Below are 461,373 nucleotides of genomic sequence, written 5' to 3' on the forward strand. Positions count from 1 at the left end.
AACCTGAAATCCACTTGCTCATTACTACGCCATAGAGCACCGCCAACACTGCAGCACCGAGCGCTAACATTAATGCGACTGACATGACTTCTCCTGTTCCTGATGAAACTGCGTTAAACGTAATGACTGCTTGTAACCGCGCTATTTTATTTGTAAATAAATTGTAACGGGTTGGGTCATTATTGCACTATTAAAGTGCGTCTACAAGCGCGTTTTCAGGGCTGTTTTGGCGGCGGAAAAGTGCTGCTTAATCGTGGCGTTGCTGGTCAATAAAGTGACGTAAAGCGGCTTCTAGCGCTGGATTATCGACCTCGTTAGCACAGGTCTCCAGCGTGTTTAAAGCGCGATTTGAAGGGGCTTTGATACGTTTATGCTTGCTTTGCGGGCGAGATTTTACTTGCACTTTGACCTTAATTGCGTTAAGGTTTAAGCCTTTGATTTTCCTGGAATTTTGACAAAAATCCCGGATTTTTTGCAAGAGTTGGGTTTCCATTAACTTAATTCTGCTGGCCGCTGCGCCTGACTGTACGGCAATCGTCAGGGCGCCATCATGAAATGCCAGCACATGCGAAAATCTGGAGAATTCCGGGGCAACTGCTGACCAGCATTGCTGTAATTGCTGCCTATCATCCGCTTCTTGTAATAGCGGCTTGAGATCGTGATGATGCTTGAAAATCTGATTGATTTTGAACATGGCGGATTGTCCACAGAATGCATGAATATTGTACACCACCAGGCCAGAAAACGTTGGTAACCCGTAGGGTCATCATGGCTAGCCGGTGAATAGCGAGAGTTCTAAGCATGATTAATATCATTATTGTTTCAGAAAAAATGGCCAAGCCTAAAACACTGGGTGTGTTTGAGAGCATTGGCATGGTCATGGCACTGATCCTGGTGCCCGTCGTGTTGACCTTGTTGTTTATCACACCGCAACAAGTGATCAAGTCACAGGGCGTGAAAGCCATGTTGCCACCACATTTGCGCGGCGCCATGTTGTCTACTCAAAGTCATCTCGATGCTTATGCCAAGCAAATTGGTGAGTTGCAGGCGCGTATTTTGCGCCTGGATGCGCAAAACCAACGTTTGTCCAAATTGGCGGGAGTTAAATCAACTGCGGAGCCGATTAACCAGCGCACACCAGTCAATGAGCTGATGGGGCAAGGGGGGCCGCTGGTTAAAGACTCTCCTTTAAGTGAAGACGATCTCAAAGCAACCATCGAACAAATGTCGGCTGATCTCGACTTCAGGGACGAGTATCAGGGCAAGATAGAGGCGAAGTTGTTGCAGAAAAGTGTGTTGCGCGAAATGCTGCCGAACAGCAGTCCGGTAGAGGCGGCTTACAGCTCGTCTAGTTATGGGTGGCGTATCGACCCGCTCAGTGGTCACCGCGCTTTTCATGAAGGTCTGGATTTTCCGGCATCGGTCGGGATGCCAGTGTATGCTGCCGCGGATGGCATTGTGACAACCGCTGTGCAAACGCCGGATTACGGTAATTTGCTCAAGATAGATCATGGCTCCGGTCTAGAAACCCGTTATGCCCATAACTCCAGATTGCTGGTGAAAGCTGGCGAGCGTGTGCTGAAGGGCCAGAAAATTGCCCTCATCGGCAGCACTGGCCGTTCTACCGGCCCACATTTGCATTATGAAATCCGCCTAAACGGTAACCCGCTGGACCCACGTGAATATCTCAGGAATCACTCCTGACGTTTGCTTGACGAACAATAATCAAGACAACCGCCCTCTATATCTTATACAATCTCTGTTTATTTCAATTTAACGCCGCGTATGCGGAAAATCGGTGTGACTCATGTTAGCCTCGTTGTTTAAAAAAGTTTTTGGCAGTCGTAATGATCGACTGGTCAAACAGTATCAGCAAACCGTCAAACAAATCAATGCGTTAGAGCCCGCGACTCAGGCCTTGAGTGACGAGCAGCTACGGGCAAAAACCGAAGAGTTTAAACAGCGTTACAGCAATGGCGAGTCCCTGGAAAAATTGTTGCCAGAGGCGTTTGCAGTGGTGCGTGAAGGCAGCAAGCGTGCCTTGGGCATGCGCCACTTTGACGTGCAGCTGATCGGCGGCATGGTGCTGAATGCAGGCAAAATTGCCGAAATGCGTACCGGTGAAGGTAAAACGCTGGTGGCAACCTTGCCGACGTACCTGAATGCGTTAACGGGTAAAGGTGTGCATGTGGTCACTGTCAACGACTACCTTGCCAAACGCGATGCCGAGTGGATGGGGCAGCTCTACAACTTCTTGGGCTTGAGTGTGGGCATCAACCTGTCGCAAATGCCGCACGACGCCAAACAGCAGGCATATGCCGCTGATATTACCTACGGTACCAATAACGAATTCGGTTTTGATTACCTGCGTGACAACATGGTGTTCAGCAAAGAGGAGCGCGTTCAGCGTCCTTTGCACTATGCGCTGGTGGATGAGGTCGATTCTATCCTGATTGATGAGGCGCGTACGCCATTGATTATTTCTGGCCAGGCCGAGCACAGCGTGGATTTGTATGGCGCGATTAACGAAGTTGCCAAACAATTGGTCCGCCAGCAAGTTGAAGACGGTGAAGGCGATTTCTGGGTCGATGAAAAAGCGCAGAGCGTGACCATGAGTGAAGCCGGTCACGAGCACGCTGAGCAACTGCTGGAGCAAACAGGCTTGCTGACGGCAGGCTCCAGTTTGTATGAGCCCGCCAATATTACGCTGGTGCATCATTTGTATGCCTCCCTGCGCGCGCAAAATCTCTATCACCGCGACCAGCACTACGTGGTGCGTAATAATGAAATCGTCATTGTGGACGAGTTTTCTGGCCGTATGATGCCGGGCCGTCGCTGGTCTGATGGTTTGCATCAGGCGGTGGAAGCCAAAGAAGGCGTGGCGATTCAGAAAGAAAACCAGACGCTGGCGTCGATTACGTTCCAGAACTATTTCCGCATGTATCAAAAGCTTAGCGGCATGACAGGTACAGCAGATACCGAAGCCTACGAATTTAACCAGATCTATGCGCTGGAAACCGTGGTGATTCCTACCCACAGGCCTGTGCAGCGACAAGATGCCATGGACAAGGTGTACCGCACCGGCATGGAAAAATACAAAGCGGTGATCGAAGATATCAAGCAATGCCAGGCCAAAGGCCAGCCGGTATTGGTCGGTACGACTTCAATTGAAAACTCCGAGCTGATTTCGCAATTGCTGACCCAGGCCAAACTGGAACACCAGGTGTTGAACGCCAAGCAGCATGAGCGCGAAGCAACCATTGTTGCCGAAGCAGGCCGTCCAGGCATGATCACCATTGCGACCAACATGGCCGGTCGTGGTACCGACATTGTATTAGGCGGTAACTCCGAAGGTGAAATTCACGCCATTCGTAATGATGCCAATTTGAGTGACGCGGATAAAGAAAGCAAAATTGCCCAATTGAAGGCTGAATGGCAGCAACGCCACGATGCCGTATTGGCCGCGGGTGGTTTGCATATTATCGGCACTGAGCGCCACGAGTCACGTCGTGTCGATAACCAGTTGCGTGGTCGTTCCGGCCGCCAGGGTGACCCAGGTTCTAGCCGCTTCTACCTGTCACTGGAAGACCAGTTGCTGCGTATTTTCTCCGGTGAGCGTGTCGCTGCGATCATGACCCGCCTCAATATGCCAGAAGGCGAAGCCATTGAGCATGCCATGGTGACGCGTGCGATTGAAAACGCGCAGCGCAAGGTGGAAGGCCGTAACTTCGATATCCGTAAACAGTTGCTCGAATACGATGATGTGTCTAACGATCAGCGCAAGGTGATTTACGAGCAGCGGAATGAGTTGCTGGAGTCTGTCGATGTTGGTCAAACCATCCGTGCCATGCGTGAGGATGTGATTAACAGCCTGTTTAATACCTATGTGCCACCAGGCAGCGTGGAAGAGCAGTGGGAAGTGCCTGCGCTGGAGCAGGCCTTGCAGGACGAGTTGAGCATGCACTTGCCAGTTGGTGAGTGGCTGGAAAACAACCCTGACCTGCATGAAGAAACCTTGCGTGAGCGCATTCTCGATGCGGCGAACGAAAGTTATGGTTCAAAAGAGGCCTTGGCAGGCAATGACAATATGCGTAATTTCGAGCGCGCCGTCATGCTGCAAAGCCTGGATAACCACTGGCGTGAACACCTGGCTGCCCTGGATCATCTGCGTCAGGGGATTCATTTGCGTTCTTATGCGCAAAAGAATCCTAAGCAAGAATACAAACGTGAAGCGTTTGAGTTGTTTGAGTCTTTGCTGAATACCGTTAAGAGCGAAGTCACCAAGATCACCATGCAGGTACAAGTGCGTTCCCGCGAAGAGCTGGAAGAGGAAGAGCGCCGTGCCGAAGAGGCCATGCGTGCAGCCGATGTAGGTAACTTGCAGTATCAGCACACCGATTATGATTCTGCATTAACCAATAGCGGTGATGCGGCACAGCCGCCACAGGGCTTGCCAGAAGGTGTACGCGTCGGTCGTAATGATCCTTGTCCATGCGGTTCAGGCAAGCGTTTTAAAAACTGTCACGGCGCATTGAGCTAAGGTGTATTTAGTTTAGGTGTATTGAGCAAGGCAGCGAAAGGGATTCAACATGTCAGACCAGGAAATTCCATCCCCATGTGTCGGGGTGTGTAGCATTGATGACAGTAATGGTTTTTGCCAGGGCTGTTTTAGAACCATAGAAGAAATTCGCCAGTGGTGGGATCTCGATCCTGCCGGTAAAGCCGAAGTGATCAAATTGGCGAATGCGCGCGAAGCGGCAGTATTTGGCGATTAGTTACCAGCCTGATAGTCACTTACCTTCAGTCACAAAGTAAAAAGCCGGCAATTGCCGGCTTTTTTATATTCTGGGTGGAGCAGGTTACAAGTCAGCCAGCGGCTGGTTGCCTAACGTATTCGATTGTGCATCCAGTTTGCCGATGACCATCTTGAGGGAGAGGTTTAGGCTTTGTAGGGTCTCTATATCCAGCGTGGCCAGCACTTGCGGCAAAATGCCATCGACAGGTTGGGGTGCTTTGGCCAAAACGGTATGGCCTGCCTCTGTCACAATCAGACCTACTTTACGTTGATCCTCGCTGAGGCGCTGTTTTTCAACCAGGTGTTTTTTAACCAGTTTTTCTACCAACAGGCTACAAGTGGATTGGTGAATCGCAAGGTTTTCTGCCAAGCGTGAGACACCTAATTCTGGATGGCTGGCGATTTCGTGTAAGAGCCACAACTGGGAACCTGAGATGCCGCACGAAGCTTCAATTTCTCTAAAATGTTGTCTGACGGTACCGAAAATAATTCGAAATTGTTTTAAAGCGTCTTTGGCGAGTGAGTTTTGCATAATTAATTTAATGTAAATATTTTATATGTTCATTTTACCAGTTTCCACCAGATAACATGGATTCCCGATGTTTATCGCGATAAAAATTCCCGCTTCTAAAGGTGGTTTTAGACAAAAAAGTCGGTTTTAGCCACAAAGCTGCGCTTGGTTTGGCAGACCGGTCTGTCTTATTTGAATCGTTATTTTGATAGTAAACCGTCGGCAGAGACGGCTTGTTGCTGGTATAAAGAGGATAACGTTTCTAAGCCAAATGCGATGACATCCTCGCTTGGGAAATGTGGAATGGTTTGGGCTAACTGTAGTAAGTGCTGATGTGCAGTGGCGGTTTGTGTATGTAGCTGTTGCAAGAGTTGGTAAGTCATTGCATTTAGCTGGATGAAGCGAACTTTGAATTCGGGCGTACGATAAACCAGTAAAAAGGTTGGTATGGTCTCAACCAAACTGTGCTTTTTGGAGAGTCGGTGTACTGCATAATCATAATGCAGCAATTGGTGCGCCTCACATAACTGCACCACGCGATGTAGCAGCGTAGATGCTGTCGCAGCCGCCGCTGCAAACGCAGGTGGTGCAGTGACTTGCTGGCTAAGTGCCAGCTCTATCCATTCATAGTGTGCGAGTTGTGCGGTGTAGGCTGGATAGTCTGCTGGGGTCTGCGTGCGCAAAAAAGACACAAAACAGCCTGGAATATCTTTAAACAATGGGCTGTTAAATGACTGTGACGCAAAACACTGCCGCACCAGTTTGCTAAAGCGGCGTTTGCCAAGAATGTCGCGCAGTACCGGGAAGCAGGCACTGACACTGGCATAAAAGTTATTAAACACGATTTCACGGTAAATACGCATGCGCTTGGCGTCGACCCCTGCCGGTTTGGCATGCAGGGCAGGTTGCCGCAAGTGAGCGGTGAACGCCGCTTGGTAGGCTTGAAATGCAGGCATCAGGCTACCTTGTGCAGGGTGTTTACGTGGAGGGGACGTGCGTGCTGTTGTAGTGAGGCAATCTGGTCAACCTCCTGCATGAGCACAGGCAGCGGCGGAATATGGCTGTCACGTTCGAGCAAGGTCGGGAACACGCCCAGTTTGTCATAGGCGTATGTTAGCAGGCGCCACACCGGGTCGATAATCGCATCGCCATGGGTATCCACCAGCAAATTTGCTTCTACTTGCAAATGCCCGGCCATATGGCCGTAGACAATGCGCTGCGCAGGCAGCAGGTCTAAAAAAGCATAAGGGTCAAAGCCAAAATTGACGCTATTGACGTAGACGTTATTAATGTCCAGGTGCAAATCACAGTCAGCTTCGGTCAACACGGCATTGATAAAGCTGATTTCATCCATCTCAGAGATGGGGGCCGCCACGTAAAATGAGGCGTTCTCTACGGCGATACGGCGTTGCAGAATATCCTGCGTTTGCTGGATGCGCTGGGCGACATATTTCACGGCTTCTTCAGTAAACGGCAGTGGCAGTAAATCGTAAATATAGCCATTGGCAGTGTCGCTGCAATAGCTTAAATGTTCGGTATAGAGCGGAATTTCAAACTCAGACAGAAACTGTTTGACCTGTTGCAGAAAGCTGACATTGAGCGGGTCTGGCCCGCCCAGTGACAGGCATAAACCATGGCAGGCGATCGGGTAGTGCGCGACCAGCCAGTCCAGTTCGGCGGCATATTTGCCACCGGCCTGAATCCAGTTTTCAGGCGCAATTTCCAGGAACTGCAAATGCGCCAGGTGCGGCTGGCCATATTGCTGCATGAGCTGGGGCAATAGCTCACGCTTCAACCCCAGGCCTGCACCATGAATGTCCGCTAACTGTGCCATGGTTGTTTTTTGACAATGATTACTTGCTAGCGTGGCAAGAGCCTTCTTTCATTTTCTCGGCTGAGCAGCTACCTTCTTTCATCTTGTCTGCAGAGCAGGAGCCCTCTTTGGCTTTATCATGGTGGCAAGAGCCTTCCTTCATTTTTTTCTTCTCGGCACCACATTTACCGCTGCTACATTTACCTTCTTTGGCCTTGCTGTCTGCAGCATCTGCTACCTGGTAGCCTTGGCCCAGTGTTTTTAATTCAAACGGATTGTTGCCTGCATGGGCAGTAGCCGCTGCAATGGATAAGGCGACTGCGCCAGTCATTAAAGCCATTTTATGTGTCGTCATGTTGGTTCCTTTTTAAAACAGGGTTTAAAAGCGGACATCAGTAAAACTTGTCCAGTTGTTGCGTAATGCGTTCCCGTGCTGCCGCTGATAAAACATCCTCAGTACGATCCGTGGCGTGCGTCTGCCAAGATTGCATCGCACCTTGAATCCACTTGAGCTGCTGCGTAAAGCGTCGGCAGTAGACGCAAATCAGCAAGTGCAACCTCACTGCCCAGCGCTCACGCCAGGTGAGCGGGCGGTCAAGTGATTGCGACACCAGTATGCTGGTTTGTTTGCAATTCAACATCTCTTTTTCCGTTTCACCTTGTGCGTTACCAGTGCATTTCAAGACATTTTCGCAGTCCCATGCGGGCCCGGTATAACATTACCCATGCATTGGTCGCGGTGATGTTCAATGCCTTACAAATTTCTTCATTATCCAACTCATCAACATCGCGCATGGTGAAAATGGCTGCCAGTTTTTGCGGCAAACGCGCCATGCATTGCTGCAATACCTGCAAAAACTGTTTTTGCTGCAAGGCGTCATGCGGAATATCCCATGCCTGCGGTTTTTCTGCCCAATGACCAGTGTCGTCAAAAAATTCATCCATATTGGCATCTTCTTCAGTCAGGAGTTCCGATGCCGGGATTTCGCGCAGTTGCTTGCGCATGCAGTCAATGATTTTGTGTTTGAGGATGCCGGTGAGCCAGGTGCGCGGGCTGGATTGTTCGGCAAAGGTGGGGCTTTTAATCGCTGCCAGCAGGGTTTCCTGCACCACATCTTCCGCTTGATGCGGGTCGCGCAATCGCGTCAGCGCAAAGCGATATAAGTAATCGCCATGTTCGTTAAGCCAGTCGTGCGGGTTAGCTGCCATGACGGCTATTGAAGCATAATTCAGGTAGATGGGGCAATGTTGGCGCGCTGTTCGATCAGGCTCAGGTAATGCGCTGCATCCAGCCCGGTGTGGTTGCGCTGCGCCAGCCAGATGGTTTCGGCCAGGCATTCTAGCAAGGCATGTTGTGCTTCGTGCTCTTGCTGAAAGCGTGTACACAGTTTGCCGTAGGCTTGGGTAATGCCAATCGGCTGGTTAATGCTGATTTGCTCCTGGATGGACAGGTGCAGGCTCATGTGCAAAAACGGGTTGGTTTCGCCCATTTCCGGGTAGTAGGCTTGCTCCAGGTATTGTTCTGGATGATCCAGGATGGTGTGGTATTCGGGGTGCATATGCATAATGCCGACTGCCATTTTTTCGAGGTCGGTTAATATGCTTTGCTGTTTGAATTTGGCCCAGGCGTCAAAGAAAAACTGGCGCACTTCATCGCGGCTAGGATTAAATAAGGCCATGATTAACTCTCTGTCGGTGGTTTGACCGGGTGTATTTGTTTGTCGTGAAATTCACATAAATCGGCAATGCAACATTCGCCGCATTTGGGGCTACGTGCCGTGCAGGTATAGCGGCCATGCAAAATCAATAAATGATGCGCGTCTTTTAAGAACTGCTTGGGGGTGGTGCTTAAAAAACGTTGCTCTACTTCCAGTACATTTTTGCCCGGCGCCAGTTTGGTGCGATTGCCGACGCGGAACAAATGCGTGTCGACGGCAATCGTAGGTTGTCCAAAGGCGGTATTGAGAATCACATTGGCGGTTTTACGCCCGACCCCAGCCAAGGCTTCCAGTGCGGCGCGCGTGTCCGGCACTTCACCGTCATGCAGGTCCAGCAGTTGCTGGCAGCATTTGAGCACGTTGTTGGCTTTGGCATGATAGAGGCCTATGGTTTTAATATAGCTCTCCAGTCCTTCCAGGCCGAGGTCGAGAATGGCTTGCGGCGTGTTGGCGACTTTGAACAGTTTGCGGGTGGCGATGTTTACGCCTTTGTCAGTCGCTTGTGCTGACAAAATCACTGCAATCAGTAACTCAAAGGTCGAGCTGTGTTCCAGTTCTGTGGTCGGATTAGGAATGGCTTGCGCCAGCCTCTCGAAAATCGCCAGTCTTTTTTGGGCATTCATAACAAATAGTTCATTGATTACAGCAGGGGTTAACCCAGTTTTTGCGCCTTTACACGTGCCATCGCGGCGGCAATCGCTGCTTTTTTAAGTGCGTCTGCCGAGGCGGCGGGTGTGCCGACTTTCTCCGTCTCAGCATGTATCGTGGCTGGTTTGTGATAGGTTTGGGCTATGTTGTGTTTTTCAAGCGTCTGCCGGGCGAGTCGCTGCTCGTGGCGACGTCGCGCCAGCGCTGCCTCCTCAGCATTCATGGCCACTTCTCGGCCAGCCACCGTTTGCATGCTGATGCAATCGACTGGGCAGGGCGGCAGGCATAACTCACAACCGGTACACTCCTGGCTGATCACCGTGTGCATGCGTTTGGAAGCACCGAGAATCGCATCGACCGGGCAGGCACTGATACATAGCGTGCAGCCGATGCATGTAGTTTCATCAATCACCGCGACCGCTTTGGCTTTGGTGATGCCATGGGCGAGGTTTAACGGCTGATAGGGGCGTTGCAGTAAGGTGGCCAATGCGTGTATGCCTGCGTCTCCGCCCGGCGGGCATTGATTGATGTCTGCTTCACCATTGGCGATGGCTGTCGCGTAAGGTTTGCAGCCATCGTAGCCACACTGGCGGCACTGTGTTTGCGGCAGCAGGGCGTCAATCTGCGCAATCAATGTGTCCTGCTTGAGTCGGCTCGTGGTCTGCATGTTAGCTGCCTGGCAAAAACGCTATTTCATCGCGGTTGCAAAGGCTGTCATTATAACTGAAAGCAGGATTGGCGATGGCCTGGCAGGCCGTGTCTGGTGGCTAAGCGGGTTCTTTGGCGTTCAGGCGCATAATCAGTTAAAATATTCGCTTTATTATTGAATGGCGCTAGGTATGTTTACGGGCAGTTTGGTCGCAATCGTGACCCCGATGTTTGAAGATGGTCGTTTGGATCTGGACGCGCTCAAAAAGCTGATCGATTTTCATATCGACGCCGGTACCGATGGCATTGTCATCGTTGGTACCACTGGCGAATCCCCCACCGTCAATGTTGACGAACATTGTTTGCTGATTAAAACCACGGTTGAGTATGTCTCCAAACGTGTGCCTGTCATTGCCGGCACGGGGGCCAACTCAACTGCAGAAGCGATTGAACTGACAGCAAAAGCGAAAAGCCTGGGTGCCGATGCCTGCCTGCTGGTCGCGCCTTATTACAACAAGCCGTCACAAGAAGGTTTGTACCAGCATTTTAAAGCGGTGGCTGAGGCGGTTGCCATTCCACAAATTTTATACAATGTGCCTGGCCGTACCGGCTGCGATTTAAGCAATGACACGGTGCTACGTCTCGCACAAGTGCCTAATATCGTCGGCATTAAAGATGCGACGGGTGGCATTGAACGCGGCACCGATTTGCTGTTGCGTGTACCGGCCGACTTTGCCGTGTATAGCGGTGATGATGCGACCTCGCTGGCATTAATGCTGCTGGGTGGCAAAGGGGTGATTTCGGTGACTGCCAATGTAGCGCCGCAATTAATGCACGACATGTGTGTGCATGCCTTGAATGGGGATATCGCTGCGGCCAAAGCGGCCAATGCCAAATTGTTTGCCCTACATCAGAAATTGTTTGTAGAGGCGAACCCGATCCCGGTGAAATGGGTATTACAGCAAATGGGCTTGATTGCGACCGGCATTCGTTTGCCGCTGGTGAATTTGTCCAGCCAGTATCATGAAGTATTACGCAGTGCCATGAAACAGGCAGAAATTGCCGCTTGATTGGGCCAAGACTAATTTAGGGTGAAATAAGTGAAATACATGAATCATGTTTGGTTACAACGGGCCGTGCTGGTCAGCCTGGTGACGGTGCTGGCAGCTTGCGATTCTATCCCGTTTATTGATAACAGCTCTGATTACAAGGGTGCAGGCCGTTCCAAACCGCTGGAAGTGCCACCCGACCTGACTGCTGTACGTACCAGCAGTACTTATAACGTGCCTGGTAGCACCAGCTATTCTGCTTATAGCCAGAATCAGGATGCGCAAGAGCAAAATGGCCCGCAGCCCGTGCTGGCCGATATGAAAAACGTGCGCATGGTTAAAGCTGGGCAACAACGCTGGCTGGTAGTGAATGCCCCGGCTGAAAAAATCTGGCCGATTGTGCGTGATTTCTGGCTGGATCAAGGCTTTGCGGTCAAAGTGGAAAACCCGGAGCTGGGTGTGATTGAAACCGAGTGGTTGCAGTCAGATGCCATTAAGCCAAGAGAAGATAACCGTGGCTACGGTGAGAAATTCGATGCCTGGCTGGATAAGTTGTCCGGTTTTGCAGACAGACGTAAATTCCGCACCCGCCTGGAACGCGGTGAAAAAGAAGGCACCACTGAAATCTATATGACGCATCGTACGGTGGCTGGTGCGCCGGATGATGGTAAAAACTATGTGACTACGCAGTTGGGTGTGATTGACACTGGTTATCGTGCGGATGCCGCTGACAAGAAAAATACTGCGGGTCAGGAGTTTGATGCTGACCTTGATGCTGAATTGTTGCGCCGCATGATGGTCAAGCTGGGTCTGGATGAGCAGAAAGCGGACCAGGTCATGACACAGGCGGCTTCTGACAAGCGTGCAGATGTGATTAAAGAGCCTGACCAGAGCGTGACCTTAAAACTCAATGAGCCATTTGACCGCGCCTGGCGTCGTGTTGGTCTGGCGCTGGATCGCATTGGTTTTGTCACCGAAGACAAAAACCGCTCTGAAGGTATCTTCTATGTGCGTTATGCCGATACTGATGCAGAAGACCCGATCAAGCAGAAAAAAGGCTTGCTGGAGCGCCTGAAGTTCTGGGGTAGCGATGAGGACGAAAAAGCAGCGGCACCCGCAGAAGTCAAACCTGGCGATAAAACCAAGTTCTGGAAAGGCACCTCTGATGGTGACAAGTCCAGCAAGCAATATCGTATTCAGGTGCTGGAAAACGCAGATGACACCACTGATGTCTATGTGTTGACGGTGGATAACAAGCGCAATACGTCGACGACGGCTAACCGTATTATTTCCCTGCTATATGAGCAACTGAAATAACAGAGGTCAGGTGTGCGATTTGCATCTTTAGGCAGTGGCAGCGCAGGCAATGCCACTGTGGTAGAAGCCGGGGAAACCCGGCTTTTGCTTGACTGTGGCTTTAGCGTGAAAGAAACCGTACAACGTCTGGCGCGTCTGGATCTGCAACCTGAACAACTTTCAGGCATCCTGGTCACGCACGAGCATGATGATCATGCGCGTGGCGTGTTCAAACTGGCGGCGCGTTACCAGATTCCGGTCTGGCTCACACATGGCACTTACAGCATGTGCCAGCGCTATTTGCCCACACAACCTGTCACGATCAATATCATTGATGCGCATAGCGCGTTTGCGCTGCAGGAAATCGAAGTGCACCCTTACCCGGTGCCGCACGATGCGCGTGAACCGGCACAATTTGTGTTTGGTGATGGTGCCCGGAAATTTGGTGTGTTGACTGATGTTGGCAGTGTCACGCCGCATATTGTGATGATGCTACAAGGCTGTGACGGCTTGCTGCTGGAGTGTAATCATGACCTGGAAATGTTGCGCACCGGCCCTTATGCACATTCACTCAAAAAACGCGTAGGCGGCTGGCTGGGGCACCTGGATAATCAAACCAGTGCGCAATTGCTTGCCCAGCTGGATAACAGCAAACTCAAACAGTTGGTCGCGGCGCATCTGAGCGAGAAAAATAATACGCCTGCTTTGGCTAAGCAGGCGTTGAGTACAGTGCTAGGTTGCGCCAGTGACTGGGTGCAGATTGCCCATCAGCAAGCCGGGCTGGGCTGGCGTGATTTATAAAGCTTAATCCATCACCATGATCTGTTCTGATAAACGGATCATGCGCTCAACCGGCGTCACCCAGACAATGCCATCGCCGACATTGCCGGTGTGGGCCACTTCAACGATGGTTTGCAAAATGCCTTCTACCAGTTCATCCGGCACCACCATATACAAATAGACTTTGGGGCTGTAATCGGTCAGTTCTTCGCGCACACCTACACTTGGTTTTTGCAAGTGGGGGCCGCAGCCCTCCATCTTGTTGACCGACATGCCAGGAAAGCCTTTGATATTGCGCAGTGCGGAGCGTATCTTTGCCAATCTCGCCGGTTGTATGACTGCTTTGATTTCTTTCATAAAAGTATCCTTTTGAGCATAAACTCACTGGGTCGGCATTATGCCTCTATCTTGCTTTCTTCAAACTTACGATAGAGGGTGGGCACCACAATCAGGGTGAGTAGAGTAGATGTAATCAAACCACCAATCACCACAATCGCCAACGGTCGCTGTACCTCGGCGCCCGGGCCTGTTGCAAACAGGAACGGCACCAGCCCCAGCATGGCCACGGTCGCGGTCATCATCACCGGCCTGAAACGCTGGGCACAGCCTTTGCGGATGGCTTCGAGCTGACTCAGGCCTTCTTCACGCAGCGTGCGGATGTAGGACACCAACACCACCGCATTCAACACGGCTATGCCCCATAAGGCAATAAAACCGACGGAAGCAGGCACGGACAGGTATTCACCGGTAATAAACAAGGCAATCACGCCGCCAATCGAGGCAAATGGCAACACCAGGATAATCATGGTGGCAAATCGCAAAGACTGGAACAGCAGGAACAGCAGGAAGAAAATCGCTGCAATGGTGACCGGGATAATAATCATCAAGTGACCCATGGCGCGTTCCATGTTCTGGAACTGGCCACCGTACTCCAGATAATAGCCATCCGGTAATTGCAGTTTTTGTCCTAATACTTGCTGTAGCTCAGCCACAAAACCACCCAGGTCGCGGTCTTTGACGTTGACGCCAATGACGATACGGCGCTTGGCCAATTCGCGGCTGATTTGCGCCGGGCCATCCTTGATTTCAATGTCGGCCAGATCTTCCAGCGCCACGCGTGAGCCGTTGGGCGAGGTCAGCATAATGTTGCGGATGGCTTCTTCGTTATTACGGAAAGATTCCGGATAACGCACAGCGGCTGAGAAACGGCGTTGGCCTTCAAAAATCTCGGTTGCAATCTTGCCGCCAATCGCCGTTTCAATCACGTCATGCACATCGGACGCGTTGATGCCATGGCGGGCAATCGCCTGACGGTCGATGGTGATATTCAGGTATTGTTGTCCTGATACCTTCTCGACCTTGATCTCCGTCGCACCTGTCACCGTACCGGCCAGCTTGGCAATTTCATCCGCTTTCTGCTTGAGCGAATCCAGGTCTTCACCAAAAATCTTCACTGCCACATCCGCACGCACACCGGTCAGCAATTCATCGACACGGTCAGAAATCGGTTGTGCCATGATGATTTGCACGCCTGGAATATACTTCTCCAGCACTTCGCGCATTTTCTCGGCGATGTCATCCTGTGTCCAACCTGCAGGCCACTGATCACGCGGTTTGAGGCTGATAATCGGCGTCGATTCGTTTTGTGCTTGCGCATCGGCCGGGCTTTCACCGCGACCCAGGCCGGAGATGGCTGACTTGATGCCTGGTACTTGTTCCATGATCAATTTCATCGCTTTGTTTTCCATTTTCATGGATTCTTCCAGCGAGATATTCGGCACACGGTTGATGCCAGGGACGATGGAGCCTTCTTTCATTTCCGGGATAAATGAAGTGCCCAGGAACGGAAACAATGCAATGGTGCCGACGAACAGCAGGCCGGACGCCATGATAGTTTTTTTCTCGTTGTTGAGCACCCAGTTCAATGCCGATAAATAGGGCCGCTTGATGGCTTGTATGAGCTTGGTGTCGTCACCACTGCCACCTTTTAGCATGTATGAGCACAGGGCAGGGGTCAGGGTGAGTGACAATACCAGCGACACAAACAGCGCAATGGCGATGGTGTAGGCCAAAGGCGCAAACATTTTGCCTTCCATGCCTTCCAGCGTCATCAATGGCAAGAACACCAGGATGATGATACCGACGCCAAATAATACTGGCGTCGCCACTTCAGTCGCTGCTTCTAGCGCCACGCGAATGCGGCTTTCGTCTTTGCGGTGGCCCAGGTGGTGAAAGGTGTTTTCAACCACCACCACAGAACCATCGACCATCAGGCCAATAGCGATCGCCAGGCCACCTAATGACATCAGGTTAGCGGAAATGCCATAGTGGTTCATCACCATAAAAGTGATTAAAGGGGTCAGGATCAACGTACCCACCACGATCAGGCTGGAACGCACATCACCCAGGAACAGGAACAAAATCACAATCACCAGGATAATGCCTTCAATCAGCACTTTGGTCACCGTGTGCAGCGCGGCATCCACCAGTTCGCTACGATCGTAGTAGGGCACGATCTGCAAGCCGTGTGGCAACATGCCTTTGCTGTTGATTTCCTCAACGCGGGCCTTGATACGGCTGACTACTTCTTTGGCGTTGCCGCCACGCATCATGATGACAATACCACCGACGGATTCGGTGTCGCCGTTTTTGAGCACGACGCCGACCCGCACTTCATGGCCGATGGTGACTTCAGCCACATCGCGGATATAGACCGGAATACCGTTCTCTTCCTTGAGCACCATGTTGCGGATGTCGTCCAGGTTTTGTACCAGGCCCACACCGCGAATCAGGTATTGCTCTGCATAATGCGGCAAAATACCGCCGCCGCTGTTGGCATTATTGCGCGCCAGTGCTTCATACACATCTTTGAGTTTGATCGAAAAATGCGTCATGCGGTCCGGATTGACCAGCACCTGGTATTGCTTGACATAGCCGCCTTGCGAGTTGATTTCGGCCACGCCGGGGATGCCGCGCAGCAGGGGGCGAACCACCCAGTCCTGAATGGCGCGACGCTCTGTGAGGTCTGCCTGGGTCAATGCCTTTTTACCGTCATCCGGTTTATCCAGCGTGAATTGATAAACCTCACCCAAACCCGTAGAGACTGGCCCCAAGATAGGCGTTACGCCTTGCGGCATGCGCTCCATCACTTCCATCAAGCGTTCCATCACCAGTTGACGGGCAAAATAGACATCAGTGCTGTCAGTAAAGACCAGCGTGATCAGTGACAAGGCATTTTTATTCACCGAACGCATTTCGGTCAGGCCAGGCAAGCCTGTCATGGCGATTTCCAGCGGCACGGTGATAAACCGTTCGACTTCTTCCGGCGATTTGCCGGTGGCCTGTGTGGCAATCATGACCTGGACGTTAGTCACGTCAGGGAAAGCATCGACTGACAGTTTTTTAACCGCAAACAGGCCCGCCAGAATCAGCCCGACGGCCAAGACCAGCACAATCAGGCGCTGCTTGAGCGCGCCTCTAATCAGGGATTCAATCATGCTTTACTCCATTTCTTTGCGCTTGCGTTCATTGTTGACATGAAACGCGCCATCGAGCACGATTTGATCGCCTGGTTGCAGGCCTTGCAGCACTTCCCTGTTGCCCTGGTAAGTACGGCCCAGGGTGACGGGCAGCAATTTATATTGCGTTGGTTTTAAGGTTTGCACAAACACATGGTCAGCATTGTTTTCACGCACCACGGCGGTAGAGGGGATGGCAATCACTTTTTCCGGTTTGGCTTCCAGCAAAATGGTGATCAGCATGTCTGGCTTGAGCAGCATTTTTTCATTGTTGATATTGGCGCGTGCCATCACGGTACGCGTGGCCGGGTTCACAATGTCGCCGACAAAAGCTAGGGTGCCTGTGAGTTCGGCATCGTCCAGGGCAGGCACTTCAATATCCAGCGACTGGCCTTCTTTAATGTGCGCAATTTGCTGCTCAGGGATTTCTGCCACTGCCCAGACATGGGACAAATCAGCAATCACAAACAGCTCTTCTGCGGGTGCCACCACCTGGCCCAGCCTGGCTTTACGTGCAATCACGGTGCCGGTGATTTTAGAGTTGACCTGGCTGGTCGACATGCCGCTGTTGTGCAAGCCCAGTTGGGCAATGCTGGCAGGCGGCATGCCGAGTACCAATAACTGGTCACGGGCGGCATTCAATTCCGCATTGGCCGCATTGAGCTCGCCCTCGCGGCGCTGTAGTTCTGCCAGGCTGATCACATCCGCTTCCAGCAGTTGCTTGGCACGGTCCACGGCTTTGGTTTGCAATTGCATCTGCTGGCTGGCCTTGATGTAGCTCAGCTGGTATTGCGCAAGTTCTGTACTCTTGATGACAGCCAGCCGCTGGCCAGCTTTCACTTCATCGCCCAGGTTGACATCCAGCGTGCTGATGCGGCCGGTGATAGATGCACCTGCCCTGGATTCATATTGCTCATCGACCTGGATACGGCCTGGAATACGCAGGGTATCAATAAACGCCAATTCTTCTACCGCACCGGTACGCACGTTGGCAGCCAGTTCTTTGGTCAATGTGACCAGGCTGGGATCTACGACTTCTTTGGTTTCTGCTGCCGGGGCGGGTTTTTCGGTGCACGCGGTAGACATCACTGCCAGTGCGGCAGCGAGCAAAGTTGAAAATAAAACACGAGACATGACCATCCCCTTATGGTTGAACCAAATCCGAACCGATGAAGCGTTCGATTTGCAATACACTGAAAAAATAATCGAATTTGGCAATCAGATAGTCACGTCTGACATCACGATTGACGCGTTGTGCATCCAGGTATTCCAGGATGCCGCGCTCTCCGAACTTATAGGCGGCTTCTGCGCGACTCAGGGTCGCTTCTGATTGTTGCAACAAGCCGTTCTCAAAGACTTTGAGCTGATTGCTAGCAATCACGGTGCGCTGGTAGGCGCTATCAATCTCTTTGCGTAGCACCTGTTGTTGCAGCTTGATATTGGCGTCTGCTTCCTCTATGCCTGCAGCGGCCTGGGCAATCTGGCCTTCACGGCGGTTCCACACCGGCAATGGCAGCACAACGCCCACCCTGAAGGTGTTCAGGTCCGGGTCTTGGGTGAAGTCAGACTTCAATGTGAGGCCAGGAAAACGCAAGGCTTGCTCCAGCTTGAGTTTAGCCTCGGCACTGTCTTTGGCGGTAAACAGCTGCTGCAAGTAAGGGTTGTTCTCGGCAGATTTGCGTAACTCGGTGATGGCCGGTAAGTTTGAAATCGTCGGCAGTTCAGATTTGACATCGAAGGTGTCTGGCATATTGCCTATCATGCCGCGCAAAATGGCTTTGGCTTCATCAATGCGGGTTTGCGCACTGGCGTAATCCCGTTCGGCTGCCAGTACTTCAGTGTCGGCCTTGATCAGCTCATACCTGGCGGCTTCACCCACGTCTACCTTGCGTTTGATTTTGGTCTGGATTTCTTGCAGGATGCTCAAGTTGGCACCCAGCATTTGCAAAATCTGCTGGCGCAGTAGCACCGTTAAATAGGCTTGTTTGATTAGGTTGCGCAAATCAAAACTGGTGGTTTGAATGCCTTTTTCGGCATAAGTCAGTTGTTGTTCTGCCAGTTCCCGGCGTGAGGTACGGGTGCCAGGAAAGTCCAGGGGTTGTGAAATGGTGACGCCATAGTTTCTTTCACTGGCGCCTGGCGTGGGTACGCCGCGGTATCTGGCCGGGCCTGCCATCACTTCCATATCGGGGTTGTAGAAAGATCTTGCCACGGTGATGCCTGCCGCAGCAGCTTCAATTTGTGCTTTGCTCACGGCCATCATCGGGTTTTCGGCGACGGCTTTATCCAATAAGGTTTTTAGGTCAAAAGTAGTTTCTGCAAACGCAACGGGAGTGATGCAACAATATAGCCACAAGAGCCTGCATACTTTCCGCCAGCGGGTCTGACTTAACATAACGATCCTTTTTTAGATGACTGTTCATCGCATGATGTCACAGTCATCTTAACTAATGATTAAAATGACGCTCTTTACCTGCACGGCAAATTGCGTTGGATAGTTTTTTAAGCGCGTTGCGGAGGCCGGTCTAGCCAGAAGCTCAGGAGCAGATGGTAAGTGGAGAGTTGATGTTCTGGAGCGAGGTGGGTGGTTTTATGCAGCGGATAGCTAAAGCCTGGTAGCAGGATTTTATCGACGTCTACTTCGGCGATTTCCAGCATGTCGACGCAACAATATCCTTCGCCAAAGTCAGCGGATAAACTGTCATCAATGGCATTGGAAAGGCTGGTTGCGGAAATGCCGGTTTCTAGTAGCGTAGTTGTGACCGCCGGTTCGGCAGCAGTTGTCTGCAAAGCAAACATCAAACACAACGCATGTAGAAAATAAAATATCTTTTGCATTACAAAATCATATCTGTCAGGCAATACATTTACAGCAATAATTATACCAGTAATGCGAACACACCTAACATATTGATTTTATGTCACTCGTGGCCAAGATAGGCAGATCTGGTAGCGCGTTTGGGACTTTTTGCACCAAACTGGTGCGTGAAAGCCACGGTAACATTATAGTAGATGTCACCGTGGTGTCAAAGTTCCAGCCAGACTAGGCTGAAATGGTTTCTTCTTTAAAAATCAGTTTAATCTGGTCGTTGTCATCAATATCGATATGGACGTGACCGCCATCGTTCAAGCGACCAAACAGCAACTCATCCGCCAGTGCTTTACGAATGGTGTCCTGAATCAATCTGGCCATCGGGCGTGCGCCCATCAGCGGGTCAAAGCCTTTTCTACCCAGATAGGCTTTGAGTTCGTCACTAAAGGTCACATCGACTTTCTTCTCGTGCAACTGATCTTCCAACTGCATAAGGAACTTGTCGACCACGCGCAGAATGACGTCTTGGCTGAGTGCACTGAATGACACGGTGGCATCCAGGCGGTTACGGAATTCAGGGCTGAACAAACGTTTGAGATCAGCTGCCTCATCGGTGCTGTCTTTGCTGTTGGTGAAGCCTATGCTCGATTTAGACAGGTTTTCCGCACCAGCGTTGGTGGTCATGATAATGGTCACGTTGCGGAAATCTGCTTTACGGCCATTGTTATCCGTCAACGTGCCATGATCCATCACTTGCAACAAGATGTTGAAAATGTCTGGGTGTGCTTTCTCAATTTCGTCCAGTAACAACACGCAATATGGTTGTTTAGTCACCGCTTCAGTCAGCAGGCCGCCCTGGTCAAAGCCCACATAGCCCGGAGGCGCACCAATCAGGCGAGACACAGCATGACGCTCCATATATTCGGACATGTCAAAACGCAGCAATTCAATGCCAAGCACATAAGCCAATTGTTTGGCGACCTCGGTTTTACCAACACCGGTCGGGCCAGCAAACAGGAAGCTACCAATCGGTTTGCTGCTGTTGCCCAGGCCACTACGCGCCATTTTGACGGCGGAAGATAATACTTCAATCGCTTTGTCCTGGCCAAAGACCACGGCTTTCAGGTCGCGCTCCAGTGTTTTCAGTGCGTTACGGTCATCACTGGAAATGTTTTTGGGCGGAATGCGCGCAATTTTGGCAATGATTTCTTCAATCTCTTTATTGCCAATAATCTTCTTCTGTTTGCTTTTTGGCAGGATACGTTGCGCAGCACCAGCCTCATCAATCACATCAATCGCCTTGTCTGGCAAATGACGGTCATTGATGTACTTGGCCGACAACTCAGCCGCCACAGTCAGCGCACTGGCGCTGTATTTGACGCTATGGTGCTCTTCAAACTTGGTTTTGAGGCCTTTGAGTATCTCAATGGTTTCGGCCACACTCGGCTCTTGCACGTCGATTTTCTGGAAACGGCGTGACAAAGCATGGTCTTTTTCAAAGATGCCGCGATATTCCTGGTAAGTGGTGGCGCCTATGCATTTGAGTGAGCCATTGGATAATGCAGGTTTCAGCAAATTGCTGGCATCCAGCGTGCCGCCACTGGCGGAACCGGCGCCAATCAGGGTATGGATTTCGTCAATAAACAAAATCGCATCCGGTTTCTCGGCCAGCTGCTTCATGACGGCTTTCAGGCGTTGCTCAAAGTCACCACGGTATTTGGTGCCAGCCAGCAGGGCACCCATGTCCAGTGAGTAGACCGTGGCGTTTTCCAGTACTTCTGGAATGTCGTTGCTGACAATACGTGAAGCCAGGCCTTCGGCAATGGCGGTTTTACCCACACCGGCTTCGCCTACCAGCAAAGGATTGTTTTTGCGGCGGCGGCACAAGGTCTGGATCACGCGCTCAAGCTCTTGGCCACGACCAATCAAGGGGTCAATTTTGCCAGCAATCACTTGTGCATTGAGGTTGAGGGTGAAATTTTCCAGCGCGCCGGTACTGACGCTTTCGCCTTCAGTTTCCTGCTCAGTGCTGGATGCTTTAGGTTCGTTTTCCTGGATTTTGGCCACACCATGCGAAATGAAGTTGACCACGTCGAGGCGGGTCACACCTTGCTGATGCAGGAAAAATACGGCATGGGAATCTTTTTCACCATAGATCGCGACCAGCACATTGGCGCCGGTCACTTCTTTTTTGCCGGAAGACTGTACGTGCAACATGGCACGCTGAATCACACGCTGAAAGCCCAGGGTTGGCTGCGTGTCGACTTCTTCAGTCCCGGCCACGGTGGGGGTGTGTTCTTCGATATATTGGGTCAGTTCACTACGCAGCGTATCAAACTTGGCCCCGCAAGCGCGCAGGACTTCTGCGGCGGTTGGGTTGTCCAACATAGCCAGTAACAGATGCTCAACCGTAATCAATTCGTGACGCTTTTGTCGCGCGTCCATAAACGCCATGTGCAGGCTAACTTCAAGTTCTTGAGCAATCATGATGACTTTCCTTAATACACTACACTACAAAAACGCCTCATTCACAGATGCCAATCCATGCAATCCGGCAAAACTTGTCTGTTTATTGTTATCGTGCTTTTTTTCAAAAAATTCAATGCTCCGTGGCCGCTTTTTGCTCAAGTTTATATGAGTCAAGCACAACAGAATCACCTCATTACCATGCTACCACTGTGAAGCCTGACTCGAACCGCGAGTATGTCAGTGTATTTGCCCGATATTCTCAGGATGCTACACCTGCAAACCAGCGCGAACCTTGCTGTTTAAATTGCTTTTATCCCGCGTTTTCGGCATCCAGACACTACATTTCAAGCGGCTTCAATCACACATTGCAAAGGGTGTTGTGCTTCGCGGGCGGATTCCAAGACCTGATGCATTTTGGTTTCTGCAATATCTTGTGGGTAGACGCCACATACGCCCATGCCCTCTGTATGTACTTGGAGCATGATTTGTGTCGCTTGTTCACGAGACTTGTTAAAAAAACGTTCAATGACGGCGACGACAAACTCCATGGGGGTGTAGTCGTCGTTAAGCAACAACACTTTATATAACTCTGGGGGCTTGGGTTTGGCCACTTGGGATTCAAGGGCCAAATCACCTTCACGCTTGGGTCGTACCATAGTTTTGTATACCTGTCTTAGAACCTATTTTGCGCCTTGTATTAAAAAATTCAAGGGCCTGATGCAGGAGAAATCCGGCTTTTATAAGATAAATTAAAGATAAATTTTGACGCGCTTGACGATACGGTCCTGTACGTCGAGGATTTCCAGTTTATGTTCACCAATTTTAAAGCTGGTGTCCGGTTCCGGAATGCCCTCAAAGTGCTCAAGAATTAAACCATTCAATGTGCGTGGACCATCAGTGGGCAGGGAGAGTTTCAATTTGCGGTTGAGGTCGCGCAGCAAGCTACCGCCATCGACCAGCCAACTGCCATCTTCATGCTGATGAAAGTGATTGGCGTGCTCGGGTGACTGGGTGGTGAATTCGCCCACCACTTCTTCAAGGATATCTTCCAGCGTCAGCAAGCCTTTGAATTCACCATACTCATCGACGACCAGCGCAATCCGCTCATGCCGCTTCTGGAATTGCTGCAACTGGGTGTAAAGCGGCGTGCCCGACGGAATATAGTAGGGCAGACTCATGGCAGCCTGTAATAAGGCTTTGGTAGGGGCTTTGCCGATGTGGAAGTCGCGTAGCAGTGGTAGCACTTTACGCACATGCAAAATGCCCACGATATCTTCGTGGTCGCCCTCTCTTACCGGCAGGCGCGAGTGATGGCTGCGTGTCAGTTGCTCCATGATCTGCTCAATCGAATGATTCAGGTCTATAAACTCGACCATGGTATGCGCCGTCATGGCGTCGTCCACAATAATGTCTTCCAGGTCCAGTAGGTTGAGCAAAATGGTGCGGCTTTGTGAGGGGATATATTGCCCGGCATCGCTGACAATGCTGCGCAACTCCTCGGTGGTGACTGATTGCGCCTGCTCATCGAAGTTGACGCGCACACCCAGTATCTTGAGAAAGGCTTTGACGAACAAGTTAACAAACCAGACTACCGGGGTGAACAGCCATATCAGCGGGTAAAGCAAGTAGCTGGTGGCAAAACCGAGTTTTTCCGCGTGTGCGGCGGCGATCACTTTAGGCGATATTTCACTGAAGACCAGAATGGCAAAGGTGATGGCGAGCGAGCCAAACATGAGTACATAATCGCCTTCACCAAACAGGCGCTCAGAAATCACGACTTCCAGCGTGGAGGAACCGACGATACAAAAGGTATTGCCGAGCAAAATGGCACCCAGTGTTTTATCGGTTTGTGCAATCAGTCGGCTGGCCAGTTTGGCGCCACGATGGCCTTCTTTGGCCAGGTGTCGCATCCGGTAACGGTTGAGCGACATCAGGCTGGTTTCGGCAATGGAGAAAAAGGCTGTCAGTGACAGCAAGAGCAGTAGCAGACCAATCTGCCAGCTTAACGGGATGTTGTCCAAAAGAGTGGAATTAAAAACAAGAAGCCACTAGTGTACCCACCAGTGGCTAAAAATCAAGAAGAACGCGGACTAAAGGTTTTATTAGGGCGCAACAGCCGCTTCGTCTTCTTTCGGTTTTTTCTCGGTGTCGCCGATCAGGTTGGCACGGCTCACACCCAGCCACATGGCAATCGGGCAAGCGACCAAGACGGAAGAGTAAATGCCGAACAAAATACCAATGGTCAGTGCCAGCGAGAAGTTGTGCAGGGTTTCGCCACCAAAAAACAGCATGGAGCAGACCATGGTCTGCGTCATCATGTGGGTGATGATGGTGCGCGACATGGTGCGGGTAATCGCATTGTCAATGACTTGTACGGCGCTGGCTTTACGCATTTTTTTGAAGTTTTCGCGCACGCGGTCAAACACCACCACGGACTCATTCACGGAGTAACCCAATACCGCCAGAATCGCCGCCAGTACCGTGAGATTAAACTCCCACTGGAAGAAGGCGAAGAAACCTAAAATGATAATCACGTCATGCATGTTGGCGATAATGGCTGCCACCGCAAAGCGCCACTCAAAGCGCAATGCAAGGTAGCCCATGATGCCTGCACACACCAGCAGCAAAGCCAGTGCGCCGTTTTCATACAACTCTTCACCGACTTGTGAACCCACTGATTCCACGCGACGGATTTCTGCACCGGCATCTGCCGCTTTTAATGCGCTGGAGATTTTTTCGGACAATTGTGCAATTGACAGCTCTTTTTTCACCGGCAGGCGGATCAATACATCCTGGCTGGAGCCAAAGTTTTGTACCGTCACATCTTTGAGGCCCACGCCATCCATTACCTGGCGGATTTGCTCGATATTGGCCGCTGCCGGGTAGTGCACTTCCATCACGGTGCCGCCAGTAAAGTCGACGCCGTAATTCAAGCCTCTATGCAGCAAGAAGAAGATCGCCAATACAAAGGTAATCAGCGAGATCGAGGTGGTCAGACGCCCGTAGCTCATGAACGGGATATCTTTTTTAATTCTGAATAATTCCATAATCTATTCTCTTATATGCGTTGTCAGCGTGCGGGTGATTAACCAATGCGCAGGTGTTCAATCTTGCGGCGGTAGCCGTACAAGAGGTTGACCAGTGCACGGGAGACCAGCACGGCGCTAAACATAGAGGTCATAATGCCCAACACGTGTACCACAGCAAAGCCTTTGATCGGGCCGGTACCAAACATAAACAAAGCCAGACCAGCAATCAGGGTGGTGACGTTGGAGTCCAAAATGGTATCAAACGCACGGTCATAGCCAGCGTGGATACTGGCTTGTGGCGTGTTGCCATTTCGCAGCTCTTCACGGATACGTTCGTTAATCAGCACGTTGGCATCAATTGCCATCCCCAGTGCCAGCGCAATCGCCGCCAGGCCTGGCAAGGTCAGTGTCGCTTGCAGCATGGACAAGATCGCTACTAGCAACAGCAGGTTCACGCCCAGCGCCATCACAGACACGCCACCAAACACCATGTAGTAAACGATCATCATCACCGCGATGGCTGCAAAGCCCCACAGTGTAGAGTGCACACCGCGTTTGATGTTTTCTTCACCCATGCTTGGGCCTACCGTACGTTCTTCGATGATTTCCATCGGTGCTGCCAGCGCACCGGCGCGCAGCAGCAGTGAAATATCAGTGGCTTCCTGTGCATTGGCCATGCCAGAGATTTGTACGCGGCCGCCGCCAATTTCTTCGTTAATTACCGGTGCGGTAATGACTTCGGTGCTGCCTTTTTCAATCAGCAGAATCGCCATGCGCTTGCCCACGTTTTCACGCGTCACGTTTTTAAAGATGCCTGCACCACGGCCATCCAGCGTGACGTTAACCACGGAAGAACCGTTTTGGCCATTCACACCCGGGCCCGCATCGGTGATGCGGTCACCGGTTAACACCACGCTCTTTTTCACCAGCACCGGACGGCCTTCACGGTCAGCAAACAACTCGTCACCAAACGGCACCTGGCCTGCCTGCGCTTTTTGCAGTGTGGCCATGTCAGACTTTTCTTCATCCACCATGCGGATTTCCAAAGTCGCTGTGCGGCCGAGGATTTCCTTGGCTTTGGCGGTGTCTTGCACGCCTGGTAATTGCACCACAATACGGTCCAGGCCTTGTTGCTGCACGATAGGCTCGGCTACGCCCAGCTCGTTAATCCGGTTATGCAGAGTTTGCAAGTTCTGCTTGAGCGCAAATTCCTGGATGCGTTTTTGCGCCATCACGCTCATGCTGGCCGTGAGGTTAAAGTCTTTGTCGCTACCTGCAATTTTGTAGGTCAGGTCAGAAAAGTCTTTGGCCAGCAGGTTGCGCGCCTTGGTGGCTTCGGCTTCTGATTCAAATTTGATCACCACTACCTGGCCTTGACGCTCAATACCGTAGTAATTGATTTTTTCCTTGCGCAAAGACATGCGGAAATCGCCGACAGTACTTTCAGCCGCTTTATCCAACGCCGCTTTCATGTCCACTTGCAGCAGGAAATGCACGCCACCACGCAAGTCCAGGCCCAAATACATCGGTTTGGCGCCTATGCTTTGCAGCCAGTTTGGTGTTTGTGGCACCAGGTTAAGCGCCACGGTGTAGTCTTTACCAAGGTTGCCAACCAGTTTGTCCTTGGCCAGCAATTGCGTATCCGTGTTGGCAAAACGCACTTTCACGCCGCTGGCATCCATAAATAAACCGTCAAACGGAATGTTGGCCAGTTTCAGTGTGTCTTCCACTTTTCGCAGCAGGCTATCGTCTACTTTCAGTGACGTTTTGGCCGGGCTGATCTGCACCGCTGGTGATTCACCAAAAAAGTTGGGGATCGTGTAAAGCAGGCCAATGATAAACACTGTGCCGATCAGCACGAATTTCCATATTGGATAACGGTTCATAAGAAACTCTTGGTCGGAATGAAAGACGCGTGCGTCTTGTGGTTAGGATTAAATGGATTTCAGGGTGCCAGGTGGCAACAGTGTTTGTACCGTATGTTTCTGCACATTGACTACTGTATTGGCTGCAATTTCAATGCTGACAAAGTTCTCGCTCACTTTGGTTACCTTGCCGACGATGCCACCGGTGGTGGCCACTTCATCGCCCGCTTTCAGGGTTTCCAGCATGGACTTATGCTGTTTTGCCTGTTTGACCTGTGGGCGGATCAACATAAAGTAAAACAAGACAAAAATCACCACCATGGGCAAAAAGCTCATGATGTCGGTAGCTGGCGCGGCAGCTGCGTAAGCGTTGCTGATAAACATATCTATTCCTAGGTCATACTGAAAATAACGCATGATTCTATCATAGAGCCTTCTTAATCTGTCACCAGCCGTCCGCCTGCCCGCATCGCAATAAAGACTTGACTGTTAATTGTAAAGATATTTTAATATTTGTTCGCCTGGATTGTTTAGCATCCAGGTATTTGATCACAACATTTTTCATATTGGAGAAGCATATGCAAAGTTACATAAAATGTATCGCAGCAGTCACTTTAGCCATTTCGTGCCAAGTGGCGCAAGCTGGGGTGATTGTGCAGGCAACGGCAATTAGCGCCTCTAATCCTGACTTTGGCGGTTCGTATGCCTTGGTTAATCAAATCAATCAGTCAGGGTTATCCGCTAGTTATGTCGCAGGTGTCACCGATTTTGACAGCTTTGTCGCCAGCACCACACATGATGGACTGGCTGCGTTAAATTCCGGCTTCAGTGTCGGCCCTTACGGCAGCTTTAGCTATGACCTCGGGGCCGTCTACAATATTGATGCCATTGGATTATGGGCGACCGCCAATACCGGGTCTGTGCTGCAATTTAACTTGTATGCTGATAATGACAATGATTTTAGCAATGGCAATAGCGGATTGCTGGGCGGGTTTAATGCGGTAGGGTCTAATTACACGTCGGCAGATCCTGGTCAGGCATTTACTTTCGGCGATGTTTCCACCCGATATGTGCACATGGAGATTCTGACCACCGATGGCGGTGCCCAACCGGGGTTGGGTGAAGTTGTTTTCCGTACGGCAACCATGGTCCCCGAACCTGAGTCTATGGCTTTGTTTGCCGCCGGGCTGATTCCTGTTTGGTTGCGTTTACGCAAAAAAGCCTGATTTGCACTTTGGTTGGTGATGTTAATCAACCTTTAAAAGCCAGCACCTGTTTGCGTGCTGGCTTTTTTATCGAGAGTTGATGGTGAGGGTGCAGTAGTTAATTTCGGCTCTAGTTTCGTGATGCAGGGGTGGGGTGATTGTAATAAAAGGTTGTTCTTTGGTTAGTTGGGCATGGCTGCCTACGCGGATGGTTTATTTTTTTGTGTTACCGCGTCTTTCGTCATTCCGGCACAGGCCGGAATCCAGGCAGGGTGATTTCTCGAAACTGATTATTCGTTGGACGATTGCTTTTCGCTTTTTCAGCGAGTTACCTCGCTTTCCGAACGTAACGATATTTTGTGAGTGCTTGTTTCGCCCTTACGGCGAGTTACTTTTCTTTGCTTGCACAAAGAACAAGTAACCAAAAGAAAGTGCACCCCAGCTTCCGCTTGTTCCCTGCGCTACTCGACTTGTCGGGCGTCAATCAAAAACTCGTCCTGACAAGCCACACAGGACGTGGCTTGTTGCGGGACTCAAACAGTTGATTGCCGAAATCCCCCGCCAAGCCTGCGTTGCTCGGCGCGGCAGATGGGGACCCCGAACACCATGCGACTGCAACCGTCGATGGTTATAAGACAAAGAATTACTTTTTTGAACTGTCCAAATTTAGGCGATGTCAGTTTGGCGAGACAAATCCCATCCCATCCCATCCCATCCCATCACGCTGAGTAGCGGAGACAAAATAAGAGAAGAGGGAGCGACTGTCCGAATCCCGCGGTGGGCTGCGGGGTGTGCAGCCCGCTAGGATGAGTTTCGTGACCGGCTTATGCCTAAGTCCAGCAAAGCATCGGACGAAAGTCCTAAGTTGAGCAACGCAAGGAAGCCGTCAGGCCGTGATGGCTGGGTGCCCTCTTCTTTGGTTACTTTCTGAGGGGCAAGCATCAGAAAGTGACTCGCCTAGAGGCGAAAATAGCAGTTCAAATTGCAATCAATATTGACTTAACGTTTCTCCGCCCGTTTACGAGCAAACTCCGCCTTAAACGCCTCAAAACGATTCTCTTCAATCGCCGCTCGTATGCCTTGCATCAACACCTGGTAATAATGCAGGTTATGAATGGTGTTTAAACGCGCGCCCAGAATCTCGCCAATGCGGTACAAATGGTGCAGGTAGGCGCGGCTAAAGTTCTGGCAGGTGTAGCATTCACAGTCAGCATCCAGTGGGCGGGTGTCTGTTTTATAACTGGCATTCTTGATTTTGACATCACCATATTGCGTGAACAGCCAGCCATTACGGGCGTTGCGCGTAGGCATGACGCAGTCAAACATATCAATGCCGTAGCTGACGGCGTCGACCAGGTCTTCCGGCGTACCGACGCCCATTAAATAACGCGGTTTGTCTTTAGGCATTTGTGGTGCGGTGTGCGCCAAAATCCGCAACATGTCTTCTTTGGGCTCGCCGACTGACAGGCCACCAATGGCGTAGCCGTCGAAGCCGATGGCTTCCAGGCCCTGGCGCGAAATATCGCGCAGGTCTTCGTACATGCCGCCCTGGATAATGCCAAACAATGCATTCTGGCCAATGCTCGCCCCTGCGGCGTTGGCGTCGTCTTCGGTTCGTTGCTGTACTTCATGTACTAGCTTCCTCACCTCATCCTCGCCGCCTTGCAGGGCCATCGCTTGTGAGATTGAATGGCTTTGGTACACATTAAATGCATCACGGCTGCGTTGCGCCCAGCGCTGGCTGAGTTCCATCGATTTGCGCGCCTCATCGTGGCTGGCCGGGTAGGGCGTGCATTCATCAAAAATCATGACGATGTCACTGTTGAGCACGCGCTGGATACGCATGGATTCTTCTGGTGTTAGGAAGCAGCGGTCACCATTGATCGGGGACTGGAATTTAACTCCCTCTTCGGTGATCTTGCGCAATTCGCCCAGGCTCCAGACCTGGAAACCGCCGGAGTCGGTGAGGATGGGTTTTTCCCAGCCCATAAACTTGTGCAGGCCTTCATGCGCGGCGACCACTTCCAACCCGGGGCGTAACCACAAATGGAAGGTGTTGCCGAGGACGATGTGTGCCTGGATGTCGTTGAGTTCTTGCGGTGACATGGCTTTGACCGTGCCGTAAGTGCCAACAGGCATAAAGGCCGGGGTTTGTACCTCACCGTGAGGCAGGCTGACGGTGCCGCGTCTGGCGAGGCCGTCGGTATTGTGTAAAGAAAACTGCATGAACGTGCGATAACTGGCTGAAATAAACAGACATTTTACCACAGCTACAAGGCCTGCTTCTGATGCTGCGCAGGCCGCTGCAATCGCTGGATGCGCTTGCATTTTTTGTGATTGCCCGCAACAATGCTGGTATTCCGCAATTCTGAAAAAGTCCCTTATGGTTGATCCGCAAAACCGCCTGTCACGACGCGAACAGCATACCAGTCTGCGCCAGCGAGGCATTTACCTGCTGCCTAATTTGTTCACGTCTGCTTCACTGTTTGGTGGTTTTTACGCCATTGTGCAGGCGATGAATTTGCATTTTGAGCAGTCAGCGATTGCGATTTTTATTGCCATGGTGATGGATGGCCTGGATGGCCGCGTGGCGCGTATGACCAATACCCAGAGTGCATTTGGTGCCGAGTATGACAGCCTGGCTGACATGGTGTCGTTTGGCGTTGCGCCTGCGCTCATTATGTATGTGTGGGCCTTGCAGCCGATGAACAAGCTGGGCTGGATTGCTGCCTTTATCTACTGCGCTTGCGCGGCTTTACGCCTGGCGCGCTTTAATACCAAGCTGGATGACCCGTTCCAGGACAAGCGCTTCTTCCAGGGCTTGCCTAGTCCGGCGGCGGCGGCCTTGCTGGCGGGGTTTGTCTGGGTATCTTACGAATACAATGTCGATGGCCGCGAAATCTTTTTTGGCGTGTTGCAGATGAAGTGGATTGCGTGGGCGATTACGGTGTTTGCCGCCGGTTCTATGGTGTCTGACCTCAAGTTTTATAGCGGCAAAGATATCAACCTCAAGCATTCGGTGCCGTTTGTGGCGATTTTGGCGGTGGTGTTAGCCTTTGTGCTGATTTCATACAGCCCGCCAGAAGTGTTGTTTAGCGTGGTGTTTGTCTATGCCTTGTCTGGCTATTACATGTGGGCGCGCGAACGCCTGGCGGCAAAAAACACGGCTTAAGACATCAGATGCATTGATAAAAACGCGCTTGTCGGCGCGTTTTTTTATGCCTATATCCCGCGTGTGGTCATTTTTAGGACAAGCGAGTAAAATTGGCCTGTTAGCATTAGGAAAATTCATGGAACAAATTATTATTTTTGATACCACGTTGCGCGACGGTGAACAAAGCCCGGGCGCGGCGATGACCAAAGAAGAAAAAATCCGCATTGCGCGCCAGCTGGAAAAGCTGGGCGTAGATGTGATTGAAGCAGGGTTTGCTGCAGCTAGCCCGGGTGATTTTGAGGCGATTTCCGAGATCGCCAAAGTGATCAAAACCTCTACCGTGTGTTCATTGGCGCGTGCCAGTGAAAACGACGTGCGCCGTGCCGGTGAAGCGATCAAACATGCGGCTAAAGGCCGTATCCATACCTTTATTGCCACCAGCAAAATTCATATGGAAAACAAACTGCGCATGAGCGAAGACCAGGTGGTCGAGCGCGCGGTGCAAGCGGTGAAGTGGGCGCGTGAATATACTGAAGATGTGGAATTTTCAGCCGAAGATGCGGTGCGTTCTGAGATTGATTTCCTGGTGCGTGTATTTGAAGCCGTGATTGAGGCCGGTGCCAAAACCATCAACGTGCCGGATACCGTGGGTTACAGTATCCCTGAAGTGTGGGGCGAGCGGTTTGCCATTTTGCTCAAACGCGTCAAGGGCGCCGACAAAGTGGTGTGGTCTACCCATTGCCACAATGACCTTGGCATGGCGGTGGCCAACTCGCTGTCTGCCGTCATGAACGGCGCACGCCAGGTGGAATGCACCATCAATGGCCTGGGTGAGCGTGCTGGTAACGCAAGCCTGGAGGAAATCGTCATGGCGATTAAAACCCGTAACGATATTTTCAACCTGAGTACCCGTATTGACACCACGCAAATCGTGCCTGCTTCCAAACTGGTGTCTACCATTACGGGTTATCCAGTGCAGCCGAATAAGGCGATTGTTGGTGCCAACGCGTTTGCGCATGAGTCCGGCATCCATCAGGATGGCGTGCTCAAGCACCGCGAAACGTACGAGATTATGCGTGCCGAAGATGTGGGCTGGGGTGCCAATAAACTCACTTTGGGCAAGCTGTCTGGCCGCAATGCTTTCCGCACGCGTTTGAAAGAGTTGGGCATCGAGCTGGAAAGTGAAGATGCCTTAAATGCTGCATTTGCGCGCTTTAAAGAGCTGGCCGATAAAAAATCTGAGATTTTTGACGAAGATTTACACGCGCTGGTGAGTGATGAAGTGGTGCAGGAGCGTGAACTGTTCAAGTTGTCTTACCTGCAAGTGGCATCGCAAACGGGTGAAATTCCGCATGCAATTTTAACCTTGAGTGTCGATGGCGCTGAGCAGCGTACAGAAGCAGATGGCGGTGGCCCGGTCGATGCCACCTTTAAGGCGATTGAAAATGTGGTGGGTAGTGATGCTGAGCTGTTGCTGTACTCCGTGAATAACATCACCAGCGGCACGGATGCGCAGGGTGAAGTCACGGTGCGTTTGTCCAAGGGTGGCCGTATCGTCAATGGCCAGGGCGCGGATACCGACATTGTGGTGGCTTCGGCCAAAGCCTATTTAAATGGCCTGAACAAGCTGTATGCCAAAGCGGAAAAATTGAACCCGCAGGTGTAAGCATGTTCTGAATCAACGCTTGCTGCTGATGGGTGGCAGGCGTTTTCTTTTTGTATTGAATCTCATTGTGGACGAAAGGCTGGATAGGTCATAATGACGCAAAGAAATCATTGGTTGCTGGTGATCGCTGCGTTGACCTGTACCTACTTTATTTGGGGTTCCACTTACCTGGCGATTAAGTACGCGATTGAGAGTTTTCCCCCGTTTGCCATGGTGGGCATCCGATTCACGGTTGCCGGATCGTTGCTATACCTGATCTTGCGTGCCACAGGGCATACCGCGCCTACGCGTGTGCAATGGCGCGGTGCGGCCTGGGTTGGCCTGTTGCTGCCGGTATTGGGTAACGGCACGGTGTCGCATGTGCAGTTACATGTGTCGTCTAGCGTGGCTGCATTGGCGATTGCCACGGCACCGATCTGGATGGCGATTTTCTCTAGCGCGTGGGGGCACAAAATCAGCCGCCGTGAATGGCTGGGTATTGCCATTGGCCTGGTCGGCATTTTGTTATTGAATACGCGTGGTAGCCTGCAAGGCGACTGGCTGAGTGCCGGTTTGCTGATGTTTGCGGCGGCTTCGTGGTCGCTGGGTTCTGTCTGGAGCAAGCATATGGCCATGCCGCAAGGCCTGATGGGCGCGGCCAGCCAGATGTTGTGCGGTGGCCTGATCGCACTGGTGTTTAGTGTGGTGTTTGGCGAACATTGGCCGGTGCAGGTCACGGCGCGCTCATGGGCGGCGATTGCTTTCCTCATTGTGCTCGGTTCCATGGTGGCATTCTCGGCCTATCACTGGCTGCTGCATCATGTGCGGCCCATGGTCGCCAGCAGCAATACCTTTGTTAATCCTATCGTCGCTTTTGTGGTGGGCGTCTGGTTTGCCGATGAGCAGATTCACCTGATGGAATATATTGCGCTGGCCGTGATTCTGGTCGGTGTGTTCCTGGTGCTGACCGCGACCAAAGAAGCGGTGCCTGACGAACAAATTGTTTAGTTAATCATTAAAGAAACTTAAATTGTATGAAGCAAAACCTGGCGTTATTTGATTTGGACAACACCCTGCTGGCCGGTGATAGTGACTATAACTGGAGCGTGTTCCTGATTGGTGAAGGATTGCTCGATGCCGAGCAGCACAAAGCACGCAACGAGCAGTTTTATGAGGATTATAAAAACGGCTGCCTGGATATTTATGCTTTCCTCAAGTTTCAGTTGCAACCCTTGTCTCAGCATCCAAAAGCATTTTTGGATGACTTGCATACCAAATACATGACCAACGTGATCCGCCCCATGATGACGCAAAAGGCGCAAGACCTGGTTAATCAGCACAAGGCCAATGGCGATTTATGCATGGTGATTACGGCGACGAATAGTTTTGTCACCAAGCCGATTGCTACCGCTTATGGCATTGAGCACCTCATAGGCACCGACCCCGAAATGGTCGACGGCCAATTTACCGGTGGTGTGAGTGGCACGCCTAGCTTCCAGCAAGGCAAAGTGACGCGCCTCAATGAGTGGCTGGCCGCGCGTGGCCAAAACTTGGCGGATTTTGACACCAGTTATTTCTATAGCGACTCACACAACGACTTGCCATTGATGAAGCTGGTCACCAACCCGGTGGCGGTGGATGCAGACCCGACGCTGACCGCCTATGCCACTGCGCAGGGTTGGCCTGTGATCAGCCTGCGTTAAGCTTAGCTGTTTTAAAAGCTGATGGTCAGGGCTGTCACGGCCATCAGGTTGTTGTCCACTTGCCGTGCGCTGTTTTTATCAAAAATGGCATCGCGGCTATTCAACTGGCGTAACTCGTTGCGCCATACCATACGCGGGTTGAGCCGGTAATCCATATTCACAGAATAACCTGTGGTCTGAAAGCCATGCTCAGTGCCTGAGCTAATAATCACGCCGTGCTTGTCCCGGTAGTGCTCTAGCCGTGCGGCAAATTGTAGCCGCTCTGAGTAGCTGTAGCGCAGCACCATATTCGGGCTAAACCAGACGTTGTAACGATCACTGTCAGGCGCGGCTTGCTCGGCGCCGATATCAAACGCCGTGATCAATCCCCATTGTTCATTCAGCTGCCATTGCACATAAAAATCATGAAAATAGCGCATCTGCCGTTGCGCGTCTGATTTGTCATTGCCAATAAACGAGCTGCTATTAATGGTGAGCTTGTCGTTGGGCTTGTAAGTCAATTGGTGGCCGATGGCGGGTGTGGTATTGCCATCCGGGCGATGAATGCGTTGCCAGCCAGTGAGTAGCAGGCCGCTGACCAGCCATTTGCCGTCCGGCGTGGTGTAACTCAGTTTGGCACCGGTTTCGAAATAAGGTGAGTTATCCGCCATCAGGCTGCGTGTCAGCGTCCAGTTATCAATACCTACGGCACTCTCAAAGCCGATATGTGACGGCATCACGCCGATATCCAGCCATAGATCGTGATCGCCAGAGAGTTTAAGGCCCAGGTTGGCTTCATATATGTTGCGCAAACCACGCGGCTCGGCGGCATAGTTGGCGCGCATATAGGTGCCTGCGCCCAGTGCCAGGTTGCCGCGCACGCGGTCAGTCGATAATGCAGCTTTGAACATCGCCAGGTTGATGCTGGGGCTGTCGGTGACATTATGGCTATAGACAAAGTCTGGCCGCCTGTCATTGGCTGGGTGGTTAAAGTCGTGTATCAGGTAGCTTTCAAAATAAGCGCTAAGCTGGACCAAATTATTGCTATCAGGATTTTTGCTGGCAGGCGTTGGTGCTTCTTCAGCCTGTGCTATCAAAGCCAGGCTGAATAAAGGCGTCATCCATAATAAAGAGGGTTTCATGCTGAGCATCCAAACAAAGGGTGTCAGCAGGTTAAAGCGCTGCACCTATCAATCACATAAACATAACGCAAAAAAGCGCCTGTGATTGTGTCAGAAAGCAAGGGGAAAGCAGGGCAGTTCGGCAGACGTGTATTAACGGCCCAATACTACGTGCAGCACAAAGCGGCTGCCGATATAGGCCAGCAACAATAAAACAAAGCCCAGTAGCGTCCAGCGCGTGGCCACTTTGCCGCGCCAGCCATATTTAAAGCGGCCAAACAGCAGCCAGGCGTAAATCAGCCATGAGGCAATCGAGAAAACGGTTTTATGATTAAACTGTAGCGGTTTACCGAAGATTTCTTCGCTAAACAGCATGCCGCTAATCAGCGTAATGGTCAGCAACACAAAGCCAACATGCAGCACTTTAAACAGCAGGGCATCCAGCACCATGAGTGGCGGGAAATCAGGTAAGCCCATCCAGCTGTTCTTCTTGTGCAGCGCACGCTCGGCCATGCGCATCAGGCACGCGTGCAAGGCAGCAAAGGTAAACAGGCTATATGCCACCATGGCGATAAGGATGTGCAGGTTAAATAACGTGAAGCCGTGCGTGTCTACATAGTAGTCTTTGACCGCAAAGCCCGGCATCAGCACGAATAAGGCTGCAGGCGGCAACACAAACGCTTGCAGGCTGCGTAAAGAGTGCTTTAGGTCTGCCAGCCAGTAAATCAGCACCGTGAGCCATAAAATAGCCGAGAGCGCGTAATACACGCCAAGGTTCAGTGAGCCGATGGCAAAAATATCTCGATACAACAACCCGCCATGCATCACCAAACCCAACGCCACCATGGCGCTGTGTAACTGAAACGGGAAGGCATGTTCATTGATCGCTTTGTCCTGTTTGGCGATGCGCCAGTAATCCAGCGCCACGGCCATATAAACAAAAGCCACAATCAGATAAGGAAGCAGGTGTTGAGTCATGCCTGGCATTATGGCAAAACTCGCTGCATTCGACCAGCGTGCTAACGGCTGACCACATCACGTTAGCCAATAGTTTATTTTTGGCTTGGGCTGGCATGAGGTAAAATCGTAGGCATTGCATATTCATGAATTGTGAAAGAAAGGCATTCCATGCTGGAAAACCTGACCGGCCGCTTACAGGGCGTGATTAAAAACCTGCGCGGCCAGGCGCGACTGACCGAAGACAACATTGCCGATGCCATGCGCGAAGTGCGTATGGCTTTGCTGGAGGCTGATGTTGCTCTGCCAGTTGTTAAAGATTTTATCGCCCGCGTGAAAGAGCGCGCCAATGGCCGCGACGTATTGCAGAGCTTAACGCCAGGCCAGGCCGTGATTGAAGTGGTGAACGAAGAGCTCACTGCGCTCATGGGCAAGGCCAACGAAGGCCTCAACCTGGCTGCCGTGCCGCCGGTGGTGATTTTGATGGCAGGTTTGCAAGGGGCGGGTAAAACCACCACCTCAGGCAAGCTGGCCAAATTGCTCAAAGAGCAAAAGAAAAAAGTATTGCTCGCCAGTGCCGACGTTTACCGTCCGGCAGCGATCACGCAGTTGCAAACCCTTGCTAAGCAATTGGAGATTGACTGCTTTGACAGCAATCCGCAGCAAAAGCCGTTAGACATCGCCGCTCAGGTGATGGAGCAAGCCAGAAAGAGTTACTATGATGTAGTGATCTTTGATACGGCCGGTCGTTTGGCCATTGATGAAGCCATGATGGCCGAAATCAAAGACCTGCACGCTTACCTCAAGCCGACTGAAACCTTGTTCGTGGTCGACGCCATGCAAGGCCAGGATGCCGTCAATACCGCCAAAGCGTTTGGCGAGACACTGCCACTCACTGGCGTGATCGTCACCAAGCTCGACGGCGATGCGCGTGGCGGTGCCGCACTCTCTGTGCGCCATGTCACTGGCAAGCCGATCAAGTTTATTGGTGTGAGCGAAAAGGTCGATGGCCTGGAGCCTTTCCACCCCGACCGCATGGCGGGCCGTATTTTGGGCATGGGTGATGTATTAAGCCTGATTGAGGAAGCGCATAAAAAGGTCGACATGGCTGAGGCGCAAAAAGTCGCTGACAAAATCAAGTCCGGCGCCAAGTTCGACCTCGAAGACTTTAAGTCGCAAATGATGCAAATGCAAAAGATGGGCGGCATGGCCTCACTCATGGACAAAATGCCTAGCCAGATCTCCGGCATGGCGCAAAAAATCAACACTGACGACGTAGATAAATCGCTGCGCCGCCTGGAAGGCATTATTAATAGCATGACGCCCGAAGAGCGCCGCAAGCCTGAGCTGATTAAAGCCACGCGTAAAAAACGCATTGCCGCCGGTAGTGGCGTGCAGGTGCAAGAAGTGAACCGCCTGCTCAATCAGTTTGAAGAAACCCAAAAGATGATGAAGATGTTCAGCAAGGGTGGCATGGCCAAACTTATGCGAGGCATGGGCGGCATGATGGGTGGTAAATTCCCCGGAATGTAAAGCGAAAATTGGGGATGAATAAAAAAATAAACTTTTTATACAAAAAAAGCCAAAACAGCATTGACCAAATTTAATTCATCCCCCATAATCGCGTTCTTTCAAATTTGACGCAAAACAAAGCGGCAGACAAGAAACAGATGGGGTGTTAGCTCAGCTGGTAGAGCAGCGGACTTTTAATCCGTTTGTCGTGGGTTCGATCCCCGCACACCCTACCAAAATACAAAAGACGGCTCGCAGAAATGTGAGCCGTTTTTCTTTTCTCAATATCAAAGCCACCTTAAGTCAAAAGCTTCTCAAAATTTTATTCATCCATAACTAATGGCGTGATATATTTAAATAAATATTAAAAACAAAATATACAAATGAAGAAATTATTAGTAGTTGCATCAACTGTTTTTCTTAGTGGCTGTATTGCTGCAATGACACCAAAAGAAGTTGTTGATAAAGGGCCATTAAGCACTTATACAAGTTCAAAAAATAGTGGGGATGTTGTTAAATGTATCGCTCCTAAATGGGAGGAAACAAAAGATTTTGGGATCTTGCCTATAGTTAGTGCACGTGAAACAGAATCTGGGCACCGAATAATTTTTTATGTTGCTGATGATGTTAAGTATGTTGTTGACATAGACAATAATACTTCTGGTTCGAAAACTAAGCTGTATGTTGGCAAAACAGCTTCTTATGGTGGCGACAAAAGAATTAAAGATGTTTCCGACTGTCAATAGCTTGGACTCATAAGTAGCCTTATGGCTGCTAAATCAAGATAAAAAGGCGGCTTGCAGAAATGTGAGCCGTTTTTCTTTTCTCGATACTGAGCAGCGTTTCAGATTTCAGTTTTTCAGCATTCCCAGATTTTGTCATTTTCAGGCTGGTTACCCTCAAGCCATCCCCAAACTCGCCCGCTCGCAGCCCGAAACCCTGCCCATAGACGCACGTCTTGAGTCATAGGCAGGCAAATGGCGGCTGACTGATGCGACGGTAATCCCAACTGAGATCGTTGGCCGTTATGTTGGCCTTGGCGTGGGAGTTGGGATTTGTACAGGCGGAAGCTGCTTGATGCTTTTATCAGGCTCGAATGTTAGGTGGGGCAGTTGCTACGAGAGATTCAAGGTTAGCGCCTTGGGTCTTTTTATTTTTAAGTAAGGTAAACTTTCAGTCAATAATTGCCTGTTGACTTTGGTCGTTGGCAGAAGCCTTTATTAAGTAAAGCTTCGCTAATTCTTTTAATGCCATGCTCGACAAGAGGGAATCAAAATGAATCAAATAAGCTCAATGACTCCTAAAATTTATAATCAACAAACTTTATGTGTTTATTGCCGTGAGCAATTTGATGAGAAAAAGCACCCTCAACCCTTCAGTGATGAGCATATTATTCCAGAAGGTATTGGAGGTACTCATGTACTTCCAAATGCTGTATGTGCCAGTTGTCGAACACTTACCAGTAATACGTACGAGGTTAGAACAATAAGAAGTACATTCCAGATCCCTCGCATTATTCTGGGGGTGCGCCGCAAAAAACAAAGACAGCGAGATAAAAAAAGAGGGTCGCCTTCTTTGCCTCTGGTTGCATTAGGTAACAATACTGTTTCAATAGCTGAACCAGACTTAGCTGTGACCGGTCGCGATTTTCCTCAGTTATTTCACTTACCTAAATTTGATCGAGCGGGCTTTTATACTGGTATTCGTAACGACGATATTTGTACCTCATTTCGAGTGGTTTTAGTTGATCTTGGGGTAACTAATAAACTGCCTGCCGGAGGAATTACTGTTTCTATCAAAATAGATTTCTTTGAGTTTGCGATGACACTTATCAAGATGGCATACAGTTATGCATTGGCAAATAGTCTGAATTTACAAACCGATATTAACGATATCAGAGATTTGATTTTGGGAAATAGAACTGATGTATTTAACTTTTTTGGTTCATTTGAGAGCGACTCTGACAAAACAAGTGAATTGCACACTCTTTCACATTCTGTTCTTAAAAGCTTAGTCATAGTTAAACTTCACCTATTCTCTGCTTATACCAAACAGTCGTATATGGTTGTTATCGGCAAGAGCAATCAGGGCCCCATTTCAGTCTCAGGTTCTTCAAAAATGAGATTGCCAGCCTTCAGTGGGAATCGGATTGCATTAGTCGATAATGCAATTAAGTTGAATACCAATTATGACAATACTCATGTTAGAAATCCAAATGAGATGTTTAGAGCTAACGAAATAATCAGCGATAAAATGCTTTTGCCTAAGAAAAACCGGATTCTAAGTTATAAAAGCTAGTGTTACTGTTATGTTTGTTATTAAAACCACATTTCTTGATCCCAATGGCTGAAGCTAGAGATACAAAACCACTTTTTTATAAAACGGAGCATGGCTATCAAAAGCCTATTGTTAACGTTGGGCGATTAAAAGAGATGGTGCATAAAGATTTGAAAAAGTTTGCCGACGAATATCTTGATGGTGACTTAGAGGGAAGTGAGCAATATTTAGTTGCTGTAACCCTTCTAGAGAGGTATTTTGGTTTTAAATGGATTGAGAAACATATATTAGATGAGCCCCCAAATGGTTTTTTTGGGAGAGGAGTTGCGGATGAAATCAATGATGGCATTGTTATGCGTAAAGTCATTAATTTAGCTGAGTTCCTTATCAATTTAGCACCGCAAAAGAATATTGATACTATTCTTCATATGATTGCTTCGGGTGAAATTGAGTCTAGTTATGCAGAGTTAGAGGTTGCAAAGTTCTTAATGACAAGAAATGTAAGCTTCCATTTTGTTACTCCAACTGTTAAGGGTGAAAGCTTTGACTTGTTAATCGATGCTCCATTTGCATCACAAGTATGTGCAGATACCAAATGCAAGTTAGAGGCAGGGGAGTTTTCCGCTAAAGGAATATTGCATAGTTTAAAACAAGCGACTAAACGCAACCTTCCAAAGGATAGACCGGGCACTATTTTTCTTAAGATTCCTCAAGAATGGCAATCCTCGCCAAGTATCTGGGCAGAAACTCAAGATGTTTGTAGAGACTTTCTCAAGCAACATTTAAGATTGGTTAGCATTACTATATTTGCTTCGCATATGCTATCCGTAGGAGATTTTTTGAGGTTTTGGTTTACTGGTGTAGAAATTACCAGTCATATTCATAGGTTTAACACTAATTTGAATTGGAAGTTCTTCGATGGTGCAAATCCACAACACAGTACTCCTGAATCTTGGATAACACTTGAAGATATCCTCAAAGATTAAGCCAACTGGCTAGTTTAAATTGGTCGGCCAAGCGGCGAGCAGATCACTTGTCTTGCCCCATGGTTTTGCTATCAAGCTTGTACAAAAGAAAAAATTAGCAGCTGAAAATATTGATGAACTAGTTCGATGTTTAGTGCTAGTCTACTAAATTAAATCGTTTATTTATTAGAGGAGGCGTATATGAAGTTTAGAGAAATTTCGAATTTTTTTAGTTTTGTTATCTTCCTGACATTATTAACCTCGGCTACATTTGCTCATGCTTCACTTGAGGGGCATACAATTAATTATTCTTATATAGTGCCGAATATTGACACTGTTTACGAAGAAGGGGCATATTTTGTTCCGGTAGACGGGGTGACGATTTCAAATATCGCCGGAACCTATAATACGATTACGATCCTTGGCAATAGCCTGGTTGTTAATTATCCTATTGTCGTGGGTCCAGAGATGGTCTCTTGGCTAGATGCCCCCTTCAATGGTTTTAAGATTAATGCCCCAGATTATATTTTTTCCTCGTTCCGCTTGCTCAGTAATACCGCTTTGGTTGACAATCCAGAGTTCTTTTTTGATGCACATAATCTTTATGTAAACTGGAACGGTATATTTTGGAGTGCAAATGGGGGCAAGATTACCTTTGCTATAAATACAAGTGCTGTACCTGAAGCAGAAGCTTACATCTTGACCTTAACTGGTTTAGGTTTAATAGGATTGCTACATAGACGTAGAAAGAAAGTGAATTAATCTGTTTGTCGTGGGTTCGATCCCCGCACACCCTACCAAAATACAAAAGACGGCTCGCAGAAATGTGAGCCGTTTTTCTTTTCTCGATACTGAATAGTATTTCAGCATTTCTCTATTTTTCAGTTTTCTGACTGGTCGCTCACTAGCTTAAGCAATTAACGACTCATTAAAGCTACTGAAACTACTAACTCCGTAATTAACATTGCAAACATCAGATATTTTGCAATATCTACAAAAGCCTTTAATTTCTTTTGGCCAGAAGTTAGCTTCATTTTCAACTCACCATCAGGTGTAAATAAAAAGTTCAAGAAACTCATGCTTTGTTTGTATTGAGATTTATAGATCCAATATTTATTTAGCAGAGCTGATAAAAGATAGATTGAGAGAAAGAAGAGAGCTAGTAGCCTGAACATCGGAATTAACATTAGTTACCTAGCGTAGTGTGGGGATAGATAGATAATAGCACTGTCACTAATCGCATTCAGATTGAGTAGTCTAAACTAACCCACTTGCATCCTCAGACTTTGCTCATAGTCGCACATCTTAGGCTATAGCCAAGCAATCAGGGCTGACTGATAAACGTGAGATCGTTGGCCGTTATGTTGGCTTGGCGTGGGAAGTTGTGGTTTATTCAGCCGAGAGTGGCTAGTACGTAGATTGGGAACCCCCCCCAATATTCATCTCACTAATTCAAAATAAACATCTCATCTACCCATTCGGGCTAATCATGACCCTTCAGGCTACCTAGTGCGAGTGTAAATGCTAAGTTACAATCTTTATGTTGCTTGTAATACTGAATATACGGATACGCACAATTAACTAATAAGAAAGTATTTGCCAATGCCTCAACTGACCAATTTAAAAACGTGTTTGATAGCAGCCTCTGTACTAGGTTTTTTCAGTCTTAATGCCAATGCGACACTCACAAGTTACACATCGGATGGCAAAGATTTGGTGTATAGCTCAATCAGTGATGTAACTTGGACCAAAGATGCCAATCTTCTTGGGAGTATGATTGCTGCCAATGGATATGACAATGTAGTGAATGCAATTATTGCTGCCAGCCCAACAGTCACATCGTTACCAAATCCAGATTCTGCTCCGACAGGAGTCTATACAATTAGTCAAAATGATTTTGATGGTGAATTTGTTAGTTGGTATGGCGCAGTGGCATTTGTCAGTTATCTGAATAGTATTGAGTATGGTGGAAGTAATCGTTGGCAATTACCGAAGGCCATGACTCTGGAAAATTCTAATTGTGCGTCAGATGCTAGTTTCCCAGTTTGCAGTTATGACGCTATTGTTCTAGGAAATGGCGCTACTGCAGGTAATGAGTTAGCTGAACTTTATTTCAATGAACTTGGGGGTAGGAGCACTAAAACTTTAGATGGTGTGTTCTACCCTGGGACCGGTATGCCACAAACTGATATTTTCGATAACGAATCTGACGGCTTTGGGTTTAATCCTAGTTTTGTAACTGGTACCGAAGTTCTAAGCAATAGCAATTTAAACTACTATTTTGACACGCGTCATGGTCGTCAACTTTCTTTCTTAAAAGATTGGGCTAGCTATTATGTCTGGGCAATCACACCAGGCTTAATCACTGCTGTACCAGAGCCTGAAAGTTTAGGAATGTTGATGGCAGGACTTGGCTTAATCAGTTTGATTAAAAGACGAGGAAGATTGAATTCATAATCCGTTTTTCGTGGGTTCTATCCTCGCACACCCTATCAAGATACAAAAGACGGCTCGCAGAAATGTGAGCCGTTTTTCTTTTCTCAAAGCCGAACGGCATTTCAGAATTCAGTTTCCCGGCATTTCACTAATTTCAAAAACGTAGTTGAGTTTCAGGTTTTCAGAATTCCAGTGTTTCGGGATTTTGAGTCAGTGGCGATTCATTTTTTGTTTGAAAGCGTTGCGCCTTATGTTGAAAGCTGGTCTGGGTTGCTGCGCGCTTTTAATAAATACAAGCACTGTGACGATGGTGCGATTGGGGAAGGCTTTTCGGAGCCTGTAGCCCGCGTATTCGGCTCTGGTTCGCCATTGAATTCTCTTAGTTGCATGACGTGCATGTTGCCATTGCAGGGCTGGCTGATACGACGGTGAGCTACCCCAGTGCTGTAAAGACTGTTCAGTGGATTGATTGAGCTGCTTTTCCATGACCATAGAAGCCTTAGGGCTGTATCGTGATTGCATTACCCGCCTTAACGCTCTATTTTTACAGGATTATTTCGTTTTTCGAAATAATCAATTGCAGTCAGCACGCATTCTCAACAATTAATCAATCAGTTAAATTTAAGCCACTCCGATAGTGAACGGAACAGATGTGATGAATCGCTTAATTTACTTTTTGATAAAGGACTAATGATGAAAAACGCCACTTTAAAATTGATGATGCATACACCAATACTGTTAGGTACCGTTGTTTCGGCATTGGCATTGACTCCCTTGGCGGCTTCCGCCGCGCCTGCTTCGAGCGTATCTGTACAAAGTGAAACGGTTGTGTCGTATCACACGGTGGCCTTGGATGGTGTGAAGATTTTCTACAGGGAAGCGGGACCTAAAAATGCGCCCACAGTGTTGCTGCTGCATGGCTTTCCAACTTCGTCACATATGTTTAGAAACTTGATACCTAAACTTGCCGATCGCTATCATGTGATTGCGCCAGATTATCCTGGCTACGGCCAGAGTGACCAGCCTGCCATGGATCAATTTAGCTACAGTTTTGATCATTTAGCTGCCGTTGTTGATAAATTCACAACACAAATCGGCTTAACCAAGTACGCCATGTATGTACAGGATTATGGCGCACCGATCGGTTATCGCTTGGCTGTTGCGCATCCTGAGAAGATTAGTGCGATTGTTGTGCAAAATGGTAATGCATATGTTGAGGGCATCGATAATCCGTTTTGGGATCCGGTAAAAGCGTTTTGGAAGGATAAATCTGAAGCCAATGCGGCAAAACTGCGGCCGGTGTTGGAATTGGGTGCCACCAAGTGGCAATATACTGAGGGTTTTCGCGATCCGGCAAATCATGTGAGCCCGGATACATGGATGCTTGATCAGGCTTATCTGGATCGCCCTGGCAATAAGGATATTCAGCTAGAGTTATTTTATAGTTATGGCACCAACCCGCCTTTGTATCCAGCATGGCAGAAATATTTCCGTCAGCATCAACCACCCATGTTGATTGTGTGGGGTAAGAACGACAAAATATTCCCTGGCGAGGGCGCTACACCCTATTTGCGCGATCTGCCACAGGCTGAGCTTCACTTGCTAGATACGGGTCACTTTGCCCTGGAGGAGGATGGTGAGCTGATTGAGAAATTGATGCACGATTTCTTGGATCGTAAAGTTAAATAATCACGGCAGAGCGCAGCGCCCAACAACGTTTTTGAAGTGTTTCAAGCGTAAGAAATATTTTTATTCACCGGCGCAATACATGGCCAACCATTTGGGAGAGTAGGCATGACAACCGTTTCAAATACTTTTGTTCTCATTCACGTTGTGTTGAGTTTGGTTAGCCTCATTTCTGGCTTGGTCATGGCTGGTGGGTTAATGTCGGGACATTATTACAGCCGATGGATTCACACCTTCATGCTGACAACCATACTGACGAGTGTGACGGGATTTGGTTTTCCATTCACAGATATTTTACCGTCCCACATCATTGGGGGTATTTCATTGGCTGTGTTAATCGCTGCCAGCATTGCGCTTTATGTGAAGAGGCTTGCGGGTCATTGGCGCAAAGTATTTGTTGTAACCGGTGTGTTGGCGTTGTACTTAAATGTGTTTGTTCTAATTGCGCAATTGTTAGCAAAAATACCTGCTTTGGCTCTGCTTGCACCAACACCAGCAGCGCCAACTTTTGCCGCGACTCAAACGATTGCGCTGGTGATGTTCGCCATATTGGGATGGGTTGCGTTTAAGCAGGGCAAATAGGCGTTTATTTAAAGACGATTTTATGCACCTTTGGTTGTGGTTCTGCGTCCTGCACATGATCGTAAGCGGCTTGCGCTGCGAGTACTTCATGCATGTGTGATTCTGACCAGATACGAATGGCAGCCAAAGGTGCAACCAGCGTAGAACCGAGAGCCGTAATGCTGCATTCCACTGTGGAAGGGATGTTGCATTCGGTGAGGTTCGCGGTCTTGCGGTAAATTGACAAACGACCTAGGAGGCATGAAAGCGGGAGAAAGCGAAATCGGTGTGTATATTGTGCTTAAGGGGGTCGTGTTCAAGTTTTCAATGCTAATAAAATAATTTCCATAAATTTAATTGATGTGGAATGCAATTGAGAATCAGTTGCACCTAATCACCAATGTAATATTGTTAAAACTGCATTAATAGTTCTCAGCTAGTCTATTTAAATAATTATTTGAGGAGAGGGTGATGAAGTGGATATTGGTTCTTGGCATGTTGTTGTCAGCGCAAGTAGGGCATGCTGACAGTGTGGTTTATCAATCGGCATCTTATGGATCTACTCAAGCTGTTGGTGCGGTATGCTCTAGTTCTACCTGCTTGGAGCCTGGGACTGGAGAGTTTAATCAAGAGCAATATATTGGGGAGTCATTTTCACTTACTTCAGCCGCAACTATAAATAGCATAGATTTTTATAAAGGGCTGTTTGCTACGGATCCGACAACTGAGCCGGTAGATATTCCATCTGATATTACGGTTGCTTTTTATGATGCTTCATCATTTAGCTTAGTCTATTCGCAGACCTTTAATACCAGTGAGTACACTCAGACGGAGCGTTTCTTGGGGCCGGGTACAGGTCATAATTATAATATTCATGCATCTTTTACACCTTTTGACTTGGGTGCAGGTGATTATATTGTGTACTACTTTGGCGATCATTTAGGGCTTCCTCTATATGGTGGATACGGAGATACTTCAGTGCTGGTCTCACCCTCTCAAGGTGGCTGGACATTTGACAATCCTTTCTATGCATTTGGCGCTACAGCAGTAAAACTTTCTGGAAGTTTTTTGACAACCGTACCTGAGCCTCAATCTTTTACTTTGATGTTAGCTGGGTTCGGTTTACTTGCTTTTGCGCAAAAAAGGAAAAAAGAAGCTTTGTAAGTCGGTTGCAAGGGTTCGATCCCCCCCACACCCTACCAAAATACAAAAGGACGGCTTGCAAAAATGCGAGCCGTTTTTCTTTTCTCAACACTGAGCAGTGGTTCAGATTTAAGTTTCACAAGTCTTGGGGCGTAGGCAGGCAATTCCTATGTCACCGCGGTGATGATCTTTAATCGTTATAGGGTATGCCTATGATGGTGAGACAGAAAACATCCCTTAGTTCATGCATTTGGCCGATGTGTTTATGTATGAAAATAAACGGTCGCGCTATTTGGCGGTGACGATGCAATATTGATAAGAGCTCATGATTGAGCACAAATAATTTGTCAATCAAAAGGGGTATCTATGTTTTCAACTTCAACACGTTCTGCGTTGGTGATGACCGTTGTGGCGATGTTACTGATTCCGTTAGTAGCATCCTGGTTCGCTTATCCAGATACGCATTTACCGCCCGGGTTCGGGGTTTTTCCGCCACAGTTTGTGGCAGAGCCGCCTGGGTTTAATCTGATTGTTTTTATTGGGGTTGCGCTGCTTGAAGCCGCGTTTGCTGTTTTTTTAATATTTCCGCAATGGTTTGGCTTTAAGCCGCCCGCGCCATCTCCGCGGCCTGCACCGCTTGCATTGCCTTGGTGGTTTTGGGTGGGGGCGGTTGTCACATTGTTTTTCTGGTGGTTGATGTGGACGCGCGTCACACCGTTTGGTGATTTGGTGTATTACGCTTTTACGCCGATGTGGTGGGGATTTATCTTTGTGCTTGATGGTCTGGCATACCGCTATTCTGATGGCTACTCACTGTTTGCGAGTCGTCCTAAAACATTTCTGATTAGTGCGGTTGTCTCCATTGGTGGCTGGTATTTCTTTGAATATTTCGATTATTTTGCCTTGGGTAACTGGTATTACCCTAATACAGGCATCCCAGGTTTAAGCCATACCACGATTGTGTGGATTTTTATTTTTGCCTATTCCACTGTGTGGCCAGCTATTTTTGAGTGGTATACCTTGCTCAATGCTTTTCCAAAAATTGCAGGACGATATGCCCAAGGCCCTGAGCTGGCGCTGCCAGCAAAGCCAATGTTGTACCTGAGCTTTGTGTTGTTTGCTGCCGTGCCGTTCTGGCCTTATCCTTTGTTTTGGGCCATGTGGATCGCGCCATTGATAGGTATCGCTGGCATCTTGATGATGCGTGGCATCTGGACGCCATTTACTGATGTTGCCAACGGCAATTGGAGCCCGGTGCTTTTGATGGCGCTCAGTTCATTATTTAATGGATTCTTCTGGGAGATTTGGAACTATGGCAGCGCGCATCCGGCATTGCCTGTCACGAATCCGAATTACTGGGTCTACGACATCCCTTATGTGAACGTGATTCATATTAATGTTGAAATGCCATTATTGGGCTTTGCAGGCTATTTGCCCTTTGGTGTGCTGGTGTGGGTGGTGTTTCTCTGGGCGGGTAAGGTGTTTGGTTTTAATACGGATATTTTGCCTAGCGGTAAAGGCCATTGATGGCGCGTGTTATATGGTGGAGAAGGTTAAACACATGATTCATTTGTCGTGGGTTTGATCTCCGCCACATTGCCAACATACAAAAAAACGGCTTGCAGACATGTGAGCCGTTTTTCTTTTCTCAATGCCGAGGTTAAATGGTTGTTTGGATTAGCCTGACCCAAACAGGCTAACGACACGATAATACTTTTACACTAGAATAATTATCGTATGTGGTATTTATGATTTATAAGACGTTGGTAAATGTTAATTAATAAACAGGGGATAGCGATGAAAAGTTTAGTTTTAGTTGCAGCAATGGGTTTGGCCTCAGTGAACGCATACGCGGTTGATATTGTTGGCTTATACAATACTGGCGCTAGCTTTGCAGCAGGCGCACAAGATACAAACTACGCATTATCAAGCACAACCACCGCAGTTGATGCACATGGTTATGTGACTGCAAATGGATCCTTTCCACTTGCGGGCAACTGGCTAGCGAATACTGCTACTTCTTCATGGTTAACACCTACGGCTAACCAGGGTGAGTCATTGGATCCTTCCGCTGATGGCCTTTACACTTGGACGATGACTTTTGATTTGACGGGTTATAACGCAGCGACCGCCAGCTTTAATGCGCAGTTTGCGGCCGATAACACTGCTGTTGTTTACCTGAACGGCAATCAGATTGGCACTTCTAGTGGCTTTTCATCATGGAGCACCTTTTCAGCCTCTGCCGGTCACTTTGTCGCTGGCCTCAACACCTTGTCATTTGAGGTGATTAATCAGGCACAAGGTGCTGGCAACCCGACTGGTTTGCGAGTCGAATTCCTGTCTTCAAACGTTGCTGCTGTGCCAGAGGCTGACAGCTATGCATTGATGATGGCTGGTCTTGGTTTGATGGGCCTGGTCGTTCGCCGCAAAAACGTTGCTTAATCATTACCCGGTAGCACAAAAGTCACGCTGATATTGTCAGCGTGACTTTTTTATTGCCTGTCCACAACCTGAGTGTCGTGGACTGTCTCCTCGCATCATTGATGTCGCTCATCACAGTTTAAGTGTATGCAATCGATGATCTCACTATATGTGTTGCGGGCATTTTAGCTACAATCCATGCAGCGTCATGTCATTGCAAAGGTACACCATGGATTCCTCTAGTTTTCTTGTTCAAGCCGCGATCTACCTCGCGTCCGCCATCCTGTTAGTACCCCTGTTTAAGCGGTTGGGCCTGGGCTCTGTGCTGGGCTATCTGATTGCTGGCATTTTGATTGGCCCTTATGCCTTAAAGCTGATTGCCGACCCTGAGCATATGCTGCATTTTGCCGAGTTTGGCGTGGTGTTGATGTTATTCCTCATCGGGCTGGAGCTGGAATCGCAAAAGGTGTGGGAGTTGCGCAAATTGTTGTTCGGCCTTGGCGGGTTGCAGGTGACGCTGACGATTGCGCTGGTGACCATGGTGGCGCACCTGCTTGGGTTTTCATGGCCAGAGGCGCTGATTATTGGCATGGGCGTGGCGATGTCGTCGACGGCGATTGGGCTGACCGCCTTGATTGAGAAAAAACAGTTGCGCACGCCGGGCGGGCAGGCGGCATTTGCCACCTTGTTGTTCCAGGATTTATCGGTCATCCCATTGTTTATGGTGCTGGCGTTTATCGCGCCTAACAAGAGCGCATCGGGCTTTGATATGTGGGCTGTGACGCAATCGATTGCGGTGATTCTGGCCATTATCCTGGCGAGCAAAACCATCTTGCGGCCCATCATGCGCATCGTCGCGCAAACCGGCATACGCGAGGTATTTGTGGCTTTTTCGTTATTGCTGGTAATCGGCGTTTCGCTGGCAATGGCGTCGGTAGGTTTGTCGATGGCGCTGGGGACCTTTTTGGCCGGGGTGTTGTTGGCTGATTCCGAGTACCGCTATGAGTTGCGTCTGGATATCGAGCCGGTGAAAGGCTTGTTGCTTGGTTTGTTTTTTATCTCGGTCGGCATGACGGTAGATTTGGATTTAGTCACCAATCAGCCAGGACTGATTTTTGGCTTTGCCTTGCTGATTGTGGCGATGAAGTTTCTGGTGCTGGTTGGGCTCGGCAGAATGTTTCATTACCCCTTGCGTGACAAATTATTATTCGGCGTCGCTATCTCGCAAATCGGCGAATTTGCATTTGTGATTTTTGGCGTGGCGCTCACGCAAGCTTCGATTTCACGCGAAACCTACAATATTCTTAATGCGATTGTCGCTGTCTCCATGTTGATCACGCCAGTGCTGCTGTTGCTGTATGACCGTTTTTTAGCCTTGCAATGCGGTGAGCCGCCCAAAGAGGCCATTCCCGAAAATAACGCAGTCATCATTGCTGGCTTTGGCCGTTTTGGGCAGATTGTGGGCCGCGTGTTGATGGCTCGAGGTATCAACGCCACGTTGATTGATAACGACCCGAACCAGGTAGATTTAACGCGCCAATTTGGCTGGCGTTGCTATTACGGCGATGCCTCACGGCTGGATGTGCTGGAAGAGGCAGGCATTGCCGAGGCACGTTTGTTTGTGATTGCGGTGAACGATGCAGCGGCGACGTTGGAAATGGCCAAACTGGTCAAAGAACGTTGGCCGCAGGTCAAGATTGTTGTGCGCGCCCGCAGTCGGACCGATGCGTTTGATTTGCGTGACCTGGATTTGCAGCCGGTACGCGAGACGTTTTATTCTTCATTAGAAGCTTCGCGGCAGGCGTTGCTGGCAATCGGAGAAACAGCTAGCGCGGCGGCCAAGATCATCAAGCAGTTTGAAAAGCATGATATTGAGCAACTGGAGGCCACGCGCAAAATCCGCCATGACCGCAAGGCCTTGTCCAGCGTGATGGAGCAAGGGCGGCAGGATCTCAAGACCTTGCTGGAGCTTGAGCATCCGGATACCGGAAGCTAAGCGGCTTAGGCCAGGCTGGGTATCTGTATTCAGTGACCTCAACACAGCACAGGCGATGTGAGGGATAATAACGCCCTCAGCATGTTTGCCGCATTTTTGGAATTCTCCTCATGGAAGTCAAAGTCAATTTTCTCGATAAGCTACGCCTGGAAGCCAAGTTTGATGACTTCACGGTGATTGCCGACCAGCCTATCCGTTATAAAGGCGATGGCTCGGCGCCTGGCCCGTTCGATTATTTTCTGGCTTCGTCGGCCTTGTGTGCGGCTTATTTTGTGAAGCTGTATTGCAGCACGCGCAATATCCCCACCGACAATATCCGCCTGTCGCACAACAATATTGTGGACCCGGAAAACCGCTACAAGCAGATTTTCAAAATACAGATTGAGCTGCCGACCGATATTTCTGAAAAAGACCGCGTTGGTATTTTGCGTTCGATAGACCGCTGCACGGTGAAAAAAGTGGTGCAGGCTGGCCCGGACTTTATCATTGAAGAAGTGGCAAACCTGGATGCTGACGCGCAGGCCTTGCTGACGGTGGATACCGCAGCCGAGTCGCAAACCTATATCACTGGCAAAGATTTGCCGCTGGAACAAACCATTGCCAATATGACCAGCGTGCTGGCTGGCCTGGGCATCAAGATCGAGATCGCCTCCTGGCGCAATATTGTGCCCAACGTGTGGTCGCTGCATATCCGCGATGCGCATTCGCCCATGTGTTTTACTAACGGGAAGGGATCGACCAAGGAAAGCGCGCTGGCGTCTGCCTTGGGTGAATATATCGAGCGGCTGAGTAACAACCATTTTTATGCCGGATCGTACTGGGGCGAAGACATTGCCAACGCTGAGTTTGTGCATTACCCGAACGAGCGCTGGTTCAAGCCAGGCCGTAAGGATACGCTGCCAAAAGAAATTCTCGATGACTATTGCCTGGAAATCTATAACCCGGATGGCGAGCTGCGTGGCTCTCACCTCATCGACACCAATTCTGGCAATACGGAACGTGGGATTTGTTCACTGCCATTTGTGCGCCAGTCGGACGGTGAAACCGTCTACTTTCCGACCAACCTGGTGGAAAACCTGTTTGTCAGCAATGGCATGAGCGCGGGTAATACGCTGGTGGAAGCACAGGTGCAATGCTTGTCAGAAATTTTTGAGCGCGCCGTAAAGCGCGAAATCATCGAAGGCGAAATTGCCTTGCCGGATGTGCCGCAAGCCGTGCTGGCGAAATACCCTGGCGTGGTGGCCGGGATCAAAGGCCTGGAAGAGCAGGGCTTTCCGGTGCTGGTGAAAGATGCTTCGCTGGGCGGACAGTACCCGGTCATGTGCGTCACCCTGATGAACCCGCGCACTGGCGGTGTGTTTGCCTCATTTGGCGCGCACCCAACCATGGAAGTTGCGCTCGAGCGTAGTCTGACCGAGTTGCTGCAAGGCCGCAGCTTTGAAGGCCTGAATGACCTGCCGCAGCCAACTTTTGCTAGCGAAGCGGTGACTGAGCCGAATAACTTTGTTGAACATTTTATTGATTCCAGCGGCATTGTCTCCTGGCGCTTCTTCAGCGCCAAATCAGAGTATGAGTTTGTCGAGTGGGATTTCTCCGGTGAAGGCGAGCATGCGAACGCTGAAGAAGCGGCCACCATGTTTGGCATGCTGGCTGAAATGGGGAAGGAAGCGTATGTGGCGGTGTATGACCAATTAGGCGCAACTGCCTGCCGTATCCTAGTGCCGGGCTATTCTGAGGTGTATCCGGTTGAGGACTTGGTATGGGATAACACCAACAAGGCATTGTTGTTCCGCGAAGATATTTTAAATCTGCATACCCTGGACGATGACAGTCTGGAAGCCTTGCTGGAGCGCCTGGAGAATAACGAGCTGGATGATTACGGCGATATTGCCACGCTGATCGGTATTGAGTTTGACGAAAACACTGACTGGGGCCAGCTCACGGTCATGGAGTTGAAATTGCTGATTCACCTCGCCTTGCAGCAATTTGAAGAGGCGCATGACCTGGTCGGTGCCTTTTTGCAGTACAACGACAACTCGCTGGAACGCGGCCTGTTTTACCAGGCCTTGAATGTCGTGCTGGAAGTAGAATTAGATGATGAGCTGGAACTCGCTGACTACGAAGCCAATTTCCGCAAGATGTTTGGTGAGACACGGATGGACGCAGTGATTGGCTCGGTCGCCGGTAGCGTACGCTTCTACGGCCTGACACCAACCAGTATGCAACTGGAAGGCTTGGACAGACACCATCGCCTCGTCGACAGCTACAAAAAACTGCATGCCGCCCGTGCCAGAATGGCGGCTGGCCGATAATGTCCCAGGACTGCATAAAATCCTAATCTATTCAATCGATTAGGATTTTATGCAATAGCGGGTATAATGCGTTTACCCTACGGCTTACCAATCAACGTAGCGGCTTCGTCACACTCTTTGAGCTTTGATTCGTTTGTCCAGATTGGTGTTGCCATAGGCAACAGACCAACGCCTGTTAATACTTGCATGGCTGGTTTTAATTCGTCCATGCAATTTCTATAAGTTGAATTACTTTGTCACAAGAAAATACTCCTGCAAACATCACGTTTGCTGATTTGAATTTATGCGCGCCAGTTTTGCGCGCGATTGCCGATGCTGGTTATAGCTCACCGACGCCTATCCAGGCGCAGGCGATTCCTTATGTGTTGCGTGGCGGCGACTTGCTGGCCGGTGCACAAACCGGCACTGGCAAAACGGCGGGCTTTACGCTGCCCATTTTGCACCGTTTATCTGAAGTTCCGTTGACGCAAGCGGTCAAAGGCAGACCACGTTGCCTGATCTTGTCGCCCACGCGTGAGTTGGCCGCCCAAATTGGCGAATCTGTCACCACCTATGGCAAATATCTGCCACTCAAAAGCATGGTGGTGTTTGGCGGTGTCAGCATTAATCCGCAAATCAACCGCTTGAGCAAACCGCTGGATATTCTGGTGGCAACGCCTGGCCGCTTGCTAGACCTGGTGCAGCAAAAAGCGCTGGATTTGTCCGGCATTGAAATCCTGGTGCTGGACGAAGCCGACCGTATGCTGGACATGGGTTTTATCCATGACATTAAAAAGGTGTTGGCCCTGTTGCCTAAAAAGCGTCAAAACCTGCTGTTCTCGGCCACCTTCTCTGACGATATCAAGCGCTTGGCTGACAGTTTGCTCAACGCGCCAGACCTGGTGGAAGTGGCGCGTCGCAATGCGTCCAATGCCTTGATCGAGCAAAGCGTGCATATGGTGCCGCAGGCGCACAAGCGCGAAATGGTCAGCTATTTGATTAAGCAGCAGCAGTGGCAACAAGTGCTGATTTTTACCCGCACCAAGCATGGCGCCAACCGCCTGGCGGAAAAACTGGTCAAAGACGGCATTCCCGCCATGGCGATTCATGGCAACAAGAGCCAGAATGCGCGTACAGCGGCGCTGGCACAGTTTAAAGCAGGAACCATTACGGCACTGGTGGCAACCGATATTGCCGCACGTGGCCTGGATATTGACCAGTTGCCGCAAGTGGTGAATTTTGAGCTGCCTAACGTGCCGGAAGACTATGTACACCGCATTGGCCGTACTGGCCGTGCCGGGGCCAGTGGTGCCGCCATTTCACTGGTGGATCGCGAAGAGTTTGGCATGCTGAAAGACATTGAAAAGCTGATCAAGCGTGATATTCCCCGGGTGCCGGTAGAGGGTTTTGTTGCGCCAGAGAAAAACAGCGAAGAGCCTGACCGCCCACCACGTGGACAGAATCACGGCCGTGGGCGCCAAGGGAAACCACAGCCACAATCACAACAGCGACAGCCTCAAGGCAATAAACAACAGTCTTCTAAACCGGCACAGGCTCAGCCTAGGCAAGCTCAGGGCCAAGCTGGCGCGAATCAATCTGGTCAAGGCAACAAACCCAATCCGCACAAGTCCGGCCATGCAAATCCAGGTCAGCGCAATGGTCACCAGGCGCAACATCGCCAGGGTGGCAACAAGCCACAGGGCGCACTGTTTACGCCTAAGCCAGGCGCGAACGCCGCCAAAACACCGCCGAAAGGGCGCTAATGCACATTTGGGTGGATGCCGATGCTTGCCCGGTGGTGATTAAGGAAATCCTGTTCCGGGCGGCTGAGCGCGCCCACATGACAACGACCTTTGTCGCCAACAAGCTGCTACGGGTGCCACTTTCGCCTTATGTACGGGCGATGCAGGTTGATAAAGGCTTTGATGTGGCAGACAACGCCATTGTCGCCGCGCTAGTGGCGGGGGATCTGGTGGTTACGGCCGATATCCCCCTGGCCGCGCAAGTGATAGCAAAAGGCGGCCATGCGCTGAATCCTCGCGGTGAATTTTATTCATCCGAAAATATTAAAGAGCGCTTGGCCATGCGCGACTTTATGGAGTCGTTGCGTGCGAGTGGCGTGGAGACGCAAGGTCCGAGCGCCATGCAGTCGTCTGACCGGCATACTTTTGCCGCGCAGTTGGACCAGTTTTTGGCTAAGATTGCGCGTCAATCGCCACCGATTTAAGCATGCCTCTTGCCGCAGTGAGGGCGCGCGTGAATGTAAAACGGCTTGCATGTTTGCAAGCCGTTTCAGGTTGGCGCAGTGGCGTGGCGAGACATGCAACACGGGTGTAATGTATTGAAAACCCCTATGATTTGACTGGTTATTTTTAAAGGCTTGCATTAGCATTAGTTAAAACAGTGTAGGTAAAACTGGCGTAAAAATAAAAAGAAGAGGTCATGCATTAATGAGTTTGCAGGCTCGGATTGACGAGGCATTATTTCACAGGCTGTTATCGGGAGCGCGCATTCCTTTAATTGGGAGTGCGTTTGGTGGCTTGTTGATTGCGCTTTCGCAATGGGGTTCTGAAAAAGGTCATTTGTTCCTGTTATGGTGCAGCGTGGTCTATGCCGTGATTGTGTTGCGCGTGTGGCTACTCAAGCGCTGCCAGCACCGGCTGGCCAAGCATGGTTTCAATTATCCCCTGGCTTATCGTTACTGCCTGACCCTGGCGCTGTCCGGGCTGGCGTGGGGCGCGCTGGGCTTGCTGGTTAAAGACGCACCGCCGATGACTGTGATTATTGTGATCACGGCCATTCAGGCGATGGTAATGGGTGGTGTGGTGACCATGGCGTCGTGTATCCCGGCCTTTTTTGCCTTTAGTTTGCCCGCGATGCTGCCAACGGTGCTGGTGTTCTCGTTTAGCGAAAACCTGTCCAGCTTGATTATGGCAGTGTTTAGTGTGATTTTTTACCTGCTGATGATAGGTATTGCCTATCGTTTTAACCAGTCATTGCGCCAGGCCACCCGCATTAGCTTTGAGAACGAAGATTTGATTGGTTCTCTAAAGGATGCTTATCACAAGATTTCTGCCCAGAACCAGGAGCTGAACCATGTGGCGCACCATGATGTGCTCACTGGGTTGCCTAACCGCAAGCTGCTGTCTTTGCGTTTGCAGCAGGCGATAGAGCTGGGACGTGTGAAGCGAACCGGCACGGCGCTGTTATACCTGGATCTTGATGGCTTTAAAGCTGTGAATGACCAACTGGGGCATGAGGCGGGCGATCTGGCCTTGATCGAGGTGGCGCAGCGCTTGAGCAAAGTGATTCGTGGCAGTGATACATTGGCGCGCGTGGGCGGCGATGAGTTTGTGATTGTGCTGTCTGATTTACCTGAGCAGGGCAAATCTTCGGTGGAAATGGTTGGCCAAAAATGCCTGATGGTGTTTGAGCGGGATTTCCAGATTCAGGGGGCGGCGTGCCGCTTGGGGACATCGATCGGTTTAACCATGTGCAAAGATGGCGAAGCCATAGAGCAGTTGCTGTCTGCGGCCGATAAGGCCATGTACCAGGCAAAGTTACTGGGTTGCGGGCAAATGTCCTGGGCGGTTTAGCAACCGTCAATTAAATAGCATGATTGGCCTGCTGAGCGATGCGAGTGCAGATTTTCAATTGCGTAAATTAGCTTTTGCGATAAGAATTCACACTTTGATGATTGTCATGAGAGTTGACCATGCGGCCGCAGTATAAGATTGTAATGGTATATGTGTTGGTAGGCGCTGCCTGGATCTTTTTTTCTGATAAGGTCGTTGCGCAACTGTTTACCGATCCGCGTGACCTGACGATGATGCAGGATATCAAAGGCTGGCTCTTTATCCTGGTCACCGCCATATTATTGTTTTTTCTGGTCAGGCGTGCGCTCGAAGATGCTGCACGTGACCAGCAAAACCTGATACACAGTTATGACCAGACCATACGTGGCTGGGTGCAGGTGCTTGATTTACGGCACAAAGAAACCAAGGATCATACTTATCGCGTGGCGGCCATGACCGTGGCGCTGGCCAGTAAAATGGGCGTGACCGACGAGGCCTCGCTCAAGCTGATCGAGCGCAGTGCGATTTTGCACGATATCGGCAAGATTGGTATTCCTGATGCGGTGTTAATTAAGCCAGGCCAACTGGATGAAGACGAAATGCGGCTGATGCGCACGCATCCGCAAATTGCGCGTGACTTGTTGGTCAACATTGATTTTCTGCGTAATTGTATGGATATTCCCTACGGCCATCATGAGCGCTGGGATGGGCATGGTTATCCTTTAGGCTTAAAAGGCGAGGAGATTCCGTTTGCTGCGCGTATTTTCTCGATTGTGGATGTGTGGGATGCCTTGATGCATCCCAGGGTGTACAAGCAGGCCTGGCCAGAAGACAAAGTGCTGGATTATATTCGCAGCGAATCCAGTATCCGTTTTGATCCGGCCGCAGTCGATGCGTTTTTTACCCATTATGAGGTCATCAAGGGCGCCGCTAAGGCGTCTTATAACGAGGAGTAGTTTAGGCGCAGTCGCTTGAGTGAAGGGGGCGGTTACCTGCTAAATGCCCACATCGGGCAATTTGCCGGGCATTTATACAGGTATTTGGGGATTTGATTTGAGTCACATCCCTTACAGTAGTGGACGGGGGCTTAGGCTAAACATCCATGTCTGCACAACAATTCACATCTGCAGGGCGGGGCAAGCTAATCAGACGTTTGTGGCTGATGGTCTTGTTTTCGCTATTCATTTGCCTCGCGCTTACGCAGGCCAGCCTGACTGCGCTCACCCTGCCGTCAGCCACCCATAAACTGGTTGTATTGTTACTTTCTTTAGGCGTGGCCTTATGGGGCGTATTAACCATCCTCATCTGGCAGCAACAACGCACTGCTCTGGCGATGCAAGCCGCAGACCTGCAAACCTTTAACCGGGTGTTGGCAGATGCTTACACGCAGGACACGTTCACCCCGGTCATGTTTTCACCAGCCGAGTCCGCCAGTGTGGAGGACGGCTGGCAGCAATTACGTACACAGCTGACGCAACTGGATAGCGATGGCGCGTCGGTTAAACAGCATCATCAGCAGTTAAATCAGCTCTATCTCGCCTTGAGTCAATGTAACCAGGCGATTGTGCAGAGCCAGGATAAACACCGCCTGTTTGAGCAGATTTGCCAGATTATTGTGAATTTGGGTCATGCCAATATGGCCTGGATTGGGGAGCTGGATAGAGGCAGCAAGCAGATTGTGGTGTCCAGTGCCTTTGGCTCGGGTATTAATTATCTGGACGAAGTGCTGATCTCGGCGGATCCAGCAGCAGCGAGCGGCAGAGGGCCTTGTGGGTTAAGCATGCTGTCCGATCATCCATACTGGGTGCATGACTTCCAGACCAATCCGATCAGCGCCGTGTGGCATGACAAAGCAACCGAGTTTGCCTGGAAAGCCGCGGCATTCCTGCCCTTGCATACCGAAGGTAAAGTCATAGGCTGCCTGTCATTGTATGCCGAGCACGAGCAGGCATTTGAACCGGATATCCAGCGTTTGCTGCAAGGCATGGTGGCGAATATTGATTTCGCCCTCGACCGTTTTGAAGTGCAAGCGCAGAACAGCCTGTTCCAGACCAATTTGCTCAAGAGCGAACAACGCGCGCAACTGGTGCTGGAGAACGCGCTGGATGCCATTGTGAACATTGATTTACAGGGCTTGATTGTCGAGTGGAACCGGGCCGCCGCGCAGATGTTTGGCTATACACGGGCGGAGGTGCTTGGGCGCATGCTGGAAGATGTCATTGTGCCGCCTGCCTATCGTGAGGCACATCATCAGGGCATGCGGCGTTTGCAGCAATCGGGGCAGTCGCGATTATTAGGTAAGTTAATTGAAATTACCGCGTTGCGACGTGATGGCAGCGAGTTTCCTGTCGAGTTGACCATCGTTGAAATCAAGCGCGACCATGAGCATTATTACAGCGCGTTTATTCGCGACATCACCACCCGTAAAGAAGCAGAAGAGCGCATACGCTTTCTGGCCAATTATGATGCCTTAACAGGCCTGCCCAACCGCAACCTGCTCAATGAGCGTGTGATTGTGGAGATTGAAAAAGCCTGGGACCAGGATGGTCAGTTCGCCCTGATGTTTCTGGATCTGGATCACTTTAAGGATGTGAATGATAGTTTGGGGCACCGCTACGGTGATAACCTGCTGGTGGCATTAACGCATCGATTCCAAAGCCTGGTTCGGCCGCAAGACACTATTTGCCGCCTGGGTGGCGATGAGTTTGTGTTTTTGCTGGCAGAGGCTGATCATGCCATTGCCAAAGAGGTTGTCGAGCGCTTGCTGAAAGCGGTGGAGCAGCCGTTTGTGATTGACCAGTACGAGTTGACCATTACCGCATCGGTTGGGGTTGCCATCTATCCGGATGACGGTCTCGATATGGAAAGCCTGCAACGCAATGCCGATGTCGCCATGTATCGTACTAAAAAAGAAAGCCGGAATAGCTATCGCTTCTTTAGCAACCACATGCAAGTGCAAACTGCGCGTAACCTGCAACTGGTTAATGCTTTGCGTCAGGCCATTGCACTGGGGCAACTGGCGGTATATTACCAGCCGCAAGTCGCGCTCGACTCAGGCCGTCTGATCGGTGTAGAAGCCTTGCTGCGCTGGAAGCATCCGCAACTGGGCTTTATTTCACCAGCTGAATTTATCCCGCTGGCCGAGTCCAGCGGCTTAATTATTTCTATCGGCAGTTGGGTGCTGGAGCAGGCCACACACCAAATCCATGCCTGGCAACTGGCGGGCATCAAAGACATTTCTGTCTCGGTCAACTTGTCCAGTATCCAGTTCCGCGATCCAAAACTGCCTGCGCTGGTGAAGAGTGTGCTTGAACGTTACCAGGTATCACCGCAGTGCCTGGAGCTGGAGCTTACCGAAGGCGTGGCACTGGAAAACCCGGAAGGGGCAGTGGCCATGATGGATGCACTGAGTGGATTGGGCGTGCGCTTGTCGATAGACGACTTTGGTACCGGCTATTCTTCACTCAGCTACCTGAAAAAATTTAAAGTCTACAAACTCAAGGTCGACCAAAGCTTTGTCCGCGATATCACCACCGACGATGAAGACAAGGCCATTGTCATTGCGATTATCCAGCTGGCGCGCAGCCTGGGCATGAGAACGATTGCCGAAGGCGTGGAGACGCCCGAACAGAAAGCCTTCTTGCAGGCGCAAGGCTGTGACGAGATGCAAGGCTATTTGCTCAGTAAACCCATGAGCAGTGACGACGCCACGACATTCCTGCTGTCTTATTCCCCACCCGTAACAAAGTAAACCCTTGGCCAAGTCGGCCTGACATTTTCTTGAATTGATTGTGCTTTAGCCGCGCGATATTCATCTCCCCAGGTTGCGACATACTTGCCTTAATAAAACTGATTGACAATGTAAATGATAATTATTATCATTTGAAAACAGTTTAGCCAAGGAGAGTCATGATGAAACGTCATACGGTGGTTGGAAAAACCATGCTGGCTGGAAAAACCGCCTGCAAAGTGCTTTATCACCAGTCTTCAGACACGGTGGAGCTAGAGGTCGGCGGTACCACACTTAAATTTGAGGCCGACAGCTTTATCGTCATCAACGAAATGTTACGCAAGGCGGCGGCCCGGATTGTGATGCAGACTGAAATTGAAATGAGTATTTGAAAGAGAGATGGCCATGAATGCGATGAATATCCACGCGATGCGTTACGACCCCAGTTTGCCTGATGCTGAATCAGTGATGGCGTCATTGTTGTATGTGGCGACCTTGTATATCAAAAAGCCAACCTATGACCTGGCGAAGCAGGCCTTGCGCCTGGCCGAAACACTGACGGCGCCCGAGTATGCAGATTCTGACCTGATTTGCAGTGTGTCGCGCCGCATGTGTGTGCAATGGACTTTGCTGGTGAACGAACATGAGCAGGCCGCAACGTCAGTGGCCATATAAAAACAACCATATTTAGGGGGTGAGTATGAGTGAGGAAAGTATGTGTAAGAAAATTTTATTGTCCGGTCAGGCCGGTTTTCGTGTGCATTATTGTGAAACACACCGCACGATAGAGCTTGAGATTGGCGCCATGAGTTTGCGGCTGGATGAAGACGCGCTGGAAGTGATGAGTGATGCTTTGGATGAGTCTGTGAGCAAGTTGCAGGCTTTGCATGCGACCAAAGGGTCTTTTCAGGCATTTATGCGACAATTGAATATGCCGGATTAAGGCCTAAGTACAAAGGCTGTGATGCTTGCATCACAGCCCGTTGCCGCTCTCAATATTTGGCGGGAACGAACATTTCTTTGGGGACCGGCTCGCGGATATAGTCGGCGTTATAGACGCGCTTGGGCAGGACGACAGGCGCGTGTTCCACCTCCCCATATTCAATCTGGCTTAACAGATGGCTAATGCAGTTCAGGCGCGCCTTCTTTTTGTCTACAGCTTCTATCACCCACCACGGTGCTTCGGGGATATGCGTACGTTCCAGCATGACCTCCTTGGCTTTGGTGTATTGCTCCCACAAGCGGCGGGATTCCAGATCCATGGGGCTCAGTTTCCATTGCTTGAGCGGATCGTGAATGCGCGTCATAAAGCGCAAATGCTGCTCGTCGTCGGTGATTGAGAACCAGTATTTAATTAAAATAATGCCGGAGCGCACCAGCATTTTTTCAAACTCTGGCACTGAACGGAAAAACTCTTCGTATTCATCGTCATTACAAAAGCCCATGACTTTCTCGACCCCGGCGCGGTTGTACCAGCTGCGGTCAAACAGCACGATTTCACCGCCTGCTGGCAGGTGCGAAATATAGCGCTGGAAATACCACTGCGAACGCTCACGCTCGCTGGGGGCAGGTAGCGCCGCCACGCGGCAAACGCGCGGGTTCAGGCGTTGTGTGACGCGTTTAATGACGCCGCCTTTGCCGGCGGCATCACGCCCTTCGAACAGCACCACGACTTTCAGTTTGTTACGCACGACCCAGTCTTGCAATTTCACCAGTTCGCCTTGCAACCGGAACAGTTCTTTAAAATAGGTTTGGCGATCAGACAGGGTAGACTGGCTATGCATAGACGGTTGGCCATCCATGTTGGTCGCGCTCGCAAATTCGGCCAGGATCTGGTCCATGCGTTCGTCGTCCAGTTCCATTTCCAGCTCTTCATCAAAACTATCCAGCATTTCATTATTGAATCGTTCGTCCATAGACAAACGGTCATCAACAGCTTCAATCTCGGCAGATTTTTCAGTGGTCATGGGCGTTCCGATCAGGATAGGCAGACCTCTAATGTAGATTTAAAGCATGACAGTTTGATGACTATTGCACCCACGATCATGGTTTTTTGTCATCAATATGACATATTTCAAACCAATACTTTGGGTTCTCAATAGAACATCCGGAGAATATTGATGGATACTTCAGCGGCTACTCACTCGACGCTATTACAGAGTGCGTCTAAACCTAATCTTGATAAGAAGTCTGGTGCGCTAACCATTGCAGTCTTCGTCGGTTTGCTGCTCATGGGGCTGGTGTATACCAGCTTCAGCCTGATGCATGATGTGACGGATACCGGCGCGCAAACGATCACCTGGTTGCCATTTATTTTGCTGGGTGTGGCGCTGGTGATTGCGCTCGCCTTTGAGTTTGTGAATGGCTTTCATGATACGGCGAATGCCGTTGCGACCGTTATTTACACCCATTCGCTGCCTGCAAACTTCGCAGTGATCTGGTCAGGCACGTTTAACTTCCTGGGCGTGTTAGTGTCTAGCGGCGCGGTGGCTTTCGGCATTATTTCCTTATTGCCGGTGGAGCTCATTTTGCAAGTAGGTTCTGGCGCAGGCTTTGCCATGGTGTTTGCCTTGCTGATCGCCGCCATTTTGTGGAATTTAGGCACCTGGCTGCTGGGGTTGCCAGCCTCTTCCTCACACACCTTGATTGGCTCGATTATCGGCGTTGGCGTTGCCAATGCGCTGATGCATGGCCGTGATGGCACCAGCGGGGTCGATTGGGCGCAAGCGACAAAAATCGGTTACTCCTTGTTACTTTCACCTTTGATTGGTTTTTTCTTCGCGGCATTGTTATTGCTGGCGCTCAAAGCCTTGGTCAAAAGCAAAGAGCTGTACCATGAGCCCAAAGGCAATAAACCGCCGCCATTGTGGATACGCGGTTTGCTCATCCTGACCTGTACCGGCGTGTCGTTTGCGCATGGCTCCAATGATGGCCAAAAAGGCATGGGCCTCATTATGCTGATACTGGTGGGGACGGTGCCCATGGCCTACGCCTTAAACCGTGCCATGCCAGTGGACCAAATGACGCAGTTTGTTGCCGTGGCGCAAGTCACCCAGCAATCACTGGAACACAACACGCGTTTAACGCCGCCTGCCAGCTACGAAGCTGCACGTCATGTGCTGACTGAGTATGTGCGCACCAAGGCAGTGACGCCTGACGTGGTGCCTGCCTTGGCTGCCATGACCGGTAGCATAGGCGAACAAGTGAAGTCGCATGGGACCTTTGCTGAAGTGCCTGCCGAGCAGGTGGGCAACGTGCGTAACGATATGTACCTGGTGTCTGAGGCCATCCGCTTTCTGGGCAAGGATGAGAGCGTCAAGTTTGACGCGGATACCAAAGCCAATGTCACTGCGTTTAAAAAGGAAATTGATGGCGCAACCAAGTTTATTCCTTTATGGGTGAAAGTAGCGGTCGCGATTGCGCTTGGCCTGGGCACCATGGTGGGCTGGAAACGTATTGTGGTGACGGTTGGCGAGAAGATTGGTAAGACTCACCTGACTTATGGCCAGGGTGCCTCGGCCGAGCTGGTGGCCATGACCATGATAGGTGCCGCGGATATGTATGGCTTACCGGTTTCTACCACCCATGTGTTGTCATCAGGGGTGGCAGGGACCATGGCCGCAAACAAGTCCGGTCTGCAAATGTCCACCATCCGTAATCTGCTAATGGCCTGGGTGCTGACCTTGCCTATGGCGATGGTGTTATCAGGCAGTTTGTACTGGCTGTTCACCCATTTGTTTTAAAGTGCTTAGATTTGTAGAGTGCTTAGGTTGAGATCAGGGGCATGACAAAAGAAATGTGCAAACGCTACATTTCTTTTGTCTAGATAAAGCTGGTTACGCTGGTGACTGCTGCGGAGCTACGCAGGACTAAGGGCTAGTCCGGAATTTTAGCCGTGACATGTTTAGTCAGCGCATTTAAGGTTTTATTGAGGTTATCAAACGCGGTGTCGTTGAGCCCGGTGTCGCAGGCGACCCGTTTTTGAACATCTGACAATTTGCTGCGTAAGGCCTGGCCCTCTTCGGTCAGGCTGACAATTACCACGCGCTCATCATCTTTCTGGCGTGTGCGTTTGGTCAGTTTTTTCACTTCCAGGCGTTTGACCACCGGTGTAATGGTGGCTGGTTCCAGCATCAGTTTTTCGGCGATTTGTTTAATGGACAATTGCTTGTATTGCCAGAGTGCAACCAATACCAGATATTGCGGATAAGTCAGGTTCAGTTTGTCCAGATCGGGCTTGTAAGAGCGCAGCAAGGCATGGGTTGCCGAGTAGAGCGAAAAGCACAATTGGTTTTCCAGATAGAGGTTAGGCATGAGCTTAAAAATTATATTGTCATTAATAGGAATCATTAATCATTACAGCATCAATTGTGTTGAGTGTCTATAGGTGTTTTGTAGGAGAAACACTGGTTTTATATAAGATATGAGACATTCAGCGATAAAAGTGGTTGTTTGCAGCCAATCGCAGGCAGAAAGACCCTGCTAAGAGGCGGGGAATAGCCATTTGTTGGCATGGCAGAGAATAGATGAAAATGCGCTAAAATGAGCAGGTTTTCCCGCCTGATAGCTGTGCAGTAGAAAGCCTTTTGCGTCATGTTGCCATCCGTTACTTTTCTTGACCTCGAAACCACCGGGGCCACCCCTTTACGTGACCGTATCACCGAAATTGCGCTGGTACGTTTTGATCATGGCGTGGAAACCCTGCGCTGGCAAACCTTGGTCAACCCGCAACAGCCCATCCCGCCGTTTATTCAATCATTGACCGGTATTAACGATAGCATGGTGGCCGATGCGCCCCTGTTTGCCGAGGTCGCGGACAAGCTGTTGGCGTTTCTGGAAGGCTCGGTGCTGGCTGCGCACAATGTGCGTTTTGACCATGGCTTTTTAAAGTCCGAATTCAAGCGGCTGGGCATCACCTTGCGGCAAAAGGTGTTATGTACGGTCAAGCTCTCGCGCCTGTTATACCCGCAACATTACAGCCATGGCATAGACGCGATTGTCGCTCGTCACCAAATTACCGGCCTGACACGGCATCGTGCCATGGGGGATGTGGAAGCGATTTTGATCATGCTTAATGACGCCAGACGTGATCTTGGCGAAGAAGCTGTGCAGGCTGCGGCGTTGAAGCTCTTGGCCGCGCCTACGTTGCCACCACATATTGACGCCAGCCTGGTCGGCGAGTTGCCCGAGGCGCCCGGCGTTTACCTGTTTTATGGCGAGAACGACTTACCTTTATATATAGGCAAAAGTGTGAATCTGCGCGCCCGCGTGCTATCGCATTTCAGTAGTGACCACGCCTCCACCAAAGAAATGCGCATGACGCAGGAAATGAAGCGCTTTGAATGGATCCCCGCCGCCGGTGAGTTTAGTGCCTTGTTACTTGAGTCGCGCCTAGTGAAAGAGCGTATGCCCATTTACAACCGGCAACTGCGGCGTGAGCGCCAGTTGTGCAGTTGGCAGTTGGTGGCTGGCGCACAACCTATCGTCAGGCTGGTCAATGAAGATGAGATTGACCCCAGCCAGATGGATCATTTGTTTGGCACGTTTAGAAGCAAGCGGCAGGCAGTTGAGACCTTGCGTAAAATCGCCGACCTCAGCCATTTGTGCGCGAAAGCCCTTGGCCTGGAAAGTGGTCGTGCCGGGCCGTGTTTTGCCTATCAGCTTAAGCGCTGCAAAGGCGTCTGTTGCGGGCAGGAACCGCCTGAAATACATGCTTTGCGGGTACAGCAGGCACTGATGGCACATAAACTCAAAGCCTGGCCCTATCGCGGCAAGATAGGCATCGAAGAATATAACCTCGAAAATGATTTACGCCAGATTCACGTGTTTGAACATTGGGTGTATTTAGGCGTGGCGGAGGATGACGACAGTTTGCAGGCCTTGCGCGCGCAAAAAACAGCGCTCAAGTTTGACCTCGATAGCTACAAGTTACTGTTGAAGATGCTGTCGCAGAAAAAGACCCGTGTACTGGATCTGGCTGGCTAGGAAAGCAATCGCCAGCCGGGTACACGGGCAAGGGGTAGGGTGAGTGTCAGGGCAGGTAGAAGGTGCTATTGGTGGCTACCTGTTCACCGTTCGAGAGCGCGGTCACCTCGATCAGGATGCGATGGCTGCCTTGCAGGTCACTCGCAGGCACAGACAGGCTCAACGGCACCAGTATTTCCTCGGTAGGCGCTGCTGTGAGTATCTGCTCACTTTCCACGCGCAAGCCGTCTATGCCGCTGGCACGTATCTGGTAACGCTGATTGTGTTCGGTCGCATTGGTCAGGTGTAACTGGTAAGGATTTTCAATGCCATGGCCGGTTTCGCGGTACATGATATTGCGGTCACGCATGATGTCGACCTTGAAATCAGGTTTATGCAACAGCCCGTAGCCTAACCAGGCCGTCATCAATACAAACAGCCCGCTATAAATTAGCACGCGTGGCCGTAGCAGGTGCTGCCGCAGCTTATGTTGCCCGCTCAGGCCCGCCGCCGAAAAGCGGATCAGGTCGCGCGGGTATTGCATCTTGTCCATGACGTCATTACAGGCATCAATACACAGGCCGCAGCTGATGCACTCGTATTGCAAGCCATTGCGGATATCAATGCCAACCGGGCAGACCTGCACGCAGATGTTGCAGTCTATGCACGATCCCAGACCATCGGCCTGGTAATCCTGGTTTTTGCTGCGGCCACCGCGTGGTTCGCCGCGCGCGCTGTCGTAAGCGACGATCAAAGTATGGTTGTCAAACATCGCACTTTGAAAACGCGCATAGGGGCACATGTGCTTGCACACTTGTTCGCGCAAAAAGCCAGCGTTGCCATAGGTGGCCAGGCCGTAAAAGCCTAACCAGAAGCAGGACCAGCCACCCATTTGCCATTGCAGCATATCGCTGAATAATTCGCGTATCGGCGTGAAGTAACCGACAAACGTAAAGCCGGTGACGAGTGAGAAGGCCAGCCAGGCAGAGTGCTTGCTCACTTTGATACCGGTTTTGCGTACGCCCCAAGGTTGGCTATCCAGTTTTTGCCTGGCCATACGGTCACCTTCTATCGTGCGTTCCATCCATAAAAAGAGCTCGGTATACACTGATTGCGGGCAAGAGAAGCCACACCACAGGCGGCCTGCGACGGCGGTAAATAAAAACAGGCCCAGGGCGCTGATGATGAGCAGCAATGCGAGGTAAAACAAATCTTGTGGAAAAATCACCAGGCCAAACAGGTAAAAGCGGTGCGTGTCGATATCCAGCAGCAAGGCCTGTCGGCCGCCGTATTGCAGCCAGGGCATGCCGTAAAACACTAATTGTGTCAGCCAGATCATGAGCCAGCGCCAGTTTTTGAAATAACCGCTGACCGAGCGCGGATAGACCTTGGGTGTTTTTTGGTAAAGCGAAATGGTTTGCCCGGCGACCGGCGCTGCCACAATCGGGATCACGGGTTTACTGCGTGAGGATGTCATCAAAGCACTCAATATCAATAAGACGAGCGCAGTGTAAAAGAAGGTGTGATTTTAAAACAGATTCAGTTTGTGGTTAAAAAACCATATCAGATTTGTGAGGACTTACGCATGCCTGATGAATTGCCCCAGACGTTCAATCGCCTGCAAATGCACATGGTTAACGCTATGCCCGTAATTCAGCCTGATATAGCTGGCGTATTGCTGCTGCGATGAAAACATATGACCGGGCGCCAGGCTGATGTTTTCGGCAATGGCTTGTTGAAACAGTTGCAAGCTATCGCATTGTTCCGGCAGTTGTAGCCATAAGAAGTAGCCGCCTTGCGGCAATGTAAAGCGTACTTGTGGCGGCAGGTGCTGGTGAATCGCCTGCGAGAATTGCAGTTGCTGCAACATGAGCTGGTGCCGTAGCTGGCGCAAGTGTTTGTCATAGCCGCCTTTGGCCAGGTAACTCGCCAGTGCCAGTTGCGCCGGAATCGATGTCGCCAGGGTGGTGGATATTTTTAAGCGGGTAATTTTTTCGGCAAAGCGTCCGGCCGAGACCCAGCCGACCCGGTAGCCTGGCGCCAGCGCTTTTGAGAATGAACTGCAATGCATCACCCAGCCTTCCTGGTCCCAGGTGTTGGCTGGTAGGGGGCGCTCTTTGCCAAAATATAACTCGCGGTACACATCATCTTCTATCATCGGCAGTTGGTAGCGGGTGATCAGTGCCACCAATGCCTGTTTTTTGTCTGTGGGCATCAGGCTGCCGATTGGATTCTGGAAGTTGGTCATTAACCAGCACGCTTTGGGTTTGTGCTGAATAATGGCACGCTCCAGTGCTGCCAGGTCTATGCCTTGTTCAGGATGGCTAGGCACTTCAATCGCGCGCAGGCCCATGCGCTCAATGGCCTGCAACGCGGCATAAAAACTGGGCGATTCGATAATGACGCTATCACCAGGCTGGGTCACGGCGGCCAGGCACAGGTTAAGCGCCTCCAGTGCGCCATTGGTAATCACAATATCACTGAGGTCGGTGGGCTTGCCATCCAACTGGTAGCGCAAGGCAATCTGGCGTCGCAGCGCGATATCGCCCTGACCAATGTCGCTGACCGTATCCTGTGGTTGCATGCGGCGCACGGTGCTGGCCATATGATCGGCCAGTTTTGACAGCGGAAATAACAGCGGGCTGGGAAAGGCGGAGCCGAACGGAATCTGCTGCGGGTCTTTGATGCGCTCAAGCAGGTTGAATACCAGGTCGCTGACTTGCAGCGTGGTCGGTGTGCCTTCGTCGCTGGCGGTGTGCGGTAGCAGGCGCTCGCTACGCAGCGGCCCGGCGACGTAATAGCCGGAGCGTGGGCGCGTCACAATCAGGCCACGTGCTTCCAATAGATAATAGGCCTGAAATACGGTAGACGCGTTGACCTGCTTGCTGGTCTGAATCTGGCGGATAGAGGGCAGTTTGTCGCCGCGTTTGAGCAGGCCTTGCTGAATCGCGCTGGCAATCTCTTCGGCGATGATTTCGTATTTTTTCACAACTGGCCCTGCCGCCGTTAAGCCGCTAATCTGATATGGTTAATTTAATCTAAACTGCAGCTGTTCGGCAATGCCTGGCAGCGATAAGCTGCAACTTTTGTTAAAAAGGCGAGTGATGCAAGTCTCAGAATTGCTGGCGTCAGCGGTAAAAAGCGTGACGCAGCAGAATAAAAAACAGTATGCATTGACCCTGCATGATGGACAGGCCTTGCAACTACGGGTCACGGACATGTTTAACGTGCACTTGTTGCAGCAGGACTATCCACTTGCCTGCGTACACTTTCAACCGTTGAGCTCATTGAATAATATTGAAATGCAGCCGATGTACCGTGTGGCTTCGTTGCGCACGGCGGCGGGCGAGGACACGCAGCTGTCTGCCGAATTGCTGGAGTGTGTCTTTGCGGTCTATCGGTATTACACCAATGGCAGTATCCGCCCCTGGCGAAGCGCGGTAAAATAGCGCTTTTAGCGGCAAAAAAGGCAGCCAAACCAGCGGTCTGGCTGGACATGAAAAACATGCGCAAATATATTTGCATTCTGCAATAAATTGCGTATAATTGCGGGTTCTTTAAAAGGCGACGTTTAAGGCATCATTATGTACGCAGTGATTAAAACAGGTGGCAAACAGTACAAAGTAGCCGCTGGTGACAAATTAAAAGTAGAAAAATTGGTTGGTGACGTTGGTTCTACTGTTGTAATCGACAAAGTGTTGTTGATTGCTAACGGCGAGTCAACCACGATTGGTGCACCTTTGGTTGCTGGTGCTAAAGTGAGTGCTACCGTGGTATCACACGGCCGTGGTGACAAGGTGATGATTTTCAAAATGCGTCGTCGTAAGCACTACCGCAAGACTCAAGGTCATCGTCAGAGCTACACAGAAATTCAAATCGACACTATTTCAGCAAAATAAGCACGTTCTGCTTGAGTAGAGCAGATTGCTAGAATAAGGAATCAAACATGGCACACAAAAAAGCAGGCGGTAGTTCACGTAACGGTCGCGACTCACAAGCCAAACGCCTGGGCGTTAAAGCTTTCGGTGAAACAGTAGTTAACGCTGGCAGCATCATCGTTCGCCAACGTGGTACTAGAATGCATGCTGGCGAAAACGTCGGTATGGGCAAAGACCACACACTGTATGCATTGGTAGAAGGCAAAGTTAAATTTGCAATCAAAGGCGCGTTGAAGCGTCATACCGTGAGCATCGAAGCGGTTTAATCAAAGTATTATGTAAAAAGCCCTGTCGCTTGACGGGGCTTTTTACTTTATAGTTCGCAGATTGCATGCAGCCTTGTTCACCATAACGCAGCCATGCGCTTAAAAGGCAAATTGAATCATGAAGTTTATTGACGAAGCTACTATCAAAGTCTACGCCGGTGACGGTGGTAACGGCGTTGCCACGTTCCGCCGCGAAAAATACGAGCCTATGGGTGGCCCCAACGGCGGTGACGGTGGTCGCGGCGGCTCTATCTTTGTGGTGGCGGACCGTAACATCAATACGCTGGTGGATTACCGTTATACGCGTACCTTTAAAGCGCAACGCGGTGAAAACGGCAGCGGCTCCGATTGCTACGGCAAGGGCGGTGACGACATGATCCTGCGCGTACCGGTCGGCACCACCATTAGCGACAAAGCCACCGGTCAGATGATGGTGGACTTGAGTGCTGACGGCCAAAAAGTGATGATGGCCAAAGGTGGCAATGGCGGCCTGGGGAATATCCACTTTAAAACCAGTACCAACCGCTCCCCACGCCAATGTACCAAAGGCGACCCTGGTGAAGCGTTCGAGTTGTACCTGGAGCTGAAAGTGTTGGCCGATGTGGGCTTGCTGGGCATGCCTAACGCTGGTAAGTCTACTTTTATCCGCTCGGTGTCTGCGGCTAAGCCGAAAGTCGCTGATTATCCCTTTACCACGTTGCATCCTAACCTGGGTGTGGTACGTGTCGACAGCAACCGCAGCTTTGTGATTGCTGATGTACCTGGCCTGATCGAAGGCGCGGCTGAAGGGGCTGGATTGGGTCATCAATTCTTGCGCCATCTGCAACGGACTTCTTTGCTGTTGCACCTGGTTGATCTGGCACCGTTTGATGATGCGGTGGATCCGGTGCAGGAAGCCAAAGCCATCGTGAATGAGCTGAAAAAGTATGATCAGGAGCTTTACGATAAGCCGCGCTGGCTGGTGTTGAATAAAATTGACATGCTGGAAGACAGTGCGCAAAAAGTGGCTGATTTTGTCAAAGCCTATGGCTGGGATGGCCCGGTATTCCCGATCTCGGCGATTAGCGGCGTCGGCTGTCAAACGCTGACTTACGCCATCATGGACCATATTGAACAAGTGCGTGCACAGCGCGAACTAGAAGCAGCGCAACCGCAGCCTGCAACAGAATAAGTTTTATGAGCGTTTCACTCATACAAGATAGCAAAACCCTGATTGTGAAGGTCGGCTCCAGCCTAGTGACCAATAATGGCCAGGGCCTGGATAAAACCGCGATTGCGGCCTGGGCGCAGCAAATCAGTGCGCTGGTCAAACAGGGCAAGCAAGTGGTGCTGGTGTCTAGCGGAGCGGTCGCTGAAGGCATGCAACGCCTGGGCTGGAAAAAGCGTCCGGTAGAAGTGAATGAGCTGCAAGCTGCGGCCGCTGTCGGCCAAATGGGCTTGGTACAGATGTATGAGCAATGCTTTGCGCAGCATGGTTTGCACACGGCGCAATTATTGCTGACGCATGAAGACCTGGCCGACCGCAAACGCTATTTGAACGCACGTACCACTTTGCGCACGCTGCTCGACTTGAACGTCATCCCCATCATTAATGAAAACGATACCGTGGTCACCGAAGAGATTCGCTTTGGGGATAACGACACCTTGGGCGCGCTGGTCGCCAACTTGATCGAAGCCGATGCGCTGATTATCCTCACCGACCAGCAGGGCCTGTATTCAGCAGACCCGCGCAAAGACCCCAATGCGGTGTTCATCAATTTTGAAACCGCGGGTAATCCTGAGCTGGAGAGCATGGCAGGTGGCGCTGGCAGTGCCGTGGGTACCGGCGGCATGCTGACCAAGATTTTGGCTGCCAAACGTGCGGCTAATAGTGGCGCGCATACTGTGATCGCTTCTGGCCGTGAGCCCGAGGTGTTGATGCGCTTAAGCCTGGGTGAGGCCATAGGCACGCATCTAAAAGCAGGCAAAATGAAAACGCTGGCGAAAAAGCAGTGGCTGGCTGATCATTTGCGTGTGGGTGGCAAACTGGTGCTGGATGATGGCGCCGTCAATGTGCTGAGCAAAGATGGCAAGAGTCTGTTGCCGATCGGTGTGGTGGATGTGCTTGGCCAGTTTGAGCGCGGTGATGTGGTTGCCTGCGTGGATGCACAAGGGAAAGAGTGGGCGCGTGGCATAGTCAATTACAATGCTAATGAAGTGCGCAGAATCAAGCGTAAACCCAGCAACGAGATTGAAAGCGTGCTGGGCTATGTAGAAGAAAAAGAGTTGATACACAGAGATAATCTGGTATTGGTTTAATTGCCAACAAGACGAAGAAAGTGACAAGGCAACGTGATGAGTAAACCTTTGGTAGCCATTATTATGGGGTCGGACAGCGATTGGCCGGTGATGAAAAACGCCGCGCAAATGCTGGCTGATTTTGGTGTCGCTTACGAAGCGCGCGTGGTGTCTGCGCATCGCACGCCAGACTTGATGTTCCAGTTTGCCGAATCTGCTGCAAGCAATGGTTTCCAGGTGATTATTGCCGGTGCTGGCGGTGCTGCGCATTTGCCTGGCATGGTGGCGGCGAAAACGACTTTGCCGGTATTGGGTGTGCCTGTGCCTTCCAAGCACCTGCAAGGGCAAGACTCGTTACTGTCTATCGTGCAGATGCCTAAGGGTATCCCGGTGGCCACGTTTGCCATTGGTGATGCGGGCGCTGCGAATGCCGGTTTGTTTGCGGTGGCGATGTTGGCGAACCAAGATGCGGTGTTGGCAGAGAAACTGGCGACTTTCCGTAAAAAACAAGCTGAAAAAGTACATGCAATGGAGTTGAGCGAAAAGCCATGACAGTATCCGTGATTCAACCTTCTGCCATGTTGGGGATGCTGGGTGGCGGCCAGCTCGGCCGTTTCTTTGTGATTGCCGCGCATGAAATGGGCTACAAAGTCACCGTGCTGGACCCGGATAAAAACAGTCCGGCGGGCATGATTGCCGATGTGCATTTGTGTGCCGCCTTTGATGATGCCGCTGCTTTGCAGGTCATGGCTGATACCTGTCAGGCGATTTCAACTGAATTTGAAAACGTACCTGCTGAAACGCTGGCTACTTTGGCAAAATCGACGATTGTGCATCCAAGTGCGGATGCAGTGGCGATCGCACAGCACCGGATCAAGGAAAAAACCTTCTTCAAGGAATCTGGCTTGCCCGTAGGGCCATTTGTACCAGTGACTGTTGAAAGTGATCTGCCTGCAGATGGTGACATGTATCCGGCAGTGCTGAAAGTGGCGCGTTTTGGCTACGATGGCAAAGGCCAGGCGCGCGTGGCGAATCGCGAGCAAGCAGTTGCCGCTTTTCAGGGCTTTAAGCAAGAAGTCTGTGTGCTGGAAAAAATGTTGCCACTGGATCTGGAAGTTTCTGTGGTGCTGGCGCGTGATGTGCATGGCAATATTGCTGCGTTCCCGACCGCTGAAAATAGCCATTTGAATGGCATTCTGGATATCAGCATTGCCCCGGCGAGATGCTCTGAAGTGATTAAAGCCAATGCGCAGGAGCTGGCTAAGAAGCTGGCTACCAAGCTGAATTACGTAGGTGTCTTGGGTGTAGAGTTTTTCGTGGTGGGCAACCAGTTGCTGGTCAATGAAATTGCGCCGCGTCCACATAACTCTGGCCATTACACGCTGGATGCTTGTGTGACCAACCAGTTTGAACAGCAGGTGCGTGTCATTACTGGCCAGGCGCTAGGCAGCCCGCATTTGCATAGCAATGCGGTCATGGTGAATATCCTGGGTGATAGCTGGTTGTATAGTGGCAAGCAAGTGGAGCCCGCATGGGATAAAGCCTTTGCCCATGGCAACCTCAAAATGCATTTGTATGGCAAACATGAGCCGCGCAAAGCGCGCAAAATGGGGCATTTCACTGTGGTTGGTGAAGATGCGCAAGCCGTGCTCAATGCTGCCAAGGTGGCGCGTAGTGAGCTGCATATCGGTGAATAACTGATTTGCAAAAAAGAAAGCCCGGCATGCCCGGGCTTTTTTGTGTCTGGTGTTTACTGTGTCGGTGACTATCAGGCAATAAAAAAGCCGGACATGCGTCCGGCTCTTTTAGTATGCACCCCTACTGAAATTATTCAGCGGCTTTTTTCGCGCGAGGCTTAGCAGCTTTTTTAGCTGGTGCCGCTTCGGCTTTAGATGCAGCTGCTTTTTTCACAGAAGACAAAGTCGCAGGTGCTTCACCGGACAATGCTTTGATCGCAGCAGTCAAACGGCTCTTATGACGAGCAGCTTTGTTTTTGTGAATGATTTTTTTGTCGGCGATACGGTCGATCACGCTAACGTTTTCTTGGTAAGAAGCTACAGCAGCAGCTTTGTCACCAGTTTGAATCGCTTTGATTACTTTTTTGATCGCAGTACGCAAAGTAGAGCGCAACGCAGCATTGTGCGCGTTTACTTTGACGGATTGGCGCGCGCGTTTGCGGGCTTGTGCGGTATTTGCCATATTCGTTTTATCCTGTAACTTTCAAAAGGGGTGTGATACGAAACCGTGCATCATACTGTTTTTACTTTGTTTTTGCAAGATTAAAAACGCATTTAGTCGATTGATTGTTGCTGCATGGTAAAATCGGCCAACTTTTTAATCTGCTGACAGTTCGCTGTGCGCGATACACTGCCAAAAATATTCTAAGGCGCGTATTTTCCATCATTTATGAATTTGCTCAAAGCACTGGCCACCGTGGGTGGCATGACGTTTATTTCGCGCCTGCTCGGTTTTGTACGCGATACGCTGATCGCTCGTATTTTTGGTGCGGGCATGGCGACGGATGCGTTTTTTGTCGCGTTTAAAATCCCCAACCTGCTACGCCGTATTTCTGGTGAGGGCGCGTTTAGCCAGGCGTTTGTGCCTATTCTTTCCGAATACCGCAAGCAGCGTACGCCTGAAGCGACCAAAGCCTTGATTAACCATGTTGCCAGTTTGCTTGGCCTGTTTCTGGTGGCGATCACCATTGTGGGCATGCTGGCTGCGCCGCTGATTGTGCGCCTGACCTCGCCGGGCTTTGTGCATGACCCGGCCAAGTTTGCATTGACGACTGAGCTGTTGCGCATCACCTTTCCTTATATCCTGTTTATTTCACTGGTATCGATGGCGGGCGGTGTGCTTAACGCATTCAGCAAGTTCCAGGTGCCTGCATTTACGCCGGTTTGGCTCAATTTGAGTTTTATCACGGCCGCGATTTTTATTGCGCCGCATTTTCATAACTCAGTGTATGTGCTGGCTTGGGCGGTGTTTGTCGGCGGTATTATCCAGTTGCTGTATCAGTTGCCTTATCTGCAAGAAATCGGCATGTTGCCGCGTTATGCGCTTAATTTTGAGGATGAAGGCGTGCGCCGCATCCTCAAACTAATGGGGCCGGCCATTTTTGGCGTGTCTGTGGCGCAGATTTCCATCGTGCTGAACAACATTTTTGCTTCATTTATGCCCACTGGCAGTGTCTCCTGGCTGTATTACGCGGATCGCCTGATGGAGTTCCCGACCGGTGTGTTGGGCGTGGCATTGGGTACCATTTTGTTACCCAGTTTATCCAAAGCGCACGTCGATAAATCCAGCACGGAGTTCTCGTTGTTGCTGGACTGGGGCTTGCGCCTGACTTTTATGCTAGCAATTCCGGCGGCGGTGGCGATGGCGGTGCTGTCTAAGCCACTGGTCGCCAGCCTGTTTTATTACGGCAAGTTCACCGCTATGGACGTATTACAAACTGAGCGCGCACTCATTGCGTATAGCCTGAGCCTGCTTGGGCTGATTATGGTGAAGGTACTTGCACCAGGATTTTATGCGCGCCAGAACGTTAAAACGCCGGTTAAAATTGCCATCTTTACCCTGGTGATGACGCAAATCATGAATGTGGCTTTCTTGTGGTTCACTTCATTACAACATGCTGGATTAGCGCTGGCCGTTGGCCTTGGAGCTTGCCTCAACGCGACCTTGCTTTGGGTGACTTTGCAAAAAACGGGCGCTTATCAGCCACAGGCTGGCTGGGTGTACTTCCTGCTCAAATTGCTGGTTGCCGTCACTGTCATGGCGCTGGTGTTGCATGCTGCGGCAACTTGGTCCGGCGATTGGCTGGCCATGGCGACATTGACCCGCATGACGCATCTGGCAGGCATCGTTGTGCTGGGCATGAGTGTGTATTTTGCTGCACTCGGCCTGCTTGGTTTTCGGCCAAGGGACTTTATGAAACGGGTGGCCAAATGATGCAGATATTTCGCCATATTCCAGCCACGTCCTTGCCGCAAGCCATCGCTATCGGCAATTTTGATGGCATGCATTTGGGGCACCAGGCCTTGCTGCGCCAACTGGTGGCTTATGCGCAAACCTACAAAATTACGCCCGCGGTGATGACCTTTGAGCCGCATCCTCGCGAGTTTTTCATGCCGCAGAATGCACCTGCGCGCCTGGCTTCCATGCGTGAAAAGCTGGAATATTTTGCCGAATGTGGCGTGCAGCATGTGTATGTGCAACGCTTTAACCAGGCGTTTGCAGCGCAAAGCCCGGCCGCCTTTATGCAAGTGTTGCGTCAGCAACTTAATGCCAATGTGGTCATGGTGGGCGAAGATTTCTGCTTTGGTGCCAAACGGGCAGGCACGGTACAAACCTTGATTGAAAACGGTTTTAACGTGATTCCGCTGCCGGAAGTGCAATTACATGGCGAGCGCGTCTCCAGCACGTTGGTGCGCAATGCGCTGGCCGCGGGTGAGCTGGTCAAAGCGCATACCTTGCTTGACCGCCCTTACAGCATCAGCGGCAAGGTGGTGCATGGGGCCAAGCTCGGGCGCCAACTGGGCTACCCGACAGCCAATGTGCATATGCGCCACGAACGGCCTGCACTGACCGGGGTTTATGCGGTAAAATTGAACAATTTACCGGCGGTTGCCAATTTGGGTAACCGGCCGACCCTGGAAGGCATCCCCAAACTCAAGCTGGAAGTGCATGTGTTTGATTTTAATGGTGATCTTTATGATCAGCATGTGCATGTGCAGTTTTTTCATAAACTGCGTGAAGAACAAAAGTTTGCCGGACTGGATGCATTGAAAGCGCAAATCGCGCTGGATGCCTTGCAGGCGAAACAATATTTTACCGCCGATGAACGCGGATAAACGCCGATTACCCTGAGTGCTCAAGTGGATACTGTGCATTGTTAGGGAATTTTATCGGCGTCTATTTGCGTTCATCGGCGGTTAACTCATGGATTTTTAAATGACTGACCAAACCAAAGATTCAAAATATAAACTGAATTTACCTGAAACCAGTTTCCCAATGCGCGGCGATTTGTCCAAGCGCGAACCGGCCTGGTTAAAAAGCTGGCAAGAGCGCAAGGTCTACGAGCGCATCCGTGCCAAGCGCAAAGGCGCACCAGCCTTTATTTTGCACGATGGCCCGCCGTATGCTAACGGGGACATTCACATTGGTCACGCCGTTAATAAAATCCTCAAGGACATCATCATCAAAGCCAAAACCATGAGTGGTTTTGACGCGCCGTATGTGCCGGGCTGGGATTGCCATGGCCTGCCGATTGAGCTGGTGGTAGAGAAAAACCACGGCAAAAATATTGATCCGGCCAAGTTCCGCGAACTGTGCCGCGCCTACGCGGCTGAACAGGTCGAGAAACAGAAAAAAGACTTTATCCGCCTGGGCGTATTGGGTGACTGGGATCATCCTTACCTGACCATGGCGTTTAATACCGAGGCCGATATCATGCGCGCCTTGGGCGACATCTACCAGAATGGCTATTTGTACCAAGGCTCCAAGCCGGTGCACTGGTGTGTGGACTGTGGTTCTGCGTTGGCTGAAGCTGAGGTGGAATACGAAGATGTGAATTCACCTGCGATTGATGTGGGCTTTAAAGTGGTGGATAACGCGGCGCTGGGCCAAGCGTTTGGTGCCACTGTGAGTGGCGATGCTTATGCTGTCATCTGGACCACAACGCCTTGGACATTGCCGGCAAACCAGGCCGTGAGTGTGAATGCAGCGCTTGAGTATGACTTGATACAGACCAGCAAAGGCTTGCTGATCCTGGTGCGTGAGTTGGCAGAAAAAACGCTGGCCAGATATGCAGAAGAAAATACTTCTGTGATCGGCAGCTGCAAGGGCGAAGCCTTGCGCGGTTTGTTGCTGCAACACCCGTTCGATAACCGCCAGGTGCCTGTGATCACCGGCGACCACGTGACCACCGACGCCGGTACTGGCCTGGTGCATACGGCCGCCGCCCATGGTAACGATGACTGGTTGGTGATGCGCGCTAATTTCCCGAATGAGAAACCGCGCGTACTGATTGGTGGCGATGGCAAGTTCTTTAGCAGCGAATTGGTCGAACTGGCTGAAATCCGCGGCTTGAGCCGCCAGGATGCTAACAAGATCATTTTGGCTAAACTGCAGGAAAACGGTGTGCTGTTTGCCTCTGCACGTTTAAACCATAGCTTCCCGCATTGCTGGCGCCATAAAACGCCGCTCATGCAATTGGCGACGCACCAGTGGTTTATCGGCATGAACTCCGTCGGCCAAGATGGCAAAGCCTTGCGTGAGCATGCGAATACCGCCGTCGACGCAACACAGTTCTTCCCGAGCTGGGGCCGTGCCCGTTTAGAGGCGATGATCAAAAACCGCCCAGACTGGTGCGTGTCGCGCCAGCGTAACTGGGGCGTGCCTATGCCGTTTTTTGTACACAAGGAAACCGGCGAGCCACATCCACAAACAGCGCAATTACTCGAAACCGTATGCAAACAAGTCGAGCAACAGGGCATTGAAGCCTGGTTTAGTCTCGATGGTGTGGCTTTCTTAGCCGAGCATGCGCCAGCCAATGCCGAGCAGTATAAAAAAGTGACCGATACGCTGGACGTCTGGTTTGACTCCGGTGCCACGCATTATGCCGTGGTGCGCTCTGAGCAGCATCCGACCTTGTCTGCCGCCGCCAAGCAGCGTGAGGCTGAACATCAGCCAGTAGCAGATTTGTACCTCGAAGGCTCAGACCAGCACCGTGGCTGGTTCCAGTCCAGCTTGCTGACCGGTTGTGCCATTGACGGCAACGCGCCTTACAAGGCCTTGCTCACGCATGGTTTTGTGGTGGATGGTGCTGGCCATAAAATGAGTAAGTCCAAGGGCAACGTCGTCGCGCCACAAAAAGTGATGGACACTTACGGCGCCGACATTCTGCGTTTGTGGGTGGCTTCTACCGATTATTCCGGCGAGCTGACCATCAGTGACGAGATTTTGAAACGCGTGGCCGATGGCTACCGCCGTATCCGTAATACCTTGCGTTTCCTGTTGTCCAACCTTGCTGATTTTGATGCCAGCAAAGACCTGCTGCCGGTCGATCAGTGGCTGGAAATTGACCGCTACGCATTGCACCTGACACAGCAATTGCAAACAGGCATTCTGGCGGATTACGATAAGTACGAATTCCATCTGGCCGTGCAAAAGTTCGTTGGTTTCTGTTCTGAGGATTTGGGTGGTTTCTACCTGGATATCCTCAAAGATCGTTTGTACACCAGTGGCGAAACTTCGCATGCGCGTCGTGCCGCACAAAGTGCCTTGTATCACATCACCCATGCCATGATGCGCTTGATGGCGCCGATTTTGAGCTTTACGGCGGATGAAATTTGGCAGACCTTGGGCCTGGATAGCGTCGCCACGGTGTTTGAAGAGGACTGGTATAAGTTGCCAGATTTGTTGGCGGGGCAAGATCCACTTGATAATTGGGATGGCTGGGTATTGCCAGGCAGATGGCAGATTATTCTTGAATGGCGTTCACGGGTAAATAAAAAGCTTGAGGAATCACGCGCCTCAGGCCTAATTGGAGCTTCATTGGCTGCTGAGATAGATATTTATACTCTAGATGCGGATTACGATGCTTTAATTGCTCTAGGTGATGATCTGAGGTTTGTATTAATTTCCTCAAGAGCTACTGTTCATCGTGTTGAGAAGTCAGAGCATCAAAATATCGTAGTGACACCAAGTCAACATCAGAAATGCGACCGCTGCTGGCATTACCGTGCCGATGTCGGCAGCGATGCAGCGCACCCGACCATTTGTGGTCGTTGCGTGAGCAATTTGTTTGGTAAAGGCGAAGCGCGCAAATATGCTTAACTTAAACAACCCACGTCGTTCCCGTGCAGGGTGTAGCAGGGGTTTCGCACAGCATGCTGTGCGCCTGCGTAACGGTTGGATTCTGAGCAAGCCAACGCGCCCTGCAAAGGGGAATCCAGGCCAGTCTGTTTACACCGGTATTTTAGGATGTCGGGTAGCGCTTGTCTCACCTCGACTGGATTCCGGCCTGCGCCGGAATGACGGACTATGCGCTTAGGTTCCGCGACACCCTGGTTGGTATTGAGCGCGGTGGTGATCGCGCTCGACCTCTACACCAAACATTTGGTGCAGTTGGCGTTTGTCTATGGTGAACATTTGCCGGTCACTGGTTTTTTTGATTTGGTGCGTTACCACAATACCGGCGCGGCATTCAGCTTTTTAGCCGATGCCGGTGGCTGGCAGCATGGTTTCTTTACCGCAGTCTCTACGCTGGCTTCGGCTGTGATGGTGTATCTGCTGGTCAAGCATCCACAAAAAAAGCTGTTCTGCTTTGGCTTGGCGCTGGTGTTAGGTGGTGCCTTGGGTAATCTGTATGACCGATTGACGCTGGGCTATGTGGTTGATTTTCTGTTGTTTTATTATCAGCAATGGGCTTGGCCTGCGTTTAATGTGGCCGATAGCGCCATTTGTGTTGGCGTGGCTTTGTTGATGCTGGATAGTTTTAAACAGCCTGATGCGTAGGACTTGATAGCCAAGGTGCCATGATGGAGGGTTTGCAATATACCTTTAGCGATGTCATCAAGCAGTGGTTAGGCAGCAAAAGTACCTGGCATTACATCAGCTTGCCCGTCGCCATGTCAGATGAAATCCATACCTTGAGCCAATATCATCAGACCAAGCGCCGTGGTTGGGGCGCCGTCAAGGTAGACGTGAGTGTGGGCGATCAGCACTGGCAAACTTCAATATTCCCGGCGTTTGAAGGCAAACGCTATGCGCTGTTTTTAAAAGCAGATGTGCGTAAGCAGTTGGGCGTGGCGGTAGGCAGCGAGATTACCGTGTCGTTAACAGTTCGGTTTTAGACGTCAACCCGCCGCCTGGCTGGCTGGCAGTCAATAGTTTGTGTATGTCCTCTATCGGCATCGGCCTGCCGAGCAAAAATCCCTGTATGCAATCGCAACCGGTGTCGCGCAAGAAGTCTAGCTGCGCCTGGGTTTCTATGCCTTCCACCACTACTGAAATGCCCAGAATGGCTGCCGTTTTGACAATGGTGCTGACAATTTCACTGTCTGCAGTACTGTCTGGGACATCGACCATAAATGCGCGGTCTATCTTGAGTTCATCAATCGGCAAATGTTTGAGTTTAAACAACGACGAATTGCCAACGCCAAAGTCATCCAGTGATACCCGTACACCTAATTCTTTGAGTTGCTTGAGAATTTCTAGCGCCTGTTCTTCGTGTTCAAAAACGGCACTTTCGGTGATTTCGAGGGTAATGAGTCCAGGCGGAATGGCGTATTGTTGCAATAGTTGGCTAATGCGCAAGGGTAGGCTGTGGTCGCGGAATTGGCGTGGTGAAATATTGATCGATAAGCCGACAGTTTGGCCGTGTTTGTGTATCAGTCCCGATAAATGGCGAAAGGCTTCGCTGATGACCCATTCACCAATCGGCAGGATCAGTCCGGATTGCTCTGCATAGGGGATAAATTCGGCCGGGGAGGTAATATCGCCTTTGTTATTGCGCCAGCGGATCAGGGCTTCAATGTTGGTGATACGTGGTTGCGTTTGTTGGTTGAGGTTGAAAATCGGCTGAAAATGTAAAAAGAATTCCTGTTTTTTAATCGCTTTGCGTAGTTGCACATCGAGCCGGAAACGGTTTTGCGCCAGCTTGGTTTGCTCTTTGCAATAGAATAAAAACAGCTGCTGGGTGGAGCGTTTGGCGTGGGCGAGCGCGGTATTGGCGTTACGCGCCAGCTGGTCTGCATTACTGGCATCGCGTGGGAACAGGCTGATGCCTATACAGGCATCGAGGATTAATTCATGGTCTTCGATCAGCACAGGTTTATGTACGATTTTGCACAGATTATTCGCCAGGTGTACCAGTTCAGCGTCGGTTTTATACCGGGAAACAATCAAGGCAAATTTGTCGCCATGCACGCGGCCCAGTTCGCCACACTCATGGGTGATGTATTGCAGGCGCTGTGCGACTTCGAGCAAAAACAGGTCGCCGGTGCGGTGGCCAAAGCTGTCATTAATACTTTGAAAGTGTTTTAAATCAATCACCAAGAGGGCCACCATGTCGCTGTCGTTAGCCGCGTTAATAATGGCATGTTCAAGCAGGTTAAGCATGGCGAGCCGGTTAGGCAGGCGCGTGAGCGGATCGCTGCGCGACAGTTGCAGGTACTCCATCTCTTTTTCGGCCAGGCGTTTTTCGGCGCGTAGCAGTCGCTCACTTTCGCGCAATAAAATACTTTGCCTGACCGCGGAGAAAATCAGTATCGACGTCACCGAGGCTATCGCAATATGGTAGGCATAAGGGTGTGGGCCGCTTTGCAACCAGATCAGCAGCAAGGTGCTGATGCTGAATACAAAGGCGATCACAGGAATCCAGCTGCGCAAGCGTCGGCATTGGCGGTGGAAGGTGGTTCTTTTGGCGATACGTACTTGCCAGCCATAAAGGCCGCTGCCGATGAGCAGGTCGGCGACGGAGAAGCCGTAGTTAATCCAAACGCTGGTTTGCGGGCTGTGGTTGAGTGCATTCAGGTTCCATTGCATCCAGCAGATGCCTAGCAGGGCGAGCCCGGCACTGAGTAGTAGCCACGGCATCATCCAGGCTGGCCTTAAGTAGGGGATGAGTAGCAGCGACACCAGGGCGGCGCTCAGCATGCTGGCCGGATAGGCCGTGAGCACGGCCAGTTGCAACAGGCTGACATCTGCCGATTTTGGTAAATAAGAAATCAGCACATAGCCGAGGATGGCAATGCTGAATGACAGGGCGTCTATGGTAAATGCCCAGGTTTTGGAACGTGAGAGCTGGCTGCGCAAGGCGGTGATAAAGCCAATGATGAGGCAGGGGCCCAATAATGGATAAAAGATATCCGATTGCGCCGGAAAAGCGTTCTGATGCGTCAGGACCTGAAAAATCCACAAGACGCCGCCGGTAAAATAGGCGAAGGCACCAATCACAAACCAGCGTTTACAGACACGATGCGCCGGGTTGGCACGGAAATAGCCGAGGGTGGCGAGAATCAGGCAGGCACTGATGGTCGATATCCAGTGGAGGTTGTCCAGCCATAGCGCTGTTTTAGGCGTCGCGTTGAAGGAGGCCAGCAGGCATAGCAATAAAACGGATACAGCAACAACAATAACTTTACGCGAAAGTGTCATGCAGCCCCCTTGTTTTTTGTCAATTCTAACAAGGGGTTAGAAAAAAACTAGTCCCTGCTGATAATTAATTTCACGGCATGTATTAATCCGACACAGAGTGCGCCAGCCAGCACGCCGACCGCAGCATTAATCAGCCATGACCATGAAGAAAACTGCTCAACCAGCACGTGTAGCGGGTGGATGCCATGCGCAATAATGCCACCCCCCACCAGGAACATGGCCGCGGTGCCAAGCACGCTCAGCAAGCGCATCAGGTAAGGCACGGTTTGCACCATGCCCCAGCCAAATTTGCGTGTGGCTTGTGACGGTAAATGCGTGCCCGGGCGTTGCATCAGCCACAAGCCCATATCATCCATTTTGACAATGAGTGCCACCAGGCCATACACGCCCAAGGTCATGACCACGGCAATCAGCGACAGCACCAGGATACGCTGTGTCAGCGCAGCATCGGCCACCACGCCTAAAGCAATGACGATAATTTCTGCTGACAGGATAAAGTCAGTGCGCACGGCGCCTTTGATCTTTTCTTTTTCCAGCGCCAGCAGGTCGGTCTGTGGTTGTTGCATGGCGGTGTGCACGGCTTGTGTATGCGCCTCATCTTGGGCGTTGTGATGCAGTTTGTGCCAGACTTTTTCAAAGCCCTCAAAACATAAAAACGCGCCGCCCAGCATCAGCAGCGGTGTAATCAGCCAGGGTAAAAAAGCGCTGATCAATAAGGCTGCGGGCACCAGAATCAGCTTGTTGAGTAATGAGCCGCGCGCGACGGCCCACACCACGGGTAACTCACGATTGGCTGCGATGCCGGTGACCTGCTGCGCATTCAGGGCCAGGTCGTCGCCCAGTACCCCAGCCGTTTTTTTGGCGGCTAGCTGGCTCATGACCGACACGTCGTCGAGCATGGTGGTGATGTCATCAAGTAGTGCCAGCAGGCTGGATCCGGCCATGGTTTGTCCTGTATCAATGCGAATAGTTGTTTATTTTAAAGGATTCCCGTTAGAATAGCGGCATGGTAACGCTCAGATTTCAGCGATGGATGGCACGCATGGCCTTGATGGCGATCATGCTGGCAGCGCTCGTCCCTAGCTTGAGTCTGGCTTTTCCTATGCAAAGCGGTAAAAGCTTTGTACAAGAAGTGTGCTCGTCGCAAGGCAGCAAGCTGGTGATTCAGGTCATCACCACGCAAGGCAAATTGCGCGCCACGCTCATCGACTACCAACCGTCACAAAAACCGGTCTCACTCAGCCATCACCTGAATCACTGCCCGTTTTGCCATATGGCGATGGATGATGTGGTAATGCCAGCATACAACCCGGCTTACATCCTGTTTCAACACGCCCAGGCCGACCTCGCCCTCAGCGATTACCAAGCCCCGGTCGTCACCACTGTTTACACCACTGCGCATCTCACGCGCGGCCCCCCTCTGACTCCAAGCGCAATCTAGTGCCGTCAAACATTTGACGGTTTACGCGTCTGCCTGTGACACAGGCATGGATGGAGTCATCTCATGATTATTATCAATCTGCAGGCAATGATATTTGCCAAACAGGTGGAGTGGAAACGCCACATCACCCTCAAAGAAGTCGCCGAATCAACCGGCATCAGCCGCATGACCTTGCACCGCATGGTCAAAAATCCTGCCTATAACGCTTGCACCGAGCATCTCAGCAAGCTCTGCAATTATTTTGATTGCGACATCAGCGCCTTGATCCGCTGGCAGCCAGAAAATGCTGTCAGGCAAATCATTGCTGCATGAACGTTAACCAAGGCGCCGCTACGCTAGCTTAATGACGGCATGCGGCGACCTGCATCTAATTACAAATTTGAGGATAAGTTTAATATGAAAAAAACACTATTAGCCGTTGCGTTATTGTCTTTAACCCAAACTGCCTGGGCACATTTGAGTTATACCGGCCGCGACTTTGGCACATTTTCAGGTCTGGCTGATGCCAGCAACAGCATCACCACGACTGCTACCAACAACTTTGCCTGGGCAGATGCCGCCAGCGGTAACTTGGGCGACAGTCATGGTGCGCGTGCCTTCCGTTTTACCTTGCAAAACCAAGCGTGGGTAGATTTCACTGTCGATGCCGTTTCAGCAGATTTACTGCCTGCATTCTCCATTTACGCTGGTCTGGGAGCTGTGCGCACAGCGGGTGTATGGCCAGGCACACAAACCAGTGCCGATTATGATACTTCAGCAGCTTCTGTCGTCTGGCGTGATGGCTGGGCATTGGCCAATCTGGGCGCAGGCAAAACTTCTGCTGACACCGATGGTGTCTGGAACGCAGTGGGTGATTGGAAGATGGGCGGTGACGGTGATGCTGCCGGTGATGACAGCGTACTCAGTAGTTTTGTTTATCAAGGCTCTGCGACCACGACAACTGACATTGTGACTGGCCGCTTTTTGTTAGGTGCCGGTGATTACACCATCATGATCGGTGGCAATAACAGCAACATCGTGGCTGGCCCATTCAGTTATAGCGCATTGCTAAATGTCTCTGCCGTACCTGAGCCAGAAAATATGGCGTTGATGATGGCTGGCCTGTCTTTGCTCGGGTGGCAAGTGCGTCGTCGTAATCGTGTGAGCAAGTAAGTTTTTAAATCAGGACAGTGGCATGGGGCTGCTGTCCATCAACTTTGGAGAAGAAAATGACTTTTTTGAAAAAAACATTAGCCTTGGGTCTACTCACATTGGCTACCTCGCCGGCATTTGCAGCCGTGGCTACTTACAATGTGACAACCACCTGGTTTGAGCCTGATACCCAACCTAAAAACTCTATTTTTGAGGGGTCATTTAACTATGATTCCGCGACAAAAACGATCACCAGTCTGGCTGGCAAGTTAAGCGAGTCTATGACGGGTACCAATGCTTCCAATATGACCTGGTTAGATCTGAATTACCAGTTGGTGTCATGGTATGACGCGACGCTTGGCGGTACTTTTGCGGCGACTTTTAAAAACAACAGTACCAGTACCTTCTGGACCGGTGCGGGTGGTAATGGATGGTCACCGGAATCAGGCATTGCCAACGGCGGCGTGTATGCGGGTTTTCCACGCGCGGGCAATAATCCGGGCAACGCTTATGCATTAATTTTTGTGCCAGACAGCCCATTAACCACATTGACACAAGCGCAAATCAACAAGCTGGCTTATGCAGACTGTGCGCCTGGCGGCATGATGGGGGCCGTGTGTATGACGGGTACATCAGCAGCGGGTTATGGTGATATTGGCACCATGAGTGGCTACCCGGTCAGTCAGGTGATTACGATGGTGACCGTGCCTGTGCCTGAGGCCAGCACTTATGCCATGTTAAGCCTGGGCCTGGCAGTGACTGGCATGATCGCCCGTCGTCGTCGCGAGCAAGTGTAAGTAGTCATTGTTGAGATGAATGGCAAATGCATGTGCGTTTGCCATTTTTAGAGAAGAACCATGAAGTTAATCACGCCATTTGCATTATTGCTGCTGTCTCCTGTTGTATCGTCTGCCGAATCGGCAATCAAGGATGGCGACAACACGCTGCAACTGTCACCTGTAGAAGTCGTGCAGGATAAGCAGGCGACCGATAGCCGCTTTAAAGGGGACGTCGTGCATGCTAACGGCATTCAGCGGCAATCCGTTAACACCAGTGATACTGCCAAACTATTGGAAGACATCCCAGGCGTCAGCACATCTGCTGCCGGGGGGATTTCCAGCTTGCCTACCATACACGGCTTTGCGGATGACCGTAACCGTACGCTGGTGGATGGCATGGACTTGATGAGCGCTTGCCCAAATCATATGAATCCGGCCTTGTCGTTTGTAAATCCTGGCCAGGTGAGAAGTATCCAGGTCTACACCGGAGTAGCGCCTGTGAGCGCAGGCGGCGACAGTATCGGTAGTACCATTCAGGTCAATTCAGCACGCCCACGCTTTGCCAATGATGATCAAGACTTTTTGACCTTTGGCCAGTTGGGCACGTTTTACCGCAGCAATGGTGCAGCCAGAGGCGGCAATCTGGCACTGGGCGCCGCAACCCGCCAGTTCAGTCTGGCTTATACGGATTCTTATGCTGATGCCAATAATTATCAGGCTGCCGGGAATTTTAAAAAGCCCATTTTGCAAATCACGCCGACTGAGGATAGGCCGGGTGAAAAAGAAGTGGCAAGCTCTGCCTTTCGCCGCTCTAGAAACCGTGAGCTAGGACTCGCCTGGAATTTGAATGACAAGCACCTGTTTGAACTAAAGTGGGGTGAACAAAGCCTGGATTGGGAAGGGTTCCCAAATCAGCGTATGGATATGGTGTCGAGTGAGCCTGATCCGGATACAGGATCCTATCGGCTCAACACCAAAAAACCGGCCAACGTGAACAGAACCTTGAACTTTCACTATCTGGGTTCGTTTGATTGGGGAGAGTTTGAGACGCGTTATTTTCACCAGGATACGCATCACGCCATGGATATGTTGCGTAGCCGCTATATCGCCATGTATATGCCAATGTTAAGTGATGCAGAGACCGATGGCGGCACTGTCAAAGCCAATATTATTTTAAATCCACGTGACACTTTAAGAGTCGGTGCCGAATTTCAGAACTATCGTCTGGATGACTGGTGGCCTGCGCTGGATGCAGGCCCGTCCATGGGACCAAATAGTTTCTGGAATATCCGCAATGGTAAAAGAGACCGTTTAGGCATTTATGGCGAATGGGAAGCCGAATGGAACAAAGAGTGGATGACCTTGCTCGGTCTGCGCACGGACAGAGTCAGATCATCTGCTGGTCAAGTACAGGGATATTCTGCTTCGTATGATGCGGATGGCTTCGGTTTTGGCGCAACCCGGTTTAATCAGCGCGATCGCAGTCAGACCAATCAGCATTATGATTTGACGGCATTGGTTAAATATCAGCCTGACCAAAATCAATCTTATGATCTGGGTTTTGCCAGAAAAACCAGGTCTCCCAATCTGTATGAGCGCTATGCCTGGTCTGCCAACACCATGGCCGCCCTGATGAATAACTTTGTTGGTGATGGCAACGGTTATGTCGGTAATCCTGATTTAAAGCCCGAAGTGGCTTATACCTTGAGCATTGGTAGTGACTGGCATGATGCCAACCATGAAAAATGGATGATTAAAACGACTGCCTATGCGACCTACGTAAATAACTATATTGATGCAAAGCGTCTGCAAAACAGTGTATCAGCCGGTAGTGGTTGTAATGGCAGCAACGTCACGGCCACCAATTGCTATGTGTTACTACAATATCAGAATGTAGATGCCATGCTCTATGGACTGGATCTCTCAGGCAGTTATCAGCTGGGTAGTGTGCCGCATGTTGGCAGTTTCTCAACCAGCGGGGTGATCAGCTATGTGCGTGGCAATAATGAGACTACCGGCGGGCATCTGTACCACATGATGCCTATCAACGCTAAAGCTGCGTTGCAACATCAATTAGGCAAATGGACGAACCGCTTTGAGGTACAAAGTGTGGCCGAAAAAGAGCGGGTGTCGGAAGTGCGTAATGAAATGGTGACGCCGGGTTATAGCATTTATCACTTACGTAGCAGCTACGAGTGGCAACATGCGCGCCTCGACTTATCTATCGAGAACCTTTTCAATAAATATTATTTGCTGCCATTGGGCGGTGCTTATGTGGCAGAAGGTAACTCCATGCGTACCGGCGGCGCAGCCTATTACGGGATGAATGTGCCTGGGATGGGCCGTTCAGTGAATGTAGCGGTTAATTTTTATTTTTAATGTGGTGTAAATGACACCTGATGAATCAGATTTTGATCATCAAATGTTTAATTGCTCAGGGAGAGTGATCAATGAAAAAAACTAGAATCTGTTTGGCCATTTTGGCGGCGATGCCTTATCTGGCGCAGGCCGATCATGAAGGCACTGTACATCTTGATGAAGTCAAAGTGGTGGCAAAGAAAAACAAAGCGTCACTGACACAGCCGGATATTGAGACGGCAAAAGAAAACCTGTCTAAAACCGCAGGTGGCACCACAGTAGTCAATATGGAAACCGTGCGTGAGGGCCGCACCAGCAATATGCAGGATACGCTGGGCATGGCGGCTGGCGTCTTGGCGCAATCACGCTTTGGCGCCGAAGAAACCCGCTTGTCGATTCGTGGCTCAGGCCTGCAACGTACCTTTCATGGCCGTGGCTTAAAATTAATGCAAGATGGCATGCCTACCAATCTGGCAGATGGCGGCTTTGACTTTCCGGCCATCGACCCGATGGCCACCGATTATATTGAAATTTATCGTGGTGCCAATGCCTTGCAGTACGGCTCAAGCAATTTAGGCGGCAGCATCAACTTTATTTCCAGAACTGGCTACAACGCACCTGCATTAGAAGTGCGCTCAGAGGGTGGGAGTTATGGATACTATCGGCTTGGCGTGAGTACCGGTGGCGTCAAAGATGATGTTGATTATTTTGTGACCGCCAGCAAGTATGGCACGAGCAGCTTCCGTGATAATGCACAACAAAGTGCGGATCGCTTAACCGGGAATGTGGGCATCAAGATCAGTGAAAAGGTTGAAACCCGTTTTTATTTTGGCTACACCAATAACGACTCACAATTGCCTAGCGCATTAACAAAGTCACAACTGAAAACGGACCCCAAACTATCCACCGTCACTGGCGGACCACTCGCAGGGCAAGGTATTAATGAGCGCGACATTAACGTCACCCGGGTGGCGAATAAAACCACGATTCTGTTTGATCAAAGCAAACTGGAGTTAGGTGCTTTTTACTCCAGAAAGAGCTTATTCCATCCGATTATTGACCTGTTTGTTTTTGGTAATGACACTTTAGGCGTCATTGACCAGCAGTCCAATGATTACGGCTTATCTGCACGCTGGATCAAGGAGGGTGAGTTATTTGGCCTCAAAAACGAGTTTGTGGCAGGCATGACGCCGACCTATGGCCGCACCGATGCTAAAAACTTCCGCAACGTGAATGCAACTCGCGGGGCCAAAATAAATGATTTTGACCAAAAAGCGAGCAACTTTGAGGCCTATGCAGAAGACAGATTGAGTCTGGATGAGCAGTGGACGGTGATTGCCGGGCTGCAATACACCCGTTCAAAACGTGATTCTAAAGACCAGATGATTACCTCGTCTGGCGACCAAAGCTTTAATCAGACTTACCACCAAACTAGCCCCAAACTGGGCGTGTTATATCAGTTGCAACCGCATGTTCAGTTGTTTGCGAATGTCTCCCGTAGCTTTGAGCCGCCAAGTTTTGGTGAGCTTAATGTGGCGGTGGCAAGGACGCTCAAAGCCCAAAAAGGGACAACATTTGAAGTTGGCTCAAGGGGCAACAGTGAATATGTCGACTGGGATGTGGCATTGTATTATGCACGATTGAAAGACGAGTTATTGGCCTTGGGGACCGTTGCCAGCCCGACGACGATTAACGCTGACAAGACGATTCATCGAGGGGTGGAGTTTGGACTGACTGCCCGCTTGCCATATAGTCTGCAGTGGCGCTCCAGTCTTTTAATCAACGATTTTAAGCTGGATGGCGACTCTTTATATGGAAGCAACAGACTGCCAGGCCTGCAACGCTCATTACTCAGGTCTGAACTGATGTATCGCGGTAGTGAGTTGCTGGAGAATTTTTACTTTGGGCCTACCATTGAGTGGTCTCCACAACGTTATAACATCGACTTTGCTGAGACTGTTTATGCCGATAATTATTTTATTTGGGGTTTAAAAGCAGGGCAAAAAGTGAATCAACATTGGTCATGGTTTGTGGAAGGCAGAAATTTGGCGAATCAAAAGTATGCCGCGACGACAGGTGTTGCCGGAAAGTGGGATGGTACAACTGCACTGTATTACCCTGGCGATGGCCGCACAGCTTACCTGGGTGTGACCTGGACTTATTAACCATTGTTACCGGGGGCCGTGCTCCCGGTTTTTGGAGCGTGTTGTGAATCATTGGATCAAGTTAATGGTGTGTTGGTTGGCCTTATGGTGGCCAGCGGCGTTTTTGCATGCGCATACTGCTGCGGCTGAAGATGTGCAGTCTGTGGCCACAGAAATGCATGAAACCTGGGATAAGCCGAATCTGCCGCTGGCATTGCCGGTGATCGTGATTCATCAAGGCATGGCGATTGCTGACTGGATTCAAGGCGATAAAGGCGGGCGCGCGTTGTTGAAATATCACCCTGCCCATCAGCATTGGCATACCCTGCTTTGTGGCGGAGCGGAATTGACTTCATCCCGCCAGTTGGAGGCGGCCGGGATGTCCTCTGCTGATGCCCAGGCACTTGCGGCCTTGCTTCAAAGTCACGAGAGGGATTTGACGGACGATCAGCGTCAACGGATAGACAGTTTTAACGGTGTGGTGAAGTTTAGCAAGGGTAAGCCAGTGTCATCGACAGCGCATGATACGCATGGAGATATGCATGGCCATTAAGCAGCCGTCGGTTAAACGCGGCTGGCTATTTTGGCATCAATGGATAGGCGTGATTGCCTGTGTCGGCATGGTGTTGTGGGGCTTGTCCGGGGCATCGCATCCCATCATGAGCCGTTTGCAACCGGTCCCAAAACAGTTTATGCCGCCACTGGCGCCAGTCGATTTAAGCCAGGTAGTTTCTCTACCCGTGCTGTTACAGCAACAGGCGATCACGCAGTTTCAGCATATCAGCCTGGTGCAACTGGATGGCCAGGCCTATTACCGCGTCGCATTGCCCGATGCGGTCAGGTATTTTTCGGTGGTCAATGGCGCTGAGCGTGCAAACGCCGAGCGTGACGCAGCGATCAGTCTCGCCAATTATTACAGCGGGCGCGATGCATCGTCGGTGCGCACCGTCGAGGTTGTGACCGACTTTGCCCCTGATTACCATCCGGTCAACCGCTTATTACCGGTTTGGCGGGTGGCATATGCCAGTGATGACGGTTTGCGCGCCTATGTCGATACCGAGCAATCCAGGCTGGCGACCTTGGTTGATGATCGTCGGGCCTTTTTGACCAAGGTCTTCCAGTTTGGCCATAACTGGTCGTTTTTGCAGGCGTGCAGCACCCTGCAATTGGCGGTGGCGACGCTGGTGTTGCTGTTGATTCTTGCGTCGGCAATCACCGGGATCATTCTTTACATCAAGCAGCGCAAAACCGCGCCTTATCGCTTAAAGCGCTGGGGCTTGCAATGGTGGCATCGCGAGTTTGGCTTATGGGTGTCATCGCTGATTTTGCTGCTGGCTAGCACCGGCTTATTGCATTTGTGGATGTCGGATATGCAACAGCGCAGGTCGCCAGTGCAGACGGCTTTTGTCAGCGATAGTGCTGCCTTAAGTGCGGACGCCTGGTCACAACTGGCTAACGGCCAGGTGCTGAAACTGGATATTTATGGCCGCGGCGCTACGTTGTTCTGGCAAATCATCCCAGCCAAGGCTGGTACGCAGGGCTTGCCAAGTGCACAGGTAGCGGCCATGCATCAGCATCATGCCGGGATGGCCGCGGCGCCTGCTGCACCTGTGTTATGGCTCACCGGGCCGCATACAGTGACGGCGCTCACCCCTGAGGCGTATGCCACTGCCTGGCTCACACACATTGCCAACACAGCGCAGCCCGACATCGCATCTGTGCAGTGGGTCACGGCATTTGCCAATGAATATGGATTTATTTTCAAACGCTTGCCGGTACTCAAAGTGCAAACCACGCAAGCGCAACACGCGCGGTTTTATCTGGAACCTGCCACCGGTGCGTTGGCTGCCCGCGTTGATGACAGTGATGGCTTGGAAGGCTTTATGTTTGCCTATCTGCACAAATGGAGTTTTCAGTCTGTGAGTAAAGATGTACGCGACGTGCTGGCGATTGTTGCGGCGCTGGCGGTCAGCCTGACGGGCTTGCTGGGCGCTTATCTGTTTGCCAGAAAGCGTAGTTAAGTGGTGCGGTGCCCTGGAAGCCGGAGATTGTTCCAGGGCCGTATGCTTTAAGACGTCGCGTAAATCTTGTCCAAAAAGTAGCTGGTACGTTGTTTTAAACGCAACCTGTTTTGCAGCAGGTTAGGCAACTGTTCTGGTTTCAGGCACTGGATAATGTTGATGTCCAGTGCTTCCCTGAGGTCGATAATATCGCCTTCTTCTTCGCGGTCATCGCTCAGCATTTGAATAAATGGACGCAAAGGTTGTTGCGGATTGGTCGACAACACGGTGGCCAGTTTCTGGTCTGACAGGCGAATCACGCTACCAGGCGGGTAAATGCCCAGGCATTTGATAAAGCGTCGCAGAATGGTTTGGTCAAACTGGTGGCGCTGCTGTGCAAACATGACACTCAAGGCTTCGTAAGGCGTTTTTGTGTGTGCCGGATTAGACGGGTTGCACAGATTATCGTACATATTGGCAATAATCAGGATATGCGATAACGGGTCGATCTGGTCACAATGCAGGCCTTTGGGGTAGCCCGTGCCATCCGCAAACTCATGGTGTTGCGAAATCAGCGTCAATATTTTTCTGGGCACCGCGACATCTCGCAGCATGTTCATGCCAAGCAAGACATGGGTTTGATAAATCGCCGTTTCACGTACACTCAGCGGGTCTTTTTTGAGCAGGATTTTGTCACTGATCTGGCGCTTGCCGATGTCGTGCAGAATAGCCGACATACCTAAAATCACCAGGTCTTCCTCAGTGATATCCAGATTTTTAGCCAGCAACATGGCTACCACCAGCGTGTTCAGTTCATGCTGATAGTGCTGGTCACTGACACGGTGGCCATTCATGGCATGAATCGCGATGTCGCTCTCGGTCAAGGTGCTGGTGACCAGATCGCCTACCAGCTTGGAGGCCATGCCATAGGCCTGCTCCGGCTGTTCAGTCGACAGCTTCTGGATGTTTCTCACCTCGGTGCTGGTTTTCATAAACTTCTGTTCACTCTCGGCAATCGCTTGCCTGAGCGCCAGTTGTTTTTTCTGCGCCTGGCTGAGCTCCGGGATTGCATCAATGATCTCCACTTTAGGCTCGGGCGCTTTTTTCAGCGGAAACTCCACCACATTTTGCAGTGGTGCGGTGCGCAGTGGCATGCTCGAGCTGCGTCTAGGGTCATAACGCAGCTGCTTCAATCCTAACGACTTGATGGTCTCAATCTGCGCGTCATCCGTGACTTTGAAATTGCTGACTGAAAATGGATGATCCATCCAGCCCAAATCGAGGTGGATGTACAGACCGACCTGTAGCTGGTCTATGTCTATGTAGTAGGTGTCTGAGGCGTGATTAGGCATGGCGTTTAATTTTTCTTTGATTATTGAGTACTAATAACTGTAAAAAGTCGTCCGAGTTCACTGGATAAGCATACAGAAAGCCCTGTGCGGTCTGGCAGCCCAGTCGCTGTAAAAACTTTTCCTGTTCTTCGGTTTCGACGCCCTCGGCAACAACAGTAAATCCCAGTTGCGTCGCCATCGCGTAGATCGCGCTGGTGATGGCGGCATCATCTTTATCATCTGGCAGGTCTTTGACAAAACTACGGTCAATCTTGATCTGATCCAGCGGTAAGCGTTTCAGGTGCGACAGCGAGGAGTAGCCGGTGCCAAAGTCGTCAATGGCAATGCTGACGCCCAGCAGTTTTAACTGGTTAAAAGTGTCGACCACATGCTGGGTATGCTGCATCAGCGTGCTTTCGGTGATTTCCAGCTCGATGATAGATGGGTCGCACTCGCTTTCCATGAGGATGCCATACACTGTATCGGCAAACTTGCTCTTCATGATTTGTACACCGGAAACGTTGATGGCAATTTTCTTGAATTCCGGATGCGCTTTGTGCCAGGCGTGCGCTTGGCGCACCGCTTGTGCCAATGCCCATTCGCCTATGCTTAAAATCAAACCGGTTTCTTCTGCCAGCGGGATAAACTTGGCCGGGGAAATAATGCCCTGTACCGGGTGTATCCAGCGTATCAGGGCTTCTGCGCCAATAATCATGCCGGTTTTTAAATCGATCTGTGCCTGGTAGAACATTTTGAGCTGGTTTTTGGTCAGCGCCTGGCGCAACTCGGTTTCCAGCTGGAAGTGCTCTACGGCATTGCGGCTCAATGCCACGTCATAAAATGCGACATGGTTTTTGCCATTGTTTTTGACCTGGTACATGGCGAGGTCAGCCGCTTTAATCAGGCTTTCCACATCGTGGCCATCCTGTGGGTACATAGAGATCCCAATGCTACCTCCGACAAAGATCTCATGATGGTCTATCATGAATTCGCGTCTGAGCGCGTCCAGAATGTCGTGTGCTTTTTGCGCCGCATCGGCTTTGCCATGCAGGTTTTCCAGCAAGATAATAAATTCGTCGCCACCCAGGCGGCCAACAATATCAGACTCACGCAAAGCCGCGCGCAGTCGCTCGGTGACGCCCAGCAGTAACTGGTCGCCACAATAATGTCCCAGGCTGTCGTTGATGTTTTTAAACCGGTCCAGGTCAATAAACAGCACAGCAGCCTGCTGTTCATTGCGGTTGGCGCGCTGAATGGCATGCGTAAACAAGTGGTTAATCAACCTGCGGTTAGGCAGGCCAGTCAGCGGGTCGTGGTTCACCAGTGAATTGAGCTGCGTTTGTGAGCGTTTCATTTCACTGATATCCGCAAACACACCCACATAATTGGTAATCACATTGGCATGGTTGCGTACGGCGGTAATCGTCATCCACTCGGTATAGCTTTCACCATTTTTGCGGATATTCTCAATTTCGCCCGACCATTTGCCATGGCGTTTGAGTGCACCAAACAGGCCGCGTGGGCGTTGCCTGAAGATTTGCGGCTTGTGGCCCAGCACTTCAGATTCTTCATAGCCGGTAATCAGGGTGTAGCCCTGGTTAATCCCGACCAGCTCGCCAGCAGGGTTCACAATCATGATACCTTCAGTGGTGCTGTCAAAGGCAATTTTGGCCAGTTTGAGGTGTTTGCCGGTTTGTTCGCGGTCAATCGCCACACTCAAGGTACGGCCAATGGCCATTAACGAGCCCAACTCTTGCGAGCTGGTGTTTTCGGCATCGAAGCAACGCTCAATCACCATGGATCCCCACCACTCATCATCAATCATGAGTGGCACAATCACCAGGTTGACGGTGTCATGCGACTTGAGCAAGGCGCGCTCTGAGGCGGGCAGTGTCAGGGCGTCACACATCACCGGCTGACCTTTGGACAGCAGGCTATACCAGCGTTGCAGTTCAGGCGACAGGAAAGAAATTTTTTCCCAATGCTCGTAGGTGGTATGAAAGCCGTTCATCGCCCAGTGGAACAAGGCTTTGGAGCGGATATCCGTTTTTTTGCGGCTGGTGATGGTTTCGTGTTGCAGCAAAATGGCGCGGCTAAAGCGGAACGACAGGCAGCATTGCTGCAAGACATTTTCCGCCACGCTCTGCCAGCGTTCGGCCGAATGCAGCATCCAGTCGCAGGAAATCAGCGTGTCCAGCACTGCGCTGCGGTTAAGCAACTGGGTTTGGATAAACTTTTGTTCGCTGACATCGCGTGCCACGGTAATCAGATGGCTGGGTTGATCTTTCTGGTCGTGGTAGGCGACCTTATTCACTTCCAGCGTTTTGTAGCCACCTTGTGGTAAATGCACCAGTTCTTCGTTATGGTAGGCATGGCGTGATTTCCACACCTGCTGGTCGGATTTTTCGTGATGCTCGAAGCTATTGCGGAACACCGGGTGCAAGGTATCGGCAATTTGCAGGTTGTTTAAAAATTGATAGTCAAAACTATCAATTTGAAAGGTGTTCAGCATGTGCTGGTTGGCCATCATCCAGCGATTGTCATTATCTTTAATGCAAATCAGGTCGGGACTCATCTCAATCAGTGAGTGCACGATGGATTGCATGTGCAGCAATTGGTCGACCAGCGTGCGCTCTTCCTCTTCCAGCATGAGGCCAATCGCACGACGGCCTGATTGTGGATAGAACAAGCGGCATTTGAAATCACGTTTTAAGCCATGAATCGGTGTGCTGATGTTTAATTCAGTTTTGCCTTCACGCATGGCTTCGACCAGCATCTGGCGAATCTCTTTGGGCAAGCCGTCTGCGAGCTCTCCCAGCAGATTTTTCGCGGTGGCGCTGAGCGCGAGACACTGTGCCCGGCGATTGATGGCCAGCATAGGCATATCCGGCATGGTGACGGCCAGAGGCTGCAACCATGCTGTGCTATGATGATCAAAAACGGTTGGTAATGACATAGTTAAATCTGTTTCTGTCCGGTGTGCGTTGTAGTGCGGATAAGTGGGTTATCGGCGCGAATGCAAGCAAACTTTAGCGACATTAACGCTTGATAATTAAGGTGAATTTAAAGATGCTTTTCATCAAGGCTCGGGTTGGGGCGTGATGGTCCAATCGTGGATAAAATCTGTGTTGTGGCTGGCCTGTTTGCTGGTATTGCAGGCGGTGCATGCGCATGAAACCCATCCCGAACACTCAGCCAGTGCATTGACTGTCAGCGTCACGGCCGATCATGGCGGCCGTGTGTGGTTGGCGCAGGTCAAGCAGGGCCAAGTTTTCGTGTCAGCCAGCGATGATGCGGGCAAGCATTTTATCACCGAAGTGGCGGTGAATCCTGTGCCGATGACGATTGCCGCCAAGGCCGAAGCGCGGCCAAATATTGCAGCAGGTGCTAATGGTGCGGTCTATGTCAGCTGGACGGAGGCGCTGCAAAAGAACCATGCAGGCAATATCTGGTTTGCACGTTCGCTGGATGGCGGCAAAAAGTTTGAGGCACCTTATATCGTGCATCAGCATCGCGAAGAAATCGCCCATCGTGATGATGCCATGCATGTCGCGGCAGATGGCACGATTACCATCGCCTGGCTGGACAAGCACGATATGCTGGCGGCCAAAGCCGCTGGGAAATCCTATGACGGCGCTGCGATTTACTATGCGGTGTCGCGCGATCAAGGCAAAAGCTTTAGCCCTGAACAGAAGTTGGCCGATCACAGTTGCGAATGTTGCCGCATTGTTATGACCGGCAAGCCAGATGGCACTGTCGCCGTGTTGTGGCGGCATGTGTTCGAGGGCAATGAGCGCGATCATGCCATGGCGGAAATTGGCCCTGTGGGCAAGCCAGTGCTGGTACGTGCCAGTTATGGTCATTGGAAAATAGAGGGTTGCCCACATCATGGCGCTGCGTTGGCGGTGGGCGAAGGCTTTGGCTATCACCTGGCTTATTTTGATGGCGCGGGCGATAAGCCCGGTTTGCGTATCGCACGCATGGATGGCCAGGCCTGGGTAACTTCGCCGCCGAGACGCTTTGGCGATGCCAAGAGAAATGCCGGGCATCCGGCATTATTGAGTGTAGGCGACCAGGTGTGGCTGGCCTGGCAGGAGCATGACCAGCATGGCGCCGACATTGTGGCGATGGCGTCGTCAGATGGCGGCAGAACCTGGGGGGCGCAGGTGGTGATGCTACACAGCGCCAGCAAGCTCGATTATCCGCAATGGCTGACTTTGCAAGGCCAGGCAACTCTGGCGGTAAACAGTGCCGAAAAAGGGTTGCAACTGCTGCCGTTCACGAACTAAACCCCACGCATAAAAACGTTTCAAAGTCGCGCCTATTTGATCTGCATCTATTGAAAACGCAAAAACCCACCGCATTATAGGGTTATCCAGCCGCACGCTGCGGCATGACTTTAACAATGAAAGGGTTTGCATGCGTTTTGATAAACTCACTACCAAATTCCAACAGGCACTGGCCGATGCACAGAGCATGGCCGTGGGTGCCGACCACCCCACCATAGAAGCCCCCCATTTGTTGCTGGCGATGTTAAACCAGGACGATAGCGGTGTGGCTGCGCTGTTGTCGCGCGCAGGCGCACAAGTCAGCGCGTTGAAAACCAGTTTGCAGCAAGCCATAGATGCGCTGCCAAAAGTCAGTGAAAACAGTGGCGATGTCGCCGTCTCGCGTGACCTCAATAATTTGTTGAATGTCACCGACAAGCTCGCGCAGAAGAGTGGCGATAGTTATATTTCCAGCGAGATGTTTTTGCTGGCGCTGGCTGATGATAAAGGTAATACCGGTAAGCTGCTCAAGCAGCATGGCGTCAACAAGACGGCGTTGGAGCAAGCCATCAAGGCCGTACGTGGCAATGACTCAGTCAACAGCCAGGACGCCGAGGGCCAGCGTGAAGCCTTGAAAAAATACACGCTGGATCTGACTGAGCGTGCACGTGCCGGCAAGCTCGACCCAGTGATTGGCCGTGACGATGAAATCCGCCGCGCGATCCAGGTATTGCAGCGCCGCACCAAAAACAACCCGGTGCTGATTGGTGAGCCTGGTGTGGGTAAAACCGCGATTGTCGAGGGCCTGGCACAACGGATTGTGAATGGCGAAGTGCCGGATTCGCTCAAAAACAAAAAAGTGTTGAGCCTGGATATGGCTGCGTTGCTGGCCGGGGCTAAATACCGTGGCGAATTTGAAGAACGTTTAAAAGCGGTGCTCAAAGAGCTGGCACAAGACGAAGGTCAGACCATTGTATTTATTGATGAGATTCACACCATGGTCGGTGCGGGCAAATCTGAAGGTGCCATGGATGCGGGCAATATGCTCAAGCCAGCGTTGGCGCGTGGCGAACTGCACTGTGTAGGCGCGACCACGCTGGATGAATACCGCAAATACATTGAAAAAGATGCTGCACTGGAGCGCCGTTTCCAGAAGGTCTTAGTCGATGAACCTAGCGTAGAGGCGACGATTGCCATTTTGCGCGGCTTGCAGGAAAAATACGAATTGCACCATGGGGTGGAAATTACTGACCCCGCTATTGTGGCGGCGGCTGAATTATCTAACCGCTATATCACGGACCGCTTTTTGCCGGACAAGGCTATCGACTTGATCGATGAGGCCGCGTCACGCATCAAGATGGAAATCGACTCCAAGCCTGAAGTCATGGATAAGCTGGACCGCCGCCTGATTCAACTCAAAATCGAGCGCGAAGCGGTGCGCCGTGAGAAAGACGAAGCCAGCCAGAAACGCTTTGGCCTGATTGAAGACGAAATCAGCAAACTGGAAAAAGAGTACGCGGACCTGGAAGAAGTGTGGAAGTCGGAAAAGGCCGCGGTGCAAGGCTCTGCGGGTGTCAAAGAGGCGATCGAAAAGATCAAGCTGGACATGGAAACCGCGACGCGCAAAGGTGACTGGCAGAAAGTGTCTGAGTTGCAATATGGCAAACTGCCACAGCTGGAAGCACAGTTAAAGCATGCTTCAACCGCCGAAGCCAACGGCGCAGTAAAACATAAAATGCTGCGCACCGAAGTCGGCGCAGATGAGATCGCTGAGGTAGTGAGCCGCGCGACGGGCATCCCGGTCAGCAAGATGATGACAGGTGAGCGCGAGAAGCTGCTGAGTATGGAAAGCCGCTTGCACGAGCGTGTGGTCGGCCAGGATGAAGCGGTGCGACTGGTGTCAGATGCGATTCGCCGTTCTCGTAGCGGCCTGAGTGACCCTAATCGTCCGTATGGCAGCTTCTTGTTTTTGGGGCCGACCGGCGTCGGTAAAACCGAGTTGTGCAAAGCGCTGGCTAACTTTTTGTTCGATAGCCCGGAGCACCTGGTACGCATAGATATGAGCGAGTTTATGGAGAAGCATTCTGTCTCCCGCCTGATTGGTGCGCCACCTGGCTATGTGGGGTATGAAGAAGGCGGCACCTTGACCGAGGCTGTGCGCCGCAAACCGTATTCCGTGGTGTTGCTGGACGAGGTGGAGAAAGCGCACCCGGATGTGTTTAACGTGTTGCTGCAAGTGCTGGATGATGGCCGCCTGACTGATGGTCAGGGCCGCACGGTAGACTTTAAGAATACGGTGATTATCATGACCTCTAACCTGGGTAGCCAGATGATACAAAGCATGGCCGACCAGGATTACCAGGTGGTGAAACTGGCAGTGATGGGCGAGGTGAAAACCCACTTCCGTCCGGAGTTTATTAACCGTATTGATGAGGTCGTCGTGTTCCATTCACTGGGTGAGGCACATGTGAAGTCGATTGCTAATATCCAGTTGCAATTGCTGGCCAAACGCCTGGCTGCGATGGATATGCAGTTGGAGATCAGCGATGCGGCACTGGCCGAGATCGCCAATGCCGGGTTTGACCCGGTATATGGTGCACGGCCACTCAAACGGGCGATCCAGAGTGAGATTGAGAACCCGTTGGCACGTGAAATCCTGGCTGGGCAGTTTGCGGCCAAAGACACTATTCGTGTCGATTTTCAGGCCGGGAAAATGCAGTTCCGCAAGGCATAATCGATTCAGTGGCAGACTGAACCAGGTCGCAGATAAAAGGGTCATAGCGATATGACCCTTTACTTTTTATCGGGTGTAGAATGGGAACACTATGCGTTACTCACACTCTTTGCGTTTAATTTCTATCACGTTTTTGTTAAGTGGGTTGGCGGGTTGCGCCTCGCAGCCACCACAGCCTTTGCAAATTGACCGCATTTCGCCTGAGCAGCTCGCTGCGCTGGTGCCGCCCGCACAATCCACCCTGACCCTGGAGCAGGTGGTGGCCTTGAGCAAACAGGGCAAGAGTGATGCCGAGATTATTGAAGCCATTAAACAGTCACAATCACGATACTCGCTCACGCCTTCAGGCGTATTGAGCTGGCACGAACAAGGGATTTCCAAAGGCGTGCTTGATTATATGCAGCAAGCCAACGCATTGGCCGAGCAGAATGCCATTGCTGATGAAATTAACAAACGTGAAAAAGCCCGCGTGGAGTCAGAAGCTAAGTTGAAACGCGAGCGCGATATGGCCAGATTGCGTAGTATGGATCCCTGGTTTTATGGCGGGCCTGGTTTTTACGGCGGCCCCTGGGGTTACCGGCCTTATTGGGGTGGCGGCTGGCGTTATTGGTAAAAGTCATTTGGCATCCCTTGTATAATCAGGGTTTTGCTTCTGGACTTCGCCATGCGACAACAGCACGAAACCCTTTCCATCAATGCCCAGGGACGGCGGTTATACGACATCACGCCGCAAGTCCTGCAATGGGTGCAGCAATCCGGTATTCAAAGTGGTTTGCTCACCCTATATATCCAGCACACTTCCGCCAGTTTACTTATCAATGAAAACTATGACCGCGATGTGCTGGTGGACCTAGAAGCGTTTTTTAATCGCCTGGTGCCAGATGGCGATGATTTATTTATCCATACCGTAGAAGGCCCCGATGATATGCCCGCGCATGTGCGCACCGCGCTCACGCAAACCAGCCTGTCGATTCCCGTGCTGCAGGGCAGGGTGGCGTTGGGGCAGTGGCAGGGTATTTTTCTATTTGAGCATAGGCATTTGCCCGCCCGTCGCCGGGTGTTGATGCATGTGATGGGCGAGTAGTGATTTTTTTTGATTGAGAAGTGTTGTGTGATGAAGTCTAGTTTTGTTGTTGTTTTATCTGTGGTCTGTGCCATTGGTTTGGTGGCATGTGAAGGGGAACCCCCGGCTGAGGCGCCTGCTGCCTCAGATCAAACCGTTGCAGCACCAGCCACCACCACGGCCGGTGGCTATGAGCCTGCTGCTGACGAACGCGTGCCCGGCATTACCATGTCACAGGAGGAGTTGGACAAGATTTATGCCGAGGCCAGACGCAATATGCCACTCCCTGTCATTCCTGAAGATGCGCGCTAAAGACACGGTTAGGGCGTAGGCCAATCCTCCGCGTTGTGGGGGATGGCCTGCCTGAGGCGGTTAGCAAAAGATGCAATATCGCCACTCAGGATAGCCGTTGTCTGATCGGCAAATTGTGCAGTGCCAGCATCCATGACCAGTTGTTGCCCGTGATAAATCGTTAATGTGTGCATGCCAGCGCCTGTCACTGGCGCTTGGCGTGCGACATTAGACTGCCTGGGCAAGGCCGAGAGGTGGTCAGTCTGTCGCCATTCGGCGAGTTGTATCAATATGTCTGCTGGTGCGGGCTGTTCGCGGTCGATTAATACTTCGTCCACGCAGGTGACGATCAATCTGATTTTTTCTGCATCAATGGTGACTTCAATATTGCGCTGATAAGGCGGCGGGATGGCGGGGCCTTGATAGCGGTAAACCAGGCGCGTCATGGGAGTGATCATTGGGTGAGGCCCTTCGCTGCCGAGCATGAGTGGAAGCAGTAGCAGCCAGTATTTTGGCACGGTTTTGTACCACATTTTAAGTGACTCAATGTGAGGTGCAACCCCTTTGCCAGCCGCCATGCTACACAATGACTGGCAAAGGGAGTGTCTACTTACACGGTCACGCCTGAGGCGGCAAAGTATTTCTGGAAGGTGGCCGCTTTCATCGCAAACACGCCATTGCTGTTTAATGGAATGCTGGCCGCGAATGAAATTTGCCTGGCTGTCCAGTTGCCGCTAATGGTATCGAGCACTGCATGGTGTGTCCCCCACGGATTGCGCAACACAATGTATTTTTCACTGTTGATGTATTCCCAGCCCAGGATGGAGTAAGCATGGTTAGCCACCACTTTGGCTGCACCATAGTTGGTGCCCGCGGGCTGGACATCATACGTCCACGCTACCATGGGGTTAATGGTGCGTTTGCTCATGCAATGGCTGCGCACAAAGGTCCATAAATCATCCCCCGTTTTGCCACTGTGGCCAACATAGGTTTTTGCCCCGCTGATGATCTCAGCGCAGGCATTGACCGGATCGCCGCCAGCAATTGCAGGGTAGTTAGGATAGTCGGTCGTGTTGCCAGTGCGCCATTTAGCATAGGCTTTTTCCATCACTGCTGGCCAGGTTTCACCTGCATCCAGTGACCTGGCATAGACCCAGTTATGCGCCGGTTTTGTGACGGGGACCAGTTCTGTCACCTCAACCGCTTGCGCGGCACCACTGCCAGACTTATAGAAATTGACTTTATGAATGGGCTGCTCTTCATTGCCCCAGGCCGAGGGGCGGATCATGTTGATAATGGCATAAGGCCTGGCCCAGGCTACCGATGCCAGGGCGGCAATAAAGTAACAGTCACCCAGGGCGCCCTGTATCGGATCATTCAGTTCTGCCACATCTTCAAAGTAGTCGCCCATATCTACCCAGTCTTTATCCGCCGGTGTCCACGGTGTGCCGACACCGCTTACATGCACCGTGGCGCGCATCAGGGTGTCCGAGATGACTGTGTTTTTCTGGATAGTGGCTAATCTGAGCCGTTGTGCGGCGATAGACCTGGTGACTGGCACTGCTTGCGCTTGAAAAAAGTGGGTGACCCTGGCGGCAGCCTGCGCTTCCGACAGCACTTTCAGGCTACCATCGGCGGCGAGTTCTGCGTCTGGCCTGAGGATAGGGTTGCGCAGGTCAAAGATTTGCTCTGCGCTCACGCCCAAAATCTCGGCCAGCATGGTTTGCGGTTCTGCGACTTGTTCCCAGTTGATTTTCTTTTGCGCAATGACTTCTGCGACGGCATAAGGGTTAATCACTCCAATATTCACTTCCATGGCTATTCTCCTAAACGATTGTTTTAATGAATAAAAACGAGTTAAGTTGATTGCTAGGGTAATGAGGGCTATACGAAATGACGCTGACAGCCTCCCGGCTACTTCCCGGAAGTTTGATGGTATCTCAATGTGTTAATAAATGATAATTAAATTTAAATTAATTTATAAATATTGGGGTGGCTGTTTGTTAAGTAGGCAAAAAGAAACCACCTCCAAGCTGAGGTGGTGAGTGTGATTGAATGATTAGGCTAGACGGCGCAGGGCTAGCGCACGGTGCTCCATTGCAGCGGGTCAAAAGGAATACTGTTGCGACGTAACTCGTAATACACCCCATTCTCGGCATTGCCGCCGCTATTGCCGACGGCGGCGATGGTATCGCCGGATTTGACGCTTTGGCCAGAAGACTTGTAAAGCGCCTCGTTGTTACCGTATAGGCTCATGTAACCATTGCCATGGTCGACCACAATCAGGTTGCCAAAACCGCGCATCCAGTCGGCAAACACCACTTGTCCGCCTGCCACCGATTTGACTTCACTGCCTTCTTTGGCGCGGATAAAAATGCCTTTCCAGCTGACGCCGGTATCGGCGCGTGCGGTGCCAAAGCGGTTAATCACATCACCACGTACCGGCAGGCGCAGGCGCCCGCGCAACTGGGAAAAGTTTTCTTTATTGGCGTTGTATTCTGGCAGTGTTTCGTTTTTGGCGATGACCGTATTGCTTTGCGTGTTGCTCTCACTGTCTTCCACATTCGTTTGCGGTGACCGCTCAAACGTGCGTCCGCCGGACTTTTTCTTACGTGCCAGTTCGGCCGCTTTTTTCGCCGCCGCTTCTTTTTCGCGCTTGGCTCTGGCCAGCGCTTCCTGTTCACGTTTTTTGGCTTCCGCCAGCAGGCGCTGGAACAACTGTGACAAGGCTTCTTCGTCTTTTTTCAGACGTACCATCTGTTGTTCTTGCGTTTCAATCTGCTTGGAAAGCTCGTTCAAGGCCTCAGTGCGGCGCGACTTTTCACCTTCCAGTTTTTGCGTGGTTTCGCTGTATTGGCTGGCCAGACGCTCGGTTTCATGCAGTTGCTCGGTGGTGGCTGAGCGCACGCGGTCTATCGCTTCCTGGTTATCTTGTAATGACTGAATCTGCTGTTGATGCGCGGCCGTGAGGTAACCCAGGTATTTCAGGTTGCGCGTGGTATTGGCCGGGTCTTGCTGTTGCAACAGCATTTGCAGCGGGCTGTTGTTGCCATGGCGATATTGCTGGTTGAGCTGCTGACTCAGGGCATTGCGTTGCTGGTTCACCTGGCGCTGCAACAGGGATAACTGCTTTTGCAGGTCCTGCAATTTGCCACGGTTTTCCTGTTGCGCATCCTGAATTTCGCGCAGTTTTTTACGCGAACTGCTGATGGCCGTTTCCGAGGCTTTTAGCGCCTCATGCGCATCTTGCTTGGCGACACGTGAGGCTTTCAGGGCGTTGGCCAGTTGCTGGATTTTTTCCTTGACCTGCTCCAGATCGCCTTTAGTCGTCTCGGCTTTATCATTAGCTGCGGCGTAGCCAGGCAGGGCAAAACTGCCCAGGCACAGCGCGAACCATGCAACCAGGCAATAGACCCATGGCCGTGTTGGCCGAGAGCTAATATGCGCGTCGAACTCAGGCATGCACCAGCCGAGCCTGTTTAGGCCGCTGCATGGAGCGTGATCAGGTTTTTGCCCGTCATTTCGGCGGGTTGCGGTACGCCCATGAGCGATAGCAAGGTCGGGGCGATGTCAGAGAGTGCACCGCCTGATGTAATGGTGCCTGCACGGCCGATGTAAATGAATGGCACCAAGTTGGTGGTGTGCTGGGTATGCGCCTGGTCGCTGGCGTGGTCAAACATGCTTTCGGCGTTGCCATGATCGGCAGTGATAATCACTTCTGCCCCCATTTTTTGCGCCGCAGCCACCACGCGCCCCACGCAGGTGTCTAGCGTTTCTACCGCTTTGATGGCTGCTTGCAGGTTGCCGGTATGGCCGACCATATCGCCGTTAGCATAGTTGCAGATCACTGCCTGGTATTGCTGCGACTCAATCGCCGCCACCAGCTTGTCGGTGACTTCTGGCGCACTCATTTCTGGTTGTAAGTCGTAAGTGGTCACTTTGGGTGACGGCACCAGAATACGGTCTTCGCCTGCAAACACGGTTTCTTCGCCGCCGTTAAAGAAGAAGGTGACGTGTGGATATTTTTCAGTTTCGGCGATGCGTAGCTGTTTCAGCCCCAGATTGGACACATATTCGCCAAAGGTGTTGGGCACGGTAAACGGCGCAAATACCGGTTCGGCCAAGGCCTGGTTTTTGTCGTATTGCGTCAGCGTAAAGTAATGGCTGAAGCTAGGCACGCGGCTGCGTTCAAACCCGCTGAATTGCGGATTGAGCAGGGCATCAGTTAACTGGCGCGCGCGGTCACTCCTGAAGTTCATAAACACCAGGCAGTCACCATCTTCCATGCGTACTGGTGCCGCATCGGCGTCACGAATCGCCGTGCATTTGACGAATTCATCACTTTCATCACGCGCGTAAGCTTGTTGCAAAGCGGTCAGGCTGTCAGGCGCAATGTAGTCAGAGGTGCCGTTGACCAGCAGTTCATAAGCAACCGAGACACGCTCCCAACGCTTATCCCTGTCCATGCCGTAAAAGCGGCCGCCCACAGAAGCAACTTTGCCTACGCCCAGTGTTTTCAGGTGGTCTTCCAGTGCTTGCAGGTAAGGCTGCGCACTTTTTGGCGGCGTGTCACGGCCATCAAGGAAGGCATGCACATAGACTTTGCTCATGCCTTGTTGTTTGGCCATCTCCAGGATGGCATGAATATGTGGCTGGTAGCTGTGTACGCCGCCGTCAGACAGCAAACCGAGGATGTGCAGCGCTTTGTTGCTGGCCTTGAGTGCCTGCATGGCATTTACCAGGGCAGGCAGTTTAAAGAACTCACCGCTGCTGATGCTGTTATTAATACGTTCAAAGTCTTGAAAGACAATACGTCCCGCCCCAATATTCAAGTGGCCTACTTCAGAGTTGCCCATCTGCCCATCTGGCAAACCAACGTAATGCTCAGAGGCATTGATCAATCCGTGTGGATGCGTGGCTTTCAAGCGGTCCAGATTCGGGGTGTTGGCTTGCAGCACGGCGTTGAATTCAGTGGTCTCGCTGTGACCAAAACCATCGAGGATGAGCAAAATGACAGGTTTGATAGACATGGCTAACAATCTTTAAAGTGGTGACGGAACGTCGGATTGATGAATTCGTCTATTATAATCGCAACCGCAGGCGACGCCTACCCAGCAAGGGCGCCGCTTCGTGTAAACATGACGAGAACAGGTGAGTGTACAAGTGGAGTTTTTTAGACAGAATGTATTATTAATCGGCCTGGCCATTGGCTCTGGTCTGGCCTTGTTGCTGCCTATGCTGAGCCGCTCGGCGGCAGGGATCTCTGTGCTTTCAGTCACTGAAGCGGTGATGCTGATGAGCAGAAAATCTGCGCTGGTGCTGGATGTGCGTGAGCCTGACGAATTTGCCCAGGGCCATTTGCAAGGCGCGCGTAATGTACCGTTATCGCAATTATCTGCACGCCTTAAGGAACTGGAAAAGTTTCGTGATAAACCGGTGCTGGTTGTCTGTGAACGTGGCAGACGCGCCAATACGGCGGCCAAATTGCTCAAGGCGCAAAATTTTACCGCCTTGAATGTACTCAAAGGCGGCATGCAGGCCTGGATAGACGCCAAGATGCCGAGTAGTAAATAGAGTAGGGTTGTTTTTAAAAGGAATTGTATGGCTAAAGTCGTGATGTATACCTCCGCAGTATGCCCTTATTGCATCAATGCGGAGCGTTTGCTGAAGAACAAGGGCGTGACCGAGATTGAAAAAATCCGCGTTGATTTGCAGCCAGAGTTGCGTGCTGAAATGATGGAAAAAACCGGCCGTCGTACCGTGCCGCAGATTTTTATCGGCGAGCAGCATGTGGGTGGCTTTGATGACTTGCACGCACTGGATGTACAAGGCGGCCTGGACCCATTGCTGGCGGCTTAAATTACATTGTTTTTTGTCACAAAAAACACATAGTCAGGCCGGGGATGTCCGGTTAGAATAGCGGCTTTGTGTATTGATAATTATTAAGGATAATTCATGGCTCAGGACTCACAGAACCAAACAGAACAAAACGCAGCACCGATTTTCAGCATTGAAAAATTGTACGTACACGATGCTTCAATTGAAGTGCCAAATGCGCCTGCCATTTTCACTGAGCGTGCAACCCCACAAATCAACGTAGAGCTGGGCAACAGCGCACAACAAATCGAAGACGGCATTTTCAATGTGTCTATCAAAGTGACCGTGACTGCCAAAATCGAAGACAAAACCGCCTTTTTGGTGGAAGTGACACAGTCTGGCATTTTTGCTATCCGCAACGTGCCACAAGAAAACATGGAGCCTATCCTGGCTGTGGCTTGCCCGAACATCTTGTTCCCATATGCGCGTGAAGCGATTTCTGACATGGTGACACGCGCAGGCTTTATGCCAGTGTTGTTGAACCCAATCAACTTCGAAGCGTTGTACCTGCAACAACAGCAACAAGCTGCGCAAGCTGCTGGCGCACCTAACTAATTGATTCAATTAAAAGTACATCACTGATGCGTTCGGTGATGCTTCTGGATAAAGTCAAATGAGTAAGGTCGCAGTTTTAGGAGCCGGTGCCTGGGGTACCGCGCTCGCCATGCATATCGCCCTGCAGCACGATGTCGTGCTGTGGGCGCGTAATAGCGGGCACGTTTCCGGCATGCGTAAAGCGCGTGCCAACCCGCTCTATCTGGGCGATTTCCCTTTTCCTGAAAAACTCACGGTAGACGATGACCTGGCTGCTGCCGTGCAGGGCGCAGATTTAATTCTGTCGGTCGTGCCTACGGCTGGTTTTCGGCCTATTTTGCAGCAACTCAAAGCCTTGGGTATCACGCAGCCTTTGATCTGGGCCAATAAAGGCCTGGAACCGCAAACGGCAAAATTACCTTTTGAAGTGGCGCAAGAAGAGTTAGGTGCTGATTACCCATGGGGCGTATTAAGCGGCCCCAGCTTTGCCGCTGAGTTGGTGCGTGGTTTGCCTACGGCCATTACACTGGCGGCGAATCACCGTGAACTGGCGCAACAGGCGGCGCAACTGATTCATGGCGGCTGCTTGCGTGTCTACGATAGCGTCGATGTCGTGGGGGCTTCTGTGGGCGGGGCCGTGAAAAACGTGATGGCGATTGCCGCGGGTATCTCGGATGGCATGGGTTTTGGTAACAACGCCCGTGCCGCCATGATTACGCGTGGTCTGGCCGAGATTACGCGCTTTGGTATGGCCTTGGGCGCCAAGCCAGAAACATTTATGGGCCTGGCTGGCGCAGGCGACCTGATTTTGACCTGTACCGGTCAATATTCACGTAACCGCGAAGTCGGCTTGCAACTGGCTTCCGGCAAATCGCTCGAAAGCATTCTTGCTGGCTTGGGCCATGTGGCCGAAGGTGTGAACACCGCGCGCGAAGTGATGCGCCGCGCTGAAACCATAGGCGTGGAAATGCCGATTACGTTTGAAGTCAATCAATTGCTGACTAACCAGAAAACAGCGCAAGAGGCGGTGAGCGCCTTGCTGGGTCGCGGTCAGCGTCAAGAATCTGTTTAATTTCTGTCTTGTTTACCACTTAAGGCAGCAGTTTTTTGCTGCCTTAACGGTTAATTACATCGGCGCTGGAACTCGGCGCAAGCAATTGAGTCAGCCTTAAGGTGTTATTCATCAGGTTGAACAAAACGTGCAGTATCGAAGCAAGTGGATATTTAAAGCGGGCGCCATTGTAGGCATGTTGGTGGCACTCGCCTCAGCCCTTTACGTCATGAAAGCCGAAGCGTTGGCATGGCATCTGTGGCACCAGTTACATCGCCCAGACCATCATGGGCTGGACCTTTCCCACTACCAGGTGGCGATTGAGGCCAAGCCGCTCTCTCATTATAAAAACACCTCTGGCCTGACTTTTAATCAAGAGACAGGCACATTGTTTACCGTGCTCAATGATATGGGCCTGATTGTCGAGTTGAGCCGTGATGGCACGCCGCTGCGTGAAATTCAGGTACATGGCAGTGACGACCTGGAAGGGATCACACACGTTGAACAGGATTATTATGTGGTGGCTGATGAGCGGGATAGCCAGTTGTGGCTGCTGCAAATTAAAGCAGACACCCGTGAAGTGTCATTGAGCGATGCCAGATTGCTGAAGTTTGGCATGAATGAACGCGGCAATAAAAACTTTGAAGGGGTGTCCTGGGATAGCGTCAATCACCGGTTGATCGTGGTCAAAGAGCGTGATCCCAAATATGTATTGTCTGTGAGCGGGTTGTATCATGCAGACAATCACATACAAAACAGGATAGAAGTTGAGCGATTGAAACAGTTTGATGGCGCACTCAAATGGGCGCTGCGGGACTTGTCTTCGGTCACTTATCATGAGCAATCTGGGCATCTGTTTCTACTCAGTGACGAATCAAAATTGTTGAAACAGTTTAATGAGTCCGGGCAGACCATGGGGTCGCTCGCTTTATGGAAAGGCTTTCACGGCTTACATCAAAGCGTGCCACAGGCTGAAGGCGTTTCGATTGACGAGCAGGGCAATATTTACATCGTCAGTGAGCCGAATTTGTTCTATGTATTCAAGCCGCAGCCCCAGCAGCTTTAAGCCCAAGTGAGGTCAATAAAAAAACCGCCGCAGCGGTTTTTTATTGACTGGATCCAGTACGTGTTACTCAATGCCCAGTAACTCAACTTGGAACACCAAGGTAGCATCCGGACCAATCACCGGGCCGCTGCCATTCGCGCCATAGGCCAAATGTGCTGGAATCGTCAGCTCAAACTTGCTGCCGACATTCATCAGTTGCAAGCCTTCTACCCAGCCTGCAATCACACCGGTGACCGGGAACACAATCGGCTCGCCACGCTCATAAGAGCTGTCAAATACCGTACCGTCAGTCAGCGTGCCGTGGTAGTGTACTTTCACGCGATCGCTAGTGGTTGGCTTGGCGCCGTTACCTGCTTCCAGTTGTTTGTATTGCAGGCCGCTGGCGGTGGTCGTCACGCCTTCTTTCTTGGCATTGTCTGCCAGATAGGCTTCTCCTTCCGCTTTGTTTTTAGCCAGCGCAGCGGTACGTCTTTCCTGGCTCTCTTGTTGCACTTGTTCAACCGCGCTTCTTTTTTCATCATCCGTTAAGCGAGATGGCTGGTCGGACATGACATCTTTCACCGCGAGTGCGACTACTTCTGCGTCCAGTGCCAGGCCATCATTTTTCAGTTGATGTGCCAGGTTTTCGCCCACGATATAGCTTAGGCGCTGAGTGAGTGTGGTTAATTGATCTGTCATGGTGGTGATGTGCTTTCGAGATTTAAGTGACGCCCGGTTGGACGTAAGTTTGAATTCGTCATTATGACTGAGAGTATTGGATAAAACAAAACCCGCGCGAAGCGGGTTTTGTTTAAATGCTGCTTAGGGCATTTTGCGTTAAGCAGGAAAGTGAGACAAGGCGACGCAAGTCGAAGACAATACAATCAGTATGGCAAGACTTGCACAACGCAGTATCACTGAACTGCTTAAATGCAAAATTACATCATACCGCCCATACCGCCCATACCACCCATATCCGGTGCCGCAGGCGCATCTTCTTTAGGCAGTTCAGCAACCATGCAATCAGTAGTCAGCATCAAGCCAGCCACTGAAGCCGCATTTTGCAATGCAGAACGGGTCACTTTAGTTGGATCCAGCACGCCCATTTCAACCATGTCGCCATAGGTTTCGTTAGCCGCGTTGTAACCGTAGTTGCCTTTGCCAGCAGCCACGTTGTTCACCACCACGGATGGCTCAACACCAGCGTTTTGCGTGATCTGGCGCAGTGGCTCTTCAACGGCACGCAGAACAATCTTGATACCAGCTTCTTGATCCAGGTTGTCACCTTTCACTTTGGCAATCGCTTCACGGGCACGGATCAGTGCAACACCGCCGCCAGCGACAATACCTTCTTCAACCGCAGCGCGGGTGGCGTGCAATGCATCTTCCACGCGGGCTTTTTTCTCTTTCATTTCGATTTCAGTCGTTGCGCCAACCTTGATCACAGCAACACCGCCAGCCAGTTTGGCCACGCGCTCTTGCAGTTTTTCACGGTCGTAGTCGCTGGTTGCTTCTTCGATTTGTGTTTTGATCTGACCGATACGCGCTTTAATGGTTTCTTCGTTACCAGCGCCGTCGATGATGATGGTGTTTTCTTTACCTACTTCGATGCGTTTTGCCTGGCCCAGGTCGTGCAGTTGTACGGCTTCCAGTTTTAAGCCAACTTCTTCAGAGATCACTGTACCGCCAGTCAAGATCGCGATGTCTTCCAACATGGCTTTACGACGGTCACCGAAACCAGGCGCTTTCACAGCAGTGGTTTTCAGAATGCCGCGGATGTTGTTCACTACCAGGGTTGCCAATGCTTCGCCGTCTACATCTTCAGCGATGATCAACAATGGACGGCCAGCTTTCGCTACTTGCTCCAAGGTTGGCAGCAGGTCACGAATGTTGGAGATTTTTTTGTCGTGCAGTAACACGAAAGGATTGTCCAGCAACGCGATTTGGCGCTCTGGGTTGTTGATGAAGTAAGGAGACAGGTAACCACGGTCAAACTGCATACCTTCAACGACATCTAACTCATTCGTCAGGCCAGAACCGTCTTCAACAGTAATCACGCCTTCTTTACCTACTTTGTCCATTGCATCAGCAATGATCTGACCAACAGAGGTGTCGGAGTTAGCAGAAATAGCACCAACCTGAGCGATTTCTTTGCTGGTAGTACATGGTTTGGATTGTGCTTTCAAGTCAGCGACAGCCGCTTCAACCGCTTTGTCGATACCGCGTTTCAGATCCATTGGGTTCATGCCAGCGGCAACAGATTTCATGCCTTCGCGGATGATCGCTTGTGCCAATACTGTTGCAGTGGTTGTACCGTCACCAGCGATATCGTTGGTTTTAGAAGCCACTTCTTTCACCATCTGTGCGCCCATGTTTTCGAATTTGTCTTTCAATTCGATTTCTTTGGCAACAGATACACCATCTTTAGTAATGGTAGGCGCGCCGAAAGAACGCTCCAATACCACGTTGCGGCCTTTAGGGCCCAAAGTCACGCGCACAGCGTTAGCCAATACGTTAACGCCGTTAACCATTTTTTGGCGAACGTCATCACCAAATCTTACGTCTTTAGCTGCCATTTAAATTCTCCTAAATTCTTCAATAGATTTTACTAGACACTGTTTTTAAACCATGACGTGCTGAAACGGGATGAGTGCAAGGCGCATAAAACGGATTGGGCGAAGGCAGTACATAAAGTACGACTAGCCAAAACGGCTTTATGCAACGCAGCAATCGCCCGTTGCAAGCCGTCAGATTACTCAACAATCGCCATGATGTCTTCTTCGCGCATGACCAACAGCTCTTCGCCGTTAACCTTTACAGTCTGGCCTGAGTATTTGCCAAACAACACTTTGTCACCGACTTTGACGTCCAAAGGAATTGCTTTGCCGTTGTCGTCTTTTTTACCATTGCCTACTGCCTGCACCACACCTTGGTCTGGTTTCTCGGTAGCGCTGTCTGGAATCACAATGCCAGAAGCGGTTGTGCGCTCTTCAGCCGCGCGTTTAACGATCACTCGATCGTGCAATGGACGAATACTCATGAATGTCTCCTTGGAGTTTTCTTAAAGTGTTATTAGGTTAAATGTGGGGTACAACAAATTCAATAAAAGCGGTACGCATTTTAGCACTCGCGCACCTTGATTGCTAATTGGGGATAGGCTTTTTTGATTTCAAGAGCAAACGCGCAAATTTTTTGTGGATATATGTTGCGTGTTGTCGTTTGTAATTCAACTCGAGATTTTTGTAATTCAAGTCGAGAGTGTCATTTCAATAAAATCATATAGTTAATAGGCAACGTAATCGAAAATTTACAACAAGAAGGTGTTTGGGGAGAGTTCGAGATTTGGCTTGTTAAATCATTTATCGTTTTGAAGCGCATGCTCAAAGGTTGAATTACTGAGAGAGCAGAATGCTTTTTCACCGATCACAAATTCACGTAATCGATCTAGAAGTGCTATTAGTGTTGTGGGTTTTGAGCAAATCTCGGGTCTAGTAAATACTTCGTTTACCACTGCTAGCTTAAGAGCCATCTGTAAATTGCCTACATGTGCCAGGATATGGCCTAGTTTGAGACATTGTTCTCTCCGTAAAATTATCTTTATACTGTATGCAATTGAGGTATCAAAACTTTCTCTACGCACATAAACCAAAAATAAAGGAATGCGAGTCCTAGGTTATGCACATTTCTAAAATGACGGTAGTTAACTATCGTAACTTCAAAAATACTACTTTAGCCTTTAACAAAGGCGTCAACACTATTATTGGTGAGAATGGTTCCGGTAAAACAAATATATTCAGAGCAATTCGTTTGTTGCTCGACAATAATATGCTTCGTTCTGCATACAGACTGGATGAAAGCGATTTTCATCGAGGGCTGGGCGCTTGGCAAGGACATTGGATAATAATCAGTTTAGAGTTTGATGATATTGGACCAGATGAATCTATTCAAGCGTTATTCCTACATAGTACAGGCGTAATGGGTGAAGAGGCTGCAGGTGCACCAGCGGTTGGGAAAGCAACTTACAATTTGATATTCAGGCCCAAAAAAGAGATCCGGACAAAGCTCTCACAACTTGAAGTAGGTAACTTTGCTGGCCTTGAGAGGATAAGGCAGAGTATAACAATTGATGACTATGAAACTATTCTGACAGGCAGAAGTAGCGCAGATTTTAATAATGAAGCTTTCTATAAAACCCTGGCAGGAGATTTTGATAGCTGTACTTTTAGTCGAGAGACTGAGCATCCAGAAATAGGAGCAAAAGTACCTCATTTTCTAACATTGACAGATGAGGTTTCATTTACCTATATCCAAGCATTACGAGATGTTGTAAGTGAGTTCCATAACAATAGAACAAACCCATTGTTAAGACTTCTCAAAATCAAGAGTGGGGAGATATCAGATGCAACAATGTTACCTATTGTTACTAGAGTGAAGGAGCTAAACAACTCCATTGAAGCATTGGAGGATGTGCAAACAGTTCGCTCAAATATTCGGGATACCATAAAGGATGCAGCTGGCGAAACCTATTCTCCCAGCTCTCTTTCCATCAAATCAGATTTACCTGATGAGGCTGACAAGCTGTTCCAGTCATTAAGACTCTTCGTTGGTGAATCAGATGAAAATTACGAGGGAGCAATTCATGAGCTGAGTCTGGGCGGAGCAAACTTGATATTCCTTACTTTGAAGCTACTTGAATTTAAGTACCAAAGAGATAAGAAGTCAATTGCTAACTTTTTATTAATTGAAGAGCCAGAAGCACATATTCATACCCACATTCAGAAAACGTTATTCGATCGTATTTCTTATTCAGACACCCAGATTATCTACTCAACTCATTCAAATCACATTTCAGAAGTAAGCAAGGTTCAGAGCGTCAATATTTTAGGAAAAAGAGGAAGTGAATGTGAAGCCTATCAGCCTACAACAGAACTAAAGCCAGAAGAAGTTACTACTATTCAGCGTTATTTAGATGCTGTCAGAAATAACCTCTTGTTCGCAAAAAGTGTCGTCTTAGTTGAGGGTGACGCTGAGGAAATTCTTATTCCAATACTATTTAAGAAAGTGTTAGGAGTAAGTTTAGACGAACTTGGAATCAGCCTAATTAATATACGAAGTACTGGTTTCAAAAATGTAGCTCTTCTTTTCCATGACACAAGAATTAAAAAGAGATGTAGCATCATTACTGATTTAGACTCAGCATTTATAGACACTACGCTTATTCCTGGAGAGCATGAAAATATAGCAAACTACAAAAAGAAATGCGAGAACTCAGCCGTTGTAGGCGCAAGAAGAAAAGTTGCACTTGATGAATTTATAACGGGAAATCAATGGCTCTCAGCTCAATATGCACAGCATACATTTGAAGTGGACTTTGTTGCTGCTGGCAATAGTGCCCTAATCGCTTCATTGATCCCCGAAGTTTATTCAGATGAATTAGTTAAAATATTAGCAAATGCCGAAATTACTTCCGGCGATAAAGCTAGATTCGGTCCGAGAGTAATCACAATGGCTAAATCACAGGGTAAAGGGTGGTTTGCAATCCTTTTAGGTGAGATTATTGATCATAAAGTTGTCATACCTGAATATATCCTCAAAGCCATATTTTTTGCGAGACCAACGTTAACTAGTGAGCTTTTTTACAATATATATAGTTATCGAATTAGATCTGCACTTGCAAGAGGAGATATACCTCAGGCGGTTTCAGATGCCGGCATGATAGCTCTTAATGATTTTAGAAAAGGAAGCGTTGATTTAGCAACACTTAAAACAGTGATGGGACCTACACTGCCTGGTGATTTGATTCATAACATTTTGGCACCTATAGTTTAATGTTTTCTTGGACTGAGCAAGACTTAAATCCGGAGCAAAGCGCTGCAATATTACAGCCTGATAGCGTTTTTCTGGTTGCCTGTCCTGGAAGTGGGAAAACAAAAACACTCACCTATAAGATTGCTTATGAGCTATCTTGCCTTGAGTCCGAAAGAAATTATGTAATAGCAATTACATATACCAATCGCGCAGCAGACGAAATACATGAACGTATTGAGAGTTTAGGGGTTGATGCTTCACAATTATGGATTGGCACTATTCATTCATTTTGTCTTGAATGGATTATTAAACCGTACGGCATCTATCTTCCAGAGTTGGAAAGAGGTTATCGGGTCATAGATCAACATGAAAGAGAAAGGCTACTAGAAAGGTTATGCCTACCTTATGCAGATCAGCGGATAACCTACTATGATTGTGATTACTATTATTCGGACGCAGGATATTCTCTTGGCTGTACAGATATAAGTAAACATCCGGCAATTAACATAATACTCGGGCAGTACTTTCAAACCCTGACTCAGAATAAGGAAATAGATTTTGAATTAATTCTTTGGTATGCATTAAAGCTAATAAATCAGCACCAACCAATAAGCTCTTTGTTATCTAAGATCTTCCCAATCATCTTAGTGGACGAGTATCAAGACACAAAGCAAATTCAATATCATATCCTTGGAAAAATACTTCGCTCTGGTCAGGGAAACACCAGGTTATTTATGGTTGGAGATCCAAATCAAGCAATTTATGGGTCACTTGGTGGGTATCCAATCCCTTTAGCAGCCCTTAGAGCCTTGACTAATATAACAATAGTGGAGCTTGCGTTATCACAGAACTATCGTTCATCCGATAGAGTTGTTCAATATTTTAGCAACTTCAATGTATATGAAACCACATGTGACTCTGCTGGCGATCACAGAGGCTATCCTAGTCTTATAACGTACAACAACACCATTCATCGTGAGGATTTAGTAGCTGAAATTGCAAGACTCATCCGGTTCAGCATAAATAACCTAGGCATAGCTCCAAATGAAATTTGCGTGCTTGCTCCACAATGGATACACCTTGCCTCAATGACTAGAAGTTTAGTGGTCAATATGCCGGAGTATAGTTTCGATGGACCTGGGATGGTGCCTTTTGCAAGAGACATTGAAAACTTCTGGTACAAGCTTTCTAAGCTAGCTTTGACTGAGCCTTCACCTTTGATGTATGTGAAAAGGCTGAGATGGGCTGGGGAAGTAATAAAAGACCTTCAGGATGCAGGTGTCTCCATTACTATGTCGCGCCGTTCTATGCTGCGAGAGTGCAATTCGATTAATGTAATTGAACCAGATGGTTTGGAATATTTGCGGCAGTTCTTTAATACGCTTTGTAATCGACTTGGTATACGTTTAGAGGATTTTGCTCAACTATCAGAAAGTCATCGCGCTTTTTTTGAAAGTTCTCAAGCCAGAATTACCCGCCTACGATCAGAAGGAGTGGAGGCGATTAGCGATATAAGTTTCTTTAGAAAAGTCTTTCAAAATCGAAACGGTATAACGGTATCGACAATCCATGGTGTCAAAGGTGCCGAATTCGATGTTGTGCTTGCATATGCGTTGCTTGAAGGCATGGTCCCTCATTTTAGCGATGCAAATGGAGATGAAAGCGCAAAAAAAATGCTTTATGTCGTGGGGTCTAGAGCTCGTAAAAATATACATTTATTTTCCGAGAGCGGAAGAGCTAGAGGGCGCAGTCGACAATATTCTCCCACCGAAGTGTTGCTAGCATGCGATTTTGAATATGACACAATTGTTGATTGATCAGAAAGCTCTCTCCTGACAATCGGTCCAAAATCAATTCGTACAAACATACTTTGATGAGTGGATTTGATTTTTTCCAGCAGCGAGTCATGTCAATCCGATCCACCAATTTCCAACCGAGTTATTCCATGACTATGAATAGTTGTTGTTATATGTGCGATCTTCCTGGAACAACAGTTGAGCATGTGCCTCCTCGCTCGATATTCCCTGAGTCCAAGGATGTTGGAGGCCAAGATTACAGAAAAAATTTAATCACAGTACTTTCATGTCCTGCGCACAATAATCAAAAATCACATGATGATGAGTTTCTGATGGTGAGCCTTGCTGGAATTATTGGCAATAATTCTATTGGCTATCAACATAAGTTCACTAAGGTTGATCGAGCAATTCGACGAAGTGCCAACACTCTTCTCAATAAGGCTGTTACAAAAAAGCAAAAGGTAACAAAGATTAGATTGGACAATAATAGGTTCATCGATGTCATATCTGGAACTCCAGACGTGACAAGATTACTTCAATGTTTTGATCGCATAGTAAGAGGCCTCCATCAACATCATTTCAGTCAGCAGTTAAAAGGGGAGGTTCAAGTCCTTCTTGGATACCTTTTTTACTCCGATCCAAGCTCAAAAAACTTCACTCAATTTGTAGCAGACAAAGTTGTTTTAGAGCTTGATGGAAAGCCACGGTTTGGAGAAAATCAAGAGGTCTTTTACTATCAGATCACGGATCCTGACCAATACAACCTATTTCTTTTTCGACTATGCTTTTATGGTGGGTTGAATATATATGCAGCCGTCCTTCCGGAAGGGGTCAAGCGTCCTTTTGACCTTGGATCTGAACTTATTAATTTAGGTGTTAAGACGATAATCACCCTGGGGGAGAAGTCTTACGAAATAAACTAAATATCAATCAGCCTATGAAGTTTTATCGGAATATTCACTTCTAAGGGATTATTGAGTAAATCATCTCAAGCTATATTCGCCTGACTGAAAACTAGTAAGGTCCTAGAAATCTTGAGCCGTTAAAGTGAACCATGTGAGTAGGGGCATCTGATACCCAAACCTCGGTTTCCCAAGAAATTTCAGGCAGATATTTAAGAAAGATTTTTTTATTCGGAAAAGCAGAGACAAAAATCAGTCCTGCCGTACACCCTTTGAATAAAGTCGATAGTTCGCTGTGGCGTTTTGAGTCAACTGGCCCATGACTTGTTACTGACTCAATTAAAATCAACCAATTTCGCTTTTCATCATACAAAACGACATCTGGCAATTTTCCGTGGTTATCTAAAACAACTCCAAGGTTTTTTAGCAAATCGATATCAAAGTAACCATGTTTATCGCCCGTATCCCCAACGTATACTAGTTTACTATCAGGAGCGAAGATGGGACCAAACACATCGACAATTTCTTTGATTAACTGAGAGTGCAGGCCTGGTGAGAGTTTTATTTCATGGCCGTCTTTCAGTATCAGTGGAATCATTACTGCATCCCTAGCTTTTGCATATTTTTCTGCCAAACTTTCTCGCACCGACAAGAATAGCCCCATATTCTCATCAAACTTATCTGTTCCATAAGTTCTTAGCACTTCGAGAAGATTGGGTTCAATTTGGTAGATGGCTTTAGGGCTGTTCACCGGTCTTTCTGGGTCATCGGGATTGTATAAACAAAGTCCAGCATCCATGAGCTGATGCATGGACTGTCTTCTAAATGTTTCTCTTGTGTTTGGAGCGTAATTCTTTTCGTAATTATCACGTGACCAATCCATAATAGGTGTAATGCCAACCAATGGGTCGGTAGCATCACTCCAATTTTTGGATGGTGGCAAATCAAGCAAACATAGTAAACAAAGTGCCGTTCTTTCATTCAATTGTGCTCTTGGCATACCAAGAAGTTTCAGTATTTGAATGGCCTCATCAATCTTTTGCTGGATTGTCATTATTTAAAACTTTCAACAATAGAGTCTATTTGTTGCTGGTTCATCTCCGGCGAATATTTCTCTCCCATTGCCTCGAGCAGATCTTTTGATGGGAAGAGCATATTCCGAAGATCTGTAGCATTAACTTGTGTATGCCCTGAGAATACCCTAAAGTAATTATCAACTTCCATCGAGTTTAAGAAGCAAGTAAGACCAGTTGCAATCGACTTCTGTAAACCATGCTTCTCAAAATGTAGTACGTTCCAACCGTTTTCAAAGGCAAGAAGGCTCGATTCAAAAGAGGTAGGTGTTACAAGATATGCGACAACCCTTCGCTTCTCCTCTTTCGAAGAAAAGCGCTTAATCAATACGTAGTATCCTGATGGCCAAAAAGATTTGGAAAGTTTTTCCGTCTTAAGAATGGCATTAGGATATTTCTTATGTTGTTTGGGATATTCAATTATTCCATTAACAAAATGATGCGGGTAAGGCATTGGAATAATAGGTAAGGTAGTGTCCTTGAGATCCTTTATCAGAGACGATTTCTCTCTGAAGTCTACAACTGGTCCTGTACTTACCTTGATACCCAAATCTAAGAGAGAATGTTTAAACAGTTTGCTGTTTTGAATGAACTTAGCCTCACTGGGAAAGCGAATGAAGCTTTCAGGATCATGTTCAATAATAATTTCTGAAGTTTTGAAGGTGTTTAGTTCAATATTCTCAAGGTCGTCGGAGTTTGAAGTTGATATTACAACCTCACTAATAGAACGCCCTTTAACCAAACTAATTATGATGTTTTCCTGAAGAACGTCATCATCCTGAAATGTCGAAACTCGTGAGTCGAATAAATGAAGCTTATTTATTGAGCAATGCTCAAGCATTAACTTTCTAAAAGGTCTGTAATAAGTGCCGTTGCAAAATGAGCGAGGAACAATTGCAACAATACGCCCACCATCTTTCATTAAAAGAATAGTTAGTGCAATAAAGGCTGTATATAAGTTAACAGTTTCAATTCCAACCGATCTCAAGAGTTTTCTATAACTGGAATTACTGTTAATTTTCTTGTAAGGTGGATTTAATATGGCGTGAGTGAAACGCGTACCAGTATTATTTTTAATGTTATTAACAGCATCTTCAATAAAGTCTGAGTAATGGGTCAGGAAAGGTAACCCAAGGGCTCTTGTATTGCTCTCAAGATAGGGCTTCATAATGGGATCAATTTCCCATTGTTCAATCGACTGGATATTTTTAATACAATGAACTGCGGCAGATGTTAATGTTCCAACGCCCGCACCACAGTCGAGCAAATTTGGCTCTTCAGTCACGCTCCCCTCGCTTAGCATTTTTGCCATGAACATTGCTACTTTGGCAGGGGTCATGAATTGACCAAACAAGGACTTATTGTTGGGATCAAGTTTTGTGTTGGCTTCAAGCCGAATACTATCAATCAAAGCCAGGTTCATCGTTTTCTGCTACCTTCAGTTAAGGCGGTAATTATAAGTGCATTGCCGACTTCAAAATACAAATTAAAGTGGTCAGATAGCCAACTCTATTGGCCTATGAGTCGCTAATATTTTAATATGATCGGTTTCTATAAATGCTTTCGTGATACAGCAATTCTTGAACTTCTTATTACTGCCGCATAAACATATCTTGTTACGACCATAGTTCTTGTATTCTGGTTTGAGAGATTGTACTTTCGAAATCTCTAAACCAGTAAAGTCTGAAATTTGAAATTTATTAGATGTGAGCAGTGTTGCCAAATAGCTCACAGCATTGAATGCCTCATCTGTGTCGTTATATTTAACTACACATCTCTTATCGTGAGGATTGTGTGTCATAGCAATATGATCTATTTGCATTATGTTCTTTCCGATAGACTTTGCCATTTCTCCAGAATATAAGTTGCCGGGGAGATGAATGCAGTTTGGGGAGTCGATATGGTGCCCACAAATGCTGCATTCGAAATATTCAACCACCATGCCAACTGAGAAAAATACATTGTAGGGATACAATTTCTCAAGAGCTAATAGCTGTTGTTCAAAAAACTGAACATTGATTTTCGAGAATTTTTTAATCGCACGTATTAAATCGAAACAGCTCTGTAAATAATCCCACGAGCTTACGAATTGATTAGCTGTTATTTTCTCCCAGGTTCTACCGTAAGCATCTATTAATTGAATAAAGCAATTTAAGACCCAAATATCGTTGAGGAGGTTAGGATCTTCAGAAATGGTGGCTTTAAGTTCTTTTATGAACTCTTGAAGCGCATTTATTAATTCTTGAGCTTTTTTAAATTGATGACGGTTATGATCTATTAATATTGATCGGAAGATAGGCTTTAACTCATCAAATAAATGATCGGCTTTGGCGGTAGATAGGTAATTACTCATCTAGAAATCTGTTTAGGTCCAAACGTTTAATCACCTTTTGAAGGGAATTTACATCGCCTTCAAAATCAAACCTCTTAGTGATGCCCCTGGGTTTATCCTCAAATACAACGCTGAAACGTGCGTGAACCTTCTCTCCCTCAAGAAGGCCTTTCATTTTTTCATATAAGTAATTAGAAACTATATTTAGATAAATAGGGAATGATATGTCACTAGCTAGAAAAACTAGCGGAAGGAAAACGTCATGTGAGTGTAAAACCAGCTTGGGTTTTTCAGGGTCCAAAACAACATCAATTTCGTGATAGTTATTTTTGATCCATTTCGCAAAATGTCCTGCTTCAGATTTAACAGTCAACTGGTTGCAGAATGGAGTCTCTTCAGGGGCTATTAAAATTCCACATTGTTTTGTTGATAAGAAGTGTTTAAAACTCTCATCCTCTTTGAGTGTTTTTATTTCAGCAATATCTCGTTGACCTAAATGTGCATCTATCAAGATTCCCCCCCTTGGATTACTAAAAACATGCATGTTTAGCTATTCGCAACACTAATAATCGGTAATGTTTTCTATATGTTTCAAGATAACCTCTTTTTTATAAGAAAAATCATGCAAAAGAGATATCAGTGTACCAATTATGAGTCCAATACCTGTCGACTGAATAATGGTCACTAACCCCGCCTGAGCGATAAAGATTATCCAGAACACACAACAGCCAGAAATGGCTGCAATCGAAAAAGCTAAAATGTTTGCGACATCTGGCTGAATCGGCGCGGAATGAACAGTGATGTCGCCATCGTCAGAAATCTTGATCAGACCTACTGACATCAAAAATGGGATCGTCCTTTTTTCCAGGATTTGGCGTTCGATTAGTTTACGACGGTACCAGTCAGCGAGCTTTTGGATATAAGCAAAAACAACATAAATTGAGCTACGAGGTGTTGAACTGGCTATGATGTTAGGATTACTTTTCGGGACTACTTCAAGTAATGGTTTGTCAACTATGTTTTTATTCAATGCTCGGGATTGACGATATTTTCTTAATCTTAGGACAGGTTTTCTAAACCATATCTTTTTAGTAATAAAAGACCAGCGCGAACTCTCCTCCTGGTCATGGATATCCCCAAGCCGTACTACGGCATCAATTAATTCCTCAACACCTTTATTCATTTGAGCTCTTCGTTAAATTGTCTTGTGCCATTGAAGTGGTGAGTTGGGAAACTAGTAAGGTAAACATTAAATAACGCTTGTCGTCATCCATGTTTCCCAGTTCCGCTTCGTTCTTTGCCAAGAGGCTGAGTGCTTTTTTCTCAATCTCTTTTTTTTGCCAATCTTGCACGTCAATACTGTTGGTTCTCACACCAAACAAAACGTATTGAATATCTATACCAGCCGGAATGATTGAGCTTATATATTTCAATGTCGGGAGATTAGTACCTTTTTCATATTGGAATTGAGTCATCTTCCCAATCCCTGCCAGGTCAGCTAATTCCATTTGAGATAACCCAATCTTTTTTCTCTCCTCTTGGAGTCGAGTTCCGATTCCATCTTTCAATGGCATGTTTAATTTTGACATAGGAAAATGATAATAAGTGTTTAATCAAAACTCAACAAAATTATACAAATTACATATTTATGATATTTAGTTATTTAAATATGATATATTTAGCCTTATGAAACCTACCCAAGAATCTATTGAGAAAGTAAAAGACGAGTTTGCTGAAAATGGCATTTCCATTTCAGAGTGGGCTCGCGTAAATGGCTTTTCCGCTAGTCTGGTATATCAAATACTTGAAGGGCGTCGGTCTTGCATACGTGGTCAAAGCCACAAAATCGCTGTTGCCTTGAAGTTAAAGACAGGGAAGGTTTCTGAAGTAACTGAGTTGTTCAGTTTTAAAGCTTTGAAGGAAAGCTGAAAGGAATATATGAAATAAAAAAACCGGAATCATCATTTAAGAATCATCCGGCTTCTTACCGCTTACAGCGGAGGTACAACTTGTTGGCGCTTGTAGTATCTCTCAGTGAGTGGGTGAAGTCAAGGCTTTGTGTTGCCGTCAATTTCATTCATGTTTTTGGGAGAGATTATGAAAGAACCATCCAAAAAATCGAGCAACTCTGCTCGAAACCTTAAGAAATCCGTACCTCATCGAACCGTTGGTGGGTTTAACGTCCATCACATTAACCCGTTTCCAGTGGAGTATGAGTCATACAACGAGCGCAACACCACCTTGCTACTAGCGCTCTGTCATGATGTATCGAGTATCAGAAGCCAACCCGTTGTATTTGACTATGTTGATAAGCAGGGAAAGCATCGCAAGCATACGCCAGATTTTGAAGAGACATCCATTACTGGAGAGCCTCTCTATTTAGAAGTTAAAGCTCTTGAAGATTTGCTCAAACCACAGAATATCGCCAAATACATCCCAATCGCGAAAGAGTATTACAGGCAAGGGGTATATTTTCGGTTTCTCACTAATATTCAGATTGAAAACCAGCCAGTTTTTCAGGCAGTAAAGCTTTTATTCCGTTACGTGAACTCAGTTTCCTCACTGGTTCATTTGGAACGAGCTCAGCATTTCCTTAATGATGGAGCAATGCCAATCGTGGCCTTGATGGAAAAAGCCCAGATGGAGTTACGCGATGTGTATACGTTAATGGCCAAGCGGCAAATCACTTTCGATCTTAGCAAACCACTGAATAGAAATTCCTATATCAGTTTGCCCAATCAACCATATGGAGGAATCACCCTTGAGGCAATACTATGTTCAACCCGGTATGGTGATCTTCTACAAAAGCTGGCTTTGGGTCATCAACCGACGGATAAATCACTCCTGGCAGCTGCGAAGAATTGGCGACAATCTAATAACCATGCTGACGTTTGGTCAGTGGTCGGAGATTTCGCAGAGCTCCCGCCTCTCCGTGATGCCAGCTCAAGTGGCTTTCTACGAGGCCCTAAGCTCAGAAGAGCTTTCGCGCCTGGTATCTATCATCCGCAAATCACAGTTGAGTGAGGTGCCACATGCGACCATTTCAAATTTCCAAGGGCCTCGTCATTTTTACTGACGGCGAGCAATATGAGTACACCGATCGTGCTGCAACTGAGCTTTATTTTCAGTCGCTGGAATCCGGCAAACGCAAGATCATTAAAGAACCTGAGTTTTGGCCGGGGGTTCAGGAAAAGTCGATTGCTGTATTGCATTCGATTGTTACAGACAAAATTGTAGAGTCGAAATTTGCTGATCAAAGCCAATTAAAATTTATCAGCGAGCTAAAAGCTAAACACTTTAGTGACCTACAAAGGCGTTTGCACTATGTCATTGGCTTGAAAAAAGAAGGCATCTCTCGTGGTTGTCGCAAAACCATTGCCAGCGTTCTCCCCAAGCTTGCGGCGTCTCTCAATGACTCCAATCCGCCCTCTGCATCCACAGTGCAGGCATGGATGCGCCAATATGAAACAAGTGATGATCCGAATGTTTTTTTGGTTACCGGTAATGCATTTCGAGCAAAACCAGAACGTGTCGATACTGAAAGCGAACTGTTTTTACAGAATCAACTTCAACTTCATTACGCATCAATTACACGGCCTAGCATTACCACCGCCTATAAAGCTTATCGAAATGATCTCAAGCAAGAAAATCTCAGGAGAGAACGAGATGAAGCCAGTCTGTTACATCCGGTGTCTGAGAAAACCTTTTACAACCGTATTAAGGATTTGCCTCAGAAAGAATTATTGATTGCGCGCGAGGGGTATGAGGTTGCGCGCAAAATGCTTAAGGTTAGCAAGGGGAATCTTCCAGCTGATTACCCTCTGGATGTGGTGGAAATTGATCATACGCTGATGAACCTATATGTAGTCGACGATCAATCATTTTTGCCTCTAGGACGTCCCTGGATCACTGCTATCAAGGATCGATATTCCAATATTCTGTTGGGATTTTATATTTCATTTCATGCCGGTGGCCTCAGATCAATTTTCGGAGCAATCAAGCATTCACTTTACTCACATCAACGTGCATATGAGCGATGGCCCGACATCGAAAATCCCTGGCCAGCCTTTGGATTAGGGGTTGTTTATTGCAGTGACCGTGGTTCAGACTTCATGTCTCAGCAATACCTGAGTGCGATTCTGGACCTTGGCGCTAGCTATGAGTATTGCGAACGCCGAACACCGTGGCTCAAAGGGTCGATTGAACGGTTTTTTGGCACTCTTGAGAGCACATTTTTCGAGACCATGCCGGGCAAAACATTTAATAGCCTCGCTAACCGAAAAGACTATGAGCCTAACAAGCATGCTGTCATACGTTTTAGTTCGTTAATTTATCTCATCCATAAATGGGCTGCTGACTACCATAATGTCACACCGCACTCACGCAAAATGGCCTCACCTATGGAGCTGTGGAATGAAGGAATTGAGATTGCGCCGCCGCGTTATCCAGCCTTTCCTAATGCCTTAGACGTGATTCTGGGATTGAGAAATAAAGGCACACTCCAAAATGAGGGCATTCAGCACCTAGGGTTGCATTATGCCGATGCGGGGCTGCAAGCGCTGGTTGATGATATTGGCAAAAAACGTGAAGTTGAATTCATCGTTTCACCAGAGAATCTGGGCTACATCCATGTCAAGGACCCAAGGACTGGAGAGTACATGCGAGTTAACTGTACTCGACCAGACTATGCACACGGATTAACGTTATTTCAGCATAAGTATTTGCGGCATGAAGCCAAACTTCACTCGCAATCTGTCAGATCTGTGGATGAGCTTTTGAGTTTTCGGGATACCGTTGCGTTGAAAGTCAACGAAGAGATTAGTCAAAAAAATAATCATCTAAAAAAACAATTGGCACGGGCTGCGGATATTAATTCAAATGCGGTTCTTGATGGAGAAACTCGGACTACTAACGACGTGTTCGGAAATGTAGGCAGGACACCGCAATCATCTGTAAATGAGGAAAGCAGTGTTAATACAGATGACGATACTGTACCTTTTACTGATATTCCAACGTATAAGTTCCGAGCAGCATGATGATAGAAAGTCTACTTGATGATGCTCCAATCATCGTTCCAGGCACTTCCAGAACTAGCGTCACTCGCGAGGAGGCTCTTGAAGGCTCTCCAGAACAAAAACAACATTATTTTTTAGATGTGAAAATCGAGGTCGACGGATTCACTCAAGCCAGCAAATTTGTTGATGCATTACTGGATCGGGGTAAACGGAGACTTAAGCCCGGAGGCCTGTGGGTGATTGGCGAGGGCGGTGTAGGTAAAAGTTTTATATTGGATGATATCTATAAACGGTACCCCCATCTGGATACAAGTATTGCAAGAATTACCCCGTTGATTTGTCTTAGTTTTAGAAGCCGGCCTTCAGCCTCAGATCTCTTGTGCACGATGCTTTTTCAGTTAGGACAAGATTCTGGGCTCATGAAAAACAAATCCAATGACGACTTGGAAGATAGCTTGATTGAGTCATTAAAGTCTTGTGGAACGCTAGGCATCATGTTTGATGAGGCGCATCACCTCTGGTTGAACTCTAGTGGCAGGATTAAGGACCGGGTAGGCGGTCCTATTGGGGATCTTCTTAAGCGAATGTATGACAGAACAAATATTGCCTACATCTTTTCAGGTACACCAGGGCTGATAAATACAGTTTTTGTTGATAAACAAGTAAGGACTCGCTGGGCAGGTGTTATCACACTGAAAGAGTTTGAGCTGGATGCTAGATTTTATGGACTATTGAACGCCCTGGATAGTGCTATCCCATTACCTAAGGAGTCTGGACTAGGACAGCGGCGGAAACTTGCAGAAAGCATTTACGCGTCTACTTTGGGGAATTTCAGGCTAATCAAAGATTTATTAGGAGAGGCTGTATTTCTAGCTGCCAAAGATAATTCACCGAAACTTGAAGTCCATCATTTGGCAGAGGCACATTTCAGACTGTTCTGCGATCGAGAGAATCCCTTTGTATGAATATTCTGAGCAGAGTAACTCATCGTCTTGAACCAAATGCTGATGAGAGTGCTATCGGTTTTATGATGCGGGTGGCTCATAAGAATCGACTCAAGTCAGCACCAGAGCTTTTGAAAAGAGTTTTGGGCAGCGAGTCCCCAGTCATTCTTCATCAGAGAATTCCTGATTTGGCATTTTTCTGTCGAAACACTATTGATGAATTTCAGCAGCTTTCAGGATTCGAGAAGTGGTGGGACGCGGAACCACATTGGGTAATTCAGGGTGAATGGCTAACCAAGTCTGTTTTTATCCAGAATCAGTTATCCAGAGCATGCCCAATGTGTCTGGATCAGTCACCATATATAAGAGCTTTGTGGAGTCTCAGCTTTTACAAATATTGTGCATGGCATGAGTGTGCATTAATTGATCGTTGTCCAAAGTGCCATCGAACGCTTGACTGGGACAGATCGCGCCCCGAGTTTTGTAATTGTAATCAGTATCTTGGAGAGCACAGTCTAGAACTACCTCAACCAGAAAGTTTGCTACTGTCCAAAGTGATTGCCTATCGGCTCACACAGGATCAGTCGCTCATACAGACGCAGAGTAATCAGTTGGTTGAACAGTTAGCTGCATTAAGTGTTGATGGATTATGTAAAACCATATGGTTTTTAGGACACTGTATTCCTGAATTAGGCCAATACTCTACTGGACATGGTAGAAAGCGACCTAATGACCAGGTGTTTGCAAATATGCTGCAATCTGCTTTCGCTTTATTGAGGAACTGGCCAGAATCACTAGGGCGCATCCTGGATAAGAGTATTCATCAAGAGCTCCATCCTCAGTTCTCAGCAGTTGCTTTTCATTATCTTCTGAGGCCTCTTGATCATTATTTAAAGTCGAGTTTGGATAGCCCTGAACTTGCTTTTATCGGGCATATGTATGAGCAGTATTTACATCAGATATGGCTAAAGTCTGGTCGCAGAAATAGCGGCTCTCGATATGAAAAACAATTGAGGCTGGAGTTTTAACAATGGTCAGTATGCTGCAGGTAAGAGAAATTGAGCAGAGGTTACGCTCACAACAACGTTCACTCCCTTATTTGAATATCGACGGCGCCAGAAGACTGCTGGGGCTGCCTGTGATTCACTCAGATGAAGTATTCAGCTCCTGGATAGTCAGGATCATGTTGAGCCGTAAAATCAATAAACGAAAGTTACTGGAAGAGATCAACTGGAAAGAGGCGATCCATCTGGCTGACTTGAAACCTGCCTCTTTCAATCTGAAGCATCTGGTATTGCGCTTCAACCTCATACAAATCGAATTGTTGGAGCGGAGTTTTCTGCAATTTGAGATGCCATTTGTTGATTCTCTGTGCCTGACCACAGATATTTTAAATCGAAAGCCTATTTTCCGATTTTGCCCTTATTGTATTGCTGAAGAGCCGTATATTAGAAAGTCTTGGCGATATGCATTTTCATATGCCTGCCCAGATCATGGTTGTTTATTGTTAGAACAATGCACGCAGTGTGGTGAATCAATCGATTTTGAAAAGCTCAATATTTCAAAAATGGATGAGTTGAGTATTCACGACTTAAGCAGTTGTTTATCTTGTGGTACTGGATTGTCATCTCAGCAGCCACATAGAATATCTGATAGAGCGATGAACATAGTGCTTGATAGGCAGGCATCAATGTTTCGTGAATTAAGCAGCGGTGTAAGAATCAATAATTACATTGCTCAGATACGCTATTCCGAAAACGGGCTTCTGAACTGTTTAAATGTTGGCGTAAGTGGCAGTTTGATCTTCAAAGAGGATGCGGACGAAGTTCGTACTGCTTTTCGCAAAGCAGGTATTTTTTCTACGTCATATTGGCAGCCATCGGGTTGTATTCCGGTAACCAAAGGCGTCGGAAAAGTTAAACGCGCAAAACAGTGGGTGATTAAACACCGAGAACAGCTTTGACTGAATTTAAACCTGTGCGACTCAACATACAACGTTGGGATTGCTGAACCTGGAATGGATATTACCTATGAAAATTAAATCCGAATATTCTGCCAATCAGGCCCATATTCTTGAATTGGCAATAGACACCTTTGGCTCTCAAGAGACCGCTGAGGCGTGGATGAACGATTACAACCGCATGTTAGGCGGTACACCCTTGACCATCGCGGAGTCAGATACAGGGATGCAAGAAGTCAAAAAAATATTAGGTGCGATAAGTTATGGTGGGGTAGCTTAAAACTCTTTAATGTCAGTAATCTTTGTACTTAGAACTCAATGTCACTACTACGCTTTTATATCGCTGATGGATTGGTTAAATAAGAGTTAAAAAGGAAAAGTTAACTATGCTAAATGTAGCTATTTTCTTAAGTATTATTGGTACTGTCTTTGCGATAGCCTTGGCAATTTTTACTTATAAACAGCACAAATCAAAAAAGAAATGACTTGTAGCAAGTTATGTGGGGCCAAGTAGCAAGTACATCTAACGCTGTAGCGGCTCAATCAACATTTCCCAGAATAATTCTGCTGCACCCTCGTTACTCAGAAGTTGATTAGTATGACCTCTGAAAGCCATCCCGATTGGTTTAAAGCCTAAAGTGTAACCATCATCAGATAAAGTCATACATTCGTTATAACTGTTTTGACTTACGCCACTGGAGCTAAAAAAGATATCTCCGCCTCGTCCATCAGCTGTCCATATACCGCATCTTGATTTACGTTTACCTTGAACATAAATTGCTGCTTCAAAACTATTTGCATCAATCCTTCGAAACTCACATTCAACCTCCGTATTCCTGGCAGCTAACTCGTTTAAGGAATTTTCAAAATAGCCTGAGATGTACTCATAAGCTTGAATTCTTGCTTTGTCTTTTTCTCTATCCGTAAATGTTTTTCTAACTCTAAGATTACTAGATCGCTCAATATTCTCTTCAATCATCTGACTGGGGAGAAGGCGTGATTCAATTGAATCAGTATCCAATCGTGATTTAACGTTGGCACTAGGTGTCCTTTTTAATGCATTCTTGATAGATTTAACAACCTCCAGAAATCCATCATCATGTGTCGGAAAATGCACTATCGGTTTACCATCCGTTGTCGCGGCCATTAATTTACCAAATGGCAATTCATGCCAATCACACGGTCTAAGGATTACAGGAATAACAATGGCCTCTTTAGACTCGTGACGAGCTAACGATTTCGTCATTTCTATGTTGTAGCAATAGTCTGAAGCAATGAAATCCGGACTAACCAACAAAAGTACTATATCGGCATTTTCAAAATGCTGATCAATTTGATTCGCGAATTCTTCCCCTGTCTTAATCCGCCGGTCGTGCCAGGTGTCAATCAGGCCTTGCCGTTTCAGGCCTGCGAGATGTGTTTCTAATTCATTCCTTAGCGATTCATCTACATGTGAGTATGAGAAAACTAAAGTAGTCAAAATTCTTTCCTTGATTGCGTTAAATTTCTAAGGGTTTTTGGAGCGCTAAACAAATGAAATGGGTGATGATTTCTATCGCATTGTATTCAAGTGTAACTGGAGCATCTCCGCTGGGCGGTTCAAAGTCAGTAACGCCTTGACCGTTAAAACTGATCACTCCAAGAATGACTTTTGACTCGGAAAACCTAGGGCTCTCTTTCGAGCAATAAATAGTGCCTGAAAGTGAATTGTCTTCTTTCACAAGTATAGTAAATTCAAAGCGCAGTCGAATGCCTGAATATAAGACATCGAAGTAGTCACGATCAAAGTTTTCTTCAAAAGATAAATTTTGCAAGCCTGCAGCAGGTTCTGCCAAATATTGACCAGCTTTAAAAAACTCAACGAAGCGTGTCTGCATTACTTGGTAGCGCTTACCAGCTTGAAGTGCCTGGTTGAAAGCATTTGATACGAGTTTCATACCTTGCCCGAGTTGTTTAATGTATTTCTAGCATACTAAATGAAAGTAACTTAGAACAGAGGATGTGCTCAAATGCAGCCCAGCAAGGAGAAACTAGAATACGAGATCTGATGTGAATAGCTATTGAGGGACTTACATTTCAGCAATCAGTTGTAATTGCTCTAGATACTCTTTATTGCTCTTGGATAGCCAGTTAATGACGCGTGCATTGTTCAGAATCGTTTTGATATGTGTTTTGATAATGGTCAGTTGAAGGTTGTCAGGGCCGTAGCTTTCTTCTAAGAGTTTCGTGTCGGCCTGAACCAAGGCTAATTCTTTTTCCAGCTGTTGAAGACTTTCAAGAGCGCTACTGTTTTTTGCAGCTTTTAGTTTATTGCTTTCTACGAGCTGGTCGGGCGGAGTTGCATGAAGCATCGCCATGGCGAACTTCAAAGAGTAATTATTCAGATTGATCATGATGTTCGCAACATCTATCTGCCGGAAAGCTTTCATGCACTTAAGGACAGGAAACACTCTTTTTGGCACGGGCTTATCGGCCAGCAGGGTTGCAACCTCGTCACAAATGCCATTCAGTAATCGAAAGCGCTCACGAATAGCATCCACTGAAATGCCGAGTGCTGCAGCCAGAGTTTTTGCATCGACGCCATTTTCATGCGCCTGTACGATCATTCGATGTTCCTGAATGGACGAAAGCCGATTGACACTTTTGTTATAGGTATACCCCTCATCGTCCTTGGAAATCAGGCATGTCGCTTCCTGAATATTCAGGTCTTTCATTGCCTCAGCGCGAAGGTGCCCATCCAACAGCAGAAATTTATCTTTATGTTCCGGATGCTGGATCACAACGAGAGGTTCGACCAGGCCAATCGCTTTGATGGAGATTTTTATTTGCTGATACTTGGTGCCGTTCTTGATCGTAGGCGCTAATGGTTGAGAGTAAATCAATCGATCAACTGGGATCTTGATCGTGTGATTTTCAAAGCCCAGATGCACCTGTTTTTGAGATGGCTGGGTCATAGGTGACCTCCGCTGCGCGCAAAGTCCAGTAAGGGTTTTGGCACACGATTTAGACTCTCTGATTTAAGCAGCTCGCAAAACTCCTTATCAGCATAAAGCTCTTTGAAAATTTGTTGAGCAAGCAAGATGGTGTTTTTTGCATGCTCGGATTTTTTCTGAATGAGTCTGTGCCTCTCGGTATCTTCCTGGTATAGCTTGGCTAATTCTTCTGTACTCAGTTTTTTTGATGGTTTGTTGAGGCCGAAGGCTCCAATGGGTCGACTCTTGCCACTACGAATACGCTGTTCCAGGATTCGACGCGCAGCACTGATTTTCTTACCTTTGAGTTCGCCTCGTTCATAGGCTTCAAGCAAAAGCATTTGAGCATCTGAATCACTCACACGTGATATTTCAACAGCGAGATTCAGGGGGATGTGACCCGCTTCTGCGGCAGCCAAAAGTCTTCGTTCACCCTTTTCCAGAAGAAGGGTCACGTTATTGACCCAGGCTGTTGTGTAGCCAATTTTCCTGGCGATATCAGCATCACCGTATCCACGTTTTTGCAAGTTACTGATCTGGTCCATCATTTCACTGGCTCTTGGTGTGCGACGAGCAATATTTTCAACAATACTCATCACATAGCCGGTCTCACTATCAACATCAATAATGATGGCGGGGACCATTGCTTGCCCTAACATCTGGAAAGACTCTAATCTTCCCTGGCCACATACCAGAGCATAGCGCTCATCGGCAGGGTCTCCCAGTCGTCTCACCGTGATTGGTCGTTTAAGACCAACCTTGTCGATGTTTTCCGTGATTGACTTATGAATTCTGGCATTCCGGACCCTAGGATTCGCAATCTTTATTGAGTCGATCGGAATCATTTGTATGGCGGTTTTAGTCATTAAGCAACCTCCTTGAGAGCTTCACGACTGGTCAATTGATAAAACAATTCCAGTGTGTCGACGCGGTAAACATCCAATGTAAAAGTGTTGAACTCGTTGAAAGGGAGAGTTTCTGGGGAGAAGTCCGTAAGGGGCAAAACGTAATAATCAAATATCGTTGTATTGCATGGAGCCATTCGCACCACAATGGTTATGTCAGGTTTAAGGCTGCTATCTAACCTGATGATCCAACGGTTTCTGCCATTCTGGCCAAGCTTGCATCTCGCTATGACTAGCGAGATCGTGAGTTCACCATTGACCGTAAACAGGCCGTTATCAGTGTTTGAGGTAACCCAGCCGCCACGGTTTTCGATGTTGGATGTTATTTCTGAAATCAGATCTGGGTATCGTTTACGTAATGTCCGATTGATTTCAAGGTACGCGTAATCACGACGAGGATGGAATCCGATCAGGCTGTATGCACGTAACAGAGTGCCAAAGCGATTACGGTAAGTCATGCTCGATGGAGCGTCATCCTCTTCATCAATAATGATCGCGGACAGCGCGCCATGACGCGCCAAGATGGCTTTCAGGATATCAAGCATATGGCTGTCATCCAGGTGTTTGGACCTTTTCTCAATGACAGCCTGAACTTTCCAGAATGTTTCAATCGGAACGATTGCTTCAAAAGCGCCATCTTTGCGAACCCATTTCGATGGGTCATTTTTCTCAAGCCTCATTTTCAGTTTGAATGAGATGCGATTGAAAACGTTATTGCCTATGTACTTTTCATTGGTAAGTATTTGGTGGACTACCGCACGGGTCCACGGTCGCCCCGTTTCTGAAATGATTTTTTGATTATTGAGGAGGTTGGCGATATCACGCTCGGGCATGCCATCGTGAAGAAATAACCGATATATGAAATTTACTGTTTCTATTTCTTCAGGTGGCCCCGGGACAAGTAATATCCGGTCAGTTTGAATGCTCTTGTGTTCGCCACGTTTCAGCATTCCCTTTATGTTGTGATTTTCATCAACAAGCTGACGACGCAGACCATAACCTGGGGATCCGCCTTGGCGGTAGCCTTTTTTAATCAGTGTGGTTTGACCGACGAAAACCTTGACTGACAGTTCGCGCGAATATTCCGCAGCCATACTACGTTTGATATTTTTGATAATGGTGGATTGTAGAGAGCCATCATTACTAAACTGCTCAGCACAATAAATGACTTGAATCCCATTTCTTTTGCAGGTTTGTTCATACATCGCGGCTTCATCAGGGTCGGGAAATCGCCCCCATCTGCTGACGTCATAAACAAGAATGGCACGGTATTCAATATCAGGCTTCTGGACATCACTCAGCAGTTGCTGAAGCTGCTGTCGACCATCAATTCTAAGACCGCTTTTACCAGCATCCGCATAAGTCTTGATGATACGCATCCCATGGCGCCTAGCGTAATCGGCAATAGCAAGTTGTTGGTTCTCTGTGGAGTAACGCTGATGTTCAGTCGACATGCGTACATACTGCGCAACTGGTATGTCAGCATCGGCTCTGTTTTCTATACTGCTTATGTTGTTTTGGTAAGACACCATTACTCCACACACCAGCAAAAGAGCCTCTTATGCTTCCATCGTTTAATGATATTTAGATGACGGTTTGATGAAGGTTGGTGATGACTCAATAAAAGATGAAAAGTGGTAAGTTTGTCCTACAAAACTCAAATATGCTGAATTGATTTTGCGATGTATAAATTTTTAATCAATTCTAACAGCTTGAGTTATACCTAGCCTTTTGCTATCGCCGCGACCGAGCGAGAGTTGATTTCGATATCAACATGCTCACCATTCCCACAAAATATCATTTAAAGAAGCTACCTAATAATGCTTGAAAGGGATCACTCCATATGGCACAAAATAGTCACCTTCGTTTTAGCATCAGCTCCATATGTAGAAAATGTAAAGATGTGAAAATAAATCCTCTTTAGTTTTCAGAGTCTTTAGGCCTTACGTTCCATGAATTTTACTTATTTAATTTCCAAGGGACTCGATAAATCAACTTTGAAACATCATGTAACTTAAAAGGCGTCATTGCAAAATGTTGCCTCAAACATCTTTTTAATGGACCAGTCAGGCCATGTAGATAAATCGCAAATACATTATTAATATGCGAGGATGTTTACAAAGGCGCTCACAAAAGTCGTTGCTAAGCTCGCAGTAGCGGCGATGCTTATGGTGAGTCTTGTGCCTACGCTCACCCTTGCATTTCCTGCACAAAATAGTAAGAGTTTTGCCCAAGAGATCTGCTCCAGACAATCTGGCAAGTTACTAATTACAGTCATCACCACTCAAGGCAAGCAACGACCAACTCTGATTGACTACCAGCCCTCACAAAAGCCTGTCTCACTCTCTCATCACTTGAACCATTGTCCATTTTGCTACATGGCCTTGGATAACATTTTTATCCCCGAAGCAGATCCCACCGCCTCACTTTTTCAGCAACCGCAAGCGAATAACACATTCAGGCACTATCAAGCACCTTCTTCTCCCAGTGTTTATCAGACTGCGAATAGTCCCCGGGCTCCACCCCTCACTCTAGTTTCGATTTAACGCTCCACTGAGAGTGGAGGGATTTGAAGCTGCGTCTCTATATGGGCGCTGATGGAGTTATCACGTGATTTTTATCAACCTAGAGGCCATGATTTTTGCCAAGCAGGTGGAGTGGAATCGCCACATCACTATAAAAGAGATTGCTGAGGCGACCGGCATCAGCCGTACAACTCTGCATCGCATATCTACAAATCCCCATCACAACACTTGTACTGATCACATCGCCAAACTTTGTGTGTACTTTGGTTGTGACATCAATGCTCTGATCAGTTGGAAGTCGAATCAAGATTAATGCTTGCGATATCAACTTTAGTAGCTAAAGAAAAATTGCTAACAACAACGATAAAAATTTGAGGATAAGTTCAATATGAAAAAAACACTATTAGCCCTGGCATTGCTCGGTTTAACCCAAAGCGCCTGGGCGCATTTAAGTTATACCGGCCGTGATTTTGGCACATTCTCAGGTCTGGCTGATGCCAGCAATAGCATCACCACAACTGCCACCAACAACTATGCCTGGGCAGATGCCGCCAGCGGTAACTTGGGTGACAGCCATGGTGCTCGCGCCTTTCGTTTTACCTTGCAGAACGCAGCATGGGTAGATTTCACTGTCGATGCTGTTTCAGCGGATTTACTGCCTGCATTCTCCATTTATGCTGGCCTCGGTGCTGTGCGCACAGGCGGTGTGTGGCCGGGCACACAGACCAGTGCTGATTATGACAGCTCGGCAGCTTCTACCGTCTGGCGTGATGGTTGGGCACAAGCCAACCTGGGGGCAGGTAAAACCTCTGCGGACACCGATGGTGTCTGGAACGCACTGGGTGATTGGAAAATGGGCGGTGACGGTGATGCTGCCGGTGATGACAGCGTGCTCAGCAGTTTTGTTTATCAAGGATCTGCTACCACGACGACTGACATTGTGACTGGCCGCTTTTTGCTAGGTGCCGGTGACTACACCATCATGATCGGTGGCAATAACAGCAACATCGTGGCTGGCCCATTTAGCTATAGCGCATTGCTGAATGTCTCTGCCGTACCTGAGCCTGAAAACATGGCATTGATCATGGCTGGCCTGTCTTTGGTCGGGTGGCAAGTGCGTCGTCGTCAACAGGTGAGCAAGTAAGTGTTTAAATCCGGGCAGGAGCATGATGCTTTTGCCCATCAACTTTGGAGAAGAAAAATGACTTTTTTGAAAAAAACATTAGCGCTAGGCCTACTTACATTGGCTACCTCACCGGCTTTTGCGGCGGTATCAACTTATAACGTTACCACCACCTGGTTTGAGCCCGATACGCAACCAAAGAACTCAATTTTTGAGGGTTCATTTAGCTATGACTCTGTGTCTAAAACAATTACTAGCCTGGCGGGTAAATTGAGTGAGTCAATGACCGGCAGTAATGCTTCCAATATGACCTGGCTTGATTTGAATTACCAGTTGGTGTCCTGGTATGACGCGACGTTGGGCGGTACTTTTGCGGCGACGTTTAAAAACAACAGTACCAGTACCTTCTGGACTGGCGCAGGTGGCAACGGCTGGTCACCAGAGTCCGGCATTGCCAACGGCGGCGTGTATGCGGGTTTTCCACGTGCGGGCAATAACCCAGGCAATGCCTATGCATTAATTTTTGTGCCAGACAGCCCCTTAACCACATTGACTCAGGCGCAAATCAACAAACTGGCTTATGCCGATTGTGCACCGGGCGGCATGATGGGTGCAGTCTGTATGACAGGCACCTCGGCTGCAGGCTACGGTGATGTTGGAACTATGAGTGGTTACCCAGTAAGCCAGGTGATTTCACTGGTGACTGTACCCGTTCCTGAAGCGAGTTCTTATGCCATGTTGAGTATTGGGTTGGCAGTGACTGGCATGATGGTACGCCGTCGTCGCGAGCAGGTATAGGCTCGTATTGTTGTGATAAATGGCAAATGCAAATGCATTTGCCATTTTTATGGAAAAACAATGAAATTATTCATATCACTAGCATGCGTATGCCAGCTGTTTCCTGTATTGACCCATGCCGAACTTAATACGCATGGGGAAGAAACAATAGAGCTCATGCCCGTAGAGGTGTTAGAAGGCCGTGTGTTTAAAGGGCGCGTGTTGAACGCAAAAGATATTCAGCGACAGTCCGTAAATAGTAGCGATACCGCTAAGTTGCTGGAAGAAATTCCGGGAGTTAGCACTTATAGCGCAGGTGGTATTTCCAGTTTACCCGCCATTCATGGCTTTGCCGATGACCGCAACCGCACGCAGGTGGATGGCATGGACTTAATGAGTGCCTGCCCCAATCATATGAATCCTGCCTTGTCGTTTATTAATCCTGGCCAGGTCAGGAGCATTCAGGTGTATACAGGCGTTGCACCTGTAAGTGCTGGCGGTGACAGCATCGGCAGTACGATACAGGTCAATTCAGCTCGCCCGCGTTTTGCGAATGATGACCAGGATTATGTGACTTTCGGCCAGTTGGGTACGTTTTACCGCAGCAATGGGGCGGCCAGAGGCGGCAATCTGTCTATGGGGGCAGCAACGCGACAGTTCAGCCTGGCTTATACGGACTCTTACGCCGATGCTAATAATTACCAGGCCGCTGGAAAGTTTAAAAAACCCATTCTGCAAACGACACCAACGGAAGACAGGCCCGGCGAAAAAGAGGTGGCAAGTTCTGGCTTTCGTCGCTCACGTAATCGTGATCTAGGCCTAGCCTGGAACCTCAATGACAAGCACCTGTTTGAACTCAAGTGGGGTGAGCAAAGCATAGACTGGGAGGGATTCCCTAATCAGCGCATGGATATGGTCTCTAGTGAGCCGGACCCAAGTACGGGGTCTTATATGCTGAACACTAAAAAACCCGCCAATGTGAACCGTACTTTAAATGGCCACTATCTGGGTGCCTATGACTGGGGCGAGCTAGAGGCGCGCTATTTTCACCAGGATACCCATCACGCTATGGATATGCTGCGTAGCCGTTACATCGCCATGTATATGCCCATGTTGAGTGATGCAGAGACTGACGGCGGTAGTCTGAAGGCCAATATTCTTTTAAATAGCCGCGATACACTGAGAGTGGGGGCTGAGTTTCAGAATTATCGACTGGATGACTGGTGGCCAGCTTTGGATGCCGGTCCTTCCATGGGGCCGAACAGTTTCTGGAATATCCGCAATGGTAGAAGAGATCGCCTCGGTGTATATGGCGAGTGGGAATCGGTTTGGAATGAAGAGTGGGTGACTTTGCTGGGCTTGCGTACCGATAGAGTCAAGTCCTCTGCGGGCCAGGTGCAAGGGTATTCTGCGACTTATAACCTGGACGGTTTTGGATTCGGTGCGACTAGATTCAACAATGGTGATCGCAGCCAAACCAATCAGCACTACGACTTGACGGCCTTGCTTAAATATCAGCCTGACCAGAGCCAGTCTTATGAGCTGGGCTTTGCCAGAAAAACACGATCCCCCAATTTGTATGAGCTATATGCCTGGTCTGCCAATACCATGGCGGCTTTGATGAACAACTTTGCCGGGGACGGCAACGGATATGTCGGCAATCCTGACTTGAAGCCAGAGGTCGCCTACACCCTGAGTCTAGGGGCAGACTGGCATGATGCCAGCCGCGAAAAGTGGTTCGTCAAAACAACTGCCTATGCGACGTATGTGAATAACTATATTGATGCAAAGCGTTTGCAAAACAGTGTATCGGCTGGCAGCGGTTGCAACGGTACGAACGTCACGGCTACCAATTGCTATGTGTTACTGCAATACCAGAATGTAGATGCCATGCTGTATGGGCTGGATCTCTCAGGCAGCTACCAACTTGGCAGCCTGCCGAATATAGGCAGCTTTTCAACGACAGGCGTCGTTAGTTATGTGCGTGGCAATAACGAGACTACAGGCGGCCACCTCTATCACATAATGCCGATCAACGCTAAAGCGGCATTGCAACACCAGCTAGGTAAATGGACTAACCGTTTTGAAGTGCAAAGTGTTGCTGAAAAAGAAAGAGTATCAGAAGTGCGTAACGAAATGGTGACGCCAGGTTATAGCATTTATCACCTGCGTAGCAGTTATGAGTGGCAACATGCACGTCTCGATTTTTCTATTGAAAACCTTTTCAATAAGTTTTATCTACTGCCATTGGGTGGGGCTTATGTGGCCGAAGGGAATTCCATGCGCACTGGCGGTGCAGCCTCTTATGGGATGAACGTGCCAGGTATGGGGCGTTCAGCCAATATTGCAATCACCTTTTTTTACTAGATCGAATAAACTGCCTAGATTAGCTATCCTAATATCCAGCGAGAGAGGCAAAATTACGGCTTACCAGTGTTTAATAAATTCGTGGCGATTCATACAAAATTAGTGGTGACTCAAAAATCAATCGATCAGGCATTTACACGAATTTTATGACTGTCTCGCATAATATATACAATTTTTTTACGTCATTTAATTAAGAATACGGCTCCCTAAAGAAATTAAGTATGGTGAGGTGTATTAAATGCGGTGTTCAATTTCAAGTTTTCTTCTTGGCTATGTCATCTTCGCCTCATGTGGCAGCCATGCGGATGAGATGCCGAGTCTGGCGGCAGACAGGTTTAAAATTTCCGGCTATCTTGAAGCCTATTACAGCAAGGATTTTAATCAACCAGCATCACAAACACGACCAGGCTTCATCTACAGCTATAACAAGGACGATAGCACACAGATCAACCTTGCGCTGATCAAGGCCGCGCTGGATATGGACCGCGTCCGTGCCCGTTTAGGCATAGGTTCAGGCACTTATATGCGGGCCAACTATGCGGCAGAAAATGGCTATGTGCGCAATATCTATGAAGCAAATGTAGGCTTTAAACTCCTTGACCGGCATGATGTCTGGCTGGATGTCGGTGTCATGCCTTCGCATATCGGTTTTGAAAGCGCCATTGGTGCCGAGAACTGGACGCTGACCAGGAGCATGATGGCGGATAATTCACCCTACTTTGAGACCGGGGCCAGGGTGTCCTATACCTCTCCCGATGGCAAATGGTACGTGAGCGGTGTCGCCGTCAATGGCTGGCAGCGTATCAACCGGCCGGATGGCAATAGCACGCCTTCATTCGGTCACCAGGTGACCTATAAGCCTCACGATAAGCTGACGCTCAACAGCAGCTCCTTCATCGGTAACGACAAATCTGACCAGGACCGGCAGATGCGCTATTTCCATAACTTCTACGCCCAACTGGCACTCGATGACAACTGGGCGGTGACGACGGGTTTTGATATAGGTGCCGAGCAGCGCCTGGATGACAGAGGCCGCTACAATGTCTGGTATACGCCAAATGTGATCGTCAGATATCGTTACTCCGATCGCCTGAGTGTTTCTGCCAGGGCCGAGTACTACCGTGATAAACAGGGCGTGATCATCAGTACCAGCACGCCTGACGGATTTAATATGCAGGGGTATTCGGTCAATATGGATTACAAGTTATATCCATCCATTCTGTTGCGCGCAGAGCTTAAACAATTCATCAGCAAAGATCGGTTCTTTGACACGGATGACAATGACCTTTCCCGTCGCAGTCTGCTGGCAACCACCGCACTGGCTGTTTCCTTCTAGACAGGTTCCTCAACCTCAACACCTCCCATCCTGGCTGGCGTATTTACAGAATTTTTATACGCCAGCATTTTTTCATTACAACTTCTTTATTTCCGACCGCGTAATCTTGACCATGGAGTCATAGATTTTTTTGACGTTTTTGAAATTGCAGAGGTACGACACATGATCTACATCATCGGCGGAGTCACAGCAGCGTTCCTGTTCGTGTATCTCATCTACGCCCTTATTAATCCGGAGCGCTTCTAATATGTTTACAGATGGATTCATACAAGTGGGTTTGTATATGCTTGTCCTGCTGTTGCTGACCAAGCCGACAGGACAATTGATATACAAAGTAATGGAGACGCGATGCCTGCAGGATCACGCATGGCTGGGTGCGCCGGAACGATTGATCTATCGCTTGTCTGGTGTGGACCCGAAAAGCGAGATGGGCTGGAAAAGCTATGCAGTGGCACTCTTGCTATTCAATGTCATAGGCGTGTTTTTCGTTTTTATGCTGCAACTATGGCAGGCCTGGTTGCCACTCAATCCGGAACAACTGGCCAGCGCGACGTGGGACTCTGCTTTTAACACCGCAGTGAGTTTCGTCACCAACACCAACTGGCAGGGATATGGCGGCGAGACCACCATGAGCTATTTTACGCAGATGACAGGCCTGGCTGTGCAGAACTTCGTATCCGCAGCCACTGGCATTGCGGTGGTGATTGCCCTGATTCGCGGTTTTGCCCGCAGCAACACTGACCGGATTGGTAATTTCTGGGTTGACCTGACCCGCTGTACCTTGTATTTACTGGTGCCGATCTCGCTGGTGCTGGCCACGATCTTCATGCAGCAGGGCGTGATCCAGAACTTCAGTCCTTATGTGGATGCACGGACTGTGGAATCCACGCAATATGAAGTGGCTGTGGAAGGCAGCGATACCCCTGAACAGGCCACCACACAAACCCAGCACATTGCCATGGGGCCTGTGGCTTCTCAGGAAGCTATCAAAATGCTGGGGACTAATGGTGGCGGCTTTTTTAACGTGAACTCGGCACATCCGTTTGAAAACCCAACTCCGCTGACCAACTTCATCCAGATGCTGGCTATCTTCCTGATCCCGGCTGGCTTGTGTTATGCCTTTGGCATGATGGTGGGTGACCGCAGACAAGGCTGGGCAATCTTTGCTGCCATGGCCATCCTGTTTGTGGTGATGGCCGGGGTCACCATCCGCTCCGAACTGATTGGCAACCCATTATTGGCCAGCGCTGGAGCGGAAACGGCCTCCAGCCTGGAGCAGGCAGGGGGCAATATGGAAGGCAAAGAGACACGTTTCGGCGTCGTGACCTCGGCCTTGTTTGCTACCATTACGACCGCTGCATCGTGTGGCGCAGTGAATGCCATGCATGATTCCTTCACCCCCATCGGCGGCATGATACCGATGTGGTTGATGCAACTGGGTGAAGTCGTGTTCGGCGGGGTCGGCTCAGGCTTATACACCATGCTGACCTATGCGGTGATTGCTGTGTTTGTGGCCGGGCTGATGATAGGCCGGACCCCGGAATACCAGGGCAAGAAAATTGAAGTGTTCGAGATGAAAATGTCGGCCCTGATCATCCTGGTCACGCCTTTATTGGTGCTGCTGGGTACAGCGATCTCCCTGATCGTGCAGCCCGGCCTTGCCGGGATCGCAAACCCTGGCGCACATGGGTTAAGTGAGATTCTGTATGCCTACTCTTCGGCAGCCAACAACAACGGCAGCGCTTTTGCCGGCTTATCTGCCAACACCCCGTTTTATAACCTGATGCTGGCCACTGCCATGTGGTTCGGGCGTTTTGGCATCATCGTGCCGGTGCTTGCCATCGCGGGCTCGCTCGCCGCCAAGAAACGTATTGCGCCAGGCCTGGGCACTTTACCCACCCATGGTCCCTTGTTTATCGGTTTGTTGATAGGCGCAGTGATCCTGGTAGGGGCACTGACCTATATTCCGGCACTGGCATTAGGCCCAGGGATTGAGCATCTGATGCTGTTTTCACAACAACACTGATGCGAATTGAAGAAATTGAGAGAGTGAGTAGAGTGATGGCTACAAATACTGTTAGCAACTTACCAAAGATGGCGCAACTGAAAACAGCGTTCGCCCAGTCCATCGTCCGTTTGTCGCCACAAGTGCAATGGCGTAACCCGGTGATGTTCGTGGTGTACCTGGGCAGTCTGCTGACCACCGGCCTTTTTTTGAATGGCTTGTTTTCAGAATCAGGCGGACAGTCTGGCTTTGTCGGCCTAATCAGCCTGTGGCTATGGGTCACCGTGATTTTTGCCAATTTCTCCGAAGCCATTGCGGAGGGCAAAAGCAAGGCACAGGCCGCTAGCCTGCGCAGTTCGAAGAAGAATGTACCCGCTAAGAAACTGGCCAGTGCCAGCAAGTCGGCCAAGGTCAGCCTGGTCGATAGCCTGTCGCTGCGCAAGGACGATATCGTGCTGGTGGAAGTGGGGGATACGATTCCGGCCGACGGTGAGGTCATTGAGGGGATCGCCTCTGTCAACGAAGCGGCGATCACAGGGGAATCCGCGCCGGTGATCCGTGAATCCGGGGGTGACTTCAGTGCGGTGACGGGCGGTACCCAGGTACTCTCTGACTGGATCATCGTGCGCGTCACCGTGAATCCGGGGGAAGCATTCCTGGACCGGATGATCGCCATGGTAGAAGGCGCCACCCGCCAGAAAACCCCCAATGAAATCGCATTGACCATTCTACTGGTATCCCTGACCATCATCTTCCTGCTGGCGACAGTGACCCTGTTACCCATGTCGATTTTCAGCGTACATGCGGCCGGGGCGGGCGAGCCGGTGTCTATCGTGGTGCTGGTGGCGTTACTGGTCTGTCTGATCCCGACCACCATTGCCGGCTTGCTATCCGCGATTGGTGTGGCGGGGATGAGCCGCATGTTGCAAGCCAATGTGATTGCCGTGTCTGGCAAGGCCGTTGAAGCGGCAGGTGATGTGGATGTGCTGTTGCTGGACAAGACCGGCACCATCACTTTGGGTAACCGCCAGGCGTCGGCATTCTTCCCGATTGCAGGTATCAGCGAAGAGGCGCTGGCTGATGTGGCACAACTGTCATCACTTGCGGATGAAACCCCCGAAGGACGCAGTATTGTGGTGCTGGCAAAGAACAGATTCTCCATCCGGGAACGCGATATGCAGTCCCTGGGGGCGGTGTTCGTGCCTTTTTCTGCCCATACCAAAATGAGTGGTATCAACCTGGGCAATCGCCAAATCCGCAAAGGGGCAGCGAGTGCCATTAAACAGCACGTCATTGGCCTGGGTGGGCTCTTTCCTGATGAGCTGGTGAAGATTGTGGATGATATTGCCAGGCGCGGCAGCACGCCACTGGTGGTCGCAGACGATGAAAAAGTACTCGGTGCGGTAGAACTCAAAGACATCGTCAAAGGGGGGATCAAGGAGCGTTTCGCCGAATTGCGTAACATGGGCATCAAGACTGTGATGATCACTGGCGACAACCGTCTGACGGCGGCATCGATTGCCGCCGAGGCTGGCGTAGATGATTTTCTGGCGGAAGCGACCCCCGAAGCCAAATTGCAGTTGATCCGGGAGCATCAGGCCGAAGGCAAGCTGGTCGCCATGACGGGGGATGGTACCAATGATGCCCCGGCCCTTGCGCAGGCCGATGTGGCGGTGGCGATGAATACGGGTACCCAGGCGGCAAAAGAGGCCGGTAATATGGTGGATCTGGACTCCAACCCTACCAAGCTGATCGAGATTGTCGAAATTGGCAAACAGATGCTGATGACGCGCGGCTCACTCACCACGTTCAGTATAGCTAACGATATTGCCAAGTATTTTGCAATCATTCCGGCTGCCTTTGCCAGCACCTATCCTGCACTGGGTGCCTTGAACATCATGGGGCTGGGCTCGCCCAATTCTGCGATTTTATCTGCGGTTATTTTCAACGCGCTGATTATTGTGGTGTTGATCCCGTTAGCCTTGAATGGCGTGGCCTACCGTGCCATCGGGGCGGCGGCGCTATTAAGACGCAATATGCTGATTTATGGCTTGGGCGGCATCATTGTCCCGTTTATCGGGATCAAGGCAATCGACGTCCTATTGGTTGCCATCGGTATCGTTTAATCAGAAGAAAGGTTAATTTCATGAGCAATATAGTACGTACATCTTTGGTGATGTTTCTGGGTCTGACGATTGTCACCGGGGTCGCTTACCCCATCGTAGTCACCGGCATCGGCCAAACCCTGTTCCCTGAGCAGGTCAATGGTTCGCTGATCAAAAAAGACGGTAAGGTGATGGGTTCAGCATTGATCGGCCAGCATTTCAGTGATGCAAAATACTTCTGGGGCAGACCCTCTGCCACCAGCCCTTATCCCAACAATCCGGCGGCTTCATCCGGATCTAACCTGGGGCCACTCAACCCTGCCTTATCAGAAGCCGTGAATGCACGCGTAAAGGCTCAGCAAACTGCGGCCGACACCAGGAATCCGGTGCCTGTGGATCTGGTGACCACGTCTGGTAGTGGCCTGGATCCCGAGATCAGTCCGGCAGCTGCACTGTATCAGGTGGACAGAGTGGCAAAGGCCAGACACCTGGACAGTGAAGTGGTCAAAGCGCTGGTGACGAAGCATGTCGTCGGTCGCCAATGGGGCATATTGGGTGAGCAACGTGTCAATGTGCTTCAGCTTAACCTGGCGCTGGATGAAATGAGCCACACGTAGGAAATGCGCTAGCAATAAAATACGCTACAAGTGGAGGAAAGTTGCATGTTTCGGTTTTTCCAAAAACACACGCCACAACCGGCAGTGAAAAAGACTCAAACATCCATAGCGCTCTACGCACAAAAAGACAGTGTAGAATTGGTTAAGAAAGTGGTTTTTTCAATTTGCGGTGAAAACACCCCTATTTTCACCATCGAGCATGGTCAAGTGAATGGGCTGACGCACATGATGTTTGATGTCCCAACCAGTCTGGCGGATAAAGTCACCGTCCATATTATTTTATCTTTACCGGGTAACCGCCTGCATGGCCTCAATCAACTACATTGAGGCCATTGTCCTCCCATACCAATGATGATTTATGAATAAGTCCCCGGTACGCCCCAACCCAGACCAGTTGCTGAAGCAGCTGGATCTGGAAAATCAGAAAAGCCTGCGAGGCAAACTGAAGATCTTTTTTGGCAGCTCGGCTGGCGTGGGCAAAACCTGCGCCATGCTCAATGCCGCACATACCCTGCACAAAGAACATGTCCATGTGTTGGTTGGCGTGATTGAGACCCATGGGCGCTCAGAAACCGCTTTGCGCGCACAAGGGCTGCCCAGTTTACCGCTCAAAGAGATTTTATATCGCGGTAAAAAACTCAAAGAGTTTGATATTGATGAGGCCTTGCGTAGCCATCCCACGGTCATTCTGGTGGATGAACTAGCCCATTCCAACGTCGAGGGCTCAAGACACAAGAAGCGGTGGCAGGATGTTGAAGAATTGCTTTCTTCGGGCATTGATGTGTATACCACCGTCAATGTGCAACATATCGAGAGTTTGAACGATATTGTTGCCCAGATTACCGGTGTCAAAGTGCAGGAGACCATTCCGGATAGTGTGTTCGATCTGGCCGATGAGGTTGTCTTGATTGATTTGCCGCCTGAGGAATTGCTGCAGCGGCTGGATGAAGGCCGGATTTATATTCCCGAGCAAGCACAAAAGGCAAGCAAGCACTTTTTTCGCAAAGGCAATTTGATCGCCTTGCGTGAGTTGGCGTTAAGGCGCACTGCTGATCGTGTCGATGCACAAATGCAGGAATATCGCCAGGATCAGGCGATCCAGCATGTCTGGCAAGCGAATGAGCGGATACTGGTGGGCATAGGGCCTAGCAAAGCATTTGAGAGCTTGATCCGCACGGCGGCCAGACTGGCGCAAAATATGAAAGCCGACTGGCTGGTGGTCTACGTGGAGACACCCGCACTACAAAACATCAGCATGGCATCACGCAAGCAAATCACCGAACTCTTGAGATTGGCGCAGTCATTAGGCGCAACGACTGCCAATTTAAGTGGGGATTCGGTCACCCATAAACTGGTGGAGTATGCGCAAAGCCATAATGTTTCACGCATTGTCATCGGCAAGCCCACCCGCTCCATCCTCTCCCGGTTTTTCCATCCCAGTGTCAGTGATGAGCTGGCCAAGGTCGTCAGTGATATTGACGTGCATATTGTGATGCGGGGGCGCGAGAAGGCGGTCAAAGGCAGCAAGGCCAGGCCGGGGTTGGACATGCGCGCGCATTTCAGTGATGAGAAAAAAAAGGGCTATGTCTGGGCATTGATCATTAGCGCCATCACCTCATTGGTGGCAAGCGTCTTGCTGCCTTACTTCGAGCTGGCAAATATCATCATGCTGTATCTGCTAGGTGTGATGCTGATTTCTATCCGTTATGGCAGAGGCCCAGGTATTGCTTCTTCATTCCTCAGCGTGTCTATCTTTGACTTTTTCTTTGTGCCACCCCGCTTTTCGTTCACGGTTGCAGATACACAATACTTACTCACCTTTGCCATTATGCTATCGGTGGCATTGGTGATCAGCAATCTGACTTCCAGCCTCAGAAAGCAGGCCATCGTTGCTAATTATCGCGAGAGACGGAGCCTGGCACTTTATGAGGTCGGTAAGGAGCTGGCCTCCGCGTTGACGACCGGCCATATCGTGGAAGTCAGTACGCATCATGTGGCCAAGATATTTAATTCCAAAGTGGCTATTCTGACGCCTGATGCAAATGAGCAATTAGAGGTTGCGCAAACAAACGAATCCAGCAATGCTGCCTTGCAGGAGACGACCCTGCTGGATGTCGATTTGGGGATTGCGCAATGGACCTATGATAGACAACAGCAATCCGGACTGGGCACGGACACTTTGCCTTCCAGCAAAATCTTGTACATCCCGCTCAAAGCGCCCATGCGCACCAGAGGCGTGCTTGCGATCTCCCCAGAAAATAACCACGACATTTATCTGCCTGAACACAGGCAGTTGCTGGATACGTTTGCTTCCCAAATCGGCTTGGCCCTGGAGCGCAAGCATTATGTGGAAATTGCCAGGGATGCAGTGATCTCCATGGAGACCGAGCGGCTGAGAAACTCCCTCCTGAGTGCGATCTCTCATGATCTTAGAACGCCGCTGACAAGCATCATCGCCACCACCGAGCAGTTGAAAGAAACCATCAGTGCCAGAACTCATGCCTTCAAAATGCTCACAGGGCTGCACGATCAGGCAATCAGGATGCAAAACCTGGTCCTGAATCTACTTGATATGGCCAGATTGCAATCGGGTACCGTCAAATTAAACAGTGAATGGCATCTTTTGGAAGAGATCGTAGGATCGGCGATCAATGGCTTGCAGACGACATTGCAGCAGCATCGTGTGGTTGTCACGCCGATGGAGGATATTCCGTTACTTTATGTAGATGCTATCCTCATCGAAAGAGTGTTGAGTAATCTGCTGGATAACGCTTGCAAATACAGTGATGCTGGTACCACCATCACCATTTCGGCAAAACAACAGGGCGGCCAGGTGTCAGTCACATTTTCCGATGAAGGACAAGGTTTGCCACCCGGTATGGAGACGAGCATCTTTCAGAAATTCACCAGAGGCAAAACTGAGTCTACCATCCCGGGCGTAGGGTTGGGTTTGTCCATTTGCAAGGCCATCATTGAAGCACACGGCGGCAAAATTTGGGCTGATAAAAATGAAAAAAATGGCACCACATTTACGTTCACTTTGCCGGTGAAGACCCCGCCAACGGTCAGTGAAATGGAGATTTAAGCATGTCTGAGAGTCCAAAAGGCAATATTGTTGTTGTAGAAGATGAGGAGCAGATTCGCAGGCTGGTGACCATTATTCTGGAGGGCGAGCAGTTTAATGTGTTTGCCGCAGAAAATGGCAAACGTGGTCTGGTAGAGATCGGCACGCGCAAACCTGAAATTGCCATTGTCGATTTAGGGCTGCCAGACATGAGTGGTGTGGAGCTGATTAAAGAAGTGCGCACCTGGAGCTCTATCCCGATTATTGTGCTGTCTGCCAGATCTAACGAGCATGACAAAGTCAGTGCGCTAGATGCAGGCGCTGATGATTACATCACTAAACCATTCGGATCAGAAGAGTTGCTAGCCCGAATCCGCGCCCATCTGAGAAGGCATCATTCGGTGCAGCAGAGTAATAGTCAGTCGAGTATCACTTTTGGCAACATTACCGTGGACTTTGTTAAGCGCCAGGTCTACCGCGACGGGCAACCAGTATCCCTCACCCCCATTGAATACAGGCTGATGACTGTATTACTTCGCTCCGCCGGATGCGTGCTCACGCAACGGCATTTGCTGAAAGAGGTCTGGGGGCCATCCTATATCGAGCATACCCATTATCTTCGTATTTATATGGGGCATTTGCGTAACAAGCTGGAAGAAGACCCAGCCCAGCCCAAGCATTTTCTAACAGAAATCGCAGTGGGTTACCGCCTGGTGCTGTAACCCACTTAATTGGGCCACAGCTCAGGCTGCAGCTTGGGCGAGGGCCGTTTCTAATTGATGCAGTGTTTGAATAAGCTGCTCGCTTAGGCAATGGGTGGCCGTAGTGAGTGGCAGCCTTAATTCGTTGCTGATCAATCCCTGGTAAGCAAGCAAAGCTTTTACTGGCGCTGGATTAGGTTCTTGGAATAGCAAGCGAATCAACATCTCTAGCTTGGAAAACTGCTCACTGGCGTCTTGATGCCGCTTGCTCTTGGCAAGCGCGTAGAGGTTGAGAAACATTTCCGTATGAATGTGTGCAGACGCAGCAATCGCACCAGTGGCACCATGTAATAACCCGTCCACAATCAGACTGTCATCCCCACACATCACGGGGAGATTGGATGCTTTGATGGTACGGCGCAACGTTTCCACATCACCGCTGGATTCTTTGATGCCAATAAAAGTAGGGTTTTCTGCCAGCCGCTGTAGCGTTTCAAGTGCGAGCGCCACGCCAGCGCGGCCGGGAATGTTATACAACACAATATTGGAGGAGACTGCATCTGCCAGTGCGGTGAAGTGAGCGAACAGCCCTGCTTGGGATGGTCGGATAAACGGCGGCGGTGCAATAAGGAAACCAAACGGATTCAAAGTATCCAGTAATTTTGCTTGATGCACCATCGCTCTGGTGTCTGTGCCAAGCAGGCCGATTAGCAAGGGTGTTTTTTGATGCGTGACTTGTTGCACCGTTTGAATGACTTGTAGTTGCTCATCTAATGACAGACTACCCATCTCACCAGTCGTACTGCAGACCACCAAGCCATGCACGCCGTGGTTGACCATCCGTTGTGTCAGGTTTTTTAATGCCTGCAGATCCAGCTCACCATGTTTGAATGGCGTCACCAGCGGTACCCAGATGCCTTCCAGTACGGGTTTATCTTTTATGTTTTCAAATGCCACTGAGTGACTGACTTTCATCTTTTCAGGGGCATGCGATACCAAACGAGCAGAGTCACCATCCATGATTCAAACTTCCTTCCTGAAATGGCCAAATTCAGCAGATTCAAAGAATTTCATGACGACTGACATGATCTTCTGCTCACAGCCAGCCACAGCTTTGATGGATATTTTGACGCGTTTTGAACGGTCAACGGTTTTGACCGTATAAGAAGGCACCAGGTTTTTGAATTGTGTGGCTAAGATAAACCTGAATTGAGACATGAGATGTACATCAATCGTCACCGACATTCCAATATAGTCCAGATGCTTGACAGTATGTCTGTGTATTCGAGGAGAGCGTTTGGAAGGTGTATATGGGCTATTTAAAAACGCTTTGGTAAGCGAGTGCTGCCATGGTGTATCAGACGTTAAATAAAACATACCTCACTCTTTCATGTTGTTACGAGGTATTCAGTCTATTAAATCAGGTATTAAAAACCCGTAAATTGGACGAAGCTAAAAATAAAAACTGTATAAATGTCAGTAGTGGCTACAAAGCCGTACAAGAGTTTAATCGCTAGAAAGCTATTGAATTGTTCGAGCTACTTAGTTGCTAAATTTAACCTGCAAAACTTGCAGATAAAACTTCATCAGTATGCAAGTTTTGCATGGAACTTAAATCTAATACACAATTCACCTTTATTAATCAACATCTTAGAATTTGGAATAATTTTTGCTGTGCCTTCTTTTCGAGAGGAAGACGTCAATGGCAAGCACAACAAAATTAAGTTTTTCAAATTTCACAAAGAAATCAGAAGTAACAGCAATCAGTCTATGGGTTGTTTTTATAATGGTGAGTTCGAATTACTCACTGTTCCATGGCATCACCAACATATATCCGCTCACGATACACAACATCCCCTTTCTAGTATCAATCTCCCTATTTTTCACATTCTTAACAGCAATCTTTTTTCTTTTCGTTTGCTTAGGGAGATATGCACGCTGGATTCTAGCCTTTTTTCTGATTGTTTCCTCTCAAGCTGCGTATTACATGGATCACCTGGGTGTAATCATTGATACAGTAATGATTGATAACATCATACAAACTGACCGAAATGAAATTTCTGGATTAATAACTAGCAGCTTAATTGTCAGGACATTTATTTTTGGCTTAATTCCAGCGTGGTTGGTGATTAAGTATTTCCCCAAGAATACCAACTTTAAAAATGAATTAATTTCCAGACTTAAAACCATAGGCTTTCTGATTTTAGGCATAGTTGCTTTGGTGATTCCGTTTACAGCCGACTACGCGACATTTATCCGTGAGCACAAAATTGTTAGGTTTTATGCAAATCCAACTTATGCTACCTATTCATCGATTAAGTTTTTAACAAGTAAGTTGAGCGTCAAAGCAAACAAAGGGCCTTTAATCAATGTTGCCGGCGATGCAAAAAACCTTGACCTCGCAGATAGCAAAAAAGAGCTGATCATTATGGTTGTCGGTGAAACGGCTAGGGCCGATCGTTTCTCACTCAATGGTTATAAGCGCGATACTAATCCTCGCCTATCGAAAGAAAATGTTGTTAGCTTCAGTAATGTATCCTCATGTGGGACCTCTACGTCCGTTTCTGTTCCCTGCATGTTTTCCTCTCTTGGAAGGGAAAACTATGACAAAGAAAAAGCATTAGCCCAGGAAAACCTTCTTGATGTATTGAATTATCATGGAGTTGCCGTCTTGTGGAGAGACAACAACTCTGACTCTAAGGGCGTGGCAACGCGTATACGTTATGAAGACTTCAAGTCTCCTACGCTTAACCCCGTCTGTCACGGAGAGTGTAGAGACATTGGAATGTTAAATAAGCTAGATGAATATATTAATCAAAATAAGGGTAAAGACATATTCATCGTATTACATCAGATGGGCAACCATGGTCCCGAGTATTATCGTCGCTATCCCAAAGAGTTCGAAAAATTCAAACCCGCTTGCCAAACAGGTGAATTACGAGATTGCACCCAGCAGGAAATTGATAATGCCTACGATAACGCTATTTTATACACTGATTACTTTCTATCAGAGGTCATAAGTTTTCTTAAAAATCATGACGATAGATTCGAGACTGCAATGCTATATGTTTCAGACCACGGTGAATCACTCGGTGAGCATGGGCTTTACTTGCATGCAGCACCATACATGCTTGCCCCCAAAGAACAAAAGCATGTTCCAGCAATTTTATGGACAGGCAGCAACTTTGATTACAACATTGACGATATCAAGCCATTTAAAAACCAAGCACTTTCACACGATGACTTGTTCTGTTCAGTCATGATTGCATATGAATTAGAGTCAAGTATGTGTGGTGGCAAGAATAAAATGCTAACCAAGAATAAAAACCTAAAGAACTATGCTATCTCTGATGAAAGCAACAGTATTCGCATAGATTGAAATTAAAGATCAAGGTTAGATTCGAGGGCTTTATTGAAAATCACTTTAACAATAAGCCCTGTCGACTCTGGTTGTTTATTAATTAACATGATTTCTGCATGATGCTTTTGAGCAATTTCTTGAGCAATTGAAAGACCTAGCCCGGAACCTGGCACCTTGTCACTTTGAGAGCGATAAAATCGCTCAAACACTTTGTTCATATCATCGGGATTGATGCCAGGTCCTGAATCTTCAATTTCTATTTCAATGGCATGATGATGTGATCTTATTTGAATATTAATTAACCCACCCTCTGGGGAATAGTTGATTGCGTTCACCAGAAGATTATTCAATAGAGTCTCAATTTCATCAGCTATTCCAGAGATATTTACGTTATCAGAATAGGTCATTCCAACATCTAGTCTTTTTTCCATGTAGATAGAACGAAGATCATTTAATACCCTTACGATAAGCGCATTCAAGTCTATGTTACCCACTGATCCTGGTCGCGCATCAGGTTCAACCTTTGACAGAGTCAATAATTGCGCTACCAAACGCTCCATTCGAGTGAGACTGTCAAAAACACGTGGCAGTCGATCCTGCAGTTCTTTTTGGTTGGCATTGCTTAATGAAGACAGTTGTAGCCTCAATGCGGTGACTGGCGTTCTGAGCTCATGTGCTGCATCGCTGGTAAATCTTTTTCTGAGCGAAATGAATGCATTCACATTTCTCATCCAAACATTTAAAGATCGGATGATTGGAATCAATTCCTTTGGCTGATTATTTTCATTAAATAGATTCAGATCCTCCACATTTCGTCTGGCCATCTCTTCTGACATCACAGTAAGCGGCTTGAATGTTTTTTGAATAATCATTAACGTAACAATAATTAGAAAAGGCACCACCAGCAATTGGGGAACAATTAACTTGATGGCCACATCTCGGATTGTGTGTTGGCGAAGTTGATAATCTTGTGCCACCACACCCGTCAAGCCATCTTGTTTTAAAATAAAAATGCGCCAGCGCTTGTGTGCTACCCATTCTGTAAATAAACCAGATTTGTCGGTTTGGGCTGCAAAGTCTCCTTGATGCGATTGATAAATAAGCTGATTATTTTGTTTCACCTGGATAAGATAATCCTGCTCTCCATGCAGCTTAGATTTTCTAAGTCCAGAAATGAAGTTCTGCTCGGTTGCAGCATGTCCAGCATAATTCTCAATCATGGCCGCTGCCAAATGTTCCATATTCGCGTCATATAGCTCACCTAATTCGTCTTCTGCTGAGTGATAGGATAAAAAAGAGAGCAGCCCAATAATGAGAACAATACCCAAAGAAAGATAAATAGTCAGTTCAAACTTAATAGAGCGCATTTATTATTCCTTTTTGTCAGGAAAGGCATAGCCAATTCCTCTGATGGTCTGGATGATATCCTGCCCAAACTTTTTGCGAATATGATGCACGTGAACTTCTACCGCATTGCTTTCAATCTCGTCACCCCAGCCATAGAGCTTTTCCTCCAATTGCGATTTAGAAAAAATCATGCCTGGCTGCGACATCAGGTGATACATGATTGCGAATGCTTTACTGGAGAGCCTGTGACTTAACGCACCAGCAGATAACGTGTAATTTGCGGTATTTAACACCACACCATTAATTTCAATCTGATTGGTGAGCCGTTCTTCTTTGCGCCTGAAAATAGCCCTCAGTCTGGCTTCCAGTTCTTCAATTGCAAATGGCTTGAGTACATAGTCATCTGCCCCGGCATCTAACCCCTCAATTCGGTGCTCTACTGCATCCCTGGCGGTAATGACGATCACAGGTGTTTGATTACCTGCCTTTCTGAATTCAGTAAGCCATTCAATCCCGTTTTTTTTGGGTAATCCAATGTCGAGCAAAATTGCATCGAATACCTCTTGCATGATTGCCTGTTCGGCCTGCATCGCATCCTTAGCCCAATATACGGCGTGCGCTCGCATAGCCTGTTGCAATCCTTCGCCTATCATCGCGTCGTCTTCCACCAGCAGAAGTTTCACTTTGCGTCTCTCCATGACATTTACGAGCAGATTAAACACTCAATCTTAAGGTTGCCTTAAGAAAAGCACTGCAAGATGCCGTCTAATATGATTAATTTCACACTCTTTATGAACCGAATAATCTGCACCAGGATTGCTTTGTCGTTCTTTGTAGCGCTGCTGACTGCCTGTCAGGGTCCACAGTCTATCAAACCTAAAGAACTCGTTGCCAATATCGTGTCCCAAGACCAGTCATTGCAATCAAAGCAACATGAGCAGCTTAATGAAACAGATGAGTTTCTGTCTGAGTATGCTGCGGTCATACTCGCCTTGCGTAACAATCCTACTTTTCAAGCGCAATTAACAGAACTGGAGATTACGCAGGCAGATTTACAACTCGCCAGTCAAATCAGCAATCCTTCAGTATTTTATGCTTTTGGAGTAGCGAATAAACCTTATCGCTATGCCATAGAGTTTCCACTTGAGGCGTTATTGCTCAGGCCGTTACGACTTAAGCAAATGCAAGCTCAATCAAAACAGACGCAACTCCAATTAATGCAGACTGGATTTTCACTTGTGCGCGACGCGCGTGTCGCTTACGCACAAGCCGTTATTAGCCAGGAAAAAGTTAAAAGACTGGAGGAGGCTTTAAGTGTTAACAACACGATCACCCGATTAGCTAAAACTCGTGAGAGTTTAGGGGATACCAGCGCTCAAGATTCGCTGATTGCAGAAAACGAAATGTTATTAGTCGAGCGAGACTTGCAATCTGCAAGGATTGAAGCACGGATTGCTAATATACAACTCATGCATATGCTTAATCACGCCAATGAGACACGGAAGTTATCACTAAGCGATGCACTGTTACCTTCCTGTTCTGCGGAAGACATTAGCCAATTAAAAACTGCTGCGATCTCTAGCAGAGCAGATGTCCTTGCTGCTGAAGCTGCGATCATGGCTGTGAAAGAGAAGCGCCGTTTGAACGGGCTAAACTGGTTAGCGCCTGCTGCTATTGCAGATGCGACCAGTGGCCAAACTAATGGTCATGTTCTGGCGCCGGCTCTAAGATTCAATTTGCCTATCTTCAATCAAAATCAGGGACAGGTCGAACGTATTGATGCTGAGCTACTAAAAACCATGCACGAGGCTGAGGCGACCAAACTAAAGGCCTCCCTTGATATTCAAGTCAGTCAATTCAAATACCAGCGTGATTGCCAAGAGTGGCAACAGTTGCAGACGGCGTTACTTCCCAATTCAGTGCAAGTCATTCATGACGCTGAAACCGCCTATCAGAACGGTGAGATTGCCTATTTAAGTGTGCTGGAAAGCACCAGAAAATATCTCAATCTTAAACTGCGAGAGACCCAACTGAAAGCAGACATGATTCTGAGTTGGTCGGATCTCATGCGCAGCACCAGCACCTCCCAAAGTCTCACGATTAATCATCATTGAAAGAGAAGTCATGTCGATCAACCACCACATGATAGTTATTAAATCACATCGCTTTATAACATGCCTGTTAGGCATGTTGATGCTGTGCCCATTATTTGCTCTATCCGAAACAATCACTGCCAATGAAAATCAGTTCAATCAGGTCGAATTATCAAACAATGCAATCAAGAAATTGGGATTGGAAGTAAAAGAAATACGCTCAGCAAAAGCACTTTCATCAAAGCTATTTCCAGCACAAATCGGCTATGCGCCTCAAGCTCTCACTAATTACATCACTCCTTTTAATGGGTATGTCGACTTGAATGCTCATTTGCATTTGGGAGATAAGGTCAAAGCAGGACAACCGCTTCTCAAAATCAAACCCGTGGTGACGCCAGAAACCAGACTGAGTTTGCTAACCAACCTTTCAGATACGGAAGGACAACTCAAATCCTCGCAGGAACAAGTAGAAGCGAGTCGCTTGGTATTTAACAGAGCCAGGCAGTTATTTATGCAGCACGTAGGCAGTCAAAAGAGTGTCGATGATGCACAAGCTAATTTAGCGATTGCAGAAACCAATCTCAATACCGTCAAGCAGAAACACGCGCTGCTGAAACAAGCTGTCGCAGAGGGAGCAAGCGGCGTATATGAGATTAAAGCAGCGAGAGAAGGTGTCATTGCTAGTGTCAATTTTACTTCCGGCCAGCTTTTGGCCGGAGGTAGTAAATTGCTGGATATCGTGAGTACCAATCAATTGCTGATCACCGTTTTCGTTCCACAAGATCAGATTAAAAATTTGCAATTAAACGATGCCTGGATTTCAGATGATGCGGTAAGCGATAAAGAAATTCATTTAAAGAAAGTGATGCTGCCCCTAGATGCAGATCCGCAAACAGGGATGCGCAAGGTGATGTATATATCCTCGGATATAGAAGAGCTTGCCGTCATGCAAAAACTTAGTGTCAACATTTTTGAGCGAGCACCAAGACTGATGGCATTGGGCATACCCTGTTCGTCAATTGTGGTCGATATGTATGGAGGTGAATGGATTTACCTCAAAGAGGATGAAACGCATTTTCGGCGTGAACGAGTGTTTGTCTCAGACAAGACCTCAAACGCCTGTGTAGTTAAGAAGCCACATCTGACAGGACGATTTGTTGTGTCTCAGGGTGCTCAAGAATTATTTGCGCTTGAAACAGGCTACACGCATTAGGGCAGAACTGAATATGTTGAAAAAACTGACGATGCGGGCGATTCAGCTACGCCACCTTGTAATTGCCCTGGCAATCATGCTTATTTTGGCGGGATTGCGGTGGATTCCAGAAACGCCGATGGACGTCTTCCCTGAGTTTTCTCCAGTCAAAGTGGAGATACAAACTGAAGCACCAGGGCTATCGAGTCTGGAAACAGAACAACTGATCTCCATTCCTGTTGAGCATGCCATGAATGGAATTCCGCATCTTAAAACATTGCGTTCAAAGTCGGTGCTTGGCCTTTCATCTGTTGTCATGCTGTTTGAGCCCAACACCCAGATTGACGTGGCCAGACAGGCTGTACAAGAGAGACTATTGCTAGTTAGCCAGCGATTGCCTGCAACCGCTAAAACACCTGTAATGCTGCCGCCCTTATCTTCGCTTTCCAGGGTATTAAAAATTGGCTTAACTTCAGGTCAACTATCCATCCAACAGTTAAGCACGAAAGTATTGTGGACAATACGACCTCGTTTGATGTCTATTCAAGGTGTGGCCAATGTTGCGATCTGGGGATTACGCGAGCCTGAACTGCATATTCAATTTAACCCGCTCAAACTTTCACAATACCAACTCTCTGTTTCCCAAGTCGGTCAACAAGTCACTTCTGCAATCAGTTCCGAGGGATCAGGTTACCTCGATACGAATCAGCAAAGACTGGCTGTCACTTATGACCGGCCCACAATCTCAAAAGAAGATTTTATGGACATGGTAGTGGGGATTAATAATGGCATCCCCATTACGCTTGGGCAAGTAGCTGAGGTTGAGTGGCATCATGCGATGCCTATTGGCGATGCCGTCATCAATCGCGGCGACGGTTTGTTGTTGATTGTCGAAAAACATCCTGATGCCAACACGCTGAAAGTGACCGCAGACATTGATCGGGCGCTTAAAGAATTAAAGCCCGGTTTAAAAGATGTCACATTGGATGCCACCATCTTCAGACCAGCATCGTTTATTGAGCAAGCCATCGACAACCTAAAACAAGCCATCCTGGTTGGCATTGCTTTAGTTGCAATCATTTTATTCTGGTTCTTACGTAAGCCAGGTCCAGCCGTGATTAGTCTGGTTGCCATTCCGGTATCTTTGGTCACCGCCATCTTAATTCTTACCTGGTTGGGAATATCAATAAATACCATGGTGCTTGCAGGGCTGGTGATTGCACTAGGTGAGGTCGTCGATGATTCGATTATTGATCTGGAGAATATACTGCGTTCGGTAGAACAGAATCAAAACAGCCAGCATCCTAAATCTCTTCTGAAAGTGATTGTTCAAGCCTCTTATGAAGTGAGAGGCGCAGTGATCTATGCCACGCTTATTGTCATGTCAGTATTCATTCCGGTCTTTTTCCTTGAAGGCATTGCTGGTGCATTCTTTAAACCACTTGCATATGGCTATTTGTTAGCAATCTCAGCCTCACTGCTGGTTGCCCTCATATTGACACCCGCGCTGGCATATTGCTTATTGAAGAACACACGGCATATTCCTCACGCCAATTCACCAGAGTTTGCCGTTCTGAACAAATGGTTATCTCGCATGTTGGAAGAACCAAAAAAAATCGTGCTCGGTGCGATGATTGGATTGTGTTTGATCATGTGTAGCATTCCATTTCTTGGCTCTGAATTCATACCAGCATTTAAAGAGCGTGACTTTTTGATGCACTTTGTTTCGCGCCCAACGACATCTGTTGAACAGATGAAAAAAATGACTGTTCGTGCCAGTGAGGAGTTGATGCAAATCGATGGAGTCAGAAACTTGGGGGCACATATCGGACGCACTGAAGTCGCAGATGAAGTGGTCGGTCCGAATTTTTGTGAGCTCTGGATAAGCATTGCTCCAAATGTGCCCTACGAAGAAACAGTGCAAAAAATCAATCAAACAATCTCTGGGTACACCGGCATTTTTACGGATGTACAAACCTATCTGAAAGAGCGCACTAAGGAGGTCATGTCTGGTAACAGTTCGAGTGTCGTGATCAGATTATTTGGCGATGAATTGGAGACACTTAGGAATAAAGCCGAAGAAATCCGTCAAATATTAGCAACAGAGCCTGGCGTAATTGATCTGAAAGTTGAATCGCAAGTATTGGTGCCACAAATTCATGTGCGAATTAAAAATTCGCAGGCTGCCAAATATGGAATCAATGAAGCTGAGATCAAGCAGGCACTGACTTTGATGACCCAAGGCAAAGTTCAGGGCGAAATATTGATGGATCAGGCAAGGTTTAATGTGCGTCTCATCGGCAATCACCCAGTACGTGATAACTTGATGTCACTTAGACAGTTGCAAATATTAAGCCCAACAGGGGCAGTTGTGCAGCTATCGGATGTTGCTGATATCTATATTGAACCAACACCAAATGAGGTGAAACGAGAATCAGCTTCTCGAAAAATTGACATCTCTGCCAATGTTACTGGAAAAGATAGTGGTGGCGTTGCCTCGTCTATTGAGAATAAGCTCTCGCATATCAAGTTGCCAGATGGCTACTACATTAAATTCATGGGTGAGTACGCAGAGCAGAGAAATGCAACTAAAACGCTGATTGCATACACATGCTTGGCACTTCTGGTTGTTTTTATACTGATTAAAACATCGCTTAAATCAGTACGATTAACGCTAATGTTGTTTGCAATGCTTCCTTTTGCGATTGCAGGTGGTGTTCTGGGAATATGGTTTTCCGGGGGAGTGACATCTCTCGGCGCCATGATCGGATTAATCGCCGTGATTGGGATTGCAGCTAGAAATGGCATTTTGATTATTTCAAATGTTCAGCAACAGTCCCAGAATTCTGCAATAACAAAGGAAATTCTAATATCTGCCATATCAAACCGCACTAGAGCAATCGCCATGACAAGTTTAGCAACAACGATGGCTTTAATGCCGATCATATTTAAAGGGCCAATTTCAGGATATGAAATTGAGTACCCGTTGGCTTTGGTTGTTGTCACTGGTTTGTTGTTTGCAGTGATGGCCAATGTAGTGTTCTTGCCGTCTCTACTGTTGATTACGAAGAGCCGGAATGGAACATCTCTTTAAAATTAGTTTGAGATTAAGCCATATACCTTAATTATCTTATAACCAGCAAGAGAGGCAAAATTACAGCTTAAAGGTGTCTAGTGAATTAGTGACGATTCATGTTGGGTCAAATCTCAAGTTAATTTGCAAAAAACCTGCTAAATCTCAACTTGTGTTGCAAATAGCTTGGAATAGGGGTTTGCAAGACTTTTGTAAGTCTCTGATTTATATGGATGTTGGATCTTGAGTTAAATTGCAAACGACACGTGTGATTGCACGCGGGACCATCGCGGCAACGGGCGCGAAGTCGGGTGATGTTGTTTTGCTGGCCTGCTGTTGAAGCATTGGCGTTAACAGCGATTTTAGCGCTTCATGATGGCTTTAAATAAATTACGATCATAATTTATATTTGACAGCTGGAAAGTCATAGTCTATTATAAATTACGTTCGTAATATATGATCGTGAAAATCAACCGTTTAAGGACATCAACATGAAGCCAACCAATTTATTGCTCTGTTTAGTCATGCCACTCGCCGTGATGAGCTTGTCAGCGCATGCGCTCGAGACAACTCCTGTACTTAATCTGGAAACCGCGCAAAAAATGGCCGCTGGCTGCCAAGCGAAGGCGGCTGAAAAAGGCTGGAAAATGAGCATCACCATTGTTGATGGCGGGGCAAATCCTGTGTATTTTCAACGGATGAATGGCGCTTATATTGCGTCTGCCGAGCTGTCTAAACTTAAGGCCGAAAACGCGGCAAAAATGCAAATGCCAACATCATTGTTTGAAGAGTTTGCCTATGGCAAGGACAAAAAAGGCGGCATGGCGCCGGGCTTGGCAGAGTTGCCAGGTTTTGTGACGTTGGCCGGGGGCATTCCTTTTAACACCGGCAAAGATTTCCTGGGGGCGATTGGTGTCAGTGGTGGCTATCCACACGAAGATGCTGAGTGCGCGCAGGCCGGCATAGACGCAGTGAAGTCTATTCTGAAATAACTACACCAGCGCTACAGATATGCAGGTGTAAAGCGTGGGGAGTAGGCTGCTGGCGCACAATGCCTATAATACGAGTCAGGCGCGTGTGGGTAAGGGCGCCAGTGAATACAGATAATGAGGCATTGCGATGAAGGTAAGTAAAGAGAAGGCCATTGAGAACCGGGAATTAGTGCTTGATACGGCCGCGCGCCTATTCAGGCAAGTGGGCTTTGATGGGGTTGGTGTGGCTGACATTATGAAACACGCCGGGCTGACGGTGGGCGGCTTTTATAACAACTTTGACTCTAAAGAAGATTTGATTGCCAAGGCCTGCGACAAGATCGGCAGCCAGTCGTTAAAACGCTGGCAATCACATATCGATAATCCCGAGATCGCTGATCCATTAAAACGGATTGGTTCTTCTTACCTGTCAGCAAAAAACCGTGATGATCTCAGCAGCACTTGTCTGTTTTCAACATTGGGCGCCGAAGTCCCCCGACATGACGCTGCGGTGCAACAAGTGTTCGCACAAGGCGTGGCGTCTACCATTCAGCTACTAAGCACCTTGGTCGACGGGCAGACAGAGGATGAACGACGTAGCCATGCGATTGCCATGTTTTCGCAATGGTTAGGCGCGCTGGTATTGTCGCGGGCCGCGTCTAACAGTCCACTCTCAGACGAAATTCTAGCGGTCGCGAGAAAGGCGTCGCATGTAGAGGAATAGATAAGGAATTGTGATGAAATATACAACGTTAGGCAGAAAGGCCGGACTGCGTGTGTCAGCGCTAGCATTGGGCACCGGTAATTTTGGCACCGGTTGGGGCCATGGCGCAGAGCCGGCAGAGGCCAAAAAAATCTTTGAGATGTACGCCAGCGCTGGCGGCAATTTTATTGATACTGCAAATGTCTATCAATTTGGCCAGTCTGAGCAGCTTTTGGGCGATTTGATTGCCGCAGACCGGGATCATTTTGTGGTGGCTACCAAATACACCAATGGCACCGACTCCAGTGCCGGCGTGTCTGCAAAAGGCAATAGCCGTAAAAATATGATGCGCGCCGTTGAGGAGAGCCTCAAGCGCTTGAATACTGACCATATTGACCTGTATTGGGCGCACATTAGTGACGGCATGACGCCGATGGAAGAAGTGCTACGTGGCTTTGATGACCTGGTGCGTGCGGGCAAAATTCTCTATGCAGGCTTGTCGAATTTTCCTGCTTGGCGCATTGCGCGGGCAGACCTGATGGCGGAGGTGCGAGGTTGGGCACCCATGGTGGCCATTCAAACAGAATATAGTTTGGCGGAGCGCACTGCCGAGCGTGAACTGCTGCCGATGGCTGAAGCACTCGGCTTGGCAATCACCACTTGGTCACCGCTGGGCGGCGGGTTGCTCACTGGCAAGTATCGCGATCATCCGGCGAATACACGCTTAGAAAAACTAGGCATGCTGGTGCATACCGAAACCACCGAAAAAGATACTTTGTTAATGAACACCATTTTTGAGGTGGCAAAAGAGGCGGGCGCAACCGCGACGCATATTGCCGTTGCCTGGCTGCTGCATCAAGCCAGGACATCATCCACCGCCTTGATTCCCATCTTTGGCTCAAGAACGGCCGATCAGCTCCAGGCGACGTTGGGCGCACTTGAAGTAGCGTTAGATGACAGCCAGATCGCGCGTTTGGATGCGGCGAGTCGGGTCAGCCTGGGCGTGCCACATGAACAGATTGCTGCCTCGGTCAAAAATATCGCTGCGGGCATACGCCTTAATGATTGGCATCGCTTAAACGCCTAATCTCAGCCGCGGTTGCGGAGGGTGTTTGGGATGGTGATTCAAAACCCGCTAGTGGACTAGCGGGTTTTTTAACTTAATTCAAAAAGGCGGTCGCTTTGCTGACGAAATCAGCAGGGTACTGGAAGAATGAGCCGTGTCCTGAATCCGGGTATAGCACCAGCTGCGCATTCGGTAAGTGTTTGTACAAGGTGATGGCATTGTCGGTGATTAACATCTCATCGTTTGAGCCTTGCACAATCATCACGGGTTGCTGGATCGCTTTGAGTAAGGCAAATTCTGGATCCGGGGTATTTGCCCAGGTAATCAGTGCCTTGGCGTGCGCGTTCATGTCCTCTTTAGAAATTTCAGGATCGCGATCCTGACGTACGGTAGACCTGGCGACGAATGCCTTGCCTGCCTGCTGGCTTTGTGCACTTTGGGTAAAGAAGACATATAAGCGTGGATCGGGCAGGTTCTGTGAAAACGCCTCGCCAAGCACTTTCATCAGATGCTCACCGCCGCCTTTATTTGAGGTGCCGACCAAGACCACTTTTCTGATCTGGTCTGGATGGGCGGCCGCCAACTCTTGTGCAATAAATCCCCCCATTGAAAAACCGAGCAAGTCTACTTGTTTATAGCCTAAGGCGGTGATAAACGCGTAAGCATCTTTGCTCATTTGATCAATGCTATCCGCGACCTTGCCAGAACTATGGCCCATGCCGGTATTGTTAAATACAATCACGCGGCGGGTCTTGGCCAGGCCATCCACCACCGCAGGATCCCAATAATCCATGGTGCCGGTGAAGTGTTGCAGAAACACCAGCGGCGTGCCTTGTTGATTGCCAAAACTGCGGTATGAGAATGTCGTGCCGCCCGCGACGATGGTTTGATTCTTCGCCGTCGCCAGCCCAATATTGTCGCTGCCCGCGACGGCGTCAACCATGCTCAAGGCCAATAAAGAGTGCAGGATAAAAGTTTTACTGATCAGGGATTTAACGATGTTCATTGTGATGGTCTCCTAAACCTGTTTATTAATTTACCAATTGGTACAAAATAATTTAATCGTTGCATTTGCCTTTGTCAATGTATTTATGTACTATTTGGTAAATTATTTATTAATCATGGATCAATCTCTCTAACTTGGAGTGTGGATATGTCAGGCGAACAGATAAAACGGCCAAGAGGAAGACCTAGAAAGTTTGATAAGACAGTCGCGCTCGAGATTGCGCTGGATTTGTTTAGGCAAAAAGGATTCGATAACACCTCGCTGGAGGATTTGACGCGCGCGCTGGATCTCAACCGGCCGAGCTTGTATGCGGCTTTTGGAAACAAGGAAACGCTTTTTCAGGAAGTCCTGCAGGCTTATATTTCGGGGCCTTCGGCCTATTTTCATGAGGTACTGAATGAGCACTCATGCATAGAAATGGTGAGAAAACTGCTCATAAAGTCGATTGAATTGTTGTTTTACAATGAGACGCCTTACGGTTGCCTGGTGGTGATGAGCACCGCCAGTGAGCAACTGCAAAAAACAGGCATTCAGCAGCAGTTGGTCAATGCTTTGCAAGCCCATCAACAAAAACTGGTGGCCTGCTTTGAGCGCGCAAAACAAGCCGGACAGCTTAAACACGCTGCCGATCCTGAGCGCCTAGCCCTGTATGTGGTGACTTTGCACAAGGGCTTGTCACTGCAAGCCATTAACGGCTCCAGTAAAGAAGCGCTGCTTGCCCTGGTCGATCAGGTGATTGAGTTATGGCCAGCAGCCACCCCGGCAGCCAGCTAAGTGGCCATGCGTGACACTTTAAAGCGGTGGCGCCGATAACATGCCTTGCACAAACAACAGGCTTAATAACAGCTCGATCACAGCCGCTGCGAGGATGCCTTTGCTAGCGCGGCCTTGCAGCCACTCCACCACGCCTGATACGGCGAGTAGCAGGCAGGTGCTTACCAGGCCGACACTCAGGGCGGTGCGCGGGAGCGATGGCTCGGCATCTCTGGCCATCAAAAACATGACAGCGACACCGGCATACAGCGCCGCGACACGTCTGCCGATGAGTCTGGTCTCGGCCGAATTCTTGACGCCCCACGCCGTCAGAAAACGGGCGGGGGCAAGCAGCCAGACGATGGCAATCAATAAAAAAATACCTGCGGTCACTAGCGCTAGCGTATGAAAAGAAACCTGCATCATCTGTCCTCGCGTTTAACCGGCGATGTGATCGAACATATCCAATTTCATTTCCTGACGAATGCCTTTATCCATTAATGCTGCAGGCGCAAATTTTCTCAAAAAGTTTAAGCGACAGGCAAGTTTCCCGGCCGGATAACGAATCTTGGGATTTTTAGCATTGGCCGCCTTTAGCACGACCTGTGCAACGACCATAGGATCATCGCCATCCTCGATAGCTGTTTTCAATAACTTCGCCAAGGCTTTTCTCGCGAGCGCATATTCCTCGATTTTGCTATCCAGCGCTGGTGCATTGGCTTCAAAGTTGGTCTTGGTATAGGCAGGCTCAATGACTGATACGCGTATCCCTCTGGTGCGCAGCTCATGGTCTAAAGATTCAGAGTAGCCTTCTATGGCGTGCTTAGTGGCCGAGTAGGTCGCCATATATGGCGCGGGTAACAAGCCCAGCATAGAGCCGATGTTAATGATTCGCCCTTGTTTTTGTTTGCGCATGTAGGGCAACACGGCTTGAATGACTCGTACTACGCCAAAGAAATTGGTATCAAACATTTGCTGCATTTGCGCAATTGAGCTTTCTTCCGCGCCACCTGCTTCAACGCCAAAGCCCGCATTATTCACTACAACATCAATCCGACCTTCAGCCTGAATCACCTCTTTAAGGGCTGCCTGGGTAGACGCTTCGTTATTGACATCCAGTGCGATCATCTTGTAATTGCGTTGCTCAGATGAGCTTCCTTTGCGACTGGTACCGTATACGGTATAGCCAGACCTAGATAGCAACTCCGCTATGGCTTGCCCAATCCCTGATGAAGCGCCTGTAACTAGTGCAACTTTATTCTTCATGTGACATTTCCTTTGTATAAGTTAAAAATGATGTGGGCCTGCTTTTAAAGTAACCGAATGACGACTTTACCTTTGGCACGCCCCGCTTCCAGGTAAGTAAGCGCCTCCGGTGTTTGGTCAAATGAAAACACTTTATCGATAACTGGTTTGATATGTCCGTCATCTATTAGCTTGGCAATTTTTGAGAGTTGCTGGCCATCCGGGTGTACAAACATGAAGGCGTATTGAATGTTGCGTTTTTTGGCAAGACGGATGATTTTGCTGCTGATTAAACCAAAGACCCATTTCATCAAAAAATTCATGCCTCTGTTACGGGCAAATGCAGCGTCTGGTGGGCCGACTAATGAGACAACCTGGCCGTTTGGCTTCAGAATTTGCAGTGCTTTTTCGATACCGTCGCCACGCACTGTTCCCAACACGAAATCATAGTCACGTAAAAGATTTTCAAAAGCCTGGGTTTTATAATCAATCACTTCATCAGCACCCAGCTGTTTAACCAGCGCGATATTTTGGCTGCTGGTGGTAGTTGCCACTGTGGCGCCAAAGTATTTTGCGAGTTGAATCGCGAAAGTGCCTATCCCGCCAGAACCTGCCGGAATAAACACTTTTTGTCCACGCTTGATAGCCGATCCATGGTCTTGGAATGCTTGCCAAGAGGTGAGTCCCACCATCGGTATAGAAGCTGCTTGTACAAAATCTAATATCTTCGGCTTGTGGGCGGCAGCACTTTCAGGAACTGCAACGTATTCCGCAAGAGCACCTGAACCAGTATCAAAAACACTTGCATATACCGCGTCACCTGGCTTAAATCTTGTCACTTTTCCTCCAACCTCTACTACAGTGCCTGCGAGGTCGCTTCCCATGATTGCCGGAAGTTCAAACTTCAATATTGGCTTGAATGTTCCTTTAGGGATCATCGTATCAATCGGATTTAGACCGACTGCATGAACCTGAACAAGTACTTCGTCAGATTTGATTGTGGGCCGAGCGACGGCTGCAACTCGGATCTGATTTGACTTGCCATAACGTTCCAGGATGAATGCTTTCATTGAGGGTCCTTAAGTAATCGTTAAATGTTTAATATGATGACCGTCATATTTTTTAATAAAAAAATGAAAGTAACTGCTAAAGGCTAATTTTCTTTCGGGGCAAAATGTTTTAAGGCAGATTGTCTTAATGCAACAGACAATTCTTTATCATCTACAGCACGAGCTAACATCAGTGTACCCACCATCGATGAAACTATCATCATGGCGTCTTGGCGCGCATTAGCCGGGCTTTGCTCAGATAATTCCGCTTCAATCAAGGCAATCATTTCTTTAATTTTTTGCGTTGACGCGGCTCTTACCTCAGGAGCTTGCCTGTGCATTTCAGAACCAAGCGCTGCAAATGAACATCCCATTTCTATGTTAGCCGTATGCTCGTCAGACAAATAAACATTCATCAGCGTCCACAAACGTTGCTCTTTAGGTACGTTAGCGAACAATTGCTCAGTCACTGCTATCGTTTCGGCGCCTGCATGTCTAGCTGCCTCAGCCAGCATCTCATCTCTAGATGCAAAGTGTGCATAGAATCCGCCGTGTGTGAGCCCCGCCTCTTTCATAATATCCGCGACGCCTGTACCACTGTAACCACTTCTGCGAATTGCCTTGGCAGCAGTCTCTACGATACGTGTGTGCGTGATTTCTTTGCGATTGGGAGTTGCTTTTGCAGCGGATTTACTTTTCATGATGCTCATAATATATGATGGGCATCATATATTCAAGTGCAACATTAAAACAACTTTTTCGTAAGTAGGTCTTTAAGGTCTTTAAGGTCTTTGGGTAGCTCTCTGGTATGGTCTTTAAAGGATTCAATTAAATTGGCTTTTTTCTAAATTTGAGATTTACGTTAATGAACAGGTTAGGTTTTGCGCCTGAAAATAGCCCTGCTTAAGTGATTTGAGACTAAAAGATCAAAGATTAAACTTCGTGTTTAGTTGAATCTCAATTTATGTTGCAGATGACTTGAAATAGGCCTTTGCCAGACTGTTTTTAAGGTATTGATTTATATAGTTGTTGGATCTTGATTTAAATTGCAGACGACACCTAAAGTACGGGATTGCGTTGACGAAATTAAGATGAAGGTCTTGAACGTCAATGCTTAATCTGTAAAAGTGCAATGCAACTATCCGCATCTGTACTGGGATCTGTGCTTTTTTAGCATGTAACTGTACCCTAAAAATTCAGCGTTTCTGTGTCTGGTTTCCTTTCTTTGGCTGTCTTAGGATGATAGCCATCGTGATTTCGTATTCATATGCTGGCAAGTCTTCATGAAAGCCAGTCCACCGTTTGCAAGTCTGTAGGAATTATGTCGCAACCAAAAGCCTCCATTAAGCCATACCATCACCCAGCCGCCGGTTGGGGTGCATTGAAGCAGGTCGCTGCGCAGCTCGCGCTGCAAAAAATCCCCGTCAAGGGCATTATGACCTTGCTGGCACAAAACCAGCCAGATGGCTTTGATTGCCCAGGCTGTGCCTGGCCTGATAAAGAGCACACGTCTACGTTTGAGTTTTGTGAAAACGGTGTGAAGGCTGTGGCGGCAGAGGCGACAGCCAAGCGCGTGCCACCCGCATTTTTTGCCAAGCATACAGTGACTGAGCTCATGGGTTGGGGCGATTTTGAGTTGGAAAATGAAGGCCGTTTGACGCATCCGATGCGTTATAACGCTACCACCGACAAGTATGAAGAGGTGAGTTGGGAGGATGCTTTTGCGCTGATCGCCACGCACCTGAATGCGTTGGCCGACCCGAATGAAGCGATTTTTTATACCTCTGGCCGCGCGGCCAATGAGGCGGCTTTTTTGTATCAATTGTTTGTGCGCGAATTCGGCACCAATAACTTTCCCGATTGTTCCAACCTGTGTCATGAATCTACCAGCATGGCTTTGCCGCCAACCGTGGGCATAGGCAAGGGCTCTGTGACTTTGCATGACTTTGAGCATACTGACACCATCCTGATTTTTGGCCAGAATCCGGCCACCAACCATCCGCGCATGCTGGGTGAGTTGCGCGAAGCGGCTAAGCGTGGCGCGCGTATCGTGGCGATTAACCCGCTAAAAGAGCGCGGCCTGGAGCGCTTTGCTGACCCGCAAAGCCCGTTTGACATGCTGTCTTTCAAGGGTAGCAAAATCAGTGATTTCTTTATCCAGCCCAAACTGGGCGGTGACCTGGCACTGATTAAAGGCATGATCAAGTTCGTGATCCAGTGGGATGACGAAGCGATCAAGCATGGCACCGAGCGTGTGGTGGACCTGACGTTTATCGAACAACACACCAATAATTTTGCAGCGATTGCCGACGATGCACGCCAGGAAAGCTGGGCGGTGATTGAAGAAGAGTCCGGCGTCCCGTTAGCGCAGATTGAAGAAATTGCCCGTATTTATGCCACCGGTGACCGCGTGATTGCTACCTGGGGCATGGGTATTACCCAGCACAAGCATGGCGTCGCCACCATTAAAACGCTGGTGAACCTGATGTTATTACGCGGCAATATCGGCAAAGAGGGCGCAGGCCTGTGCCCGGTGCGCGGCCATAGCAATGTGCAGGGTAACCGCACCGTCGGCATTTATGAAAAGATGCCAGCCGAGTTTCTCGACAGCCTGGAACGCGTGTTTGATATAAAGGTGCCTAAAACGCCAGGGTATGATGCCGTAGGCGCCATCCAGGCCATGATAGACGGCAAGGGTAAAGTATTCTTTGGGCTGGGCGGTAATTTCTCGATTGCCACGCCGGATACCGACCGCACCTGGGAAGGCATGCGCAATTGTGATTTGACGGCGCATGTCACCACTAAACTGAACCGTAGCCACCTGGTGCATGGCAAAGAGGCCCTGATTCTGCCATGCCTGGGCCGCACCGAAATCGATACGCAGGAAACCGGCCCACAAGGGGTGACAGTCGAAGACTCCATGAGCATGGTGCATATCTCTTATGGCATGAACAAGCCTGCCTCGCCGCATCTGCTGTCTGAGCCAGCCATTGTGGCGCGGTTAGCACATGCCACGCTCCAGCACAGCAAAACGCCTTGGCTGGAATTCATCAAGGATTACAGCAAAATCCGTGATGCCATTGAGCAAACCATGCCGGTAGCATTCAAGGATTACAACGAGCGCATCAAGACGCCTGGTGGCTTCCGTATGCCGGTACCTTCCAGCGAGCGCGTGTGGAAAACCCCTTCTGGCAAGGCAGAGTTCACCGTGCAGGCGATTCCGCAAAACTCGCCTATCCATCAGGCGCGTGAGCAATATGGTGACCAGTTATTCGTGTTGATGACCACCCGTTCGCACGACCAGTACAACACTACTATTTATGGCATGGATGACCGCTACCGCGGTGTGTTTGGTCAGCGCCGTGTGGTATTTATGAACCCGCTGGATATTGCGCGCATGGGGCTGGTGGCCGGTGACTGGGTCAACCTGGTCAGTGTGTGGCAAGATGGAATTACCCGCCGTGCGGATAAGTTTCTGGTGGTGTCTTACGACATTCCGCAAGGTTGCCTGAGTGGCTATTATCCTGAAACCAATAACCTGGTGCCGCTGGAAAGTGTGGCGGATGACTCACGCACGCCAACCTCCAAGTCTATTCCGGTGATTCTGGAAAAAACCACTGCGCCAGAGGTTACCCATGCTGCTTGAGAATGACCTGACAGTCTTGCATGATGACGCTACGGTTGATGGCACTCTGGTGGAACAGGGCTTTATCGCCGACTATGTGCCGCTGGATAACAGTACTGTATTAATGCTGGGAATTTTGGAGTTGCTGCATGCCGAGCATGAGCAGGGCCGGGCTTTTGTGTCGCTGGCGGTGATTTGCAAGCGCCTGGGAATCCGCATGAGTACCTTGCAACGGTTGATGACGGCGTTGAGTGAGCAGGCGCTGGTGGAACTGTCTACGCAAAAAGAACGCCTGGTCGCGGCCTTGACGCAAAGTGGCGAAGAGGTTTCGCTGGCGTTGCAGGCGACCTAAATCTTGCACGGGCGCATCGCCGCCTGACGTATAATGCAGGCATCGCAACCCCGCTCACCGCCTGCTCACCATGAAGCTTTATGTCTCGTTTGCCGCCCGCATACGCGCAATGATCGACGAAGGCGTGTTGCGGCCAGGCGATCGGATTTTTTCGGTACGGCAGGCCAGCCAAAAATACGAACTCAGTATCAGCACCGTCTTGCGTGCTTACCTGTTACTGGAACAAGAAGGCGTCATCAGCAGCCATCCGCAATCCGGCTATTACGTCACCCCGCGCAGACGTTTACAACAGCGGCACGCTTCGCCGCTGGCTAAAGATGTCAACTTGTCTGAAATCGACGCCAGCAAGCTGGTGCTGACCACGCTTAAATCGATTCGCGAGTTTGGCACCGTACCTCTGGGATCGCCCTTTCCAGATCCGCAACTGTTCCCGCTGAAAAAAATCCATCAATATGAAAAAGCCCTGACCGGTGATGAGGGCGAGTGGGGCGTGCTGAGCGACTTGCCGCCTGGCAACGAAAGCCTGCGGCAGCAGATTGCACGCCGTTATCTCGCGCATGGCATGGATGCTTCGCCGGATGATATTGTGATTACGCATGGCGCCACGGAGGCCATCACCCTCTGCCTGCAGGCGGTGGCCAAGGCCGGGGATACCATTGCCCTGGAGTCGCCCGGCTATTACGCCCTAGCGCACACGGTAGAGCGCCTGGGCATGAAGGTGGCAGAAATCCGCACCGCCCCAGCCTCTGGCATAGACCTGGATGCCTTGCGCGCGGTGACGGATAACGTGCGTATTGCGGCCGTGCTGATTACGACTAACTGCCAGAATCCGCTGGGCTTTGTGATGCCTGCTGCGAAAAAGCAGGCGTTGGTGGCGTTTCTGGCCGAGCAGCATATTCCGCTGATTGAAGATGATGTCTACAGCGAGCTGTATTTCAGCGATGAAGCGCCGTTGCCAGCCAAGGCGTTTGACCGCGCGGGCATGGTGCTGCATTGTTCGTCTTTTTCCAAATCGCTGGCGCCGGGTTACCGCGTGGGCTGGACCAGCGCAGGCCGTTACCGCCAGGAGGTGGAGCGCCTGATGTTTCTCAATAGTCTGTCATTGACGTCGGCACCGCAAATTGCGATTGCCAAGTTTATGCAGCGCGACAGTTTCGAACAGCATCTCAAGCAGTTACGCCATACTTTGCGCTCAAATTATGTGTTGATGCGCAATGTGATTGAGCAAAGCTTCCCGGCCGGGACGCAGCTCTCTGAGCCCAGGGGCGGGTATGTGATCTGGGTCAAATTGCCGCCCGCTATTGATGCGCTGGAACTCTATCGTGCCGCGATTGGGAACGGGATTACGGTGGCTCCGGGGACCATTTTTTCGCGTAAAAAAGACCTGACCCATTATATTCGCCTCAATTTTAGCCACTTATGGACGCTGGCCATTGAGCAGGCTGTTCGCGATGTGGGCGCCCTGGCCTGCGAGATGCTGGCCGCAGGGCAGGCGTAGCTGACGTTGCGTTGCATGGATGGAATTCAATCGCAAGAGTCGGAGTGTTTGTGTCGGCATGATCTTGTATCGTTAGGCGTATCAAGAGGAGATCACAGGGCAGGCCATGACGACACGCAATCCTATGCAAACACTGCAACAAACACACATGCAGCACCCGACGATGCATGATCCGCGCTGGCAACAAGTGCTGGCACGCGATGTGCAGGCCGATGGCACGTTCTTTTATTCGGTGAAAACCACCGGCGTGTATTGTCGGCCATCGTGTGGGGCCAGACAGGCGCGCCCGGAAAACGTGGCGTTTCACACGAGCTGTGCTGCTGCCGAGGCCGCTGGTTTCCGGCCATGTAAGCGGTGCAAACCTGACCAATTGCCTCTGGCTGACACCGCCGCCAAAGTGGCCATGGCCTGCCGTTTGATTGAAACCGCCGAGACCAGCCCCAGTTTGGCGCAATTGGCTGACCATGTCGGCGTCAGCCATTTTCACTTTCACCGCCTGTTTAAATCCGTGACCGGTTTGACGCCTAAAGCCTATGCCTCTGCACACCGGGCACAGCGCATGCGCCAGCAACTTGGCACCCGCATGAAGATTAGCGATGCTATTTATGAAGCGGGGTATGGCTCGAGTAGCCGTTTTTATGAGAGCGCCATTCAAACACTGGGCATGCAGCCTGCGCAGTATGTGAACGGCGGTAAGCAGGCACAGATACGTTTCGCCCTGGCGCAGTGTTCGCTGGGCGCGGTGCTGGTTGCCAGTAGTGCCAAAGGCGTCTGCGCGATTGCGATTGGCGATGATCCGGAACCATTGCTGCATGATTTGCAGGACAGGTTCCCGGCTGCTGAGTTGATAGGCGGCGACGCTGATTTTGAGTCATTGGTGGCGATGGTGATCGCCTTTATAGAAGCGCCTAAACTCGGATTGAATTTGCCGTTGGACGTACAGGGCACTGTTTTTCAACAGCGGGTCTGGCAAGCGTTGCGGGAGATTCCCTGTGGGTCGACTGTGACCTATAGCGAACTTGCCAGCCGTATTGGCTTGCCCAAGGCAGTTCGGGCCGTCGCCAGTGCCTGTGCGGCCAATTCGCTGGCGGTGGCGATTCCTTGCCATCGGGTGATTCGCCAGGACGGCTCCCTGTCTGGCTATCGCTGGGGCGTGGCGCGTAAACAGGCCCTGCTGGCAAAAGAATCTACAGACTAAACACTCTTGGCGCAGCCGCCTATGTTTAAAACTGGTGATTCCACTGCGCCAGCCAGGTTTTGGTGGCGGCCTGATCCATGGGCCGGGCAAAATAATAGCCTTGCGCATAGCGGCAGCCTAGCTCACGCAAACCAATGGCGGCCAGGGTGTTTTCAACGCCTTCGGCAATGGTTTCCAGGCCCAGGCTTTCTGCCAGTTTGAGGGTGGAGGCCACCACTTTTCTCGACTTGGACGAGGTTTCCATGGTGGTGACAAATGATTTGTCTATTTTTAGCTCGGTAAACGGCAACTTGGCCAGTTGCGCCATAGAGGAGTAGCCGGTACCAAAGTCATCAATACTGAGCTTAAAGCCTTGTGCCCGTAGTTGCGACAGAATATGCTGCGCTTCATCGGGGTCGTGCATGGTGGCGGTTTCCGTCAACTCAAGAATGACTTTTTCCGGGGCCAGCTTGAAGCTTTTGCAGGCATTGACCAGGCTGTCTGCCAGCCTTTGGTTTTTAATACTTTTTGCCGAAATGTTCAGCGAAAACGACAGTGCCGTGCCGAGTGAGCGGATAAAGCTAAAGCCGGTTTCGATAACAATCTGCGTGAGTTGGTCAATTTGCCCGGTTTTCTCGGCAACGGGAATAAACAGCTCGGGCAACTTGATGCCCAGCACCGGGTGCTTCCAGCGCAACAGGCCTTCAAAACCAATGACTTTGCCACTGAATAGCTCGATTTGCGGTTGATAAAAGACGGTGAATTGATGGTTGTGGATAGCATCCGCGATCGTGTCGCTATCAACGATGAATGACTGTGTACTGGCATCGCTACTGGTGTGTGCATGCAGGTCAACCGAGACCTGGTCGTTGAGCAGGTTTCTGAGTATGTGCTGGTGAAACGGTTGGTAAAGAATGCCGCGGATATTCAGGTTATGCTCAATAGCGGCAAGCTGTACGGCGGGCAAGGTATCTGTGCCTATGCCGCTGCTTAATATAATGGACGACTGGCAGTCGAGCTGCGCCAGTGTTTTCAGCACCTCTATGCTATTAATGCCGGGCATGACAATATCAATGGCCAGGTGCGTCGGTTTCCAGGCCAGAAACGCGTCGATAAACAAGGTGGCGTCTGCCACTATCCTGATTTCGAATCCCAGGTGCCTGGCTTCGCTGGCAATCAGATTGGCCTCCTGAATATCATCATCCAGGATTAACAGCGTGCTTGTACGCATTGCGCAACCCTCCTTTTTGATCTATTTAAATACGGATGGATAGATCCCGGTTTGGTTCGATTGAGTCTTGCAGGCGCTTAATACACAGCGCCTTCTTCATGTCATGCATGGCATCGCAACCGCATCGGCGATGAGTGGGCATGAACATTAAAGAATTGATATTAATATAGTTTTTGTGACAGTGGTAATTCTTATCAACTTTTAAGGGCTGGTTTTAAGTGCTGCCCTGTGTGTGGCGGCTTAGGTGGCCGGTATTAATTTTGTGTCTGCCAGATAGGCTTGTACCAGCTCTTTAGGCATGGGCTTGGCAAAGTAATAGCCCTGGATGAGCTGGCAACCCATGGCCTGCAGAAAACGCACCTGGCTTTCAGTTTCGGCGCCTTCGGCCACACACTCCATATGCATGCCGTGGCACAGAGCCAGAATGGACCTGACGATGGTTTGGCTGGTGGTATTGGTTTCAATATCCTTGACAAAACTGCGGTCGATTTTCAGTTTGTCCAGTGGCAGGTTTTGTACGTGGCTCAGGCTGGAGTAACCGGTGCCAAAATCATCCAGCGCAACCTTGGCGCCAGCCTTGCGCAGCAGGCCGATATTGTCCCTGGCGGTTTCAAAGTTCTGCAATAAGGCGGTTTCGGTGATCTCAAACATAAAGCGGTCAGGCGCTAACTGGCTGGTGTGCATCATGCCGATCAGTGCTTTAATCACAGACTGGTTGGTCACATCGTAGGCCGATAAATTAAAGGACAGCCGCATGTTGTCTGGCCAGGTGGCCATTTCAATCATGGAGCGGCTAAACATCAGCTTGGTAATATCGGCAATCATACCCAGGCTTTCGGCCACCGGGATAAACATGGCCGGGGACACCGGTCCTATGGTCGGGCTCTGCCAGCGTGCCAGGCTTTCAAAGGCGCACACCTCGTTGGCATCCATATCAATAATCGGTTGAAATACCGGGTACAGCTCGGCGTGGATATCAGCCGTACGCAAGGCCTGGTCTATGCGGTTCAGGTGCATGCGCTCCTGTTCCAGTGTTTTGGAGTAAATCTCCAGATTGCCGCGGCCGGTGCGCTTGACGTGGTACAAGGCAAAGTCAGCATGCTCGTACAGGCTTTGCGCCGAGATATTGTCCTCGCAGATAATGCAGGCGCCGATAGAGGCTTTAACGGTAATCAGCAGGCCATCAATGCTGATTGGTTGTGAAATGGCCTGGTTGATATCATGCGCCACTTGCTTGAGCGACGCGTGCTCATCATCTGTGACCAAGTGAAACGCAAACTCATCGCCGCCCAGTCGGTAAAAGCGCACTTGTTCAGGCCGGACCTGGGCTAAGCGCTTGCCCACTTCAATCAATACCAGGTCGCCTATATGGTGGCCGTGCACATCATTGACCGGTTTAAAGTTATCCAGGTCTAAAATCCCCACCGCAAAACATTCGTCCGTTTGCCTGGCTAGCACTAATTGCTGCTCCACCTGGACAAAAAACTGTCGCCGGTTGGGCAGTTGTGTCAGCACATCCTGGTTAGCCAGGCGTTGATTATCTTTTAATAATGCCTGCGTTTCATAGGTGGCATTCACCCATTTATCGAACATGGAGGTACTGCCGCGCATGGTAATCAGCATGCCTACTTCAAACACCAGAATCAGCATGGTCATCAGGTGTGGATGTTCAAAATCCCCACGGTAAATACAGGCAATCGCGGATGAAATCATGAGCAGGTTATAGGCATACGCCGCCGGGCCCAGCTTGCTTAAAATAAAGGCAAAACAAAAACCGTAAAGTGTATTGTGGAAGATCAGGAAGTAGTGGCCGAAGGTGTCGGTGAGGGGGTAAAGATAAACGCTGCGCCAGAACGTGAAAAATCCGGCAAGAATAAAGACGATGGAAGCGATCTCCAATCGTTTGCGTATTTTATCGATGGAGGGGCGTTCGTCGCGGTGCCAAAACCAGTACAACAGCAGGCTGCAACCAATCAGCATCCGGAGCAATGGCGTCGCAATCGAGAGCGACCAATGCACCTGGCTATTCAAAACGATCATTTGAATGCTGAGTGCGCTGATCGCCGTGAAAATGGCGACGGGCACATCTTCAAGCAGGCTGTTATAGCGCGCTCGTAACACTTCATGGCTGGTCGTTTTAAAAAATGACATTGATTTTTTAGACTAATTATTGTCTTTTAGTGATGCAATATTAAGCATGCGTAGTGGCTTTCCATCTGGCAAACACAGCGCAATAAGCTTTCCAATTGTGGATTTGGGTTGACAGGAAAAACTGGCAGCCATTGGGTGCTTGGTGTTTTTGCTCAGCCCGAGTCCAGCCATGATTTTACTTTTATTCCAATATGTTTAAATGGTTTATTGCAGCCAATTTTTAAAAAAATGGTTGAAATAAGCCGACTGTATTTGCCGTATTTTAAATGCATTGACATTTTTTTAATTGAGAATCAATCCCTTATTGAATGGCGAGGTGATGGCATGCGTTTTGCAAATAATTAAACTATTCAAAGTAGGGTGGTGGAATATGAGCGAAACACTGGCTTGGTGCGGCATTGATTTAAAGTGGGCTTATACCGACGTTTTGCGTCGTATTGGTCGTCGCACGGCGTGTGTGCATCGTGCCAAAGATATTTTGCACGATGCGCTGGTGTTTTTTGCTGTCTCCAGCCATCCCGCACGTGAAGAGTCGCCGCAGGCTTATTTGAATGGCATCGTGAATCACTTGCTGGTGGACGAATTTCGTCATAGAACGCGGTTTGTGGATGAGGACCAGATTGACGAAGCTGCGCTGATTCTGGAATGCACGCCCGAGCAATTGTATGAAACGCGGCAAAAACTGCATCACTTGCAACGTGTGGTCGACTTGCTACCAGAAAAATGCCGCCAGGTATTCTGGCTCTACCATGTGGATGATATGAAGCAGCGCGAAATTGCCGCACAATTGAATATCAGCACCAATATGGTGGAAAAACACCTGATTCGTGCCATGCTGGATATCCGGGCATTTCAACAGGCGATTCATTAAGCCTGCCGCTTTATGTCTAAACCGCTCGCGCCAAAATCACCAACGTCCAGGTCATCAACGGCTAAGTCACTCACGCTGAGTGAGATGGCTGCGCGCTGGTATTTACGTATGCGTGAGCATGCTCACAACCAACGCTCCGCAGAGCATCATGCGTTTGAACAATGGCTGGCAGATGACCCTAGCCATGCCGCGGAGTATGACAGTTTTGCCCACGCCATGCGCCAGTTGGATTCAGCTGAAAGCCTGTCTACGCTGGCGGATGCTGCCGAGCAGCAAACGTTTTTGGCGAATGAGGCACGCCGCAAAGCCAAGCAACAGCGCCTGGCGCAGTTGATGGTCGTCTGCTTTATTTGTGTGGCTGGTTTTTTCTCGCATCAGCAATACCAGATCTGGCAAGCCGCACCAGTGATGCAACTGGCCGCGCAAAACCCGGTCGGCCAAATTGTCACTAAAACACTGGATGACGGCACCAAAGTCACCTTGAGTGCCAAAAGTGATATGGAAGTCACGTATTATCGCCACCAGCGCCATGTGCTGCTCAAAGAAGGTGAAGCCATTTTTGAAGTGACCAAAGATCCTGAGCGGCCATTTGTCGTAGAGACTGATACCGCAAAAGTCACCGTGTTGGGCACCCGCTTCGCCGTCAACCGCCTGGAGCAGGTCGTGCGCGTCAGTGTGGATCATGGGCGGGTAAAAGTAGAACCCAAACTTGAAAGTGCCGCTGCAAAAACCGAGAACCCGCTGGATGTTTCGCGGGAAATCACTAATGGACAAGTGGTCGAAGTCTATCCAAACCATGCCATGGTGCTGGTCAACCGCCCGGCCTCGGATGCCTTTGCCTTCCTCAATGGTCGGCTGGTGTTTGACCGCGCTGATACCAGTGAAATTGCCTATACCGTTTCCCGCTACCGCCTGAAACCCGTGCAATCACAAGGCAAGCAGGTGCGTAATATTTCTGCAGATATCAACATTCAGGATATCGACCAATTCTTGCGCGGCCTACCTAATATTGCCCCGGTGAGGTTGCAGGAAACCGCGCAATATACCCTGCTTGATAGCCAGAAGTAGTGGGGTGATCACGCGTGGTTCAAAAGCATTGGATGCATAAGTGATGAACTCCTCTATTGAATGGCATGGCATCAATTTGAGATGGGCGTACTGCGAGCTATTGCCTGCCATTTATAACGATATCCGTTGTCGTCACAAAGCTTACGATATCCTGCACGATGCACTGTTGAAATTTGCGATTTCGCCTTCCACCATCAATCTGGAAAAACCGCACGCTTACCTGCGGGTCATCGCCCATAACCTGGCCAACGAAGACCGTAAGTTCAATAAAAGACTGATTGCCTTTTCCAGCGATGAGTTTGATCTGACCGCCTTTCTGGAAGACCCAACCAGGGCAGCACCGTCACCCGAGGAACTTACCTCACTCAAGCAACGGCTGGAAGCCTTGCAACGCGTCATCAACCGTCTTCCTCCCAAATGCCGCGAGGCGTTCTGGCTATATCGAATCGATCAGCGCTCCCTTAAGGAAATTGCGGATCAGTTATCGATTAGCGTGAATATGGTGTCACGGCATATCACCCGTGCCATGCTGGATTTAACCAGGCTGCAAGACCAAGTGTTGTAGCCATGCCACTTAACCACACCGATAAGCTGCGTGAAGTCGCGATTGGCTGGTTTATCCGCATCAAAGATGCCGAAGCAGATGATCCTTTACGATCCAAATTCGAGCAGTGGTTAATGGCGAATACGGCCCATCAACAAGCCTACGCCGATGTTTCAAAGGTGTGGGCGTCTTTTGACTCCACCCGTGACCTCGAAAAGTTGGCCGATATCGCCGACCAGGATGCCTTTTTCCAACAGTCTGCCCGCTCTAAAAAAATCAAAAATGCCATCGCTGGCGCATTGGCCGCAGTGGCCATTGGTATGGCGGGTCTATTGGGTTTTCAGACCTGGCATGCTCAGCCAGTGATGCAAATGGTCGCGCAGGTTGAGACTGGAAAAATGCAGTCACAACGCCTGGAAGACGGCACCTTGATGACCATGAATACCGGAACAGACATTGAAGTCACCTACTACCGTGACCGTCGCCTGGTCACGCTCAAGCGCGGCGAGGCTATTTTTGAAGTCGCACGCGATGAAAGCAGGCCCTTTATCATCGACAGCGGCAAGGCCAAGATCACTGTGCTGGGCACCCGCTTTGCAGTCAATCGCTTGCAAAAACTGGTGCGTGTCAGCGTTGATCATGGCACCGTCAAGGTTGAGCCGCAGCATACAGATAGTGCGACCCCGCCAAGCGCATTGATCTTGCATGACGGCGAAGTCGCCGAAGTTAAACAAGAGGCGACCAAACCCATACGTTCGCATCAGCAGGCCGCTGATGCCTTCGCCTTCGAAAAAGGCATGGTCGTTTTTGAACAAGCCGATCTCGACGAAATCGCAGAAACACTGTCCAGATACCGCAAACTGCCCTTGGTCGCAGAAAAATCAGCCCCTCAACAGGTGCATATTTCTTCCATGCTCAAAACCAATGCCATTGAAACCTTTATCCACCAGATGCCGGAAATGGCACCGGTGCAGATTGTCCCCACCGCAACAGCCACCCTCATCAAAAGCAAACCTGTAAATAAATAATAAGATTCAAAAATCGACATCACAATATTGCCCGCCAAAACAGTCATTGCGGTAATAAGACGAATTCAGGGATGGGCAATGGCAAAGAGGACCACACATAAACACAGCTTTCTGGCATGGGCTGTGTTATCAACAGTCAGTTGCAGCGAAGCTGTTTTACAAGGTTTGCACGCTGCTGAACTCAACACACAAGTGCCCACAGCCACTGAAGGCGCCGGTTTCCCGGTGCAAATCAACTTGCCAGCGCAACCTTTAAATCAATCCATCAGGCAACTTGCCAACCAAACTGGCCTCAGTATTTCTTTTGATAGCGAACTGACCAAACACAAAACCGCACCAGCTGTAAAAGGCTTTCTATCGCCGCAAGAGGCTTTAAAGAAAGTGCTTCAGGGTAGTGGGTTGCAACTGAATATCAGTGGTGATTCTGCGGTTATCAAACCAGAGCCAGAGAAAAACGCTCAAGCCCTAAAACTGGATGCTGTTGAAGTCCGCGCCAAGCGTTTTTATGAAGTTGGCCCACTGCCTGGTTTGGGTTTAACCAAAGAGGAAATCCCCGGTAACGTGCAAAGTATCTCAGCCAAAGAGATTAAAGAAGCACATTCATTAAGCATTGCAGATTTAATGAACCGTAAGCTGCAATCAGTCACAGTGAATGATTACCAGGGCAACCCGTTTCAAATGGACGTGCAGTATCGTGGATTTACTGCTGGTCCGCAAATCGGCACGCCACAAGGTTTGAGCGTGTTTATTGATGGTATCCGGGTTAATGAACCATTTGGTGATGTCGTTAACTGGGACATGCTGCCGATGAATGCATTAGCAGGAGTGGACGTATTTCCTGGCTCTAACCCTATATTTGGTTTAAATACTTTAGGTGGTGCCTTCGCTCTTAAGACAAAAGATGGCTTTAATAATGCTGGGGTTGATGCGGATGTTCTTACGGGTTCATTCGGTCGTAAGCAACTACAACTTGAAGGTGGATGGAATAACGGCACCGTAGGCTTGTTTGCGGCTGGGAATTTCTTTATGGAGGATGGGTGGCGACAAAACTCACCAAGTAAAGTCAATCAATTGTTTACCAAAGCCAGTTTCCGAGGGGAAAAGCTGGATTTGAATCTAAGTGCTTTGTTAGTCGCTAATGATTTGACTGGGAATGGCTTATTACCATCCCAAATGTATGATCGGGATAGGAATAGTGTTTACACATCACCCGATACAACGAAAAATCGGCTGAATCAATTTCAATTATCAAGTAGTTATTTCGTTAATGATACCTTCACCATAACAGGCCAAATCTATCGTAGAAATAGCAAAAGACATCAGAAAGGTTCTGATGTGATGATGGATTATGAGCCTGATATTGTTAACCAACGAATAAGAGGAACCGGCGAACAGGCTACATGCCTATTTGCGGAGTCACAAACTACAAGTGGCGTCCCTGCATATTATGTAATTCCAGTACCTGCGGATGCATCTGGTTATGCGGATATCACTAGTACTTCTTTCTATCAAGAGATTAGTAACAACTATTCCGCAGATCCTGCTTTTCCTGATGGGAGATTTTATATTAATCCAGCCGCACCTATAGATCCGGCAGATCCTTCAGGCCCTAAATTTCAAGACTTAATGAATACAGGCCTACCTTCCGATTATGCGCAAAAAATTCGCGATATGATTGCTTTCAATAAGAATCCTTACGATAGCATTATTTATAACCGTGATTTGGCAAACCCAAACCCGGGAACGGGGCCTGCGTTGACCGACTCTTTCGGGAATCCGATTCTTGATGGTTCGGGCAATCCAATACCATCTTACAACGCTGGAGGCACTACTTTTCCATCGCGCTCTGGTGCGTCATTACTTGGCAGTAATATTTTCGATCAATCACTTCTTAACGATGATCTTTATTTTTATACGCCAGACCCTGCTAATCCTGGTGGTTACATTAAGAACTTTGTAGTGTTAGCGGCTGCAACCAATAATGATGCATGTTATGCAGATTTTTTAGCAACTGATGCTTACCGGAGTGCTGGGCTTGAAAAAACAATTGATGGAGCTGGAGATGGGGGAACCGGTGTTGTAAAAGGTGTACCTACAGCAGTTGTCATAAATAATCAAATTGATCAGGTAACAGACGGCTTTTCTCTGCAATTAAACTGGAATCTTGAAAAACACAAGTTTATGCTTGGTGCATCAATGGATGCTGCCAATGCTGAATACGATAATACAACTCAGCTAGGGTTTCTAACTGCGGATAGGGAGGCATATTTAGATCCTACACAAGCTCATCCACAATTTATTGGGGCTTATCAAGCTATCAATAATAATAATTTTAGTGGCACCAATACCACTAAAAGCATTTACTTCAGTGAAACCTGGACTCCTGTGGATAGTTTGCATTTCAGCGTTTCAGGTCGTTATAACCAAACACAAACTAAAAATAAAATTGCTGCCCGCTATGGTGCAAGCAATTATGATATAGCTGATTTAATCAGCTATCCTGATTCGATTAATGTCTGTAATGGAGACTGTTCTACTAATCCGCCCGCAGTGAATATCAACCCGAACCGAAGTTTTAATACGGTGAATAAGGCGGAAACAGAAAAATTTAGCTTTTACTCATTCAATCCCTCCGTTGGCGCGACTTGGCAAGCTTTTGAAAATTTAAATGTTTTCGCAAATTGGGCTCAAGGCACCCGAACCCCTAGCGTCATTGAACTAGGCTGTGCGATTGACAAAACACCCATTCAAACAAGTATCAAAGATACTGATGGAGATCTAATACCCGATACTCCTGTTTATACAGCCAAAAGTATTTATGAAAATAGACAGTGTAGTTTACCAACAACTCTTTCAGGCGATCCCTTTTTACCCCAAATTCGAGCAACTACCTATGATATTGGGATGCGCGGCACTTTGGGTGAGTTCGCACAGTGGAATATCGGTGCGTATCAAACTGATTTAAAAGACGATATTTATTTTGTTTCTTTTGGTAATGGCCGAGGCTTTTTTGACAGCATCGGAAATACTCGTCGGAGAGGTATAGAAGCTGGGCTTTCTGGGAAAGTTGGAAAGTGGCGAATGGGAATTAATTATGCGCTGACTGATGCCACATTTGAAGATAATTTTCGAATGATTAGTGTAGATAATAGTAGCTCGATTGATAAAGGTGATGGGCTAGGTTATGCAATCGATGTAAAACCAGGCAGCCGTATACCAGGGGTTTCCTTACATAATCTTAATGCCAACGTCAATTATGAAGTTACCGATAAGTGGACTGTGGGATTGTCTGCGGTTTTGCATTCTGACAGCTACGTCCGTGGCAATGAAAATAACGAGCATAAAGTCGGAGTCATCCAAGATAGAGGTTTGGGTGCCATAGGGAATGCCTTAAGAAGACCAACGAATAACCCGGGCACTGTTCCAGGCTACGCTGTGTTTAACTTCCAAACTAGTTACAAAATAAGTAAAGAATGGACAGCAACAATGTTGGTCAACAATATTTTCGATAGAGAGTATTTCACTGCTGGCCGCCTTGGGCGCAACCCTTTTTCTCCAAGCATCAATGGTGCGATTGGCCCAGATGGATATAACCATAATTCGAACGACTGGCTAAGCACAAACTTTATTGCGCCGGGTGCGCCACGAGGCGTCTGGTTTAGCTTGAATTGGCATTTTGTACCAGATTGATATTTGGGGTCAGAGTAAATGATATTTGGGGTGGATATTTGGGGTGGATATTTGGGGTGGATATTTGGGGTGGATATTTGGGGTGGATATTTGGGGTCAGGGATATTGGGGGTCAGGGATATTTGGGGTCAGGGATATTTGGGGTCAGGGATATTTGGGGTCAGGGATATTTGGGGTCAGGGATATTTGGGGTCAGAGTAAAAACGGGGAGTAATTCTTACTCTGACCCCAATGCATTATTTGAATGTAGGTTGATTTGTGTTGCAAAGTGTGGCATATTGCAACACATTATGAAAGCAATTCGCGTATCAGAAAGTTTGTATCAACTTGCCGATCAGGAAGCATCGGTCATGCATCGCTCTACTGCTGGTCAGCTTGAGTTTTGGGCAAGTATCGGTCGAAAAGCTGAAAAGTTATTGGATCCTTCAGTTGTGCAGGCCTTGTTGCATGCGCAGTTGGCCGATGATGCGGGCAGTAGTTCTCAAAAAAACAATCAAAAACTTGCCAGTTTGATTCAGCAGTCGCAAGCTGCTCCAGAAAGTGTCAGGTTTTTAGATGCCTCTTTAGTCAAGCAGTCTCTTGCAGATTTTTCTGGTTCTGATTTTTGAAGCAACTTGCTGCGCTCTCTTCAGCGTTACTCAATGACTGCCTCTCTGCAATTTCTGGCACAGATGCGATTGTCATCGGTGGTCAGGCACTCGCCTATTGGGCTGATTATTACAATTTGGACTGGCAAGGCGTTGAAGCGAGTGTGACAAAAGATCTGGATGTATTTGGCAACAGTACGCACCTCATTAATATGAGTAGGGTGTTGCATGTTTCACCTATCATTCAGAATCCTCGCTTTATCAGTGCGCTGGTGGGTACCATAGAAATCCCATTATCCGCAGAGTTGTTTACCAACATTGATGTGGTACATACCGTGGCCGGATTAAATCGGGATGACATTCGGCGCCATGCCGTCAATGTAGACATCGGTGGCTTCAACTGTCTGTTTATGCACCCGCTGCATGTATTGGAAAGTCGTCTTAAAAATATCGAAAAAATTCCTCAAAAGCGAGATCCGCAAGGTTACGCGCAAGCGGCCCTCGCAGTTCGGATGGTGCATGCTTATATCGCCCAGCGCGCGGCCTCAGCCGAGGAGAGCGCGGCGCTCAAGGCGATAGAAAAGGTCGTGTCTCTCGGTAAGGTCGCCGCTGGCAAACTGGTCGCCAAACAAGGAATCAATCTGATTGATGCAATCCCTTTCGAGCACATTCAAAATGTGCAATTTCATGCGATCAGAAAAAAACAGATTATTAACGAGTTAGCACACTTGGCTTAATTGCGCTTACTTGGTGGCTGCTGTGAAGTTGGCTATACCTTGTCAACAAGGCCTAATATAGTTTTTACTCTGACCCCACCAACAGCCCGGGACAATTAAATGTCTAATTCGGTCCGTGATCAAACAATGGTTGCACCACAAGCTTGACGCCCAGCGCCTGGCAAACCTTATTAATGGTGTCGAAACGAGGGGCGCTGCCAGCGCGTAAAGCCTTGTAGAGGGCTGTTCGGCCAATGTCAGTATCGTTGGCCACTTCTGTCATGCCTCGTGCACGTGCAATAGTGCCTAATGCGTCAGCAAGCAGGCTTGCATCATTTGCCTGAATGATCTCAGTGAGATACGCCGCAATAGCCACTTCATTAGTGAGATACGCGGCCGAGTCAAACTCAGCAAGATTTTCAATATTGATTTTCGCCATTTTTTACTCCGGTGAATAAGTCCATTTTATAAACTATCGGCCAGCCTTTTCGCCGCCTTGATATCTTAGGTTTGCGTGCGCTTTGTGCCGCCAGCCAGCAAGATGATGATATCGCTTTGGTGATGTGTGAAATACACGCGCCAGCCAGAGCCTACGTGAATCCGCAGCTCCAGCACACCATGCCCAACTCCGTCAGCATCACCCATAAGGCCGTGTCTTAAGCGATCAATACGTGCAGCAATAATCGCTTTGATGGACTCATCTTTCAAGCCATTCAGCCATTGTGTAAAAGTAGGGAGTGGAATGACTCTAGTCATTTTTATTGTATTCGTTCGAGTACAGATCGTCAATGTAAGATACTTTTAGTTTCATGCGCATTCCCTGCAAACATTCACCATCGAATATCATACGTCAAAAATGTAAAGTTAAGTTAATGACGTCAGGGTTTTGACGCGCTCACAGATGAGTCTTAGTACAGGAGAAAATCTGTGAATACATATAAGAAAATACATAGAAGAGGAATACACACTGCGCTAGCGGCTTTGAGCGTGATGGCAACGCAACCAGTGTGGGCGGAAGCATTGAATACCCAGCTGCCAAAGCAGCAAGAGGAGAGCTTTAGTGTGCCCGTGAATGTGGATATTCCAGCGCAGCCGTTGGCTAATTCATTGCATGACCTTGGCAAAGCCACAGGCATGAATATCTCATTCCCCAACGACATCGTTTCTGGCAAAACAGCCCCCGAAGTGCGCGGCCGTATGTCGCGCAAAGAAGCGTTGCAGCGCGTATTGGGTGAGAGTGGGCTGGTGCCTAAAGCTGAAGGCAATAACATCTTCATCCAAAAACCGCCCAAAGACGAAAAGAAAGATATTCAACTCGACAAAGTCGAAGTCCGCGCAAAACGTTTTTACGAAGTCGGGCCACTGCCTGGCTTGGGGCTCACCAAAGAAGAAATCCCCGGTAACGTCCAAAGTATCTCTGCCAAAGAGATTAAAGAAGCGCATTCGTTAAGCATTACAGATTTAATGAACCGCAAACTGCAATCAGTCACAGTGAATGATTACCAGGGCAACCCGTTTCAAATGGATGTGCAGTACCGTGGTTTCACGGCAGGCCCGCAGATTGGCACGCCACAAGGCTTGTCTGTATTTTTTGATGGCATTCGAGTGAACGAACCATTTGGAGATGTCGTGAACTGGGACATGATCCCGATGAATGCACTGGCAAGCGTAGATGTGTTTCCTGGCTCCAACCCAATTTTTGGTTTAGGTACTTTGGGCGGTGCATTTTCTGTCAAAACCAAGGATGGTTTTAATAATGCTGGCACAGACGCAACAGTTCTCACTGGTTCTTACGGTCGTAAATATCTGCAAGGTGAGGCGGGTTGGAATAACGGGACTGTTGCCTTATTTGGCGCAGGTAACTTTTTTCTTGAAGACGGTTGGAGAGATAACTCCCCAAGCAAGGTCAATCAGTTTTTTGGTAAAGCGAGTTACCGTGGCGATAAACTGGATTTGAACCTCAGCACGTTGCTAGTAGGCAATGATTTGACAGGTAACGGTGTTGTTCCGACCAATTTTTATGAGCAGGATCGTAGTAGCGTATTTACCAGTCCTGATGAAACTAAAAATCGACTTTCTCAATTTCAATTGTCTGGTAACTATTTCGTCAATGATACCTTCACCATCACTGGGCAAGTCTATCGTAGAAACAGCCGCCGTAATCAAAAGAATGCTGATGTTTACACAGGTTATGCGGGCCAAGCTCTAAGCCAGAATTTTTCCGATGGTCAACAATATACGTGTTTATACGATAGTGATGGGTTAGCGGCAGAATATGGTTTGCCAAATTATGTAGTAATCGACATTCCTAATCCTAACGACTTTTCAAGCAGCCCTTTTTTAAATGAATTATTTAATAACGGCGTTGTGGACTTTTCCTTGTTAGATGCAGATGCTTTTAATCAATCGCTTACAGGCACACCAGAAGCTGCCGCATTTTTAGCTCATGCACAACAGGTTGCTACATATTGGAAAAATCCAGCACCATATATCAGAGCAAACGTTGTTTTTGATGAAAATGGAGGGGAGGTGACCTCCTATTCGAATGGCGAAAGCTCATATATTCTTGATGGATCTACTTTTGGGGGCGGAGGTGGTTTTAATCTTGATGACGGTTTTGGAGCTGGATATGGGGTTCTCACCGCTTTGGGACAGTCGTTCTATTATGATTCTAGTGGGGGCAAGCATTTGGTTGCTTTCATTAATGCCCGAAATGGTACAGATTGCACAAATGGTTCATTGGGTAGCGCAACAGGTAAATACTATAACCCTCTTATAGGCCCCAGAGGGGTTCAAACAATAGACGGTATTTCCAATGGCGGTTCAGGCGTAGTAGAGGGAATCCCCACTGCCATTATCAATGATAACCGTATTAATCAAGTAGTTGATGGGGCATCTATCCAGTTCAACTGGAATTTGGAAAAGCACAAGTTCATGCTGGGCGCGTCTATTGATAATGCCTATGCTCAGTATAGTAATTCACAACAATTAGGATTTTTCGATAGCAAGCGTAACGGTACGATAGATGGTAACCGTGCTTTAGATGTGTTTACCGCGGCAGATTACCCTATCAGAAATAATGATTTTGATGGTAACTCTATCACTAAAAGTTTGTACTTAAGCGAAACATGGACGCCCATTGAAACTGTGCATGTGACTGGCGCTCTTCGGTATAACGAGACTCAAGTCAAGTCAACTTTGGCTGCACGTGATTTTGGTCAGTCAGAAATTACGCTGAGCAGGTATTTGAACGACCCAGCAAATTTTGCGTTATGCCAGAATGGGACTTGTCCGGGTACCGGATATGTGGATGCTCCGAATGCATTTTTGATGCTACCTGCTGAACATGAAAAGTTCAGCTACTACTCTCTCAATCCTTCGTTAGGCGCTACTTGGCAGGCCAAAGAAAATCTCAATTTATATGCAAATTGGGCTCAAGGTACCAGGACGCCCAGTGTAGTTGAGCTAGGTTGTGCGCTCGACAAAACGCCAACCAGAATCGGGGCTGACCAGAATGGGAATGATGTTTTCATGCCCAGAAGCGTTGCCTTGGGACGCTCTTGTCAATTACCTAGTGGTCTTTCAGGTGACCCATATTTGCCGCAAGTCAGGGCAGAAACATTTGATCTTGGGGCGCGGGGCCTGTGGGGCGATTCTCTTCAGTGGAATTTAGGTTACTACCGCACTGAACTCAAGAATGATATCTACATGGTCACTTATTTTGGTAATCAGAACTTTTTTGACAGCATCGGTAAAACACGTCGCCAAGGCATTGAGATGGGTCTTAAAGGGGAGTTAGGCAAGGCAAGATTTAGTCTTAACTATGCCTTAACTGACGCTAAATTTAGAAATAGCTTTGTCACAGGAGGGGATGCCAATAGCAGTGCAACTACACCAATTGTATTAGCGGGTAGTGGCGAAATTACTTCGGGTGAAATCACCGTAAAACCCGGGGATCGTATGCCTGGAGTACCTCTTCATAACTTAAATGCCAATTTTAGTTATGACATTACTCAAGATTGGACTGTTAATTTAGGGGCTGTTTTGCATTCTTGGTCTTATTTGCGTGGTAATGAAAATAATGAGCATGAATCTGGTGTGCCCAGACCTGTGGTTATGCCTATTTACGACTCAAATGGCAATTTTCAAAGATATGACACGGTTTATCGTCAACCTTCAACCAATCCTGGAAAACTCCCAGGATATACCGTATTTAATTTCTCAACCAGCTACAGGCTCAATAAAGAGTGGACGGCGACAATGCTGATAAACAATATTTTTGACAAAGAGTATTTCAGCGCCGGTCGCTTGGGAGTGAATCCATTTTCGCCAAGCATTAATGGTGCTATTGGCCCTGATGGTTATAACCATAACTCTGGTGATTGGTTAAGTACAAATTTTGTGGCACCAGGCGCTCCAAGAGGTGTTTGGTTTAGCTTGAACTGGCATTTTGTGCCGGATTAGCAATAAAAGGAGAAGTTCCTAATGAAAATTGGGATTGATTTATAAGGTGAGCAGGCTTTTTAAAAATCAGAATTACTTATATAGATAAGGTGCGGCAAATATGTTGTCGACGAAGCAACAGTCACTCTACTGGCAATCCAACGTATTAAACGTATTAGATGGGCATTTGTGACATGCCTTGCGTAAGAATTCAACTACAACCAGCTTAGAACTACGAGGAACTAACGATTGTGGTGAATTGGTGAGTGCGGGCAGCCACAAATGCCTGCTAATTCTATCTTCTTTACAAGGAGTTAAGCATGAAAAACATGACATTAAGGTTAGCAGTATTGGGAAGTGTTGCATATTCTGCATACGCATTAGCAGCGCCTGGATTCACAGCTCTGCCAACAACTACACCTTTTACACACCCAACTGTATCAGGTGCGACGACCGCTTTTGTTGCATGCAACAATACTGGTGATTTTGGTTCAGGAGTAAGTACTAAGAGTCCAACAACCTCCCCTGCGAATGAATGCTTCTTGACTCCTAATCCTGCAAATGATTTGGCTTCACCTGTTACAGGTTACACATTAGTCACTTCAGCTAGTAGACCTGTCACCCTGAATAATGTGTACTCGGGCAATACTAACAAGAGTATTGGAACGGTGTTGGATGTCGTCTGGCGTAAACCAGCAGCTACAGCGCCAGTCACAGCTACTCCAATGTGCATTTATGGCACAAAATTTACTGCCACATCTACTGATTACAACACCACAGCAGCAGGCAATCAGTACTTTGAAGCAAACGGTGTTGCAAGAGGTGGCTTCGTTGATGTGAGTACACCTGCTAGTCCTGTCTCAAGGAATGTCGAAGTTGCCTATGCCAGAATGACTGGTACATCCGAAGTGTTGTTTCGTGCTGGTCGGGCCTATACATCTGTTCAACATCGTGTGGGAGACCAAGATATTCCGCAAACTGGGTTAGGTAGTTTTCCTTCAATTAACGGATCCAACTCGTGGTCCAGTAATGCAACTGCTACACAACAGAAAGCAGATTTGCACGATAACTGGGTAGAGTTAGCAACAGATATCAATGCACGCGACGATGATGGGTCAAGTACCGCGTCTTCTGCGATGTTCTATATCCGAACATCTTGTAGTACTTCAGCGCCTGTGGCCGTTGCTGATGCAATTCGCTTACGCCAGACTTTTCAAGAGCAAAGTACTGATCCTTCCACAGGGGTTGGCGTCGATCAAAATTTCATAGAGGTCACTGTAACTGGTTTTGTGCCTCCAGGTGGGGCAGCTACTCCAGCACACACTCAACCATATTAATCAGATTAATTGAGTTAATCTCTAGGCAGGGCAAAGTATTTTGCCTTGCCTATCTTGGAGAGAAAGCTCTGATATTAAGGAGTCAAAAATGGCAACAAAAATCTTTAATGCGACAGAAACTGAATATACCGGGACTGCAAGTGCTGACTTTATAGTGGGCAATAATCTTGGAAACTATATTGATGGCGGTGCTGGTAACGACTTCATTTCTGGAGGTAGTGGTGATGACGTTTTATTAGGTGGTGATGGCAATGATGTGATCTCTGGTGGCGCAGGTAATGATGTGATCGATGCAGGGAATGGAAATAATATCGTGGATGGTGCTGATGGCAACGACTACATTGCTGCGGGGGATGGTAACGATATTCTTTCTGGTGGGGCCGGTGATGACACCGTTTTCGGTGGTGATGGCGATGATGTCTTAACGGGCGGTGCAGGTTCAGATTACGTTGAAGGACAAGGGGCATCATTCGGTAATGAAACTGTGGATGGCAACATATATCTCGCAACAAGTGATGATTTCCTGATTGGTGGAGATGGTAATGATACTTTTGTGATTACCACGGAAGAAAATGCGGCTAACCTCTACATTAGCGGCGGTGTGTCGGGTCTTGACAATAATGGTGATCCTGCTCGGTACATTGACGTGAGTGAACTCGAGGGTGAAGAGGAGGAAGGTGGGGAAGAGGAGTTAGTTGTATTTGATACCGTCACTAATCAATATGTTGAAATTGAAGATCAGGAGATGTCTGAAGAGATTGAAACTGATGTTCGTTTAAACATTGTGACTCGTCCAGGCTCTTCTGCAATTAGCACATTCGCAACCACTATTGCTGGTTACAATGCTGTAGATACAATTGCTTTCACCCAATCTGGGGAGTTTGAAGGCATTGCTTTTACTGGGATTGAGCGTATTGAGTTGTCGAGTGGTGTGAGTATTACACTTGAAGCGGAACAACTTGAGGCAAACGGTGAGTCTCTGAGCCTCGGTGAATTAAACCCAGGCTATCAAATTCACGGCGTAGCCGGTGGTGATGTTGAAAATGTCACTGTTGAACTTGAGTTTGAAGAAGAAACTTTTGAGCCAGCCGCTACCATTGTAGGTGCATCACCTGTCACCTACGACAAAGCGGTATTTGAGGTAGATGACTTCTCTGTTGCTCATATCTACCACAACGTTGATGTGACTTATGATGCATCTGAAGGTGTTGCTGGTAGCTTCACCCGCATTGACGGTGCTAACGAAGGCAGCGATGCGCACGAAATCGTTGAAGGTAGCGAGGGTGTGGATTACGCGACGATGCGCCTGGGTGATGACACTGTGTATGGCAACGGCGGCAATGACTTGCTGATTGGCCATGGCGGTGCGGATTACCTCGACGGTGGCGAAGGCGATGACATTTTTGTGATCGGCGGTTTTGGTAGTGGTGTGCAAGGCACGACTTCTAAGGCAGATGACGGTAACAAAGAGTGGATTGCGACTGGTGCTAAGCATGATGTGATCGTCGGTGGTGACGGCGTGGATACGTTGCGCATTACCACTGGCATTGGCGCGAACACCAAAGCCAACGGTACGGTGGTGCTCAATAACGACAACTTCAAGTCTATGGAAGTGGTGCAAGTGGGCGGTACAGTGGGTCGTTTGAACGTTGAAAACACTGACTTGCAGTTGCTCAACGACCATTACTACTTTAAAGCCAATGGCACCGTGGCTGACCTCTCCAATACCCTGGGTAACAACGGCGGCACGATCAACAACGTCGTCGTTGATGCATCTGGCCTGACCACCAATGGCTTGCGTTTTGAAGGTAATGCTAACCAGCAAACCTTTATTGGGACCAGCAAGGCTGACGTGTTTGTTGGCAATGGCGGTAACGATACGCTGACTGGCGGCGGTGGTAAGGATACCTTTGTGTTTGGCAAAGTGTATGAAGAAGTGGTGACTGGCTCTTCTACCACTGTGCAAACTTACACTAACACGGCGTTTAACCTGACCGGGGTAGACACCATTACTGATTTCACCCGTGGCACCGACAAAATCGAGTTGCACCTGGATCAGTACAGCCAGTTGGCCGGATTCAATGCCAGCATGCTGCGTGTGAACAGCACAGGCACTGCACAAGATGCCAATGATTACCTGGTGTACAACACCACCACCAAAACCCTCAGCTATGACGCCGACGGTAACGGTAGCGGTGCGAAGGTAGACATTGCCATCCTGACAGGCGTGAATACATTGTCAACCTCTGACTTTGTGATCGTCTAATCACGATGTAAGCGGGCAGGCGGGGGAACCCGCTTGCCAACTTTCCATACTGAATTCTTTGTCGTGAAAATGTCGTCGCAAGCTGAATCCATCAAGCAAGTCATGTCTCAACTCTGGCCGCTATGGCGCAAGGTCTGGCTGATTGGGGTGGTGACTCATCTGCTGGTCCTGGTGCCCTCCTGGTACATGCTGGAGGTGTATGACCGCGTCATTAACAGCCGTAATGTCTCAACATTAGTCATGCTCACGCTGTTGGCCGCCTTTGCTTATCTGGTGATGGAAGCACTGGAATGGCAGCGTCGTAATGTGTTGCAAGTCGGGGCAAAGCGCTTCGAGCAATTATTGCAGCAACAAGTGTTTGAGCGTGTATTCGCCGCCAAATTGGCCCTGCCGATGTTTCCTGCGCAGCAAGTGTTTGCCGACTTTTCTACCCTTAAAAATGCCTTGCATTCCCCGGCCCTGCTTGGCCTGATTGATGCACCATTTTGTTTGATTTTTCTCGCTGCAGTGTTCTGGATTCATCCGGCACTGGGCGTACTCACGTTGTGCGGGCTGGCGATACAACTCGCATTGACCGTGCACAACCAGTCACACGTGGCACCGTTGATGAAAGAGGCCAACCAGCATGCGCTGGAATCACAACGCTACTTTGCCAGCATCAGCCGTCATGGCGATGTGATGCATGCCATGCAGATGCTGGCCCCGGTGGAGCAGCGCTGGTTGCAGCATCAGCACGGATTTTTATGGCAACAGGCGCAAGCGTCAGAGCTGGCAGGCAAAAGTGCGGCTGCTTCGCGTTGGCTGCAAACCTTGCAAACCAGCCTGATTTTAGGCCTGGCCTGCTATCTGTTTATTGCCGGTGAGTTGTTTAATGGTGGTGCCATGATGATTGTGGCTTCAATTTTAGCGGCACGCGTGCTGACGCCGTTGGTGCAGTGCGTGGGTCATTGGAAAACCTATGAACAAGCCTGGACAGCTTACCAGCGTATCGCCAGCCTGATGGCGAATGCCAGCGCAAGCACTGACGGGTTGGTGCTGCCACCACCTACGGGTGAGGTGACCGTAGAGCAGCTGAGCTATGCCATGCCGCAAGCGGGTAAATCTTCGGCTGAGGTATTTATCCGCCAGGTGCAATTTAAATTAAGCGCCGGGCAAGTGTTGATTGTGGCGGGGGCTTCCGCATCGGGCAAAACAACCTTGGCCAAATTGCTGGTAGGTTTATTGGCACCCAACAGTGGCCGCGTACGGTTTGATGGCGTGGATGTGCATCGCTGGGACAAAACGCAACTGGGTCCGCACCTGGGCTATCTGGCGCAGGAAGCCGATTTATTTGATGGCCCGATTGTCGACAATATCTGCCGCTTTCAGACGCCTGACCGAGAGGCCCTGACTGAGGTGCTGACCTTGCTCGGGCTCTACGAATGGGTACATCAATTGCCTGATGGCCTGAATACGGTCATTGGTCAATCTGGCATGCCGCTTTCTGGTGGCGAGCGCCAACTGATTGGCCTGGCAAGAGCCTTTTATGGCAAGCCGCGTATTGTGGTGCTGGATGAGCCGAATGCTAACCTGGATACCACCGCCGAGCGCACCTTGCAGCACGCGATTGCACACCTGAAGCAACAGGGCACGACTTTTATCATCATCAGCCATTTGCAGCACATTTTAAGCATCGCCGACCTCATGCTGGTGATGTGCCAGGGGCAGATGATCCGCTACGGCAAACCGGCAGAAGTGCTGGCCAGTTTTCAAGCCGCGCCTGCACAAGCAGGGGCTGTAAAAACAGAGACAGGAAAGGTGGCACAGTCATGATGCTCACTCGTTCACCCGCATGGCAGCCGCCACTGTGGTCTTTTATGCAGCCGTTTAAAGGTGCTTTTTTGCAAATGGTCTGGCTCAGTTTGCTGACCAATGTGCTGATGCTGGTGCCCACCTTGTATATGTTGCAGTTGTACGACCGGGTCATGCTCAGCCGCAATACGCTGACGCTGGTAGCCATGACCGTATTAACGGCCGGGCTATTGTTGCTGATGGCAGGTGCAGACTGGTTGCGCAGCTTATATGCGATTAAAACTGGCGTGCAGTTTGACCTCACGTATGGCAAGCAGGTGTTTGCTGCTGTGTTCGACGCACGTCAGCAGCAGAAGCCACCTGCTGAGTCATTGCAGCAATTAACCGCCATTCGCCAGTTTATGACGGGTCAGGGTTTGTTTGCCTTGCTGGATATTCCCTGGAGCATGATTTACATCCTGGTGTTGTTTGCCTTGCACCCGGTGCTGGGTGCCACTGCTATGGTATTTTGCCTGGTGCAATGTGCGGTGGCGTTGTTGAATCAGCGCATGACGGCATCGCCAGCGCAAACCGCACAGACGGCAAAGCATGACACCGAGCATTTCGTGCAGCAAAAAATCCAGCATTTGCAGTCCAGTGTTGTGCTGGGCATGTTGCAAACCTTGCGCCAGCATTGGCAGGCATTGCTGGCCAAACAATCACTGGCAGAGGATGTCTGGTTACAAGCCAGCGACCGTAGCCAGTTTGTCAATAAATGGGTGCGCTACACCTTGCAGTCACTCATGTTGGCAATGGCGGCTTGGCTGACCATACGCGGTGAAATCAGTGTGGGCTCCATGGTGGCGTCGAATGTGCTGATTGCACGTGCTTTGCACCCGTTTGATGTCATGGTGCACAGCTGGCGCCAATGGTTGCAGGCGCAGTCCGCTGCGGCAGATTTGCAGGGTTTGTTGCGCAACAATGCTGTGCAGGCAGCGCTGCCTGCGATACCCCTGGTACGGCCTTATCAACTGGGCTTGCATGCCGTTGGTGTCACCGCTGCTTCGCGCCGCTTATTGCATGAGGTGAGCCTGACTATTCAGCCTGGACGGTTACTGTGTGTGATGGGGCCATCGGGCGCGGGCAAAAGCACTTTGGCACGCCTGTTGGTCGGGGTGGTGTCGCCCACGGCTGGCGACTATCAAATCAATCAATCTACCATTACGGCAGACAATGCACGTGCGCTGATGACCAGCGTCGGCTATTTGCCGCAACAGGTGTCTTTGCTTGAAGGCACCATTGCCGAAAACGTGGCCAGGTTTGGTGAGTTGGAGAGTCAGCATATTTTGCAGGCCTGCCAGCGTGTGGGGTTGCACGAAGCGATTTTGCGTTTGCCGCAAGGCTATGACACACGCCTGGATGAGCAAGGCTTGCCATTGTCTGGTGGACAGCGCCAATTGCTGGGCCTGGCGCGTGCCATTTACAAAGAGCCAGCCTTGCTGGTGCTGGATGAACCGAATGCCAGCCTGGATGAGTTTGGCGAAGCCAGGCTGATGCAGTTGCTGCAAGCCTTGAAAACCCTGAATACTACCATTGTGGTGATCTCGCATCGCTCCGGCATCCTCAAGATTACTGACGACCTGCTGGTGCTCAAGCGTGGCGAAGTGTTACACCATGGGCCACGTGATGCGGGGATTGTCTATTTAAACCAATTACATGCTGCGACCAGCAGTGTAGCGACGGAGCCTGCATGCGCCTGACGATGAATCCTGCTGTTTCTGACAATGTGCACGCCATTGAGTCTTATGCGCATAGCGTTAGCCATACCCGCAAAGGCGCCGCCATTTTGCTGCTGGGCCTGGCTGGTTTTGTGCTGTGGGCGGTGTTTGCGCCGCTGGATGAAGGTGTGCCCACTGAAGGCGTGATCAGCGTCGAAACCAATCACAAAGTCGTCCAGCATTTAACGGGTGGCATGGTCAGCGCCTTGCAGGTGCACGAAGGGCAGGAGGTGCAGACTGGCGACGTGCTGTTTAAACTCGATGCGCAGGCCAGCAAGGCACGCTATGAAGAGGTATGGCAGCGTTATGCCGGTCTGCGTGCGCAGGAAGACCGTTTGCGTGCCGAGCAGGCCCATCGTGCGGTGATTGATTTTCACCCGGATTTGACCAGCCAGCAGCAGGATCCGTTTATACAGCAGCACATGCGTAACCAGAGCCAGTTACTGGCTGCCCGGACCTCAGCGCTGGCAGCGGATATCGCTGGTAAAAAAGAATCCATCGCAGGTTACCAGGCATTGATTGAAGGTTATCGCGGCGTGTTATCCAGTCATGAATCACAACTCACCTTGCTCGAAGAGCAATTAAAAGGCGTACGCGCCTTGACCGCAGAAGGCTATGCACCGCGCAATCAACAGAATGACCTAGAGCAGCGCGTGGCAGCGCTGTATGGCGAGCGTGCCAATACCCAGGCCAATATGACACGTGCCCAACGTGCCATTCTTGAGTTACAGCAGCAGATTAACCAGCGCAACCAGATCGAGCAGAAAGAAATTGATGCTGATATGGCGCAGGTCAAATTGCAGGTGGAGGCGGATGCGCAGAAAGTGCTGGCTTTGCGCCAGGAGCTTGGACGCACTGAAATTCGCTCCCCGGCATCTGGCCAGGTGGTGGGCTTGCAGGTGCATACGGTAGGCGCGGTGATCCAGCCTGGTCAAAAGCTCATGGACATTGTGCCGTCCGGCGAGGCATTGATTGTCGATGCGCAAATCCCGCCGCATCTGATAGACAAGATCCATGTCGGCCAGGCGGCGGATATCCGTTTTTCTACCTTTGCCAACAGCCCACAGTTACTGGCAGAAGGACAGTTGAAGTCGGTCTCTAAAGATTTGTTGAGCAAACCTGCTGCCACGGTAGAAGGTAGCCAAAGCTATTACCTGGCGCGCGTGATGCTCACCGATAAAGGCATGCAAGCCTTGCAGGGGCGCCAGTTACAGCCTGGCATGCCGGTGCAGGTGGTGATTAAAACCGGCGAACGCACACTGTGGAACTACCTGATGCATCCACTCAGCAAACGCCTGGCGGCGTCGATGAAGGAAGAGTGATGCGCGCAGCAGTAAAGTTGAAATATGGACTGCAGTTGTGGCTGCTGGTGACAGGCTTGTGTTCGGGGGTGGCGGTCTTGCAGGCGCAAGAAGACCTGAATGGCCTGTATCAATTGGCGGTGACTAATAATGCTGACTATCGTGCGGCACTGGCGAATACAGAGGCTGAGCGTGAGGAGCTGACCAAGGCGCGGGCGCTGTTTTATCCCAAGGTGCAACTGGGCCTGACCAAAGGCCGCGGCAATACCGACCGCACCACGCAAACAACGCTGGGCGCGGTGAATAGCGAGTTGGATTATTCGCTGGAAAATTACAATCTTTCGGTCAAACAACCTTTGTTTAACCGCGAGACCATGGCGATTTATGGCGGGGCCAAATCGTATGTCAGCGCACAGGAGTCCTTGCTGGAACAGGAGAATGCCAAGCTGATTCTCAAACTGGTGTCGGTGTACTTGGAAACACTGTATGCGCAAGACCGGGTCAGTGTGCAGCAACGCAAACTAGACGCAGTGAGCCAGCAATTGCGCCAGGCTGACCAGCGCTATGTGCATGGCAGCGGCACGGTGGTCGAGGTGAGTGAGGCGCAGTCTAACCTGGACGTGGCGAAAGTGGAGCACATACAGGCCAGTAATGATTTGCTCTCAAACCAGCAGAGCTTGCAGATTCTGACCGGGGCATCGCAGGGCTTGTCAGCCACCCTGGTGGTGGATGGCCTGCGTGGATTAAATGCCTCAACGCAGTCTTTGGATCACTGGCTGGCAATGGCGCGGCAACATCATCCGGAGTTGGCTGCAGCCTACCAGAACGTGGAAGTCGCCAAAAAAGACATTGAGAAAAAACAGGCCGGGCATTACCCGACGCTGGACCTGGTCGGTGTGCGTTCATATAGCCAGAACGACAGTAATAATACGCTGGGCTCGCGCTTTGATACCACCACCATTGCCTTACAGATGAATGTGCCCTTGTTTGCGGGCGGCTATGTCAATGCCAATGTGCGTCAGAGCGCCAGCCGCCTGACTGCCAGTGAAGAAAGCATGACTGCCAAGTCACGCGAGATTGAATTCAATGTGCGCAAATACTACCAAAGCCTGCAGGCACAACAACAATCTATCAGTGCTTATCAACAAGCGGTGCAATCGGCCAGTGTGGCGCTGGATGGCACACAAAAAGGCTTTATGGCCGGGTTTAAAACCAATCACGAAGTGCTGGATGCGCAGCAAAAACTGTTTACCAACCAGTTGTCGCTGACCAAGGCTTATTACAGCCTGATCAGCGATTGGGTCAATTTGCAGTTTAGCAGTGGCTTGCTGACGCTGGAGACGCTTAACCGCGTGAGCCAATTATTTACGCTCAACAAATAAGGAATAAACATGAAGTGTTCAAAGGGGATGAAACAGTCTGGGTTTACCTTGCTGGAGTTGCTGGTGGTGATGGTGATTATCGGCCTGCTGGCGGGTTACGTGGGCCCCAAGTATTTTGCCCAGATTGGCAAATCAGAAACCAAAACAGCTAAAGCACAAATTGAGGCACTGTCACGTGCCTTGGATACTTATCGGCTGGATATTGGCCATTATCCATCGACTGAGCAGGGTTTGGCGGCGCTTAACCGGCAGCCGGATGGCGAAACCAAATGGCAGGGCCCTTACTTGGCCAAAGGCGTGCCCGCCGACCCATGGGGCAGAGCTTATCAATACCGTTATCCCGGTGAGCATGGCGATTACGATGTGTGGACCCTGGGCAGTGATGGCGCAGTGGGCGGACAGGACGCGGATAGCGACGTTGGTAACTGGTAGCGATTTCACCTAAACCACCATGAAGTTTGAATTAAAAGTATTACAGGGCGCGCAGGTCAGTTGGCTGACGGTGGATGCCATGGACCGCCAGTCGGCCTTACAGCAAGCGCAGGCACAAGGCTATGGCGTGTTGCAGGTACGGTCGGCGCGTGCACAGGGCTGGCTACAGTGGCCACTGAAAACGCAGACGTTTAATCTCAGCCTGTTTAGTCAGGAGCTGCTCACGTTGCTGGAGTCTGGACTGAGCCTGATTGAGGCGATTGAAGGTCTGGCTGAAAAAGAGCAGCAAGACCATGCGCGTGCCGTGTTAACGCAGTTGCGCACGGCGCTATTTGAGGGCTTGCCGTTGTCGCAGGCGCTGGCCTTGCAACCAGGCGTATTCAGCCCCTTGTATATCGCCTTGATTCGCGCCAGTGAACGCACCGGTGACATGGTGCAAGCTTTGCGTCGCCATGTCGCTTACCAGACACAAGTAGAGGCGATTCGTAAAAAGATTATTGCGGCTTCGATTTACCCGGTGTTGCTCATCGTGGTGGGCGGGCTGGTCGTGCTGTTTTTACTCGGCTATGTGGTGCCGCGCTTTAGCACCATTTATGAAAGCGGCGGTGACAACCTGCCCTGGGCCAGCCAGATGCTGTTGCGTTGGGGGCAATTATTGCAAGGGCATGGTGAATGGGTACTGCTGGCCACTGTGGGCATGGTGGCCGCTGTGTGGCTGCTGTTTTCACGCCCGGCCAGCAAGGCCTGGCTCATGCAGCGCGTGTGGCAAATCCCCAGTTTGGGCGAGGCCTTGCGCATTTACCAGTTGGCGCGGTTTTACCGCACGCTAGGCATGTTGTTACAGGGAGGAATTCCCTTGCTGACGGCCCTGGGCATGGTGCAATCTCTGTTGCCGCAAGAGTTGCAACTGGCTTTGCAGCGCGTGATTGCCGAGGTGCGTGAAGGCAAGGCTTTATCGGGCGCCATGGAGACACATGGCCTGACCACGTCGATTGCCAACCGCATGCTGCGTGTGGGTGAGCGCAGCGGGCAACTGGATGACATGCTGGGTCGCATCGGCGTGTTTTATGACGAAGAAACAGCGCGGCGGGTGGAGTGGCTGAGCAAGCTGCTGGAACCGGCACTGATGGTAATCATCGGCCTGATTGTCGGGCTGGTGGTGGTGTTGATGTATATGCCGATTTTTGAGCTGGCAGGCGCAATAGAATAGGAAACGCCATCGCATGAATATGCAGGATTTACCACTCACCGGGCAGATGCCGCCGCCATTGGCGACCGCATTGTTGCCGCAGGCACGCCAGTTGGCGCAACAAACCGGCCGTCCGCTGATGGAGGTACTGGAGGAGTTATCTGGCCAGGCACCCGATGCGTTTGTGCAAGCGCTGGGGCAGTGCATGCATTATCCAGCGCTGACGGCGCTGGACCTGCATGCCATGCAGCCCATGTTTGAAGTGTTACGTTTTGCGGATGCCAGCACCTTGCATGCTGTGCTGATGCAGAAACCAGACCAGTCATTACAATTGGTTTTGGCCGATCCGTTCGATGAAGCATTGCAGTTGCGCTTGCAGAGCATGGTGCGTGTGCCGGTGCAGTGGTGTCTGGCACATCGCAACGATATTGCCGCCTGTTTGCAATTTCATGAGGCGCAAATGCGCGCGCTGGATCAGGTGCAACACAGTGACAGCGCAAGCCATGAGGAAGAGGTCCCCGTCGAAGAGCTGTCGCTGAAATCCATCAGCGAAGACAGCAGCCCGGTGGTGCGTTTTGTGCGTTCGACTTTGTATGATGCGCTCAAAGCCGGGGCCAGCGATATCCACCTTGAATCCACCATGCATGGCTTGCGGGTCAAATACCGTATTGATGGCGTACTCAATGAAGTGGGCGGCCTGGCAGGCGTGATGCAGGCCGAGCAAGCCATTTCGCGCATCAAGGTCATGTCCGAGCTGGATATTGCCGAACGCCGCATTCCGCAGGATGGCCGCTGCAAAGTACATGCCCTGGGCCGCGAGATCGACCTGCGTGTCTCCATCATGCCCAGCGTCGTCGGCGAAGATGCCGTGTTGCGCGTGCTGGACCGCAAAGCCCTGAGTGAAGCGCAAGGCATCAGCCTGGAGGTGCTGGGTTTCGCCCCGGACTTACTGGCGCAAATCCGCGCGCAGGCGGAAGCGCCTTATGGTATGTTGCTGGTCACCGGGCCCACCGGCAGTGGCAAAACCACCACCCTCTACGGCATGATTTCCGAAATCAACCAGGGCCAGGACAAGATTATTACCATTGAAGACCCGGTCGAATACCAATTGCCAGGCGTGCTGCAAATCCCGGTTAACGAGAAAAAAGGCCTGACCTTTGCGCGCGGTTTGCGCTCTATTTTGCGTCACGACCCGGACAAAATCATGGTCGGTGAAATCCGCGATGGTGAAACGGCGCAGATTGCCGTGCAGTCGGCGCTCACCGGGCATTTGGTGCTCACCACCGTGCATGCCAATAACGTGTTTGATGTCATCGGCCGCTTCACCAATATGGGCGTGGATGCTTACAGCTTTGTGTCCGCGGTCAATGTCATCCTCGCCCAGCGACTGGTGCGCGTGATCTGCCCATTCTGCAAGGTGGATGATGCGCCGGAACCCGTATTGTTAAGCAAGTCAGGGCTGACGATAGAAGGCACGCAACACTACCAGTTTAAAAAAGGCCAGGGCTGCGGCCAGTGCCATGGCAGCGGTTACAAGGGCCGCAAAGGCATCGCCGAATTGCTGCTGTTTGATGACCGCATGCGCGAACTCATCGTTGCCAAAGCGCCTATCAGCCAGATCAAGGCCCTGGCAGCCACCACGGGGACGCGTGCGATGCGTGATGCAGGCCTGGCTTTGGTGGCGGCAGGCGAAACCACTTTGCAGGAGATTAACCGTGTTACAGCACTCTCCTGACCCAGGTGTGGATTGCCGCGAGGCCGATAGCCGCCGCTGGTGGCAGGCCTGGACTGCGCCGGAGTTGCGTCTGGTCATCACTTGCGATGCATTGGAAGTCTTTCAATTTAAACGCGCCTGGTGGCCGGGCAGTCGTCCGCAGCTTTTCAGCCATCAACGTTATGCTTTGCCAGGCAATGCGCACGATCTTTTGCCGCCAGACGCTTTGTGGCAAACCCTGCATGAGGTGTTGGCGCCATTGGTGGGCCAGCGCTGGCATGTGGTGGTGGTGCTTTCTAACCAGTATGCGCGTTGGTTGGTGCTGCCTTGGCAGCCTGACATCCGCTCGTCCGCCGACCAGGCCGCCTATCACCGCCATGGCTTGCAGCAGGCTTTTGCCAACGATGGACAGGATTGGCAGATTGAGGCCCAGCCAGGGGCTTATGGCCAGGCCACCTTGCTGAATGCACTGCCCGCCGCATTATTGGCAAAGTTGCAGGCCGCACTGGCCGACTATCGGTTGCCCGCTGGCATCATCACTGCCGCGTGGACACTGGCGGCTAACCAGGCCTTGCATATCATGCGTCAGCAGGGCTTTTCAGCTAATGGCTGGATTGTATGTCGTGAGTCCGGTCACTTAACTGTGGCTTGCCTGATGCAGGGTGAATGGCAGCAGATTCGCCAATTACCGGTCGACGCCCATTGGCGGCCGACCTTGACGCAGTGGTTATCACGCGAGCAGGCCATATATCCCGAGCGGGCAGCGTTGCCCATCTTTTTGTCACTAGCCGAGCCTAGTGGAGCTACACCGCAATCTATGTTGCCGTTTCAGGTGGTGGATTTGTGCAGCAGGCTGGATCAACCATCCCAGCCAGCAACGCAACGGAGGATGGCGTAATGCATGTCCGCTTCAATCACGCCCCCGGTCGCCTGCCAGGGCCAGTGGCCACGTTGCTTGGCCTAATTTTGCTAGGCAGTCTGGTTTGGCTAACGGTGGTGTACCAGCAGTTGACCGAGGAAAACACGGCTTTGCAGCAACAATGGCAAACGCATTTATCGTTACAGGCAGCCGACCAGCAAACCGTGCATGTACCTGTGGTCAATCCGGCACTGGCGTCGGATATCGTCGAGGCACAGCGACAGATACATACCCCCTGGCTCGCATTGTTAGGGGACCTCGAGCGTGTCCAGCAAGCCCAGTTGTACTGGCTGCAACTCTCCCCTGATGCCAAGCGTAAACAGATCCGCATGACAGTGCTGGCACAGCAGCGCCAGCAGGGCTGGGCGTTGGTTGAGCGTCTGAAAAAACAGTCTGCGTTAACGGACGTGAAACTCAAGGCCAGCGAAGCGACTGAAGTGAATGGCTTGCGTATGACCACCTTGCATGTGGAGGCCGGATGGCAGTTCTAAATAAAGCCATGCAGCGCGTTCACTACGTGTGCCAGCAAACCTTAAGTACGCACCGCTGGTTGGCAGTCATATTGCTGATCACAGTCGTATTGTTCGGGCTGGTGACCCACGCCTGGTGGCGTGGGCATACCTTGCAACATGCCTTGCAGCAAATGTCTGCGCCCACCAAGCGTGCATTGCCTGTTATGCAGCACAAGCCACAAGTGGTGAGCGTGTTGCAAACCTGGCCCGGTGAAGAGGAGGCTGACAGCATCAGTGCCGAGATCCTGGCGACGGCAGATGCGATGGGCATGGTGTTCGAGCGCGCAGAATTCCAGTCTGCCGCCGTTGAACATTCTGGTTTGCAGGTGCAACGCATTAAGTTACCTCTCAAGGGCGATTATTTGCAGGTACGCCACTTTTTGCAGCAGGTGTTGCAACACTACCCCAGCCTGGCATTAAGCCAGTTCAAACTGCAACGCAGCGATGTGTTGCAGCCTGAGCTTGAGGCCTATGTGGAATTCAGTTTGTATACACGCAAGCGAGGCCAGATATGATGCGACGCGGATTACTATGGGCCGCTCTGGCCTGCACCTTACTGGCATGTTGGTGGGTGGAGCAAGCCGAGCAGGCACCGGTTGCGGCTGTACAGCCGCCTCAACGTCGTGTGAGCCTAGCGCAGGCCTTGCCTCAAGCGGTTGTGCCGAAGCGCATCTCAGCACCGCAAAACGTCTCAATACCGGCAAGCATGACGGCAGTCGCCGACGAACCTGCTATCGACCTGTTTGCCGTGTTGGAAATGCCATCCGCCGACAGTGCCGAGGCTGCCATGCCTGAAGCCGTGAATCCTTATACCTATGCCGGTCGCTTGCAAGAGGATGGGCGCTGGACCGTGTTTTTAACCGATGGCCAGCAACAATACGTATTACATGAGGGCGACCACTTTGCCGAAGGTTGGCGGGTGGCGGTGCTGGATCAACAAAAAGTCGTGCTGCAGCATGCGGCCGAGCGCTTTGAAATCAGGCTGGATAACGGGGTGGTATTTTGAACAAGCAAGTGAATCAGAGAGTGCGTCATTGGGCCTGGCTATTGGGCTGCCCGCTGATATTGGCCAGTTGCAGCAACCTGCTGCCCGCACAGCAAACTGGCGATGCCACGCTGGAACAGGCCAGGCTATATGCCGCACGCGGCCAGGATGATGAAGCCATCCAGTTGTTGCAACCCCTAGTGGAAGCCTATCCGCGCCAGCCACAATACAAAAACTGGCTGACGTTGTTGCAGGAGAAAAAACTGCAAAAACAAGTGCAGCAAGCCGATAGCATGCTGGCTGCCCAGCAGTACGATGCGGCGGCAGAGGGTTATCAGCAGGTGTTGCAGACGGCGCCGAATAACCGTGCTGCCAGTGACGGTTTGCAAAAAGTGCAACTGGCGCGTCAACATGCCGCCCAGATCGCGCAAGTGAAGACGGCGATGCTGGCCGAAGACTGGGCCGGGGCCGAATTTGGTTTACGCAGTATCCTGGCTGAGCAGCCAGCGCATGCTGAGGCGCGGCAATTATTTGAGCAACTGGAGCAGAAGAAAAACGAGCGCAGCAGTGTGGTGCGGCCATTGCAGTCGGCACTCAAAAAGAAAGTCACGCTGGAGTTGAAAAACACGCCGATTAAAAATGCCTTTGAATACCTGGGCAAGGCTGGGGGCCTGAATTTCTCGTTTGACCAGGAGCTCAATGAAGGCATACGCGTCAATGTCTTGTTGCGCGATACGCCGATTGAGCAGGCGCTAGATGTAATTCTTACCAGTCACCAGTTGGGTAAAAAAGTGCTTAACAGCAATACCTTGCTGATTTATCCGCAAGCGCGTGCCGCGCAATATGAAGAGCTGTTTGTGCGCAGCTTTTACCTGACGCATATGGATGCCAAACGTGCGCTCAATATGATGAAAACCGTATTGCGTGCCAGTGATGTGTATATGGATGAAAAGCTGAATACGCTGGTGATCCGCGATACCATGGACCGCATCAAAGTGGCCGAGAAGCTGATTGCCTCGCAAGACCTGAATGAACCCGAGGTGATGCTCGAAGTCGAGGTGATGGAAATCAATCGCCGTAACCTGGAAAACCTGGGCATTCAGTATCCCACCCAAATTGGGGTGGGCGTGCAGGGCAATGCGGCGGGTAACAGTAGTGGCACCCAACCGCAGGCGGGCAAGCTGACCTTGACCGAGTTGCGTAACTTTAATGGCAACCTGGGCGTGTTTTCAATCAATGATCCGGCCATTGTGCTTAACCTGTTGCATCAAGATACTGACACCAATTTGCTGGCCAGCCCCAAAATCCGCGTCAAAAACCGTGATCGCGCCAAAATCCATGTCGGTGACAAAATCCCGGTGTTGACCAGCGTGGCCAGTGCGCAGGGGTTTGTCAGCCAGAATGTGAATTATATTGAGGTCGGCATCAAGCTCGATGTCGAGCCAGTGATCCAGATGCAGGATCAGGTCAGTATCAAGGTCGGCATGGAGGTGAGCAATATTACCGACCAGGTCACCACCAGTTCTGGCGTACTGGCGTACACCATCGGTAGCCGCAACGCCAATACCACCTTGCAGTTACGCAATAACGAAACGCAGATTCTGGCTGGGCTGTTCCGTGATGACGAGCAGAAAACCCGCCGCAAAGTACCGGGCCTGGGCAATTTGCCACTGATCGGCAAACTGTTTAGCAGCAACAATGAAGACAAACGCAAAAACGAAATTGTGCTGCTGATTACACCGCGCATAATGCATAACCTGAGCCCCGCCAGCTCGGTCTACAGCCTGATTCCTTCCGGCATCGCCGCGACGGCCAATCCGGTGGGTGCAGGTGGTGCGCGTACCGTGCAAGCCATAGACACCACACCGTCTGCCCCGGTGGTGACCCCGCAGTCGACACAAAGCAGCAATATGCGTAATGACAGCGGCTTTGCCAACCAGATGATGAACAGCAACGACAGCGCGACGGTGCAACCATAAGGTCAGGCCGCGCATGCTTTCTCTGACTTATCGCAAGGGGTTTACCTTAATCGAACTCTTGGTGACCCTGGCCTTGCTGGCCCTGCTGGTGACCTCGGCCAGCCCGGTGTTGCAGCTCAATGCAAAGCGTGACAAAGAGCGTGAACTCAAGCGCGCGTTATGGCAAATCCGCGATGCACTCGATGCGTATAAAGATGCAGTCGATCAGGGCCTGATTAAGAAAACGGCCGAAGGTAGCGGCTATCCGCCTAATCTGGCAATCCTGGTGACTGGCGTTGAAAATGCGCAAGACACCAAAAAGAAAAAACTGTTTTTTTTAAGGCGCATTCCACGTGACCCGTTTGCGGCAGATGCCACACTCAGCAATGCCGGTACGTGGCGTATCCGCGCTTATGATGGTGCACTTGATGAAATGGCTCAGGATGTCTATGACGTCTCATCACGTTCGCCCGCCATGGGCATTAACCAGCAACCCTATAGTGAGTGGTAAAGCCATGAAACGCGGATTCACTCTGATTGAAATGCTGGTAGTGCTGGCGATACTGGCGATGTTGCTGACCATCGTTTCGCCCAAGTTTATGCATATGCTGCAGCGCTCAAAAGAAACCACTTTACGCCATGACCTGCTGACCATGCGCGATGCGATTGATAAGTTTTACAGCGATAAAAATCGTTATCCAGACACATTGGATGAGCTGGTCGAAAGGCAATACCTCAAAGCCATCCCGCCCGACCCGGTGACTGAGCGCGCGGATACCTGGGTGATTACCTTGCCACCGAATATTGACGAGCAAGGTAGTGTATTTGACGTGCACAGCGGTTCGACGCGATTAGCTGAGGATGGCACGCCCTATGCGCTATGGTAGGCCGCCTGTCGACGGATTTGTGCTGATAGGCATGTTTATGCTGGTGATGCTCAGTGGCCTGGTGATGGCGCAGGCCAGCATGCGCTGGCACACCCAGGTGCTACGCGAGCGTGAAGCCGAGTTGATCCGCGTCGGCCTGGCTTACCGCGATGCCATTGGCCGCTATTACAACCAGACGCCAGGCATCGTGAAAACTTTTCCGCCCACCCTGGAGGCCTTGCAGGAAGATACCCGCTTCCCCACCGCGCGCCGCCATTTACGCAAACCCTACCTCGACCCCATCACGCAACGCGAAGGCTGGGGCATCGTCGAGGCGCCCAGCGGTGGCATCATGGGCATTTATAGCCTGTCTGACAAACCGCCGTTTAAAACCAAAGGCTATCGCGGCGAGTTGCAGCACCTCAACGACAAGCGCTATTACGGTGAATGGTACTTTGTTTATTTGCCGCAGCCAGCGAGTGGCCGCAATGCCTTGTGATGGTTGCAATTGGTTGTGCGTGGTTGTATGCAGCCATATTTTTGCTCGGGAATAATTGAATAAATCAAATAATTCAGTCGCTTAGCTAGCTGGCATCTTTATTGCCACGTGCAATGTAAAAGCCATTAGAGAAACGCCATGTCCCGTCCACTTTCCGTGCCGCAAGGTTTGATCGGTCTGCTCTACCAGGAGCATCATGCCTGGTTGCGTGCCTGGATCAATAAACGCCTGGGTTGCCCAAACTGGGCGGCAGATTTAACGCAAGACACATTTGTGAATGTGTTGCTCAAGGCAGATTTGCCAGTATTGCACGAGCCGCGCGCCTACCTCACCCGTATTGCGCATGGCCTGATGGTGGACCATGTGCGCCGTCGCGATCTCGAACGGGCCTACCTTGATGCCTTGGCGAATATGACCTCCGATGACATCGGCTCGCCCGAGTCGCGTGCCTTGATGCTGGAGCTGCTGGTGCGGCTGGATATTCTGCTCGACGGCTTGCCCGCCAAGACGCGCACGGCGTTTTTACTGGCGCAACTCGAAGGCGCCAGCTATCAGCAAATTGCCACCCGCCTGGGCGTATCTACCCGCACGGTGGGTAGCTATGTCGCCACTGCCATGCTGCAGTGCATGGCTTTACTGCAAGCCTAAGCGCCATGCGATCAGAGTTACTCAATCAGGTGACCCCGGCCATGCAACAAGCCAGCGACTGGTATGCACGCTGGCTTTCTGGCGAGATGGACGAACAAGCCAAGCTGGCCTGGCAATCCTGGCTGGATGCAGACGAAGAACATCACCGCGCCTGGCAGCAGATGGAGCGCGTACAGCAATACTTTAATAAAGTGCCCGGCGCGCTGGCATTGGCCACCCTGCAAGCCCCGCCTTCTGCCGAGCGCAGACGCCTGCTCAAACACATGATCTTGCTGCTCGCCGTCAGCGGCAGCGGCTATTACGCCTACCGCGAACAACCCTGGCGCGGCATGCTGGCCGACATTCGCACCCAGGTGGGCGAGCAACGCAAGCTCACGCTGGAGGACGGCACGCGGCTGCATCTCAATACCGATACCGCCGTCAACATCGTCTACAGCCCGACTGACCGTATCGTCGAACTGGTGCGTGGCGAAGTGATGGTAGAAACCGCGCATGAAAATGTGCGCATCTACCGGCCATTTAGCGTCGTCACCCAACAAGGCATGGTCACCGCCCTGGGCACAAAGTTTAGCGTGCGCGAATGGCAACAGCAGCAACGTGACTTAGTTAAAGTCAGTGTGTTTGAAGGCATGGTCGATGTACGCCCCAAAGGCAGCCAGGCAAGGCCCGTTCGCGTCAATGCGCGCGAGTCACTGGTGTTTTCAGCCAGCCAGGTGTTTGCCAAAACCGCGCTCAAAAACACCGATATGGCCTGGGTCAATGGCCTGCTTGTGGTCTACGCCATGCGACTGCAAGACTTCGCGGCAGAGCTCTCGCGCTACCAGTCCGGCCTGTTGCGCTGCGACCCCGCCGTGGCCGACCTGCATATTTCAGGTTCGTTCCCGCTCAACGACATCCCCGCCATTTTGCAAACCATAGCGCAAACCCTGCCAGTCAAAGTGCAGCGCTACACCCGCTTCTGGACCACACTTTCCCCCGCCTAGTCAGCCGCCGCTAAAAAATAATTCGATTTTCCCTTCCGGTTTTTATTTCTCGTTCGGCATAGCAGGTATCAGACAGATGTTGCTAATGCAGAAAGTGTGACACATGCACCATAAAAAACGCACAGGGAAATCGCATCACCGCCTATGGCAGCTATGCATAGGCGCCATGCTCACAACCACCCTGCAGGCCAGTGCGGCAGAACCACTCAATGTCAGCCTGCCCAAAAAAACCTACCAGATTCCAGCAGGTGATTTAAGCGACACCTTGCCCGACTACGCCGCAGAGTCCGGCATCCTGCTCGGCTTTGACCCCATCCTCACCCAAGGCAAACGCAGCGGCGTGCTCAAAGGCCAATACAGCGTGCAAGAAGGCTTTGAAACCCTGCTCAAAGACAGCGGGCTAGAAGTCGTGCAAGACAAAACAGGCCGCTACCAACTCCGCCGCGCCACGCCCAAACCAAAACCTATCCCCGGCGCGCCAGAAAAAGAAGAAAAACAAGCGCTGCAACTGGATAAGGTCGAAGTCCGCGCCAAGCGCTTTTATGAAGTTGGCCCTTTGCCTGGTTTGGGTCTCACCAAAGAAGAAATCCCCGGCAACGTACAGAGCATTTCTGCTAAAGAAATTAAAGAAGCGCATTCGTTAAGCATTACGGATTTAATGAACCGCAAGCTGCAATCCGTGACGGTGAATGATTACCAGGGCAACCCGTTTCAAATGGATGTTCAATACCGTGGTTTTACTGCCGGGCCGCAGATTGGCACGCCTCAGGGTTTATCTGTGTTTATTGATGGTATTCGTGTAAATGAGCCATTTGGTGACGTTGTGAACTGGGATATGTTACCGATGAATGCACTGGCGAGTGTGGATGTATTCCCTGGGTCCAACCCTATCTTTGGCTTGAATACCTTGGGTGGCGCATTTTCACTCAAAACCAAGGATGGGTTTAATAATGCGGGAGCTGATGCTGATATTTTAACTGGGTCATTTGGCAGAAAACAGCTGCAGGCAGAAGCTGGCTGGAATAATGGCACAGTTGGTTTATTTGCCGCAGGTAATATTTTTCTTGAAGATGGCTGGCGTGAGAACTCGCCAAGTAAGGTCAATCAGTTGTTTGGTAAGGCTAGCTATCGTGGCGATAAGTTAGATCTTAATTTAAGTACTTTGTTGGTAGAAACAAATCTGACTGGCAATGGATTGATTCCGAGTGAAGAGTACAACAGAGATAGAAATGCTGTCTTTACTTCGCCTGATAAAACAAAAAATCAGCTTCAGCAGTTTCAGTTGTCAGGTAGTTATTTTGTGAACGACACATTCACGATTACTGGTCAGATATATCGCAGAAATAGTGATAGAAAGCAAAAGGGCTCCGATGTCATGACTGATTACAGCGATGAGCTAATTGCCAAGCGGCGGCCAACCAGTGCTGATCAGTACACTTGTTTATTCCCTAGCACGAATCAGTACGGATTGCCTGATTACGTCATTATTCCAGTTGAGAATTACGATCCTACAAATGGCGTAGATTTATTTTCAACTCAATTCTTTCAGGATTTTGCTAATGGTACTTTGGACGTGAGTAACTATTCAAATCTCATCAACAGTAAACCATTACCAGATGAGTTTCTGGCCTCATATCGATATACATACAACCAATTTAAAAACTTTAGAGAATTCATCACTTATAACAATAACAGTGACCCTGACGATGCACCGCCCAATGTTGGCGCAACTGATTCGGCATACTTTGATGAGCCCTCTTATTTCTCTGACTTTACTATGCCCTTTGGTGGTGTGCCAACTGGGATTGGTGGAATCGTTCCAAGTTTCTCTGATTACTTTTTCACACGAGACGGAAATACGATCACTAAGAATTATGTGATGTTACTCTCGACTCTTAACGAGACAGCCTGTGCACAAACTCAAGGTGCAAGTTTTGAGATTACGGATCCAGTTACAGGTAATCCAGTATTGGTAGATGGGGTAGGCTTGAGGCAGCCTGGATATATTGAGGGCACGCCTACAGCTTTAATCACTAACAACCAGATCAAGCAAGTCACAGATGGTCTGTCAGTTCAACTCAATTGGAATCTTGAGCATCACAAGTTGATGGTTGGAGCATCAATTGACTCCGCGGGAGCCGAATATACAAACGAGCAAATGTTAGGATTTTTTGATGCTAGTCGAAAAGCCTATTTAGACCCTGAGCAGGCACATCCACAGTTTGGTGCTGCATTTGTACCACTTGCTAATAACAACTTTGAAGGTACCAATATCACCAAAAGTGTCTATTTTAGTGAAACATGGACACCGATTGAAACATTGCACTTTAACGCCTCGGGCCGTTACAACATGACACGTGCTAAAAACGTGATAGCGGCTAGAAGTGGTCAGTCCTCATACAGTGTGGGTGATTTAATTGCAGAGCCAGACAAATTCAATGTGTGCAGTGATACTAACGGCAACGGCACAATTGAACTTGCTGATTGTGCTGGGATTCCCCTGAATTATCGGCCATTAAATCTGAATACAGTGCTTGATGCGGCAGAAACTGAAAAGTTTACCTACTATTCGTTTAACCCTTCTTTAGGTGTTTCTTGGCAGGCACAAGAAAATATTAATATCTTTGCAAATGTTGCCAAAGGTACTCGGACACCAAGCGTAGTAGAGCTTGGTTGTGCATTGGATAAAACTCCTGGCACAACTACCTATAGTTATGTTGATAGCGGTGGTAATACAGTTAACTACAAGCTACCAAAAAGTCTTGAAGAGAATCGGCAATGTACCTTGCCAACCACATTGTCTGGCGACCCCTATTTGCCTCAAATCAAAGCCACCACATATGACATTGGTATGCGCGGAACTTTTGGTGAGAGCATGCAGTGGAATGTGGGTGCTTATCAAACTGACCTCAAAAACGACATTTATTTTGTTGCAGTAGGTAATTCACAAGGTTTTTTTGACAGCATTGGTGATACCCGTCGTCGGGGGATTGAGGCAGGTCTTTCTGGGAAAAAAGACAAGTGGGGATTTGCGTTCAACTATGCGTTAACAGAGGCAACTTTCGAAAATGATTTCCTGATGTATAGCTTGGACAATAGTAGTGCGACTTTTGATCAGATGTACGGCCCGGGCGTGATCAGAGTCAAGAAAGGCAACCGTATGCCAGGAACATCGTTACACAATCTCAATGCTACTGTTAGCTACGATGTCACCGATAAATGGAAAGTAAGTTTGGGTATGGTGGCTCATTCAGATAGTTATCTTCGAGGCAACGAAAATAACGAGCATCGACCAGGGGTGCCACGCCAACGAATCATTGGTAACAATACAATTCTTTTGCCACCAACAAACAATCCTGGTAAGGCCCCCGCTTATGCTGTGTTTAACCTGCAAACCTCTTACAAGCTCAGCAAAGAGTGGACGGCTAGCATGATTCTTAACAATATTTTCGATCAGGAGTATTTCACTGCGGGTCGTTTGGGCAGGAATCCATTCTCTCCGAGCATTTATGGTGCAATTGGCCCAGATGGCTACAACCACAATTCTGGCGACTGGTTAAGTACTAACTTTGTTGCGCCTGGCGCACCGCGCGGTATCTGGTTCAGCCTTAACTGGCATTTCGTCCCTGATTAATCTGCTTTTTAAACCTTGTTTGACTTTTTTATGTAAAATTGTGTTAACGACGTCAGGCTTTTGGTGCTGCCAGCGATTAAACAAGTGAGGGGATGTAAATGTGAAAAACTCCCAGATGGTTAGGGAAAATTTCCTTATTTGTATTTTTGTCATGCGGCGAGTGCGATGTTGGGTGGTGGCAAGCGTCGGTTTCCGTGTTGGCAATGTGAATTTTTATAATGGAGCCTGCTGTGGACTTAGTGCCTGATATTGTTGATCTTGTGTTGTATTTGCTGGGCGTGTTGTCGGTGCTGGTATGGTCCATCATCATTATTAAAAGTTGGGCCTGGTTTAAGTCGCGCAATGAGGCGAACCACTTTTTATCTGAGTGGCAGCAGGTGAAAACCATTTATGAGTTGCCAAAAATTATCTCCCACAGCAATAGCAGTTTTGCGCGTTTGTGTGACGCCGGTATGCGGGCGATGAACGAGGTGATGGCGAACTCGGTGTTGCGCAGAAACGAGCGCCAGGAGGTGATTTTGTTGTCCCTCAAGCAGCAGGCTTATCTGGAGCAAAAGCGCATGGATGGCGGTGTGGCGGTGTTGGCGAGCATAGGCTCTACGGCGCCGTTTATCGGTTTGTTTGGCACGGTGTGGGGCATTATGAATGCGCTTAAAACCATCACCGCCACCGGTTCTGCCGGGCTGGATGTGGTGGCCGGGCCGATTGGTGAGGCGCTGATTGCGACGGCGATTGGCATTGCCACGGCGGTGCCTGCAGTGCTGGCGTATAACTATTTTATGCGCAAACAAAAGGTGCACCGGGCCGATATGGAGCAAGTGGCCAGCCGCTTTCAATCATTGTTAACGCAGTCTGGCGTGGAGGGGTAGTCGTATGTCTATGTTGGGCGATGCTGAAAGCGAAGACCTGGTGAGCGAAATCAATGTGACGCCGCTGGTGGATGTGATGCTGGTGTTGCTCACGGTGTTTATTGTGACGGCGCCGTTGCTGATGAACGCGGTGAAGGTGAAGCTGCCACAGGCGAGTGCCGAGGTGGCGATTACTACGCCGAAAACGGCGCATATCAGCGTGACGGATGCAGGTGATGTGTTTTTGGACCAGCAACGCCTGGCGCTAGAAGGCTTGACCCCAGCGTTGGGCCAGCTCAAGCAAAGCCATGACCCGGCGGTGGAGATTTATGCCGACGAGCACGCGCAGTATGGCGTGGTGGCTAAAGTGCTGGCGGCGATTCAGCGCGCAGGCATTAGCAAGTTTAGTTTTGTGATGTCGCCAGAGGTGGGGAAATAAAGGCATGAGCAGCCTGATTTACCCTGAGCAGCAGGACTATTCGCTGATTTGGCGGGCGGTGATTGTGTCGCTGGCGCTGCATGCGCTGGTGGTGGCTGTTTATCCGGCACTGAGCCAGATTGAACTGCCCAAGCTGCCAGAGCGGCTGGAAATTGAGTTTTTTTCGATTAAAGCGGCGGCACCCAGCGTGCAAGCCGTGGCGCCGCCGACGGAGGTGGCTAAACCGCTTGAGCCACCTAAGGCGACACCTGCGCCTGTGGTGAAGCCACAAACGCCGGTCGAAACACCTAAGCAGGTATTGGCGGCGCCAAGCAGTCAACCGTCGGATTACCGTGTGCCAGAACAGGTCGCCCCTGCCAAGGCCGAGCCATCGCCCGTGACCCCGGCAGCCGCCACGCCTAGCGTGAGTGCGGCAGAGAGTGCGCAGCCCGCGGCGAATGACACCCAGGCAAAAGACAGCAAGCCCAGTGTGGCGGCAAGCGCGGCCACCACTAGCAGTGAGTCTGAGGAGTTAAATGCCGGTGATACCGATGCCTGGGGGGATTATGGTCAGCAATTACGCGACTTGGTGAGCAAAAGCAAACAGTATCCGGCCATTGCCGTGCGCCGCCATCTTGAGGGCGAGGTGACGGTGGTGGCGCAATTTGTGCGCGGTGAGCTGGTGAATGTGTCACTGGCTGGTAGCAGCAAGCATGTGCCGCTGGACGAAGAGGCCATGCGCATGGTGAAAAAAGCCATTGCACAGCTGGGCGTGAAAGACAGTTTAAAAAAGAAGAGCTTCAAAATAACAATACCAGTGAATTTTAAACTGGAGTGATCCTTCGCGGTTTCCCGAAGGCTGGCGTCATTAGAAAGTAAATCCCTCACTTTCGCGCAACAGTGACGCCTGCTCTATGTGCCCCCTGTCATTTGCCAGTTTTCCTCCGGCAAGTGCAGGGGATTTTTTTAACAAGCAGTGTGAGAGTGACTTGCTGTTGGCGGTTTTGCCAATCAAGAGCAGTGATTTGAATTTTAAAAAAGGTGGGTAAACATGATGATACATAAAACAAAATGGCTGCTTGCGGCGTTTGCCGCATTGATCAGCTTGAATGCTGAGGCAAAAATTGAGCAATTTCAGGAAAGCTACGCAGGCTATTTGCCGATGGACTATACGCTGGATGGCATGATTTACATGGGGGAAACCACTTTTAGCAATGGCAGCTCGACGTTGACGCTGTATTACCAAGCGTTGAATTTGCTGCAAGACCAGCTGTATGTGGTGTTTGGCAGTTATAGCAGAAATCAGGTGCAGAGCTCGCAACTGGGGCAGTTTGATTTCTGGTTGTCCGTGCCAGACCAAGACCCAATTAACCCAGTCGCCCCGCCAGATCCTGCATTCAGCGATTTGCCGATAGAGGGCAGTTTTCACTATGAAGACATCCTGATGATGCCGGATGGCCAGCTGGAAGTGTTTTACAGTGAATATGGCGCACTCAAAGGCTTTGTCAGCCCGCAAAACTACCTCTCGTTTACCATAGACTGGACCGTCTATACGCGTGACCGGCGGAGTTTAGTCCCGGCGCCGCCCAGCCTGTGGTTATTTGGCAGTGGCTTATTGCTGCTGGGCCTGGTTGCGCGCAGGCGTCAGCGCGTGGCCCCGGCGTCTGCCTGGCGATGACAGGTGTAGATTTAAAGAAGCCATATTGGTTGTTATCAGCCATGTGGTGGTTGTTTATGCACCCAAAAAGCGGCTTTTTCGGGTGGAATAAAATAGAAATGGCTTTAAATCGCATGGCATGTATTTTGCGATAACAGGGCATGGATAAGACGATGGTTTGGTGCGGCATCAATCTGCAATGGGCGTATACCGATTTACTCGGTTATATCCGCTTTAAAGTGGCGTGCCCGCACCTGGCCAAAGACATCCTGCATGATGCCTTGATCCGCTACACGGTCTCGACCAGTGACAACAAAGGCGTTGAGCCGCATGCCTACATGCGCAGCATCGCCAAAAACCTGATTGTGGATTCTTACAACCACAGCCAGCGTTTTGTGTCGCTGGAGGCCGAAATAGGCTTGAACCGTGAATGGCTGAATGCCCCGACCTTATCTGTGGAACAGCTCAGTGATATCAAGCAGCGGCTGGAAATGATCCAGCAGATTTTAGAGCAGTTGCCACCACGTTGCCGTCAGGTGTTCTGGATGTATCGCGTAGAAGGCCATACCCAGACCGAGATCGCGGCTGCGCTGGGCATTAGCAAAAACATGGTAGAGCGCCACGTCATGCGGGCGATTGTTGATTTAAGCAGTGCACGCGCGCTGATGGTGATAGACGCATGATGCACCACAAACACGAAGATGCCATCAGACAAGCCGCCGCGCGCTGGTATGTGCGCATGCGCGAAGTGGCGCCGGACTCCCCTGAACGCACCACGTTTGAGGTTTGGCTATTGTCCGACCGCAGGCATCAGGCGGCCTATCAGACCATAGAAGCCACCATGGATGACTTTAGCTCCACCGCACGGCTTAAAGCGCTTTCTAACGCCCTCACGCAGAAGCTATATTTTGAGCAAACAGCACGTCGCAAAAAAGTTTCCAAGCTTGGTTCTGGCCTGGCGGTAATGTTGCTCTGCGTCGGGTTGGGCTTTTTTGGCCGGGCGCAATATGTGCAATGGCAAGCCGCGCCTTTATCCAGCCAGGTGCAAACCACGGCTGTGGCGCAAATGGTCAAACACACGCTGGAAGATGGCACCATCGTCACAGCCAACGCCAACAGCGCCATGGAAATTGTGTTCTACCGCCATCAGCGCCTGGTTAAACTGAGCCGTGGCGAAGTGGTGTTTGAAGTCACCAAAGACCCGCAACGGCCGTTTGTGGTAGAAACCCGGCAGGCCAAAGTCACCGTCTTAGGCACGCGCTTTGCCGTCAACCAGCTCAGCAAAAAAGTGCGCATCAGTGTCGACCACGGCCGTGTGCAAGTGGCGCGTGCAGATGGTAGCGAGCCAATATTGATCTTGCACGATGGTGAAGTGGCAGAAATTGAACACAGTGCAGCACCACATAAAGTCAACCGCAATGCGGCCGACAGCTTCAGCTTTATCAACGGCCGCATTGTGTTTGACCGGGCCGATATGTTTGAAGTCGCTGAGACCCTGTCACGTTATCGCAGCCAGCCCGTCACTGCCATGTTCTTTGGCGAGCAAACGCCCAAAGTCAATGCCGTGCTCAAAATCGCCGAACTCGAAAGCTTTGTCAAAACTCTGCCGCAATCGGTGCCAGTCACACTCCAGCGTAAGGACCAGGCCTTGCTGATAGAGCCCAACAGGTAATTCTTTACATTTCTTTTTAATCCACGCATATCAGGCGTTTTGCCCGTTCGTCAGTTACACCTCTATCAAGACCTGTAATTGACGGATGCACCATGCAAAATAACTCAATGAAACCAGCCATCCTGGCCGCCATGCTGGCAAGCCTATTGCCAATCATCAGCCATGCTGAGCTCAATACACAGCTGCCGACAGAGCAAGAAGAACAGTTTTCTATCCCCCTCACGCTAGACCTGCCCGCGCAGCCACTCGCCGCCGCCTTGCGACAGTTCGCTATTCAAAGCGATTTATCACTCACGGTGGATAGCGCACTAGTTGTCGATAAAAAAGCCCCCGCCGTTAAAGGCCGTATGACACGTAAAGAGGCGGTGAAACGATTACTGGAAGGCAGTGGCCTGCAAGGCAAAATAGATGGCGAGAAAATCCTCATTCAACGAGCCACCAAAGAAGAAAAACAAGCCCTGCAGCTGGACAAAGTAGAAGTCCGCGCCAAGCGCTTTTATGAAGTTGGCCCGCTGCCTGGCTTGGGGCTCACAAAAGAACAAATCCCCGGCAACGTACAAAGCATTTCTGCCAAAGAGATTAAAGAGGCGCATTCGTTAAGCATTACAGATTTAATGAACCGTAAGCTGCAATCAGTGACGGTGAATGACTACCAAGGCAACCCGTTTCAAATGGACGTGCAGTATCGTGGTTTCACCGCCGGTCCGCAGATTGGTACGCCGCAAGGTCTGAGTGTGTTTATTGATGGTATCCGCGTCAACGAACCCTTTGGTGATGTCGTGAACTGGGACATGATTCCTATGAACGCACTTGCTGGAGTTGATGTGTTTCCAGGCTCTAACCCTATTTTTGGTTTGAATACCTTAGGTGGTGCATTTTCACTCAAAACCAAGGATGGTTTTAATAATGCGGGTGCGGATGTGGATATCCTTACAGGGTCATTTGGCCGCAAACAATTGCAAGCTGAGGGGGGATGGAACAATGGCACTGTTGGTTTGTTCGCTGCTGGTAATTTCTTTTTAGAGGATGGTTGGCGTGAGAACTCGCCAAGTAAAGTAAATCAGTTATTTACTAAAGCTAGTTATCGTGGTGATAAACTTGACCTCAATTTGAGCACTTTGCTAGTGCAAACTAATTTAGTGGGTAATGGATTATTGCCCTCTCAAATGTATGAGCAAGATCGAAATAGTGTATTTACGTCGCCTGATCGAACCAAAAACCAACTCGCTCAATTTCAGCTATCAGGCAGTTATTTCGTTGATGATAGTTTTACTATTACTGGCCAAATATATAGAAGAAACAGCAAACGTACTCAAAAAGGCTCTGACGTTTTTACAGACTATAAAGATGGGTTGTTATCACGGCGCAGACCAAATCCAGGCGATCCGGCGAATGGTATTCCTGCAGAGGAATATACCTGCTTATTCGCAAGTACAAATGGCCTTGGCATACCAGACTACTATGTAATCCCTGCAAATGAATCCGCCGGGGAGGACTTATCAACAGTTAATCTATTGGGTGGACCAAATACTTTTCAAGATGATTATGTTACTAATGGCTATGTAAGTTCTGCTTATGATGCTTATAAAAACACTCCGCTAGACCCTGAGTATGCCTCGGCTGTTAAGTTGATGCATGACTTTTATAGAAACACTGTAGAGAGTGTTCAGTATGTTCAAGGTGGAAGCTCTCCTCCTAATGGACCACCGATAACTGACTCGTTTGGCAATACAGTCGCTTCATATACAACAGGTGGAGAAGTCTTTGCAGCCCTTAATCTCAATCCTATTTTTGGTAGCACTGACAATGTTATTTATAATGCCGATACTTATTTTTATAAGACAGTTGGTAACGATTTAATCAAGTATTATGTAATTTTTACCGCGCCAACTAACTTGGATGCTTGTCAGGCAGCTAGAGCCGACAATCAAGCAAATGGGGTTCCAGGGCAACCTTATAGTCAAAAGGATGCAGCAGGTAATCCCATTTATGTAGATGGGGCAGAAGGCGGCGGCATTGATCCTTTGACTGGACGAAGTTTTCCTGGTGTGGTGGAGGGGACTCCAACAGCGATTATCAATAACAACCAAATTGATCAAGTAGTAGATGGCGCATCATTACAGTTAAATTGGAGTTTTGATAAACATAAATTTATGGTTGGGATGTCGATTGATGTCGCCAATGCCGACTATAGCAATACCAGCCAATTGGCTTTTCTAGATGCTAATCGGAATGCCTACATTGACCCCGCGCAGGCAGCCCCCCAGTTTATTGGGGCAATGCAGCCAATTTCAAATAATAACTTTGAGGGTACGCAGACTACGCAGAGCATCTACTTCAGTGAAACCTGGAGCCCGATCGAAACCTTGCACATTTCCACCTCCGGTCGTTATAACCAAACGCATACTAAAAACAAAATTGCAGCTCGCTATGGTTTAGGGTCGATAGGTATTGGGGATTTAGATGGTGTTCCTGATGAGTACAATACTTGTGACGGAGATTGTTCTACTAATCGGCCGCCAGTTAACTACCGCGAGTCGCGTTTCCTATCTAGCCAACTAGATCCTGCCGAGACAGAAAAATTTAGTTTTTATTCTTTTAATCCATCTTTAGGTGCTACCTGGCAAGCAACGCAAAACCTAAATGCATTTATTAATTGGGCACAGGGTACACGAGTGCCTAGTGTGGTTGAATTAGGGTGCGCTTTTGATGATACTCCAACGCCAAGTTCCACAGGTGCAATTCTTCCTAGAAGCATTGCGGAAAATCGCCAGTGCACGCTGCCGACCACATTATCAGGCGACCCTTTCTTACCACAAATCAAAGCCACCACGTATGACATTGGATTGCGTGGAGCTTTAGATGACACATTCTACTTTGATCGTCTGAGTTGGAATGTAGGGGCGTATCAAACCGATTTAAAAGATGATATTTATTTCGTAGCCGTAGGCAATGGTGCAGGTTTTTTTCAAACCATAGGTAAAACTCGTCGTAGAGGTATTGAGGCTGGGTTTTTAGGACAAAAAGACCGTTGGAGTTTTGGGGTGAATTACTCACTTACCGATGCAACCTTTGAAGACAATTTTTTGATGTTGAGTAACGATAACAGTAGCAGTAGTGCCAACATTTATCCTGGATTTGGCAATGTGATTGAGGTGAAAAAAGGTAGCCGCATGCCAGGAGTAGCTTTGCAGAACCTGAATGCTAATGTAAGTTTCGATATTACGCCTGAATGGCGAGTTGGTTTAACGACTGTTATGCATAGCGAAAGCTTTTTACGCGGTAACGAAAATAATGAGCATAGGGTAGGAGTTATACAGGATAGAGGTCAGGGCGCAGCAGGTAATGCTTTACGCAGGCCAACAAATAACCCTGGTAAAGTAGATGGATACGCCACTTTTAATTTTCAGACCAGCTACAAGCTCAGCAAAGAATGGACCGCGACCATGCTGATTAACAATATTTTTGATAAGGAATATTTTACAGCAGGGCGTTTAGGCCGGAACCCTTTCTCACCTAGTTTAGGCGGTGCGATTGGTCCTGATGGTTATAACCATAATTCTAATGATTGGCTCAGCACAAACTTTATTGCACCGGGAGCGCCGCGGGGCGTTTGGTTTAGCTTGAATTGGCATTTTGTGCCAGATTGATTATTGTGAATCGTTATAGATTGCTTTGAACAATCTCAGTCAACCAATCCATAAAAATCCGTACGCGTTTAGACAAGTTCCGACGGTGCGGAAACAACAGTGAAACCGTCATGCTTGGTGCAGTGAATGAGGGCAATATCTCCACTAACTGACCGCTGGTTAGCATGGCCATAGCGCCTAGCTTGGGCGCTTGCATAATGCCTAGCCCGGCGGCGCAGGCAGCTCGGTAAGCATCGGTGTTGTTGACGCAAATGCGGCTGGGCATTTTCACGCGATGGCGTTCTCCGTCCAGGTGGTATTCAAACGCATCAAAGCGGTTGTTGCTGCTGGTCTGGTAGTGAATCAGATAATGTTGCTGCAAATCGTCTATGCTGTTGGGCGTGCCGTATTGGGCGAGGTAAGCCGGGCTGACGAAGTTGCTTTGCTGCATTTCGCCTATTTTGCGCATGATCATGCCGGACTCTTCGACTTCGCCGGTTCTGACTACGCAGTCGTAGCCTTCACTGACCAAGTCGACTTTACGGTCTTCGCTGCTGATTTCGATATTGAGGTTGGGGTGGCGCTGCAAAAAAGCGGGCAGGGCGGGGATGACCAAATGCCTGGCCATGGGCTGTGACATATTCACCCGGACGATGCCTGAGACCTGACTGTCATCGCTAATGAATAATGTTTCCAGTTCTTCTATCTCACTCAACACGTCTTTGCTTTTTTCGTAAAACAACTGACCGTCGGGCGTGAGTTGTACTTTGCGCGTGGTGCGGTGAAACAGCTGCGTTTGCAGCCTGGTTTCCAGTTGCTGAATGGCTTGCGATACGCTGGCTTTAGGCAGGCCCAGGCTATCGGCCGCTTTGGTAAAGCTGCCGAGTTCGGCGACGCGCATAAAACGTTTCAGGCTTTCAGTGCTGTCACTCATGTGTGCTTTATTGTTTGTTAATTGTGAACAGTATAATCATTAGTAGCTTATTTATCTCTAATTTTAATGCCAATAAACTACGCACATCTTTCATCAACACAGGAGAATGAGCATGGTTAGCAAAATTGCATTGATTACAGGTGGTAGCCGTGGGTTGGGTAAAAATACCGCGTTGGCGATGGCCAAGCAGGGCATTGATGTGGTGCTGACTTACCAAAGCAAGCAGGCGGCGGCACTGGAAGTCGTCAACGAGATTCATGCCGTGGGACGCAAGGCGGTGGCTTTGCCACTGGATGTGGCGCAAGTGAAAACGTTTGATGCGTTTGCCAGTGCCTTGCAGCAAGCCTTGCAAACACATTTTCAGGCGGAAAAGTTTGATTTTCTGATTAACAATGCGGGCACTGGGCTCACCGCTCCTTTTGCTGAAACGACGGAACAGGTGTTTGATGACATGGTGAATATCCACCTGAAATCCACTTTTTTCGTGACGCAGAAATTGCTGCCATTGATCAATGATGGTGGCCGCATTATCAATATTTCCAGTGGCCTGGCCCGCTTTGCATTGCCTGGCTACAGCGCTTATGCGGCGATGAAGGGCGGCATTGAGGTGTTGACGCGCTATATGGCTAAAGAGCTGGGTGCGCGCCAGATTGCGGTGAATACCGTCGCGCCGGGGGCGATTGAAACCGATTTTGGCCAGGGCCTGGTGCGCGATAACCAAGAGGTGAATGCCTATATTGCCGGGCAAACTGCGCTTGGCCGCGTGGGCGTGCCGGATGATATTGGCCCCATGATTGCGAGCCTGTTGTCGGAGAATAATCGCTGGGTGAATGCACAACGCATTGAGGCTTCCGGCGGTATGCTCATTTAATCCACCAGGATGAAAACGAAACAGGCAGCTTGTGGCTGCCTGTTTTTATTCGCCTAGCGTGGTCGGTTGGGCGGTGGAGGTGGCGGGTAATAGCCTGAGCCGGTGGTTGCCGGGGCAGCGTTAGCGCCTTGCGAGTAGGTTCTCGCCATGCTGGCTGGGACCGGGATACGGTGACCGGCGGCATACATGCATTGCAGGTAGGCGTTGTCGTATTTGTCCTGCGCGTTCATGCCGCTCACGGCGGCCGTATTGCTGCCAATCGCGCCGCCGGACAATGCGCCCATGCCAGCGCCTATGGCCGCACCTTGGCCACCGCCAGCCGCTGCGCCGATGGCGGCACCGACGACGGTGCCCACGGCAGTGGTGGTGGCCAGGCTAGCGTTATATTGTTGGTTCACCGTTTTGCCACCAATTTGTGTCAGGGCAAAGTCACGGCAGGATAAGTCATCGGCGCGGAATAGATTGAAATCTTTGCCGGTGCCCGGTAGCGCCATATTGCTGGGGCCAGTGGGGTTGGTAGCGCAGGCGGACAAGCCCAGTGCCGCGACCATGATCAGCAGAGGTGTGGTTTTCATATGCTTGGGCCTATTTGCTCGGTGGCGTTGGGGTGACCTGTTTCCAGCCCGCCGGACACTCTTTGACATAAGGATAATAGCTGTCAGATTGCTCGCAGTAATACCAATAGCCTTGGCCGGTGTTGCCCGCGCTGGCCGATGGTGGCGTGGTTTGCACTGGGGCAGGCGTATTAGAACTAGTCGCACCGCTGCCTTGTTCGATATAGACCTGCGGTTGTGCTGGCTGCGTCACAATCACGGGTGGCGGACTGTAAACATAGGGGTAAGGATAGGCGTAAGGCGAATACGCATATGGAAAATAGGGGTAGGGAGCGCCAAAATAGAAACCAACACCGCCTCTGCCATGCCAGCCACCGTGGCCGGGGGGGTGCGCTTGAGCGATATTGCTGGCCAGTAACAAGACTGCCACCAGGCCGCTTAACCCGATTGATTTTAATTTGATCATATTGCCTCCATTGCGTGCTTCTTACTTTCTCAGACAAAAGCATACGCAAATGTATCCTTGTGGATGGTAGCGGTTTTGTATCGGAGTGTATCTTTATCATGCTTTAAATATCCGGCAGAGGATAGTGTTAGGTAGCAGCGTGACAACTGCGGTATGCTAGTCAGGAACGCTTTTTTATTCATCTACTTATGCAACAACAATCGATACAACAGATCAATCTCGCTTATGACCAGCAACAAGACCGCTTGCTGATGAAGGCTGCTGTCAGCCAGTCGCAGGAGATCCGCGTGTGGCTGACTTACCGTGTCGCGCGCCAGATGTTTAAAGTGCTTAACCGTGAGGCGCATTTGCCGGTGTCTGCCTTGGCATTGGGAAATGCGGCGCCGCTGCCTGTAGCACAATCGCCCACTGAGGCCACGCGCCAGTTTGAAGAAGAAGCTGAGGCTGTGCATCAGTTAGAGAACTTGGACTTTGGCACCGCTTACCAGCAACGATCGTCAGCGGTGAGTGAGCAGGAGTTATTGGTGGTGGATACGCGCTTTGTGTCGGTGAACGACCAGTTGAATCATATGCAACTGGTGTGCGCCAACGGCATGAACGTCAATATGAGTTTAAATCACCCACTGGTGCTGGCCATCAGTCGTATGTTGATGGTTGCCAGCCAGGACGCAGGCTGGACATTGCCCGTGCATCAGGAAAAGGAACCAGAAGCGGTTTCCAGCATCGTAATGCAGGTACCCACAGAAAAACAGGTATTACATTAATGGATTACACCACCCTCGGGGACAGCGGCATTCGTGTCTCCAAAATCACGCTGGGCACCATGACCTTTGGTGACCAGAATACCCAGCAAGACGCCGAAAATCAGCTGGACTTTGCCCGCTCGCAAGGCATTAACTTTATCGATACCGCCGAGATGTATCCGGTGCCGCCGCGTGCAGAAACCGTGACGCAGACCGAAACCATACTCGGCCACTGGATTAAAAAACAGGCACGCGACCAGTTTGTCTTGGCCAGCAAGGTGGCAGGCCCCAGACGCGGCATGCAGTGGATACGCGGCGGCCCTAGCGGCATGGACAGAGCCAATATCCGCCAGGCAGTGCACGATAGCCTGACGCGTTTACAAACCGACTACCTGGATGTGCTCTATCTGCATTGGCCTGAGCGCAATGTGCCCATGTTTGGCCAATACCAGTTTGATCCGCGCGCCGAATGCGATGCCAATGGCCAGCCCATCAACTGGGTGCCGATTCAAACCCAGCTCGAAGTGTTGGATGAGTTGATCAAAGAAGGCAAGGTACGTGCGATTGGTGTGAGCAACGAACAGCCGTGGGGCGTGATGGAGTTTTTGCGACTCGCCCGCGAGCAAGGTTTGCCGCGTATTGCCGTGCTGCAAAACTGCTATAACCTGATGAACCGCGGCATGGAGTTCGGCATGGCCGAAGTGCTGTACCGCGAGCGAATCAGCCTGGCAGCTTATTCACCGCTGGCGTTTGGGCATTTGACTGGTAAATATGTAGATGACCCGGCCACGCCTGGCCGTGTGACGCTGTTTTTAGGCTATGCCCAACGCTATAAAAAGCCGGGTGTGCCAGCGGCGGCCAAAGCCTATGCCGAGTTGGCGCGTGCGCATGGGCTGACACCTACCCAACTTGCGCTGAGTTTTGTGTATCACCGCTGGTTTGTAGGCACGACGATTATTGGTGCGACCAGCATGGACCAGCTGCAAGAAAATGTTGCCGCCTATCAGGTGCACCTGAGTGATGACGTATTAAACGCGATTGAGCAACAGCATCTGACCATGATGAATCCAGCGCCCTGATCAGGTGCTTCAGAAGGGAATCCGTATGTGCATGCTTCACACACTGCGCAATATTGTGTTGCGCAGCTTTATTCTTTTTGTCATTCTATTAAGCGGCCAAGTGCAGGCAGCAGGCATGCAGGAGATGCAAGATGCCTTGCGTACCTGCCAAACCGAGTTTGCCGAAGATGCCAGCCGTCGACTGGTTTGTTTTGATAAAGTGGCCGAGCAATATACGCCCTCACGTGTCGTGCCGCCAATCTTGGCGCCTAGCCAGCAAGAATTAGTGAAAAGCGTGGGCGCCGATACCGGCTACCTGTCGCGTAAATGGCATTTAAACAGCCAGGACGAATTGCATTTTACCGACCTCGAAACGCATCAACTTAATTACCTGGTGACCTCGTACTCTAATAATCCTAACGATACCCCAACCTCGCCCTCGCGACCCAATACGCAAGACCGGGGCCTGGGCCATAATGACCTGCATTTCCAGATCAGCCTGAAAACGCAGTTGATGAACCTGTCGGATTGGCTACCTAAAAACCAGTGGGTACAAAGTGCGCGGCTGTGGGGTGCTTATACGCAGCAGTCTTACTGGCAGGTGTATAACGAGCAGCAGTCGCGCCCCATGCGTGACCACAATTACTCGCCCGAGTTGATTTTATCGTTAGGCTTAAACAAGCCTGCAGAAGAAAGCAGTTGGCTCAACGCCATGCCGGATATGCTCAATCTCGGGCTGGTGCATGAATCCAATGGCCGCTCGCAGCCGCTGTCACGTAGCTGGAACCGCCTGTATGTGCAAGGTGGCTGGCAGCTCAATGAGCGCTATAGCCTGCTGGTGCGGCCATGGTGGCGCATCCCCGAAAGCAAGTCGGATAACGATAACCCGGATATCAGCAAATATATGGGCTATGGCGATGCGATTTTGCGTTGGGATAATGAAGCCAATACCACCGCCGCCAGTGTGACTGTACGCAATAATATGCGTAGCGATAACAGGGGCTATGTGAAGTTTGATGTGCAGTACAAACCGCTCAAAAGTGAAAGTGTGCGTTTTTATGCCATGCTGGCCAGCGGTTACGGGGTTTCGTTACTGGATTATAATCAGGCACAAACCATGTTTGGCATCGGCTTTGCCATTGGTGAATAACTCATTAAAAAATCAATTTTTACGATATGCGTCCCTTAACCCTTACTTTTCAACGATTTTTGGCTTCAGAGCAAGCCAGTAGCATTCTGCTGTTGCTGGTGACTATCCTGGCGCTTGTGATTGCCAATAGCGCCTTGGCTGAGCACTATCATCATTTCTGGCATCAGCATGTGTTGGGTCTCAGCCTCGAAGAGTGGGTCAATGATGGCCTGATGGCGATCTTCTTTTTGCTGATTGGCCTGGAGCTGAAGCGCGAGTTGTATGTGGGAGAATTATCCAGCGTGAATAATGCCTTGTTGCCGACCATTGCGGCGATGGGGGGCATGATAGTCCCCGCCCTGATTTTCTGGCAATTCAACCAGGGGACTGCTTACCAGGCAGGCGTCGGCATCCCGATGGCGACAGATATTGCGTTTGCCCTGGGGGTGTTGTCGCTATTGGGCAAACGCGTGCCAGCCCCGCTCAAGGTGTTTCTGGTGGCCTTTGCCGTCATTGATGACCTGGGTGCGGCCATCATGATCGCCGTGTTTTATACGGCGTCTATTTCGTGGCCACATTTGCTAGGTGCTTTAGCAATATTGACCTTGCTGTTCGCGCTTAACCGCTGGCGCGTGCTCAGCATGCTTCCCTATCTGTTAGGCGGCGCATGCATGTGGTGGCTGACGTTGCAGTCCGGCGTGCATGCCACGCTGGCGGGCATCGCCTTGGCGTTTGCCATCCCCTTCAACCGCCAGCCGGAGAATGACCATTCGCCTTCGCATCAATTGGAACACGCTTTACACTTGCCGGTGGCGTTCTTGATTCTGCCAGTGTTTGCCTTTGCCAACACCGGCGTGCATATCGCGGCAAACAGCCTGGACACCGTTTTTTCTCACCATAATAGCCTGGGCATTATTCTCGGTTTGCTGCTGGGTAAACCGCTGGGCATCACGCTGGCTGTGTTGGCCGCAGTGGTGGCAGGTGTGTGCAAACTGCATGCGCCTTTGCGCTTGGCGCATGTGATTGGCGCCGGCATGCTGGGTGGCATCGGCTTTACCATGTCGATTTTTATCACCAACCTGGCGTTTAGCGAGATGGCGGATGCGATCAACCTGTCCAAAATGGCGATACTCACTGGGTCGCTGCTTTCCGGTCTGGCGGGTTGGGTATGGCTAAGTGTGGTGCTCAGTCAGGGCCACGCCAGCGACGCATCCGCTAAGTAAAATCATGAGGTACTTTTACGGATGCTGCGCAAGCATTTAATGGCTTGTCTGCGTATAGTTGTTTCTAACGAGATGCAACAACTTAACCAAGGAGACTATCATGTGGACTAAACCAGCTGCTACTGAAATGCGTTTTGGCTTTGAAGTGACTATGTACGTCATGAACAAGTAATTGAAGCGTTAACTTGCATACAAATAAACCCGGTCTAGTGCCGGGTTTGTTGTTTCTGCAGCTTTCATTATTCCTACATTCACTCAGCCAGCGCTCACTGTGGCCGCCCCGTGACCGGGATCAGTGCATGTGTCATCAGTGCATGTGTCATGGCATAGTGGATCAGCGCCGCATTGTTAGGAGCATTCATCTTTTTGAGGATTTTGGCGCGAAATACGCTGACCGAGCCAGGGGCGATGTTCAGCTCGGTGGCGACGGCATTGACGGCCTGGCCTTTAATCAGTTTGAAAAACACTTGCAGTTCGCGTAGTGACAGGCGTTCGTGCAACATGGGCTTGCTGGTTGCCTGTGTCTGTAGTGACGGGATGACATAGCGCTGCCCGCGTGCGATGGCCTGGATAGCTGGCAGCACGTGGTCTCTGCCCGCGGTATAGGCCAAATAACCTGCGCAGCCTAATTGCATGAAGTGATGCATGCGATCAGCCTGCGTACTGCCATTGATAATCAGGATAGGTGCATCCGGGCAGGCTTGCCTGAGGTCGCAAAAGGTTTCCAGGCCATTGCTTTGCGCGGACGACACATCGAGGATCACCGCGTCAAATGGTTGCTGGCGGATTTTTAAAATCGCCTCGCAGGCACAGCCGGTTTCGTCACCCAGGTGTAGTGCATGTTCAGCATCCAGCAGCGCCTTCAGGGCGCGATGACTGAGCGGGTGACCATAGATTAACAAAACGTTTTTCATGGCATTGATCCCGATGCGTATTTGTATTGACTATTTCTGTGCGACTTTTCGGTTAGCTTTCACTTGCCAGATAGCATTGCCGGCATCATCTGCGACCAGTAAATGACCATTTTTATCCCGTAGCACAGTGGTCGCCAGCCCGGTCACCTTGACCCCAGTGGCCGTGACATCAGTGACAGGTCGTCCTGCTGACACACTCTCTTCTGTGGCCAGGCTGGTTGTGTTGATCAGGTTGGCCAGGATATCCATCGGCGTCCCCGGTATTGGTTGCGGGCTTAGTTTCTGTGACTCTGATTTGTCTGGTGCCCTAGGTGATGCCAGCATGGTTGGATTCACCGCTTCAGGTGCTTGCGTGATGGCTATTTGCCCGGGCTGATAAGCAAACTTCAGCAGGCGATTGGCACTGGCTACATAGAGAGCGTCATCGATGAGTGCGATGCCTGCAGGGGCCGGGATGTCTTTGATAAACACATGCCGCTGGTCGGCGATGCCATCCCCATCGTCATCGCGCAACAAGGTGATCTGGTGCCGCCTATCTGATGATGCCGCTGCGTCGGGCGCCCATTGGTGGCTAATCCATTGTTTAAGGCTAAACGTCTCACTGTGGGGCTGTGGCAATGCTTCAGCGACCAGGATGTCGCCATTGGGCAAGGCATATAACCAGCGTGGATGATGTAAGTCATGGGCAAAGGCGACTACATGTGTACCTTGTGGTGAGGCTAGCGTGGGCGCAGTAGATGTTTTGCCGTCTGGCCAAGGCAGTGTTTCTGCTGCCTGCGAGGTCGGAAACCAGTCAGTCTTGGCAATTGCCTCTGCGTGGACGCGCATGCTGGTAGAGGCGGGAGGTGTTGTTGGCTGCGAGCAACCACTTAAGGCTAGCATGCATAGCGAGGTCGCGATGATGCGTCGCTGGAGGAGGGGCATGAAAGTATATGGCATGGTGGGCTCCTGATTATTATCTGCGAGTGGCAAGTATCTGGTGTATGCCAGTCACCCCTTGCTCAAACTGGATAACATTCGCCGTCATATACAAGCGCCAGAGACGGTACGTGCGTTCGCCCACCAGGGCCGCTGCCGCGGTGTGGTGAGTCTCCAGCGCCGCCAGCCACTGGCGCAGGGTCAGCACATAATGCCGCTGCAATCCTTCTACTTTAAACACGTCAAATTTGGCATTATCCATGTGCTGCAATCGCTGGGAAAAAGTGGTCAGGCTAGCCTGTGGGGACAGATGGCGGTTGATGAAATCCCGGCTATTCGCTTGCTGCCAGGCTGCACTTTCGCTGCTGATGGCATGACTCAGAAACACACCACCAGGTTTCAGCAAGGCATGTACTGTGGCTAACCAGCCCGGCAGTTGCTGACTGCCAACGTGACTGTGCATGCTAATGTTCACTGCTTTGTCATATTGACTGGTGGCGGGCAGGTTGCTGATATCTGCGAGCTCGATCTTGATCAGGTGGCTCAGTCCCTGCGCTTGCACTTGTCGGGTTGCATAGGCGTATTCATCCGGGCGGGTCGTGATGCCATGCACAAACACACCATAGTGTTTAGCGGCCCAGCATGCCAGCCCACCCCGGCCACAATCAATGTCCAACAGGGTGTTGCCGTGCTGTAACCGTAAAGCCTGGCAGATTTTGTCCAATTGGGTCTGCTGTGCCTCGGCCAAAGATGAGGACTGCCCTGTAAAGTAAGCGCAGGCATGCAGCCTATGCTCACCTAACCATAGCTGGTAGAAGTCGTCGGGTGCATTGTAATCAAGCCTGAGCGTATTTTCTGACCGGGATTGTGCTGGCGTGCTCGCCTGGGGTATCTGCGTGCTGTGGGCGTACTGGCTTGCCTGGTGACTGGCCAGCGTCAAGGCGCGGAATATCAGCCCCAGTTTTTCATGCAATGGCAGGGATAGCGAGACAAAGTAATCCTGTAGCTGCATTGCCGCATGAAAGTCCCCCTGAATCTGGATATCACCAGCCACATAAGCCTCTGCCAGGCGGTGAGGATCACTGAATAACACCATGTCGCGCAACACCGAGGCCTGTTCAAGGCATACGGTAAATGCCGGGCTGCCGGTGCCTATGTGCAGGGTGTTGCCATTCCACAAGCGTACGGCAAATGTGCCTGTAAACGTCTGAAACAACTTGTTCAAGATCAAGCGTACCTGAGTGGTTTCCCCATCATCCTGAGGAATGGGCTGCGCTTGTTGCCAGCCTGGATCTGTCATTAATGGTCGCAGATGGTCTAACGCGTTGACGGGATAGCTACTCATGGCAAACTCCTGCTCAAAATACAATAAAACAGATTTCTAATGGGCGCCCGCAACGGCTAATGCGCGGCCCTGATGAATCACTGTCATCTGCCTAGAGTGTAAAAATGAAGCGGGGGATCAAGTATCGGGTGCTGGCTGATTGTCTTGTCAGACCAGTCTGACATCTGGCGGGGAGGCGCTGCAATACTTACAGCAGCTTCCGCCGTGATGACATGGGTGCTGATCTTTTTGTGTTCGTCATGGCTTGGGTCATTAGACCAATCAAGTGCGCTTACTATTAAGAGAGCAATATGAAACCTACGCTAGGCTTTAGCCTGCTGCTTTTTTGCCGTTGCAAGGCTTAAATGGCTTGTTTTTGCGCGATCTTCAGAATAATGAACTCTGCTGGCCGCACGACTGCCATGCCCATTTCTACCAGCAGCCTGCCTTGCGCAATATCGTTTGCCGTCATGGTGTTGCCCAGGCCGATGTTCACAAAAAACGCCTGCTCCGGTTTGCTGCCCTGTAAACCGCCTTGCCGCCACAGCAGGATTAAAAAGTTTTCGATCATGGCTTGAACACGCACCCAGGTGTTGGCGTCATTAGGCTCAAAAACCATCTGCTGCAAGCCTTGGTTAACAGAGGCTTCTACCCAGCTAAACAAGCGCCGCACAGGAATATAGCGCCACTCATTGTCGTTCCCCGCCAGCGTTCTCGCGCCCCATATCTGCGTACCTTTGCCCGTAAATTTGCGGATGATATTAATCGATTTGCCAGCATCTACATCCACGTTGTAAGTCTGTTGCTGTGCGCTGTTGAGGTTAAATAATGGCCGCATAACCTGGTTCAGCGATGTATTGGCAGGCGCTTTCCAGACGCCACGGTCACGGTCAACTGCGGCATAGACTCCCGCGATGGCACCGCTGGCGGGCAAGGTATTCAAGGCGATATTCGCTGCATCTATCCATTGCTTGGCGAGCACATACTGCGCATATAACTTCTGGTTGAGCAACGCTAATTGTGCCTGGGATTCAGGCGTTACCTCAGCTAGCCCGGTAGCGCGTATTTCCGCAATCAGTGCCAGCAACTGCTGGTCCTGGGTCAGCTGCTCTGCGCTCACCACGCTGCCATCACTTTTACGTTTAAACACTAATTGGTTAAAGTCAGTGGTTCTTGCCAGGCTGGCAACCAGCCACGGCCCATAGGCTGCGCCGTATTTCAGGTGCGCCATGCCCAAACTTTGCCTGAAGCGCGCTGCTTCAACAGCAAAGTCGGCTGTATTATTTTGTAAGCGCAGATCAAACAGCGCAAAGCGGTTTTGCACCTGCGCGCATTGCGCCAATGCAGTGGCCTCCAGCGTATGGGGTTCGCGACACAGGGCAGCCTCAGGCATGGCGATTAGCGTTGGCAGCGGGTCTTTCTCCAAGGCATTCAATCCGGCTGCCAATGTGGTTGCTGTGACCTGCTCACTGTAATTGCCCACGGAGACAATCACACATGGGCCGCCGCCATTGGCGAAAAATAGCCGCACGCTGTCATAGAGGTAAAAAGGGTGATCCACGGTGGCGTCAATGACTTGCTGCTGCGCATCCAGCCACAGTGTCACCGGCGACTTGGCTGCGCCGCCAAACAAATGTTCAAAGTCCAGTAATGAGTTGATGCGTGTGGGGACGCGTGCCAGTGATTCACCTTGCTTATCCGCTTTTTCGGTATGGCCGATGAATGCCGGAATCGCTGTTTCCAGGGCTGGAATGCTGGGCGGTAGCTTGCTCGTTTCTTCAATATAAACGCCGGGTGTTTGGTAAACAGGCATGAATGGTGTCCCCGAAGGTGGCAATGTGTGATCACAACAGTGGTCAAGCCATTATAGGCTGTTTAGTGCAGCAGGGGAGATGGGGCGAGCGGGCGCTGTAACGTAAAACTGCCCATAGGAATCACGCTGATTCCTATGGGCAAGGTCATGTGTAAAACACTTATTGTGCAACCACAATATCGTCTTTCACCGCAGTCACGCCTTTCACATTTTTAGCTAACAGCACCGCTTTGTCAGCTTCAGCCTTTGACTTCACCACACCGGACAACTGTACCAGGCCATTGCTATCGGTTTCCACTTTAATGTCCGTTGCACTCACGGCTTTATCTTTGGCAAACGCGGTTTTCACTTTAGCGGTGATCACCGTGTCTTCAACCTTGGTGCCAATGGAGTCACCATCCGCTGCAAAGCCAGCCATAGGCAATGTCAACGCACTGACTAACAAAAGAGATTTGAATGTGTTTTTCATGATGATTCCTTGTTGAGTTAATTTAACGAGGTTTCATTATTAAAAAAACACCCAAGCTTAGGCATCCAGCGCATTCTGATACTTGCGTAAGACATGGCTGACGTGGGATTTCCTACACGCGCTCCGTATAAGGTCGCCACATTGTTATACCATAGCGCTAAGTTCATTTTTCATACCAAGCATGCAATTACACACTCAAATCTTGGGCCAGGGCCAACCACTCGTTTTACTACACGGACTATTCGGTTCAGCAGATAACTGGGGCAGCATTGCCAAGCACTTTTCACAGCATTACCAGGTCATTAGCGTCGATTTACGCAATCATGGCCGCTCGCCGCATAGTGATACGCAAACCTACCCGGACATGGCTGATGATTTATTAGCGGTGCTGGATGCACTCGGTCTGTCGCAAGTGCATCTGCTCGGCCATTCCCTCGGCGGCAAAGTCGCCATGCAATTTGCCACGCAATATCCCGACAGAGTGAACAAACTTATTGTGGTCGATATGGCGATGCGCGCTTATCCTGATAGATACACACAACTGATGGATCACATGCTGGCAGTGGATCTCAGCCAGATGGCATCGCGTAATGAGGTAGATAACGCTTTAAAGGATGCAATTCCTAATCTAAGGGTACGGCAGTTTTTACTCACTAATCTGGTCAAGAACGAAGCGCAGTTACAGTGGCGGATTAATTTGCCAGCGCTTAAAGCCAATTACGCGACATTGATAGCAGCGATTGCCGTCCATTTTGAGCAGCCCAGTTTATTTATTCGCGGCGAGCGCAGTGATTATGTGCAAGCAAGTGACATTGCCGAACTGCAGCGACATTTCACCCAGGCTGAGTTTGTTAGCTTGCCCACGGACCATTGGGTGCATGCTGAGCAGCCACAATTGTTTATACAGGCGCTAGAAGCTTTTCTGGCTTAATTTAGGCTTGATTCACAAACAATCAGGCCACGCGCTGGTGGCCTGAATTGCCTCATTTATAAAGTCACGACTGGGAAATCAATGTCCGTCTGTGCGATATGGTTGGTGTAGTTGGTCAAGGTGTTTAACGCCACGCTGGTAATCACTTCTAACACCATGCCATCATCCACCCCTGCCAAATAAGCCTCAGCAAAATCTTCATCCGAGAGTAACCCGCGCTGTTGCACAATCTTGACGGCCAGTTTGAGCAAGGCATCAGTCAGCGCATCTTCTGCACTGGCTTGGCGTGCCGACTGAATGGCCTCGCTATTCAGTCCGGCGCCTTTTGCAATCAGGCTATGGGCAGACAAGCAATACTGGCAACTATTGGCCTGGCCAATCGCTAAAGCCAGTGACTCGCTTTGTTTTGCGCTTAAGCGGCCTTTGCTCGCCGCTTCACTCAAACTCAGATAAGCATTTAAGGCCACAGGGGCCTGTGCCAATGTGGCAATCAAATTAGGCACTTTGCCCATTTTGGCTTTCACAGCATCCAGAGTGGCATTGATTTCTGCGCTAGCGGTTTGACGGTTAATCGTTTGAATACGTGCCATGATAAATCTCCTTGTGTGGTTAATTGGAACGCTTGGTGCGTTGGAGATATCATGCAATACTCATGATTATTAAAGGTCTCGTTATTTTGATCAGGAGTCTCGTTTGGACCCGTTGTTGCCGCTATTGAATCAAATCTCGCTCTCTGCCCAGGTGTTTTTTACCGGGGATCTTTGCCAGGTGGTGAACTTTGATGGCACTGGCGCGGTGGGGCATATTCATTTGTTGCGGGCGGGAAAGCTAGACCTGATGTTTCGGGATAAACGCATTGCGCACATAGATCAACCGAGCGTGGTGTTTTTTCCTAAACCGACCAGTCACGTGTTAAACCCCGTAGTGGGTGAGCCGTGTGAATTGGTTTGTGCCATGATTAATTTGGGCGCGAACGTACGCAGCCCGTTGGCCACTGCATTGCCAGAATATGTGATTGTGCCTTTAAGCGACATGCTACAAATCGCGCCCACCTTGCAACTACTGTTTCATGAAGCCTTTGCGCAAGACTTGGGGCGGCAACCCGCGCTGGATAGGCTGGCAGAATATTTCCTGATCCAGATTCTGCGGCATGTGATTCAGCACGGCCAATTACAGCAAAGTATTTTTGCCGCATTGGCTGAGCCGCGATTGGCGCTGGCCGTCAAAGCCATGCATGAACATCCATCTCATCCATGGACGTTGGAAACCTTAGCGGATGTGTCCGGCATGTCGCGCGCCAGGTTTGCTGCCAACTTCAAAATGACGGTAGGGACCACGCCGCTGGATTACCTGACCGACTGGCGGCTGTCGATTGCACAAAACCTGATCCGGCAGGGCAAACCGCTTAAAAGCATCGCCACGCAAGTGGGTTACCAAAGTACTGCAGCGTTTAGCCGCGTGTTTGCAAAACGGCTAGGCGTGTCACCAACCGAGTGGAGTTAGCATGCTTCGCCATCCGCATTTAAAAATATTTCCGCCTTCATACAATATTTCCATGTGTGAAACGTCTTCACAGCATGGATACGCATTTTGAAAACAATTTACTCACAGCGCAGCAATATATGGCACAGCAAGATTCTGTGATCACAGACACCTTCAACAAAGAGAAGGCCAGGCTACGGAATTTCATCCGCAAAAGCGTCCCGAATGCCGGTGATGCAGAGGATATTTTGCAGGATGTGTTTTACGAGTTTGTCTCCGCTTACCGCCTGCCAGAGCCGCTGGAACAAGTTGGTGCGTGGTTATACCGTGTCGCCAGAAACCGCATTATTGACCGCTTTAGAAAGCAAAAGCAGGAAGTCGCCTTAGACCCGCAAGAGGATGAAGACGCCTTCTGGCTGGATTCCATCCTATCCATTGAGCATGAAACACCGGCCACGCTCTATGAAAGAAAACAGCTGATTGAGCAGGTGGTGGCCGCGCTCAATCAGTTGCCAGGTGAACAAAGGCAAGTGTTTATCGCACACGAGCTAGACGGCAAAAGCTTCAAGCAGATTGCCGCAGAAAGCGGTGTTGCGCTCAACACCTTATTAGCAAGAAAAAGGTATGCCGTGACTTTTTTAAGAGAGCAACTGCAAACCAGTGACCCATCCTATTAATGTCTGAATTTTTGGAGAAATCAATGAAAAGTTGTAAAAGTAAATGTGCTGCCTTTGCCGCGTTAGCCGTCGTCTGCATTGCCGCGTTATCTTATGTGGTGATGCTGTTGTGGAACCATGTGGTGGTTTCATTAGCTGACGGTATTCACGTGATTGATTACTGCCATGCGGTCGGGCTGTTGATTCTGAGCAGAATTCTTTTTGGTGGATTCCGCGGGCGTCATGGCCATCACCACCGGCATTGCTGCGGCGAAGCCATGAGCGCAGATGAGCAAGAAAAAGTGCGTTGTGGCTTATTCAGTCGTTTTACGGAGTAATGACGATGGTATAACGCTTGATTGTGCTCATGATAACCGCGCGATGGATGGTTATTAATTCATTCGGCGGTTATCACAGGCACACATATAAGCTTATTTTTATTTCTCTAAACTGCATCCAATTGGAGTTGTTCGTCGTACTTGATGTTGGGTGCAATTAAAATATCAAAATAAAATTTGGAAAAAATTGTGAGAGATGACATCGAGGATTTGATAGCTCGAATAATAGATAGGGATGAGGATGCTTTTAACGATTTGTATGAAGCTACTTTTAGCAAGATCTATAGTCTGGCTTTGAAGATTACAAAAGATTCGAGTACTTCTGAAGAAGTGGTTGAGGATACTTATTACCAGGTATGGCAAGAGATTTATCGCTACGATTTCAACAAGTGTCCCTTGTTTAACTGGATGTTAATCATTTGCCGTTCTCGTGCCATTGATGCGGTGAGAAAGCGCAATGCTGTGCCTGAGATGGTGATTAATTACGATTGGGCGATAGAGTCAACAGACTTGTCAGCAGACGATAAGCTGCAAGGCAAACAGGAGTCGCTGGCCGTCGTGAAAGCGTTGTCTGAAATTAAACCCTTGCAAAGGCAGCTTTTACATCATGTTTTTTATTACGGATTATCGCATCAGGAAATATCTCAGTTGATGAACATGCCGCTCGGATCCGTGAAATCAACGATTAACCGGGCACAAAAATCATTAAGAGAGAAACTCAAAGGTGAACAGTTTTGAATAAAGAGATCACAACCAACAAACCTGAATCATTGGATTTTGATTTATTTCTTGAGCTGTTTGAGGCGACACCGGATCTGGAGCCTCAGCGCGAGACGAAAAACCATATCAAAACGAAATTGATGCAACGGGTTTCACAGAGCAGAGATGCGCAATTTTTTGTATTTTCAGAGCAAGGTCTCTGGAAATCAATCAAGCATGGGATTCAAATAAAGATATTGAAAAGTGATGCCGAGGCCAAATCATTTCTGCTTAAGTTAGAACAAAACACGGTCATTCCGTATCACGATCATCAAAAAAATGAAGAAACGTTTGTGGTTGATGGCGAGGTGTGGCTGGACGGGATTCACTGTAAAAATGGGGATTATCACTTTGCTGGTGCGGGAACCTATCATAAGGAAATCCGCACTGAAAACGGCTGCACACTTCTAATCAAGACTTATTGATGCGCCAGCCGCCTACAGCAATGAGAGTGATTTATTTAATTCTGACCATGGCGGCATTCATGTTTTCTGCTTCAACATGCTTGGCAACAAACGATTTTAAGGCGCCGATATGGCAAGTTGGTGGGCATCTGCAAACGATCATTCCCTCGCTTTTCCCGCAAACTGCAAAGCAATCATATGTTCGGGAGCGGTGGGAGTTATCAGATGGGGACTTTGTAGATGTCGATTGGACCGAATCACCAGAGCATTTGGATAACGCGCAGAATAAACCAGTCTTGGTGTTATTCCACGGTTTGGAGGGCAGCTCTCAAAGTCATTATGCGCGGATGATTATGTCTTCTGCCAGGCAGCGTGGATGGCTTGGCCTGGTTGTTCATTTTCGCGGCTGCTCAGGCGAGCCTAATCGACTTCCCCGTGTGTACTATGCCGGGGATGCCGAAGAGATCAATACCTTTATTTCAATCATTCACCAAAAACTCCCTGAAAGCGCTATCTATGCGGCAGGCGTCTCACTGGGAGGAAATGCACTCTTAAAGTGGTTGGGTCAATATCCGAATGAGGCGCGTCGGCTGGTCAAAGCGGCAGCTGCCATTTCAGCACCCATCGATTTGAAACAAACGGCTCACAGCCTTGATACAGGCATTAATTACCTGTTATACAGCAAACACTTTGTCGCGACGATGAAGCCAAAAGCGTTGCAAATGGCAGAGCGCTTTCCTGACCATTTGGATGCCAAACGTATCCAGTCAGTCAGTACGGTTCAAGAGATGGATAACGCGGTGACCTCGGTGTTGTTTGGTACAAAGAGTGCTGACGAATACTATGATGTGAACGCCTCCAAGCCCTGGTTGCCAGCGATACAAACTGAGACGCTCATTTTAAATGCCAAGAATGATCCTTTTGTCCCCTTTGAAAGCTTACCCTCAGAAGCAGAAGTATCAAGTACGGTTCATCTGGATTATCAAGCTGAGGGAGGGCATGCAGGCTTTTATGGGCGTGGGGATAAAGCATCGCCATGGCTTGCAGGGCGCATATTCAGTTTTTTCGATTCGATAGAGCAATTGCAATTAGACGCTGTTGTGGATCCGCTCATTCATTTTCATCCCGCTTCTCTATATCAATAACCTTCCACCACTCATCTCTCTCACCTGTTACTGAGGTCATTTCTTTGATCTCATTTCTTAACGATTAATCAAATCTAAATTAAATAATCACATTCTTAATGCATCCATTTTTAAATGCATTACGTATATGTGTTACGAAAAAAGTTTTCACTTTCAAAGTAAGCATCGGGATAAGTAACGTATTTGTGTGCGTTATTACAGTTAATTTGTTGTTGCGATAATTTGTCACGCGAAAATATTTTTTTTGAATGTAGTCACATTAAGCCGTTCGTCAGTGGACATAAAAACGGTTTTTTGATGGTTGTTGTTGGGAGCGTTAGTGGTGTGCCTAGGCTGGGATGAAGCTAGTTTCAGTCTAGGTCACACTGTTTTGTAAGTCATTTTAATAACTGAAAATATATTTTTTAAGAGAGGTTAGCATGAAGAAGAGTTTAATTTACAAGGCAATACTGGGCACCAGTTTGCTGGTAGCGGCTTCCCAGGTGAATGCGGATACATTGTATGGCGTGAGCAGCAGCAGTATTGCTGTGATTGATACCTTGAATTTGGGTGCGGTGTCTTACATCAATGTTTCAGGGTTGGCAGCGAATGAGAGATTGCTGGGTGTTGATCTGAGACCCACGGATGGCTTGGTTTATGGCCTCACCAGCCAGAACAGGTTGTATACACTGGACACAATGACTGGTGCAGCCACCTTCAAGACCAGCCTGACAGGAGCATCTTTGACTGGGCAATCTATCGGCATAGACTTTAACCCGGTTGCAGATTTTGCGGGTAATGCTTCGCTACGCGTAGTCACTGGCACCGGCAATAATTATGCGATCAATGCCAATACCGGGGTGGTAGGGAATACCGCCGGTGCAAACATTGGTAGTGGTTATACCGCCGTTGCTTATAGCAATTCCGAGCCGGGAGTTACCCCCGCCAGCACTGGGTTGTATTACGTGAATACAACCACCGACTCATTACACTTTCTGGCCAGCGGATTTAATAATCCAGCCGGTGCTGGAGGCATCCAGACCGTCGGCGCATTGGGTGTAAATGCGCTGTCTGCCAGTGGCTTTGATATTCTTGGTAACGGCAAGGCCTACGCCTTGTTTAACCTGGATGATGGCACCCTGGATTCTCAGTTGTTTTCGATTAACCTGATGACTGGTGCCGCGACCTACATCACGACTTTAAACGGTACTTTCAATGGTTTGACTGGCGTAGCAACTGTTCCCGAACCGACAAGCGTTGCATTCCTGCTGGCAGGCCTGGGTCTGATGGCTGGCGTGGTAGCGCGTCGGTCTCGTCAACACTCATAAGTACCTGGTTAGACCCCTAAGACTTAACAGGCCGATGCTTACTAGCATCGGCTTTTTTTATGTGAATGTGAAAACCCTGAAGAAGCGCGGGTGTGTAGTCTCTGCATCTCTGGAAAACGACAGAATTGCGTTGCGGGTTATGCGGCTGTTTTTATTTAATCAAGCTAAATCGTTGTGGTGCCAGTTTGTTTGATCTGGCTTGCCAGATGATCAATACTTGTAATGCTTGCATTACCATTTTGCCCGTTCAACGTCGCTTGCTGGGTGTTGAGCGTCTTTTAAATCAGCTGTCGAAGTGGGGCTACTCGTTGAGGATGCACTTTGCGTATTCCCATCATCATCACTATCTAACTCAAGTGACATCGACACGCCTAATATATTGAACAAATGCAACAACTGGTCAACGCTGACCAGGTTGGGATTTCTCTCAATTTGGACAATTCTGGATTGTGATAAACCCATCTTGGCCGCTAGGTTTTGTTGCGTCCAATTTCTTCTTTTTCTTAAAGACTTGATGTGTGCTTTAAGCTGTTGTCCAGAGGTAATCGTCGTTTTCATTACATCATCTTATTACATAAGGATAATAAATTCAATAAATTATATTTGTATAATAAAAAGTGGATTAGGACTGCGTTTTATTATTTAAATATAATAAATTATTAAAATTACATTAATGTAATTTTTGGCTGAATCTATCGTCATTCAAGATAAAAATAATACGCTTTCATCAACTCACACAGCCTAGCTGAATCAAACTAGTGTGTTAATCAAGAGAATGAGCGCGTTGCTGCTGAAAATCATGAGTGACTTTCACGCAAATCAGCGCTCAACACAAAGCAAGTTACAGCGCATACTGTGCACACGTTGTACCGATTCATTACTTTCATTTAGGAGAAACACCATGTGGACTAAACCAGCTGCTACAGAAATGCGTTTTGGCTTTGAAGTAACCATGTACGTGATGAACAAATAATTTTAGCCCAGGCTAAGATGTTAAAAACCCGACCAAGTGTCGGGTTTTTTGTTAGCAACGGGACTTACAGGCAGTGGGTGATATGTCGTTTTGCAAGACCTGCCCCAAAACATCACGTTGATATTAAACGCAGTAAGCGCAACCATTACGACGGCGCAAAACACGCTTTAGGCATTGCCAAATACATTTCTAAATACATCACTAAAAGCTATCTGGAACACCACCAATTCAATCGCAAACGCTATTGGGCGCCACGATCAATCAAACTTCCCGAAACGATGGCTGAATGGATGCAGGCTGAAAAAGTGGCTGACGCGGTGCAAGAGCTTTACACCCGATTTGATACCGCCATTATGGTTGAGGCAGTCAAAGACCGCAGTTTGTATATCACCGAAGCCAATGCGCCAATGATATTTTTTAGATACTTACCTAGCGATCAAACGCCATTAAAAGTCCCGTTTTAGGCTACGCACAAACGCACTGCGCGCCGCGCGTAAGCGCGTCGCACAGCGCGGATTGGGCGATGCCCTAGACTAGATATAAAGGACACTTAATTCAAGTCTACGGAAACCCTTTTTAATTGTTCTCCATAATAATTCAAAAGCGTTTGATAGTTTGAAGTGTTATTTTTGATCTCTTGAATTGCTAAAAATAACAATGTTTTGTCACTTGGACGACTATCTCTGCGAAAAGTCATAAATATATGACCAAGTAATTTAGTAACAATATTTTGCCAAAAATGACCTTGTACAATTTTCTCTGGCTCTGTGTTAATCAGTCTTTGAAGTAGAGGTTTGACCGTTGAGATATCCGGAAAGAGGATTTTGAATGGTTTAGATAGTCGTTTGATATCGTTGCGTGTGATTGGACATTTAGAAGAGTACTGAAGACTTATGCCTCGTAATGCTTTACTTTTGTCCAAAATTGCTTTGGAAATTGTTTGGCATAATGCGTCAAGAATTGACAAATATCTAATGCGGCGTACCAAGCGTTTAAGTTGTAACTTAAAGGTGTCCAATATAGTGGAATTGCCAAATGTTACAGCATCAACAATATTTAAGATTAACTGTTCATTCCAAAGGTCATTTTCCCAGCTATATCCAGAAGTGCAAATTACTTTATCGGTAATTTCTAGACCACTTAAAATTTCATCGTAATCTCGATCAACAATCACAAATGAGTTTTTTGTGCCCGCTTCTCTCAGAGCTAAAGCATATTCATAAGCAACTCGTTTATTGCCAATTGCTTTGATTTTAATTTTATGGTTTGGAATTAGTTTAGAGAATATTGCATGAAAAAAAGTACAATCTGGAACAACTTCCAATTCGTTTTTAGAATCTAGGGTTTTGCCTTCAGTAAAAATCACTATCTCGGTGTTATAAAACATTGAGTAATTACTAATACCCGCATTACTTCTCATGAAAGTCATGACAATAATGCCTCCATGTTGATAACTTTATTCGAATAAATGCTTACAATATCGGGAGAGTGCGTTGCAAAGATGATTTGAGCATTAGGATTAAGTCTAGAAATTGAGCTAGTAAGTTTTTCTTGCCATTTAATATGAAGCGATAATTCTGGTTCATCGGCTATGAATATCATAGATCTTTTATCTTGAATTAACGCTTCACCAAGAATGATCAATAGCTGTTTTTCGCCCGATGAAAGGTCTTCTAAATCAATTGATTTCCCATCTCTTGTTTTAACTGTAATATCGTTTCTTTCTGAGATGCCAATAACTTTTCTGCCATCAAAAAGCTCATTTACTACTGAAAGGAAAGTATCTCTAGGTTCAAATATTTCAGCTTTTGATTTCTCCAAATCCTCGTAGTATTGAACTAATGCATGTGTTTTCTGAGCGTTATAAAGCACTGCAAAGTCAGTTAGATCAAAAGTTTTATTCTCTAATGCACTTTGTGCTTTTTGTACTTTTTCTACAAAAATATTAAGGCTTTGTTTATATTTGTTTTGCTCAACACCCAATAAGTCAAATACTGATGCTAAATCTTCTTTTTCAGTTTCGGTGTTTATTCCTTTTGTAAACTCTTTAATTCTAGATTCATTAACCGTTAGTAATGACAAAAAAACTTTCTTCTGAAACTCTAAAGTGTGCTCTCCATACTTTCTGTTTAATTGAGAAAAGTATCTTGTAAAAGAATTATTTAACTCCAAAAGCTTGTAATCAATCGGCGAAAGATTTTTCTTATGCTCTTCATTAATTGAAAGGTTGTTATTTCTATGGATTGATAGCCAACATAAGTTTACTAATTCAGAAAGTTGCCTTCTTATATCCAAAAATCTTTCTCTTATTACCTTTTCTCTGAGCATTCTTGGAGGTATACCTCTATAAAATTGCTCTTCTGCAACAGCGTCCAAGTCAAATATCTGTGCATCGTCTTTGCTGCTTCTTTTTATGCGATACTCGATATCATAATAAGGTAACCCCTCTTTTTGATTTTTTAAAATTTCTATCGTCGGATTCTTTTTCCCTTTTATTTCTTGAAGTTTTATCAATACCTTTAGGAATTGAATCTTGTCTAGCTTCTCAAAATCAGCGTTTAGTGCTGCAGCAATCAAATTTATAATCGTAGTTTTGCCTGTGCCATTCTGACCTATCAGAAAATTAAAGTTTTGATCCAATGGGAATTCAATTTCACACCTCTCGTCGCCCCAAAGTCCCTTTATATAAATTGACTTTATTATGTTCATTTTTTTTACTCGGTATGATTAAGCGTTAGTTATAGTGTAGTCTATAAAAACAAATAATGGCTACTAGCTGGCTACTAATGTAAGGAAATGTATAAAAGAAAACGGCTCCCATCTCTGGAAGCCGCTTAGTATTTGGTGGTGAAAGAGGGACTTGAACCCTCGACCCCAGGATTATGAATCCTGTGCTCTAACCAGCTGAGCTACATCACCAGATTTGAAAGACCGCGATTATAGCAGTTGTATCATGGGTCGACAATATAAGACTGTGACCTTTTTGACTAAGTATTTTCTGCTTTTTTGATTTTTGTCATTTCTGGCTTATGATTCAGGCGTATTCTTGCCAACTTTTAAATTTGGAGCAGAATAGCGGCATGACTCGGGAAGCAGATGATCACAGTGGCGTACTCAAGTTAAGCGCGGTGTTGGCTGATGCTTTGCGCCAGCGCGATGCGTATACGCGCTTGCATAGTGACCGTGTGATGGCGCTGGCAAACGGGATTGGGGTGGCGCTTGGCCTGAGCGGTAACGAGTTGCATGTGCTGGAGCTGGGCGCGAGTTTGCATGATATTGGCAAAATTGTGGTGCCGGATGTGGTGTTGATGAAGCCGGGCAGGCTGGATGATGCCGAGATGCGTGTGATGCAGTTGCATCCTTCGGTCGGCGGTGATTTGATTGCGGCTTATGAGCATCCGCGGTCTGAGCCCGTGTCTAAGGTGATTCGCCATCATCATGAGTGGTTTGATGGTTCTGGTTACCCAGACAATCTCGCGGGTGAAGGGATTCCGCTATTGGCGAGGATTGTGACGCTGGTGGATAACTATGATGCAATGGCGGTGCGGCGGGTGTATCAGGGCGCGAGGCCGCATCATGAGATTATGCAGATTATGGAAAGTGAAGCCGGGACCAAGCTGGACCCTGAGATGTTTAAACGTTTCGTCCAGGTAATTGATGATCCACGTTATGCCATGTTCAAGGCATCTTGATCGGCGCATTAAAAAAGGCTGGAGTTGTTCTCCAGCCTTTTTGTGTATTAGCGCAATGCGCGCTTAAACATTGAATCTCTTAAACATTGAATCTAAAGTGCATCACATCGCCATCTTGCACGATGTATTCTTTGCCTTCGAGGCGCATTTTGCCCGCTTCTTGTGAGCCTTTTTCACCTTTAAATTGCACATAGTCGTTATAAGCAATCACTTCGGCACGGATAAAGCCACGTTCAAAGTCGGTGTGGATGACGCCAGCGGCTTGTGGGGCGGTGGCACCTTTTTTCACGGTCCAGGCGCGCACTTCTTGTACACCGGCGGTGAAGTAGGTTTGCAGACCTAACAAATCATAAGCGGCGCGGATGACGCGGTTCAAGCCTGGCTCTTCGAGGCCCAGCTCTTGCAAGAACAACAGTTTATCTTCTTCTTCCAGCTCGGAGATTTCGCCTTCGATTTTGGCGCAAATAGTCACCACAGGCGCGCTCTCGGTTTTAGCTAATGCCAGCACTTTGTCCAGGTGCGGGTTGTTTTCAAAACCGCCTTCAATCACGTTGGTGATGTACATGACCGGTTTCACGGTAATCAGGCACAGCGGCTTGAGCAGGTTGAGTTCATCGGCATCCAAACCAATGGTGCGCACGGCTTTGGCTTCGTTGAGGGCTGGCAAGACTTTATCCAGCACTTTAATCAGGGCGATGGCTTCTTTGTCGCCACTTTTGGCTTTTTTGCCTTCGCGCTGCATGGTTTTTTCTACGGTTTCCATGTCGGCCAGCGCCAGCTCGGTGTTAATCACTTCAATGTCTGCCAGCGGGTCTACCTTGCCTGCTACGTGAATGACGTTGCCGTCTTCAAAACAGCGCACAACGTGGGCAATAGCGTCAGTCTCGCGGATGTTAGCCAGGAACTTGTTGCCCAGGCCTTCGCCTTTAGAAGCACCTGCCACCAGACCAGCAATGTCGACAAACTCAACAATCGCAGGTTGTACTTTTTGCGGCTTAACAATGTCGATCAGCGGTTGCAGGCGTGGGTCTGGTACCTCGACGATGCCGACGTTAGGCTCGATGGTACAGAAAGGATAGTTTTCTGCCGCGATGCCTGCTTTGGTGATGGCGTTAAACAAGGTGGATTTGCCTACATTAGGCAGGCCGACAATACCGCATTTCATAGTGGATGAACCTTAGCGTGAGTGTTGCCGCAGCATTAAATTTGCGGCAAAGATTGAATAAAACCAATATTTTACCGTTAGTATGAAGATAGAGCCAGAATGAATCTTGATTTGACGCAAAATGCAAACAAGATTTAAGTTTTATTATAACTAAGACAATGCATGACTGCGGGAGCATAATCATATGCGTCATGCGCCTTCCTGACAAAGGATGAGAAATGTTTCGTTTCAATATGGCATCATTACATCAGTTATTATCCTCACGATGGATTGCTACAGTAATATTGCTTGGTGCTTTTCAGACCACCTTTTTGCTATGGATGAGCGAGCGCCATCATGCGGAAGACTTGCAGGCGGTTAAATTCAAGCAGTCCGCGCAGTCTGCGTCCGAGGCCATCCAGCAACGGCTCAATGCTTATCGGCAAATCCTCAAGGGCGTGGAGCAACTCTATATTTCCTCACAGTTTGTCTCGGCCGAAGAGTTTAGGCTCTATGTTGATGACTATCTCAAAAGCACTGAGTACAACAGCCTGAACGCGCTGGGCTTTATCAAATATATCCATCTGCAACATCCGGAAACCTTTAAGGACCTGGAGATGCCGATACAGCAATTGCTCAAGCATCTGGAGTTTATCAAAGGTGACGAAGAGGTGGCACCGGTGTTGTATGTGGAGCCGCGTAACGATGCGAATCGCGAGACCTTGCTTAAAAACACTTTTTTAGACGCGCAATTGCGCGCCGATTTGCTGGAGGCGGGAGATGGTGACCGTCTGGTGCTGTCTGGCCACTATGCGGCCAACACTGTGGTGCAGCCTTATAAAAACTATATTTTTCATGCGCCGGTGTACCGTCATCATGAGGGTATGCAAACGGGCGATCGCCGTCATTGGCTGAATGGCTGGGTGTTTTTGCGTTTTGATGTGGCGGCTTTGCTAGCAGAGGCCTTGCACCCTATGGAGCAGCGGCTGGTGCATTTTGATGTGTTTGACCAAGGCCATGAAGAAGGGCAGGTGCCCTTGTATCACAGTGGCTCTGATGACGAGCATGTGCATGACCATGAGGCTGCGTTTACTGTTGCCCACACTTTGAATGTGAACGGACAGGTCTGGCGCTTGCGCGCACGCTCTACGCCAGCGTTTGAGGGCGCGACCGATTACCGCGATGCCAATGATATGGGCGTGTTAGGCGTGGTGATTAGCCTGTTATTGGCCGCGCTGGTGCAGTTTGCCGTGGTGCGCAATCGCACGCGTAACACCCTGGAAAAGTACAGCCTGGCGCTCAATAGCAGCGAGCAGCGCTGGAAGTTTGCCATGGAAAGCACGGGTGACGGCGTGTGGGATTGGAACGTGCCCGAGTCCAAAGTGGTGTTTTCTGATCACTGGAAAAAGATACTCGGTTTTGCTGCCGACGAGCTTGACCATAAACCGGCGACCTGGAACCAGCGCATACACCCGGACGATGCACCGGTGGCGATGGATTTGCACCAGCAGGTGCTGGATGGTGAGCGCGAGCAATATGCGATTGAGTATCGCATGTTATGCAAAGACGGCAGCTGGAAATGGGTGTTTGACCGCGGCATGGTGCTGATGCACGACGAGCAGGGCAAACCGACACGCATATTGGGCACGCTGGCGGATATTTCCAAGATCAAGCAATCGGAAGAAGTGGTTTGGCAATATGCTAACGTCGATACATTGACCGGTTTGCCTAACCGTCGCCTGTTTTTTGACCGGCTGGACCAGGCGCTACATGGCATTAAAAACAATGGCCAGAAACTGGCGATTATCTTTTTAGACCTGGACCGCTTTAAAGAGGTGAATGATAGCCAGGGGCATGATCAGGGCGATAAGTTGCTGTTGCAGGCAGGCAAGCGCTTGACCGGCTGTGTGGGTAATAAAGACCTGGTTGCCCGGCTGGGTGGTGACGAGTTTGTGCTGATGCTGAGTGACGCTCACGCCAGCCATGTCGAGGCGCTGGCACAACGTGTGCTGGAGGCTTTGTCGCAGCCTTTTCAACTGGATGATACGCATGCTTATGTGTCTGCCAGCTTGGGGATTGCCATCTTTCCGGACGATGCAGGTAACAAGGAAGATCTGATGAAACGTGTGGATCAGGCCATGTATGCGTCCAAGCAAAGAGGCGGCAACTGCTTCACTTATTTCACGCCGCGCATGCAGCAAAGCGCCGAGCATCGTATGCGTTTGTCGCATGATTTACGGCAGGCCATCAGCGAGGAGGAGTTTTTCCTTGAGTATCAGCCGGTGGTGAATTTGCAGACCAATATGGTGGTGAAAGCCGAAGCGTTGTTGCGCTGGCAGCATCCAGTCAAGGGCTTGATCCCGCCTATGGAGTTTATTGGGATTGCTGAAGATAATCTGCTGATCGTACCGATTGGCGAGTGGGTATTTAAAACCGCGATTGCGCAGTGTCGTCAGTGGCGCCAGTCGCTACACCCGATGTTTCAGTTAGCGGTGAATAAATCACCGGTACAGTTTGCCGCTGAGCATAGAAAAAATGAAGACTGGCTGTTTGAGATGGCAAAAAATCATCTTGAGGGCAATATGGTGGTGGTTGAAATCACCGAGCGCCTGTTGCTAGATGCCAGTTCACATGTCAGTGAGCGTTTGGCGCAATACCAGCAGGCGGGCGTGCAAGTGGCGCTGGATGACTTCGGCACCGGCTATTCTGCTTTGTCTTACCTGAAGAAATTCCCCATCGACTATGTGAAGATTGACCGTTCGTTTGTGCGCGAGCTGGGTACATCTGGCGAAGATGAGGCTTTATGCCGCGCGATTATTGTCATGGCGCACAGCTTGGGCATGCAGGTGATTGCAGAGGGTATTGAGAACCAGCGCCAGTTGCGTATGTTGCAGGAGATGGGGTGTGATTTCGGCCAGGGCTATTATTTCTCACCGCCGCTACGCCCCGAGGCTTTTGTGAGCTGGCACCATGAGTGGCACCAGCATCCGGCAATTATTTCACGCTAGGGCTTATTTGCTGTGCAGTTGCAGCATGGCCTTTTCAAATTGGCCTTGTGCCAATAAGTCAGTGACAGTGGTGGCTTTGATGATGCTGTCATCAATCGCCTGCTGTTCATCTTTGCCTGCAGCCTTCAAGACAAAATTCACCACCTCGGCCTTGTTGCCCGGGTGGCCGATGCCGATGCGCAAGCGCCAGTAATCGGGTGTGCCCAGGGCGGCATGAATATCGCGCAGGCCATTATGGCCGCCATGGCCGCCGCCGAACTTGAGTTTGGCCTGGCCGGGGGGCAGGTCCAGTTCATCATGCACCACCAGCACTTCTGCTGGCTGGATTTTGTAATAGTTGGCAATGGCTGCAACTGACTTGCCGCTGGCATTCATGAAGGTGCTGGGTTTGAGCAGCCATTTGTCGCTGTGAGGTTGCCATTTGCCTGCGATGCCAAACAGCTTGGCTTCGGCGGCCAGGCGGCTGCCGGATTGCTCTGCCAGTAAATCTACCAGCCAGAAGCCTGCATTATGCCGGGTCATGGTGTATTTATCGCCGGGGTTGCCCAGTCCTACAATCAGTTTGATGCCAGTCATGGTGTGAGTTTCGTTCAGACAAAGAAAAAACGCGCACTAAAGAGTGCGCGTTTATTGTAGCGGATAACCGCCGGGCCTGCTTAGGCTGCTGGTGTTTCTGCAGCAGCTTCGTCGCTACCACCACGTGGTTTAGCAATGGAAACCACTGCAGCGTCATCACCGTGTGCCAGTTGTACGAACTCAATGCCTTTTGGCAGTTTGATTTCTGACAAGTGGATAGAGTGACCAGCTTCCAGTTTAGCCAGGTCCACTTCGATAAACTCTGGCAAGTCTTTTGCCAGGCAGCTTACGTCAGCTTCAGTCTGGATGTGGGAGATGTTGCCACCACCAGTTTTAACGCCAGGTGCCACATCTTCATTGATGAAGTGGAAAGGCACTTTCACGTGGATTTTTTCAGTCGCAGATACGCGCTGGAAATCGATGTGTTGAATGGTGTTGCGTACTGGGTGCAGTTGGTAGTCACGCAGCAGAACGCTTTCAGCTTTGCCATCCAGCACCAGGCTCAGGATAGACGCGTGGAAAGCTTCATGGCGGAATTCCATGAACAGTTCTTTGTGGTTCAACTCGATAGATACAGCGGCTTGATCACCACCGTAAACAACACCAGGCACGCTGCCAGCGCGACGCAGGCGGCGGCTCGCACCCGTACCTTGAACGTCACGTTTGACTGCTTTAATTTCGATACTCATGTTGAGGCTCCTAAAAACGCCACGAATGGCGGTACTGCACTAAAATCCACCTGCCGCGACCAGCAGGTGGTGTAAAACGATTCTTTTTTAATCCATGCTTCTTATGTTTAATTTATGGACGATTAATCCATAAATAGGGAAGAAACAGATTCTTCCTGGCTGATGCGCTTAATGGTCTCTGCCAGCAAAGTGGCCGCACTCAATTGGCGGATTTTGCTGCAGGCCTGTGCGCCAGCATTTAATGCAATGGTGTTGGTGACCACCAACTCATCCAGTGCAGAAGCCGTAATGCGCTCACCGGCACCACCGGACAATACCGGGTGCGTGGCATAGGCCACTACTTTAGTCGCGCCACGGTCTTTCAGGGCAGCAGCAGCTTCACACAAGGTGTTCGCTGTATCTACCATGTCATCCATGATGACGCAGGTGCGGCCTTCAACCTCACCGATAATATTCATGACCTTGGCAACGTTCGCTTTTGGGCGGCGTTTGTCGATAATAGCCAGGTCGGCATTCAATTGTTTGGCCGCTGCACGTGCTCGCACCACGCCACCAACGTCTGGTGAAACTACCACCAGATTTTCGTGACCTTGTTTGGCCAGGTCGTCGAGCAAAATCGGCGTCGCATAAATATTGTCGACCGGGATATCAAAAAAGCCCTGGATCTGGTCTGAGTGCAAGTCCATGGTCAGCAAACGGTTAACACCGACACTGGTCAGCATATTGGCCACCACTTTTGCTGTAATCGCGACACGGGCAGAACGTGGACGTCTGTCTTGGCGCGAATAACCCAGGTAAGGGATGGCAGCGGTAATGCGGCCAGCAGAAGAGCGACGCAGCGCATCGACCATGACCATTACTTCCATCAGGCTGTCATTGGTCGGGTAGCTGGTAGACTGCAATACAAACACGTCACGGCCGCGGACATTCTCCAGCAGCTCCAACATGATTTCACCATCTGAAAATCGGCCAACATCGGCACGCCCTAATTCAATACCCAAATGCTTGGCCACTTCTTGTGCCAGTACCGGATTGGCATTGCCGGTAAATACCATCATGTTGGCGTTACTCAACGTTGTACCCTTTTTTAGCGATGACGATGTCTTGAAACCTGGTTCCAGTCACATGGCCGGAACCTATAAAAAATTTAAGCGTGTAAATCGTTAAATCTACACGCTTATGTTTGGCTGAGGAGGAAGGATTCGAACCTTCGCATGCCGGAATCAAAATCCGGTGCCTTAACCAGCTTGGCGACTCCCCAATAACTTGTCTTAATCACACGCTTTTTGTGTTTTGGTCATCATCGCTGACCAAGCCAAAAAGCGGATGGTATTCTAACCCTTTTGACCAAAAACCGAAAGTGTTTTTTGGTCTATTTTCAATCAATTCGCGCGCTTTTGTTTCACTTTCCACCGCCACGAATACTGAAGCCCCTGAGCCACTCATACGGGCGTCGCCGTATTGTTTTAACCAGAGTAACGTATTTGCAACGTCGGGATATAACGCACAAACAACCGCTTCCATATCGTTTCTGACTTGCTGCCAGAACGCGCTGGAATTAGCGCCGTTTGAAAAGTCCGCCATTCTCAATGGTTTCGAGTCTCTTGTCAATGCTTGATGTGCAAATATTTTTGCGGTGGGCACCTCTACCTGCGGTGTGATCACCACATAGTATTTTTCCAGCATGGCTGGCGGCAGGGCAACGGCGGCTAATTGTTCGCCTACGCCTTCTGCCCAGGCAGTTTGGCCAAAGATAAACACCGGTACATCTGCGCCCAGCGTGAGCCCGATTTGCATCAGCTGTTGCCTGGAATAGCCTAATTGCCATTGTTGATTCAACGCTATCAACACGGTGGCCGCATCCGAACTGCCGCCGCCCAAGCCGCCACCCATGGGGGTGCGCTTGATGCATTCGATGTCTGCGCCTAATGTGCACTGGCTGGCCTGTTGCAAGGCGCGCGCGGCGCGTATGCTTAAATCCTTTTCTGCGGGCACGCCCGGTAAGGGATTCAGGTGTACGATTTCCCCATCCTGGCGTACGCGTATGCGCAGCTCGTCACCGTGGTCCAGCAGCAAGAAAATACTTTGCAGGTCATGGTAACCGTCACCACGACGGCCGGTAATATGCAGAAACAGGTTGATTTTACAGGGGGCGGGGTAGGTCAGCAGTTCCATGACCGCTATTGTAAAGCATGCTTGCGTACTCCTTGCATGCTTATTCCAGGATCATGCGGCCTTGGCCATCCTGCACTGGGCGCTGATTGGGCTCGCCGATGGCTTGCTGCAAGCTGCCCAGCTGGAATTTGGATATTTTCAGCGATTCTTTCATGATCACCCATTGCACACCTTCGGTACATGGCGGCGCTGTCAGCGAGCCGCTGTAGCGATAATAGGCAGGTTTGGTCGGCATCAGGTCCGCAGGGGTGACACGTATTGCCAGCGGTTTGCTTTGCTCTTTTTCTTTAGGCAGGCTGCCTAACAGTTTTTCCAGCCCGGCATGTGCGCTACCCTCTTCCAGCATCACAGCAATAATGACGCGGTGTCCGGTTTTGTCTTCATGCACCATCTGCAATTCTGCGGCATACGATTTTTGCTTGATCTGATGCTCACTAGGCACATGCACGATGATATATTTCAACTGGTAAGGTTTCTGATCCAGCACCATCATATTACCCGTGCCCGCATCCAGAATCAGGCTGTGATCCTTGAGCACAATGTTTTTGAGCGGAAACTTTTGCAAGCGCTTAATCGGTTTTAGGGCGGCTGTGATCGTGTTGTCGATATTAATCGGTGATTGCTGGCTACCTGCGTTGCACACCGCAAAGTCCGGATTGAGGCTGCCCCATTTGTCTGGTCCGCGCGGGCCGCTATACGCCCAGGATTTATCATTGGTCTTGTCGGTTTTGGCTGTTTTTTCCTTATCTTTAAGGGTGTCCGCGCCTTTGTCGGTTTTGCTGGCAGCTGCTTGCTTGGCTGCAGCTGCTTTTTCTTCGGCAGGTTTAGCCGCAGGCTTGGCATCTGCCGGTTTTGCTTCAGCGGCTTTCTCTTCAGCTTTGGGCACTACAGGCGTTGCTGCGGGCTCGGCAACGCTGTCAGGCGCGGCCGGTTTGTCTTTGTTGCTGGCAACAGCAGGCACCACCGGGTTGGCGGCACGTCTGGCAGCGGCTTCCACGCGCTGTTTTTCCTTGGCTTGCCATTTGCACACATATTGTTGCGCGACTTCTACTTCGGATTCTGGCAGCGGCTCAATAAAATCTGCCTGCTTGGCTGTTGTGCCTGCTGAGTACACCAATTCTTCGTCATCGTATTGAAACACCTGGATGGTCGCGGCTTTGCGTTTGTCGCAATCAAAATACCACAGGGCTTTGGCATGGTTGTAGACGCGGTCTACCGATTCCACATTCTTCTGCGGATTGCGGTAATCGACTTTTACCCAGGCCTTGATATAAGGTTTTTCTTCGAGCAGGGATTGTTTATCTATCATGAGCTGGTTGTCATCGGTTTTCTTGATCGATAACCACTGTGATGCATGGCTGTGGCCAGGCATCATGCCCAGCACTAGCCACAAGCTAAATGCCAGCCAAAGTCGGTAATAAGTGGGGGTGAGAAGATAACAGCTCATAGTGCCATTATCGACGCCTTGCGCTGAATCTTTAATCAGCGCAGGCGGGGTGCAGAGAGTGTTGGCGACTACTTACCAGTGCTGGATCACTAGCTTCAGGCGGACATCCTGCTGTTGCAGGCGCGTGGTGTAAGGCAGTTGTTCCAGTGCGCCATTGAGGGCGGTTTGCTGGTAATCATCGTAGGTAATTTGCCATTGATCCTGCGTCAGGCTCGCCAGTGCGCCATTGTCCAGATAGGCGGCCTGGAATGGGCTGTCGCGTTGTGGAATGCCTAATATCCATTGGCTGAGTCCGGCCAGTGGCAGGCGCCAGCCAAGCAGTTGCTCGGTCAGGCTGGCGACATCGGTGGCCGTGTGTTGTTTGCCACTTTGATCGGTCAGTGTCACAGATTGCTGGGTGCGCTGGATCAAGGCGACTTGTTGGCCTAGCGGACTGAAAATGCGCATGGTGTCTGCTTGCGCATCATGCTGCCATTCCAGGCGCGCGGTATAGCCTTTGCCCGCATATTGCACGGCCAGTTTGGCCTCGAGCGCAAATGGCTGGTTGGCCTGTAGTCGCTGGATGCGTTGCTGGGACGCATGGCTGGCGGTGGTTTGGGTGGGCGGCGCTGGCAGGGTAGAGCAGCCCGCCATTACCATGCCCAGCAGGCCAGTCATGAGTTGGCGGCCCGAGGGTGGTTTCCAGCGCGCAAGCGTGGTCAGTGTCACCAGCATTACAGGGCGGATTTCAGTTTTTGCGCAGTGGCGACCAGCACTTCGTTATCAGGGTTGGCTGAGAGCGCTTGATCCAGAATTTTCTGCGCTTCGTCACGTTGGCCTTGCTTCCACAAGACTTCTGCCAGGTGGGCAGCAATTTCTGGGTCTTGCTGAATGGTGTACGCGCGACGCAGCTCCTCGGTGGCATGGCCCAGATCACCCAGGCGGTAATACACCCAGCCCAGGCTATCCATGACGTAGTGGTCTTCTGGCGACAACTTGGTCGCGGTTTCAATCAGGCTCTTGGCCTCCATCAGCTTGATATTGCGGTCAGCATAAGAGTAGCCCAGCGCATTGTAAGCGGCTGCCATGTCGGGTTTCATTTTAATGACTTTATATAAAGTCTCTTCCATGATGTCGAATTTGCCTTTGCGTTCTGCATTCAAGGCATAGTCGTACAATAACTCTGGGCTCTCGGGGAAGCTTTGCACGGCTTTTTCCAGCAGGGTGTAGGCTTCATCGTTACGTTTGGCCTGGTTCAGCATCAAGGCTTCATTCTGCACCACCAATGCCTGTTGTTCCGGCGTTAAACCGTCGACATTGTCCAGCATGGTAATGGCTGCATCGATGCCATCGCGACGCGCGATGATGGCAGCAGATGCCAGGCGGCCTGCCAGAAACTGCTCGCCTTCACCGATTTTGTCAAACCAGTGTAAGGCGCGTGCGTCATCTTTTTGCTCGGCGGCTGAGCGGCCGAGGTTGAAATACAGTTTATTCGGCTCTTTAAAGCCGACTTCCAGCCCGTGCTCCAGGTAGCGGTCAGCAAAACTGTACTCTTTTGCATCCAGCGCCAGCAAGCCGACGATGACATTCATTTCCGGGTTGTTTTTATGACGCTCCAGCAATTTGGTGAACTCTGCCTTGGCGTCGGTGGTGTTTTTTTGTACCAGTAAGGCGCGCGCCAGCGCCAGGCGGATCTGATCAGCTTCCGGGTAGGTGTTTAAAAACTCGCGATAAAAGGCAATGCCTTTTTGCGGGTCTTGCTCACTCAGCATCTGGCCGCGGATTTGCGCAGGCGGCTCCCAGCCCGGGCGCAGTTTGGAGGCTTCCTTCAATTCAGCAACCATCAGGCTTTCGTTGTGGGCAAAGTAGGCGGCCTGTGACACGGCAAAATGCGCTTCCGGCAGCTTGGGGTAAGGCTTGGCCAGTTGCTGAATCGCATCCAGCACGCTGGTTTTATCCGTGACGCGCATCATCAGGCTGTTCAGTTCCATAAAGGCATTCGGCCGGATATTGTCGTTGGCGAGGACTTTCTGGATCTGTGGAATGGCTTTTTTCAGGTTGCCGTTGGCAATCAATAACTGGCTGGCCGTTTGTGCGGCAGGAATCGAGTCCGGCGCCAGTTCTGACCATAATTCGGCTGAAGGCAACGCCAGTTGTGGTGTGCGTGCAATGGTGGCGGCCTGGGTGGCGCGTTCAGCCAGCAAAGGGTCGCGTGTCTGCTTGGCTAAATCCAGGAACAACTGGCCTGCCAGCACAAATTCGCCACGCTGGGCGGCCACTTCTCCCAGCAGGTATTTATACACAAATTCTGCCGTGGGCGTGGTGATGGTAGGGGAGCCGCTGGCTGACCAGGCCGGGGTTGTCAGTAATGCCAGGCAAAGCGCGAGGGTTGTGCGGCGCTTTGCAGTAGGTTTAAGCGTGAAACGGCTGGTTTGGGGCATGCTGAATTCCTGTTTGGTTGGTCTGTTGATGAACAGTGTCATGACGGTGATTGATGGCTGATTTGTCGTGCTTAATTTTTGTTTAGTCCGTGACAGTTGCTGCAAGTTCATCCATAATGTGCGATTTGTAACTGAATTGTAATTGACGGTTTTGCTCAGGCTAAAACCGCATGCTACAACAGTAGTATTGGCACTATAACTTTTTGATGAAATCTTTGTCTAGGGATTTGCTGGTTGGCGTTTGGATTGCCAGCCGTGAACAATCATCCTTAGTCGGTAGGTGTGTGAAAGAATCATGGCAAATTTGACAGTTGAAGCAATCGAATTGACCCGTTTGTATGGTGGCCGTGCGGCGGTCAGTGATGTAACGTTTAGTTTGCAACAGGGGCAAGTGCTCGGCTTTTTGGGGCCTAACGGTGCTGGTAAGTCGACCACCATGAAAATGCTGACCGGTAATCTGGCGCCCAGTGCCGGTAGCGTCAAAATCTGTGGCATCGACATGATAGAGAACCCCAAGGAAGCCAAAGCATTGATTGGCTACTTGCCGGAGATGCGTCCCTTATATAAAGAATTCACGGTCGATGAATACCTGACCATCGCAGCCCGTTTGCACAATGTCTCGGGCAAGCATATTAAAAAAGCGGTGGAGCATGCCAAAGAGCGTTGCGGTTTGACGCACATGAGCAAGCGCCTGATTGAAAACCTGTCTAACGGCTACCAGCAGCGTGTGGGCATTGCCCAGGCCATTATTCATAACCCGATGGTGGTGATCCTCGATGAGCCGACGGTGGGCCTAGACCCGATCCAGATTCGTGATATCCGTGCCCTGATTAAAGAGATTGGCCAGGCACATAGTGTGATTGTGTCTACCCACATTCTGCCGGAAGTAGAAATGGTGTGTGACCATGTGCAGATTATCGATAAAGGCAAACTGGTGTTTAACGGTGGCATTGATGTGCTTAAACAGCAGCGCATCGGCAACAAGCTGCTGGTTGGTTTGCGCAACGCGCCAGCAGCGTCACAACTGGCGGCGATTGCCGGGGTGGCTGAAGTGGAACCCGCGGATGGCATGTGGCGCATCCGCTTCCAGGACGGCACGCAACCGCATGAAGCCATCGTGCAGGCCGCCGTGCAGCAAGGTTGGGGCTTGTATCATATCGCCCCGGACCAGACCAGCCTGGAAGATGTGTTTGTGCAGCTGACTTACCACGAGACCACGAATGCGGATGAGGCCAAAGCGGCTTAAGTCCCCAGTTCAAGTGTAGACGGAAAAATTTAAGTATGTTGAATATTGCAAGAAAAGAACTCAAGAGTATGTTTGCCTCACCAATGGGGTGGATTATTCTGGCACTGCTAACCTTCTCGTTTGGCACCTATTACCTCAACGGGGTGAACAATTACTTTGAAGTGATGTCCGGCTCTATCCGCCCGGCCGAACGCATAGGTGTGACGCAGTTTGTCGGCCAGACTGTATATGGTTTGGCGTCATTTATCATGCTGTTTGCGGTGCCTTTGCTTTCCATGCGCCTGATCTCTGAAGAGCGCCGCAGCCAGACCATGCCATTTTTGTTCAGTGCGCCGCTGTCTATCAGTGAAATCGTGGTCGGCAAGTTTCTGGGCCTGGTGGTGTTTTTGAGCATTCTGGTGGTGTATATCGCTGCCATGCTGTCTACACTCAATATCTGGGCCGACATTGATTTTGGCTATATTTTTGCCAACTCGCTGGGTTTGCTGTTGCTGGTGTCCAGTTTCGCGGCGCTGGGCCTGTATTTTTCCAGCCTGACTGCGCAGCCGATTATTGCCGGTATCCTGAGCTTTATTGCCTTATTTGTACTCATGATTCTGGACCGCTTTTTTGCCGGTGACCCGACCAGCACCATGCTCAAGTTTTCACTCATGCGTCATTTTCAGTCGTTTGCCGGTGGCTTGATGGATACGGCAGACCTGGCTTACTTCGGTCTGTTTATCCTCACTTTTATCACCCTGACGATTCGTCGTCTGGATGCGGATCGTTTACGCGGTTAGTCGCGACATTGTTTTTGAGCTGAATGCATTATGAAAATTAACCGTAAATTTAGATGGCAGTTATTGGCGCAAAACTGGATGTTTGTGCTGGTGTTTTTGGCGCTGGTCGTCATGCTGGGTTACTTGTCTGCCCAATATCGCTGGGCCAAGGACATTACCCAGGCCAACCGTAACATCCTGACCCAGGGCAGCGTCAATGTGCTCAAGCAAATGGATGGTGACGTCAATATCACCGTGTTTGCGACCAACGATGACGCCAATAATGGCGATACCTTCCGTAAAGGCATGCTGGACTTTGTCGCCCGCTACCAGCGCGAAAAGAAAAATGTCTTTATCAAGTTCATCAACCCGTCTGAAGAGCCAAAGCTGGCGCAAGAGGCTGGGGTGAAGGTCGATGGTGAGACGATTGTCGAATACAACAAGCGTTCAGAGCACATTACACCACCATTTGCCGAGCAGGAAATGACCAACTTGCTGGTGCGTTTATCTCGCACCAATAACCAGCCGGTGATGTATCTGGATGGTCATGGCGAGCGTTTGTTGCAAGGCCTGAAGAACCATGACCTCGGTGAGTTTGGCAAGCAACTGGAAAGCAAGGGCTTTAAGTTTGCCAACCCTGACCTGACCATTGCACAGCAGGTACCTGCCAATGGCGCGATGCTGGTGATTGCGGCACCGCAAGTCGATATCAGCGCGGTTGAAGCGAAGAAAATCAAGGCTTATATTGAAGCGGGCGGCAACGTATTGTGGCTGCTGGATGACGATAACCTGCATGGTTTGCAGGAAGTGGCTGAGTACCTGGGCATTAAAGTGTCGCCTGGTATTGTGGTGGACCGTGCAGCCGAGCAATATGGCGCAGACCCGAAAATGGCCTTTGCTAGCCTGTATGGTGACCATGCGATTACACGCAATTTTATGTTGCGCACGGTGTTCCCAGAGGCGCATCAGGTCGATGGCCAGGCCTCGGATGACCTGGGCTGGAAAGTGGGTCGCCTGATTGATGTGGCACCCAATGGCTGGCTGGAGTCTGACAAGATCCCGGCAGGCGCACAAAACCTCAAAGTCAGTTTTGACCAGGGCAAGGACAAAGCGGGCCCGATTAACGTCGGCGTGGCTTTGGAACGTGAATACGGTAAAAAAGGCCAGCGCGTGGTGGTGATCGGGAATGCCAACTTCCTGGCGAATACCTTTATTACTAACGGCGGTAACCTGGACCTGGGCATTAATATCATCAACTGGCTGGCTGGCGATGACCGCCTGATTACCATACAGCCGATGCCATTGAAGGACATCAACGTCACGATTCCAGCCACTGATCAGGGTCGCCTGGTGGCCTGGATTGTATTCCATGCGTTCCAGTACCTGATTCCAGTTGGTTTGTTTGTAGCAGGCCTGTTCCTGTGGTGGAAACGCCGTAAGGCTTAATGTCTAACGGTCTGGTTGTTGGAGTGGTGTCATGAAAAAAAGATGGTTATTGAACCTGTTGTTGTTGGCGGTCGTCGTAGGCATCGCCGTGTTCCTGCATTTGCAGCCCAAGGAGCAGGCGCAGTCCGCCAAGTTTGAAGTTTCCAGCCTCAAAATGGCTGATTTTAATCAAGTCAAAGCCGAGTTTCCGGCCAAAGCCCCCACCATTTTTGAAAAACAAGACGGTTACTGGATGATGCGCAAGCCCTACGCGGCGCGCGCCGATCAGGCCTCAGTACAGCGCGTCATGTCTATCATCGCTGCGACCACCGCGACCAGGCTGCCCTTGCAGGATGCGGCCAAATACGGGCTGGACCAGCCGGTATTGAAGCTCACGCTGTCTGGTGCCAAAGGCGACCAGGTATTTACGTTTGGCACGTTTAACCCGGTTTCAGAAGAGCAGTATGTCACTTATGCAGGCCAGGTGTATTTGTTGCCCGGGCAATATAGTGAAGCGGCTTCTACACAGCCGATAGAAATGGTGGATAAAACACCGTTGTCGCCGGTTGAGCGCAAACAGCTTGCCGGTTTCGACCTCGCGCATCTGGAACAATGGGAAGAAAATGCACTCAAGGTTGAGCTGTCTACCGAAGGTAAATGGTCAGCCAATGACCCTAAAGCCAAGCCGACCCAGAATGAGTTGAATGAGTGGACGGACTTTAGCTGGGTGCAGGCGCAAGCGACGTCGGTTGAGTTTTACACGCCGGACCGCAAACAAACCTATCCTTCTTTTGAAGTGTTGTTGCGCAATGGCAAGAAAGTCCATTTCGACAAACTGCAGGAGTCACCAGAATACCTGCTGGCGCGTCCGGATGAAGGCATTATTTATCACTTCACCAATGACACTGGTTTTACCATGGTCAACCCGCCGGTGAATATCCAGGCGCCCAAGAGCCAATAACAGCATGCCTGAATTACCCGAGGTTGAGGTCACGCGACGCGGTTTGCTGCCGGTTGAAGGGGCGCAGATTGCGCAAGTGACCATCCGCCATCATGGGTTGCGCTGGCCGATTCCGGCTGATTTAGCGCAACATCTACAAGGCCGTCGCGTGCTTAAACTCACGCGCCGCGCCAAATATATCCTGGCCGAGATTGGCACCATTGACACCGAGGGTGTGCTGTTATTGCACTTAGGCATGTCAGGTCGCTTATGCTTGCTGGAGCGTGATTTCCCCGCTGAGAAGCATGACCACTTTGATATCCGCTTTGAAGATGGCCGTGTGATAAGGCTGCGCGATCCGCGCCGGTTTGGAGCCGTGTTGTGGCTGGACAAGCAGCCATTGCAGCATGCACTGCTCAGCAGTTTGGGGCCTGAGCCCTTAGAGGCAGATTTTAATGCTGATTATTTATACCAGCATATCCGCACACGTAGCGCGCCGATTAAAACCACTATTATGGATGCGCATCTGGTGGTGGGCGTGGGGAATATTTATGCCAGTGAGTCTTTGTTCCGTGCCCGCATACACCCGGAAACGCCCGCCAAGGCCTTAACGCTGGCGCAATGTGCATTGCTGGTAGCAGAGATTAAATTGACTTTGCAGGCGGCGCTGGACGCTGGCGGCAGCAGTTTGCGTGACTTCTTTGGTGCGGATGGAAATCCTGGGTATTTTCAGCAAACCTATTTCGTCTATGGCCGTACAGGTGAGCCTTGTCGCGCGTGTAGCAGGCCGATCCTGAATATCCGCCTGGGCCAGCGATCAACCTTCTATTGCGAGCACTGCCAGCCGCGCGCGACTGCACGCATACGCAAAAAATAACCGTTCCCGCACAACCCTCGTTATACCGTTTCGTCGTCGATGTCTGGCTGGATGCAGTTGCGCCCGGCACGCTTGGCGGCATACAGGTGATGATCTGCGCGCTCAACGACCTGGCCCAGTTTTTCGTCCGCCTGCATTTCAGCAATCCCGGCGCTGACGGTGATTTGCACCACTTTATTGCTAAAGTGGAACTGCAAGCCAGCGACTGCCGAGCGTATGAGTTCGGTAATGTCCCTGGCGTGCTGCAAGTTGCAGCCAGAAAGTAGAATTAAAAACTCTTCCCCGCCCCAGCGGCAAACCACATCTTCTTCACGTACGTGTGACTTGATCAGTTGCGCCACGCGCGCGAGCACACGGTCACCGGCTTCATGGCCATACGTATCGTTGACCAGTTTAAACAGGTCGATATCCAGCAGCACCAGTGATAATGACTCGTCGCGGCGTTTGCCGCGCGCAACCGCTTGCTTGAAGTAGAACTCGAATACTTGGCGGCTGGCGACACCGGTCAGCTTGTCCTGCGTGGCCATCATCTCCAGTTTGTCGTGGTAGCCGCGCACGGCAAAGTGCGCCAGGGCCAGCACGATCATGCTGATCACCACGGCCACCGCTAGGTTGATCAGGAAGGCCGTTTCGATGCGCTCTGAGCTCGGGTCGTTGACCTGCTCGACGATCAAGTACCAGTCAAATTCTGGCACCAGGCGGCTATTGAGGTAGAGCATGTTGCCGCTGCGGGTTTTAAACGACAGTGAGGTGCTTGGCGATGTCAGCACTTGCAGGAAGGCTTTATCCAGCCCGGATTTGTTCTGCAAATGCAGCTCAGAACGGTAATGGCTGCTTTGCAGCATGACTTCGCCCTGGCGGTTCACAAAATAGATTTCGCGACCATAGCGTTTCTGGTAGTTTTCAATCAGCTCCACCACGGTTTGCAGTGACAGGCCGACGCCAATCACGCCAATAAACTTGCCGGATTTGTCTTCAATGCGGTAGTTGACAAAAATGCTCAGGCGCCGTTTGTCGGCCGTATCGCGGTCAATGTTGATGACATAGGGGTTGGGTGAGTTTTTGGCTTCAAAATACCAGTGATCTTCTGGATTGTTTGCTGATACGCGCTTTAAGACGCCAGACGGATGGTAGTAATTGCCCGAACTCTCGGACACGAAAAAGGCGGTGATGGTGTTATATTTTTTCTGGATTTGTGCCAGGTAACTGGTCATTTTATTGGCGTCTTGTTCGCCATTATTAATCCAGTCAAATACAAACACGTCATTGGCCATCAATGACGAAATTAATAGCGGTTGCAGCAGGTCGCGCTGGATTTCAGAGTAGATATTGTCGCTGGTGAGTGGCAGCATTTCCTGTTGCAGGCGGTCAGTCAGCGAGTCTTTGGCCACAAAGTAACCTATCAGGCTGGTCGCCACAAAGCCAATGAGTACGATGGCACTGAGGAGTAGGGTGTAGTAACGCTTGTTAACGACCATAAATATACAATTACCTAGAGGCAGATCATGCTCAAAAAAGCATTATCACCAATATAAAGCGACTTTGTTTATTTGAATAGTCGCTGTTTTAAAGAGGTATTCCCGCATTAACCAGGTTTAATGCGGGTGACTGCTTGCTGCGTGTTCGTGTAAATAACCGGCAGGGCTGTGTGGTGTGCCGCCAATTTTTTGCGGAAGCAATGAGCCTATCACCATGGCTACCGCACTGATCAGCAGGCCGACCAGTTGTGCAGGAACCAGGCTATTTTCGCCGACCAGTATTTCGATCAGTACCCAGCTGCCGATGCCAAAAATAATCGCCGCCAGCGCGCCTTGGCTGGTTGCACGCTTCCAGAAGGCACCAAAGAACAATGGCACAAACGCGCCTGCCAGCGTCACTTTATAGGCGCTTTCTACCATGCCGAAAATCGATAGTTCGGAGTTGAGTGCATAAAACAGCACCATGGCGGCAAAGCCAACCAGGCACAGTCGCATTACGCGTAAAAACGCGTGGTCGTTCATGTGCGGCATAAAGCCTTTGACCACGTTTTCAGCAAAGGTGACCGAGGGGGCTAACAGGGTGGCTGACGAACAGCTCATAATGGCTGACAGCACAGCACCAAAGAAGATGGCTTGCGCGATCAAGGGCGTGTGTGTCAGTACCAATGTTGGTAATACCCGCTGTGAGTCTGTTTCCACCAGGGTGCCAAAGACGGCCGGGTCTATCAGCGTCGCGGCGTAGGCGATAAACATGGGCACAAAGGTAAAGCAGAAGTAGATGCTGGCGCCAAGGATAGACCCCCATAGGGCAATGTTGGCTGTTTTGGCTGAGGTGATACGCTGGAACACATCCTGCTGTGGGATGGAGCCCAGCATCATGGTCAGCCAGCCGCCGAGGAAGGTCAGCCATACGCTCCAGCTCGTCGATTGCGGGAAGAAATGCAGTTTGCCTGCGTTACGTGCGTGTTCTATCACCGGCGCCACGCCGCCGGTTTGGCCGGATACGATGTTGGCGATATACAGCAGGCCGCCGATGACAACGATCATTTGTACAAAGTCGAGAATGGCCACGGAAAGCATGCCACCCAGCGTGGTGTAGGTGAGCACGATGGCGGTGCCGACGATCATGCCGGTTTGCTCCGAAATGGCGCCGTGGCTGATGAGGTTAAAAATCAGGCCCAGTGCCTTGATTTGCGCGGCGACCCAGCCCATGTAGGAGATGACGATAGCAATGGTGGTGAGCACTTCGACCGAACGGTTATAGCGCATGCGGTAAAAGTCGCCCAGCGTCAGGATGTTGAGTTTATACAGGCGGCTGGAGAAGAAAATGCCGGCGATAATCAGGCACATGCTGGAGCCAAACGGATCGGCGGCGACGCCGGTCAGGCCTTCACGCACAAAGGTGGCGGAGACGCCAAACACGGCTTCAGCACCGAACCAGGTAGCAAACACCGTGGCCATGACCACAGGCAGCGGCAGGTGGCGGCCTGCCACGGCATAATCTTTGGTGCTGTGCACGTTTCTGGCCGCAATCAGGCCAATGCCGATTGAAACCAGTAAATACGCCACCACAAACCAGATCAGCACAGCTTGTTTCCCTTGAATGGATTACAAAAGGGCGATTTTAAAACAAAACCATGCCTAAACAGGGGTTTGTACGGTGCGCAAAAGCTAAAAAGACCTGAAAATCAGGTCTTTTTACAATTCTGCACAATTACTCGACCCGCTTCCAGGTTTGTGAGCGCCCCAGCAGCGAGAAGCCGATAAATCCACGCACTTCAAGCGCATTGCCATTCTGGCTCAGCGTCATTTTGCATTTATAGGTTTTGCCATTTTCCGGGTCAAGAATTTCGCCGCTATCGTAGATATTGCTGTTAGCGCTTTGCTTTAAATGTTTGGCGATGGTCATGCCGATAATTTTCTGGCCTTTGCGCTCGTCTGTGCACTTGTCGCAGACCGCATCGCCGGTGTCTGTCGCCAGCAAGCCTTTTTCGACAATAGCGCTATATTCGCCTGCGTTTTCAACAATGCGCACCAGCGATCTCGGTTTGCCGGTTTTGTCGTCTGTGGTTTGCCACAGGCCGCCGAGGTCTGCCGCCTGTAGTGTATAGGGCAGCATGCATAACGCAGTGACTAGCAGTGACTTGATAAATGGCATGGTCAATCTCCTTTAGTGGTTAAACAGCAGGAACAGGCTTGCAAATTGCAGTAATACCAGCACGATGATGGCGGTGGTCGCCCATTTTTGCCAGGTGGCTTGCTGGTGCTGGGCGTTGAGCAGGGTGTCTATGCGGCTTTGCTGTTTACCCAGCTCAGTCTGGTTGCGCAGGTATTGTTCAAACAGGCGCGGCATGTCGGCTGCGTGGGTGAGAATATAAGGTAATTCGCGTTTGGCGGATTTGAGCAGGCTGCGCCAGCCGATCTGCTCGCTCATCCAGCGTTTAAGAAATGGTTTGGCGCTTTGCCATAAATCAATATTAGGATCGAGTTCGCGACCCAGGCCTTCAATATTCAGCAGGGTTTTTTGCAGCATGATGAGTTGCGGCTGGATATTCACCCCGAAGCGACGTGACATCTGGAACAGGCTGAGCAGGGTGCGGCCAAACGAAATATCTTTCAGTGGTTTTTCAAAGATCGGTTCGCAAATTGCACGCACCGCAGTTTCCAGTGCTTCGACATTGGTATCTGCAGGCACCCAGCCGGATTCTATATGTGCTACGGCCACATCACGGTAATCGCGGTTAAAAAACGCCAGGAAGTTGCGCGCCAGATAGTATTGGTCAGTGGCTGACAGGCTACCCATAATGCCAAAATCAAGCGCGATAAACTTGCCTTTGTCTGGCCCTTCAGTCACTACCTGGATATTGCCAGGGTGCATGTCGGCATGGAAAAAACCATCACGGAATACTTGCGTGAAGAATATCTCCACGCCCTCATGCGCCAGTTGTGTCAGGTTGATGCCATGTGCTGTGAGGGTGACGGTGTCTCGCACCGGGGTGCCAAACATGCGTTGCATGGTCATGACCTGTTTGTGTGAATAGTCCCAGTACACGCCAGGCACCAGCAAGCGGCGGTCGCTGAAGTTGCGGCCCAGTTGCGCACATTGTGCTGCCTCCAGGGTTAAGTCGAGTTCGTGCTCGGTGTGACGGGCAAATTCGTCCACCATTTCGTCCGGTTTCAGGCGGCGGCCTTCAGTAGAGAGCTTTTTGACCCACCAGGCCAGTGTGCGCAGCAAAGCGATGTCGCGGTGAATAATGGCAGCAATGCCGGGGCGCAACACTTTCACCGCTACTTGTTCGCCACTATGCAGTTTGGCAAAGTGCACTTGGGCCACCGAGGCGCTGGCAACAGGCGTGGTGTTGAATTCTGCGTATACCGTGCTTAGGGGGGCTGCGAATGCCTCTTGAATAATGGCTTCGACTTGCGCATAAGCAAATGGCGGTACTTGGTCTTGCAGTTTGGTGAGTTCGTCAGCCAAGTCTGTTGGTAGTAAATCGCGGCGTGTTGATAGCATTTGGCCGAATTTAACGAAAATTGGCCCTAATCGCTCAAGTGCCAGGCGTAAGCGCACCGCACGCTGCTCGGGCGCATGTCGCCAGAACAATAGTACATTCAGGAGGCGGCAGGCCAGGCTTGGTTGTTCATTGCGGACAAAAAAGATGTCGAGGCGGTACCAGATCAGTACGCCGATAATATGGAAAAAACGTAACCAATGCATGTATTACTGGCTTTCAGAAGAAGCGGCTGCGAGTAGCTTGTTGACTCGCTGTTGCAGGCGGTCGGTATCTTCGCGGAGTTGGTCAACCGCCTGGTTGAATTGCTCAACGCGGGTTTTTTTGGCAATGATGGGTTGCTCTTCTTGCCAGTATTCCACCAGCATTTCCCCCAGGTTTTTGGCCTGGTTTTGCCAGCGCTGTAATTTCTCCTGTCCGATTTGCACGACCTGATAGGCGGCAATGTCGCCGACGACTTTGCTTAAGTCATCTTCAATATCCCAGCGGATGGCAGACAGTATTTTGCCGACCTCTATGCCCAGTGCAGTGTCGCCATCAATTTTAATCAGACTGTGTGCAAGCGGGTCTTGCCGCAGCAGGCGCATGGCCAGGCTGGGTGGCAAGTGGATGGTGGCATCTGCCTCGGCTGAGTCACCGGCCACAGCCAGCTCACCATTGTTTAAAATAGTGAGTGTGGCCTGGGCGACCTTGAAGTCCAGGCGCAGGTTTTTATGGGCGTAAGGCTGTAGCAGCGGAGCCGTCCAGCTGTTTTGCTGCATCAGGTGTTGCAGTACAAATTGAATCAGGGGTTTAAACATGCGTTTAGATCTTGATGCCTTTGTGCAGTGCCACCACGCCAGCGGTCAGGTTGTAATAATCCACTTTGCCAAATCCGGCGTCAGCCATCATCTGCTTCAGGGTTTCCTGGTCAGGATGCATGCGTATGCTTTCTGCCAGGTAACGGTAGCTGGGCTCGTCGTTGGCAATCCATTTGCCAAACTTGGGCAGCAATTTAAATGAATAGGTGTCGTAGAGTTTTTCCAGTGGTTGCCACACTTTTGAAAACTCCAGCACCAGCAGGCGACCACCTGGTTTGAGCACCCGTTGCATTTCACGCAAGGCAACATCTTTATGTGTCATGTTGCGCAAGCCAAAGGCAACGATGACACAGTTAAATGTTTCGTCGGCAAACGGTAGTACTTCCGCATTGCATTGGGTGGCCGGAATGCTCAGCCCTGCATCTATCATGCGGTCACGGCCGACACCCAGCATGGAAGCATTGATGTCGGTCAAAATCACCGTGCCTGGGTTGACAGCAGATTGTGTGCCTACTTTTTTGGCAAACAGGCGTGACAAGTCACCGCTGCCACCGGCAATATCCAGCACTTTGTCGCCTTGGCCAACGCCACTCACATCGACCGCAAACCTTTTCCACAAGCGGTGCATACCCGCTGACATCACATCATTCATGATGTCGTATTTTTGCGCGACCGAATGAAACACCTCGCCGACTTTTTTCTGCTTGTCAGCTTCGGCCACGGTATCAAAGCCAAAGTGGGTGGTTTTTTGCTGATCAGTGTTTTGCTGCATGTGTGGGTTCCTTGCGGGTATGGCCAGCCATGGATAGTTTAGTCACATAGTCTTGCCACAGGCTTTCATAATGCTGTGCCAGATAATAGAGATAATCCCATGAATACAGGCCGGTATTATGACCATCGTCAAATATCAGTTTGATGGCGTATCTGCCAACCGGTTCAATATCGCTAATATTGACGTTTTCTTTGTCCAGTTGCAGCACTTCCTGCCCTGCGCCATGTCCGCGTACTTCGGCCGAGGGGGAGTACACACGCAAAAATTCGCAAGACAGCATGCACTCGGTATGGTTGTCGAAGTGTATTTCCAGCAGGTGTGAGGCCTGATGCAGTTGTATCAGGGTCGGGGTCGGACAATCGGGGTGTAGACCGCTCATAAGATTGAAGAAAGTGGTGGATTAGGTCGTTAACTTTAATTATGCGCATGATAGCAGATGCATGATTGCCGCGCATGGATAGTCTTTGTTGTATCTTATGGTTGATAATTCATTTTATTTGTGAATTAATAGCTATACCTACATGATTTATTTGAACTTTTATTATTTCATGATAGATTACTAAAAAAACAAACCATCATGAATAGGTTACCTAACAATTCTTAAGCAGGTCCTATGGAAAATAACAGACTGGCACAACAATTTGATTTGTACACGCGATGGCGTCAATCGATTGCTGATGTTTTGGGGGAGTATCGGCGCTGGTTGGCCGATAAACAGCTCAGCGATGTGCAAATAGAAGAGCGGATACAGCAGCAACTAAACCGTTTGCGTGAGGATAAGTTAAATGTCGCATTTGTCGCCGAATTTTCGCGCGGCAAATCCGAGTTGATTAATGCGATTTTCTTCTCCGGTTACGGCCACCGTTTGCTGCCATCCGGCGCAGGGCGCACCACGATGTGCCCCACCGAATTGCGTTATGACACCGGCAAGCCGGTCAGTTTGTCATTGCTGCCGATTGAAACCAACAGCCACCAGATTTCCATTAGTGAATACCGCCGCATGCCACAAGCCTGGTCTGCGGTCGAATTTGATGCACACTCCCGTGAAAGCATGGTTGAGGCCTTTAAAGAGGTGAGCCGTACCCGCCGCGTGACTGTCGATGAAGCGCAATCCTTGGGGCTATATAACCCTGACCAGCCCGATGATGCCATGCTGATTGGCAACGATGGCCTGCTTGAAATTCCCTGTTGGCGTTATGCCGTGATCAATTTCCCGCACCCCTTGCTTAAGCAGGGCCTGGTGATTCTGGATACGCCAGGATTGAATGCGATAGGTGCCGAGCCCGAGCTCACCATGAGCATGCTGCCAAATGCGCATGCGGTGTTGTTTATTTTAGGCGCCGATACTGGCGTGACTAAATCTGAAATGGAAGTCTGGCGCCGTTATATCAGTGGTGCGCGCTGGAAGCAAAAAGGCCGTATGGCCGTGCTCAACAAAATTGACGGTTTGTGGGATCCACTGAAAACCGATGATGAAGTGGAAACCGAGCTTTATCGCCAGCTGCAAAATACGGCTGAGTTATTAGGTTTGCCGCGCGACCAGATCTTACCGACTTCGGCACAAAAAGGCTTGCTGGCCAAAGTGAAGGGTGACCAGCAGTTGCTGCTCAAAAGCCGTTTGCTGCAACTGGAAAGAAATCTGTCTGATGAGCTGATCCCTGCCAAGCAGGAGATTGTGCGCGAGAGCATACAGGGCGAAATTGAAGACATGGTGCATCAGTCGCGCATCACGCTGGAAACGCGCTTGCAAAGTGTGCTTGATCAAGCTGATGAATTACGGTGTTTGCAGGGCAAGAATGAAGATGTGATTGCGCAGATGATGCGCAAGGTCAAGCAAGACAAGGTCAATTTCGAGGTCGGTTTGCAGCGTTACCAGGCCTTGCGTAGCGTGTTTTCAGTGCAGTCCAACCAGGTATTCCATCATCTGGGCATGCCTGCGCTCAAAAACAAGGTACGCGAAACCCGCGATACCATGATGAAAGCGGCGTTTACCAAAACCATGCGTCAGGCCATGGATGATTTTTTCAGTGAGCTCAAGCGCCGCATGATGGATGCCGATGTGCATGTGCATGAAATCAAGAAAATGATGGAAGCCATGTATGAGAAGTTTTCCAAAGAACACGGTTTACTGCAAAAAGCACCACCACCATTTTCTACCTCACGCTATTTAAAAGCGCTCAGTAAACTGGAAGCGATTTACCGAGACCAGTTCAATACCACCTTCAATATGATTGCCCACGAAAAACTGACGCTGACCAGCAAGTTTTTTGAAACCCTGGCCAGTCATGTGATTCTCGAGTATGAAGCGGCCAATCGCGATACCGAAAGCTGGCTCAAAGCCGTGATCGCGCCGATGGAAAGCCAGATGCGCGAACACCATGTGCAACTCAAGCGCCGCGTGGAAAGCATCAAGCGTATTTACCAGGCCACTGATACCCTGGAAGAGCGTATTGCCGATTTGGAACAGGTCGAGTTATCGATACGCCAGCAACTGGCAGAGCTGGATCAGCTCAATAACAAAGCCTTGTTTGCCTTGGCGCACGAAGAGGTCATCGTACAAGCTGCCTAAAAAATAGCAGTGATAGAATAGCTGCCATGAAAACAAAAACGGGAGCCTAGGCTCCCGTTTTTGTTATTTGCTTTCCAGCATATAGGTTTTGATTTTTTGCATCGCCTTCTGTTCAATCTGGCGGATACGCTCTGCTGACACATTAAACTCAGCAGCCAGTTCATGCAGCGTGGAGGCATTGCCCTCCGTCAACCAGCGCGCTTGCAGCACACGGCGGCTGCGCTCATCCAGTTGTTGCAAAGCCATGCTCAAGCCTTCGGTTTGCAAATGCTCGTCTTGCAGGTTTTCCAGCAAAGTAGATGGCTCAGGGCCTTCATCTTCCAAAAACGCAATCGGGCTGTACACTTCTTCGCCATCGTCATCCACTTGCGCGTCCAGGGAAATTTCCTGACCGTTCAGGCGGTATTCCATCTCGGTCACTTCTTCCGGTTTCACGTTCAGCTCGGTGGCAATGCGTTGCACGTCATCCTGGCTCAGCGTCTCAAAGCCTTGCTTCATGCTGCGCAGGTTAAAGAATAACTTGCGCTGTGCTTTGGTGGTCGCGGTTTTCACCAGGCGCCAGTTACGCACGATGTATTCGTGAATCTCAGCCTTAATCCAGTGCATGGCAAACGAGACCAGGCGCACGCCACGGTCAGGGTCAAAGCGTTTCACCGCTTTCATCAAGCCAATATTGCCTTCCTGAATCAGGTCAGACTGTGGCAAACCATAACCGCTATAGCCACGGGCAATGCTCGCGACCAAACGCAGATGCGACACAATCAGTGCGCGCGCAGCTTCCAGGTCACCACTTTTTTTCAACTCAGTCGCATAGCTGTATTCTTCTTCAGCCGTGAGCACTGGAAACTGCTTGATGGTACGCAGATATTGATCCAGGCTGTCAGCCGAGGAAACGACAGGTAAAGTTAACGCGTTGATAATAAACTCCTTATTGAAAGAAGATGTTTAAAATGATTTTAGCACTCAAAGCTTGAGAGTGCTAGCCCATTTAAAAGTTCAACTCAATTGGGATGTTCTATGACATAAAAGTTGGTAACTTCTAGGGCAATGATAAGCGGTTACCTACTTAAGAATTTTGGATTCTGGATGGTAAAAAGAAGGCTATTTGTTGATACTTTTGCGGAATTTTTGTATCAAGACGATCATTGTTAGCTAATAGGCCTAATCCATGCTGAGAAAAGGCTTTTAGAGTTCAGCGCATCCTCTCTGAGTATAGGCACCATTCACTGCTATGGGAGGTTTGCAAGAACGCTGGGAACAAACTAAGCGCAAATGATAGAAAGCTACAATTGGGTTGTTAATTATTCAATTGATGATATAAAGGTTGTGGTGTCGGTTGCGGGAATCTTTACAAAGGTACTACGGATTGTTCACAGGGCTCTGTAGACTTATTCAGTCACCACAATAATACTCACTCTGCGATTTTCTGCTCGGCCGGCCTCGGTTGAATTGCTCGCTACAGGTCGCTTGGAGCCAATGCCTCTAACTATGATGCCACTTTTGGGCATTCCAGATTGTATGATGGCGTCAGCGACTGCCCAGGCACGCTGTTCTGAAAGCTCAACATTATAAGATTCTCTACCCGTAGAGTCAGCATGGCCTTCAATGCGCATTTTCTCTAAACCGACCGATAGGAGCGCGATAGTTGTCTTGCTCACTATGAGGCGACTTTTCTCATTGAGCACGGCCTGATTGGTATCAAACAGCAATTTGTCTGCGAAGCTGAGCGCCCAGCCATCTTCGGTATACACAAAACCTTGCTCCTTAAGCGTTCGGACTTGCTTCTGCAGCAGAGTTTCCTGTGGAGGGGTTACAGGGTGAGACTGACAACCTGATAGGCTTAACGAGAGGCTGAATGCCACTATTACATACCAAAGGTTTAAACGAATGTATGAATACAATTTTAGCTTTCTCTTTTAGATTTCGGAAACCCTTGCAATGATATACTGCGCTGGGCTTATGGCTGGCTGTTGATGAGCTCAATCATCATTAACCGATAGCCCAATTGCCGCGACATTGGCCCTTGGCCCTGTACATTGCCTCGTCTGCTGCCGAGAGTAACTCTTGTGCGCTACTCGCATGGTCTGGGTAGAGTGCCATTCCGATAGTCATCGAGCACATAAAGATCTCACCGTTTGGTAGCACAATAGGAGATTGCATCTGATGGACAATTTTCTCAGCAATGTATTTTACATCCTCGGCATGATTTATGTTTTTAATCAGTGCGGCAAACTCATCCCCGCCTAGTCGAGCCACAATATCGCACTCACGGAACTGGCCACTGATGCGCCGCGCCATGATTTTCAGCACTTCGTCTCCAGCCCCATGTCCGTAGGTGTCGTTGACTACCTTGAAGTGATCACCATCCATAAACATGACTGCCACAGCATTGTGGCTAGATATAGCCTCCTGCATGGCTTGTTCAAGTTCGTTTTCGAACACTTTGCGATTGCACAGCCCGGTCAAGCTATCATGATTGGCGTGATAGGCAAGAGTGTCATGTTCACTTTTGACATGGCGCTGCCAGGTTGCGAGTTCATCCATCAGGGCATTAAAGTCTTGGTTCAGTTGATTGAGCTCAGCAATATTTGCCTTAGGCGCGCGCAAACCGAAACTGCGATATTGGCGAACGCGGTGTGCTGTATCGGCCAAAATATTTAGCGGCGCAGAAATCCCCGCATGCATTCGGCGGGAGAGCATTAGTGCCAGTAAGGTACTGAACAGCATGCACGCAATAATGCAACCTATCCCAGTGATCATGTATTCTATTAGCACCCGGCTGTGAGGTGTCAGACGAATGAGACCTATACTGAGATTGTCGTGAGTGACAGGGTATTCATAGGGCTTCGGCATGACGCTGTTTGCCAGCAAACTGTCCGGTCTGAACAAATCGCCTGTATCCGGTCGTTTCCAACTAGCCAATGTTGTGCCATCGCGGCCGGTAATATGTATGACGGCCACATCTTCACGGTTAGCAACCTTGTCCAGAGCCTCTTGCACTGCCAACTTATCATTAAACAACACAGCAGCCTCTACCGTATAACTGAGTGAGCGCGCTACCAGCTGCATATTTTGCGTGGCATAAGCTTGCAAAGCATATATGCCAGCGAAGGTTAAGGCAATGCCGGAGGATATGACGGCAATCAGCGCTACACTCAAGTGCGCACGACACAGTACTTGATCTAGTCTCGGGAGTGATGAGCTAGAAATAGTCATTGTGTAGCCTTACGCTTACCTAGTTTTAGCACATTAGGGTGAACACGCAAACCGCTGCGCGCAATGGTGTCAAGATTGACCTCAAAATAGATATTATCTTCGCGAAATTGCAGGCAGAACATCCCCCCAGCGCTGCACGCAGGCGGAGGCTCACTGATGATGAGTATGGGCTTACTGATGATCTGAGTCAGCAGCGCATCACGCTCACTGATTTCCATAAAGCCAATGTAAGCAATCTGGCATTGATCAAAGGTTTCGGGAGTATGTAGAGCCATCTGACGAATCGAGATGTGGTTACTCATGGGATTGGATGCTATCAGTGCATCCATGTACCGCGTATCGCCGATGATGCACATCTCAAGTTTAGCCGGGGGCGTAGGCCAGCGCGTATAACTGACGATGCCATAGACAATTTGCGCCACTTGTTTGCCACGCATAACCTCATCGCTGGCAGCAGCATGGCTAATCTGGATCGATAGCAGCAGGCAGAACAAACCTAGCCATGCCAACAGCAAAGGCATAGCGCGACACCTCCGTAAATTCGGAAATGGTGATAAACGATAAATGTATATCTCCTAATAAACCAACGTTGTCGAGTTAACTGTCAAGAAGCCACTCTATGTTGATAAATATAATTATCGGCTGAAATCTAAAATCTGCAAACATAATTAAGCTTTTACAAAGTCATTCATTTGAATCTCTTGCACCGGGTCGCAAATGATGAATGCAACTGTATTCCAGGTGTAGAGTGGTTCATGAATCGCTACTCACTTTGTAGACACCTAGCCTTGTTCTGTCAAAGCAAACCTTGCCCATCGTTGATCAATCCACATCTGTCATGTCACCTGCCTAACAGTCTATTAAAGCACTAAGCTGGCTTGCTCTTTTAACATGCCAGTGATTTTTCTGGGTGTGCGACTGACGTGCATTGGTCTATCTCTTCGCGCTGTGAGGGGCTCATATACAGCGATCCCATTGCTGGTTAAGCAGCAACGCATCAGCAAATGACCCTGGAATCAACATAGATCAAATAGCCGTGATTGTTGGTAAGTTGTTGAAATATTTATATAAATTAAGGTGGCATATTTGCTGCTAAAGCTTAAGCGGTATTGCCAATGTTGAAAAATGCGATTGGCGCTGCTTACCACCTTGTGAACTACAGTATTTAGGAACCATAGATGAGTCGTCCCTCAAAAGTCATCCGCTTCAACGCCTTTGAAATGAATTGCGTTGGACATCAATCGCCAGGCTTGTGGCGTCATCCACGCGATCGTGCCTGGCAGTATAAAGACCTTGAATACTGGACCGATCTGGCCAAGATACTGGAGCGTGGCATTTTTGATGCGATTTTTATTGCCGATGTGATTGGCTACTACGACGTCTACAAAGGCAACAACGACCATGCCTTTTTGCAAGGCGTGCAGATTCCGGTGAATGACCCGCTACAGCTGGCCAACCCGATTGCGTTGGCGACCAAACACCTGGGCATAGGCATTACCGCTTCCACCTCATTCGAGCATCCCTATACATTCGCCCGCCGCCTGTCGACGGCAGATCACCACACCCAAGGCCGCGTGGGCTGGAATATTGTGACCTCGTATCTGGAGAGTGGCGCCAAGAACATTGGCCAGGGTGGGCTCAAGCGACATGACAATCGTTATGAAGTGGCCGAAGAATACCTGGAAGTGCTCTACAAGTTATTTGAAGGCAGCTGGGAAGAGGGCGCAGTGTTACGCGACCGTCAACAAGGCATCTTTGCCGACCCCAGTAAAATTCACGAGATCGGCCACAAAGGCAAGTATTTCGAGGTGCCAGGCTACCACTTATGCGAGCCCTCACCACAGCGCACCCCAGTGTTGTTCCAGGCGGGCGCCTCCAATGCCGGTAAGGATTTTGCCGCCCAGAATGCAGAATTGGTGTTTATTTCTACCCCGACGCAAGACACCACCCGCGCTTATGTGCAAGACATCCGTTCACGCGCGGCAGCGGCGGGCCGTGACCCTAGCAAGATACTGATTTATGCGCTGGTGACCATCATCGTCGATGAGACCGACGCCAAGGCACATGCCAAGTTAAAAGAGTATCAAAGCTATGGTTCTTATGATGGGGCGCTGGTGTTGACCTCTGGCTGGACTGGCATTGATTTTGGCCGTTATGCGCCGACTGACAATGTGCGCAAGGTGGAGACCAATGCCATCATTTCCGCGGTAGAGCATCTGGCGGAAGGAGGCAAGACCTGGACCATAGAAGAACTCGCTAAATGGGCCAGTGTGGGCGGCCTGGGGCCGTTGTTTGTTGGTTCTGCGGCCACCGTGGCTGACCAGTTGCAAGCGTGGGTAGAAGTCACGGACTTGGATGGATTCAATCTGGCCTATGCCGTGGCGCATGAAACCTTTGAAGATGTGGTTGAGCATTTGGTGCCGGAGCTGCAGCGCCGTGGCGTGTATGCGACTGAGTACCGCGAAGGCACCTTGCGCGAAAAACTGTTTGGTGAAGGGCCTTACCTGCCAGACACGCATCCAGCCGCGCAATACCGGGATATCGAGCGCATCAAGCAACAGGCGCAGGCGCAAGTGGAGATGCCGGTGCAGGTACTGCGGGAGAAGTCTGCATGACCAGTGCTGACCTCCATGATCACATGCTTGAGGTGAAAGATATTTCACTGTCTTTCCAGGGCGTCAAGGCGATTCACCAGCTCTCATTTGCCGTCAGCCGGGGCGAGATTTGCGCCCTGATTGGCCCGAATGGCGCCGGTAAAAGTTCTTTGCTCAACATCCTCAATGGCGTGTATCAGCCCGACAGTGGCGAAGTGCATTATGAGCACGCGCACTTTAGCCGCCTGACGCCGTTTGAAGCGGCACGGCGTGGCATCGGGCGCACCTTTCAGAATAATGCGCTGTTCGGAAAGTTAGCCGTGATCGACAACATCCTGACCGGTTTATCACGGCATTCACGCGTTAGCGTGCTGGAACAGGCGTTTGGATTGCCGCGGGCACGACGTGAAGCGGCTGATTTTCTGCAACGCAGTGAAGCGGTGCTGGCTTTTCTTGAGTTGCAGCCATACCGGCAGACGCTGGTCGGCAACCTCGCCTATGGCTTGCAGAAGCGGGTGGAGCTTGGGCGTGCGCTGGTGTCCTCGCCCAAGCTGTTACTGCTGGATGAGCCCATGGCCGGGATGAACGCCGAAGAGAAGCAGGACATGAGCCATTTCATACGGAGCATTAACCGCGATCTCGGCACCACGGTAGTGCTCATCGAACACGATATCGGCGTCATCATGGATCTGTCTGACCATGTGGTGGTACTGGATTATGGCCGCAAGGTTGGCGATGGATCGCCCGCTGAAGTACAGGCGAATCCAGAGGTAATTGCCGCCTACCTGGGGTCTGATAATGGCCCGCTGAATACCGTGCATTAGGAGGCATGGCGATGTTATTTCTGGAAACACTCATAGGTGGATTGTTAGCGGGCACCATGTATTCACTGGTGGCCATCGGTTTTGTGCTGATTTACAAGGCCAGTGGCGTATTCAATTTTGCCCAGGGCGCCATCTTACTGTTCTCGGCCTTGTTGCTGGTGACTTTGCATGAGCATGGCGTGCCTTTTGTGCTGGCCGTGCTGATCACGCTGGTGGCGCTGATACTGCTCTCCATACTGATTGAGCGGCTGGTCTTGCGTCCGCTCACCAATCGCAGCCCGATGACCTTGTTTATGGCGACGCTCGGCGTTTCCTACGTGATCGAAGGCGTGGCACAAGGCCTGATGGGCGCCAATGTGCATGCGCTGGATGTAGGCATTGAGGATGTGCCTGTCTTTATCGGCGATCTCATGATCAGCCAGTTTGATTTAATCGCCGCCATCACGGCGGGCGTGCTGGTGGGCGTGCTTGCCTTGCTGTTTAACAAAACCCGCATCGGTATTTCTTTGCGTGCAGTAGCCGACGATACGCGTGCCGCACTGTCTATCGGCATTCATCTCAACCGCATCTGGCAGATCGTCTGGGCGGTGGCGGGGGTGACCGGCCTGGTGGCGGGCATGTTATGGGGCACACGGCAGGGCGTGCAGTTTTCACTGTCGCTGGTGGTGCTCAAAGCCTTGCCAGTTCTGATCATAGGCGGATTCACCTCAATTGGCGGTGCCATTGTCGGTGGCCTGATTGTCGGTGCCGGTGAAAGCCTGGGTGAAGCCTACATCGGCCCCTTGATTGGTGGCGGTATCACGCCTTGGTTCGCGTACTTCCTGGCGCTGGCTTTTCTATTCTATCGACCCGCCGGAATTTTCGGCGAACGTGCTATAGAGAGGGTATAAGCATGTCTGTTAGCACTCAATGCGCATTATTTTCCTTATCGGCTGCTGGTTGGATCACGCGAATGCGTCTACAAGTGGGTCACTGGTTTAGTCATGGCAGAGTCCCCTATGCCTGGTTGGTGTTGAGCCTCGTGGCGGTAGGCGTCCCGCTGGTCAGCGGCGATTATTGGCTGAATGCCATCCTCATTCCCTTCCTGATTTTGTCCCTGGCTGGTCTGGGTTTGAATGTATTAACCGGCTATGCGGGACAGACATCGCTAGGCTCTGGCGGCTTTATGGCGGTGGGCGCATTCGCCACGTATGCCTGCCTGATCCATTTTCAGCTGTCGTTTCTGCTGGCTATTTTTTTAGGCGGTGGCGTAGCCGCCCTGGTTGGCCTGTTTTTTGGCTTACCCAGTGCCAAAATCAAAGGCTTTTACCTGATGGTGACCAGCCTAGCGGCGCAGTTTTTTCTGGAGTGGGTGTTCGTCAAGTTTCCGTGGTTTTATAACTACAGCTCATCGGCGACCATTTCATCCCCGCCCATCACTGTCTTTGGCTGGGCTATCGCCAGTCCGCTCAGCAAGTATTACCTGGTACTGGTTCTAGTGAGCTTCCTGACCTGGGTTGCCGTCAATCTGACGCGCAGTCAGGTCGGCCGCAACTGGATGGCGATTCGCGACATGGATACCGCCGCGGCCGTGATTGGTATCCGTGTGCATCGCAGCAAGATTCTCGCCTTTGCCATCAGCTCTTTTTACCTGGGCATTGCCGGGGCGCTGTGGGTGTTTGCCTATCTTGGCTCGGCGGGCGTACAAAGCTTCAGCCTGCAACGCTCCTTCCAGGTCCTGTTCATCATCATTATTGGCGGGCTGGGCAGTATCAGTGGCAATTTTATCGGTGCGGCATTTATCAGCTTGCTGCCATTGCTGCTGGATTTTCTTGCCCATACCTTTTTTGCCAGGATGGTCGATGCCGGATTATTGCAAAACCTGCAAAAAGTCATCTTTGGTTCGCTCATTGTCTGGTTCCTGATCAAGGAGCCTGAGGGCATTGCACGCTTCATCAGTCATTTGCGTGGCCGCCTTGCCGTCTGGCCACTGCGCTTTTAGTTATTTAACAACAATCTATAGTCAACCATCATCATTAGGAGCTTATTTAAGATGAAACGCCCATTTTTTACGCAATCTTTACTGGCTATCGCGCTGAGTGCCAGCCTTGGCTTAGGCGCCGTGGCAACGGCGTTTGCTGCAGATCAATATGTGCCATTGCCCACCTACCGCGTTGGCCCCTATGCCTCGAGTGGCACCTTGTGGTGGGCGGGCACACTGGATTATTTCCGCTATATCAATGAAGTGGAAGGCGGTATCAATGGCGTCAAAATCAATTACGAAGAATTTGAGACCGAGTGGAGCCCGGACCGTACGGTGGAAGTGTATGAGCGGGTGAAAAAAGGCAAGAACGGCTCACCACTGGCTTTTTTCTTTACGCACAGCACGCCAGCGTCTTATGCCCTGATTGAAAAAGCGGCGGCAGACAAAATCCCGCTGATTGATCCAGCCGGTGGCCGCACCGAATCCACAGACGGCACGGTCTTCCCGTATGCCTTCCCTTTGTTGTTTAACTACTACAGCCAGGCCTCTACCGGCATCAATTTTATCGCCCAGAAAGAAGGTGGCTTTGACAAGCTGAAAGGCAAGAAAATCGTCACTGTCTACCACGATTCTGCCTATGGCCGCGAAACTCAGGCTGCCATCAAGTTGCTGGCAGAAAAATATGGCTTCGAGAATATCCAGATTCCGGTGGCCGATCCTGGCAATGAGCAATCGCCACAATGGCGTCGCGTGCGCGAAATCAAACCAGACTGGGTGTTCCTGCGCACCTGGGGCGTCTCCACGCCTGTGGCCATCAAAACCGCAGCGCGGTTTGGCATCCCGGTAGACCACATCATTGGCGATGTCTGGGCAGGGTCAGAAGCCGATGTGATTCCGGCAGGTGCCGCCGCCAAAGGCTATCAGGCATTGGCGCCTTATCCAGGCGGTGCCAGCTTTGATGTCCACCAGCGATTGAAAAAGCACATTCTGGATGCAGGCAAAAGTGATTTAAAAGATAAAAAATTCTTTGGCTCGGTGTATTACAACATCGGCCTGGTCAATGCCGCCTTGGCAGTAGAGGCGTTGCGCACTGGCTACCAGAAGTTCGGCAACCGCCCGCTCAATGGCGAAGAAGGTCGCTGGGCGTTTGAACACCTGGTGATCGATAACGCCCGCCTGAAAACGATTGGCTTTACCGGGCTGCTGCAACCTATCCAGATTACGGCAAAAGATCATGAAGGCGGTGGCGCTGCGCGTATCCAGCAATGGGATGGCAAACAGTGGCAACTGAAAACCGACTGGATCCAGGCCGATCGCGACACCTTGCGCCCACTGATTGAAGCCAAGGCCAATGCGTATGCCAAGGAAAAAGGCATTACCCGCCGTGACCTGAGCAAGGAGCAGTAATGCCAGGCCATCTGTCTTTCACCGCCGCTGGCCTGGATGCAGACAAGCAGCTGCAACCCATCGCCAGTGACGCGGTGGTGCAGTCAGGGGGCAGCAATCGGGCGGCAAACAATGGCATCCCGTTGCGTGATTGCGCCAAGGAGAAGTAACATGAGTCACGCTAGCAACGCAGCGCAACTGCAACAGGCACCGCCATTACTCAGTGTGGATAATATTGAGGTTATTTACAACGGCGCGATATTGGCGGTGAGTGGTGTGTCTTTGCAGGTGCTGCAGGGCAGCATCATCGCGCTGCTTGGTGCCAATGGTGCGGGCAAAAGCACTACACTCAAAGCAATTTCCGGGCTGGTGCAGGCGGATCGCGCCGAGGTGAGCCGCGGCACGATTTCGTTTGATGGACAGTCCAGTCTGCATGTCCCTGCCAACCAGCGCGTGCAGCAAGGCATCGTGCATGTGCTGGAAGGGCGGCATGTGTTTGCGCACCTCAGCGTCGAGGAGAATTTGATCAGCGGCGCTTTTGTGCGTAAACCCAGTCGCCAGACGGCTAAACAGGGGCTGGAACGGGTGTATACATGGTTTCCACGTCTGAAGGAAAAACGCACATTGCAGGCTGGCTATACCTCTGGTGGTGAGCAGCAGATGGTCGCCATCGGTCGTGCCTTGATGACCCATCCTCGCCTGGTATTGCTTGACGAGCCCTCCATGGGGCTGGCACCGTTGATTGTGCAGGAAATTTTTGAAATCGTCAGTGAGTTGAATGCCAAAGAACAGGTGAGCTTTCTGGTGGCAGAACAGAATATTCCGGTCTCACTCAAGCATGCGCACTATGGTTACGTGATGGAAACCGGGCGGGTCGTGCTATCGGGGACCGCTGAATCACTGCTTAACAATACTGCGCTGAAAGACGCCTATCTGGGTAAGAAAAAATCAAACAGCCGTGCTTGAACAGTCAACCCTCGACATTATTTAGAGGGAGGCATGGGAAACGGATTCGGGAAAATAGGCGGATATTCATGTGGCGGGCAGGAAATCTCACTGACGATGGTGGTCAATGATGTTTTCAGTAAGGGATGCCGCAAAGTCCTTTTTCCTTGGTTAAAACAACGTGCTGAACAAGGCAGGAAAATGCTTTTCAATCAGTTGTAGCGTTTAAATCTGACTGAGGCGGTGCCAGTCTCGTGGACTGGTACCGTCTCGAAATCCCGCACAATAACAGCAATAGCTGACGGTCTCCTTACATGTTCCAAAGAATCCGTTTATTGGCCTGCATCTATTGGGCAGGCCAGTGGCTATCTAGTCACGCCCGCGGCCGCGACCATTGCCGTGTCCATTCCCATTTCCATGCCCGTGTCCACGGTCGTTATCCCAGTCACCGTGATCATGATCATGGTCATATCTGCCACCAGGCCCACCGCCATAAGCGTTATACCGCGGTGCATAGACATTTTGATACCAGCTATCCTGCACAAAATAGACCTGGCGGCCGCAGGCACCATATTGACCACAGTAGCGGCCCCATTTTTTCATGTGGCCGGGCGGCACGCGCAAATACATCGGTGGTTGCACCACGGCCACGGGTGGCGGCTGGATAATCACTGGTTGCGGATAGATCACTTGTGGTGCAGGGTAGGGCTTGCCCAGCACAATTTGTCCATAAAATCCCGGTTGACCGACGCTCACGGCCACACCAACATCCGCTGCGAAGGCTGTGACTGCGCTAGCCATTAATGCTGCACCCATCGCTAATTTTTTCATCATCATTCATCCCTCTAAATTAGGCATCTTTGCCTATACATACGCATGAAGTGTCACGCGTATGCGCATCTTAGAAAATCGGACAATTTGATGACAGTCTCACGATTCTGATCGTCATGTCAGAAAGCGCTGACGACGATGAGAGGTTAAAAAATAGGCTGGCGACCACTTATTTCAGATTGCGAATCGCCATCCAGCCCAGGTCATGCATACACGCCACAAACGCGCGTTTGTAGGTTTGTGTTTTGTAGTCCGGTAAATAATCCGGTCCCAGTTTTTTCTCACAAGCGCCTTGATCCTGTTTGAGCTGATTCGGGAAGGCGCCCATTTTCCACCATGAGTTAATTGAGTATTGCACATCCGGGCCATCGTTGGCTGTAGAGCGGCTGGCGGCTGCCGGTGTTTCTGCAACGGCGACTGGTGCAGCTGGCTGCTTGGCCGACTCAACGGCTTGTGAGGCTGGTTGTGGTGTTTTTGCAACAGCTGCGGCAACCGGTTTTTGCGGGGTCTCTGTTGATAACTCTATAAAAGGACTGGGCTTGGCCTGGCTGGCCTGTTTGTTATCGGTCACTTCTATGGTCGCGAATAAGGGGTCAAAGGCATCGACCGTGGGTTTCTGCCAGCCATGTTCTGCCAGGCACTTGGCCAACTGGTCACCACTGCCGCGGCAAGCCTGGTGCGCGCGGTCTATGTCTTGCTGTGAGCCGCCGCGCTTATAGGAAACCTCGCCGCAGCCTGCTAATAAAGTGCTGAATAGGATGTAAGTTAAAAGACGCATTGCGAGCCCTGTTCTCAATTTGTTATGTGCAGTCTAGCGGTGTTTACCCACCGTCGCCACTACGCAAATTGACGTATTTGTCCTACATGTCCCTCTCGTTAAGCTGAGCGCAAGTTTTGATTAACTGTGTTGGTTTGAATTTAACGAGAAAGGGAGTTTTTGATGATGAACTTGAAAAAATGTGCCTTGCATACAGCAGTAGCAATGGCTTGCGGCCTGGGTGCACAAATGGCAAATGCGGGTGCCACGATTACTTTTGGCGAAGACAAGTATATCAGTGCTGGCTTCGGTTTTATCACCAGCTATTCATCTGTTGAAGATGGTGCCGGTAACGGTAAAGACCGTTCCAGTGACTTTGCGCTGGACAGTGCACGTTTGTATTTGTCAGGTTCATTTAACAAATACATCAAAGGCATGCTGAACACTGAAAAATCCGGTGGTGGCAGTGATGTAGGCAGCAACATTGAAGTGATTGATGCCAACGTACAGTTTCAGTTGACACCTGAAGTGGCCATCTGGGCAGGTCGTTTCCTGTCACCAAGTGACCGCGCCAACATGGCAGGTCCTTACTACTCTATGGGTGGCGGCTACTGGGCAAATATCGCTTCCCGCTACGGCTGGAACGGTGGTGTGATTGGCCGTGACGAAGGTGTGGCGGTTGTTTCCAGCTTTATGGAAGACCATGTTGCGGTTTCTTTCGGTGCATTTGAAGGCGACAAGATTTACCGCTTTAGTGGTGTGAATGCACAGCCAGAGTCCAGGGGTACTAAAGATAACCTGATGTATGCCGGTCGCGTACAGATTGATTTCTGGGATGCAGAGCCAGGCTACTACGGCACAGGCAACTATTTTGGCGCCAAAGACATTCTGGCCATCGGGATTGCAGGTCGCTACAAGAAGGACGGTGCGATCAGTGACATTTCAAACAACCTGGCAGCCACTAGCGCTTACAAAGTGGGTGACTACAAGGCTTACAGCGTCGATTTCTTGTTAGAGAAAAAAGACGTTGGTCCTGGCACGTTCTCTGCCGAAGCCGCGTATTACTACTATGACAATGACAACGTCTTCCTTGCTGAGCAAGGCAAAGCCTATTCTGGTGCGCTGTCTTACCTGTTCCAGGAGCAAGTGGGCTGGGGCAAGTTCATGCCATTTGTTCGCTATCAGAAATTTGACGCAGATGGCACGACGACTATCAACACGGCAGCGAGCTCCATTTTGGTGACTGACAACGTGCGCGGTGGTGGTGATGCCAAGCGTTTTGAAATCGGCACCAACTATGTGATGGCACCGTATAACGCAGTGCTGACAGCCGCTTATGGCAAGGATGATACCTCATCCACTGACAGCACCAATTTCGTCAAAGTCTCCTTGCAGATGCAATTTTAATCGAGACGTATAACCCTTTCTCACCTAACTTTTCTTATTAGGAGATGAGTGACATGAAAACAATAGTGAAGTTGGATTTTGATAAAAAGCCATGGGAACAGGACGGTCAGATTCATAACCGTTGGCACCCTGACTTGCCAATGATTGCTATGGTCAAACCGGGTGACGAGTTCCGTGTCGAGTGCATGGACTGGACCGGTGGCCAGATTGGCAACAATGACAGCGCTGACGATATCCGTGATGTGGATTTGACACAGGTGCACTACCTGAGCGGCCCGATCGGCGTCGAAGGCGCCGAGCCAGGTGACCTGATGGTGGTGGAAATTCTGGATGTCGGCACCTTTGATGACCAGCAATGGGGCTTTAACGGCCTGTTTGCCAAAGAGAATGGCGGCGGTTTTTTAACTGACCATTTCCCTAAAGCCAGCAAGTCCATCTGGGATTTCCATGGTGTCTACACCAGCTCCCGCCATGTGCCAAAAGTACGTTATGCCGGCATCATGCACCCGGGTTTGATCGGTTGCCTGCCATCACGTGAGTTGCTGGACACCTGGAATGAGCGTGAAGCTGCGCTGATTGCAACGGATCCGGACCGCGTGCCAGCATTGGGTCTGCCACCAGAGCCAAAATCTGCAGTGATGGGTCGCTTGTCTGGTGAAGCGGCCAAACAAGCCGCTGCTGAAGGTGCACGTACCGTGCCACCACGCGATCACGGTGGTAACTGCGACATTAAGAACCTGACCAAAGGCTCCAAAATCTTCTTCCCGGTCTACGTGAAAGATGGCGGTCTCTCCATGGGCGATTTGCACTTCTCCCAAGGTGACGGCGAAATCACCTTCTGTGGTGCGATTGAGATGGCGGGTTACCTGGACATTAAAGTCAGCCTGATCAAAGACGGCGTGAAGAAATACGCGATTAAAAACCCGATTTTCCAACCTAGCCCGATCACACCGACTTATCGCGATTATGTGATTTTTGAAGGTATCTCGGTTGATGAGGCTGGCAAGCAGCATTACCTGGATGTGCATGTGGCTTATCGCCAGGCTTGCCTGAACGCGATTGAGTACCTGAAAAAATTTGGTTACAGCGGCGAACAGGCGGTGGCGATTCTTGGGACTGCACCGGTAGAAGGGCATATCAGCGGCATCGTCGATATCCCGAACGCATGTGCGACCTTGTGGATTCCGACTGAGATCTTTGAGTTCGACATTCGTCCGAATGCCGACGGACCGAAGATCATGGTGCCGCCAGGCATAGACGTCGCCCCATCGACTTAATTGTAGACAACGTTTTCATCCAGTCAGGTTTGCTCAGGCAAACCTGCCAAGAAAGGGTACAGATGCCTCTTTACGAATATGAGTGTGATTGTTGTGGTGTGTTTACCGCGCTACGCAAAATGAGTGAATCCAGTTTGCCAGCTGATTGCGAATATTGTGGTGCAGAAAGCCCACGTATTTTGTCGGTGCCCAAACTGGCCATCATGGACAAGCATCAGCGGTCCGCGCATGAACGTAACGAGAAATCTGCGCATGAGCCGCGCAGCGCCCGCCGCTCCAGCTGTGGTTGCACAGGGTCACATACCTGTAAAACCACCACCAAGGTGAATGAGGAGACTGGCAAACTGCCAATGCAAATGCAAACCAAGAAAACAGCACGGCCCTGGATGATCGGACACTAGTCCGATCTCTGAAGAAACATTATTCAGTATTTGTATTTAATTGATTTATCCATAAAGGAGAAGATGTAATGAGTACCTTAAACAGACGAGGTTTTATGAAAGGCGCATTGCTGGGAGCTATGATGGCCGCAGGCCTCATCAGCGGTCATGCTCTGGCAGCAGATTATCCGACAGCCAAAGTAAACACGACAGGGTTGGCTGTGACCGACACCACCGTGAAAGTAGGTATTCTGCATTCCGCCACCGGCACCATGGCGATCAGTGAAACTGGTTCTATCCAGGCTGAAAAACTGGCCATTGAACAGATTAACGCCATGGGCGGTATCCTGGGTCGCAAGATCGAAATCGTGCAGGAAGACGGTGCGTCTGACTGGCCAACTTTTGCTGAAAAAGCGAAGAAACTGCTGGAAAAAGACAAAGTGGCTTCTGTGATGGGTTGCTGGACATCTGCTTCCCGTAAAGCCGCGTTGCCAGTGTTTGAAAAAGACAACGGCTTGCTGTTCTACCCGACCTTCTATGAAGGCTTGGAACAGTCCAAAAACGTATTCTATACAGGCCAGGAAGCGACACAACAAATCCTGGCAGGTTTGGACTGGATCGCCAAAGAGAAAAAAGCCAAGACGTTCTACCTGATCGGTTCTGACTACATCTGGCCACGTACCTCCATGAAAATTGCCCGTAAGCACATCGAGCAACATCTGGGCGGCAAAGTGGTGGGTGAAGAGTACATCGCTTTGGGCGACACCCAGTTCGGTTCTGTGATCAACAAAATCAAACTGAAAAAACCTGACGTGATTTACGCAGCCGTTGTGGGTGGCAGTAACGTCGCCTGGTTCAAACAGTTGAACGCGGCTGGTTTGAACTCCAGCAAGCAAACCATGTTAACCATCTCTGTGACCGAAGATGAAGTATTGGGCATTGGCGGTGAAAACCTGGCTGGCTTCTACTCAGCCATGAAGTACTTCCAGTCTCAAGACAATGATTCAAACAAGAAATTTGTTGAAGCCTTCAAAAAACGCTGGGGTAAAGATGCTGTGATCGGCGACGTGACTCAAGCGGCTTACCTGGGCCCATGGTTGTACAAGGCTGCGGTTGAGCGTGCAGGTAGCTTCGACGTAGACAAGGTACAAGCGGCATTGCCAGGTTACGAGTTCAAAGATGCACCAGAAGGTCCTGTGACTGTTGAAGCTAACCATCACCTGACAACCAAGCTGCGTATTGGTCAATGGGGTAAAGATGGCCAGGCGAAAGTGGTTTACACCTCTGGCTACATCAAACCTGATCCATTTCCAAAAGGCTACCAATAAACCGGTAGTGGCTTAAATGCCTGAGCGGTAGCCGGAGAAAATCCGGCTACCGTTTGGCGCAAGTAGTAAAACAATTCCAGGTAGTAAACAACGTTAAGAGAAGTAGCATTTTAAGGAGACCGATATGTTTGGTTATTCGATGGCAGATATAGGCAATATTGTGGTGATGCAGGGCTTTTCGGGCCTGAGCATGTTTACAGTGTTGCTGCTGATGGCTCTAGGTCTCGCGATTATTTTCGGGCAGATGGGGGTGATTAATATGGCGCATGGTGAGTTTATGACCATAGGCGCATACACCACCGTGCTTATTTCCAAAGTGGCTGCTAATTATGGTTTCACGGATTATTACTTCGTGTTCGCCATTGCAATTGCCTTTGTGCTGGCATTTGCGGTTGGTTACTTTATTGAATTCATTATGATCAGGCATCTCTACAAGCGGCCGCTGGATACCTTGCTGGCGACCTGGGGCTTGAGCCTGGTCATGCAGCAAATCTTCCGCTCCAGCTTTGGCGCCAAAGAGGTGAGTGCCGAATTGCCAGAATGGATGCTGGGTTCTTTCAATCCGACTCCGGATATCGATATCCCGATCAACGGTGTGTTCGTCATGGTGCTGGCCGCGCTGGTGACCTTCGGTGTCTATATGTTCATGTTCAAGTCGCGCTGGGGCCTGCGTGTACGCGCCACCGTGCAAAACCGTACCATGGCTGGCGCGGTGGGCATTAACACCGCCAAAGTCGACCGTGTGACCTTTGCGCTTGGTTGCGGCATTGCCGGTATCGCTGGTGCAGCATTTACCACGATTGCTTCTACCGGCCCGACCACAGGCACCTTGTACATTGTGGACAGCTTTATGGTGGTGGTATTTGGTGGCGCAGCCAGCATCGTGGGGACGATTGCCTCCGCCTTCGGTATTGCCCAGGCGCAATCTGTCCTGCAATTCTTTATGACCAGCTCCATGGGTAAGGTCTCTACCTTGCTCGTTATCGTCACCATCCTGATGATGAAACCGGAAGGTCTGTTTGCCTCCAAACTGCGTAAATAAAAAGGTTGGCGACGCGTGAGCAGGTTTCTCATACGTCGCCATAAGTAAATAGACGTATTAATTGTTTACCACCTACGCAATAAAATTGACGCATCAATAGAGGAGAAATCTTGATGACATTATGGGAAAAAATGAAAGCCAGCCCTTTGATGGGGGGTAAGGAAGGAGTGATAGGCCTGGCTGTGCTGGCGGCTGTCATCTTCGTTGTGTTGCCACTGGGCGTAGATATCTTCCGCCTCAACCTGATTGGTAAATACCTGACTTACGCCTTTGTCGCGGTCGGCCTGGTCATGTTGTGGGGGCATGGTGGTATCCTGAGTTTAGGCCAGGGTATCTTTTTCGGCCTCGGTGGTTATGCGATGGCGATGTTCCTCAAGCTGGAAGCCTCTGACCCGCTGAGTACCAAAATCCAGTCTACGCCAGGCATCCCTGACTTTATGGACTGGAACCAGCTCACGGCTTTGCCATGGTTCTGGGAGCCGTTCAAGAGCTTGCCATTCACCATCTTTGCCGTGCTGACGATTCCGGCGCTGTTTGCCTACATTATCGGTTACGCCATGTTCAAGCGTCGGGTGGGTGGGGTATATTTCTCCATCATCACACAAGCGATCGCCTTGATCCTGAGTATTCTGATTGTCGGTCAGCAAGGCTACACCGGTGGCGTGAACGGCATGACAGATTTACGCACCATGCTGGGCTGGGATATCCGTACTGACTCTGCCAAATACATCTTGTACTTTGTGAATGGCCTGTTGTTGTTTGGCGCGATTTTCCTGTCTAAATACATCATGAGCAGCAAGTTCGGTATGTTATTGCTGGCGATGCGAGACAAAGAAGAGCGTGTCCGTTTCTCCGGTTACGACGTCTCCAATTTCAAAATCTTTATCTTCTGCCTGGCTGCCATGATGTCTGCCGTCGGTGGTGCGATGTTTACCTTGCAAGTGGGTTTTATGTCGCCGTCCTTCGTCGGCATCGTGCCTTCGATTGAAATGGTGATTTTCTGTGCGGTCGGTGGGCGTGCATCCCTGATCGGTGCGGTGTATGGCACCTTGCTGGTGAACTACGGTAAAACCGTGTTCTCCGAGACTTACCCTGAAATGTGGTTGTTCCTCATGGGCGGTTTGTTTATCTCGGTGGTGATGTTCTTCCCAAGCGGCCTGGCCGGTATCTGGGATAAATATGCGACCAAATATGGCTGGTTCAAGGACAAGGCTGAGCCTGTAAAAAAGCCTGAGGTAAGTACTTCTGAGGGTGAAGCACAAGCAGTACTTACCGAGACAGCCCCTGAAACAAGCATGGCCACTGACTCGGCCGCTAAAAAAGCAACACGCAAGAAAGCAGACACTACGCCTGCAATCGACAGCAACAAAATGAGAGGAGCAGAAGCATGAGTAACACAGACTTCGTCTTGGCTGTAGAAGATTTAACCGTCTCCTTCGATGGCTTTAAAGCGGTGGATAGCCTCACCATGTATATCGACAAAAATGAACTGCGTGTGCTGGTGGGACCTAACGGTGCTGGCAAGACGACCGTACTGGACCTGATTTGCGGTAAAACCAAATCGACCTCGGGCTCGATCAAGTTTAATAATACCGAGCTGACGAAATTGTCCGAGCACGAGATTGTACGTTCCGGTGTTGGCCGTAAGTTCCAGAACCCGTCGATTTACGAAAACCTGTCGGTGTACCAGAACCTGGAAGTGTCTTATCCCAAAGGCCGCGGCGTGTTTGGCAGCCTGACCTTTAAACGCACCAAAGAGGTCGAAGACCGTGTGCGCAAAGTCGCTGAGGACATCATGTTGACCGAGTTCCTGGACATGGAGTCTGCCTTGCTCAGCCACGGCCAGAAACAATGGCTGGAGATAGGCATGCTGTTGATGCAAGAGCCAGAGTTATTGATGTTGGATGAGCCAGTGGCGGGTATGAGTGCCAAAGAGCGCGACCAGACAGCTGAGTTACTCAACCGCATCTGCCAGAACCGCTCGGTGATTGTGATTGAGCACGACATGGAGTTTGTGAAGAAAATCGCACACAAAGTCACTGTGTTGCATCAGGGCAAGATCCTCGCTGAAGGGCCGATGGAAAAAGTCCAGAGTGACGAAAAAGTAATTGAAGTCTATCTGGGTCATTAATTGAATTAGGCCATTAAAGGAGCACAGCATGTTTGAAATTGAAAATTTGCAGGTGAGTTATGGCCAAAGTCAGGTGATTCATGGCCTGAACTTTAAAGCCAACAAAAACGAAACCCTGGCGATTATGGGCCGTAACGGCATGGGTAAAACCACCTTGTTTAAATCGCTGATGGGCATCTTGCCGAGCAAAGCGACCAAGGCAACGGTGGATGGTGTGGATTTGCAGGGTGCTGCCACGCATGACCGTGTCATGAAAGGCCTGGCCTATGTGCCACAAGGGCGCTGGATTTTCCCGAATATGACGGTGCAGGAAAATATTGAGACTGGTTTGGAAAAATCTTCAAGCGGTGAAATCCCGGATGATATTTTTGCCCTGTTCCCGGTGTTGCATGAAATGCGTAAACGCAAGGGCGGCAACCTGTCCGGTGGTCAGCAACAGCAACTGGCGATTGCACGTGCCTTGGTGACCAATCCAAAAGTGCTGTTGCTGGATGAACCGACCGAGGGCATACAACCATCTATCATTAAAGACATTGCCAAGGTCCTCAATGAAATCCGCAAGATGCGTGAAATTACCATCATTGTCTCTGAACAGGTGTTGAGCTTCACCATGGAAGTGGCGGACCGCATTATCGTCATTGATAAGGGCCGCTTTATTCATGAGGATACGCGCGACAATGTCGATGCTGCAAAAGTGAAAAGCTATTTATCTGTTTAGATGATTTTTTTTAGCCACAGAGGACACAGAGTCCACAGAGAAAAACGAATTTGTAGTTCCTCTGTGCTCTCTGTGTCCTCTGTGGCTGATAGAAAAAATGAATAATCAGGATTTGTCTGTGGCATGATGCTGTGATGGATGATTTGAAGCATACGGTAACATCTCCAGCGCAAACCAACGCAACAAAAAACTGGCAAGCCAGGCTGGAGCTTGGCTTTGCCAAGCGTGATGCCCGCTCTTACCTGGCGCATCGCTTACATCATGGGCCATTGGTGGTGCAAAAATCTTTGCATCCGGAGGGCGATGAGGTTTGTCATGCCGTGATCGTGCACCCGCCGGGAGGCGTGGCAGGCGGTGATGCGTTGCATTTGCAAGTGCAGGTGGGCGCAGGCGCCAAGGCCTTGCTAACCACGCCTGGTGCTGGCAAGTGGTACAAGGCAAACGGCACGATGGCCACACAACGGCTCACGTTTCAACTTGCGGCTGGGAGTGGCCTAGAGTGGTTTCCGCAGGAGAATATCTTGTTTGATGCCGCCGAAGTGGGCTTTGCTGCCGATATCGCGCTGGCCACAGGGGCGACATTAGCGACCTGGGATATTGTCTGCCTTGGTCGGCAGGCGCAGCAGGAAGTCTGGCAACAGGGCTTATACCAGTTGAACCAGCGTATTACGCGTGACGGCAGATTGATTTGGAACGAGCGGGCAAGCATGCATGCGCAGGATGTGGTCAAAACCAGCCGTGTGGGGTTAAATGCTGCGGCCGTATTCGGCGCCTTTTTGGTCTGCGCGGGTGCAGTGCCTGCTGAGGTGTTGCAAGCTTGCCGCGAGATTGCCGTGCCTGAGGCCAAGGTCGGTATCACGGCATTGCCAGAGGTGTTATGCATCCGCTATGTCGGCAATGCTTCACAACAAGCCAGGCAGTATTTTGAGCAATGCTGGCAGATTCTGCGGCCATGGTATTATCAAAAAGGCGCCGTCAGGCCGCGTATCTGGAATACTTAAAACAATCATTCTTAAAAAGACTCAGCGATGGAACTCACCCCTAGAGAGAAAGACAAGTTACTGATATTCACGGCTGCCTTGCTGGCCGAGCGACGTAAGGCACGTGGGCTCAAACTCAATTATCCCGAAGCCATTGCTTTTATCACGGCAGCGATTATGGAAGGCGCGCGCGACGGCAATACCGTGGCTGAACTGATGAGTTTCGGCACCACCTTGCTTACCCGTGATGACGTGATGGAAGGCGTGCCGGAAATGATCCCGGATATCCAGGTGGAAGCGACCTTCCCAGATGGCACTAAGCTGGTGACAGTGCACCACCCGATTCCCTAGCTTAAAAACCTATTTAGCCGCCGATACACGCCGATTTGAAGGTGATCAAAGATAATTCTCAGGTTTTATCGGCGTTTATCCGCGTTCATCGGCGGCAGAAAAAAGATTTAAATAAAGTTGAAAAAACGAATGCCCGTCACTACGGAAACAAGGAAAACGATATGATTCCCGGCGAAATGCAGGTCGCAGCAGGCGACATCGAACTCAACACAGGTCGTGCAACGGTGACGCTGGATGTGGCCAACAAGGGTGACCGGCCGATACAGGTCGGTTCGCATTATCACTTTTATGAAACCAACGATGCGTTGGCGTTTGATCGGGCGCTGGCGTATGGCTGCCGCTTGAATATCGCCGCGGGTACGGCGGTGCGCTTTGAGCCGGGCCAAACGCGCACAGTGCAATTGGTGCAACTGGCCGGGGATCGAAACGTGTATGGCTTTGCCGCACGTGTGATGGGAGCCCTCAAGTAGGGGAACAAGCAATGACAGTGAAGATGGATAAACGTGCCTATGCCGAAATGTTCGGGCCGACGGTGGGCGATAAAGTCAGGTTAGCGGATACTGAGCTCTGGGTAGAGGTGGAAAAAGACTTCACGATTTATGGTGAAGAGGTCAAATTTGGCGGCGGCAAGGTCATTCGTGATGGCATGGGTCAAGGCCAGGGCTTGGCGGCAGAAGTCGCTGATACCGTCATTACCAATGCCTTGATTATCGATCACTGGGGCATCGTCAAAGCCGATATTGGTATCAAAGGCGGCTATATTTCCGCCATTGGTAAAGCCGGTAACCCGGATATCCAGCCGGGCGTGACCATTGCCATCGGCGCAGGCACCGAGGTGATTGCCGGTGAAGGCATGATTATCACCGCCGGTGGTATTGATACGCATATCCACTTTATTTGCCCGCAGCAGATTGAAGAGGCGCTCATGTCTGGCGTCACCACCATGATAGGTGGCGGCACCGGGCCTGCGACGGGCACGTTTGCTACGACCTGTACGCCAGGGCCGTGGCATATCCACCGCATGTTGCAATCGGCGGATGCGTTCCCCATGAACCTGGGCTTTTTAGGCAAGGGCAATGCTAGCCTGCCAGAGCCGTTGCGTGAGCAGGTCCGCGCGGGCGTCATCGGCCTCAAGCTGCACGAAGACTGGGGCACGACGCCCGCAGCGATTGATAACTGCCTGAGCGTCGCCGATGAGATGGATGTGCAAGTGGCGATTCACTCAGATACTTTGAACGAATCGGGTTTTGTAGAAACCACCATAGGCGCGTTTAAAGGCCGCACGATTCATACCTTCCATACCGAAGGCGCGGGCGGTGGTCATGCGCCGGATATTATCAAGGCGGCCAGTCATCCGAATGTGTTGCCGTCGTCGACCAACCCGACGCGGCCATTCACTGTGAATACTATCGACGAGCATCTGGATATGCTGATGGTCTGCCATCACCTGGACCCGGCGATTGCCGAGGATATTGCGTTTGCCGAAAGCCGCATCCGTCGTGAAACCATTGCCGCCGAAGATATTTTCCATGACCTCGGTGCGTTCTCCATGATGTCGTCCGACTCACAAGCCATGGGTCGCGTGGGCGAGGTGATTATTCGCACTTGGCAAACGGCGCACAAAATGAAGATACAGCGCGGGCCATTGGCAGAAGACGCGCCTGGCAACGATAACTTCCGTATCAAGCGCTATATCGCCAAATACACCATCAACCCGGCTATTACGCACGGTGTTTCACACGTGGTGGGCTCGGTTGAGGTCGGCAAACTGGCGGACCTGGTGGTGTGGAAACCCGCCTTCTTTGGCGTGAAGCCATTTACCATTATCAAGGGCGGCATGATTGCCGCAGCAGCCATGGGCGACCCTAATGCGTCTATCCCGACCCCGCAGCCAGTGCATTACCGTCCGATGTTTGGCGCCTATGGTGGCGGTTTGAAAACCGCGGTGACCTTTATTTCGCAAGCCGGGCTGGATAATCCTGAGGTGCACGCACTAGGTCTGCAAAAGCCACTGGTCGCGGTCAAAGGTACGCGCGATGTGAAAAAATCGGACATGGTGCATAACACCTGGATGCCCAAGATTGAGGTCGACCCGGAAACCTATGAAGTGTTGGCTGACGGTATGCCTTTAGTCTGTGAACCCGCCGAAGTGTTGCCGATGGCGCAACGCTACTTTTTGTTTTAACGATTGATTGACCGCCGATAAACGCAGATGCACGCCGATAGAGCGATTCAGGTGAAATATGTATTTGTTTTATCCGCGTTCATCGGCGTGCATCGGCGGCCAAATAAAAAAAGATTTTTAACATGATTCATTTAACCGAACGCATCGCGCTTAGCGGCCAGATTGATGACACCCTGGAGCTGCCTTTTGACCAGCGCCAGAAAAGCCGTTTGCGCGTGAAACTGGCCTCCGGTCGTGAAGGGGCCTTGTTTTTAACGCGTGGCATCATTTTGCGCGGTGGCGATTTACTCCGGTCTGAGGATGGCCTGGTGATCCAGATCGTGGCCGCGCAAGAGCCTGTATATAACGTGATTGCGCCGACCCCGCGCGAACTCATGTGTGCGGCCTATCATTTAGGCAACCGTCATGTGCCGTTGCAAATTGGCGATGGCTGGCTGCGGCTGGAGCAGGATTATGTGTTGAGAGACATGCTATTGGGCTTGGGCATGCAAGTGAGTGAAGTGGATGCGCCGTTTGAGCCGGAAGCTGGCGCTTATGGCGGCGGACACCGGCATGGGGATGAGGCAGCGCATTCACTGAAACCAAGAGGGCACGGACATGGCTGATGCACTGGCACTGAGCCGCTTATTGCAACTGGCCAGCCCGTTATTGCCGGTGGGGGCATACTGCTACTCGCAAGGCTTGGAGTGGGCGATAGAGTCTGGTGAGGTTAAAGACGTGGCGACTGCACAAGCCTGGATAGGCGACAGTTTGCAGGTTTACCATGCGCGCTTTGAGTTGCCGGTGTTAACCCGTTTGTATCACGCCTGGCAGGCGGGTGATCTGGCTGCTGTGCAAGAATGGGATAGCTTCTACCAGGCCGGACGCGACACCGCCGAAGGCTGGGCCGAGACGCGGCAGATGGGGTATTCTTTGCGGCGCTTGTTGAATGACTTGAAGCCGATGTCCGCCGAACTGGTCGCCCAGGTGAACACACTGGAGACGCCCGCTTTTCCAACATTGTATGCGGCCATCGCCCAGCACTGGCAGATTGCGCCTGAGCAAATGCTGCATGGTTATGCCTGGGGCTGGCTCGAAAATCAGGCCAGCGCGGCCATGAAGGCCGTGCCGTTGGGACAGGTGGCCGGGCAGACCATTCTGCTCGCACTCGGCGCACAGCTTCCCGCCGTGATTCAGACGGCCATGGCACTGCCAGACGCCGAAATGAGCAACTTTAATCCATTGCTAAGCATCGCCGGATGCCAGCACGAAACTCAATACAGCAGGTTATTCAGATCATGAAAATACACACCCAATTTACATCGCCCACGCCGGATGTCACCCAGTACAAAGAGCCTTTGCGCGTTGGCATTGGTGGCCCGGTTGGCTCTGGTAAAACCGCACTCACCCTGGCGCTTTGCCAGCGCCTGCGTGAGGTCTATAACATTGCTGTCGTGACTAACGATATTTACACCAAGGAAGATGCCGAGTTTTTAACCCGCAATGAAGCCCTGGTGCCTGAACGCATTATCGGCGTGGAAACGGGGGGCTGTCCGCATACCGCCATTCGTGAAGATGCGTCCATGAACCTGGAAGCGGTAGACCAATTAAGCAAACGTTTTCAAACACTGGATATCGTGTTTGTGGAAAGTGGGGGCGATAACCTGGCCGCGACCTTCAGCCCGGAGTTATCAGACCTGACCATCTATGTGATTGACGTGGCGGCAGGGGAGAAAATCCCACGTAAAGGTGGCCCGGGCATTACCAAGTCAGATCTATTGGTGATTAATAAAATCGATCTGGCGCCTATGGTCGGTGCCTCGTTAGAGGTGATGGATCAGGATGCCAAACGCATGCGCGGCGAAAAGCCATTTGTGTTCAGCAACCTCAAAAGCGGCCAGGGGCTGGAAGACATCGTCAAGTTTATTGAGAAGCAAGGCCTGATGCTTTGAACATTGCCAATGTTGGCCCTTAAATCAAGTTAGAAAATTTGGTGGGTGAAGCGCTTCACTCATCTTGAATGCAATTCGTTTGGAGAAGATTCAATGAAAAAAAGTATTTTTTTAGGTGTCACAGTGAGCCTGATGTCTGGCATGGCATGGGCGCATCCTGGGCATGGGCTTAGTCATGGATTTGCAGCAGGCTTGTTGCATCCACTCACAGGCTGGGATCACCTACTGGTGATGTTGTCGTTAGGCGTGTGGGCTGCGCGTCGCCCGCAAGGGCAGGGCTGGCAGTTGCCGGTGCTGTTTGTGGTCGGGATGGCGGCAGCTGCGCTCACGGCGATGACCTGGTTATCTGTCTCACTGGCTGAGTTGCTGGTGGCGGCGAGTGTATTGGTGATGGGTGGTTTGTTGCTGGCAGAGGTGGCGGTGTCGCGCAGTGTGCAATTTGCCGGTGTGGCCGTGATTGCGGCTGCCCATGGGTATTTACATGGCGTGGAGTTGGGTGGTCACTGGACTGCGTTAGCCGGGATGATGGTCGCGACTGCATTGTTGCATGGTGTCGGCTGGCTGTTGGGGCGTCAGACCCAGCCTTGGGCCAAGTCTGCTTCTAAGTTGCTGGGTGGCTTGATGTTGGTGTTTGGTGCCTGCTTGTTCTGGGCATAGTTGATTCCGCGGCCATGACAGGCCGTGGCAAAGGTAAAAAGCGGATAAGTTTGTTATCCGCTTTTTTTATTTGTGGCATGCTTTTAAATCACTACGTCAATTAACGTAGTGATTGATTTCATCTGACGCTCTAGCATAGATTGGGGCGCGTATTTTTTCCTATGACGGTCCCGTCTTTTTAAGGATTGTTGATTGTTACACCCTTCCGAAGTTTCAACCGCCACGCATGCTGAGCCGATACAGCGTATCGTTAAGATTCGTCGCGACTATAACAATTGGGTCGCCAACGAAACCATAGAGGATTACGCGCTACGTTATACACCGCGCGCGTTCCGCAAATGGTCGATTCTGCGTGTCTCGAATACGGCGCTGGGGGCGATTTCGTTTTTGGTGCTGGAAGCAATTGGCGGCACCATTACCATTAATTATGGTTTTCCCAACGCCTTGTGGGCGATCTTGGCGGTCGGCCTGATTATCTTTTTGACCGGCTTGCCGATTAGCTACTATGCCGCCAAATATGGCCTGGACATGGACTTGCTGACGCGTGGCGCGGGCTTTGGTTATATCGGTTCGACCATTTCTTCGTTTATTTATGCCTCGTTCACCTTTATTCTGTTTTCGCTGGAAGCGGCGATTATGGGTTATGCGCTCGAGCTATATTTTCATCTACCGTTATATATTGGTTACCTGGTCAGTGCGCTGATTGTCATACCGCTGGTGACGCATGGCGTGACCTTGATTAGCCGCATTCAGATGATCACGCAGCCGATCTGGATCGCGCTGATGTTTCTGCCATTTTTTGCCATTATCCAGATGGACCCGGATGTGCTGCATCGCTTGAGCACGTTTGCCGGTGTGTCTACCGATGGCGGCCATTTTAACTGGGTCATGTTTGGCACGGCGACGGCTGTCGGCGTGGCATTGATTCCGCAGATCGGCGAGCAGGTCGATTTTTTACGCTTTATGCCCATGCGCACCAAAGAGAATTACTGGCGCTGGAACCTGGGCGTGCTGATGGCCGGGCCGGGCTGGGTGATTCTGGGGATGCTCAAGATGCTGGCAGGCGCGTTGCTGGCTTACCTGGTATTTAACCGCGATATGCCATTGAGCTCGGCGGTGAACCCTACCCATATGTACTGGATCGGCTTTGAACACGTATTCAGCAACCACCAGGTGGCATTGGCGGTGACGGCGCTGTTTGTCTGTGTGTCGCAAATCAAGGTCAATATGACCAATGCCTATGCCGGTTCGCTGGCCTGGTCCAACTTTTTTGCCCGCCTCACGCATAGCCATCCCGGGCGCATTGTCTGGGTGGCGTTCAACGTCATGATCGCCATTGTGCTGATGGAGCTGAATGTGTTCCAGGCGCTGGAAGAAATATTAGGGCTTTATGCCAATATTGCGATTGCCTGGATTGCTGCCGTGGTGGCCGACCTGGTGATCAATAAGCCGCTGGGTTTGAGCCCTAAAGGCATTGAGTTCAGGCGCGCTTATTTGTACGACATCAACCCGGTGGGCGTAGGCGCCATGTTTATTGCCTCGGCGATTTCAATCGCGGCCTATACCGGCATTATGGGGGTGCTGGCACAGTCGTTCTCTACCTTTATTTCGCTGTTTACTGCCTTGCTCATGTCGCCGCTGATTGCCTGGTATACCAAAGGGAAATATTACCTGGCCAGACAGCGTCCTACCTATTTGCAGCCTTCTACCACCAAGCAATGCGTGATTTGCGAGCGTGAGTATGAGGTGAACGACATGGCGCATTGCCCGGCTTATGGCGGCGCGATTTGCTCACTGTGTTGTTGCCTGGATGCACGTTGCCACGATGCCTGCAAACCGCAAGCACGGCTCAGTGCGCAGTGGGAGGCGCTCAATAAAAAATTTTTGCCACAGCGCTTGTGGCCGCATCTCAATGGTGGGGTCGCGCACTTTTTACTGCTGATGGTGATCGCCATGATTTTGTTTGGCGCGACTATTGGGTTGATTTATCTGCATGATGCGCTGACCATCGGCCGTGAATATCCCGAGCTCATGCGGCACTTTGGCTCTGGCTATTTAAAGGTGTTTGTCGCTTTGCTGTTTTTGGGCGGGATTGTCGCCTGGTGGCTGGTGCTGACCTCCGCTAGTCGACGCGTAGCGCAAGAAGAGTCTAACCGGCAAACTGGCTTGTTGCTGGAAGAAATCGAATCACACAAAAAAACCGATACGCAGTTGCAAAAAGCGCGCCGCCTGGCCGAAGAAGCCAACCAGGCCAAAAGCCGTTACATTACTGGTATCAGCCACGAGTTACGCACACCGCTCAATAGTATCCTCGGCTATGCGCAATTACTCACCAATGACGATAGCATCCCCGAGCACCGCAAACAGGCGATTAAAACCATCAGCCGCGGCGGCGAGCACTTGTTATCCCTGATTGAAAGCACGCTGGATATTGCGCGTATCGAAAGCGGCAAGATGACCTTTGACGTCAAGCCGCTGCATTTCCCCGAGTTCATTAGCCAGATGGTCAGCATGTTTGAAATCCAGGCGCAAAACAAAGGCCTGGCGTTTTATTTTGAGCAGTCCGGCAATTTGCCGGAATATGTGCGTGCCGACCACAAGCGCCTGATGCAGATTCTGGTCAATATTTTAGGCAATGCGGTCAAGTTCACCACCAAAGGCAGCGTGACTTTCCGGGTCAGCTATGCGCGGGAAATCGCGCAAATTGATATTGCAGATACCGGCCCCGGCATTGCGCCCAACGAGGTCGAAAAGATCTTTGAGCCGTTTGAGCGTGGCAGTGCGGCAGATGTTGTCGGGATTGGCGGCACTGGTTTAGGCTTAACTATCAGTAAGTTGCTGACACAACTCATGGGCGGCGAAATGCAGTTCGACAGTGTGTTAGGGCAAGGCACGCGGTTTGAGATTCGCCTGTTTTTACCGCAGATTCGTGAAACAGCGCATTTGTCGAAAAAAGCGGTGCGCCAGCGCATTGGTTACGAAGGGCCCATCAAGACGGTATTGGTGGTGGATAATGAGGAGGCCGACCGCGAATTATTGCGCGATGCCTTGCAGCCGCTGGGCTTTATTGTGCATGAGGCAGGTAACGGCCAGGCCTGCGTCAATCAATACCAGATGGTGCATGCCGATTTGATTTTGATGGATCTGGCGATGCCGGTGATGGACGGCTGGGAAGCGGCTTATATCATCCGTCAGGTGCATCAATCCAAGTTGCCAATAGCGATTATTTCAGCCAACGCGTATGACCGTAGTCTGGATAATCAGGCCAAGATTCCGGCACAGGATTTCTTTGTCAAACCCGTGAATCTCGACGAAGTACTGGACTGGATAGGCAATCAACTTGGCCTGACCTGGCGCTACGCCGATCATGGTGAAACACAGTTTGCACAAGCTTTGGCACCGCCGGTGGCTGCGCCTGATGTGGAGCCTATCCCGGCGACCTTGCTTGAAAACCTGGCCCAGTTTGCACGCATGGGCTACGTGAAAGGCGTGCGCGAGGTACTGGCGACGCTGAATAGAGATCATGCACAACATCAAATATTCATTAACGCGTTGCAACAGGCCATGGAACGCTTTGATTTTGCTAAACTGCAACGCTTGATTGAGGAGTACACCGAATGACCAGCCATAGCCATACCGTGTTAATTGTGGATGATGTGCCAGAAAACCTGGCCTATCTGCATGATGCACTGGATGAGTCCGGCTACCAGGTCTATGTCGCCAACTCTGGCGAGATGGCATTACAGGTCGCGCACCTGATGCAGCCGCATGTGATTCTCATGGACGCCATGATGCCCGGCCTCGATGGCTTTGCCACCTGCAGGCGCATCAAGGCCGCGGCAGAAACCCAGCATATCCCGGTGATTTTTATGACTGGCCTGACCGAAATTGAGCATGTCACCATGGCGTTTGATGCCGGTGGTGTTGATTATGTGACCAAGCCAGTGCGCCCGGCAGAAGTGCTGGCACGCCTCAAAGCCCATGTGCAGAATGCCACCAAAATGCATCAGGCCACCTCAGCGCTGGATGCGTTTGGCCAGGCCACGATTGCGATTTTGCCTACCGATAAACGCCTGGTATGGCAAACGCCGCTGGCCAAGCAATACCTGGAGCAGTATTTTGCCGAGTGGGCGGCCAAAGAAGCTTATAGCGCCGTGCAAACCTTACCGCCCATGATTTACCAGTGGCTGGAAAGCTCTATACAACAATTCTCCAGCGGACAGTCCATGCAAACGCTCAGCGTCAATCAGGGTAATGCGCGCCTGAGCCTGACGGTGGCCAATACCAGCGAGGAGCAGTGGGTGGTGGTATTGCGCGAGCATTCGGACGAAGCTCAGATTGAATCCTTAGGCAAATTATTCCAGCTGACCAAGCGCGAGTCAGAAGTATTGTATTGGACGGTCAAAGGCAAAACCAACAAGGATGTGGGTGAAATTCTGGGCACCAGTCCGCGTACGATTAACAAACACCTGGAGCATGTGTTCCAGAAGCTGGGTGTAGAAACCAGGACGGCTGCGGCGTCACTGGTGGCTTCAAAAATCAAGTTTTAGCGACTGACTCAGGCCCGAGCCCGAGTCAGTCTTTGGCATTTAGAAGTGGTAAACCACACCTACTGTGGTGACATTGGAATCAAAAGATTTGCTGCCACCGCCATTGACGTCGACTTCGGCCCGATAGTGATCCCAGCCCACGCGCATCGAAATCGCTTTGTCAAAATGGTACTCCGCACCCAGGCCATAGGTGGCACCCATGTGCGTCGCATCGTCATAAGCACCGATGCCTGACACTTTGCTGCTGGTGGCGGCAACCCCTAATTTTCCATACACATCAAAAGCATCGTTGAGTGGCAAAATGCCGACGGCAGTCAGGCTGAGCGCATCTGCCTTGACGCTGCCATGCACATTGTCGGTGACTTTGCCGATGCCGGTATATTGGCCCTCGACGGCAAAGTATGGGTTAAATTTGTAGCCAGCCAGTATACCGGCCACGGCCTGGCTGTCTTTGTCGACCCCGTTAGGGGTTTTCAAGTTGGGCATGCCTAGGCCCAGATTTGCGCCGGCATAAAAGCCTTCCGCACGCGCGCCTTCCGCACGCGCGCCTTCTGCACTGGCACACAGGGGTGCCACGAATGTCAGGCTACTGATCAACCATAAAATAGCGTGTTTACGCATGTTGCTTTCTCCAATCAATGATTGATCATTCTTATTTAAGTTTGCTTTGCGCCAGTTTCAGGCCTTCTTCAATATCCTGTTTGCGGCCAGCATCTGCATCTTCACGCCCAGGGCGCGCCGGTGCCTGCAAGGCTTTCTGGTAATAGGTTACGGCCTGGCCGTAATCCCCCTGTGCGCGCAGATAATCGGCATAAAAGTAATTGCTGTCTATGCCGGTCGGGTTGAGTTGCAGGGCTTTTTCGAGGTATTCACGGCCTTTTTTCTTGTCGCCAAAGCCAATCGGCCAGCCGGGTACGCGGAAATATAACGAACCTAGCGTGGTGTAGGCGGAACCATTCAGTGCCTGCGGATTGCTTTTGATGCTGGCTTGTAATAGATCGCGGGCCTGCTCGGCGGCTTTTAAGGCATTGACCGGGTGTAGCGGCCCCATGCTTTTTGCATAACCGCTCAATACAATCGCTTCCCAGATTTGGGCCTCATTCGCCTCCGGATTTTTTGCCGTCAGTTGATGCGCTTGTTCAGACAGGTTTTTAAAAGCGGTTTCTTGCTGATCTTTGCTGGTTTGGTACGTGGCTTTTGCCCAGGCGTGTTGCAGGCTGGCCAGTTCGTTGTCCAGGGCTTCATCGGCAAAAGCGGCGCGCGTCAACAAGGCCAGGCAGGTGTATATGATTAAACGTTTCACAATGGCTCCCAGTTCAAATAAGTTCTTTTTTGCAATAAGAGTGCCAGTCTGCATGGTGTGTGGGGGATGGGATATTGTTTAAAGAAATCATGGGCTTGCGATTGATTTTTTGCGGCAGTGGAAGGTGCTGGGGCTGGGAGTCGAGGTGAACCCTGCTTTTTTTGCACAGTCTCAGCAGGTGACTCTGCAAAAAATGCATGCTATGGTCAGCGTGATGTCAGATCACAACTATTCCTTAACAACCGTGAATCATCATGCACGCTAATACACAGGTTCTTTCTTTTGAAGCGCTGTCGCAGCGCTATGGTGACCGTTATAAATGGATGGTGCTGATTATTATCGGCGTCGGTACCATCGCAGGGGTGTTGTGTACCTCCAGCTTTAATGTGGCGGTGCCCGCGCTGACGCATACCTTCCACCTGGGGCAAGACCATGTGCAGTGGGCGATGACGGCATTTTTAGCGGCGATGACCATCGGCATGTTGCCCGCTGCGTGGTGGCTGGAGCGTTTCGGTTTGCGCCGCGTATTTATCACCACCCTGTGTTTGCTGATTGCCGCCAGTGTGGCAGGTTTTTATGCCCACACCTTTGTGCAGGTGGTGATTGCGCGCTTGCTGCAAGGCCTGGCGGCGGGGGTGTTACAGCCGCTGGGGGTGATGGCGCTGATGCGGTTATTTCCGCCTAATATTCAGGGCCGTGCCTCGGGCATTTTAATCGTGGGCATTGCGTTTACGCCCGCGATTGCACCGTCTATCAGTGGCTGGATCCTCGACCAGTTTGGCTGGCACGCCATTTTTCTGCTCGGCGTGCCGTTTGCGTTCATTGCATTATTGTGTGCCTGGCGCTGGCTACCCGCACCGCGTAAAAACCCTATCAAGCCCTTTGACTGGCCCGGCCTGGGTTGGCTGTCGGCCGCCACCATCGGCCTGGTCGAGTTTGTCTCCAGCTTGCACCACAGCGGCCTAGCCTCAGCCTGGACCTGGGGGCAGGCGACGCTGACGGTGGTGTCCATGATCTGTTACCTGCGCCATGCGCACCAGTTGCCGCACGCCATTATCCAGTTGCATTTGTTTAACCGGCCGACGTTTAGCCGCGGCACCTTGGTGGCATTTGCTTATGGCTTTGGTTTGTATGCGTCGACTTATCTGATTCCGGTGTTTTTGCAAAACGCCATGGCTTATTCAGCCACAGATGCGGGTTTGTTATTGCTGCCTTCCGGGTTGGCCCTGGTGCTGACGATTCCGTTTGCCGGGCGTATGGCAGACCGTTTCTCGCCTAAGCGCATCACGCTGGCTGGTCTAATGGTGTTCGGTGCTTCGTTCCTGGTATTTGCGATGGCGGCCAGGCAGGTACAGTACTGGGATATTGTGTCAGCCACGGTGGTTGGCCGGATTGGTTTGGGTCTCATTTTACCCGCACTCAATCTGGCGACCTTGCATGAAATGGAGCCGCACCAGTTAGGCCAGTCTTCAGTGGTGGTCAGTTATGCCAGGCAGTTAGGTGGCGTGGTCGGCGTGACCATGATGGCGGTGTTTATGGAGTGGCGCGAACGTGTGTGTGGCATAGTGACGCCAGGGATTTTTGAAGCCTATGCACAAGGCTTTTTGCTGTTATCGGCAGTGTTTGCGCTGGCAATGATTGCCGCGCTAGGCATGAAGGACGCGAAACGAGAATAGTGAAAAAATGGCTGTGATTTTGCAATCACAGCCAGTCCTGAAGCGCTTACTTCTCTACGAACGCTTTTTCAATCACGTAGTCACCGAGTTCACCAATGCGTGGTGACACCTTGAAGCCACGTTTATCCAGCATGGCAGCAGTATCCACCAACATCGCCGGGCTACCGCAAATCATGGCGCGGTCTGTTTCTGGGTTCAATGGTGGCAAGCCAATATCTTCGAACAGTTTGCCGCTTTCCACCAGGTCAGTCAGGCGGCCCTGGTTTCTGAACGGCTCGCGTGTCACTGTTGGGTAGTAAATCAACTTGTTACGCACTTCTTCACCAAAGAATTCGTTATTCGGTAAATCTTTGGTGATGAACTCTTCGTAGGCCAGCTCGTTGACGTAACGCACGCCGTGAATCAGGATGACTTTCTCAAAGCGGTCATACACTTCGATGTCCTGGATCAGGCTCATAAATGGCGCCAGACCAGTGCCGGTAGAGAAGAAGTACAGGTTTTTACCTGGTTTCAAATCGTGTGTGACCAACGTGCCGGTCGGCTTGCGGCTTACCAATAATGGGTCGCCCACTTTCAAGTGTTGCAGGCGTGAAGTCAGCGGGCCGTTAGGCACTTTAATACTGAAAAACTCCAGATGCTCTTCATAGTTTGGGCTGGCGATACTGTAAGCGCGGGTCAAAGGCAGACCGTCAACTTCCATCCCAATCATCACAAACTGGCCATTTTCAAAACGCAGACCTGGGTCGCGAGTGGCCTTAAAGCTGAATAAGGTGTCGTTCCAGTGATGAACGCTCAAAATCGTTTCGGTGGAATATTTTTTATTACTCATGTCTTATCTTTTACTCGCGACTAGGCAAAGGGGTTGAATTTAAAGGGTTTATTCTAACAGGCTATTATAGCGCAGCGGTCAGTTGCGGCACGACTTCAAACAAGTCAGCCACTAATCCGTAATCTGCAATCTTGAAAATCTGCGCTTCCGGGTCCTGGTTAATTGCCACCACGACCTTGCTATCTTTCATGCCGTAAGCATGTTGGATAGCGCCGGAAATACCGACAGCGATATATAACTCAGGCGCAACCACCACGCCAGTCTGGCCGACTTGCAGGTCGTTAGGCGCATAGCCTGCGTCCACCGCGGCACGGCTGGCGCCGATGGCGGCATGCAGTTTGTCTGCTAATGGCGCGATCACTTGGGCAAATGCATCAGCACTGCCCAGCGCACGGCCACCGGAAACCACCACTTTAGCGGCAGTCAGTGCTGGGCGCTCGGATTTGTTAAACGCCTCGGCTACCCAGCGACTGCCTTCTGGAGCTGCTGGCGCAGTGATGGTTTTCACTTCGGCAGTCGCACCCGCCGCAGCAGCGGCAAACTTGCTGCCGCGCACGGTCAATACTTGAATGGCATCGCTGCTCTGCACGGTGGCTAGTACGTTACCTGCGTAAATGCCACGCACATAAGTGTTGGCATTCACAATTTCCAGCACATCTGACAGCATGTTGACGTCCAGCAAGGCGGCTACACGTGGCAACACGTTTTTGCTGAAAGCGCTGTGCGCTGCCAGCACCACGGTGTAGTTGGCGGCCAGTGGCACAATAATGTCTGCCAGGTGTTCTGCGGTAGGGTGCTGCAATGCTGCGTCGCTGGCAACCAATACGCTGCTCACGCCTTGCAAGGCAGCGGCTTGTGCAGCCAAGGCATCTGGCTGTGCGGCGGCAATCAGCACGTCAACCGGTTGTTGCCATTGTTGGGCAGCAGTCACGGCACGCGCGACTTGTTCATTCAAGTGTTGGCCGTCGTGTTCGGCAATAATCAGTGTTCTCATCCGATGATCCCTTCGTGCGTACGCAATTTGCTCAATAACTCATTCACATCCTTCACCATGATGCCGGCAGGGCGGGCAGGTGGGGTGGCGACTTTGAGTTGTTGCACGTTGTGCGTGACGGAAACATTCAGTGTCTCCAATGGCACATTTTCCAGTGGTTTTTTTCTGGCCATCATCAGGTTAGGCAATTTGACGTAACGTGGCTCGTTCAGGCGCAGGTCAGCGGTAATCACGGCTGGCAGGCTGACGGCCAGGGTTTGTGTACCGCCATCAATTTCGCGGACGACGGTGGCCTGGTTGCCTTCAATCGTGATTTGCGAAGCGTAGGTTGCCTGAGGCAGCTTCAGTAGCGCTGCCAGCATTTGGCCGGTTTGGCCTGCATCATCGTCAATCGCCTGTTTGCCCAGCAAGATCAACTGTGGTTGCTCGCGCTCGACCACGGCTTTCAATACTTTGGCCACGCCCAGTGAGTGCAAGGTGTCCTGTGTTTCGACCAGCATGGCACGGTCAGCGCCCATGGCCAGGGCGTGACGCAGAATGTCCTGGTTAGCGGCGCCGCCAATCGTCACGGCAACAATTTCAGTGACAATGCCTTTTTCCTTGAGGCGGATAGCTTCTTCAATCGCATTTTCGTCAAATGGATTCACGCCCATTTTCACGCCATCAATATCCACGTCTGAACCGTCCGCTTTGACGCGGACTTGGATGTTATAATCAACGACCCGTTTGATCGCTACCAGTGCTTTCATAAAACGTTTGCCTTTGTTGGGGTTTTACTCGTAACCGAGCATTTTAAGCTAGCTTGTAATATTTATTAAATTGATTATTATAATATTATATATCTATTTTGTAGATTGATTTTGACGCGGCGCAAATGTCGCGCAATCCCTTACCCTGCAATGAAGTACACACTCAGACAGTTGGAGATTTTTGTCGCGATCAGTCGCGCTGGCAGTGTGTCGCGCGCCTGTGACCAACTCGCCTTGTCGCAATCCGCCGCCAGCACTGCGCTGATTGAGCTGGAAAAGCAGTTTGATATCCAGTTGTTTGACCGCGTCGGTAAGTCTTTGCGCATCAATGAAAGTGGTCAGCAACTGTTGCCCAAGGCGGTAGAGCTGCTGGATAGGGCGCGTGAAATCGAGCGCATGTTGCAGGGCCAGCAGGGCTATGGCAACCTTAAAATCGGTGCGACATTAACGGTTGGTAATTACTTGGTGACCTTGCTGGTGGCCAAATTTTTGCAGCAATATCCACAAAGTCATATCCAGTTGCAGGTGCAGAATACGCGTACCATCGTCGAACAGATTGCGAATCACACGCTGGATTTGGGTATGATAGAGGGCGAATGCAATCATCCGGAGATCGCCGTTGCGCCCTGGATTGCCGACGAACTGGTGATTTTTGCGGCACCCACGCATCCCTTGGCACAACTGGCGCAAACCGGTAAAACCATCCATAAGTCAGATTTATTGCTGCAACCGTGGATCGTGCGTGAAAAAGGCTCTGGCACGCGCGAAACCTTTGACCGCGCCTTCAAGCAGGATTATTCGCGTCTTAATATTACGCTGGAGCTGGAACATACTGAAGCAATCAAGCGCGCAGTAGAGTCCGGCCTTGGCATCGGCTGCATCTCACGGCTGGCCCTCAAGGACGCGTTCAGGCGCGGTAGCCTAGTGCCGATTGAGAACCACAGCTTGCAGTTTCACCGCAATTTTTATTTTTTATGGCACAGGCAAAAATACCAGACCGGTGGCATTCGACAGTTCCTGGCGTTTTGCCAGGCGTTTACCCAAGGGGCAACGCGTAGCGACCTGATCGATATTCCGGCGATTGCCTGACGGAGGAGGAAGTATGGACAGAGATGTCATGGAATATGATGTGTTGGTGGTTGGGGCAGGCCCGGCGGGCTTGTCGGCCGCCATCCGTCTCAAGCAATTGGCACAGGCACAAGGCCAGGAGCTGGGCGTATGTGTGCTGGAAAAAGGCGCTGAAGTCGGCAGCCATATTTTCTCAGGCGCCGTGCTGGATCCGAAAGCCCTGCAGGAGCTGTTTCCTGACTGGCAAGCTAAGGGCGCGCCGCTCAAAACAGCCGTGAATAAAGATACCTTTGTCGTGCTGGGCGAGGAAAAGTCGTGGAGCATGCCTGACTGGGCATTACCACCGTTGATGCGCAACCATGGTAATTACATTATCAGCCTGGGTGATGTGTGCCGCTGGCTGGCGGAGCAGGCCGAGCAACTAGGTGTGGAGATTTATACCGGATTTTCTGCACAAGCACCTAGCTACGACGAACAGGGCCGCATGGTCGGCGTCATTACTGGCGATATGGGCCTGGATAAGCAGGGCAACCCGACTGCCAATTACACGCCTGGCATCGAAATCCGCGCCAAATACACCCTGGTGGCCGAAGGGACGCGTGGATCGCTGACTAAACAACTCGAGGCCCGTTATGGTTTGCGTGCGGCTTCCAGCCCGGCCAAATATGGCATTGGCTTCAAGGAAGTATGGCGTGTGAAGCCTGAGTTGCACCAGAAAGGCTTGATTGAGCACACATTAGGCTGGCCGCTAGAGGCGAATACCGGCGGTGGCGGCTTTATTTACCATCATGGTGAGAATTTGGTCTCTGTCGGTTATGTGGTGCACCTGGATTACAGCAATCCATACCTGTCACCGTTCGATGTGTTCCAAACCTATAAAACGCATCCAAAGCTGAAAGCATTGCTACAAGGCGGCGAACGCCTGAGCTACGGCGCGCGCGCGATTTCCGAGGGCGGCATACAGTCCTTGCCGGAGATGGCGTTCCCTGGAGGCGCGTTGCTCGGTTGCAGCGCAGGCCTGGTCAATGTGCCCAAAATCAAGGGCACGCATTACGCCATGAAGTCCGGCATGCTGGCGGCGGAAGCAGTATTTGAAGCGATGCAGCAAGGTAGCCCGGAAGTGTTGACCAGCTATCCGCAAAAACTGCGTGATTCCTGGGTATGGCAGGAGTTGTCTGCGGTGCGCAACGTCAAACCTTATTTGTCGCGCTGGGGCACCTGGGTGGGCACCGTGCTTGGCGGTGCAGAAATGTGGCTATCCAGTTGGGGCTTCACCTTGCCCTGGACACTCAAACATACATCCGCAGATCATGCTACGCTGGCTGATGCGGCAAACAGCCGCCAGCCAACTTATGCCAAGCCCGACGGTGTGCTGACATTCGATAAACTGAGTTCTGTGAGTTTGTGCAATATTGCGCATGATGATCACCAGCCTTGCCATTTGAAACTGGGTGTGGCGGATATGCCGGTGCGCGTCAACCTGCCACGTTATGCGGGGCCGGAGCAACGTTATTGCCCGGCAGGGGTGTATGAGTTTGTCGAGCAGGCCGGTGAAAAAGCCTTGCAGATTAATGCGCAAAACTGCATTCATTGCAAAACCTGCGATATTAAAGACCCGACGCAAAATATTAACTGGGTGCCACCCGAAGGTGGAAGCGGACCGAATTACGTTTCTCAGTGATAGGGGTATTTGATATTCTTTTTCGCCTGTTGGCGAGTCACTTTCTGGTGCTTGTCCCCCAGAAAGTAACCAAAGAGGACGACACCCAGCCATCACGGCCTTACGGCTCCCTTGCGTTGCTCAACCTAGGACTTTCGTCCGTTAACGGACTTCACGTGGGCGTCCATCGAAACTCGCCCTAGCGGCTTGCACACTACGCAAGCCACCGCGGAACTCGAACAGACGATGGCCGACTACTCCCACTTCGTCTCCGCTACTCAGCGTGATGGAATGGGATTATTCTCGCCAAACTAACCTCGTCGCAGTTTGGGCGGTTCAAAAACCAGATTTTTTTCTTATTCAATTCGCGAGTGGTCGCAGTCGCATGGTGTTCGGGGTCCCCATCTGACGCGCCGAGTAGCGCAGGCAAAATAAGGAAGAAGGGAGCGACTGTCCGAATCCCGCAGTAGCTCACGCTTTGTGTGAGCTACCAGGTTGAGTTTCGTGACCGCTTATTTTGACGAGCAACGCAGGGAACAAGCGGAAGCTGGGGTGTCTTGTTCTTTGCCTTCTTTCTTATGGACAAGCATAAGAAAGAATGGTCGCCGAAAGGCGAAAAGAAATGCTACTTACATAGTATTGGAATCGAATGAGATTGCTATCGTTTCTGCGTCAACGCAATAAAGGCAGCAATCCACCCTATGGTGGTCGTAACAACCAGCATCAGCCCGCCGACATTAAATAGGTGAAAGACCAGTTGGAAGTTACTTTGGTAGTTATTGGCCAGCAACTGCACCGGCTGTTTTAAATTCCACACAATGGCAAACAGCAATGCCACCGCGATCAGGCCGCCGCCGAGGCCGTAAGCGCCACCCATATATAAAAACGGACGGCGGATAAAACTATGCGTGGCGCCAATCAGGCGGCTGACTTCAATTTCTGCTTCGTGCGTCAGCACCTGCATGCGCACGGTGTTGCTGATGACGGTGATCATGGCAATGCCCAACAGGCTGGCAAAAATAATGGCGATGCGTTTACCCAACACCAGCATGGAGTGCAGGCGTTCAATCCACACGCTATCAATCACCAGTTCTTCAACTTCGCCACGCTTTTGCAGTAAGTCCTGCACCGGTTTGACGGAGGCTGGCTGCGTGTCTGTGAGGGTGATGAACAGAGCGTCTGGCAGCGGGTTTTGTGGCAAGTCTACCAGCAGGTCTTTTTGCACAAATTGTGCGCCCAGTTGCTTGATGGCTTCTTCTTTAGGCACATAGCGCACTTCTTTGACTTGCGGCAACGCTTCTACATCATTGATCAGGCGCTGAATCAGGTTGGCATTCACTGACGGTTTGAGGAAGGCACTGATTTGCGCATCCTGTTTGATCGAGCGTGACATGTCCTGCAAGTTATCCAGTGCGACAAACAGCAAGCCAGGGAGCGTGACTGTAATGCCAATGACCATACAGATCGTCACGGTGTTCAGCCAGTGCGATTTCAAGCGTTGTAACACCAGGTCTATGGCCAGTGCGTGTTGATTGAGCCAGTTTTTCATACCGCGATTCTCCTCATACTGGCTGTCATAGCATGGCCGCCTGTGCAGGCATGGCGCTGATGGTTTGCTGGTCGATATGCAGGGTGCGGTAAGCAATGGTGCTCACCTGGGCGACATCATGCATGGCAATGACCACCGTGACGCCGACATCGTTAAAGGCTTTGAGTAGTTGCATGATTTCCAGTGAAGCAGCCTGGTCCAGGCCACCGGTTGGTTCGTCGGCAATGACAATCGACGGGCGGCTGACCACGGCACGCGCAATGGCCAGACGTTGTTGTTCGCCGCCAGAGAGTGTGATCGGCATGGCTTTTTCTTTGTTGAGCAGGCCGACTTTATCTAACGCTGCACGCACGCGACGTGCGGCCTCTTCGCCGGTGATCCCCTGTATGCTCAGGGGCAAAGCGACATTGTCAAAACTATTGCGGTCATACAGCAATTTGTGGTCCTGGAACACCAGGCCAAAGCGGCGGCGCAGATAGGGCACGGCATTAGGATGCAACTTGCTAATGTCCTGCTCGTTAATGAGGATATGGCCGCTGGATGGTAACTCTATGCCCGCCATGAGTTTGAGCAGGGTGCTTTTGCCTACGCCAGAGTGGCCGGTGACCAGCACAAAGTCGCCTTTGTCGATGTGAAAGCTGACTTGGCGAAACAAGTGTGCGCTGTTGGGATAGCGCATGCTGACATTGTTAAAAGCGATCATGGGGCTTAGTCGTCCAGTAAAGCATCTACAAAATCATGGGCGTTAAACGGGCGCAAATCGTCTATGCTTTCGCCCACGCCCACAAAGCGTACAGGCGTCTTGCCGGTCGACTGCTGGCTGAGGTGGGCAATCGCCGCAATGACGCCGCCTTTGGCGGTGCCGTCGAGTTTGGTCAAGGCCAGGCCGGTGACCCCCAGCGCATCATGGAACGCTTTGAGTTGATTGACGGCGTTCTGGCCGGTGTTCGCGTCCAGCACCAGTAAGATTTCGTGCGGTGCGCCAGGCAGGGCTTTATCAATCACACGTTGCACTTTCTTGATTTCGTCCATCAGGTGCAGTTGTGTCGGCAGGCGGCCTGCCGTGTCGGCAATCACGACGTCGATCTTTTTGGCGATGGCAGAGTTGACGGCGTCGTAAATCACGGCTGCCGGGTCGCCGCTTTCGGAGGCGACGACATGCACATCGTTGCGCTCGCCCCATACCTGTAATTGCTCACGCGCAGCGGCACGGAAAGTATCTCCTGCCGCAATTAACACGCTATGGCCTTGCGCTTGCAGGTATTTGGCCAGTTTGCCGATGGTGGTGGTTTTGCCCGCGCCATTCACTCCGACCATCATCATGACATAAGGCCGGTGGGTGCTGATATCCAGTGGCGATTGCAAGGGTGCCAGCAACTCCAGCAGGGTGTCTTTCAATGCCTGTTTCAGTGCGATGGTGTCTTGCAGGTCTTGTTTTTTAACGCGGCTACGAAGCTGCTCCAGCAGGTATTGCGTGGCATTGACGCCGACATCCGAAGTCAGCAGGATGGTTTCCAGCTCTTCGTAAATAGCTTCGTCAATCTTGCCGCCGCCAAACAGGGCGCTGAGTTGCCCGCCCAACTGCTGGCGGGTTTTGGACAAGCCGTTTTTTAAACGCTGCGTCCAGCTTAAGACTGGGGCTTCGGTTTCAGGCGTGGTGACGGGCTCGGTTTTTTTAGCAAAAGGATTAAACATGGCGGCTGAAAACTCGGTAATATCGTCATTTTAAGCTGAATCGACGTTTCCTGCCATGGTTAGGCGCAGGCCGCAGGCTGTTTCTGTGTCGCCCGAACTAACGCAACTGCGGGCAGGTCTCAAGCAAGACTTGGTTGCATCCTAATTACGTTCTTCTATTTTGAATCTGACATTCTTTACATCGCACACTATGAAAACATCGATAAATGTAGCGTCTCCATGGGTATTGGCGGCGCTGATTGGCGCGTATGCCTTACCTGGGCAGGCCGAGATTGTACAAACGACGTTGAAAAACGGCTTGAAAGTCATTGTGCAGGAAGACCACCGGGCGCCGGTGGTGGTGTCGCAAGTGTGGTATCGCGCAGGTTCGCTCGATGAGGTGAATGGCAAAACCGGTGTGGCGCATGTGCTGGAACATATGATGTTCAAGGGCACGCAAAAAGTCCCCGCCGGGCAGTTCTCGCGCCAGGTGGCTGCGGCAGGCGGTAAGGAGAATGCGTTTACCAGCAAAGATTACACCTGTTATTTCCAGCAACTGGAGAAATCCAGATTACCACTCTCTTTTAAGCTGGAAGCTGACCGCATGGCCAATCTGCAAATCACCGATGCCGAGTTTGCCAAAGAGATTGAGGTGGTGAAAGAAGAGCGCCGCTGGCGCACCGAAGACAAGCCGCAATCACGCGTGAACGAGCAGTTTGAGGCTTCTGTGTACCGGGCGCATCCTTATGGGCGGCCAGTGGTTGGCTTTATGAATGACCTGGAAAACATGACGGCCGACGATGCGCGTGAGTGGTATCGCACCTGGTATGCGCCGAACAACGCGACCATTGTCGTGGTCGGCGATGTTAAAGCGCAGGAGGTGTTTGCCCTGGCCGAAAAAAACTTTGGCAAGGTGGCGGCAAAAACCTTGCCCGCACGTAAACCACAACTCGAGCCTGTGCAATTGGGTGAGCGTCGCGCCATTGTTAAAGCCCCGGCCAAACTGCCATATTTTGTGATGGGCTTTCATGCGCCCGCCCTCAAGAATGGCGAGACGTATAGCGAACAGGACTGGGAACCTTATGCGCTGGAAGTACTGTCCAGTATTTTAAGCGGTAACGGCGCCTCGCGCCTCAACCAGAAACTGGTGCGCGAGCAGGCGATTGCCCTGGAAATTGATACCGCTTACGATAGTACCAATCGTGGTCAGACCTCGACCTTTGAGGTCGCGGCTTCGCCGAGTGATGGCGTGTCGCAGGAGGCGTTGATTAAAGCCATTTGGGCGCAAATTGATGAGCTCAAGAATAACGGCGTGACGGCCGCTGAATTACATCGTGTGAAAGCCGCCGTGATTGCGGCCGATGTGTATAAACGCGACTCCGTGTTCTATCAAGCCATGCAAATCGGGCAACTGGAAACCATGCGTTATCCCTTGTCCTTATTGCAAAGCAATGCTGCCAGGGTGCAGGCGGTGACGTCTGAACAGGTGCAGGCAGTGGCTAAGAAATATTTGTTGCCAGACCAACTGACCCTGGTCAGCCTGGATCCGCAACCGATGACAGCCGACCAGAAACCCGCTGGCCGCCCGCATCAGCACTAGTTGTATTTTTTTTACTGGTTTAATTTAATGCGCCTGCCCGGCAGGCGAATCAAGGAACAGCATGAACGTAATTGGTTTTTTAAAAGTGGCCTTACTGGCACTGGTGTTGCAAAGCTATGCAACCAATGTCCTGGCCGCCCTCAACATCCAGCATTGGACGACAGCAGAAGGCAGTGAAGTGTATTTTGTTGAAAATCACTCGCTACCCATGATGGATGTCAGCATTAATTTTCGCGCGGGTAGCGCCTATGACCAGCCTGAAACCGGTGGTACGGCGGCGGTGACGCACCATTTGATGGCATTGGTCGCTGGTGGGTTGGAAGAGGAGGCGCTGACCAATCGCTTTGCCGATATTGGTGCCGTGCTGGGGGGTAGCTTTGATGCCGACCGCGCCAGCTTCAAGTTGCGCACACTGACCAGTGAGCAGCAGGCCGCGCTGGATGCGTTTGCACTGGTGTTACATCAGCCGGATTTCCCGCCAGCGGTGCTTGCGCGTGAGCAGGCACGTATTGTTGCTGCGTTGCAGGAGGCTGAAACCGAGCCTGACAGTATCGCGCAAAAAGCCTTTATGCAATCTGTGTACGGCATGCATCCTTATAGCCTGGATCAAAACGGTGAAATTTCCACCGTGCAGTCACTGACGGCGGCGCAGTTACGCCAGTTTTACGAAACCTATTACACGGCCAAATCTGCAGTGATTGCCATGATGGGCGATTTGACCACCGAACAAGCCAAACAAATTGCTGCACGACTGAGTGCCGGTTTGCCGCAAGGGCCTGCGGTAGCCGCGGTGCCGCCTGTGACGGCACCTGCCTCGGCCAGCGTGAAAAAAATACCGCATCCGGCAGTGCAGGCGCATATTCTGCTGGGGCAGCCCGGCAATAAACGCGGCGATGCGGATTTCTTCCCTTTATATGTGGGTAACTATATTCTGGGCGGTGGCGGTTTTGTTTCACGCCTGACTGAAGAGGTGCGCGAGAAACGTGGCCTGGCTTACAGTGTGTACAGTTATTTTATGCCCATGAGCCAGTTAGGCCCGTTCCAGATCGGCCTGCAAACCAAGAAGGAACAGGCTGATGAAGCACTCAAACTGGTGAAAGAAACGGTGCAGCAGTTTGTGGATAAAGGCGTGACAGAAAAAGAGCTGGCGGCGGCCAAAGATAATCTGATCGGTGGTTTTCCGCTGCGCATAGACAGCAATAGCAAGATTCTGGAGTACCTGAATATGATCGGTTTTTACCAGCTGCCTCTGGATTACCTGGATAGCTTTAACGACCATGTGGCGCAAGTGACCGTGCAGCAGGTCAATGATGCCTTTAAGCGGCGAGTGCACCCGGAAAGTTTTGCCACCGTCATTGTCGGGGCCGAATAACAAAAAAAGCCGACCACGTGGTCGGCTTTTTTGATTGCGGTGTATCAGGCGATGCGCTTCTTGCGCGCCAGCAGGTAGTATAAAAACGCACCCAGCAGGTTGAGAAAGAAAATCACCAGAAACCAGACCAGTTTGTCTTCGCTCTGGTTGGCCAGGCAGTCCACCAGCATCCAAACCCAAAATAATCCCAGTGCCAATGCAGTCAGGCTGCCTAGTATGCCAAACCCCAATAAAAATTCCATGCTGTTTTCCTTTGTGAATTGCCGTGAATCATAGCACGATCCATTTGCATGGATATCCATGTAAATGTGGCTGAACCCTTGAACGCCTTTATAATCATGCTTTGTTGTTGCTAACGAATAGAACCATATTCATGAATCAAGTTCGATTGAATGCAGGCATTTGGCGTAGCCGCGTACTTAAATTTCCAGACGCAGAAGGCTTGCGCCCGACCTCTGACCGTGTGCGCCAGACCTTGTTTAACTGGTTAGGCCAGGACCTGACAGGTAAAACCTGCCTGGATTTATTTGCTGGCACCGGGGCACTGGGCTTTGAGGCTTTGTCGCGTAATGCCAGGCAGGCCATCATGCTGGAGCTGGCCAAAGCGCCATTACAGGCCTTGCTGCAAAACCAGCGTTTGCTGGGAGCCACGCAGGCCGATATCCGGCAGATGGATGCCTTGCAGTTTCTGGCACAAAACAACCAGCGTTTTGATGTCATTTTCTGCGATCCACCCTACCATAAACAGTGGCTGGATAAGTTGTTGCCGCAGTTGTCCAGCCACCTGGCCGAAGACGGTTTGCTGTATGTAGAAGCGGAATATGCGTTAAAATCCGACTCGGACTGGCAAGTGATCAAGTCCGGCAAGGCGGGGCAGGTGTTTTACCATCTGTTGCAGCCAGCGCAAGCATAGGGTCAGGAACACCTTAAAAAAATATTCGGGGTAAAGGTGCATGAGTAAAACCAGAGTGGCAGTGTATCCGGGGACGTTTGATCCGATTACATTGGGGCATGAAGATATTGTGCGCAGGGCCGCCAATCTGTTTGATGAAGTGATTGTGGCGGTCGCGGGCAGCACCAGCAAGCAGACCTTGTTCAGCCTGCCCGAGCGCGTGGCATTGGCTGAGTCAGTGTTTCATGGTGGCAATATCCGCGTGGTGGGGTTTGATGGCTTGCTCATGCAGTTTGTGCAGGCACAAGGCGGGCAGATGGTGATTCGTGGCTTGCGGGCCGCCAGTGATTTTGAGTACGAATTTCAACTGGCAGGCATGAACCGCAAGTTGTATCCCAAACTGGAAACCCTGTTTATGACTCCGGCTGAAGAATTTATGTTTATTTCCTCCAGCCTGGTGCGCGAAGTGGCGCGCCTGGGCGGCGATGTGAACCAGTTTGTATCGCCAGGCGTCGAAGTTGCGATTAAGCAAAAACTGGCTGCGGCTTAACGCTTTGCCAGATAGAGAATCCCTTATCTTTAAAGAGTCATGGCTTTATTTATTACCGACGAATGTATTAACTGCGATGTCTGCGAGCCGGTGTGCCCGAATGAGGCCATTTCGCAAGGCGCCGAGATTTATGAAATCAACCCTGACTTGTGCACGGAATGCGTTGGGCATTACGATAAACCACAATGTCAGCAGGTGTGTCCTATCAGCTGCATCCCACTCGACCCTGACCGGCGCGAAACACCGGAGCAACTGATGGAAAAGTATGTGCGCATCACTGCAAATCAATAATTAGAACCAATATTAAAACCTAAAATTAAAACTGAAGTTACCAGGATATCAAGGAGTCAATAATGCGAGTATTACATACCATGTTGCGCGTAGGCGATCTGCAACGTTCTATCGATTTTTATACCGGCGTGCTCGGCATGAAGCTGATCCGTACCCAGGATTATCCAGATGGTGAGTTTACGCTGGCGTTTGTCGGCTATGGCAACGAGTATGACAATACCGTGCTGGAGCTCACCTACAACTATGGCAAAACCGCTTATGACATGGGCGGCGCTTATGGCCATATGGCGATTGAAGTGGATGACGCCTACAAAGCCTGTGAGCTGGTGAAAGCCAAGGGTGGCAAAGTGGTGCGCGAAGCCGGTCCGATGAAGCACGGTACGATAGTCATTGCGTTTATTGAAGACCCGGACGGCTATAAAATCGAGTTCATCCAGAAGGGGACCATTGAGTACCCTGTGAATGTCTAACAAGGACCATTTACTGGAGGCCGTGGCGCTGGCGCAAGCTGGCGACTGGGACGCGGCCCACAATATCGCGCAGGATTACAGTGACAGCACGGCGAACTGGATACATGCCGTGCTGCATAAAATTGAAGGTGATACCTGGAATAGCAAATACTGGTATGCCAGGACTGGTGGTCAGCAGTATGAAGCGTTCGGGCAAGATGTCAGCGCTGAGTTGGCTGCGATTCAGCAATCCCTGACCGCAGACCTATAACAGTCAACTATTTATGGTCTTCGTCAGCTGAACGACGGCTGGAAACAAAAATCCCCCACAAAGACTGCACAAACAGACCTATCACCGTGCCGGTGATAAAGAGCAGCAGGCAAGCGAGCAAACATACCAATAGCAAGAAGGCATCTTGCTGCCACAGACCAAGTGCAGACAATGACTGCCAGACAGTCAATATTTGCTGTATCCAATGATCAAGATTGATAAGCGCCATGTGTTTATTATGCCTGAGCCAGCTCAGGCATGTAATCCGTCAGCCCATGCATGGATGTCTGCAGCCAACATTTTGCATCATTTTACGGATTTCCGCTTTTAGCCAACGTTTCGCTTTAAAGCCAGGCTTGCAATCACAAGAGCCAAATCAGTGCATCCTATCGCCTGATGACGGTGCATCTCTGCTATTTAGATTCTTTAACACCATGATTCTTAAGTGAAAAAAACCACCTTGAAGATGGCCTGCTTGTTGCTAGTCTATCATGGAGCTCGCACTGAGCTAGAGGAGAGGCACCATGAACAAAAAACTTGCGGCCAGTGCCACGATGTCAGTCGCCATGGCTTCGGCGGAAACACGGCTGTCCGAAAATATAACATTGTTGGGTGCTTTGCTCGACAAGGCCATTCTGGAGGTGGAGGGGGAGGAGATCTCCCTGAAGATTGCTGCTATTCGGCAAGCTGCACTGCGTTTTCACCAGAATCACGACCAGCAGGCTTCACTCGACCTAGAGCAGTTACTGGCTAACCTGAGCCTGGAGCACACCGTGCGCGTGGTGCGGGCACTGGCTTATTTTAAGCATCTGGTGAATCTGGCTGAGGATTTATACGGCCAGCAATTGGGCCATTGCCAGCAAAATACTCCGGCACCCGGCATGCTTTCATATACTTTGTTGCAAATCAAAGAAGCCGGGATTCCGGCGGACACCATTAAACACCTGTTAGAGGATGCGCTGATTTCCCCCGTGCTCACCGCACACCCGACCGAAGTACAGCGCAAAAGCGTGCTGGATATTGAGCGCCTGATTGCCGAGTTGCTTGCTGCGCGTGCGGCTATGGTGTCTGAGCGGCAGTTGGCGCGCAATGCGCTGCTGTTGCAAGGCGCCGTGTCTGCGTTATGGCAAACCCGCATGATGCGCTATTCAAAACTCAGTGTGCTCAACGAAATTGAAAATGCATTAACCTACTATGAGAGTACGTTTTTACATGTGATCCCAGAGATTTTGCAGGACATTGAGTGCGATCTGGCCGATGTGTTGCCTGATGTGGCATTGCCCGGCTTCTTGCGCATGGGCAGCTGGATAGGCGGTGACCGCGATGGTAATCCGTTTGTGAATGGCGGAACCTTGCGCGAGAGTGTGCGCTTGCAGGCGACAACCTTGTTCAAGTTTTACTTGCAGGAGTTGGCCGCATTGAAACGCGAACTGGCGGTCTCTACGCGCGTGGTCGGCGTCGCAGATGCCGTGTTGCAGATGGCCAAGTCCTCACGTGACCAGTCGCAGCATCGGCTGGACGAACCCTATCGGCTGGCGCTTAACGGTATTCACGATCGCTTACTAGTGACGGCCAATACGCTACTGCCACAAGGCGGCTGGGTGTTGGCCGAAGATATGGCCGCCGACCCTTACGAAACACCAGAGGCCTTGCTGGCACCTTTGCAAACCATTGCCGACTCTTTGCGTGCGCATCAGGGCGAGGCCTTGATTTATCCACGCCTGGGCAAGCTGATCAAGGCCATCGCCACGTTTGGCTTTCACCTGGCAACGGTGGATATCCGGCAATCCTCAGATGTGCACGAAGCGGTGATTACCGAGTTATTACAAAAAGCTGGCCATGACTTTGATTATGCCGGGTTTAATGAGGATGAAAAAATCGGTATTTTGCTGGAGGAACTCAAGCAGCCGCGCTTGCTGTTTTCACCGTTTCAGCAGTACTCAGAGCTGGTGCATAAAGAAATTGGTGTGCTGGTAGCGGTGCGCGAAATGCGTGAGCGCTTTGGCGAACATGCGGTGCGCCAATATATTATTTCGCATACCGAAACCTTGTCTGACCTGCTGGAAGTGGCATTGCTACAGCGCGAGGCAGGCTTGCTGCGCGGCGTGTGGGGCTCGGCCAATATCCAGGTGGATTTGAATATTGTGCCGCTGTTTGAAACCATCGCTGACTTGCGCGATGCCCCCATGATTATGGGGAAATGGCTCAGTCTGCTGGGTATTCGCCATGTGATTCGCTATCAGGGCAATGAGCAAGAAGTCATGCTGGGCTACTCGGACAGTAATAAGGATGGCGGCTTTTTGACTTCTAACTGGGAGCTCTATAAAGCAGAAATCTCGCTGGTCGAATTGTTCAATCAGGCCAATGTTAAATTGCGCCTGTTTCATGGCCGGGGCGGCACGGTGGGGCGTGGCGGTGGCCCGACTTACCAGGCCATCATGGCGCAACCCAAAGGCACGGTGGATGGCCAGATTCGCCTCACCGAGCAAGGCGAAATTATTTCCACCCGTTATGCGGACCCGGTGGTTGGACGTCAGCATCTGGAAACCCTGATTGCCGCCACGCTCGATGCGACCTTGTTCCCGGCTGACCAACTGGAATCCGGCAAGCGACGCGCGTTTGAAGGCGTGATGGAAACACTGTCTGCCACGGCCATGACCAGTTACCGCAGCCTGGTCTATGAAACGCCAGGGTTTGCCGAATACTTTTTTAATACCACCCCGATCAACGAAATTGCCGAACTGAATTTAGGTAGCCGTCCCGCTGCACGTAAATCGACGCGGCGCATTGAGGATTTGCGCGCCATTCCGTGGGGGTTTTCCTGGGGGCAATGCCGCTTGTTGTTGCCCGGCTGGTATGGCCTGGGGAGTGCGGTGTCACACTTTTTGCAGCAAGATCCGGCGTTGAAAGACGCGCGGCTGGCGATGCTGCACGAAATGCAGGCACATTGGCCCTTGTTTAATACGCTGATTAATAATGTAGATATGGTGCTGGCCAAGACCGACCTCATCGTGGCGCGTCATTACGCCCATTTGCTCGAAGACCGTGATCTGCGTGAAGAGATCTTTAGCCGCATTGCGCACGAGCACAAGTTGACGACTGATGCGGTGAATTTGTTATTGGGCACCACGCAGCGCCTGGCGACACAGCCAGTCATCGCCAAATCTATCCGTGACCGTCTGCCGTACCTTGACCCGATGAATCATTTGCAGGTAGAAATGATACAGCGCTACCGCAATGGCGAAACTGATGAAAAACTGAAGTGGGCGATTCCACTGACCATCAACGGCATTGCCACCAGCTTGCGCAATACCGGGTAAGCATTGCTTCGACATGAAAAAAGGACAAGTCTGACTTGTCCTTTTTTTGGCACATTAGCTTAGTGCTTATGCTTGCTTTCCCAGGTCCTGATTTGTTTCTCAGCTTCGTCTTTGGTGATGCCGTAACGTTCCTGGATTTTACCGGCGACTTGGTCGCGCTTACCTTCAATCACATCCAGATCGTCATTGGTTAACTTGCCCCATTGTTCCTGGACTTTGCCTTTGAGTTGTTTCCAGTTGCCTTCAAAAATATCTTTATTCATGTTTAATCTCCTCAATTTAAGCCACAATTTAAGAATAGTGTTCAGGTCATTAACCTGTGTTGCATGTTAAAGATAAAGCCGTGTGGATTCAGTCGGCGGGTGGACTAACTTGAGGTCAGATAAGGCTGACATGGGGCGTCAGAAAAGCTCTATACAGCATGACTTTGCGCGTGTGTGGGTTCCGCTGGGCCATTAAAAGCTGTTAAGATTCGGGCATGAAGAACACACTTTCTGCGTTGGGCCAATCGCTGCTGCAACGATTGCCCTATGAATACTGGATTGGCTGGCGCTATACCCGCGCCAAGCGTAACAACCATTTCATTTCTTTTATCTCCCTGACTAGCATGGTGGGCATTGCGCTAGGCGTGATGGCGCTCATTGTGGTGTTATCAGTGATGAACGGCTTTCAGGACGAGTTGCGCAAACGCATTCTGGGCGTGGCCTCGCATATCGAGGTGCGTGGTTTTGATGTGGGCCTGGCGGGTTGGCAAGATTTGCAGCAGCAGATTCAGTCTATCCCACCTAAGTCTGTGGCTAGCCCGATTGAAGGGGTTGCGCCTTATATCATGGCGCAGGGCATGCTCACTTACGATCAGGCAGTACAAGGCGTGCTGATCCGTGGCGTGTTACCCGATCAAGAGGCACGCGTCTCTGAGCTGTCGACCCAAATGAAAATTGGCCAGTTAAAAGACTTGCAGGCCGGGCAATTTAATATTGTCTTGGGCTCTGACCTTGCCATGGCGCTCGGCGTGCGTGTGGGTGAAAAAGTCGTGTTGATGGCGCCGCAAGGGCAGGTGACGCCTGCCGGGCTGGTGCCGCGCATTAAGCAATTTACGGTGGCGGGGATTTTCCAGGTAGGTATGTATGAGTATGACGCCGGGCTGGCATTAATCCACCTTGATGATGCTGCCAAACTGTATCGCCTGGGCGACCAGGTGTCTGGCTTGCGTTTGAAGCTGGCCGATTTGTTTATGGCTGACCGTGTGAGTCGCGAGCTGGTCCAGGCATTGGGCCCTAACTATTACGTGACTGACTGGACGCAACAGCACGCCAATTTCTTTAAAGCGATTCAGCTTGAAAAGCGCGTGATGTTTATTATCCTGGCGCTGATTGTGGCCGTGGCTGCGTTCAATATTGTGTCTACGCTGGTGATGGCGGTGACCGACAAGCGCGCGGATATTGCGATTTTGCGCACCATGGGCGCCACGCCGCAAGCCATCCGCAAGATGTTTGTGGTGCAAGGGGCGATGATAGGCATCATAGGCACGGTGTCTGGCGCGGTGCTGGGCGTGATATTAGCTTTGAATATTGAAACCGTGGTGCCCTGGATAGAGCGCACGTTCAATGTGCAGTTTTTATCCAAAGATGTGTATTACATCAGTGACTTACCTTCTAAACTGATGTGGTCAGATGTGACGGCGATTGTCGGTTTGTCTATTTTACTGAGCCTGGTCGCCACCTTGTATCCAAGTGCGCGTGCGGCCAGCATGAATCCGGCGGAGGCCTTGCGTTATGAGTGAGTTGATATTGCAATGCCAGGGACTGGCAAAAACCTATCAAGGCCTGGATACTTCGGTGTTGACTGGTGTCGACCTGCAATTGGCCGCGGGCGACCATGTGGCGATTGTCGGGGCATCTGGCAGCGGCAAAAGCACCTTGCTGCATCTGCTGGGTGGGCTGGATGCGCCTACGCAGGGCGAGGTGGCATGGTTAGGCAAGCCATTGGCCAGTTTGTCTGAGCGTGACAAGAGCGCCATGCGCAACCAGTATCTGGGCTTTGTCTACCAGTTTCACCATTTGCTACCAGAGTTTAGTGCGCTCGAAAACGTGGCCATGCCTTTGTTGATTCGCCGCATGCCGAGAACAGATGCGCTGGCGCAGGCTGAGCACTATTTGTCGCTGGTTGGGCTATCACACCGGCTGGAGCATACGCCTGGCGAACTCTCCGGTGGCGAGCGTCAACGCGCTGCCCTGGCGCGTGCGCTGGTGACGCAGCCGCGGTGTATCCTGGCTGATGAGCCGACTGGTAACCTCGATCGGCAAACGGCAGAGCAGGTGTTTGAATTGCTATTGCAAATACAGTCGCAGCAAGGTACGGCGTTAGTCGTCGTCACGCACGACTTGTCCCTGGCGGCACGTATGCATCGGCAGTATCGTTTGCAGGATGGCACACTGCAAACCCTGGCCTCTGCGCCGCAGGATGTGACTGCCAGTTAGCGTGACCACATGCTGCCAGGCGCCACAGTCGGATTACTGTTTGGAGTTTGGCTGTTTCAGCAGCAATCGCAGTTATGGTCGCTGACGGCGTGGGCAGGCTGGTTGTCATTACTGGCCGCGTTCGGGGTATTACGATACGGCCTCTTCCACGCTTGGGTGCCAGGCGTTTCTCATTCTTTTCGTTATCAAACACTGCTGCGCAAGCTCTGGTTGGTATTGCTGATTGCTGCTTTAGGCTTTGCCTACGCGCAGGCGCGCGCCTGGTGGCGCTTGCAATCGGCGCTGCCCGCGGTCTGTGAGCAGCAGGTATTGCAAGTGCAGGGCGTGATTGTCAGCGTGCCTGAGCGTGATGCGCGTGGCCAGCATGTAGACATGGCGATTGAGCATAGTGTTAACCGCGCCTGTCCGTTACCAGCAAGACTGCGCCTCAACTTGTATGAGCAGTCTTATCGCGGTGACACGTCAACACCGGCCGCCCGCATGCCGCGTTTGCAAGCAGGTGAACGCTGGCAATTCAGTGTCCGCCTCAAACGGCCACATGCCACGCGTAATCCGCATGGATTTGATTATGCTGCCTGGTGTCTGGCGAATGACATCGGTGCCAGCGGGTCCATTGTCACCAAAGCCCCCATGCATCAATTGCAACCCCTGGCCTGGCAACCTGCTGCGTTGATTGCGCGCTGGCGCGCCAGTGTGGGGGAGCGTATCGAACGCGTGTTGGGCGCGACGCCCGCCAGTGCCGTCTTGCGTGCGCTGGTGATTGGTGATGACAGCCACATTACGCGCACGGACTGGCAATTATTTGTGGATACCGGCATTAACCATTTGGTGAGCATTTCTGGCTTGCACATTACGATGCTGGCTTCATTGGGCTATCTGTGTATCGGTTGGCTCTGGCGATTACGCCCGCGTTGGGCCTTGCATCTGCCCTCCAAATTGGCGGCGAGCGCGGGCGGCGCATTGGTTGCGATTGCCTATTCGGCCCTGGCAGGCTTTTCTATTCCCACCCAACGCACGCTATACATGTTGCTCACGGTGCTGATGATGCTGAGCCTCAAGCATAGATTGCCTTTTTCCTGGATACTTTGCGTCGCCATGTGGGTCGTGTTGTTGCTGGATCCGTGGGCGGTCATGGCACCCGGGTTCTGGCTGTCTTTTGGCGCGGTGGCGGTGTTGGCGTTCGCCATGGGTGGGCGTTTGCGCCCGTCACGCTGGTGGCAATCTGCACTACAAACACAATGGATTATGACGCTGGCATTGGTGCCAGTACTTATCCTGTTTTTTAACCAACTCTCGTTGGTCTCACCGCTGGCAAATGGCCTGGCAATTCCCTTGGTGAGTGTAGGTGTGGTGCCGTTGGCGATTGCCGGGGCAGTGTTGCCCCTGGATGGCTTATTACACATCGCTGCCGGATTGTGGCAGGTGTGTGCGCACGCCTTAGCCTGGTTGCATCAATTGCCCTGGGCGGTGGGGTATGTGGCGACGCCGCCCATGTGGGCATGGTTGATGGCTATGTCGGGGACGCTGGTATGGCTGATGCCTCGGGGCTGGCCCTTGCGCTGGGCCGGGTTGTTATTATGGTTGCCGCTGTGGCAACCTCTGTCACCAGCGTTGCAACCTGGCCAAATGCGCGTCACTGTGCTGGATGTCGGACAAGGCTTGAGTGTGCTGGTACAAACGGCGCAGCATGCCATGCTATATGATGCCGGGCCGATCTATCACGAACAAAGTGATGCGGGCCAGCGTATTGTCTTGCCTTATTTGCGGCATCTGGGCATCCAGCGGCTGGATGTCGCGGTCATTTCGCATGATGATAATGACCATGTGGGCGGCATGGCTTCTGTGTTGGCAGGCGTGTCTGCAGGCCGAATATTAAGCTCACTGACTTCTGATGCGGCTTTTTTTACGCAGTTGCAACAGCTGCCTCAAGCCCCTAGCCTGCCGCGTATTGCCTGCCATGCCGGGCAGCAGTGGCAATGGGACCAGGTGTTGTTTCGGGTGGTTTATCCAACAGAGAGGTTGCCGACAGGTACGAAGGACAATGATAAAAGTTGTGTGATCCAGGTAGTATCTGCACACGGCAGTATCTTGTTGACCGGCGATATTGAGTATCCCGCCGAGCTGGCGCTACTTGCGTCTCCCTTCGGCAGCAGCCTGCGTTCTACGGTGATGACCATGCCGCACCATGGCAGTAAAACCTCGTCCAGCCTGGCATTGATCCGCCAGGTGAACCCCGAGATAGCGATTGCCACTGTCGGTTACCACAACCGGTTTGGTCATCCCAAGCCCGAGGTGATGGCGCGTTATCAGGCATTGGGCAGCCAGACATTACGCTCAGACCGGGATGGCGCCATTGTACTGGATTTTACCCAGGGCTCGCGTCCACAAGTCCGCCGCTGGCGGGCATTAGAGCCGCACTATTGGGAATTGTAATTTATGGCAATTGTACCTTGATGGATACCGGACAAAACTTGCCCTCAGGCCTGGTTAACGCTAAAGTAGCGAAAGTTTAAAAACAACTGGAGTGTTTGCTGTGTGGGAAATTATTTTAGCGGCCGGCTGGCCTATCTGGCCTCTGATTATTGCCTCTGTGATTGCCTTCGCTATCATCGTTGAGCGATTCTGGGCATTAAGAGCCTCGGTTGTGACGCCTGAGCAATTACTGCCAGAAGTACAAAACTGGTTAAAGCAGGGCGGGGTGACGCGTGAAACGCTGAGCCGCCTCGAAGCACACTCCCTGTTGGGTAAAGTATTTGCCAGCGCACTGGCCAATATGAATAACTCACGTGACGTGACCAAAGAAGCGATTGAAGAAACCGGCCGTGCCGTGGCACACAAGCTGGAACAATACCTGCCAACCCTGGGCACCATTGCTACAGTGGCCCCCTTGCTTGGTTTGCTGGGTACAGTGATCGGGATGGTGGAACTGTTCGGTTCATTTACCAACAGCGGTCATGACGTGGCGCAATTTGCGCGCGGTATTTCTGTGGCGCTGTATAACACGGCGGCCGGTATCGTGGTGGCGGTGCCTTCCATGATTGCTTACCGTTATTTCCGCGGCAAAATTGATGGCTTCCTGGTCGACATGGAACAGCAAGCGATCAAGCTGGTAGAGATTATCCACGGTGACCGTGGCTAAGACCATCGCGAGCATATTGAACACAAAGGCAATGTCATGAATTTCAAACGTGGTGTCCGTAACGAAGAGTTGGAAATCAACTTTATTCCACTGATCGACGTCCTGCTGGTGATTATTATCTTTTTGATGGTGAGCGCGACGTTCTCTCGTACCAGCGAACTGCAAATTAACTTACCAACCGCCGATGCCAATGCTCCGCAAGAAAAGCCGCTGACGATCACGGTAGAAGTCGATGCCAATGGCCGCTACCTGGTGAATGGCAAAGAAGCCAACGGTGCCGTTGTGTCTGACCTGGCGGCAGTGCTGACACAAGTCGGGTCCGAAGGGCCGGCTGGCAAAGAGCCTACCATTATTATCAACGCCGATGCCAAGGCCACACATCAGTCAGTGGTGAATATTATGGAAGCTGCGCGCACGGCCAATTACACGCATATTACGTTTGCGACGCAGGTGAATTCCCGCTAATGTTGCCGGTAACACCATCTGCTCCATCAACAAGCCCGTCAACCTTGGCGGGCTGTTTGTTTTTAGTCTGCCCGAGAAAATCGCATGGCGCGTAAGTCCTCTTCTGAGTCGGTGGTCATCACCAATCCTGTGCTGCTCTATAAGCGCTTGTTTGCCTACGCCTGGCATTACAAGATGCATTTTGCATTGTCCATGGTGTCTACGGCTATTTTGGCCTCCAGCAACACCTTGTTTCTGGCACTGATTAAAGAAGTCACCGATGCAGGCTTTGCCAAGTCTGGCGACCATGATGCGTATGTGCTGCCTCTGATGTTGTTTGGCCTGATGGCCATCAGGGCGGTGGCCGGATTCTTTTCGGTCTATAGTTTGCGCACTGTGGCCAGGCGCGTGGTGGAAGTCTTGCGCAAGCAGATTTTTGCCAAATTACTGATGTTGCCAGTGAGTTTTTTTGATGCCAATTCCAACGGCTTGCTGGTCTCTAAAATGACCTATGACATTGAGCGCCTGTCTACTGTGGTCACGCGTTCTGCACTCAATGTGTTGCGCGATGTGCTGACAGTGATCGGCCTGATTGGCTACATGCTGTACCTGGATTGGCGTTTGACGCTGATTTTTGCCTTGGTTGCCCCGTTGATGGGCTTGTACCTGGCGCGCACCACGCCCAAATTGCGGGCCAATGCTAAAAAAGTGCAACAGGCGGTTGGCGAGATTACCAAAACCGCAGAAGAGGCGATTGCTGCACAGCGTATCGTGAAGATTTTTGGCGCGCAGGCGTTCGAGAATGACCGCTTTGGTGAGGTGGTGAGCCGCAACCGTCAACTCGAATTACGTACGGCCAGAATTTCTGGACTCAATAGTTTCGTGATTGAAATTTTGTCTGCCGTGGCCTTGGGACTGGTGGTTTTCTACGCGCTGGCGCAGTTTACCGTCGGCGAGTTTGCCGCCTTTGTGGGGGCGTTAATGATGCTGATTGCGCCGATTAAACATATCACTGCTGCCAATGAAGATTTGCAGATTGGCCTGGCGGCGGCGCAAAGTGTGTTTGATGTGCTGGATATTGAAAATGAAGTCGATCAAGGCAAGTATCAAGTTGGTCGAGCCCAGGGCGCCTTGCGTTTTGATCAAGTCACCGTGCGCTACCCGCAAGCCAAGAAGGATGCTTTGTCTGCCTTGAGTTTTGAGATTGCAGCGGGTGAAAAAGTCGCGTTAGTGGGCCGCTCAGGCAGCGGCAAAACGACGCTGGTTAACCTGTTGCCGCGCTTTTACGAGTCGCAACAGGGCCGCGTGTTGCTGGATGGCCACGATGTGCGGGATTACCAGCTCGACAATTTGCGCGCGCAGTTTTCGTTGGTCAGCCAGGATATTGTGTTATTTAACGATACCATCTTTAACAATATTGCCTATGGCGCGTTGCGTGATGCCAGTGAGCAGGAAGTGATTGAAGCGGCGAAAGCGGCGAATGCTTGGGAGTTTATCCAGCAAATGCCACAGGGCTTGCAAAGCGAGATCGGTGACCGTGGCGTACGCTTGTCCGGTGGCCAGCGTCAGCGCCTGGCGATTGCACGCGCTATTTTGAAAAATGCGCCGGTATTATTACTGGATGAAGCGACTTCGGCGCTGGATAGTGAGTCTGAATTGCATGTGCAAATGGCACTGGACCGCCTGATGCGTGACCGTACGACCATTGTCATTGCACACAGGCTGAGTACCATTGAAAATGCTGACAGAATTTTTGTCATGGATCACGGCAATATTATAGAAACTGGCTCACATCAGACCTTGCTGGCACAGAACGGCTATTACAGCAGGCTTTATCACAAGCAGTTTCAAGACGACTGATGTTGCGCACCTGGTTTGAACGGCAATGGCAAACACGCGGCTGGGCGCAATGTCTGCTGTTGCCGTTATCGTGGGTATTCGCGCTGCTCGCAGCAGGCAGGCGTTATGGTTACCGTATCGGCCTATTTTCCAGCCAGGCCTTGCCGGTGCCAGTCATTATTGTGGGCAACGTCTCTGTCGGCGGTGTTGGTAAAACGCCGTTGGTCATCTACCTAGCGCAACAATTACGGGCGGCGGGATTTACGCCTGGCATCTTGAGTCGTGGTTACGGGGGGCAGCATCGCGGTGAGGTGACGCCAGAGAGTGCGCCTGCACGATGTGGCGATGAGCCGGTGTTGATTGCCCGCCGCACGGGCTGCCCGGTCTGGGTAGACCCTGCACGGGCGGCTGGTGGCCTAGCCTTGCTCAAGGCGCATCCTGAGGTGAATGTGTTGCTCTGTGATGATGGCCTGCAGCATTATGCCTTGCAGCGCGATATTGAAATTGCCGTGGTGCAACGGCCATTAGGCATAGGCAATGGCCAACTATTGCCCGCCGGACCCTTACGCGAGTCCATGAATCGTTTACGCTCAGTCGACCTGGTGGTCGAAACCGGGCAGTTGCCAGCGTCGCCAGTGCATAGCCAAACTTATCAACTGACCTTGCACGCGGGTGCATGGACCTCGGTCGCAGATTTTGTGAGTGAAACCAACAATGACGCTTTACGCAAGCAGTCCGTTGCGCAGGGCCTGGTTGCGGTGGCAGGCATCGGGCATCCACAACGTTTTTTTCAGCTGCTGACGCACATGGGGCTGGACTTTGAACAGCGCCCGCTAGCAGACCATCATGCCTATACCCAGGCCGACTTGTTATCATTGCGCGGAAAAACCATCTTGATGACCGAGAAAGATGCCGTAAAATGTCAGCATCTGGGGTTGGAAAATGCCTGGTTTCTGCCCGTATCGGCAGAACTAACCCCTGTGGGTCATGATCAATCACTGGCAGCCTCTGTCATTGGCCTGTTGAAACACAAGCATGCAAAAGCAGCCATGCCACCATATAAAGGAAGTCAAAAATGAATCCCAAATTACTGGAAATCCTGGTTTGCCCAGTGACCAAAGGGCCGTTGGCCTACGATAAGCAAAAGCAGGAACTAGTCTCAAAAAATGCACGCCTGGCGTATCCGGTGCGAGATGGTATCCCCGTCATGCTGGAAGACGAAGCGCGTCGTCTGGACGAGCACGAGTACAGTGAATAACGATGTTTAAGGTTGTTGTTCCTGCCCGCTTTGCCAGCACACGGTTGCCGGGCAAACCACTGGTCGATATTGCAGGCAAGCCTATGGTTGTTCGCGTGGCCGAACAGGCCGCCAAAAGCCTGGCGAATGAGGTGGTGATTGCGACAGACCATGACGATATCCTGCACGCTGCTGGTGCATATGGTGTGGCGGCTGTGATGACACAGGTTGACCATGTCTCTGGCACCGATCGTATTGCTGAGGTCGTGGCGAAAATGGGCTGGCCGGATGAGATGATTGTGGTGAATGTGCAGGGCGACGAGCCGCTGATTGATCCGGTCTTGATTAACGAAGTCGCGCAAACCCTGGCCAGCGACCCGCATGCGGTGATGTCTACCGCCTGCCATCCTATTCATGAGGCTGAGGCGTTTGAAAACCCGAATGTGGTTAAAGTGGTATTAAATGCCAGACAGCAAGCCCTGTATTTCAGTCGTGCGGCCATTCCGTTTCCACGTGACGCCGAGTATAAGCAGTCTCTGGTCGCCCATCGCCATATTGGCATTTATGCTTACCGGGTGGGTTTTCTCAAGCAATACGCGAGTTTGCCAGTGACTGCACTTGAAAAAATTGAAAGCCTGGAGCAGTTGCGCGTGTTGTATCACGGTTATCAAATTGCGGTGACCATCACCGCGCATGCGCCTGCGAGTGGTGTGGACACCCCTGAAGATTTAGATTTGGTGCGGAAAGTATTTGTCGTGTCGTGATGTGTGAAACATAGGCAATAAAAAAACCTGCATCTGCAGGTTTTTTTATTGCGCGTTACGCGTCAATTAGTTTTTTCTCTGACGGCGTACAGCAATCGTACCCATCAAAGCCAAACCGGCAAACATCATGCCATATGTTTCTGGCTCTGGTACTGGCACCGTGATTGGGTTGATGGTGTAGCTACCTTCGTAGCGGCCACCAGCAATCAGGTTGAATTGCAAAGTGTAGTTACCTGCGGCCAGGTTGGACACGCTGAATGTGTATCTGGTCAGGTCAAATGGAACCAGGGTCGGTGCATAGCTGAATGTGTCATCTGCATCGCTGACCAATGTCAGGCCATCGTATAAACCAGAGTTGTTTTCATTAAGTAATCTCAGGCTTGGATCCAGCACGCCGGTCAAATCAAAGCTGCCGTCCAGGTAGGAGATATTGATTTTTACAGTGTTGGATAAGTTGGTGCCTGGAAGGTCTGTGCCACTAAACGTCGTGGTTGTTGCAAAAGCAGACGTACTGGCCAGCAATGAAGCTGCGATCAGAATATTCTTTAACATTGTGTGTTCCCCGTTAGATATTGTTCAATTGTTACTGGATGCGATTATGACAATATGACGTCATTGGGGAAATAGCCCATTAGGGTCAGGCGGGGAACTTCAAAAGAAATAAGTAGAAGTCAGGTCCTGAAAATAAAGTAAACAGCGCCCATCATGCACAAACCTGCCCACAGGTAGTCCCATTTCAGTGGCTGCTGCATATACATCACCGCAAACGGCACAAAGATGACTAACGTGATGACTTCTTGCAGGATTTTGAGTTGCGCCAGGTTGAGCTGGGTGAAGCCAATGCGGTTTGCGGGCACCTGAAAACAATATTCAATCAGGGCAATGCCCCAACTGGCAATGATGGCAATCCAGAGTGGTTTCTGGTGCAAGTCGCGCAGATGACCATACCAGGCAAACAACATAAACAGGTTGGCTGCTGATAGTAACAGGATGGTTTTAATCAGGGTGAACGACATGCCAGACCCATTTAAGAGAAACCGGGCGCGCAGTTTGATGCGCCACCCGGGATGATGCGGTTTGAATTAAATAGCTGCTTCGCCAGTTTCGCCGGTACGGATGCGGATGACTTGTTCGACCGAGGTGACAAAAATCTTGCCATCGCCAATCTTGCCGGTATGTGCGGCTTTAATAATGGCTTCAATGGCACTGTCTACCATGTCAGTGGCCAGGATCACTTCAATTTTGATTTTGGGCAGGAAGTCCACCACATATTCTGCACCGCGATATAACTCGGTGTGGCCTTTTTGACGACCAAACCCTTTGACCTCGGTCACGGTCAGGCCATTGACGCCAATGGCGGACAGGGCTTCACGCACTTCATCCAGTTTAAAGGGTTTAATGACGGCTTCTACTTTTTTCATACGCGCTCCGTGGATAAAACTTTGTCTAGCATTCTACGCAACCAGTGCTGTTTATTCAAATATCACTGTGAGGCACTGGTTAGCCGGGTTAAAAAGTCAGGTTGCAGGTAATCGGGTAGCGGCGGTCTTTGCCAAATCCGCGCTCGGAAATGCGCACACCGACGGCGGCCTGCCTGCGTTTATATTCGTTACGGTCTATAAGGCGTGTGACGCGCTGCACGTCCGCCTGCGCATAGCCTAGCTTGACGATGGCATCCAGGCTGTAGTCTTTTTCCACATAAGCCTCCATGATCGCATCGAGCACCTCATAAGGCGGCAGGCTGTCCTGGTCGGTCTGGTTTGCACGCAGTTCTGCACTGGGCGCCCGTGTAATAATCCGCTCCGGAATGACGGTGCCCAACTGGTTGCGATAGGCCGCCAACCGGTAGACCAGCGTTTTAGGTACATCTTTAATCAGTGCAAAGCCGCCAGCCATGTCGCCATATAGCGTACTGTAACCGACGGCAGTTTCAGACTTGTTACCCGTGGTCAGCACCAGGCTACCGAATTTATTGCTGATGGCCATCAGTAACATGCCGCGAATACGCGCTTGCAGGTTTTCTTCGGTGGTATCAAATGATTTGCCTGTGAACTCTTCAGCGAGCGTGTCGCAAAAGCCTTCAAACAGCGGCTTGATCGGTAACACGCTGTACTCAACGTCGACCAAGCGTGCCATTTCAGCCGCGTCTTCTACACTGATGCCCGCCGTAAACTCTGACGGCATCATCACCGCTTTCACGCGCTCTTTGCCTAGGGCGTCGACCGCAATGGCCAGCGTCAACGCCGAGTCTATGCCACCGGATAAACCCAACACCACGCCGGGGAATTTGTTTTTATTGACGTAGTCTTGCAGGCCCAGCAACAAGGCTTTATACACGGCAGCTTCCACCGCCAGTGGCGGGGCAATATCGGTCGGCTGCGGCTGTATGCCGTCTATGTTTAGATAGCCCAGGCTTTCTTCAAACATTGGCAGCTCTTGCACCAGTGCACCCTGGCTATTCATGCTGAACGAGGCGCCATCAAAGACCAGTTCATCCTGACCACCCACCATATTGGCATAGACCATGGCCAGGCCTGTCTCCTGAATACGCTCACGCAAGACCTGATAGCGGGTTTGCTGTTTGTGCATGTGGTAGGGCGAGGCATTGATGGTCAGCAGGACTTGCGCGTCCGCTTGCAGGGCTTGTAAGGCAGGGCCGGGTTCCCAGCTATCGGCGCAGATTAAGATGCCGTAGCGGACACCATGCCATTCAAAGACTACTGGCAAGTCTCCTGCCTCAAAATAACGTTCTTCATCAAAGACGCTATAGTTGGGCAGGTTGTGTTTGTGGTAAGTGACCTGGATTCTGCCTGAGTGTATCACCGAGGCTGCGTTATAGCGTTTGCCTGCCACCGTATGCGGATGGCCGATAACCACTGCCATATCGGTAGGCAACTGTTGCTCTAACCATTGCAGGGCGCGCTGGTTGGCGGCATAAAAGTCTTGTCTGAACAGCAGGTCTTCGGGCGGGTAGCCACACAGCGCCAGCTCGGGTGTCAGTAACAGCCTGACACCTGCCGCATAGGCCTGCTGAGCCAGTGCCAGGATGCGTTCTGCGTTTTGTTGCATGGCACCGACCATGCAGTTCATTTGAGCAATTGCGAGTTTCATAATGCCCTATGGATGGAGCCCTGTTTGATAGTGCCCTGATGGAATATGTATGCGGTCAGTATTTGCCACCGGCAGCTTTAATCAGCTCTACCATGGCAGGGTTCTGGCCTTTTAGTGCGTAGACATAAGCGGTGAGCCCGTATTGATCGCGGGTTTTCACATTGGCTTCATGCTCCAGTAGCAGTCGTGCCATGTCAGGTGAGTTGTTGCTCACGGCTAAATGTAGCAGCGGGGTGCCTTCACTGTCCTTGTGGTTAACATCTGCCTTGTGCTCCAGCAGCGCTTTGGCAACCTCGGTCTGGTTCTTAGTCACGGCCCAGGTCAATGCTGTCCACTCATGTTCATCTTCTTCGTCCACCTTGGCACCATGTTCCAGCAGGTAAATGGCGGCAGGCGTATGGCCTTCTCTGGCCGTAATCATTAACGCCGTGGTGCCGAGTTTATCTTTGAGGTTAGCATCTGCACCATGGCTTAAAATGGAGGTGATGGTAGGCACGTCACCACTTTTGGCCGCATACATGAGCACAGTTTTACCATCTGATGCGCGTACATTGGCGTCAAAGCCACGCGCAATAATCAGGCCCACCACTTCGCTATAGCCTGAGGTCGCAGCCAGGCCCAGCGCGCTCCAGCCTGCCGGGTCGCGTACTTTAACGTCAGCCCCTTTTTCCAGCAAGGCTTTCACGGCGTCAATATTGTTCTTTTTGGCCGCGAACATCAGCGCGGTCCAGCCACCCTGGTCTTTGGCGTTGATGTCTGCACCGTTGGCCAGTAACTCAGTAATCACCGCTGCCTGGTTTTTGCGCGCGGCATACATGATGGGCGTGATTTTTTCGCTGTCGGTCACATTGGGGTTGGCGCCACTTTTGAGTAACGCTTTCACCGTGGCCAGGTCGCCTTTGGAGGATGCGATCAACAGGTAAGAAATATTGGCACTGGGCTCTATGCTGGTTTCATCAACAGGCGGCGCTTTTTTTGCCGCCTGTGCAGGCAGGGATAGCCCCAGCAACAGGCAGGCGCTCATGCAAAGGGCGCCAAGCCGATGGGTTGTCTGAGGACGATGCTTCATGCCGTTTCCTTTGCTTATTTTGTCGCGCGCTTGATGGCTTCGAGTACCGCTTCACCGAGGCCAGCAGGGGAAGCCGCAACCACACAGCCAGCCGCTTCCAGCGCAGCGATCTTGTCTTCTGCTTTGCCTGAGCCGCCGGAAATAATCGCACCGGCATGGCCCATGCGTTTACCTTTAGGTGCCGTCAGGCCTGCGATATAGGCTGCCACAGGTTTGGTGACATGATGCTTGATAAAGTCAGCCGCAGCCTCTTCATCGCTACCGCCGATTTCGCCAACCATGATAATGGCTTCCGTTTCAGGGTCTTTCTGAAAGAGTTCCAGGCACTCGATAAAGTTCAGGCCTTTGATCGGGTCGCCACCAATGCCAACGCAAGTGGTTTGACCCAAACCCAGTGCAGTGGTTTGATGCACGGCCTCGTAAGTGAGCGTGCCTGAGCGTGACACCACGCCGACTTTGCCGCGTTGGTGGATACTGCCTGGCATAATGCCGATTTTGCATTCACCTGGTGTAATCACACCGGGGCAATTTGGCCCGATCAGTTTGGTGCCATTGGCACGCAATGCGGCTTTGACATTAAGCATGTCGAGCACGGGAATGCCTTCGGTGATGCAGACAATTAATTCGATACCTGCATCGGCGGCTTCCAGAATGGAGTCTGCGGCAAATGGTGGCGGTACATAAATCACACTGGCATTGGCCTGGGTTTCTTTCACCGCTTCACGCATGGTGTTAAACACGGGTAAATCCAGATGTTGCTGGCCGCCTTTGCCCGGTGTTACGCCACCCACCATTTTGGTGCCGTAGGCCAGTGCCTGTTCAGAGTGAAACGTGCCTTGTTTCCCGGTGAAGCCCTGGCACAATACTTTGGTATTTTTATCCACTAAAATTGCCATGACTACACACCTTTACTCACTGCTTTGACCGCTTGCTGGGCGGCATCAGTCAACCCTTCGGCGGAAATAATATTCAAGCCGCTGTCACGCAGCATCTGTTTACCTAGCTCTACATTAGTGCCTTCCAGGCGCACCACGACAGGAATCGTCATGCCAACTTCGCGCACGGCGGTGATGATACCGGTGGCAATGATGTCACAGCGCATGATGCCGCCAAAGATATTCACTAAAATGGCTTTAACATTCTGGTCTGCCAGAATGATTTTGAATGCCTTGGTCACCGTTTCTGCCGTGGCACCACCGCCTACATCAAGGAAGTTGGCAGGCATGCCGCCGTGCAGCTTAATTAAGTCCATGGTCGCCATGGCCAGGCCTGCGCCGTTCACCATGCAGCCGATATTGCCATTCAGGGCAATATAGTTGAGGCCGCTATGATGGGCCTCGGCTTCTTTGGCATCGTCTTGTGACCAGTCGCGCATTTCGGCAAATGGTTTCTGGCGGTATAAGGCATTGTCATCCACCGTCATTTTGCAATCCAGCGCAACCAGCTTGCCATCCGCAGTAACGATCAGCGGGTTGATTTCCAGCAGCGCCAAATCGTTGTCTTTAAATAATTTGTACAAGCCCTTGGACAGTTTGGTAAATGCACTAATCTGGTCGCCACTCAAGCCCAGGCCGAAGGCCAGGTTGCGTGCCTGGTAGTCCACCAGGCCATTCAGCGGGTCACAGACCTCCTGCAGAATTTTCTCTGGCTGCGTAGCGGCGATTTCTTCAATATCCATGCCGCCCGCACTGGAAGCGACCATGACCACACGCTCCAGCGTGCGGTCTACCAGCATAGACAAGTACAACTCGCGTGCAATCGGCAAGGTTTGTTCCACCAGTACCTGGTGTACCGGTTGACCATCGGGTGCGTTCTGGTAAGTCACCAGGTGCTTACCCAGCAGGCTGCCCGCGACTGTTTGCGCTTCCAGCGCAGACTTCACCACTTTGACACCGCCGGCTTTGCCGCGGCCACCCGCGTGCACTTGCGCCTTAACGACCCAGGCTTCGCCACCTAATTCTTTCGTGGCAGCAGCGGCAGCTTCTTCAGATTGGACAACCAGGCCAGACGGGGTAGCCAAACCGTACTTTTGCAGTAGCTGTTTGGCTTGATATTCGTGCAGATTCATGAAAATAAGAGATTTTTATGATTAAGCATCTATTTTCGCGCAAATACCCCGGCAAGGCTAGACTACAAACAAAAAAACCGCACACAAGTGCGGTTTTATCTGTGCTAACGCAGCCTTTACAGGTCTTGCGCCCAGGCGTTGCCATAGACTTTGCCATTGCGGGGGAGAATCAGCATCTGGTACATGCTGATCACCCACATATAACTGGAGGCCAGGCTGTAGCCAATGCCGCCAATGATCGTCAGCCAGGCAAAGTGTGGTGACAGTTTGGTCAGCCACCAGGACATGACGTCCACAATCAAAAACGCAAACGGGAAAGCAATCGCAACGATTTTGGCGGTTTTGGGCACGTTGACGGCAAAACTGAAAATCAGGCCAATGAAAAAGAAAATAAAACTGATGCCAAATAAGTGAATATGCGACACGCGGGTCAGGCCGCTAATGGTGGCGCCTTCATTCACTTCTGCACGGGCTTTCACTTCCTCATAGTTGGTGAAGTTCGGAATCCCTGGAATATTGCTGTGGCACATCACACAGTGCTGGGCGAAAATTTGTTTGTAATGTGATTCCCACTGGTCTTGTGGCGCGCCTTGTTGCGCCCATTTGATAATGTCCTCGCGTACTTCCAGCGGTGCCTTGTCAGACATGGAGCCATTGAGCTTACTTGCCAGCTTGGTGCCGCTGCGGTCGCCATAGTAGCTGTAGACAATATCATTGACGGATAATCCGAATTTGCCATCGGCCATGCCGTGTGTGAGCATGATTTGCAGGCCGGCCATGCACAGGCCGACACCAATCACCAGCAGGTAGCCGATAAACAGCGCTTTCAGCGGCAATGGCAGGTTGGGCAGGTTCAACCATGGTAGTGTTTGTGCGTCTTGTTTCATTCAATTTCCCGGGGTTTTTTAGTTTGCTTGCAAGCATACCATCGCTTGTGGCATTCCAAAAACAGAAATACTCCTTAAAAACAAGCTGTTCTCAGTGATTGGGGAGGCAGCTGGTATAATCGCGCTTTTGTTCGATTAGTGATTGTTATCATGCGTTTAGTGGTTCAAGGTCCTGCCATCACCATGGCACATTTGTCTCATATTCATGGCCTGGTCGGTGGGCATACACAATTCATGCAAGTGGCGCAGCATGCCTATTACCTGCCAGTGGCCGACGGTGAGTACCAGGACGTGAAGGCTTTTTGCACCAGCCAGCAAATAGATTGCGCCCTGGTGGAAGATAGCCACCGCTTGCAGAAAATGGGCTTGTGCGTAATGGACATGGATTCCACCCTGATTGCCATTGAATGCATTGATGAAATCGCCGACATGATGAACCTCAAGCCACAGGTGGCCGAGATCACAGAAGCCGCCATGCGCGGTGAGCTCGATTTTGCTGCCAGTTTGCGCAAACGCGTGGCCTTGCTCAAAGGGTTGCCTGAATCTGCCCTGCAGCGTGTGATTGAAGAGCGCTTAACCTTTAACCCGGGCGCGCAAGACTGGATTAATACCTGCAAACAACATGGCATTAAAACCATGGTGGTGTCTGGCGGGTTTACCTTCTTTGCCAATTATGTCAAAGACATACTGGGGCTGGATTATGCCGTCTCTAATACCCTGGAAATCGTGGATGGCAAACTGACTGGCCAGGTGGTGGGCGATATTGTAGATGCCCAGCGCAAAGCCGACGAACTGCTCAAATTGCGCGCTGTATTAGGCCTGGATGCTACACAAACCATTGCGATTGGCGATGGCGCCAATGACCTGACCATGATGGCCGTGGCTGCCGTGGGCGTCGCTTATCATGCCAAGCCAGTGGTGCAACAGCAGGCCATGTATGCCCTGAATGTGGCCGGGCTGGATGGCGTGGCGAATTTGCTCACTGTTTAAAAAAAACCATCTAAAAAAGCCCTGTGAAAAGTGATGGTGAAAGCGGCTAGGCTGAATCACCACAAAGCGGCTACGCTGAATCACCACTTAGGTAAGCCAGTTCAATCTCGCTAAAGCCAGCCTGTTTGCGGGCCTCCATATTGAATGGGGGCCTTAATTTTGGCGCCTGGTATTGCTGGCGCAACGCCTCAAACGTTTTGACGATGTCTAGCCCACGTTGATCACATAAATACTGGAACCAGCGGTTGCCAATCGCCACATGGCCGATTTCGTCACGCAGGATAATGTCCAGGATGGCGGCCGCAGCATGGTCACCCGCTTGCGCCAGTTTCTGTTTGAGTGGCGGCGTGGCATCCAGTCCGCGGGCTTCCATGGTGCGTGGCACCAGCGCCATACGCGCCAGCACATCAGATTGGGTTTTTTCGACCATCTCCCACAGGCTGTTGTGGCCATCAAAGTCACCATAATCAAACCCCAATGTCTGCAGGTGCGCGCGTAGCAGCGAGAAATGGTAGGCCTCTTCTTTGGCGACTTGCAGCCAGTCACGGTAATAGTCTTGCGGCATATCGGCAAACCGCCAGATGGCATCCAGTGCCAGGTTGATGGCATTGAACTCAATGTGCGCCAACGCATGAATGAGCGCAGCCCGGCCTTCGGCCGTGTTCATGGCACGACGTTGCACTTGTTTGGGCTGCACGAGTGCGGGTTTGTCTGGACGGCCAGGGATGGATTGTGCAGGTGCGCCTAGTGTGGCATGTATGTCAGGGTGGAGTGTTGCCTCCCACAGCAAGGCAACTTGCTGGCATTTCTCTTGCGGATCACTAAGGGTCAGTGCTTGTAGGGCGAGGGTTCTCAGGCAGGATGTCATAGCGTTGGAATTTTACCGTGAATTGGCTGCCGATGTGATGCGTGATTGGATGAGGCAGCCCTGCTGAAACAGTGATGCTGGCATTGTGGTGTTCTGCAATTTCGGCAACGATGGCTAGTCCTAGCCCGCAGCCATTGCCCTGGTTAGGATCGAGTCGATGGAAGCGTTCAAAAATGAGTGCTGTCTGGTCGTCAGGAATGCCGACGCCGCTGTCCGACACCTGTAGCACCAGGGATTGCTCACTTTGCCATAGGCGGATCACAATCAGCCCTTGCTCGGGCGTATATTGAATGGCGTTTTCCAGCAGGTTGTTCAGCATTTCTGACAGCATTAATGCATCGCCTAATACCTGATCATGCTGGGTTTCAATCAGCACTTCCAGTTCCAGTTGCTTATCAGATGCCGGGCCTATCCAGCGCGCGCACTCCTCAGAAATAATACTGGTCAGCGAGACTGGCTGAAACACCAACTGGCTGCTGGCGGCATCGGTCCTGGCCATGCTCAGCAGGCGCTGGATCAGGTGTGATAAACGCGTTGTGCTACGCAGCATGTAATTCAATGGCTCTTGCACCGCTTCTGGTGGATGGCTTCTAAGCGCCAGTTCAGCCTGGGTTTGCAGGCCTGCAATCGGCGTGCGTAGCTGGTGTGAGGCATCGGCAATAAATTGCTGTTGTTGCTGTAACCCCGCTTTCACCCGTGACAGCAGGGCATTCATGGCTTGCAGCAATGGATGTAGCTCCAATGGCGAGGAGCTAGTATCCAACGGGCTGAGGTCGCGGTGCGAGCGCTGATGCAATGACTCCCTGAGGTCTTGCAAGGGTTTAAGTGCAAAGTGTATGCCTAACTCAATCACAATAGCGGCTAAGAGCATCATCAGCACTTGCGGCAGGAGCATTTCTTCCACCATTTCTGCCACCATGGCATCACGTTTGCCGGTGGTTTCTGCCATGGTGATCAGGATGTTACGTGCATCAGCAGACTTGCTTTCAGGCAAGCCAAACGTCACGGCGCGAATTGCTTCGCCTTTATACAGGTTGTTGTAATAAATCTGCTGGTTGCCTGCGGGCGGTTTGGCCGGGAGTGGCAGGTTGGCCTCGCCAAACACCAGCTTACCTTGTGGCCCGCTGATGCGGATATAAATGCGGTCACCTTCGTTGTAACTGAGCAGGTGACTGGCGACCTCCGGGATCTCAATTTTGACTTCATTGTTGGCGTCTATAATCACTTCATCGGCCAGCGCGAGCACTGTACGCAATAAGGATTGATCGTAGGCTTGCGTCGCATAGTGCAAGGCGCGTGAGTAGGAGAGGGCAGCAGAGACCCCGAGCACCAGCAACATGGGTAGCAATAGCCACAAACGCAGCTGGTTTTTGAGTGAGCGTGGTCCCATGGTCTTAATGAGTCATTACAGGCTTAAGTGTTCCGCTTCCAGCATGTAGCCCAAACCGCGTACTGTACGGATATGGGCGCCACTGGGTTCAATTTTTTTGCGCAGGCGGTGGATATATACCTCAATGGCATTATCACCTAAGGTTTCGTCCCAGTTGCACAAAGACTCCATGATTTGCTCTTTGGCAATGATTTTACCCATGCGCATCATCAAAGTTTCCAGCAGGTTGAGTTCGCGTGCTGACAGGGTGATGAGCTGGTCATTAATGCTGGCCAGTTTATTGGCGACGTCCAGTTTCAGGTTGCCGCATTGTAATGGCAGGTTGTTGCCCAGTTTGCTGCGGCGTATCAGTGCTCGCACGCGCGCTTCAAGCTCTTCGAGGTGAAACGGTTTGGTCAGAAAGTCATCTGCGCCCAGGTCCAGCGCTTGCACGCGCGTGGCGACATCTTCACGCGCGGTGAGAATCAGCACGGCAATCGCGTTAGCCTGCTGGCGCAGGTGTGACAGCAACTGCATGCCGTCCATGGTGGGTAAGCCCAGGTCCAGAATCACCATGTCGTATACATCATCCTGAATCGCTCGTAAGGCTTGCTTGCCATCGGTGACGTGGTCAACCGCGTACTGTGACTGGCTGAGGGCACGTACCAGTCCGTTTGCAATCACTAAATCATCTTCCACAATTAATAAACGCATCGCTGATATCCGCTCGTCTGAATATGTCCAGTGTACCTCAATGCTGCCGGGTTTTTCGTTTGTAAGTTTGCTGCAAGCCAAGCGTAAGTTAGCTGTAAGGAGAGCGGCGTATTGTGCAGGTGTGGACAATGAACAGCTTGCCACGATGCCAAGCAAATACAGAATATTAAATAAGCAGCAGCGATTAAGGAGCGATCATGATCAAGACCCTGTTAGTCATGTCGGGATTTATTTTTTCAGCCTATGCCTTGGCCGGGACTAACCCCTCGCCACATGATCAGGTTGAAATGCAAAAACATTTGAAAGTAGCCAGACACGCTGTCGCGCAGCCAGCGGTCAGCTCCCAAAAGGAGGTTGACAAAAAAACTGCGCAAACCAAGTAACTGTGAAGTTGCCTAAGCGCGCTGAATTCCCTGCAGCGCGTTGAGGCAATCAGCGGTTTCGTGTGTATCCTCTCACTTTGACCACGCGTAAGCGTGGTTTTTTTTGCCTGGCATTAATGCAGTTGCAGAATGTCCAGCTTGCCTGCTTTCATATCTGGCACCAGCAAATGATGGTCGTCCTGCGTCAGCGCAATATCGGCGGCCGATTGATAGCCCTCTTTAATCAAGCTGACTTTATGTTGCGGGTCAACACGGAATAGTTTGCCGGACTTCCAGTCGCTGACATAAATGTTACCGTTTGCCTGCTTAACAATCCCGTCACCGCCGCCAAAACCGCTAGCCACTTCGTCCAGTTTTTTCGTCAGCAGGTTGTAGTCATAAAGCACGCCAGAGGTGAAGTCGACTAACAGCAGGTGTTCGCCTTTGGCATCGGCCAGCAAACCATTAGGCGCTAAAATACGTGCATCCATGCTGCCATCCAGCAATAAGCTCAGCTGACGCTGGGGTGTGACTTTATAAATAATGCCGCCTTTACCGCTACCCAGAATATCACCACTGTCACTGATATACAGATTGCCATTGGCATCTGCACTCAAGTCGTTGAGGAATTGCGGCACTTTGGGAAAGTCAGTCGCTGCCAGAAATACCTCTGCACTGGCGGTGGGCTGGTTCAGGGCCACACGCAGCACGCGTGCCTTGTCAGCAATATATAAATCATTGCCGATGATAATCAGGCCTTTGGGGTCATCCAGGCCTTGCACTAGTACCGAGGTTTTGCCGTGGTCGATGACGCGGATCTGGCCGTCACGATCCTGGCCAAAGCCATTGATTTCAGACACGTAAATTTTGCCATCGGCAGCTTGTACCACAGACTCAGGCGTTAACAGGCCATTCACCGGCTCTAACCCATGTGCCTGGCTGTGGCTGCTGAGGGTGAGCAGCAGCGCGGCCAGTACGCTGGAAACCAATATACGGTGAACACGATGGGCAAACAACATAAACACTCCTAGAAAAAGGCTTTGGGTTGGCTTAAGGTGTTGATGCTATTGCATAACGCCTGATAGGTTTGTACCGGGGCTTGCGACACGGATTGCTGGAACACCTGATTCTGCTGTAATTGCTGGATCACCTGGTCAAATGCACGCTGGTAGGACTGATGGGTAAAGTACTCTACGTTATAAGTCAGCCAGCCGCGTGATTGACCTTCGCCTTTAACGGTCACCAGTGGTTTGCCCAGTGCGCTGTCAGCTGCGGGCTGGTTGTAGACTTTGGCGGTGATTTCGCTATAAAAAACACCGGTTTGCGGGTTGTAAAACATATTGGGTTCAATCACCACCAGTGCCTGGCCTTTCGCCTCAGCCTCGCAACTGGACGTGGTGTATTTTTGTGCCTGGAAGCTGCTTAAGCCCACGGTTTCGGCGGCTTCGGCACGGTTATGCCAATAGTTGAGGTAAGGGTTCAGCAGGCGGACCGGATGCTGGTAAAAAGACTCTGGCACCTGGATGACCAGGGCAGGGGAGGTCTCTGCCTGACTCAGGCTAATCCAGCCCAGGCAGAGCGCGCCAGTGATAGACAATAACATGCGTTTCATACATTGCTCCTGAAAAAATACTTTGCAGCGTGTGGTTACAGGCTGCGAATACGGTAAATCCAGCCGGTCAGGTCATCTGACACATAGAGCCAGCCATCGGCACCGACAATCACATCTACCGGTCGTCCCCAGGCTTGTTTGCCTTGTAGCCAGCCACTGATAAATGGGACGCTTGCCACTGGCTGTTGGTTCCTGAATTGTACACGCAGCAAGGCGTAGCCGCTGGGTTGTTTGCGGTTCCAGGAACCATGCAAGGCCACAATCGCATCCTGTTTGAGATCGTCAGGCAGTCGGCTTTGATGTAAAAAGGTGATGCCTATGGGCGTACTGTGTGCCGGCAGTGTCAGTGCGGGTGCTTGCACCTGTTGGCAAACACCAGTTTCGCCTACAAAATTGGGGTCTTGCATAAGTTGCCCCGGCTGTGCCGGATTCGCCCAGCAATAGGGCCAGCCATAATGCTGGCCTGCTTCAATCTTGTTCAGGTGTTCTGGCGGCAAGTCGTCATCGACCACACCATTTTTTTGTCCGCTGCGGTTATCTGCGCCATTGTTGGTGGCAAACATTTCGCCGCTTTGTGGATGCCAGGCAACACTTTGGCTGTTGCGTAGTCCGCGCGCCCAAATGGCACTTTGTGCATGGCGGCCAACGGTCAGCAAGGCGCCTGCGGGCCGACCATCCAGGGTGTAGCGCAATAGCGTGGCGCGCGTCGGATTGTCTTCAACGCAGACATTACAACTGGAGCCGACATTGATAAACAGGTAACCATCCGGCGACAGTTTGAGTGTTTTCAGACTATGGCCACCACTGGGCAAGTTGCGGATAAAGGGTTGCGGTGCGCCCCAACTATCGCCTTGCTTAGCTAGCTTGACCACGCCGGTTTGCTCGGCCACCAGCAAGTCTTCGCCCAGTAGTATCAGGCCGTGTGGTGCGTTGAGGCCTTGTGCAATGACTTCTGCTTTACCTTGTGCATTTAAACGCACAATACGGCCGGTGTCGGACAAACTGACTAATAGCCGCCCCTGGCTATCTAGCGCCAGCATGCGCGGTGCACCCAGGGCACTCACATCACTAAAACGCTCAATCTTGAGCCCGGCCGAGACTTCCAATGTCGATAAGGCAGCATCTACCGCTGGTGTTTGCGCCATGGCGTAATGCAAACCAATCGCCATACACAAACCCGTGACTGCAATCAGCAGCAAGCGCGAGACTTTATTAGGCGGAGAGGTTTGCGCGTGTACCGTGGTCATGTCAGTGTGTCTGCCCAGATGTTTTCTGCCCAGGCTTGTGCGTATTGGCCTTCCTGTGTGCTGGCTTTGGCTGACACGCCGCCACCTTCGGCGGATACCATGGATTTTTTGGCTGGGTCATAACGATAGACATTGGCCACATGCATGGCTTGCTGGTCATCGACAAAGCTATAGCAGGTGTTAGCGAATACCGGCAGCGGGTTAGGTGCGTTGCCCATTTGCAAATCTATGATAGCAGCGGCGCATACTTTTGCCTGCGAGGTGGCCATATGGGCAGATTTTGGCAACCCGGCCGAAATACTGTCACCTATGATATGCACATCCGGCTGCAAGCTCGATGCATAAGTAACAAAGTCGACTTCGCACCAGCGGCCATCCACATTATTCAGGCCAGCCACTTGTGCCACTTTGCCCGCCAGTTGCGGCGGAATCACATTCAGCACGTCTGCTTTTACCGTTTCAAAGTCGGTTTTAATGGTTTTACTGGTGGTATCCAGTTGCAGGATTTCGCTATTGTTATGGTATTCAATGATTCCTTGGTAAGTGCCATTAAAGCTTTGCAGGAACAAGCCTTTTTTGGAGGTAATGTCGGCATTGGCATCCAGAATCAGCACTTTGCTGCGAGGCTTGTGCTGTTTGAAATAATGCGCGACCTGGCAGGCACGTTCATAGGGGCCGGGCGGGCAGCGGTAGGCACCGGTTGGGATTGTCATCACAAACACGCCGCCATCCGGCATACTTTCCAGCTGTTGTCTGAGTTGCAGCGTTTGCTTGCCCGCTTTCCAGGCGTGCGGAATATCGGCCACAGGCGCGGGCATGCCTGGAATCTTGCTGACATTAAAGTCCACGCCAGGCGCCAGTATCAGCCGGTCATAGCTGAGGTTGCCGCGCGTAAGTTGCACTTGCTTATTAGCGAGGTCAACCGAAGTCACGCTGTCTTTGACCCAGTGTAGCCCATGCTGTTTGCGTGATAAGTCATAGCCAAAACTTAACTGATCCAGCGTGCGGCTACCACCCAGCACCAGGTTGCTTTGCGGGCAGGAGATAAATTGCGGGTTAGGCTCAATGATGGTGACTTTGAGGTTGCCCATGCTCCATGCGCGTAAATATTTGGCGGCAGTGAGGCCCGCAAAGCCTGCGCCCACAATCACCACATGGCCCAACGGTGGTTTGCTGGCACGCGCAAAGGCGGGCAGGCCATAAAAGGCGAGTCCGCCATAAATCACCGAGCGCATAAATTGCCTGCGTGAGGGCGTGTGTGGCTGGCTGGCCAATATTGAATCGTGTGTCATTATTGCGCCCCCTGAAATGATTGATGTGGCAAAGCCTGTGGCGTTTGTCTGGGTTGTTGCGCGAAATAGCTTGCCAGTGCCGTGATTTCTGCGCTGGTCAGGCCTTTGGCGTGGTGGTGCATGACCGTGGACGACACCGAGCCATCCTTAAAGCCCTGCATGCGCTGTACAAAATAATCCTGATTGAGGGCGGCTAGCGTAGGCGTGCCGCCCAGGCTATTGCCGTTCGGGCCGTGGCAGGCAGCACAAGAGGCCGCGAGGGTGTGAATCGCCGAAGCGTCTTCTGCCTGCGCCGACAGCGTCCATATGATGGCACAAGCCCATAACATACTTGCGTATACCTGCTTCATGCTTTCCCCCAATGTTGTTGTGATGACTCACATTATTGTTAATGGCTGCCCAGGCGAGCGTGACTATGGTTACACACAGTCGCAAACCAATCGCCTGAAAACAAAAACGGCCATGAACCTCATGACCGTTTTTGTTTAATATCGTTGCGAGTTGCCAGCGATTAGAAGCACTTTTCTTCCTGACAGCCATCGTTTTTGGTGCCAAGTTCAGTCAGCAGGTCGACCATTTTCTGGTTACCTTCTTCTTTAAAGTAGCGCACCAGTGATACATCACCCTTGAGTTTGACGTTGACATCCGCCCCGACAGATGCCAGGTATTTCATGGTTGTGGTGTCGCCGATAAATGCAGACATATGGAAAGCCGTGTTATGGCTGGCCGGGTGCACATAGTTCAGGTCAGCGCCTTTGGACACCAGGTATTTCACGACGTCCAGTCTGCCTTTTGATGCCGCCATTTGCAGTGGCTCCCAGGCAAAGAATTTCTGTTTTACCAGGCCAGGGTCAGCTTCTACAAACTTTTTGACCACTTTCACGTTACCACCTGTGAGCGCCTCGGTAAACTCCATGTACTCCTCATCTGACAGCGCAAATGCCTGCAAGGCAAATGACAGTGAGAACAAGGCCACTAAAAACTTAACTGATTTCATAATCTCTCCAAACACCTGATTTTCGTTTTTTAAAAAAATAACAACTTTGTTTTGATTGCGGAGAGCCCAGTGAAGCCGGGCGCTCCGTTTAACCTACAAACTTGCGTGCGTTTCTGAACATGCGCATCCAAGGGCCGTCCTCTTGCCACCCGTCTGGGCGCCAGGAGTGTTGTACGGCTCTGAACACGCGTTCAGGGTGTGGCATCATGATGCTGAAACGGCCGTCTTGCGTGGTGAATCCAGTTAACCCTTGTGGTGAACCATTCGGGTTAAACGGGTAGACCTCGGTCGCTTGCGCAGCATGGTCGACATAGCGCACAGTTGCCAGTTGCTGTTGTAGCACACTTGAGACCGCGCTGGCATCAGTAAATTCCGTAAAACCTTCACCATGTGCGACAGCAATCGGCATGCGGCTACCGGCCATGCCATCAAAGAAGATCGATGGCGATGACAAAATCTCGACCAGGGCCACACGGGCTTCAAACTGTTCGGACTTGTTACGCACAAAATGCGGCCAGTGTTCGGCGCCAGGGATGATGCTGTGCAGGTTGCTCATCATCTGGCAACCGTTACACACGCCCAGGGCAAACGTATCGGCACGGTTAAAGAAGGCGCTGAATTCGTCGCGGGCACGGCTGTTGAACAGGATGGATTTGGCCCAGCCTTCACCCGCACCCAGCACGTCGCCATAAGAGAAGCCGCCACAAGCCACCAGGCCAGCAAAGTCTGTGAGTGACACGCGGCCGCTGATGACGTCGCTCATGTGCACGTCTACGCTGTTAAAGCCTGCGCGGTCAAACGCGGCCGCCATCTCAGTCTGGCCGTTGACGCCTTGCTCACGCAAGATCGCCATGTTCGGGCGTTTGCCAGTGTTGATATAAGGCGCAGCAATATTGTCGTTGAGGTCAAAGCTGAGTTTGGCATGCAAGCCAGCGTCGCTGGCATTGAGGATGCGGTCGTACTCTTGTTGTGCACACACAGGGTTGTCACGCAGGCTTTGCATACGATAGGTGGTTTCAGACCACATGCGGTGCAAGTCGATACGCGAAGCTTTGTACTGCGTGCTGCCTTGTTTAATCACAATGTCGTGACCATCATTGATCTGGCCGATACGGTGTACACAGTTGCCCAGTGCTTGTTGCAACTGTGCAATAATCGCGGCGGCATCGGCAGTGCGCACTTGTACGACGGCGCCCAGCTCTTCGTTAAACAGGGTGCTGATCGCATCACCACCCAGGCTGGATAAATCGATATTGAGGCCACAATGACCGGCAAACGCCATTTCCGCCAGCGTGACATACAAGCCACCGTCAGAACGGTCATGGTAGGCCAGCAGTTTGCCATCACTGTTGAGTTGCTGGATGGCGGCAAAAAACGCTTTCAATTGCGCAGGCTGGTCAACGTCAGGCACGGCGTTGCCCAATTGCTTGTAGACCTGCGCCAGTGCCGAGCCGCCCATACGGTTGCGGCCATTACCGAGGTCGATCAGGATCAGCTCAGACTCGCCCAAGTCGGTGCGCAGTTGCGGCGTGAGGGTTTTGCGTACATCTGGCGTGTTGGCAAACGCAGAAATCACCAGCGAGATTGGCGCAGTCACGGCTTTGTTTTCACCGTTGTCTTGCCACACGGTTTTCATGCTCATGGAGTCTTTGCCGACCGGAATGCTGATGCCCAGTGCCGGGCACAGCTCCATGCCCACGGTTTTGACCGTCGCGTACAGCGCGGCATCTTCACCGGCATGGCCAGCTGGGGCCATCCAGTTGGCAGACAGTTTGAGGTTGCCGATTTCGCTAATGGACGCGGCAGCAATGTTGGTGATGGCTTCACCAATCGCCATACGACCGGAAGCCGGGGCATCAATCAGCGCCAATGGCGCTTTTTCGCCAATGGCAAAGGCTTCGCCGATATTGGTTTCAAAGCCAGCACAGGTCACCGCCACGTTGCTCACTGGCACTTGCCATGGGCCGACCATCTGGTCGCGCGCGATGAGGCCGGTGACGCTACGGTCACCAATCGTGATCAGGAAGGTTTTATCGGCCACGCCCGGCAAGCGCAGGACGCGTGCCACGGCATCGTTCAGGTCTATCTTGCTGGTGTCAAACGCAGACCATGATTTTGCGACGGACTTGACGTCGCGCAGCATTTTAGGCGGCTTGCCCAACAAGACGGAGAGCTCCATATCGACTGGTTTGTTGGCAAAGTGCGTGTCTTCGACGGTTAAATGACGCTCTTCCGTCGTCACGCCCACGACTGCGAACGGACAACGCTCGCGCTCACAAATCGCTTCAAATAATGGCAACTGGTCTTGCGTCACGGCCAATACGTAGCGTTCTTGCGCTTCGTTGCTCCACAATTCGCGCGGGCTCATGCCTGGCTCTTCGTTGTGTACGTCACGTAACTGGAACACCGCGCCGACTTTAGCGTCGTTGACCAGCTCCGGGAAGGCGTTGGAGATCCCGCCTGCACCGACGTCATGGATGCTTAAAATCGGGTTTTTGTCGCCCATTTGCCAGCAGCGGTCAATGACTTCTTGCGCACGGCGTTGCAGCTCAGGGTTGCCACGTTGTACGGAGTCAAAGTCCAGGTTTTCGGTATTGGCACCCGTATCCATACTGGAAGCCGCGCCACCGCCCAGGCCAATCAGCATGGCCGGGCCGCCCAATTGAATCAGGGCTGAGCCAGGCGGAATGCTGTTTTTAAAGCTATGGCTGTCAGAAATGTTACCAACACCGCCGGCCAGCATAATCGGCTTGTGATAACCACGGACTTCAGATTGGCCATCGGTGGTAGTCGTTGCCAGTTCAAAGGTACGGAAATAACCGGCAATATTAGGACGGCCAAATTCATTGTTATAGGCGGCGCCACCGAGTGGGCCATCGATCATGATTTGCAAGGCGCTGGCGATACGGCCAGGCTTGCCGTAGTGTTCTTCCCAAGGCTGGGTGAAATCTGGCAGATTGAGGTTGGAGACTGAGAAACCCGCCAAACCTGCTTTCGGTTTGGAACCGATACCTGTCGCACCTTCATCACGAATTTCGCCGCCTGCACCCGTGGCAGCCCCGGCAAATGGGGAGATCGCAGTAGGGTGGTTATGCGTTTCTACCTTCATCAGGTAGTGCATATTGTCTTCTACAAACTGGTAGCTTTGGTCGGCAGATGGGTAGAAGCGCTTGGTTTTCTGGCCTTGTACAATCGACGAGTTATCAGAGTAAGCTACCACGGTGTGGCCTGGGTTCAACTTGTGCGTGTTGCGGATCATGTTGAACAGCGACAGCTCTTGTTGTACGCCGTCGATCACCCAGTCGGCGTTGAAAATCTTGTGGCGGCAATGTTCGGAGTTAGCCTGCGCAAACATCATGAGTTCGACGTCGGTTGGGTTGCGGTCCATTTTGCGGTAGTTTTCCAGCAGATAGTCGACTTCGTCTGGAGATAAGGCCAGGCCCATGTCGCTGTTGGCGGCTTCCAGTGCGGCCTTGCCACCGGCCAGGATATCGACGCTGGATAATGGTTTCGGGTCGGCGTGGTGATACAGTTTTTCTGCATCGGCCAGGCTGTAGATCACGGTTTCCGTCATGCGGTCCTGGATCGCTGCGCGCAAAGCCTGTTTTTCACTGTCTGTCAGTGGCTGGCCGTTTTGGCTGGTCACATAGTAAGCAATGCCACGCTCCAGGCGCAACAGGCTGCTCAGGCCACAGTTGTGGGCAATGTCAGTGGCGCGTGACGCCCACGGTGAAATAGTGCCTATACGTGGCGTGACCAACAGCAGTTCGCCTGTCGGTGATTCGGTGTCCGTGTGCGGGCCGTAAGTCAGAATCTGGCGCAAGGTGTCTTGCTCAGCGGTGCTCAGGGCGGTTTCGCTAAAGGCGAAATGCACAAACTCGGTGTAAATATGGGCGATATTCGGTGCGCTGACCTTGAGGGCGCTATACAGCTTATCGAGACGGAATTGCGAGAGGGCGGCGCTGCCGCGCAGGCTAAAAAAATGCGCTTGACTGGACATGTGACGGTTGGATTTTTCAATGAAAATTCAAACCGTTATTTTAACAGAAAGCGCGTTGTCTCGCAGGGTTAATGCTTGCCGGTAATGAAAACAGCCACCATCAGGTGGCTGTGTTGACAGTAGATACAGATTAACGGCTTAGTCTTTGCCGATTTCGTACACTTCTTCTTCGGTTTCACCGATTTTGCCAGTCACTGCGTCGACTTCCACTTCGACTTCTTTGCCGTTAGCCTGTTTAATATCAAACTCGTACACCGGGTTACCATTTTCCAGTTCGTACTCTATGCTTTCCACTTCACCTGGATATTTGTCCAAAGCTGTTTTTTTGGCTTGTTCCATGGTGACTTTGGCTTTGGACTTGAATTCGTCGCTATTAGGGTCAACATCGATTTCCTCTTCAAAAACCTTGCCGGTTTTGGCATCACATTCGACCTCCCACTCTTTGCCGTCTGTGCCGACAATGTCGAATTCGTAAATTGGGCCACGGCCCTTTTCAATTTCTGCTTCCAGCGAAACCACTTTGCCTGGATGTTTGGCCAATGCCGCTTTCATGCATTTTTCCATTGGGCCATTGTGGCTGTGTTGACCTGCGTAAGCAGAAAGACTAAACAATGCAGCTACTGTTGCAATCACTAATGTTTTATTCATGACAGACATCTCCTTGATTGTTCGAGTGAAAAATTCACCGTTGCATATATTACAACTTCCCTGTCAGGGTGTATTCATCTAAATCAAACAACTTGTTGTGGCAATTTTGGATTTAGGCAACAAAAAATGTCATTCAATAACCCAGTGCGCGGGCGCTCTGGTAAAACAGGAAGCTGATGACCCACGCCAGCCCCAGTGACCAGGCGAGCGATAGCCACATAAAGCCACTGCTCTTGCTTTCGGATTTGAGCGTGGCAATGGTAGACAGGCAAGGCGTATAAATCAGCGTGAACAACATAAAACTCATGCCTTGCACCCAGTCGATATTGCTGGCGATTTGATGGCTAAGGGCGTCGCCCTGTAAGCCGTAAATCACTGCCAGCGAGCCGACGACGATTTCTTTGGCGACAAACCCAAAAATCAGGGCAATCGCCAATTCGGTATCAATCCCGATCGGATCCAGCACGGGCGAGAAGAAGCGGCCTATGCTACCTGCCCATGTTTCTGGGCTGGCAGGCACCGCGGTCGTCGGCAGGTGTGTCAGCAGCCAGACCATGACTACACCAATCACAATAAATTTAGTGGCACGCGCCAGGAAGTGTTTCACCTCTTGCCAGCCACGCATCCAGATTTGCTGCGGCGTCGGGAAGCGGTAGGGCGGTAACTCAAGCACAAACGGCTCACGGCTGGCAAACTTGCCTTTGAACAGGATGGCCGTGATAAAGATGGTTGCGAAGCTCACCATGTAGAGCGAGAACAGCACCAAGGCCGCCTGTGACGGCGGGAACAAAATGGCAATAATAAACAGGAATACCTGTAGCCGCGCGGAACATAGCGATAAGGGAATCGTGAGCATGGTCAGCAAACGCATGGGGCGGCTACGCATGACGCGTGTGCCCATCAAGGCAGGCACGTTGCAGCCAAAGCCCATCAGCATCATGACAAAGCCACGGCCATCCAGGCCCATTTTTGCCATCAGTGTATCCATAAGAAAAGCCGCACGTGATAAATAACCGCTATCTTCCACCATGCTCATGACCAGGAAGAACAGCACAATAATCGGCACAAAGGCAGCTACCGTGCTAAAGCCGGTATACAGGCCGTCCAGTAACAAACCATTCAACCAGCTGGGCAAACTGGCCAGTGCCGGTTCCAGCAACTCGCTTCGCAGGCTGTCAAACAGCCAGGCCATGCCTTCTTGCAGCGGCGCGCCCACGGTAAAGATAAACTGGAACAGCATAAACACTGAGAGCAGGAACAGTGGCAGCCCCAGCCATGGATGCAGCAACACCTTGTCCAGCCGGTCGGTCAGGCTGTGATTGAGCTGCAGTGGAAAATGCACGGTACGGTCAATGATCTGGTGCATTTCCTGCTCGATGGCATTGTCCATCTCCAGCTTGCCAGCGATGGTTTCAGGTGTCACCAGGTTGGGCTGTTGCAATAAGGTCTGTGCCGCCAGTTGCAGCGCTTCAGGGCAGCCCTGGCCGTATTTGGCGCTGATGGTGCGCACGGGCATGCCTAGTTGTTTGCTCATGGCTTGCGCATCAATGGTGATGCCTGCGCGCTTGGCTTCATCTTCCATATTGAGCAGCAACACGGCGGGGAGTCCCAGGGCGCGAATTTGCAATGCCAGCGATAATTGACGGTCAATTTGCGCGCTGTTGAGGATGATCAGCACCAAATCTATCGCATGATGGCTTAAAAAGTGCCTGACGACGTGTTCGTCATCAGAAAAACCATGCAAGTCATACAGGCCTGGCAAGTCAACCAGTTCAGCAATATGGCCGCCCAGTAAAATCTTGGCGCTCATTAAATCTACCGTAATGCCAGGCCAGTTGCCGACACGCGCCGAAGCGCCGCTTAAGCGATTGAACAGGGTGGATTTGCCCGTGTTGGGCATTCCGAGCAGGGCAACACGTTTCATGCAGTGATGGATTCTGTCTGGTTGGCGAGAAGGTGCACATGGATGGCTTTGGCATCCTGCAGGCGGATAATGACGTCTGTCGAGCCGATACGCACATGTAACGGGCCATTAAAGGCTGCCTGGCGGATGACCTCCAATTGTTTGCCAGACCGGAAGCCCAGGGCGCTCAGGCGTTGCGATAAGGCTTGCTCGGCATGAATGCGGTCAATGATGGCAGACTGGCCGGGTTTGAGAGCGTCAAGATGCATGTGCATATTACAAATGAGAATAATTCTTGATTTTATCTCAGATCAGCAGGCAAAGGAATGGTTCTGTATCGACCGGATGGCTGGCCATATTGGGCTGGTATAATTGATGGCCAATAAAAAAGCCAGTCTAGACTGGCTTTTTATTGGGTGAAACTGCGTTATTTCTTGGCGACTTACTTCTTCTCAACGCCGCTGACATCGATTTTCGCTTTGTCTTTCAGACCCAGCATGTATTTTTCCAGCTTGCGTTGTTGCAGTGTACGCTCAATGCCTTCTTGTACTTTTTCGTACGGCGGTGCTTGCAATGCGCGGGTATCTACCAGTTTGATCACGTGCCAGCCAAATTGCGACTGTACTGGCTCAGGCGTGGTTTCACCTTTTTTCAGGCCAACCAGTGCATCCGCAAATGGGCGCACCATGCCAGCTGGAGAGAACCAGCCCAGATCGCCACCTTTGTCTTTAGAGCCTGGATCTTGTGATTTTTCTTTAGCGATTTTCGCAAAGTCCGTGCCTTTTTTCAGGTCAGCAATAATCGCTTTGGCTTCTGCTTCAGTTTTTACCAGAATGTGGCGCGCATTGTATTCTTTGTCGCCCAGTTCTTTTTTGTACTGCTCGTAACCTTCTTTTTTCTCGGCATCGGTGACTGGGTTTTTCTTGATGAAGTCAGCCAGGAATGCATTTACCAGCAATTTACGGCGTGCCAGTTCTTCGCTTGCGATGAAGTCAGGCAACTTATCGATGCCCGCTTTTTGCGCTTCCTGGTAAGCCAATTCGGAACCAACCAGCTCGTTCACAACGGCTGCTTTCATGCCGTCGTTGGCCTTTTGGCCGGTACGTGCTTCAGCATCGCGCAAAATAAAGTCTACCCAGGTCTTTTTAATCGGTTTGCCGTTGACCGTAGCAACGGCATCGGCATCCGCCGCGTATACATGTGGCAGTGCGCTTAAGCAAGCAATCGCCAACATTACTTTCAAAAATTTCATGCAATATCCTTATATAACGATTTGAATTGGTGCGATATTAAAAAACAGGAATGTTTCAAATAAATGACTCATCAGTCGAAAAGGCCTTAATACTGAGCGCGTGTATGCGATGAGGCATTAAATCTTGCAAGCATTGATAGACCATGCGATGCCGCATTATCTGTGATTTTCCTGAAAATAGCGAGCTTTTTACCTTGAGCGTGAAATGCCCGCCGCCGCTATTACCTGCATGTCCGCGATGCAGGTCACTGTCGTCCTGTATCTCAAGTTGCGAGGGTGCCAGCGCCTGCAAACGTTGCTCGATTTCTGCTTTTAACATGTTACGGCAATGTCTTTCTAAAGGGTTTGACTTCTACCTGGCCATAGACACCTGCGTGTACAAATGGATCATCGTTGGCCCAGTCGGTGGCCGCCTGTAAAGAATCGAATTCTGCCACAATCAGGCTGCCGCTGAATCCGGCTGCACCTGGGTCTACGCTGTCAATGGCGGGCAAAGGACCTGCGAGCAGCAAGCGCCCTTCATTTTGCAACTGTTGCAAGCGCGCCAGGTGTGGCGGACGATGTTCCAGTCGCAGCGGCAAGCTGTTAGCGGTATCTTGGGCGTAAATCATGTAAAGCATGGTCGTTGTCTCTTAGTCAGGCAGAAGGCGTGTTTTGTTCAATCCAGTGATCTTTTAAGGCAAACACCTGCACAATAATAAAGATAAACATCAGGCTGGTGGCGCCAAACAGTTTGAAATTGACCCAGTCATCCTCGCTGAAGTGAAAGGCTACATAAAGGTTAAGGGTGCCCATGCCTATCAGGAAGGCAATCCAGCACAGGTTTAATCGGTCCCAGATGGCCAGTGGCGGTGCCATCATTTTGCCCAGCATGTTTTCGATCAGGTTGCGCTTGAGGGCGTAGCGGCTGAATAGCAAGACCACGGCGCCTATCCAGTAAATGGCGGTGGGCTTCCACATAATATAGGTTTTGTCATGCAGCAGTAGCGTGATGCCACCGAGCACCGTAATCACGGCACCGTTGATCACCAGCATTTTGTCTATCTTGCCGCGCTTGATCCAGAGTATCAGCATCAGCACCAGGGTGCTGATCATGGCGACCGCCGTTGCAGTAAAAATGCCTGCTTTTTTATAGGCAATAAAAAAGAGAATGACGGGGAGTAAATCGGTAATGACTTGCATGACTGGCTTCAGGCGACTGAATTCCTGCTATCTGTGAGGGCACTATTTTGCTATGATTTCTGTCAAAATGTAAAGTTAGTCGCTTTGGCTTCCCCATTTTTTATTCAAACGGCGCGCCCATATTCATCATGTCTGTCCCCATTGATTTACATTGTCACTCAACCATGTCTGATGGCTTACTCTCGCCTGAAGAACTGGTTGCGCATGCCGCGAGCAAGGGCGTGCGAGTATTGGCGCTGACTGATCATGATGAAGTAGGCGGGCTGGCGCGTGCGCGGGCGGCGGCTGAGCAACAAGGCATCTGTTTTATTGATGGCGTCGAGATTTCGGTGACTTGGCGAAAACGGACCCTGCATGTGGTGGGCTTACGCGTGAACCCGCGGCATGCTGGCTTGTTAGCCGCGTTTGCTACCGTGCGCCAAGGGCGGGATGCCCGCGCTAGGCAGATTGCTGATGGCCTCGCCAAGGCGGGTATCGCCGATGCTTATGAAGGTGCGCGTGAGTTTTCGGGTAACAGTGTGATGACACGTAGCCATTTTGCCCAGTTTATGGTGAAGCGCGGCCATGCCAAAAACGTCAAGTCAGTGTTTAAAAAGTATATGGTCAAAGGCAAGCCTGGCTATGTCAATCATGAGTGGATGAGCCTGGAAGAGGCCATGCAGCTGATTCGTGACAGTGGTGGCGTCGCGGTATTGGCGCATCCTGGCCGCTATGACTTGGGTTTCGTGAACATGCATTTGTTGCTTAACGAGTTTAGAGACCTGGGTGGTGCCGCGATTGAAGTCGTCACCGGTAGTCACCAGCCGCCGCAGTATGAGCAATTCGCCAAGCTTGCGCATCGTTTTGATTTAAAAGCCTCGCAAGGATCTGATTACCACGGCCCGGGTATGTCTTATATGGATATGGGGCGTTTGCCTGCGTTGCCAGCCGGGTGTGTGCCGGTATGGCAGGACTGGCCTGAGGCCAGCCAGTTGCAAGCGAGTTAACATCTACTCAACGTTATGGCACAGTATTTTGTGATTCATGCGGAAAACCCGCAAAGCCGTTTGATCCAGCAAGCTGCGCAGCTATTAAAGCAGGGCGGGGTGCTGGCCTGTCCTACCGACTCTAGTTATGCCCTGGTGTGCCTGATGGAGTTCAAGGATGCGCAAACCCGTATCCGTCGCTTGCGTGGTGTGGACGATGAGCATCCGTTTACCCTGATTTGCCGTGACCTGGCTGAGATTGGCACCTACGCCAAAGTGAATAACAGCCAGTTTCGTTTGCTCAAGGCGATGACGCCGGGCGCTTATACTTTTTTGCTCGAAGCCAGCCGCGAAGTGCCGCGCCGCCTGCAGCATCCCAAACGCAGTACCATAGGCTTGCGTGTGCCCAAGCATGTGGTCACGCAGGCTTTACTTGAGGCGCTGGATTCGCCCTTGCTCAGTATGACCCTGCAACTGCCCGGAGATGAGGCGCCGATGTCGGTTGGTTGGGAGATTCGTGAGGCACTGGAACACCAGATTGACGCCGTGATCGACAGTGATATCGTGCATGTGGGCGCCACGACAGTGGTGGATCTGACGCAAGACCCGCCGGAGTTAGTGCGTGCCGGTGTGGCGCCATGGCCTTGATGTGGCAGCATTTGACCGCACCTTTTGATCGCATCTTTAAGATTCTTAGACTCTGCTGCAGAGTGTTGACTTTAGCTGGAAGTATTACATGGAACTCACCGTTGTACAGAAAATCGCCGCTTATGCCTTACCCATCCTGTTTGCAATTACGGTGCATGAGGCTGCGCATGGTTATGCGGCCAAGTTTTTTGGCGACCTCACTGCCGAGCGCATGGGCAGGATTACCCTCAATCCATTCAAGCATATAGACCCCATTGGCACGATTTTGCTGCCAGCCCTCAGTATCATCTTGGGCGGGGTGCTGTTCGGCTGGGCAAAGCCGGTGCCGGTCAACTTTGGCCAATTACGTCGTCCAAAGCAGGATATGTTGTGGGTGGCGTTGGCTGGCCCGGCGTCTAATTTTGCCATGGCGATTGTGTGGGGATTGGTGCTGGCGCGTATTGCTTTGTTTCCGGAATCTGCACAGGCCTTTTTGGCGCAAATGAGCCTGGCGGGCATCCAGATTAACTTGGTGTTGCTGGTGTTGAATTTGTTCCCGTTGCCACCTTTGGATGGTGGCCGTATTGCCGTCAGCCTTTTACCCATGCAGGCCGCGATCAAGTTTGCGCAAATTGAGCGTTACGGCATGCTGATTCTGATTGCCCTGTTATTTACCGGCATTCTGGGTATTTTATTATCGCCAGTACTCAGGTTCTTTCAGCAATTATTGACGGTGCTGGTCATGTAACTGTACTGAGTAATGTCATTCTACTGATGTAATCATGAAGCCGCTGAATCAGCGGCTTCATGCTATTTGCAGTTAGTGTTTAATGGCGTCTAGCGTCAGTTTTGTGGGCACGTGATCACGGTCTGCTTTCACCGTCGCCGGAACGGTGATGGAAACCCGTTCGGTACTGACGCCAGCGGCCAGTAATGCTTTCTGGATGGCATCAGCCCGCGTCTTGGCCAGTGTTTGCAAGTCAGCATCAGTGACCTGGATGCTGGTGGTGAGCGTTTCCTGTGCCTGTGCGTAAAAGCCTTCAGGTGCTTTTTCCAGTTTGGCGGCCAGTCGCTTGAGCAAGCCTTTATTGGTGAGCTTGTCGTGCAATGTTTGTATCGCAGACTGCACTTTGGGGTTGTTCAAGTCTATCGGCCCTGGCGCCTGTCCCGGCTCCAGGCGCACACCTACTTCTTCCGCCACTTGTTTGCGCAAACTGGCTTCTTGAATCGCACGCGTGTCTGTGGCCACATCATAGCCAGGCACAATGCCCAGTTTGAGTTGCTGGCGTTTTGCCAGTGCAGTGCTCACCGAGTGCAGTTTCTCCAGTTCCGGTGGTGAAATTGTGGCATTGCCCGGGTCAAACACAATGGCTTCCAGTTTTTCACTGCCGCCAAACAGTTTGCCCAATGCGCTGAATGGCGCGGTCACAATTTTGGTCAGCACGTTGGTAAATGCTTTCCAGACAATACCACCGATGCTGAATTTGGGATCATCTAGGCTACCGCTCACTGGCAGGTCTAGGTCTATGACGCCATCACTGTCTTCGAGGATGGCAATGGCTAGGTCCAGCGGCAGGTTAGGGGCATCCTTGCTGTCGACGCGCTCGCCCAGTGTCAGTTTGTGAATGACAAACTTGTTTTCACCCGCTAGCACACGTTGCTTGATCTTATAGCCCAGATCCACGGACAGCTTGCCAGATTCAATGCGGCGTCCGGCAAACTTCCCTGAGTAAGGCGTCAGGCGGTTCATTTCCAGATTGGTAAATGCGACTTTAAGATCAGTGAACTCGGTTGCCTTGAATGGCTGTAGTGCGCCCCGGATACGTGCTGCGCCATAGTCGTCAACCTTGCCGTCCAGCTCGACTTGTGCCGTCGCGGAGGGATTGCTGGAAATGCCATTGATGACGCCGCCCAGTGTGTGGATATGGGTGCCAAAGGGCTGTGGCAATGACAAATCGGCAAACTCCAGCTCGGCGTTATTGATACGTACGGTGTCTATGGCCACCGGAAAGTCATTACTATTGCTGGCCGTTGTTGCTGTGGGTTTGCTTGCAGCGACTGGTGCGCTTGCAGGCGTAGAGGCCGCTGCTGGGGCATCACTAGCAGCGGGGGTAGTCGTGCGCATGACCTTGGTGATATTCAGGCTGCGGTCGGGGTAAATGATGAATTTGCTTTGCGGTTTGCTCAGCGTGAGTGTGCTTAATTGCAGTTTATTCGGTGCCAGCGACAGTGCCAGGCCATCGCCCTGCAGTTTTTCCCAGCGTAAAAACGGTTGTTGACTGCCTTCTTCCAGGATGGATAGCTGGTTAACACTAAATCCACCGTTGAACCTGGTTTCACCATTGCTGGTTTGTTGTAACTTACCTTGTAGGCTGGCAGCGCCACTCTCCAGTTGCAGCAGCGCGGCTTGCTGGATATAAGGCGCAAAGGGTTTCAGCGCCAGGTCAGTCAATGTGCATTGCAGCTCGGTTTTAAACGGCGCTGCTGCCAGTTTGCCTTGCAGGTTAAACTGGCCGCCTTGTTTGACCTTGAATCCGGCTTTCACCGGCAGCAAGCGGGCCATGTTCTGGCTCAGATCGGTTGCTTCCACGCTAGCATCCAGCACATCCAGCACAACTGGTGTTGGCGTCGATTGATCCTCGATATGAATCTCTGCCTGTTGTAAGGCCAAGCGTTTCACGGCGTAAGCCCAGGGTTTTGTGGACGTGGCAGACGGCTTGCTGGATGCAACTGCTGTGCTGTTTTTGTCTGCGCCATTTTTATTTGCGCTGGCGCTTGGCGTCAGTATGGTTTGCCAGTTCAGGTGTTGATCCGCTTGCCTGATAACGGCTGTTTTAAGTCCTTGCAATTGAATCGCAGCAATCTCCACTTTTTGCTGGTCTAGCGCTAATTGCGCATTGTTCACGGCAACCCTGGCTAATTGTGCAGCTGGTTTTTTATCGGCTTGCAGACTCAGTTGTGTGGCTTCCAGTTGCAGGTCTTTGAGCGCCAGGCCGGATGCATTATCGACAGCCAGTTGTAAGTTGAAATCACCCACTGTCGCTTGCAAGGGCTTGGCGAACTGCTGGTCGGCATAGCTCAGTTGCCAATGCGCCAAGGCAATCTCAGCAATCGCAAAGTGAAAAGGCTCACTGGCTTTTTCATCTGCCACAGCCGGGGCATCGGTGTTTGCCGTTATTGTCTCTGCTGGAGCGGCAAAGGCGCGCTGCCAATCCAGTCCGGCAGCCGTTTGGGCGGCGGATAGCTGCCCTTTGTTTAACAAGATGCGCGCTACATTGGCCTGGCGGTCGGCCAAGTTGAGGCTGACGTTTTCAATGGCTAGCTCTGGCAGCGTAAATAGTGTTTTTTGCGCTTGTTGTAGCTGTACTTGCTGGATATTCAGGTTCAGGTTATCAAACTGGAGCTGTGCCTGTTTGTCCTGCGTGAACGTTAGCTTGGGTAAGGTCAGGCTGCTATTGGCGATGGCAATGTCTGCTTGTGGTTTGTGCCAGCTGAGTTGATCCAACTGCACGGCGATGTTTTGCGTGGTGATCAATAACTGTTTTTGTTGGTTGAGCGCCAGATGTTTGGCGGTGACCGCCAATTGCGCAAATGCGAGTTTATCCCCTTGGGCCAGTGCGCCTGCCAGGTCGTTTATGTGCAGTGTTGCATCGTTGACCAGCAGTTTTGGTTGTTGATTTGGCACAGAAAAATCATAGTTAAACTGGCTGGCAAAGGTGCCTGCCTCCACTTGCAGCGGCAGGCTAGCTTTATCTACCCATTGCATGAGTTTGGCGATTTGCAAGCCTTCAATCGCCAGTGCGCCTTGTGAGGCCAGCGGGTTGACGCCGAAATTACCTTTCCATTTAATCGTCGCGCCCTGATATGGCAATTTGGCAGCAATCAGGTAATCACCGCGGTCTTTAGGCAGGGTGGAGAAACCTTCCAGTTCAAAATCCAGCGGTTTGAGCGAGGCCCGTAATGGGGTGGCGTGCTGCGCATCCTCATAATCAATATTGCCCTGACTGATGGCGATGTTTTCAATGATCACGCGCGGCAGGTCAGGGCTCGGTGGCGATGGATCTTCATTCAGTTTGGCAATCAGGTCTGCCCAGTTAAGACGACCCTGTTTGGAAATATGCACATTGACGCGCGGTGCGGTCAGCGTAATCTGCTTGAGTTTCCAGGCCCAGTTAAACAGGCCGCTGGTTTCAAGGTCGACTACCAGCCGGTCAAACGACGCCAAGGGCGCACCATGTTTGTCAGTCAGTGCCAGTTTTTCAATCGTGGTGGTCAGCCGCAATGGATCAAAAGTCACCTTTTCTACGCTGGCTTGACTGGCCAGCTGGCTTTCTGCCACCCACGGCAGCAGCCATTTTGCCAGTGGATTGATGGCCAGCCAGGCAAACACAAAGTAAAAGACAAGCAGTCCGGCAACTACCTTAAAGGCGAGTGACTGCAACAAGGGGCGTAAAGAGGGCGGTAGACGATTCAACATAAGTGTTAATTTAGCAGAATTTAAATCTTTTATAGCGTTTGTTGACACCGGAAAGTGACAAATCTTTGTCTGTCATACAGCGCCAGTGGTGGCCTTGAATAAGTCAAACAACCCATGGCATGAAGGTGACATCGGCATCCGTTTTCATGTATGCTTAAGTTAACGCGTTATACAGGATGCTGTTTTCAGCAGTAACTATGGCTTCAGAGCCGGATAAGTTGTCACACAAACCCTCTCTTTTAGAACGATTAAGTCACTTTCTTCTGCGTGAGCCGGAAGACAGGGAGCAACTGGTTGAGTTGCTGCACGGGGCTTATGAAAATCACCTGATGGATAGCGATTCGCTCGCTATGATTGAAGGTGTCCTGCAGGTCAGTGAAATGCAGGTCAGGGACATCATGATCCCGCGTTCGCAAATGGACGTCATTGATATTGCCCAACCGCCAGAAAGCTTTTTGCCGTTCGTCATCGAAACGGCGCACTCCCGTTTCCCGGTTATTGAAGATAATAAAAACGATGTGATTGGCATTTTGCTGGCCAAAGACCTGTTGCGCTATTACGCCAGTGAGTCGTTCGAGTTGCGCGATATGTTGCGCCCGGCCGTGTTTATCCCAGAATCCAAGCGCCTGAATGTCTTGTTAAAGGAATTCCGCAGCAACCGTAACCATATTGCCATTGTGGTGGATGAGTACGGTGGCGTGGCAGGCATGGTCACCATTGAAGATGTGCTCGAGCAGATTGTCGGTGACATCGAGGATGAATACGATGATGACGAAGATGAAAGCAACATCATTTTTCAAGCGCCAGGCAAATATCGCGTCAAGGCCTTGACGGAGATTCCTGAATTTAACGAAGCGATAGGCACTGCGTTTAGCGATGAAGAGTTTTCTACCGTCGGTGGCCTGGTGGTGAATCACTTCGGCCATTTACCCAAGCGTGGCGAGCATATCCGTATTGATAACTTAAGTGTCACCGTGGTGCACGCCGATAGTCGCCGAGTGCATGTATTGCTGGTCGAGCAATTGCCGGAAGAGGTTTACCCGATCGAGTCTGTGTAGCCTTGCCGTGTTGGAACCTATTGTTGTTTTAATTGCCTGAGTTTCTGATTAAAGGAGAGTCATGATGAAAGCACAAACCTGGTTGAACGGAGTAGTGGCTGTTGCATTATTGTCTTTAAGTGGAGTTGCCTTGGCAGGCACTGCGGTAGGTAAGTTGCCTGAAGATGAGCAGAGTTTTGTTGATGCGGTGGGTAAATTAAATCGCGCGCAGTTAGTAGAGATGTTAGGCGAGCCCGCGCGCGCTGAAGATGTGAAGTTAAAGGATAGCGGACGCGTGGTGGCCTCTATCTGGCATTATCACAATATCAATAAAGATGGCGCCGGGGCGTATTATCCGACGACAGAGCTGGATATTATTGATGACCAGGTCAGCGTGGTGGTGTTCCTGAATAATGATGGTTCTGATGCGAGCTCAGGCCAGACGTATGAGGTGCAGCCTAATCCGGCGGATTTATAAGCGTTAAATCACAGATTTAAAAACAAAGGGCGCCGAGGCGCCCTTTGTCATGTACACATCACCCAAAAATTATTTTTTCAGGCTGTCACGGATTTCACGCAACAAGACAATGTCTTCTGGTGTCGCAGCTGGCGCTGGAGGCGGTTCTGCCTGTTTCAGGCTGTTCATGAATTTAACCATCTGGAAAATGATAAAGGCCAGGATGATAAAGTTAAGCACAATGGTGACGAAGTTGCCGTAAGCCAGCACCGCGCCCAGTTTTTTGGCTTCCGCCAGGGCGAGGTCAGCCGACTGGCCGTTGAGTGGCACGTACAAATTACTGAAATCAAAGCCGCCAAAAATTCTGCCGATGACCGGCATGATAATGTCGTTGACCATGGAATCAACGATTTTGCCAAAGGCACCGCCGATGATGACACCGACTGCCAGATCCATGACATTGCCTTTCAGCGCAAACTGCTTAAACTCAGACATCACACTCATACTTCACTCCCGCGTTAATATTTGTAGAAACTTGCAAATGTGACTATAGGCGTTGCCTTCGCCGCTTGTCAATCACTGTGCCGCCAGTCGCGATGACGCTACGCGGGCTGTGATATATTGCCGGTATCCCGTTTTTGAAGGCGAACCCGTTATCCATGCAGTTGTTTCACACCTTGCGCGAATTGCGCGCTTTTTTAGCCAGCCGTGCTGACCAACGGGTTGGCTTTGTGCCGACCATGGGTAATTTGCACGCCGGGCATTGCCAACTGGTAACGCTGGCCAAGAACCATGCTGACTTGGTCGTGGTCAGTATCTTTGTGAACCCGCTGCAATTTGGGGCGAATGAGGACTTTGGCAGTTATCCGCGCACCTTGCAGTCTGACTGCGAGAAGTTGCAGGCCGTGGGCGCTGATGTGGTGTTTGCGCCCGCCGTGGAAGAAATGTATCCGGATTTTGATGGTCAGTCTTTGCATCAGGAGATGGTGATTCAACCGCCACCGTTGGCTGATGATTTATGTGGTGCTAGTCGTCCTGGCCATTTTGCCGGTGTCGCCACCGTGGTCGCCAAATTGTTTCATATGGTGCAGCCGCAAGTGGCGGTGTTTGGCAAAAAAGACTACCAGCAGCTGATGGTGATACGTGCCTTGGTGCGGCAACTCAATTTTGGGATTGAAATTATTGCCGGGGAAACGGCACGCGAGTCTTCCGGCCTGGCCATGAGCTCCAGAAATGGCTATTTGACAGCAGCGGAAAAAACTCAGGCCGCGCAGTTAAACCAGCAGTTGCAAAGTATCAAACAGGCGTTATTGTCTGGTCGCCGCGACTATGCTGCTTTGCGCGAGCAAGCCTGTTTAATGCTGAAGCAGCAGGGCTGGCAGGTAGATTATGTAGAGATCAGGCGTCAACAGTCACTGACCTTGCCGGATGCGCAGGCCAGCGACTGGGTGATACTGGCGGCAGCCAGGTTGGGTAAGACACGGCTGATTGATAATTGTGAAGTCAGTGCATAGCGAGATTGAAGGCATTTTTTATAAATTTATTTTGCGCTAAGCCATTGATAACTTTATAATTACGACCTTTTCCGCGCGAGCGGGAGTTCGAGCTAAGGGACGCAATGCAAAGAACCATGTTGAAATCCAAGCTGCATCGGGTGCGTGTGACGCATAGCGAGCTGCATTATGAAGGCAGCTGTGCGATTGATGAAGCCTTGCTGGAGGCCGCCAATATTCACGAATATGAGCAGATCCAGATTTACAACATCAACAATGGTGAGCGTTTCACAACTTATGCCATTCGTGCCGAGCGCCACTCTGGCGTGATTTCGGTGAATGGTGCAGCGGCGCATAAAGCCGACCCTGATGATCTGATTATTATTGCCAGCTATTCGCAATATACCGAAGCTGAATTGACCAATTACCATCCGCAACTGGTGTATGTCGATGCGCAAAACCGCATCGTCGAACAGAAAAACCATATCCCTGCGCAAGCTGCCTGATTTTGAGTACCCCTATGCAACCTAACATTGATGTATTGTCCCTGGAGGACATGAAGCTGGCCGTTGTTGACGCGCTGGAAGATATTAAAGCCTTTGATATCACGGTGATGGACGTGCGTCATATGACCGCGGTCACCAGTTACATGATCGTCGCCAGTGGTAACTCCACCCGCCAGTGCAAGGCGATTGCCGATAACGTGCGCGAAAAGCTGAAAGAAAAAGGCCTGGATGCACGTGGCGTAGAGGGCGAAAAAGAGGGCGAGTGGGTGTTGGTGGACCTGGGCGATATCGTTGTCCATGTGATGGTTCCGGCAACGCGCGCTTACTACAACATCGAACAGCTGTGGAGCGAGTCGCAAACCCGCCGCGCAGCTTCTGCAGCCTAAAAACCCTATCTCTCTCCTGATATGAAGCTGAATATCATCTCGGTCGGCCATAAAATGCCCGACTGGGTTGAAACGGCCTGCGCAGAATATTTAAAGCGCATGCCACGCGAGCTCGAAACCCGCATCATCGAAATCAAGCCTGATAAACGCGCTGCTGGTAAAAACAGCGAGGTGGTGCAAGAAGCAGAGGCCAAGCGCATTCTTGAAGTTGCTGGTAAAGATTACCTGGTGGCACTGGACGAACGTGGGCAAGCGGTGACGACCTTGCAACTGGCCGAGAAGCTAAAAAGCTGGCAGGAAATGGGGCGTGATGTGTCGCTGGTCGTTGGCGGCGCAGATGGCTTGCATGCGCAGCTCAAAACTCAGGCGCAGTGGTTGTTTAGCCTATCTAAACTGACCATGCCGCATGGCATGGTGCGAGTGATGCTCGCCGAGCAACTTTACCGTGCGCATACCGTGCTCAGCGGTCATCCTTATCACCGGGAGTAATCATGTCTAGTGCCCTGGTCTGGCTACGCCGCGACCTGCGTGATGATGATCATGCTGCGCTATATCACGCTTTGAAGCGGCATACGCAAGTTTATGTCGCTTTTGTCTTTGATACGGATATTCTCGATGCATTGACTGACAAGCAAGACCGCCGGGTTGAGTTTATCTGGGAAAGCGTGCGGGCACTCAAGCAGTCATTGCAAGCGCAAGGTAGCGATCTCGTGGTGTTGCATGGCCGTGCACAGTCAGAGATTCCAGCCCTGGCCGTCGCGCTCAATGTGACTGCGGTGTATGCCAATAAAGACTACGAACCAGTCGCGATTGCCCGTGACGAAGCCGTGGGCCAGGCGCTGTTGCGTCATGGTCAAACGTTACATTTGTTCAAAGACCAGGTGCTGTTTGAACAAGATGAGGTCATGACGCAAACTGGCAAGCCGTATGGGGTGTTCACGCCTTATAAAAATGCGCATTTGGCCAAATTGAACGCGTTTTACCTCAAGGCTTACCCGGTCAAAAAATATCTGCATCACCTGGCCGCGGTCACGCCGCAGCCCATGCCAGCCTTGGAGTCACTCGGTTTTCAGCGTACCAATCTTGCCGAGTTGCGCCTGCCGACTGGCATGGTGGGGGCGCAGCAGTTATTTGACGACTTTTTGCAGCGTATCGACCAGTATCATGAGGCGCGCAATTATCCGGCCGTGAAGGGCGTGTCTTACCTCTCGGTGCATTTGCGTTTCGGCACCATTTCTATTCGCCAGTTAGCCCATGCGGCCTGGCAGTTATCGTTGGCCGGGAATGAAGGCGCCGCCATCTGGTTGAGTGAGTTGATCTGGCGTGATTTTTATTTCCAGATTTTGTTCCATCGGCCAGACCTGCAACAAGGCAGGTCTTATAAACCGGAGTATGAAGCGCTACCTTTCCCCAATGATGCTGGCTGGTTTGCCGCCTGGTGCGAAGGCCGCACCGGCTTCCCGATTGTTGATGCGGCCATGCGCCAGCTCAATCAAACGGGGTATATGCATAACCGTTTGCGCATGGTGGTGGCCAGCTTTCTGGTCAAGGATCTGCTGATTGACTGGCGCTGGGGCGAACGTTATTTTGAGCAGAAGCTCATTGATTTTGACTTTGCGGCCAATAATGGCGGCTGGCAATGGGCGGCGTCCACCGGCTGTGATGCACAGCCTTATTTCAGGATTTTTAACCCGCAATCGCAATCGGAAAAGTTTGATCCGCAAGGTAAATTTATCCGTAAATATGTGCCAGAATTAACTGCGCTTGATGACCAGCAGATTCATGCGCCCTGGGCAGAAAAATTCCGTAAAAAATCCTTGTTTGACAAAGGGTTAATGGGGGATTACCCGGCCCCTGTGGTGGATCATGCGCAACAGCGCGAATTGGCGCTGCACTTATACAAAAATAATGTGAAGCAAAGATGACATTTGATGTAGAATAAATGCGTTTGACTGCGTGTCAAGCTTGGGCCGCAGCGAGAATGGTTTGGTCAATTCGATGATTTTTTAACCAGCATCCCTTCAATTTTTAGAAGAGCGTTCCGTTAACTGTCATGACAAGCCCTGGCGAAGGACACACATGCAAGCACTGTTGGGGATACAACAATTTAAATGCGCTTGAAAAGCTTCTAAACATAATGACAAATATGAAAACACTGAGAGCGATCGTATTGACTGCCGTTTTAGTGAGTGTCTCTGGTTGTGCCACAACCAATAAAGACCCGCTGGAAGGCATCAACCGGGGAATTTACAAGTTTAACGATGTGGCTGACCGCTACGCCATGAAGCCGGTCGCCAAAGCCTACAAAGCGGTTGCGCCTACCCCTGTGCGTACTGGCATCAGCAACTTCTTCAGCAACCTCGGCACTTTGACCACCATTGTCAATGACTTGCTGCAACTGAAGTTTGCCCAAGCCTTTACCGATGCCGGGCGTTTTGTGATCAACTCCACCTTTGGTATCGCCGGTTTTATTGATGTGGCCAGCATGGACAATGTGCCAAAACACCAGGAAGATTTTGGTCAGACCCTGGGTTACTGGGGCGTCGGTTCCGGTGCTTACCTGGTGTTGCCGATTATTGGCCCAAGCACCATCCGCGATGCCAGTGGCCTGTTTATTGACACTGTGACGTCTGACCCGATTACCTATTTGCATAATACCGGTCAGATCCGTGCGCACAACCAGGTGCGTGCCGTGCAACTGCTGGATAAGCGTACGCAATTGCTGGATGCGACCGATTTGGTGGATAACGCGTCGATTGACCCCTATGCATTCATGCGTGATGCTTATTTGCAGCGTCGTGCCAGCCTGATTCAGGATGGCTTGGTGCCTAAAGAGTTGTTGCAGGATGAGTTTGAGCCTGCGGATGAAGATGCACCCGCGCCAACGCATTCTGAGTTATCACCAGCGACAGGCGGTGATGACGCAGTGCTGTTGCAATCAGCTACGCCTATTGGTCAGACTGAGGTTGATCAGCTTGAGGTTGCTGAGCCATCCCTGGAAGGTGCTGCTATGGTGGCCGAGCCTGCTGCAACGGTTGACGCCGTTGAGTTGAGTGAAGCTACTGGTGAGGCTGTTGAGGCATTGCCACCTTTACTGGAACAGGCTGACCAGGCTACAGGCGAAGAAGTGCCAGTGGTTGAGGTTGATGCTAGCGCGATGGTGGCTGGTGTTGATGAAACCTTGTTGACCGTGGTGGAGCCAGCAACGCCAGCGCAATAATGATTTCCACACGTTGAATAAAAAAGGCTTTGCATTGCAAAGCCTTTTTTATTTGGGTGCTCGCAGGCGCTACGTAATTATTTACTCTGATGACGCAACCGTCATGCGTTCAATTAATATGGATCCCGTCTGCCGTGAGCTGTGAGGAATGATATCGTTACCGATTGCAACGATGTTTTTCAGGATATCCTTCATATTGCTGGCGATGGTGATTTCTTCTACCGGATGCACAATCACACCATTTTCTACCCAGTAACCCGCGGCCCCTCTGGAATAGTCACCGGTGACCATATTCATGCCATGTCCAAGTAGTTCTGTCACCAGCAGGCCAGTGCCCATGGTCTGCAATAATTGCGCAAGGCTGTGGCCTGTAGAGCGTACCACAATGTTATGCGCGCCTCCGGCATTGCCAGTCGATTGCATGCCCAGTTTGCGGGCAGAATAGCTGCCCAGTAAATAACCTTGTAACACTCCGTTTTCAACCAGTGTGCGTGGACGGCAAGCCACGCCTTCGCTATCAAATGCACTGCTGGCGGCGCCTTTGAGTACAAACGGGTTTTCATCGATCTGCAGCAACGGGCTAGCCACGGTTTGCCCCAGGCTGTCGAGCAGGAAAGAGGATTTCCGGTATAAATTGCCACCGGAAATGGCACTGATCAGGGTGCCTATCAATCCGCTGGCCAATGGTGCTTCAAATAAGATTGGATATTGCCCGGTTTTGATCGGGCGTGCGCCCAGGCGTTTAACCGTGCGTAAGCCTGCTGTCTGGCCGACCTGCTCTGGCGTTGCCAGGTCCTGCGCATCACGTGCACTGCTGTACCAGTAATCACGTTGCATCAGGCCATCCGCTTCGGCGATGACTGAGCAACTGATGCTGTGGCGTGAGCTTGGGTAGCCGCCAATAAAACCATGGCTGTTGGCATAAGCAAAAGCACCGCTCTGGCTATAAATGCTGGCACCTTCACTATTGCTGATACGCGGGTCGACGGCGAGGGCGGCCGCTTCACAGCGCTTGGCCAGCGCCAGCGCCGCATCCACGTCGATATGCCAGGGATGGTGCAGTGACAAATCTGGAAAGTCAGTGGCCATCAATGCTGCATCCGCTAAGCCGCAGAAAGGGTCCTGCGCGGTATATTTTGCAATATTACAGGCGGCTTCAACGGTATCTTTCAAGGCTTGAGGGCTTAAATCCGAGGTGCTGGCATAGCCTTTACGCTGACCAAAATACACCGTGACTGAACAGCCTTTGTCACGGTTATATTCGATGTTTTCAGTCTCGCCCTGCCTCACGGACACGTTCTGGCCGGTGCCAAAACTGACCTCGGCTTCGGCACTGCTGGCACCTGCTTTGCGTGCCAGTTGAATGATGTCTTGAGCGATTTGTTGAAGTTGATCCGATTGCATGCTGTACGCGCTTGTTTTTTGCTTGGCAGTTAAAACTGTTATCATACCCGATTTGGCAGAGATTGCTTTTACCATGACATCTGAAACCTTTGATGATTCCCAGCCCAGTAAAACCCGATTGAAAGCAGAAGCGGATGCTGCGCAGGAGATCGGCCGTCAACTGGTGGCGCTGCCCAAGGACAAACTGAAAAAACTGCAATTAGAAGAGTCGTTACTGGATGCGATTGCAGAAGCCAAACGCATTACCGCGAATGGCGCCATTCGTCGCCAGATGCAATATATTGGCCGCTTGATGCGTGACACCGACCTGGCACCTATTGTCGAGCAATTACAAAAGTGGGACGGCAAGCACCAGGAAGAAAATGCCCGTTTTCATCAGATGGAGCGCTGGCGTACGCGTATGCTGGAGGATGTCAAAGCCATCGAATTATTTATTGCCGAGTTTCCGCAAACGCATGTGCAGCAGATGCGTACGCTGATTCGCAATGCACAAAAAGAGCACGCCGCCGGTAAACCGCCCAAGAGCAGCCGCGAATTATTTAAAATGATACGCGAGGTGATGGAAGGCAAGAGTGTGCAGGACGACACATCATTTGAAGAAGAGTCATTGGACGAATAGAAGTATTGCGTGGCGCCTGGTGCGGTACGCTGGCTGTATTCATTGACCATGCTAAACGAGGAGGGGAAACCATGCATAACCAGATTGATATTGAACTTGATTTAACCGGCCTGGATAGTCCGTTGCCGATGTTAAAAACCAAAGAGGTACTGGAGCGCCTGTCACCAGGCCAAGTGTTGCTGGTGAAAACAACGTCTGCGGGTAGCGAGCAAAATATCCGTAACCTGATCAACAATCACCCGGTCAAATTGCTGTCTTTAAACAAGCAACATGGCGAGTTTCATTTTGTCATGGAAAAAGAAGCCGTGCTGGCTGCCTAGTCGCACTCTTTCATCCCAGGCATGCTGTTTGGCAGCATGCCTGTCTAAGATTTTCGCAAGTGTTGTGTCGCGTAGCGCTTAGTCTGGCTTGCGTGGCGGCAATATAAATTTGCCTGGCTGTTTATACAGGGCGGTAAGCAACTCCAGCCAAAAGGCTTTCCAATGGCGATAGCGTACTTTGCGTGATTTCATGGCGACATAAATCGCCAGGCCAAAACTGGTCATCAGGTTGAGTGTGCCGACCAGGGCAATACCCAGAATCGTCGTCACGATGATGTAGTGGCTAAGCTGGAAGTCCAGCGCCGGGAATGCATAGCCAGAGAACGCTGCGACGAACGTCACATGACGGATATCCAGCGGCAGGCCCAACATGACGCCGAGCCCCGACGCAAAGCCCAACAGGCAGCCAAAATAAAAGTTACCGGCCAATGCGCCCAAGTTGTGGCGAATATACTCGGTGATCCGCCACAAGCGCTCTTTGCCCAGCAGTATTTGTAACCAGCGCAAATGCCCAAGACGCTCGGGAATCCGGTTGTAAGCGGCCAGGTTGTCATGGTAGCCCGCAATCAGGCCGGACAGGAACAGGCAGACACCTGCCACCGCCGCATACAGAGCAGTCAGGCTGATCAAGGGGTTATTGCTATCCAGCAGCGCGTGCGCTTTTTCGGTACCGATGAAATGGTGGCCGGTTGTTTGCATGATGAGCCAGTCAATGAGGATGGCCACCGGGATCACCACCACGACATTGCCCAGAATGGCAATGGTCTGGCTGCTGGTGGTTTGTGCCACGATGTTGACCAGGTTGTGGATGTTTTTACTGTCGTGGCCATGGTCGTCGATCGTGGCGGCAATGGTGGCGGCCGTCATGGCGGGTTGCTTGGTGGCGACGGTAAAGTGCAGCAAGTGGATGATGACAAAACCCAGGCCATAATTCAGGCTGAACAGGATGGCCTCGGTTAATGGCGGCAAGTGGTAGCTGGCAATCATGATCTTAATCATCGCCATCACGGCAATAATAATGCCTGCGCCCATGGCTGACCCCATGAGTTTGAAGTACTCATTGCGATGCTGCGCGATGTAGTGTTCGCCGGTATGGCTGGCATTTTCAGTCACGCGCAGGGCCAGTAATTCAGTGTTCTGGCGCCAGTATTCAGACAGGTTGTTTTTCTTGCACTCGGCGTCGACCAGTTGCTTGAGCAGGCGCGTGATTGCGTCACTGACATCATGTTTGAGGATTAGGCCATGCAAGATATCCAGCAGTAACTGCATGCGTTGAATTTGCTGCAAGATGCGTTGCATGAGGGCCGTGAGCGAGATGCTGGTGCCGGTGTTGGCGTTAGCCTTGCGGATTTCGTGTGTGAGTTGCTCACAGCGTTTGAGCACGCTGTAAAGATGTTGTATGTCTTCGGCCCGTATCGTCGCCAGCGCTAAAAAGGTCTGAATCTCTATGTTTTGCGTGATGAATGGCGAGCGGTTCGATTCCAGATCCTCATGTTGCAAGATCAGCTCAGGATCCAGTCCTGAGGCAGATAAGCGGTATGAAAGCACCTGCAAGGCATCCTTCAGTTCTTGTATGCAGTTTTGCTGTTGTTGCTGGTCGCCCTGGTCTATGTGCAGCGTGTACATAAAGTCCCGCCAGACGTTATCCGGCATACCAATGACCCAGTCCACATCGCTGCTTTGATGAAAAACCTGTCCAAACACATCTTTTAAATATTTGGGATCGGGGACTTCTGGTAACAGTTTGTGCGAGAGGCGGCGATAAATTTCTGTGAAAAAGCCGAGGTCAGACTGGATGCCATGCTCGGAGTATAGGGAAATCACGCTCTTTTCATCCAGTAGCCTGAGCAGGCTGTTGCGCAATGACAGCGCATACTGCGGGTGTTGCTGTAGCATGAAGCACAGCGCCTGTAATGCCTTGCTGGCGCTTTCAATATCGGTCGATACTTTGGGGCGGATATTGTCGAACAGTGCCCGCAAAAATTGAATATCGTCCAGGTCACCTGCCGCTTCACGGGCAGCCTGATGCTCAAAGGTAGGTTGAAACATGAAAAACACTTTCTGCGATTCTATTTTAGCCAAGAGATCGCCGCTGGCCTTAAGGAGTGGGCAGGCGGCTTAGGGCTATTTAAACACTATAGCTGTATATCAGCCGCCAGCGGTTCTCCCTGGCGCTCTAATTGCACTTTGACCATTTTTCCGTTGTATTTCCTGACCAGGCTGGAAAGTTGCGCCGCATCATCCACTTTTTCGTTGTTGATGCTGAGTAATTGATCTCCACGCACCACACCGCCTTTTTCAGCCGCAGAGCCATGAATCACGGCAATCACGCGCACGCCTTCACTGCTGGCCTTGGTGGGCGGTGCTTCGTCGTTTTGCCCCGATTGTTTAGGCACCAGTTTGATGACATGGATACCCAGCAACGGTGGTGGCAGTTTTGCCCAGTAAGTGGCGTAATAGCGATAGCTGCCTGCTTTGACTGCGACATCTTTTTCGGTCAGTGCCTGGCCTTTTTTGACCGCTTCTTTAATCACTTCCATTCTCGATGAAGGAGAAGCGCCGCCCGCTTTTTTCATGTACACCAGGATGCTGTCGGCCTGGATAGTGCGGCCATGGTTGCGTGCCTGCTCCGCATCCACCTCGCCCGCCTCAAAGCTGCTGAATCCCATCAGGTCGTAGCCGTTTTCGAGCATCCTGATATTGTCTTCATCGCGGCGCGTGCCACTGAAAAGCTGTGGTTCAGGGTTCGCTTGCAAAGAGTGTAAATTGCCCTGGTTTTGTGCCTGGTAATTGAGGCTGTAAGGGTTGTCTTCTGCCCAGGTAGCGGTGCTTAAGGTCAAGGCTGCCAGCACTGCAGCATGCTTGAAATATAAAGACCACCGGCCTGATAAAGAGGAGGCGGGCATAACGGACTGTCCAGGCTTGCACAGGGGGTTCATCGAATTCTCCATGATCGAATGACAGGTTGTAATGTTATGATGTACTGGTACATTAACACAGACGCTATTCAGATAGACATAGGTTATGCAAGAAGAATTCACGCGCATCGGCCTGGTTTCGATCAGTGATCGTGCCTCGCAAGGCGTTTATGAAGACAAGGGTATCCCGGCGCTCACTGCCTGGTTAGCCCAGGCGGTCGTTTCTCCTTATACGGTTTCTGCCCGTTTAATTGCGGATGATGAGGCCACTATTTCCCACACCCTCAAACAACTGGTAGACGAAGAGGGCTGTCATCTGGTGTTGACCACAGGCGGCACCGGGCCTGCGTTGCGGGATGTTACGCCGGAGGCAACGTTGGCCATTGCGGACCGCGAAATGCCAGGTTTCGGCGAGCAAATGCGGCAAATCAGCCTGCGTTTTGTACCAACGGCGATTTTGTCGCGCCAGGTGGCTGTGGTGCGCAAGCAATGCCTGATTATTAATTTGCCCGGTCAGCCCAAGTCGATCCAGGAAACACTGGAAGGTCTCAAGGACAGCGAAGGTAATACTTTGGTGCCCGGCATCTTTGCCGCTGTTCCGTATTGCCTGGATTTACTGGCCACCAGCCACAAGGCTATGCCATACCTGGAAACTGACGAAACCATTGTCAAATCTTTCCGTCCTAAATCAGCTATCCGCAAATAAATGAAGTGTTCAGGTTATTGTTAAAGAGGTTGCATGCATTACAACACCTTATCCAAACTGGTTTTTATCATTTGCTTTGCGCTGTTGACCTATTTGTTACTCATGGAAATGGCGCCAGCAAAAGAGGTCTCGCTTTATAAAGACAAATTGCAGCATATTGTTGCTTTTGGTGGTGTCACCTTCTGGGGCTTGCTGGCGTTTCAGCGCTTTCCTAAAACTATCTTGTTCGGGCTGACTGTGTTTGGCGCACTCATGGAAGTATTGCAAGGCCTGTTGACCACGACGCGGCAACCCAGCGTGTATGACTGGCTGGCTGATGTTGTCGGTATTCTGCTGGCCTGGGGTGTGGCTGTGATGTGGCTGCGCTGGTGGAACAAGCGCCGTGGCTGAGTTTGAGCTGATTGCCAAATATTTTACCCGGCCAGCGGCGGCTGATCTTGGGGTGGGCGATGATGCCGCGTTGATCCGGGTGCGCCCGGGCTACCAACTGGCGGTCTCTGCGGACATGTCGGTTGCGGGCACGCATTTTTTTGCCGATATTGACCCGTTTGCCATCGGCTGGAAGTCAATGGCGGTGAATGTCAGTGATATGGCGGCCATGGGCGCTGAGCCCAAATGGGCAACATTGTCGATTGCGTTGCCTGCGCTGGATGAATCCTGGTTGCGAGGGTTTAGTCAGGGCTTGTTTGCCTGCGCGGATGCATTTGGCGTGTCCCTGATTGGTGGCGATACCACGCGCGGGCCATTGAATATCGCGATTAATATCATGGGCGAGGTGCCTCAAGGCCAGGCCCTGCAGCGCAAGGGTGCGCAGGCGGGCGATGATGTCTGGGTCAGTGGCGTGTTGGGGCTGGCGGCTTTATGGCTGCAGCATCGTTTAGGCAAGCTGGAGATACATGCCGAAGAGCTTCCTGCGCTGGCCTCTGCCATGCATCACCCGCAGCCACGCGTGGCGCTAGGGCTGGCATTGCGTGGCGTGGCAACGGCTGCGCTGGATATTTCTGATGGTTTGCTTGCCGATTTGGATCATATTCTGGCGGCCTCAGCCGTAGGCGCCGAGCTGGATTGGGCGGCCATTCCCAAACCTGTGTTACGGCAAACTACGTTGAGTGCATCTGTATTGCAGCAAGTGGTGCTGGCAGGTGGTGACGATTATGAATTATGTTTTACCGCAGCCCCTCAGCATCGGGATGTGTTGCAGGCCCTTTCGAGCCAGTTGGCTGTGCCGTTGAGCCGTATCGGGCAAATTACCGCGCAGGCAGGTTTGCATGTGTTGAACGGTGATGCGCGCATCGACTTGTCGCAGAAAGGATTTGACCATTTTGGCTAATCACAGTCAGCAACCCAGTTGGGCATTACTGTTTTCGCACCCTTTGCATTGCCTGAGTTTTGGCCTGGGCACAGGCTTGTCGCCCAAAGCACCGGGCACAGTAGGCTCGCTGCTTGGATTTCCGCTGTATTGGCTATTGATGAGTTTGCCGCTGACACAGCAATGGTTAAGTTTGGCTGTGCTGTTCCTGCTCGGTATCTGGTGTTGTGAGGTGACCGGGCGGGCGCTGGGCGTCAGTGATCACGGCGCTATTGTGTGGGATGAAGTCGTCGCGATGGCGGCGGTGTTGGTGACAGTGCCGTTCACATGGGCTTGGGGCCTGGCTGCATTTGCCAGCTTCCGCTTGTTTGATATCTGGAAACCTTTCCCGATTGGCTGGGTAGATCAGCGCGTCAAAGGCGGCTTTGGGGTGATGCTGGACGATGTCCTGGCAGCAGTCATGGCTATCGTGCTGTTACAGACCGCACAGGGATACCTGTCATGAATAGCTTGCTTAAGTTAAGCGCGACCCTGGGGCATGCACTGCAAGCCAAACACTGGCAACTGGCGCTGGCGGAGTCTTGCACTGGCGGCATGGCTGCGCAAGCGGTGACGGCTATCGCTGGGAGTTCAGGCTGGTTTGACCGCGGTTTTGTCACCTATAGCAATGCCGCAAAAAACGAGATGTTAGGCGTGCCGAGCACTTTGATTGACGAGTTTGGCGCTGTGAGTGAACCCGTGGCCGAGGCGATGGCCTTAGGGGCATTGCAACACAGCCAGGCGCAACTCAGTGCGGCCGTCACAGGGGTCGCAGGTCCAGGAGGTGGATCACCACACAAGCCTGTTGGCACTGTGTGTTTTGCCTGGGCATATCGCGATAGCGGGGGCGATACTACAGTTATTCAAACCTGGGCTGTAGAAACCCGTCATTTTGGAGGTGATAGAACGCACATTCGCGAGCAGGCCGCCAGCCACTTGCTGGCTGGCTTGCTCGCCCTGGCAACTTCCCGCTGATTGAGAGCCTGACTGTGATTAACCACTAGCGGTGGTGATGGTGGCCGTGGCCATGTCCGTGACCGCCGCCGTTCCAGCCGCCACCATAAAAGTTTCTCGGGCCGTAGTTATAGCCACCATAGCCGCCGTTCCCATACGAAAACTGGATAAAGCCTGGTGCTGGTTGCGGGTAAGCCACAGCTGGCACACCATAGAAGTTGCTTTGCGGATGACGGTAAACCACCACAGGTGGTGGTGCATAATAGACCGGTGGTGGTGCGTAGTAAGCGGGCGGGTACGGATTGCCGACGACCACGCCAACAGACCAGTTGTCCTGTGCTTGCGCGCTGAATGCAGCCAGGCTGCCCAGTGCAAACGTCAAAATATATTTTACGATTTTCATAAATTCTCCTCACACGGAAAACAAATTAATGCTCCCTGCAGCTTTAACGCACCTGCCTGATAACGGTTGACAACCATCGCGTTCAAAAGTGCTGGCCTGGCGTTGCGCATTTGCAATCGCCGGCCATCATTCGCAGATGGCATTCACTCGCCTAATTCATGGCTTCGCCATTTCACTGATGGTCGATTTATGAAATAATTAGAAGTTATTGTTTGAATTATATAGCGATTGTGTAAACAACGCATTTTTATTGGTCAAAGAAAGCAATCAGCATGGATGACAACAAAAGCAAAGCGCTCGCCGCCGCACTCTCTCAAATTGAAAAACAGTTCGGCAAAGGCTCCATTATGCGCATGGGCGATGGCGATATTGGTGAAGACCTGCAAGTGGTCTCTACCGGTTCGTTAGGCCTTGATATTGCGCTGGGCGTAGGCGGTTTGCCACGTGGCCGTATTGTTGAAATTTATGGCCCGGAATCTTCAGGTAAAACGACACTGACTTTGTCTGCCATTGCAGAAATGCAAAAGCTGGGTGGCGTGGCTGCATTTATCGATGCCGAGCATGCCTTGGATCCACAATATGCGGCCAAGCTGGGCGTCAATGTGCCTGAGTTGCTGATTTCTCAGCCTGATACGGGTGAGCAGGCGCTGGAAATTGCCGATATGCTGGTACGTTCAGGTTCTGTGGATATCGTGGTGGTCGACTCGGTGGCTGCATTGACACCGCGTGCCGAAATTGAAGGCGAAATGGGCGACAGCCACATGGGCTTGCAGGCACGTTTGATGTCACAGGCCTTGCGTAAGCTGACCGGTAACATCAAGCGCACCAATACGCTGGTGATCTTTATTAACCAGATCCGAATGAAAATTGGTGTCATGTTTGGCAACCCAGAAACCACCACTGGTGGTAACGCGCTTAAATTTTACTCATCCGTACGTCTGGATATCCGCCGTACTGGCGCGATTAAAAAAGGCGATGAAGTGATTGGTTCTGAGACTAAAGTCAAAGTCATCAAAAACAAAGTGGCGCCACCGTTCAAGCAGGCTGAGTTTGACATTATGTACGGCGAAGGAATTTCTCGCCTGGGTGAAGTAATCGAGTTGGGTACCAACCTCAAACTGGTGGAAAAAGCCGGTGCCTGGTATAGCTACAATGGCGAAAAAATTGGCCAGGGTAAGGAAAACGCCAAAGAGTTCCTGCGTGAAAACCCAGCGATTGCCGCTGAGATCGAAGCCAAAATCCGCGAAAACTCCAATGTGCTGGCTGATAGTATGCCCTCAGCCAGAGGTGAGGACGATTAATCCCCTTGCGGCAAACACTGGAGAAATCACTACGCCAGCGTGCGCTTGAGTTGTTAAGCAAGCGCGAGTATTCCGCCGCTGAGTTGGCGCAAAAGCTTAAAGGCTACGCTGGCGAAGAAGATGATATCCCGGCCTTGATTGCAGATTTCAAAAGCCGTGGCTGGTTAAGTGATGCACGCTACACCGAACAAATGGTGCATGCGCGCCAGGCCAAGTTCGGTGCGGCGCGGGTAGCACACGAGTTACGCGAAAAAGGGGTGGATGACAGCCTGATTGCCGAAGCCGTTGCCGGTTTGCAGGACAATGAAGTAGCACGCGCCAGGGAAGTCTGGCGCAAAAAGTTTAAAGCGGCCGCGACGACGCGTGAAGAATGGGCGAAACAAGCCCGTTTTTTACAAAGTCGCGGTTTTACGTTTGAAGTGATTAAACAAATTTTGAATAGACACGCAGAAGATGACAGTCCAGAAGACGACAGTTAGTTACGGAAGCAATCCTTCCAGCAAGCAAATCCGCCAGGCATTCCTGGATTTTTTTGCTTCCAAAGGCCATCAGGTAGTGGCTTCCAGTTCACTGGTGCCACACGGCGACCCGACCTTGCTGTTCACCAATGCGGGTATGAACCAGTTTAAAGACGTGTTCCTTGGCTTTGACAAGCGCGCTTATACGCGCGCGGCTTCAGCCCAGAAATGTGTGCGTGCCGGTGGCAAGCACAATGACCTCGAAAACGTCGGTTACACTGCGCGTCACCATACCTTTTTTGAGATGCTGGGTAACTTCAGCTTTGGCGATTATTTCAAGCGCGATGCCATTACATTCGCCTGGGAGTTGCTGACAGAAGTCTATGCCTTGCCGAAAGAGCGATTGATGGTGACGGTATACGCGGAAGATGATGAAGCGTATGACATCTGGCACAAAGAAGTCGGCGTGCCTGCGGGCAAAATTGTCCGTATCGGCGACAACAAGGGCGCACGTTATGCCTCTGACAACTTCTGGATGATGGGCGATACCGGTCCTTGCGGCCCCTGTACTGAAATTTTCTATGATCACGGTGCGCATATCCCAGGTGGTCCTCCGGGTTCACCTGATGAAGATGGCGACCGCTTTATCGAAATCTGGAACAACGTCTTCATGCAGTTTAACCGCGATGAAGCGGGCGTGATGCATCCACTGCCTAAGCCATCGGTAGACACCGGGATGGGCTTGGAGCGTATTTCCGCCGTGCTGCAAGGCGTGCATGCCAACTACGAAATCGATTTGTTCCAAGCGCTGATTAAAGCAGCTGCGCGCGAAACCCATACGGCTGACCTCGATAGCCCGTCACTCAAAGTGCTGGCTGACCATATCCGTGCCTGCTCCTTTCTGATTGCCGATGGTGTGATTCCAGGTAACGAAGGCCGCGGTTACGTGCTGCGCCGGATTATCCGCCGCGCCATCCGCCATGGTTACAAACTGGGCTGTCGCGCTGCGTTCTTCCACAAGCTGGTTGCTGACCTGGTAGCTGAAATGGGTGAGGCTTATCCTGAGCTCGTTAGCAATCAGGCACGCATCACTGACATTCTCAAGCAGGAAGAAGACCGCTTCTTTGAAACCATTGAAAACGGTATGCAGATTCTGGAAGCTGAACTGGCGACCAAACCTGCTATTTTCAATGGCGACCTGGCGTTTAAATTGCACGATACGTTTGGCTTCCCGCTCGATTTGACCGCCGACATTTGCCGTGAACGTGGTGTGACCGTGGATACTGCCGGGTTTGATGCGGCGATGGCGCGCCAGAAAGAACAGGCGCGTGCCGCAGGTAAGTTCAAAATGGCGCTGAATCTTGAATATGATGGCGCGGCGACGACATTCCATGGCTACGATAAGCTGGAAACTCCGGCCAAAGTGCTGGCGCTGTATAAAGATGGTAGCGCAGTCCAGGCCTTGAATGAAGGGGATCTGGGCGTGGTGGTGCTGGACCATACGCCTTTCTATGCTGAGTCTGGCGGCCAGATTGGCGACAGCGGTGAACTGAAGTCTGCCAACGGTATTTTTGCCGTGGAAGACACGCAAAAAATTCAGGCCGCGGTGTTTGGGCATCATGGCGTACTCAAGACCGGCACCTTGTCAGTTGGTGATGAATTAGCCGCCAAAGTCAATCTGCAAGCGCGTGCCAATACCATGCGTAACCACTCTGCGACGCACTTGATGCACAAAGCCTTGCGTGAAGTGTTGGGCGAGCACGTGCAACAAAAAGGCAGCCTGGTTGATACTGAAAAAACCCGTTTTGACTTTGTGCACAATGCACCGATGACAGATGCTGAAATCGCCAAGGTCGAAGCATTGGTGAATGCAGAAATTCTTGCCAACGCGGCGACGCAGGCGCGTGTGATGGATATTGAGTCTGCACAGCAAACTGGCGCCATGATGCTGTTTGGCGAAAAATATGGTGACGAAGTGCGCGTACTCGATATCGGCACCTCGCGTGAGCTATGCGGGGGCACTCATGTTAGCCGTACTGGCGATATTGGCCTGTTTAAAATCACCGCGGAAAGTGGTGTGGCTGCAGGCGTACGTCGCGTGGAAGCGACCACAGGCGAGGGTGCATTAAAGCTGGTGCAGGCGCAACAAACGCTGATTAATCAGGTAGCTGGTGAGCTGAAAGCGCCAGCGCATGAGTTGCCTGCCAAAATCGCCCAGGTGATGGATCACGTGAAATCCCTGGAAAAAGAACTGGCGCGCCTAAAATCCAAACTGGCATCCTCACAAGGGGATGACCTGGCGACACAAGCACTGGATATCAACGGTGTGAAGGTGTTGGCAGCGACCCTGGAAGGTGCGGATGCCAATGCCTTGCGCGAAACCATAGATAAACTCAAGGATAAGCTTAAATCTGCCGTCATTGTCTTGTCCAGTGTGGCTGACGGTAAAGTCAGCCTGGCCGCAGGTGTGACCGCGGACTTGATCGGCAAAGTGAAAGCGGGTGAGCTGGTAAATCACGTTGCAGGCCAGGTCGGTGGCAAAGGTGGTGGCAAGCCGGATATGGCGATGGCCGGTGGTACCGAGCCAGCCAATTTGCCACAGGCATTGGCCAGCGTCACCGATTGGGTAAAGCAAAAGCTTATTTAACCGCCGATACACGCCGATAGATGCCGATCATGCATGATGAAAATCGGCGTTCATCGGCGTTTATCTGCGGATAAGAAAAAAGATTGTTAAGGAAATAAAATGGCATTAATCGTACAAAAATATGGCGGTACCTCAGTCGCCAATCCTGAGCGTATCCGTCATGTGGCGCGTCGTGTTGCGCGCTACAAGGCCATGGGGCATCAAGTGGTGGTTGTGGTCTCTGCCATGTCTGGCGAAACCAACCGTTTGATTGCACTGGCCAAGGAAATCATGCCGGATCCTGATCCGCGTGAGTTGGATGTCATGGTCTCTACCGGTGAGCAAGTGACCATAGGCATGACTGCCTTGGCGCTGATGGAACTGGGTATCAAGGCAAAAAGCTATACCGGTACACAGGTTAAAATCCTAACCGATGATGCGTATAACAAAGCGCGTATTCTGGATATTGACCAGCACAACCTGAAAAAAGACCTTGATGACGGCTATGTCTGTGTTGTGGCAGGCTTTCAGGGCGTGGATGCCAATGGCAATATCACGACGTTGGGTCGCGGTGGTTCAGACACCACAGGCGTGGCCTTGGCGGCTGCGTTAAAAGCCGATGAATGCCAGATTTATACTGATGTGGATGGCGTGTATACCACTGATCCGCGCGTGGTGCCTGAGGCGCGTCGCCTGGAAAAAATCACTTTTGAAGAGATGCTGGAACTGGCCTCTCAAGGCTCCAAAGTGCTGCAGATACGTTCTGTAGAGTTCGCCGGTAAATACAAAGTCAAATTACGTGTGCTCTCAAGCTTTGAAGAAGAAGGCGACGGCACACTGATCACATTCGAAGAAAATGAGGAAAACATGGAAGAACCAATTATCTCCGGTATCGCTTTTAACCGCGATGAGGCGAAAATTACCGTGACTGGCGTACCTGATAAACCAGGCATTGCTTATCAAATCCTGGGCCCGGTGGCGGATGCCAATATCGATGTCGATATGATTATCCAGAACGTTGGCGCAGACGGTACCACTGATTTCACCTTCACCGTGCATAAGAACGAAATGAACAAAACACTGGCGTTGTTGCGTGACAAGGTGCAAGGTCATATCCAGGCGCGTGAAATCAGTGGTGACGACAAGATCGCAAAAGTGTCCGTGGTGGGTGTGGGTATGCGTTCACACGTGGGCATTGCCAGCCAGATGTTCCGTACATTGGCCGAAGAAGGCATTAATATCCAGATGATTTCGACCAGCGAAATTAAAATCGCCGTGGTGATTGAAGAGAAGTACATGGAACTGGCTGTGCGCGTGTTGCATAAGGCGTTTGGTCTCGAAAACGCCTAATCACAAGCGCAAAATTAAAGAAATAAAACATTCTTCTTTTTTGCGTTGATTTTTGAAGGGTTTTCACGTAGTATGGCGCCCTTCGATGCAGTAGCAATACTGCAAAGAGGGCAGCATAAGCTGTGTTGGTTTTATTAGAACTTGATTGTTTTAATAAGGTGAGCTGGCCGAGAGGTCGAAGGCACTTCCCTGCTAAGGAAGCATATGGGCTTAAACCTGTATCGAGGGTTCGAATCCCTCGCTCACCGCCAAAAACCTTGCTCCGCGTGGGTGTTGTTTTTGGTAGATTGGTTGTTGGATGTGAATCTGCACCGCCACAAAGCTTAAAATCGTGTTATAATGTTGTTTTTGTTGCAAAGCAACAAACCTTGGCGCCCGTAGCTCAGTTGGATAGAGTATTTGGCTACGAACCAAAGGGTCGGGCGTTCGAATCGCTCCGGGCGCGCCAAAAATAAAAAGCCTTGTTTCTTCGGAAGCAAGGCTTTTTTCTTTTCTATCACAGCGAATTGTATTTACTGTTTATTGGCGGATGTTGCTGCATGATCGCCGCCGTCTGTATGTATATTCTGCCACCTGGAGCGTAGCGAGGGGTGGGGCAGATATGGTATGCTTTAACTTTGTTTTCTCATTGGTGTTTCAGTGTCTCTAAATGCTTGTTTGGCGCGGATTGCAGGCGATATGCAGCAGGTGGATGCCGTTATTCGCCAGTCTTTGTCCTCCCAAGTTCCGCTGATTAATCAAATTTCGGAATACATCATACACAGTGGTGGCAAGCGTTTGCGTCCAACCCTGGTCTTGATGTCCGGTGATCTGGCTGGCGCGGTGTCCCCGGCACACCATTCGCTGGCTGCCATTATCGAATTTATCCATACCGCGACCTTGCTGCATGATGACGTGGTCGATGCGTCTGAGCTGCGTCGCGGCAAATCCACCGCCAATCATGTCTATGGCAACCCGGCCAGTGTGTTGGTGGGCGATTTTTTGTATTCACGTGCTTTCCAGATGATGGTCAAGTTGCAGAATATGCGGGTGATGGAGATTCTGGCTGACGCAACCAATGTGATTTCTGAAGGTGAAGTGTTGCAGTTGCTCAACGTGCGCAATATTGGTGTCAGCGAGCAGGATTATTTACAGGTGATCCACTTTAAAACAGCCAAACTGTTTGAAGCCGCGACGCGCTTGGGGGCGGTGCAATGTCAGGCCAATGCAGAGCAGGAAGAGGGTTTGGCGACTTATGGCATGCATTTGGGCACGGCGTTTCAGCTGATTGATGATGTGCTGGATTTGACTGGCGACAGCGAGAAGATAGGCAAGACGCTAGGCAATGATTTGGCCGAAGGCAAGGTGACGTTGCCAATGTTGTATGCGATTCAGCAAGCGCCAGCTGCACAAGCTGACCTGGTGAAGCAGGCATTGCTGGAGGGGCAGGTGTCGCAGTTAGGCGCTGTGCTGGATATTTTGCATGCTGTAAAAGCATTTGATTACGTGCGTGCTGTCGCACAAAAAGAAGCCAGTCTGGCTTGTGAGGCCTTGTCTGTGTTTGCACCAACTGCTGCCAAACAGGCCTTGCTGGATTTGGCCAATTTCTCAGTCAGCCGTCAGCAATAATCAGGCAGCCAGCCTGTGACCAGGCTGACTGTTACCACTTTATTTCTCTCTATTAATTCAAGGCAATCGGCTCGCCACTGATGTGGTAGTAGCTCAGCCGTGCGCAATCGTTGGTGGCGTTGGTGAGCGCGCCATCAAACAGTGACTGGCCATTCACATCGACCACTGCGTAGCCGTTGTGGTAGAGCGTCACTTCTGCCTGCATATCTTTTTCGGCGATTAGTTCGGCAGCCTTATGCAAACCGCGTGTTTGCAGCGAACGCATGCCAAAGCTGATGCAGTTTTCCTCTTCTTCTTCACTGTAGACTTCCCAGTGAGATTGTCCGGTCAGTTTTGTCAGCCAGCCTGGCAAGTCCACTTCTACCCGGCAAATGACGGGCTCATCCCAGGCAGGATGCTCGACTTGATTTAACTCGACCTGATTGAGACCTGCTTCGGTCGGTGGCGTAAATTTGATTTGATCAGACATAGGCAACTTCCTTCACTTGATAACGGATGTCACTTAAACACAGCTACAAACCTGATCGGTTGCACTGTAGCATCCATCTTACACATAAATGGTGCCGGGCAAGTGGTTTTCAAGCCAAGGAAAGCCCCTTTTAAGCAGGTTTTGCCGTCTTTTAGCCTTGCTTACTTGCATTAACGATGCGATGATGCAGCAACCTTAACTATGTTATCGGTATCATGTTAGAAATCCTTGAACCTGTTTTAAGCTTAATGCAGACGCAACCCCATTTTTTGCAAGCAGTGTGCTTGCTGATCGGTTTGCTGGTAGGCAGTTTCCTCAATGTGGTGATTCATCGTTTACCCAAGATGATGGAGCGCGAATGGCATGCCAGCTGCCTGGATTTGCAAGGACAAACCGCGCCGGAGCAGCCGAAATATAACCTGGTCACACCGCGCTCTGCTTGCCCGCATTGCGGACACAAGATTACCGCTATCGAAAATATCCCTGTCATCAGCTACCTGTTTTTGCGTGGTCGCTGCCGAGGCTGCAAAGCGTCTATTTCCGTGCGTTATCCGCTGGTCGAGTTGCTCACTGGTTTGCTGTCATTGGCTGTGGCAGTCCAGTATGGCTACAGCATGCTGACGGTATTTGCCCTGGTATTCGTCTTTGCCCTGGTTGCATTAACGTTTATCGATTTTGACACCCAATTGCTGCCCGATGACATTACCTTGCCATTGTTATGGCTGGGGCTGGCGCTGAATATCAAATACGGGTTTACTGACCTCACCTCAGCCGTGGTGGGGGCGATGGCAGGTTATCTGGTGTTATGGTCAGTGTATTGGCTATTCAAGCTGGTCACAGGCAAAGAAGGCATGGGCTATGGTGACTTTAAACTCCTAGCTGCGATCGGTGCCTGGTTCGGCTGGCAATTATTACCTGCCGTTATTTTGCTGAGCTCTGTGGTTGGCAGTGTGATCGGCATTGGCTTGATCTTGCTTAAAGGCAAAACCCGCCAGACAGCCATTCCGTTTGGCCCATTTTTGGCGCTGGGTGGCATTGCGGCCTTGTTTTACGGGCAAGCGCTGGCCTCCTATTACCTGATCCCGTAAGCACGTTGTCATGAGCAAAGTGGTAGCCGTGACTGGCGGCATAGGCAGTGGTAAAACCGAAGTCTGCAAAGCGTTTATGGCACTCGGTGTGCCTGTGGTCGATTTAGACCATATCGCCCGTGACATGAGTGCGCCGGGTAGCCCAGCCATGCAGGCGGTGCGCGCGCAGTTTGGCGATGCCATGTTTAATGCCGATGGCCAGCTCGATCGGGCAAAATTACGCGAATTGGTGTTTGCCGAGCCAGATGCGTTGGATCAGCTCAACCAGATCATGCACCCGGCCATTCGGCTCGAGGCCATCAGGCAAATTGCACAGCATACTGGTGCTTATGTGGTGCTGGCGATCCCGCTGCTGGTTGAAAGCCGTGATGACTGGTCTATGATCGATCACGTGCTGGTGGTGGATTGCGATGAGCAGACGCAACTTGCGCGTGTGATACAACGCAGCCAGTTATCAGAAGGCATGGCGCAGGCCATGATCGCCGCACAAAGCAGCCGTGAAGAGCGTTTGGCCATTGCCGATTCGGTGATTGAAAACGATCAAACATTGGATAATTTGCAGGAAAAAGTGCTAGAGTTTCATAAAAATTTCTCTAAGACTTGCCAGTGAGTGAAAAGGGTTTCATAATCAGGCTTTTATTGCATACTTTTCAAGTATCAGCTGACAGAAAAGGCTGCCGTGTCGAGCTACGAGTTTCCATTTAACGAGCGCATCAGAACTTATCTCCGCCTAGAAGATCTGTTCGTCAAGATGTTGCACCACATTGAGATTGGGCATGAGATCAGTCATCATGTGGCGCTCATTTCCATGCTGCAAATCCTGGATCTGATTGATCGCGGCGATTTGAAGGTCGATCTGCTACAAGAGCTGGACAGGCACAAGGTCCAGCTATCGTTTCTGCAAACAAATCCAAATATTGACAAGCATGCGCTGGCGAGCACCTTGTCCAGCCTGGATCGCTGCGCCACCGCCTTGCGTTCTGATCATCAAAAACTCGGCCAGTCCTTACGCGAAAATGACTGGTTAATGAGCGTCAAACAACGCACCAGTATTCCTGGCGGCGTCTGTGAGTTCGATTTGCCGTCGTACCGTCATTGGCTGTACCTGGGTGTGGAGCGTCGCAAGGACGACTTCGACAACTGGCTGGCCAAATTGATGCCTATGTACGAATCGATTCGCCTGATTTTGCAACTGCTGCGCGGCAGTGGTCAGGTGTTGTCATTGGTGGCGCATCATGGTGCTTACCAGCAGCAATTGTCAGGGCACAAACCGGCGCAACTGTTGCGTATCGAGATCGACCATGACGAATGCTTCCCGGAAGTCAGTGCCAATAAATACGCGATCAATATCCGCTTCCAAAAACTCGATTTCGTGCAACGCCCCAAAGGCTGCGAGCAAGATATTCCGTTCAAGATGATTGTCTGTAACTTTACCGGAGCCGGTCACAATTGACGCAGCCCACCGTTAAAACCCGCAAGGTCGCTTGCCCGGCCTGTGGTGAAACCACAGAATATTCCACCACCAACCCTTACCGGCCGTTTTGCAGCGAGCGCTGCAAACTGGTTGATTTAGGTGATTGGGCGACCGAGAAATTCCGCATTCCAGACAACACCCCTCCAGATATGTTTGAGCCAGAATAACTGGCTGACAGGATCATTCAAATGCAGAAAACTACTTTCTTATGCCGTCTTGTCACCAGCGTTTTTTTGGCTGGCTGGCTGGGTGTTGCGCATGCAGAAGTTAAAACCACCGATGCCTGGGTGCGTGCTTCGAATGCGGGTCAATCAGTCGGTGCAGCCTATCTGACGTTGAGTAGTGCCGAGGATGTGACGCTGGTTTATGCAGAAACAGCGCGCGCAGGCACAGTCGAAATGCACAGCATGACCATGCAAAACGGCGTGATGAAAATGCGTAGTATGGAAGAATTGCCCGTGCCCGCAGGTAAGCCAGTTAAACTGGCGCCGGGTGGCCTGCACTTGATGCTGTTTGAATTGCCAAGCCCATTTAAAGCTGGCGAACAAGTGAAATTCAGACTGTGCTTCAAAGACAAAAAAGGCAACATTACAGATCAGTTCGTCACCATGCCGGTGAAAACTGCACCCTGATTCGCTGCCTTATATCGCCAGCTTTATCACTAGTATTAATGGCGATCTTTGGCAAACGTTGCCAGATACAAGGCCTCAACTTCAGCCCTAGCCCAGGGCGTCCTGCGTAAAAACTTCAGGCTGGACTTCACAGAAGGATCACTCTTGAAGCAGTTGATATTTACCCTCTGCGCGAGTTTATCCCAGCCGTAATGCTCGACGAGTCGTTCGACAATTTGTTCAAGCGTCACGCCGTGCAGTGGGTTGTTTGGTTGTGGTGTGTTCATTGTTGATACGTAGAGACTTGCTTAGTTATTGACCCAGTTCTCAAGCAATAGCCCCGAAACGCGGTCAAATTCGTTCAAATTATTGGTGACTAATACAAGCCCCTCGCTACGTGCATGTGCTGCGATATGCAAGTCGTTCACGCCCATGGGTTGGCCACGTCTCTCCAGGTCGCTACGGATGCTGCCATAGTGCTGCGCGGCTTTCGTGGCATAAGGCAACACTTCCAGGCGGCTGGCAAAGTCTTCAATCACGGAATAGTTGTGCCCCGGTTTGCTACTTTTTTCTGCACCATGAAGTAACTCAGCCAGCGTGATGCTTGAAATGGCCATTCTGTTGGCATGCTGATTAAACGTTTCAAGTACTTCAATGGGTCTGTGCTTGATCACATAAATCACAATATTGGTATCAAGCAGGTATTGAATCATTCCAGCGCCTCGCGCTCAGGCTGCGTTTGTGTTGCACGCTCGGACATAAAGTCATCAGTCACATTGAATGGATTGATAAAAAAGCTATCCCAGCTGGACTCTAGTGGGGCAATAATCCGCTCTTTGCCAATGGCTCGTACCGTCACCTGCTTCACGTTTTCAGGCAAACGCACATCTGCCGGAATGCGAACGGCTTGGGTTCGGTTATTGATAAACACAGTGCTAATACTCATACCAGTCACCTCTGCATAATGTGTATATTGCATTAGTATATGGCAATGGCCACATAGCTTGCAAGTCTACATCTTGGTCGTCAGATAGCTATAAAGAAAATACTGATACAGCTCAGGCAGGCTGATAAAGCACAGTGAGCGTTTTATTTAAAACATTACGCACATTCTGATCCGTCATTTATTTGTGTGAAGGTGCTTTGCGAGTGAGCCAACGCTCTATTTTTTTAATGCGCCTTTGAATCCAGAAACTTTTGCTTGTCGCTGGCAAAGCAATCGTGTCGTCAATGTCTCTATACATATACAAGCAGACAAAGGATACCATCAGCAACATGAGGGATAAGAATGACATTGAGACAGCGCCCTTGACGTTCCAGGCAACCCAGCCATTTGACGCGCCATAAATAGCAATTGTCAAAAGTATGCCTGAGGCAACTATAAATGATTTTACAATGCTCCAGATGAACAAAGCTAAGGCCCTTCCTACCAGTATAGGCGAAGAGGCACAACCAAAAATTCCACTGAGAAAATAACTGGTGATCTGTGGGATGACAAAGATGGTCAATATGGCGGCAAAGACCTTGATATCGGTATCTAGGTCCAGCATAAATGTTAACAATGACTCTATCTTTTTGCCCCAGGCACCTTGAAACGAACCTGAATGGTCTATTGCTCCGGTACTGTTGGCCCAGGCAGCAGCTAAAAACGTGCATACCGATGAGAGTGAAAAGAAATACCAAGCAATACGCAGATCACTACCATGATGGTCTGCCAGCTTGCAGCCCGTATACCAAATGACAACTAAGGTAATCATTACGATGATTGAAAATAAAACCAGAAGGTTAAAGGTAGAGAGATTTGCCAAAATGAGCCCCTGCTGAATTTGAGTTTTTTATGAAGATACTGTATAAACCAGCTTCCCTTGGTTTTTGTAAATTTTTTGGAAGATTGCCGATTGGCGTTGAATCTTATCGCCTGCTTGGTACTTTAGTTTTGGTTGGTTGTTGAGGGGGGATGGTAAAACTTGGGTTTGGGCCGACTGGTGGGGACTTTACCTAAACAGTCATTTTTATCATTAGAGCATTGGCTAATGTCTTCTCTGTAATTGTTACTACAATTGCTAGATGCTGTTTTTTCGCAATTATTTTTATCGTCAGCTGCAACAGTTTCACATAAGCTAAAGGCCGCATCGCACTTTCGCGTTTCGGTTCGGGTAGCAATCTTTGGCAAACCCTAATGTTGATAGTGTCAATCCCATACAAATCAAGCCAATCGCTTTCTTCATAACGGTTCTCCATATTTGTAGGTTTGTAAACAAATATTAACATAACTTGTATTTAATTATGTTATTGGCAGGATAGTCAGTGCTGTTAGTTTTTTATGCGTGCTTAAAAAACGCAAGTATTCACTAAGTGTCATGTAAAAACGAGACCAGAGCCAGCATTACTGACTGTCTCTAGATTTTTTTGGTACGACTATGCGCTGAACCAAGCCATCCGTTGCGTCGCGATGCCTCGCGCGCCACAGCTTAGTGCCTGTGCCAGATGCTCTGGCTGCATGCCTCCCAACGCGTATACAGGGATTTCCAATCCATTCAGCATTTCCCCAAATTTTTCCCAGCCTAGTCCTGTGGCTTCTGGGTGGCTTTGGGTCGGCAGCACAGGCGAGAGCAGGGCGAAGTCTAATTGCAGCGCTTGTGCTTGTTGCAGTTGCTCTGCGTCGTGGCAAGAGGCACCGACCAGTAAATGATCTGGTTTTTGTGTGAGTGCCAGCAGGCGCTGGCTATTTAAATGCACGCCTTGATAACCGAGTTGTAGGGCTTGTTCTGGCGTACCGTTGAGCAGGCTGCGGCAATCGTAGGGGGCGCATAGTTCTAATATCTGTTCACTTAGTGTTGCCAAGGCTGCGCTATCCAGCTGTGACTCGCGGACTTGAAGCAGTTGCAGGCCTTGGTCTAATTGTTTTTTTAACGCGCGCAAGAAAGCGGTCTCGCCCATTTCTTGCACATTGCTGATGGCATATATAGGCGGCAGGCTCAGTGCTTGCATAATCGGTGCGTTGGCGGGCAATACGGGGCTGACATTGAGCTTGCGTGGGTGTTGCCAGGCAAATTGCTGACCTTCACGCGCGGTGAGTTCACCTTGCCAGGCATGCACAAAGAAAAAGTGTAGCAGCACGGTTTTGGCTTCTGCGTCGTGCGTGGCCGGGTAGTCGTAGCGGCGTTTAATCCACGGTTGTATTTGCATTGGCGTGACGCCGAGCTCTTCTTGCGATTCGCGAATCAATGCGTGTTCTGGAGTCTCGCCAGATTCGATTTTGCCGCCTGGAAACTCCCACCAGCCTGCCCAGCCTTTGCCGTTAGGGCGGCTGGCAAGCAGGTATTCACCATCGGGTTTCATGAGGATGGCAACGGCGACTTGTACGAGTTTGGTCATAGGAATCAGGATTTCAGTTGCAGCTTGCCTGCGTAATCTTTGGCAAACTGGTAGGCGACGCGGCCGCTACGCGCGCCTCGGGTGTGGTAAAACTGCAGGGCGGCGTGGCGCGCGGTGTCATCCATGGCGATGCCAAACGTGTCCAGCCAGTGCTCGGCAATGCTCAGGTATTCGTCCTGGTCAAAACTGTAAAACGATAGCCACAAACCAAAACGTTCTGCCAGTGAGGTTTTTTCGTCTATGGTGTCGTTCTGGCGGATTTCACCTTTGTCTACAATCGGTTGGTTGTCAGCCATATATTCCGGCATCAGGTTTTTGCGGTTAGAGGTGGCATATACCAGCAGGTTGGATGACGCGTTCTCAATCGAACCATCGAGGATGACTTTGAGCGCTTTGTAGCCGGTGTCGTTGGCTTCAAAGGTGAGGTCATCACAGAAAATAATGAATTTTTCAGGCCGTGAGCGAATCAGCTGCGCAATTTGCGGCAGGTCGTTCAGGTCCTGTTTTTCAACTTCGATCAGGCGCAGGCCTTGGTCGGCATAAGCGTTGAGCAGGGCTTTAACCAGTGACGACTTGCCAGTGCCACGTGCGCCGGTCAGCAGCACATGGTTGGCAGGCAGCCCTTGTAAAAATTGGCGGGTGTTACGCACGACTTCGGTTTTTTGACGGTCAATAAATTGTATGTCTTGCAGCAATACCGCATGTGGGTGCTCCACGGCCTGTAGCTGGCCGGGTGTGCCGTGTTTGACCCAGCGCCAGGCAATGGCTTGCCAGTTGATGTCGGCGGGCGGTGCAGGCAGCAAGGTTTCCAGGCGCGTGATCAGTTGTTCAGCGCGCTGCAACAGATGTTCAAGTGAGTTCATGCGAGTAGCTTGGTGAGAAAAGACAATCGAGCGGTTATTGTACACAATGCGGCAAGTGCCTGTTAGTGCAAGTTAGGTCGCAAGTTAGACTGCAACTTGGGCTGCCTTTAGCGCAAAATCAGCTGTGTTTGTGTTACCTTGTGCGGCTTGTTTATTACGCTTGTGGAATCTCCATGTTTCAACAAAAGATCATCTTGGCATCACGCAGTCCACGTCGTGTGGAGTTACTGGCCCAACTGGGTGTGCAATGCGATATTTTGCCTGCAGATATTGATGAATCGAGTTTGCCGGGAGAGGATCCTGCGCAATATGTGTGTCGCCTGGCGCAAGAAAAAGCGCTGGCGATTGCCGCAGAACATGGCGATCGCGGGTTGGCTATTTTGGCGGCTGATACCACGGTTGCCCTGGGGCAGGATATTTTGGGTAAGCCTGTCGATGCTGCCGATGCGTTGGCCATGCTGTCTCGCCTGAGCGGCAGTGTGCATCTGGTGCATACGGCAGTAGCTGTTTACCAGGCGGGCGAGGTGCGTTGCCTGCTCAATACCACCGAGGTTGAGATGATGCAGGTGCCGCAGACGGTGTTAGAGGACTATATCGCCTCTGGCGAGCCAATGGACAAGGCTGGTGCCTATGGCATACAGGGGCGTGCTGGTGCATGGATTGTGCGTATTGCAGGCAGCTACAGCGGTGTGATGGGTTTGCCCTTGCATGAAACAGCGCAGTTGCTGCACGCATGGTAAACTTTGTATAAAAATAATGATCGGGATCGGGTAAAGCAATATGTCATTGGCGCAGGAAGTATTGATTAACGTCACGCCGCAGGAGACGCGCGTGGCGATTCTGGAGCAGGGCATTGTCCAGGAGTTACATATAGAGCGGGCTTCGTCGCTGGGCATCGTCGGCAATATCTATCGCGGCACCGTAGTGCGTGTGTTGCCGGGTATGCAGTCGGCCTTTGTTGAGATCGGCTTGCAGCGTGCGGCTTTTTTGCATGCGGCGGATATTATGGAGTGCCATGCCGAAGAAGGCGACATTAAAAAAGAGCGCCCGATTCAGGAGGTGCTGCATGAAGGTCAGTCGATCATCGTCCAGGTGATTAAAGAGGCGATTGGCACCAAAGGGGCGCGATTAACCACTGAAATCAGTATTGCTGGCCGTTTTTTAGTCTATTTGCCATACCAGAAGCACATCGGTGTTTCACAGCGTATTGATATCGAAGAAGAACGCGAGTTCTTGCGTAATCGCTTGCTGGGCTTGCTGCCGGAAGAGCGCGAAGGTGGCTACATTATTCGCACCATGTCTGAGAATGCGACCGATGAAGAGTTGCTAGCCGACATTGAGTATCTGCGCAAAGTCTGGCAAAAAATCCAGGCCGAAAGTAAAAAAGTGGGCGAACGGTCGCTGATTTTTTATGACCTTAGCTTGCCACGCCGTATTCTGCGCGATGTGGTGTGTACTGAAACTACCAATATCCGCGTCGATTCGCGCGAAATGTTTGAGCGCCTGAAAGAGTTTGCCGAGTTGTATGTCTCACATGCAGTCAAGCCGCTCACGCACTACAAGGGCGAGCGCTCACTGTTTGAGTTTTATGATATTGAAAGTGAAATCGAAAAAGCCTTGTCGCGCAAGGTGGAGCTTAAGTCTGGCGGCTATCTGATTTTTGACCAGACCGAAGCGCTGACCACGGTGGATGTGAACACTGGTAGTTTTGTCAGCGGCAAAAACCTATCAGACACTATTTTTAAAACCAACCTTGAAGCCGCCCAAACCATTGCGCGGCAACTGCGCTTGCGCAACCTGGGCGGCATTATCATTATCGACTTTATTGATATGGATGAAGATGCCCAGCGCGAAGCCGTGCTGGAAGAGTTGCGCAAAGCGGTGATGCTGGACAGGGCGCGCATCAATGTCAACGGCTTTTCTGCGCTGGGACTGGTTGAGCTGACGCGCAAGCGCACGCGCGAAAGCCTGGCGCATTTGTTATGTGAATCTTGCCAGGTGTGTCAGGGCCGTGGCGAACTAAAAACGGCGCAAACCATTTGTTACGAAATCATGCGCGAAGTTTTGCGCGAGTCCAAGCAGTTTAAAAGCGCTAAAGAATTCAAGATACTGGCATCTCCTGAAGTGATTAATATGCTGGGCGATGAAGAGTCGCAGAGTTTGGCCAGTTTGTCTGACTTTATTAAAAAGCCGCTGTCGCTGCATCCGGATACGCAGTATGGCCGGGAAGAGTTTGATATTGTCTGGATATAAAAAAAAAGGACGACAAATTGTCGTCCTTTTTTGTTACGTCCGGGGTCTTAAAGAATGCCCGTTGCCAGGCCTGGCAACACAATATGGCTGACCATTTGCAATAAGATCAGGGCGACCAGTGCGGAAAAATCAAAGCCCTGAATTGGTGGCAACATGCGGCGTAATGGATCCAGAATGGGCGCTGACAGTTGATTCAGGACGCCGTAAATCGGGCTGTAGGGGTTGACCCAGCTTAAAATCGCCATCAGCAGGATGGCATAGAAAAAGACATCCACCATTTGCGCCAGCACGCCAAATACCGCTTGCCATACCCAGAACAATGGTGAGGCAGGCGCACCAGCCAGCAACGCCAGCAGGGCAAACAAAATAATCTGCATCAACAAGGCCAACAGCAATGTAGACAAGTCCCACTGCTTGATTGGGCGGATCAGTTTACGCGTTGGTTTGACCATAAAGTCGGTCAGCGCCATGGTCATTTGACCCAAAGGATTCTGGAAAGACGTACGGGTCCATTGCATTAAAAAGCGCAATACCAGTAAAAACGTCAGAATGCCGAAGGCGGCATTGAGTAAAAAAGTCGTCATGTTTTGCAACATCATGCTTGTGCTCCCAGTTGATCACCCAGTTCTTTGGCGCGGCGTGCGGCTTGCGCGGCGGCATCTTGCATCATGCCATGAATATCGTGTTGGCGCATGCTGAGCAAGCCTTGCTCGGTGGTGCCGCCTTTGGAGGTGACCTGTTCACGCAAGGTAGCGATCGGCGTGCTGCTGCCAGCCGCCAGCAGGCTTGCGCCTTTAAACGTTGCCAGGCTCAGTTTGAGTGATTGAGCTTCGCTGAGGCCTAATTCAACGCCTGCCGCGGTCAAGGCTTCTATCATCAAAAACACATAGGCCGGGCCGCTGCCAGAAATGGCGGTGACGGCATCCAGTTGTACTTCATCGTCTAGCCAAACCACTTCGCCCGCCGCTTGTAAGACTGCATCAGCCAATTCACGCTGCGTGGCAGAGACCGCGGGCATGGCGTAAGCGCCGGTAATCCCGGCCTGAATTTGCGCCGGGGTATTGGGCATGGTGCGTACCATGGTTTGATAGCCATTTAACCAGCGGCCGAGGTCTGCCGTGCGTATGCCCGCAGCGACTGAAACGACCAGTTGCGATTGCAGCAAAGGAGCCAGCGCCTGAGCCACACTTTGCAATTGTTGCGGCTTCACGGCCAGCACGATGATATCTACCGCCAGTGATTCTGCCGTCAGGCTGGCACTGGTGTTGATGCCCAAGGTTGTTTGCAGGTGCGGGTGTTTGGCCGTATCCGGGTCAACCACGGTGATGTTCTGCATGTTAAATGCGCGTTGTTGCAGGCCTGTCATCAAGGCTTGTGCCATATTGCCGCCGCCAATAAAGGCAATGCGTGTGGCTGAAAGTGATTGCATGGTGATCAGGTTCCTTGTTTCACTGAATCTGTGGGTAAAGAGGAGGTGCGCGCACCAAAAATGGCCGTGCCTATGCGTACTAGTGTGGCGCCTTCGGCAATGGCAGCCGCAAAATCGCCACTCATGCCTATGGATAATGTGTCCAGTTGCAGGCCGTGGCTGTTTAAATGATCAAACAGGGCGCGCACCTGCCGAAATTGGTCACGCTGCTGCTCAAAATTACTGCAAGGGGCTGGAATCGCCATCAAACCGCGTAGCTGCAAGTGTGGCAACTGTTTGATATTTAAGGCGAGTTCCAATAGTTCCTGGCCACTGGCACCACTTTTGCTTGCCTCTTCGCTAATGTTCACTTGTAGGCAAATGTTTAATGGCGGCAGGTCAGATGGACGCGCATCTGACAGGCGCTGGGCAATTTTCAGGCGATCAACCGAGTGCACCCAGTCGAAATGACGGGCAATTGGCTGTGTTTTATTGCTTTGAATCGGCCCGATAAAGTGCCATGCTATAGCACAGTCTGCTAGTTCGGCCTGTTTTTGCAGCGCTTCCTGCAAATAATTCTCGCCAAATACGGTTTGGCCCGCGTCATAAGCGGCACGAATGGCGGTGGCAGGCTGTGCTTTGCTGACTGCGCATAACGTGACCGATTGTGTCGCCTCAAAGCGTGCCTGTGCGTCTGTGATCTGTTGGCGGATACAGGCAAGATTGTCAGAGAGGGCAGTCATGGCGGCTAAACAAGTGTTGAAGAACTAAGAATACAAAACCAAAGCAACATTATATAAATAATCACCGGAGTCGATTGTGGATATTTCAGATTTATTGGCGTTTTCAGTTAAAAATAAAGCCTCGGACTTGCATTTGTCCTCCGGCCTGCCACCGATGATTCGTGTGCATGGTGATGTACGTAAAATTAATTTACCCGCCATGGAGCAGGCTGAAGTGCGCAGCATGCTGTATGACATCATGAATGACAATCAGCGCAAAGTGTATGAAGAAACGCTGGAATGTGACTTCTCGTTTGAGATTCCAGATCTGGCACGTTTCCGGGTCAATGCGTTTAACCAGCAACGTGGTGCAGGTGCGGTGTTCCGTACCATTCCAAGCAAGGTGCTGACGCTGGATGAATTAAACGCCCCAAAAGTGTTCAAGGATATCGCCGATACACCACGCGGCATTGTGCTGGTGACCGGGCCAACGGGTTCTGGTAAGTCCACCACGTTGGCGGCGATGATTGATTACATTAACGAATCGCAGATGTCACACGTGTTGACCGTGGAAGACCCGATCGAATTTGTGCACACTTCCAAAAAGTCGCTGATTAACCAGCGCGAGGTCGGCCCGCATACGCAATCCTTTGAAAACGCGTTGCGCTCAGCCTTGCGTGAAGACCCGGACGTGATCCTGGTGGGTGAGATGCGCGACCTGGAAACCATCCGACTGGCGCTGACAGCTGCGGAAACGGGTCACCTGGTGTTCGGTACCTTGCATACCAGCTCTGCCGCAAAAACGATTGACCGGGTGGTCGACGTGTTTCCCGCGGCTGAGAAAGAAATGGTGCGCTCCATGTTGTCTGAGTCGCTGCGCGCCGTGATTTCACAAACCCTGTGTAAAACCAAGGATGAGCAAGGCCGCGTGGCTGCGCATGAAATCATGATGGGCACGCCCGCCATTCGTAACCTGATTCGTGAAAACAAGATTGCGCAGATGTATTCTGCCATCCAGACCGGCCAGAGCATGGGCATGCAAACCCTGGATCAGAACCTGCAAGATCTGGTCAAACGTAATGTCATCAGTGCCGCTGAAGCGCGCACCAAGGCAGCAAACCGTGACGCTATCATCGGCTAACAATATGGATAGTACGCAAACGGTGGGCGATCACGCCCAGACGGAGAAATTCGTCAATGACTTGCTGAAGCTCATGATTACGCGTAAAGCGTCTGACTTGTTTATCACGGCGGGCTTTCCGCCGGCGATGAAGATAGACGGTAAGCTGACGCCGGTCTCCTCACAAACCCTGAATACGCAGCAGACGGCAGAAATTGCGCGTACCGTCATGAACGACAAGCAGGCGCAGGAGTTCCAGGATACGCTGGAATGTAATTTTGCCATCAGCATGCCGTCCGTTGGCCGTTTCCGTGTCAACGCCTTTATTCAGCGCAGTGCCGTGGGGCTGGTGTTCCGCGTCATTAATACCAATATTCCCAAGTTTGATGATTTAAAGTTACCGCAGATTCTGAAAGACGTGGTAATGGCCAAACGCGGCCTGATCATTTTTGTCGGCGGCACCGGTTCCGGTAAGTCCACCTCAATGGCCGCCATGCTGGGGCACCGCAACGAAAGCAGTTACGGCCATATTATTACGATTGAAGACCCGGTGGAGTTTGTGCATAGCCATCGCAACTGTATCGTCACGCAACGTGAAGTCGGCGTAGATACCGAAAATTGGCATGCGGCGCTCAAAAACACCTTGCGCCAGGCGCCAGACGTCATCATGATTGGTGAGATCCGTGACCGCGAAACCATGGATTACGCCATTGCCTTCTCTGAGACCGGCCACTTGTGCCTGGCTACCCTGCACGCCAACAGCACCAACCAGGCGCTGGACCGGATTATTAACTTTTTCCCCGAAGAGCGCCGTCAGCAGCTATTGATGGACTTGTCGCTAAACTTGCGTTGCGTGGCTTCGCAGCGGTTGATACCCAAACTCGATAGTAGTGGCCGTGTCGCTGCCGTGGAGGTATTGCTGCATTCGCCGCTGATTTCTGACCTGATTTATAAAGGCGATGTGCACGCCATTAAAGAAATCATGGCCAAATCCCGTGAATTAGGCATGCAAACGTTTGACCAGGCCTTATTTGATTTGTTTGAGTCTGGCCAGATTAGTTATGACGACGCCTTGCGTAATGCTGACTCGGTCAATGACTTGCGGCTCAAGTTTAAATTGAATAGTAAAGTCATGAATCCTGAGAACCAGGAGCGCAGCAATATCTCTGACCTGGATATTTTGTAAACCAGCCAACGCATGAAAAACGCCTGCGATGTTCAAACATGGCAGGCGTTTTGGTTGCTAGCGGGTACCGCTTAACTTGCCACTAGCAATGTTTCCTGCTGGAACACCAATCGGCCCTGGGTGAGGGTAGTGGTGACCTTGCCTGTGACTGCATGATTCACAAAAGGCGTATTCTTGCCCTGGCTCATTAGTGCACGGCCATCCACACGCCATTCCATTTCCGGATCATAAATCACCACATCTGCTGTTGCCCCTACTTGCAAATTGCCTGCATGGACGCCGAGGATATTGGCCGGTGCTTGTGTGATTTTGGCCAATGCTTGCGCAGGCGAGAGTTTGGCTTGGGCGGCCCATTTTAAAGTCAATGGCAGCAACAATTCCAATGCAGAAGCACCTGGGTGCGATTCTGCAAAAGGCAAGGCTTTGGCATCGTCATCCACTGGTGTGTGGTCGGAGCAGATGGCATCCAGCGTGCCGTCCAGCAAGCCTGCGCGCAAGGCATCGCGGTCGCGTTGGGTGCGTACCGGCGGTGTCAGGTGCACCATGCTGTCAAAAAAGCCGATATCCATGTCGGTCAGGTGCAGATGCTGAATGCTCACATCTGCGGTCACTTGCATGCCGGACTGTTTGGCCTGGCGGATCAGCTCCACAGACTCTGCGGTAGAAACACGGGCGATATGCAAGTTGACGCCGGTGGCTTGCGCAATACGCAGCATGGTTTGCAAGGCGATGCTTTCTGCGGCAGAAGGAATGCCTTTCAGGCCTAATCTCGAAGCGACTTCACCATCATGCGCGACGCCATTCTTGGCCAGGTAAGGATCTTCGGCACGCATAAACAGGGTGTAACCAAACGAGGCGGCATACTCAAAGGCGCGCCATAGTACCTGGGTATCGACAATGGCGGTATCGGCCTGTGAAAAGCCGACACATCCGGCCGCGGTCAGTGCATACATTTCTGTGAGTAACTGGCCCTGCAACTGGCGTGTCACCGCGCCCAGCGGGTAGACATGCGCCAACGCCTGTGATTTGGCTCTGTGTTTGAGCATTTCAACCAGGCCAGGCTCATCCAGCACCGGGTCGGTGTCTGGCGGGCAAGCCAAGCTGGTGACGCCACCGGCCATGGCAGCACGTAGTTCGCTCAGTAGTGTGGCTTTGTATTCACTGCCAGGTTCGCGCAAGCGGGCGCACAGGTCGACCAGGCCGGGTAATACCCATTTGCCGCTGGCGTCCAGCGTTTGCTCTGCCTTGAAGTCTGCGGGTGCCTCACCGATGGCGATAATCTTGCCAGCACTGATATAAAGGTCTTTGACCTGGTCCAGTTGCTGGCTAGCATCCATCAGGCGGCCTTGTTTAATGACGATATTCATGCGGCGTTGCCCCCTCCCAGAATGGCCATCACCGCCATGCGGACTGCGATACCATAAGTTACTTGCGGCAAGATCACCGACTGTTTGCCGTCTGCGACGGCTGAATCAATTTCTACGCCACGGTTCATCGGCCCCGGGTGCATCACAATCGCATCCGGCCTGGCCAGCGCCAGCCGCTCTGGCGTCAGGCCAAAGGTTTGGAAAAACTCTTGCGAACTTGGCAGCAAAGCGCCTGACATGCGCTCGTTTTGCAGGCGCAACATCATCACTACATCGACGTCTTTCAGGCCTTCTTCCATATTGTGGAACACCTGTACGCCGAGTTTTTCCACATCGGTAGGCAGCAGGGTGCGTGGCGCGATGACGCGTATCTCAGGCACGCCCAGGGTGGTCAAGGCGTGAATCTCGCTGCGGGCGACGCGTGAATGCAGCACATCGCCAACAATGGCGACGCGTAGGTTGTGCATTTCCGGTTTGTATTTGCGGATGGTAAAGACATCCAGCAAGCCTTGCGTCGGATGCGCATGACGGCCATCGCCCGCGTTAATGACACTGATATGCGGTGGCACATGTTGGGCAATAAAGTGCGCGGCGCCGCTTTGCTGGTGACGTACGACAAACATATCGGCGTGCATCGCAATCAGGTTGTTCACCGTGTCTAAAATCGTTTCGCCTTTGGACTGCGACGAGGTGCTGACATTGAGGTTGAGCACATCGGCCGACAGGCGCTTGGCGGCAATTTCAAAAGTGGTACGTGTGCGGGTACTGTTTTCAAAAAAGATATTGCACACGGTTTTACCACGCAGCAGCGGTACCTTTTTCACTTCACGTTCAGCCACACCGACAAAGTTTTCAGCGGTGTCCAGAATGTCCGTCAAAATGCGTTTAGGCAGGCCTTCGATACTGAGCAGGTGTTGCAATTGTCCTTGCGCGTTGAGTTGCGGGTTATGCATGGTCGTCAGCTCCGCTCTTGGCAGGTGAGGCCGATTCAGAAATACTGAGGCTCAGGCGTCCCAGTGTATTCATGGCCAGGTCAAAAGATTGATGCGCCTGTAAAGGCAGGTCGGCACCGACCATGTCGGGTCGGATCGGTAATTGTGCGCCGCCACGGTTAATGAGGGCGGCCAGTTGTACCGAAGCCGGGCGGCCATAGTCAAACAGTTCATTCATGACCGCGCGCGTGGTGCGGCCGGTATAGAAAATATCGTCGATCAGGATGATGTGCTTGCCGTTGACGTCGAATGGGATATAAGCAGGATGGGCTGAGGTTTTCAAGCCGCGTTGCGCATAATCGTCCCGGTACATGGCTGCATCCAGCTTGCCGAACAAGATGTCATGCCCAAGCTCGGTTTGCAGGCGTTTGAGTAGCCGCTCCATGAGCCAGACACCGCCGGTATAAATCCCAACCAGGGCAGTGTTCTCTTGTATGCGTGGCTTGATTTGAGCATATAAATGCTCCAGTAATTGTTCGGGGTCAGGTAGTGTCATGAGGGGCGGTGTGCTATGCACGTCCATGATAAGCATCAAAATAGGATTGTAATATAGTTTGTGCGGCAACCTGGTCCAGCATTGGTTTTTGTGCGCGGCCTTTTACGCCAGCCTCACGCAAGGACTGCGCCGCTTCGGCTGAAGACAGTCGCTCATCCACCATCACCACCGGCAGATTAAAGCGGCCTTCGAGGCGCTGGGCAAATTTTTGCGCCAGCGCGGTCATGGCATGGGCTTCGCCCTCTAGTGACATGGGCAAGCCGACGACCAGCAGTGCGGGTTGCCACTCTTGCAACAATTGGTCAATTTGCGCAAATTTGGCGGCATTTTCTTCTGCTTCTATGGTGAGCAGCGGGTGTGCCAGTTTGAGCAAGGTGTCACCAATGGCCACGCCTATGCGCTTTTCACCGAAATCAAAAGCCAGCACAGAGCCGCTGACATTCGGATAACGGCGTTGGGTAATCGGTAAATGGCTTTGGTTGAGAGGCTGTTTGCCGTGCTTGACCGCATCAGGCATGACCAGCAACCTCAGACAGGGTGGCAAAGTCTACACCCAGTTGCTGCATGGCCCACGATAATTTGTCATCATTGGGCAATTTGAAAATCAGTTTATGCAGTTGCTGGTTGTCTTCCAGCGGCAAGGTCAGCCAGGCATTGGCCTGGATTTCTTCCTCCAGTTGGCCCGCGGACCAGCCGGTATAACCGAGTGCGATAAACATGTCTTGCGGGGCTTCATCGCGCGCAGCGGCTTCCAGAATATCTTTGGAGGAAGTCATGGCCAGTCCTTCAGACAACTCCATGGTGGTGTTGAATTCAGTCGCTGGCGTGTGCAGCACAAAGCCGCGCTCTACTTGTACCGGTCCGCCAAAATGCACTTGCCGCTCTTGCTGGTAGTTGGCATGGCATTCCATATCCAGTTGCTCAAACAGGTCACCCACATTCAATTGCAAAGGGTGGTTGAGTATCATGCCCATGGCGCCATCGTGGTCGTGGTTGCAGACCAGGATCACACTTTTGCTGAAATAGGGGTCCTCCATCGCCGGCATGGCGATTAAAATCTGGCCAGTGAGGTTCAGGCGCATGTCATTGCTGTCTAAAGATAACTGTTCACTCATACCGGCTTGGTTTCTTCTGCGCTCAAATAACCAGTAATTTCCAGGCCAAAGCCATCCATGCTTGGCATTTTGCGTGGGGCGGCCATCAGGCGCATTTTCTTCACGCCGAGGTCGAGCAGTATTTGTGAGCCGGTGCCGTAATTGCGTAACTCCTGGTTCAACACCAGTTTCTGGTCGGCACGCAAAATGCGGTCTGTCAGCCCCAGCCCATCTTCATCGTGGTTGATCAGCACAATCACGCCACATGGCGCGGTGCTAATAATGCGCATGGCGTGCAGCAGGTTCCAGCTATGTGCCTGGTGGCTGCTATCCAGCAGGTCTATCATAGACAAGGGCTCGTGCACGCGTACCAGTGTTTCTTCGCTAGCGTGCGGATCCCCTTTGACCAGGGCTAAATGTGTTTCTTGCGCAATATTGTCGCGGTAGGCGATCAGGCGCATCGGGCCAAAAACGGTTTCTATCGTGCGCTCGGCGCTGCGCTCAATCAGCGTCTCGTGTGAGGCTCGGTAATGGATGAGGTCGGCAATGGTGCCGATTTTAATATCATGCTCCGCCGCTACCTGCATCAGGTCCGGCAAGCGTGCCATTTCACCGTCATCCTTGAGGATTTCGCAAATGACGCTGGCAGGTTCACATCCGGCCAGTTGCGCCAGGTCGCAGCCTGCTTCGGTGTGTCCTGCACGCACCAGCACGCCACCATTCATGGCAGACAGTGGGAAAATATGACCAGGGCTGACCAAACTGCGGGCATTGGCCTGCTTGGCGATCGCCGCGCGTATGGTCGTGGCGCGATCTGCGGCAGAAATGCCGGTGGTAACGCCTTCGGCAGCTTCAATCGAAACCGTGAAATTGGTGCCGAGGCGGGTGCCGTTTTTTTGCACCATGGGTGGCAAATCTAATTGGCGGCAGCGTTGCTCGGTCAGGGTCAGGCAGATCAGGCCACGGCCAAACTTGGCCATAAAATTGATATGTTCCGCGGTGACAAACTCAGCGGCAATGACAAAGTCACCTTCGTTTTCACGGTGTTCATCATCCACCAGGATGACCATTTTTCCGGCACGGATATCGGCAATAATGGCTTCAATAGGGCTAATTTGCGCCGACATTATTCTTGCTCCCAGGCTTGCATGCGCTCGACATAGCGTGCAATTAAATCAATTTCAAGGTTCACTGGGTCTCCAGCCTTGGCGTATTGCATCATGGTGTGCTGCATGGTGTGCGGGATCAGGTTAATACTGACTTCGTCCTGGCTGATCTCGTTCACGGTCAGGCTGATGCCGTTCACACACAAGGAGCCTTTTTTAGCGACGTATTTGCTGATGGCGTGCGGCGTGCGGATCTTGAGTAGCCAGCATTCGCCGACTTCTTGCAGGATGGTGATGGTGCCGATGCCATCGACATGGCCGGTGACCAGATGGCCGCCCAGGCGGTCAGCCAGGCGCAAGGCCTTTTCCAGATTGACCGGGCCTGGTTGCCCCAGCCCAGTGGTCACATCCAGCGTGACTTTAGAGACCATGACTTGGAAGCTATGCGCATCGAATTCAGTGACGGTCAGGCAGACGCCATTGACCGCAATGCTATCGCCCAGTTGCACATCTTGCATTCCCAGTTCCGCGGCTTCAATGCGGAGTGCGCAATCTTCACCATGTGGAACCACTTCGGCTATCCGGCCGACGGTTTGAATAATCCCAGTAAACATGGTGTGATTTTATCAGTGCTGCATGCTAAAGTAATCACATTCCATCAACATTTTTCAATCGTATTGGTCTGGAGATTTTTGTGCGCCTGGATGATTTGGAAGAAAGCCAGCATGTTGAAGACAGCCGCGGCCGCGGAATGGTCGGTGGCCGCAGTATAGGCATAGGCACCATAGCGATTGCGCTGGTGGCGATGTATTTTGGGGTAGACCCCAATGTGGTGCTGAATATTGCACAGCAAGTGCAACCGGCGGCCGAGTCACAGGCGGTGCCTGCGGATAGCAACGACCCTAAAGTGAAGTTTGTGTCTCGCGTGCTGTGGAGCACCGAGCAAGTGTGGCAAAGCCTGTTTTCAGCGGCAGGCCAGCAATATACGGCGCCACATCTGGAGATTTTTAGCGGTGCGACGCAAACCACCTGTGGGCAAGGGCAAGCAGCCATGGGCCCGTTTTATTGCCCGGCAGACCAGAAGGTGTATATCGATTTAAGTTTTTACCAGGAGCTGCAAGAGCGGTTTAAAGCGCCCGGGGATTTTGCCCAGGCCTATGTGATTGCACATGAGGTTGGCCACCATGTGCAGAACTTGCTGGGCACCTCGGCAAAAGTGCAGCAAGCCAGGCAGCAGGCGCGCTCAGAGGCTGCGTCTAACGCTTACTCAGTGCGGCTGGAGTTGCAGGCCGATTGTTATGCCGGTGTCTGGGCACATCATGCGGATCAGCAATTCCGCATTCTGGAAACGGGCGATATTGAAGAGGCGTTGCGCGCCGCCACCGCAATTGGTGATGATGCCCTGCAAAAGCAGGCGCAAGGCTATGTGGTGCCGGACAGCTTTACCCATGGTAGTTCTGAGCAACGTGTTCATTGGTTTAAGCAAGGCTTGCAGTCTGGCCAGGTGAATGATTGCAATACATTTAAAGATGCAGTTTAAGCGGTAGAAGTGAGTGATGGCAGAAGAAACAGGATTCAAACAGGATCAACAGTTAATTGACACCCATTTGATTGAAACCACGGTCTCCAGCGAGATCATGGCGCAAGGCAAAATGCTGACCGTGCGTTATGACGAGGCACGTTTGCCCAATGGTGTGATTAGTGGTCGTGAGTATGTGATACACCCCGGCGCTGTGGTGGTGGTCGCGCTGACGCCAGCAGGCGAGGTGGTGCTGGAACGCCAGTTCCGCTATCCGCTCAAGCAAGTGTTTATTGAATTGCCTGCAGGCAAAATTGACCCCGGCGAGCCCGTGCTAACCACCGGCCAGCGCGAGTTGCTGGAAGAAACCGGTTACACGGCGCAAAGCTGGGTTAAATTGGGCGTGCAACATCCTTGTATCGGCTATTCCAACGAAGTCATTCATATCTACCTGGCAACGGGATTGTCACTTGGTGAGCATGCGCGCGATATCGACGAAGCCATGGATGTATTTACCTGGCCATTTGAGCAGGTGATGCAGGCCATTGAGGCGGGCGACATTACGGATAGCAAAACCCTCTCTGCCATGTTGCTGGCTGAGCGCTATTTGCGTCGACATCCGCAAATAGAGAGCGTGGTTTAAGTATGCGGATATTGCAGATTGGCTGTGGTGGATTGGGCACCCTCATTGCGCAGGCAACGCTGGCACAAGGGCATGATTTAACGATCGTCAGGCGTTCCCGCAAGCCTGTGCCACCTCGGGCAGAGGTACTGACTCTGGATGTGGTGAGAGGCGTCGGCGTGTCTGCCCTGACCGCGGTACCAGCGGATATTCTGCTGTATTGCCTGGCGCCTGTAGAAGGCCAGAGTTACCAGCAAACCTATGTCGAAGGATTGCGCCATGTGCTGGCCAATGTTTCCACGGATAGCTTGAAACACGTGTTCTTTATTTCCAGTACGGGGATTTATGGCGAACATCATGGCGAGTGGATTGATGACGATACGCCCGCCATCCCCGCGGATGCCGAAGGGCAGGTGATGCTGGATGCCGAGCGTTTGCTGGATGGATTAGCCTGCGGACATACTGCGCTGCGGGTATCCGGCATTTATGGACCGCAGCGACTGTATTTGTTGCGCCTGTTGCAAAACAGCGCGCGCTGGCCGACGCAGGTGCATTGGACGAACCGTATGCATGAGCTGGATGTGGCGTCGGCGGTGGTGCATTTGTATCAGCAGGTGATGGATGGTGTTGCCTTGCCGCAGCATTGTATTTTGACCGACGGCGTCCCCGCCATGCAACATGAGGTGTTGCAGTGGTTGGCCGTGCAGCAGCAAGTGCCAGCACCGGCCACGCCACCGTTGCAGCCGCAATCTGGCAAGCGCATTCGTAGCCATTTCTTACAACACACCGGATTCAAGCCGCAATTTGCCGATTATCAGGCGGGCTATGCGTCCATTTTATCTAGCCTTAATGATCTAGCCTGAAGTAGCGCCTATGAATAACGACAAAAGAACAGGGAAGTGGCAAGCAGTATGGCGTGGGTTGCTGGTGGCGGGGCTCGCGGTTTCTGGCCATTTGAGCAGTGCCGAGGATGCCGATGGCTTTCAGCTATGGGTTGCCACCATGCGTCAGGAGGCACTGGCGTTGCATGTAGCGCCAGCGGCAGTGGATGCGACGCTCAATCAGGTGACTTTTTTGCCGCGTCTGATTGAGCTGGACCGCAAGCAGCCGGAATTTGTCACCAGTTTTTCTGCCTATGTAAACCGCCGCATCAACCCGCGTGTGGTGACTAAGGGCAAGCAGATGGCGCAGGATTACCAGGGTGTACTCTATGTAGTCGAAGAGTTGTATCAAGTGCCGCGCGAGGTGCTGGTCGCCTTTTGGGGGCTGGAAACCAATTTTGGCGGCTTTATGGGCGATATTCCATTAGCCTCTGCATTGGCCACACTCTCTTACGAAGGGCGTCGCGCTGAGTTTTTTAAACGTGAATTGTTGAATCTGATGCGCGTGGTCGAGCGCGAGCAGCGCTATGACAGCCCGGTGGTTGGCTCATGGGCGGGCGCGACCGGGCATATGCAGTTTATGCCATCGACCTTGCTCAAGTATGGTGTAGATGCCGACGCCGATGGCAAAATCGATATCTGGAATTCTTACCCGGATGTGTTTAGTTCGGCCGCCAATTACCTGTCACAAGCAGGATGGCAGCCAGGCAAGCCTATCAGTGTCCAGGTGGCGTTGCCAGCCGGGTTTGATTACAGCCAGGCGCAATGGCAATTGAACAAGCCAGTCAGTGAATGGGTGAAAGCGGGTGTTGCGGGTGTACCTGACAGCGCACTTAATTTGCCACAAGCCGCGATTTTGCTACCTCAAGGCTATGATGGTCCGGCATATATGGTGTTCCCGAATTTTGACGTCATCATGCAGTGGAACCGCTCCATTAATTATGCGCTGAGCGTTAGTTTGCTTAGCCAGCAGTTGCGCCAGGAGACCTATACGCTGATGATGCCGCCGGAACCGCCTGCGCTCAGCTACCAGCAGATGTGGTCTTTGCAGGAGGCACTGAATGCCAAAGGCTTTGATTCTGGGGCGCCAGACGGCTTCCCGGGCGCGAAAACACAAGCGGCCATCCGGCGCTATCAGGCCAGCAAAGGCTTGCCGCAAGATGGCTACGCAGGCGCGGATATTTTTAGCCGTTTGACTGCGCAGGTGCAGTCGGCACAGTAACTTAACAAAATCACTTAGCAACTAAAGGTTTTAACCGCTAGCGGGTTTTAAACCAGCCGGTCACACTCACGCGTGGCAAGTGTGTGGGTAGCACCTCATGCCAGAATCTGGCAGATAAGAACAACACCAGTCTGCCTGCAGTCGGCAATATGTCAATGTGCCTGGCGTCCCTTGATGGCGTTTGTGCGTGTTCATCCAGGTATAAGCGCAACGCGCCGCCAGCATCTGCTGGCCAGTCATCATTTAGATAAATAATTGAGGTCAGTGTTCTTGCGCCTGGGGCCGCCTGCTCACGGTGCTGGCGAAACTGGTCTATATGCGTGGCATAACCGGATGAGCCTGCCGGGTAAATGGCAAAGTGCGTTTCAAAGCTGTCCAGCCCCATCATCAATTGCCGGTTGATGGCTTGTTGCATTTCGGCCAGCAGGGCCAGATAGTCCTGGATGGCGGCATGTGGGTCGTTGGCTTCCAGCCAGGCAATCTGGTCACCGCGCAGCTTGGGATTGCTCACGGCTGACTGGCTGGTGCCCGCCTGGTGCATCAGGCCATGCTGTTGTTGATCAAGCGCAATGCTACGCAGGTTTTGCGTCTGGCTGGCCGGTAAAAACTGGTCTATGACGCAATATTGCTGTTGCGCTAAGGTGTCGATAATATTGTCTAGCATGCTGTCAGCAAGCATGGCAGGGCGGTGGGACTTGATTGTCATGCGCACATTATAAGCGGGATACCATTGCCTAACCGATGGCTTTCGGATAGAATGCGCAACCTTATTGATTGATAGCCTAAGGCTGCCAATACAATAGTCGCGTAGCTCAGCTGGTTAGAGCACCACCTTGACATGGTGGGGGTCGATGGTTCGAGTCCATTCGCGACTACCAAATTTAAAAAAAGCCACCATAATTTCTGGTGGCTTTTTGTTTTTTTACCATCTGTTAGGCAGAAGTGGCCAAATAGCTGCTGGAGGTGTCCTGATCCAGCCCGTAGGTTTTAATTAACTTGGCCACTTGTTCCAGGGCGTTGTTTTGCTGTGGGCTACTGGCTTGATTGCTGTTATCGCTGCTCTGGCTTTGTTGATACTCCATCGCTTCCTGCTGCGTCACCTTGCCGTCACCGTTGGTGTCTGCTGCCTCAAAGTTGCTGGCAACACTGTTTAGCAATTCGGATAATTTGCTGTCGTCGGTGGAGGAGGCCATTTCCTGCATCAGATCCTGTGTCAGGCCGGTGTCTTCTTCATCGCCGCCGCGAGGGGGTGGCGGGCCGCCTGCACCGCCCGGCGGTGGCGGTGGCATACCTTGTGCGCCACCTGCCTGCTGGCTCGCGCTTTGTAGCTGGTTGAACAGGTTTTCTATGCCTTGTGATAGCTCGCTTTTGGTAATTTTACTGTCACCATCCGTGTCCATACTGCTGACTAAGTTGCTGACTTCGTCGCCAGTTTCATCGTCGGTCGAGCCGCTCAACGCTTTACTAAGCGTTGTGGCGTCTATCGTGCCCTGGTTGGAAGTGTCCAGTTTGCTAAAAATATTGCTACTGATCTGGCTGCTTACGCTGCTTAAACTGATACTTGTCATGCTGATTCTCCCTTTGTTTTGAGCCTTAACATGTGTCCTGGCAGGCGCATGTGCCTGTCAACTGGTTTAACGTCAGGGCGGCGCGTGACTGAATGCAGGTTTTGTATCGGAGTGTATCGCTTTGTATCAGCACCTTTAATGCGGCTGCGCTCGGTTTCTGATTGCGGAATTTTCGTGCGCTGTGAGATAATCGAGGTTTGACCAAAAACAGGTGCCATGTGCTTGTTTTATTTGGTTGTTTAATGTTTAAGAGAGAGAGTCATGCCTGTAATCCGCTTGCCTGATGGGTCGTCCAGAAGTTTTGAACAGCCGGTGACCGTGGCCGATGTTGCGTTGAATATTGGTGCTGGTCTGGCGAAAGCCGCGCTGGCGGGTAAGGTCACGTATACAGGTCAGGAAGCTAAACTGGTCGATACCAGTCATCTGATTGAGCAGGACGTAGACCTCGCCATCATTACCGACAAGAACGATGAAGGCCTGGAAGTGATTCGTCACTCCACCGCGCACTTGCTGGCGTATGCGGTGAAAGAGCTTTTCCCGGATGCGCAAGTGACCATCGGTCCTGTCATTGATAATGGCTTTTACTATGACTTTAGCTACAAGCGCCCGTTTACGCCGGACGATCTAGCAGCTATCGAAAAGAAAATGGCCGAGCTGGCGAAAAAAGACGAAAAAGTCGAGCGCAAAGTGTTGCCGCGCGATGAAGCAGTGGCTTACTTCAAGAGCATTAACGAGCATTACAAAGCCGAGATTATTGCCAGCATCCCTAGCAATGAAGATGTGTCTTTATACTCTGAAGGTAATTTCACAGACTTATGCCGTGGCCCGCACGTGCCGAATACTGGCAAACTCAAAGCGTTTAAATTAATGAAGCTGGCGGGTGCTTACTGGCGTGGTGACAGCAATAACGAAATGCTACAACGCGTGTATGGCACGGCTTGGCGCAATAAAGATGAGCTGGAAGCTTATCTGCATATGCTGGAAGAGGCTGAGAAGCGCGACCACCGCAAACTGGGTAAACAACTCGATTTCTACCATATGCAGGAAGATGCGCCTGGCATGGTGTTCTGGCATCCGCGCGGCTGGGTGATTTGGCAAGAAGTTGAGCAGTACATGCGTGCCAAATTTAAAGAATACGATTACCAGGAAGTACGCACACCGACTGTGCTAGATAAAACCCTGTGGGAAAAGTCTGGTCACTGGCAAAACTACCGTGACAATATGTTTGTCACCCAGTCAGAAAGCCGTGATTACGCGGTCAAACCGATGAACTGTCCTGGTCATATCCAGATTTTTAATAGCAGTCTGCACAGCTATCGCGACTTGCCGTTGCGTTTGGCGGAGTTTGGTTCCTGCCACCGTAACGAGCCTTCGGGTTCGCTGCATGGCTTGATGCGTGTGCGTGGTTTTACCCAGGATGATGCCCATATTTTCTGTATGGAGTCACAAGTTGAAGCCGAGGTGGCAGACTTTATTAAGATGCTCTATGAAGTCTACAAAGACTTTGGTTTTGACGATGTGATCGTCAAATTGTCTACCCGCCCGGAAAGGCGCGTCGGCACGGAAGAAGCCTGGGATATGGCAGAAACTGCCTTGGCCAACGCCATTAAAGCCAATGGCCTGGAGTTTGAATACCAGCCAGGGGAGGGCGCGTTTTACGGCCCGAAAATCGAGTTTACGCTCAAAGACTCGCTGGGGCGTATGTGGCAGTGCGGCACGATCCAGCTTGACCCTAACTTGCCTGAGCGCCTGGGCGCGGAGTATGTGGCTGAAGACAATACACGTCAGCGCCCGATTATGTTGCACCGCGCCATTGTCGGTTCGATGGAGCGTTTTTTGGGTATTTTGATCGAAAACTTTGCGGGCGCGATGCCGGTCTGGTTGTCGCCTGTGCAGGTCATGGTGCTCAATATTTCTGATGGTCAAGCCGATTATGTGCGCCAAGTGGTTGAAAAATTAAAGAAAAATGGCATTCGATGCGATTTTGACTTGAGAAATGAGAAGATTACCTATAAAATACGCGAACATAGTTTGCAAAAGTTGCCATACCTGATTGTGGTGGGCGACAAAGAAATGCAAAATGGTCATGTGGCCGTACGTACCAGAAAAGGTGAAGATCTGGGTGTGATGTCGGTAGAAGCGTTTGTAGCGCACATACAGCAAGACATCCAAAACCGGGTCTAATTTCGGGTATTCGTGCGGCTTTGTTTATTGTTAGGGGATTGTTATAGCTCAAGATAAAGATACACGCATCAATGGCGATATTACTGCGCCACAAGTGCGTTTGATTGGTGTAGATGGCGAACCGTTAGGTGTGATGACTCTGAGAGAGGCCTTTGCCAAAGCGGAAGAAGCTGATATTGATATTGTTGAAATTGCGCCAAATGCCGCACCGCCAGTGTGCCGTTTGATGGATTATGGCAAGTTCAAATACGCCGAGAGCAAGCGTCTGCATGAGCAAAAACTGAAACAAAAACAGGTGCAGATTAAAGAGGTCAAATTCAGACCTGGCACCGATGACGGCGATTACAATATTAAATTACGCAATATCATCCGCTTTTTGGGTGATGGCGATAAAGCAAAGATTACTTTGCGTTTCCGTGGCCGCGAAATTACGCACCAGGAATTTGGTTTGGCTTTGTTAAAGCGCCTGGAGGCAGATTTAACAGAGCATGCATTGGTGGAGCAATATCCTAAAATGGAAGGCCGCCAAATGGTGATGGTGTTGGCGCCTGCGAAAAAAGCGGCGCCGGTGGCCAAAAAAGCTGAAAAAGCAGCACCAAGCGAAGAATAAGGTTTTAAGTAGTACAAGTTTTTTGGAGTAATACGGCTAAATTGGCTGCCTAGTTACTCTTTATTCAACCTCTAAGGAGAAAAAAATGCCAAAGATGAAGACAAAGAGCAGCGCGAAAAAGCGCTTCAAGTTCTTGGGTAACGGTAAAGTGAAGCGTACACACTCTCACTTGCGCCACATTCTGACCAAGAAAACCACCAAGCAAAAGCGTAAGCTGCGCGGTACTTCCATTATTTCTGCGACTGACGTGAAACGCGTCCGCGCAATGATGCCAACACAATAAGGAGACCGACATGCCTAGAGTAAAACGTGGTGTCATCGCACGCGCTAAACACAAAAAAGTTTTAAATGCTGCTAAAGGTTACCGTGGTCGTCGTAAGAACGTCTACCGTGTTGCCAAACAGGCGGTAATGAAAGCCGGTCAATACGCATACCGTGACCGTCGTCAGAAAAAACGTCAATTCCGCGCACTGTGGATTGCCCGTATCAACGCGGCAGCCCGTGAAGCTGGTTTGACATACAGCCGTTTCATGAACGGTCTGAAAAAATCTGCGGTTGAAGTTGACCGTAAAGTATTGGCTGATCTGGCCGTGTTCGATAAAGCTGCTTTTGCTAAATTCGTAGAATTGGCTAAAACAGGTTTAAGCGCCTAATCAGACCTACCAAAAAAAGAGGCTGCGGCCTCTTTTTTTATTTTAATGTTACTTAAAACTTGAAGAATACGCACGATGGCTGATCTCAATCACTTAATCGCAGAAGCTGCACAAGACTTTGCGGCTTGTCATGATGTTCCTGCACTGGAAAATGCCAAGGCCAAATACCTGGGTAAGTCTGGCGCGCTGACCGACGCCTTGAAAGGGCTGGGGAAATTGACGGCTGAAGAGCGTCCCGCAGCCGGAGCGGCGATTAATGTGGTTAAACAAGCCGTTGAGCAGGCCTTGAATGACCGCCGTGACAGTATTCTGGCCGCTGCGCAGGCCAAACAGCTGGCTAGTGAAACCATAGACGTGACTTTGCCCGCGCGTGCCCAATCCGCCGGTGGCTTGCATCCGGTGACATTGACTTTGCGTCGTGTAGAAGAGCTGTTTCACTCCATTGGTTTTAGCGTGGCAGATGGCCCTGAAATCGAAACCGATTTTTATAATTTCACCGCGCTGAATATTCCGGATAACCATCCGGCGCGTGCCATGCACGATACCTTTTACATTGATAGCGGTAATGACAGCATGGAGCACGTCTTGCGTACGCATACCTCGCCGGTGCAAGTGCATTACATGGAAAACAATACGCCACCGTTGAAGATTATTGCGCCAGGTCGCGTGTACCGTGTCGACTCCGATGCCACGCACTCGCCGATGTTTCACCAGGTGGAAGGCTTGTGGGTAGACGAGCAAATCAGCTTTGCTAATCTCAAAGGCGTAGTGCAAGACTTCTTGCAAAAGTTTTTCGAGCGTGATGATCTCACTGTGCGTTTCCGTCCGTCATTCTTCCCGTTTACTGAGCCATCGGCCGAGATGGACATGAGCTGGAACGGTGGCTGGTTGGAGATTGGGGGTTGTGGCATGGTGCACCCAGAGGTGCTTAAGCACGTCAATATCGATAGCGAAAAATACCGTGGCTTTGCCTTTGGCTTGGGCGTGGAGCGCCTGGCCATGTTGCGCTACGGGGTGAATGACCTGCGTCATTTCTTTAATAATGACCTGCGCTTTTTGCAGCAGTTTATTAAATAATTCCATCGCCAGATCACTTTAAATACCGAATTTATACAGGGTTAGACACATATGCAGTTCTCCGAACAATGGTTACGTTCCATGGTGAATCCATCACTGGATACCGCGCAACTTGGTCACGCATTGACCATGGCCGGTCTGGAAGTGGAAGAGTTAACCCCAGTCGCGCCGGCGTTTAGCCATGTGGTGGTGGCCGAGATTCTGGAAGCAGCCAAACACCCGGATGCAGACCGCTTGCAAGTATGTAAAGTGAAAGTTGGCGAAGAGGTCCTGCAAATTGTCTGCGGCGCTTCGAATGCACGCGTGGGGATCAAAATACCCTGTGCGCTGGTAGGCGCTGAGCTGCCAGGTATCCAGATTAAACAAGCCAAAGTGCGTGGTGTAGAGTCTTTTGGTATGTTGTGTTCTGCCAAAGAGCTGGGCATTGCGACCGAAGCCAATGGCATTCTGGAATTGCCAGCAGATGCTACGGTCGGCCAGGATATCCGCGAATACCTAGACCTGAATGACAGCACCTATATCTTAAAACTCACGCCTAACCGTGCCGACTGTTTAAGCATTCTAGGCATCGCCCGCGATGTGGTGGCGATGACCGGTGCACCAATCACGACGCCTGAGATTGCAACTGCGGCGATTGGTAGCAACCTGACCAAGGCTGTGACTCTCAGTGCGGCAGAGGCTTGCCCGGCTTATTATGGCCGTGTCATTACAGGCGTGAATGCCCAGGCCAAAACCCCTGACTGGATGGTGCGCCGTTTAGAGCGTAGCGGCATCCGTAGCATCAGTGCCCTGGTCGATATCACCAATTATGTGCTGCTGGAGCTGGGTCAGCCTATGCATGCGTTTGACCATGCGCTGTTACAAGGTGATGTGGTCGTACGTTTTGCCAATGCTAGTGAAAAGCTAGCTTTGCTCAATGACACAGAAGTGATTTTAAAGGCAGATGATCTGGTGATCGCTGATGGCAATGGACCGGTTGCCTTGGCGGGGGTGATGGGCGGTAAACCGACTTCTGTCACCGATGCTACACAAGCGATCTTTCTGGAAAGCGCTTTCTTTACGCCAGACGTCATGGCAGGCAAAGCGCGCCGTTTGGGTTTGAGCACAGACTCCTCTTATCGTTTTGAGCGTGGTGTGGACTTTGGCAACACCTTGAATGCGCTGGAACGTGCGACAGCATTGGTGCTGGAGATTTGTGGTGGTCAGGCTGGTGCGGTGACCGCCGTGACTGCACAGCTACCTGTGCGCAAACAAGTCGCGCTGCGTCATGCTTATCTGCTGTCCATCCTGGGCATAGACGTTAGCCTGGCGCAAGTGGGTCAGTTACTGACGCAATTGGGATTTGTGTATACCGAAGCTAACGGTGTGTTTAATGTGAGCGCACCTAGCTTCCGTTTTGATATTGCACGCGAAGAAGACCTGATTGAAGAAGTTGCACGCTTGCATGGCTATGAGCATATCCCGGCGCTCACGCCAGTCGCTTCGCAAGGTATGCTGGTCGCGCCAGAGGCCACACGCAGCAAACACTGGCTGCGTGATGTCATGGTGAATAATGGTTATCAGGAGGTAGTGACTTACAGCTTTGTCGATGCTAGCTGGGAGCGTGATTTATATGGCAATAGCCAGCCGATTGCGCTGAAAAATCCAATTGCCAGCAACCTGAGCGTGATGCGCTCAGGTTTGTGGGGCGGATTGCTGGATGCGCTGGATTACAACCTCAAGCGCCAACAAACACGTGCCATGCTGTTTGAATTGGGTGCCCGTTATGAGAAGGGCGCGCAAGGCTTTGTCGAAACATTGACCTTGTCTGGCTTGGTCTATGGCAGTGTGCAGCCTGAACAATGGGCTGCCGAGGCACGCGCTTTTGATTTTTACGATGCCAAAGCACATGTGGAGGCGTTATTTGCGCAACCGGTGCGCTTTGCCGTCGAACAACATCCTGCTTTGCATCCAGGCCAGTCTGCCCGCATTTACCTGGGTGACAAAGCGGTCGGTTGGTTAGGTAAATTGCATCCACAATGGCAGCAGCAATATGGGTTAACCAGTGCCTGTTACCTGTTTGAATTGGATGCCGATGCGGCATTGGCTACCCAGGTGCCTGCCTATAGCGAGGTCAGCAAATTCCTGCCGGTTCGTAGAGATTTAGCGATGGTCGTTGAGCAATCTGTATCGGCTCAAGCAATGATTGATGCGGTGATGAATGAGAACATTTCTCAGCTAAAACAGGTGAAATTGTTCGATGTTTATCATGGTAAAGGTGTGCCCGAAAACAAAAAAAGCCTTGCATTTCTTGTACTTATGCAAGATACTTGCAAGACAATGGTCGATGAGGAAGTGGATACGATCGTGGCACGAATCCTCAACAACTGGTCATCCAAATTTGCTGCGTCACTCAGATAATATCATTGGGATAGTCATCGGATAACACCAAGGATAACAGTTGATACAACACAAGCATCTCGCATAATAAGAAGGTTCAGGGGATCGTTAATGACACTCACAAAAGCTGACTTGGCCGATTTGTTGTTTGAACAAGTCGGGCTGAATAAGCGTGAAGCCAAGGACATGGTGGAAGCGTTTTTTGAAGAAGTTCGCAACGCGCTGGAGCAGGGCGATAGCGTCAAGCTGTCCGGTTTTGGTAACTTTGAACTGCGTACAAAATCCGAGCGCCCAGGCCGTAATCCAAAAACTGGCGAAGAAATCCCAATTTCTGCACGCCGTGTAGTGACTTTTCACGCCAGTCAAAAATTAAAATTACGCGTAGAAGAACACTACGCAGAACAACCATTACAAGCACAAGCCTAATCTGACTCCCAAACATGGTAGAAACGCAAAAAGTCGCCTTGCCGCCTATCCCTGCCAAACGCTATTTCACCATCGGTGAGGTAAGCGAGTTGTGCGGGGTCAAGCCGCACGTACTGCGTTACTGGGAGCAAGAGTTCACCCAGCTAAAACCGGTCAAGCGCCGTGGTAACCGTCGCTACTACCAGCACCACGAAGTCCTGCTGATTCGTAAAATCCGCGAATTGCTTTATGAGCAAGGGTTTACCATCAGTGGTGCCCGCAACCGCCTGGATGGTGTTGATGAAAAGATAGAGAAACCACGCTCTGGCAACGATGTTACCAGCGCTGTGGTCGCCAATACGCAGTCACTCATCGCTGAAGAGTCTAAACTGCCAGTGGTTGATGTTGCCGCGCTAAGAGAGCAAATTCAACAGGTACTTCAACTGCTCAAAGCACCCGCCTGAAGTGTCTACCAAGCTTATAAAACCGCATATTCTGCTTAGCGAATATGCGGTTTTGTTTTATAATGCAGCCTTCTTTTCGAGCAGGTTCCTGTTCGATTCTAACGTCGGGGCGTAGCGCAGCCTGGTAGCGCACTTGCATGGGGTGCAAGGGGTCGTGTGTTCGAATCACACCGTTCCGACCAATAAATAAGCCATTCTAGCGAATTTCGACTTTCTCTATTGACCTGAACGTAACCAATTCGTAACCAGTTCCTCTTTCACTTCACTGTCGATATGCGATCTAAGCTAAGTGATGGCTAACGATACCATCATGAATTTGCTAACTGGTGTACCTGGGGTGTAACGAAATAACGGCGTGAATATGCCAAATGTGTTTGTCCTTTTTTTAGGCTAAGGTTTGCACTTGATTTCCCAAAGCGTTTGTCCTCAAGTGATTTTCAATGACAAACGTACAGAGAGGTGGCGGTTGCGAATGGCGACGACACCGAAAAGTATCGGCCAGTTGTGCTGAAATGCTCTGAATAGGCCAGAGAAATGGGGTTTAAAAGCAGCAACTTTGTTACGCTAATTTAATCCCTAGAGATTAACTTAGGCCAGTGCCCGGAGCCGGAATCGAACTGATTAGACTCTGTGTACCTGACTCGAAATCAGGTATATGGTGCGAAAGGAGATACTCGAACTCTAATGTCGAGAAGTTAGTATATGCAGATTATATTAATACTATTACTTGGATTTGCTCTGCCAGCATATGCTCATGGAGAGGATGCTTTTACTTCTCTTTTTCTACAGCTTTTTGCTGTGGTCGGTACATTTATACTACTGGCTGTTGTGCCAGGCTTAAAGCGATACTCTTCAATTGGTGTGATAGGTTGTTTGTTAGGCGTTGCGGTGTCTTGGATATTAACTGCAGATATCCCTTTTTCGGATAATCAAACCTTGATCACGATTATAAGTGTTGCAATGCCTTTAGGGTTCGCGGCTATTGCCATTTTCTTGGCCAAGAGTCGCGCTGGAACCTAAATCCAATGTACGCAACAAACAATAAAGGCCGGTTATCCCGGCCTTTTGCTCATCAAGCTCTAATTACGCTCGCTTCTTACGATGTACAGCAACACCCAGCAAGCCTAGACCTGCTAAAAGCATAGCTAAGTTTTCTGGTTCAGGCACTGTGGTTATTTGGCCAGGGCTGACAAACCAAGCGTACATTCGATAGTTGGTTTTACTAAGAGTCTGTTGGTTGCCATCGCTTGTGAAAAAGAACCATGCTTCATTAGAGTTAGCACTCGATTCTGTTCCAGACCAATAAACATCAAACTGTTCGTTATCAAAAGTAGTCGTGTCAGGTAGTGTCTGGAAAGCTACACCGTTAAGCTCTTGATAAAATAACTCTGACATTTCATCGCCCGCTACAACACCATTAGTAGTTGAATTCCAGCCGCCGTTCGTATTGGCAACGGTTGGTAACCTCCAATCGTTGCTACCACCGTAACTAATGCTATTGAGGTAGTTGCCAAATGCAATAGCTCCAAACCAAGAGATTTGACCATATCTGCTGATAGCATTGAACTCAAAGTCCGCGGCGCTTAATGTGTAAGTACTGGTTTGATTCGCTGCAATAATATTGTTAACCAAGTTGTCAAAGCCTTGATCCACAATCATGCTATAGATTAAGTTCGCATCTTTTGTCCAGGTGACATCACTGACCGAGCTGTAAACTAAATCGACACCATTAGCATTGTATGAAGTGAGCGTTGCGTGAGCATTGAAACTAATTAATGCGATTGATGCTGCCAGGATTGTTTGTTTTATCGTTGAAACCATACAACCACCTCTCCTAAGTTATTTTGATTATTGTTAAATGGCGTAATAACGCTATCGCGATTATGCCTAATTAAAATTAAAGCTGGAAGAAAAGCATCATAGTCCGAATGGGCTATTCGGTGGATGTCTTAGATGAGCAGGTCTAAGGGGTGACTTTTACTAAAGTGGGGTAACTTTGGGGGTAACAATTTGAATGTAATAGCCATTGTCATTATAAATAAATGGTTTCAAGGCTAAGTTCTATTCGCACCGTGCCTGCCAGCGCTGGAACCTAAATCCAGTGCGCGCAACAAACAATAAAGGCCGGTTACCCGGCCTTTGATTCATCAAGAAATTATGCCTGTTTGTTACGGCGCACAGCGATGCTGAGCAGTCCTAAACCTGCCATAAGCATTGCTAGGTTTTCTGGCTCAGGTACTGTGGCGGCTGTAATTGTCGCAGAAAACTGCATATTTGGAACCCAATAACCTGACCAGTCACTATCCATAGTCAACGGATCAACTCCATATGAATGTGAGTAGCGAAAGCTGCCAGATAAGCCACCATCTGATGTAGACCCTGCAAAATATCCATTACTTACGGGGTCTGTCACATTGGCGACCGTAAGATAACCAATATAACTTCCTGTAGTTAAATGCGTATTTATGTTACTAAAAGATAATTCTTGGTATCCCCCTGCGTAGAAAATTGTATTGGAGTACAAGGCAGGGCCAACAGCCTTAGTACCATCCCAATCTGCAATTACTAAACTTAGATTACCTTGATTGCCACTTAGTATAAAGAAAGACCAGTCCGTTAATATACCAGTGGAGGTATTAAATACCTGTCCATAGCTGGTTGTGTCATCATCAGCTCCAAACCAAAATATGTCTGAATAGTCTCTTGTATTTGAGTAAACAGCTGCATTTGCTGAGGTTGTGAATGCTCCTACGAGCAAAGCCGCACAAATTAAAGCTTTAGATGTTGAAACTCTCGAAAACATAGTTATCTCCCTTATTTATTTTTATTACTAAGAAAAAAGCATGCCAATTATGCCTAATTTAAATGAAAGCTAGAAGAAAGTCGCGATAGCCCGAAAGGGCTATTTTGAGGTGTCTAAAGTGGGAAAGTTTTTGGGTGACTTTTACTGAAGTGGGGTAACTATTTGAATGTAATAGTCATTGTCATTATAAATAAAGGGTTCTAAGGCTAAGTTCTATTCGCACCGTTGAGTCGTTAAATCGTCATGTCAGGCGCAATTGCCGCAGCGATCTGTTGTTGATTGTTAATGGTGCCGATATGGTGTGCCAATGCTTCGCTGAGTGGCATAGGGCGGTTTAAATAGAAGCCTTGGGCGTAAGCAACCCCCATGCCTTTCAGGCAGTCTAGGGTGGCCTCATCTTCGACATATTCGGCGATGGTTTGAATCTCCATCGATTGCGCGACACTTTGGATGGCTTTGGCCATCGCCAGGTCAACTTTGTTGCTGGTGATGTCTTTGACGTAGGCACCATCCATTTTCAGGAAGTTGACGGGTAAGTGTTTGAGGTAGCTGAATGATGACATGCCGCTACCAAAGTCGTCGAGCATGAAGCGTGTGCCCATTTTTTGCAGTTCTTTAATTAGCTTGATCGTATTGTCGATGTTAATGATGGCTGAGGTTTCTGTGACCTCGAAGCAGACATGGCTAGGAGAGATGTCATAGGTTTCAAAGCAATTCTGGATATAGGGTAGCAGTTGGGCGTCGCCTAATGACATGCCTGACAGGTTAATGCTGACGATGAAAGGATTCACGCTGGACTGCATTTTAAACAGCGGTTGCAGTGCCATAAAGGCATGCTGAATCACCCAGCGGTCTATCTTGGTCATGAGGTTGTAACGCTCTGCGGAGGGCAGGAACTCAGCCGGGGGGATGATGCCGCCGTGTTCGTCGCGTTTGCGAATCAGGATTTCGTAGAAGGGGGGTAATTCTTTTTGTTGCAGCGGGAAGATGCCCTGGCAGTAAAGCACAAAGTCATTGTGCTCAATGGCTTCGTTAATGCGGAGCACCCACTCCATTTCAACATGGCGCTTAAGCAAGACGTCATCTTCCGGATGGAACAGGTGGATCTGGTTGCGGCCATTGTCTTTTGCTACGTAGCAGGCGGCGTCGGCATGGCGGGTGATTTCACCTACATCTTTTAAAGCAGTGGTGATTTCGACTATGCCAATACTGATGCCGGTCTGGAACAAGCGACCTTCATGCATGAAGCGGAAAGTTTCAACCATTTGCCGCAACTGGGCGGCAATTTCTATGGCTTTTTCAACCTGGCAGTAGCTCAGTAGTAGGCCGAATTCGTCACCCCCCAGGCGTGCAAACGTGTCTTCTGCACGGATGCGCTGGCTGAGGATCATACTGATCTGGCGCAGCATTTCGTCCCCGGCCAGGTGACCGCAGGTATCGTTAATGACGCGGAACTGGTCGAGGTCCATGTAACAGAAGACATGGTTAGCACGATGCTGTTTTACATCTTGAAGTGCTTGTTGCAGCCGTCTTTCCAGCTCTTGGCGATTGACCAGGCCGGTGAGGGCGTCATGACGCGCCTGGTAGCGCAGTTGGGCTTGTGCGTCTTGAATGCGGTGTCGCATGTCAGCTTCAACATGCTGCATATCCCTGGAGATTTGGTTGATAGTACTTTGCAGCGATTTGATTTCCGGCAGGGTATTTTTGCCATGGCTGACTTGCTGGCCGCCGATCACAAACCGCTTGAGTGCCGACGTCATGTCACGAATCGGCTGGCTGATGGAGCGACTCACCCAACTCACGAGTATGGAGCACAGTATCAGTGCCAGCGTAATGTAGCCTACGTTTTTAATAAATGCCTGGCGATGGTCCTCAATCAGTGAGGCTTTGTCGATGGCGACAAACACATAGCCCAGCAAACGATGCGTAGATTCAGTGGAAAATACTTTGACCATGGTGATGTCATGCGTGTTTTGCTGCATGACCATGGTGTCTTGCTGTGGCAATGTTTCGTTAATGCTGAAAGAGGTGCCCAGATTGGCGATGGTGTGATTATCGGCATCGGCAATAATCAGGGATAAATAGGGTTCCCGGTTGAGCTGGCTGGCTCTGAGCAAGCGGCCGATATAGTCCTGGCCATGCAACTCGGTTTGATTGTGTATCACCGCTGACAGGAATTTTGCGGTGGTCAGGGCATGCTGGCTGAGTTTGTCTTCTTCGTGTTGTAGTTGTTCTTTAAAGTCGAACAACAACAGAATACAGGAGAGCGCGAATACCGGCCCGATAACTAATAACAGTAATCTGGACTGGATACTTAAGTTTTGGAAAAAGTGCATGGATTCCAGGATGTCTGTTTAAATTGAACCAGCAGGCATATACACAGTCTGGCAGCAGCGCCATAGATTCCGATTCATGACATCCCCCCAGATTTCGTGTATAAGTCGCAATGATTATAACAGTAACAATTTTGCCAGCATGTAGCTTAAATGCGTCTAATTGTTAAGTTTTTTTATCATCAACCTAGTGTATTTGTTTTCTCATGATACAGCAAATTTATATCACAGATTACCTGTCGGATGCCGCTGCCCAGCCCGTTGAGATGATTCAGTCACTGATTTCACAATGTCCTGTGTTGTTAAAAGCGCAATGGAAAGTCGGCTCGTTGCCGCCGCTTAAAACATTGTTCGACGAGCTGGTTGCGGCGGGGCACGCACCGGCAAGTGTGCCGGTGTCGGCGGTGCTGTCTGCGAGGCAACACTGGCCGCTGCGCCCGGCATTTTGCCTGCTGCCAGTGCATCTTGGCATGCGACGTGATACGTTTAGTTTGCAAGCGGTGGTGCCATTGTCAGCAGAGGTCTACGCCGCTTTGACGACGCGCTTGCAAACACACTTCTCTGATGATTTTGTCATACAGCAGGATGCCAGCCAACGATTCTGGTGGATACAGCCGTTGCGCGATATGCAGGTGCAATGCCCATGGCCGCAGGATTGTTTGTATCAGGAGGCCTTTCAATGGCAACCGCAAGGGCCGGATGCGGCCGTGATCAGGCAGTGGACCAATGAAATACAAATGTTACTGCATCAGGCCGCACACGCCTCTGAAATAAGTGCCTGGCCAGCTGAGTTAAACAGTTTATGGTTTACCAGTGTTAGCGATATCCCGGCCTGGCAACCTACTGCAGCACTGATTGCGGGGCAAGGCGAGGTATTTGACGGCCTGGAAGCCTGCGCATTGCCAGCCATACGGCCGTTGACTCTGGTCGCGATGTTGGCAGAAGCGCGCGCTCAGCAGGCCCTATGGATCGCAGATGCGTGGCAAACATGTGATTGGGCAGCGCTATCAAACGCCTTACAGGACGGTCGTATTTCAGCTTTGAAACTGGTATTGCCATTTGCCGAGCGCAGCGTTGAAGTGCATTATAAAAAACAATTACGCTGGCAGTTCTGGCGAAAAACGCCCACTCTGGAAACCTTATTGCAACAACTTGAAGCCACGCTGATGAAAGCCAGCTAACAGACTGTTGTGCATGACTCACAATGAACACAAGATGAAAATTCACCAACGCGCTTATTCCGACACCACCTTTGCCGCGCTGCAGGCGCAAGGCTTGCCGCCTTTGCTAGCCAGGTTGCTGGCCGCGAGGGCGGTCACTGCCGAGGACTGGTTGTTGCAGGAGATGCCTCATTTGCTCAAGCCAGATGCCTTGACTGGCGCTGCTGACATGGCGCGGCAACTGGCCGATGCCATTGCGCAAAAGAAACGGCTTTTAATCGTTGGTGATTATGATGCAGATGGCGCCACAGCTACCGCTGTCGCCATGCGCGGCTTACGTATGATGGGCGCGGTAGTCGATTTTCTGGTGCCTAACCGCTTTGAATATGGCTATGGCCTGACGCCTGAAATTGTAGCGCTGGCGGCACAACAGCAACCAGACATTATTCTAACCGTGGATAACGGCATTGCCAGCATCGATGGTGTGGCTGCGGCCAAAGCCCTGGGCTTGCAGGTGCTCATTACCGACCACCACTTGCCTGCCGAGCAAACCCCGGCCGCAGATGGCATCGTGAACCCGAATCAACGAGGGTGTGATTTCCCCAGCAAACACCTGGCAGGCGTAGGGGTGATGTTTTATGTGCTAATTGCCTTACGTGCCGAGCTCAAGCAACGGGGGCAAGTCAGCGACGAGGGCGTGCATTTGGGCAGCCTGCTCGATCTAGTGGCTTTGGGCACCGTGGCCGATCTGGTGAAGCTGGACGCCAATAACCGTATCCTGGTCAGGCAAGGCCTCAAGCGAATCCGCCAGGGCCAGGCCAGCCCAGGTATCCTGGCTATTTTAAAGCTGGCCGGGCGTGATTTCTCGCAAGTCAGTGCGCAGGATTTGGGATTCTATGTCGGGCCCCGCCTCAATGCGGCGGGCAGGCTGGATGATATGACCATTGGCATCCGTTGCCTGTTGGCAGAAACACCGCAAGAGGCGATGCAATATGCGCAAAAACTGCATGTGCTCAACGCTGAGCGCAAGCAGATTGAAGCCGAAATGCAATGGGATGCGATGGCCGACCTAGCACAGGACTTTCGTGATGACCAATATACCATCAGCGTTTTTCAGCCGGACTGGCATCAAGGCGTGATCGGTATTTTGGCCTCGCGCATCAAAGAGCGCTTTCACCGGCCGGTGATTGCATTTGCCGATGCCGGGGATGGCTTGATCAAAGGCTCAGGACGTTCCATCGCTGGTCTGCATCTGCGTGATGCGCTGGATCTGGTCACCAAGCAGCAGCCCGACCTGATTATCAAGTTTGGCGGCCATGCCATGGCTGCGGGGCTTAGTATCCGCGCTGATGATTTTGCGCGCTTTCAGCACACGTTTGAGCAGGTAGTGCAAAGCCTGATTGATGCTGAAATTTTGCAGGAAGTGCTGGAAACAGATGGTGCATTGACGGCGCAAGAAATGACCATGCAAACCGCTGAGGTGATCGCGCATCAGGTATGGGGGCAGGGCTTTCCGCAGCCGGTGTTTTATGACACCTTTCAAGTGCTGCAGCAAAAGGTGCTAGGTGAAAAACACTTAAAGTTACGCCTGCAAAAACACAATCAGCAGTTCGATGCGATTTATTTTCAGCATGCCGAGCTTTTGCCTGAGCAGGTGGAGATCGCTTATGCCTTGCAGGTAAACGAGTTTAATGGCGCACGCAATTTGCAGTTGCAAGTGGTGCATGCTGTGACGACTTGAGTGCGCTAATTACATTTAGCCTTAGAGTCCACGCCCTAAATACGGTAAAATACAGCCTTCATTCAAGAGGTTAAGCATGGCTCGCCCATTTAAATCCCCCAAAGCCACTTCTGCGGCACGTCCACCCAAAGCGCCACCAGCCGCACCGGTAGAGGCTGGCGATGCAGAGGCACCAGCCGCGTCGCGTTCTGGTCAGCGTTTACACAAGTTGCTAGCGCTGGCAGGCTTTGGCTCACGCCGCGATATGGAAACGCTGATCGAGAGTGGCCGTATCACCATTAATGGCCAGGTAGCCCAGGTTGGCGCGGTAGTGGATGAGCATGATATTGTCCGCCTGGATAGTCGTATTTTGCACTTGCCATTTGAGGCAGAACTGCCGCAGGTGTTGCTCTACCACAAACCAGAAGGCGAACTGGTCAGCCAGGATGACCCCGAAGGTCGTGCCACGGTATTCGATAAGTTGCCACGCATCAAACAAGGTAAATGGATTGCCATTGGCCGTCTGGATATGAACACCAGCGGTTTGCTGATTTTTACCAATTCTGGCGAACTGGCAAACCGTTTTATGCACCCACGCTATGAAGTGGAGCGTGAGTACGCTGTGCGTATTCTGGGCGAGCTGAATCCAGAGCAGATGTCACAACTGACACAAGGCATTGAGCTGGAGGATGGCCCGGCCAACTTTGAGAGCATTTATGCGAGCGGTGGCGAAGGTGCCAACAAATGGTACCAGGTGGTGATTAAAGAAGGTCGTAACCGCGAGGTGCGCCGTTTATTCGAGGCTTTCCATTTGCCAGTCAGCCGCTTGATGCGCGTGCGTTTTGGCCCGGTGGCGCTGCCACCCCGCCTCAAGCGTGGCACCATGCTCAAGCTGGAGCAAAAACAAGTGGTGGCTTTGCTGGAATGGGCTGGTTTGCCGGTGCCACGTAAACCGCTCAAACAATTGAGCCCGCATGAAAAAGACCGCGCGACCCGTGTTTTTGTGCCTAAAGTCCGTAAACAGCGTCGTAGTTTGTTAGAGGCTGCTAACGCTCCTGCAACGCCTGAGCAGCGTCCGGCGCGTGCGCCAACCGCTAACCGCCGTATCCGCCAGGATGCCGACTTGAAGCAGGCTTCCATGCAGAATGCGCGCGTCAATACTGGTGCTAAAAAGCGTAGTGACCGCAATCGCGGCCGCGGGTAAGTATTAAAACGGCTTTGATCGTTACCAATAAAAAAGCACTTCTTAACGAAGTGCTTTTTTTATAAAGGGCATCGCTTTACTCTGCGTTGTTTGGCTCGCCTTGCAAGCCCGCTTCAAGTAAATCTTCTTTTGTGAGCATAAACACAAATTGATCACCGGCACTGGTATCCAGCCAGGTGAATGGCAAGTCTGGATAAGCGTCATGAAGTGCATCGCGGTTATGGCCAATTTCTACCACTAAAATACCGCCATCATTGAGGTATTCAGCCGCTTGTGTGAGCAGGGTGTGGGTGTGGTCGAGTCCGGCAACACCGCTGCCCAATGCCAGTTGCGGCTCCTGGCGGTATTCTGCGGGCAGTTCTGCCATGCTGGGTGCGTCAACATATGGTGGGTTGCTGATGATCACATCGTATTTACGGCCTTTGAGTGCGGTAAACATATCGGATTGCACGGCCTGCACCTGATGTTCCAGTCCGTAACGCTTGATATTGATATTGCTGACATCTATCGCATCTGGCGAGATGTCCACCACGTCAATATGCGCGTTAGGGAAGGTTTCTGCCAGCAGGACACCCAGGCAGCCGGAGCCAGTGCAAATATCTGCCGCTGATTCCACCATTTCCGGAAACTCCACCCACGGTTGCAAGCCGTCTTCCAGCAGCTCGGCAATAAAGGAGCGCGGCACAATCACACGCTCATCTACGTAAAACTTAAAGCCGCGCAACCAGGCTTCATTCACCAGGTAGGCTGTAGGCGTATGCTCGGTCACACGTTTTTCAACCAAGGTGGCTAGATGTTGGCTTTCGGTGGTGGTCAAACGCGCATCGAGAAAGTTATCCAGCGTATCATGCGGCAAATGCAGCGCACTCATGACCAGCCAAACGGCTTCGTCGTAGCTGTTATCGGTGCCATGGCCATAAAAAATATCAGAGTTTTCAAAGCGGCTCACGGCGTAACGCAGCCAGTCGCGGATAGTGTGTAAGTTGCTTGTCATATTATTTGAGTAACAATAATTCCATGGTGCGCTTGTAGGTTTCTTTGAGCGGCTCAATGTCTGCGACCGCCACGCATTCGTTTAATTTATGTATGGTCGCGTTGAGCGGGCCAAACTCAATCACTTCTTTGCAGATGTCGGCAATAAAACGGCCATCCGAGGTGCCACCTGTGGTGGATAACTCAGGCGTGACACCATAGCTTTGCGTGATGGCCTGGCTGATGGCTTCGACCAGCTGGCCGCGCGGCGTGATATAGGATTGGTTATGTTCCCATTCCAATGTGTAGTCGAAGCCGTGGCTATCTAAAATGGCATGCACGCGTGAACGCAGGTTTTGCTCAGAACTGCCCTGGCCATCCACTGCCGGGCAATAGCGGAAGTTAAACAGAATCTCAACTTCGCCGGGCACCACATTCGTTGCGCCGGTGCCGCCATTCATGTTGGAGATTTGCCATGAAGTGGGCGGGAAGTATTCGTTGCCGTTGTCCCACACGGTTTCTACCATGTCTTTGATCGCCGGTGCGGCCAAATGAATCGGGTTTTTAACCAGGTGCGGGTAGGCGATATGGCCTTGTATGCCCTTGACCGTGAGTTTGCCGGACAATGAGCCGCGACGACCGTTTTTGATCATGTCGCCAACCACTTTGTTACTGGTCGGTTCGCCAACGATACAGTAATCGAATGTTTCGCCACGCGCCTGTAAAGCCTCGACCACTTTGACCGTGCCCTCAATGGCAATGCCTTCTTCATCCGACGTAATTAACAGGCCAATCGAGCCAGGGTGGTCAGGATGCTCGGTAACAAATTCTTCTATGCTGGTAATAAACGCTGCCAGCGAGGTTTTCATATCCGCCGCGCCACGTGCATATAACATGCCGTCTTTAATCGTCGGCTCAAATGGCGGTGTATGCCACTGATCCAGCGGGCCGGTCGGTACCACATCGGTGTGGCCGGCAAATACAATCAGCGGGCCGCTGGTACCACGGCGGGCGTAAAAGTTATCTACCTGACCAAAACGCATGCGCTCAATCTTGAATCCTAACGGTTCCAGGCGGGCAATCATGGCTTCCTGGCAGTCAGCATCTTCTGGCGTTAAAGAGCGGCGTTTCAGGAGGTCTATGGCAAGGTCCAGTGTTTTTGACATAAGCTTATTCTTTGGCAAACAGTTGGGTGTATTCGGCTTCATTAAAACCGAGTGCAATAATCTTTTCGTTGTTCACCACGACCGGGCGTTTGATCACAGAGGTTTTTTCCTGCATGAGTGCTTGTGCGCTGGCAGCGTCGACCACCGCATTTTTCTCTGCCTCGCTCAGGTTACGCCAGGTCATGCCGCTACGGTTGACCAGCTTTTCCCACGGTTGTTGTTGCAGCCAGGATTGTGCAGTGGCATTGTCCAGCCCCAGTTTTTTAAAATCGTGGAATTCATAGGCAACGGCGTGTTGTTCCAGCCAGTCGCGGGCTTTTTTGACGGTATTACAGTTAGGGATGCCGTACAGTTTCATGGCGGGCTAGTCAGGTAAAAACCTTATTTTACCAGCCCGCGGTGGCGGTGTTGCAATTTATTGTTACAGCAGGGCTGGCTTTAAAACAGGCTTTGCGTGGTCGACTTCAACTGCAGTTCGCTAAAGACATCAAACAGGAATTTTTGCTCTACCGGCTTGGAGAACAGGAAACCCTGCATTTGGTCGCAGCCGATGCTGAGCAGGGCCTTGCGCTGGTCTTCGTCTTCCACGCCTTCTGCGACGACATTTAAATCCAGCGCGTGTGCCAGTTTGACAATGGCCTCTACGATTAACAAGGCCGTATTAGACGTTGCTACACCTTTGGTCAGCGTGCGGTCAAGTTTGACTTCGCTGATTTCCAGGTCTTGCAGATGCGTCAGGCTGAAAGGGTGCAGGCCAAAGTCATCCAGCGAGATTTTGAGGCCTTGCTGTTTAAAGTGGCGCAAGGTTTCTTGAAACTGCGCCTGATGATGGATGGCATTGGTTTCTGAGACTTCCAGAATCAGGTTGCGTGCTTCGACCTCATGTTGCTCAAGAATCGACTGGATAAGCGAGCTCAGTTGTTTGTTGCGGAATTGCTGGTTAGACATATTGACCGAAATACTCAGGTCTATGCCACGGTCACGCGCCTGTTTGATGGTGCTGCAGGCTTGTGAAATCACCCAGGCGTTGATTTCTTCAATCATGCCAAAACGTTCAGCGGCTTCGATGAAGCTGTTGGGCGACAAGAGGCCGCGTGTCGGATGCTGCCAGCGTAACAAGGCTTCTGCGCCGTGGACGATACGGGTCAGGGCATCGACTTTGGGTTGAAACAGCAGCCTGAATTCCTGCTCGGTAATCGCGCGCTTGAGCTCTACCCGTGTTTGCTGCATTTCATCTGAAGCCTGCTCGATTTCAGCATCAAAGAAACGGTACTGGTTTTTGCCGTTTTCCTTGGCTTTATACATGGCCGCATCAGCATTCAATTTGAGTTTTTGCAGGTTGCCGTCCTGTGGATACATTGAGACGCCAATCGAGCACGAAATTTCAATGACGTGGTCTTCAATAATAAATATTTCACGCAGCGCATCCACAATACGCTGAATCACCGTGACTACGCTTTGATGATTTTCGATCTCGCTAAGCACAGCAATAAACTCATCACCACCTGCGCGCGCCACATAATCGCAATTGCGGATGGCATTGCTGATGCGTTTGGAGACTTCAATCAGCAGCAGGTCACCAATATGGTGACCAAACTGGTCGTTGACCGGCTTGAAGTGGTCAAGGTCAATATAGGCTAAGGCTAGTGATTCGCCATTACGGTCACAACGCTTGGCACTGATAATGAGGTGCTGATTGAGCGCATCGCGGTTAGGCAGGTGCGTGAGCGGGTCGTAGGCCAGAAACTTTTTGTTCACGGTCTGCGTATTGCGGAATGTCAGTTTGCTTTGGGCAATATCCACGTTGCGTTCATAAAAAATCACCAGGATAAACGAGGTAATAAACAGCAGCACCGGCACCAGCACCAGCAACAACATCAGGTAGTTCCCTGTCTGATCCGTCGGCTGGCTGAGCAGCATATTGTTATGCACAATGCTGAGGTTAATGGCGGTGTGTGAGGCGAGGAAACCCAGGGCAATTTCGACCGAAAACATCCATTTCAGGCGCTGCAGTGCTTTGCCTTCGTAGCCTTTGAGCCAGAGGATAGTGACAATCGCCAGCGCTGAAGTCAGGCAGGCGAGAAACAGCGCAAATAATGCGGTCCAGGTATCAATGTGGATATTGATGGCACCCGCACTGATCTGAAAGAAGTAGGAAAGCAAGTAGCCGCTGACGCCTGCCGCCAAAGAGGCATAGAGCAAGTCGCGCAGGGGCAATTTCTTTTTGTTAACGGTTTTGAGTAAAGACAGCGATAGCAGGTAAGCGCACAGCAGGCTGCCGATAAAATCGACCGGGTGCTGGGTGATTTTGGGGAAGTTATCTGCGGCGAGCTGGTAACCGGCATGCAGCAGAAAAATGCCGCCAGCGGCGAGTGCAGAATACTTTTTAAGCAGGGCATCATGATCTTTAGTCGCTGCCAGACGCAGGTTATCGACGAGCTTAAATGCAAAAAAACATCCAATGACACTGGATGTGAAAAGCAGCAAAATAAGCATGTGAGTTGGGATCATAAAAATTGCATGGTCATTGTGATTGTTAGTGGTGTGACTCTACTGCGTTTTGTTTCTTGCCTGCTAATTCTCCGTCCTGTAACACTTTCAATCAAATAAAACGATGATCGACAACCCTATATCGAATATCGTTGGCTGAGAATCACTCTTAATATCGACCTGTCATCCACATAACTTGAGCGGACGATGTCGTTTTCAGGAGTGATTCCCGCTATGCCTGGTGTTTAAGCCTTAAACGCCGCGCAACAATTCGTTAATGCCGACTTTACCCAAGGTTTTGGCGTCGACTTTTTTCACGATCACTGCGCAGTACAAGCTGTATTTGCCATCGCTGGAAGGCAGGTTGCCTGAAACCACAACTGAGCCAGCCGGTACGCGGCCAAAGTGGATTTCGCCGGTTTCGCGGTCATAAATCTTGGTTGACTGGCCAATATAAACACCCATGGAGATCACGCAGTTATCTTCAACCACTACGCCTTCAACCACTTCTGAGCGCGCGCCCACAAAGCAGTTATCACCAATAATGGTTGGGCCAGCTTGCACTGGTTCCAGCACGCCACCAATGCCTACGCCGCCGGACAAGTGTACGTTTTTACCAATTTGAGCACAGGAACCAACAGTCGCCCAGGTGTCTACCATGGTGCCTTCACCCACATAGGCGCCGATGTTGACGTAAGAAGGCATCAATACTGCATTTTTAGCAATGAATGAGCCTTTGCGCACGATGGCGTTAGGCACGACGCGGAAGCCGCCTGCCTTGAAATCTTCTTCAGTGTAGTTGGCAAATTTTGGATCTACTTTGTCAAAGTAGCGTGTCACGCCATCGTCCATCAGGTAGTTGTCTTTCAGACGGAAAGACAATAACACTGCTTTTTTAATCCACTGATGGGTTTCCCATTGCTGCGTATCGCCAATACGGGTGGCAACGCGCAATTTACCTGCATCCAGGTCATCCAGCACAGAAGCCACGGTGGCTTTGATATCGGCAGGGGCATTGGCCGGGTTGATGTTGGCGCGGTCTTCAAAAGCCGCTTCAATAATGCTTTGACGTGGATCCATGATGTTCTCTTGTTCGATGAAATAATTCGGTTAAATAACTGTTAAACCCGAAATTTTAACCTAATTTTGGCGGGTCAGGGGCTGCGGATCGCTGACAGCCCCTGCCAAGCAGTATTTATTTGTTTTTAGCTGCGAGATACAGCGGCATGACTTTAGGTGTTAATGCCTGCAGGTCTTTGATGCGGTTTTCGCTGGAAGGGTGGGTACTTAAGAATTCAGGCGGTGCTTCCTTGTTCGCTGCCATCATTTTTTTCCACAAGCTCACTGCCGCTTCCGGGTTGTAACCCGCACGTGCGGCCAGCTCCAGGCCCATGCGGTCAGCTTCGCGTTCCTGCTCACGGCCGTTTGGCAGTGAGAATAGCAACTGGCTGCCCATGCCAGCGCCCTGTGCGGCCATGCTGCCTGCTGTGCCACCGATGACTGAGGCGAGTGCCTGCAAGCCAAACTGTTGTACATAGGCTTGTGACATCCGCTCGCGGCCATGCTCGCGCAGAGCATGCGCAATTTCATGGCCAATCACGGCCGCCAGTTCATCATCTGTGGCATTCAGCTTCTCGGCCAGGCCAGAAAAGACCATGATTTTGCCGCCAGGCATGCAATAGGCGTTGAGCTGGTCATTTTTTTCAACATTGACTTCCCATTTCCATTTGGCAGCATCTGGCCTGAAGACGCCGACCTGGGCAATCAGGCGGTTGGAAATGGTGGTCACGCGATGCAATAATGGTTTATCTGCATTTAGCGTGCTTTTCTTTTGTGCATCCTGCAGGGTTTGTGTATAAGACTGTGCAGACATTTTGTCCACGGTGGCGGAGGGGAGCAGCAACAGCTGACTGCGTTGCACGCCCGAAACGCTGTTGTTGGTGGTGCTGGCGCAGGCGGTCAGCAATGTACACATCACGGCGACTGAAATGGTTTTTATATTAAGCATATTTTTTCCTCACACGTTGCAGTTATGCAGTTATCGCATGAGCTGCATGATTCGTTGACAGCTGAAATGTTAAGGCATTTAGCAAGCTGAAAAACGCATTTTACGCCTGGACTGTTAACTTTTGTGTGTGGCCTGCCATTTAAATTTTAACTTGTGAGCCCAGTTCCACTACGCGGTTAGGTGGCAATTTAAATTGGTTGGTAATGGTTTCTGCGGTGCGGAACAAACCAATAAAAATCTTTTTGCGCCAGAAAGCCATGCCAGGCTTGTCAGACGCAATCAGGCTCTCCTTGCCGACAAAGAAAGAAGTATCCATGGTATCCAGCGTCAGCCCCAAGGCGTCGGTCAGTGCCAGGTCTCTAGGCAGATCAGGTTCGTCCATATAGCCATAGCGCAAGGTGACACGGTAAAAACCGTAGGGCAATACCTCCACTGCCACGCGCTCTTCCTTGCTGGTGTAAGGGTAATCTTCAAAACGCACGGTCAGGATGACCATGGTTTCGTGCAACACTTTGTTGTGCTTGAGGTTGTGCAGCAGGGCATGTGGCACACCGTCCGGGTTGGGCGTCATAAATACGCCCGCGCCATTGACGCGTGCCGGTGGGTGCGCACCGATGGCTTGAATAAACGGAATCAGTTCCATGGACTCGGATTTGAGGATGCCATATAGCAGCCTGCGGCCGGTTTTCCAGGTGCGCATCAGGGTGAAAATAATCAGGCCTATCAGCAGGGGTACCCAGCCACCGTCTGGAATCTTGAGGATATTGGCGGCAAAAAAGGACAAGTCTATGACCAGGAATACAGTAATCAGGCAGGCTGTTTTCAGCTTGCTCCAGCCCCACAGGTGGTGGAACACCACGGCGGCCAGCAGGGTGGTAATCACCATGTCGCCTGTGACCGCAATACCGTAAGCGGCAGCCAAATCGCCAGAACTGCCAAAAATAATCACCAGGCCCATTACCGCAACCATCAAGCCCCAGTTGACGCGTGGCATATAGACCTGGCCTTCGGTTTTTTCTGAAGTGTGGGCAACATGCATACGTGGGATAAAACCGAGTTGCAGCGCCTGGCGCGATACTGAAAATGCACCGGTAATCACGGCTTGCGAGGCAATCACGGTTGCCAATGTGGCCAGAATGATCAAGGGGAACAAGGCCCAGTCTGGCGCCAGGTGATAAAACGGGTTTTGAATCGACTCTGGCTCAGCCAGGATCAGTGCGCCTTGTCCAAAATAGTTACAAATCAGGGCCGGTAACACAAACAGGAACCAAGCCAGGCGAATAGGCTTGCGGCCAAAGTGACCCATGTCGGCGTACAGTGCTTCGGCACCTGTCACCGCCAACACGACTGCGCCTAGCGCAATAAAGGCAATTTTCGGTTGGGTATAGAAAAACAGGAAAGCGTAGGCGGGGCTGAGGGCTTTGAGGATTTCTGGGTGGTGGTTGATGTTAATGACACCAAGAATCCCTAACACAGCAAACCAGGTCAGCATAATCGGGCCAAAAAAAGCACCGACGACGGCGGTGCCTTTGCTTTGTGCCCAGAACAAGACAAACAGCACGCATAGGGTAATCGGCACGATCCAGCTATCGAGCTGCGGTGCGGCAACTTCCAGTCCTTCCACTGCAGAAAGTACTGAAATGGCTGGTGTAATCATGCCATCGGCGTAAAACATGCAGGCGCCGACAATGCCCAGCATCATGATGCGTTTACGCTGCTCAGGCTCGCCACCGGCATAACGGCTGGCCAGTGACAGCAAGGCCATAATGCCGCCTTCGCCGCGGTTGTCTGCTCGCATAATAAACGCGACATATTTGAAAGAAACGATGAGCAATAATGCCCAGGTGATCAATGACAAAATGCCATAGACATTGTCTTGGGTCAGTAACAGTGGGTGATGACCAACTGCGAAGACTTCTTTCATGGTGTAAAGAGGACTGGTGCCAATATCCCCGAAAACAACGCCTAGCGCGGCGAGTGCCATGGTGTGGAGCGCCGTTTGCTGATTTTTTGTATGGTCCATTGTGTGAACAGCTGAAGACAAGCAATTATTATCGGTTAATTCTAAAACTTCACCAATGACTTTGGCACAAATAATCTGCGCTGGGCGGTTTTTGTGGACGATTGCATGAAAAGCTTATTGCTCAGACGGCTTGTTTTTTTCAACCACCACTTGTGCCTGGCCATGATGCAGCGTTAATTGCAGGCTTTCACCTGTCGTGAGCTGGCTGGCGTCCGTCACGGCGCGACCGTCCTGTTTTTGTACAATGGCGTAGCCACGTGCCAGCACCTGGTGCGGATTCAGCTGTTGCAAACTGGTGGCAACGTACTCCAGCCTGCGGTGACGCACCTGCAAGTACTGTTGCATGGCGAGTTTTAACCGGTGTTGCCATTGCTGTAACGACTGTTTTTGCTGCTGCAATTGCTGCACCGGCGAAATCAGGCGGCGCGACAAATAATCCAGTGTTTGCGATTGCTGGCGCAGTAGCGATTGCATGGCACGCATCAAGCGTTGTTGAGTTTGCAATACTTGCTGGCGTAATTGTGATTGATCCGGGCAGGCTAGCTCTGCTGCGGCCGTCGGCGTCGCTGCGCGCAGGTCTGCCACAAAGTCGACGATGGTAAAGTCGGTTTCATGGCCAACGCCGCTGATGGTGGGCAAGCGGCAAGCGGCCAGTGCACGTGCCACGACTTCTTCGTTAAATGACCATAAATCCTCAATGCTGCCACCACCGCGGCAAATCAACAAAGTATCGACTTCCAGGCGCTGGTCAGCCAGTTGTATGGCTTGCGCAATCAGCTCGGCCGAGCCTTTGCCTTGCACCGGCGTCGGGTAAATCACCACTCCCATGCCTGGGTAACGCCTGCGGATTGCTGTCAGCACATCACGCAAAGCGGCTGCATCGGGTGATGTCACCACGCCTATGCGTTGCGGGTTGGCCGGAATGGCTTTTTTGCGTGACTGGTCGAACAGGCCTTCGGCTTGCAGGCGTTGTTTGAGTTGCTCAAACGCTTCATACAGCCTGCCCATGCCCGCTGGCTGCATAAACTCTATGGTTAACTGAAAGTCACCACGCGCTTCATACAGCGTGACCGTCGCCCGCGCTTCAATCAGGTCGCCTTCGCGCGGTATGCTGCCCACCAGGCTGTTGCGGCCTTTAAACATGACGCAGCGCACCTGCGCACGGTCATCCTTGAGCGAAAAATACCAGTGGCCGCTGGCGGCACGCGTGAAATTGGAGATTTCGCCGCTGATCCAGAATAGCGGAAAGCTGGTTTCCAGCAGCTCTTTCGTCAGTCGCGTCAGATCGCTGACATTCAAGATTTGTTTAAAAGGTGTCGATAACAAGTTGGTCATAGCCACGCATTATCCAACAGCCGGTCACGATTTGGCTATGTGCTTCATGTAAATACCGGCAAATGGCAGCGGCCAGAAAACCACGCTTTTGTCGTGTTTGATGTCGGTGCTGGGCACTTTGTGCGCACTAATGGGTCATTAATAAAAACAAAATAAAGTATGCATAGTCATGCTTTGCTGACGGTACCTGAATGTTACTAAACATATATCACTCTTGTTTGCGCCACCTGTTACGTAGTGCTGTCATCGGCTACGTTTTTTGGATCACACCATCTTATGCCGAAGACATGGGTGAATCGCCTGTGGCCGAAGTCGGGCAGTCGGCTAATAGCGAGCCAGTCGCCAGCTATAACCGTGAACAATCCACCTTAAAAAATGACGCTTACAAGCAGTTTATTAAATTGCAGGTCAGCTTGGCCGCAGGCACTAAAAATAGTTTGGGGCTGAGTAGTTATGAGCAGGCGCACGCGCATTATTGCGCGCTGGCTGGCGAGTCACGTGACCCGGATGCGCAGTTTGCCATGGGCTGGTTTTATAGCATGGGCAAAGGGGTGGAGGTGAATCATGATATTGCCGCCCGTTTTTTCAGCCTGGCAGCCATACAAGGCCACCGCGATGCCCGGGAGTGGCTGGATAAAGAACCGGGCAATGCCGAGTTGGCCGTATTGCCAGCCTGTATGCACAAACAAGGTAATTCTGCGGCGGAAGTGTTGTTCCGCAAGCGTGGCCCGATTTACCAACTAGTGAAAAAGCATGCGCCGGTGTATGGCGTGGATGTAGATTTTGCCATGGCGGTCATTGCTGTGGAATCTGGCTTTAACCCAAAAGCCACCTCGCGCAAAAAGGCACAGGGCCTGATGCAATTATTGCCGGATACACAAGCCAGGTTTCACGTGAAGGATGCCTATGATCCCGAGCAAAACATTAAAGGCGGACTGTCTTATTTGCGCTGGCTAATCACTTATTTTAAAGGTGATGTTGAGCTGGTCGCTGCTGCCTATAACGCAGGTGAAAATGCCGTCCTCAGGCATCAGGGGATTCCACCCTATCCCGAAACGCGCGACTACGTGAAGCGCATTGCACGTTACTATAAAAAGAAACATCACGAAATAAAGCAACGGTCTGCCATGCAACAGGCTGAGATGGTCCCGGCAGACTCCTGAGTAAAAAACCCGAGTAAAAATCAGGGAACGATCTTGTGCCAGGCAGCATCATAAGCGCGTTATCTATTACAATTTCAGCTTCATTCAACGCGCAGGAGTTTGCAATGTGTCAGTGGTTTAAAGGCCGTGGTGGCTATGTACTGGGTTTTCTGGCTGGTTTCGGCATTGTGGCGCTGGCCTTGTTTATACAGGTGCAAAACCAGCTGGAACCCTGCCCATTGTGTATTTCGCAGCGCATGGTGTTTATGGGCCTGGGGGTATTGTTTTTGGCGCATGCCTTTATTTCTCCCAAGTCATGGCTGCATGCCGGATTCACGCTGCTTGAAGTGTTGACCGCACTCGGTGGGGCTGGTGTCGCTATTCGTCACTGGTGGCTGCAAGCGCATAAAGACGAAATTATTGCCGACTGCGGTGTTGGTTTTGACTACATGTTTGAAAACTTCCCGCTCAAAAAAGCCTTAACGCTGGTGTTCCGTGGCACAGGTGATTGTGCCGCCATCGACTGGACATTTCTGGGTTTGACCTTGCCGCAACTGGGCTTGATCAGCTTTGTATTGTTTGGTGCTTATGCAGTATTCCTGTTTCGCGCGCGAGCTTAATACTTAACTAGCATATTTAGGTTGCTTTCTGATTAGTCACGCCAAAAGGAATGTGTACTGAAGGCACCACTTCAGAGGCAGTTTTTAAATGTCCGGACTGATCATCAAAGAAAATGTGCGGTCTTAATACCGCCAAGACTTTGCTTTTTTCAATGCCACCCAGAAAGAACGCGTCATTCGCCATCACACCCCAACTTTTGAGTGTGTTCATGGCGCGTTCATGTGCTGGCGCATCGCGCGCGGTCACAATCGACACTCTCAAGCGATTTTTGTAAGAAGGATCCAGTTTTTTCTTTTCTTCTTCGGCAGACTGAATGGCGGAAACACGCACCAGTAATTGCTGCAATGGGCCGGGGTTATGGGGCTGCATGACATTCGTCGCTTCGTGCGCTTTAAATTCATTCACGTCTCTTCTGGCCTGAAAAACGGTTTCAGATTCATCGTCGACCAATACACCATCAAAGTCGAAGGCAATGCGTAATGCAGCATCTTCTTCGTCATCAATCATGGCTGAGTTCATGACATGGCCGGCAGGCATGTTCAGGCGAATGGCAGAATCGACATCCTCTTTGTTCCCCGAGAGAAAGAGCGATATGTTGAGCGCAGGAATAAATTTGTACGGCGCCTGGCCTTGCATGAAGATGGCTCTCGTCATACCGATCTTGTAGTGCTCTATAGACTTCATGACTCTCAGGCCTGTATCAGGGTCATTTTTTGATAGCAATATCACTTCAACCAGCGGGTCATCTGGGTGGGTGCTCAAATCGTTGAGAGAGAGCAGCCGTTTGATGAATGAAAATGCAATGCCTTTGGGCAGTGGGTTGTGAAGGTTGTTCTCTTGAAACTTACGGTAAAGCGCTTCACCGTCTCGTTTGAATATTTCGTCAGAATCTGACAAATCAAACATCGCGCTCGATGCGACGCCTATCACTAATCTGTTTTCTAGGGTGTATGCCATGATGATTGAAAGTTGAGCGTTAAAGGCGGTTATCTATTGGTGACGTCTGACATGGCTGATTGCTTGGAAATAGCCTCATGCCACTCTTTAAATGGTGCGTCGCATAGTTGTTCTGCCTGTTGTGACAGCGTTTCGTGTGGTGTGTTGGCCGCGCGTAGCTTGGCCGTTTCGCGTTTCAAGCAGCCCAGGTATTTGGCCTTGGCGTAAATCTCTTCGGTTTGCAGGCTGGCAATCGCCTGGTCGGCCTGATTGAGTGACTGGCACAGTGGGGCGGATTGCGATGCGCCTTGCCAGGTGTTTTTTTGCATATGAATCACATTAGCAATGTCTTGCCCGCGCTTGTGGATCCAGTCTTCGAGAATTTCGTTGCCGCAGCTTTCGCTTTGGCAGCGCATGACGCTCTTGAGCAGCCAGGCGGCTTGTTTAGTCATGCGTTCTTCCGAAATGCCGCAGTTGTGAATCACGTCATGTGAGCGTGAGAAATACAGCTTGTAATTGGCGCGCCAGGTGGCGTGGCTAGCGCAGGCAACCTTGCGTAAAGGGTTGCCTGGCGCGCAGTTTTCGGCTTGCAGGATTTGCAAGCGCTCAGGCGCCCGGTTGCCGACACGGCGGCAGGCCAGTGAGATGGCTTGCCCGTAAGCTTGCGTGACGCCCCAGAAAGACAGTCGCGCCTGGGCGAATCCAGGGCTGTTGACTAATGCCTTGTCGTTTTTCCAGTCCAAGGCTTCGGCGGCCTGGCTAGAGGGGTGGAAAACGGTTTCGCGCTCCACCTCCATCGAAAACTCACTGCAAGAAGCTTGCACATGGCGTGTGGCGATGCTGTCGTCATGATCATCTGCCCTGAGCTTTAAGAAAACGATGTCTTCATGTTGGCCAACCTGGAGCGAATCAAGGTCGACTGCTACGGTGAGAAACTTTTCCCGGCCAGGCACGGTTTGCCATTGCTCAGCCTGGCTCAGTGAAGGGAATAACAGGGATTGCAGGCAAACAATAGCAAATACAACAGCAGGGCATTTCAACATGGTGAGCGATACGAAACAACAGGGTAATGGGAGGGTCGCTAAATGGGGCGGTTTAGTGAAGTGGTTTAATCATGTGCGGCAGCATAGACACTGTTACGCCCGGCTTGTTTGGCTTCATACAGGGCCTGGTCTGCGCGTTGTAACAATTGTGACAAGTTATCGCCGGGATGCAGCACGGCGACCCCGGCGCTAATGGTAATGCTGCCTACCCCTGCCAGATGCATGGCGTTGATCTGGTGGCGCACCTTTTCTGCCAGTTGCGTGGCCTGTTTAAGCGTGGTGCGTGGTGCGTAAATAATCAATTCATCACCGCCCCAGCGCACGGTGATGTCCGAGATGCGGCTATGTTTTTTGATGCAACTGGCCACCGATTTGAGGACCACATCGCCCAAGACATGGCCGTGGGTATCATTGATCTTTTTGAAGTGGTCGATGTCTATCAGGATGAGCGCGTCAGAAATTTTTCTGCGCGTGATGGCAGGCGTATGCTCTGCAAACACGGTTTCAAAGTGGTGACGGTTGCTGAGTCCGGTTAAATGGTCGGTGCTGGAAAGTGTTTTCAGGTTTTCCTTTTCCACTTCCAGTGCTGTATTAGCGGCGGCTAATTGCTCGGTGCGCTGTTTCACCAGGGCTTCGAGGTCTGTGTTAAGCGCTTTTAAATGGCTGGTTTGCGATTCGCGCAGGCACTCGTAGTTGCGGATGATAAAGAACTGGGCCAGCAGGTAAAGGCACAGGCTGAGGATGTCTAGATTGCTGTACTCCGAGGGGAAGATACCCATGGCATGGTTGCTAATCACCAGTATCAGCAGGATGGCCAGCATGTAGTAACCGGCCACGCGGCCTTTGAGGTAGAACGCCGCGGCCAGGATTAATAACAGCAGGGCGCTGCGGGTGGTGGTGCCCATGCCCATAAAGAACACGGTGACAAACTGCATAAAGCACAGCCATAAGGCAATGCTGGCAATTAACTCAATATTTTTCTGGTAGCGGTAAAGCACCCATAGCAAACCAAAGGCGAGAAATGCAGAAACCAGATCAACACGGCCGATGAAAGGTTGCAGGTTCCAGCGGATAATGCCCATGGACAGCGATACAATGCCAGAGAACGCAAACACATTATTCAAAAAAACGACTTTATAACGGGCGTTATCGGCTTCGCTGAGCTCTGGAAAAAGCTTGATCGGACGCAACATGACGACAAGCGCTTGGCTAATCCACTTCTTCAACATCCAGTTTCCTCGGTAATTATTGTTTTTGTGATGCAGGCAGTTTATGTAAAATTAGTACTTCACCAGCTAAATCAGAAACGACACTGGAATTTTACATATATTAAGTATCTGCGGGTGTTACTTTTACGCGATTCAATTCAGAATATTTTGGGCACCAGGCCCCGTTCCGTCTGGAAAACAACAAACATCGGTCTGTTATGAAACCATATAAAACTTTGGATGACTTTGTCGGCAATACGCCGCTGGTCGCTTTGCAGCGCATGAACCCTAATCCGAGCAATACCATTCTGCTCAAACTGGAGGGTAATAACCCGGCTGGTTCAGTTAAGGATAGGCCTGCCTACAGCATGATTTTGCGCGCCGAACAGCGAGGTCAGATCAAACCGGGAGATACCCTGATTGAAGCCACCAGCGGCAATACGGGGATTGCTTTAGCCATGGTGGCCGCCATGCGTGGTTATAAAATGGTGTTGGTGATGCCTGAGAACCAGTCCATCGAGCGCAGGCAAAGCATGAAAGCCTATGGCGCCGAGCTGGTGTTAACCCCTAAAGACGGCAGTATGGAGCTGGCGCGCGATGTAGCGATGAAGTTGCAGGCCGAGGGTGAAGGCATCGTACTCGACCAGTTTGGCAATTCAGATAATCCGCTGGCCCATTATGAAGGCACCGGCCCGGAAATCTGGCGCGATACAGCGGGTAAAGTCACGCATTTTGTGTCCAGCATGGGCACAACGGGGACCATTATGGGGACTTCGCGCTACCTCAAGGAGCAAAACCCGGCTATCCAGATCATCGGTGTGCAGCCTGAAGAAGGCGCGCAAATCCCGGGTATCCGCAAATGGCCAGAAGAATATATGCCCTCCATTTTTGATGCCAAGCGTATTGATGAGCTACGTTATGTGAGCCAGAAACATGCAGAAGACACCACGCGCAAACTGGCAAACACAGAAGGTATTTTTGCCGGTATTTCCAGTGGTGGCGCTTTATACACGGCCTTGCAGCTGTCTAAAGAAGTCAATAATGCCGTGATTGTCACCATCGTCTGCGACCGTGGTGACCGCTACCTGTCTACCGGGGTGTTTCCAGACTGATGCGCGTTTGCGGGCTGATGCTGTTACTCTGGTCAGCGCACCTATGCGCCATGACCGAGATCAGCCTCAGCGCGGACAGTATTTCCAGCGACCTGTTCCAGCTGGATAAACCGCATGCGGTGGTCAATTTGCACGCCCAGCAGCAGGTGCAAGTGCATGCGGAGCGTTTGCAACTCGGCGATGCACGCCTGGATAATCCCAATATCCGGCTGGATATGGGCGCGCGGCCAACGCTGCTGGTGACCTCTGACCAGTTGCACATGCAACCTTACCAGGTGCGCCAGCCGAGGATATTTCTGGATTTGCGGCCACAAACCCGCCAGCCTGTATTGTCTTTTTATGCTGAGGTCAAAGCCTTGCAGGACAATGTATGGGGAACCTTTCACCTCAATTGCCAGGTGCCCGCACAGGCGGCGAGCCAAACCTGGCGTTGCGAAGATGGCCTGTATCAAGATGTGCGCTCGCATGTGCCGTTCAATGTGCTGGTGACGCCGACCTGGAAGGAGCAGGACAAAACCGGCCCCGCGGCCAGGGGCGTAGACCTAGAGTTGGCAGTACGCGAGGCCAAGTTTAGTGATGCTACTGGCCTGCATGCAGGCGATAAGCTGACCGGAAAAGTGAATCTGTCTGCGCACCAGCAAGCGGACGGCTGGCGCTGGCAGGGCGTATTTCAGTGGCAGCAGGGTGAGTTGTTTTGGCAACCGTTTTATTTTGCCGATGGCAAAAAACGGTTTGAGATTCGTGGCTTCTACCACCAACCCACGGTCGATATTGAACAGGCCACGCTGGAACTGCAGGGGGTAGGTACCTTGCATAGCCAAAGCCGCATCAACCTCGTCAGCAAAGCATTTGAGTTTTTAAAGGTCGATGCCAAAGACGTCGATTTTAACGGTGTCTACCGGGCGTTTATCCAGCCACTGATTCCACACTCGGCGTTTGGCCACTTAAATGTGTCTGGCAAAGCGGACTGGTCGTTTGAGGCCAAAGGCTTGCAGCCGCTCAAGTTCCACCTCAATATCACTGATGCCAGTGTAGAAGACCTGGCGGGTAAATTCGGCTTTAGCCACTTTAATGCCGATATTCCCTGGGATTATGATCATCCCCAGCAGATTGTCATGGGTTACCAGTCTGGCCATATTTTAAAGATCCCCCTGGGAGAAACCCGCTGGCAAGCTGAGGTCGACCGTTTTTCGATTACCGCACCGCGTTTGCAGTTGCCTATCCTGGATGGTGGCTTGGACTTTCAGGATATTTCCGCCGCCTGGATTAATCAAAGCATGGTCTGGCATGTCAAAATGGATTTGCAGCCGATCAGTATGTCCAGTTTCAGCCAGGCGCTGGATTGGCCGCTGATGCGTGGTCAGATTGCAGGCACGATCCCGCTGGTGACTTACGCTAACCATGAGCTACGTATGATGGGCGATATGCAGTTCAAACTGTTTAATGGCATGGTGGGGATGTCTGACCTGGATATTGTTGACCCGCTGGGCGCGGTGCCCAAATTACACGCCAATTTCACCATGCGTGAGATCGACCTGGGCGAAATCACACGCACGTTCAACTTTGGCTCCATCAGTGGCAAGCTCGAAGGCGACATCAAGGATTTGCGACTGCAAAACTGGAAACCGGTGTCCATGGATGCGTTTGTGCGTACTGCCGATGGTCCGTTTGAGAAAAAAATCTCGCAGCGTGCGGTAGAGAACATTACGGCGTTAGGCGGGGAGGGCACGGCGGCGGCTTTGCAACGTACCTTTTTGCGCTTTTTTAAAGAATTTGGCTATGAAAAAATCGGCCTGAGTTGCCAGCTGCGTGGCGATATTTGCAAAATGGGCGGTGTTGAACCCTTGCCGGATGGCTTCGTGATCGTCAAAGGCAAAGGCGCACCGTCGGTCAACGTCAATGGCTATACACAATATGTCAGTTGGAAAGATGTATTGGGGCGCATGCAGCGCGTGACGGATAGCAATACTAAAATCATTATCGATTAAACTTGCATAATAGAATGAAGCGCGACATGGCTGCCAGAAAGGGATCAGATTGAACCTGACTTTAAAGAAAAAAAACGCGATACGTACCTGGCTATTCCTGCTGGCGGCCACAGGCTTGAACGCTTGCGTCACCATTAATATCTACTTTCCGGCCGCTGCCGCCGAAAAAGCGGCAGACAAAGTCATAGACGAAATCTGGCAAGTCCCGGCAGGCACCTCCCCAGCGAGTCCATCTGCAACACCGGTGACGCCTGCCGTAAACCCGGAGCCTGCCCCATGAAGAGATTAATGTTATCCCTGCACGCTTGCCCACGTTTGCTGCAACTCTTTCTGTGTGATGGCTATCACAGCTTGAAGTCAGGGTTGTTTTTGGCCAGCTTGATGTTGTGTTTAGTGGCGTTGCCCGCACATGCTGCGGCTGATCTGGATGCGAATACCCCCGCGGTTGCGGCGGTCAAAGCCAGTATGCAGAGCCGTCATCTACAGTTGCTGCCGCACTATCAGTCTGGCGCAGTGGGGTTGACCGCAGACGGTTTTGTTGCGGTAAAAGAGGCCGGTTTGGTGCCATTGTCCCAACGTAGTGCGTTGGCCGCGCTGGTCAAAGATGAAAACGCTGACCGCGCCAGGTTATATCAGGGCATGGCTGCCGCAAATGGTCACCCTGAGTGGGCAGGTGAGATACAGCGTACCTTTGCCCAACGCTGGATGGATAAAGCACAAGCTGGCTGGTTTGTGCAGCGCGATGGACAGTGGGTACGTAAATAGGCTGGTAAAACAACAGCTTGGCTGATATTGGGAGTGTTGAGTCCTGGAGTGGTTTGCCTGATGCACAACGATTGCCCGCCATGGCAATTCGATAAACAACGCAGTAAAAGCATCGGCTTTCAGTTTCAGGCATGGTCATTGCATACAATCTAAGTGCATGTTCCGATGAAAGGAGTCCGTTGTGGCAACTAATCTTTTCGTTCTCCCTCGCTTGGGTGAAAGTATTCATCAGCAGGATTTGGGGATTTATTACATCCTTAATCACCATACTGGCCGTGTACGTTCCTTGATACAGCTGGTGCGTGAAAATGTGCATTGGTATCTGATGCAATTGCAGCCGATTGCCGATGGCCTGGATTACCGCTGGTCTGTGATGTCACGCGCTGAGGACTGCGCACTTAAATCTGCGACCGACAAGCAAATCGCTCATTATTTTTCCAAAGCTGAATATGCGGAGCCCTATGGTGCCTGGCAAGTCATGCGTAATGCCGACTTCGGGTTTGCCAAGTTCACGCCAATGGAGGAGCCGCATGATGTCAGTTATGCGATTCTGACGTTTGATGGTGAAGAAATGCAAACGCCGATTCGCTTGCATAAGGCGCCTGCAGAATGGCTGGAAGAAGATTCCGAAACCGATATCCTGCAGTTGGAGTTTGCCTAAATCATCGCCTGCAGCAACTACCACACGCTGGTGGTAGCTGCTTTCGAGAGGTCTGCCGTATTACGCGGTGGTGCTGACGACATTGCCCGTCGGGCCGCGATGTTGCATGCTGGTAGAGAGCGCTTGTAAAAAGCCACTCAGGCTGGCATTGTCGCTGCTGCCACCCAGAGCACTCACCAGTGACTGAAAGCTGCTTTGCAGGTCGCTGGAGGTGCCATCTGAGCTGGTATCCGTGCTTGTGCTATCCGCTGTGCTGTCACTGCTCAAAGAAGCAATCAGGCTTTGCAATTTCGATTCCATGCCATGTCCACCATAAGGCGGTGGTGGCGGCATCCCCTGTGCTGCACTCGTCGCTTCTGTGTCACTCTCGCTACTCTCCGTACTACTGCTGTCTGTTGTGCCCTGTGATTGCAAGGCGCTGATCAGGTTTTGTAAAAAACTATTCAGTGCACTGGCGGCATCTGTCGTGCTATCGCTGCTTGTAGTGGTGCCTGTGCCGTCCGTGCTGCTCGTTGTACTGCTGGTGCCAGATTGCCCGAAAATAGACTCCAGGCCACCTTCAATGCCCGCACTTTTTAATGCCGAGTCAATGGCGCCCAGCAAGCCGCCGCCATCTTTACCCTGACCTTCGCCATCCGGTGGTGGCGGTGGAGGTTGCATGCCGTTGCGTTGGCCGACCTGCGAAAATGATTGAACAGCACTGCTACTACTAAGTGAACTGATAGATGTCATGATGAGAGCTCCGTAAATTTTAATCCGTAAATGTTTAAGGTTCAGGACTGATGTGATTGCACGCAATCCATCGTGTTGACTGAACAGTGCCAGATTAAAGCGGAGTGTTACTTTTCTATTGCTTGAAAAAACACAAAAAGTCTTTATAAATCAGTTATTTAAATGTATCAATTGATACAAATGGCCCTGGATTGTATCAATTGATACATTTGCCGGGTTTTGTATACACACTCCGCGTGGAAAACAAGGTTTTCTGGTGTAAGCATGGGTGCTGTGCTATTTTAAAAAACAATTTTTCTACGGATACGCACATGCTAAGTTTGGTGTTTGATATTGAAACTATCCCCGATGTGGATGGAATACGTCAGTTACATGATCTGCCAGCCAGTTTGAGCGATGCGGATGTGGCGAATATTGCTTTTCACCAACGTCGACAGCAGAACGGGACTGATTTCCTGCCACATCATTTGCAACGCGTGTGTGCGATTTCTTGCGCTTTGCGCGAGGGCAACCAGTTTCGCGTATGGACGCTGGGCGATGAGCAGTCGAGCGAGGCGGAAATGATTCAGCGTTTTTTCGATGGCATCGAAAAATACACGCCCAACCTCGTGAGCTGGAATGGCGGTGGCTTTGACTTGCCAGTGCTGCATTACCGCGCCATGGTGCACGGCATCGCCGCGCCGCGTTATTGGGACCTGGGTGAGGACGACAAAGACTTCAAGTGGAACAACTACATCAGCCGTTACCACATGCGCCACCTGGATTTAATGGATGTGCTGGCCATGTATAGCGGCCGCGCTAATGCGCCGCTGGATCAAATGGCGCAGCTATGCGGTTTCCCTGGCAAACTGGGCATGGATGGCAGCAAGGTGTGGCAGGCTTATTTGAACGGTGAAGTGAAAGCGATTCGTGATTATTGCGAAACCGATGTCGCCAACACGCATCTGGTGTATTTGCGCTTTCTTAAAATGCGCGGTCATTTGAATGAGGCTAACTACGCCGCAGAAATCCAGTTGGTACGTGAGACGCTATCTGGTTACGATGGGGAGCACTGGCAGCAGTTTATGGCGGCTTGGGCTTGAGAGGTATAAAAATCTTAATTGATTACCGCCGATCAACGCAGATACACGCCGATAAAACCTTGAAATTGCATGTGTACTCATCGGCGTTTATCGGCGGTTAAAGCCTTTTTTACGGTGTTTCAGTGGCAGGCGCTTCAGGTTCCGCAGCATCGTCAGCCACCGGCTCTACCGTATCTTCATCAATCTTGTTTTTCCAGTTCAGGATCACGCGTTGATGCTTTTTGGCGTCATGGCTAAAACGGTAACGCTGTTCGCTACCGAGGTAGCTGGCGACTGCCTGGTATTTGCCGCTAGGCAAGTTTAGCAATAGCCTGGGCGCGGCGTGTTCCAGTGCAAACACGGTCTGGTTCTTGCTGTCAGTGATGCTGAGGTTGACATCGTCAATCACGCGGCCAGCTTTGCCTTCAGAAAACAGGAAATACAGGTTGAATTGCTTTTTAAAGGACTCCATGGCGTCGACTTCTTCTGAGCCTATGCCACCCGTGACATAGTCCACCCCGTGGGCATCTTGCTGGATAGTCACTTCATCAGCAATACAGAAGGACGAAGAAAAAAGTGCTACCACCAGTGTCGTGGTTAAGCGCCATTGTTTAAGCATCACAGACTCCTTATTTTGATTGGTTTGCTGGGTGATTGTATGCCCAATTCAGGTAAAATAACAGGTTATGAGAAATAACCGTCAAAGATCCTCCAACCTGTCGTCTGCCGCCAGGGCCGCGCAGACTCCCCGCATTGCCACCATTGAATCCCTGGACCAGGAAGGTCGCGGGGTCACCCACGTCGATGGCAAAGTCATTTTCATTGAAGGTGCGTTGCCGTTTGAAGAGGTGAAGTTTGTCTCGCATCACGTCAAGGCGACCTATGAGTTGGCGACGACGGTCGAGGTGTTGAAACAGTCCAGCCAGCGCGTGACGCCCGGCTGTGCCTATTTTGGCACTTGCGGGGGTTGCGCCATGCAGCATCTGGAGTTTTCTGCGCAAGTGGCGGCCAAACAGCGCATGCTGGAAGCTGATTTATGGCACATCGGCCGTGTGCGCGCCGAGAAAGTCCTGCCACCGATCCAGGGGACGCCATGGCATTACCGCCACAAGGCACGCCTGCGTGTGCGCTATGTGGAGAAAAAAGGCGGCGTGCTGGTGGGCTTTAATGAAAAAGGCACCAGCTATGTGACTTTTATGGATAGCTGTGAAGTGCTGACGCAACCGGTGTCTGACCTGATTGTGCCGTTGAAAGCGTTAATCGGCCAGCTGTCTATCAAGCAGGCTTTGCCGCAGATTGAACTGGCAGTGGGTGAAGATGCGACGGTGCTGGTGTTCCGTATTATGGAAGCTCTGACTGATGCCGATATCGCTTTGCTGCAAACGTTTGAAGAAACACACGGTGCCCAGGTGTGGACGCAAACCAAGGGCCCGGACACAGTGAAGCCGCTGTTTGGGCATGGTGACAAGCTGCATTACAGTTTGCCTGAGTTTAACCTGCAATATCCGTTTAGCCCGATTGAATTTACCCAGGTCAACCCGGCGATTAACCGTGTCATGATCCGTCGCGCCATGCAGCTGTTACAGCCGCAAGCCGGTGAGCGTATTGCCGACTTTTTCTGTGGTTTGGGTAACTTTACGCTGCCGATTGCACGCAGTGGTGCCAGCGTCTATGGCGTTGAGGGGTCGCAGGCATTGGTGAAACGTGCGGTAGAAAATGCACAACTCAATGGTGTCAGCAATGTTGAGTTTGCTGAGTCTGATTTGTTTGATATGACGCCGGAGTCGTTGCAGGCGTTAGGTGCCTTTGACAAGTGGCTGGTAGACCCGCCGCGCGATGGGGCAATTGAACTGATCAAGTCACTGCCAGATGCAGAAGATAGCAACGCTGGCCATGCGCCATCACGTATTGTCTACGTGTCCTGCAACCCGGCGACGCTGGCGCGCGATGCGGCAATCCTGACGCAATCCAAAGGCTATCGCCTGCAAGCGGCTGGCGTGATGAACATGTTCCCGCATACGGCGCATGTTGAATCTATCGCGATTTTTGAGAAAATTTAACGCGATGGGCAAAATGTTGCGCCGGTTATTGCCGGGGGTGCTGCTAGCGTGGGCGTTGAGTGGCTGCCAGCACGCTGACGAACCGCGTTCACTGGTGTTTGCCGTTGCGCAGGCGCCGGTGAACCTGGATCCACGTTATGCGACCGATGCAGCTTCTGAGCGTATCAATCGCTTGCTTTACCAGCGCCTGGTGGAGTTTGACAGCCGCTCGCGCGAAGTACCGGGGTTGGCGACCTGGCAAATGCGCGATGCCACGCATTACCGCTTCCAGTTATCCCAAGTTGCCACATTTCACGATGGCCAGCCTTTGACAGCTACCGATGTGAAAGCGACTTACGATAGTTTGCTGCAATTGAAAGACTCGCCGCACACGGCAGAATTCAGGCATATCCAGCAGATTACAACGCTGGATGCCAACACCATAGATTTTGAACTGAGTCGCCCGGATCCGCATTTTGCTGCGCGCTTGATGGTGGGCATTTTGCCCGCACGGCTGATTGCCGCCGGGCATGACTTTGGCCATGCGCCGGTAGGCAGCGGACCATTTAAACTGGATCGCTGGCAATCGGCATTGCAGTTGCAGCGCTTGAGTGATGGCCTCAAGGTGCGCTTTGACGAAGTCAAAGACCCCAATGTGCGGGTGCTTAAACTCAAGCGTGGCGAGGCCGATTTGATCCAGGGCGACTTGCCGCCAGAACTGGTCAAATATCTGCAAAAACAAGCCAATATCACGGTAAAAACTGGGGTAGGTGCCAATTACTCTTATCTCGGCTTGAATGTGCAGGCCGATTTTCTGCGTGATGTGCGCGTCAGGCGCGCGATTGCCTATGCGATTGATACCCAGGCGATTATTGATAAAGTCATGGTTAGCCATAGCCGACAGGCCAGTGCGATCTTGCCGCCTGAGCATTATGCAGGCAATGCGGCCTTGCAGCCTTATACCTATCAACCAGCCTTGGCCAGGCAATTATTGCAGTCTGCAGGCATCAAGTTACCACTGACGCTGATTTATAAAACCAGCACCGATCCGCAGCGCGTCAGGCTGGCGACGATTTTGCAGGCACAAATGCAAGAGGCGGGCATAGACCTGCAAATCAAGAGCCTGGATTGGGGCACTTTTTTTGCCGATGTGCAAAAAGGTAATTTTCAGTTGTATGGCCTGACCTGGGTGGGTATTAAAACACCTGAGATTTATAGCAAGGTGTTTGCCTCTAACAGTTTGCCGCCACAAGGGTTTAACCGAGGTCGTTATCAAGATGGCGTGCTGGATCAATTATTGGCAAAAGAAGATTGGCCAGCGGTGACACAGCGCATTCATGGTCAATTGCCAGTGATTCCGCTGTGGTATGAGGGGCAGTTTGTCGCTTATCGCGACACGATTTCGGCTTACCAGCCCATGCCAGACGGCAACCTGGATGGCCTGGCACACGTGGCGTTTAAATCAGCTAAAAACTAGCGCTTGCTGTGGGCATGGTCACGGGTTAACGCCAAACCAGTGGCCGATGAGTGCGGTGACCGCCATGGCGAGTGCGCCCCAAATGACGACGCGACTGACGCTTTTGACAACGCTGGCACCTCCGGTACGCGCCGCAACAATCCCCAGCAGGGCTAAAAAGGGCAGGGTGCTGACCGTCAACCAGGTTTGCGCTTGCGTATGCGGCGCCAGCCAGGCTGTGATGAGCGGCAATATCGCGCCACTGGCAAAGGCCAGCGCCGAGGCCAGAGCCGCTTGTAATGGCTGGGCCTGATTGATGTCATGCAAGCCCAGCTCATCACGTGCATGCGCCGCCAGTGAGTCATGCTGTGACAGCGCTTGTGCCACTTGTTTAGCCAGCTCAGGCGATAAGCCGCGCTGGATATAAATGCTAGTCAGCTCCCGCAATTCACTTTCCGGATTTTCCTTTAACTCTTCGGCTTCACGGGCGAGGTCTGCATGTTCGATATCGGTTTGTGAGCTCACTGACACATATTCACCTGCGGCCATGGAGAGCGCACCTGCAACCAGCCCGGCGACGCCTGTCATCAGCAAAGCCTGGTGAGTTGCTCCGGCGGCGGTCACCCCCATGAGCAGGCTGGCGGTAGAAATAATGCCATCGTTGGCACCCAGCACGGCCGCGCGCAACCAGCCGCTGCGTTGTAAAAAGTGTAATTCGTGATGTGCCATATGGTGACCTTGAATAAAGCGATAAATGAAATAAACAAGTGATTTGATGGGATTTTAATGGAATTTGTGTTGCCAGATAGCGTGTTGCATCAAATCTCCGACTAGAACAAGCAAATCGCTTAGAATAATGGCTATGCATATTGAAATTTCTATCCCGGCACAAACGCTGACCTTGTTTGACGACAATGGCGGACAAGTCACGCGCTACGCCGTCTCGACGGCAGCCAATGGTGTCGGCTGTGTGAAAAACAGTGGTTGTACGCCGCTGGGAGCACACATTATTCGTGCCAAAATCGGTGGCGGGGCGGCGGCAAATACGGTGTTTGTCGGCAGGCGCGCCACCGGTGAAATATTTACGCCAGATTTAAAGTTGCAGTTCCCTGACCGCGACTGGATACTCACGCGTATTCTTTGGTTGAGCGGCACTGAGCCTGGCAAAAACCGCCTGGGCAATGTGGATACCATGCAGCGTTATATTTATATCCATGGCACGCCCGATGCGACCGAGTTAGGCGTGCCTGGGTCGCATGGTTGCGTGCGTATGCGTAATGCGGATCTGATTGAATTGTTCGACCAAGTGCCGCTGGGTACTACCGTGAATATTTGCGCGGCGGATGATTAAGCGCTTTGCT

445 protein-coding genes, 7 tRNA genes and 1 pseudogene (2 of these 453 only partly in view) are annotated in these 461,373 nt (G+C 50.6%); 273 read left to right on the forward strand and 180 right to left on the reverse strand.

Going from position 1 to position 461,373, the window contains the following annotated elements:
* Both INP78_RS01515 and INP78_RS01520 read right to left on the reverse strand, forming a co-directional pair.
* Positions 1 to 85 carry the 5' end (the start) of a sodium-translocating pyrophosphatase gene (locus tag INP78_RS01515; protein ID WP_194740450.1) on the reverse strand. 1,946 nt of this gene lie to the left of the window's left edge, so only the first 85 of its 2,031 coding nucleotides appear in the window; the start codon lies at positions 83 to 85; its stop codon lies off the left edge, out of view.
* Positions 86 to 247: 162 nt separating this feature from the next.
* A complete protein-coding gene (locus INP78_RS01520) occupies positions 248 to 694 on the reverse strand; it encodes a DUF721 domain-containing protein (RefSeq protein WP_194740451.1) in 447 nt (148 codons plus the stop codon).
* A gap of 107 nt (positions 695 to 801) precedes the next feature.
* On the opposite strand from INP78_RS01520, the gene INP78_RS01525 reads away from it, so the two are divergent.
* From INP78_RS01525 to INP78_RS01535, 3 genes are all read left to right on the forward strand, one after another.
* Positions 802 to 1,704 (forward strand): M23 family metallopeptidase, encoded by a 903-nt coding sequence (locus tag INP78_RS01525; RefSeq protein ID WP_194740452.1) that lies wholly within the window; start codon positions 802 to 804, stop codon positions 1,702 to 1,704.
* Between the two features lie 103 nt (positions 1,705 to 1,807).
* Positions 1,808 to 4,540 carry a preprotein translocase subunit SecA gene (gene secA / locus INP78_RS01530; RefSeq protein WP_194740453.1) on the forward strand — a complete coding sequence of 911 codons (2,733 nt, stop codon included), beginning with the start codon at positions 1,808 to 1,810 and terminating at the stop codon, positions 4,538 to 4,540.
* Between the two features lie 49 nt (positions 4,541 to 4,589).
* Positions 4,590 to 4,775, forward strand: a complete 186-nt coding sequence (locus INP78_RS01535; RefSeq protein WP_194740454.1) for a DUF1289 domain-containing protein — start codon at positions 4,590 to 4,592, stop codon at positions 4,773 to 4,775.
* Positions 4,776 to 4,859: 84 nt separating this feature from the next.
* On the opposite strand, the gene INP78_RS01540 is transcribed toward INP78_RS01535, so the two are convergent.
* The 9 genes from INP78_RS01540 to rsxB all read right to left on the reverse strand — a co-directional run bounded on the left by INP78_RS01540 (position 4,860) and on the right by rsxB (position 10,152).
* Positions 4,860 to 5,327 (reverse strand): MarR family winged helix-turn-helix transcriptional regulator, encoded by a 468-nt coding sequence (locus tag INP78_RS01540; protein ID WP_194740455.1) that lies wholly within the window; start codon positions 5,325 to 5,327, stop codon positions 4,860 to 4,862.
* Positions 5,328 to 5,506: 179 nt separating this feature from the next.
* Positions 5,507 to 6,262 (reverse strand): DUF2063 domain-containing protein, encoded by a 756-nt coding sequence (locus INP78_RS01545; protein WP_194740456.1) that lies wholly within the window; start codon positions 6,260 to 6,262, stop codon positions 5,507 to 5,509.
* Complete coding sequence (locus INP78_RS01550; RefSeq protein WP_194740457.1) at positions 6,262 to 7,140, reverse strand: DUF692 domain-containing protein; 879 nt, start codon at positions 7,138 to 7,140, stop codon at positions 6,262 to 6,264. Before INP78_RS01550 ends, INP78_RS01545 begins: the two co-directional genes overlap by 1 nt.
* A gap of 19 nt (positions 7,141 to 7,159) precedes the next feature.
* Complete coding sequence (locus tag INP78_RS01555; protein ID WP_194740458.1) at positions 7,160 to 7,474, reverse strand: hypothetical protein; 315 nt, start codon at positions 7,472 to 7,474, stop codon at positions 7,160 to 7,162.
* 37 nt (positions 7,475 to 7,511) lie between these two features.
* Positions 7,512 to 7,760 (reverse strand): zf-HC2 domain-containing protein, encoded by a 249-nt coding sequence (locus tag INP78_RS01560; RefSeq protein WP_194740459.1) that lies wholly within the window; start codon positions 7,758 to 7,760, stop codon positions 7,512 to 7,514.
* Positions 7,761 to 7,785: 25 nt separating this feature from the next.
* Entirely contained in the window at positions 7,786 to 8,328 is a 543-nt protein-coding gene (locus tag INP78_RS01565) for a sigma-70 family RNA polymerase sigma factor (RefSeq protein WP_194740460.1), read from the reverse strand.
* Between the two features lie 20 nt (positions 8,329 to 8,348).
* Entirely contained in the window at positions 8,349 to 8,798 is a 450-nt protein-coding gene (locus INP78_RS01570; protein ID WP_194740461.1) for a DUF1841 family protein, read from the reverse strand.
* A gap of 2 nt (positions 8,799 to 8,800) precedes the next feature.
* Entirely contained in the window at positions 8,801 to 9,460 is a 660-nt protein-coding gene (gene nth / locus INP78_RS01575; protein WP_194740462.1) for an endonuclease III, read from the reverse strand.
* Between the two features lie 29 nt (positions 9,461 to 9,489).
* A complete protein-coding gene (gene rsxB / locus INP78_RS01580; RefSeq protein WP_194740463.1) occupies positions 9,490 to 10,152 on the reverse strand; it encodes an electron transport complex subunit RsxB in 663 nt (220 codons plus the stop codon).
* Between rsxB and INP78_RS01585 the strand changes: the two genes are divergently transcribed.
* From INP78_RS01585 to INP78_RS01600, 4 genes are read left to right on the forward strand one after another with little or no spacing between them, the layout of a single operon-like run.
* Positions 10,151 to 10,312, forward strand: coding sequence for a hypothetical protein (locus INP78_RS01585; protein ID WP_194740464.1), 162 nt, complete (start codon positions 10,151 to 10,153; stop codon positions 10,310 to 10,312). The two genes, rsxB and INP78_RS01585, sit on opposite strands and share 2 nt — an antisense overlap.
* 12 nt (positions 10,313 to 10,324) lie before the next feature.
* On the forward strand, positions 10,325 to 11,203 hold the full coding sequence (dapA, locus tag INP78_RS01590) for a 4-hydroxy-tetrahydrodipicolinate synthase (protein ID WP_194740465.1): 879 nt from the start codon (positions 10,325 to 10,327) through the stop codon (positions 11,201 to 11,203).
* A gap of 39 nt (positions 11,204 to 11,242) precedes the next feature.
* Entirely contained in the window at positions 11,243 to 12,499 is a 1,257-nt protein-coding gene (bamC, locus tag INP78_RS01595; protein WP_194740466.1) for an outer membrane protein assembly factor BamC, read from the forward strand.
* A gap of 12 nt (positions 12,500 to 12,511) precedes the next feature.
* Entirely contained in the window at positions 12,512 to 13,279 is a 768-nt protein-coding gene (locus INP78_RS01600; protein WP_194740467.1) for an MBL fold metallo-hydrolase, read from the forward strand.
* 3 nt (positions 13,280 to 13,282) lie between these two features.
* On the opposite strand, the gene INP78_RS01605 is transcribed toward INP78_RS01600, so the two are convergent.
* The 11 genes from INP78_RS01605 to yajC all read right to left on the reverse strand — a co-directional run bounded on the left by INP78_RS01605 (position 13,283) and on the right by yajC (position 27,335).
* On the reverse strand, positions 13,283 to 13,615 hold the full coding sequence (locus INP78_RS01605) for a P-II family nitrogen regulator (protein ID WP_194740468.1): 333 nt from the start codon (positions 13,613 to 13,615) through the stop codon (positions 13,283 to 13,285).
* Between the two features lie 38 nt (positions 13,616 to 13,653).
* Positions 13,654 to 16,755 (reverse strand): efflux RND transporter permease subunit, encoded by a 3,102-nt coding sequence (locus INP78_RS01610; RefSeq protein WP_194740469.1) that lies wholly within the window; start codon positions 16,753 to 16,755, stop codon positions 13,654 to 13,656.
* A gap of 3 nt (positions 16,756 to 16,758) precedes the next feature.
* Entirely contained in the window at positions 16,759 to 17,910 is a 1,152-nt protein-coding gene (locus INP78_RS01615) for an efflux RND transporter periplasmic adaptor subunit (protein WP_194740470.1), read from the reverse strand.
* A gap of 10 nt (positions 17,911 to 17,920) precedes the next feature.
* Positions 17,921 to 19,066, reverse strand: coding sequence for a TolC family protein (locus INP78_RS01620; RefSeq protein ID WP_255526702.1), 1,146 nt, complete (start codon positions 19,064 to 19,066; stop codon positions 17,921 to 17,923).
* A gap of 212 nt (positions 19,067 to 19,278) precedes the next feature.
* On the reverse strand, positions 19,279 to 19,614 hold the full coding sequence (locus INP78_RS01625) for a hypothetical protein (protein WP_194740471.1): 336 nt from the start codon (positions 19,612 to 19,614) through the stop codon (positions 19,279 to 19,281).
* A 205-nt stretch (positions 19,615 to 19,819) separates the two neighbouring features.
* On the reverse strand, positions 19,820 to 22,075 hold the full coding sequence (gene clpA / locus INP78_RS01630) for an ATP-dependent Clp protease ATP-binding subunit ClpA (RefSeq protein ID WP_194740472.1): 2,256 nt from the start codon (positions 22,073 to 22,075) through the stop codon (positions 19,820 to 19,822).
* Between the two features lie 326 nt (positions 22,076 to 22,401).
* A complete protein-coding gene (clpS, locus tag INP78_RS01635; protein ID WP_019881392.1) occupies positions 22,402 to 22,713 on the reverse strand; it encodes an ATP-dependent Clp protease adapter ClpS in 312 nt (103 codons plus the stop codon).
* 93 nt (positions 22,714 to 22,806) lie between these two features.
* Positions 22,807 to 24,078 carry an HlyC/CorC family transporter gene (locus INP78_RS01640; protein WP_194740473.1) on the reverse strand — a complete coding sequence of 424 codons (1,272 nt, stop codon included), beginning with the start codon at positions 24,076 to 24,078 and terminating at the stop codon, positions 22,807 to 22,809.
* An 81-nt stretch (positions 24,079 to 24,159) separates the two neighbouring features.
* Complete coding sequence (gene secF, locus INP78_RS01645; protein WP_194740474.1) at positions 24,160 to 25,104, reverse strand: protein translocase subunit SecF; 945 nt, start codon at positions 25,102 to 25,104, stop codon at positions 24,160 to 24,162.
* Positions 25,105 to 25,142: 38 nt separating this feature from the next.
* Positions 25,143 to 26,972, reverse strand: coding sequence for a protein translocase subunit SecD (gene secD, locus INP78_RS01650; RefSeq protein ID WP_194740475.1), 1,830 nt, complete (start codon positions 26,970 to 26,972; stop codon positions 25,143 to 25,145).
* 48 nt (positions 26,973 to 27,020) lie between these two features.
* Positions 27,021 to 27,335, reverse strand: coding sequence for a preprotein translocase subunit YajC (gene yajC / locus INP78_RS01655; RefSeq protein ID WP_194740476.1), 315 nt, complete (start codon positions 27,333 to 27,335; stop codon positions 27,021 to 27,023).
* Between the two features lie 194 nt (positions 27,336 to 27,529).
* On the opposite strand from yajC, the gene INP78_RS01660 reads away from it, so the two are divergent.
* Positions 27,530 to 28,177 carry a PEP-CTERM sorting domain-containing protein gene (locus tag INP78_RS01660; RefSeq protein WP_228522585.1) on the forward strand — a complete coding sequence of 216 codons (648 nt, stop codon included), beginning with the start codon at positions 27,530 to 27,532 and terminating at the stop codon, positions 28,175 to 28,177.
* Between the two features lie 978 nt (positions 28,178 to 29,155).
* On the opposite strand, the gene tgt is transcribed toward INP78_RS01660, so the two are convergent.
* On the reverse strand, positions 29,156 to 30,382 hold the full coding sequence (gene tgt, locus INP78_RS01665; protein ID WP_194740477.1) for a tRNA guanosine(34) transglycosylase Tgt: 1,227 nt from the start codon (positions 30,380 to 30,382) through the stop codon (positions 29,156 to 29,158).
* A gap of 157 nt (positions 30,383 to 30,539) precedes the next feature.
* Between tgt and pssA the strand changes: the two genes are divergently transcribed.
* The 4 genes from pssA (at position 30,540) to INP78_RS01685 (ending at position 34,658) form a co-directional block, all read left to right on the forward strand.
* Positions 30,540 to 31,328: a CDP-diacylglycerol--serine O-phosphatidyltransferase gene (pssA, locus tag INP78_RS01670; protein ID WP_194740478.1), complete on the forward strand. Its 789-nt coding sequence runs from the start codon at positions 30,540 to 30,542 to the stop codon at positions 31,326 to 31,328.
* A 118-nt stretch (positions 31,329 to 31,446) separates the two neighbouring features.
* Positions 31,447 to 32,976 carry a 2-isopropylmalate synthase gene (locus tag INP78_RS01675; protein WP_194740479.1) on the forward strand — a complete coding sequence of 510 codons (1,530 nt, stop codon included), beginning with the start codon at positions 31,447 to 31,449 and terminating at the stop codon, positions 32,974 to 32,976.
* Between the two features lie 93 nt (positions 32,977 to 33,069).
* A complete protein-coding gene (gene yedA, locus INP78_RS01680; protein WP_194740480.1) occupies positions 33,070 to 33,963 on the forward strand; it encodes a drug/metabolite exporter YedA in 894 nt (297 codons plus the stop codon).
* 26 nt (positions 33,964 to 33,989) lie between these two features.
* Positions 33,990 to 34,658 carry an HAD family phosphatase gene (locus INP78_RS01685; protein WP_194740481.1) on the forward strand — a complete coding sequence of 223 codons (669 nt, stop codon included), beginning with the start codon at positions 33,990 to 33,992 and terminating at the stop codon, positions 34,656 to 34,658.
* Positions 34,659 to 34,669: 11 nt separating this feature from the next.
* Here the strand turns inward: INP78_RS01685 and INP78_RS01690 are convergent, their stop codons facing one another.
* Both INP78_RS01690 and INP78_RS01695 read right to left on the reverse strand, forming a co-directional pair.
* Entirely contained in the window at positions 34,670 to 35,779 is a 1,110-nt protein-coding gene (locus INP78_RS01690) for a porin (protein ID WP_228522586.1), read from the reverse strand.
* Positions 35,780 to 35,911: 132 nt separating this feature from the next.
* A complete protein-coding gene (locus INP78_RS01695) occupies positions 35,912 to 36,745 on the reverse strand; it encodes an inner membrane protein YpjD (RefSeq protein WP_194740482.1) in 834 nt (277 codons plus the stop codon).
* A gap of 141 nt (positions 36,746 to 36,886) precedes the next feature.
* Between INP78_RS01695 and ffh the strand changes: the two genes are divergently transcribed.
* The 6 genes from ffh to INP78_RS01725 all read left to right on the forward strand — a co-directional run bounded on the left by ffh (position 36,887) and on the right by INP78_RS01725 (position 42,231).
* The gene (gene ffh / locus INP78_RS01700; protein WP_194740483.1) at positions 36,887 to 38,248 is read left to right on the forward strand and encodes a signal recognition particle protein; all 1,362 of its coding nucleotides are present in this window, start codon (positions 36,887 to 36,889) and stop codon (positions 38,246 to 38,248) included.
* Between the two features lie 139 nt (positions 38,249 to 38,387).
* Positions 38,388 to 38,463: transfer RNA gene (locus tag INP78_RS01705), tRNA-Lys, on the forward strand.
* Between the two features lie 147 nt (positions 38,464 to 38,610).
* The gene (locus INP78_RS01710) at positions 38,611 to 38,973 is read left to right on the forward strand and encodes a hypothetical protein (protein WP_194740484.1); all 363 of its coding nucleotides are present in this window, start codon (positions 38,611 to 38,613) and stop codon (positions 38,971 to 38,973) included.
* 529 nt (positions 38,974 to 39,502) lie between these two features.
* Positions 39,503 to 40,525: an HNH endonuclease gene (locus INP78_RS01715; RefSeq protein ID WP_194740485.1), complete on the forward strand. Its 1,023-nt coding sequence runs from the start codon at positions 39,503 to 39,505 to the stop codon at positions 40,523 to 40,525.
* A 44-nt stretch (positions 40,526 to 40,569) separates the two neighbouring features.
* The gene (locus INP78_RS01720) at positions 40,570 to 41,490 is read left to right on the forward strand and encodes a hypothetical protein (RefSeq protein ID WP_194740486.1); all 921 of its coding nucleotides are present in this window, start codon (positions 40,570 to 40,572) and stop codon (positions 41,488 to 41,490) included.
* Between the two features lie 180 nt (positions 41,491 to 41,670).
* On the forward strand, positions 41,671 to 42,231 hold the full coding sequence (locus INP78_RS01725) for a hypothetical protein (RefSeq protein WP_194740487.1): 561 nt from the start codon (positions 41,671 to 41,673) through the stop codon (positions 42,229 to 42,231).
* A gap of 155 nt (positions 42,232 to 42,386) precedes the next feature.
* On the opposite strand, the gene INP78_RS01730 is transcribed toward INP78_RS01725, so the two are convergent.
* Complete coding sequence (locus tag INP78_RS01730) at positions 42,387 to 42,548, reverse strand: hypothetical protein (protein ID WP_194740488.1); 162 nt, start codon at positions 42,546 to 42,548, stop codon at positions 42,387 to 42,389.
* 523 nt (positions 42,549 to 43,071) lie between these two features.
* Here INP78_RS01730 and INP78_RS01735 point away from each other — a divergent pair.
* From INP78_RS01735 to INP78_RS01770, 8 genes are all read left to right on the forward strand, one after another.
* Positions 43,072 to 43,926: a PEP-CTERM sorting domain-containing protein gene (locus tag INP78_RS01735; protein ID WP_194740489.1), complete on the forward strand. Its 855-nt coding sequence runs from the start codon at positions 43,072 to 43,074 to the stop codon at positions 43,924 to 43,926.
* Between the two features lie 669 nt (positions 43,927 to 44,595).
* Positions 44,596 to 45,594, forward strand: coding sequence for an alpha/beta fold hydrolase (locus INP78_RS01740; protein ID WP_194740490.1), 999 nt, complete (start codon positions 44,596 to 44,598; stop codon positions 45,592 to 45,594).
* Positions 45,595 to 45,699: 105 nt separating this feature from the next.
* On the forward strand, positions 45,700 to 46,173 hold the full coding sequence (locus INP78_RS01745) for a hypothetical protein (protein WP_194740491.1): 474 nt from the start codon (positions 45,700 to 45,702) through the stop codon (positions 46,171 to 46,173).
* 450 nt (positions 46,174 to 46,623) lie between these two features.
* Positions 46,624 to 47,316, forward strand: coding sequence for a PEP-CTERM sorting domain-containing protein (locus INP78_RS01750; protein WP_194740492.1), 693 nt, complete (start codon positions 46,624 to 46,626; stop codon positions 47,314 to 47,316).
* Positions 47,317 to 47,661: 345 nt separating this feature from the next.
* Positions 47,662 to 48,822: a mechanosensitive ion channel protein MscS gene (locus tag INP78_RS01755; protein WP_194740493.1), complete on the forward strand. Its 1,161-nt coding sequence runs from the start codon at positions 47,662 to 47,664 to the stop codon at positions 48,820 to 48,822.
* Between the two features lie 270 nt (positions 48,823 to 49,092).
* Positions 49,093 to 49,737, forward strand: coding sequence for a PEP-CTERM sorting domain-containing protein (locus tag INP78_RS01760; RefSeq protein WP_194740494.1), 645 nt, complete (start codon positions 49,093 to 49,095; stop codon positions 49,735 to 49,737).
* Positions 49,738 to 49,945: 208 nt separating this feature from the next.
* A complete protein-coding gene (locus tag INP78_RS01765; RefSeq protein ID WP_194740495.1) occupies positions 49,946 to 51,712 on the forward strand; it encodes a monovalent cation:proton antiporter-2 (CPA2) family protein in 1,767 nt (588 codons plus the stop codon).
* A gap of 110 nt (positions 51,713 to 51,822) precedes the next feature.
* A complete protein-coding gene (locus INP78_RS01770; RefSeq protein WP_194740496.1) occupies positions 51,823 to 54,024 on the forward strand; it encodes an OsmC domain/YcaO domain-containing protein in 2,202 nt (733 codons plus the stop codon).
* A gap of 77 nt (positions 54,025 to 54,101) precedes the next feature.
* Here the strand turns inward: INP78_RS01770 and INP78_RS14620 are convergent, their stop codons facing one another.
* The gene (locus tag INP78_RS14620; RefSeq protein WP_255526705.1) at positions 54,102 to 54,233 is read right to left on the reverse strand and encodes a hypothetical protein; all 132 of its coding nucleotides are present in this window, start codon (positions 54,231 to 54,233) and stop codon (positions 54,102 to 54,104) included.
* Between the two features lie 24 nt (positions 54,234 to 54,257).
* On the opposite strand from INP78_RS14620, the gene INP78_RS01775 reads away from it, so the two are divergent.
* From INP78_RS01775 to INP78_RS01810, 8 genes are all read left to right on the forward strand, one after another.
* Positions 54,258 to 55,766 carry a DEAD/DEAH box helicase gene (locus tag INP78_RS01775; RefSeq protein WP_194740497.1) on the forward strand — a complete coding sequence of 503 codons (1,509 nt, stop codon included), beginning with the start codon at positions 54,258 to 54,260 and terminating at the stop codon, positions 55,764 to 55,766.
* A complete protein-coding gene (locus tag INP78_RS01780) occupies positions 55,766 to 56,230 on the forward strand; it encodes a YaiI/YqxD family protein (RefSeq protein ID WP_194740498.1) in 465 nt (154 codons plus the stop codon). The genes INP78_RS01775 and INP78_RS01780 overlap by 1 nt, the downstream gene beginning before the upstream one ends.
* A gap of 223 nt (positions 56,231 to 56,453) precedes the next feature.
* A complete protein-coding gene (locus INP78_RS01785; protein ID WP_194740499.1) occupies positions 56,454 to 57,599 on the forward strand; it encodes a GGDEF domain-containing protein in 1,146 nt (381 codons plus the stop codon).
* A 119-nt stretch (positions 57,600 to 57,718) separates the two neighbouring features.
* The gene (locus INP78_RS01790; protein WP_194740500.1) at positions 57,719 to 58,534 is read left to right on the forward strand and encodes an HD-GYP domain-containing protein; all 816 of its coding nucleotides are present in this window, start codon (positions 57,719 to 57,721) and stop codon (positions 58,532 to 58,534) included.
* A 146-nt stretch (positions 58,535 to 58,680) separates the two neighbouring features.
* Positions 58,681 to 61,329, forward strand: a complete 2,649-nt coding sequence (locus tag INP78_RS01795) for a bifunctional diguanylate cyclase/phosphodiesterase (RefSeq protein WP_194740501.1) — start codon at positions 58,681 to 58,683, stop codon at positions 61,327 to 61,329.
* Between the two features lie 158 nt (positions 61,330 to 61,487).
* On the forward strand, positions 61,488 to 61,700 hold the full coding sequence (locus tag INP78_RS01800; protein ID WP_228519696.1) for a hypothetical protein: 213 nt from the start codon (positions 61,488 to 61,490) through the stop codon (positions 61,698 to 61,700).
* Positions 61,701 to 61,713: 13 nt separating this feature from the next.
* Positions 61,714 to 61,983, forward strand: a complete 270-nt coding sequence (locus INP78_RS01805) for a hypothetical protein (protein ID WP_194740502.1) — start codon at positions 61,714 to 61,716, stop codon at positions 61,981 to 61,983.
* Positions 61,984 to 62,023: 40 nt separating this feature from the next.
* Positions 62,024 to 62,251 carry a hypothetical protein gene (locus INP78_RS01810; RefSeq protein WP_228519697.1) on the forward strand — a complete coding sequence of 76 codons (228 nt, stop codon included), beginning with the start codon at positions 62,024 to 62,026 and terminating at the stop codon, positions 62,249 to 62,251.
* 49 nt (positions 62,252 to 62,300) lie between these two features.
* Here INP78_RS01810 and ppk2 read toward each other — a convergent pair whose 3' ends face one another.
* Positions 62,301 to 63,275 carry a polyphosphate kinase 2 gene (gene ppk2 / locus INP78_RS01815; RefSeq protein WP_194740503.1) on the reverse strand — a complete coding sequence of 325 codons (975 nt, stop codon included), beginning with the start codon at positions 63,273 to 63,275 and terminating at the stop codon, positions 62,301 to 62,303.
* Positions 63,276 to 63,428: 153 nt separating this feature from the next.
* Here ppk2 and INP78_RS01820 point away from each other — a divergent pair, with 153 nt between their 5' ends.
* Positions 63,429 to 65,051, forward strand: a complete 1,623-nt coding sequence (locus INP78_RS01820) for an inorganic phosphate transporter (RefSeq protein ID WP_194740504.1) — start codon at positions 63,429 to 63,431, stop codon at positions 65,049 to 65,051.
* Positions 65,052 to 65,184: 133 nt separating this feature from the next.
* Here the strand turns inward: INP78_RS01820 and INP78_RS01825 are convergent, their stop codons facing one another.
* Entirely contained in the window at positions 65,185 to 65,622 is a 438-nt protein-coding gene (locus INP78_RS01825; RefSeq protein WP_194740505.1) for a MarR family winged helix-turn-helix transcriptional regulator, read from the reverse strand.
* A gap of 279 nt (positions 65,623 to 65,901) precedes the next feature.
* On the opposite strand from INP78_RS01825, the gene INP78_RS01830 reads away from it, so the two are divergent.
* Positions 65,902 to 67,293: a 3'-5' exonuclease family protein gene (locus tag INP78_RS01830; RefSeq protein ID WP_194740506.1), complete on the forward strand. Its 1,392-nt coding sequence runs from the start codon at positions 65,902 to 65,904 to the stop codon at positions 67,291 to 67,293.
* Positions 67,294 to 67,339: 46 nt separating this feature from the next.
* Here the strand turns inward: INP78_RS01830 and ccoG are convergent, their stop codons facing one another.
* Positions 67,340 to 68,749: a cytochrome c oxidase accessory protein CcoG gene (gene ccoG, locus INP78_RS01835; protein WP_194740507.1), complete on the reverse strand. Its 1,410-nt coding sequence runs from the start codon at positions 68,747 to 68,749 to the stop codon at positions 67,340 to 67,342.
* 102 nt (positions 68,750 to 68,851) lie between these two features.
* On the reverse strand, positions 68,852 to 70,261 hold the full coding sequence (locus INP78_RS01840) for a PLP-dependent aminotransferase family protein (protein WP_194740508.1): 1,410 nt from the start codon (positions 70,259 to 70,261) through the stop codon (positions 68,852 to 68,854).
* 115 nt (positions 70,262 to 70,376) lie between these two features.
* Between INP78_RS01840 and INP78_RS01845 the strand changes: the two genes are divergently transcribed.
* The 7 genes from INP78_RS01845 (at position 70,377) to INP78_RS01875 (ending at position 75,450) form a co-directional block, all read left to right on the forward strand.
* Positions 70,377 to 70,721: a hypothetical protein gene (locus INP78_RS01845; RefSeq protein ID WP_194740509.1), complete on the forward strand. Its 345-nt coding sequence runs from the start codon at positions 70,377 to 70,379 to the stop codon at positions 70,719 to 70,721.
* A 135-nt stretch (positions 70,722 to 70,856) separates the two neighbouring features.
* Positions 70,857 to 71,171, forward strand: coding sequence for a 50S ribosomal protein L21 (gene rplU / locus INP78_RS01850; RefSeq protein ID WP_019881452.1), 315 nt, complete (start codon positions 70,857 to 70,859; stop codon positions 71,169 to 71,171).
* A gap of 47 nt (positions 71,172 to 71,218) precedes the next feature.
* Positions 71,219 to 71,476, forward strand: coding sequence for a 50S ribosomal protein L27 (gene rpmA / locus INP78_RS01855; RefSeq protein WP_019881453.1), 258 nt, complete (start codon positions 71,219 to 71,221; stop codon positions 71,474 to 71,476).
* A 118-nt stretch (positions 71,477 to 71,594) separates the two neighbouring features.
* Complete coding sequence (gene cgtA / locus INP78_RS01860) at positions 71,595 to 72,647, forward strand: Obg family GTPase CgtA (RefSeq protein ID WP_194740510.1); 1,053 nt, start codon at positions 71,595 to 71,597, stop codon at positions 72,645 to 72,647.
* A 5-nt stretch (positions 72,648 to 72,652) separates the two neighbouring features.
* On the forward strand, positions 72,653 to 73,774 hold the full coding sequence (gene proB / locus INP78_RS01865; protein ID WP_194740511.1) for a glutamate 5-kinase: 1,122 nt from the start codon (positions 72,653 to 72,655) through the stop codon (positions 73,772 to 73,774).
* A gap of 36 nt (positions 73,775 to 73,810) precedes the next feature.
* A complete protein-coding gene (gene purE / locus INP78_RS01870) occupies positions 73,811 to 74,305 on the forward strand; it encodes a 5-(carboxyamino)imidazole ribonucleotide mutase (RefSeq protein ID WP_194740512.1) in 495 nt (164 codons plus the stop codon).
* Complete coding sequence (locus INP78_RS01875) at positions 74,302 to 75,450, forward strand: 5-(carboxyamino)imidazole ribonucleotide synthase (protein WP_194740513.1); 1,149 nt, start codon at positions 74,302 to 74,304, stop codon at positions 75,448 to 75,450. Before purE ends, INP78_RS01875 begins: the two co-directional genes overlap by 4 nt.
* Before the next feature lie 130 nt (positions 75,451 to 75,580).
* Here INP78_RS01875 and rpsT read toward each other — a convergent pair whose 3' ends face one another.
* Entirely contained in the window at positions 75,581 to 75,952 is a 372-nt protein-coding gene (gene rpsT, locus INP78_RS01880; protein ID WP_194740514.1) for a 30S ribosomal protein S20, read from the reverse strand.
* Between the two features lie 207 nt (positions 75,953 to 76,159).
* Here rpsT and murJ point away from each other — a divergent pair, with 207 nt between their 5' ends.
* From murJ to INP78_RS01905, 5 genes are all read left to right on the forward strand, one after another.
* Positions 76,160 to 77,704 (forward strand): murein biosynthesis integral membrane protein MurJ, encoded by a 1,545-nt coding sequence (gene murJ, locus INP78_RS01885; RefSeq protein ID WP_194740515.1) that lies wholly within the window; start codon positions 76,160 to 76,162, stop codon positions 77,702 to 77,704.
* Entirely contained in the window at positions 77,704 to 78,606 is a 903-nt protein-coding gene (locus INP78_RS01890; RefSeq protein ID WP_194741081.1) for a bifunctional riboflavin kinase/FAD synthetase, read from the forward strand. The genes murJ and INP78_RS01890 overlap by 1 nt, the downstream gene beginning before the upstream one ends.
* A 100-nt stretch (positions 78,607 to 78,706) precedes the next feature.
* Positions 78,707 to 81,592, forward strand: a complete 2,886-nt coding sequence (gene ileS / locus INP78_RS01895) for an isoleucine--tRNA ligase (RefSeq protein WP_194740516.1) — start codon at positions 78,707 to 78,709, stop codon at positions 81,590 to 81,592.
* 207 nt (positions 81,593 to 81,799) lie between these two features.
* Positions 81,800 to 82,273 carry a signal peptidase II gene (gene lspA, locus INP78_RS01900; RefSeq protein ID WP_194740517.1) on the forward strand — a complete coding sequence of 158 codons (474 nt, stop codon included), beginning with the start codon at positions 81,800 to 81,802 and terminating at the stop codon, positions 82,271 to 82,273.
* Between the two features lie 20 nt (positions 82,274 to 82,293).
* The gene (locus INP78_RS01905; protein WP_194740518.1) at positions 82,294 to 82,611 is read left to right on the forward strand and encodes a DUF1905 domain-containing protein; all 318 of its coding nucleotides are present in this window, start codon (positions 82,294 to 82,296) and stop codon (positions 82,609 to 82,611) included.
* Here INP78_RS01905 and INP78_RS01910 read toward each other — a convergent pair.
* Complete coding sequence (locus tag INP78_RS01910) at positions 82,583 to 84,916, reverse strand: bifunctional diguanylate cyclase/phosphodiesterase (protein ID WP_228522587.1); 2,334 nt, start codon at positions 84,914 to 84,916, stop codon at positions 82,583 to 82,585. The genes INP78_RS01905 and INP78_RS01910 overlap by 29 nt on opposite strands.
* Positions 84,917 to 84,963: 47 nt before the next feature.
* On the reverse strand, positions 84,964 to 85,860 hold the full coding sequence (locus INP78_RS01915; protein ID WP_194740519.1) for a DUF808 domain-containing protein: 897 nt from the start codon (positions 85,858 to 85,860) through the stop codon (positions 84,964 to 84,966).
* Positions 85,861 to 85,922: 62 nt separating this feature from the next.
* Here INP78_RS01915 and INP78_RS01920 point away from each other — a divergent pair, with 62 nt between their 5' ends.
* The 8 genes from INP78_RS01920 to INP78_RS01955 all read left to right on the forward strand — a co-directional run bounded on the left by INP78_RS01920 (position 85,923) and on the right by INP78_RS01955 (position 94,790).
* Positions 85,923 to 86,357 (forward strand): DUF2946 family protein, encoded by a 435-nt coding sequence (locus tag INP78_RS01920; RefSeq protein ID WP_228522588.1) that lies wholly within the window; start codon positions 85,923 to 85,925, stop codon positions 86,355 to 86,357.
* 63 nt (positions 86,358 to 86,420) lie between these two features.
* Positions 86,421 to 86,669: a helix-turn-helix transcriptional regulator gene (locus tag INP78_RS01925; protein ID WP_194740520.1), complete on the forward strand. Its 249-nt coding sequence runs from the start codon at positions 86,421 to 86,423 to the stop codon at positions 86,667 to 86,669.
* Positions 86,670 to 86,753: 84 nt separating this feature from the next.
* Positions 86,754 to 87,509 (forward strand): FxDxF family PEP-CTERM protein, encoded by a 756-nt coding sequence (locus INP78_RS01930; RefSeq protein ID WP_194740521.1) that lies wholly within the window; start codon positions 86,754 to 86,756, stop codon positions 87,507 to 87,509.
* A gap of 56 nt (positions 87,510 to 87,565) precedes the next feature.
* Positions 87,566 to 88,285, forward strand: a complete 720-nt coding sequence (locus tag INP78_RS01935) for a PEP-CTERM sorting domain-containing protein (protein ID WP_228522589.1) — start codon at positions 87,566 to 87,568, stop codon at positions 88,283 to 88,285.
* A gap of 60 nt (positions 88,286 to 88,345) precedes the next feature.
* Entirely contained in the window at positions 88,346 to 90,646 is a 2,301-nt protein-coding gene (locus INP78_RS01940; RefSeq protein WP_194740522.1) for a TonB-dependent receptor, read from the forward strand.
* A gap of 71 nt (positions 90,647 to 90,717) precedes the next feature.
* Positions 90,718 to 92,790, forward strand: coding sequence for a TonB-dependent receptor (locus INP78_RS01945; protein ID WP_194740523.1), 2,073 nt, complete (start codon positions 90,718 to 90,720; stop codon positions 92,788 to 92,790).
* A gap of 64 nt (positions 92,791 to 92,854) precedes the next feature.
* On the forward strand, positions 92,855 to 93,322 hold the full coding sequence (locus tag INP78_RS01950) for a copper uptake system-associated protein (RefSeq protein WP_194740524.1): 468 nt from the start codon (positions 92,855 to 92,857) through the stop codon (positions 93,320 to 93,322).
* Positions 93,312 to 94,790 carry a PepSY domain-containing protein gene (locus tag INP78_RS01955; RefSeq protein ID WP_194740525.1) on the forward strand — a complete coding sequence of 493 codons (1,479 nt, stop codon included), beginning with the start codon at positions 93,312 to 93,314 and terminating at the stop codon, positions 94,788 to 94,790. The genes INP78_RS01950 and INP78_RS01955 overlap by 11 nt, the downstream gene beginning before the upstream one ends.
* 47 nt (positions 94,791 to 94,837) lie before the next feature.
* On the opposite strand, the gene INP78_RS01960 is transcribed toward INP78_RS01955, so the two are convergent.
* Both INP78_RS01960 and INP78_RS01965 read right to left on the reverse strand, forming a co-directional pair.
* Entirely contained in the window at positions 94,838 to 96,121 is a 1,284-nt protein-coding gene (locus INP78_RS01960) for an HD domain-containing phosphohydrolase (protein WP_194740526.1), read from the reverse strand.
* Positions 96,114 to 99,056 (reverse strand): EAL domain-containing protein, encoded by a 2,943-nt coding sequence (locus INP78_RS01965; protein ID WP_194740527.1) that lies wholly within the window; start codon positions 99,054 to 99,056, stop codon positions 96,114 to 96,116. Before INP78_RS01965 ends, INP78_RS01960 begins: the two co-directional genes overlap by 8 nt.
* 145 nt (positions 99,057 to 99,201) lie before the next feature.
* On the opposite strand from INP78_RS01965, the gene INP78_RS01970 reads away from it, so the two are divergent.
* From INP78_RS01970 to INP78_RS01990, 5 genes are all read left to right on the forward strand, one after another.
* A complete protein-coding gene (locus INP78_RS01970; protein WP_194741085.1) occupies positions 99,202 to 100,389 on the forward strand; it encodes a sialidase family protein in 1,188 nt (395 codons plus the stop codon).
* Between the two features lie 130 nt (positions 100,390 to 100,519).
* Positions 100,520 to 103,102 carry an ATP-dependent chaperone ClpB gene (gene clpB / locus INP78_RS01975; RefSeq protein ID WP_194740528.1) on the forward strand — a complete coding sequence of 861 codons (2,583 nt, stop codon included), beginning with the start codon at positions 100,520 to 100,522 and terminating at the stop codon, positions 103,100 to 103,102.
* Between the two features lie 91 nt (positions 103,103 to 103,193).
* Positions 103,194 to 103,715 (forward strand): hypothetical protein, encoded by a 522-nt coding sequence (locus INP78_RS01980; protein ID WP_194740529.1) that lies wholly within the window; start codon positions 103,194 to 103,196, stop codon positions 103,713 to 103,715.
* A 51-nt stretch (positions 103,716 to 103,766) separates the two neighbouring features.
* Positions 103,767 to 104,186 carry a secondary thiamine-phosphate synthase enzyme YjbQ gene (locus INP78_RS01985; protein ID WP_194740530.1) on the forward strand — a complete coding sequence of 140 codons (420 nt, stop codon included), beginning with the start codon at positions 103,767 to 103,769 and terminating at the stop codon, positions 104,184 to 104,186.
* A 30-nt stretch (positions 104,187 to 104,216) separates the two neighbouring features.
* A complete protein-coding gene (locus tag INP78_RS01990) occupies positions 104,217 to 104,477 on the forward strand; it encodes a hypothetical protein (protein WP_194740531.1) in 261 nt (86 codons plus the stop codon).
* Between the two features lie 8 nt (positions 104,478 to 104,485).
* Here INP78_RS01990 and INP78_RS01995 read toward each other — a convergent pair whose 3' ends face one another.
* The 4 genes from INP78_RS01995 to gpmI all read right to left on the reverse strand — a co-directional run bounded on the left by INP78_RS01995 (position 104,486) and on the right by gpmI (position 109,486).
* Complete coding sequence (locus tag INP78_RS01995; protein WP_228522590.1) at positions 104,486 to 104,989, reverse strand: hypothetical protein; 504 nt, start codon at positions 104,987 to 104,989, stop codon at positions 104,486 to 104,488.
* 77 nt (positions 104,990 to 105,066) lie between these two features.
* Positions 105,067 to 106,272, reverse strand: coding sequence for a C2 family cysteine protease (locus INP78_RS02000; protein WP_194740532.1), 1,206 nt, complete (start codon positions 106,270 to 106,272; stop codon positions 105,067 to 105,069).
* Between the two features lie 263 nt (positions 106,273 to 106,535).
* Entirely contained in the window at positions 106,536 to 107,918 is a 1,383-nt protein-coding gene (locus tag INP78_RS02005) for a murein hydrolase activator EnvC (RefSeq protein ID WP_228522591.1), read from the reverse strand.
* Positions 107,919 to 107,935: 17 nt separating this feature from the next.
* Positions 107,936 to 109,486: a 2,3-bisphosphoglycerate-independent phosphoglycerate mutase gene (gene gpmI / locus INP78_RS02010; RefSeq protein ID WP_194740533.1), complete on the reverse strand. Its 1,551-nt coding sequence runs from the start codon at positions 109,484 to 109,486 to the stop codon at positions 107,936 to 107,938.
* A 133-nt stretch (positions 109,487 to 109,619) separates the two neighbouring features.
* Here gpmI and INP78_RS02015 point away from each other — a divergent pair, with 133 nt between their 5' ends.
* The 5 genes from INP78_RS02015 (at position 109,620) to INP78_RS02035 (ending at position 112,984) form a co-directional block, all read left to right on the forward strand.
* Positions 109,620 to 110,030: a rhodanese-like domain-containing protein gene (locus tag INP78_RS02015; RefSeq protein ID WP_194740534.1), complete on the forward strand. Its 411-nt coding sequence runs from the start codon at positions 109,620 to 109,622 to the stop codon at positions 110,028 to 110,030.
* A gap of 27 nt (positions 110,031 to 110,057) precedes the next feature.
* Complete coding sequence (gene grxC, locus INP78_RS02020) at positions 110,058 to 110,315, forward strand: glutaredoxin 3 (protein ID WP_019881487.1); 258 nt, start codon at positions 110,058 to 110,060, stop codon at positions 110,313 to 110,315.
* A gap of 96 nt (positions 110,316 to 110,411) precedes the next feature.
* Complete coding sequence (gene secB / locus INP78_RS02025) at positions 110,412 to 110,888, forward strand: protein-export chaperone SecB (protein ID WP_194740535.1); 477 nt, start codon at positions 110,412 to 110,414, stop codon at positions 110,886 to 110,888.
* A gap of 58 nt (positions 110,889 to 110,946) precedes the next feature.
* Positions 110,947 to 111,939 carry an NAD(P)H-dependent glycerol-3-phosphate dehydrogenase gene (locus INP78_RS02030; protein ID WP_194740536.1) on the forward strand — a complete coding sequence of 331 codons (993 nt, stop codon included), beginning with the start codon at positions 110,947 to 110,949 and terminating at the stop codon, positions 111,937 to 111,939.
* 127 nt (positions 111,940 to 112,066) lie between these two features.
* Positions 112,067 to 112,984 carry an SdiA-regulated domain-containing protein gene (locus INP78_RS02035; RefSeq protein WP_368667957.1) on the forward strand — a complete coding sequence of 306 codons (918 nt, stop codon included), beginning with the start codon at positions 112,067 to 112,069 and terminating at the stop codon, positions 112,982 to 112,984.
* A 63-nt stretch (positions 112,985 to 113,047) separates the two neighbouring features.
* Here INP78_RS02035 and INP78_RS02040 read toward each other — a convergent pair whose 3' ends face one another.
* The 3 genes from INP78_RS02040 to INP78_RS02050 all read right to left on the reverse strand — a co-directional run bounded on the left by INP78_RS02040 (position 113,048) and on the right by INP78_RS02050 (position 116,003).
* The gene (locus INP78_RS02040; RefSeq protein ID WP_194740537.1) at positions 113,048 to 113,662 is read right to left on the reverse strand and encodes an FKBP-type peptidyl-prolyl cis-trans isomerase; all 615 of its coding nucleotides are present in this window, start codon (positions 113,660 to 113,662) and stop codon (positions 113,048 to 113,050) included.
* A 239-nt stretch (positions 113,663 to 113,901) separates the two neighbouring features.
* Positions 113,902 to 115,539, reverse strand: coding sequence for a chaperonin GroEL (gene groL / locus INP78_RS02045; RefSeq protein WP_194740538.1), 1,638 nt, complete (start codon positions 115,537 to 115,539; stop codon positions 113,902 to 113,904).
* Between the two features lie 176 nt (positions 115,540 to 115,715).
* Positions 115,716 to 116,003 carry a co-chaperone GroES gene (locus INP78_RS02050; protein ID WP_194740539.1) on the reverse strand — a complete coding sequence of 96 codons (288 nt, stop codon included), beginning with the start codon at positions 116,001 to 116,003 and terminating at the stop codon, positions 115,716 to 115,718.
* 635 nt (positions 116,004 to 116,638) lie between these two features.
* Between INP78_RS02050 and INP78_RS02055 the strand changes: the two genes are divergently transcribed.
* The 3 genes from INP78_RS02055 (at position 116,639) to INP78_RS02065 (ending at position 121,490) form a co-directional block, all read left to right on the forward strand.
* Positions 116,639 to 118,792 carry an AAA family ATPase gene (locus tag INP78_RS02055; protein WP_194740540.1) on the forward strand — a complete coding sequence of 718 codons (2,154 nt, stop codon included), beginning with the start codon at positions 116,639 to 116,641 and terminating at the stop codon, positions 118,790 to 118,792.
* Positions 118,792 to 120,588, forward strand: a complete 1,797-nt coding sequence (locus tag INP78_RS02060) for a UvrD-helicase domain-containing protein (protein ID WP_194740541.1) — start codon at positions 118,792 to 118,794, stop codon at positions 120,586 to 120,588. Before INP78_RS02055 ends, INP78_RS02060 begins: the two co-directional genes overlap by 1 nt.
* A 128-nt stretch (positions 120,589 to 120,716) precedes the next feature.
* The gene (locus INP78_RS02065) at positions 120,717 to 121,490 is read left to right on the forward strand and encodes a hypothetical protein (RefSeq protein WP_194740542.1); all 774 of its coding nucleotides are present in this window, start codon (positions 120,717 to 120,719) and stop codon (positions 121,488 to 121,490) included.
* A 91-nt stretch (positions 121,491 to 121,581) separates the two neighbouring features.
* Here INP78_RS02065 and INP78_RS02070 read toward each other — a convergent pair whose 3' ends face one another.
* From INP78_RS02070 to INP78_RS02095, 6 genes are all read right to left on the reverse strand, one after another.
* Positions 121,582 to 122,523, reverse strand: coding sequence for a BsuBI/PstI family type II restriction endonuclease (locus INP78_RS02070; protein ID WP_194740543.1), 942 nt, complete (start codon positions 122,521 to 122,523; stop codon positions 121,582 to 121,584).
* Positions 122,523 to 123,965, reverse strand: a complete 1,443-nt coding sequence (locus INP78_RS02075; protein ID WP_194740544.1) for an Eco57I restriction-modification methylase domain-containing protein — start codon at positions 123,963 to 123,965, stop codon at positions 122,523 to 122,525. Before INP78_RS02075 ends, INP78_RS02070 begins: the two co-directional genes overlap by 1 nt.
* Positions 123,966 to 124,037: 72 nt before the next feature.
* Positions 124,038 to 124,895: an SEC-C metal-binding domain-containing protein gene (locus tag INP78_RS02080; protein WP_194740545.1), complete on the reverse strand. Its 858-nt coding sequence runs from the start codon at positions 124,893 to 124,895 to the stop codon at positions 124,038 to 124,040.
* Positions 124,888 to 125,385, reverse strand: a complete 498-nt coding sequence (locus INP78_RS02085; protein WP_194740546.1) for a hypothetical protein — start codon at positions 125,383 to 125,385, stop codon at positions 124,888 to 124,890. Before INP78_RS02085 ends, INP78_RS02080 begins: the two co-directional genes overlap by 8 nt.
* A 51-nt stretch (positions 125,386 to 125,436) precedes the next feature.
* On the reverse strand, positions 125,437 to 126,057 hold the full coding sequence (locus INP78_RS02090) for a hypothetical protein (RefSeq protein ID WP_194740547.1): 621 nt from the start codon (positions 126,055 to 126,057) through the stop codon (positions 125,437 to 125,439).
* Positions 126,050 to 126,463, reverse strand: a complete 414-nt coding sequence (locus INP78_RS02095; RefSeq protein WP_194740548.1) for a helix-turn-helix domain-containing protein — start codon at positions 126,461 to 126,463, stop codon at positions 126,050 to 126,052. The genes INP78_RS02090 and INP78_RS02095 overlap by 8 nt, the downstream gene beginning before the upstream one ends.
* A gap of 97 nt (positions 126,464 to 126,560) precedes the next feature.
* Between INP78_RS02095 and INP78_RS02100 the strand changes: the two genes are divergently transcribed.
* From INP78_RS02100 to INP78_RS02130, 7 genes are all read left to right on the forward strand, one after another.
* Positions 126,561 to 126,803: a DNA-binding protein gene (locus tag INP78_RS02100; RefSeq protein WP_194740549.1), complete on the forward strand. Its 243-nt coding sequence runs from the start codon at positions 126,561 to 126,563 to the stop codon at positions 126,801 to 126,803.
* A 168-nt stretch (positions 126,804 to 126,971) separates the two neighbouring features.
* Positions 126,972 to 127,898 carry a TnsA endonuclease N-terminal domain-containing protein gene (locus tag INP78_RS02105; RefSeq protein ID WP_194740550.1) on the forward strand — a complete coding sequence of 309 codons (927 nt, stop codon included), beginning with the start codon at positions 126,972 to 126,974 and terminating at the stop codon, positions 127,896 to 127,898.
* Between the two features lie 8 nt (positions 127,899 to 127,906).
* Complete coding sequence (locus INP78_RS02110; RefSeq protein WP_194740551.1) at positions 127,907 to 129,910, forward strand: DDE-type integrase/transposase/recombinase; 2,004 nt, start codon at positions 127,907 to 127,909, stop codon at positions 129,908 to 129,910.
* Positions 129,907 to 130,854 (forward strand): TniB family NTP-binding protein, encoded by a 948-nt coding sequence (locus INP78_RS02115; RefSeq protein ID WP_194740552.1) that lies wholly within the window; start codon positions 129,907 to 129,909, stop codon positions 130,852 to 130,854. The genes INP78_RS02110 and INP78_RS02115 overlap by 4 nt, the downstream gene beginning before the upstream one ends.
* Positions 130,851 to 131,861 (forward strand): TniQ family protein, encoded by a 1,011-nt coding sequence (locus INP78_RS02120; RefSeq protein WP_194740553.1) that lies wholly within the window; start codon positions 130,851 to 130,853, stop codon positions 131,859 to 131,861. Before INP78_RS02115 ends, INP78_RS02120 begins: the two co-directional genes overlap by 4 nt.
* Before the next feature lie 2 nt (positions 131,862 to 131,863).
* Positions 131,864 to 132,796, forward strand: coding sequence for a TniQ family protein (locus tag INP78_RS02125; protein WP_194740554.1), 933 nt, complete (start codon positions 131,864 to 131,866; stop codon positions 132,794 to 132,796).
* Between the two features lie 67 nt (positions 132,797 to 132,863).
* On the forward strand, positions 132,864 to 133,073 hold the full coding sequence (locus INP78_RS02130; RefSeq protein WP_194740555.1) for an MbcA/ParS/Xre antitoxin family protein: 210 nt from the start codon (positions 132,864 to 132,866) through the stop codon (positions 133,071 to 133,073).
* A gap of 243 nt (positions 133,074 to 133,316) precedes the next feature.
* On the opposite strand, the gene INP78_RS02135 is transcribed toward INP78_RS02130, so the two are convergent.
* The 5 genes from INP78_RS02135 to INP78_RS02155 form a co-directional block, all read right to left on the reverse strand.
* On the reverse strand, positions 133,317 to 134,273 hold the full coding sequence (locus tag INP78_RS02135) for a toll/interleukin-1 receptor domain-containing protein (RefSeq protein ID WP_194740556.1): 957 nt from the start codon (positions 134,271 to 134,273) through the stop codon (positions 133,317 to 133,319).
* Between the two features lie 19 nt (positions 134,274 to 134,292).
* Complete coding sequence (locus tag INP78_RS02140; protein WP_194740557.1) at positions 134,293 to 134,730, reverse strand: hypothetical protein; 438 nt, start codon at positions 134,728 to 134,730, stop codon at positions 134,293 to 134,295.
* Between the two features lie 132 nt (positions 134,731 to 134,862).
* Entirely contained in the window at positions 134,863 to 135,747 is an 885-nt protein-coding gene (locus INP78_RS02145; protein ID WP_194740558.1) for a plasmid partitioning protein RepB C-terminal domain-containing protein, read from the reverse strand.
* Positions 135,744 to 136,631 (reverse strand): plasmid partitioning protein RepB C-terminal domain-containing protein, encoded by an 888-nt coding sequence (locus INP78_RS02150; protein WP_194740559.1) that lies wholly within the window; start codon positions 136,629 to 136,631, stop codon positions 135,744 to 135,746. Before INP78_RS02150 ends, INP78_RS02145 begins: the two co-directional genes overlap by 4 nt.
* Complete coding sequence (locus tag INP78_RS02155; protein WP_228522592.1) at positions 136,631 to 138,202, reverse strand: recombinase family protein; 1,572 nt, start codon at positions 138,200 to 138,202, stop codon at positions 136,631 to 136,633. The genes INP78_RS02150 and INP78_RS02155 overlap by 1 nt, the downstream gene beginning before the upstream one ends.
* 579 nt (positions 138,203 to 138,781) lie before the next feature.
* Here INP78_RS02155 and INP78_RS02160 point away from each other — a divergent pair.
* The 13 genes from INP78_RS02160 (at position 138,782) to kdpE (ending at position 153,311) form a co-directional block, all read left to right on the forward strand.
* Complete coding sequence (locus INP78_RS02160; RefSeq protein ID WP_194740561.1) at positions 138,782 to 139,216, forward strand: DUF2946 family protein; 435 nt, start codon at positions 138,782 to 138,784, stop codon at positions 139,214 to 139,216.
* A gap of 64 nt (positions 139,217 to 139,280) precedes the next feature.
* The gene (locus INP78_RS02165) at positions 139,281 to 139,508 is read left to right on the forward strand and encodes a helix-turn-helix transcriptional regulator (RefSeq protein ID WP_194740562.1); all 228 of its coding nucleotides are present in this window, start codon (positions 139,281 to 139,283) and stop codon (positions 139,506 to 139,508) included.
* Positions 139,509 to 139,583: 75 nt separating this feature from the next.
* Positions 139,584 to 140,339: an FxDxF family PEP-CTERM protein gene (locus tag INP78_RS02170; protein WP_194740563.1), complete on the forward strand. Its 756-nt coding sequence runs from the start codon at positions 139,584 to 139,586 to the stop codon at positions 140,337 to 140,339.
* Positions 140,340 to 140,396: 57 nt separating this feature from the next.
* Positions 140,397 to 141,116 carry a PEP-CTERM sorting domain-containing protein gene (locus INP78_RS02175; protein ID WP_228522593.1) on the forward strand — a complete coding sequence of 240 codons (720 nt, stop codon included), beginning with the start codon at positions 140,397 to 140,399 and terminating at the stop codon, positions 141,114 to 141,116.
* A gap of 60 nt (positions 141,117 to 141,176) precedes the next feature.
* Complete coding sequence (locus tag INP78_RS02180; RefSeq protein ID WP_194740564.1) at positions 141,177 to 143,462, forward strand: TonB-dependent receptor; 2,286 nt, start codon at positions 141,177 to 141,179, stop codon at positions 143,460 to 143,462.
* A gap of 238 nt (positions 143,463 to 143,700) precedes the next feature.
* The gene (locus INP78_RS02185) at positions 143,701 to 144,798 is read left to right on the forward strand and encodes a porin (protein ID WP_194740565.1); all 1,098 of its coding nucleotides are present in this window, start codon (positions 143,701 to 143,703) and stop codon (positions 144,796 to 144,798) included.
* A gap of 162 nt (positions 144,799 to 144,960) precedes the next feature.
* Positions 144,961 to 145,044, forward strand: a complete 84-nt coding sequence (gene kdpF, locus INP78_RS14675; RefSeq protein WP_194741090.1) for a K(+)-transporting ATPase subunit F — start codon at positions 144,961 to 144,963, stop codon at positions 145,042 to 145,044.
* Position 145,045: 1 nt separating this feature from the next.
* Positions 145,046 to 146,824, forward strand: a complete 1,779-nt coding sequence (kdpA, locus tag INP78_RS02195; protein ID WP_194740566.1) for a potassium-transporting ATPase subunit KdpA — start codon at positions 145,046 to 145,048, stop codon at positions 146,822 to 146,824.
* 68 nt (positions 146,825 to 146,892) lie between these two features.
* A complete protein-coding gene (kdpB, locus tag INP78_RS02200; RefSeq protein WP_228522594.1) occupies positions 146,893 to 148,929 on the forward strand; it encodes a potassium-transporting ATPase subunit KdpB in 2,037 nt (678 codons plus the stop codon).
* Positions 148,930 to 148,949: 20 nt separating this feature from the next.
* A complete protein-coding gene (gene kdpC / locus INP78_RS02205) occupies positions 148,950 to 149,525 on the forward strand; it encodes a potassium-transporting ATPase subunit KdpC (protein WP_194740568.1) in 576 nt (191 codons plus the stop codon).
* Positions 149,526 to 149,570: 45 nt separating this feature from the next.
* Positions 149,571 to 149,852 (forward strand): hypothetical protein, encoded by a 282-nt coding sequence (locus tag INP78_RS02210; protein WP_194740569.1) that lies wholly within the window; start codon positions 149,571 to 149,573, stop codon positions 149,850 to 149,852.
* A 31-nt stretch (positions 149,853 to 149,883) separates the two neighbouring features.
* Entirely contained in the window at positions 149,884 to 152,610 is a 2,727-nt protein-coding gene (locus INP78_RS02215) for a sensor histidine kinase KdpD (protein WP_194740570.1), read from the forward strand.
* Between the two features lie 2 nt (positions 152,611 to 152,612).
* Positions 152,613 to 153,311, forward strand: coding sequence for a two-component system response regulator KdpE (gene kdpE, locus INP78_RS02220; RefSeq protein ID WP_194740571.1), 699 nt, complete (start codon positions 152,613 to 152,615; stop codon positions 153,309 to 153,311).
* A gap of 21 nt (positions 153,312 to 153,332) precedes the next feature.
* Here the strand turns inward: kdpE and dapA (INP78_RS02225) are convergent, their stop codons facing one another.
* Together dapA (INP78_RS02225) and INP78_RS02230 are read right to left on the reverse strand one after the other, a co-directional pair.
* Entirely contained in the window at positions 153,333 to 154,310 is a 978-nt protein-coding gene (gene dapA, locus INP78_RS02225) for a 4-hydroxy-tetrahydrodipicolinate synthase (RefSeq protein ID WP_194740572.1), read from the reverse strand.
* Between the two features lie 3 nt (positions 154,311 to 154,313).
* Positions 154,314 to 154,667 (reverse strand): hypothetical protein, encoded by a 354-nt coding sequence (locus INP78_RS02230; protein ID WP_194740573.1) that lies wholly within the window; start codon positions 154,665 to 154,667, stop codon positions 154,314 to 154,316.
* A gap of 325 nt (positions 154,668 to 154,992) precedes the next feature.
* Here INP78_RS02230 and INP78_RS02235 point away from each other — a divergent pair, with 325 nt between their 5' ends.
* Positions 154,993 to 156,669, forward strand: a complete 1,677-nt coding sequence (locus INP78_RS02235; RefSeq protein ID WP_194740574.1) for a phosphoethanolamine transferase — start codon at positions 154,993 to 154,995, stop codon at positions 156,667 to 156,669.
* 2 nt (positions 156,670 to 156,671) lie between these two features.
* Here INP78_RS02235 and INP78_RS02240 read toward each other — a convergent pair whose 3' ends face one another.
* On the reverse strand, positions 156,672 to 158,018 hold the full coding sequence (locus INP78_RS02240; protein WP_194740575.1) for an ATP-binding protein: 1,347 nt from the start codon (positions 158,016 to 158,018) through the stop codon (positions 156,672 to 156,674).
* Between the two features lie 3 nt (positions 158,019 to 158,021).
* Positions 158,022 to 158,681: a response regulator transcription factor gene (locus INP78_RS02245; RefSeq protein WP_194740576.1), complete on the reverse strand. Its 660-nt coding sequence runs from the start codon at positions 158,679 to 158,681 to the stop codon at positions 158,022 to 158,024.
* Between the two features lie 87 nt (positions 158,682 to 158,768).
* Here INP78_RS02245 and INP78_RS02250 point away from each other — a divergent pair, with 87 nt between their 5' ends.
* The 6 genes from INP78_RS02250 to INP78_RS02275 all read left to right on the forward strand — a co-directional run bounded on the left by INP78_RS02250 (position 158,769) and on the right by INP78_RS02275 (position 167,117).
* Positions 158,769 to 160,112, forward strand: a complete 1,344-nt coding sequence (locus tag INP78_RS02250) for a TolC family protein (protein WP_228522596.1) — start codon at positions 158,769 to 158,771, stop codon at positions 160,110 to 160,112.
* Positions 160,113 to 160,122: 10 nt separating this feature from the next.
* On the forward strand, positions 160,123 to 161,304 hold the full coding sequence (locus INP78_RS02255; RefSeq protein WP_228522597.1) for an efflux RND transporter periplasmic adaptor subunit: 1,182 nt from the start codon (positions 160,123 to 160,125) through the stop codon (positions 161,302 to 161,304).
* A gap of 13 nt (positions 161,305 to 161,317) precedes the next feature.
* Positions 161,318 to 164,377 (forward strand): efflux RND transporter permease subunit, encoded by a 3,060-nt coding sequence (locus INP78_RS02260; RefSeq protein WP_194740577.1) that lies wholly within the window; start codon positions 161,318 to 161,320, stop codon positions 164,375 to 164,377.
* A 470-nt stretch (positions 164,378 to 164,847) separates the two neighbouring features.
* Positions 164,848 to 165,348, forward strand: coding sequence for a heme-binding protein (locus tag INP78_RS02265; RefSeq protein WP_194740578.1), 501 nt, complete (start codon positions 164,848 to 164,850; stop codon positions 165,346 to 165,348).
* 127 nt (positions 165,349 to 165,475) lie between these two features.
* Entirely contained in the window at positions 165,476 to 166,051 is a 576-nt protein-coding gene (locus tag INP78_RS02270; protein WP_194740579.1) for a TetR/AcrR family transcriptional regulator, read from the forward strand.
* A 13-nt stretch (positions 166,052 to 166,064) separates the two neighbouring features.
* Positions 166,065 to 167,117, forward strand: coding sequence for an aldo/keto reductase (locus INP78_RS02275; protein ID WP_194740580.1), 1,053 nt, complete (start codon positions 166,065 to 166,067; stop codon positions 167,115 to 167,117).
* A gap of 73 nt (positions 167,118 to 167,190) precedes the next feature.
* Here INP78_RS02275 and INP78_RS02280 read toward each other — a convergent pair whose 3' ends face one another.
* Positions 167,191 to 168,102: an alpha/beta fold hydrolase gene (locus tag INP78_RS02280; RefSeq protein ID WP_194740581.1), complete on the reverse strand. Its 912-nt coding sequence runs from the start codon at positions 168,100 to 168,102 to the stop codon at positions 167,191 to 167,193.
* Between the two features lie 147 nt (positions 168,103 to 168,249).
* Between INP78_RS02280 and INP78_RS02285 the strand changes: the two genes are divergently transcribed.
* Positions 168,250 to 168,876 (forward strand): TetR/AcrR family transcriptional regulator, encoded by a 627-nt coding sequence (locus tag INP78_RS02285; RefSeq protein WP_194740582.1) that lies wholly within the window; start codon positions 168,250 to 168,252, stop codon positions 168,874 to 168,876.
* 18 nt (positions 168,877 to 168,894) lie between these two features.
* Here INP78_RS02285 and INP78_RS02290 read toward each other — a convergent pair whose 3' ends face one another.
* From INP78_RS02290 to INP78_RS02305, 4 genes are all read right to left on the reverse strand, one after another.
* Positions 168,895 to 169,281 (reverse strand): hypothetical protein, encoded by a 387-nt coding sequence (locus INP78_RS02290; protein WP_228522598.1) that lies wholly within the window; start codon positions 169,279 to 169,281, stop codon positions 168,895 to 168,897.
* 12 nt (positions 169,282 to 169,293) lie between these two features.
* Positions 169,294 to 170,121, reverse strand: a complete 828-nt coding sequence (locus INP78_RS02295) for an oxidoreductase (RefSeq protein ID WP_194740583.1) — start codon at positions 170,119 to 170,121, stop codon at positions 169,294 to 169,296.
* A gap of 44 nt (positions 170,122 to 170,165) precedes the next feature.
* The gene (locus INP78_RS02300) at positions 170,166 to 171,170 is read right to left on the reverse strand and encodes an NADP-dependent oxidoreductase (RefSeq protein ID WP_194740584.1); all 1,005 of its coding nucleotides are present in this window, start codon (positions 171,168 to 171,170) and stop codon (positions 170,166 to 170,168) included.
* An 83-nt stretch (positions 171,171 to 171,253) separates the two neighbouring features.
* Complete coding sequence (locus INP78_RS02305; RefSeq protein ID WP_228522599.1) at positions 171,254 to 171,850, reverse strand: TetR/AcrR family transcriptional regulator; 597 nt, start codon at positions 171,848 to 171,850, stop codon at positions 171,254 to 171,256.
* Between the two features lie 620 nt (positions 171,851 to 172,470).
* Here INP78_RS02305 and INP78_RS02310 point away from each other — a divergent pair.
* The 4 genes from INP78_RS02310 (at position 172,471) to ada (ending at position 177,822) form a co-directional block, all read left to right on the forward strand.
* Positions 172,471 to 174,795: an FdhF/YdeP family oxidoreductase gene (locus tag INP78_RS02310; RefSeq protein ID WP_194740586.1), complete on the forward strand. Its 2,325-nt coding sequence runs from the start codon at positions 172,471 to 172,473 to the stop codon at positions 174,793 to 174,795.
* The gene (locus INP78_RS02315) at positions 174,785 to 175,126 is read left to right on the forward strand and encodes a hypothetical protein (protein WP_228522600.1); all 342 of its coding nucleotides are present in this window, start codon (positions 174,785 to 174,787) and stop codon (positions 175,124 to 175,126) included. The genes INP78_RS02310 and INP78_RS02315 overlap by 11 nt, the downstream gene beginning before the upstream one ends.
* 70 nt (positions 175,127 to 175,196) lie before the next feature.
* Positions 175,197 to 176,624: a PLP-dependent aminotransferase family protein gene (locus INP78_RS02320; RefSeq protein WP_194740587.1), complete on the forward strand. Its 1,428-nt coding sequence runs from the start codon at positions 175,197 to 175,199 to the stop codon at positions 176,622 to 176,624.
* Positions 176,625 to 176,748: 124 nt separating this feature from the next.
* Complete coding sequence (gene ada, locus INP78_RS02325; protein WP_194741095.1) at positions 176,749 to 177,822, forward strand: bifunctional DNA-binding transcriptional regulator/O6-methylguanine-DNA methyltransferase Ada; 1,074 nt, start codon at positions 176,749 to 176,751, stop codon at positions 177,820 to 177,822.
* Between the two features lie 25 nt (positions 177,823 to 177,847).
* Here the strand turns inward: ada and INP78_RS02330 are convergent, their stop codons facing one another.
* On the reverse strand, positions 177,848 to 179,032 hold the full coding sequence (locus tag INP78_RS02330; RefSeq protein ID WP_194740588.1) for an EAL domain-containing protein: 1,185 nt from the start codon (positions 179,030 to 179,032) through the stop codon (positions 177,848 to 177,850).
* Between the two features lie 240 nt (positions 179,033 to 179,272).
* Complete coding sequence (locus INP78_RS02335) at positions 179,273 to 181,183, reverse strand: bifunctional diguanylate cyclase/phosphodiesterase (protein ID WP_194740589.1); 1,911 nt, start codon at positions 181,181 to 181,183, stop codon at positions 179,273 to 179,275.
* Between the two features lie 108 nt (positions 181,184 to 181,291).
* Between INP78_RS02335 and INP78_RS02340 the strand changes: the two genes are divergently transcribed.
* From INP78_RS02340 to INP78_RS02375, 8 genes are all read left to right on the forward strand, one after another.
* A complete protein-coding gene (locus tag INP78_RS02340) occupies positions 181,292 to 181,528 on the forward strand; it encodes a hypothetical protein (protein WP_194740590.1) in 237 nt (78 codons plus the stop codon).
* Between the two features lie 25 nt (positions 181,529 to 181,553).
* Positions 181,554 to 182,054: an RNA polymerase sigma factor gene (locus INP78_RS02345; protein ID WP_194740591.1), complete on the forward strand. Its 501-nt coding sequence runs from the start codon at positions 181,554 to 181,556 to the stop codon at positions 182,052 to 182,054.
* Between the two features lie 12 nt (positions 182,055 to 182,066).
* Complete coding sequence (locus tag INP78_RS02350; RefSeq protein WP_228522601.1) at positions 182,067 to 183,122, forward strand: FecR domain-containing protein; 1,056 nt, start codon at positions 182,067 to 182,069, stop codon at positions 183,120 to 183,122.
* Between the two features lie 43 nt (positions 183,123 to 183,165).
* Positions 183,166 to 183,687 carry an RNA polymerase sigma factor gene (locus tag INP78_RS02355; protein ID WP_228522602.1) on the forward strand — a complete coding sequence of 174 codons (522 nt, stop codon included), beginning with the start codon at positions 183,166 to 183,168 and terminating at the stop codon, positions 183,685 to 183,687.
* A gap of 2 nt (positions 183,688 to 183,689) precedes the next feature.
* On the forward strand, positions 183,690 to 184,694 hold the full coding sequence (locus INP78_RS02360) for a FecR domain-containing protein (protein ID WP_194740592.1): 1,005 nt from the start codon (positions 183,690 to 183,692) through the stop codon (positions 184,692 to 184,694).
* 78 nt (positions 184,695 to 184,772) lie between these two features.
* On the forward strand, positions 184,773 to 188,384 hold the full coding sequence (locus tag INP78_RS02365; protein ID WP_194740593.1) for a TonB-dependent receptor: 3,612 nt from the start codon (positions 184,773 to 184,775) through the stop codon (positions 188,382 to 188,384).
* A gap of 290 nt (positions 188,385 to 188,674) precedes the next feature.
* Positions 188,675 to 188,992: a hypothetical protein gene (locus tag INP78_RS02370; RefSeq protein WP_194740594.1), complete on the forward strand. Its 318-nt coding sequence runs from the start codon at positions 188,675 to 188,677 to the stop codon at positions 188,990 to 188,992.
* Positions 188,989 to 189,708 carry a hypothetical protein gene (locus INP78_RS02375; RefSeq protein ID WP_194740595.1) on the forward strand — a complete coding sequence of 240 codons (720 nt, stop codon included), beginning with the start codon at positions 188,989 to 188,991 and terminating at the stop codon, positions 189,706 to 189,708. Before INP78_RS02370 ends, INP78_RS02375 begins: the two co-directional genes overlap by 4 nt.
* 103 nt (positions 189,709 to 189,811) lie before the next feature.
* Here the strand turns inward: INP78_RS02375 and INP78_RS02380 are convergent, their stop codons facing one another.
* Both INP78_RS02380 and INP78_RS02385 read right to left on the reverse strand, forming a co-directional pair.
* Positions 189,812 to 190,126 carry an addiction module antidote protein gene (locus INP78_RS02380; protein ID WP_194740596.1) on the reverse strand — a complete coding sequence of 105 codons (315 nt, stop codon included), beginning with the start codon at positions 190,124 to 190,126 and terminating at the stop codon, positions 189,812 to 189,814.
* Positions 190,127 to 190,191: 65 nt separating this feature from the next.
* On the reverse strand, positions 190,192 to 190,443 hold the full coding sequence (locus INP78_RS02385; RefSeq protein ID WP_194740597.1) for a type II toxin-antitoxin system RelE/ParE family toxin: 252 nt from the start codon (positions 190,441 to 190,443) through the stop codon (positions 190,192 to 190,194).
* 171 nt (positions 190,444 to 190,614) lie between these two features.
* On the opposite strand from INP78_RS02385, the gene INP78_RS02390 reads away from it, so the two are divergent.
* The 28 genes from INP78_RS02390 to INP78_RS02525 all read left to right on the forward strand — a co-directional run bounded on the left by INP78_RS02390 (position 190,615) and on the right by INP78_RS02525 (position 226,548).
* Positions 190,615 to 194,151 carry a TonB-dependent receptor gene (locus INP78_RS02390; RefSeq protein WP_368667958.1) on the forward strand — a complete coding sequence of 1,179 codons (3,537 nt, stop codon included), beginning with the start codon at positions 190,615 to 190,617 and terminating at the stop codon, positions 194,149 to 194,151.
* A gap of 299 nt (positions 194,152 to 194,450) precedes the next feature.
* Entirely contained in the window at positions 194,451 to 195,467 is a 1,017-nt protein-coding gene (locus INP78_RS02395) for a hypothetical protein (protein WP_194740598.1), read from the forward strand.
* An 88-nt stretch (positions 195,468 to 195,555) separates the two neighbouring features.
* On the forward strand, positions 195,556 to 197,733 hold the full coding sequence (locus INP78_RS02400; RefSeq protein WP_194740599.1) for a calcium-binding protein: 2,178 nt from the start codon (positions 195,556 to 195,558) through the stop codon (positions 197,731 to 197,733).
* 102 nt (positions 197,734 to 197,835) lie between these two features.
* Positions 197,836 to 199,545 carry a type I secretion system permease/ATPase gene (locus INP78_RS02405; protein WP_228522603.1) on the forward strand — a complete coding sequence of 570 codons (1,710 nt, stop codon included), beginning with the start codon at positions 197,836 to 197,838 and terminating at the stop codon, positions 199,543 to 199,545.
* On the forward strand, positions 199,542 to 201,263 hold the full coding sequence (locus INP78_RS02410; RefSeq protein ID WP_228522604.1) for a type I secretion system permease/ATPase: 1,722 nt from the start codon (positions 199,542 to 199,544) through the stop codon (positions 201,261 to 201,263). Before INP78_RS02405 ends, INP78_RS02410 begins: the two co-directional genes overlap by 4 nt.
* Complete coding sequence (locus INP78_RS02415) at positions 201,254 to 202,603, forward strand: HlyD family type I secretion periplasmic adaptor subunit (RefSeq protein WP_228522605.1); 1,350 nt, start codon at positions 201,254 to 201,256, stop codon at positions 202,601 to 202,603. The genes INP78_RS02410 and INP78_RS02415 overlap by 10 nt, the downstream gene beginning before the upstream one ends.
* Entirely contained in the window at positions 202,603 to 203,964 is a 1,362-nt protein-coding gene (locus tag INP78_RS02420; protein WP_194740600.1) for a TolC family outer membrane protein, read from the forward strand. The genes INP78_RS02415 and INP78_RS02420 overlap by 1 nt, the downstream gene beginning before the upstream one ends.
* A 9-nt stretch (positions 203,965 to 203,973) precedes the next feature.
* Positions 203,974 to 204,396 (forward strand): type II secretion system major pseudopilin GspG, encoded by a 423-nt coding sequence (gene gspG, locus INP78_RS02425; RefSeq protein ID WP_194740601.1) that lies wholly within the window; start codon positions 203,974 to 203,976, stop codon positions 204,394 to 204,396.
* Between the two features lie 19 nt (positions 204,397 to 204,415).
* Entirely contained in the window at positions 204,416 to 205,606 is a 1,191-nt protein-coding gene (locus tag INP78_RS02430) for a type II secretion system F family protein (RefSeq protein WP_194740602.1), read from the forward strand.
* Positions 205,607 to 205,619: 13 nt separating this feature from the next.
* Positions 205,620 to 207,320 carry a GspE/PulE family protein gene (locus INP78_RS02435; RefSeq protein ID WP_194740603.1) on the forward strand — a complete coding sequence of 567 codons (1,701 nt, stop codon included), beginning with the start codon at positions 205,620 to 205,622 and terminating at the stop codon, positions 207,318 to 207,320.
* Positions 207,301 to 208,197: a hypothetical protein gene (locus INP78_RS02440; protein WP_194740604.1), complete on the forward strand. Its 897-nt coding sequence runs from the start codon at positions 207,301 to 207,303 to the stop codon at positions 208,195 to 208,197. Before INP78_RS02435 ends, INP78_RS02440 begins: the two co-directional genes overlap by 20 nt.
* A complete protein-coding gene (locus INP78_RS02445) occupies positions 208,197 to 208,709 on the forward strand; it encodes a hypothetical protein (protein WP_194740605.1) in 513 nt (170 codons plus the stop codon). The genes INP78_RS02440 and INP78_RS02445 overlap by 1 nt, the downstream gene beginning before the upstream one ends.
* On the forward strand, positions 208,697 to 209,245 hold the full coding sequence (locus INP78_RS02450) for a hypothetical protein (RefSeq protein ID WP_228522607.1): 549 nt from the start codon (positions 208,697 to 208,699) through the stop codon (positions 209,243 to 209,245). Before INP78_RS02445 ends, INP78_RS02450 begins: the two co-directional genes overlap by 13 nt.
* Positions 209,242 to 209,736 carry a hypothetical protein gene (locus tag INP78_RS02455; protein WP_194740606.1) on the forward strand — a complete coding sequence of 165 codons (495 nt, stop codon included), beginning with the start codon at positions 209,242 to 209,244 and terminating at the stop codon, positions 209,734 to 209,736. Before INP78_RS02450 ends, INP78_RS02455 begins: the two co-directional genes overlap by 4 nt.
* A gap of 8 nt (positions 209,737 to 209,744) precedes the next feature.
* Positions 209,745 to 211,694 (forward strand): tetratricopeptide repeat protein, encoded by a 1,950-nt coding sequence (locus INP78_RS02460; RefSeq protein WP_368667959.1) that lies wholly within the window; start codon positions 209,745 to 209,747, stop codon positions 211,692 to 211,694.
* A gap of 13 nt (positions 211,695 to 211,707) precedes the next feature.
* Positions 211,708 to 212,184 carry a type II secretion system protein gene (locus tag INP78_RS02465; RefSeq protein ID WP_194740608.1) on the forward strand — a complete coding sequence of 159 codons (477 nt, stop codon included), beginning with the start codon at positions 211,708 to 211,710 and terminating at the stop codon, positions 212,182 to 212,184.
* On the forward strand, positions 212,174 to 212,560 hold the full coding sequence (locus tag INP78_RS02470) for a prepilin-type N-terminal cleavage/methylation domain-containing protein (protein ID WP_194740609.1): 387 nt from the start codon (positions 212,174 to 212,176) through the stop codon (positions 212,558 to 212,560). The genes INP78_RS02465 and INP78_RS02470 overlap by 11 nt, the downstream gene beginning before the upstream one ends.
* Positions 212,547 to 213,038 (forward strand): type II secretion system protein, encoded by a 492-nt coding sequence (locus tag INP78_RS02475; RefSeq protein ID WP_194740610.1) that lies wholly within the window; start codon positions 212,547 to 212,549, stop codon positions 213,036 to 213,038. Before INP78_RS02470 ends, INP78_RS02475 begins: the two co-directional genes overlap by 14 nt.
* A 138-nt stretch (positions 213,039 to 213,176) precedes the next feature.
* Positions 213,177 to 213,686 carry a sigma-70 family RNA polymerase sigma factor gene (locus INP78_RS02480; RefSeq protein WP_194740611.1) on the forward strand — a complete coding sequence of 170 codons (510 nt, stop codon included), beginning with the start codon at positions 213,177 to 213,179 and terminating at the stop codon, positions 213,684 to 213,686.
* 5 nt (positions 213,687 to 213,691) lie between these two features.
* Positions 213,692 to 214,669 (forward strand): FecR domain-containing protein, encoded by a 978-nt coding sequence (locus INP78_RS02485; RefSeq protein ID WP_194740612.1) that lies wholly within the window; start codon positions 213,692 to 213,694, stop codon positions 214,667 to 214,669.
* Between the two features lie 166 nt (positions 214,670 to 214,835).
* Positions 214,836 to 218,303, forward strand: coding sequence for a TonB-dependent receptor (locus INP78_RS02490; RefSeq protein WP_228522609.1), 3,468 nt, complete (start codon positions 214,836 to 214,838; stop codon positions 218,301 to 218,303).
* Between the two features lie 230 nt (positions 218,304 to 218,533).
* Positions 218,534 to 219,172 (forward strand): MotA/TolQ/ExbB proton channel family protein, encoded by a 639-nt coding sequence (locus tag INP78_RS02495; RefSeq protein WP_368667960.1) that lies wholly within the window; start codon positions 218,534 to 218,536, stop codon positions 219,170 to 219,172.
* A gap of 4 nt (positions 219,173 to 219,176) precedes the next feature.
* On the forward strand, positions 219,177 to 219,590 hold the full coding sequence (locus INP78_RS02500; RefSeq protein ID WP_194740615.1) for a biopolymer transporter ExbD: 414 nt from the start codon (positions 219,177 to 219,179) through the stop codon (positions 219,588 to 219,590).
* 4 nt (positions 219,591 to 219,594) lie between these two features.
* Positions 219,595 to 220,407, forward strand: coding sequence for a TonB family protein (locus INP78_RS02505; protein WP_194740616.1), 813 nt, complete (start codon positions 219,595 to 219,597; stop codon positions 220,405 to 220,407).
* A 213-nt stretch (positions 220,408 to 220,620) separates the two neighbouring features.
* On the forward strand, positions 220,621 to 221,247 hold the full coding sequence (locus INP78_RS02510; protein ID WP_194740617.1) for a PEP-CTERM sorting domain-containing protein: 627 nt from the start codon (positions 220,621 to 220,623) through the stop codon (positions 221,245 to 221,247).
* Between the two features lie 140 nt (positions 221,248 to 221,387).
* Positions 221,388 to 221,909, forward strand: a complete 522-nt coding sequence (locus INP78_RS02515; RefSeq protein WP_194740618.1) for an RNA polymerase sigma factor — start codon at positions 221,388 to 221,390, stop codon at positions 221,907 to 221,909.
* Positions 221,906 to 222,898: a FecR domain-containing protein gene (locus INP78_RS02520; RefSeq protein WP_194740619.1), complete on the forward strand. Its 993-nt coding sequence runs from the start codon at positions 221,906 to 221,908 to the stop codon at positions 222,896 to 222,898. The genes INP78_RS02515 and INP78_RS02520 overlap by 4 nt, the downstream gene beginning before the upstream one ends.
* Positions 222,899 to 222,990: 92 nt before the next feature.
* Positions 222,991 to 226,548 (forward strand): TonB-dependent receptor, encoded by a 3,558-nt coding sequence (locus INP78_RS02525; RefSeq protein ID WP_194740620.1) that lies wholly within the window; start codon positions 222,991 to 222,993, stop codon positions 226,546 to 226,548.
* Between the two features lie 13 nt (positions 226,549 to 226,561).
* On the opposite strand, the gene INP78_RS02530 is transcribed toward INP78_RS02525, so the two are convergent.
* The gene (locus INP78_RS02530) at positions 226,562 to 227,461 is read right to left on the reverse strand and encodes a LysR family transcriptional regulator (protein ID WP_194740621.1); all 900 of its coding nucleotides are present in this window, start codon (positions 227,459 to 227,461) and stop codon (positions 226,562 to 226,564) included.
* A gap of 112 nt (positions 227,462 to 227,573) precedes the next feature.
* Between INP78_RS02530 and INP78_RS02535 the strand changes: the two genes are divergently transcribed.
* Positions 227,574 to 228,332 carry an SDR family NAD(P)-dependent oxidoreductase gene (locus tag INP78_RS02535; protein ID WP_194740622.1) on the forward strand — a complete coding sequence of 253 codons (759 nt, stop codon included), beginning with the start codon at positions 227,574 to 227,576 and terminating at the stop codon, positions 228,330 to 228,332.
* A gap of 53 nt (positions 228,333 to 228,385) precedes the next feature.
* On the opposite strand, the gene INP78_RS02540 is transcribed toward INP78_RS02535, so the two are convergent.
* Together INP78_RS02540 and INP78_RS02545 are read right to left on the reverse strand one after the other, a co-directional pair.
* A complete protein-coding gene (locus INP78_RS02540; RefSeq protein WP_228522610.1) occupies positions 228,386 to 228,907 on the reverse strand; it encodes a YMGG-like glycine zipper-containing protein in 522 nt (173 codons plus the stop codon).
* 10 nt (positions 228,908 to 228,917) lie between these two features.
* Positions 228,918 to 229,352 (reverse strand): hypothetical protein, encoded by a 435-nt coding sequence (locus INP78_RS02545; protein WP_194740623.1) that lies wholly within the window; start codon positions 229,350 to 229,352, stop codon positions 228,918 to 228,920.
* Positions 229,353 to 229,540: 188 nt separating this feature from the next.
* Between INP78_RS02545 and INP78_RS02550 the strand changes: the two genes are divergently transcribed.
* From INP78_RS02550 to pqqA (INP78_RS02570), 5 genes are all read left to right on the forward strand, one after another.
* Positions 229,541 to 230,116, forward strand: a complete 576-nt coding sequence (locus INP78_RS02550) for a hypothetical protein (protein ID WP_194740624.1) — start codon at positions 229,541 to 229,543, stop codon at positions 230,114 to 230,116.
* Positions 230,116 to 231,174: an aldo/keto reductase gene (locus INP78_RS02555; RefSeq protein WP_194740625.1), complete on the forward strand. Its 1,059-nt coding sequence runs from the start codon at positions 230,116 to 230,118 to the stop codon at positions 231,172 to 231,174. The genes INP78_RS02550 and INP78_RS02555 overlap by 1 nt, the downstream gene beginning before the upstream one ends.
* Positions 231,175 to 231,205: 31 nt before the next feature.
* Complete coding sequence (locus tag INP78_RS02560) at positions 231,206 to 232,303, forward strand: phospholipase A (protein ID WP_228522611.1); 1,098 nt, start codon at positions 231,206 to 231,208, stop codon at positions 232,301 to 232,303.
* A gap of 26 nt (positions 232,304 to 232,329) precedes the next feature.
* Entirely contained in the window at positions 232,330 to 233,505 is a 1,176-nt protein-coding gene (gene nhaA, locus INP78_RS02565; protein WP_194740627.1) for a Na+/H+ antiporter NhaA, read from the forward strand.
* 100 nt (positions 233,506 to 233,605) lie between these two features.
* Positions 233,606 to 233,677 (forward strand): pyrroloquinoline quinone precursor peptide PqqA, encoded by a 72-nt coding sequence (pqqA, locus tag INP78_RS02570; RefSeq protein ID WP_081624291.1) that lies wholly within the window; start codon positions 233,606 to 233,608, stop codon positions 233,675 to 233,677.
* A 94-nt stretch (positions 233,678 to 233,771) separates the two neighbouring features.
* Here pqqA (INP78_RS02570) and INP78_RS02575 read toward each other — a convergent pair whose 3' ends face one another.
* The 5 genes from INP78_RS02575 to INP78_RS02595 all read right to left on the reverse strand — a co-directional run bounded on the left by INP78_RS02575 (position 233,772) and on the right by INP78_RS02595 (position 238,943).
* Positions 233,772 to 234,419 carry a response regulator transcription factor gene (locus tag INP78_RS02575; RefSeq protein ID WP_194740628.1) on the reverse strand — a complete coding sequence of 216 codons (648 nt, stop codon included), beginning with the start codon at positions 234,417 to 234,419 and terminating at the stop codon, positions 233,772 to 233,774.
* A 30-nt stretch (positions 234,420 to 234,449) separates the two neighbouring features.
* Complete coding sequence (locus tag INP78_RS02580; protein WP_228522612.1) at positions 234,450 to 235,358, reverse strand: hypothetical protein; 909 nt, start codon at positions 235,356 to 235,358, stop codon at positions 234,450 to 234,452.
* A 16-nt stretch (positions 235,359 to 235,374) separates the two neighbouring features.
* On the reverse strand, positions 235,375 to 236,682 hold the full coding sequence (locus INP78_RS02585; protein ID WP_194740629.1) for a cyclopropane-fatty-acyl-phospholipid synthase family protein: 1,308 nt from the start codon (positions 236,680 to 236,682) through the stop codon (positions 235,375 to 235,377).
* Between the two features lie 340 nt (positions 236,683 to 237,022).
* The gene (locus INP78_RS02590) at positions 237,023 to 238,474 is read right to left on the reverse strand and encodes a phage tail sheath C-terminal domain-containing protein (protein ID WP_194740630.1); all 1,452 of its coding nucleotides are present in this window, start codon (positions 238,472 to 238,474) and stop codon (positions 237,023 to 237,025) included.
* A gap of 160 nt (positions 238,475 to 238,634) precedes the next feature.
* Positions 238,635 to 238,943: a BON domain-containing protein gene (locus INP78_RS02595; protein ID WP_194740631.1), complete on the reverse strand. Its 309-nt coding sequence runs from the start codon at positions 238,941 to 238,943 to the stop codon at positions 238,635 to 238,637.
* A 181-nt stretch (positions 238,944 to 239,124) separates the two neighbouring features.
* Here INP78_RS02595 and INP78_RS02600 point away from each other — a divergent pair, with 181 nt between their 5' ends.
* On the forward strand, positions 239,125 to 239,874 hold the full coding sequence (locus tag INP78_RS02600; RefSeq protein WP_194740632.1) for an alpha/beta fold hydrolase: 750 nt from the start codon (positions 239,125 to 239,127) through the stop codon (positions 239,872 to 239,874).
* Between the two features lie 56 nt (positions 239,875 to 239,930).
* Here INP78_RS02600 and INP78_RS02605 read toward each other — a convergent pair whose 3' ends face one another.
* Entirely contained in the window at positions 239,931 to 240,464 is a 534-nt protein-coding gene (locus tag INP78_RS02605; RefSeq protein ID WP_194740633.1) for a carboxymuconolactone decarboxylase family protein, read from the reverse strand.
* Positions 240,465 to 240,567: 103 nt separating this feature from the next.
* Here INP78_RS02605 and INP78_RS02610 point away from each other — a divergent pair, with 103 nt between their 5' ends.
* The 7 genes from INP78_RS02610 to INP78_RS02640 all read left to right on the forward strand — a co-directional run bounded on the left by INP78_RS02610 (position 240,568) and on the right by INP78_RS02640 (position 245,965).
* Entirely contained in the window at positions 240,568 to 241,377 is an 810-nt protein-coding gene (locus INP78_RS02610) for an AraC family transcriptional regulator (RefSeq protein WP_194740634.1), read from the forward strand.
* A gap of 74 nt (positions 241,378 to 241,451) precedes the next feature.
* Entirely contained in the window at positions 241,452 to 242,033 is a 582-nt protein-coding gene (locus INP78_RS02615; RefSeq protein ID WP_194740635.1) for an RNA polymerase sigma factor, read from the forward strand.
* 23 nt (positions 242,034 to 242,056) lie between these two features.
* The gene (locus tag INP78_RS02620) at positions 242,057 to 242,350 is read left to right on the forward strand and encodes a hypothetical protein (protein WP_194740636.1); all 294 of its coding nucleotides are present in this window, start codon (positions 242,057 to 242,059) and stop codon (positions 242,348 to 242,350) included.
* Positions 242,351 to 242,527: 177 nt separating this feature from the next.
* Positions 242,528 to 243,088 (forward strand): RNA polymerase sigma factor, encoded by a 561-nt coding sequence (locus tag INP78_RS02625; RefSeq protein ID WP_194740637.1) that lies wholly within the window; start codon positions 242,528 to 242,530, stop codon positions 243,086 to 243,088.
* Complete coding sequence (locus INP78_RS02630; RefSeq protein WP_194740638.1) at positions 243,085 to 243,534, forward strand: cupin domain-containing protein; 450 nt, start codon at positions 243,085 to 243,087, stop codon at positions 243,532 to 243,534. Before INP78_RS02625 ends, INP78_RS02630 begins: the two co-directional genes overlap by 4 nt.
* Positions 243,534 to 244,658, forward strand: coding sequence for a YheT family hydrolase (locus INP78_RS02635; protein WP_228522613.1), 1,125 nt, complete (start codon positions 243,534 to 243,536; stop codon positions 244,656 to 244,658). Before INP78_RS02630 ends, INP78_RS02635 begins: the two co-directional genes overlap by 1 nt.
* 419 nt (positions 244,659 to 245,077) lie before the next feature.
* On the forward strand, positions 245,078 to 245,965 hold the full coding sequence (locus INP78_RS02640; RefSeq protein ID WP_194741106.1) for a DUF4394 domain-containing protein: 888 nt from the start codon (positions 245,078 to 245,080) through the stop codon (positions 245,963 to 245,965).
* Between the two features lie 231 nt (positions 245,966 to 246,196).
* Here INP78_RS02640 and INP78_RS02645 read toward each other — a convergent pair whose 3' ends face one another.
* Positions 246,197 to 246,523 (reverse strand): helix-turn-helix domain-containing protein, encoded by a 327-nt coding sequence (locus INP78_RS02645; protein ID WP_194740639.1) that lies wholly within the window; start codon positions 246,521 to 246,523, stop codon positions 246,197 to 246,199.
* A gap of 343 nt (positions 246,524 to 246,866) precedes the next feature.
* Between INP78_RS02645 and pqqA (INP78_RS02650) the strand changes: the two genes are divergently transcribed.
* Together pqqA (INP78_RS02650) and INP78_RS02655 are read left to right on the forward strand one after the other, a co-directional pair.
* Positions 246,867 to 246,938, forward strand: a complete 72-nt coding sequence (gene pqqA, locus INP78_RS02650) for a pyrroloquinoline quinone precursor peptide PqqA (protein ID WP_081624291.1) — start codon at positions 246,867 to 246,869, stop codon at positions 246,936 to 246,938.
* A gap of 17 nt (positions 246,939 to 246,955) precedes the next feature.
* A complete protein-coding gene (locus tag INP78_RS02655; protein ID WP_228522614.1) occupies positions 246,956 to 247,402 on the forward strand; it encodes a hypothetical protein in 447 nt (148 codons plus the stop codon).
* A gap of 86 nt (positions 247,403 to 247,488) precedes the next feature.
* Here the strand turns inward: INP78_RS02655 and INP78_RS02660 are convergent, their stop codons facing one another.
* From INP78_RS02660 to INP78_RS02670, 3 genes are all read right to left on the reverse strand, one after another.
* Positions 247,489 to 248,367: a DUF4435 domain-containing protein gene (locus tag INP78_RS02660; protein ID WP_194740640.1), complete on the reverse strand. Its 879-nt coding sequence runs from the start codon at positions 248,365 to 248,367 to the stop codon at positions 247,489 to 247,491.
* Positions 248,364 to 249,647: an AAA family ATPase gene (locus tag INP78_RS02665; protein ID WP_194740641.1), complete on the reverse strand. Its 1,284-nt coding sequence runs from the start codon at positions 249,645 to 249,647 to the stop codon at positions 248,364 to 248,366. The genes INP78_RS02660 and INP78_RS02665 overlap by 4 nt, the downstream gene beginning before the upstream one ends.
* 133 nt (positions 249,648 to 249,780) lie before the next feature.
* Positions 249,781 to 249,857 (reverse strand) — tRNA-Met (locus tag INP78_RS02670).
* 161 nt (positions 249,858 to 250,018) lie between these two features.
* Between INP78_RS02670 and INP78_RS02675 the strand changes: the two genes are divergently transcribed.
* Positions 250,019 to 250,630: an HD-GYP domain-containing protein gene (locus INP78_RS02675; RefSeq protein WP_194740642.1), complete on the forward strand. Its 612-nt coding sequence runs from the start codon at positions 250,019 to 250,021 to the stop codon at positions 250,628 to 250,630.
* A gap of 79 nt (positions 250,631 to 250,709) precedes the next feature.
* Here INP78_RS02675 and ychF read toward each other — a convergent pair whose 3' ends face one another.
* Positions 250,710 to 251,795 carry a redox-regulated ATPase YchF gene (gene ychF, locus INP78_RS02680; RefSeq protein ID WP_194740643.1) on the reverse strand — a complete coding sequence of 362 codons (1,086 nt, stop codon included), beginning with the start codon at positions 251,793 to 251,795 and terminating at the stop codon, positions 250,710 to 250,712.
* Positions 251,796 to 252,013: 218 nt separating this feature from the next.
* On the opposite strand from ychF, the gene INP78_RS02685 reads away from it, so the two are divergent.
* Positions 252,014 to 254,782, forward strand: a complete 2,769-nt coding sequence (locus INP78_RS02685) for an EAL domain-containing protein (protein ID WP_194740644.1) — start codon at positions 252,014 to 252,016, stop codon at positions 254,780 to 254,782.
* Between the two features lie 3 nt (positions 254,783 to 254,785).
* Here the strand turns inward: INP78_RS02685 and pth are convergent, their stop codons facing one another.
* From pth to INP78_RS02725, 8 genes are all read right to left on the reverse strand, one after another.
* Positions 254,786 to 255,358, reverse strand: a complete 573-nt coding sequence (pth, locus tag INP78_RS02690) for an aminoacyl-tRNA hydrolase (protein WP_194740645.1) — start codon at positions 255,356 to 255,358, stop codon at positions 254,786 to 254,788.
* 80 nt (positions 255,359 to 255,438) lie between these two features.
* A complete protein-coding gene (locus INP78_RS02695) occupies positions 255,439 to 256,047 on the reverse strand; it encodes a 50S ribosomal protein L25/general stress protein Ctc (protein ID WP_194740646.1) in 609 nt (202 codons plus the stop codon).
* A gap of 122 nt (positions 256,048 to 256,169) precedes the next feature.
* Positions 256,170 to 257,105: a ribose-phosphate pyrophosphokinase gene (locus INP78_RS02700; RefSeq protein ID WP_194741107.1), complete on the reverse strand. Its 936-nt coding sequence runs from the start codon at positions 257,103 to 257,105 to the stop codon at positions 256,170 to 256,172.
* 126 nt (positions 257,106 to 257,231) lie between these two features.
* Positions 257,232 to 257,308: transfer RNA gene (locus INP78_RS02705), tRNA-Gln, on the reverse strand.
* A 14-nt stretch (positions 257,309 to 257,322) separates the two neighbouring features.
* Positions 257,323 to 258,222 (reverse strand): 4-(cytidine 5'-diphospho)-2-C-methyl-D-erythritol kinase, encoded by a 900-nt coding sequence (ispE, locus tag INP78_RS02710; protein WP_194740647.1) that lies wholly within the window; start codon positions 258,220 to 258,222, stop codon positions 257,323 to 257,325.
* A gap of 40 nt (positions 258,223 to 258,262) precedes the next feature.
* Positions 258,263 to 259,669, reverse strand: a complete 1,407-nt coding sequence (locus INP78_RS02715) for a carbonic anhydrase (RefSeq protein WP_228522615.1) — start codon at positions 259,667 to 259,669, stop codon at positions 258,263 to 258,265.
* 72 nt (positions 259,670 to 259,741) lie between these two features.
* Positions 259,742 to 260,383 carry a lipoprotein insertase outer membrane protein LolB gene (gene lolB, locus INP78_RS02720; protein ID WP_194740648.1) on the reverse strand — a complete coding sequence of 214 codons (642 nt, stop codon included), beginning with the start codon at positions 260,381 to 260,383 and terminating at the stop codon, positions 259,742 to 259,744.
* On the reverse strand, positions 260,383 to 262,089 hold the full coding sequence (locus INP78_RS02725; protein ID WP_228522616.1) for a tetratricopeptide repeat protein: 1,707 nt from the start codon (positions 262,087 to 262,089) through the stop codon (positions 260,383 to 260,385). Before INP78_RS02725 ends, lolB begins: the two co-directional genes overlap by 1 nt.
* Before the next feature lie 295 nt (positions 262,090 to 262,384).
* Between INP78_RS02725 and INP78_RS02730 the strand changes: the two genes are divergently transcribed.
* The 5 genes from INP78_RS02730 to mutM are packed head-to-tail and all read left to right on the forward strand — an operon-like array spanning position 262,385 to position 267,335.
* Positions 262,385 to 263,335: an ATP-binding cassette domain-containing protein gene (locus INP78_RS02730; protein WP_194740650.1), complete on the forward strand. Its 951-nt coding sequence runs from the start codon at positions 262,385 to 262,387 to the stop codon at positions 263,333 to 263,335.
* A 35-nt stretch (positions 263,336 to 263,370) separates the two neighbouring features.
* Positions 263,371 to 264,114 (forward strand): ABC transporter permease, encoded by a 744-nt coding sequence (locus INP78_RS02735; protein WP_194740651.1) that lies wholly within the window; start codon positions 263,371 to 263,373, stop codon positions 264,112 to 264,114.
* 30 nt (positions 264,115 to 264,144) lie between these two features.
* Entirely contained in the window at positions 264,145 to 265,539 is a 1,395-nt protein-coding gene (locus tag INP78_RS02740; protein ID WP_194740652.1) for a GldG family protein, read from the forward strand.
* A gap of 31 nt (positions 265,540 to 265,570) precedes the next feature.
* Entirely contained in the window at positions 265,571 to 266,479 is a 909-nt protein-coding gene (locus tag INP78_RS02745; protein WP_194740653.1) for a DUF4340 domain-containing protein, read from the forward strand.
* A 4-nt stretch (positions 266,480 to 266,483) separates the two neighbouring features.
* Positions 266,484 to 267,335, forward strand: coding sequence for a bifunctional DNA-formamidopyrimidine glycosylase/DNA-(apurinic or apyrimidinic site) lyase (gene mutM / locus INP78_RS02750; RefSeq protein WP_194740654.1), 852 nt, complete (start codon positions 266,484 to 266,486; stop codon positions 267,333 to 267,335).
* A 20-nt stretch (positions 267,336 to 267,355) separates the two neighbouring features.
* On the opposite strand, the gene INP78_RS02755 is transcribed toward mutM, so the two are convergent.
* From INP78_RS02755 to INP78_RS02785, 7 genes are all read right to left on the reverse strand, one after another.
* A complete protein-coding gene (locus INP78_RS02755; RefSeq protein WP_194740655.1) occupies positions 267,356 to 268,813 on the reverse strand; it encodes a sensor domain-containing diguanylate cyclase in 1,458 nt (485 codons plus the stop codon).
* A 117-nt stretch (positions 268,814 to 268,930) separates the two neighbouring features.
* The gene (locus INP78_RS02760) at positions 268,931 to 270,400 is read right to left on the reverse strand and encodes a sodium:solute symporter family protein (protein ID WP_194740656.1); all 1,470 of its coding nucleotides are present in this window, start codon (positions 270,398 to 270,400) and stop codon (positions 268,931 to 268,933) included.
* A 127-nt stretch (positions 270,401 to 270,527) separates the two neighbouring features.
* On the reverse strand, positions 270,528 to 270,971 hold the full coding sequence (locus INP78_RS02765; RefSeq protein ID WP_194740657.1) for a DUF2147 domain-containing protein: 444 nt from the start codon (positions 270,969 to 270,971) through the stop codon (positions 270,528 to 270,530).
* Between the two features lie 12 nt (positions 270,972 to 270,983).
* Positions 270,984 to 272,531 carry a ubiquinone biosynthesis regulatory protein kinase UbiB gene (gene ubiB / locus INP78_RS02770; RefSeq protein WP_194740658.1) on the reverse strand — a complete coding sequence of 516 codons (1,548 nt, stop codon included), beginning with the start codon at positions 272,529 to 272,531 and terminating at the stop codon, positions 270,984 to 270,986.
* 3 nt (positions 272,532 to 272,534) lie between these two features.
* On the reverse strand, positions 272,535 to 273,125 hold the full coding sequence (locus INP78_RS02775; protein WP_194740659.1) for an SCP2 domain-containing protein: 591 nt from the start codon (positions 273,123 to 273,125) through the stop codon (positions 272,535 to 272,537).
* Positions 273,126 to 273,129: 4 nt separating this feature from the next.
* Positions 273,130 to 273,897 (reverse strand): bifunctional demethylmenaquinone methyltransferase/2-methoxy-6-polyprenyl-1,4-benzoquinol methylase UbiE, encoded by a 768-nt coding sequence (gene ubiE, locus INP78_RS02780; protein ID WP_194740660.1) that lies wholly within the window; start codon positions 273,895 to 273,897, stop codon positions 273,130 to 273,132.
* A complete protein-coding gene (locus tag INP78_RS02785) occupies positions 273,881 to 274,276 on the reverse strand; it encodes a gamma-butyrobetaine hydroxylase-like domain-containing protein (RefSeq protein WP_194740661.1) in 396 nt (131 codons plus the stop codon). The genes ubiE and INP78_RS02785 overlap by 17 nt, the downstream gene beginning before the upstream one ends.
* 234 nt (positions 274,277 to 274,510) lie before the next feature.
* On the opposite strand from INP78_RS02785, the gene INP78_RS02790 reads away from it, so the two are divergent.
* Positions 274,511 to 276,466 carry a dynamin family protein gene (locus tag INP78_RS02790; RefSeq protein WP_194740662.1) on the forward strand — a complete coding sequence of 652 codons (1,956 nt, stop codon included), beginning with the start codon at positions 274,511 to 274,513 and terminating at the stop codon, positions 276,464 to 276,466.
* Positions 276,467 to 276,529: 63 nt separating this feature from the next.
* On the opposite strand, the gene rpoH is transcribed toward INP78_RS02790, so the two are convergent.
* The 4 genes from rpoH to INP78_RS02810 form a co-directional block, all read right to left on the reverse strand.
* A complete protein-coding gene (gene rpoH / locus INP78_RS02795; protein WP_194741109.1) occupies positions 276,530 to 277,387 on the reverse strand; it encodes an RNA polymerase sigma factor RpoH in 858 nt (285 codons plus the stop codon).
* A gap of 467 nt (positions 277,388 to 277,854) precedes the next feature.
* On the reverse strand, positions 277,855 to 278,217 hold the full coding sequence (locus INP78_RS14525; protein ID WP_368667961.1) for an OmpA family protein: 363 nt from the start codon (positions 278,215 to 278,217) through the stop codon (positions 277,855 to 277,857).
* 238 nt (positions 278,218 to 278,455) lie between these two features.
* The gene (locus INP78_RS02805) at positions 278,456 to 279,625 is read right to left on the reverse strand and encodes a diguanylate cyclase (RefSeq protein WP_228522617.1); all 1,170 of its coding nucleotides are present in this window, start codon (positions 279,623 to 279,625) and stop codon (positions 278,456 to 278,458) included.
* 53 nt (positions 279,626 to 279,678) lie between these two features.
* A complete protein-coding gene (locus INP78_RS02810) occupies positions 279,679 to 280,203 on the reverse strand; it encodes a YfiR family protein (protein ID WP_228522618.1) in 525 nt (174 codons plus the stop codon).
* A gap of 657 nt (positions 280,204 to 280,860) precedes the next feature.
* On the opposite strand from INP78_RS02810, the gene INP78_RS02815 reads away from it, so the two are divergent.
* From INP78_RS02815 to INP78_RS02850, 8 genes are all read left to right on the forward strand, one after another.
* Positions 280,861 to 282,297, forward strand: coding sequence for an LLM class flavin-dependent oxidoreductase (locus INP78_RS02815; protein ID WP_194740665.1), 1,437 nt, complete (start codon positions 280,861 to 280,863; stop codon positions 282,295 to 282,297).
* A complete protein-coding gene (locus INP78_RS02820; protein ID WP_194740666.1) occupies positions 282,294 to 283,100 on the forward strand; it encodes an ABC transporter ATP-binding protein in 807 nt (268 codons plus the stop codon). Before INP78_RS02815 ends, INP78_RS02820 begins: the two co-directional genes overlap by 4 nt.
* A gap of 11 nt (positions 283,101 to 283,111) precedes the next feature.
* Positions 283,112 to 283,990, forward strand: coding sequence for a branched-chain amino acid ABC transporter permease (locus INP78_RS02825; protein WP_194741111.1), 879 nt, complete (start codon positions 283,112 to 283,114; stop codon positions 283,988 to 283,990).
* 62 nt (positions 283,991 to 284,052) lie between these two features.
* Positions 284,053 to 285,081 (forward strand): branched-chain amino acid ABC transporter permease, encoded by a 1,029-nt coding sequence (locus tag INP78_RS02830; RefSeq protein ID WP_194740667.1) that lies wholly within the window; start codon positions 284,053 to 284,055, stop codon positions 285,079 to 285,081.
* A gap of 51 nt (positions 285,082 to 285,132) precedes the next feature.
* Positions 285,133 to 286,470 carry an ABC transporter substrate-binding protein gene (locus INP78_RS02835; RefSeq protein ID WP_194740668.1) on the forward strand — a complete coding sequence of 446 codons (1,338 nt, stop codon included), beginning with the start codon at positions 285,133 to 285,135 and terminating at the stop codon, positions 286,468 to 286,470.
* The gene (locus tag INP78_RS02840) at positions 286,470 to 286,619 is read left to right on the forward strand and encodes a hypothetical protein (RefSeq protein ID WP_194740669.1); all 150 of its coding nucleotides are present in this window, start codon (positions 286,470 to 286,472) and stop codon (positions 286,617 to 286,619) included. Before INP78_RS02835 ends, INP78_RS02840 begins: the two co-directional genes overlap by 1 nt.
* Before the next feature lies 1 nt (position 286,620).
* Positions 286,621 to 287,415: an ABC transporter ATP-binding protein gene (locus INP78_RS02845; RefSeq protein WP_194740670.1), complete on the forward strand. Its 795-nt coding sequence runs from the start codon at positions 286,621 to 286,623 to the stop codon at positions 287,413 to 287,415.
* Positions 287,416 to 287,448: 33 nt separating this feature from the next.
* The gene (locus INP78_RS02850) at positions 287,449 to 287,616 is read left to right on the forward strand and encodes a hypothetical protein (protein ID WP_194740671.1); all 168 of its coding nucleotides are present in this window, start codon (positions 287,449 to 287,451) and stop codon (positions 287,614 to 287,616) included.
* A gap of 147 nt (positions 287,617 to 287,763) precedes the next feature.
* Here INP78_RS02850 and INP78_RS02855 read toward each other — a convergent pair whose 3' ends face one another.
* Both INP78_RS02855 and INP78_RS02860 read right to left on the reverse strand, forming a co-directional pair.
* Complete coding sequence (locus tag INP78_RS02855) at positions 287,764 to 288,225, reverse strand: hypothetical protein (RefSeq protein ID WP_194741112.1); 462 nt, start codon at positions 288,223 to 288,225, stop codon at positions 287,764 to 287,766.
* A 169-nt stretch (positions 288,226 to 288,394) separates the two neighbouring features.
* The gene (locus tag INP78_RS02860; protein WP_194740672.1) at positions 288,395 to 289,003 is read right to left on the reverse strand and encodes a hypothetical protein; all 609 of its coding nucleotides are present in this window, start codon (positions 289,001 to 289,003) and stop codon (positions 288,395 to 288,397) included.
* A 162-nt stretch (positions 289,004 to 289,165) separates the two neighbouring features.
* Here INP78_RS02860 and INP78_RS02865 point away from each other — a divergent pair, with 162 nt between their 5' ends.
* From INP78_RS02865 to INP78_RS02950, 18 genes are all read left to right on the forward strand, one after another.
* Entirely contained in the window at positions 289,166 to 290,389 is a 1,224-nt protein-coding gene (locus INP78_RS02865) for a porin (RefSeq protein ID WP_194740673.1), read from the forward strand.
* A 53-nt stretch (positions 290,390 to 290,442) separates the two neighbouring features.
* Positions 290,443 to 291,666, forward strand: coding sequence for a formamidase (fmdA, locus tag INP78_RS02870; RefSeq protein WP_194740674.1), 1,224 nt, complete (start codon positions 290,443 to 290,445; stop codon positions 291,664 to 291,666).
* A gap of 62 nt (positions 291,667 to 291,728) precedes the next feature.
* Positions 291,729 to 292,067, forward strand: a complete 339-nt coding sequence (locus INP78_RS02875; RefSeq protein WP_194740675.1) for an FmdB family zinc ribbon protein — start codon at positions 291,729 to 291,731, stop codon at positions 292,065 to 292,067.
* A gap of 68 nt (positions 292,068 to 292,135) precedes the next feature.
* On the forward strand, positions 292,136 to 293,374 hold the full coding sequence (urtA, locus tag INP78_RS02880; RefSeq protein ID WP_194740676.1) for an urea ABC transporter substrate-binding protein: 1,239 nt from the start codon (positions 292,136 to 292,138) through the stop codon (positions 293,372 to 293,374).
* 124 nt (positions 293,375 to 293,498) lie between these two features.
* Positions 293,499 to 294,416, forward strand: a complete 918-nt coding sequence (gene urtB / locus INP78_RS02885) for an urea ABC transporter permease subunit UrtB (RefSeq protein WP_194740677.1) — start codon at positions 293,499 to 293,501, stop codon at positions 294,414 to 294,416.
* Positions 294,417 to 294,529: 113 nt separating this feature from the next.
* Positions 294,530 to 295,807: an urea ABC transporter permease subunit UrtC gene (gene urtC, locus INP78_RS02890; RefSeq protein WP_194741113.1), complete on the forward strand. Its 1,278-nt coding sequence runs from the start codon at positions 294,530 to 294,532 to the stop codon at positions 295,805 to 295,807.
* Entirely contained in the window at positions 295,804 to 296,547 is a 744-nt protein-coding gene (gene urtD, locus INP78_RS02895) for an urea ABC transporter ATP-binding protein UrtD (RefSeq protein WP_194740678.1), read from the forward strand. Before urtC ends, urtD begins: the two co-directional genes overlap by 4 nt.
* 28 nt (positions 296,548 to 296,575) lie before the next feature.
* Complete coding sequence (gene urtE, locus INP78_RS02900; RefSeq protein WP_019881616.1) at positions 296,576 to 297,265, forward strand: urea ABC transporter ATP-binding subunit UrtE; 690 nt, start codon at positions 296,576 to 296,578, stop codon at positions 297,263 to 297,265.
* A gap of 134 nt (positions 297,266 to 297,399) precedes the next feature.
* The gene (locus INP78_RS02905) at positions 297,400 to 298,266 is read left to right on the forward strand and encodes an urease accessory protein UreD (RefSeq protein ID WP_194740679.1); all 867 of its coding nucleotides are present in this window, start codon (positions 297,400 to 297,402) and stop codon (positions 298,264 to 298,266) included.
* Positions 298,267 to 298,293: 27 nt separating this feature from the next.
* A complete protein-coding gene (locus INP78_RS02910) occupies positions 298,294 to 298,596 on the forward strand; it encodes an urease subunit gamma (RefSeq protein WP_194740680.1) in 303 nt (100 codons plus the stop codon).
* Between the two features lie 161 nt (positions 298,597 to 298,757).
* Positions 298,758 to 299,066 (forward strand): urease subunit beta, encoded by a 309-nt coding sequence (locus INP78_RS02915; RefSeq protein ID WP_194740681.1) that lies wholly within the window; start codon positions 298,758 to 298,760, stop codon positions 299,064 to 299,066.
* A gap of 11 nt (positions 299,067 to 299,077) precedes the next feature.
* Complete coding sequence (gene ureC, locus INP78_RS02920) at positions 299,078 to 300,781, forward strand: urease subunit alpha (RefSeq protein ID WP_194740682.1); 1,704 nt, start codon at positions 299,078 to 299,080, stop codon at positions 300,779 to 300,781.
* 122 nt (positions 300,782 to 300,903) lie between these two features.
* Positions 300,904 to 301,386, forward strand: a complete 483-nt coding sequence (gene ureE / locus INP78_RS02925) for an urease accessory protein UreE (protein WP_194740683.1) — start codon at positions 300,904 to 300,906, stop codon at positions 301,384 to 301,386.
* The gene (locus INP78_RS02930) at positions 301,379 to 302,062 is read left to right on the forward strand and encodes an urease accessory protein UreF (RefSeq protein WP_194740684.1); all 684 of its coding nucleotides are present in this window, start codon (positions 301,379 to 301,381) and stop codon (positions 302,060 to 302,062) included. The genes ureE and INP78_RS02930 overlap by 8 nt, the downstream gene beginning before the upstream one ends.
* Complete coding sequence (ureG, locus tag INP78_RS02935) at positions 302,059 to 302,712, forward strand: urease accessory protein UreG (RefSeq protein ID WP_194740685.1); 654 nt, start codon at positions 302,059 to 302,061, stop codon at positions 302,710 to 302,712. Before INP78_RS02930 ends, ureG begins: the two co-directional genes overlap by 4 nt.
* Positions 302,713 to 302,805: 93 nt before the next feature.
* Positions 302,806 to 303,369 carry a HupE/UreJ family protein gene (locus tag INP78_RS02940; protein ID WP_194740686.1) on the forward strand — a complete coding sequence of 188 codons (564 nt, stop codon included), beginning with the start codon at positions 302,806 to 302,808 and terminating at the stop codon, positions 303,367 to 303,369.
* Between the two features lie 192 nt (positions 303,370 to 303,561).
* A complete protein-coding gene (locus tag INP78_RS02945; protein WP_194740687.1) occupies positions 303,562 to 306,990 on the forward strand; it encodes an ATP-binding protein in 3,429 nt (1,142 codons plus the stop codon).
* The gene (locus INP78_RS02950) at positions 306,987 to 307,919 is read left to right on the forward strand and encodes a response regulator transcription factor (RefSeq protein WP_194740688.1); all 933 of its coding nucleotides are present in this window, start codon (positions 306,987 to 306,989) and stop codon (positions 307,917 to 307,919) included. The genes INP78_RS02945 and INP78_RS02950 overlap by 4 nt, the downstream gene beginning before the upstream one ends.
* Positions 307,920 to 307,958: 39 nt before the next feature.
* Here INP78_RS02950 and INP78_RS02955 read toward each other — a convergent pair whose 3' ends face one another.
* A complete protein-coding gene (locus tag INP78_RS02955) occupies positions 307,959 to 308,540 on the reverse strand; it encodes an outer membrane protein (protein ID WP_194740689.1) in 582 nt (193 codons plus the stop codon).
* A gap of 31 nt (positions 308,541 to 308,571) precedes the next feature.
* Positions 308,572 to 309,222 (reverse strand): hypothetical protein, encoded by a 651-nt coding sequence (locus tag INP78_RS02960; protein WP_368667962.1) that lies wholly within the window; start codon positions 309,220 to 309,222, stop codon positions 308,572 to 308,574.
* Positions 309,223 to 309,476: 254 nt separating this feature from the next.
* On the opposite strand from INP78_RS02960, the gene INP78_RS02965 reads away from it, so the two are divergent.
* A complete protein-coding gene (locus INP78_RS02965; RefSeq protein WP_194740691.1) occupies positions 309,477 to 310,898 on the forward strand; it encodes a DHA2 family efflux MFS transporter permease subunit in 1,422 nt (473 codons plus the stop codon).
* Positions 310,899 to 310,944: 46 nt separating this feature from the next.
* On the opposite strand, the gene INP78_RS02970 is transcribed toward INP78_RS02965, so the two are convergent.
* The 3 genes from INP78_RS02970 to INP78_RS02980 form a co-directional block, all read right to left on the reverse strand.
* A complete protein-coding gene (locus INP78_RS02970; protein WP_019881630.1) occupies positions 310,945 to 311,727 on the reverse strand; it encodes a ferredoxin--NADP reductase in 783 nt (260 codons plus the stop codon).
* A 64-nt stretch (positions 311,728 to 311,791) separates the two neighbouring features.
* Positions 311,792 to 312,721 carry an FAD-binding protein gene (locus INP78_RS02975; protein WP_194740692.1) on the reverse strand — a complete coding sequence of 310 codons (930 nt, stop codon included), beginning with the start codon at positions 312,719 to 312,721 and terminating at the stop codon, positions 311,792 to 311,794.
* Positions 312,718 to 313,470 (reverse strand): electron transfer flavoprotein subunit beta/FixA family protein, encoded by a 753-nt coding sequence (locus INP78_RS02980; protein WP_194740693.1) that lies wholly within the window; start codon positions 313,468 to 313,470, stop codon positions 312,718 to 312,720. The genes INP78_RS02975 and INP78_RS02980 overlap by 4 nt, the downstream gene beginning before the upstream one ends.
* Positions 313,471 to 313,620: 150 nt before the next feature.
* On the opposite strand from INP78_RS02980, the gene INP78_RS02985 reads away from it, so the two are divergent.
* Both INP78_RS02985 and INP78_RS02990 read left to right on the forward strand, forming a co-directional pair.
* A complete protein-coding gene (locus INP78_RS02985) occupies positions 313,621 to 314,559 on the forward strand; it encodes a LysR family transcriptional regulator (protein WP_194740694.1) in 939 nt (312 codons plus the stop codon).
* Between the two features lie 13 nt (positions 314,560 to 314,572).
* On the forward strand, positions 314,573 to 316,219 hold the full coding sequence (locus tag INP78_RS02990; protein ID WP_194740695.1) for an electron transfer flavoprotein-ubiquinone oxidoreductase: 1,647 nt from the start codon (positions 314,573 to 314,575) through the stop codon (positions 316,217 to 316,219).
* A gap of 637 nt (positions 316,220 to 316,856) precedes the next feature.
* Here INP78_RS02990 and ftsX read toward each other — a convergent pair.
* The 3 genes from ftsX to ftsY are packed head-to-tail and all read right to left on the reverse strand — an operon-like array spanning position 316,857 to position 319,442.
* Positions 316,857 to 317,747, reverse strand: coding sequence for a permease-like cell division protein FtsX (gene ftsX / locus INP78_RS02995; RefSeq protein ID WP_194740696.1), 891 nt, complete (start codon positions 317,745 to 317,747; stop codon positions 316,857 to 316,859).
* Between the two features lie 25 nt (positions 317,748 to 317,772).
* Positions 317,773 to 318,450 (reverse strand): cell division ATP-binding protein FtsE, encoded by a 678-nt coding sequence (ftsE, locus tag INP78_RS03000; RefSeq protein ID WP_194740697.1) that lies wholly within the window; start codon positions 318,448 to 318,450, stop codon positions 317,773 to 317,775.
* Positions 318,451 to 318,455: 5 nt separating this feature from the next.
* Positions 318,456 to 319,442: a signal recognition particle-docking protein FtsY gene (gene ftsY, locus INP78_RS03005; RefSeq protein ID WP_194740698.1), complete on the reverse strand. Its 987-nt coding sequence runs from the start codon at positions 319,440 to 319,442 to the stop codon at positions 318,456 to 318,458.
* Between the two features lie 190 nt (positions 319,443 to 319,632).
* Between ftsY and INP78_RS03010 the strand changes: the two genes are divergently transcribed.
* The gene (locus tag INP78_RS03010; protein WP_194740699.1) at positions 319,633 to 321,021 is read left to right on the forward strand and encodes a pitrilysin family protein; all 1,389 of its coding nucleotides are present in this window, start codon (positions 319,633 to 319,635) and stop codon (positions 321,019 to 321,021) included.
* A 61-nt stretch (positions 321,022 to 321,082) separates the two neighbouring features.
* On the forward strand, positions 321,083 to 322,393 hold the full coding sequence (locus INP78_RS03015) for a pitrilysin family protein (RefSeq protein WP_194740700.1): 1,311 nt from the start codon (positions 321,083 to 321,085) through the stop codon (positions 322,391 to 322,393).
* A 44-nt stretch (positions 322,394 to 322,437) separates the two neighbouring features.
* Here the strand turns inward: INP78_RS03015 and INP78_RS03020 are convergent, their stop codons facing one another.
* Complete coding sequence (locus tag INP78_RS03020; protein WP_194740701.1) at positions 322,438 to 322,635, reverse strand: PLDc N-terminal domain-containing protein; 198 nt, start codon at positions 322,633 to 322,635, stop codon at positions 322,438 to 322,440.
* 131 nt (positions 322,636 to 322,766) lie between these two features.
* Between INP78_RS03020 and rsmD the strand changes: the two genes are divergently transcribed.
* The 5 genes from rsmD (at position 322,767) to INP78_RS03045 (ending at position 324,846) form a co-directional block, all read left to right on the forward strand.
* The gene (gene rsmD, locus INP78_RS03025) at positions 322,767 to 323,306 is read left to right on the forward strand and encodes a 16S rRNA (guanine(966)-N(2))-methyltransferase RsmD (RefSeq protein WP_194740702.1); all 540 of its coding nucleotides are present in this window, start codon (positions 322,767 to 322,769) and stop codon (positions 323,304 to 323,306) included.
* Between the two features lie 40 nt (positions 323,307 to 323,346).
* The gene (coaD, locus tag INP78_RS03030; RefSeq protein ID WP_194740703.1) at positions 323,347 to 323,835 is read left to right on the forward strand and encodes a pantetheine-phosphate adenylyltransferase; all 489 of its coding nucleotides are present in this window, start codon (positions 323,347 to 323,349) and stop codon (positions 323,833 to 323,835) included.
* 39 nt (positions 323,836 to 323,874) lie between these two features.
* Positions 323,875 to 324,126 (forward strand): YfhL family 4Fe-4S dicluster ferredoxin, encoded by a 252-nt coding sequence (locus tag INP78_RS03035; RefSeq protein ID WP_194740704.1) that lies wholly within the window; start codon positions 323,875 to 323,877, stop codon positions 324,124 to 324,126.
* A 62-nt stretch (positions 324,127 to 324,188) separates the two neighbouring features.
* Entirely contained in the window at positions 324,189 to 324,596 is a 408-nt protein-coding gene (gene gloA / locus INP78_RS03040) for a lactoylglutathione lyase (RefSeq protein ID WP_194740705.1), read from the forward strand.
* The gene (locus INP78_RS03045; protein WP_194740706.1) at positions 324,589 to 324,846 is read left to right on the forward strand and encodes a hypothetical protein; all 258 of its coding nucleotides are present in this window, start codon (positions 324,589 to 324,591) and stop codon (positions 324,844 to 324,846) included. Before gloA ends, INP78_RS03045 begins: the two co-directional genes overlap by 8 nt.
* A gap of 7 nt (positions 324,847 to 324,853) precedes the next feature.
* Here the strand turns inward: INP78_RS03045 and INP78_RS03050 are convergent, their stop codons facing one another.
* Positions 324,854 to 325,075: a hypothetical protein gene (locus INP78_RS03050; RefSeq protein WP_194740707.1), complete on the reverse strand. Its 222-nt coding sequence runs from the start codon at positions 325,073 to 325,075 to the stop codon at positions 324,854 to 324,856.
* A gap of 295 nt (positions 325,076 to 325,370) precedes the next feature.
* Between INP78_RS03050 and ppc the strand changes: the two genes are divergently transcribed.
* Positions 325,371 to 328,166, forward strand: a complete 2,796-nt coding sequence (ppc, locus tag INP78_RS03055) for a phosphoenolpyruvate carboxylase (RefSeq protein WP_194740708.1) — start codon at positions 325,371 to 325,373, stop codon at positions 328,164 to 328,166.
* Positions 328,167 to 328,225: 59 nt separating this feature from the next.
* Here ppc and INP78_RS03060 read toward each other — a convergent pair whose 3' ends face one another.
* Positions 328,226 to 328,429 (reverse strand): CsbD family protein, encoded by a 204-nt coding sequence (locus tag INP78_RS03060; RefSeq protein ID WP_194740709.1) that lies wholly within the window; start codon positions 328,427 to 328,429, stop codon positions 328,226 to 328,228.
* 215 nt (positions 328,430 to 328,644) lie between these two features.
* On the opposite strand from INP78_RS03060, the gene INP78_RS03065 reads away from it, so the two are divergent.
* The 9 genes from INP78_RS03065 to kdsB all read left to right on the forward strand — a co-directional run bounded on the left by INP78_RS03065 (position 328,645) and on the right by kdsB (position 338,069).
* Complete coding sequence (locus INP78_RS03065; RefSeq protein WP_194740710.1) at positions 328,645 to 329,949, forward strand: lipoprotein-releasing ABC transporter permease subunit; 1,305 nt, start codon at positions 328,645 to 328,647, stop codon at positions 329,947 to 329,949.
* Positions 329,942 to 330,646, forward strand: a complete 705-nt coding sequence (lolD, locus tag INP78_RS03070; RefSeq protein ID WP_194740711.1) for a lipoprotein-releasing ABC transporter ATP-binding protein LolD — start codon at positions 329,942 to 329,944, stop codon at positions 330,644 to 330,646. Before INP78_RS03065 ends, lolD begins: the two co-directional genes overlap by 8 nt.
* Positions 330,647 to 330,655: 9 nt before the next feature.
* Complete coding sequence (locus INP78_RS03075; RefSeq protein ID WP_194740712.1) at positions 330,656 to 333,079, forward strand: DNA internalization-related competence protein ComEC/Rec2; 2,424 nt, start codon at positions 330,656 to 330,658, stop codon at positions 333,077 to 333,079.
* A 100-nt stretch (positions 333,080 to 333,179) separates the two neighbouring features.
* Positions 333,180 to 333,785, forward strand: a complete 606-nt coding sequence (locus INP78_RS03080) for a MotA/TolQ/ExbB proton channel family protein (protein ID WP_194740713.1) — start codon at positions 333,180 to 333,182, stop codon at positions 333,783 to 333,785.
* 36 nt (positions 333,786 to 333,821) lie between these two features.
* Entirely contained in the window at positions 333,822 to 334,250 is a 429-nt protein-coding gene (locus tag INP78_RS03085) for a biopolymer transporter ExbD (RefSeq protein WP_194740714.1), read from the forward strand.
* An 84-nt stretch (positions 334,251 to 334,334) separates the two neighbouring features.
* Positions 334,335 to 336,089 carry a lipid A export permease/ATP-binding protein MsbA gene (msbA, locus tag INP78_RS03090; RefSeq protein ID WP_194740715.1) on the forward strand — a complete coding sequence of 585 codons (1,755 nt, stop codon included), beginning with the start codon at positions 334,335 to 334,337 and terminating at the stop codon, positions 336,087 to 336,089.
* On the forward strand, positions 336,089 to 337,147 hold the full coding sequence (gene lpxK / locus INP78_RS03095; protein ID WP_194740716.1) for a tetraacyldisaccharide 4'-kinase: 1,059 nt from the start codon (positions 336,089 to 336,091) through the stop codon (positions 337,145 to 337,147). The genes msbA and lpxK overlap by 1 nt, the downstream gene beginning before the upstream one ends.
* Positions 337,144 to 337,326, forward strand: a complete 183-nt coding sequence (locus INP78_RS03100) for a Trm112 family protein (protein ID WP_194740717.1) — start codon at positions 337,144 to 337,146, stop codon at positions 337,324 to 337,326. The genes lpxK and INP78_RS03100 overlap by 4 nt, the downstream gene beginning before the upstream one ends.
* 2 nt (positions 337,327 to 337,328) lie before the next feature.
* A complete protein-coding gene (gene kdsB / locus INP78_RS03105; protein WP_194740718.1) occupies positions 337,329 to 338,069 on the forward strand; it encodes a 3-deoxy-manno-octulosonate cytidylyltransferase in 741 nt (246 codons plus the stop codon).
* Positions 338,070 to 338,135: 66 nt separating this feature from the next.
* On the opposite strand, the gene INP78_RS03110 is transcribed toward kdsB, so the two are convergent.
* The 8 genes from INP78_RS03110 to INP78_RS03145 form a co-directional block, all read right to left on the reverse strand.
* Positions 338,136 to 338,621, reverse strand: coding sequence for an FxDxF family PEP-CTERM protein (locus INP78_RS03110; RefSeq protein WP_194740719.1), 486 nt, complete (start codon positions 338,619 to 338,621; stop codon positions 338,136 to 338,138).
* A 119-nt stretch (positions 338,622 to 338,740) separates the two neighbouring features.
* A complete protein-coding gene (locus INP78_RS03115) occupies positions 338,741 to 339,085 on the reverse strand; it encodes a DMT family protein (protein ID WP_194740720.1) in 345 nt (114 codons plus the stop codon).
* A 66-nt stretch (positions 339,086 to 339,151) separates the two neighbouring features.
* Positions 339,152 to 339,490, reverse strand: coding sequence for a P-II family nitrogen regulator (locus INP78_RS03120; protein WP_029148398.1), 339 nt, complete (start codon positions 339,488 to 339,490; stop codon positions 339,152 to 339,154).
* A gap of 88 nt (positions 339,491 to 339,578) precedes the next feature.
* Positions 339,579 to 341,180: an NAD+ synthase gene (locus INP78_RS03125; protein ID WP_194740721.1), complete on the reverse strand. Its 1,602-nt coding sequence runs from the start codon at positions 341,178 to 341,180 to the stop codon at positions 339,579 to 339,581.
* Between the two features lie 55 nt (positions 341,181 to 341,235).
* Positions 341,236 to 342,249 carry an ankyrin repeat domain-containing protein gene (locus tag INP78_RS03130; RefSeq protein ID WP_228522619.1) on the reverse strand — a complete coding sequence of 338 codons (1,014 nt, stop codon included), beginning with the start codon at positions 342,247 to 342,249 and terminating at the stop codon, positions 341,236 to 341,238.
* A gap of 14 nt (positions 342,250 to 342,263) precedes the next feature.
* On the reverse strand, positions 342,264 to 343,145 hold the full coding sequence (gene sucD / locus INP78_RS03135; RefSeq protein ID WP_194740722.1) for a succinate--CoA ligase subunit alpha: 882 nt from the start codon (positions 343,143 to 343,145) through the stop codon (positions 342,264 to 342,266).
* Between the two features lie 2 nt (positions 343,146 to 343,147).
* A complete protein-coding gene (gene sucC, locus INP78_RS03140) occupies positions 343,148 to 344,317 on the reverse strand; it encodes an ADP-forming succinate--CoA ligase subunit beta (RefSeq protein ID WP_194740723.1) in 1,170 nt (389 codons plus the stop codon).
* Between the two features lie 116 nt (positions 344,318 to 344,433).
* Positions 344,434 to 345,204: an elongation factor-1 alpha gene (locus INP78_RS03145; protein WP_194740724.1), complete on the reverse strand. Its 771-nt coding sequence runs from the start codon at positions 345,202 to 345,204 to the stop codon at positions 344,434 to 344,436.
* A 150-nt stretch (positions 345,205 to 345,354) separates the two neighbouring features.
* Between INP78_RS03145 and serB the strand changes: the two genes are divergently transcribed.
* The gene (serB, locus tag INP78_RS03150) at positions 345,355 to 346,194 is read left to right on the forward strand and encodes a phosphoserine phosphatase SerB (protein ID WP_194740725.1); all 840 of its coding nucleotides are present in this window, start codon (positions 345,355 to 345,357) and stop codon (positions 346,192 to 346,194) included.
* Positions 346,195 to 346,264: 70 nt separating this feature from the next.
* Here serB and INP78_RS03155 read toward each other — a convergent pair whose 3' ends face one another.
* Genes INP78_RS03155 through INP78_RS03165 form a run of 3 tightly spaced genes read right to left on the reverse strand, consistent with a single transcriptional unit; the run spans position 346,265 to position 349,145 of the window.
* Positions 346,265 to 347,062, reverse strand: coding sequence for a ferritin-like domain-containing protein (locus tag INP78_RS03155; protein ID WP_194740726.1), 798 nt, complete (start codon positions 347,060 to 347,062; stop codon positions 346,265 to 346,267).
* A complete protein-coding gene (locus tag INP78_RS03160; RefSeq protein ID WP_194740727.1) occupies positions 347,016 to 348,452 on the reverse strand; it encodes a sensor histidine kinase in 1,437 nt (478 codons plus the stop codon). The genes INP78_RS03155 and INP78_RS03160 overlap by 47 nt, the downstream gene beginning before the upstream one ends.
* A gap of 15 nt (positions 348,453 to 348,467) precedes the next feature.
* Entirely contained in the window at positions 348,468 to 349,145 is a 678-nt protein-coding gene (locus INP78_RS03165; protein WP_019881673.1) for a response regulator transcription factor, read from the reverse strand.
* Positions 349,146 to 349,342: 197 nt separating this feature from the next.
* Here INP78_RS03165 and INP78_RS03170 point away from each other — a divergent pair, with 197 nt between their 5' ends.
* Entirely contained in the window at positions 349,343 to 349,528 is a 186-nt protein-coding gene (locus tag INP78_RS03170; protein ID WP_194740728.1) for a hypothetical protein, read from the forward strand.
* Positions 349,529 to 349,641: 113 nt separating this feature from the next.
* On the opposite strand, the gene INP78_RS03175 is transcribed toward INP78_RS03170, so the two are convergent.
* The 14 genes from INP78_RS03175 to INP78_RS03240 all read right to left on the reverse strand — a co-directional run bounded on the left by INP78_RS03175 (position 349,642) and on the right by INP78_RS03240 (position 363,640).
* On the reverse strand, positions 349,642 to 350,526 hold the full coding sequence (locus tag INP78_RS03175) for an SMP-30/gluconolactonase/LRE family protein (RefSeq protein ID WP_194740729.1): 885 nt from the start codon (positions 350,524 to 350,526) through the stop codon (positions 349,642 to 349,644).
* An 8-nt stretch (positions 350,527 to 350,534) separates the two neighbouring features.
* Entirely contained in the window at positions 350,535 to 351,119 is a 585-nt protein-coding gene (locus INP78_RS03180; protein ID WP_194740730.1) for a hypothetical protein, read from the reverse strand.
* Positions 351,120 to 351,154: 35 nt separating this feature from the next.
* Positions 351,155 to 352,366: a sorbosone dehydrogenase family protein gene (locus INP78_RS03185; RefSeq protein ID WP_194740731.1), complete on the reverse strand. Its 1,212-nt coding sequence runs from the start codon at positions 352,364 to 352,366 to the stop codon at positions 351,155 to 351,157.
* Entirely contained in the window at positions 352,363 to 353,658 is a 1,296-nt protein-coding gene (locus INP78_RS03190; protein ID WP_194740732.1) for an NAD(P)/FAD-dependent oxidoreductase, read from the reverse strand. The genes INP78_RS03185 and INP78_RS03190 overlap by 4 nt, the downstream gene beginning before the upstream one ends.
* Positions 353,658 to 354,008 carry a c-type cytochrome gene (locus tag INP78_RS03195; RefSeq protein WP_194740733.1) on the reverse strand — a complete coding sequence of 117 codons (351 nt, stop codon included), beginning with the start codon at positions 354,006 to 354,008 and terminating at the stop codon, positions 353,658 to 353,660. Before INP78_RS03195 ends, INP78_RS03190 begins: the two co-directional genes overlap by 1 nt.
* Positions 354,009 to 354,169: 161 nt before the next feature.
* On the reverse strand, positions 354,170 to 354,655 hold the full coding sequence (locus INP78_RS03200; protein WP_194740734.1) for an ankyrin repeat domain-containing protein: 486 nt from the start codon (positions 354,653 to 354,655) through the stop codon (positions 354,170 to 354,172).
* An 88-nt stretch (positions 354,656 to 354,743) separates the two neighbouring features.
* Complete coding sequence (purL, locus tag INP78_RS03205; protein ID WP_194740735.1) at positions 354,744 to 358,655, reverse strand: phosphoribosylformylglycinamidine synthase; 3,912 nt, start codon at positions 358,653 to 358,655, stop codon at positions 354,744 to 354,746.
* Positions 358,656 to 358,793: 138 nt separating this feature from the next.
* Positions 358,794 to 359,303 (reverse strand): PepSY domain-containing protein, encoded by a 510-nt coding sequence (locus tag INP78_RS03210; protein ID WP_194740736.1) that lies wholly within the window; start codon positions 359,301 to 359,303, stop codon positions 358,794 to 358,796.
* Positions 359,304 to 359,436: 133 nt separating this feature from the next.
* Entirely contained in the window at positions 359,437 to 361,227 is a 1,791-nt protein-coding gene (gene feoB, locus INP78_RS03215; protein WP_194740737.1) for a ferrous iron transport protein B, read from the reverse strand.
* A complete protein-coding gene (locus INP78_RS03220; RefSeq protein ID WP_194740738.1) occupies positions 361,224 to 361,481 on the reverse strand; it encodes a FeoA family protein in 258 nt (85 codons plus the stop codon). The genes feoB and INP78_RS03220 overlap by 4 nt, the downstream gene beginning before the upstream one ends.
* Positions 361,482 to 361,648: 167 nt before the next feature.
* Positions 361,649 to 362,458 (reverse strand): peptidylprolyl isomerase, encoded by an 810-nt coding sequence (locus tag INP78_RS03225; protein WP_194740739.1) that lies wholly within the window; start codon positions 362,456 to 362,458, stop codon positions 361,649 to 361,651.
* A gap of 55 nt (positions 362,459 to 362,513) precedes the next feature.
* Positions 362,514 to 362,777, reverse strand: coding sequence for a BolA family transcriptional regulator (locus tag INP78_RS03230; RefSeq protein WP_194740740.1), 264 nt, complete (start codon positions 362,775 to 362,777; stop codon positions 362,514 to 362,516).
* 1 nt (position 362,778) lies between these two features.
* Positions 362,779 to 363,078: a YciI family protein gene (locus INP78_RS03235; protein ID WP_194740741.1), complete on the reverse strand. Its 300-nt coding sequence runs from the start codon at positions 363,076 to 363,078 to the stop codon at positions 362,779 to 362,781.
* Positions 363,079 to 363,094: 16 nt separating this feature from the next.
* A complete protein-coding gene (locus INP78_RS03240; RefSeq protein ID WP_194740742.1) occupies positions 363,095 to 363,640 on the reverse strand; it encodes a septation protein A in 546 nt (181 codons plus the stop codon).
* Between the two features lie 128 nt (positions 363,641 to 363,768).
* On the opposite strand from INP78_RS03240, the gene INP78_RS03245 reads away from it, so the two are divergent.
* From INP78_RS03245 to INP78_RS03255, 3 genes are all read left to right on the forward strand, one after another.
* Positions 363,769 to 364,626: a 3',5'-nucleoside bisphosphate phosphatase gene (locus INP78_RS03245; RefSeq protein ID WP_194740743.1), complete on the forward strand. Its 858-nt coding sequence runs from the start codon at positions 363,769 to 363,771 to the stop codon at positions 364,624 to 364,626.
* A gap of 15 nt (positions 364,627 to 364,641) precedes the next feature.
* Positions 364,642 to 365,253 carry an L-threonylcarbamoyladenylate synthase gene (locus INP78_RS03250; RefSeq protein ID WP_194740744.1) on the forward strand — a complete coding sequence of 204 codons (612 nt, stop codon included), beginning with the start codon at positions 364,642 to 364,644 and terminating at the stop codon, positions 365,251 to 365,253.
* Positions 365,254 to 365,341: 88 nt separating this feature from the next.
* A complete protein-coding gene (locus tag INP78_RS03255) occupies positions 365,342 to 365,980 on the forward strand; it encodes a site-2 protease family protein (RefSeq protein WP_194740745.1) in 639 nt (212 codons plus the stop codon).
* A gap of 72 nt (positions 365,981 to 366,052) precedes the next feature.
* Here the strand turns inward: INP78_RS03255 and INP78_RS03260 are convergent, their stop codons facing one another.
* A complete protein-coding gene (locus tag INP78_RS03260; protein ID WP_194740746.1) occupies positions 366,053 to 369,709 on the reverse strand; it encodes a DUF748 domain-containing protein in 3,657 nt (1,218 codons plus the stop codon).
* 197 nt (positions 369,710 to 369,906) lie between these two features.
* Here INP78_RS03260 and INP78_RS03265 point away from each other — a divergent pair, with 197 nt between their 5' ends.
* Together INP78_RS03265 and INP78_RS03270 are read left to right on the forward strand one after the other, a co-directional pair.
* Entirely contained in the window at positions 369,907 to 370,767 is an 861-nt protein-coding gene (locus INP78_RS03265; protein WP_194740747.1) for an HlyC/CorC family transporter, read from the forward strand.
* Between the two features lie 61 nt (positions 370,768 to 370,828).
* Positions 370,829 to 371,224 carry a hypothetical protein gene (locus INP78_RS03270; RefSeq protein WP_228522620.1) on the forward strand — a complete coding sequence of 132 codons (396 nt, stop codon included), beginning with the start codon at positions 370,829 to 370,831 and terminating at the stop codon, positions 371,222 to 371,224.
* A gap of 69 nt (positions 371,225 to 371,293) precedes the next feature.
* On the opposite strand, the gene mscL is transcribed toward INP78_RS03270, so the two are convergent.
* A complete protein-coding gene (gene mscL, locus INP78_RS03275) occupies positions 371,294 to 371,707 on the reverse strand; it encodes a large conductance mechanosensitive channel protein MscL (protein ID WP_194740748.1) in 414 nt (137 codons plus the stop codon).
* 155 nt (positions 371,708 to 371,862) lie between these two features.
* Here mscL and panC point away from each other — a divergent pair, with 155 nt between their 5' ends.
* From panC to INP78_RS03305, 6 genes and pseudogenes are all read left to right on the forward strand, one after another.
* A complete protein-coding gene (panC, locus tag INP78_RS03280) occupies positions 371,863 to 372,717 on the forward strand; it encodes a pantoate--beta-alanine ligase (protein ID WP_194740749.1) in 855 nt (284 codons plus the stop codon).
* A gap of 104 nt (positions 372,718 to 372,821) precedes the next feature.
* Entirely contained in the window at positions 372,822 to 373,202 is a 381-nt protein-coding gene (panD, locus tag INP78_RS03285) for an aspartate 1-decarboxylase (RefSeq protein ID WP_194740750.1), read from the forward strand.
* A 14-nt stretch (positions 373,203 to 373,216) separates the two neighbouring features.
* Positions 373,217 to 373,588, forward strand: a complete 372-nt coding sequence (rsfS, locus tag INP78_RS03290) for a ribosome silencing factor (RefSeq protein WP_194740751.1) — start codon at positions 373,217 to 373,219, stop codon at positions 373,586 to 373,588.
* 21 nt (positions 373,589 to 373,609) lie between these two features.
* The gene (gene rlmH, locus INP78_RS03295) at positions 373,610 to 374,077 is read left to right on the forward strand and encodes a 23S rRNA (pseudouridine(1915)-N(3))-methyltransferase RlmH (RefSeq protein WP_024929681.1); all 468 of its coding nucleotides are present in this window, start codon (positions 373,610 to 373,612) and stop codon (positions 374,075 to 374,077) included.
* Positions 374,078 to 374,079: 2 nt separating this feature from the next.
* Positions 374,080 to 375,513 carry a deoxyribodipyrimidine photo-lyase gene (locus INP78_RS03300; RefSeq protein WP_194740752.1) on the forward strand — a complete coding sequence of 478 codons (1,434 nt, stop codon included), beginning with the start codon at positions 374,080 to 374,082 and terminating at the stop codon, positions 375,511 to 375,513.
* A gap of 221 nt (positions 375,514 to 375,734) precedes the next feature.
* Positions 375,735 to 376,460: pseudogene (locus tag INP78_RS03305) on the forward strand (VacJ family lipoprotein); the annotation flags it as partial.
* Between the two features lie 429 nt (positions 376,461 to 376,889).
* On the opposite strand, the gene pmbA reads toward INP78_RS03305, so the two are convergent.
* Positions 376,890 to 378,212 carry a metalloprotease PmbA gene (pmbA, locus tag INP78_RS03310; protein ID WP_194740754.1) on the reverse strand — a complete coding sequence of 441 codons (1,323 nt, stop codon included), beginning with the start codon at positions 378,210 to 378,212 and terminating at the stop codon, positions 376,890 to 376,892.
* 73 nt (positions 378,213 to 378,285) lie between these two features.
* Here pmbA and yjgA point away from each other — a divergent pair, with 73 nt between their 5' ends.
* Both yjgA and INP78_RS03320 read left to right on the forward strand, forming a co-directional pair.
* A complete protein-coding gene (gene yjgA, locus INP78_RS03315) occupies positions 378,286 to 378,831 on the forward strand; it encodes a ribosome biogenesis factor YjgA (protein ID WP_194740755.1) in 546 nt (181 codons plus the stop codon).
* Between the two features lie 71 nt (positions 378,832 to 378,902).
* Entirely contained in the window at positions 378,903 to 379,151 is a 249-nt protein-coding gene (locus INP78_RS03320) for a sulfurtransferase TusA family protein (RefSeq protein WP_194740756.1), read from the forward strand.
* A 78-nt stretch (positions 379,152 to 379,229) separates the two neighbouring features.
* Here INP78_RS03320 and INP78_RS03325 read toward each other — a convergent pair whose 3' ends face one another.
* Both INP78_RS03325 and INP78_RS03330 read right to left on the reverse strand, forming a co-directional pair.
* Positions 379,230 to 381,200, reverse strand: coding sequence for a site-specific recombinase (locus INP78_RS03325; protein ID WP_194740757.1), 1,971 nt, complete (start codon positions 381,198 to 381,200; stop codon positions 379,230 to 379,232).
* A gap of 86 nt (positions 381,201 to 381,286) precedes the next feature.
* On the reverse strand, positions 381,287 to 382,057 hold the full coding sequence (locus INP78_RS03330) for a PDZ domain-containing protein (RefSeq protein ID WP_228522621.1): 771 nt from the start codon (positions 382,055 to 382,057) through the stop codon (positions 381,287 to 381,289).
* 118 nt (positions 382,058 to 382,175) lie between these two features.
* Here INP78_RS03330 and mog point away from each other — a divergent pair, with 118 nt between their 5' ends.
* From mog to INP78_RS03355, 5 genes are read left to right on the forward strand one after another with little or no spacing between them, the layout of a single operon-like run.
* Positions 382,176 to 382,775, forward strand: a complete 600-nt coding sequence (gene mog, locus INP78_RS03335) for a molybdopterin adenylyltransferase (protein WP_194740758.1) — start codon at positions 382,176 to 382,178, stop codon at positions 382,773 to 382,775.
* Positions 382,776 to 382,808: 33 nt separating this feature from the next.
* Positions 382,809 to 383,165, forward strand: a complete 357-nt coding sequence (locus tag INP78_RS03340; protein WP_194740759.1) for a VanZ family protein — start codon at positions 382,809 to 382,811, stop codon at positions 383,163 to 383,165.
* Positions 383,158 to 384,105 carry a thiamine-phosphate kinase gene (gene thiL / locus INP78_RS03345; RefSeq protein WP_194740760.1) on the forward strand — a complete coding sequence of 316 codons (948 nt, stop codon included), beginning with the start codon at positions 383,158 to 383,160 and terminating at the stop codon, positions 384,103 to 384,105. The genes INP78_RS03340 and thiL overlap by 8 nt, the downstream gene beginning before the upstream one ends.
* The gene (locus INP78_RS03350; RefSeq protein ID WP_194740761.1) at positions 384,059 to 384,589 is read left to right on the forward strand and encodes a phosphatidylglycerophosphatase A; all 531 of its coding nucleotides are present in this window, start codon (positions 384,059 to 384,061) and stop codon (positions 384,587 to 384,589) included. The genes thiL and INP78_RS03350 overlap by 47 nt, the downstream gene beginning before the upstream one ends.
* On the forward strand, positions 384,586 to 385,098 hold the full coding sequence (locus tag INP78_RS03355) for a CinA family protein (protein WP_228522622.1): 513 nt from the start codon (positions 384,586 to 384,588) through the stop codon (positions 385,096 to 385,098). The genes INP78_RS03350 and INP78_RS03355 overlap by 4 nt, the downstream gene beginning before the upstream one ends.
* Positions 385,099 to 385,123: 25 nt before the next feature.
* On the opposite strand, the gene INP78_RS03360 is transcribed toward INP78_RS03355, so the two are convergent.
* The gene (locus INP78_RS03360) at positions 385,124 to 385,480 is read right to left on the reverse strand and encodes a hypothetical protein (RefSeq protein WP_194740762.1); all 357 of its coding nucleotides are present in this window, start codon (positions 385,478 to 385,480) and stop codon (positions 385,124 to 385,126) included.
* A gap of 272 nt (positions 385,481 to 385,752) precedes the next feature.
* On the opposite strand from INP78_RS03360, the gene recA reads away from it, so the two are divergent.
* The 7 genes from recA (at position 385,753) to INP78_RS03395 (ending at position 392,823) form a co-directional block, all read left to right on the forward strand.
* Positions 385,753 to 386,781: a recombinase RecA gene (gene recA / locus INP78_RS03365; protein ID WP_194740763.1), complete on the forward strand. Its 1,029-nt coding sequence runs from the start codon at positions 385,753 to 385,755 to the stop codon at positions 386,779 to 386,781.
* Between the two features lie 5 nt (positions 386,782 to 386,786).
* A complete protein-coding gene (gene recX / locus INP78_RS03370) occupies positions 386,787 to 387,260 on the forward strand; it encodes a recombination regulator RecX (RefSeq protein WP_194740764.1) in 474 nt (157 codons plus the stop codon).
* Entirely contained in the window at positions 387,235 to 389,886 is a 2,652-nt protein-coding gene (gene alaS / locus INP78_RS03375; RefSeq protein ID WP_194740765.1) for an alanine--tRNA ligase, read from the forward strand. Before recX ends, alaS begins: the two co-directional genes overlap by 26 nt.
* 99 nt (positions 389,887 to 389,985) lie before the next feature.
* The gene (locus INP78_RS03380) at positions 389,986 to 391,215 is read left to right on the forward strand and encodes an aspartate kinase (RefSeq protein ID WP_194740766.1); all 1,230 of its coding nucleotides are present in this window, start codon (positions 389,986 to 389,988) and stop codon (positions 391,213 to 391,215) included.
* A gap of 157 nt (positions 391,216 to 391,372) precedes the next feature.
* Positions 391,373 to 391,466 (forward strand) — tRNA-Ser (locus tag INP78_RS03385).
* A 120-nt stretch (positions 391,467 to 391,586) separates the two neighbouring features.
* Positions 391,587 to 391,663, forward strand: a tRNA-Arg gene (locus INP78_RS03390).
* 230 nt (positions 391,664 to 391,893) lie between these two features.
* A complete protein-coding gene (locus INP78_RS03395; protein ID WP_194741118.1) occupies positions 391,894 to 392,823 on the forward strand; it encodes a polyprenyl synthetase family protein in 930 nt (309 codons plus the stop codon).
* 52 nt (positions 392,824 to 392,875) lie between these two features.
* Here the strand turns inward: INP78_RS03395 and INP78_RS03400 are convergent, their stop codons facing one another.
* Positions 392,876 to 393,292: a hypothetical protein gene (locus INP78_RS03400; protein WP_019881717.1), complete on the reverse strand. Its 417-nt coding sequence runs from the start codon at positions 393,290 to 393,292 to the stop codon at positions 392,876 to 392,878.
* A 215-nt stretch (positions 393,293 to 393,507) separates the two neighbouring features.
* On the opposite strand from INP78_RS03400, the gene INP78_RS03405 reads away from it, so the two are divergent.
* The 5 genes from INP78_RS03405 (at position 393,508) to INP78_RS03425 (ending at position 396,486) form a co-directional block, all read left to right on the forward strand.
* Positions 393,508 to 394,380 carry an A24 family peptidase gene (locus tag INP78_RS03405; RefSeq protein WP_305076177.1) on the forward strand — a complete coding sequence of 291 codons (873 nt, stop codon included), beginning with the start codon at positions 393,508 to 393,510 and terminating at the stop codon, positions 394,378 to 394,380.
* Between the two features lie 10 nt (positions 394,381 to 394,390).
* On the forward strand, positions 394,391 to 394,990 hold the full coding sequence (gene coaE / locus INP78_RS03410) for a dephospho-CoA kinase (RefSeq protein ID WP_194740768.1): 600 nt from the start codon (positions 394,391 to 394,393) through the stop codon (positions 394,988 to 394,990).
* A gap of 69 nt (positions 394,991 to 395,059) precedes the next feature.
* Positions 395,060 to 395,833 carry a cell division protein ZapD gene (gene zapD, locus INP78_RS03415; RefSeq protein WP_194740769.1) on the forward strand — a complete coding sequence of 258 codons (774 nt, stop codon included), beginning with the start codon at positions 395,060 to 395,062 and terminating at the stop codon, positions 395,831 to 395,833.
* Entirely contained in the window at positions 395,830 to 396,021 is a 192-nt protein-coding gene (locus tag INP78_RS03420) for a DNA gyrase inhibitor YacG (RefSeq protein ID WP_194740770.1), read from the forward strand. The genes zapD and INP78_RS03420 overlap by 4 nt, the downstream gene beginning before the upstream one ends.
* A 21-nt stretch (positions 396,022 to 396,042) precedes the next feature.
* Positions 396,043 to 396,486, forward strand: coding sequence for a copper chaperone PCu(A)C (locus tag INP78_RS03425; protein WP_194740771.1), 444 nt, complete (start codon positions 396,043 to 396,045; stop codon positions 396,484 to 396,486).
* A 35-nt stretch (positions 396,487 to 396,521) separates the two neighbouring features.
* On the opposite strand, the gene INP78_RS03430 is transcribed toward INP78_RS03425, so the two are convergent.
* The 6 genes from INP78_RS03430 to INP78_RS03455 form a co-directional block, all read right to left on the reverse strand.
* Positions 396,522 to 396,752: a VF530 family DNA-binding protein gene (locus INP78_RS03430; protein ID WP_194740772.1), complete on the reverse strand. Its 231-nt coding sequence runs from the start codon at positions 396,750 to 396,752 to the stop codon at positions 396,522 to 396,524.
* A 21-nt stretch (positions 396,753 to 396,773) separates the two neighbouring features.
* Positions 396,774 to 397,178: a type II toxin-antitoxin system VapC family toxin gene (locus INP78_RS03435; RefSeq protein ID WP_194740773.1), complete on the reverse strand. Its 405-nt coding sequence runs from the start codon at positions 397,176 to 397,178 to the stop codon at positions 396,774 to 396,776.
* Positions 397,175 to 397,411 carry a type II toxin-antitoxin system VapB family antitoxin gene (gene vapB / locus INP78_RS03440; RefSeq protein ID WP_194740774.1) on the reverse strand — a complete coding sequence of 79 codons (237 nt, stop codon included), beginning with the start codon at positions 397,409 to 397,411 and terminating at the stop codon, positions 397,175 to 397,177. Before vapB ends, INP78_RS03435 begins: the two co-directional genes overlap by 4 nt.
* A gap of 178 nt (positions 397,412 to 397,589) precedes the next feature.
* A complete protein-coding gene (locus INP78_RS03445) occupies positions 397,590 to 398,273 on the reverse strand; it encodes a hypothetical protein (RefSeq protein WP_194740775.1) in 684 nt (227 codons plus the stop codon).
* Positions 398,274 to 398,883: 610 nt separating this feature from the next.
* Positions 398,884 to 399,843 carry a Nudix family hydrolase gene (locus tag INP78_RS03450; RefSeq protein ID WP_194740776.1) on the reverse strand — a complete coding sequence of 320 codons (960 nt, stop codon included), beginning with the start codon at positions 399,841 to 399,843 and terminating at the stop codon, positions 398,884 to 398,886.
* 5 nt (positions 399,844 to 399,848) lie between these two features.
* Complete coding sequence (locus tag INP78_RS03455; RefSeq protein WP_194740777.1) at positions 399,849 to 400,706, reverse strand: ATP-binding protein; 858 nt, start codon at positions 400,704 to 400,706, stop codon at positions 399,849 to 399,851.
* 173 nt (positions 400,707 to 400,879) lie between these two features.
* Here INP78_RS03455 and INP78_RS03460 point away from each other — a divergent pair, with 173 nt between their 5' ends.
* A complete protein-coding gene (locus INP78_RS03460; protein ID WP_194740778.1) occupies positions 400,880 to 401,446 on the forward strand; it encodes a nucleoside triphosphate pyrophosphatase in 567 nt (188 codons plus the stop codon).
* A 46-nt stretch (positions 401,447 to 401,492) separates the two neighbouring features.
* Complete coding sequence (rng, locus tag INP78_RS03465; RefSeq protein ID WP_228522670.1) at positions 401,493 to 402,959, forward strand: ribonuclease G; 1,467 nt, start codon at positions 401,493 to 401,495, stop codon at positions 402,957 to 402,959.
* Between the two features lie 47 nt (positions 402,960 to 403,006).
* Here rng and INP78_RS03470 read toward each other — a convergent pair whose 3' ends face one another.
* Genes INP78_RS03470 through INP78_RS03480 form a run of 3 tightly spaced genes read right to left on the reverse strand, consistent with a single transcriptional unit; the run spans position 403,007 to position 405,110 of the window.
* On the reverse strand, positions 403,007 to 403,558 hold the full coding sequence (locus INP78_RS03470; RefSeq protein ID WP_228522623.1) for a YggT family protein: 552 nt from the start codon (positions 403,556 to 403,558) through the stop codon (positions 403,007 to 403,009).
* On the reverse strand, positions 403,555 to 404,388 hold the full coding sequence (gene proC, locus INP78_RS03475; RefSeq protein ID WP_194740780.1) for a pyrroline-5-carboxylate reductase: 834 nt from the start codon (positions 404,386 to 404,388) through the stop codon (positions 403,555 to 403,557). Before proC ends, INP78_RS03470 begins: the two co-directional genes overlap by 4 nt.
* 5 nt (positions 404,389 to 404,393) lie before the next feature.
* Positions 404,394 to 405,110: a YggS family pyridoxal phosphate-dependent enzyme gene (locus tag INP78_RS03480; RefSeq protein WP_194740781.1), complete on the reverse strand. Its 717-nt coding sequence runs from the start codon at positions 405,108 to 405,110 to the stop codon at positions 404,394 to 404,396.
* Positions 405,111 to 405,186: 76 nt separating this feature from the next.
* Here INP78_RS03480 and INP78_RS03485 point away from each other — a divergent pair, with 76 nt between their 5' ends.
* Together INP78_RS03485 and INP78_RS03490 are read left to right on the forward strand one after the other, a co-directional pair.
* The gene (locus INP78_RS03485) at positions 405,187 to 406,230 is read left to right on the forward strand and encodes a type IV pilus twitching motility protein PilT (protein WP_194740782.1); all 1,044 of its coding nucleotides are present in this window, start codon (positions 405,187 to 405,189) and stop codon (positions 406,228 to 406,230) included.
* Positions 406,231 to 406,234: 4 nt separating this feature from the next.
* Positions 406,235 to 407,395 (forward strand): PilT/PilU family type 4a pilus ATPase, encoded by a 1,161-nt coding sequence (locus tag INP78_RS03490; protein WP_194741120.1) that lies wholly within the window; start codon positions 406,235 to 406,237, stop codon positions 407,393 to 407,395.
* A 71-nt stretch (positions 407,396 to 407,466) separates the two neighbouring features.
* On the opposite strand, the gene INP78_RS03495 is transcribed toward INP78_RS03490, so the two are convergent.
* The 7 genes from INP78_RS03495 to INP78_RS03525 are packed head-to-tail and all read right to left on the reverse strand — an operon-like array spanning position 407,467 to position 413,064.
* Positions 407,467 to 408,762 carry a dihydroorotase gene (locus INP78_RS03495; protein ID WP_194740783.1) on the reverse strand — a complete coding sequence of 432 codons (1,296 nt, stop codon included), beginning with the start codon at positions 408,760 to 408,762 and terminating at the stop codon, positions 407,467 to 407,469.
* The gene (locus INP78_RS03500) at positions 408,759 to 409,715 is read right to left on the reverse strand and encodes an aspartate carbamoyltransferase catalytic subunit (RefSeq protein WP_194740784.1); all 957 of its coding nucleotides are present in this window, start codon (positions 409,713 to 409,715) and stop codon (positions 408,759 to 408,761) included. The genes INP78_RS03495 and INP78_RS03500 overlap by 4 nt, the downstream gene beginning before the upstream one ends.
* Entirely contained in the window at positions 409,708 to 410,250 is a 543-nt protein-coding gene (gene pyrR / locus INP78_RS03505) for a bifunctional pyr operon transcriptional regulator/uracil phosphoribosyltransferase PyrR (protein ID WP_194741121.1), read from the reverse strand. The genes INP78_RS03500 and pyrR overlap by 8 nt, the downstream gene beginning before the upstream one ends.
* Before the next feature lie 13 nt (positions 410,251 to 410,263).
* Positions 410,264 to 410,767, reverse strand: a complete 504-nt coding sequence (ruvX, locus tag INP78_RS03510) for a Holliday junction resolvase RuvX (protein ID WP_194740785.1) — start codon at positions 410,765 to 410,767, stop codon at positions 410,264 to 410,266.
* Positions 410,760 to 411,365 (reverse strand): YqgE/AlgH family protein, encoded by a 606-nt coding sequence (locus INP78_RS03515; protein WP_194740786.1) that lies wholly within the window; start codon positions 411,363 to 411,365, stop codon positions 410,760 to 410,762. The genes ruvX and INP78_RS03515 overlap by 8 nt, the downstream gene beginning before the upstream one ends.
* Positions 411,362 to 412,471 (reverse strand): bifunctional 3,4-dihydroxy-2-butanone-4-phosphate synthase/GTP cyclohydrolase II, encoded by a 1,110-nt coding sequence (gene ribBA / locus INP78_RS03520; RefSeq protein ID WP_194740787.1) that lies wholly within the window; start codon positions 412,469 to 412,471, stop codon positions 411,362 to 411,364. The genes INP78_RS03515 and ribBA overlap by 4 nt, the downstream gene beginning before the upstream one ends.
* Entirely contained in the window at positions 412,471 to 413,064 is a 594-nt protein-coding gene (locus INP78_RS03525; protein WP_194740788.1) for a riboflavin synthase, read from the reverse strand. Before INP78_RS03525 ends, ribBA begins: the two co-directional genes overlap by 1 nt.
* An 80-nt stretch (positions 413,065 to 413,144) precedes the next feature.
* Here INP78_RS03525 and INP78_RS03530 point away from each other — a divergent pair, with 80 nt between their 5' ends.
* The 4 genes from INP78_RS03530 to INP78_RS03545 are packed head-to-tail and all read left to right on the forward strand — an operon-like array spanning position 413,145 to position 416,694.
* Complete coding sequence (locus INP78_RS03530) at positions 413,145 to 413,990, forward strand: neutral zinc metallopeptidase (protein ID WP_194740789.1); 846 nt, start codon at positions 413,145 to 413,147, stop codon at positions 413,988 to 413,990.
* Positions 413,991 to 414,006: 16 nt separating this feature from the next.
* On the forward strand, positions 414,007 to 414,612 hold the full coding sequence (locus tag INP78_RS03535; protein ID WP_194740790.1) for an NUDIX domain-containing protein: 606 nt from the start codon (positions 414,007 to 414,009) through the stop codon (positions 414,610 to 414,612).
* A gap of 2 nt (positions 414,613 to 414,614) precedes the next feature.
* Positions 414,615 to 415,454 (forward strand): hypothetical protein, encoded by an 840-nt coding sequence (locus INP78_RS03540; RefSeq protein ID WP_194740791.1) that lies wholly within the window; start codon positions 414,615 to 414,617, stop codon positions 415,452 to 415,454.
* Positions 415,455 to 415,464: 10 nt separating this feature from the next.
* Complete coding sequence (locus INP78_RS03545; protein ID WP_228522624.1) at positions 415,465 to 416,694, forward strand: lytic murein transglycosylase; 1,230 nt, start codon at positions 415,465 to 415,467, stop codon at positions 416,692 to 416,694.
* A gap of 37 nt (positions 416,695 to 416,731) precedes the next feature.
* Here INP78_RS03545 and INP78_RS03550 read toward each other — a convergent pair whose 3' ends face one another.
* The gene (locus tag INP78_RS03550) at positions 416,732 to 417,400 is read right to left on the reverse strand and encodes a 2OG-Fe(II) oxygenase (RefSeq protein ID WP_228522625.1); all 669 of its coding nucleotides are present in this window, start codon (positions 417,398 to 417,400) and stop codon (positions 416,732 to 416,734) included.
* A gap of 95 nt (positions 417,401 to 417,495) precedes the next feature.
* Between INP78_RS03550 and INP78_RS03555 the strand changes: the two genes are divergently transcribed.
* A tRNA-Val gene (locus INP78_RS03555) sits at positions 417,496 to 417,572 on the forward strand.
* A gap of 54 nt (positions 417,573 to 417,626) precedes the next feature.
* Here the strand turns inward: INP78_RS03555 and INP78_RS03560 are convergent.
* Positions 417,627 to 418,262 carry an EF-hand domain-containing protein gene (locus INP78_RS03560; RefSeq protein WP_194740793.1) on the reverse strand — a complete coding sequence of 212 codons (636 nt, stop codon included), beginning with the start codon at positions 418,260 to 418,262 and terminating at the stop codon, positions 417,627 to 417,629.
* Positions 418,263 to 418,523: 261 nt separating this feature from the next.
* Here INP78_RS03560 and thrS point away from each other — a divergent pair, with 261 nt between their 5' ends.
* From thrS to INP78_RS03610, 10 genes are all read left to right on the forward strand, one after another.
* Positions 418,524 to 420,446 carry a threonine--tRNA ligase gene (gene thrS, locus INP78_RS03565; RefSeq protein ID WP_194740794.1) on the forward strand — a complete coding sequence of 641 codons (1,923 nt, stop codon included), beginning with the start codon at positions 418,524 to 418,526 and terminating at the stop codon, positions 420,444 to 420,446.
* Positions 420,447 to 420,489: 43 nt separating this feature from the next.
* Positions 420,490 to 421,056 (forward strand): translation initiation factor IF-3, encoded by a 567-nt coding sequence (gene infC / locus INP78_RS03570; protein ID WP_368667967.1) that lies wholly within the window; start codon positions 420,490 to 420,492, stop codon positions 421,054 to 421,056.
* 85 nt (positions 421,057 to 421,141) lie between these two features.
* The gene (rpmI, locus tag INP78_RS03575) at positions 421,142 to 421,339 is read left to right on the forward strand and encodes a 50S ribosomal protein L35 (RefSeq protein ID WP_019881750.1); all 198 of its coding nucleotides are present in this window, start codon (positions 421,142 to 421,144) and stop codon (positions 421,337 to 421,339) included.
* A 10-nt stretch (positions 421,340 to 421,349) separates the two neighbouring features.
* Positions 421,350 to 421,709, forward strand: a complete 360-nt coding sequence (rplT, locus tag INP78_RS03580) for a 50S ribosomal protein L20 (protein WP_018985785.1) — start codon at positions 421,350 to 421,352, stop codon at positions 421,707 to 421,709.
* 75 nt (positions 421,710 to 421,784) lie between these two features.
* On the forward strand, positions 421,785 to 422,786 hold the full coding sequence (gene pheS, locus INP78_RS03585; protein ID WP_194740795.1) for a phenylalanine--tRNA ligase subunit alpha: 1,002 nt from the start codon (positions 421,785 to 421,787) through the stop codon (positions 422,784 to 422,786).
* A 51-nt stretch (positions 422,787 to 422,837) separates the two neighbouring features.
* Entirely contained in the window at positions 422,838 to 425,186 is a 2,349-nt protein-coding gene (gene pheT / locus INP78_RS03590) for a phenylalanine--tRNA ligase subunit beta (protein WP_194740796.1), read from the forward strand.
* Between the two features lie 90 nt (positions 425,187 to 425,276).
* On the forward strand, positions 425,277 to 425,591 hold the full coding sequence (locus tag INP78_RS03595; protein ID WP_018985782.1) for an integration host factor subunit alpha: 315 nt from the start codon (positions 425,277 to 425,279) through the stop codon (positions 425,589 to 425,591).
* Between the two features lie 14 nt (positions 425,592 to 425,605).
* Entirely contained in the window at positions 425,606 to 426,034 is a 429-nt protein-coding gene (locus tag INP78_RS03600; protein ID WP_194740797.1) for a MerR family transcriptional regulator, read from the forward strand.
* Between the two features lie 105 nt (positions 426,035 to 426,139).
* A tRNA-Pro gene (locus INP78_RS03605) sits at positions 426,140 to 426,216 on the forward strand.
* Positions 426,217 to 426,736: 520 nt separating this feature from the next.
* Positions 426,737 to 427,054 (forward strand): hypothetical protein, encoded by a 318-nt coding sequence (locus INP78_RS03610; RefSeq protein ID WP_194740798.1) that lies wholly within the window; start codon positions 426,737 to 426,739, stop codon positions 427,052 to 427,054.
* A 63-nt stretch (positions 427,055 to 427,117) separates the two neighbouring features.
* Here INP78_RS03610 and INP78_RS03615 read toward each other — a convergent pair whose 3' ends face one another.
* From INP78_RS03615 to INP78_RS03625, 3 genes are all read right to left on the reverse strand, one after another.
* On the reverse strand, positions 427,118 to 427,855 hold the full coding sequence (locus tag INP78_RS03615; RefSeq protein ID WP_194740799.1) for a DUF1566 domain-containing protein: 738 nt from the start codon (positions 427,853 to 427,855) through the stop codon (positions 427,118 to 427,120).
* A gap of 334 nt (positions 427,856 to 428,189) precedes the next feature.
* Positions 428,190 to 428,837: a PEP-CTERM sorting domain-containing protein gene (locus INP78_RS03620; RefSeq protein WP_194740800.1), complete on the reverse strand. Its 648-nt coding sequence runs from the start codon at positions 428,835 to 428,837 to the stop codon at positions 428,190 to 428,192.
* Positions 428,838 to 429,070: 233 nt separating this feature from the next.
* Entirely contained in the window at positions 429,071 to 431,173 is a 2,103-nt protein-coding gene (locus INP78_RS03625) for a bifunctional diguanylate cyclase/phosphodiesterase (RefSeq protein ID WP_194740801.1), read from the reverse strand.
* Positions 431,174 to 431,376: 203 nt separating this feature from the next.
* Here INP78_RS03625 and INP78_RS03630 point away from each other — a divergent pair, with 203 nt between their 5' ends.
* The 3 genes from INP78_RS03630 to rluB all read left to right on the forward strand — a co-directional run bounded on the left by INP78_RS03630 (position 431,377) and on the right by rluB (position 435,254).
* On the forward strand, positions 431,377 to 432,351 hold the full coding sequence (locus INP78_RS03630; protein WP_194740802.1) for a hypothetical protein: 975 nt from the start codon (positions 431,377 to 431,379) through the stop codon (positions 432,349 to 432,351).
* A gap of 34 nt (positions 432,352 to 432,385) precedes the next feature.
* Positions 432,386 to 434,071, forward strand: coding sequence for a single-stranded-DNA-specific exonuclease RecJ (gene recJ / locus INP78_RS03635; protein WP_194740803.1), 1,686 nt, complete (start codon positions 432,386 to 432,388; stop codon positions 434,069 to 434,071).
* Positions 434,072 to 434,147: 76 nt separating this feature from the next.
* Positions 434,148 to 435,254, forward strand: a complete 1,107-nt coding sequence (rluB, locus tag INP78_RS03640; RefSeq protein ID WP_194740804.1) for a 23S rRNA pseudouridine(2605) synthase RluB — start codon at positions 434,148 to 434,150, stop codon at positions 435,252 to 435,254.
* A gap of 76 nt (positions 435,255 to 435,330) precedes the next feature.
* Here rluB and prmB read toward each other — a convergent pair whose 3' ends face one another.
* From prmB to xseA, 8 genes are all read right to left on the reverse strand, one after another.
* Complete coding sequence (gene prmB, locus INP78_RS03645; RefSeq protein WP_194740805.1) at positions 435,331 to 436,248, reverse strand: 50S ribosomal protein L3 N(5)-glutamine methyltransferase; 918 nt, start codon at positions 436,246 to 436,248, stop codon at positions 435,331 to 435,333.
* Between the two features lies 1 nt (position 436,249).
* The gene (gene dapE, locus INP78_RS03650) at positions 436,250 to 437,392 is read right to left on the reverse strand and encodes a succinyl-diaminopimelate desuccinylase (RefSeq protein WP_194740806.1); all 1,143 of its coding nucleotides are present in this window, start codon (positions 437,390 to 437,392) and stop codon (positions 436,250 to 436,252) included.
* A gap of 4 nt (positions 437,393 to 437,396) precedes the next feature.
* Complete coding sequence (locus tag INP78_RS03655; RefSeq protein WP_194740807.1) at positions 437,397 to 437,750, reverse strand: ArsC family reductase; 354 nt, start codon at positions 437,748 to 437,750, stop codon at positions 437,397 to 437,399.
* Positions 437,751 to 437,830: 80 nt separating this feature from the next.
* Positions 437,831 to 439,888: a bifunctional diguanylate cyclase/phosphodiesterase gene (locus tag INP78_RS03660; RefSeq protein WP_194740808.1), complete on the reverse strand. Its 2,058-nt coding sequence runs from the start codon at positions 439,886 to 439,888 to the stop codon at positions 437,831 to 437,833.
* Positions 439,889 to 440,134: 246 nt separating this feature from the next.
* Positions 440,135 to 440,962: a 2,3,4,5-tetrahydropyridine-2,6-dicarboxylate N-succinyltransferase gene (dapD, locus tag INP78_RS03665; RefSeq protein WP_019881766.1), complete on the reverse strand. Its 828-nt coding sequence runs from the start codon at positions 440,960 to 440,962 to the stop codon at positions 440,135 to 440,137.
* Between the two features lie 115 nt (positions 440,963 to 441,077).
* Positions 441,078 to 441,890 (reverse strand): M48 family metallopeptidase, encoded by an 813-nt coding sequence (locus tag INP78_RS03670; RefSeq protein ID WP_194740809.1) that lies wholly within the window; start codon positions 441,888 to 441,890, stop codon positions 441,078 to 441,080.
* A gap of 139 nt (positions 441,891 to 442,029) precedes the next feature.
* Positions 442,030 to 443,913, reverse strand: coding sequence for a potassium transporter Kup (locus INP78_RS03675; protein ID WP_194740810.1), 1,884 nt, complete (start codon positions 443,911 to 443,913; stop codon positions 442,030 to 442,032).
* 114 nt (positions 443,914 to 444,027) lie between these two features.
* The gene (gene xseA / locus INP78_RS03680; RefSeq protein ID WP_194741124.1) at positions 444,028 to 445,248 is read right to left on the reverse strand and encodes an exodeoxyribonuclease VII large subunit; all 1,221 of its coding nucleotides are present in this window, start codon (positions 445,246 to 445,248) and stop codon (positions 444,028 to 444,030) included.
* A gap of 287 nt (positions 445,249 to 445,535) precedes the next feature.
* Here xseA and INP78_RS03685 point away from each other — a divergent pair, with 287 nt between their 5' ends.
* Both INP78_RS03685 and INP78_RS03690 read left to right on the forward strand, forming a co-directional pair.
* The gene (locus INP78_RS03685) at positions 445,536 to 446,411 is read left to right on the forward strand and encodes a lytic transglycosylase domain-containing protein (protein WP_228522626.1); all 876 of its coding nucleotides are present in this window, start codon (positions 445,536 to 445,538) and stop codon (positions 446,409 to 446,411) included.
* Between the two features lie 104 nt (positions 446,412 to 446,515).
* Positions 446,516 to 447,010, forward strand: coding sequence for a disulfide bond formation protein B (locus tag INP78_RS03690; protein ID WP_194740811.1), 495 nt, complete (start codon positions 446,516 to 446,518; stop codon positions 447,008 to 447,010).
* A gap of 16 nt (positions 447,011 to 447,026) precedes the next feature.
* On the opposite strand, the gene INP78_RS03695 is transcribed toward INP78_RS03690, so the two are convergent.
* The 3 genes from INP78_RS03695 to INP78_RS03705 all read right to left on the reverse strand — a co-directional run bounded on the left by INP78_RS03695 (position 447,027) and on the right by INP78_RS03705 (position 450,219).
* Entirely contained in the window at positions 447,027 to 447,968 is a 942-nt protein-coding gene (locus INP78_RS03695; protein WP_194740812.1) for a 5'-nucleotidase, read from the reverse strand.
* 29 nt (positions 447,969 to 447,997) lie between these two features.
* Positions 447,998 to 448,990, reverse strand: coding sequence for a hypothetical protein (locus INP78_RS03700; protein WP_228522627.1), 993 nt, complete (start codon positions 448,988 to 448,990; stop codon positions 447,998 to 448,000).
* A 65-nt stretch (positions 448,991 to 449,055) separates the two neighbouring features.
* Positions 449,056 to 450,219: a GGDEF domain-containing protein gene (locus INP78_RS03705; RefSeq protein ID WP_194740813.1), complete on the reverse strand. Its 1,164-nt coding sequence runs from the start codon at positions 450,217 to 450,219 to the stop codon at positions 449,056 to 449,058.
* 197 nt (positions 450,220 to 450,416) lie between these two features.
* Here INP78_RS03705 and cysM point away from each other — a divergent pair, with 197 nt between their 5' ends.
* From cysM to INP78_RS03730, 5 genes are all read left to right on the forward strand, one after another.
* Positions 450,417 to 451,310, forward strand: coding sequence for a cysteine synthase CysM (gene cysM, locus INP78_RS03710; RefSeq protein ID WP_194740814.1), 894 nt, complete (start codon positions 450,417 to 450,419; stop codon positions 451,308 to 451,310).
* Between the two features lie 17 nt (positions 451,311 to 451,327).
* Positions 451,328 to 453,298: a hypothetical protein gene (locus INP78_RS03715; protein WP_228522628.1), complete on the forward strand. Its 1,971-nt coding sequence runs from the start codon at positions 451,328 to 451,330 to the stop codon at positions 453,296 to 453,298.
* A gap of 49 nt (positions 453,299 to 453,347) precedes the next feature.
* Positions 453,348 to 453,578, forward strand: coding sequence for a hypothetical protein (locus INP78_RS03720; RefSeq protein ID WP_194740816.1), 231 nt, complete (start codon positions 453,348 to 453,350; stop codon positions 453,576 to 453,578).
* Positions 453,575 to 454,063: a YdbL family protein gene (locus INP78_RS03725; protein WP_194740817.1), complete on the forward strand. Its 489-nt coding sequence runs from the start codon at positions 453,575 to 453,577 to the stop codon at positions 454,061 to 454,063. The genes INP78_RS03720 and INP78_RS03725 overlap by 4 nt, the downstream gene beginning before the upstream one ends.
* 181 nt (positions 454,064 to 454,244) lie before the next feature.
* A complete protein-coding gene (locus INP78_RS03730) occupies positions 454,245 to 454,724 on the forward strand; it encodes a hypothetical protein (RefSeq protein ID WP_194740818.1) in 480 nt (159 codons plus the stop codon).
* 60 nt (positions 454,725 to 454,784) lie between these two features.
* Here the strand turns inward: INP78_RS03730 and INP78_RS03735 are convergent, their stop codons facing one another.
* Complete coding sequence (locus INP78_RS03735; RefSeq protein ID WP_194740819.1) at positions 454,785 to 455,456, reverse strand: hypothetical protein; 672 nt, start codon at positions 455,454 to 455,456, stop codon at positions 454,785 to 454,787.
* A 311-nt stretch (positions 455,457 to 455,767) separates the two neighbouring features.
* Here INP78_RS03735 and INP78_RS03740 point away from each other — a divergent pair, with 311 nt between their 5' ends.
* Positions 455,768 to 456,538 (forward strand): 3'-5' exonuclease, encoded by a 771-nt coding sequence (locus INP78_RS03740; protein ID WP_194740820.1) that lies wholly within the window; start codon positions 455,768 to 455,770, stop codon positions 456,536 to 456,538.
* 109 nt (positions 456,539 to 456,647) lie between these two features.
* Here the strand turns inward: INP78_RS03740 and INP78_RS03745 are convergent, their stop codons facing one another.
* Positions 456,648 to 457,136 carry a hypothetical protein gene (locus tag INP78_RS03745; RefSeq protein ID WP_194740821.1) on the reverse strand — a complete coding sequence of 163 codons (489 nt, stop codon included), beginning with the start codon at positions 457,134 to 457,136 and terminating at the stop codon, positions 456,648 to 456,650.
* Positions 457,137 to 457,203: 67 nt separating this feature from the next.
* On the opposite strand from INP78_RS03745, the gene rlmD reads away from it, so the two are divergent.
* Positions 457,204 to 458,577 carry a 23S rRNA (uracil(1939)-C(5))-methyltransferase RlmD gene (gene rlmD, locus INP78_RS03750; RefSeq protein WP_194740822.1) on the forward strand — a complete coding sequence of 458 codons (1,374 nt, stop codon included), beginning with the start codon at positions 457,204 to 457,206 and terminating at the stop codon, positions 458,575 to 458,577.
* 13 nt (positions 458,578 to 458,590) lie between these two features.
* Complete coding sequence (locus tag INP78_RS03755) at positions 458,591 to 460,033, forward strand: ABC transporter substrate-binding protein (protein ID WP_194741126.1); 1,443 nt, start codon at positions 458,591 to 458,593, stop codon at positions 460,031 to 460,033.
* Positions 460,034 to 460,051: 18 nt separating this feature from the next.
* Here INP78_RS03755 and INP78_RS03760 read toward each other — a convergent pair whose 3' ends face one another.
* Positions 460,052 to 460,741 carry a VIT family protein gene (locus INP78_RS03760; protein ID WP_194740823.1) on the reverse strand — a complete coding sequence of 230 codons (690 nt, stop codon included), beginning with the start codon at positions 460,739 to 460,741 and terminating at the stop codon, positions 460,052 to 460,054.
* 133 nt (positions 460,742 to 460,874) lie between these two features.
* On the opposite strand from INP78_RS03760, the gene INP78_RS03765 reads away from it, so the two are divergent.
* Together INP78_RS03765 and nikB are read left to right on the forward strand one after the other, a co-directional pair.
* The gene (locus tag INP78_RS03765; protein ID WP_194740824.1) at positions 460,875 to 461,363 is read left to right on the forward strand and encodes a L,D-transpeptidase; all 489 of its coding nucleotides are present in this window, start codon (positions 460,875 to 460,877) and stop codon (positions 461,361 to 461,363) included.
* Positions 461,356 to 461,373, forward strand: partial view of a nickel ABC transporter permease gene (gene nikB / locus INP78_RS03770; protein ID WP_194740825.1) — the 5' portion only. It continues 894 nt past the right edge of the window; the window shows 18 of its 912 coding nt (coding positions 1–18); its start codon is at positions 461,356 to 461,358; its stop codon lies off the right edge, out of view. Before INP78_RS03765 ends, nikB begins: the two co-directional genes overlap by 8 nt.

It is taken from the genome of Methylophilus sp. 14, assembly GCF_015354345.1.
GTDB lineage: Bacteria > Pseudomonadota > Gammaproteobacteria > Burkholderiales > Methylophilaceae > Methylophilus.

Bases quoted from the DNA above. Each gene is read 5' to 3' on its own strand.
- INP78_RS01520 (WP_194740451.1), bottom strand. From the start codon at position 694: ATGTTCAAAATCAATCAGATTTTCAAGCATCATCACGATCTCAAGCCG.
- INP78_RS01525 (WP_194740452.1), top strand. From the start codon at position 802: ATGATTAATATCATTATTGTTTCAGAAAAAATGGCCAAGCCTAAAACA.
- secA (WP_194740453.1), top strand. From the start codon at position 1,808: ATGTTAGCCTCGTTGTTTAAAAAAGTTTTTGGCAGTCGTAATGATCGA.
- INP78_RS01535 (WP_194740454.1), top strand. From the start codon at position 4,590: ATGTCAGACCAGGAAATTCCATCCCCATGTGTCGGGGTGTGTAGCATT.
- INP78_RS01540 (WP_194740455.1), bottom strand. From the start codon at position 5,327: ATGCAAAACTCACTCGCCAAAGACGCTTTAAAACAATTTCGAATTATT.
- INP78_RS01545 (WP_194740456.1), bottom strand. From the start codon at position 6,262: ATGCCTGCATTTCAAGCCTACCAAGCGGCGTTCACCGCTCACTTGCGG.
- INP78_RS01550 (WP_194740457.1), bottom strand. From the start codon at position 7,140: ATGGCACAGTTAGCGGACATTCATGGTGCAGGCCTGGGGTTGAAGCGT.
- INP78_RS01555 (WP_194740458.1), bottom strand. From the start codon at position 7,474: ATGACGACACATAAAATGGCTTTAATGACTGGCGCAGTCGCCTTATCC.
- INP78_RS01560 (WP_194740459.1), bottom strand. From the start codon at position 7,760: ATGTTGAATTGCAAACAAACCAGCATACTGGTGTCGCAATCACTTGAC.
- INP78_RS01565 (WP_194740460.1), bottom strand. From the start codon at position 8,328: ATGGCAGCTAACCCGCACGACTGGCTTAACGAACATGGCGATTACTTA.
- INP78_RS01570 (WP_194740461.1), bottom strand. From the start codon at position 8,798: ATGGCCTTATTTAATCCTAGCCGCGATGAAGTGCGCCAGTTTTTCTTT.
- nth (WP_194740462.1), bottom strand. From the start codon at position 9,460: ATGAATGCCCAAAAAAGACTGGCGATTTTCGAGAGGCTGGCGCAAGCC.
- INP78_RS01585 (WP_194740464.1), top strand. From the start codon at position 10,151: ATGTTAGCTGCCTGGCAAAAACGCTATTTCATCGCGGTTGCAAAGGCT.
- rsxB (WP_194740463.1), bottom strand. From the start codon at position 10,152: ATGCAGACCACGAGCCGACTCAAGCAGGACACATTGATTGCGCAGATT.
- dapA (WP_194740465.1), top strand. From the start codon at position 10,325: ATGTTTACGGGCAGTTTGGTCGCAATCGTGACCCCGATGTTTGAAGAT.
- bamC (WP_194740466.1), top strand. From the start codon at position 11,243: ATGAATCATGTTTGGTTACAACGGGCCGTGCTGGTCAGCCTGGTGACG.
- INP78_RS01605 (WP_194740468.1), bottom strand. From the start codon at position 13,615: ATGAAAGAAATCAAAGCAGTCATACAACCGGCGAGATTGGCAAAGATA.
- INP78_RS01610 (WP_194740469.1), bottom strand. From the start codon at position 16,755: ATGATTGAATCCCTGATTAGAGGCGCGCTCAAGCAGCGCCTGATTGTG.
- INP78_RS01615 (WP_194740470.1), bottom strand. From the start codon at position 17,910: ATGTCTCGTGTTTTATTTTCAACTTTGCTCGCTGCCGCACTGGCAGTG.
- INP78_RS01625 (WP_194740471.1), bottom strand. From the start codon at position 19,614: ATGCAAAAGATATTTTATTTTCTACATGCGTTGTGTTTGATGTTTGCT.
- clpA (WP_194740472.1), bottom strand. From the start codon at position 22,075: ATGATTGCTCAAGAACTTGAAGTTAGCCTGCACATGGCGTTTATGGAC.
- clpS (WP_019881392.1), bottom strand. From the start codon at position 22,713: ATGGTACGACCCAAGCGTGAAGGTGATTTGGCCCTTGAATCCCAAGTG.
- secF (WP_194740474.1), bottom strand. From the start codon at position 25,104: ATGGAATTATTCAGAATTAAAAAAGATATCCCGTTCATGAGCTACGGG.
- secD (WP_194740475.1), bottom strand. From the start codon at position 26,972: ATGAACCGTTATCCAATATGGAAATTCGTGCTGATCGGCACAGTGTTT.
- yajC (WP_194740476.1), bottom strand. From the start codon at position 27,335: ATGTTTATCAGCAACGCTTACGCAGCTGCCGCGCCAGCTACCGACATC.
- INP78_RS01660 (WP_228522585.1), top strand. From the start codon at position 27,530: ATGCAAAGTTACATAAAATGTATCGCAGCAGTCACTTTAGCCATTTCG.
- tgt (WP_194740477.1), bottom strand. From the start codon at position 30,382: ATGCAGTTTTCTTTACACAATACCGACGGCCTCGCCAGACGCGGCACC.
- pssA (WP_194740478.1), top strand. From the start codon at position 30,540: ATGGTTGATCCGCAAAACCGCCTGTCACGACGCGAACAGCATACCAGT.
- INP78_RS01675 (WP_194740479.1), top strand. From the start codon at position 31,447: ATGGAACAAATTATTATTTTTGATACCACGTTGCGCGACGGTGAACAA.
- yedA (WP_194740480.1), top strand. From the start codon at position 33,070: ATGACGCAAAGAAATCATTGGTTGCTGGTGATCGCTGCGTTGACCTGT.
- INP78_RS01685 (WP_194740481.1), top strand. From the start codon at position 33,990: ATGAAGCAAAACCTGGCGTTATTTGATTTGGACAACACCCTGCTGGCC.
- INP78_RS01690 (WP_228522586.1), bottom strand. From the start codon at position 35,779: ATGAAACCCTCTTTATTATGGATGACGCCTTTATTCAGCCTGGCTTTG.
- INP78_RS01695 (WP_194740482.1), bottom strand. From the start codon at position 36,745: ATGCCAGGCATGACTCAACACCTGCTTCCTTATCTGATTGTGGCTTTT.
- ffh (WP_194740483.1), top strand. From the start codon at position 36,887: ATGCTGGAAAACCTGACCGGCCGCTTACAGGGCGTGATTAAAAACCTG.
- INP78_RS01710 (WP_194740484.1), top strand. From the start codon at position 38,611: ATGAAGAAATTATTAGTAGTTGCATCAACTGTTTTTCTTAGTGGCTGT.
- INP78_RS01715 (WP_194740485.1), top strand. From the start codon at position 39,503: ATGAATCAAATAAGCTCAATGACTCCTAAAATTTATAATCAACAAACT.
- INP78_RS01720 (WP_194740486.1), top strand. From the start codon at position 40,570: ATGGCTGAAGCTAGAGATACAAAACCACTTTTTTATAAAACGGAGCAT.
- INP78_RS01725 (WP_194740487.1), top strand. From the start codon at position 41,671: ATGAAGTTTAGAGAAATTTCGAATTTTTTTAGTTTTGTTATCTTCCTG.
- INP78_RS01730 (WP_194740488.1), bottom strand. From the start codon at position 42,548: ATGAGTTTCTTGAACTTTTTATTTACACCTGATGGTGAGTTGAAAATG.
- INP78_RS01735 (WP_194740489.1), top strand. From the start codon at position 43,072: ATGCCTCAACTGACCAATTTAAAAACGTGTTTGATAGCAGCCTCTGTA.
- INP78_RS01740 (WP_194740490.1), top strand. From the start codon at position 44,596: ATGATGAAAAACGCCACTTTAAAATTGATGATGCATACACCAATACTG.
- INP78_RS01745 (WP_194740491.1), top strand. From the start codon at position 45,700: ATGACAACCGTTTCAAATACTTTTGTTCTCATTCACGTTGTGTTGAGT.
- INP78_RS01750 (WP_194740492.1), top strand. From the start codon at position 46,624: ATGAAGTGGATATTGGTTCTTGGCATGTTGTTGTCAGCGCAAGTAGGG.
- INP78_RS01755 (WP_194740493.1), top strand. From the start codon at position 47,662: ATGTTTTCAACTTCAACACGTTCTGCGTTGGTGATGACCGTTGTGGCG.
- INP78_RS01760 (WP_194740494.1), top strand. From the start codon at position 49,093: ATGAAAAGTTTAGTTTTAGTTGCAGCAATGGGTTTGGCCTCAGTGAAC.
- INP78_RS01765 (WP_194740495.1), top strand. From the start codon at position 49,946: ATGGATTCCTCTAGTTTTCTTGTTCAAGCCGCGATCTACCTCGCGTCC.
- INP78_RS01770 (WP_194740496.1), top strand. From the start codon at position 51,823: ATGGAAGTCAAAGTCAATTTTCTCGATAAGCTACGCCTGGAAGCCAAG.
- INP78_RS14620 (WP_255526705.1), bottom strand. From the start codon at position 54,233: ATGGACGAATTAAAACCAGCCATGCAAGTATTAACAGGCGTTGGTCTG.
- INP78_RS01780 (WP_194740498.1), top strand. From the start codon at position 55,766: ATGCACATTTGGGTGGATGCCGATGCTTGCCCGGTGGTGATTAAGGAA.
- INP78_RS01785 (WP_194740499.1), top strand. From the start codon at position 56,454: ATGAGTTTGCAGGCTCGGATTGACGAGGCATTATTTCACAGGCTGTTA.
- INP78_RS01790 (WP_194740500.1), top strand. From the start codon at position 57,719: ATGCGGCCGCAGTATAAGATTGTAATGGTATATGTGTTGGTAGGCGCT.
- INP78_RS01795 (WP_194740501.1), top strand. From the start codon at position 58,681: ATGTCTGCACAACAATTCACATCTGCAGGGCGGGGCAAGCTAATCAGA.
- INP78_RS01800 (WP_228519696.1), top strand. From the start codon at position 61,488: ATGATGAAACGTCATACGGTGGTTGGAAAAACCATGCTGGCTGGAAAA.
- INP78_RS01805 (WP_194740502.1), top strand. From the start codon at position 61,714: ATGAATGCGATGAATATCCACGCGATGCGTTACGACCCCAGTTTGCCT.
- INP78_RS01810 (WP_228519697.1), top strand. From the start codon at position 62,024: ATGTGTAAGAAAATTTTATTGTCCGGTCAGGCCGGTTTTCGTGTGCAT.
- ppk2 (WP_194740503.1), bottom strand. From the start codon at position 63,275: ATGACCACTGAAAAATCTGCCGAGATTGAAGCTGTTGATGACCGTTTG.
- INP78_RS01820 (WP_194740504.1), top strand. From the start codon at position 63,429: ATGGATACTTCAGCGGCTACTCACTCGACGCTATTACAGAGTGCGTCT.
- INP78_RS01825 (WP_194740505.1), bottom strand. From the start codon at position 65,622: ATGCCTAACCTCTATCTGGAAAACCAATTGTGCTTTTCGCTCTACTCG.
- INP78_RS01830 (WP_194740506.1), top strand. From the start codon at position 65,902: ATGTTGCCATCCGTTACTTTTCTTGACCTCGAAACCACCGGGGCCACC.
- ccoG (WP_194740507.1), bottom strand. From the start codon at position 68,749: ATGACATCCTCACGCAGTAAACCCGTGATCCCGATTGTGGCAGCGCCG.
- INP78_RS01845 (WP_194740509.1), top strand. From the start codon at position 70,377: ATGCAAGTCTCAGAATTGCTGGCGTCAGCGGTAAAAAGCGTGACGCAG.
- rplU (WP_019881452.1), top strand. From the start codon at position 70,857: ATGTACGCAGTGATTAAAACAGGTGGCAAACAGTACAAAGTAGCCGCT.
- rpmA (WP_019881453.1), top strand. From the start codon at position 71,219: ATGGCACACAAAAAAGCAGGCGGTAGTTCACGTAACGGTCGCGACTCA.
- cgtA (WP_194740510.1), top strand. From the start codon at position 71,595: ATGAAGTTTATTGACGAAGCTACTATCAAAGTCTACGCCGGTGACGGT.
- proB (WP_194740511.1), top strand. From the start codon at position 72,653: ATGAGCGTTTCACTCATACAAGATAGCAAAACCCTGATTGTGAAGGTC.
- purE (WP_194740512.1), top strand. From the start codon at position 73,811: ATGAGTAAACCTTTGGTAGCCATTATTATGGGGTCGGACAGCGATTGG.
- INP78_RS01875 (WP_194740513.1), top strand. From the start codon at position 74,302: ATGACAGTATCCGTGATTCAACCTTCTGCCATGTTGGGGATGCTGGGT.
- rpsT (WP_194740514.1), bottom strand. From the start codon at position 75,952: ATGGCAAATACCGCACAAGCCCGCAAACGCGCGCGCCAATCCGTCAAA.
- murJ (WP_194740515.1), top strand. From the start codon at position 76,160: ATGAATTTGCTCAAAGCACTGGCCACCGTGGGTGGCATGACGTTTATT.
- INP78_RS01890 (WP_194741081.1), top strand. From the start codon at position 77,704: ATGCAGATATTTCGCCATATTCCAGCCACGTCCTTGCCGCAAGCCATC.
- ileS (WP_194740516.1), top strand. From the start codon at position 78,707: ATGACTGACCAAACCAAAGATTCAAAATATAAACTGAATTTACCTGAA.
- lspA (WP_194740517.1), top strand. From the start codon at position 81,800: ATGCGCTTAGGTTCCGCGACACCCTGGTTGGTATTGAGCGCGGTGGTG.
- INP78_RS01905 (WP_194740518.1), top strand. From the start codon at position 82,294: ATGATGGAGGGTTTGCAATATACCTTTAGCGATGTCATCAAGCAGTGG.
- INP78_RS01910 (WP_228522587.1), bottom strand. From the start codon at position 84,916: ATGACACTTTCGCGTAAAGTTATTGTTGTTGCTGTATCCGTTTTATTG.
- INP78_RS01915 (WP_194740519.1), bottom strand. From the start codon at position 85,860: ATGGCCGGATCCAGCCTGCTGGCACTACTTGATGACATCACCACCATG.
- INP78_RS01920 (WP_228522588.1), top strand. From the start codon at position 85,923: ATGGTAACGCTCAGATTTCAGCGATGGATGGCACGCATGGCCTTGATG.
- INP78_RS01925 (WP_194740520.1), top strand. From the start codon at position 86,421: ATGATTATTATCAATCTGCAGGCAATGATATTTGCCAAACAGGTGGAG.
- INP78_RS01930 (WP_194740521.1), top strand. From the start codon at position 86,754: ATGAAAAAAACACTATTAGCCGTTGCGTTATTGTCTTTAACCCAAACT.
- INP78_RS01935 (WP_228522589.1), top strand. From the start codon at position 87,566: ATGACTTTTTTGAAAAAAACATTAGCCTTGGGTCTACTCACATTGGCT.
- INP78_RS01940 (WP_194740522.1), top strand. From the start codon at position 88,346: ATGAAGTTAATCACGCCATTTGCATTATTGCTGCTGTCTCCTGTTGTA.
- INP78_RS01945 (WP_194740523.1), top strand. From the start codon at position 90,718: ATGAAAAAAACTAGAATCTGTTTGGCCATTTTGGCGGCGATGCCTTAT.
- INP78_RS01950 (WP_194740524.1), top strand. From the start codon at position 92,855: ATGGTGTGTTGGTTGGCCTTATGGTGGCCAGCGGCGTTTTTGCATGCG.
- INP78_RS01955 (WP_194740525.1), top strand. From the start codon at position 93,312: ATGGCCATTAAGCAGCCGTCGGTTAAACGCGGCTGGCTATTTTGGCAT.
- INP78_RS01960 (WP_194740526.1), bottom strand. From the start codon at position 96,121: ATGCCTAATCACGCCTCAGACACCTACTACATAGACATAGACCAGCTA.
- INP78_RS01965 (WP_194740527.1), bottom strand. From the start codon at position 99,056: ATGTCATTACCAACCGTTTTTGATCATCATAGCACAGCATGGTTGCAG.
- INP78_RS01970 (WP_194741085.1), top strand. From the start codon at position 99,202: ATGGTCCAATCGTGGATAAAATCTGTGTTGTGGCTGGCCTGTTTGCTG.
- clpB (WP_194740528.1), top strand. From the start codon at position 100,520: ATGCGTTTTGATAAACTCACTACCAAATTCCAACAGGCACTGGCCGAT.
- INP78_RS01980 (WP_194740529.1), top strand. From the start codon at position 103,194: ATGCGTTACTCACACTCTTTGCGTTTAATTTCTATCACGTTTTTGTTA.
- INP78_RS01985 (WP_194740530.1), top strand. From the start codon at position 103,767: ATGCGACAACAGCACGAAACCCTTTCCATCAATGCCCAGGGACGGCGG.
- INP78_RS01990 (WP_194740531.1), top strand. From the start codon at position 104,217: ATGAAGTCTAGTTTTGTTGTTGTTTTATCTGTGGTCTGTGCCATTGGT.
- INP78_RS01995 (WP_228522590.1), bottom strand. From the start codon at position 104,989: ATGTGGTACAAAACCGTGCCAAAATACTGGCTGCTACTGCTTCCACTC.
- INP78_RS02000 (WP_194740532.1), bottom strand. From the start codon at position 106,272: ATGGAAGTGAATATTGGAGTGATTAACCCTTATGCCGTCGCAGAAGTC.
- INP78_RS02005 (WP_228522591.1), bottom strand. From the start codon at position 107,918: ATGCCTGAGTTCGACGCGCATATTAGCTCTCGGCCAACACGGCCATGG.
- gpmI (WP_194740533.1), bottom strand. From the start codon at position 109,486: ATGTCTATCAAACCTGTCATTTTGCTCATCCTCGATGGTTTTGGTCAC.
- grxC (WP_019881487.1), top strand. From the start codon at position 110,058: ATGGCTAAAGTCGTGATGTATACCTCCGCAGTATGCCCTTATTGCATC.
- secB (WP_194740535.1), top strand. From the start codon at position 110,412: ATGGCTCAGGACTCACAGAACCAAACAGAACAAAACGCAGCACCGATT.
- INP78_RS02030 (WP_194740536.1), top strand. From the start codon at position 110,947: ATGAGTAAGGTCGCAGTTTTAGGAGCCGGTGCCTGGGGTACCGCGCTC.
- INP78_RS02040 (WP_194740537.1), bottom strand. From the start codon at position 113,662: ATGACAGATCAATTAACCACACTCACTCAGCGCCTAAGCTATATCGTG.
- groL (WP_194740538.1), bottom strand. From the start codon at position 115,539: ATGGCAGCTAAAGACGTAAGATTTGGTGATGACGTTCGCCAAAAAATG.
- INP78_RS02050 (WP_194740539.1), bottom strand. From the start codon at position 116,003: ATGAGTATTCGTCCATTGCACGATCGAGTGATCGTTAAACGCGCGGCT.
- INP78_RS02055 (WP_194740540.1), top strand. From the start codon at position 116,639: ATGCACATTTCTAAAATGACGGTAGTTAACTATCGTAACTTCAAAAAT.
- INP78_RS02060 (WP_194740541.1), top strand. From the start codon at position 118,792: ATGTTTTCTTGGACTGAGCAAGACTTAAATCCGGAGCAAAGCGCTGCA.
- INP78_RS02065 (WP_194740542.1), top strand. From the start codon at position 120,717: ATGACTATGAATAGTTGTTGTTATATGTGCGATCTTCCTGGAACAACA.
- INP78_RS02070 (WP_194740543.1), bottom strand. From the start codon at position 122,523: ATGACAATCCAGCAAAAGATTGATGAGGCCATTCAAATACTGAAACTT.
- INP78_RS02075 (WP_194740544.1), bottom strand. From the start codon at position 123,965: ATGAACCTGGCTTTGATTGATAGTATTCGGCTTGAAGCCAACACAAAA.
- INP78_RS02080 (WP_194740545.1), bottom strand. From the start codon at position 124,895: ATGAGTAATTACCTATCTACCGCCAAAGCCGATCATTTATTTGATGAG.
- INP78_RS02090 (WP_194740547.1), bottom strand. From the start codon at position 126,057: ATGAATAAAGGTGTTGAGGAATTAATTGATGCCGTAGTACGGCTTGGG.
- INP78_RS02095 (WP_194740548.1), bottom strand. From the start codon at position 126,463: ATGTCAAAATTAAACATGCCATTGAAAGATGGAATCGGAACTCGACTC.
- INP78_RS02100 (WP_194740549.1), top strand. From the start codon at position 126,561: ATGAAACCTACCCAAGAATCTATTGAGAAAGTAAAAGACGAGTTTGCT.
- INP78_RS02105 (WP_194740550.1), top strand. From the start codon at position 126,972: ATGAAAGAACCATCCAAAAAATCGAGCAACTCTGCTCGAAACCTTAAG.
- INP78_RS02110 (WP_194740551.1), top strand. From the start codon at position 127,907: ATGCGACCATTTCAAATTTCCAAGGGCCTCGTCATTTTTACTGACGGC.
- INP78_RS02115 (WP_194740552.1), top strand. From the start codon at position 129,907: ATGATGATAGAAAGTCTACTTGATGATGCTCCAATCATCGTTCCAGGC.
- INP78_RS02120 (WP_194740553.1), top strand. From the start codon at position 130,851: ATGAATATTCTGAGCAGAGTAACTCATCGTCTTGAACCAAATGCTGAT.
- INP78_RS02125 (WP_194740554.1), top strand. From the start codon at position 131,864: ATGGTCAGTATGCTGCAGGTAAGAGAAATTGAGCAGAGGTTACGCTCA.
- INP78_RS02130 (WP_194740555.1), top strand. From the start codon at position 132,864: ATGAAAATTAAATCCGAATATTCTGCCAATCAGGCCCATATTCTTGAA.
- INP78_RS02140 (WP_194740557.1), bottom strand. From the start codon at position 134,730: ATGAAACTCGTATCAAATGCTTTCAACCAGGCACTTCAAGCTGGTAAG.
- INP78_RS02145 (WP_194740558.1), bottom strand. From the start codon at position 135,747: ATGACCCAGCCATCTCAAAAACAGGTGCATCTGGGCTTTGAAAATCAC.
- INP78_RS02150 (WP_194740559.1), bottom strand. From the start codon at position 136,631: ATGACTAAAACCGCCATACAAATGATTCCGATCGACTCAATAAAGATT.
- INP78_RS02155 (WP_228522592.1), bottom strand. From the start codon at position 138,202: ATGGTGTCTTACCAAAACAACATAAGCAGTATAGAAAACAGAGCCGAT.
- INP78_RS02160 (WP_194740561.1), top strand. From the start codon at position 138,782: ATGTTTACAAAGGCGCTCACAAAAGTCGTTGCTAAGCTCGCAGTAGCG.
- INP78_RS02170 (WP_194740563.1), top strand. From the start codon at position 139,584: ATGAAAAAAACACTATTAGCCCTGGCATTGCTCGGTTTAACCCAAAGC.
- INP78_RS02175 (WP_228522593.1), top strand. From the start codon at position 140,397: ATGACTTTTTTGAAAAAAACATTAGCGCTAGGCCTACTTACATTGGCT.
- INP78_RS02180 (WP_194740564.1), top strand. From the start codon at position 141,177: ATGAAATTATTCATATCACTAGCATGCGTATGCCAGCTGTTTCCTGTA.
- INP78_RS02185 (WP_194740565.1), top strand. From the start codon at position 143,701: ATGCGGTGTTCAATTTCAAGTTTTCTTCTTGGCTATGTCATCTTCGCC.
- kdpF (WP_194741090.1), top strand. From the start codon at position 144,961: ATGATCTACATCATCGGCGGAGTCACAGCAGCGTTCCTGTTCGTGTAT.
- kdpA (WP_194740566.1), top strand. From the start codon at position 145,046: ATGTTTACAGATGGATTCATACAAGTGGGTTTGTATATGCTTGTCCTG.
- kdpB (WP_228522594.1), top strand. From the start codon at position 146,893: ATGGCGCAACTGAAAACAGCGTTCGCCCAGTCCATCGTCCGTTTGTCG.
- kdpC (WP_194740568.1), top strand. From the start codon at position 148,950: ATGAGCAATATAGTACGTACATCTTTGGTGATGTTTCTGGGTCTGACG.
- INP78_RS02210 (WP_194740569.1), top strand. From the start codon at position 149,571: ATGTTTCGGTTTTTCCAAAAACACACGCCACAACCGGCAGTGAAAAAG.
- INP78_RS02215 (WP_194740570.1), top strand. From the start codon at position 149,884: ATGAATAAGTCCCCGGTACGCCCCAACCCAGACCAGTTGCTGAAGCAG.
- kdpE (WP_194740571.1), top strand. From the start codon at position 152,613: ATGTCTGAGAGTCCAAAAGGCAATATTGTTGTTGTAGAAGATGAGGAG.
- dapA (WP_194740572.1), bottom strand. From the start codon at position 154,310: ATGGATGGTGACTCTGCTCGTTTGGTATCGCATGCCCCTGAAAAGATG.
- INP78_RS02230 (WP_194740573.1), bottom strand. From the start codon at position 154,667: ATGTTTTATTTAACGTCTGATACACCATGGCAGCACTCGCTTACCAAA.
- INP78_RS02235 (WP_194740574.1), top strand. From the start codon at position 154,993: ATGGCAAGCACAACAAAATTAAGTTTTTCAAATTTCACAAAGAAATCA.
- INP78_RS02240 (WP_194740575.1), bottom strand. From the start codon at position 158,018: ATGCGCTCTATTAAGTTTGAACTGACTATTTATCTTTCTTTGGGTATT.
- INP78_RS02250 (WP_228522596.1), top strand. From the start codon at position 158,769: ATGATTAATTTCACACTCTTTATGAACCGAATAATCTGCACCAGGATT.
- INP78_RS02255 (WP_228522597.1), top strand. From the start codon at position 160,123: ATGTCGATCAACCACCACATGATAGTTATTAAATCACATCGCTTTATA.
- INP78_RS02260 (WP_194740577.1), top strand. From the start codon at position 161,318: ATGTTGAAAAAACTGACGATGCGGGCGATTCAGCTACGCCACCTTGTA.
- INP78_RS02265 (WP_194740578.1), top strand. From the start codon at position 164,848: ATGAAGCCAACCAATTTATTGCTCTGTTTAGTCATGCCACTCGCCGTG.
- INP78_RS02270 (WP_194740579.1), top strand. From the start codon at position 165,476: ATGAAGGTAAGTAAAGAGAAGGCCATTGAGAACCGGGAATTAGTGCTT.
- INP78_RS02275 (WP_194740580.1), top strand. From the start codon at position 166,065: ATGAAATATACAACGTTAGGCAGAAAGGCCGGACTGCGTGTGTCAGCG.
- INP78_RS02280 (WP_194740581.1), bottom strand. From the start codon at position 168,102: ATGAACATCGTTAAATCCCTGATCAGTAAAACTTTTATCCTGCACTCT.
- INP78_RS02285 (WP_194740582.1), top strand. From the start codon at position 168,250: ATGTCAGGCGAACAGATAAAACGGCCAAGAGGAAGACCTAGAAAGTTT.
- INP78_RS02290 (WP_228522598.1), bottom strand. From the start codon at position 169,281: ATGATGCAGGTTTCTTTTCATACGCTAGCGCTAGTGACCGCAGGTATT.
- INP78_RS02295 (WP_194740583.1), bottom strand. From the start codon at position 170,121: ATGAAGAATAAAGTTGCACTAGTTACAGGCGCTTCATCAGGGATTGGG.
- INP78_RS02300 (WP_194740584.1), bottom strand. From the start codon at position 171,170: ATGAAAGCATTCATCCTGGAACGTTATGGCAAGTCAAATCAGATCCGA.
- INP78_RS02305 (WP_228522599.1), bottom strand. From the start codon at position 171,850: ATGAAAAGTAAATCCGCTGCAAAAGCAACTCCCAATCGCAAAGAAATC.
- INP78_RS02310 (WP_194740586.1), top strand. From the start codon at position 172,471: ATGTCGCAACCAAAAGCCTCCATTAAGCCATACCATCACCCAGCCGCC.
- INP78_RS02315 (WP_228522600.1), top strand. From the start codon at position 174,785: ATGCTGCTTGAGAATGACCTGACAGTCTTGCATGATGACGCTACGGTT.
- INP78_RS02320 (WP_194740587.1), top strand. From the start codon at position 175,197: ATGAAGCTTTATGTCTCGTTTGCCGCCCGCATACGCGCAATGATCGAC.
- ada (WP_194741095.1), top strand. From the start codon at position 176,749: ATGCAAACACTGCAACAAACACACATGCAGCACCCGACGATGCATGAT.
- INP78_RS02330 (WP_194740588.1), bottom strand. From the start codon at position 179,032: ATGCGTACAAGCACGCTGTTAATCCTGGATGATGATATTCAGGAGGCC.
- INP78_RS02335 (WP_194740589.1), bottom strand. From the start codon at position 181,183: ATGTCATTTTTTAAAACGACCAGCCATGAAGTGTTACGAGCGCGCTAT.
- INP78_RS02345 (WP_194740591.1), top strand. From the start codon at position 181,554: ATGAGCGAAACACTGGCTTGGTGCGGCATTGATTTAAAGTGGGCTTAT.
- INP78_RS02350 (WP_228522601.1), top strand. From the start codon at position 182,067: ATGTCTAAACCGCTCGCGCCAAAATCACCAACGTCCAGGTCATCAACG.
- INP78_RS02355 (WP_228522602.1), top strand. From the start codon at position 183,166: ATGAACTCCTCTATTGAATGGCATGGCATCAATTTGAGATGGGCGTAC.
- INP78_RS02360 (WP_194740592.1), top strand. From the start codon at position 183,690: ATGCCACTTAACCACACCGATAAGCTGCGTGAAGTCGCGATTGGCTGG.
- INP78_RS02365 (WP_194740593.1), top strand. From the start codon at position 184,773: ATGGCAAAGAGGACCACACATAAACACAGCTTTCTGGCATGGGCTGTG.
- INP78_RS02370 (WP_194740594.1), top strand. From the start codon at position 188,675: ATGAAAGCAATTCGCGTATCAGAAAGTTTGTATCAACTTGCCGATCAG.
- INP78_RS02380 (WP_194740596.1), bottom strand. From the start codon at position 190,126: ATGGCGAAAATCAATATTGAAAATCTTGCTGAGTTTGACTCGGCCGCG.
- INP78_RS02385 (WP_194740597.1), bottom strand. From the start codon at position 190,443: ATGACTAGAGTCATTCCACTCCCTACTTTTACACAATGGCTGAATGGC.
- INP78_RS02395 (WP_194740598.1), top strand. From the start codon at position 194,451: ATGAAAAACATGACATTAAGGTTAGCAGTATTGGGAAGTGTTGCATAT.
- INP78_RS02400 (WP_194740599.1), top strand. From the start codon at position 195,556: ATGGCAACAAAAATCTTTAATGCGACAGAAACTGAATATACCGGGACT.
- INP78_RS02405 (WP_228522603.1), top strand. From the start codon at position 197,836: ATGTCTCAACTCTGGCCGCTATGGCGCAAGGTCTGGCTGATTGGGGTG.
- INP78_RS02410 (WP_228522604.1), top strand. From the start codon at position 199,542: ATGATGCTCACTCGTTCACCCGCATGGCAGCCGCCACTGTGGTCTTTT.
- INP78_RS02415 (WP_228522605.1), top strand. From the start codon at position 201,254: ATGCGCCTGACGATGAATCCTGCTGTTTCTGACAATGTGCACGCCATT.
- INP78_RS02420 (WP_194740600.1), top strand. From the start codon at position 202,603: ATGCGCGCAGCAGTAAAGTTGAAATATGGACTGCAGTTGTGGCTGCTG.
- gspG (WP_194740601.1), top strand. From the start codon at position 203,974: ATGAAGTGTTCAAAGGGGATGAAACAGTCTGGGTTTACCTTGCTGGAG.
- INP78_RS02430 (WP_194740602.1), top strand. From the start codon at position 204,416: ATGAAGTTTGAATTAAAAGTATTACAGGGCGCGCAGGTCAGTTGGCTG.
- INP78_RS02435 (WP_194740603.1), top strand. From the start codon at position 205,620: ATGAATATGCAGGATTTACCACTCACCGGGCAGATGCCGCCGCCATTG.
- INP78_RS02445 (WP_194740605.1), top strand. From the start codon at position 208,197: ATGCATGTCCGCTTCAATCACGCCCCCGGTCGCCTGCCAGGGCCAGTG.
- INP78_RS02450 (WP_228522607.1), top strand. From the start codon at position 208,697: ATGGCAGTTCTAAATAAAGCCATGCAGCGCGTTCACTACGTGTGCCAG.
- INP78_RS02455 (WP_194740606.1), top strand. From the start codon at position 209,242: ATGATGCGACGCGGATTACTATGGGCCGCTCTGGCCTGCACCTTACTG.
- INP78_RS02465 (WP_194740608.1), top strand. From the start codon at position 211,708: ATGCTTTCTCTGACTTATCGCAAGGGGTTTACCTTAATCGAACTCTTG.
- INP78_RS02475 (WP_194740610.1), top strand. From the start codon at position 212,547: ATGCGCTATGGTAGGCCGCCTGTCGACGGATTTGTGCTGATAGGCATG.
- INP78_RS02480 (WP_194740611.1), top strand. From the start codon at position 213,177: ATGTCCCGTCCACTTTCCGTGCCGCAAGGTTTGATCGGTCTGCTCTAC.
- INP78_RS02485 (WP_194740612.1), top strand. From the start codon at position 213,692: ATGCGATCAGAGTTACTCAATCAGGTGACCCCGGCCATGCAACAAGCC.
- INP78_RS02490 (WP_228522609.1), top strand. From the start codon at position 214,836: ATGCTCACAACCACCCTGCAGGCCAGTGCGGCAGAACCACTCAATGTC.
- INP78_RS02500 (WP_194740615.1), top strand. From the start codon at position 219,177: ATGTCTATGTTGGGCGATGCTGAAAGCGAAGACCTGGTGAGCGAAATC.
- INP78_RS02505 (WP_194740616.1), top strand. From the start codon at position 219,595: ATGAGCAGCCTGATTTACCCTGAGCAGCAGGACTATTCGCTGATTTGG.
- INP78_RS02510 (WP_194740617.1), top strand. From the start codon at position 220,621: ATGATGATACATAAAACAAAATGGCTGCTTGCGGCGTTTGCCGCATTG.
- INP78_RS02515 (WP_194740618.1), top strand. From the start codon at position 221,388: ATGGATAAGACGATGGTTTGGTGCGGCATCAATCTGCAATGGGCGTAT.
- INP78_RS02520 (WP_194740619.1), top strand. From the start codon at position 221,906: ATGATGCACCACAAACACGAAGATGCCATCAGACAAGCCGCCGCGCGC.
- INP78_RS02525 (WP_194740620.1), top strand. From the start codon at position 222,991: ATGCAAAATAACTCAATGAAACCAGCCATCCTGGCCGCCATGCTGGCA.
- INP78_RS02530 (WP_194740621.1), bottom strand. From the start codon at position 227,461: ATGAGTGACAGCACTGAAAGCCTGAAACGTTTTATGCGCGTCGCCGAA.
- INP78_RS02535 (WP_194740622.1), top strand. From the start codon at position 227,574: ATGGTTAGCAAAATTGCATTGATTACAGGTGGTAGCCGTGGGTTGGGT.
- INP78_RS02540 (WP_228522610.1), bottom strand. From the start codon at position 228,907: ATGAAAACCACACCTCTGCTGATCATGGTCGCGGCACTGGGCTTGTCC.
- INP78_RS02545 (WP_194740623.1), bottom strand. From the start codon at position 229,352: ATGATCAAATTAAAATCAATCGGGTTAAGCGGCCTGGTGGCAGTCTTG.
- INP78_RS02550 (WP_194740624.1), top strand. From the start codon at position 229,541: ATGCAACAACAATCGATACAACAGATCAATCTCGCTTATGACCAGCAA.
- INP78_RS02555 (WP_194740625.1), top strand. From the start codon at position 230,116: ATGGATTACACCACCCTCGGGGACAGCGGCATTCGTGTCTCCAAAATC.
- INP78_RS02560 (WP_228522611.1), top strand. From the start codon at position 231,206: ATGCTTCACACACTGCGCAATATTGTGTTGCGCAGCTTTATTCTTTTT.
- nhaA (WP_194740627.1), top strand. From the start codon at position 232,330: ATGCGTCCCTTAACCCTTACTTTTCAACGATTTTTGGCTTCAGAGCAA.
- INP78_RS02575 (WP_194740628.1), bottom strand. From the start codon at position 234,419: ATGAAAAACGTTTTGTTAATCTATGGTCACCCGCTCAGTCATCGCGCC.
- INP78_RS02580 (WP_228522612.1), bottom strand. From the start codon at position 235,358: ATGCCATATACTTTCATGCCCCTCCTCCAGCGACGCATCATCGCGACC.
- INP78_RS02585 (WP_194740629.1), bottom strand. From the start codon at position 236,682: ATGAGTAGCTATCCCGTCAACGCGTTAGACCATCTGCGACCATTAATG.
- INP78_RS02590 (WP_194740630.1), bottom strand. From the start codon at position 238,474: ATGCCTGTTTACCAAACACCCGGCGTTTATATTGAAGAAACGAGCAAG.
- INP78_RS02595 (WP_194740631.1), bottom strand. From the start codon at position 238,943: ATGAAAAACACATTCAAATCTCTTTTGTTAGTCAGTGCGTTGACATTG.
- INP78_RS02600 (WP_194740632.1), top strand. From the start codon at position 239,125: ATGCAATTACACACTCAAATCTTGGGCCAGGGCCAACCACTCGTTTTA.
- INP78_RS02605 (WP_194740633.1), bottom strand. From the start codon at position 240,464: ATGGCACGTATTCAAACGATTAACCGTCAAACCGCTAGCGCAGAAATC.
- INP78_RS02615 (WP_194740635.1), top strand. From the start codon at position 241,452: ATGGATACGCATTTTGAAAACAATTTACTCACAGCGCAGCAATATATG.
- INP78_RS02620 (WP_194740636.1), top strand. From the start codon at position 242,057: ATGAAAAGTTGTAAAAGTAAATGTGCTGCCTTTGCCGCGTTAGCCGTC.
- INP78_RS02635 (WP_228522613.1), top strand. From the start codon at position 243,534: ATGCGCCAGCCGCCTACAGCAATGAGAGTGATTTATTTAATTCTGACC.
- INP78_RS02640 (WP_194741106.1), top strand. From the start codon at position 245,078: ATGAAGAAGAGTTTAATTTACAAGGCAATACTGGGCACCAGTTTGCTG.
- INP78_RS02645 (WP_194740639.1), bottom strand. From the start codon at position 246,523: ATGAAAACGACGATTACCTCTGGACAACAGCTTAAAGCACACATCAAG.
- INP78_RS02655 (WP_228522614.1), top strand. From the start codon at position 246,956: ATGTTAAAAACCCGACCAAGTGTCGGGTTTTTTGTTAGCAACGGGACT.
- INP78_RS02660 (WP_194740640.1), bottom strand. From the start codon at position 248,367: ATGACTTTCATGAGAAGTAATGCGGGTATTAGTAATTACTCAATGTTT.
- INP78_RS02665 (WP_194740641.1), bottom strand. From the start codon at position 249,647: ATGAACATAATAAAGTCAATTTATATAAAGGGACTTTGGGGCGACGAG.
- INP78_RS02675 (WP_194740642.1), top strand. From the start codon at position 250,019: ATGACTCGGGAAGCAGATGATCACAGTGGCGTACTCAAGTTAAGCGCG.
- ychF (WP_194740643.1), bottom strand. From the start codon at position 251,795: ATGAAATGCGGTATTGTCGGCCTGCCTAATGTAGGCAAATCCACCTTG.
- INP78_RS02685 (WP_194740644.1), top strand. From the start codon at position 252,014: ATGTTTCGTTTCAATATGGCATCATTACATCAGTTATTATCCTCACGA.
- pth (WP_194740645.1), bottom strand. From the start codon at position 255,358: ATGACTGGCATCAAACTGATTGTAGGACTGGGCAACCCCGGCGATAAA.
- INP78_RS02695 (WP_194740646.1), bottom strand. From the start codon at position 256,047: ATGAGTATCGAAATTAAAGCAGTCAAACGTGACGTTCAAGGTACGGGT.
- INP78_RS02700 (WP_194741107.1), bottom strand. From the start codon at position 257,105: ATGATGGTATTTACCGGCAATGCCAATCCGGTACTGGCACAAGAAGTG.
- ispE (WP_194740647.1), bottom strand. From the start codon at position 258,222: ATGGAACTGCTGACCTACCCCGCCCCCTGTAAAATCAACCTGTTTCTG.
- INP78_RS02715 (WP_228522615.1), bottom strand. From the start codon at position 259,669: ATGAGCTGTTATCTTCTCACCCCCACTTATTACCGACTTTGGCTGGCA.
- lolB (WP_194740648.1), bottom strand. From the start codon at position 260,383: ATGCTGGTGACACTGACCACGCTTGCGCGCTGGAAACCACCCTCGGGC.
- INP78_RS02725 (WP_228522616.1), bottom strand. From the start codon at position 262,089: ATGCCCCAAACCAGCCGTTTCACGCTTAAACCTACTGCAAAGCGCCGC.
- INP78_RS02730 (WP_194740650.1), top strand. From the start codon at position 262,385: ATGGCAAATTTGACAGTTGAAGCAATCGAATTGACCCGTTTGTATGGT.
- INP78_RS02735 (WP_194740651.1), top strand. From the start codon at position 263,371: ATGTTGAATATTGCAAGAAAAGAACTCAAGAGTATGTTTGCCTCACCA.
- INP78_RS02740 (WP_194740652.1), top strand. From the start codon at position 264,145: ATGAAAATTAACCGTAAATTTAGATGGCAGTTATTGGCGCAAAACTGG.
- INP78_RS02745 (WP_194740653.1), top strand. From the start codon at position 265,571: ATGAAAAAAAGATGGTTATTGAACCTGTTGTTGTTGGCGGTCGTCGTA.
- mutM (WP_194740654.1), top strand. From the start codon at position 266,484: ATGCCTGAATTACCCGAGGTTGAGGTCACGCGACGCGGTTTGCTGCCG.
- INP78_RS02755 (WP_194740655.1), bottom strand. From the start codon at position 268,813: ATGGTCGTTAACAAGCGTTACTACACCCTACTCCTCAGTGCCATCGTA.
- INP78_RS02765 (WP_194740657.1), bottom strand. From the start codon at position 270,971: ATGCCATTTATCAAGTCACTGCTAGTCACTGCGTTATGCATGCTGCCC.
- ubiB (WP_194740658.1), bottom strand. From the start codon at position 272,531: ATGCATTGGTTACGTTTTTTCCATATTATCGGCGTACTGATCTGGTAC.
- INP78_RS02775 (WP_194740659.1), bottom strand. From the start codon at position 273,125: ATGTTTAAACCCCTGATTCAATTTGTACTGCAACACCTGATGCAGCAA.
- ubiE (WP_194740660.1), bottom strand. From the start codon at position 273,897: ATGCAGCAAAACACTGATCAGCAAAAAACCACCCACTTTGGCTTTGAT.
- INP78_RS02785 (WP_194740661.1), bottom strand. From the start codon at position 274,276: ATGAGCGGTCTACACCCCGATTGTCCGACCCCGACCCTGATACAACTG.
- INP78_RS02790 (WP_194740662.1), top strand. From the start codon at position 274,511: ATGGAAAATAACAGACTGGCACAACAATTTGATTTGTACACGCGATGG.
- INP78_RS02810 (WP_228522618.1), bottom strand. From the start codon at position 280,203: ATGCCTTTGCTGTTGGCATGGCTAGGTTTGTTCTGCCTGCTGCTATCG.
- INP78_RS02815 (WP_194740665.1), top strand. From the start codon at position 280,861: ATGAGTCGTCCCTCAAAAGTCATCCGCTTCAACGCCTTTGAAATGAAT.
- INP78_RS02820 (WP_194740666.1), top strand. From the start codon at position 282,294: ATGACCAGTGCTGACCTCCATGATCACATGCTTGAGGTGAAAGATATT.
- INP78_RS02825 (WP_194741111.1), top strand. From the start codon at position 283,112: ATGTTATTTCTGGAAACACTCATAGGTGGATTGTTAGCGGGCACCATG.
- INP78_RS02830 (WP_194740667.1), top strand. From the start codon at position 284,053: ATGCGTCTACAAGTGGGTCACTGGTTTAGTCATGGCAGAGTCCCCTAT.
- INP78_RS02835 (WP_194740668.1), top strand. From the start codon at position 285,133: ATGAAACGCCCATTTTTTACGCAATCTTTACTGGCTATCGCGCTGAGT.
- INP78_RS02840 (WP_194740669.1), top strand. From the start codon at position 286,470: ATGCCAGGCCATCTGTCTTTCACCGCCGCTGGCCTGGATGCAGACAAG.
- INP78_RS02845 (WP_194740670.1), top strand. From the start codon at position 286,621: ATGAGTCACGCTAGCAACGCAGCGCAACTGCAACAGGCACCGCCATTA.
- INP78_RS02850 (WP_194740671.1), top strand. From the start codon at position 287,449: ATGGGAAACGGATTCGGGAAAATAGGCGGATATTCATGTGGCGGGCAG.
- INP78_RS02855 (WP_194741112.1), bottom strand. From the start codon at position 288,225: ATGAAAAAATTAGCGATGGGTGCAGCATTAATGGCTAGCGCAGTCACA.
- INP78_RS02860 (WP_194740672.1), bottom strand. From the start codon at position 289,003: ATGCGTCTTTTAACTTACATCCTATTCAGCACTTTATTAGCAGGCTGC.
- INP78_RS02865 (WP_194740673.1), top strand. From the start codon at position 289,166: ATGATGAACTTGAAAAAATGTGCCTTGCATACAGCAGTAGCAATGGCT.
- fmdA (WP_194740674.1), top strand. From the start codon at position 290,443: ATGAAAACAATAGTGAAGTTGGATTTTGATAAAAAGCCATGGGAACAG.
- INP78_RS02875 (WP_194740675.1), top strand. From the start codon at position 291,729: ATGCCTCTTTACGAATATGAGTGTGATTGTTGTGGTGTGTTTACCGCG.
- urtA (WP_194740676.1), top strand. From the start codon at position 292,136: ATGAGTACCTTAAACAGACGAGGTTTTATGAAAGGCGCATTGCTGGGA.
- urtB (WP_194740677.1), top strand. From the start codon at position 293,499: ATGTTTGGTTATTCGATGGCAGATATAGGCAATATTGTGGTGATGCAG.
- urtC (WP_194741113.1), top strand. From the start codon at position 294,530: ATGACATTATGGGAAAAAATGAAAGCCAGCCCTTTGATGGGGGGTAAG.
- urtD (WP_194740678.1), top strand. From the start codon at position 295,804: ATGAGTAACACAGACTTCGTCTTGGCTGTAGAAGATTTAACCGTCTCC.
- urtE (WP_019881616.1), top strand. From the start codon at position 296,576: ATGTTTGAAATTGAAAATTTGCAGGTGAGTTATGGCCAAAGTCAGGTG.
- INP78_RS02905 (WP_194740679.1), top strand. From the start codon at position 297,400: ATGGATGATTTGAAGCATACGGTAACATCTCCAGCGCAAACCAACGCA.
- INP78_RS02910 (WP_194740680.1), top strand. From the start codon at position 298,294: ATGGAACTCACCCCTAGAGAGAAAGACAAGTTACTGATATTCACGGCT.
- INP78_RS02915 (WP_194740681.1), top strand. From the start codon at position 298,758: ATGATTCCCGGCGAAATGCAGGTCGCAGCAGGCGACATCGAACTCAAC.
- ureC (WP_194740682.1), top strand. From the start codon at position 299,078: ATGACAGTGAAGATGGATAAACGTGCCTATGCCGAAATGTTCGGGCCG.
- ureE (WP_194740683.1), top strand. From the start codon at position 300,904: ATGATTCATTTAACCGAACGCATCGCGCTTAGCGGCCAGATTGATGAC.
- INP78_RS02930 (WP_194740684.1), top strand. From the start codon at position 301,379: ATGGCTGATGCACTGGCACTGAGCCGCTTATTGCAACTGGCCAGCCCG.
- ureG (WP_194740685.1), top strand. From the start codon at position 302,059: ATGAAAATACACACCCAATTTACATCGCCCACGCCGGATGTCACCCAG.
- INP78_RS02940 (WP_194740686.1), top strand. From the start codon at position 302,806: ATGAAAAAAAGTATTTTTTTAGGTGTCACAGTGAGCCTGATGTCTGGC.
- INP78_RS02950 (WP_194740688.1), top strand. From the start codon at position 306,987: ATGACCAGCCATAGCCATACCGTGTTAATTGTGGATGATGTGCCAGAA.
- INP78_RS02955 (WP_194740689.1), bottom strand. From the start codon at position 308,540: ATGCGTAAACACGCTATTTTATGGTTGATCAGTAGCCTGACATTCGTG.
- INP78_RS02965 (WP_194740691.1), top strand. From the start codon at position 309,477: ATGCACGCTAATACACAGGTTCTTTCTTTTGAAGCGCTGTCGCAGCGC.
- INP78_RS02970 (WP_019881630.1), bottom strand. From the start codon at position 311,727: ATGAGTAATAAAAAATATTCCACCGAAACGATTTTGAGCGTTCATCAC.
- INP78_RS02975 (WP_194740692.1), bottom strand. From the start codon at position 312,721: ATGAGAACACTGATTATTGCCGAACACGACGGCCAACACTTGAATGAA.
- INP78_RS02980 (WP_194740693.1), bottom strand. From the start codon at position 313,470: ATGAAAGCACTGGTAGCGATCAAACGGGTCGTTGATTATAACATCCAA.
- INP78_RS02985 (WP_194740694.1), top strand. From the start codon at position 313,621: ATGAAGTACACACTCAGACAGTTGGAGATTTTTGTCGCGATCAGTCGC.
- INP78_RS02990 (WP_194740695.1), top strand. From the start codon at position 314,573: ATGGACAGAGATGTCATGGAATATGATGTGTTGGTGGTTGGGGCAGGC.
- ftsX (WP_194740696.1), bottom strand. From the start codon at position 317,747: ATGAAAAACTGGCTCAATCAACACGCACTGGCCATAGACCTGGTGTTA.
- ftsE (WP_194740697.1), bottom strand. From the start codon at position 318,450: ATGATCGCTTTTAACAATGTCAGCATGCGCTATCCCAACAGCGCACAC.
- ftsY (WP_194740698.1), bottom strand. From the start codon at position 319,442: ATGTTTAATCCTTTTGCTAAAAAAACCGAGCCCGTCACCACGCCTGAA.
- INP78_RS03010 (WP_194740699.1), top strand. From the start codon at position 319,633: ATGAAAACATCGATAAATGTAGCGTCTCCATGGGTATTGGCGGCGCTG.
- INP78_RS03015 (WP_194740700.1), top strand. From the start codon at position 321,083: ATGAACGTAATTGGTTTTTTAAAAGTGGCCTTACTGGCACTGGTGTTG.
- INP78_RS03020 (WP_194740701.1), bottom strand. From the start codon at position 322,635: ATGGAATTTTTATTGGGGTTTGGCATACTAGGCAGCCTGACTGCATTG.
- rsmD (WP_194740702.1), top strand. From the start codon at position 322,767: ATGAATCAAGTTCGATTGAATGCAGGCATTTGGCGTAGCCGCGTACTT.
- coaD (WP_194740703.1), top strand. From the start codon at position 323,347: ATGAGTAAAACCAGAGTGGCAGTGTATCCGGGGACGTTTGATCCGATT.
- INP78_RS03035 (WP_194740704.1), top strand. From the start codon at position 323,875: ATGGCTTTATTTATTACCGACGAATGTATTAACTGCGATGTCTGCGAG.
- gloA (WP_194740705.1), top strand. From the start codon at position 324,189: ATGCGAGTATTACATACCATGTTGCGCGTAGGCGATCTGCAACGTTCT.
- INP78_RS03045 (WP_194740706.1), top strand. From the start codon at position 324,589: ATGTCTAACAAGGACCATTTACTGGAGGCCGTGGCGCTGGCGCAAGCT.
- INP78_RS03050 (WP_194740707.1), bottom strand. From the start codon at position 325,075: ATGGCGCTTATCAATCTTGATCATTGGATACAGCAAATATTGACTGTC.
- ppc (WP_194740708.1), top strand. From the start codon at position 325,371: ATGAACAAAAAACTTGCGGCCAGTGCCACGATGTCAGTCGCCATGGCT.
- INP78_RS03060 (WP_194740709.1), bottom strand. From the start codon at position 328,429: ATGAATAAAGATATTTTTGAAGGCAACTGGAAACAACTCAAAGGCAAA.
- INP78_RS03065 (WP_194740710.1), top strand. From the start codon at position 328,645: ATGAAGAACACACTTTCTGCGTTGGGCCAATCGCTGCTGCAACGATTG.
- lolD (WP_194740711.1), top strand. From the start codon at position 329,942: ATGAGTGAGTTGATATTGCAATGCCAGGGACTGGCAAAAACCTATCAA.
- INP78_RS03075 (WP_194740712.1), top strand. From the start codon at position 330,656: ATGCTGCCAGGCGCCACAGTCGGATTACTGTTTGGAGTTTGGCTGTTT.
- INP78_RS03085 (WP_194740714.1), top strand. From the start codon at position 333,822: ATGAATTTCAAACGTGGTGTCCGTAACGAAGAGTTGGAAATCAACTTT.
- msbA (WP_194740715.1), top strand. From the start codon at position 334,335: ATGGCGCGTAAGTCCTCTTCTGAGTCGGTGGTCATCACCAATCCTGTG.
- lpxK (WP_194740716.1), top strand. From the start codon at position 336,089: ATGTTGCGCACCTGGTTTGAACGGCAATGGCAAACACGCGGCTGGGCG.
- INP78_RS03100 (WP_194740717.1), top strand. From the start codon at position 337,144: ATGAATCCCAAATTACTGGAAATCCTGGTTTGCCCAGTGACCAAAGGG.
- kdsB (WP_194740718.1), top strand. From the start codon at position 337,329: ATGTTTAAGGTTGTTGTTCCTGCCCGCTTTGCCAGCACACGGTTGCCG.
- INP78_RS03110 (WP_194740719.1), bottom strand. From the start codon at position 338,621: ATGTTAAAGAATATTCTGATCGCAGCTTCATTGCTGGCCAGTACGTCT.
- INP78_RS03115 (WP_194740720.1), bottom strand. From the start codon at position 339,085: ATGTCGTTCACCCTGATTAAAACCATCCTGTTACTATCAGCAGCCAAC.
- INP78_RS03120 (WP_029148398.1), bottom strand. From the start codon at position 339,490: ATGAAAAAAGTAGAAGCCGTCATTAAACCCTTTAAACTGGATGAAGTG.
- INP78_RS03125 (WP_194740721.1), bottom strand. From the start codon at position 341,180: ATGAAACTCGCAATTGCTCAAATGAACTGCATGGTCGGTGCCATGCAA.
- INP78_RS03130 (WP_228522619.1), bottom strand. From the start codon at position 342,249: ATGAAGCATCGTCCTCAGACAACCCATCGGCTTGGCGCCCTTTGCATG.
- sucD (WP_194740722.1), bottom strand. From the start codon at position 343,145: ATGGCAATTTTAGTGGATAAAAATACCAAAGTATTGTGCCAGGGCTTC.
- sucC (WP_194740723.1), bottom strand. From the start codon at position 344,317: ATGAATCTGCACGAATATCAAGCCAAACAGCTACTGCAAAAGTACGGT.
- INP78_RS03145 (WP_194740724.1), bottom strand. From the start codon at position 345,204: ATGAAACAAGACGCACAAACACTACCATGGTTGAACCTGCCCAACCTG.
- serB (WP_194740725.1), top strand. From the start codon at position 345,355: ATGCGTTTAGTGGTTCAAGGTCCTGCCATCACCATGGCACATTTGTCT.
- INP78_RS03155 (WP_194740726.1), bottom strand. From the start codon at position 347,062: ATGACATCCTGCCTGAGAACCCTCGCCCTACAAGCACTGACCCTTAGT.
- INP78_RS03160 (WP_194740727.1), bottom strand. From the start codon at position 348,452: ATGGGACCACGCTCACTCAAAAACCAGCTGCGTTTGTGGCTATTGCTA.
- INP78_RS03165 (WP_019881673.1), bottom strand. From the start codon at position 349,145: ATGCGTTTATTAATTGTGGAAGATGATTTAGTGATTGCAAACGGACTG.
- INP78_RS03170 (WP_194740728.1), top strand. From the start codon at position 349,343: ATGATCAAGACCCTGTTAGTCATGTCGGGATTTATTTTTTCAGCCTAT.
- INP78_RS03175 (WP_194740729.1), bottom strand. From the start codon at position 350,526: ATGTTGTTTGCCCATCGTGTTCACCGTATATTGGTTTCCAGCGTACTG.
- INP78_RS03180 (WP_194740730.1), bottom strand. From the start codon at position 351,119: ATGAAACGCATGTTATTGTCTATCACTGGCGCGCTCTGCCTGGGCTGG.
- INP78_RS03185 (WP_194740731.1), bottom strand. From the start codon at position 352,366: ATGACCACGGTACACGCGCAAACCTCTCCGCCTAATAAAGTCTCGCGC.
- INP78_RS03190 (WP_194740732.1), bottom strand. From the start codon at position 353,658: ATGACACACGATTCAATATTGGCCAGCCAGCCACACACGCCCTCACGC.
- INP78_RS03195 (WP_194740733.1), bottom strand. From the start codon at position 354,008: ATGAAGCAGGTATACGCAAGTATGTTATGGGCTTGTGCCATCATATGG.
- INP78_RS03200 (WP_194740734.1), bottom strand. From the start codon at position 354,655: ATGAAATCAGTTAAGTTTTTAGTGGCCTTGTTCTCACTGTCATTTGCC.
- purL (WP_194740735.1), bottom strand. From the start codon at position 358,655: ATGTCCAGTCAAGCGCATTTTTTTAGCCTGCGCGGCAGCGCCGCCCTC.
- INP78_RS03210 (WP_194740736.1), bottom strand. From the start codon at position 359,303: ATGAATAAAACATTAGTGATTGCAACAGTAGCTGCATTGTTTAGTCTT.
- feoB (WP_194740737.1), bottom strand. From the start codon at position 361,227: ATGAAACGTGTTGCCCTGCTCGGAATGCCCAACACGGGCAAATCCACC.
- INP78_RS03220 (WP_194740738.1), bottom strand. From the start codon at position 361,481: ATGCACATGCATCTTGACGCTCTCAAACCCGGCCAGTCTGCCATCATT.
- INP78_RS03225 (WP_194740739.1), bottom strand. From the start codon at position 362,458: ATGAAATTTTTGAAAGTAATGTTGGCGATTGCTTGCTTAAGCGCACTG.
- INP78_RS03230 (WP_194740740.1), bottom strand. From the start codon at position 362,777: ATGTTAAAAGCAGAAATCGAGCAACGTTTGCAGGCGCTGGCACCCTCG.
- INP78_RS03235 (WP_194740741.1), bottom strand. From the start codon at position 363,078: ATGCTTTACATGATTTACGCCCAAGATACCGCTAACAGCTTGCCGCTG.
- INP78_RS03240 (WP_194740742.1), bottom strand. From the start codon at position 363,640: ATGCAAGTCATTACCGATTTACTCCCCGTCATTCTCTTTTTTATTGCC.
- INP78_RS03245 (WP_194740743.1), top strand. From the start codon at position 363,769: ATGTCTGTCCCCATTGATTTACATTGTCACTCAACCATGTCTGATGGC.
- INP78_RS03250 (WP_194740744.1), top strand. From the start codon at position 364,642: ATGGCACAGTATTTTGTGATTCATGCGGAAAACCCGCAAAGCCGTTTG.
- INP78_RS03255 (WP_194740745.1), top strand. From the start codon at position 365,342: ATGGAACTCACCGTTGTACAGAAAATCGCCGCTTATGCCTTACCCATC.
- INP78_RS03260 (WP_194740746.1), bottom strand. From the start codon at position 369,709: ATGTTGAATCGTCTACCGCCCTCTTTACGCCCCTTGTTGCAGTCACTC.
- INP78_RS03265 (WP_194740747.1), top strand. From the start codon at position 369,907: ATGGCTTCAGAGCCGGATAAGTTGTCACACAAACCCTCTCTTTTAGAA.
- INP78_RS03270 (WP_228522620.1), top strand. From the start codon at position 370,829: ATGATGAAAGCACAAACCTGGTTGAACGGAGTAGTGGCTGTTGCATTA.
- mscL (WP_194740748.1), bottom strand. From the start codon at position 371,707: ATGAGTGTGATGTCTGAGTTTAAGCAGTTTGCGCTGAAAGGCAATGTC.
- panC (WP_194740749.1), top strand. From the start codon at position 371,863: ATGCAGTTGTTTCACACCTTGCGCGAATTGCGCGCTTTTTTAGCCAGC.
- panD (WP_194740750.1), top strand. From the start codon at position 372,822: ATGCAAAGAACCATGTTGAAATCCAAGCTGCATCGGGTGCGTGTGACG.
- rsfS (WP_194740751.1), top strand. From the start codon at position 373,217: ATGCAACCTAACATTGATGTATTGTCCCTGGAGGACATGAAGCTGGCC.
- rlmH (WP_024929681.1), top strand. From the start codon at position 373,610: ATGAAGCTGAATATCATCTCGGTCGGCCATAAAATGCCCGACTGGGTT.
- INP78_RS03300 (WP_194740752.1), top strand. From the start codon at position 374,080: ATGTCTAGTGCCCTGGTCTGGCTACGCCGCGACCTGCGTGATGATGAT.
- pmbA (WP_194740754.1), bottom strand. From the start codon at position 378,212: ATGCAATCGGATCAACTTCAACAAATCGCTCAAGACATCATTCAACTG.
- yjgA (WP_194740755.1), top strand. From the start codon at position 378,286: ATGACATCTGAAACCTTTGATGATTCCCAGCCCAGTAAAACCCGATTG.
- INP78_RS03320 (WP_194740756.1), top strand. From the start codon at position 378,903: ATGCATAACCAGATTGATATTGAACTTGATTTAACCGGCCTGGATAGT.
- INP78_RS03325 (WP_194740757.1), bottom strand. From the start codon at position 381,200: ATGTTTCAACCTACCTTTGAGCATCAGGCTGCCCGTGAAGCGGCAGGT.
- INP78_RS03330 (WP_228522621.1), bottom strand. From the start codon at position 382,057: ATGCCCGCCTCCTCTTTATCAGGCCGGTGGTCTTTATATTTCAAGCAT.
- mog (WP_194740758.1), top strand. From the start codon at position 382,176: ATGCAAGAAGAATTCACGCGCATCGGCCTGGTTTCGATCAGTGATCGT.
- INP78_RS03340 (WP_194740759.1), top strand. From the start codon at position 382,809: ATGCATTACAACACCTTATCCAAACTGGTTTTTATCATTTGCTTTGCG.
- INP78_RS03350 (WP_194740761.1), top strand. From the start codon at position 384,059: ATGCGCGCATCGACTTGTCGCAGAAAGGATTTGACCATTTTGGCTAAT.
- INP78_RS03355 (WP_228522622.1), top strand. From the start codon at position 384,586: ATGAATAGCTTGCTTAAGTTAAGCGCGACCCTGGGGCATGCACTGCAA.
- INP78_RS03360 (WP_194740762.1), bottom strand. From the start codon at position 385,480: ATGAAAATCGTAAAATATATTTTGACGTTTGCACTGGGCAGCCTGGCT.
- recA (WP_194740763.1), top strand. From the start codon at position 385,753: ATGGATGACAACAAAAGCAAAGCGCTCGCCGCCGCACTCTCTCAAATT.
- alaS (WP_194740765.1), top strand. From the start codon at position 387,235: ATGACAGTCCAGAAGACGACAGTTAGTTACGGAAGCAATCCTTCCAGC.
- INP78_RS03380 (WP_194740766.1), top strand. From the start codon at position 389,986: ATGGCATTAATCGTACAAAAATATGGCGGTACCTCAGTCGCCAATCCT.
- INP78_RS03395 (WP_194741118.1), top strand. From the start codon at position 391,894: ATGCAGCAGGTGGATGCCGTTATTCGCCAGTCTTTGTCCTCCCAAGTT.
- INP78_RS03400 (WP_019881717.1), bottom strand. From the start codon at position 393,292: ATGTCTGATCAAATCAAATTTACGCCACCGACCGAAGCAGGTCTCAAT.
- INP78_RS03405 (WP_305076177.1), top strand. From the start codon at position 393,508: ATGTTAGAAATCCTTGAACCTGTTTTAAGCTTAATGCAGACGCAACCC.
- coaE (WP_194740768.1), top strand. From the start codon at position 394,391: ATGAGCAAAGTGGTAGCCGTGACTGGCGGCATAGGCAGTGGTAAAACC.
- INP78_RS03425 (WP_194740771.1), top strand. From the start codon at position 396,043: ATGCAGAAAACTACTTTCTTATGCCGTCTTGTCACCAGCGTTTTTTTG.
- INP78_RS03430 (WP_194740772.1), bottom strand. From the start codon at position 396,752: ATGAACACACCACAACCAAACAACCCACTGCACGGCGTGACGCTTGAA.
- INP78_RS03435 (WP_194740773.1), bottom strand. From the start codon at position 397,178: ATGATTCAATACCTGCTTGATACCAATATTGTGATTTATGTGATCAAG.
- vapB (WP_194740774.1), bottom strand. From the start codon at position 397,411: ATGAGTATTAGCACTGTGTTTATCAATAACCGAACCCAAGCCGTTCGC.
- INP78_RS03450 (WP_194740776.1), bottom strand. From the start codon at position 399,843: ATGACCAAACTCGTACAAGTCGCCGTTGCCATCCTCATGAAACCCGAT.
- INP78_RS03455 (WP_194740777.1), bottom strand. From the start codon at position 400,706: ATGAACTCACTTGAACATCTGTTGCAGCGCGCTGAACAACTGATCACG.
- INP78_RS03460 (WP_194740778.1), top strand. From the start codon at position 400,880: ATGTTTCAACAAAAGATCATCTTGGCATCACGCAGTCCACGTCGTGTG.
- INP78_RS03470 (WP_228522623.1), bottom strand. From the start codon at position 403,558: ATGATGTTGCAAAACATGACGACTTTTTTACTCAATGCCGCCTTCGGC.
- proC (WP_194740780.1), bottom strand. From the start codon at position 404,388: ATGCAATCACTTTCAGCCACACGCATTGCCTTTATTGGCGGCGGCAAT.
- INP78_RS03480 (WP_194740781.1), bottom strand. From the start codon at position 405,110: ATGACTGCCCTCTCTGACAATCTTGCCTGTATCCGCCAACAGATCACA.
- INP78_RS03490 (WP_194741120.1), top strand. From the start codon at position 406,235: ATGGATAGTACGCAAACGGTGGGCGATCACGCCCAGACGGAGAAATTC.
- INP78_RS03495 (WP_194740783.1), bottom strand. From the start codon at position 408,762: ATGAATATCGTCATTAAACAAGGCCGCCTGATGGATGCTAGCCAGCAA.
- INP78_RS03500 (WP_194740784.1), bottom strand. From the start codon at position 409,715: ATGCATAACCCGCAACTCAACGCGCAAGGACAATTGCAACACCTGCTC.
- pyrR (WP_194741121.1), bottom strand. From the start codon at position 410,250: ATGACACTACCTGACCCCGAACAATTACTGGAGCATTTATATGCTCAA.
- ruvX (WP_194740785.1), bottom strand. From the start codon at position 410,767: ATGCCTGATGCGGTCAAGCACGGCAAACAGCCTCTCAACCAAAGCCAT.
- INP78_RS03515 (WP_194740786.1), bottom strand. From the start codon at position 411,365: ATGAGTGAACAGTTATCTTTAGACAGCAATGACATGCGCCTGAACCTC.
- ribBA (WP_194740787.1), bottom strand. From the start codon at position 412,471: ATGTCGGCGCAAATTAGCCCTATTGAAGCCATTATTGCCGATATCCGT.
- INP78_RS03525 (WP_194740788.1), bottom strand. From the start codon at position 413,064: ATGTTTACTGGGATTATTCAAACCGTCGGCCGGATAGCCGAAGTGGTT.
- INP78_RS03535 (WP_194740790.1), top strand. From the start codon at position 414,007: ATGGCAGAAGAAACAGGATTCAAACAGGATCAACAGTTAATTGACACC.
- INP78_RS03540 (WP_194740791.1), top strand. From the start codon at position 414,615: ATGCGGATATTGCAGATTGGCTGTGGTGGATTGGGCACCCTCATTGCG.
- INP78_RS03545 (WP_228522624.1), top strand. From the start codon at position 415,465: ATGAATAACGACAAAAGAACAGGGAAGTGGCAAGCAGTATGGCGTGGG.
- INP78_RS03550 (WP_228522625.1), bottom strand. From the start codon at position 417,400: ATGACAATCAAGTCCCACCGCCCTGCCATGCTTGCTGACAGCATGCTA.
- INP78_RS03560 (WP_194740793.1), bottom strand. From the start codon at position 418,262: ATGACAAGTATCAGTTTAAGCAGCGTAAGCAGCCAGATCAGTAGCAAT.
- thrS (WP_194740794.1), top strand. From the start codon at position 418,524: ATGCCTGTAATCCGCTTGCCTGATGGGTCGTCCAGAAGTTTTGAACAG.
- rpmI (WP_019881750.1), top strand. From the start codon at position 421,142: ATGCCAAAGATGAAGACAAAGAGCAGCGCGAAAAAGCGCTTCAAGTTC.
- rplT (WP_018985785.1), top strand. From the start codon at position 421,350: ATGCCTAGAGTAAAACGTGGTGTCATCGCACGCGCTAAACACAAAAAA.
- pheS (WP_194740795.1), top strand. From the start codon at position 421,785: ATGGCTGATCTCAATCACTTAATCGCAGAAGCTGCACAAGACTTTGCG.
- pheT (WP_194740796.1), top strand. From the start codon at position 422,838: ATGCAGTTCTCCGAACAATGGTTACGTTCCATGGTGAATCCATCACTG.
- INP78_RS03595 (WP_018985782.1), top strand. From the start codon at position 425,277: ATGACACTCACAAAAGCTGACTTGGCCGATTTGTTGTTTGAACAAGTC.
- INP78_RS03600 (WP_194740797.1), top strand. From the start codon at position 425,606: ATGGTAGAAACGCAAAAAGTCGCCTTGCCGCCTATCCCTGCCAAACGC.
- INP78_RS03610 (WP_194740798.1), top strand. From the start codon at position 426,737: ATGCAGATTATATTAATACTATTACTTGGATTTGCTCTGCCAGCATAT.
- INP78_RS03615 (WP_194740799.1), bottom strand. From the start codon at position 427,855: ATGGTTTCAACGATAAAACAAACAATCCTGGCAGCATCAATCGCATTA.
- INP78_RS03620 (WP_194740800.1), bottom strand. From the start codon at position 428,837: ATGTTTTCGAGAGTTTCAACATCTAAAGCTTTAATTTGTGCGGCTTTG.
- INP78_RS03625 (WP_194740801.1), bottom strand. From the start codon at position 431,173: ATGCACTTTTTCCAAAACTTAAGTATCCAGTCCAGATTACTGTTATTA.
- INP78_RS03630 (WP_194740802.1), top strand. From the start codon at position 431,377: ATGATACAGCAAATTTATATCACAGATTACCTGTCGGATGCCGCTGCC.
- recJ (WP_194740803.1), top strand. From the start codon at position 432,386: ATGAAAATTCACCAACGCGCTTATTCCGACACCACCTTTGCCGCGCTG.
- rluB (WP_194740804.1), top strand. From the start codon at position 434,148: ATGGCTCGCCCATTTAAATCCCCCAAAGCCACTTCTGCGGCACGTCCA.
- prmB (WP_194740805.1), bottom strand. From the start codon at position 436,248: ATGACAAGCAACTTACACACTATCCGCGACTGGCTGCGTTACGCCGTG.
- dapE (WP_194740806.1), bottom strand. From the start codon at position 437,392: ATGTCAAAAACACTGGACCTTGCCATAGACCTCCTGAAACGCCGCTCT.
- INP78_RS03655 (WP_194740807.1), bottom strand. From the start codon at position 437,750: ATGAAACTGTACGGCATCCCTAACTGTAATACCGTCAAAAAAGCCCGC.
- INP78_RS03660 (WP_194740808.1), bottom strand. From the start codon at position 439,888: ATGCTTATTTTGCTGCTTTTCACATCCAGTGTCATTGGATGTTTTTTT.
- dapD (WP_019881766.1), bottom strand. From the start codon at position 440,962: ATGGATCCACGTCAAAGCATTATTGAAGCGGCTTTTGAAGACCGCGCC.
- INP78_RS03670 (WP_194740809.1), bottom strand. From the start codon at position 441,890: ATGCTTAATATAAAAACCATTTCAGTCGCCGTGATGTGTACATTGCTG.
- INP78_RS03675 (WP_194740810.1), bottom strand. From the start codon at position 443,913: ATGGACCATACAAAAAATCAGCAAACGGCGCTCCACACCATGGCACTC.
- xseA (WP_194741124.1), bottom strand. From the start codon at position 445,248: ATGACCAACTTGTTATCGACACCTTTTAAACAAATCTTGAATGTCAGC.
- INP78_RS03685 (WP_228522626.1), top strand. From the start codon at position 445,536: ATGGGTGAATCGCCTGTGGCCGAAGTCGGGCAGTCGGCTAATAGCGAG.
- INP78_RS03690 (WP_194740811.1), top strand. From the start codon at position 446,516: ATGTGTCAGTGGTTTAAAGGCCGTGGTGGCTATGTACTGGGTTTTCTG.
- INP78_RS03695 (WP_194740812.1), bottom strand. From the start codon at position 447,968: ATGGCATACACCCTAGAAAACAGATTAGTGATAGGCGTCGCATCGAGC.
- INP78_RS03700 (WP_228522627.1), bottom strand. From the start codon at position 448,990: ATGTTGAAATGCCCTGCTGTTGTATTTGCTATTGTTTGCCTGCAATCC.
- INP78_RS03705 (WP_194740813.1), bottom strand. From the start codon at position 450,219: ATGTTGAAGAAGTGGATTAGCCAAGCGCTTGTCGTCATGTTGCGTCCG.
- cysM (WP_194740814.1), top strand. From the start codon at position 450,417: ATGAAACCATATAAAACTTTGGATGACTTTGTCGGCAATACGCCGCTG.
- INP78_RS03715 (WP_228522628.1), top strand. From the start codon at position 451,328: ATGCTGTTACTCTGGTCAGCGCACCTATGCGCCATGACCGAGATCAGC.
- INP78_RS03725 (WP_194740817.1), top strand. From the start codon at position 453,575: ATGAAGAGATTAATGTTATCCCTGCACGCTTGCCCACGTTTGCTGCAA.
- INP78_RS03735 (WP_194740819.1), bottom strand. From the start codon at position 455,456: ATGACATCTATCAGTTCACTTAGTAGTAGCAGTGCTGTTCAATCATTT.
- INP78_RS03740 (WP_194740820.1), top strand. From the start codon at position 455,768: ATGCTAAGTTTGGTGTTTGATATTGAAACTATCCCCGATGTGGATGGA.
- INP78_RS03745 (WP_194740821.1), bottom strand. From the start codon at position 457,136: ATGCTTAAACAATGGCGCTTAACCACGACACTGGTGGTAGCACTTTTT.
- rlmD (WP_194740822.1), top strand. From the start codon at position 457,204: ATGAGAAATAACCGTCAAAGATCCTCCAACCTGTCGTCTGCCGCCAGG.
- INP78_RS03755 (WP_194741126.1), top strand. From the start codon at position 458,591: ATGTTGCGCCGGTTATTGCCGGGGGTGCTGCTAGCGTGGGCGTTGAGT.
- INP78_RS03760 (WP_194740823.1), bottom strand. From the start codon at position 460,741: ATGGCACATCACGAATTACACTTTTTACAACGCAGCGGCTGGTTGCGC.
- INP78_RS03765 (WP_194740824.1), top strand. From the start codon at position 460,875: ATGCATATTGAAATTTCTATCCCGGCACAAACGCTGACCTTGTTTGAC.